Annotated in this window: 393 protein-coding genes, 10 tRNA genes, 3 rRNA genes and 9 pseudogenes (1 of these 415 running past the window's edge); 262 read left to right on the top strand and 153 right to left on the bottom strand. The window is 39.4% G+C overall.

The annotated features are described in order from the left end of the window. Nucleotides 1-122 precede the first annotated feature (122 nt). The 8 genes and pseudogenes from ruvC to CVT07_RS10010 all read left to right on the top strand — a co-directional run bounded on the left by ruvC (nucleotide 123) and on the right by CVT07_RS10010 (nucleotide 5,631). Nucleotides 123-602 (top strand): crossover junction endodeoxyribonuclease RuvC, encoded by a 480-nt coding sequence (gene ruvC / locus CVT07_RS10040; RefSeq protein ID WP_103567041.1) that lies wholly within the window; start codon nucleotides 123-125, stop codon nucleotides 600-602. Nucleotides 603-618: 16 nt separating this feature from the next. Continuing rightward, on the top strand, nucleotides 619-1,308 hold the full coding sequence (locus tag CVT07_RS10035) for an MOSC domain-containing protein (protein ID WP_107936071.1): 690 nt from the start codon (nucleotides 619-621) through the stop codon (nucleotides 1,306-1,308). A 105-nt stretch (nucleotides 1,309-1,413) separates the two neighbouring features. Then, a pseudogene (locus CVT07_RS10470) lies at nucleotides 1,414-2,145 on the top strand (cache domain-containing protein); the annotation flags it as partial. A 57-nt stretch (nucleotides 2,146-2,202) separates the two neighbouring features. Next, nucleotides 2,203-3,339, top strand: a complete 1,137-nt coding sequence (locus CVT07_RS10465; protein WP_430748120.1) for a methyl-accepting chemotaxis protein — start codon at nucleotides 2,203-2,205, stop codon at nucleotides 3,337-3,339. 98 nt (nucleotides 3,340-3,437) lie between these two features. Next, complete coding sequence (luxS, locus tag CVT07_RS10025; protein WP_012140684.1) at nucleotides 3,438-3,953, top strand: S-ribosylhomocysteine lyase; 516 nt, start codon at nucleotides 3,438-3,440, stop codon at nucleotides 3,951-3,953. A 1-nt stretch (nucleotide 3,954) separates the two neighbouring features. Further along, nucleotides 3,955-5,061, top strand: coding sequence for a DNA adenine methylase (locus tag CVT07_RS10020; protein ID WP_107936067.1), 1,107 nt, complete (start codon nucleotides 3,955-3,957; stop codon nucleotides 5,059-5,061). Between the two features lie 64 nt (nucleotides 5,062-5,125). Further along, nucleotides 5,126-5,356 carry a hypothetical protein gene (locus CVT07_RS10015; protein ID WP_021088739.1) on the top strand — a complete coding sequence of 77 codons (231 nt, stop codon included), beginning with the start codon at nucleotides 5,126-5,128 and terminating at the stop codon, nucleotides 5,354-5,356. Beyond that, entirely contained in the window at nucleotides 5,356-5,631 is a 276-nt protein-coding gene (locus CVT07_RS10010; protein WP_103567136.1) for a type II toxin-antitoxin system RelE/ParE family toxin, read from the top strand. The genes CVT07_RS10015 and CVT07_RS10010 overlap by 1 nt, the downstream gene beginning before the upstream one ends. Before the next feature lie 53 nt (nucleotides 5,632-5,684). Here the strand turns inward: CVT07_RS10010 and thyX are convergent, their stop codons facing one another. From thyX to CVT07_RS09985, 5 genes are all read right to left on the bottom strand, one after another. Next, nucleotides 5,685-6,311 carry an FAD-dependent thymidylate synthase gene (thyX, locus tag CVT07_RS10005; protein ID WP_035142355.1) on the bottom strand — a complete coding sequence of 209 codons (627 nt, stop codon included), beginning with the start codon at nucleotides 6,309-6,311 and terminating at the stop codon, nucleotides 5,685-5,687. A gap of 92 nt (nucleotides 6,312-6,403) precedes the next feature. Next, nucleotides 6,404-8,848, bottom strand: coding sequence for a flagellar hook protein FlgE (flgE, locus tag CVT07_RS10000; protein ID WP_021088768.1), 2,445 nt, complete (start codon nucleotides 8,846-8,848; stop codon nucleotides 6,404-6,406). An 85-nt stretch (nucleotides 8,849-8,933) separates the two neighbouring features. Further along, entirely contained in the window at nucleotides 8,934-9,230 is a 297-nt protein-coding gene (locus CVT07_RS09995; RefSeq protein ID WP_107936065.1) for a type II toxin-antitoxin system RelE/ParE family toxin, read from the bottom strand. Beyond that, nucleotides 9,227-9,484, bottom strand: coding sequence for a hypothetical protein (locus CVT07_RS09990; RefSeq protein ID WP_107936063.1), 258 nt, complete (start codon nucleotides 9,482-9,484; stop codon nucleotides 9,227-9,229). Before CVT07_RS09990 ends, CVT07_RS09995 begins: the two co-directional genes overlap by 4 nt. A 44-nt stretch (nucleotides 9,485-9,528) precedes the next feature. Beyond that, nucleotides 9,529-10,896, bottom strand: coding sequence for a Na+/H+ antiporter NhaC family protein (locus CVT07_RS09985; protein ID WP_107936061.1), 1,368 nt, complete (start codon nucleotides 10,894-10,896; stop codon nucleotides 9,529-9,531). A gap of 119 nt (nucleotides 10,897-11,015) precedes the next feature. On the opposite strand from CVT07_RS09985, the gene pyrE reads away from it, so the two are divergent. The 18 genes and pseudogenes from pyrE to CVT07_RS09900 all read left to right on the top strand — a co-directional run bounded on the left by pyrE (nucleotide 11,016) and on the right by CVT07_RS09900 (nucleotide 28,260). Beyond that, nucleotides 11,016-11,624: an orotate phosphoribosyltransferase gene (pyrE, locus tag CVT07_RS09980; protein ID WP_107936059.1), complete on the top strand. Its 609-nt coding sequence runs from the start codon at nucleotides 11,016-11,018 to the stop codon at nucleotides 11,622-11,624. A gap of 151 nt (nucleotides 11,625-11,775) precedes the next feature. Next, nucleotides 11,776-12,675: pseudogene (locus tag CVT07_RS10460) on the top strand (cache domain-containing protein); the annotation flags it as partial. A gap of 351 nt (nucleotides 12,676-13,026) precedes the next feature. Further along, nucleotides 13,027-13,216 (top strand): annotated as a pseudogene (locus CVT07_RS10455) (methyl-accepting chemotaxis protein); the annotation flags it as partial. Nucleotides 13,217-13,701: 485 nt separating this feature from the next. Further along, entirely contained in the window at nucleotides 13,702-14,391 is a 690-nt protein-coding gene (locus CVT07_RS09970) for a response regulator transcription factor (protein ID WP_107936055.1), read from the top strand. Further along, nucleotides 14,381-15,808, top strand: coding sequence for a c-type heme family protein (locus CVT07_RS09965; protein ID WP_107936054.1), 1,428 nt, complete (start codon nucleotides 14,381-14,383; stop codon nucleotides 15,806-15,808). The genes CVT07_RS09970 and CVT07_RS09965 overlap by 11 nt, the downstream gene beginning before the upstream one ends. 95 nt (nucleotides 15,809-15,903) lie before the next feature. Continuing rightward, nucleotides 15,904-17,970 carry a cytochrome C gene (locus CVT07_RS09960; RefSeq protein ID WP_107936052.1) on the top strand — a complete coding sequence of 689 codons (2,067 nt, stop codon included), beginning with the start codon at nucleotides 15,904-15,906 and terminating at the stop codon, nucleotides 17,968-17,970. Between the two features lie 44 nt (nucleotides 17,971-18,014). Next, a complete protein-coding gene (locus CVT07_RS09955; RefSeq protein ID WP_107936050.1) occupies nucleotides 18,015-18,773 on the top strand; it encodes an FKBP-type peptidyl-prolyl cis-trans isomerase in 759 nt (252 codons plus the stop codon). Nucleotides 18,774-18,792: 19 nt separating this feature from the next. After that, nucleotides 18,793-19,464, top strand: a complete 672-nt coding sequence (locus CVT07_RS09950; protein WP_196375733.1) for a 4Fe-4S dicluster domain-containing protein — start codon at nucleotides 18,793-18,795, stop codon at nucleotides 19,462-19,464. Nucleotide 19,465: 1 nt separating this feature from the next. Continuing rightward, entirely contained in the window at nucleotides 19,466-20,395 is a 930-nt protein-coding gene (nrfD, locus tag CVT07_RS09945) for an NrfD/PsrC family molybdoenzyme membrane anchor subunit (RefSeq protein ID WP_103570769.1), read from the top strand. 15 nt (nucleotides 20,396-20,410) lie between these two features. After that, nucleotides 20,411-23,029: a cytochrome c biogenesis protein gene (gene ccsA, locus CVT07_RS09940; protein WP_107936046.1), complete on the top strand. Its 2,619-nt coding sequence runs from the start codon at nucleotides 20,411-20,413 to the stop codon at nucleotides 23,027-23,029. Between the two features lie 8 nt (nucleotides 23,030-23,037). Next, entirely contained in the window at nucleotides 23,038-23,859 is an 822-nt protein-coding gene (locus tag CVT07_RS09935; protein ID WP_107936044.1) for a tetratricopeptide repeat protein, read from the top strand. Next, the gene (locus tag CVT07_RS09930) at nucleotides 23,859-24,398 is read left to right on the top strand and encodes a hypothetical protein (RefSeq protein ID WP_107936042.1); all 540 of its coding nucleotides are present in this window, start codon (nucleotides 23,859-23,861) and stop codon (nucleotides 24,396-24,398) included. The genes CVT07_RS09935 and CVT07_RS09930 overlap by 1 nt, the downstream gene beginning before the upstream one ends. Next, on the top strand, nucleotides 24,395-24,853 hold the full coding sequence (locus CVT07_RS09925; RefSeq protein ID WP_107936040.1) for a nitrous oxide reductase accessory protein NosL: 459 nt from the start codon (nucleotides 24,395-24,397) through the stop codon (nucleotides 24,851-24,853). The genes CVT07_RS09930 and CVT07_RS09925 overlap by 4 nt, the downstream gene beginning before the upstream one ends. 1 nt (nucleotide 24,854) lies before the next feature. Then, nucleotides 24,855-25,040, top strand: coding sequence for a hypothetical protein (locus CVT07_RS09920; protein ID WP_021084005.1), 186 nt, complete (start codon nucleotides 24,855-24,857; stop codon nucleotides 25,038-25,040). After that, nucleotides 25,030-26,139, top strand: coding sequence for an ABC transporter permease (locus tag CVT07_RS09915; protein ID WP_107936038.1), 1,110 nt, complete (start codon nucleotides 25,030-25,032; stop codon nucleotides 26,137-26,139). The genes CVT07_RS09920 and CVT07_RS09915 overlap by 11 nt, the downstream gene beginning before the upstream one ends. After that, entirely contained in the window at nucleotides 26,136-26,804 is a 669-nt protein-coding gene (locus CVT07_RS09910) for an ABC transporter ATP-binding protein (protein WP_107936036.1), read from the top strand. Before CVT07_RS09915 ends, CVT07_RS09910 begins: the two co-directional genes overlap by 4 nt. Then, nucleotides 26,801-27,754, top strand: coding sequence for a hypothetical protein (locus CVT07_RS09905; RefSeq protein WP_107936034.1), 954 nt, complete (start codon nucleotides 26,801-26,803; stop codon nucleotides 27,752-27,754). Before CVT07_RS09910 ends, CVT07_RS09905 begins: the two co-directional genes overlap by 4 nt. Beyond that, a complete protein-coding gene (locus tag CVT07_RS09900) occupies nucleotides 27,751-28,260 on the top strand; it encodes a hypothetical protein (RefSeq protein ID WP_107936032.1) in 510 nt (169 codons plus the stop codon). Before CVT07_RS09905 ends, CVT07_RS09900 begins: the two co-directional genes overlap by 4 nt. Nucleotides 28,261-28,309: 49 nt before the next feature. Here CVT07_RS09900 and CVT07_RS09895 read toward each other — a convergent pair whose 3' ends face one another. The 6 genes from CVT07_RS09895 to rsmA all read right to left on the bottom strand — a co-directional run bounded on the left by CVT07_RS09895 (nucleotide 28,310) and on the right by rsmA (nucleotide 34,920). Further along, nucleotides 28,310-29,212 (bottom strand): tetratricopeptide repeat protein, encoded by a 903-nt coding sequence (locus tag CVT07_RS09895; RefSeq protein WP_230855706.1) that lies wholly within the window; start codon nucleotides 29,210-29,212, stop codon nucleotides 28,310-28,312. Nucleotides 29,213-29,296: 84 nt separating this feature from the next. Further along, a complete protein-coding gene (locus CVT07_RS09890) occupies nucleotides 29,297-30,025 on the bottom strand; it encodes a tetratricopeptide repeat protein (RefSeq protein ID WP_107936030.1) in 729 nt (242 codons plus the stop codon). A 195-nt stretch (nucleotides 30,026-30,220) separates the two neighbouring features. Then, nucleotides 30,221-30,994 carry a pseudouridine synthase gene (locus CVT07_RS09885; RefSeq protein WP_107936023.1) on the bottom strand — a complete coding sequence of 258 codons (774 nt, stop codon included), beginning with the start codon at nucleotides 30,992-30,994 and terminating at the stop codon, nucleotides 30,221-30,223. Between the two features lies 1 nt (nucleotide 30,995). Beyond that, nucleotides 30,996-31,949 (bottom strand): KpsF/GutQ family sugar-phosphate isomerase, encoded by a 954-nt coding sequence (locus CVT07_RS09880; protein WP_103573389.1) that lies wholly within the window; start codon nucleotides 31,947-31,949, stop codon nucleotides 30,996-30,998. Between the two features lie 9 nt (nucleotides 31,950-31,958). Next, entirely contained in the window at nucleotides 31,959-34,112 is a 2,154-nt protein-coding gene (locus CVT07_RS09875; RefSeq protein ID WP_196375732.1) for a ribonuclease J, read from the bottom strand. Continuing rightward, nucleotides 34,078-34,920, bottom strand: a complete 843-nt coding sequence (rsmA, locus tag CVT07_RS09870) for a 16S rRNA (adenine(1518)-N(6)/adenine(1519)-N(6))-dimethyltransferase RsmA (RefSeq protein ID WP_103557874.1) — start codon at nucleotides 34,918-34,920, stop codon at nucleotides 34,078-34,080. The genes CVT07_RS09875 and rsmA overlap by 35 nt, the downstream gene beginning before the upstream one ends. Nucleotides 34,921-35,026: 106 nt before the next feature. On the opposite strand from rsmA, the gene CVT07_RS09865 reads away from it, so the two are divergent. Next, nucleotides 35,027-38,305 carry a DEAD/DEAH box helicase gene (locus CVT07_RS09865; RefSeq protein WP_107936021.1) on the top strand — a complete coding sequence of 1,093 codons (3,279 nt, stop codon included), beginning with the start codon at nucleotides 35,027-35,029 and terminating at the stop codon, nucleotides 38,303-38,305. A gap of 2 nt (nucleotides 38,306-38,307) precedes the next feature. Beyond that, nucleotides 38,308-39,063: an imidazole glycerol phosphate synthase subunit HisF gene (gene hisF, locus CVT07_RS09860; RefSeq protein WP_107936019.1), complete on the top strand. Its 756-nt coding sequence runs from the start codon at nucleotides 38,308-38,310 to the stop codon at nucleotides 39,061-39,063. Nucleotides 39,064-39,090: 27 nt separating this feature from the next. Here the strand turns inward: hisF and CVT07_RS09855 are convergent, their stop codons facing one another. Both CVT07_RS09855 and CVT07_RS09850 read right to left on the bottom strand, forming a co-directional pair. Next, nucleotides 39,091-39,711, bottom strand: a complete 621-nt coding sequence (locus CVT07_RS09855; RefSeq protein WP_103557815.1) for a tetratricopeptide repeat protein — start codon at nucleotides 39,709-39,711, stop codon at nucleotides 39,091-39,093. A gap of 9 nt (nucleotides 39,712-39,720) precedes the next feature. Next, nucleotides 39,721-39,927, bottom strand: a complete 207-nt coding sequence (locus tag CVT07_RS09850; protein WP_103557814.1) for a hypothetical protein — start codon at nucleotides 39,925-39,927, stop codon at nucleotides 39,721-39,723. Between the two features lie 230 nt (nucleotides 39,928-40,157). Between CVT07_RS09850 and CVT07_RS09845 the strand changes: the two genes are divergently transcribed. Continuing rightward, nucleotides 40,158-40,835 (top strand): purine-nucleoside phosphorylase, encoded by a 678-nt coding sequence (locus tag CVT07_RS09845; RefSeq protein ID WP_430748119.1) that lies wholly within the window; start codon nucleotides 40,158-40,160, stop codon nucleotides 40,833-40,835. Then, a complete protein-coding gene (gene rlmN / locus CVT07_RS09840) occupies nucleotides 40,832-41,977 on the top strand; it encodes a 23S rRNA (adenine(2503)-C(2))-methyltransferase RlmN (RefSeq protein ID WP_107936017.1) in 1,146 nt (381 codons plus the stop codon). Before CVT07_RS09845 ends, rlmN begins: the two co-directional genes overlap by 4 nt. A 294-nt stretch (nucleotides 41,978-42,271) precedes the next feature. Here rlmN and CVT07_RS09835 read toward each other — a convergent pair whose 3' ends face one another. Beyond that, a complete protein-coding gene (locus tag CVT07_RS09835) occupies nucleotides 42,272-43,195 on the bottom strand; it encodes a pseudouridine synthase family protein (protein ID WP_107936013.1) in 924 nt (307 codons plus the stop codon). Nucleotides 43,196-43,381: 186 nt separating this feature from the next. On the opposite strand from CVT07_RS09835, the gene purB reads away from it, so the two are divergent. Further along, entirely contained in the window at nucleotides 43,382-44,713 is a 1,332-nt protein-coding gene (gene purB, locus CVT07_RS09830; protein ID WP_107936011.1) for an adenylosuccinate lyase, read from the top strand. A gap of 361 nt (nucleotides 44,714-45,074) precedes the next feature. Further along, complete coding sequence (locus tag CVT07_RS09825; protein WP_107936009.1) at nucleotides 45,075-47,450, top strand: ribonucleoside-diphosphate reductase subunit alpha; 2,376 nt, start codon at nucleotides 45,075-45,077, stop codon at nucleotides 47,448-47,450. A 61-nt stretch (nucleotides 47,451-47,511) separates the two neighbouring features. Here CVT07_RS09825 and CVT07_RS09820 read toward each other — a convergent pair whose 3' ends face one another. Beyond that, nucleotides 47,512-47,955, bottom strand: a complete 444-nt coding sequence (locus CVT07_RS09820; protein WP_103609384.1) for a hypothetical protein — start codon at nucleotides 47,953-47,955, stop codon at nucleotides 47,512-47,514. Nucleotides 47,956-48,257: 302 nt separating this feature from the next. On the opposite strand from CVT07_RS09820, the gene CVT07_RS09815 reads away from it, so the two are divergent. From CVT07_RS09815 to CVT07_RS09760, 12 genes are all read left to right on the top strand, one after another. Further along, nucleotides 48,258-50,360 carry a ribonucleoside triphosphate reductase gene (locus CVT07_RS09815; RefSeq protein ID WP_107936007.1) on the top strand — a complete coding sequence of 701 codons (2,103 nt, stop codon included), beginning with the start codon at nucleotides 48,258-48,260 and terminating at the stop codon, nucleotides 50,358-50,360. Nucleotides 50,361-50,370: 10 nt separating this feature from the next. Continuing rightward, complete coding sequence (gene nrdD / locus CVT07_RS10275) at nucleotides 50,371-50,541, top strand: anaerobic ribonucleoside-triphosphate reductase (RefSeq protein WP_002940738.1); 171 nt, start codon at nucleotides 50,371-50,373, stop codon at nucleotides 50,539-50,541. A 97-nt stretch (nucleotides 50,542-50,638) separates the two neighbouring features. Beyond that, nucleotides 50,639-51,313: an anaerobic ribonucleoside-triphosphate reductase activating protein gene (locus CVT07_RS09805; protein WP_107936005.1), complete on the top strand. Its 675-nt coding sequence runs from the start codon at nucleotides 50,639-50,641 to the stop codon at nucleotides 51,311-51,313. Between the two features lie 118 nt (nucleotides 51,314-51,431). After that, entirely contained in the window at nucleotides 51,432-52,544 is a 1,113-nt protein-coding gene (locus CVT07_RS09800; RefSeq protein WP_230855758.1) for an iron-containing alcohol dehydrogenase, read from the top strand. A gap of 29 nt (nucleotides 52,545-52,573) precedes the next feature. Further along, a complete protein-coding gene (locus CVT07_RS09795; protein WP_107936003.1) occupies nucleotides 52,574-53,215 on the top strand; it encodes an NAD(P)H-binding protein in 642 nt (213 codons plus the stop codon). Next, on the top strand, nucleotides 53,212-53,982 hold the full coding sequence (locus CVT07_RS09790; protein ID WP_107936001.1) for an SDR family NAD(P)-dependent oxidoreductase: 771 nt from the start codon (nucleotides 53,212-53,214) through the stop codon (nucleotides 53,980-53,982). The genes CVT07_RS09795 and CVT07_RS09790 overlap by 4 nt, the downstream gene beginning before the upstream one ends. A gap of 70 nt (nucleotides 53,983-54,052) precedes the next feature. After that, nucleotides 54,053-55,489 carry a subtype B tannase gene (locus CVT07_RS09785; RefSeq protein ID WP_107935999.1) on the top strand — a complete coding sequence of 479 codons (1,437 nt, stop codon included), beginning with the start codon at nucleotides 54,053-54,055 and terminating at the stop codon, nucleotides 55,487-55,489. 16 nt (nucleotides 55,490-55,505) lie between these two features. Beyond that, nucleotides 55,506-55,997, top strand: a complete 492-nt coding sequence (locus tag CVT07_RS09780; protein WP_230855705.1) for a hypothetical protein — start codon at nucleotides 55,506-55,508, stop codon at nucleotides 55,995-55,997. Between the two features lie 12 nt (nucleotides 55,998-56,009). Beyond that, nucleotides 56,010-56,690 carry a putative quinol monooxygenase gene (locus CVT07_RS09775; protein ID WP_107935997.1) on the top strand — a complete coding sequence of 227 codons (681 nt, stop codon included), beginning with the start codon at nucleotides 56,010-56,012 and terminating at the stop codon, nucleotides 56,688-56,690. Nucleotides 56,691-56,810: 120 nt separating this feature from the next. Next, a complete protein-coding gene (locus CVT07_RS09770; protein ID WP_230855704.1) occupies nucleotides 56,811-58,259 on the top strand; it encodes a tannase/feruloyl esterase family alpha/beta hydrolase in 1,449 nt (482 codons plus the stop codon). Nucleotides 58,260-58,274: 15 nt separating this feature from the next. Beyond that, the gene (locus tag CVT07_RS09765; RefSeq protein ID WP_107935995.1) at nucleotides 58,275-58,835 is read left to right on the top strand and encodes an NAD(P)H-dependent oxidoreductase; all 561 of its coding nucleotides are present in this window, start codon (nucleotides 58,275-58,277) and stop codon (nucleotides 58,833-58,835) included. Continuing rightward, nucleotides 58,832-59,062: a DUF2798 domain-containing protein gene (locus tag CVT07_RS09760; RefSeq protein ID WP_107935993.1), complete on the top strand. Its 231-nt coding sequence runs from the start codon at nucleotides 58,832-58,834 to the stop codon at nucleotides 59,060-59,062. Before CVT07_RS09765 ends, CVT07_RS09760 begins: the two co-directional genes overlap by 4 nt. Nucleotides 59,063-59,100: 38 nt before the next feature. On the opposite strand, the gene CVT07_RS09755 is transcribed toward CVT07_RS09760, so the two are convergent. Then, nucleotides 59,101-59,391, bottom strand: coding sequence for a DUF5339 domain-containing protein (locus CVT07_RS09755; protein ID WP_103589199.1), 291 nt, complete (start codon nucleotides 59,389-59,391; stop codon nucleotides 59,101-59,103). A 111-nt stretch (nucleotides 59,392-59,502) separates the two neighbouring features. Beyond that, complete coding sequence (locus tag CVT07_RS09750) at nucleotides 59,503-60,147, bottom strand: ferritin family protein (RefSeq protein WP_107935991.1); 645 nt, start codon at nucleotides 60,145-60,147, stop codon at nucleotides 59,503-59,505. Between the two features lie 136 nt (nucleotides 60,148-60,283). Here CVT07_RS09750 and CVT07_RS09745 point away from each other — a divergent pair, with 136 nt between their 5' ends. From CVT07_RS09745 to CVT07_RS09695, 11 genes are all read left to right on the top strand, one after another. Continuing rightward, nucleotides 60,284-60,481 (top strand): hypothetical protein, encoded by a 198-nt coding sequence (locus tag CVT07_RS09745; protein ID WP_012140635.1) that lies wholly within the window; start codon nucleotides 60,284-60,286, stop codon nucleotides 60,479-60,481. Next, nucleotides 60,474-60,743, top strand: a complete 270-nt coding sequence (locus tag CVT07_RS09740) for a type II toxin-antitoxin system YafQ family toxin (protein ID WP_103617457.1) — start codon at nucleotides 60,474-60,476, stop codon at nucleotides 60,741-60,743. The genes CVT07_RS09745 and CVT07_RS09740 overlap by 8 nt, the downstream gene beginning before the upstream one ends. Before the next feature lie 134 nt (nucleotides 60,744-60,877). Beyond that, nucleotides 60,878-61,534 carry a thiol:disulfide interchange protein DsbA/DsbL gene (locus CVT07_RS09735; protein ID WP_107935989.1) on the top strand — a complete coding sequence of 219 codons (657 nt, stop codon included), beginning with the start codon at nucleotides 60,878-60,880 and terminating at the stop codon, nucleotides 61,532-61,534. An 8-nt stretch (nucleotides 61,535-61,542) separates the two neighbouring features. After that, nucleotides 61,543-62,163, top strand: coding sequence for a protein-disulfide oxidoreductase DsbI (gene dsbI / locus CVT07_RS09730; RefSeq protein WP_107935988.1), 621 nt, complete (start codon nucleotides 61,543-61,545; stop codon nucleotides 62,161-62,163). A gap of 47 nt (nucleotides 62,164-62,210) precedes the next feature. Further along, entirely contained in the window at nucleotides 62,211-63,860 is a 1,650-nt protein-coding gene (locus CVT07_RS09725; protein ID WP_107935986.1) for a sensor histidine kinase, read from the top strand. Between the two features lie 3 nt (nucleotides 63,861-63,863). Next, nucleotides 63,864-64,553: a response regulator transcription factor gene (locus CVT07_RS09720; RefSeq protein WP_107856982.1), complete on the top strand. Its 690-nt coding sequence runs from the start codon at nucleotides 63,864-63,866 to the stop codon at nucleotides 64,551-64,553. A 60-nt stretch (nucleotides 64,554-64,613) separates the two neighbouring features. Next, on the top strand, nucleotides 64,614-64,796 hold the full coding sequence (locus CVT07_RS09715; RefSeq protein ID WP_107935984.1) for a hypothetical protein: 183 nt from the start codon (nucleotides 64,614-64,616) through the stop codon (nucleotides 64,794-64,796). A 271-nt stretch (nucleotides 64,797-65,067) separates the two neighbouring features. Continuing rightward, nucleotides 65,068-67,944, top strand: coding sequence for a retention module-containing protein (locus CVT07_RS09710; RefSeq protein ID WP_159071296.1), 2,877 nt, complete (start codon nucleotides 65,068-65,070; stop codon nucleotides 67,942-67,944). A 130-nt stretch (nucleotides 67,945-68,074) separates the two neighbouring features. Beyond that, complete coding sequence (locus tag CVT07_RS09705) at nucleotides 68,075-72,217, top strand: Ig-like domain-containing protein (RefSeq protein WP_107935978.1); 4,143 nt, start codon at nucleotides 68,075-68,077, stop codon at nucleotides 72,215-72,217. Between the two features lie 148 nt (nucleotides 72,218-72,365). Beyond that, entirely contained in the window at nucleotides 72,366-72,902 is a 537-nt protein-coding gene (locus CVT07_RS09700) for a hypothetical protein (protein WP_107935976.1), read from the top strand. A gap of 87 nt (nucleotides 72,903-72,989) precedes the next feature. Next, the gene (locus tag CVT07_RS09695; protein WP_107935974.1) at nucleotides 72,990-73,724 is read left to right on the top strand and encodes a hydroxymethylpyrimidine/phosphomethylpyrimidine kinase; all 735 of its coding nucleotides are present in this window, start codon (nucleotides 72,990-72,992) and stop codon (nucleotides 73,722-73,724) included. 16 nt (nucleotides 73,725-73,740) lie between these two features. Here the strand turns inward: CVT07_RS09695 and CVT07_RS09690 are convergent, their stop codons facing one another. From CVT07_RS09690 to ilvD, 3 genes are all read right to left on the bottom strand, one after another. Continuing rightward, nucleotides 73,741-74,871, bottom strand: coding sequence for a restriction endonuclease PLD domain-containing protein (locus tag CVT07_RS09690; RefSeq protein WP_107935972.1), 1,131 nt, complete (start codon nucleotides 74,869-74,871; stop codon nucleotides 73,741-73,743). After that, nucleotides 74,864-75,772, bottom strand: a complete 909-nt coding sequence (gene dcm / locus CVT07_RS09685) for a DNA (cytosine-5-)-methyltransferase (RefSeq protein ID WP_230855703.1) — start codon at nucleotides 75,770-75,772, stop codon at nucleotides 74,864-74,866. The genes CVT07_RS09690 and dcm (CVT07_RS09685) overlap by 8 nt, the downstream gene beginning before the upstream one ends. Before the next feature lie 102 nt (nucleotides 75,773-75,874). Next, nucleotides 75,875-77,548, bottom strand: coding sequence for a dihydroxy-acid dehydratase (ilvD, locus tag CVT07_RS09680; protein ID WP_107935968.1), 1,674 nt, complete (start codon nucleotides 77,546-77,548; stop codon nucleotides 75,875-75,877). 324 nt (nucleotides 77,549-77,872) lie between these two features. Here ilvD and CVT07_RS10225 point away from each other — a divergent pair, with 324 nt between their 5' ends. The 5 genes from CVT07_RS10225 to CVT07_RS09655 all read left to right on the top strand — a co-directional run bounded on the left by CVT07_RS10225 (nucleotide 77,873) and on the right by CVT07_RS09655 (nucleotide 99,424). Next, the gene (locus tag CVT07_RS10225; protein WP_159071295.1) at nucleotides 77,873-81,073 is read left to right on the top strand and encodes a retention module-containing protein; all 3,201 of its coding nucleotides are present in this window, start codon (nucleotides 77,873-77,875) and stop codon (nucleotides 81,071-81,073) included. A 173-nt stretch (nucleotides 81,074-81,246) separates the two neighbouring features. Next, nucleotides 81,247-82,653: a hypothetical protein gene (locus tag CVT07_RS09670; RefSeq protein WP_107935966.1), complete on the top strand. Its 1,407-nt coding sequence runs from the start codon at nucleotides 81,247-81,249 to the stop codon at nucleotides 82,651-82,653. Nucleotides 82,654-82,812: 159 nt separating this feature from the next. Continuing rightward, the gene (locus CVT07_RS09665) at nucleotides 82,813-87,282 is read left to right on the top strand and encodes a hypothetical protein (RefSeq protein ID WP_196375731.1); all 4,470 of its coding nucleotides are present in this window, start codon (nucleotides 82,813-82,815) and stop codon (nucleotides 87,280-87,282) included. Nucleotides 87,283-87,594: 312 nt separating this feature from the next. Further along, a complete protein-coding gene (locus CVT07_RS09660) occupies nucleotides 87,595-99,006 on the top strand; it encodes a retention module-containing protein (RefSeq protein WP_196375730.1) in 11,412 nt (3,803 codons plus the stop codon). A gap of 67 nt (nucleotides 99,007-99,073) precedes the next feature. After that, nucleotides 99,074-99,424 (top strand): hypothetical protein, encoded by a 351-nt coding sequence (locus tag CVT07_RS09655; RefSeq protein WP_107937244.1) that lies wholly within the window; start codon nucleotides 99,074-99,076, stop codon nucleotides 99,422-99,424. A gap of 35 nt (nucleotides 99,425-99,459) precedes the next feature. On the opposite strand, the gene CVT07_RS09650 is transcribed toward CVT07_RS09655, so the two are convergent. From CVT07_RS09650 to CVT07_RS09635, 4 genes are all read right to left on the bottom strand, one after another. After that, entirely contained in the window at nucleotides 99,460-101,229 is a 1,770-nt protein-coding gene (locus CVT07_RS09650; protein WP_107937242.1) for an aryl-sulfate sulfotransferase, read from the bottom strand. 268 nt (nucleotides 101,230-101,497) lie between these two features. Next, a complete protein-coding gene (locus tag CVT07_RS09645) occupies nucleotides 101,498-102,625 on the bottom strand; it encodes a cytochrome d ubiquinol oxidase subunit II (protein ID WP_225724083.1) in 1,128 nt (375 codons plus the stop codon). Further along, entirely contained in the window at nucleotides 102,615-104,150 is a 1,536-nt protein-coding gene (locus CVT07_RS09640; RefSeq protein ID WP_107937238.1) for a cytochrome ubiquinol oxidase subunit I, read from the bottom strand. Before CVT07_RS09640 ends, CVT07_RS09645 begins: the two co-directional genes overlap by 11 nt. A gap of 1 nt (nucleotide 104,151) precedes the next feature. Continuing rightward, nucleotides 104,152-104,367 (bottom strand): DUF4492 domain-containing protein, encoded by a 216-nt coding sequence (locus tag CVT07_RS09635; RefSeq protein WP_009295224.1) that lies wholly within the window; start codon nucleotides 104,365-104,367, stop codon nucleotides 104,152-104,154. A gap of 125 nt (nucleotides 104,368-104,492) precedes the next feature. Here CVT07_RS09635 and CVT07_RS09630 point away from each other — a divergent pair, with 125 nt between their 5' ends. The 6 genes from CVT07_RS09630 to CVT07_RS09605 all read left to right on the top strand — a co-directional run bounded on the left by CVT07_RS09630 (nucleotide 104,493) and on the right by CVT07_RS09605 (nucleotide 110,650). Then, nucleotides 104,493-106,127, top strand: coding sequence for a CTP synthase (locus CVT07_RS09630; RefSeq protein WP_002940617.1), 1,635 nt, complete (start codon nucleotides 104,493-104,495; stop codon nucleotides 106,125-106,127). Between the two features lie 161 nt (nucleotides 106,128-106,288). Continuing rightward, complete coding sequence (locus CVT07_RS09625; protein WP_087583587.1) at nucleotides 106,289-106,891, top strand: outer membrane beta-barrel protein; 603 nt, start codon at nucleotides 106,289-106,291, stop codon at nucleotides 106,889-106,891. Between the two features lie 312 nt (nucleotides 106,892-107,203). Next, complete coding sequence (gene recJ / locus CVT07_RS09620) at nucleotides 107,204-108,778, top strand: single-stranded-DNA-specific exonuclease RecJ (protein WP_107937236.1); 1,575 nt, start codon at nucleotides 107,204-107,206, stop codon at nucleotides 108,776-108,778. A 51-nt stretch (nucleotides 108,779-108,829) separates the two neighbouring features. Further along, a complete protein-coding gene (locus CVT07_RS09615) occupies nucleotides 108,830-109,141 on the top strand; it encodes a hypothetical protein (protein ID WP_107937234.1) in 312 nt (103 codons plus the stop codon). A 435-nt stretch (nucleotides 109,142-109,576) separates the two neighbouring features. Continuing rightward, on the top strand, nucleotides 109,577-110,161 hold the full coding sequence (locus CVT07_RS09610; protein ID WP_230855702.1) for an outer membrane beta-barrel protein: 585 nt from the start codon (nucleotides 109,577-109,579) through the stop codon (nucleotides 110,159-110,161). Between the two features lie 105 nt (nucleotides 110,162-110,266). After that, complete coding sequence (locus tag CVT07_RS09605) at nucleotides 110,267-110,650, top strand: hypothetical protein (RefSeq protein ID WP_159071305.1); 384 nt, start codon at nucleotides 110,267-110,269, stop codon at nucleotides 110,648-110,650. Nucleotides 110,651-110,676: 26 nt separating this feature from the next. On the opposite strand, the gene CVT07_RS09600 is transcribed toward CVT07_RS09605, so the two are convergent. Next, nucleotides 110,677-110,895 carry a hypothetical protein gene (locus tag CVT07_RS09600; protein WP_012140605.1) on the bottom strand — a complete coding sequence of 73 codons (219 nt, stop codon included), beginning with the start codon at nucleotides 110,893-110,895 and terminating at the stop codon, nucleotides 110,677-110,679. Nucleotides 110,896-111,065: 170 nt separating this feature from the next. On the opposite strand from CVT07_RS09600, the gene CVT07_RS09595 reads away from it, so the two are divergent. Both CVT07_RS09595 and CVT07_RS09590 read left to right on the top strand, forming a co-directional pair. Further along, nucleotides 111,066-111,650, top strand: coding sequence for a hypothetical protein (locus CVT07_RS09595; RefSeq protein ID WP_012140604.1), 585 nt, complete (start codon nucleotides 111,066-111,068; stop codon nucleotides 111,648-111,650). A 129-nt stretch (nucleotides 111,651-111,779) separates the two neighbouring features. Next, the gene (locus tag CVT07_RS09590; protein ID WP_107937231.1) at nucleotides 111,780-112,262 is read left to right on the top strand and encodes a hypothetical protein; all 483 of its coding nucleotides are present in this window, start codon (nucleotides 111,780-111,782) and stop codon (nucleotides 112,260-112,262) included. An 18-nt stretch (nucleotides 112,263-112,280) separates the two neighbouring features. Here the strand turns inward: CVT07_RS09590 and CVT07_RS09585 are convergent, their stop codons facing one another. The 7 genes from CVT07_RS09585 to CVT07_RS09555 form a co-directional block, all read right to left on the bottom strand. Next, nucleotides 112,281-112,913 carry a protein-L-isoaspartate(D-aspartate) O-methyltransferase gene (locus CVT07_RS09585; RefSeq protein ID WP_103571494.1) on the bottom strand — a complete coding sequence of 211 codons (633 nt, stop codon included), beginning with the start codon at nucleotides 112,911-112,913 and terminating at the stop codon, nucleotides 112,281-112,283. A gap of 60 nt (nucleotides 112,914-112,973) precedes the next feature. Continuing rightward, entirely contained in the window at nucleotides 112,974-113,741 is a 768-nt protein-coding gene (locus CVT07_RS09580; protein ID WP_107937229.1) for a carbon-nitrogen hydrolase family protein, read from the bottom strand. After that, entirely contained in the window at nucleotides 113,742-114,233 is a 492-nt protein-coding gene (locus CVT07_RS09575) for a hypothetical protein (protein WP_107937227.1), read from the bottom strand. After that, nucleotides 114,223-115,245: a ribonucleotide-diphosphate reductase subunit beta gene (locus tag CVT07_RS09570; RefSeq protein WP_009494790.1), complete on the bottom strand. Its 1,023-nt coding sequence runs from the start codon at nucleotides 115,243-115,245 to the stop codon at nucleotides 114,223-114,225. Before CVT07_RS09570 ends, CVT07_RS09575 begins: the two co-directional genes overlap by 11 nt. A 71-nt stretch (nucleotides 115,246-115,316) precedes the next feature. Then, complete coding sequence (locus CVT07_RS09565; RefSeq protein WP_107937225.1) at nucleotides 115,317-116,441, bottom strand: PepSY-associated TM helix domain-containing protein; 1,125 nt, start codon at nucleotides 116,439-116,441, stop codon at nucleotides 115,317-115,319. Nucleotides 116,442-116,521: 80 nt separating this feature from the next. Further along, entirely contained in the window at nucleotides 116,522-117,262 is a 741-nt protein-coding gene (locus CVT07_RS09560) for a spore coat protein (RefSeq protein WP_107937224.1), read from the bottom strand. Between the two features lie 102 nt (nucleotides 117,263-117,364). Beyond that, a tRNA-Ala gene (locus CVT07_RS09555) sits at nucleotides 117,365-117,440 on the bottom strand. A 103-nt stretch (nucleotides 117,441-117,543) separates the two neighbouring features. On the opposite strand from CVT07_RS09555, the gene CVT07_RS09550 reads away from it, so the two are divergent. From CVT07_RS09550 to CVT07_RS09525, 6 genes are all read left to right on the top strand, one after another. After that, nucleotides 117,544-117,618 (top strand) — tRNA-Gly (locus tag CVT07_RS09550). Between the two features lie 9 nt (nucleotides 117,619-117,627). After that, nucleotides 117,628-117,714 (top strand) — tRNA-Leu (locus CVT07_RS09545). A 7-nt stretch (nucleotides 117,715-117,721) separates the two neighbouring features. After that, nucleotides 117,722-117,795 (top strand) — tRNA-Cys (locus tag CVT07_RS09540). 31 nt (nucleotides 117,796-117,826) lie between these two features. Then, nucleotides 117,827-117,982: a hypothetical protein gene (locus CVT07_RS09535; RefSeq protein ID WP_002942983.1), complete on the top strand. Its 156-nt coding sequence runs from the start codon at nucleotides 117,827-117,829 to the stop codon at nucleotides 117,980-117,982. A gap of 58 nt (nucleotides 117,983-118,040) precedes the next feature. Next, nucleotides 118,041-118,130 (top strand) — tRNA-Ser (locus tag CVT07_RS09530). 523 nt (nucleotides 118,131-118,653) lie between these two features. Continuing rightward, a complete protein-coding gene (locus CVT07_RS09525) occupies nucleotides 118,654-120,522 on the top strand; it encodes a nuclease-related domain-containing DEAD/DEAH box helicase (protein WP_107937222.1) in 1,869 nt (622 codons plus the stop codon). A 6-nt stretch (nucleotides 120,523-120,528) separates the two neighbouring features. Here CVT07_RS09525 and tpx read toward each other — a convergent pair whose 3' ends face one another. From tpx to CVT07_RS09510, 3 genes are all read right to left on the bottom strand, one after another. Then, complete coding sequence (gene tpx / locus CVT07_RS09520) at nucleotides 120,529-121,059, bottom strand: thiol peroxidase (RefSeq protein WP_107937220.1); 531 nt, start codon at nucleotides 121,057-121,059, stop codon at nucleotides 120,529-120,531. 9 nt (nucleotides 121,060-121,068) lie between these two features. Then, the gene (locus CVT07_RS09515) at nucleotides 121,069-122,211 is read right to left on the bottom strand and encodes a trans-sulfuration enzyme family protein (RefSeq protein WP_107937219.1); all 1,143 of its coding nucleotides are present in this window, start codon (nucleotides 122,209-122,211) and stop codon (nucleotides 121,069-121,071) included. A gap of 218 nt (nucleotides 122,212-122,429) precedes the next feature. Then, entirely contained in the window at nucleotides 122,430-122,885 is a 456-nt protein-coding gene (locus CVT07_RS09510) for a DIP1984 family protein (protein WP_107937217.1), read from the bottom strand. 88 nt (nucleotides 122,886-122,973) lie between these two features. Between CVT07_RS09510 and CVT07_RS09505 the strand changes: the two genes are divergently transcribed. Continuing rightward, nucleotides 122,974-124,140, top strand: coding sequence for a MalY/PatB family protein (locus CVT07_RS09505; RefSeq protein WP_107937215.1), 1,167 nt, complete (start codon nucleotides 122,974-122,976; stop codon nucleotides 124,138-124,140). Between the two features lie 589 nt (nucleotides 124,141-124,729). Here the strand turns inward: CVT07_RS09505 and sodB are convergent. Further along, on the bottom strand, nucleotides 124,730-125,347 hold the full coding sequence (gene sodB / locus CVT07_RS09500; RefSeq protein ID WP_107937213.1) for a superoxide dismutase [Fe]: 618 nt from the start codon (nucleotides 125,345-125,347) through the stop codon (nucleotides 124,730-124,732). A 469-nt stretch (nucleotides 125,348-125,816) separates the two neighbouring features. Between sodB and CVT07_RS09495 the strand changes: the two genes are divergently transcribed. From CVT07_RS09495 to CVT07_RS09485, 3 genes are read left to right on the top strand one after another with little or no spacing between them, the layout of a single operon-like run. Then, entirely contained in the window at nucleotides 125,817-126,809 is a 993-nt protein-coding gene (locus CVT07_RS09495) for a DctP family TRAP transporter solute-binding subunit (protein WP_002941552.1), read from the top strand. After that, nucleotides 126,809-127,354, top strand: coding sequence for a TRAP transporter small permease (locus CVT07_RS09490; RefSeq protein WP_009295243.1), 546 nt, complete (start codon nucleotides 126,809-126,811; stop codon nucleotides 127,352-127,354). Before CVT07_RS09495 ends, CVT07_RS09490 begins: the two co-directional genes overlap by 1 nt. Before the next feature lie 11 nt (nucleotides 127,355-127,365). Beyond that, the gene (locus tag CVT07_RS09485) at nucleotides 127,366-128,649 is read left to right on the top strand and encodes a TRAP transporter large permease (RefSeq protein WP_107856717.1); all 1,284 of its coding nucleotides are present in this window, start codon (nucleotides 127,366-127,368) and stop codon (nucleotides 128,647-128,649) included. 25 nt (nucleotides 128,650-128,674) lie between these two features. Here CVT07_RS09485 and CVT07_RS09480 read toward each other — a convergent pair whose 3' ends face one another. From CVT07_RS09480 to CVT07_RS09460, 5 genes are read right to left on the bottom strand one after another with little or no spacing between them, the layout of a single operon-like run. Further along, complete coding sequence (locus CVT07_RS09480) at nucleotides 128,675-129,724, bottom strand: GGDEF domain-containing protein (RefSeq protein WP_107937210.1); 1,050 nt, start codon at nucleotides 129,722-129,724, stop codon at nucleotides 128,675-128,677. Then, the gene (locus CVT07_RS09475; protein ID WP_107917204.1) at nucleotides 129,717-130,811 is read right to left on the bottom strand and encodes a GGDEF domain-containing protein; all 1,095 of its coding nucleotides are present in this window, start codon (nucleotides 130,809-130,811) and stop codon (nucleotides 129,717-129,719) included. The genes CVT07_RS09480 and CVT07_RS09475 overlap by 8 nt, the downstream gene beginning before the upstream one ends. A 46-nt stretch (nucleotides 130,812-130,857) precedes the next feature. Further along, a complete protein-coding gene (locus CVT07_RS09470) occupies nucleotides 130,858-131,016 on the bottom strand; it encodes a hypothetical protein (protein WP_002941615.1) in 159 nt (52 codons plus the stop codon). 10 nt (nucleotides 131,017-131,026) lie between these two features. Continuing rightward, nucleotides 131,027-132,871, bottom strand: coding sequence for a mechanosensitive ion channel family protein (locus tag CVT07_RS09465; protein WP_107937209.1), 1,845 nt, complete (start codon nucleotides 132,869-132,871; stop codon nucleotides 131,027-131,029). Continuing rightward, nucleotides 132,864-133,508: a carbonic anhydrase gene (locus CVT07_RS09460; RefSeq protein ID WP_107937207.1), complete on the bottom strand. Its 645-nt coding sequence runs from the start codon at nucleotides 133,506-133,508 to the stop codon at nucleotides 132,864-132,866. Before CVT07_RS09460 ends, CVT07_RS09465 begins: the two co-directional genes overlap by 8 nt. A 173-nt stretch (nucleotides 133,509-133,681) precedes the next feature. Between CVT07_RS09460 and CVT07_RS09455 the strand changes: the two genes are divergently transcribed. The 6 genes from CVT07_RS09455 to CVT07_RS09430 all read left to right on the top strand — a co-directional run bounded on the left by CVT07_RS09455 (nucleotide 133,682) and on the right by CVT07_RS09430 (nucleotide 138,327). Beyond that, nucleotides 133,682-134,380, top strand: coding sequence for a Bax inhibitor-1/YccA family protein (locus CVT07_RS09455; RefSeq protein WP_107937205.1), 699 nt, complete (start codon nucleotides 133,682-133,684; stop codon nucleotides 134,378-134,380). Continuing rightward, nucleotides 134,373-134,756 (top strand): thiamine-phosphate pyrophosphorylase, encoded by a 384-nt coding sequence (locus tag CVT07_RS09450; RefSeq protein WP_107929979.1) that lies wholly within the window; start codon nucleotides 134,373-134,375, stop codon nucleotides 134,754-134,756. Before CVT07_RS09455 ends, CVT07_RS09450 begins: the two co-directional genes overlap by 8 nt. A gap of 62 nt (nucleotides 134,757-134,818) precedes the next feature. Next, complete coding sequence (gene secG, locus CVT07_RS09445; protein ID WP_021089287.1) at nucleotides 134,819-135,148, top strand: preprotein translocase subunit SecG; 330 nt, start codon at nucleotides 134,819-134,821, stop codon at nucleotides 135,146-135,148. A 2-nt stretch (nucleotides 135,149-135,150) separates the two neighbouring features. After that, nucleotides 135,151-136,110, top strand: a complete 960-nt coding sequence (locus tag CVT07_RS09440) for a polysaccharide deacetylase family protein (protein ID WP_107937203.1) — start codon at nucleotides 135,151-135,153, stop codon at nucleotides 136,108-136,110. Then, complete coding sequence (frr, locus tag CVT07_RS09435; RefSeq protein ID WP_002941557.1) at nucleotides 136,100-136,657, top strand: ribosome recycling factor; 558 nt, start codon at nucleotides 136,100-136,102, stop codon at nucleotides 136,655-136,657. Before CVT07_RS09440 ends, frr begins: the two co-directional genes overlap by 11 nt. Before the next feature lie 92 nt (nucleotides 136,658-136,749). After that, nucleotides 136,750-138,327 carry a DUF4153 domain-containing protein gene (locus tag CVT07_RS09430; RefSeq protein WP_107937201.1) on the top strand — a complete coding sequence of 526 codons (1,578 nt, stop codon included), beginning with the start codon at nucleotides 136,750-136,752 and terminating at the stop codon, nucleotides 138,325-138,327. On the opposite strand, the gene CVT07_RS09425 is transcribed toward CVT07_RS09430, so the two are convergent. The 3 genes from CVT07_RS09425 to CVT07_RS09415 all read right to left on the bottom strand — a co-directional run bounded on the left by CVT07_RS09425 (nucleotide 138,319) and on the right by CVT07_RS09415 (nucleotide 140,901). Beyond that, the gene (locus CVT07_RS09425) at nucleotides 138,319-138,873 is read right to left on the bottom strand and encodes a ribonuclease HII (protein ID WP_107937199.1); all 555 of its coding nucleotides are present in this window, start codon (nucleotides 138,871-138,873) and stop codon (nucleotides 138,319-138,321) included. The genes CVT07_RS09430 and CVT07_RS09425 overlap by 9 nt on opposite strands. Further along, a complete protein-coding gene (locus CVT07_RS09420; protein WP_107937197.1) occupies nucleotides 138,873-139,727 on the bottom strand; it encodes an S-adenosylmethionine tRNA ribosyltransferase in 855 nt (284 codons plus the stop codon). Before CVT07_RS09420 ends, CVT07_RS09425 begins: the two co-directional genes overlap by 1 nt. Before the next feature lie 79 nt (nucleotides 139,728-139,806). Continuing rightward, entirely contained in the window at nucleotides 139,807-140,901 is a 1,095-nt protein-coding gene (locus tag CVT07_RS09415; RefSeq protein ID WP_107937195.1) for an ATP-binding protein, read from the bottom strand. Between the two features lie 150 nt (nucleotides 140,902-141,051). On the opposite strand from CVT07_RS09415, the gene CVT07_RS09410 reads away from it, so the two are divergent. The 45 genes from CVT07_RS09410 (at nucleotide 141,052) to CVT07_RS09190 (ending at nucleotide 169,499) form a co-directional block, all read left to right on the top strand. Further along, a complete protein-coding gene (locus tag CVT07_RS09410; protein ID WP_107937193.1) occupies nucleotides 141,052-141,723 on the top strand; it encodes a hypothetical protein in 672 nt (223 codons plus the stop codon). A 410-nt stretch (nucleotides 141,724-142,133) separates the two neighbouring features. Then, nucleotides 142,134-142,442 (top strand): 30S ribosomal protein S10, encoded by a 309-nt coding sequence (gene rpsJ / locus CVT07_RS09405; protein WP_009295257.1) that lies wholly within the window; start codon nucleotides 142,134-142,136, stop codon nucleotides 142,440-142,442. Nucleotides 142,443-142,462: 20 nt separating this feature from the next. After that, the gene (rplC, locus tag CVT07_RS09400; RefSeq protein WP_002941563.1) at nucleotides 142,463-143,041 is read left to right on the top strand and encodes a 50S ribosomal protein L3; all 579 of its coding nucleotides are present in this window, start codon (nucleotides 142,463-142,465) and stop codon (nucleotides 143,039-143,041) included. Next, a complete protein-coding gene (rplD, locus tag CVT07_RS09395) occupies nucleotides 143,038-143,652 on the top strand; it encodes a 50S ribosomal protein L4 (protein WP_012140561.1) in 615 nt (204 codons plus the stop codon). The genes rplC and rplD overlap by 4 nt, the downstream gene beginning before the upstream one ends. Nucleotide 143,653: 1 nt before the next feature. After that, on the top strand, nucleotides 143,654-143,935 hold the full coding sequence (locus tag CVT07_RS09390) for a 50S ribosomal protein L23 (protein WP_002941535.1): 282 nt from the start codon (nucleotides 143,654-143,656) through the stop codon (nucleotides 143,933-143,935). A 1-nt stretch (nucleotide 143,936) separates the two neighbouring features. After that, a complete protein-coding gene (rplB, locus tag CVT07_RS09385; RefSeq protein ID WP_002941522.1) occupies nucleotides 143,937-144,770 on the top strand; it encodes a 50S ribosomal protein L2 in 834 nt (277 codons plus the stop codon). 2 nt (nucleotides 144,771-144,772) lie between these two features. After that, a complete protein-coding gene (gene rpsS / locus CVT07_RS09380; protein ID WP_002941639.1) occupies nucleotides 144,773-145,054 on the top strand; it encodes a 30S ribosomal protein S19 in 282 nt (93 codons plus the stop codon). An 11-nt stretch (nucleotides 145,055-145,065) separates the two neighbouring features. Continuing rightward, nucleotides 145,066-145,398: a 50S ribosomal protein L22 gene (gene rplV, locus CVT07_RS09375; protein ID WP_009295259.1), complete on the top strand. Its 333-nt coding sequence runs from the start codon at nucleotides 145,066-145,068 to the stop codon at nucleotides 145,396-145,398. 1 nt (nucleotide 145,399) lies between these two features. Continuing rightward, a complete protein-coding gene (gene rpsC, locus CVT07_RS09370; protein ID WP_002941650.1) occupies nucleotides 145,400-146,098 on the top strand; it encodes a 30S ribosomal protein S3 in 699 nt (232 codons plus the stop codon). 2 nt (nucleotides 146,099-146,100) lie between these two features. Continuing rightward, on the top strand, nucleotides 146,101-146,526 hold the full coding sequence (gene rplP, locus CVT07_RS09365) for a 50S ribosomal protein L16 (RefSeq protein WP_002941572.1): 426 nt from the start codon (nucleotides 146,101-146,103) through the stop codon (nucleotides 146,524-146,526). Then, entirely contained in the window at nucleotides 146,513-146,707 is a 195-nt protein-coding gene (gene rpmC / locus CVT07_RS09360) for a 50S ribosomal protein L29 (protein WP_002941625.1), read from the top strand. The genes rplP and rpmC overlap by 14 nt, the downstream gene beginning before the upstream one ends. Before the next feature lies 1 nt (nucleotide 146,708). After that, complete coding sequence (rpsQ, locus tag CVT07_RS09355; RefSeq protein ID WP_002941511.1) at nucleotides 146,709-146,960, top strand: 30S ribosomal protein S17; 252 nt, start codon at nucleotides 146,709-146,711, stop codon at nucleotides 146,958-146,960. Continuing rightward, a complete protein-coding gene (gene rplN / locus CVT07_RS09350) occupies nucleotides 146,960-147,328 on the top strand; it encodes a 50S ribosomal protein L14 (protein ID WP_002941516.1) in 369 nt (122 codons plus the stop codon). Before rpsQ ends, rplN begins: the two co-directional genes overlap by 1 nt. Continuing rightward, the gene (gene rplX, locus CVT07_RS09345) at nucleotides 147,328-147,564 is read left to right on the top strand and encodes a 50S ribosomal protein L24 (RefSeq protein WP_009295260.1); all 237 of its coding nucleotides are present in this window, start codon (nucleotides 147,328-147,330) and stop codon (nucleotides 147,562-147,564) included. The genes rplN and rplX overlap by 1 nt, the downstream gene beginning before the upstream one ends. A gap of 5 nt (nucleotides 147,565-147,569) precedes the next feature. Beyond that, nucleotides 147,570-148,115, top strand: coding sequence for a 50S ribosomal protein L5 (gene rplE, locus CVT07_RS09340; RefSeq protein ID WP_002941643.1), 546 nt, complete (start codon nucleotides 147,570-147,572; stop codon nucleotides 148,113-148,115). A gap of 1 nt (nucleotide 148,116) precedes the next feature. Then, nucleotides 148,117-148,302 (top strand): type Z 30S ribosomal protein S14, encoded by a 186-nt coding sequence (locus tag CVT07_RS09335; protein ID WP_002941532.1) that lies wholly within the window; start codon nucleotides 148,117-148,119, stop codon nucleotides 148,300-148,302. Between the two features lie 9 nt (nucleotides 148,303-148,311). Then, nucleotides 148,312-148,707, top strand: coding sequence for a 30S ribosomal protein S8 (rpsH, locus tag CVT07_RS09330; RefSeq protein ID WP_103632175.1), 396 nt, complete (start codon nucleotides 148,312-148,314; stop codon nucleotides 148,705-148,707). A gap of 187 nt (nucleotides 148,708-148,894) precedes the next feature. Then, entirely contained in the window at nucleotides 148,895-149,431 is a 537-nt protein-coding gene (gene rplF / locus CVT07_RS09325) for a 50S ribosomal protein L6 (protein ID WP_002941606.1), read from the top strand. 10 nt (nucleotides 149,432-149,441) lie between these two features. Continuing rightward, nucleotides 149,442-149,798, top strand: a complete 357-nt coding sequence (rplR, locus tag CVT07_RS09320) for a 50S ribosomal protein L18 (RefSeq protein WP_107937191.1) — start codon at nucleotides 149,442-149,444, stop codon at nucleotides 149,796-149,798. Nucleotides 149,799-149,813: 15 nt separating this feature from the next. Continuing rightward, the gene (gene rpsE, locus CVT07_RS09315) at nucleotides 149,814-150,257 is read left to right on the top strand and encodes a 30S ribosomal protein S5 (RefSeq protein WP_002941646.1); all 444 of its coding nucleotides are present in this window, start codon (nucleotides 149,814-149,816) and stop codon (nucleotides 150,255-150,257) included. Between the two features lie 15 nt (nucleotides 150,258-150,272). Further along, the gene (gene rplO, locus CVT07_RS09310) at nucleotides 150,273-150,674 is read left to right on the top strand and encodes a 50S ribosomal protein L15 (protein ID WP_002941506.1); all 402 of its coding nucleotides are present in this window, start codon (nucleotides 150,273-150,275) and stop codon (nucleotides 150,672-150,674) included. Further along, on the top strand, nucleotides 150,674-151,936 hold the full coding sequence (gene secY / locus CVT07_RS09305) for a preprotein translocase subunit SecY (protein WP_009295263.1): 1,263 nt from the start codon (nucleotides 150,674-150,676) through the stop codon (nucleotides 151,934-151,936). The genes rplO and secY overlap by 1 nt, the downstream gene beginning before the upstream one ends. Nucleotide 151,937: 1 nt before the next feature. Further along, nucleotides 151,938-152,696 (top strand): type I methionyl aminopeptidase, encoded by a 759-nt coding sequence (map, locus tag CVT07_RS09300; RefSeq protein WP_103599320.1) that lies wholly within the window; start codon nucleotides 151,938-151,940, stop codon nucleotides 152,694-152,696. 32 nt (nucleotides 152,697-152,728) lie between these two features. After that, nucleotides 152,729-152,947 (top strand): translation initiation factor IF-1, encoded by a 219-nt coding sequence (gene infA, locus CVT07_RS09295; RefSeq protein ID WP_002848031.1) that lies wholly within the window; start codon nucleotides 152,729-152,731, stop codon nucleotides 152,945-152,947. Between the two features lie 189 nt (nucleotides 152,948-153,136). Continuing rightward, nucleotides 153,137-153,250 carry a 50S ribosomal protein L36 gene (gene rpmJ / locus CVT07_RS09290; protein WP_002941545.1) on the top strand — a complete coding sequence of 38 codons (114 nt, stop codon included), beginning with the start codon at nucleotides 153,137-153,139 and terminating at the stop codon, nucleotides 153,248-153,250. Nucleotides 153,251-153,253: 3 nt separating this feature from the next. Further along, nucleotides 153,254-153,622, top strand: a complete 369-nt coding sequence (gene rpsM / locus CVT07_RS09285; RefSeq protein ID WP_002941610.1) for a 30S ribosomal protein S13 — start codon at nucleotides 153,254-153,256, stop codon at nucleotides 153,620-153,622. Between the two features lie 22 nt (nucleotides 153,623-153,644). Continuing rightward, on the top strand, nucleotides 153,645-154,037 hold the full coding sequence (rpsK, locus tag CVT07_RS09280; protein WP_002941551.1) for a 30S ribosomal protein S11: 393 nt from the start codon (nucleotides 153,645-153,647) through the stop codon (nucleotides 154,035-154,037). Between the two features lie 25 nt (nucleotides 154,038-154,062). Continuing rightward, nucleotides 154,063-154,689 (top strand): 30S ribosomal protein S4, encoded by a 627-nt coding sequence (gene rpsD, locus CVT07_RS09275; RefSeq protein WP_021084023.1) that lies wholly within the window; start codon nucleotides 154,063-154,065, stop codon nucleotides 154,687-154,689. A gap of 14 nt (nucleotides 154,690-154,703) precedes the next feature. Continuing rightward, nucleotides 154,704-155,720 carry a DNA-directed RNA polymerase subunit alpha gene (locus CVT07_RS09270; protein WP_002941564.1) on the top strand — a complete coding sequence of 339 codons (1,017 nt, stop codon included), beginning with the start codon at nucleotides 154,704-154,706 and terminating at the stop codon, nucleotides 155,718-155,720. A gap of 11 nt (nucleotides 155,721-155,731) precedes the next feature. Next, nucleotides 155,732-156,088, top strand: a complete 357-nt coding sequence (rplQ, locus tag CVT07_RS09265) for a 50S ribosomal protein L17 (protein WP_002941584.1) — start codon at nucleotides 155,732-155,734, stop codon at nucleotides 156,086-156,088. 920 nt (nucleotides 156,089-157,008) lie between these two features. After that, nucleotides 157,009-157,995, top strand: a complete 987-nt coding sequence (locus CVT07_RS09260; RefSeq protein ID WP_107937189.1) for a hypothetical protein — start codon at nucleotides 157,009-157,011, stop codon at nucleotides 157,993-157,995. Nucleotides 157,996-158,098: 103 nt separating this feature from the next. After that, entirely contained in the window at nucleotides 158,099-158,710 is a 612-nt protein-coding gene (locus tag CVT07_RS09255; RefSeq protein WP_107937187.1) for a hypothetical protein, read from the top strand. Next, complete coding sequence (locus tag CVT07_RS09250) at nucleotides 158,707-159,456, top strand: ABC transporter permease (RefSeq protein WP_107937184.1); 750 nt, start codon at nucleotides 158,707-158,709, stop codon at nucleotides 159,454-159,456. Before CVT07_RS09255 ends, CVT07_RS09250 begins: the two co-directional genes overlap by 4 nt. Next, the gene (locus CVT07_RS09245) at nucleotides 159,453-160,145 is read left to right on the top strand and encodes an ABC transporter ATP-binding protein (protein WP_107937182.1); all 693 of its coding nucleotides are present in this window, start codon (nucleotides 159,453-159,455) and stop codon (nucleotides 160,143-160,145) included. Before CVT07_RS09250 ends, CVT07_RS09245 begins: the two co-directional genes overlap by 4 nt. Before the next feature lie 75 nt (nucleotides 160,146-160,220). Next, complete coding sequence (locus tag CVT07_RS09240) at nucleotides 160,221-161,141, top strand: ABC transporter substrate-binding protein (RefSeq protein WP_103645495.1); 921 nt, start codon at nucleotides 160,221-160,223, stop codon at nucleotides 161,139-161,141. A gap of 136 nt (nucleotides 161,142-161,277) precedes the next feature. Continuing rightward, nucleotides 161,278-161,553: a NifU family protein gene (locus CVT07_RS09235; protein ID WP_009295267.1), complete on the top strand. Its 276-nt coding sequence runs from the start codon at nucleotides 161,278-161,280 to the stop codon at nucleotides 161,551-161,553. Continuing rightward, nucleotides 161,540-162,094 carry a hypothetical protein gene (locus CVT07_RS09230; protein WP_035142362.1) on the top strand — a complete coding sequence of 185 codons (555 nt, stop codon included), beginning with the start codon at nucleotides 161,540-161,542 and terminating at the stop codon, nucleotides 162,092-162,094. The genes CVT07_RS09235 and CVT07_RS09230 overlap by 14 nt, the downstream gene beginning before the upstream one ends. After that, entirely contained in the window at nucleotides 162,072-163,355 is a 1,284-nt protein-coding gene (locus CVT07_RS09225) for a UDP-N-acetylmuramoyl-L-alanyl-D-glutamate--2,6-diaminopimelate ligase (RefSeq protein WP_107937180.1), read from the top strand. Before CVT07_RS09230 ends, CVT07_RS09225 begins: the two co-directional genes overlap by 23 nt. An 18-nt stretch (nucleotides 163,356-163,373) precedes the next feature. Next, on the top strand, nucleotides 163,374-163,943 hold the full coding sequence (locus CVT07_RS09220) for a hypothetical protein (protein WP_107937178.1): 570 nt from the start codon (nucleotides 163,374-163,376) through the stop codon (nucleotides 163,941-163,943). A gap of 17 nt (nucleotides 163,944-163,960) precedes the next feature. After that, nucleotides 163,961-164,308, top strand: a complete 348-nt coding sequence (gene panD / locus CVT07_RS09215) for an aspartate 1-decarboxylase (RefSeq protein WP_021089265.1) — start codon at nucleotides 163,961-163,963, stop codon at nucleotides 164,306-164,308. Between the two features lie 3 nt (nucleotides 164,309-164,311). After that, nucleotides 164,312-164,626 (top strand): YbaB/EbfC family nucleoid-associated protein, encoded by a 315-nt coding sequence (locus CVT07_RS09210; protein ID WP_002941513.1) that lies wholly within the window; start codon nucleotides 164,312-164,314, stop codon nucleotides 164,624-164,626. Beyond that, nucleotides 164,623-165,732 carry a DUF7488 domain-containing protein gene (locus tag CVT07_RS09205; protein ID WP_107937176.1) on the top strand — a complete coding sequence of 370 codons (1,110 nt, stop codon included), beginning with the start codon at nucleotides 164,623-164,625 and terminating at the stop codon, nucleotides 165,730-165,732. The genes CVT07_RS09210 and CVT07_RS09205 overlap by 4 nt, the downstream gene beginning before the upstream one ends. Then, nucleotides 165,729-166,628, top strand: a complete 900-nt coding sequence (locus tag CVT07_RS09200; RefSeq protein WP_107937174.1) for a polyprenyl synthetase family protein — start codon at nucleotides 165,729-165,731, stop codon at nucleotides 166,626-166,628. Before CVT07_RS09205 ends, CVT07_RS09200 begins: the two co-directional genes overlap by 4 nt. Before the next feature lie 108 nt (nucleotides 166,629-166,736). After that, nucleotides 166,737-168,647, top strand: coding sequence for a transketolase (tkt, locus tag CVT07_RS09195; RefSeq protein ID WP_107937172.1), 1,911 nt, complete (start codon nucleotides 166,737-166,739; stop codon nucleotides 168,645-168,647). A 57-nt stretch (nucleotides 168,648-168,704) separates the two neighbouring features. Next, nucleotides 168,705-169,499 (top strand): undecaprenyl-diphosphate phosphatase, encoded by a 795-nt coding sequence (locus tag CVT07_RS09190; protein WP_002941660.1) that lies wholly within the window; start codon nucleotides 168,705-168,707, stop codon nucleotides 169,497-169,499. Between the two features lie 68 nt (nucleotides 169,500-169,567). Here the strand turns inward: CVT07_RS09190 and CVT07_RS09185 are convergent, their stop codons facing one another. From CVT07_RS09185 to moaC, 3 genes are read right to left on the bottom strand one after another with little or no spacing between them, the layout of a single operon-like run. Then, the gene (locus tag CVT07_RS09185; protein ID WP_107937170.1) at nucleotides 169,568-170,806 is read right to left on the bottom strand and encodes a hypothetical protein; all 1,239 of its coding nucleotides are present in this window, start codon (nucleotides 170,804-170,806) and stop codon (nucleotides 169,568-169,570) included. A gap of 9 nt (nucleotides 170,807-170,815) precedes the next feature. Further along, entirely contained in the window at nucleotides 170,816-171,082 is a 267-nt protein-coding gene (locus CVT07_RS09180; protein ID WP_009295275.1) for an HP0495 family protein, read from the bottom strand. Beyond that, on the bottom strand, nucleotides 171,057-171,533 hold the full coding sequence (gene moaC / locus CVT07_RS09175) for a cyclic pyranopterin monophosphate synthase MoaC (RefSeq protein ID WP_180996194.1): 477 nt from the start codon (nucleotides 171,531-171,533) through the stop codon (nucleotides 171,057-171,059). Before moaC ends, CVT07_RS09180 begins: the two co-directional genes overlap by 26 nt. Nucleotides 171,534-171,951: 418 nt before the next feature. Here moaC and CVT07_RS09170 point away from each other — a divergent pair, with 418 nt between their 5' ends. The 14 genes and pseudogenes from CVT07_RS09170 (at nucleotide 171,952) to CVT07_RS09105 (ending at nucleotide 187,001) form a co-directional block, all read left to right on the top strand. Then, nucleotides 171,952-172,770: an ATP-dependent protease gene (locus CVT07_RS09170; RefSeq protein WP_107937168.1), complete on the top strand. Its 819-nt coding sequence runs from the start codon at nucleotides 171,952-171,954 to the stop codon at nucleotides 172,768-172,770. 15 nt (nucleotides 172,771-172,785) lie between these two features. Next, nucleotides 172,786-175,374, top strand: a complete 2,589-nt coding sequence (gene nosZ / locus CVT07_RS09165) for a Sec-dependent nitrous-oxide reductase (protein ID WP_107937166.1) — start codon at nucleotides 172,786-172,788, stop codon at nucleotides 175,372-175,374. Nucleotides 175,375-175,455: 81 nt separating this feature from the next. Further along, a complete protein-coding gene (locus CVT07_RS09160; RefSeq protein ID WP_021083959.1) occupies nucleotides 175,456-176,211 on the top strand; it encodes a hypothetical protein in 756 nt (251 codons plus the stop codon). Next, nucleotides 176,204-177,460: a nitrous oxide reductase family maturation protein NosD gene (locus CVT07_RS09155; protein ID WP_107937164.1), complete on the top strand. Its 1,257-nt coding sequence runs from the start codon at nucleotides 176,204-176,206 to the stop codon at nucleotides 177,458-177,460. Before CVT07_RS09160 ends, CVT07_RS09155 begins: the two co-directional genes overlap by 8 nt. Beyond that, a complete protein-coding gene (locus tag CVT07_RS09150) occupies nucleotides 177,453-178,130 on the top strand; it encodes a 4Fe-4S dicluster domain-containing protein (protein ID WP_107937162.1) in 678 nt (225 codons plus the stop codon). The genes CVT07_RS09155 and CVT07_RS09150 overlap by 8 nt, the downstream gene beginning before the upstream one ends. Then, entirely contained in the window at nucleotides 178,127-178,678 is a 552-nt protein-coding gene (locus CVT07_RS09145; protein ID WP_103568561.1) for a c-type cytochrome, read from the top strand. Before CVT07_RS09150 ends, CVT07_RS09145 begins: the two co-directional genes overlap by 4 nt. Continuing rightward, the gene (locus CVT07_RS09140; protein WP_107937160.1) at nucleotides 178,675-179,136 is read left to right on the top strand and encodes a c-type cytochrome; all 462 of its coding nucleotides are present in this window, start codon (nucleotides 178,675-178,677) and stop codon (nucleotides 179,134-179,136) included. Before CVT07_RS09145 ends, CVT07_RS09140 begins: the two co-directional genes overlap by 4 nt. A gap of 2 nt (nucleotides 179,137-179,138) precedes the next feature. Continuing rightward, entirely contained in the window at nucleotides 179,139-180,038 is a 900-nt protein-coding gene (locus CVT07_RS09135) for a NapH/MauN family ferredoxin-type protein (protein WP_002941641.1), read from the top strand. 9 nt (nucleotides 180,039-180,047) lie between these two features. Next, nucleotides 180,048-180,701: an ABC transporter ATP-binding protein gene (locus tag CVT07_RS09130; protein WP_002941553.1), complete on the top strand. Its 654-nt coding sequence runs from the start codon at nucleotides 180,048-180,050 to the stop codon at nucleotides 180,699-180,701. Continuing rightward, nucleotides 180,694-181,521 carry an ABC transporter permease gene (locus CVT07_RS09125; RefSeq protein WP_009295293.1) on the top strand — a complete coding sequence of 276 codons (828 nt, stop codon included), beginning with the start codon at nucleotides 180,694-180,696 and terminating at the stop codon, nucleotides 181,519-181,521. The genes CVT07_RS09130 and CVT07_RS09125 overlap by 8 nt, the downstream gene beginning before the upstream one ends. A 131-nt stretch (nucleotides 181,522-181,652) precedes the next feature. After that, nucleotides 181,653-182,060, top strand: a complete 408-nt coding sequence (locus CVT07_RS09120; protein WP_103579325.1) for a tetratricopeptide repeat protein — start codon at nucleotides 181,653-181,655, stop codon at nucleotides 182,058-182,060. 1,141 nt (nucleotides 182,061-183,201) lie between these two features. Next, nucleotides 183,202-184,299 (top strand): PepSY-associated TM helix domain-containing protein, encoded by a 1,098-nt coding sequence (locus tag CVT07_RS09115; RefSeq protein WP_107937158.1) that lies wholly within the window; start codon nucleotides 183,202-183,204, stop codon nucleotides 184,297-184,299. Then, a pseudogene (locus tag CVT07_RS09110) lies at nucleotides 184,280-186,393 on the top strand (TonB-dependent siderophore receptor). Before CVT07_RS09115 ends, CVT07_RS09110 begins: the two are co-directional and overlap by 20 nt. Before the next feature lie 95 nt (nucleotides 186,394-186,488). Next, nucleotides 186,489-187,001, top strand: a complete 513-nt coding sequence (locus CVT07_RS09105) for a chemotaxis protein (protein WP_107937156.1) — start codon at nucleotides 186,489-186,491, stop codon at nucleotides 186,999-187,001. Here CVT07_RS09105 and CVT07_RS09100 read toward each other — a convergent pair. From CVT07_RS09100 to CVT07_RS09070, 7 genes are all read right to left on the bottom strand, one after another. After that, nucleotides 186,998-188,572 carry a Na+/H+ antiporter gene (locus tag CVT07_RS09100; protein WP_107937154.1) on the bottom strand — a complete coding sequence of 525 codons (1,575 nt, stop codon included), beginning with the start codon at nucleotides 188,570-188,572 and terminating at the stop codon, nucleotides 186,998-187,000. The genes CVT07_RS09105 and CVT07_RS09100 overlap by 4 nt on opposite strands. Nucleotides 188,573-188,581: 9 nt before the next feature. Beyond that, on the bottom strand, nucleotides 188,582-189,175 hold the full coding sequence (locus CVT07_RS09095) for an NAD(P)H-binding protein (protein ID WP_107937152.1): 594 nt from the start codon (nucleotides 189,173-189,175) through the stop codon (nucleotides 188,582-188,584). A 46-nt stretch (nucleotides 189,176-189,221) separates the two neighbouring features. Continuing rightward, nucleotides 189,222-189,309, bottom strand: a tRNA-Ser gene (locus CVT07_RS09090). 43 nt (nucleotides 189,310-189,352) lie between these two features. Then, entirely contained in the window at nucleotides 189,353-189,835 is a 483-nt protein-coding gene (locus CVT07_RS09085; protein ID WP_107937150.1) for a GNAT family N-acetyltransferase, read from the bottom strand. A 2-nt stretch (nucleotides 189,836-189,837) separates the two neighbouring features. Next, a complete protein-coding gene (locus CVT07_RS09080; protein WP_087583657.1) occupies nucleotides 189,838-190,641 on the bottom strand; it encodes a M48 family metallopeptidase in 804 nt (267 codons plus the stop codon). A gap of 31 nt (nucleotides 190,642-190,672) precedes the next feature. Then, nucleotides 190,673-190,822 carry a hypothetical protein gene (locus tag CVT07_RS09075; protein ID WP_159071304.1) on the bottom strand — a complete coding sequence of 50 codons (150 nt, stop codon included), beginning with the start codon at nucleotides 190,820-190,822 and terminating at the stop codon, nucleotides 190,673-190,675. Between the two features lie 408 nt (nucleotides 190,823-191,230). Then, nucleotides 191,231-192,199 carry a putative transporter gene (locus CVT07_RS09070; RefSeq protein WP_087581135.1) on the bottom strand — a complete coding sequence of 323 codons (969 nt, stop codon included), beginning with the start codon at nucleotides 192,197-192,199 and terminating at the stop codon, nucleotides 191,231-191,233. 109 nt (nucleotides 192,200-192,308) lie between these two features. Here CVT07_RS09070 and CVT07_RS09065 point away from each other — a divergent pair, with 109 nt between their 5' ends. Next, nucleotides 192,309-192,755 (top strand): DUF411 domain-containing protein, encoded by a 447-nt coding sequence (locus CVT07_RS09065; protein WP_002942948.1) that lies wholly within the window; start codon nucleotides 192,309-192,311, stop codon nucleotides 192,753-192,755. Between the two features lie 39 nt (nucleotides 192,756-192,794). Here the strand turns inward: CVT07_RS09065 and CVT07_RS09060 are convergent, their stop codons facing one another. Further along, entirely contained in the window at nucleotides 192,795-194,108 is a 1,314-nt protein-coding gene (locus CVT07_RS09060) for a sodium-dependent transporter (RefSeq protein WP_107937148.1), read from the bottom strand. Between the two features lie 170 nt (nucleotides 194,109-194,278). Between CVT07_RS09060 and CVT07_RS09055 the strand changes: the two genes are divergently transcribed. After that, entirely contained in the window at nucleotides 194,279-195,619 is a 1,341-nt protein-coding gene (locus CVT07_RS09055; RefSeq protein ID WP_021086551.1) for a hemolysin family protein, read from the top strand. 467 nt (nucleotides 195,620-196,086) lie between these two features. Here the strand turns inward: CVT07_RS09055 and CVT07_RS09050 are convergent, their stop codons facing one another. Genes CVT07_RS09050 through CVT07_RS09040 form a run of 3 tightly spaced genes read right to left on the bottom strand, consistent with a single transcriptional unit; the run spans nucleotide 196,087 to nucleotide 198,211 of the window. Then, entirely contained in the window at nucleotides 196,087-196,734 is a 648-nt protein-coding gene (locus CVT07_RS09050) for a sugar transporter (protein ID WP_107937146.1), read from the bottom strand. Nucleotides 196,735-196,743: 9 nt separating this feature from the next. Beyond that, entirely contained in the window at nucleotides 196,744-197,637 is an 894-nt protein-coding gene (locus CVT07_RS09045; RefSeq protein ID WP_107937144.1) for a DUF3137 domain-containing protein, read from the bottom strand. Nucleotides 197,638-197,647: 10 nt separating this feature from the next. Beyond that, nucleotides 197,648-198,211: a LemA family protein gene (locus CVT07_RS09040; protein WP_107937142.1), complete on the bottom strand. Its 564-nt coding sequence runs from the start codon at nucleotides 198,209-198,211 to the stop codon at nucleotides 197,648-197,650. A 158-nt stretch (nucleotides 198,212-198,369) separates the two neighbouring features. Between CVT07_RS09040 and CVT07_RS09035 the strand changes: the two genes are divergently transcribed. Genes CVT07_RS09035 through CVT07_RS09025 form a run of 3 tightly spaced genes read left to right on the top strand, consistent with a single transcriptional unit; the run spans nucleotide 198,370 to nucleotide 200,367 of the window. Further along, a complete protein-coding gene (locus CVT07_RS09035; protein WP_107937140.1) occupies nucleotides 198,370-199,215 on the top strand; it encodes a fumarate hydratase in 846 nt (281 codons plus the stop codon). 9 nt (nucleotides 199,216-199,224) lie between these two features. Next, the gene (locus CVT07_RS09030) at nucleotides 199,225-199,785 is read left to right on the top strand and encodes a Fe-S-containing hydro-lyase (protein WP_002942950.1); all 561 of its coding nucleotides are present in this window, start codon (nucleotides 199,225-199,227) and stop codon (nucleotides 199,783-199,785) included. A 42-nt stretch (nucleotides 199,786-199,827) separates the two neighbouring features. After that, nucleotides 199,828-200,367, top strand: a complete 540-nt coding sequence (locus tag CVT07_RS09025; RefSeq protein WP_107937138.1) for an L-cystine-binding protein TcyA — start codon at nucleotides 199,828-199,830, stop codon at nucleotides 200,365-200,367. On the opposite strand, the gene CVT07_RS09020 is transcribed toward CVT07_RS09025, so the two are convergent. Continuing rightward, nucleotides 200,345-200,818, bottom strand: a complete 474-nt coding sequence (locus CVT07_RS09020; protein ID WP_021087269.1) for a hypothetical protein — start codon at nucleotides 200,816-200,818, stop codon at nucleotides 200,345-200,347. The two genes, CVT07_RS09025 and CVT07_RS09020, sit on opposite strands and share 23 nt — an antisense overlap. A 94-nt stretch (nucleotides 200,819-200,912) precedes the next feature. Between CVT07_RS09020 and CVT07_RS09015 the strand changes: the two genes are divergently transcribed. From CVT07_RS09015 to CVT07_RS08970, 10 genes are all read left to right on the top strand, one after another. Then, complete coding sequence (locus CVT07_RS09015; RefSeq protein ID WP_021090165.1) at nucleotides 200,913-201,287, top strand: RidA family protein; 375 nt, start codon at nucleotides 200,913-200,915, stop codon at nucleotides 201,285-201,287. 127 nt (nucleotides 201,288-201,414) lie between these two features. After that, nucleotides 201,415-201,600: a hypothetical protein gene (locus tag CVT07_RS09010; protein WP_021090166.1), complete on the top strand. Its 186-nt coding sequence runs from the start codon at nucleotides 201,415-201,417 to the stop codon at nucleotides 201,598-201,600. A 30-nt stretch (nucleotides 201,601-201,630) separates the two neighbouring features. Next, a complete protein-coding gene (locus CVT07_RS09005; RefSeq protein ID WP_159071303.1) occupies nucleotides 201,631-205,662 on the top strand; it encodes an Ig-like domain-containing protein in 4,032 nt (1,343 codons plus the stop codon). A gap of 388 nt (nucleotides 205,663-206,050) precedes the next feature. Then, nucleotides 206,051-207,561, top strand: a 16S ribosomal RNA gene (locus tag CVT07_RS09000). Between the two features lie 94 nt (nucleotides 207,562-207,655). Further along, a tRNA-Ile gene (locus CVT07_RS08995) sits at nucleotides 207,656-207,732 on the top strand. A 12-nt stretch (nucleotides 207,733-207,744) separates the two neighbouring features. Further along, a tRNA-Ala gene (locus CVT07_RS08990) sits at nucleotides 207,745-207,820 on the top strand. A 433-nt stretch (nucleotides 207,821-208,253) separates the two neighbouring features. After that, a 23S ribosomal RNA gene (locus CVT07_RS08985) occupies nucleotides 208,254-211,157 on the top strand. Nucleotides 211,158-211,290: 133 nt separating this feature from the next. Further along, nucleotides 211,291-211,409 (top strand): 5S ribosomal RNA (rrf, locus tag CVT07_RS08980). Together the 16S, 23S and 5S rRNA genes with 2 tRNA genes alongside form the textbook arrangement of a ribosomal RNA operon. Nucleotides 211,410-211,746: 337 nt before the next feature. Beyond that, the gene (locus CVT07_RS08975) at nucleotides 211,747-214,785 is read left to right on the top strand and encodes an LPD23 domain-containing protein (protein WP_159071298.1); all 3,039 of its coding nucleotides are present in this window, start codon (nucleotides 211,747-211,749) and stop codon (nucleotides 214,783-214,785) included. A 130-nt stretch (nucleotides 214,786-214,915) separates the two neighbouring features. After that, entirely contained in the window at nucleotides 214,916-215,725 is an 810-nt protein-coding gene (locus CVT07_RS08970) for an SU10 major capsid protein (protein WP_159071299.1), read from the top strand. Between the two features lie 71 nt (nucleotides 215,726-215,796). On the opposite strand, the gene CVT07_RS08965 is transcribed toward CVT07_RS08970, so the two are convergent. Both CVT07_RS08965 and CVT07_RS08960 read right to left on the bottom strand, forming a co-directional pair. Continuing rightward, a complete protein-coding gene (locus CVT07_RS08965; protein ID WP_196375728.1) occupies nucleotides 215,797-216,363 on the bottom strand; it encodes a YcxB family protein in 567 nt (188 codons plus the stop codon). 20 nt (nucleotides 216,364-216,383) lie between these two features. After that, the gene (locus CVT07_RS08960; RefSeq protein WP_107936431.1) at nucleotides 216,384-217,226 is read right to left on the bottom strand and encodes a DUF3737 family protein; all 843 of its coding nucleotides are present in this window, start codon (nucleotides 217,224-217,226) and stop codon (nucleotides 216,384-216,386) included. Between the two features lie 123 nt (nucleotides 217,227-217,349). On the opposite strand from CVT07_RS08960, the gene dcd reads away from it, so the two are divergent. From dcd to pseG, 6 genes are all read left to right on the top strand, one after another. Further along, a complete protein-coding gene (gene dcd / locus CVT07_RS08955; protein ID WP_002939953.1) occupies nucleotides 217,350-217,910 on the top strand; it encodes a dCTP deaminase in 561 nt (186 codons plus the stop codon). Between the two features lie 10 nt (nucleotides 217,911-217,920). Next, nucleotides 217,921-218,520 (top strand): formyltransferase family protein, encoded by a 600-nt coding sequence (locus CVT07_RS08950; protein WP_107936433.1) that lies wholly within the window; start codon nucleotides 217,921-217,923, stop codon nucleotides 218,518-218,520. Nucleotides 218,521-218,713: 193 nt separating this feature from the next. Then, on the top strand, nucleotides 218,714-219,709 hold the full coding sequence (pseB, locus tag CVT07_RS08945) for a UDP-N-acetylglucosamine 4,6-dehydratase (inverting) (protein ID WP_107936434.1): 996 nt from the start codon (nucleotides 218,714-218,716) through the stop codon (nucleotides 219,707-219,709). Beyond that, nucleotides 219,706-220,818: a UDP-4-amino-4,6-dideoxy-N-acetyl-beta-L-altrosamine transaminase gene (gene pseC / locus CVT07_RS08940; protein WP_107936436.1), complete on the top strand. Its 1,113-nt coding sequence runs from the start codon at nucleotides 219,706-219,708 to the stop codon at nucleotides 220,816-220,818. The genes pseB and pseC overlap by 4 nt, the downstream gene beginning before the upstream one ends. A 3-nt stretch (nucleotides 220,819-220,821) precedes the next feature. Beyond that, nucleotides 220,822-221,502 carry a pseudaminic acid cytidylyltransferase gene (pseF, locus tag CVT07_RS08935; RefSeq protein ID WP_107936438.1) on the top strand — a complete coding sequence of 227 codons (681 nt, stop codon included), beginning with the start codon at nucleotides 220,822-220,824 and terminating at the stop codon, nucleotides 221,500-221,502. After that, complete coding sequence (gene pseG, locus CVT07_RS08930) at nucleotides 221,503-222,375, top strand: UDP-2,4-diacetamido-2,4,6-trideoxy-beta-L-altropyranose hydrolase (RefSeq protein ID WP_107936440.1); 873 nt, start codon at nucleotides 221,503-221,505, stop codon at nucleotides 222,373-222,375. A 6-nt stretch (nucleotides 222,376-222,381) separates the two neighbouring features. Here the strand turns inward: pseG and CVT07_RS08925 are convergent, their stop codons facing one another. Together CVT07_RS08925 and CVT07_RS08920 are read right to left on the bottom strand one after the other, a co-directional pair. Then, nucleotides 222,382-223,068: a PIG-L deacetylase family protein gene (locus CVT07_RS08925; protein WP_107936442.1), complete on the bottom strand. Its 687-nt coding sequence runs from the start codon at nucleotides 223,066-223,068 to the stop codon at nucleotides 222,382-222,384. After that, complete coding sequence (locus tag CVT07_RS08920; protein ID WP_107936444.1) at nucleotides 223,058-223,750, bottom strand: methionyl-tRNA formyltransferase; 693 nt, start codon at nucleotides 223,748-223,750, stop codon at nucleotides 223,058-223,060. The genes CVT07_RS08925 and CVT07_RS08920 overlap by 11 nt, the downstream gene beginning before the upstream one ends. 95 nt (nucleotides 223,751-223,845) lie before the next feature. Here CVT07_RS08920 and pseI point away from each other — a divergent pair, with 95 nt between their 5' ends. Then, nucleotides 223,846-224,877 carry a pseudaminic acid synthase gene (gene pseI, locus CVT07_RS08915; protein WP_107936446.1) on the top strand — a complete coding sequence of 344 codons (1,032 nt, stop codon included), beginning with the start codon at nucleotides 223,846-223,848 and terminating at the stop codon, nucleotides 224,875-224,877. Next, nucleotides 224,874-226,871: a motility associated factor glycosyltransferase family protein gene (locus CVT07_RS08910; protein WP_107936448.1), complete on the top strand. Its 1,998-nt coding sequence runs from the start codon at nucleotides 224,874-224,876 to the stop codon at nucleotides 226,869-226,871. Before pseI ends, CVT07_RS08910 begins: the two co-directional genes overlap by 4 nt. 269 nt (nucleotides 226,872-227,140) lie before the next feature. Here the strand turns inward: CVT07_RS08910 and CVT07_RS08905 are convergent, their stop codons facing one another. Next, the gene (locus tag CVT07_RS08905) at nucleotides 227,141-228,634 is read right to left on the bottom strand and encodes a flagellin B (RefSeq protein ID WP_107936450.1); all 1,494 of its coding nucleotides are present in this window, start codon (nucleotides 228,632-228,634) and stop codon (nucleotides 227,141-227,143) included. Nucleotides 228,635-228,836: 202 nt separating this feature from the next. Between CVT07_RS08905 and topA the strand changes: the two genes are divergently transcribed. Genes topA through crcB form a run of 5 tightly spaced genes read left to right on the top strand, consistent with a single transcriptional unit; the run spans nucleotide 228,837 to nucleotide 235,360 of the window. Continuing rightward, nucleotides 228,837-230,963 (top strand): type I DNA topoisomerase, encoded by a 2,127-nt coding sequence (topA, locus tag CVT07_RS08900; protein WP_107936452.1) that lies wholly within the window; start codon nucleotides 228,837-228,839, stop codon nucleotides 230,961-230,963. Between the two features lie 3 nt (nucleotides 230,964-230,966). Beyond that, nucleotides 230,967-232,529, top strand: coding sequence for a DUF262 domain-containing protein (locus CVT07_RS08895; RefSeq protein WP_107936454.1), 1,563 nt, complete (start codon nucleotides 230,967-230,969; stop codon nucleotides 232,527-232,529). Further along, nucleotides 232,526-234,166 (top strand): ATP-binding protein, encoded by a 1,641-nt coding sequence (locus CVT07_RS08890; RefSeq protein WP_107936456.1) that lies wholly within the window; start codon nucleotides 232,526-232,528, stop codon nucleotides 234,164-234,166. The genes CVT07_RS08895 and CVT07_RS08890 overlap by 4 nt, the downstream gene beginning before the upstream one ends. Further along, a complete protein-coding gene (locus CVT07_RS08885; protein WP_107936458.1) occupies nucleotides 234,159-235,007 on the top strand; it encodes a biotin synthase in 849 nt (282 codons plus the stop codon). Before CVT07_RS08890 ends, CVT07_RS08885 begins: the two co-directional genes overlap by 8 nt. Continuing rightward, nucleotides 235,007-235,360, top strand: coding sequence for a fluoride efflux transporter CrcB (crcB, locus tag CVT07_RS08880; protein WP_107936460.1), 354 nt, complete (start codon nucleotides 235,007-235,009; stop codon nucleotides 235,358-235,360). The genes CVT07_RS08885 and crcB overlap by 1 nt, the downstream gene beginning before the upstream one ends. 623 nt (nucleotides 235,361-235,983) lie before the next feature. Here crcB and CVT07_RS08875 read toward each other — a convergent pair. Further along, nucleotides 235,984-236,466, bottom strand: coding sequence for a hypothetical protein (locus CVT07_RS08875; RefSeq protein ID WP_107936462.1), 483 nt, complete (start codon nucleotides 236,464-236,466; stop codon nucleotides 235,984-235,986). 116 nt (nucleotides 236,467-236,582) lie between these two features. Between CVT07_RS08875 and CVT07_RS08870 the strand changes: the two genes are divergently transcribed. Genes CVT07_RS08870 through CVT07_RS08860 form a run of 3 tightly spaced genes read left to right on the top strand, consistent with a single transcriptional unit; the run spans nucleotide 236,583 to nucleotide 239,826 of the window. Continuing rightward, nucleotides 236,583-237,746, top strand: a complete 1,164-nt coding sequence (locus CVT07_RS08870) for a cation:proton antiporter (RefSeq protein WP_107849815.1) — start codon at nucleotides 236,583-236,585, stop codon at nucleotides 237,744-237,746. Nucleotides 237,747-237,748: 2 nt separating this feature from the next. After that, a complete protein-coding gene (locus CVT07_RS08865) occupies nucleotides 237,749-239,026 on the top strand; it encodes a citrate synthase (RefSeq protein WP_021085366.1) in 1,278 nt (425 codons plus the stop codon). Further along, nucleotides 239,023-239,826 (top strand): 3'(2'),5'-bisphosphate nucleotidase CysQ family protein, encoded by an 804-nt coding sequence (locus CVT07_RS08860; protein ID WP_107936464.1) that lies wholly within the window; start codon nucleotides 239,023-239,025, stop codon nucleotides 239,824-239,826. The genes CVT07_RS08865 and CVT07_RS08860 overlap by 4 nt, the downstream gene beginning before the upstream one ends. Before the next feature lie 2 nt (nucleotides 239,827-239,828). Here the strand turns inward: CVT07_RS08860 and CVT07_RS08855 are convergent, their stop codons facing one another. Genes CVT07_RS08855 through CVT07_RS08820 form a run of 8 tightly spaced genes read right to left on the bottom strand, consistent with a single transcriptional unit; the run spans nucleotide 239,829 to nucleotide 245,866 of the window. Next, complete coding sequence (locus tag CVT07_RS08855; protein WP_107936466.1) at nucleotides 239,829-240,293, bottom strand: damage-inducible protein; 465 nt, start codon at nucleotides 240,291-240,293, stop codon at nucleotides 239,829-239,831. An 11-nt stretch (nucleotides 240,294-240,304) separates the two neighbouring features. Further along, a complete protein-coding gene (locus CVT07_RS08850) occupies nucleotides 240,305-241,864 on the bottom strand; it encodes a class I SAM-dependent methyltransferase (RefSeq protein WP_107936468.1) in 1,560 nt (519 codons plus the stop codon). Nucleotides 241,865-241,873: 9 nt separating this feature from the next. Next, nucleotides 241,874-242,371: a redoxin family protein gene (locus CVT07_RS08845; RefSeq protein WP_107936470.1), complete on the bottom strand. Its 498-nt coding sequence runs from the start codon at nucleotides 242,369-242,371 to the stop codon at nucleotides 241,874-241,876. 36 nt (nucleotides 242,372-242,407) lie between these two features. Further along, on the bottom strand, nucleotides 242,408-243,082 hold the full coding sequence (gene modB, locus CVT07_RS08840; protein ID WP_107936472.1) for a molybdate ABC transporter permease subunit: 675 nt from the start codon (nucleotides 243,080-243,082) through the stop codon (nucleotides 242,408-242,410). Next, nucleotides 243,082-243,939: a sulfate/molybdate ABC transporter ATP-binding protein gene (locus CVT07_RS08835; protein WP_107936474.1), complete on the bottom strand. Its 858-nt coding sequence runs from the start codon at nucleotides 243,937-243,939 to the stop codon at nucleotides 243,082-243,084. The genes modB and CVT07_RS08835 overlap by 1 nt, the downstream gene beginning before the upstream one ends. Before the next feature lie 2 nt (nucleotides 243,940-243,941). Then, nucleotides 243,942-244,331, bottom strand: a complete 390-nt coding sequence (locus CVT07_RS08830; RefSeq protein WP_107936476.1) for a TOBE domain-containing protein — start codon at nucleotides 244,329-244,331, stop codon at nucleotides 243,942-243,944. Continuing rightward, a complete protein-coding gene (modA, locus tag CVT07_RS08825) occupies nucleotides 244,328-245,083 on the bottom strand; it encodes a molybdate ABC transporter substrate-binding protein (protein WP_107936477.1) in 756 nt (251 codons plus the stop codon). Before modA (CVT07_RS08825) ends, CVT07_RS08830 begins: the two co-directional genes overlap by 4 nt. Beyond that, on the bottom strand, nucleotides 245,084-245,866 hold the full coding sequence (locus CVT07_RS08820; protein ID WP_103581455.1) for a TOBE domain-containing protein: 783 nt from the start codon (nucleotides 245,864-245,866) through the stop codon (nucleotides 245,084-245,086). A gap of 154 nt (nucleotides 245,867-246,020) precedes the next feature. On the opposite strand from CVT07_RS08820, the gene CVT07_RS08815 reads away from it, so the two are divergent. Genes CVT07_RS08815 through CVT07_RS08805 form a run of 3 tightly spaced genes read left to right on the top strand, consistent with a single transcriptional unit; the run spans nucleotide 246,021 to nucleotide 249,786 of the window. Beyond that, the gene (locus CVT07_RS08815) at nucleotides 246,021-246,731 is read left to right on the top strand and encodes an MlaA family lipoprotein (RefSeq protein ID WP_087581413.1); all 711 of its coding nucleotides are present in this window, start codon (nucleotides 246,021-246,023) and stop codon (nucleotides 246,729-246,731) included. A 2-nt stretch (nucleotides 246,732-246,733) separates the two neighbouring features. Beyond that, entirely contained in the window at nucleotides 246,734-247,336 is a 603-nt protein-coding gene (locus tag CVT07_RS08810; protein ID WP_107936479.1) for an ABC transporter substrate-binding protein, read from the top strand. Continuing rightward, nucleotides 247,336-249,786 (top strand): efflux RND transporter permease subunit, encoded by a 2,451-nt coding sequence (locus CVT07_RS08805; RefSeq protein ID WP_107936481.1) that lies wholly within the window; start codon nucleotides 247,336-247,338, stop codon nucleotides 249,784-249,786. The genes CVT07_RS08810 and CVT07_RS08805 overlap by 1 nt, the downstream gene beginning before the upstream one ends. A 2-nt stretch (nucleotides 249,787-249,788) precedes the next feature. Here the strand turns inward: CVT07_RS08805 and CVT07_RS08800 are convergent, their stop codons facing one another. Then, the gene (locus tag CVT07_RS08800; protein ID WP_103589888.1) at nucleotides 249,789-250,364 is read right to left on the bottom strand and encodes a BON domain-containing protein; all 576 of its coding nucleotides are present in this window, start codon (nucleotides 250,362-250,364) and stop codon (nucleotides 249,789-249,791) included. Nucleotides 250,365-250,439: 75 nt separating this feature from the next. Between CVT07_RS08800 and CVT07_RS08795 the strand changes: the two genes are divergently transcribed. Next, nucleotides 250,440-250,537 (top strand) — tRNA-Sec (locus CVT07_RS08795). Nucleotides 250,538-250,658: 121 nt separating this feature from the next. Here the strand turns inward: CVT07_RS08795 and CVT07_RS08790 are convergent. The 4 genes and pseudogenes from CVT07_RS08790 to CVT07_RS10445 form a co-directional block, all read right to left on the bottom strand. After that, nucleotides 250,659-251,000 (bottom strand): hypothetical protein, encoded by a 342-nt coding sequence (locus CVT07_RS08790; protein WP_107936483.1) that lies wholly within the window; start codon nucleotides 250,998-251,000, stop codon nucleotides 250,659-250,661. 2 nt (nucleotides 251,001-251,002) lie between these two features. After that, complete coding sequence (locus CVT07_RS08785; protein WP_107936485.1) at nucleotides 251,003-252,325, bottom strand: NFACT RNA binding domain-containing protein; 1,323 nt, start codon at nucleotides 252,323-252,325, stop codon at nucleotides 251,003-251,005. A 71-nt stretch (nucleotides 252,326-252,396) separates the two neighbouring features. Then, nucleotides 252,397-252,921 (bottom strand): methyl-accepting chemotaxis protein, encoded by a 525-nt coding sequence (locus tag CVT07_RS10450; RefSeq protein ID WP_103575376.1) that lies wholly within the window; start codon nucleotides 252,919-252,921, stop codon nucleotides 252,397-252,399. A 768-nt stretch (nucleotides 252,922-253,689) separates the two neighbouring features. Continuing rightward, nucleotides 253,690-254,211 (bottom strand): annotated as a pseudogene (locus tag CVT07_RS10445) (cache domain-containing protein); the annotation flags it as partial. Between the two features lie 555 nt (nucleotides 254,212-254,766). On the opposite strand from CVT07_RS10445, the gene leuC reads away from it, so the two are divergent. Further along, nucleotides 254,767-256,032, top strand: a complete 1,266-nt coding sequence (gene leuC, locus CVT07_RS08775; protein WP_012140464.1) for a 3-isopropylmalate dehydratase large subunit — start codon at nucleotides 254,767-254,769, stop codon at nucleotides 256,030-256,032. Nucleotides 256,033-256,344: 312 nt separating this feature from the next. Here the strand turns inward: leuC and CVT07_RS08770 are convergent, their stop codons facing one another. Next, on the bottom strand, nucleotides 256,345-256,602 hold the full coding sequence (locus tag CVT07_RS08770) for a SemiSWEET family transporter (protein WP_107936489.1): 258 nt from the start codon (nucleotides 256,600-256,602) through the stop codon (nucleotides 256,345-256,347). 226 nt (nucleotides 256,603-256,828) lie between these two features. Here CVT07_RS08770 and CVT07_RS08765 point away from each other — a divergent pair, with 226 nt between their 5' ends. The 6 genes from CVT07_RS08765 to CVT07_RS08740 all read left to right on the top strand — a co-directional run bounded on the left by CVT07_RS08765 (nucleotide 256,829) and on the right by CVT07_RS08740 (nucleotide 264,961). Beyond that, nucleotides 256,829-257,392: a molybdenum cofactor guanylyltransferase gene (locus tag CVT07_RS08765; protein WP_107936491.1), complete on the top strand. Its 564-nt coding sequence runs from the start codon at nucleotides 256,829-256,831 to the stop codon at nucleotides 257,390-257,392. Beyond that, a complete protein-coding gene (locus CVT07_RS08760; RefSeq protein WP_107936493.1) occupies nucleotides 257,385-258,347 on the top strand; it encodes a phospholipase A in 963 nt (320 codons plus the stop codon). The genes CVT07_RS08765 and CVT07_RS08760 overlap by 8 nt, the downstream gene beginning before the upstream one ends. A gap of 165 nt (nucleotides 258,348-258,512) precedes the next feature. Further along, nucleotides 258,513-259,907: a GntP family permease gene (locus CVT07_RS08755; protein ID WP_107936495.1), complete on the top strand. Its 1,395-nt coding sequence runs from the start codon at nucleotides 258,513-258,515 to the stop codon at nucleotides 259,905-259,907. Then, on the top strand, nucleotides 259,904-261,034 hold the full coding sequence (locus CVT07_RS08750; RefSeq protein ID WP_107936497.1) for a glycerate kinase family protein: 1,131 nt from the start codon (nucleotides 259,904-259,906) through the stop codon (nucleotides 261,032-261,034). Before CVT07_RS08755 ends, CVT07_RS08750 begins: the two co-directional genes overlap by 4 nt. Before the next feature lie 185 nt (nucleotides 261,035-261,219). Next, nucleotides 261,220-261,957 carry a 4Fe-4S dicluster domain-containing protein gene (locus CVT07_RS08745; protein WP_107936651.1) on the top strand — a complete coding sequence of 246 codons (738 nt, stop codon included), beginning with the start codon at nucleotides 261,220-261,222 and terminating at the stop codon, nucleotides 261,955-261,957. A gap of 13 nt (nucleotides 261,958-261,970) precedes the next feature. Then, a complete protein-coding gene (locus tag CVT07_RS08740; protein WP_107936499.1) occupies nucleotides 261,971-264,961 on the top strand; it encodes a molybdopterin dinucleotide binding domain-containing protein in 2,991 nt (996 codons plus the stop codon). A gap of 455 nt (nucleotides 264,962-265,416) precedes the next feature. Here the strand turns inward: CVT07_RS08740 and CVT07_RS08735 are convergent, their stop codons facing one another. The 10 genes from CVT07_RS08735 to CVT07_RS08690 form a co-directional block, all read right to left on the bottom strand. Continuing rightward, complete coding sequence (locus CVT07_RS08735) at nucleotides 265,417-266,277, bottom strand: AMIN domain-containing protein (RefSeq protein WP_107936501.1); 861 nt, start codon at nucleotides 266,275-266,277, stop codon at nucleotides 265,417-265,419. Nucleotides 266,278-266,282: 5 nt separating this feature from the next. Continuing rightward, on the bottom strand, nucleotides 266,283-266,465 hold the full coding sequence (locus CVT07_RS10305; protein WP_178140078.1) for a hypothetical protein: 183 nt from the start codon (nucleotides 266,463-266,465) through the stop codon (nucleotides 266,283-266,285). A gap of 104 nt (nucleotides 266,466-266,569) precedes the next feature. Continuing rightward, nucleotides 266,570-267,820, bottom strand: coding sequence for a phosphopyruvate hydratase (gene eno, locus CVT07_RS08725; protein ID WP_002940828.1), 1,251 nt, complete (start codon nucleotides 267,818-267,820; stop codon nucleotides 266,570-266,572). After that, nucleotides 267,820-268,917, bottom strand: a complete 1,098-nt coding sequence (gene recA, locus CVT07_RS08720; RefSeq protein WP_107936503.1) for a recombinase RecA — start codon at nucleotides 268,915-268,917, stop codon at nucleotides 267,820-267,822. The genes eno and recA overlap by 1 nt, the downstream gene beginning before the upstream one ends. A gap of 62 nt (nucleotides 268,918-268,979) precedes the next feature. Continuing rightward, a complete protein-coding gene (locus CVT07_RS08715; protein ID WP_107936505.1) occupies nucleotides 268,980-269,468 on the bottom strand; it encodes an addiction module antitoxin in 489 nt (162 codons plus the stop codon). 8 nt (nucleotides 269,469-269,476) lie between these two features. Then, nucleotides 269,477-270,274 (bottom strand): UDP-N-acetylmuramate dehydrogenase, encoded by a 798-nt coding sequence (locus CVT07_RS08710; RefSeq protein ID WP_107936507.1) that lies wholly within the window; start codon nucleotides 270,272-270,274, stop codon nucleotides 269,477-269,479. Then, nucleotides 270,271-270,540, bottom strand: coding sequence for a flagellar biosynthesis protein FliQ (gene fliQ / locus CVT07_RS08705; RefSeq protein WP_228027488.1), 270 nt, complete (start codon nucleotides 270,538-270,540; stop codon nucleotides 270,271-270,273). The genes CVT07_RS08710 and fliQ overlap by 4 nt, the downstream gene beginning before the upstream one ends. Then, nucleotides 270,537-271,409, bottom strand: coding sequence for a menaquinone biosynthesis family protein (locus tag CVT07_RS08700; RefSeq protein WP_107936509.1), 873 nt, complete (start codon nucleotides 271,407-271,409; stop codon nucleotides 270,537-270,539). Before CVT07_RS08700 ends, fliQ begins: the two co-directional genes overlap by 4 nt. 55 nt (nucleotides 271,410-271,464) lie before the next feature. Next, nucleotides 271,465-271,962 (bottom strand): chemotaxis protein, encoded by a 498-nt coding sequence (locus tag CVT07_RS08695; protein WP_107936511.1) that lies wholly within the window; start codon nucleotides 271,960-271,962, stop codon nucleotides 271,465-271,467. An 8-nt stretch (nucleotides 271,963-271,970) separates the two neighbouring features. Next, nucleotides 271,971-273,059 carry a nicotinate phosphoribosyltransferase gene (locus CVT07_RS08690; RefSeq protein WP_107936513.1) on the bottom strand — a complete coding sequence of 363 codons (1,089 nt, stop codon included), beginning with the start codon at nucleotides 273,057-273,059 and terminating at the stop codon, nucleotides 271,971-271,973. A gap of 127 nt (nucleotides 273,060-273,186) precedes the next feature. Between CVT07_RS08690 and modA (CVT07_RS08685) the strand changes: the two genes are divergently transcribed. The 4 genes from modA (CVT07_RS08685) to CVT07_RS08670 all read left to right on the top strand — a co-directional run bounded on the left by modA (CVT07_RS08685) (nucleotide 273,187) and on the right by CVT07_RS08670 (nucleotide 276,422). After that, the gene (modA, locus tag CVT07_RS08685; RefSeq protein WP_107936515.1) at nucleotides 273,187-273,885 is read left to right on the top strand and encodes a molybdate ABC transporter substrate-binding protein; all 699 of its coding nucleotides are present in this window, start codon (nucleotides 273,187-273,189) and stop codon (nucleotides 273,883-273,885) included. Between the two features lie 8 nt (nucleotides 273,886-273,893). Further along, nucleotides 273,894-274,553, top strand: a complete 660-nt coding sequence (locus CVT07_RS08680; RefSeq protein WP_107936517.1) for a molybdate ABC transporter permease subunit — start codon at nucleotides 273,894-273,896, stop codon at nucleotides 274,551-274,553. A gap of 85 nt (nucleotides 274,554-274,638) precedes the next feature. Then, the gene (gene accB, locus CVT07_RS08675) at nucleotides 274,639-275,091 is read left to right on the top strand and encodes an acetyl-CoA carboxylase biotin carboxyl carrier protein (RefSeq protein ID WP_002940019.1); all 453 of its coding nucleotides are present in this window, start codon (nucleotides 274,639-274,641) and stop codon (nucleotides 275,089-275,091) included. Next, entirely contained in the window at nucleotides 275,091-276,422 is a 1,332-nt protein-coding gene (locus CVT07_RS08670; RefSeq protein WP_004317853.1) for an acetyl-CoA carboxylase biotin carboxylase subunit, read from the top strand. Before accB ends, CVT07_RS08670 begins: the two co-directional genes overlap by 1 nt. A 160-nt stretch (nucleotides 276,423-276,582) precedes the next feature. Here CVT07_RS08670 and CVT07_RS08665 read toward each other — a convergent pair whose 3' ends face one another. The 8 genes from CVT07_RS08665 to CVT07_RS08630 form a co-directional block, all read right to left on the bottom strand. Further along, nucleotides 276,583-277,134, bottom strand: a complete 552-nt coding sequence (locus tag CVT07_RS08665; RefSeq protein ID WP_021088134.1) for a DUF2393 family protein — start codon at nucleotides 277,132-277,134, stop codon at nucleotides 276,583-276,585. After that, nucleotides 277,134-277,664 carry a DUF2393 family protein gene (locus tag CVT07_RS08660; protein ID WP_009295394.1) on the bottom strand — a complete coding sequence of 177 codons (531 nt, stop codon included), beginning with the start codon at nucleotides 277,662-277,664 and terminating at the stop codon, nucleotides 277,134-277,136. The genes CVT07_RS08665 and CVT07_RS08660 overlap by 1 nt, the downstream gene beginning before the upstream one ends. After that, complete coding sequence (gene hisIE, locus CVT07_RS08655; protein WP_087583526.1) at nucleotides 277,654-278,388, bottom strand: bifunctional phosphoribosyl-AMP cyclohydrolase/phosphoribosyl-ATP diphosphatase HisIE; 735 nt, start codon at nucleotides 278,386-278,388, stop codon at nucleotides 277,654-277,656. Before hisIE ends, CVT07_RS08660 begins: the two co-directional genes overlap by 11 nt. A gap of 2 nt (nucleotides 278,389-278,390) precedes the next feature. Then, on the bottom strand, nucleotides 278,391-279,503 hold the full coding sequence (locus CVT07_RS08650; RefSeq protein WP_107936519.1) for a prohibitin family protein: 1,113 nt from the start codon (nucleotides 279,501-279,503) through the stop codon (nucleotides 278,391-278,393). 16 nt (nucleotides 279,504-279,519) lie between these two features. Beyond that, nucleotides 279,520-280,434, bottom strand: a complete 915-nt coding sequence (locus CVT07_RS08645; RefSeq protein WP_002939975.1) for a branched-chain amino acid transaminase — start codon at nucleotides 280,432-280,434, stop codon at nucleotides 279,520-279,522. A 100-nt stretch (nucleotides 280,435-280,534) separates the two neighbouring features. Next, nucleotides 280,535-281,176 carry a thiol:disulfide interchange protein DsbA/DsbL gene (locus CVT07_RS08640; protein ID WP_103638089.1) on the bottom strand — a complete coding sequence of 214 codons (642 nt, stop codon included), beginning with the start codon at nucleotides 281,174-281,176 and terminating at the stop codon, nucleotides 280,535-280,537. A gap of 9 nt (nucleotides 281,177-281,185) precedes the next feature. Continuing rightward, complete coding sequence (gene bcp / locus CVT07_RS08635) at nucleotides 281,186-281,683, bottom strand: thioredoxin-dependent thiol peroxidase (RefSeq protein WP_103573691.1); 498 nt, start codon at nucleotides 281,681-281,683, stop codon at nucleotides 281,186-281,188. Beyond that, nucleotides 281,680-281,883, bottom strand: a complete 204-nt coding sequence (locus tag CVT07_RS08630) for a tautomerase family protein (RefSeq protein ID WP_002939973.1) — start codon at nucleotides 281,881-281,883, stop codon at nucleotides 281,680-281,682. The genes bcp and CVT07_RS08630 overlap by 4 nt, the downstream gene beginning before the upstream one ends. 114 nt (nucleotides 281,884-281,997) lie before the next feature. Between CVT07_RS08630 and CVT07_RS08625 the strand changes: the two genes are divergently transcribed. Next, complete coding sequence (locus CVT07_RS08625; protein WP_107936521.1) at nucleotides 281,998-282,402, top strand: hypothetical protein; 405 nt, start codon at nucleotides 281,998-282,000, stop codon at nucleotides 282,400-282,402. Here the strand turns inward: CVT07_RS08625 and CVT07_RS08620 are convergent. After that, nucleotides 282,399-285,719: a DUF748 domain-containing protein gene (locus CVT07_RS08620; protein ID WP_107936653.1), complete on the bottom strand. Its 3,321-nt coding sequence runs from the start codon at nucleotides 285,717-285,719 to the stop codon at nucleotides 282,399-282,401. The genes CVT07_RS08625 and CVT07_RS08620 overlap by 4 nt on opposite strands. A gap of 175 nt (nucleotides 285,720-285,894) precedes the next feature. Here CVT07_RS08620 and CVT07_RS08615 point away from each other — a divergent pair, with 175 nt between their 5' ends. The 12 genes from CVT07_RS08615 (at nucleotide 285,895) to carB (ending at nucleotide 299,337) form a co-directional block, all read left to right on the top strand. Beyond that, nucleotides 285,895-287,427 carry an ABC transporter substrate-binding protein gene (locus CVT07_RS08615; protein WP_107936523.1) on the top strand — a complete coding sequence of 511 codons (1,533 nt, stop codon included), beginning with the start codon at nucleotides 285,895-285,897 and terminating at the stop codon, nucleotides 287,425-287,427. Between the two features lie 12 nt (nucleotides 287,428-287,439). Continuing rightward, nucleotides 287,440-288,378: an ABC transporter permease gene (locus CVT07_RS08610; RefSeq protein WP_107936525.1), complete on the top strand. Its 939-nt coding sequence runs from the start codon at nucleotides 287,440-287,442 to the stop codon at nucleotides 288,376-288,378. Next, nucleotides 288,375-289,175, top strand: a complete 801-nt coding sequence (locus CVT07_RS08605) for an ABC transporter permease (RefSeq protein ID WP_107936527.1) — start codon at nucleotides 288,375-288,377, stop codon at nucleotides 289,173-289,175. The genes CVT07_RS08610 and CVT07_RS08605 overlap by 4 nt, the downstream gene beginning before the upstream one ends. Next, complete coding sequence (locus tag CVT07_RS08600) at nucleotides 289,172-289,852, top strand: ATP-binding cassette domain-containing protein (protein ID WP_107936529.1); 681 nt, start codon at nucleotides 289,172-289,174, stop codon at nucleotides 289,850-289,852. The genes CVT07_RS08605 and CVT07_RS08600 overlap by 4 nt, the downstream gene beginning before the upstream one ends. Continuing rightward, on the top strand, nucleotides 289,849-290,598 hold the full coding sequence (locus CVT07_RS08595) for an ATP-binding cassette domain-containing protein (RefSeq protein ID WP_107936531.1): 750 nt from the start codon (nucleotides 289,849-289,851) through the stop codon (nucleotides 290,596-290,598). The genes CVT07_RS08600 and CVT07_RS08595 overlap by 4 nt, the downstream gene beginning before the upstream one ends. Nucleotides 290,599-290,624: 26 nt before the next feature. Continuing rightward, nucleotides 290,625-291,701 carry an epoxyqueuosine reductase QueH gene (locus tag CVT07_RS08590; protein WP_107936533.1) on the top strand — a complete coding sequence of 359 codons (1,077 nt, stop codon included), beginning with the start codon at nucleotides 290,625-290,627 and terminating at the stop codon, nucleotides 291,699-291,701. An 89-nt stretch (nucleotides 291,702-291,790) separates the two neighbouring features. Beyond that, entirely contained in the window at nucleotides 291,791-292,237 is a 447-nt protein-coding gene (fabZ, locus tag CVT07_RS08585) for a 3-hydroxyacyl-ACP dehydratase FabZ (RefSeq protein ID WP_103573701.1), read from the top strand. A gap of 24 nt (nucleotides 292,238-292,261) precedes the next feature. Continuing rightward, nucleotides 292,262-293,050, top strand: a complete 789-nt coding sequence (gene lpxA, locus CVT07_RS08580; protein WP_107936534.1) for an acyl-ACP--UDP-N-acetylglucosamine O-acyltransferase — start codon at nucleotides 292,262-292,264, stop codon at nucleotides 293,048-293,050. Next, complete coding sequence (gene clpX, locus CVT07_RS08575; RefSeq protein WP_107936536.1) at nucleotides 293,050-294,282, top strand: ATP-dependent Clp protease ATP-binding subunit ClpX; 1,233 nt, start codon at nucleotides 293,050-293,052, stop codon at nucleotides 294,280-294,282. Before lpxA ends, clpX begins: the two co-directional genes overlap by 1 nt. Before the next feature lie 9 nt (nucleotides 294,283-294,291). Continuing rightward, nucleotides 294,292-295,329, top strand: a complete 1,038-nt coding sequence (locus tag CVT07_RS08570) for a rod shape-determining protein (RefSeq protein WP_107936538.1) — start codon at nucleotides 294,292-294,294, stop codon at nucleotides 295,327-295,329. Further along, nucleotides 295,319-296,074, top strand: coding sequence for a rod shape-determining protein MreC (mreC, locus tag CVT07_RS08565; protein ID WP_035142556.1), 756 nt, complete (start codon nucleotides 295,319-295,321; stop codon nucleotides 296,072-296,074). Before CVT07_RS08570 ends, mreC begins: the two co-directional genes overlap by 11 nt. Then, nucleotides 296,074-299,337: a carbamoyl-phosphate synthase large subunit gene (carB, locus tag CVT07_RS08560; RefSeq protein ID WP_107936540.1), complete on the top strand. Its 3,264-nt coding sequence runs from the start codon at nucleotides 296,074-296,076 to the stop codon at nucleotides 299,335-299,337. Before mreC ends, carB begins: the two co-directional genes overlap by 1 nt. Nucleotides 299,338-299,371: 34 nt before the next feature. On the opposite strand, the gene CVT07_RS08555 is transcribed toward carB, so the two are convergent. Then, complete coding sequence (locus CVT07_RS08555; RefSeq protein ID WP_107936542.1) at nucleotides 299,372-300,526, bottom strand: NAD(P)/FAD-dependent oxidoreductase; 1,155 nt, start codon at nucleotides 300,524-300,526, stop codon at nucleotides 299,372-299,374. Further along, a complete protein-coding gene (locus tag CVT07_RS08550; RefSeq protein ID WP_107936544.1) occupies nucleotides 300,523-301,824 on the bottom strand; it encodes an MFS transporter in 1,302 nt (433 codons plus the stop codon). Before CVT07_RS08550 ends, CVT07_RS08555 begins: the two co-directional genes overlap by 4 nt. Nucleotides 301,825-301,937: 113 nt before the next feature. Between CVT07_RS08550 and CVT07_RS08545 the strand changes: the two genes are divergently transcribed. Together CVT07_RS08545 and CVT07_RS08540 are read left to right on the top strand one after the other, a co-directional pair. Next, entirely contained in the window at nucleotides 301,938-302,579 is a 642-nt protein-coding gene (locus CVT07_RS08545) for a non-canonical purine NTP pyrophosphatase (protein WP_107936547.1), read from the top strand. A 9-nt stretch (nucleotides 302,580-302,588) separates the two neighbouring features. Beyond that, complete coding sequence (locus CVT07_RS08540; protein ID WP_107936549.1) at nucleotides 302,589-303,263, top strand: tetratricopeptide repeat protein; 675 nt, start codon at nucleotides 302,589-302,591, stop codon at nucleotides 303,261-303,263. Here CVT07_RS08540 and CVT07_RS08535 read toward each other — a convergent pair. Next, complete coding sequence (locus tag CVT07_RS08535) at nucleotides 303,260-303,982, bottom strand: tetratricopeptide repeat protein (RefSeq protein WP_107936551.1); 723 nt, start codon at nucleotides 303,980-303,982, stop codon at nucleotides 303,260-303,262. The genes CVT07_RS08540 and CVT07_RS08535 overlap by 4 nt on opposite strands. Nucleotides 303,983-304,075: 93 nt before the next feature. Here CVT07_RS08535 and CVT07_RS08530 point away from each other — a divergent pair, with 93 nt between their 5' ends. The 3 genes from CVT07_RS08530 to rmuC all read left to right on the top strand — a co-directional run bounded on the left by CVT07_RS08530 (nucleotide 304,076) and on the right by rmuC (nucleotide 308,628). Then, entirely contained in the window at nucleotides 304,076-305,287 is a 1,212-nt protein-coding gene (locus tag CVT07_RS08530) for a saccharopine dehydrogenase family protein (protein WP_103638165.1), read from the top strand. A 423-nt stretch (nucleotides 305,288-305,710) separates the two neighbouring features. Beyond that, nucleotides 305,711-307,015 carry a multidrug effflux MFS transporter gene (locus tag CVT07_RS08525; RefSeq protein WP_230855701.1) on the top strand — a complete coding sequence of 435 codons (1,305 nt, stop codon included), beginning with the start codon at nucleotides 305,711-305,713 and terminating at the stop codon, nucleotides 307,013-307,015. A gap of 80 nt (nucleotides 307,016-307,095) precedes the next feature. After that, nucleotides 307,096-308,628, top strand: coding sequence for a DNA recombination protein RmuC (rmuC, locus tag CVT07_RS08520; RefSeq protein ID WP_107936553.1), 1,533 nt, complete (start codon nucleotides 307,096-307,098; stop codon nucleotides 308,626-308,628). Nucleotides 308,629-308,681: 53 nt separating this feature from the next. On the opposite strand, the gene CVT07_RS08515 is transcribed toward rmuC, so the two are convergent. The 3 genes from CVT07_RS08515 to CVT07_RS08505 form a co-directional block, all read right to left on the bottom strand. Next, nucleotides 308,682-309,281 carry a DUF6803 family protein gene (locus CVT07_RS08515; RefSeq protein WP_107936555.1) on the bottom strand — a complete coding sequence of 200 codons (600 nt, stop codon included), beginning with the start codon at nucleotides 309,279-309,281 and terminating at the stop codon, nucleotides 308,682-308,684. A 131-nt stretch (nucleotides 309,282-309,412) separates the two neighbouring features. Beyond that, a complete protein-coding gene (locus tag CVT07_RS08510; RefSeq protein WP_107936557.1) occupies nucleotides 309,413-310,126 on the bottom strand; it encodes a TorD/DmsD family molecular chaperone in 714 nt (237 codons plus the stop codon). Next, complete coding sequence (locus CVT07_RS08505; RefSeq protein ID WP_103630798.1) at nucleotides 310,119-311,792, bottom strand: 4Fe-4S dicluster domain-containing protein; 1,674 nt, start codon at nucleotides 311,790-311,792, stop codon at nucleotides 310,119-310,121. Before CVT07_RS08505 ends, CVT07_RS08510 begins: the two co-directional genes overlap by 8 nt. Before the next feature lie 153 nt (nucleotides 311,793-311,945). On the opposite strand from CVT07_RS08505, the gene selA reads away from it, so the two are divergent. The 16 genes and pseudogenes from selA to CVT07_RS08425 all read left to right on the top strand — a co-directional run bounded on the left by selA (nucleotide 311,946) and on the right by CVT07_RS08425 (nucleotide 329,597). Beyond that, nucleotides 311,946-313,271 carry an L-seryl-tRNA(Sec) selenium transferase gene (gene selA / locus CVT07_RS08500; protein ID WP_107936559.1) on the top strand — a complete coding sequence of 442 codons (1,326 nt, stop codon included), beginning with the start codon at nucleotides 311,946-311,948 and terminating at the stop codon, nucleotides 313,269-313,271. Further along, the gene (gene selB / locus CVT07_RS08495) at nucleotides 313,268-315,088 is read left to right on the top strand and encodes a selenocysteine-specific translation elongation factor (protein WP_107936561.1); all 1,821 of its coding nucleotides are present in this window, start codon (nucleotides 313,268-313,270) and stop codon (nucleotides 315,086-315,088) included. Before selA ends, selB begins: the two co-directional genes overlap by 4 nt. A 53-nt stretch (nucleotides 315,089-315,141) precedes the next feature. After that, nucleotides 315,142-315,849 carry a thioredoxin domain-containing protein gene (locus CVT07_RS08490; protein ID WP_107936563.1) on the top strand — a complete coding sequence of 236 codons (708 nt, stop codon included), beginning with the start codon at nucleotides 315,142-315,144 and terminating at the stop codon, nucleotides 315,847-315,849. 280 nt (nucleotides 315,850-316,129) lie between these two features. After that, nucleotides 316,130-316,336 (top strand): twin-arginine translocation signal domain-containing protein, encoded by a 207-nt coding sequence (locus CVT07_RS08485; RefSeq protein WP_009294906.1) that lies wholly within the window; start codon nucleotides 316,130-316,132, stop codon nucleotides 316,334-316,336. Nucleotides 316,337-316,347: 11 nt separating this feature from the next. Next, nucleotides 316,348-316,608: pseudogene (locus tag CVT07_RS10215) on the top strand (hypothetical protein); the annotation flags it as partial. After that, nucleotides 316,591-319,323, top strand: coding sequence for a formate dehydrogenase subunit alpha (locus CVT07_RS08475; RefSeq protein WP_430748118.1), 2,733 nt, complete (start codon nucleotides 316,591-316,593; stop codon nucleotides 319,321-319,323). The pseudogene CVT07_RS10215 and the gene CVT07_RS08475, both read left to right, overlap by 18 nt. Before the next feature lie 10 nt (nucleotides 319,324-319,333). After that, on the top strand, nucleotides 319,334-319,894 hold the full coding sequence (gene fdh3B, locus CVT07_RS08470) for a formate dehydrogenase FDH3 subunit beta (protein ID WP_009294903.1): 561 nt from the start codon (nucleotides 319,334-319,336) through the stop codon (nucleotides 319,892-319,894). Between the two features lie 318 nt (nucleotides 319,895-320,212). After that, nucleotides 320,213-322,156, top strand: coding sequence for an FTR1 family protein (locus CVT07_RS08465; protein WP_107936567.1), 1,944 nt, complete (start codon nucleotides 320,213-320,215; stop codon nucleotides 322,154-322,156). A 20-nt stretch (nucleotides 322,157-322,176) separates the two neighbouring features. After that, nucleotides 322,177-322,698: an iron transporter gene (locus CVT07_RS08460; RefSeq protein ID WP_009294901.1), complete on the top strand. Its 522-nt coding sequence runs from the start codon at nucleotides 322,177-322,179 to the stop codon at nucleotides 322,696-322,698. 51 nt (nucleotides 322,699-322,749) lie between these two features. Beyond that, nucleotides 322,750-324,129 carry a Fe-S-containing protein gene (locus CVT07_RS08455; protein WP_103607794.1) on the top strand — a complete coding sequence of 460 codons (1,380 nt, stop codon included), beginning with the start codon at nucleotides 322,750-322,752 and terminating at the stop codon, nucleotides 324,127-324,129. After that, nucleotides 324,126-325,418, top strand: coding sequence for an ABC transporter permease (locus CVT07_RS08450; RefSeq protein WP_107936569.1), 1,293 nt, complete (start codon nucleotides 324,126-324,128; stop codon nucleotides 325,416-325,418). Before CVT07_RS08455 ends, CVT07_RS08450 begins: the two co-directional genes overlap by 4 nt. Next, a complete protein-coding gene (locus tag CVT07_RS08445; protein WP_103579060.1) occupies nucleotides 325,405-326,547 on the top strand; it encodes an ABC transporter permease in 1,143 nt (380 codons plus the stop codon). Before CVT07_RS08450 ends, CVT07_RS08445 begins: the two co-directional genes overlap by 14 nt. A gap of 1 nt (nucleotide 326,548) precedes the next feature. Then, nucleotides 326,549-327,238: an ABC transporter ATP-binding protein gene (locus CVT07_RS08440; protein ID WP_009294897.1), complete on the top strand. Its 690-nt coding sequence runs from the start codon at nucleotides 326,549-326,551 to the stop codon at nucleotides 327,236-327,238. Beyond that, nucleotides 327,228-327,722: a TlpA family protein disulfide reductase gene (locus tag CVT07_RS08435; protein WP_103598594.1), complete on the top strand. Its 495-nt coding sequence runs from the start codon at nucleotides 327,228-327,230 to the stop codon at nucleotides 327,720-327,722. Before CVT07_RS08440 ends, CVT07_RS08435 begins: the two co-directional genes overlap by 11 nt. 8 nt (nucleotides 327,723-327,730) lie before the next feature. After that, nucleotides 327,731-328,312 (top strand): hypothetical protein, encoded by a 582-nt coding sequence (locus CVT07_RS08430; RefSeq protein ID WP_021084571.1) that lies wholly within the window; start codon nucleotides 327,731-327,733, stop codon nucleotides 328,310-328,312. A 31-nt stretch (nucleotides 328,313-328,343) separates the two neighbouring features. Beyond that, nucleotides 328,344-329,597, top strand: coding sequence for a DUF2920 family protein (locus tag CVT07_RS08425; RefSeq protein WP_107936571.1), 1,254 nt, complete (start codon nucleotides 328,344-328,346; stop codon nucleotides 329,595-329,597). Between the two features lie 55 nt (nucleotides 329,598-329,652). On the opposite strand, the gene CVT07_RS08420 is transcribed toward CVT07_RS08425, so the two are convergent. The 6 genes from CVT07_RS08420 to der all read right to left on the bottom strand — a co-directional run bounded on the left by CVT07_RS08420 (nucleotide 329,653) and on the right by der (nucleotide 337,144). Continuing rightward, a complete protein-coding gene (locus CVT07_RS08420) occupies nucleotides 329,653-332,019 on the bottom strand; it encodes a tetratricopeptide repeat protein (protein WP_107936573.1) in 2,367 nt (788 codons plus the stop codon). Next, nucleotides 332,019-333,263 carry a serine--tRNA ligase gene (gene serS / locus CVT07_RS08415; protein ID WP_107936575.1) on the bottom strand — a complete coding sequence of 415 codons (1,245 nt, stop codon included), beginning with the start codon at nucleotides 333,261-333,263 and terminating at the stop codon, nucleotides 332,019-332,021. Before serS ends, CVT07_RS08420 begins: the two co-directional genes overlap by 1 nt. A gap of 21 nt (nucleotides 333,264-333,284) precedes the next feature. Beyond that, nucleotides 333,285-333,725, bottom strand: a complete 441-nt coding sequence (locus tag CVT07_RS08410) for a copper resistance protein CopD (RefSeq protein ID WP_107936577.1) — start codon at nucleotides 333,723-333,725, stop codon at nucleotides 333,285-333,287. An 8-nt stretch (nucleotides 333,726-333,733) separates the two neighbouring features. After that, nucleotides 333,734-334,699 (bottom strand): tryptophan--tRNA ligase, encoded by a 966-nt coding sequence (gene trpS, locus CVT07_RS08405; protein ID WP_107936579.1) that lies wholly within the window; start codon nucleotides 334,697-334,699, stop codon nucleotides 333,734-333,736. A 554-nt stretch (nucleotides 334,700-335,253) separates the two neighbouring features. Next, nucleotides 335,254-335,775, bottom strand: coding sequence for a shikimate kinase (locus tag CVT07_RS08400; RefSeq protein WP_107936582.1), 522 nt, complete (start codon nucleotides 335,773-335,775; stop codon nucleotides 335,254-335,256). After that, a complete protein-coding gene (gene der / locus CVT07_RS08395; protein WP_107936584.1) occupies nucleotides 335,756-337,144 on the bottom strand; it encodes a ribosome biogenesis GTPase Der in 1,389 nt (462 codons plus the stop codon). Before der ends, CVT07_RS08400 begins: the two co-directional genes overlap by 20 nt. Nucleotides 337,145-337,296: 152 nt before the next feature. On the opposite strand from der, the gene CVT07_RS08390 reads away from it, so the two are divergent. The 9 genes from CVT07_RS08390 (at nucleotide 337,297) to CVT07_RS08350 (ending at nucleotide 342,247) form a co-directional block, all read left to right on the top strand. Beyond that, on the top strand, nucleotides 337,297-338,187 hold the full coding sequence (locus CVT07_RS08390; protein ID WP_021084553.1) for a DMT family transporter: 891 nt from the start codon (nucleotides 337,297-337,299) through the stop codon (nucleotides 338,185-338,187). A gap of 10 nt (nucleotides 338,188-338,197) precedes the next feature. Further along, complete coding sequence (gene kdsA / locus CVT07_RS08385) at nucleotides 338,198-338,998, top strand: 3-deoxy-8-phosphooctulonate synthase (protein ID WP_107936587.1); 801 nt, start codon at nucleotides 338,198-338,200, stop codon at nucleotides 338,996-338,998. A 15-nt stretch (nucleotides 338,999-339,013) separates the two neighbouring features. Beyond that, nucleotides 339,014-339,532, top strand: coding sequence for a hypothetical protein (locus CVT07_RS08380; protein ID WP_107936589.1), 519 nt, complete (start codon nucleotides 339,014-339,016; stop codon nucleotides 339,530-339,532). A gap of 4 nt (nucleotides 339,533-339,536) precedes the next feature. Further along, complete coding sequence (locus CVT07_RS08375) at nucleotides 339,537-339,866, top strand: DMT family transporter (protein ID WP_107936591.1); 330 nt, start codon at nucleotides 339,537-339,539, stop codon at nucleotides 339,864-339,866. Continuing rightward, the gene (locus tag CVT07_RS08370; protein WP_107936593.1) at nucleotides 339,863-340,186 is read left to right on the top strand and encodes a DMT family transporter; all 324 of its coding nucleotides are present in this window, start codon (nucleotides 339,863-339,865) and stop codon (nucleotides 340,184-340,186) included. The genes CVT07_RS08375 and CVT07_RS08370 overlap by 4 nt, the downstream gene beginning before the upstream one ends. A 60-nt stretch (nucleotides 340,187-340,246) precedes the next feature. After that, nucleotides 340,247-340,717 carry a 6,7-dimethyl-8-ribityllumazine synthase gene (gene ribH, locus CVT07_RS08365; protein ID WP_103558932.1) on the top strand — a complete coding sequence of 157 codons (471 nt, stop codon included), beginning with the start codon at nucleotides 340,247-340,249 and terminating at the stop codon, nucleotides 340,715-340,717. Between the two features lies 1 nt (nucleotide 340,718). Then, complete coding sequence (gene nusB, locus CVT07_RS08360; protein ID WP_004317696.1) at nucleotides 340,719-341,114, top strand: transcription antitermination factor NusB; 396 nt, start codon at nucleotides 340,719-340,721, stop codon at nucleotides 341,112-341,114. After that, nucleotides 341,111-341,791 (top strand): orotidine-5'-phosphate decarboxylase, encoded by a 681-nt coding sequence (pyrF, locus tag CVT07_RS08355; RefSeq protein ID WP_107936596.1) that lies wholly within the window; start codon nucleotides 341,111-341,113, stop codon nucleotides 341,789-341,791. Before nusB ends, pyrF begins: the two co-directional genes overlap by 4 nt. Nucleotides 341,792-342,004: 213 nt before the next feature. Continuing rightward, nucleotides 342,005-342,247, top strand: a complete 243-nt coding sequence (locus CVT07_RS08350) for a helix-hairpin-helix domain-containing protein (protein ID WP_107936598.1) — start codon at nucleotides 342,005-342,007, stop codon at nucleotides 342,245-342,247. Between the two features lie 294 nt (nucleotides 342,248-342,541). On the opposite strand, the gene CVT07_RS08345 is transcribed toward CVT07_RS08350, so the two are convergent. From CVT07_RS08345 to CVT07_RS08330, 3 genes are all read right to left on the bottom strand, one after another. Then, nucleotides 342,542-342,931, bottom strand: a complete 390-nt coding sequence (locus CVT07_RS08345) for a DUF805 domain-containing protein (RefSeq protein ID WP_107936600.1) — start codon at nucleotides 342,929-342,931, stop codon at nucleotides 342,542-342,544. A 152-nt stretch (nucleotides 342,932-343,083) separates the two neighbouring features. Then, entirely contained in the window at nucleotides 343,084-345,327 is a 2,244-nt protein-coding gene (locus tag CVT07_RS10300) for a molybdopterin oxidoreductase family protein (RefSeq protein ID WP_234402906.1), read from the bottom strand. Between the two features lie 295 nt (nucleotides 345,328-345,622). Next, entirely contained in the window at nucleotides 345,623-346,477 is an 855-nt protein-coding gene (locus tag CVT07_RS08330; RefSeq protein ID WP_159071301.1) for a tetratricopeptide repeat protein, read from the bottom strand. Nucleotides 346,478-346,702: 225 nt separating this feature from the next. Between CVT07_RS08330 and CVT07_RS08325 the strand changes: the two genes are divergently transcribed. The 3 genes from CVT07_RS08325 (at nucleotide 346,703) to CVT07_RS08315 (ending at nucleotide 350,208) form a co-directional block, all read left to right on the top strand. Further along, nucleotides 346,703-347,992: a hypothetical protein gene (locus CVT07_RS08325; protein ID WP_107936604.1), complete on the top strand. Its 1,290-nt coding sequence runs from the start codon at nucleotides 346,703-346,705 to the stop codon at nucleotides 347,990-347,992. A 97-nt stretch (nucleotides 347,993-348,089) separates the two neighbouring features. Beyond that, nucleotides 348,090-348,647, top strand: coding sequence for a ClpP family protease (locus CVT07_RS08320; RefSeq protein ID WP_107936606.1), 558 nt, complete (start codon nucleotides 348,090-348,092; stop codon nucleotides 348,645-348,647). 1 nt (nucleotide 348,648) lies between these two features. Then, nucleotides 348,649-350,208: a hypothetical protein gene (locus CVT07_RS08315; protein WP_107936608.1), complete on the top strand. Its 1,560-nt coding sequence runs from the start codon at nucleotides 348,649-348,651 to the stop codon at nucleotides 350,206-350,208. Nucleotides 350,209-350,246: 38 nt separating this feature from the next. Here CVT07_RS08315 and CVT07_RS08310 read toward each other — a convergent pair whose 3' ends face one another. The 9 genes from CVT07_RS08310 to tupB form a co-directional block, all read right to left on the bottom strand. Then, nucleotides 350,247-350,450: a hypothetical protein gene (locus CVT07_RS08310; protein ID WP_107936610.1), complete on the bottom strand. Its 204-nt coding sequence runs from the start codon at nucleotides 350,448-350,450 to the stop codon at nucleotides 350,247-350,249. Between the two features lie 90 nt (nucleotides 350,451-350,540). Then, nucleotides 350,541-351,824: a tyrosine-type recombinase/integrase gene (locus CVT07_RS08305; protein WP_196375727.1), complete on the bottom strand. Its 1,284-nt coding sequence runs from the start codon at nucleotides 351,822-351,824 to the stop codon at nucleotides 350,541-350,543. A 144-nt stretch (nucleotides 351,825-351,968) separates the two neighbouring features. After that, a tRNA-Ser gene (locus CVT07_RS08300) sits at nucleotides 351,969-352,059 on the bottom strand. A gap of 115 nt (nucleotides 352,060-352,174) precedes the next feature. Then, entirely contained in the window at nucleotides 352,175-352,816 is a 642-nt protein-coding gene (fdh3B, locus tag CVT07_RS08295) for a formate dehydrogenase FDH3 subunit beta (protein ID WP_103594862.1), read from the bottom strand. A gap of 1 nt (nucleotide 352,817) precedes the next feature. Then, entirely contained in the window at nucleotides 352,818-355,643 is a 2,826-nt protein-coding gene (locus CVT07_RS08290) for a formate dehydrogenase subunit alpha (protein WP_107916374.1), read from the bottom strand. 30 nt (nucleotides 355,644-355,673) lie between these two features. Next, entirely contained in the window at nucleotides 355,674-355,847 is a 174-nt protein-coding gene (locus tag CVT07_RS08280; RefSeq protein WP_002941238.1) for a twin-arginine translocation signal domain-containing protein, read from the bottom strand. Beyond that, nucleotides 355,837-356,532: a TorD/DmsD family molecular chaperone gene (locus CVT07_RS08275; RefSeq protein WP_021085031.1), complete on the bottom strand. Its 696-nt coding sequence runs from the start codon at nucleotides 356,530-356,532 to the stop codon at nucleotides 355,837-355,839. Before CVT07_RS08275 ends, CVT07_RS08280 begins: the two co-directional genes overlap by 11 nt. A gap of 245 nt (nucleotides 356,533-356,777) precedes the next feature. Beyond that, on the bottom strand, nucleotides 356,778-357,731 hold the full coding sequence (gene tupC / locus CVT07_RS08270) for a tungstate ABC transporter ATP-binding protein TupC (RefSeq protein ID WP_107936612.1): 954 nt from the start codon (nucleotides 357,729-357,731) through the stop codon (nucleotides 356,778-356,780). Nucleotides 357,732-357,740: 9 nt separating this feature from the next. Continuing rightward, nucleotides 357,741-358,433, bottom strand: a complete 693-nt coding sequence (gene tupB, locus CVT07_RS08265) for a tungstate ABC transporter permease TupB (RefSeq protein ID WP_107936614.1) — start codon at nucleotides 358,431-358,433, stop codon at nucleotides 357,741-357,743. 75 nt (nucleotides 358,434-358,508) lie between these two features. Here tupB and tupA point away from each other — a divergent pair, with 75 nt between their 5' ends. Further along, the gene (gene tupA, locus CVT07_RS08260) at nucleotides 358,509-359,327 is read left to right on the top strand and encodes a tungstate ABC transporter substrate-binding protein TupA (protein WP_002941321.1); all 819 of its coding nucleotides are present in this window, start codon (nucleotides 358,509-358,511) and stop codon (nucleotides 359,325-359,327) included. On the opposite strand, the gene CVT07_RS08255 is transcribed toward tupA, so the two are convergent. Both CVT07_RS08255 and CVT07_RS08250 read right to left on the bottom strand, forming a co-directional pair. After that, nucleotides 359,324-359,659: a YolD-like family protein gene (locus tag CVT07_RS08255; protein ID WP_107936616.1), complete on the bottom strand. Its 336-nt coding sequence runs from the start codon at nucleotides 359,657-359,659 to the stop codon at nucleotides 359,324-359,326. The two genes, tupA and CVT07_RS08255, sit on opposite strands and share 4 nt — an antisense overlap. Beyond that, on the bottom strand, nucleotides 359,652-360,920 hold the full coding sequence (locus CVT07_RS08250; RefSeq protein ID WP_107936618.1) for a DNA repair protein: 1,269 nt from the start codon (nucleotides 360,918-360,920) through the stop codon (nucleotides 359,652-359,654). The genes CVT07_RS08255 and CVT07_RS08250 overlap by 8 nt, the downstream gene beginning before the upstream one ends. 121 nt (nucleotides 360,921-361,041) lie before the next feature. Here CVT07_RS08250 and CVT07_RS08245 point away from each other — a divergent pair. Further along, nucleotides 361,042-361,431 (top strand): annotated as a pseudogene (locus CVT07_RS08245) (molybdopterin dinucleotide binding domain-containing protein); the annotation flags it as partial. Between the two features lie 31 nt (nucleotides 361,432-361,462). Here CVT07_RS08245 and aroC read toward each other — a convergent pair. From aroC to CVT07_RS08225, 4 genes are read right to left on the bottom strand one after another with little or no spacing between them, the layout of a single operon-like run. Beyond that, complete coding sequence (gene aroC, locus CVT07_RS08240) at nucleotides 361,463-362,530, bottom strand: chorismate synthase (RefSeq protein WP_107936620.1); 1,068 nt, start codon at nucleotides 362,528-362,530, stop codon at nucleotides 361,463-361,465. Between the two features lie 8 nt (nucleotides 362,531-362,538). After that, nucleotides 362,539-363,210: a ribonuclease III gene (gene rnc / locus CVT07_RS08235; RefSeq protein WP_107936622.1), complete on the bottom strand. Its 672-nt coding sequence runs from the start codon at nucleotides 363,208-363,210 to the stop codon at nucleotides 362,539-362,541. Beyond that, on the bottom strand, nucleotides 363,207-363,641 hold the full coding sequence (gene rnhA / locus CVT07_RS08230; protein WP_087583474.1) for a ribonuclease HI: 435 nt from the start codon (nucleotides 363,639-363,641) through the stop codon (nucleotides 363,207-363,209). The genes rnc and rnhA overlap by 4 nt, the downstream gene beginning before the upstream one ends. After that, nucleotides 363,619-364,644, bottom strand: coding sequence for a tetratricopeptide repeat protein (locus tag CVT07_RS08225; protein ID WP_107936624.1), 1,026 nt, complete (start codon nucleotides 364,642-364,644; stop codon nucleotides 363,619-363,621). Before CVT07_RS08225 ends, rnhA begins: the two co-directional genes overlap by 23 nt. A gap of 61 nt (nucleotides 364,645-364,705) precedes the next feature. On the opposite strand from CVT07_RS08225, the gene dnaG reads away from it, so the two are divergent. The 16 genes and pseudogenes from dnaG to CVT07_RS10200 form a co-directional block, all read left to right on the top strand. Then, on the top strand, nucleotides 364,706-366,418 hold the full coding sequence (gene dnaG / locus CVT07_RS08220) for a DNA primase (RefSeq protein WP_196375726.1): 1,713 nt from the start codon (nucleotides 364,706-364,708) through the stop codon (nucleotides 366,416-366,418). Nucleotides 366,419-366,516: 98 nt separating this feature from the next. Next, the gene (locus CVT07_RS08215; protein WP_107936628.1) at nucleotides 366,517-367,755 is read left to right on the top strand and encodes a M20 family metallo-hydrolase; all 1,239 of its coding nucleotides are present in this window, start codon (nucleotides 366,517-366,519) and stop codon (nucleotides 367,753-367,755) included. Between the two features lie 2 nt (nucleotides 367,756-367,757). Beyond that, complete coding sequence (locus tag CVT07_RS08210; RefSeq protein ID WP_107936629.1) at nucleotides 367,758-369,077, top strand: amidohydrolase; 1,320 nt, start codon at nucleotides 367,758-367,760, stop codon at nucleotides 369,075-369,077. Next, nucleotides 369,074-369,772, top strand: a complete 699-nt coding sequence (gene pepE / locus CVT07_RS08205) for a dipeptidase PepE (protein WP_107936631.1) — start codon at nucleotides 369,074-369,076, stop codon at nucleotides 369,770-369,772. The genes CVT07_RS08210 and pepE overlap by 4 nt, the downstream gene beginning before the upstream one ends. 14 nt (nucleotides 369,773-369,786) lie before the next feature. After that, the gene (gene dcuC, locus CVT07_RS08200; protein WP_107936633.1) at nucleotides 369,787-371,097 is read left to right on the top strand and encodes a C4-dicarboxylate transporter DcuC; all 1,311 of its coding nucleotides are present in this window, start codon (nucleotides 369,787-369,789) and stop codon (nucleotides 371,095-371,097) included. A gap of 9 nt (nucleotides 371,098-371,106) precedes the next feature. Then, nucleotides 371,107-372,330, top strand: coding sequence for a peptidase T (gene pepT, locus CVT07_RS08195; RefSeq protein ID WP_107936635.1), 1,224 nt, complete (start codon nucleotides 371,107-371,109; stop codon nucleotides 372,328-372,330). A 59-nt stretch (nucleotides 372,331-372,389) separates the two neighbouring features. Further along, nucleotides 372,390-373,379 carry an argininosuccinate synthase domain-containing protein gene (locus tag CVT07_RS08190; protein ID WP_107936637.1) on the top strand — a complete coding sequence of 330 codons (990 nt, stop codon included), beginning with the start codon at nucleotides 372,390-372,392 and terminating at the stop codon, nucleotides 373,377-373,379. A 189-nt stretch (nucleotides 373,380-373,568) separates the two neighbouring features. Continuing rightward, nucleotides 373,569-375,143, top strand: a complete 1,575-nt coding sequence (locus CVT07_RS08185) for a retention module-containing protein (RefSeq protein WP_107936639.1) — start codon at nucleotides 373,569-373,571, stop codon at nucleotides 375,141-375,143. A 705-nt stretch (nucleotides 375,144-375,848) separates the two neighbouring features. Beyond that, nucleotides 375,849-376,613, top strand: coding sequence for a DUF996 domain-containing protein (locus CVT07_RS08180; RefSeq protein WP_107830821.1), 765 nt, complete (start codon nucleotides 375,849-375,851; stop codon nucleotides 376,611-376,613). A gap of 643 nt (nucleotides 376,614-377,256) precedes the next feature. Then, nucleotides 377,257-379,398 carry a tyrosine-type recombinase/integrase gene (locus CVT07_RS08170; RefSeq protein WP_107936643.1) on the top strand — a complete coding sequence of 714 codons (2,142 nt, stop codon included), beginning with the start codon at nucleotides 377,257-377,259 and terminating at the stop codon, nucleotides 379,396-379,398. A gap of 137 nt (nucleotides 379,399-379,535) precedes the next feature. Further along, entirely contained in the window at nucleotides 379,536-380,732 is a 1,197-nt protein-coding gene (locus CVT07_RS08165) for an ATP-binding protein (RefSeq protein WP_107936645.1), read from the top strand. A 9-nt stretch (nucleotides 380,733-380,741) separates the two neighbouring features. After that, nucleotides 380,742-380,969 (top strand): glutamate dehydrogenase, encoded by a 228-nt coding sequence (locus tag CVT07_RS08160; RefSeq protein ID WP_196375725.1) that lies wholly within the window; start codon nucleotides 380,742-380,744, stop codon nucleotides 380,967-380,969. 253 nt (nucleotides 380,970-381,222) lie between these two features. Further along, a complete protein-coding gene (locus CVT07_RS08155; RefSeq protein WP_196375724.1) occupies nucleotides 381,223-381,492 on the top strand; it encodes a PhoH family protein in 270 nt (89 codons plus the stop codon). Nucleotides 381,493-382,727: 1,235 nt separating this feature from the next. Further along, complete coding sequence (locus CVT07_RS08150) at nucleotides 382,728-382,949, top strand: hypothetical protein (RefSeq protein ID WP_196375723.1); 222 nt, start codon at nucleotides 382,728-382,730, stop codon at nucleotides 382,947-382,949. Nucleotides 382,950-383,349: 400 nt separating this feature from the next. Continuing rightward, nucleotides 383,350-383,493, top strand: a complete 144-nt coding sequence (locus CVT07_RS08145; RefSeq protein ID WP_196375722.1) for a hypothetical protein — start codon at nucleotides 383,350-383,352, stop codon at nucleotides 383,491-383,493. Nucleotides 383,494-384,705: 1,212 nt separating this feature from the next. Continuing rightward, nucleotides 384,706-384,872 (top strand): annotated as a pseudogene (locus tag CVT07_RS10200) (AAA family ATPase); the annotation flags it as partial. Nucleotides 384,873-385,080: 208 nt separating this feature from the next. Here CVT07_RS10200 and CVT07_RS08140 read toward each other — a convergent pair. The 5 genes from CVT07_RS08140 to CVT07_RS08120 all read right to left on the bottom strand — a co-directional run bounded on the left by CVT07_RS08140 (nucleotide 385,081) and on the right by CVT07_RS08120 (nucleotide 389,640). After that, nucleotides 385,081-387,531 (bottom strand): aminotransferase, encoded by a 2,451-nt coding sequence (locus tag CVT07_RS08140; protein WP_196375721.1) that lies wholly within the window; start codon nucleotides 387,529-387,531, stop codon nucleotides 385,081-385,083. Then, on the bottom strand, nucleotides 387,521-387,883 hold the full coding sequence (gene mobC, locus CVT07_RS08135) for a plasmid mobilization relaxosome protein MobC (protein WP_196375720.1): 363 nt from the start codon (nucleotides 387,881-387,883) through the stop codon (nucleotides 387,521-387,523). Before mobC ends, CVT07_RS08140 begins: the two co-directional genes overlap by 11 nt. Nucleotides 387,884-388,035: 152 nt before the next feature. After that, the gene (locus tag CVT07_RS08130) at nucleotides 388,036-388,581 is read right to left on the bottom strand and encodes a hypothetical protein (RefSeq protein WP_196375719.1); all 546 of its coding nucleotides are present in this window, start codon (nucleotides 388,579-388,581) and stop codon (nucleotides 388,036-388,038) included. Next, nucleotides 388,559-388,831, bottom strand: a complete 273-nt coding sequence (locus CVT07_RS08125; RefSeq protein WP_196375718.1) for a hypothetical protein — start codon at nucleotides 388,829-388,831, stop codon at nucleotides 388,559-388,561. The genes CVT07_RS08130 and CVT07_RS08125 overlap by 23 nt, the downstream gene beginning before the upstream one ends. A gap of 587 nt (nucleotides 388,832-389,418) precedes the next feature. After that, entirely contained in the window at nucleotides 389,419-389,640 is a 222-nt protein-coding gene (locus CVT07_RS08120) for a hypothetical protein (protein WP_107937746.1), read from the bottom strand. Nucleotides 389,641-390,234: 594 nt separating this feature from the next. On the opposite strand from CVT07_RS08120, the gene CVT07_RS08115 reads away from it, so the two are divergent. The 5 genes from CVT07_RS08115 to CVT07_RS08095 all read left to right on the top strand — a co-directional run bounded on the left by CVT07_RS08115 (nucleotide 390,235) and on the right by CVT07_RS08095 (nucleotide 394,963). After that, nucleotides 390,235-392,016: a site-specific integrase gene (locus CVT07_RS08115; RefSeq protein ID WP_107937748.1), complete on the top strand. Its 1,782-nt coding sequence runs from the start codon at nucleotides 390,235-390,237 to the stop codon at nucleotides 392,014-392,016. A gap of 82 nt (nucleotides 392,017-392,098) precedes the next feature. Then, nucleotides 392,099-392,350 carry a type II toxin-antitoxin system Phd/YefM family antitoxin gene (locus tag CVT07_RS08110; protein ID WP_107937751.1) on the top strand — a complete coding sequence of 84 codons (252 nt, stop codon included), beginning with the start codon at nucleotides 392,099-392,101 and terminating at the stop codon, nucleotides 392,348-392,350. Next, complete coding sequence (locus tag CVT07_RS08105) at nucleotides 392,340-392,627, top strand: type II toxin-antitoxin system RelE family toxin (protein WP_009295458.1); 288 nt, start codon at nucleotides 392,340-392,342, stop codon at nucleotides 392,625-392,627. Before CVT07_RS08110 ends, CVT07_RS08105 begins: the two co-directional genes overlap by 11 nt. Nucleotides 392,628-392,993: 366 nt before the next feature. Further along, nucleotides 392,994-393,335, top strand: coding sequence for a plasmid mobilization protein (locus CVT07_RS08100; protein WP_009295459.1), 342 nt, complete (start codon nucleotides 392,994-392,996; stop codon nucleotides 393,333-393,335). 35 nt (nucleotides 393,336-393,370) lie between these two features. Then, on the top strand, nucleotides 393,371-394,963 hold the full coding sequence (locus CVT07_RS08095) for a relaxase/mobilization nuclease domain-containing protein (RefSeq protein WP_107937753.1): 1,593 nt from the start codon (nucleotides 393,371-393,373) through the stop codon (nucleotides 394,961-394,963). Between the two features lie 667 nt (nucleotides 394,964-395,630). Here CVT07_RS08095 and CVT07_RS08090 read toward each other — a convergent pair. From CVT07_RS08090 to CVT07_RS08060, 9 genes and pseudogenes are all read right to left on the bottom strand, one after another. Then, entirely contained in the window at nucleotides 395,631-395,804 is a 174-nt protein-coding gene (locus tag CVT07_RS08090; protein WP_009295461.1) for a transposon-encoded TnpW family protein, read from the bottom strand. Between the two features lie 61 nt (nucleotides 395,805-395,865). Then, nucleotides 395,866-396,162 carry an ATP-binding protein gene (locus tag CVT07_RS10440; protein ID WP_107698022.1) on the bottom strand — a complete coding sequence of 99 codons (297 nt, stop codon included), beginning with the start codon at nucleotides 396,160-396,162 and terminating at the stop codon, nucleotides 395,866-395,868. Beyond that, complete coding sequence (locus CVT07_RS10435) at nucleotides 396,163-396,522, bottom strand: ATP-binding protein (RefSeq protein WP_009295463.1); 360 nt, start codon at nucleotides 396,520-396,522, stop codon at nucleotides 396,163-396,165. Further along, entirely contained in the window at nucleotides 396,476-396,700 is a 225-nt protein-coding gene (locus CVT07_RS10430; RefSeq protein WP_009295464.1) for a hypothetical protein, read from the bottom strand. Before CVT07_RS10430 ends, CVT07_RS10435 begins: the two co-directional genes overlap by 47 nt. Before the next feature lie 201 nt (nucleotides 396,701-396,901). Next, nucleotides 396,902-397,246: a hypothetical protein gene (locus CVT07_RS10180; RefSeq protein ID WP_009295465.1), complete on the bottom strand. Its 345-nt coding sequence runs from the start codon at nucleotides 397,244-397,246 to the stop codon at nucleotides 396,902-396,904. A gap of 757 nt (nucleotides 397,247-398,003) precedes the next feature. Beyond that, nucleotides 398,004-398,192: pseudogene (locus tag CVT07_RS10175) on the bottom strand (DUF3847 domain-containing protein); the annotation flags it as partial. Between the two features lie 178 nt (nucleotides 398,193-398,370). Further along, nucleotides 398,371-398,577, bottom strand: a complete 207-nt coding sequence (locus CVT07_RS08070) for a hypothetical protein (RefSeq protein WP_034901826.1) — start codon at nucleotides 398,575-398,577, stop codon at nucleotides 398,371-398,373. A 116-nt stretch (nucleotides 398,578-398,693) separates the two neighbouring features. Next, a complete protein-coding gene (locus CVT07_RS08065) occupies nucleotides 398,694-399,047 on the bottom strand; it encodes a cupin domain-containing protein (RefSeq protein WP_009295467.1) in 354 nt (117 codons plus the stop codon). 77 nt (nucleotides 399,048-399,124) lie between these two features. After that, on the bottom strand, nucleotides 399,125-400,042 hold the full coding sequence (locus tag CVT07_RS08060; RefSeq protein ID WP_009295468.1) for a type II restriction endonuclease: 918 nt from the start codon (nucleotides 400,040-400,042) through the stop codon (nucleotides 399,125-399,127). 128 nt (nucleotides 400,043-400,170) lie between these two features. On the opposite strand from CVT07_RS08060, the gene dcm (CVT07_RS08055) reads away from it, so the two are divergent. Further along, nucleotides 400,171-401,352: a DNA (cytosine-5-)-methyltransferase gene (gene dcm / locus CVT07_RS08055; protein ID WP_009295469.1), complete on the top strand. Its 1,182-nt coding sequence runs from the start codon at nucleotides 400,171-400,173 to the stop codon at nucleotides 401,350-401,352. Between the two features lie 2 nt (nucleotides 401,353-401,354). Here the strand turns inward: dcm (CVT07_RS08055) and CVT07_RS10425 are convergent, their stop codons facing one another. The 4 genes from CVT07_RS10425 to CVT07_RS10410 are packed head-to-tail and all read right to left on the bottom strand — an operon-like array spanning nucleotide 401,355 to nucleotide 403,198. Then, on the bottom strand, nucleotides 401,355-401,669 hold the full coding sequence (locus CVT07_RS10425) for a hypothetical protein (RefSeq protein WP_009295470.1): 315 nt from the start codon (nucleotides 401,667-401,669) through the stop codon (nucleotides 401,355-401,357). Beyond that, nucleotides 401,611-402,006: a DUF4368 domain-containing protein gene (locus CVT07_RS10420; protein ID WP_430748109.1), complete on the bottom strand. Its 396-nt coding sequence runs from the start codon at nucleotides 402,004-402,006 to the stop codon at nucleotides 401,611-401,613. Before CVT07_RS10420 ends, CVT07_RS10425 begins: the two co-directional genes overlap by 59 nt. A 6-nt stretch (nucleotides 402,007-402,012) precedes the next feature. Then, a complete protein-coding gene (locus tag CVT07_RS10415) occupies nucleotides 402,013-402,213 on the bottom strand; it encodes a recombinase zinc beta ribbon domain-containing protein (RefSeq protein ID WP_429807978.1) in 201 nt (66 codons plus the stop codon). Nucleotide 402,214: 1 nt separating this feature from the next. After that, nucleotides 402,215-403,198, bottom strand: a complete 984-nt coding sequence (locus CVT07_RS10410) for a recombinase family protein (RefSeq protein WP_021086466.1) — start codon at nucleotides 403,196-403,198, stop codon at nucleotides 402,215-402,217. A 74-nt stretch (nucleotides 403,199-403,272) separates the two neighbouring features. Between CVT07_RS10410 and CVT07_RS08035 the strand changes: the two genes are divergently transcribed. Then, a complete protein-coding gene (locus tag CVT07_RS08035) occupies nucleotides 403,273-404,268 on the top strand; it encodes a Cj0814 family flagellar-dependent secreted protein (RefSeq protein ID WP_430748108.1) in 996 nt (331 codons plus the stop codon). A gap of 166 nt (nucleotides 404,269-404,434) precedes the next feature. Beyond that, nucleotides 404,435-405,088 (top strand): hypothetical protein, encoded by a 654-nt coding sequence (locus tag CVT07_RS10165; RefSeq protein WP_223154918.1) that lies wholly within the window; start codon nucleotides 404,435-404,437, stop codon nucleotides 405,086-405,088. Nucleotides 405,089-405,151: 63 nt separating this feature from the next. Here CVT07_RS10165 and CVT07_RS08025 read toward each other — a convergent pair whose 3' ends face one another. From CVT07_RS08025 to CVT07_RS08010, 5 genes are all read right to left on the bottom strand, one after another. Further along, nucleotides 405,152-405,940 carry a cell surface protein gene (locus CVT07_RS08025; RefSeq protein ID WP_107937757.1) on the bottom strand — a complete coding sequence of 263 codons (789 nt, stop codon included), beginning with the start codon at nucleotides 405,938-405,940 and terminating at the stop codon, nucleotides 405,152-405,154. A 12-nt stretch (nucleotides 405,941-405,952) separates the two neighbouring features. After that, a complete protein-coding gene (locus CVT07_RS08020) occupies nucleotides 405,953-407,119 on the bottom strand; it encodes a Cj0814 family flagellar-dependent secreted protein (RefSeq protein WP_107937759.1) in 1,167 nt (388 codons plus the stop codon). Between the two features lie 91 nt (nucleotides 407,120-407,210). Then, nucleotides 407,211-408,485, bottom strand: coding sequence for a response regulator (locus CVT07_RS08015; RefSeq protein WP_230855699.1), 1,275 nt, complete (start codon nucleotides 408,483-408,485; stop codon nucleotides 407,211-407,213). A 93-nt stretch (nucleotides 408,486-408,578) separates the two neighbouring features. Beyond that, nucleotides 408,579-408,965 (bottom strand): hypothetical protein, encoded by a 387-nt coding sequence (locus tag CVT07_RS10160; protein WP_230855698.1) that lies wholly within the window; start codon nucleotides 408,963-408,965, stop codon nucleotides 408,579-408,581. 106 nt (nucleotides 408,966-409,071) lie between these two features. Then, on the bottom strand, nucleotides 409,072-410,223 hold the full coding sequence (locus CVT07_RS08010; RefSeq protein WP_196375717.1) for a Cj0814 family flagellar-dependent secreted protein: 1,152 nt from the start codon (nucleotides 410,221-410,223) through the stop codon (nucleotides 409,072-409,074). Between the two features lie 419 nt (nucleotides 410,224-410,642). On the opposite strand from CVT07_RS08010, the gene CVT07_RS08005 reads away from it, so the two are divergent. Then, nucleotides 410,643-412,577, top strand: a complete 1,935-nt coding sequence (locus tag CVT07_RS08005) for a site-specific integrase (protein ID WP_230855697.1) — start codon at nucleotides 410,643-410,645, stop codon at nucleotides 412,575-412,577. A gap of 77 nt (nucleotides 412,578-412,654) precedes the next feature. On the opposite strand, the gene CVT07_RS08000 is transcribed toward CVT07_RS08005, so the two are convergent. After that, nucleotides 412,655-414,025 (bottom strand): thioredoxin reductase, encoded by a 1,371-nt coding sequence (locus CVT07_RS08000; RefSeq protein WP_107937650.1) that lies wholly within the window; start codon nucleotides 414,023-414,025, stop codon nucleotides 412,655-412,657. A gap of 3 nt (nucleotides 414,026-414,028) precedes the next feature. Then, nucleotides 414,029-414,932, bottom strand: the 3' end of a protein-coding gene (locus tag CVT07_RS07995) for a hypothetical protein (protein ID WP_107937648.1). 2,915 nt of this gene lie beyond the right edge of the window; 904 of the gene's 3,819 nt are visible here — the last part of the coding sequence; its start codon lies beyond the right edge, outside the window; it ends in the stop codon at nucleotides 414,029-414,031.

The raw sequence follows: 414,932 nt of genomic DNA, 5'->3' as shown, positions 1-414,932 counted from the left end.
ATTTAAACCCTTTTGAAGTAATTAATTTTATTAGCGATTTTATCTTAAATTTAATAAAACCTTTGTTAAACTCCGACAAACTTTTTCACGGCGTGAAAAAGTCGTGAAAAAGTATTGAAAAGATTGTGATGAAAATTTTAGGAATCGATCCAGGCACGAAAAATTGCGGTTACGCGATACTTGAAAAGAGTAAATTTAAAACTACTCTTCTTGAAGCTGGGCTTATAAAGATAAAGCCAAACACGCTTCAATACCAAATAACAGAGCTTTGCGAGGGGCTTGATCTCATCTTTAAAAACCATAAATTTGACGAGGTCGCGATAGAGGACATATTCTTTGCTTATAACCCAAAAACGGTCTTAAAGCTCGCTCAGTTTCGCGGGGCACTTAGTCTTAAAATTTTGCAGCTTCATGGTGACTTTGCCGAATATACGCCGCTTCAGGTAAAAAAAACGGTCACTGGCAAGGCAAAGGCTGACAAAGAGCAGGTGGCATTTATGGTGAAAAAAATTTTAGGCATAAATAAAGAGATAAAACCGCTTGATATCACCGATGCTATCGCGATAGCGCTAACTCACGCGAATAATTTAAGAATAAACTAAATTTGATAGGAAAAATATGGCAACACTAAAAGCTTTACTAATAGGAGATGTGAAAAACTACGGCTCGCAAAATGCGACTGATAAGCTAAATTTACCTTGGAGCTCAGCTATTTTTAAAGTAGCTCAAAATGGCGAAATTTTCGCAAATGAGCTTGGCTTTGAGGGCGATAGCGTCGCTGATACGAAGCATCATGGCGGCCCTGAAAAGGCTATTTTTGCAAATTCGTTTGCAAACTACGCCGAGTGGGAGAAATTTTTAGGATTAAAAAATATGGCTTATGGTGCGATGGGGGAGAATTTATGCGTTGATGGGCTTGATGAGAGCTGCGTTTATGTGGGCGATATCCACAAGGTGGGCTCGCTTGTGCTTCAAGTCTCGCAGCCTAGAAAGCCATGCTTTAAGCTCTCAAAAAGATGGGGCAATGAAAATATGGCTACTCACATCTTTGAAACAGGCCTTACTGGCTGGTACTACCGCGTTCTTACGCCAGGATCGTGCAAAGCAGGCGACGCGATAGAGGTTATAGAAAGTGACCCAGTTCATATGAGCATTTTAGAGATAAACAGGCTCTTTTACGCGCCAAGTGAAAATTTAAATTTACTAGAGAAATTTAACGCCCTCACCACTCTTACAAATGGCTGGCATGATGATATGAAAAGACGCATCGATGGAATTTACAGCACTGAATTTATGAGAACACTATAAACATTTATACTTTTGCTCCGATTTTGTTTTACAAATGAATTTCAAACAAAATTTAAAGGAGCAGAGGTGTTTAGGTCTATCACAAATAAGATAGCACTCGCCTTGATGGTTTTACTCATCATCTCGTTTTGCGCTATCTCGGCGGTTAGTTATTTTACTTCAAAGGACAAGATCGTTGAGCTTGTCAGTGGCAAAGAGGATCAGGTCCTCAAAGATATAAAAAGTGTTGCAAACACTTTTTTTGATGAAAATTTAGAGTACGTCAAGAAAATTTCATCAGCAGTTGAAGGCGCTCAAAGTGGCGATGAGATAATGAACTTTGTCTTATTAGAAAAAAAGGTCGCAAACTCTGCGGTGAAATATGTCTATTACGGCGATGAGGATGGACACTTCTTCCAATCAGATGGTAAAAGAACAACCGTAGCTGACAACTACGACCCAAGAACTAGAGGCTGGTATAAGAGCACAAAAGAGAAAAATAAAGAAATTTATACCGAACCAAGGGTCACTTCTACAAATGATCTTGTTATGAGTTTCACCGCTCCAGTTACTAAAAATGGTAAATTTGTTGGCGTTGTTGGTATAGATATAGATGTAAAGAAAGTTAGTGACAAGATCATCGAGATAGGCAACACTGGCGATGGCGGATATGCTTATGTAATGAGAAAAGATGGCACTATGCTCTTTTCTGACGTAGCTTCAGAAGTTGGCACTATATTACCAGCTACAAAGGTCGTCTCAGAAAAATATGCCAATAAAGAATTTGATGAAAATGGTCTGATCTCATATAAAAACTCTAAAAACCAAGATGTAACGGCTAAAATTTTGCCTATCAACGATGATGGCTGGCTTGCAACCGTTGCCATAGGTGCGGATACCTTTTCAAACCACACTATGCCTATCTTAAAAGCTCAGCTAATGCTTGCAGTGCTCTTTATAGTCATACTCTCAGCCATTGTTTTCGTGCTACTAAAACGCTCGCTTAAACCTATCAGCGTTATCCAAGAGAAGCTTTCTGATACGTTTAAATTTATCACTTATGAGAGTAGCACTGCCCCAAGCAAGCTAAATATCCACACGACTGATGAATTTGGCGTGATGAGTGAAGAGATAAATAAAAATATCGATAAAGTCATAGCTGGCATCAAAAAAGATAACACCATGCTTGAAGAGCTAAACGTAGCTGCAAATAACATGATAAGAGGAAATTTAGGCGTCAAACTAAGTGAAAATCCAAACAACCCATCACTTATCAAGCTAAAAGATCTACTAAACACTTTCTTTAGCTCTATCAGTCAAAATTTAGGCAGCGTCATAAATATCCTAAAAGCATACTCAAATAACGACTACACCGCTAAGATCGAGCTAAGAGATGACATAGAGGCTGATCTAAAAGCCATGATAGTTGGCATAAATAGCGCAGGCGATGCTATAAGCGCTATGCTAAATAGCAACCTAAATCAAGCTCAAATTTTAGAAGAAAAAGCAACTATGCTTGCTGAATCTATGAGAAATTTAACTGAGGGTGCGAGCAAACAAGCTGACTCTATCCAAGAGAGCGCGGCTGCGGTTGAGCAGATGTCAAGCTCGATGAATGCTATCTCACAAAAGACAGGGGACGTCATAAGACAAAGTGAAGAGATCAAAAACATCATCGTCATCATCCGTGACATCGCTGATCAGACAAATTTACTAGCCCTTAATGCCGCCATAGAAGCTGCTCGCGCAGGTGAGCATGGACGTGGCTTTGCGGTTGTGGCTGATGAGGTTAGAAAGCTAGCTGAACGCACACAAAAATCTCTAGGCGAGATCGAGGCAAATACAAATGTCCTTGCTCAGTCAATTAACGAGATGAGCGAATCTATAAAAGAGCAGGCTGAGGGCATAAATATGATAAATAGAAGTGTCGCTCAAATAGATAACGTCACAAAAGAAAATAGAAGCGTCGTTAGTAACACAAATGAAGTAACTAGCGAGATAGACAGCATGGCAAAGGTCATACTAACAGACGTTAGAAAAAATAAATTTTAATACCCCAAAATACTACCAGGCTCATGTAAATTTACGTGGGCCTTTAAATTTTTAAATCTTTTTTACGCTAAAATTACCAAAAATTTAAAGGAGAATATATGCCACTACTTGATAGTTTTTGCGTAGATCATGTGAAGATGAAAGCCCCAGGAGTTAGACTAGCAAAGAGTATGAAGACCCCAAAGGGCGATGATATCAGCGTTTTTGACTTGAGATTTTGCAAGCCAAATGAAGAAATTTTGCCAGAAAAAGGCACTCACACTTTAGAGCACCTATTTGCTGGCTTTATGAGAAACCATCTAAATGGCAACGGCGTGGAGATCATAGACATCTCGCCGATGGGTTGCAGGACTGGCTTTTATATGAGCGTGATCGGCACACCTAGCGAAGAAGCTGTAAAAAAGGCATGGCTAGCCTCTATGAAAGATATATTAGAGGTCAAAGATCAAGATAAGATCCCAGAGCTAAATAAATTTCAATGTGGCACTTACAAGATGCACTCGCTTGATGAGGCGCATGCCATAGCAAGCAAAATTTTAGCACAAGGCCTAGTCATCATAAATAACGATGAGATCAAGCTTGACGTTGATGCTATGGGACTAAAAAAGCACTGATTTGAAACCAGTAAAACAAGAAAATCAAGCCTATCTAAAAGAGCAAATTTTAACCTATCTTGGTAACAAACGCTCTCTTTTAGGCTTTATCGAGCGAGGCGTAAAGTACGCAAAAGACGAGCTTAAAAAAGAGAAGCTTAGCTGCTGCGACCTCTTTAGCGGAAGCGGCGTGGTGGCTAGGTTTTTAAAGCAAAATAGCGAATTTCTAGTCGCAAACGACTTGGAGCTTTATAGCTTCATCACAAACTCATGCTATCTGCAAAACGCCACAAATGAGCTAAGAGATGAGATAAATTTCTGGCAAAAAAAGCTTGAAAAAGAGATAAAAGAAAACCTTTCTGAGGGCTTTATAACAAGGCTTTATGCCCCACAAGATGACGAAAATATCGCTTGGGGCGAGCGGGTCTTTTACACAAAGAAAAATGCCATATTCATCGACACTGCAAGAAGGCTCATAGATGAGATGTTGCCAGAGGAGATGAGAAAATTTTTCATAGCTCCACTACTTTATAATGCAAGCGTGCATGCAAATACGAGTGGAATTTTTAAAGGTTTTCATAAAAATAAAGAGGGCATCGGTCAGTTTGGCGGCAGGGGGCAAAATGCCATCTCAAGGATCACTTCTGATATAAATTTGACTAAGCCTATTTTTTCAAATTTCAGCGTGCCATTTGAGGTCTATCAAAAGGACGCAAATTTGCTCGCAAAAGAGCTTGATGGGCTTGATCTAGTTTATCTTGATCCGCCTTATAACCAGCATCCATACGGCTCAAACTACTTCATGCTAAATCTCATCGCAAGCTATGAAGAGCCAAGTAAAATTTCAAAAGTTTCAGGTATCGCAAAGGACTGGAACAGATCAGTCTTTAATAAAAAATCATCAGCAAGTGAGGCATTTTTCGAGCTCATAGCAAATTTAAAGGCGAAGTTTGTGCTTATCTCGTTTAACTCAGAGGGCTTTATCAACCAAGATGAATTTGATAAAAACCTAAATAAAATGGGCAAAGTTCATCTACTGCGCCAAAAGTATAACGCCTACCGTGGCAGCAGAAATTTAAAAGCTAGAAACATCCACGTAGACGAGCTTCTTTACGTTTTGAAAAAGTAAATTTAGACAAAAACACAATAAAACAAAAAATGATATAATCCCCAAAAAAACAAAAAGGCATACTATGCAAACAATAACAATAATAGGCGATAACATCAGTCAAAAAGCTATTGAGGCATTTAAAGCGATGGCACAAGCTATGGATCCAAAATATAAGATCAAGTATGTCAATAGTTCAAAAGAGCAAGAGATACCGACAGAGCAGACACTACTTGATCTAAAAAACGCAAAAAGTGTTGGATTTTACAAAAATCATGATGACTTGATCAATGAAATAAAACAAGAAAATCATTGATGAGAATTTTAGAAATTTTTAGCACTTATAAAAAGGATTTGAAGTTAGTTTTAAAGCAAGGATGGGATGAAAAAGCGATTTCAAAGGTGGTTTTTCAACTACAAAATGATGAAAAATTAGCTGATGATTTAAAAGATCATCAGCTTACTGGAAGCTTAAAAGATTTTAGAGAGTGCCACGTTTTTGGAGATTTGGTAATAATTTATCAAAGAGATGATGAAATTTTAAAGCTTTTTAAAATAGGCAGACACCAAGATATTTTTAAAAGATACTAGAACACTTTTTTACATATCTAAATTTATACTTTGGTGCTGTTTTACACTTAATTTTACCCCTCATCCTCCGGCAAGCACTTCTCAAAGATAAATTTATGCTCATTTGGCAAGGCGTCGTAGATAGCATTTGCTAAATTTCTTATCTCCCAAAGGGCTGACTTTGAGCTTCTTAAAGAGATGAAATTTTGCAAGCTTCTAGCGTTTATGCTCCATGTAAGCTCGGTTTTATAGCATTCTGGCAAGCAGTATTTAACTATATCAAGGCTTTTTGTGGTTGAGGCTAAAATTTCACGTAAATTTTCAAGCGCTTTTATGCTCGCGTTATCGACCATTTCGTCATTTGTTAGCACGATAAATTTAGCCGCACGCTCAAACTGCCCTACTTCAAATTTCTCCTCCTTTTTTAGCTCTTTTAGCGTGTAGCGGGTTGATTTGACGCTTAGGCTTGCTAATCGGTGGCGGGCTAGCTCTTGAAGTAGTGCGCGAGAGATGCCTTGGATGTAGAAGTTGTAGTAAAGATGCTCTAGTGTTGATGCGTGTTTAAATTTATTACCCACCCTATCTATCAGCTCGACATCTTTTTCGCCGCCATTGTCGCCTTTTTCAAAGCTTTGCCAGCATGTGCGGATCGCGTGAGAGCAGATATTTAGTGGGGTGTGATTTAGAAGTGTTACTTGCATATTTTCTCTTTTTGTGAAATTTTTTAGCATTTTACAAAAAGAAGGCTGATTTTATTTGTAAATTTAAAAGGGAGCGAGTGCTCCCTTTATGATTATTGTTTTAGTTGAAGAAGCGTGTTTAGCATCTCATCGCTTGTTGTGATCGTTTTTGAGTTTGCTTGAAAGCCTCTTTGGATGACGATAAGATCTGTTAGCGCACGGCTTAGATCGACGTTACTTGCTTCTAGTTTTGAAGCTGCGATCGTTCCTTTATCGCCTGTGCCTGCTGCGCCGATGACTGCTTCGCCTGAGTTTGCAGTTTGTGAAAAGACGTTTCCGCCCTCACTTTGAAGACCCTCGTTGTTTGTAAAGCTAGCAAGTGCCACTTGAGCTAGACCAAAGCTTTGGCCGTTTGTAAATGCACCGATGATAGTACCAGTTTCGTCAATCTTTAGGTCATTTAGTGTACCACCTGTGTAACCATCTTGTGAGATAGACTCAGTTGAAGAGTCTTTATCAAAGCTTGTTAGTCCGTTAAAGTCTGTTCCCAAACCAAAATTTAAACTAACATTTTGACCACTTTGTGAGCCGTTGTTAGCTGAAAATGTTATCGTAGCTGGGTGAAAACTAGCAAGTGAGCCGTTTGAGTTAAATCTCAATGAGCCAGTTACGACGTTATCTGGGCCTTCGCCTGTGTAGTTTATCTTAGCAGGCTCTGGTACTTGAATGATCATATTCCACTCAGTTCCGCCATCTGTTGTAGTGCCTGTCTTTGCCCATCTGATACTAACTGTGTGTTTTGAGCCAAGTGAGTCAAAAATTTCAGCCGTTGAGCCGTGGCTTGACATCATCATCTTACCGCTCGCTCTTAGTGCTTGACCTGGGCTTAGTGCGCCATCAAGTGCCTTCATGATATTTGTAAAGCGAACGTTTTCGTTTACCGCTGCGTTGTTTGTGCCTTGAGCTGGTTTTGTAAGACCAGTTGTAGTCATATAAAGGGCTTGATCAGCCATTTCGTTTGTAGGGTTTTCTAGTTGAAATTGACCTAGTTTATTTACAGTGATCTTTACGCCGTCGTTTGTATCATCTCCAGCTGCTGCTTGAAGTGCTGCGATACCTGCTGCGTGTTTTTGATCAGGTGTGCCTGCTGCTGCTGCGTAAGCGTTGTTATATGCTAGTGCATAAGCTGGATTTGTTATAGCTGCGCCACCAGTGCCTGGAGCTACCTTGTGAGCAGCAGTTGCAAGTTTTGCTGCATCAAGTGCGTCAGAGTTTGCTCTTATTTGACCATCGCCGTTATAATCAACGTGGTTTCTAGCATCCTCTTGCATAGCTGCACGAAGATCTTCTGTTGTTGTTATTTGTCTTGCGATTTTGTCGTTATTTGGATGAACAGCTGTTGTTTGTGAGCTTGTATAGACATATTGATAAGCTGTGATGATATCTTTACTAGCTAGACCGCCAACCGTGTTTCCAGCATTTACTGTTAGGTGGATGTTTTTTGTCTCTTCAGTTGTGCCTGAGTTGTTTCTGTTTATAAGCGTTAGTTTATTGCCTTCTGAAATTTCAGCTCTAACGCCAGTTTTGTTGTACTGAGCATTGATAGCAGCGGCAACGTCACTGATGCTTGTCATCGTGCCAGCTTGAGTTTTGATATTTTGTCCATTTAGTGTTATATCAAGTGTAGCTGGTGGGTTGATCTGACCGATATTTTGTGCTAGAGCGCTACCTACGCTAAATTTTTCAGTCTTAGCATTTGCGTAGCTTACCCAGATACCTTGTCCATCTCTTAGTGCAAGTCCGTTTCCAAGCTCGTCAAATGTAACACCAAGATCGACGCCACGCTCTGTTAAAATTTGCTCGTTTCTTGAGTTTGTATAAAATTCATCATTATTTGTATCGTTTTCGTTATGAACTTCGTTAGCATTTAAAATTCCATCGTTATTGTAGTCGCGTCCGCCTGCAACTGAGTCAAGAGCATATATAGGTGTGCTTCTTTGACCGATGCTGTTACCTGAGTCGAGGTTGCCTTTTATCTTAACTTCTGTTGTCGCTCTTGCTGGAGTTGTAAGACCTTCTTTGATGACGATGTTGCTTATAGGGCCAGTTGAGTCGATAGTGCCAGTCTCGTCATCTCTAGTCCAGCCTTGAACGATATAACCGCTGTTATTTACGAAGTTACCAGCCTTATCACGGACAAAATCGCCGTTTCTTGTATAGTATCTTGTCGTTCCGCCATCTGGAGAAACAACAAAGAAGCCATTTCCTTGAAGAGCAAGGTCGGTTTGCTTATCAGTGGCTGTTAGTGTGCCTTGTGAGAAAATTCTTGTAGTTGAGTTTATAGTCGTTCCTAGACCTATTTGCATAGCGTTTTGACCGCCTAGCTGACCTTGTGGAGCGGTAGCTACTCTTGGAGTTTGGCTTAGTATATCAGCAAAATTTGCGCGGTTGTATTTAAAACCATAAGTATTGACGTTTGCGATATTGTTGCCTTCTACGTCCATGGCTATCTGGTGGGCTTGTAGGCCTGAAACACCAGACCAAAGTGATCTCATCATGAGCTTATCCTTTTTCTCGTTTTAAATTTTTATAATCTTTCAAAGCAAAAGATGTTCCAAAATTTATATCGGCAAAAAATAATAGTTACTGAGGATATTTTAAATTTGGTAGATTGTGTTTATAGATTGATATGATAGTGATAGTCTGTTCGTCCTCATCTATGACAAATACAACAACATATCCCTTGAAGATCAAGTCTCTTACTTGAGTATCTTTCATAGTTAGATTTTCTCTGTAAGAGTATGGTCTTTCAGGGATTTTTATGATTTCATTTTTTAGACTATCGCGAAAGTTATATGCACGGTCCTTGCTATCTTGTTTTATGAATTTTAATATCTCTTTTAAATTCTCTTTAAAATCATCTGTAAAAAGAATTTTCATCTTAAATTTTTGCCTTCTATTACGGCGTCGGTCTCAGCGATAACATCATCAAGAGTGCAATATTTAAGCTCGCCACGTCTATGCTTTGCGATCAGCTCTTTTAAATTTTGTTCATTTTCTTTATTTATATAGTAGTCGTTATAATCTACAAATTCAACCCTTGCATGAGGGTTTATTCGTTTTATCTCTTGAACCGCTTTTTGTAAAATTTGAGTGATCTGTGGTGTCTCTTCGGCAACTAGCATACCTATCATTTTTACTCCTTACATAATTTTGGTTGTTTTTTATCTATCATAATTTATCCAAGTATCAACGCACCTACGATGCCACCGATGATAAGTGGGATGTTAAAAAATATAAATGTAGGCACGCAAGTATCATATATGTGGTTGTGCTCACCATCAGCGTTTAGACCGCTTGTCGGCCCAAGTGTGCTGTCGCTTGCCGGGCTTCCAGCGTCGCCTAGAGCTGCTGCTATACCAACTAGCAAGATGATAGCTGGCACGCCAAAGCCAAGGCTAAGGCAAAGTGGCACGTAGATAGAGGCTAAGATAGGGATAGTACCAAAGCTAGTGCCTATTCCCATCGTGACTAAAAGTCCGATAAGTAGCATCAAAAATGCTCCGCCTATCTTGCCGCCAGAGACCAAGCTAGCGTATTTTACAAGCTCGTCTATACCGCCACTCTCTCTTAAAATGGTGCCATATCCCGCAGCAACAAGCATGATAAATGCGATAAAGCCCATCATAGCAAGGCCATTATCCATGATCTTATCTACTTTTTTGTATTCGATACCGCCAAAAACAACCATTACCAAAAGTCCAAGTAACGCGCCAAGTGGCAAGAGCGAAGTGTAAATTTGCACGACAAAGGCGACAACCGCACCAGCTAAGACCGCCCACTCTTTTTTAGTCATCTCAAGGCTTTTTGCGCGCTCTATCTCATCAAGCTCGGCCTTTTCAAATTTAGAAGTTTTATAAATCCTTTTTTTACTATAAAAAAGTATGGCTAAAATGAGCCCAACAAACATCGAAGCCCCACCTATCCACATGACTGATGAGATGTCTGAGATGGTTGTATTTATGCCGTTGTTGGCTAGCTCTTTTTTAAGGATATTGTGAAAAAGCAGACCAAAGCCAACGCTAATGCTCACATAAGGCGCTTGCAGTCCAAATGTAAGAGCGCAAGCCACCGCACGTCTATCTATGCCCATTTTGTTCATAAGGGCAAGAAGTGGCGGGATCAAGATAGGTATGAAGGCTATGTGAACTGGGATCAAGTTTTGAGACAAACAAGCGATAAATGCGATAGTTAGTATGAAGATAAATTTATTTGAGCTAAGAAATTTACTCATTGCATTTATCAAAATGGCTGTTAAATTTGTATTTGCGATGGCAGCTGCAAGAGCACCTAGCAAGATGTAGCTAAGAGAGGTCTCAAGGTTGCCTTGCATACCGCTTATGAGGCTTTGCGTGGTCTCTTTTAGAGCCGTAAAAAAGCTCTCAAAACCGCTTGCCAAACCACTTTCAAATCCACTAAAACCATGCTTATACATAACCCCAGCAACAAGCGCAGAAACGAGGATAGAAAGCAGGATGTTAAAACGTAGCAAACATAGCACCGTCATCACCAAAATGCTAAAAACAACAGGGTTAAAGAGAAGCATGTGTGTCCTTTTTGTATGAGTGCAAGAATTATACAAGGGCGGGGCTTATTAAATTTTAAAAAGAGTGGCTTAAGTGGGTATGTGTTAAGATTTTTGGCAAATTTTAAAAGGAAAAAGCGATGGATTTAGAGAAAATTTATAAGGACGCTGGGGCGTATTTAGAGGGGCACTTTTTGCTAAGTAGTGGCAACCACTCGCAGTTTTATCTGCAAAGTGCAAAGGTGCTTGAAGACCCAGCACTTGCAGCAAAGCTAGCAGATGAGTTAGCGCGTGTGATAGAGAAATTTGGCATTAAATTTGATAGTGTTTGTTCTCCTGCACTTGGTGGAATTTTAGCTGGATATGAGCTAGCTCGCGCGGCGAAAAAGCGCTTTATATTTACAGAGCGTGTTGATAGGGTGATGAGCCTAAGGCGCGGCTTTGAAGTGAAAAAAGGCGAGAAATTTATAGTTTGTGAGGACATCATCACAACTGGTGGATCAGCACTTGAAGCAGCACGCGTGATAGAGAGCCTTGGTGGCGAGGTAGTTGGCTTTGCGGCACTTGCAAATCGCGGTTTTTGCAAGGTTGCAAATTTAGGCAATGAAGCTAAGGCAAATGCAAAACTGCCAAGTGATAAGCCATTTTTTGCTTTGGGAAATTTTGAATTTGAAATTTATGAGCCAGAGCACTGTCCGCTTTGTAAGAGTGGTAGCAAGGCGATTAAGCCTGGAAGCAGAGGCAACTAAAGGCTACTAAATTTTACGTATTTTTTACGCTCAAAGCTTAAGATAATAATATTTGTAACTTATTCGTTATTTTGGGCTTTGAGTAAATTCTCTCATCAAATTTATTCTTTTTTTCTTAAATTTCAAAAGTTAATTTATAATTAAGATTTGAATGTATAAAATGGCACAAATTTTTAGGAGATCCCAAAATGCAAGGATGTGTGCTATGAAAATATCTACAAAGATAATTCTCACTTTTGTTTTCTCAGTTTTGCTTGTCAGCTGTTTGCTCATCTTTTTAAATAGCAAATTTTCAAGCGATCTAACTCAGTTTTTCACCCATAAGTCCTACGACGAGCTGGTAAATGCCAGAAAAGAAAATTTAAAAGATGACGTCGAGACGATCAACCAAATGATGCGTGAAATTTACAACGGCGGCAAAGAAAAAGGGCTAAGCGACGATGAGATAAAAAAAGAAATTTTTAGAGTCGTCTCAAAGCTAAAATTCTTTAGCGACAAGACTGGCTATATATTCATCTATGACTACGACGGCGTTGTTTTGATGCACCCTGAAAAGCCATCGCTTGTGGGTAAAAATTTAATCGGCTTAAAAGATCCAAAAGGGCTATTTCTTATAAAAGAGCTCATTGAAAAAGCTAAACAAGGCGGCGGCTTTGTCACATTTGGCTGGGCGAAAAAAGAGGGCGAGGAGCCAGTGGAGAAGCTTGGCTATGCTGCAAATTTCGAGCCATATAAATGGATGCTAGGAAGTGGCGTATATGTCGATGACTTGGCTGATGAGATAGAAAAGACAAAGGTCGTACTAAACGAGCAAAATAGCCAAAATACAAAAACCTTTATCATCGCTTGTGCCCTGATCACGGTTGTTTTGATAGCTGTCGTGCTATTTATCTTAAGTAGGGCGATCATCAAACCTATAAAAAATATCGTTGCAAATTTAACCGAGATGTCAGATGAGATAAAAAGTGGCAGAGGCGATCTTACTAAAAAGCTTGAAGTTAGTGGCAAAGATGAAATTTCAAACATCAAAAGCTCTATAAACGACCTAACAAGCGAGCTAAGATCTGTGATAGAAAGTGTTAAAGGTCTAGCGCATGAGAACTCTTCTATCGCCGAGCAGCTCTCATCTACCTCAGCTCAAACTACAAATTTAACCAACAAATCTTCACTAATCGTCACAGATACGACAAATATGGCAAAAACCATGTCAGAAGAGATAAAAAGCTCATTTGAAGAGGCTAAGAAGAGCAAAGAAAATCTTGAAAGAACCTGTCTATATATAAATGAGGTCTCAAACGATGTTTTAGGACTTAGTAAAAATGTAGATGAGGCCGCAAATAGTGAAATTTCACTCGCTAGCTCGATGAAAAGCCTAGCTGATCAAGCTAAAAATGTAAAAGATGTCTTAAACATTATCGACGACATCGCTGATCAGACAAATTTACTTGCCCTTAATGCTGCCATAGAAGCAGCGCGCGCAGGTGAGCATGGACGTGGCTTTGCAGTCGTGGCTGATGAGGTTAGGCAGCTGGCTGAACGCACGCAAAATAGCCTAAGCGAGATAAATGCAACTATAAATTTAATCGTTGAAGCGATCTCAAACTCAAGCCAAACCATCGGCGATAATGCTAAAAAAGCTGGCGAGCTTTGCAAAAAATCAGCCCAGATAAATGAAAAAATAGAAAATATGAACCAGCTAATGAACGAGAGCGTTAGCTTAAATGAGACCTCTACGAAGGATTATTTAGAGACTGGAAATAAGGTCGAAGAGCTGATAAAAGGCATCGTAAATATCGATGAAATTTCAAAACAAAACTCAAAAAGTATGGATGAAATCTCACTTGCAGCCGCTCATCTTTCAAAGATGACTGATAACCTAAACACTAGCCTTTCAAAATTTAGAACCTGATAAATTTAGCCAAATCTTTGGCTAAATTTAACTTTCTTTTTTAAATTTATCACTTAAGTAGTGAGCCTATTTTTTACTTTAATCTTACGATCATGATGTAAATTTATGAAATAGTTTTTATTTTGTGTTATTTAAGTCGGCATTTTGGCTTAAGAGATGAGATGACGTATGCAAGAGTATGATATTTTAGATGTTTTATCAAACAAAAAGGTCCTTTGCTTAGAGGATGAAGAGGCGATTTTGCGAAATATCTGCGCCTCGCTGGAGCTCTTTTTCGCAGAGGTTAAAGGCGTTACAGACGGCTTTGATGCGCTTGAGCTTGCTATGAGCGGGGCGTATGACGTGCTAGTACTTGATATCAGCGTGCCAAATATCGATGGTCTTGAGATCGCTAAAAAAGTAAGAGCTATCAATCAAAAAATCCCTATCGTGATCCTTTCAAGCCACGTCGAGCAAGAGTATCTGTGGCGCGCAGTTGAGCTAAAGATCACAAGATATCTTGCAAAACCATACGATAAAAAATCTTTCATCAAAGCGCTTGAAGATGTGGCGTTTGAGCTAGTTGGACGCACACCAACTATCAGGTTAAATGACGAGCTTGAGTATGATTTTGGCAAAAAAGCGCTTTATGTAAATGGCGAAATTTCTCATCTAAGCAAGAGCGAGAGCAAGCTTTTGGAGTACTTTTTAAACAACAAAAACAAAACTATCACTTATGAGCAAATTTTTGACTACATCTGGGACTACGAGCAGCCCACAAAAGAGGCGATAAAAACGATCGTAAAAGAGCTTAGAAGAAAGCTTGGCAAAGACGTGATCAAAAATTTATACGGCGTGGGCTACCTTTGTGAGATATAAATTTCAGCTAATAGTCGGTGCTTTTATCTTTGTCTATCTGCTAGTTTCGGCACTTGTTTTAAATTTTTACAACGATCTTGCGATGAAAGACGCCAAAAAAGAGGCGTATTATGTTTTAGAGGGCATAAATTCTGTAAGAGAGTACATCGCTGGAGTTCAGCGCCCACTAATCGAGCAGTTAAAAGAGCAGGGCATCTTAAAAGAGGACTTTTTTGATGAGAGACTTCTGTCATCTTCATATATAAGCCGTGAAATTTACAACATCCAAAAGAAAAAATACAACCTTGAATTTGACTACAAGCTAGTTGCTATCGCTCCGCTAAACAAAGCCCATCAGCCAAATGAATTTGAAGCTGGCGTCTTGCACGGCTTTAAAGAGAATAAATTTAAAGAATTTGTAAAGATAATAAAAGATGAAAATGGCTCACAGCTCTTTGTGGGTCTGCCTATAAAAAACCAAAGCCCAAGCTGCCTAGCCTGTCATAGCAGCGCAAATGCCCCACAACAAATGCTAGAAAAATACGGCATGGAGGGCATAGAGATCCCAGACGTGAACGAAACGGTCGCGATGATCTCTTTTAAGATACCAATCCGCGCTATTTTTACCTACCACTTGCAAGAGGTCATCGTCATAATGAGCGCTATAACGCTTATCTTTGGGCTATTTTTGCTACTTGTTTATAAGATGCATAGGCGAGGCGAAGAGAGCAAAAGGCAGACTGAGCAGCTAATGATACATCAAAGCCGCCTAGCCTCTATGGGCGAGATGATAGGCAATATCTCGCATCAGTGGAAGCAGCCGCTAGCTCAGATAAGCTCATCTTTGATAAATTTAGAGCTTTATCAGGAGCGAAAAAAGCTTGATGAGGCGAAAATTTATGAATTTATAGAGGAAACGAGCAAGCAGATAAATTTCATGTCAGAAACCGTTGATGACTTTAAAAATTTCTTTAGTCCAAATACCTTGAGAAAAGAGTTTAAAGTGCTTGAAGTGATAAATCAAACGATAAAAATTTTAAACGCAACGCTTAAAAAGTATCAGATCGAAGTGCAGCTTGACGTGAGAGAAAATTTTGAGGTATTTGCAAATTTTAATGAGATAATCCAAATTTTAATAAACATCATAAACAACGCCAAAGACGCATTTAAGCAGAGCTACACAAAGCCAAGAGTGATAAAGATAAGCGCCTTTTTAAAAGATGGCAGAAAGAATTTATGCGTGCAAAATAACGCAGGAGCGATAAAAAATTCATTTTTAAAGGTCATCTTTGAGCCACACTTTAGCACAAAAGAGAGCGGTAGCGGGCTTGGGCTATATATGAGCCGTCTTATCGCTCGCAAAAACAACGCCCTAATCTTTGCTAAAAATGTGGATGAAAACCACGTTGCATTTACAATTAGTTTCGAAAATTTATAATTTGTTAATTTTCCCCCTTTTCTGCCCTTTTTTGGTGTTAAGATTATCAGTATGAAATCATTTTGATTTTAGGATAAAAATTCAAAGGAGGAGACGTGAGAAACTTACACAAAGCCTTAGCAGGCTTACTCATGGGTGTTAGTATCTTTGCTTCACAAGCCTGTTGCGAAGAGCATAATATGCAGATGTCCGATAAAGCACGTGATGTTATCGCAAATCCTAAAGGCACACTGCAAAGTAGAGGTGTTGTCTCCTTGCAAGACTACGTCGTAGAAGAGCAAGAGATGTATAACTGGCTATTTAAAAACCACCCTATTTTTACAAAGTATGGTGGCAAAACCGTCGGCAAAATGGTCGTTCATGACCGTGGCTTAGAGTGGCTTGCCGAGGGACATGGCTTTGATATGTCAAAGCTTAGTAAAAGAGATGGCGGTAAGGGCTATAGCTCTATGATGTATAGAATTCCAGCCACTTCATCGCTTCAATTTCCTAATAAATTTGTAGGTCCAGAAAAGTGCGGTGAGTGTCACCCAGCTCAGTATGAGGTTTGGAGCAGATCTCGCCACGCAACTACTATGCGTTTCCCTGGCGAGCACCCAGAGGTCAATAACAACCTAACTGAGCCAGTATTTGACAAAGATACCGCTTCTATCCTTCCAAAAGGTATCACTCCAGATGTCATCTACGCAACCGTTGGTCACTTAAGAACTAAGATGGGCTACGTCGATGCATGGCTACTTCGTGGTACTTACTACGTTGAGGGTGGTTTGCTAAGAGATGGCACAGGTCAGATCGTAGCTGGCGGTAACCAATGGCAAAGAACATGGGCGTTAAATTTAGACGACGCAACTGTTAAAAAGATAAAAGAGCTCGTCCCAGAATTTCCTGGCACGCTTGAAGAGTATGGCGATAATGGCGGATATGTCAGAGGTCTTGCCTCATACGCCGCAAAACATAAAAAATCGATGTTTTTCCAAGCAAACTCATCATATTGTGAGGTTTGTCACCCAGTTAAATTTGACTTTAAGTCAAAAGCAGAATTTTACGCAGCACTTGGTAATGCCAAAGAGCTCCAAAAACACACTATCTCAAAAGGCGTAAGCTGTGAGGAGTGCCACGGAGCTGGCGGTCACCTTGATGGAGCTACAAATTTTAGAACATCAAACTGCGAACGCTGTCACCAAAGATTTAACTTTAGCCCAGATCTAATGCGAGCTAATCCGCTCAATAACGGCAAGCTTGATCTCTCACTAAGCTCTAAATTTAAATCAATGGGACCAGGATGTGGTTCTGAGGGCTCACAATCATACTTTACCGCTCACTACGATAAAGGTATGAGATGCGTCACTTGCCACGATCCACACGATAACACAGGTAACGTCGTAGGCGATAAGAGCGTAACTGGCATGAACTACAACCCAGATCAAGGCTATCTAAGTGCGTTCTACACTAAACCAAAGATCAAAAAAGATTGTAAAGATTGTCACGAGACTCAAGCATATATCGCATCAAAAGCAGATACTCACAAAAACAACACTTGTGCGTCTTGCCACATGCCATTTATGATGAGCTGCGAGAATTTCTACGCTGTTCAGTTCCAAGACAACGCTGGCTTTGATACTCAAAGACGCTCTCACATCTGGAAGATCATGGTCGATCCAAAAGAGAAATCTCTTGTCCCAGGCGCTGCTTCTGAAAAACCAAGAGATGGAAAAGATTGGCACTTTGAGAGAGATAAAAATGGCCACAACTATGTTGATTTGATGTGGGCATGCGCTAGAACATCTTGGGCTGATAAAGATATGAAAGATAATAAAGGCTGCCATAGCCCAGTGCTATCTGAGCTAAAACCAACACTTCATTTCAAAAACCAAAAACAAGTTTATGATGAGGTTATGGGATGGCAAACTCCAGTTAAAAATGAATTCTCAGAGGTTAAAATAGGCATCGAGGGAATTTACTCACTACTAGAGACTAAAAAGCTAGATCCAAGTGATAAAGCAAGAGTTTATGAGCTTGTCCAAAACGCTCAAGAGATCATCGACATGGTCGAAAAAGATGGTTCGTGGGGTATGCACGGATTTAAATTTACTAAACAAAGACTAGATGCATCTAAAGAGTATATAAAAGAAGCTCAGAGAATTCTAAACAAAAATTTATAGCATTTAGGGGCTAGTTTTAGCCCCTTTAATCTTAAGGGTTTGAAATGAAAAATAGGTTTTTAAAATGTTCGCTACTTCTTAGTCTAAGCGTGGCTAGCCTCTTGGCAAATGTCGATACAAACGACTCTTATGCCATAGGCGCAACAAGTGGCGGATATGTTTTAAAAGGACTGCTAGATCAAAAACAACTAGGTGTTGGCTATGACGCTGATGCAGTGATAAAAGGCTTTAGCGATGCACTAAAGAGCGAGCTAAAACTAAGTGATGATGAGATAGCAAAGCTACTAAACAAAAGGGCTGAAAGCTTAGAGAAGATAGTAAAAGAAAAAGAGGCAGCCAAGCTAAAAGAGAATTTAGCCCAAGGCAAAGCCTATATGGAAAAAAATGCAAAAAACAAAAATGTAAAAACAACAAAATCAAATTTACAATATGAGATCATAAAGGGTGGCTCAAAAGGGGCTACACCAAAGCCTGAGAGCATCATCATAGTAAATTATAAAGCAAGCTTTGTCGATGGCAAGGTCTTTGACGAGACAAAAGAGGTTCCAGCTCATCTTTCGATGCTAAATTTGATCCCTGGACTTGAAGAGGGACTTATGCTTATGAAAGAGGGCGAGAAGTTTAAATTTGTCATCCCGCCTGAGCTTGCATACGGCGATAGCGGCATGGAGGGGATACCTGGAGGCGAGACTATCGTTTTTGAGATAGAGCTTATTAAGGTCTTAAAGCCTGGCGAACTAGCTGAGGCGGCAAGAAAAATTCATGAAAAAGAGCAAAATGAGGGCATTAAAAAGCCTCATTAAGGCATAAATGGAGTTAAAAATGCAAAATCAAAATAGCAGAAGAGCCTTTTTAAAACGCATGGCAGTTGTGGCTGCTGGTGCTAGCGTGGCAAGTAGTGGTTTTGCTTTTAAGAGTGAAGAGAGTGCGAAAAAACCACATTTTGGCATGATATTTGACCAAAACAAATGCGTCGGCTGCACGGACTGCGAAGTGGCATGTAGAAAGGTAAATTTAGTCCCAAGAGGACAGATGAGACTTTTTGTAGAGGATAAGACTGATCCAAAGAATTTGCTCGATAAAAGATATGTAAGAGTATCTTGTCAGCAGTGCGAGGATGCGCCTTGCGTGGCTGTTTGCCCAACAAAAGCCTGTCACAAGGACATAAAAACTGGCATCCAAACTACAAACATAGATGACTGCATCGCCTGTAAATACTGCATCGTAGCCTGTCCTTACGACGTGAGATATATCGATAAGTTTAGTCACTCAGCCCAAAGCTGTAACTTCTGCATAGATACAAATTTAAAGGATAAAAAAGATCCAGCCTGCGTTGAGGCGTGCAGATATGAGGCTTTGGTATTTGGCGATTTAAACGATGAGAGCTCGCACATTAGCAAGCTTTTAGCTGTCAAAGATAGCATAAGGCTAAGAGCAGAACTTGGCACAAAACCAAGCCTTAGATATATTCCTAAAGTAAAAGCGGGGGTGTAAGATGGATGGTGCATTAAATTTCACTGCGACATTTTCGCACGCAGTTGAGTGGGGCTGGCCGATCGCTGTTTATCTTTTGCTAGCTGGTATGAGTGGCGGAGCGCTAATAGCTGCCATAGTTCTAAAGCGCTACAAAAGGCAAGATGGCTTTAGCCCATTTTTCAAGGCTGCTTCGCTTTTGGCATTCGTTAGCATCATGCTTGGTATGGTTTGCTTGATAGCTGACCTTGAAAAGCCACTTTTGTTTTGGAAAATTTTGATTAACTACAACTTCACATCGGTTATGTCTATCGGTGTGGCCGCGCTTTGCGTGTTTATACCGCTTAGCTTTTTGATGTGTCTATACGCCTTTAATGCGGAGTTAAAGTCATTTTGTGGCTTTTTTGATGGCGTGATGAAAATTTTATCGCCACTTTATCCGCTCTTAAGCGCGCTTTGCCTGCTTTTTGCGGTTATCATTTGCGCATATACAGGTTTTTTGATCTCAGTGCTTATTAGATTTCCGCTTTTAAACACCGCTGTTTTACCAGCGCTTTTCATAGCTTCAGGGCTTAGTGCTGGCATAAGTGGTAGCAGCTTGATAGCGGCACTATTTTTCAAAGAAGATCCACACTCAAGCGACCTTGGCTCACTTCATGGCGTAGAGTTTTACGTATTATGCGCTGAAATTTTACTAATTTTAATGCTTTTTGTATCGCTTTTGCTTGGCTCAAGCTATCAGCAAGGCGCGGCAGTTGCATTTTATAGTGGCGTTTGGGCTAAATTCTTTTGGCTTGGGGTTGTTTTAGTTGGCTTTGTCTTGCCTCTTGTTTTAAATTTCGCACTTGGCAAGATGAAATTTAGCTTCTACCTTGGCTCATTTGCAGCAGTCGTTGGCGTTTTATTGCTTAGAGTTTTTATACTTTATGCAGGACAGACTTACGGTATATAAGGTCTAAAACAAGCGATGAAAATTTTAAACGTCTACCGCTTGTCTTTAGTATTATTATTTATCCTTGCTTTTGGTGCAGGAGTGGCGACCTTTTTGGAAAATTTTTATGACACACAGACGGCTAGAGTGCTTGTTTATGAGGCGCTCTGGTACGAGTGCGTCATGGCAGCTTGTGTTATTTGCCTAGCCATTAGCATCGTAAAAACCAAGATGTATAAGAAATTTGGCGCATTTTTGATACATCTTGCTTTTATTCTGATCTTCATCGGTGCTGCGCTTACAAGATACTGTGGCGAAGAGGGCGTTATGCATCTTAGAGTGGGCGAGAGTGGCAACTATATGCAAAGCACAAAGCCCTATTTAAGAGTGCAAATTTCAAATGAAAGCTTTGAATATCCACTAAAACTTAGCCTGCTTGGCAAAAACGATTTTCACTTTAAAAAAGATATAAACGGCAAAGAATTTAAGATAAATATAACTGGCTACAAAAAAGACGAGAAAAACGCTCCAGCCACGCTTAGCATAGAGGCTGGCTTTGCTGGGCAAAAGAGCAAAAGCGCCAAGCTAAAAGGTGGCGCTGGATATGATCTTGAGCCAAGCATTTTGAGCTTTGATGGGCAAGAGGCAAAATTTTACTTTAGCTCAAGGGCTATAAATTTACCATTTTCACTAAGGCTTGATAAATTTATCCTAGAGCGCTACGCAGGGCTAAATAGCCCATCATCTTACACGAGCAAAGTAAGCATCGCAGATGTCGAGCATGAAATTTCACTAAATCACCCACTAACGTTAGATGGCTATAAAATTTTTCAATCATCATACGACGTTGACGAGCTTGGAAGCGCCTTTGAGATCAGCTTTGATCCTGGTAAAGTGCCAACTTACATCGGATATTTTCTGATTTGCCTTGGCTTTGTGGGAAATTTATTTAGCAAAAAGAGCCGATTTTTTAGACTTTGTAACTTTATAAAAGGCACGCAGCTTGCATTTTTGGCTCTGCTTTTACTAAATGCCACGCCAAATTTCGCAAGCGATGAAGCTACAAATTTTAAAGCTCACGCAGATAAATTTGTCAAAATTTTAGTTCAAACTGATAGCAGGATCGCACCAGCTAGCTCTTACACAAGGGCAGTAATAAGCAAAATTTCAACCAAAACGACGCTCTTTGGGCTTAGTAGCGATGAGCTCATGCTCTCTTTTGCCATCTCGCCACAAGAGTGGATGGATAAAAGGATGGTAAAGATCACAAGTGAGCGTGTGGGCGAGCTTCTTGGAGTTAGTGAGAAATTTGCTAGTTTTAATGACGTTTTTAACGAAAATGGCGAGTATAAGCTAGCTAAATTTGTAGAAGCTGCCAATGAAAAATCCACCTCAAAAAGAGATAAATTTGATAGCGATGTCATTAAATTTGATGAGAGGCTAAATGTCTTATACCTTGCGCTAAAGGGCGAAATTTTAAAATTTATCCCTGCTAAAAATAATGATACTATCACGTGGCTAGGCGTAAATGAAGCCTTTAGCAAAGATGAAATTTCAAACGAGTTTAAAAGTGTTTTAGGCGCTTACATAGAAAATTTAAGCCTTTGCGTAAAAAGTGGCGAGTGTGCTGGGGCTGATAAGAGTTTGGAGCAAATTTCAAGCTATCAAAGAAGCGTTTTGGGTTCTCTTGCGCCAAGCGAGGTAAAGGCCAGCATTGAAGTGCTTTACAACCAAATGGAGATATTTAAATTTCTTATCTATTTTTACATGATCCTAGCTCTTGCTTCGCTCGCTCTTGGCTTTTATAGGCTATTTTTTGGGAGGAAATTTAGATTTGAAAGAGCGCTTAGCCTTGCGTTTTTTACTGCGTTTATAGTGCATGCTCTAAATTTAGCCCTACGCGCTTACATCTCAGGTCACGCACCTTGGAGCGATGCTTATGAGAGTTTGGTCTATATCTCGCTTATAAGCGTGCTAGCTGGAGTGCTATTTTTCAAGCATCAAAGCTTCGCACTAGGCGCTGCTTCGCTCTTTGCAAGTGTTAGCTTGCTGGTTGCTCATCTAAATTTTATAAACCCTCAGATAACAAATTTAGTCCCAGTTTTAAAGTCATTTTGGCTTAGCGTGCACGTAAGCGTTATCACAGCAAGCTACGGCTTTTTGGGCTTTGGCTTTGTGTTGGGGCTTGTGGGACTTATATTAATGGCACTAAAAAATGAGAAAAACGAGCAAAAACTTAGCGAACAGATAAGATACCTCGCCGCTACCGACGAGCTAAGCCTTATCATAGGACTTAGTCTGCTAACGATCGGAAATTTCCTTGGTGGCGTCTGGGCGAACGAGAGCTGGGGCAGATACTGGGGCTGGGACAGCAAAGAGAGCTGGTCATATATAACGATCATCGTCTATGCCATAGTGCTTCACTTAAGGTTTATACCAAAGCTTAGGGGCGTTTTTGCCTTTTTAACGGCTAGCGTGCTATCATTTGCTTCGGTGCTTTTTACATATTTTGGAGTAAATTTCTACCTTAGCGGGCTTCACTCATACGCAAATGGCGAAAGCTTTGGCGTTTCTGGGCTAATATATTTGATCTTGGCAGCTCTTGCCTTGCTAATCGCCCTAGCCTACCGCGGCAGAGATATAAAAGTAGTTTAGGAGATGTGATGAAGAGTTTGGTTTTATTGGCTGCTAGTTTGTGCGTTTTAAATGCTGGCTACATCAAAGAGGCTTTAAGCGCAAAAGACGATCATAACAAACTAGCGCAAATTTATGAAGATGCTTGCGACAAAGAGAAAAAGGCATCAGGCTGCTACAACCTAGCTGTGCTTTACAGCAGAGGGGACGGCAACGTCAAAAAGGACGAGGCAAAGGCGGCTATGCTTTATGAAAAGGCTTGCGATCAAAATTTCTCTATGGCTTGTAGCAACCTTGGCTACGTCTATGAAAATGGCAAAGGCGTAGAAAAAGACCTCGAAAAAGCAGTTAAATTTTACGAAAAAGCATGCAGTGACAACGAGGGCTGCACGGAGCTTGGCTTGCTCTATGCAAATGGCACTGGCGTGAGAAAAGATCTAAAAAAGGCAAAAGAGCTTTATGAAAAGGCTTGCAAAGCAGGGGACGGCATGGGATGTAGCAACCTTGGCTACTTATACGCTCAGGCCGAGGGCGCCGAGAAAGACTACGCAAAAGCCAAAACATACTACGAGATGGCCTGCGCAAACGAAGCTGGCATAGGGTGTGATAACCTAGGCTTTTTATATGTTTATGGGCAAGGGGTTGAACAAAATTTAACAAAAGCGACAAAACTTTACGAGCAAGCGTGCATATACGCCTATGAAAAGGGCTGCAACAACTACGCTATCATGCTAGCTGAGGGCAAAGGCGTAAAAGAGGACGTAGGAAAAGCACGTGAAATTTTCACTAAAAGCTGCAAAAATGGCTTAAAAGAGGCGTGCGAGAATTTAGAAATTTTAGGAAAGAATTGATGAGTTTTAAAAACTGGGGCAATAAAGAGGCAAGCCTAGAGGCACTTTATCTGCTAGATAGCGCCATGCTAGAACCAGATGAAGAGTATCTACGGCTCATTTCTAAAAAAGAGGATGAAAATAGCCTAAGATACGTGGTAGATAACGGGCAGGGCGATCTACTTGATGTGATATTTACGCGTGAGGCGGTGCTTGTTAGAGGGTTTGACCATGAAAATGAGCTAAATGCGCTAAGCATGGCAGATAAAAGCGTGGTAGAGCAAATTTATAGTGGCGAGGCTGCTAAATTTCGCTCTTATTTCTTGCCAGATGAGATAGAACAGACGACCTTTTTTATCTGGTATGACGGGGCGGAGCATCAAAATTTAGTCGGTGGTAATAACGGCGGACGCTGGCTGCTTGGGTATGCATTTGATGAGTTTGATAAATTTAGCGAGTTTGTAAAGGGCTACTACGAGATAGACTTTGATGATGAGATGTTAAAAAAGCTCTATGAAAAGGGCGAGTTAGAAAAAGAGAAACTAAAGGAGATAAGATGAAATTTATAGCTTTGTTGCTTAGTGCGGTTTTTGCCTTGTGGGCTGGAAATTTGACGAGTGAAGCAAATATAAACGCCTATAAAGGGGCAAAAGAGCGCATCGAGCTACCAAAGGATGCAAGATGTGCAGTGTGTGGCATGCCTATAAAAAACAAGCAGTGGGCAACACTTATAAAGGCTGGTGGCAAGGATTATTACTTTGATGGCGTAAAAGATATGGCGCACTTTTACTTTGCTGATGAGATGGCGAAAGAGGCTTATGTGAGTGATTATTACACGCTTGAAAAGCTTGATGCAAAAGATGCGTTTTACGTGCATGGCTCAAACGTTTTTGGACCGATGGGCGAGGAGTTTATCCCGTTTAAAGACGAAGCAAAGGCAAATAGCTTTATGAAAGATCACGCTGGCAAAGGTGTCATAAAATTTGACGAGATAAAGACATTTATCGGTAAATAAAGTGAAATTTCTAGCATTTTTGGCGTTATTTTTTGGGCTATCATATACGCTTTTAGCGGCGCACTACCTTAGCTTTGACCACAAAGCAAAGCAAGATGAGCTAAGAGAAATTTCAAAGATAACAAGGGCAAATTTAGCTTCTAGCTTTAGCCTAAAAGAGCAAAAGGGCTTTGTCTATGATAAGTAGAAATTTCATAAACTACGCCGTGATCTTGCTTTTTAAAGACAAAAAGGACCATCTCTTTAGCTTTTGTCTATTTGCGCTCATTATCTTTGTGCTAAGCTCGGTGCTTTTCATCTCTGGCTCGATCCAGCATGATCTTATAAGCTTAGTAAAAGATAGATCAAGCATCGTTGTTAGTGCCTTTCGTGCTGGTAAAAGAGATCTCATGCACCCTGGCTACATCTACGATATCTCAAAGATCGATGGCGTGGCCGATGTTAGAGGTGTGGCGGAGGGAGAGTACTACTTCGTGCAAAAGCGCGTCTGGTTTCATCTATATGAGGATGATAGTTTGAAAGAAGATGAGATGATCGTTGGCGAGGGCGTAAAAGCTGCTATGAACGAGCTTTACTACGATGAGAGCTTTAACTTCTTAACTGAAGAGCGCATGATACCAGTAAAGATATTAAAAACCATGCCAAAACAAAGCGCTCTTATCACAAATAACGCCATATTTTTGCATCCAAAAACGCTAAGAGCTATCTTAAATTTAAAAGATGAAGAATATACAAAGCTCTATGTCGATGTGCCAAATAGCGAAGAGATCAGTCAAGTGGCCTTAAAAATAGAAAATTTATATCCAAACTCATTTGCCATTAGTATAGAAGATGAGGTGGCAAACATTAGGCATCTTTACTACTATAAGGGCGGAATTTTTATGAGCATTTATGTTAGCGTTATGCTCATTTTTTTCGTGCTGCTTAAAAACCAAATTTCACTTGCTTACGGCAGTAAAAAGCGTGAGATAGCCATTTTGCGAAGCATCGGCTTTAGTATAAAAGAGATCATTTTTTTAAAATTTATACAAAATTTCATCGTTAGCGTTAGCGCTTTTTTGCTTGGAGTTATGTTAGCTTACCTCTTTGTGTTTGTTCTAAATGCTCCCTTTTTAAAGGGGATATTTTTAGGCGATGAGCTTTTAAATTTTACAAATTTCACGCCTATTTTGGAGTTTGATAAGCTCTTTTTGATCTTTGTCTTTGGCGTCATACCATTTTTGGCATTCGTGCTTATCCCGTCGTGGCGTGTGGCGTGTGGTGACATAAATGAGGGGCTAAAATGATAAATATAAGAGGCGTTAGCCTAGTCTATAACCAAGGCAAACAAAACGAGTTTTGCGCTCTAAAAGATATAAATTTAGACGTTAATAACGGCGAGTTAGTGATACTAAAAGGCGTTAGCGGAAGCGGTAAAAGCACCCTGCTCTCACTCATAGCCCTACTTCAAAAGCCAACTAGCGGAGAAATTTTGATAGACGGCACTAACATCGCAAAGCTGCCTGACGCATTTTGCTCTGAGTTTAGACACAAAAGGCTTGGGCTTGTCTTTCAAAATTTTAACCTCATCGAGGGCTTAAGCGTCTATGAAAATTTGTTAGCTCCGTTTGCTCTAACAAATTTCAAAGCAAACGTGCGTGACGAGATGATAAAAAAGGCTCTTGAGCTCGCAAATATCTCACACAAAAGAGATGAAAATGTATCAAATTTAAGCGGTGGTGAGCGTCAAAGATGTGCGGTGGCTAGGGCTTTATCAATGGACGCTGATATCATTTTGGCTGATGAGCCAACGGCAAATTTAGATAGGCAAAATGCGCGTGCATTTTTAGGATTGCTAGAGTCATTTAAAGCGCTTAAAAAAAGCGTCATAGTCGCCACTCACGATAGCATTTTTGACGAGCTGGGCGCTACAGATAGGGTTGTAAGTTTGCAAAACGGAGAGATAGTATGAGCGTATTTTTATCAAACGCCGTTATCGCCTTTTTGTTAGCGGAGTTTGTGCTGTTAGTTTTGATGAGTATTTCGCTATTTTATGTCGTTAGGATCGTGAAGTCGTGGGACTATAACGCGCTAACATCGCTTCAATACTCACTTGAAAAGCAAAACTACCTTGTAAATACGATCTTGCTCTTTAGTGTCTGCACAAAGATCGTTTTGTTTATATTTTTCGCACTTTGTCTAAACGAGCTCTCTGACATCGTGCCAGGGGCTATGTGCTCAGCTGGCGTGATCGGCTCAAATAAATTTGGTGGCATCTTGATGCTCACTAAAATTTTGCTGATATTTGGGCTTGGCATCTGGCTGGTTATAAACAAACTCGACTTGCAGGCTCTAAATTTCCCATATATAAAGAAAAAATATGCCATTTTCATCTGCCTTTTTGTGATGATATTAGTCGAGCTTGGCATAGAAATTTCGTTTTTTTATAACATCCCACTAAAAGTGCCAGTCTTTTGCTGCTCGGTCACTTTTCAAGCTCCAAAGCTGCCATTTGGCTATACAAATTTTGGCTTAGTGAGCGCCTTTTTCGTGCTATTTTTTGTCATTTTGGCGCTAAATTTCTTAAAGCAAAGCATGGCGAGCTTTGTGGCAAATTTGCTATTTTTGGTGCTTAGTTACTACGCTATCAACTACTTTTTTGGGCTTTATGTTTATGAGCAGCCAAATCACAAGTGCCCATACTGCATGCTAAGAAGCGACTATTTTTACGTTGGTTACCTTATCTGGGGCAGTTTGTTTTTGGGCGTTTTTTACGGCCTTATGCCATATCTTGTGGAGATCATCACAAAGACAAACTACTCGCACAAGCTTAAATTTTCATCGATCTGGCTAAGTGTTTGCGTGCTGATATGCTCGCTTTACGTGCTCAAATACTATTTGTTAAGAGGATTTTTATTTTGATAAAGCAAGTTTTTTCTCTTTGTTTGTTAGCTCTAGTCTTAGCCGTGCTCGCCTATAATGCCGACATAAGTGATGATAAAATTTTAGTTTCACATAGTGACAAATCAGAGCCGATCGAGGTGCTCACGCCCAATAAATATATATGTTATGAGAGCAGGACGCTCATCGCTGATAACAACGACACGGCTCAGGCCATCATGCCAAATGGCGACATCTACTTTTTTAATGACATCACAAATTCTTTCATTTGGTATATGGCGCAAAAGAGCAAAGATAAGATCAAGCTATTTGTCTACTCAAGAGATACAAACCGCTACATCCCAGCGCAAGATGCCTGGTACTCGAGGGTCGATATCACGCCGATGGGATACGGCATAGGGGCGTATGAGTTTCACACTTACGGCATAAACGACAACTACTTTAAAGAGGTCTTGCTCTACGCAGCACGCGGCGAAACGCTGCTAAATCCATACATAAATATCCTACTTTCAGAAAATAAGATATAAATTTATGAAGCTCTAAATTTGCTAGAACCCTGTTGGATTATTTTTAGTATTAAAGGCCTTTTTCGTTTAACTTTTTATAAACGTCACACCCTGGTTGAAGCCCTAATTCGCAAGCTTTATAAAAATATTCTTTTGCTATGTGGTAGTCTTGTTTTGCGCCTTTGCCTTTTAGATAAAAAGCTCCTAAATTAAAACAACCGCGATTGTATCCATTATTGCAAGCTTTTTCATATAATTCTAGGGATTTACTGTAGTCTTGCTCTACACCTTGACCGTTTTCATATAAAATTCCTAAATTAGAGCAACTATCATTAACTCCATCGTCACAAGCTTGTTTGTATAGATCGGCTGCTTTATAATAGTCTTGTTTTACACCTTGACCAATATTGTATAAAATCCCTAAATTGTAACAGCTAGTGCTATATTTGTCACTGCAAGCTTTTTGCCATAATTGAGCTGCCTTATAATAGTCTTGCTCTACACCCAGACCATTTACATATAAAACTCCCAAATTGTGGTAGGCTTGGGCGATATTGCCATCGCAAGCTTTTTCGTATAGTTTGATAGCTTTGGTATAGTCCTGCTCTACCCCTTGTCCTCTTTCATAAAAATTACCTAGATTATAGCAACCAATAGCATCTTTACTATCACAAGCGTGTTTATACAAGGCGGCTGCTTTATTATAGTCCTGCGCCACACCTTGACCGTTTTCATATAAAGTTCCTAAATTAGTGCAACTATCAATATTACCATCATTACAACCTCTTTGCCATTGTTTGGCAGCTTCATCAAACTCGCCTTTATTATAAGCCTCAAGCCCAAGCTCAAAAAGATCCTTAGAGAAGCTAGTAGTTAGCAAGATCATGGATAAAAGAATAATCTTTTTCATCTCTTCTTCATCTTTATAAATTTGGCTTGTCCCTTTGTTGCGGCGAAACACTGCTAAATCCATATATAAACATCCTACTTTCAGAAAATAAGATATAAATTTGCCTGAGCTCTAAATTTATAGAGCTTACTAGGTTGTTTTTGGGTATTAAAAGCCTTTTTCATTTAGTTTCTTGTAAAAATCACATCCTGGTTGAAGACCTAAATCACAAGCCTTCCCAAATAATTCTTTTGCTATATGGTAATCTCGCCCTACCCCTTGTCCTTTTTCATATAAAATACCAGCAAGAGTGCAGCTAATGGCATTTCCACCATCACAAGCCATTTCATATAGTTTAATTGCTTTATAATAGTCTTGTTTTAATCCTTTGCCATTTTTGTATAAATTTCCTAAATTAAGACAATTTGCATTGTTATACTCGCAAGCCTTTTTGTATATCTCTGCAGCTTTGCTATAGTCTTGTTTTACACCTTGTCCGTTCTCATAAAAAACTCCTAAATTATTACAACTGTCAGCATCTTTGTTATCACAACCTTTTCTGAATATCTCCTCTGCTTTGTGATAGTCTTGTCTTGTTCCTTTTCCCTCTGCTATTAAAATTCCTAAATTGGTACAACCACTAGCTTGTTCACCATAACAATCTTTTTCATACAATTTGATTGCTTTGTGATAGTCTTGTTTTACGCCTTGCCCATTCTCATATAACACTCCAGCGGCAGAGCATGCAATGGTATTTCCATTACTACATGCTTTCTCAAACAACTCAGCCGCTTTACCGTAATCACCTTTCTTGTAAGCTTCAAGTCCGGGTTCAAAAAGATCCTGTGAAAATCCAATAGTTAATAAAAACATAGATAAAAACACAATCTTTTTCATTTTTACTCCATTTTTTATAAATTTCTTAAAAGATATTTTGTCCTTTTAAACCTTAGATTATTGTTAATTATCCATTTATCTTTTAGTGGATACGCAAGGCAAATTTATACGTCATTTAATAAAATTTTGTGATTTTGGTGTGCATTTGCAGAAACATATCTGGCTTGCCTCTTTATTATAGAAACAAGCCTGATGTTAGTATCTAACGTTATTAACTTTCAAAAAGTCTCTTAGGTCTTCATATTCGCTATTTTCAAAGTAGCGCCATTTACCAGGCTTTAGCATATCAAGGCTAACGCGTCCAAAGCTAACACGTTTTAGATCCATCACTTCAAGGTCAAAGTAACCAAAAAATCGGCGTAGCTCCCTGTTTTGACCCTCGTTGATGATGACCTTTAGTTTTGTGTAACCACCGCTTGAGCCAAAGACTTTGTAGGCTAGAAATGGCTTAAATTCCATTGATTTTATAGTTGTTTTTGCGTGAGCGCCTTTGGTGGCATCCTTGGCGAAAAAGCCATTTGTCATCGCATCTATCACCTCTTTTGTCACCTCGCCTTTTACTTTTAGGTAGTATTCGCGCTCTAAGTCGCTATTCATGAGCGCTGTGGCGATCGCTGGGGCGTCAGTTAGTAAAAGTAGCCCCTCGCTTGCGTAGTCTAAGCGCCCTACGCTAACAAATTTGGCAAATTTCTTGTCTAATGTGTCATATATCGTCTTTCGTCCGCGGTCATCTTTCTTGCTAACTAGCTCACCCTTTTGTTTGTGATAAACGATAACGGTAAATTCCTTCTTTAGCTTTATCAAACGGCCATTTATGCGCACTTTGTCATCTTCATCCACGCTTGTAGCAAGGTCGCTAACCACACGTCCTGCTATGCTAACCTTGCCAGCTTTTATCAGCTCATCTGCCTCACGGCGTGAGTAGTTTGTGTTATGTGAGATAAATTTATTTAGTCTTGTTTTTTCCATTTTATAGTCCTAAATTTGCAAGGTCGTGGATGTGTAAAACGCCCACAGGCACGCCATTTTCTACGACAGCTAGAATCTGAATTTTATACTTTTCTATTAAAGCTAACGCATCTACGGCTAACATCTCTTTGTCATTTATCTCTTTTGGATGCAGTGTTGCAAATTTCATCGCTGGCTCTTCTAGGTCAAAGTCCTCTCTCATAAGCGCGCGCCTAAGATCGCCGTCACTTAAAAGAGCGTCTAGCACGCCATCTTTATCGACGATGAGAACAGTGCCAAGCTTGCCATGTGTCATAGTATCGATGGCGCTTTTTAGGCTTGCATTCCAGCGGACTATTGGTAAATTTTCGCTTCTCATCACATCTTTGACCTTCAAAAATAGCCTCTTGCCAAGGCTACCACCTGGATGAAAATTTGCAAAGTCCTCTTTTTTAAAGCCACGCTTTTGCATCAAGCAAACAGCTAACGCATCGCCAAGAGCTAACGTTAGTGTGGTTGATGCTGTTGGGGCGGCATTTAGTGGGCACGCCTCTTTCTCTACATTTATATCTATAAAAGCGTCGCTAAATTTACCAAGTGAGCTTGTCTTGCTTCTTGCCATGGCGACGATTTTTACGCCAAAGCGCTTTACATGAGGCAAAATTTTGATAAGCTCATCGCTCTCACCACTAAAACTAATGGCTAACAAGATGTCGTCTTTTTCTATCATACCAAGGTCGCCATGCATGGCCTCTGTCGGATGTAAGAAAAAGCTTGGCGTGCCAGTGCTTGCAAGCGTAGCAGCGATCTTTGCGCCCACGTGACCGCTCTTGCCCACACCTGTTACTATGACTTTGCCCTTTGCATTAAATATCAAATTTACAGCATCTTCTAACTCTACGCTTTTAGCGTGTCTTAAAAGCTCATTTGCTTCTATCTCTAGGACTTCAGCGGCGATTTGATTGGCTTTTTGCATAAATTTTCCTTACATTAGATAGATGATCGGCACGATAGTTGGGTACTTTTTGACCTTTCTAAATATGTGCTTTCTGATCACTTGGCGCACTTGTGACTCGAGTAGTCTGCTATCTTTCAAAAGCTCCTCTTTGACGTTGCTTAGATATTGCTCCAGCACGCCCTCCATCTCTTTTCTAAACTCAGCGTCTTGCTTGTCGCCCACAAGGCCGTAGCTGATAACGCGAGGTTTGTTGATGAGTTTTGCGCCGTGACGTGAAATTTGAGCGATTATCATGACGACGCCTGCTTCAGCTAGGTTTTGTCTGTCGATGACGACGTCGTCTGCGATTTGTTTATTTATTTGATTGTCTATGAAGACTTTGCCAGTTTTTACTGTTTTTACACGTTTTAGGTATTTTTGGCAAACCTCCATCTGATCGCCGTCGCTCATTAGATAGATATTTCTCTCATCCACACCACAGCTAATGGCCGTCTCTTTGTGCTTTGCGATGTGGTTGTACTCGCCATGCACTGGCAAGAAAAATTTTGGTTTTATGAGGCGAAGCATCAGCTTTTGCTCTTCTTGCGCTGCGTGACCGCTGACGTGGATCTCGCTAAAGTCTTGGTAAGCGACGCTCGCGCCTGATTTTAGTAAGAAATTTAGCACCGTTGAGACGCTGTTTTCGTTGCCTGGGATCGCTTTTGAGCTGATGATTATCTGATCGGTCGGCTTTATCTTTATATATTTGTGTTCATCTGTCGCCATGCGGTAAAGTGCGCTCATGGTCTCGCCCTGAGAGCCAGTAGTGACGATAAGCACTTCGTCATCTTTAAATTTACCAACCTCGTTTGCATCGATAAAAATTTTCTTATCAAGTTTGATGTAGCCAAGCTCCATAGCAGTGTATAAATTTCTCTCCATTGATCTGCCGATGACACAGACTTTGCGGTTGTATTTTAAACCCCACTCGATCGCTTGATAGACGCGGTGGATGTTTGAGCTAAATGTGCTCATTATGACGCGGCCTTTTGCCTTTGAAAATATCGCGTCAAAGGTCTTGCCAACGCTACTTTCGCTCTTCGTAAAGCCCTCTTTGTAGCTGTTTGTGCTATCGCTTAATAGACAAAGCACGCCACGCTCACCATAATACGCTAGTCTGCCAAGGTCTGTTGGGTAGCCATCTATCGGCGTATGATCTATCTTGAAGTCGCCTGTGTGGATGATCGTGCCAGCCTTTGTCGTGATCGCAAGTGCTGAGGCGTCGATGATAGAGTGGGTTATATGTATCCACTCGACCTCAAAGTCGCCTATGAGATATGGTTTTCTTTTTTCGACTGATCTAAAGAGTGAGCGCTCTTGCTTTAGTCCGTGCTCTTCAAATTTATTATTTATCATGCCAAGTGGAAGCGGTGTGGCGTAGATAGGAAATTTAAACTCTTTGTAAAAATAAGGCACCGCGCCGATGTGATCTTCATGCGCGTGAGTGATGATGACACCTTTTATCTTATCTTTTATCTTGCGAACGTAGTCGAAGTCTGGGATGAGGATATCCACGCCGTGCATGCTCTCGCTTGGAAAGCTCATGCCGATATCAACGATGATGGCGCTAGTTTCTGTTTCAAAGACCGTCATATTGCCGCCGATCTCACCAAGACCGCCAAGTGGAGTTATGCGAATTTTATGCTCGCTTGAATTTAGATATTTTAGTGGCTCAAGTCTTAGCTCGTGAGTGGCTTTGTTCGCCTCCATCGCGCTTGCGATGTCTTGCTGCCACTGCTCGTTGCCATTTAGCTTTGCAGGCAAATTTTTCTTTGGTTTTTTAGCCTTTTTGGGCTTCTCTTTTTGCTCTTTTGTCTCGTTTTTAGCTTCAGCTTTTGGCTCTTGTTTTGGTTTTTCTTTTTGCTGTTTTTGCTCTTTTGGCTTATTATTTTCGCCATTTTTGTTTTGATTTTTATTGTTTCTTTGCTTTTTTGGGCGAGGATTTTGACTCTTTGGCTCGGCATGCGCTTCATTTTCAGCTTGCTCTGCTGCAAAGAAGTTATCTATCACGCTTTTGCTTGCTAGTGAGGTTTGCTCGGTAGTTTCGCCCTCTTGTTTTGGCTTATTTTTTGGTCTAAATCTTCGTCTTTTGTTGTTTTTGCTTTGGTTAGTTACAACTTTCTCTTCGTTTTTGTCGTTCATTATCTTCCTTTAATCTTTCAAATACTTTTAGATAAGAATCGACATCTAGCTCGTGTGGACGTAAATTTTGAGCTAAGCCTAGGTCTTCAAAAATTTCTTCTAACGCCTTTTTGTCAAAATTTGTGGATAAATTTTTCAAAAGCGTCTTTCTTGGCGAAGCAAACGCAGCTCTTAAAAATGCTTTAAAAGCCTCGTATTGTTTTGCATCTTTGAATATCCCGTCTTTGCCAAAAATCTTTTTTGTTTTTTGTAGTTTGATGACTGAAGATGTGACCTTTGGAGGTGGATTAAAAAGTTTTGCATCCACGTCAAACAAAAGCTCACACCTGCCTTGCAGTGAAGCGAGGATCGATAAAGCGCTAAATTCTTTATCCCTGCTCTTTGCACTAAATTTAAGAGCAACCTCTTTTTGTATCATCACAATAAGCCCAAGGCATTTTTCGTCATCTATCGCATTTAGTATCATCTTCGTAGCAACGTAATAGGGCAAATTTGCGACCAAAAAGTAGTTCTCGCTACTTAGTCCGCCCTCTTCTTGCCACTGCTCTAAAGCATCTTTACAAAAAAGTTTTAATTGTCCATTTTGGATCTCATTTGCAAATTTGACCTTTAAAATTTGAAATAGCTCACAATCTATCTCAAAAGAGGTCGTCTTGTAAATTTGCAAAAGTCTAAATGTCAAATCACCTAAGCCAGGCCCAATCTCAACGACGTTTGCTACGTCCTTGGGTATCGCTTGGATGATCTTATCTAGTGTCGCTTTGTCTTGTAAAAAATTCTGTCCAAAGTGCTTTTTTGCCTTTATCATAGCCGCGATATTAGCCAAAAATTACTTATACAATGATTACAAGTTTAGTTTAATCATATATAAAATGGACTATAATCACTAAATAACAACAAAATAAGGCGCAAATTTGAGTAGGGCAAATACCTTAAAATACTTTTTATTATCACAATATTTAGAGCCAAAAACCTTAGACGAGCCAAAAAAGACAAATAGCAAATTTAAAAAATCAATGGACCTTGAGATCGCAAATTTCGATGAGAAATTTATGCAAATTTTAAGAGCGTTTGATAGGTCGCTTTTAAAAAATGGTGTAGAAATTTCGATTTATGGTGGCATTTTTGAGACTGACTTGCTCGCCCTTGCGATATCAAAGCTAGCAAAGGTGAAATTTGAAAAAGAGCAAATTTTAGAGGAACTGCGCTCTGAACAAATGAGCTTTGAAAAGGCATTTTGTTATAAGCTTAAGCTCTCTGGCGATCTAGTATTTTGCAAAAATGAGCAAAATTTTGCTTTAAAAGATGCAAATTTAGATGATGAGCTAAGCCCATTTTTCACGCCAAACTCAACAAATGAGCTCTTTATCCCAACGGCTCCTTGGGCTATGGTGCGCCTAAACCGCCTAAAAGAGATCAGCCAAAATGACTTTAACAAAGAGTGCGAGCACATCAAGGATAAAATTTCTATCCACAAAGAGAAAATGCGGCTTAGCGAGTATGTAAAAGCGGTGCATGAGGAGCTAAAAAGCTCGCTAAAGACGCCATTTTGTAAAGATGTGATCAGGCTTGAAGTAAGGATAGTTGATCCAAATTTTAAAGAGAACGACGCCCTTTTAAATAGCTTTTTTATAGATGATATAAATTTACTTATCAAATTTTACGAGTCAGGCAGGACGCACGAGCTAACGGATCAGTTTTTAGACGAGGGCAGTGAGAATAAATTTGAGCGGCTTGACGTTAGAGATGAGCTAAATCAAAGGGCGGTTAGGGACTTTTTTAAGGCTGAGCGCTACCCTAGATCGGCCTTTGCGAGTGATTTTGCCTTAAATTTCTCACAGCAAATGGCGCTAAACAACATCATAGAGAAATTTAAAGATGGAAATGGCGGGATTTATAGTGTAAATGGCGCTCCAGGCACTGGCAAAACGACGCTTTTAAAGGACGTGATGGCTGAAGTGGTGACGCTTAGGGCGATAAAGCTTGCGCAAATGAGCAGGCATGATATCTTCGAGCCAGTTTATGACAGCGATGAAAAGGCGCTTTATTTTAGGCTAAATGACGAGCTGCAAGGCTACGAGATGGTCGTTAGCTCTTGTAATAACGGCGCAGTTGAAATTTTGAGTAAGGAGCTAAGCCAGTTAAAGAGCATAGGGGATTATGCGGGCGAGATTGATTATTTTAAATTTATAGCCACAAGGCTGCTCTCTGCTGATGAAAAGAGTGAATTTGGCGAGAAGTCCTTTATCTCAAAGCCAGCATGGGGGCTATTTTGTGTGGCACTTGGTTCAAAGCAAAATAAGTCAAATTTTGTTTTTAATGCAATTAATGGCGTAAAGATCGAGCCAACTCACAGCCAGTTTGACAAGATCGCAAGCGAATACGGCGAGTTTTTGGAGCAAGATGGCTTTTTGATGGGGCTTGGCAAGTACCTTGTAGTAGGCGAGGGCGTAGATGACTTTGACGTGGCGAAGGAGAAATTTAATCTTGCACTTCACGAGGTAAATTTACTTTTTAGTGAGATCAGGATCAAAGAAGAGGAGCTAAAGAGCCTAAATAGCGAGCTGGCTGATGTAGATAGGAGGCTTGAGAGCTACTACTCGGCCAAGCAGATAGAGGAGCTTTTAGAGCCTTTAGAGAACGAGCATGATGAAATTTTGGCTAAGCTGGGGGACAAAAAGGCGGAGGCAGAGGAGCTAACAAGGCTTGTTAGTCAAAATGAGGCCTTGCAGGACTATCTAAATTTACCGCAAAAGCCAGCCTTTTTTGCCTTTCAGCAAATTTTTAAGACAGAGGCCTTTGAAAAGTATAATGACGAGGCGCTAAAGGTCGGCGAGATAAACCGCCAGATAGCCGAGCAAAATTTAAAAGCTAGCAAGCAAAATGGCGAGAGCAAAGAGAAAAACGAGGCAAGGCTAAATGAGCTAAAAAGCGAGATAGCAGGGCTTGAGAGCAGGGTAGCAGAGCTTGGTACTAAGATAAATCTTTACAAAAGGCTGCAAAGTGACTTTGCTAGACGCCAAAAGATACTTGGCAGGAGCGAGGAGCTAGATATCTTTCTAAACGGCAGCTTTAGCGAGAGTAATGACGAAATGCAAAAGAGTATGCCATTTATGATGGAATTTGGCATAGACCAGAAATTTCATAAGACAAAGCTTTTTAAGGCTAGGATAGAGCTTTTTAAAGAGGCGCTAAATTTGCACAAAGCTGCCATTTTTGCTTGTAAAGAGGCTGTCAGGACAAATTTACGTGCCCTTAGCGTTATTTTTAACGATGAAAAGATGGCTGAGAAAAACGGCTTAGAGGCAAAGCATAGACGTGAGATCATCAAGGGTCTCTTCTTGCTAACGCCAGTTGTTAGCTCGACTTTTGCCTCGTTTAATAACACCTTTAAAGACCTTTTAAATGGCGATATAGGCATGCTTTTGATAGACGAAGCAGGGCAGGCAAATTTAACTAACGCGTTAGGCGCCTTGCTTCGCTCAAAGATGGCTGTGGTGGTTGGCGACCCACTTCAACTTGAGCCTGTCGTAACGTTGCCAGTTAGTTTAAATAACGCGATACTTAGCTACTGTGAGGCAAAAGAGGAGTTTAACTTGCTTAGATCCTCTGTGCAACTAAGAGCCGACAAGGCGCAGAATATCGGCACATATATAAAAGGTAGCGGTGAGAGTATCTGGGTCGGCTCGCCACTGATCGTGCATAGAAGGTGCGCCAACCCTATGTTTGAGATATCAAACGAGACTACCTATGATGATATGATGATACTTGGTAGAAGCGCGGCTAGTAAATTTGCAAACACTAACGTGCAAACAAAGTGGATAGATGTTAGAAGCGAGGAGTGGATAGGAAACTACAACAAAGCCGAGGGTGAGGTGGTTAAAGAGCTCTTGGCAGGCGAGCTAGCTAATGAAAAAAATAACATCAGGATAATAACGCCATTTAAAGATGTTTGTAGAAATTTAAAAGGTGCTGGCACTATCCACACTATGCAGGGTAAAGAGGCTGATATTATCGTATTTGTGTTAGGCGGAGCTACAAAGGGCGCTAGAGCATGGGCTGCTAGCAAGCCAAATCTGCTAAACGTGGCGCTAACAAGAGCAAAAGAGGTTATTTATATAGTTGGAAACAGAGAAAATTGGGCTAGTTTGCCCTACTTTGAGGTGGCAGCTAGAAAGATAGACAAAGGATAAATTTGAATCATTTCGCAAAACGAATAATCCCATGCCTCGACGTAAAAGACGGCAGGGTCGTAAAAGGTGTAAATTTTGTTGGACTTGTCGATGCTGGAGACCCAGTCGAGATAGCTAAAAGATACAACGACGAGGGTGCTGACGAGCTGTGCTTTTTGGATATCACAGCCTCTCACCTTGGCCGTGATACGATAGTTGATGTGGTAAAAAAGGTCGCAAGTAAGCTTTTTATACCCCTAACCGTTGGCGGTGGCATACGCACGATCGATGATATCTCTCGCCTTTTGAATGCGGGCTGCGACAAGGTGAGCCTAAACTCATCGGCGATAAAAGATCCAAATTTGATCGACGAAGCGGCTAAGAAATTTGGCTCGCAATGTGTCGTTGTGGCGATCGACGCTAAAAAGATCGAAAATGGTTATAGCGTTTTTATAAATGGTGGCAGGATCGATACTAAAAAAGATGCCTTTTCTTGGGCAAAAGAGGTTGAGTTGCGCGGAGCAGGGGAGATATTACTAACATCTATGGATAACGACGGTGTCAAGCAGGGCTTTAGTCTGGAGCTAACAAAGATATTTAGCGCGCTTTCTATACCGACTATCGCAAGTGGTGGTGCTGGGAAGATGGAGCACTTTAAAGAGGCTTTTGAAGCTGGGGCTGATGCGTGTCTTGCTGCTTCGATATTTCACTTTGGCGAGATCGAGATTAGGGTGTTAAAGGCATATTTAAGAGGGCAAGGTGTTGAAGTAAGATTATAGTTTTTAGCCACAAAAGCGGCTAAAAGATTAATAATTGCAAGCTTTTCGCAACGCTTCTTTCCTTTCTGGAGTAATTTGTGCTGAAAGATCGTTTTTTCCTAAACTGCAAGCTTTTACAAAATACTCTTTTGCTTTGTAATGGTCGCCATTCTTTCCAGCAATTACGGCAAAATTATAACATCCAGACCAATTATTACCAGTATCGCAACTTTCTTTAAAATACATAGCCCCTTTTCCTATATCTTGTTTTACACCCTTTCCATCATAATATATATTTCCAAGATTATAGCATCCTAGTGCATAGTCACCATCGCAAGCTTTTTTGTATAACTCTCTTGCTTTCTTATAATCTTTTTTTATACCATCTTCTCCTTCGTATATCGTTCCGAGATTATTGCAAGCTTCATATTCATTGCAATCACAACTTTTTTGATATAATCTTATGGCTTTTATAATATCCTTTTCTTGCCCTAAACCATAATGATACATCGTACCATAGCCAGTTAAAAAAGTAGTATTGGCATTTTTGCAGCTTTTTCCCAATTCTCTTAGTTCTTCTTGACTAAAATTTAAGTTATTACTTGCAAAAGTAAGCGAACTGACTATCGTTAAACCAATGACAACTTTACTAAAATTTAAGATTTTCATCTTTTCTCCTTAAAAGCAATTTTTTATCACACAATTTATAGCTGGACCAGCAAGGAAACCAAAAGTTACCCTTATAATAATCCCCCAAGCAGAATATTTGTGGCTACCGTCAGGGTTTTCAGAGAGTTTATCTAGTCTATATAAAATAATCCCATAAAATGGTATTGATATAGCTGCTAAAATCCTTAGATGTATCAAAGCACCGCCATCAAACATAACGGCGCTTAAAAAAGCTATTAACGAGACTAAGGATTTTTGCAAACAACTCTCATATTTATCCATTTTTTACATCTTGTAAATTTTTACCCGTATTCTATCCCCCCCCATAAAAAATTGCTTAAAATTTATTGTAATTTTATTTTCGTACTAAATTTTTGAATTTAGTTTTAAATTTACTACTATTTTGATACCATTAAAGAAAATTTGAAAAGAGTTAAATGGAGAGTATAATAATAAGTGCGGGACGAAATGAAGTGTTTCCTTTTGCCTTGCCGATGGGTGTGGGGCTAGTCGATATGGCGATAAATTTGACAAAGTTTTTGCAAAAAAGATCATGCGTGGGAGCAGATGAAAAGAGTGTAAATTTAAAAAATATTGACCCTCACTACCTTGCAAAGATCGAGGCTAAATTTGCAAACTCATCAAACCCAGAGCTGCAAAATCTAAGCCAAAATTTGTCAAAAAATCCTGATCAAAATTTATACCAGATGCCAGAAAAGATAATTTTTGTTGGCTCGGCAGGTCTATATAAAGATGGTGAAATTTTGCAAATTTATGAAAGCTCGGTTGGGACAAATGTTGAAATTTCTAGCATAGAAAATAGATCTTATTCGCCTATCGAGTGTGAAATTTCTTCTATCGTTTCACGTGGAACTATCAAAACAAATTCATCAAATTTTATAACAACAGATAAAAATTTGGCTTATAAGATGTTTGAAAAGGGATATTTTTTAGAAAATATGGAGTTTTTTTCTGTTCTAAAAGTGGCTCAAATTTTTAAAATTCCAGCTTATGGAATTTTCGTAGCGACAAATTTTTGTGATGAAAATGCGCATGCTGATTTTATAAAAAATCACTCTGCGGCCAAAGAGCTACTAACAAAATATGTAAAGGAAAATATGTGAAAAATTTGCTTGACCTTAGCATCGAAGAGTTAAAAGAGCTGGTCTCTCCCTCTTTTAGAGCGACGCAAATTTATGAGTGGGTATATAAAAAAAATGCAACAGAATTTAGCCAAATGCTAAATTTGCCAAAAGATATGCGCCAGGATCTGGCTGAGAAATTTTATCTTGATCCTTTAAAATGTGTGAAATTTGAGCAAAGTAGTGATGGCTCGATCAAGTATCTTTTTGAGCTAAAAGATGGGCTGAAGATAGAGAGCGTTTTGTTACCGATGAAAGAGGAGGTTAGTGACGAAGATGGCAAGATCAGTCGCCATGCTCGTTACACTGTTTGTGTTAGTTCGCAGGTTGGCTGCAAAATGGGCTGTGCTTTTTGCCTAACAGCAAAGGGCGGGCTTGTTAGAAATTTGACCGCTGGCGAGATCGTAGGGCAAATTTTATGGATAAAAAGAGAAAATAACATACCATACGAGAGGCGCATAAATGTCGTTTATATGGGTATGGGTGAGCCACTTGATAACCTTGCTAACGTTAGTAAAGCGATCAAAATTTTAGCTCTAAATGAGGGTCTAGCCATATCGCCACGCCGCCAAACTGTTTCAACAAGTGGCCTTGGCAGTCAGATAAAAAAGCTTGGCGAGATGGACCTTGGTGTCTTGTTGGCCATATCGCTACATGCTGTTACTAACGAGCTTAGAAGCCGCCTGATGCCGATAAATAAGGCGTATAATATCGAGGCTGTTATGGACGCTGTTAGGGGATTTCCTATCGATATGCGAAAGCGTGTGATGTTTGAGTATCTTGTTATCAAAGACCTAAATGACAGCGTTAGTGACGCAAAAAAGCTGGTAAAACTGCTGCATGGTATCAAGGCAAAGGTAAATTTGATCTACTTTAACCCGCATGAAGGTAGTGAATTTGGACGGCCTGAGCTTGCTAGCATGCTAAAATTTCAAGAATATCTAAGGGATCATGGTGTTACTTGCACGATCAGACAGAGCAAAGGGCTTGATATAAGTGCGGCTTGCGGACAGCTAAAACAGCGAAATGAAAACTCAAAATTCAGAGCTAACGTTAGCGATAAGAGTGCAGCTACAGCAGAAGAAAAACCAACTAACGATAAAACTAACGTGAGTAAAAAATGACAGCTCTTGATATCGCCGAGATAATTTTTATAGTGCTGGTTGCTGGTGTTGGGCTTGGACTTATCATTAAAGTTTTAAAAGATGAAAATAAAACTTCAAAATAAATTCTAAAAATTTGGCATGAAATTTTGTGAGTGAAAAACAAAAACGCAAAGTCGATTGCCAAAATTTAATTCATAATGCGGCGACACTAAAAATCTAATTCTACTTTTCAATAAAAATTCTGTTTCAAATTTAAAAGCAAAATTATGAAAAATTTTATAGATTGTTTTTACTAGAAAGATTTTTTGAAATTTAAATAGTTTGATTATTTGCTTTTTTTGCAAATTTATAAAACTCACTTTCGGCGTCAAATTTGCTTTTTATGGTGTAAAAAATTTCATCAAATTTAAATGAAATTTCGTCCGAGTGAAGCAAGAGCCTCTTTGCTCCAGTTAAATTTATTCGTTCATACTCGCTCATCTCTTTATCTAAAATTTTCTCGATCTGCGGACGCGACAAACCATAAAGTGGTTCGCCAAGGATCTTGTGTTTCACATGAAACAAATGCAAGCGAATTTGATGCTGCCTACCAGTGAGTGGGATAGCCCGAACTAAAGTCGTATCGATATCGTCAAAATATCTGATCGGCAAAATTTTAGTCACCGCATTTTTTCCATTTTCACAAATTTGCATTCGCATTTTCACATCGTCGTAGTTGTTTGCCAGATCCATCTTAGCATCGATCGTAAATTCTCGCTCGATCTTGCCTTGCACCATCGCGACGTAGCTTTTAGAAACCTCTCTGTTTTCAAAGATTTTCTTTAGTTTTATCGTAGAATTTCTATCTTTGCCAACGACTATTACGCCGCTTGTTTCGCAGTCCAGCCTATGTGCTACGCTCGCATCTCGCCCAAAAAGTGTGTAAATTTCATCATTTAGCGAGTAGTCGCAGTGCCTGCCATTTGGGTGGCTGAGCACCCCACTTGGCTTGTCAAATACCGCAAAGCTCTCGCATTCAAAGATCGGCTTTAGTCCCTTTGGTTTGACCTCATAGTCGATCAAAAAAACATCACCGCACAAAACGGCATTTTTCTCACTCACGACACTGCCGCCACAGATCAGCCTGCCTTTGTCGATGAGACGCTGGGTTTGGCTCATGCTAAAGCCATTTTGCAGTAAAATTTCGTAAGCTTTTTGATGATCTGCAGTAATGATAAATTTATTTACGTAGGGCAAAAATGATCCTTTGAAAAATGAGCGAGCTATCTTAAGCCCAAATTTATAAGCGTATAACCGACATTTCAGCCCGGATTTTATATAATAAAAACTTAAATTTAGAGAAATTGCACGACGTGATTTCTGGCTCAAAAAGCCAAATTTATACTTTCAGGACAAAAGCAAACTAACACAAAAGGTTCAACAATGGTCGAAAGATACTCACGCAAAGAGATGGCTGAAAAGTGGAGCATACAAGCAAAATACGACGCTTGGCTCAAGGTAGAAAAAGCTGCCGTTAAAGCTTGGAATAAGCTTGGCTTCATAAGCGACAGCGACTGTGAGAAAATTTGCAAAAACGCTAAATTTGAAGTGGCTCGCATCGACGAGATAGAAAAGACGACAAAGCACGATGTCATCGCATTTTTAACAAGCGTCAGCGAGAGCCTTGGCGAGGAGAGTAGGTTCGTGCATTATGGCATGACCTCAAGCGACTGCATCGATACAGCCGTCGCACTTCAGATGAAAGAGAGCCTAGAGCTCATCATCAGCGACGTAGAGGAGTTTATGCAGGCGGTCAAAAACAGAGCAAACGAGCACAAGCATACGCTTATGGTCGGCAGAAGCCACGGCATCCACGGCGAGCCGATAACCTTTGGCCTTGTGCTTTCCATCTGGTACGACGAGATCGCAAGGGCGCTTAAGCTCATCAAAGACGCAAAAGAAACGATCAGCTACGGCAAACTCTCAGGCGCTATGGGAAATTTAGCCCACGCTCCGATGGAATTTGAAGAGCTAACGTGCGAGGAGCTAGGTCTTAAAGCTGCCCCAGCGTCAAATCAAGTGATCCAGCGCGACCGCTACGCCCATGTGGTGAGCGCTATCGCAGTTCTAGCCTCTACTTGCGAGAAGATCGCAGTTGCCATTAGACACTACCAAAGGACCGAGGTTTATGAGGCGGAGGAGTATTTTAGCCCAGGACAAAAGGGCTCAAGCGCGATGCCACACAAGCGCAACCCAGTCCTTAGCGAAAACATCACAGGCCTTTGCAGGGTACTACGCTCATACGTCACGCCTTCTCTTGAAAACGTAGCTCTTTGGCACGAGCGCGATATCAGCCACAGCTCGGTTGAGAGATTTATCCTGCCAGATATGTTTATCACGGCTGATTTTATGCTGGTTCGTATCAAAAATTTGATAGCAAATTTGGTTGTATATCCAGAAAATATGATGAAAAATTTAAATTTAACAGGCGGGCTAGTCTTTTCACAGCGCGTGCTTTTACAGCTGCCACAGCGTGGAATTTCTAGAGAGGATGCCTACAAGATCGTTCAGCGCAACGCCATGAAGGTCTGGGCGGACTTGCAAGAGGGCAAAAAAGCGATCGACGAGCAAGGCCACAGCCTATTTTTACAAAATTTACTAAACGACGAGGACCTAACTAAGAGCCTTAGCAAAGATGAGATCAAAGAGTGTTTTGACTACAACTACTACACCAAAAATGTAGATAAAATTTTCGCCAGAGTTTTTGGCAAGTAAATTTAAACGCAAGGGGTAAATTTAGCCCCTTGCAAATACCCTAACACAAAATCCACCTTAAATTTAGCTCGCCAAATTTATCAGCCAAGGGCGGCACTTTTCAAGTAGCTTTTACAAGTGTCAGCAAAATTTAGTGGCAATGTTGGCGCATTTAACTTTTGGTCGCCAAAGCTAACCCAAAAGCTCGTCACGTTTAACATTTTTATCGCCCTCGCGCTAGAAAAATAAGAGTTTTTGGCAAGCCTTTATCCTTCTCATTTTGGCTCTGAATTTTATATTTATTGAGTAGTTTTTGGCAAAGAGAGTTTTTATATCTTTTTGGATAAAATCTCAAATTAAAATTTAACACGGAGAGATATTTTTGAAAGTTATAAAACGCAATGGCAGAACAGAAGAGCTTGATATTAGCAAGATCAAAAAATACACAAACGAAGCCGTCCTAGGTCTTAGTAACGTAAGTCTTAGCGAGCTTGAGGTAGATGCGAAAATTCAGTTTAGAGATATGATAACGACTGAGGAAATTCAGCAAACTCTTATAAAAACAGCAGTTGATAAGATCGACATCGACCGCCCAAACTGGACATTTGTTGCAGCAAGGCTATTTTTATTCGACCTTTATCACAAAGTGACTGGCTTTAACGGCTACAACCACCTAAAAGACTACCTAGCAAAGGGCGAGAAAGTAGGCCGCATCATCCCTGGGCTAAAAGAGAAGTACGACTTAGAGGATCTAAACGCATACATCAAACCTGAGCGCGACCTCCAGTTTGCATACCTTGGTATCAAGACGCTTTATGATCGCTATCTTATCAAAGACAAGAGCGGTATGCCTATCGAGCTGCCACAGCACATGTTTATGGCGATAGCGATGTTTCTTGCGCAAAACGAGCTAGACAGTCAAGGTTGGGCAAAGAAATTTTACGACCTCATCTCTAAATTTGAAGTGATGCTAGCTACCCCAACGCTCTCAAACGCAAGGACTACACGCCACCAGCTAAGCAGCTGTTACGTAGGCAGTACGCCTGATAATATCGAGGGCATTTTTGATAGCTACAAAGAGATGGCGCTACTTTCAAAATTTGGCGGCGGTATCGGCTGGGACTGGAGCAAGGTGCGCGCGATGGGCGGCAGTATCGACGGACACAAAAACGCAGCTGGCGGTATCATACCATTTTTAAAAGTGACAAACGACATCGCAGTAGCGGTCGATCAGCTAGGCACTAGAAAGGGCGCGATCGCTGTTTATATCGAGCCTTGGCATATGGACGTGAGCGATTTTCTCGATCTTCGCAAAAACTCAGGCGAAGAGAGACGCCGCGCGCACGAGCTTTTCCCTGCACTTTGGATAAACGACCTATTTATGAAGCGTGTCAAAGAAAATGGCCGCTGGAGCCTCTTTGACCCAGCTCAAGTAAGCGACCTTTGCGACCTTTATGGCGAGGAGTTTGAGAAGAGATACTTAGAGTATGAAAACGATGAAAATATCCAGAAAAACACCATCCTTGCAAAAGAGCTTTGGAAGAAAATTTTAACTAGCTATTTTGAAACGGGCATGCCATTTTTATGCTTTAAAGATAATGCCAACAAAGCAAATCCAAATGACCACGAAGGCATCATCAGAAGCTCAAATTTATGCACTGAAATTTTCCAAAACACAGCGCCAAACTACTATAAGATCAAGATCACTTATGAAGACGGCGGCGAGGAGCTATTTGACGAAGAAGAAGACGTCACTGTTGATAGTGGCATAACTAAAAAAGCCAAAAAGCTTAGCGCGCTTGATAGCCTAAAAGGCAAGCAAATTTTCATCGTAGAAAAAGAGAGCATCGAGGGCAAAACCGCAGTTTGCAACCTTGCAAGTATAAATTTAAGCAAGATAAACAGCAAAGAGGACATCGAGCGTGTCGTGCCTATAGCTATCAGGATGCTTGATAATGTTATAGATCTAAATTTCTACCCACACAAAAAGGTAAAACACACAAACCTTGCCTCTCGCTCGATCGGCCTTGGCGTCATGGGCGAAGCGCAAATGCTAGCTGAGAAAAACGTAAAATGGGGCAGTTATGAGCATTTGGCGCTCATTGATAGCATAATGGAAAACATAAGCTACAACGCGATCTACGCTAGCTCAAATTTAGCCGTAGAAAAGGGCATCTATCCAAAATTTGAAGGCTCAAAATGGAGCAAAGGCATCATGCCGATAGACACTGCAAACGAGAACGCAAAAGCGCTTTTAAACGACAAAGGCGGGCTATTTGACGAAAATGTCTGCGACTGGGACAAGCTAAGAGAAAAAGTTAGGCGCGACGGCATGAGAAACGGCTACCTAATGGCGATCGCTCCAACTAGCTCGATCTCGATCCTTGTTGGCACTACTCAGACTATCGAGCCAGTCTATAAGCGCAAGTGGTTCGAACACAACCTAAGCGGCATGATCCCAAATGTCGTGCCAAATTTAAGCCCTGATACTTGGCAGTTTTACACGCCAGCTTACGAGCTTGATCAAAGAATTCTTATAAAAGCAGGCGCGATCCGCCAAAAATGGATCGATCAAGGTCAAAGCCTAAATATATTTATGAGCCTAGATAAGGCAAGTGGCGGATATCTAAGTGAAATTTACACGCTTGCATGGGAGCTTGGACTAAAATCAACCTACTATCTACGCTCTGAAAGTCCAGACAGCGAAAAGCTAAACGACGTGGCAGACCGTTCGATCGAGTGTGAGGGATGTCAGTAGGTAAATTTAAGAGAGAAATTTCTCTCTTAAATTTTTTAAATTGTCTATTAAATTTATAAATTTACGGAAGTGTCACAAAGCTTAATTTTATACCAAGCTCATCTGCTAGCTTGCTTAGCTTCTCGCTCTTTTCTATTCCTGCTGATATACAAAACTGCATACCATTTACGTTACGCTCTTTTAGTCTCGTAAAGACATTTGACATGAGTGACTCCGTTTTCATCCCACTTTCGCCGTAGATGACAAAGGCATCCACGCCCTCTTGTATTTTATCCGTTAGATTGTTGTAAAAACCTCCGTCGTTGTTTGAAACACTAGTTGTTGCGCTAGCTATTGCGTCAGCAAGAAAGCCACGACTTGGTACTAGCATAATGACTGTACTATCTGATTTTAGGGCGCATTTTGCAAAGCTTTTCATCATGCCATCTTCGGGTGATTTTACGCCGTTGGATGATGCACAGCCAGCCAAAAGTAGACCTAGGGCGAGCATTGTGATTTTTTTCATTGAAACTCCCTTTTTTGAAAATCGACTAATATTAACATAAATTAAATAAAGATCTATATGGAAGAAAAATTTAAATCTACTATTTTAAAAACTAAAATTAAAATAATTATTTAAGTAAAATAATCAAATTTTATTTTAAAATACCTAAAATACGTAAAAATATACTTAATAAAACTCTATAAAATTTTATATTTTTTGATAAATATTATTAAACAAAATAAAATAAGTTTTCTATATTTTAAGCTTTCTTGTCTTATACTTTTAAACTCCATATCAAAAAAACAATCAGAAAAGAGCAAGTGATGCGTGAAATTTTAAAACGAGATGGCACAAGGCAAGAATTTGTAGCATACAAGATAGTAGATGCTATAAAAAAGGCATTTGCCAGCGAAAATAAAGCTTATGACGAGCAAGTTTTTACAAATGTAGTCCAAGATATCTTTCAAAAATCAAGTGCGATAACAGTCGAAGACATCCAAGATGCGATAGAAAAAGAGCTATTTGACGGCGGACATTTTGAGGTTTTAAAGAGCTTCATGCTCTACCGCCACACCCACAAGCTCCAGCGCGAGCAAATTTTAGGGCTAAATGAAGATACGACCTATATAAACTCAACCCAAACGATAAATGAGTACATAAACGGCACAGACTGGAGAATTTCTGCAAATTCAAACACAAGTTACTCAAACGCAGGCCTTATCAACAACACCGCTGGCAAAGTGATAGCAAACTACTGGCTAGACGCTGTTTATAGCAAAGAAGAGGGTCTTGCTCACAGAAATGGCGACTACCATATCCACGACCTTGACTGCCTCACAGGGTATTGTGCTGGCTGGAGTTTGCGAGCTTTGCTAAATGAGGGCTTTAACGGCGTTCGTGGTAGGGTCGAGAGCAAAGCGCCAAAGCACTTTAGAGAGGCGCTTTATCAGATGGCAAATTTCTTAGGCATTTTGCAAAGCGAGTGGGCGGGCGCTCAGGCGTTTTCTAGCTTTGACACCTACCTTGCGCCTTATGTTTTCAAAGACGATCTAAGCGACGCCGAGATCAAAAAGGCGATCACTAGCTTTATTTTCAACCTAAACGTCCCTGCACGCTGGGGACAAAGTCCATTTACAAACGTAACCATAGATATCACCTGCCCAAGCGACCTAAGAGATCAGATCCCAACGAGCGATGACATACACCTCTTTGCAAACGTAAAAGATGAGAAAATTTTGAAAAAAGCAAACGAGCGTGGCAGGAAAAATTTGATCGATATGACCTACAAGGACTTCGAGCCTGAGATGGCACGCATAGACAAGGCATTTTACGAGGTCTTGACAGCTGGTGACAAGTGCTCGCAGCCTTTTACATTCCCTATACCAACGGTAAATATCACAGAGGATTTTAACTGGGATAGCGAAGTAGCTGACGTTCTCTTTGAAAATACCGCAAAAATGGGCTCAAGCTACTTTCAAAATTTCATCGGCTCGCAATACACTTACGACGAAAATGGTAACAAGATAGAAAACGAAAACGCCTACAAACCAGGCCACGTGCGCTCTATGTGCTGCCGCTTGCAGCTTGATCTAAGAGAGCTTTTAAAGCGTGGTGGTGGTCTTTTTGGAAGTGCTGAGATGACCGGCTCGATAGGCGTCGTCACTATAAATTTAGCCCGCCTAGGCTATAACTACAAAGGCGATAAAGTCGCACTTTATAATAGACTAAGCTACCTTTTAGACCTAGCTAAATCAACCCTAGAGAAAAAGCGTAAATTTATCCAAGAGATGTATGACAGAGGGCTTTATCCTTACACAGCTAGGTATCTAAAGCACTTTAACAACCACTTTAGCACGATCGGCATAAATGGCATGAATGAGCTACTTAGAAATTTCACTGGCGACAAAGAGAACATCTCAACTAAATTTGGACGAGAATTTGCCCTTGAGATGGTTGGCTTTTTACGTGATAAGATAAGGACGTTTCAAGAAGAGAGCGGAAATTTATATAACCTTGAGGCAACTCCAGCTGAGGGCACGACGTATCGCTTTGCTAAAGAGGATAAGAAGCGCTACCCAGACATCATCCAAGCAGGCGAGGGGGACAATATCTACTACACAAACTCAACCCAGCTACCTGCAAATTTCACAGACGACGCTTACGAAGCGCTTGATCTACAAGATGAGCTACAAAGCGCCTACACTGGTGGCACCGTCTTTCACCTATATATGAAAGAGCGCATAAGCTCGGCTAAAGCTTGCAAAGAGCTTGTAAAGAGTATAATCTCAAACTACAAACTCCCATACATCACGATAACGCCGGTATTTAGCGTCTGTTCAAAACACGGCTACATAGCTGGCGAGCATGAGTTTTGCCCACTTTGTGATGCAGAGCTTATAGAAAATGAAAAGAAAAAATCCAAATAAGGAGAGGGAAATGACAGAAAAAGAAATTTTAGAAAAAGTACAAGATAAACGCACAAGATGCGTGGTCTATACTCGTGTTATGGGCTATCACAGACCAGTTGAGAGCTTTAATCTCGGTAAAAAAGGCGAGCACAAAGAGCGTGTTAAATTTGACGAATACGCAAGTTGCTGCAAAAGATAAATTTTTTGCCTAAAAACAAGAATAAATTTAAAAAAATCAACTAAAATGCAAACCAAAGGCACGCTCCTGTGCCTTTTAGTTTAAAAAGGGTCAAAACTTGCAAAAAGTCTTTAGTATAACGCCATTTACGACGCTTGACTATCCAGACAAAGTGGCAGCTGTCATCTGGTTTGCAGGGTGTAATATGCGCTGTGGATACTGCTACAACATCGAGGTTGTAAAGTCAAATGGCACTATAAGTTTTAGCGAAGTTTGCGACTTTTTAGACCGCAGGGTCGGCAAGCTAAATGGCATCGTCTTTAGCGGCGGCGAATGCACAGCAAACCCTCTCTTTCTAAGGCTAGCACGCGAGGTCAAAGCGCGTGGCTTTAGCTTAAAAGTAGATACTAATGGCTCATATCGTGACGTCTTGAAAGAGGCGATAGATGAGGGGCTTATCGACTATATCGCACTTGATTTTAAAGCTCCAAAAGAGAAATTTATCGGCATAACTGGCTCAAATTTATATGAAAAATTTGCCGCCACGCTTAGATACTTGCTTGAGATAAATTTTAAATTTGAAGTTAGAACGACCGTGCATGCGGACTTGCTAAGCGAAAAGGATATCTCTGAGATGTCAGGGCTACTTTACGAGCTTGGATATAGAGGGGATTATTTCTTACAAAAATTCTTTAACACTGGCGAAAATTTTGGCAACATGGGCGAGCCAAAAAATAGCTTCGATCCAGACAAGATCACATCAAAACTACCTATCAGACTAAGAAATTTCTAAATTTAGCAAAGACTAAAAATAGCTAAAAATAAGAAAATTTAACTAAAATTTACCCCAAATCACAAAAGCAAACAAGGAGAAAACTATGTAAAATTTCAGCTTTTTAAACCCTACTAAAATAGAATTTGGCAAAGACAAAGAGCAAAACATCGGCAAATACATGAAAGAATTTGGCGCAAAAAAGACGCTCATCATCTATGGCAGCGACAGGATCATGCAAAACGGACTTTTTGACGTTGCCACAAAGAGCCTAAGCGCAAATGGCATCGAGTTTTGCAAGATAGGCGGCGTGAAGTCAAACCCAGTGCTAAGCAAGGTAAATGAGGCTATAAATTTAGCTAAAAAACAAGGCGTCGATAGCGTGCTAGCCATAGGCGGCGGCTCGGTGCTTGACACGGCCAAGGCAGTGGCTGCTGGAGTTAAATATAACGGCGACGTTTGGGACTTTTTTACTGGCAAGTGTCCAAAAGAGGCGCTTATGATCTTTGATATCATCACGCTTGCTGCAACTGGCTCAGAGATGAACGGCGGCGCAGTCGTCACAAATGAAGCCACAAAAGAGAAATTTGCCATGCACGGCGCTTGTCTTTACCCAAAAGTATCGGTGGTAAATCCGCTTCTTCAAGCAAGCGTTAGCAAAGAGTATTTGGTCTATTCAGCCTCTGACATCATCGCTCACAGCATCGAGGGCTACTTTACGGCGAGCGTTCAGCCTGAGATCATAAATTTATACATCGAAGCAAACATCAAAACCGTCATGAAAACGACTGAAATTTTACTAAAAGAGCCAGAAAACTATGACGCTAGAAGCGAGTTTGCTTGGGCTGCTACGATGGCGCTAAATGGCCTAACTTACGTTGGCACGGCTGGTTACTCATATCCAAACCACATGATCGAGCACGCCATAGGTGCGGTGGTTGATTGCGCACACGGGGCTGGGCTAAGTGTAGTGATGCCAGCTTGGATGAAGTGGTATAAGAGTAGAAATTTAAAGGCATTTAAACGCTTTGGCAAAGAAATTTTTGGCGTAGATGACGCAGACGAGGCTATTAAAAAGCTAAAAGAGTGGTTTAGCAAGATCGGCACGCCAACAAGCCTCATCGAAATCGGCGTTGATGAGTCAAATTTAGACGAGATCATGGCGCTAGTTTATGACTACGCCAAGGGCAGGGGCTTGGAGCAAATTTATACAAAAGAGGCCATAAGCGAAATTTTTGCCTTAGCGAGATAGAATTTATCCAAAATTTACAAAGGATAAACATGAAAAAAGTCGCCCTTATAGCAGGAGCCAGCGGCGCTGTGGGAAGTGAAATTTTAAAGGGTCTTTGCGAGAGTGAGCACTACAACAAGGTGGTCGCCCTTGTTAGGCATGAGCTAGAATTTACCCATGAAAAGCTTGAAGTAAAGATAGTAAATTTTGATGATTTTAAAGATGAGGTGCCATTTATCGCTGATGATGTTTTTTGCGCGCTTGGCACGACGATGAAAGCGGCAAAGCACAAAGAGCAGTTTTACAAAGTCGATGTGACCTATCCGATAAATTTCGCCAAATTTGGCTTGGAGTGTGGCGCAAAACGCTTTGTCTTGCTCTCAGCAGCAGGCGCAAACAGAAAGTCAGGCTCGTTCTACCTAAAGGCAAAAGGTCAAGCAGAAGCAAAGATAAAAGAGCTTGGATATAGCTCATTTCACATCGCCAGACTGCCACTTATCGAGGCTGAGAGAAAGGACTTTAGGCTTGGCGAGTATCTAGCGATAAAGGCGTTTAAATTTATCCCAAAAGGTTTTTTTGACGAGTATCGTCCGATGAGGGCGGCTGATATCGCTAAAGTGATCGTGCAAGTAGCACAAGATGACCACAGCGAAGGTGTAAAAATTTATAGTCCGGAGGAATTTACAAAATGAAAAAATATATAGTGATCACTGGGGCAAGCTCAGGCATAGGAGCGGCCGCGGCAAAGGCATTTGCAAGGCGTGGGGAGAATTTGATCCTTATCGCAAGACGTGGCGAGCTTTTAGAAGAGCTAAAAAGCGAGATAGCTAAATTTGCAAATGTCGATGTCGTGATAGAGCTTTGCGACCTCTCAAAGCAAGAAAATGCCCTTTCTCTTTGGCGTAATTTAGAAAAATTTGAGCTAAAAGCGCTTATAAACAACGCTGGCTTTGGCGACTATAACAAGGTCGGCGAGCAAAATTTAGACAAGATCACTCAGATGATAAATTTAAACATCATCGCTCTTGTGACGCTCTCAACGCTCTTTACTAAAAAGTATAAAGACAAAGATACGCAGCTTATAAACATCTCTTCAATAGGTGGCTATAAAATCGTGCCAAACGCCGTCACATACTGCGCTAGCAAATTTTTCGTAAGTGCCTTTAGCGAGGGACTTTACCACGAGCTAGCACAGGATAAACAGGCAAAGATGCAAGCAAAAGTGCTAGCCCCTGCTGCCACAAAGACAGAATTTGGCATGGTGGCAACTAGCAAAGAGAGCTACGACTACGACAAGGCGTTTAAAAAGTATCACACGAGCGAGCAGATGGCGGAGTTTTTGCTTCGCCTTTATGATAGCCATTACTGCGTTGGCGCGGTCGATAGAGATAGCTTTGAGTTTTCGCTGCACCAGCCTAAATTTGACTATGCGGTCAAGTATAAGCCAAAAGATAACTAGGCGCTAAAACCTTGGTAGCCTACGCCAAGGCTGGCGAAACAAAAAGTAGGACAAAATAAAAAGGCAGATCATGAAATGCGTTAGAGTTGCTATTTTAGGGGTTTGTTTGGTAGGCGCTTGCTTTGGCGGCGAGCTTAAATTTGATGAAAAGAAATTTGAGCTAAAAAGCGTGCAAGTTGGCGAGAGGACGCTTAAATTTAGAGCATATGAAGGCATAGTCTATGTGGCAAAGCCAGCTAGCGACTATGAGGTGCTAAATTTCTACGTGCCAGAGGGTAAATTTAGTGACCAAAAAGGGGCTATTTTTATGCCAAATGGCATAGGCGGCTACATGCCAGCCAAACCCCAAAAGCCAGAAATTAAAAACGAAAAGCCAAATGCCACCCTTGAAGCGCTTCTTAGAGGCTACGTCGTGGCAAGCGTTGGCGCTAGGGGCAGGACGCTAAAAGATGGCGAGAAATTTATCGGCAAAGCGCCAGCCATGATAGTCGATCTAAAAGCAGCCGTTAGATATCTTAAATTTAACGACAAATTTATGCCAGGCGACGCAAATAAGATCATCTCAAACGGTACGAGTGCAGGCGGCGCTATGTCGGCACTTCTTGGCACTAGCGCAGGGGCAAAAGAGTATGAGCCATATCTTAAAGAGCTAGGCGCTGCAAAGGCGGACGATCAAATTTATGCCGTCTCAGCCTACTGCCCTGTTACAAATTTAGAGCATGAGGACGAGGCGTATGAGTGGATGTTTGGGGATTTGGATAAATTTGAAAGGATTGATTTTGCAAGCTTTGATGCGAGCACTTTTAACGACAGAAGCAAAAAGCCAAAGATGATCACAGGCGAGCTAAATGCCATGCAAAAAGAGCTCTCACGCGAGCTAAAGAGTAAATTTCCAGCCTATCTAAACTCGCTAAATTTAAAAGACGCCAAAGGCCACGTGCTAAGCCTTGATGAAAATGGCGAGGGCAGCTTCAAAGAGTATATAAGCGCTCTTGTCTCAAAGGCATTTACCGCTACAAAAAGCAGCGACAAAAGCACGCTCACGCCTAAATTTATAACTCTTGACACGCAGGGCTGCTCGCTTGGATATACATTCAAATTTGAAGACTTCATCGCTTCGCTAAAACGCGCCAAAACGGTGGTTGCCTTTGACGGCCTTGGGCTAGAAAATACTGAAAACGACCTTTTTGGCGATAGCAAAACGCCTGCAAAGCACTTTACTAAATTTGCAAAAGAGCGAAGCGAGGGCGAGATGGCTAAGGCTAGCGTCATAAAGATGATGAATGCGATGAACTACACTAAAAACGAAGAGGCGGCGAAATTTTACCGCATAAGGCAGGGGACAAACGACACCGACCTAGCCCTTGCCGTGCCTGCAATGCTCGCACTTTCGCTTAAAAATGCTGGCAAGGAGGTTGATTTCGAAGCGGTATGGGGGCAAGGACACGGCGGCGATTACGACCTAGACGAGCTTTTTGCTTGGATGAAAAGAGTGGTTGAGAGATAAATTTAAAGGAGAAAGTATGAGAAATTTTAAAATTTTCAAGGAGAGTAAAATGAAATTTATAAATTTATTGGTAGTAGCGGCTCTGGGAGCTACATTTGGCTATGCAAAAGAAGAGGTTGATTGCAGTGATCCAAAAAATTTACCGCTTGATATAGGCGGCACACTAATTGGAGGAAAAAAAGAGTGTTTTGTTAATCGCGGAACCGCTGCTAGAGCTAAACGCGAACTAGATATGACTATCGGTAGAAACCCAGTCACTGGTAAGGTCACATCAAAGGCTGAGCTACTAGGCGGTGATAAAGCTACAAATAACCTTGAAAAAGCACAAATGAACTATGGTAAAAGGGAATTTGAACTTGAAGAGGCAGAAAAAGCCTATGCTGATAACCCAAGTGTCAAAAACTCTAACCGCTTAGAAAAAGCACGTAAAGCCTTTAAAAAAGCACAGCTTGACCTAAAAGGCGCAGAAGAGATAAAAGCTAAGGCTGATATGAAAAAGGCAAAATGATAAGGAAATTTGATGTTTAAAAAGCTATTTTTACTAGCGGTTTTGGCGGCTTTTGCCTTTGGGGCGGAGGCGAAAGTGAGCTTGCAGGAGCTGCTTGCGACGCCAAATAACAAGACTTTGTTAAAGCAGCTTGGCAGGGAAAATATACTAAGCTCAAAGAGCGAGCCAGACACGCAGGCGATCTTTTTTGCGAGTGCAAAGAGCAAGCCAGAGCTATTTTACGTGCTTGAGTTTTACAAGGACGAGGCGGCTTATAAAAAGCATCTAAGCTCGGCGCACTATAAGAAATTTGCAAGTGCGAGTGCTGAAATTTTGGCTAGCAAAAAGGCTTTAAGCTTGAAAAAACGGGCTACTTTTTCTAAAAATTTAACCCCAGAGCGCCTAAAAGATAGCTACTTTCACATCACAAATTTAAGCCTTTTGGCAAAGAGTGATGCGAAATTTGAAAAGCTAGTGAAAAAATATATGCAAAAAAGCGTAGATGAGGGAGCTTACGCGCAGTTTGCCTTTAGTCAAAAAGACGCGCCTAACAAGTGGGTGCTGGTTGAAATTTATAAAGACGAAGCTAGCTTTGAGAGCTACCGCCACAGCGAAAACTACAAGGCTTACGCTAAAGAGCGAGCTGGGCTGATAGATGAATTTGACGGCTTTGGTTTAAAAAATGAGACCTCATTTAGCAAGGTAAAATTTTAGGATAGCTATGAAAAAATTTCACTTTTTTGCCTTGGCACTTTTTGGCAGTGCGGTATTTGCCCTTGATAAGGCAGGGTGCGAGTTTAAAAGATGTGAAAATCTTACATAACGAGATGATAGATGCGGAGTGAGAGCGGCGAAATTTCAGCCGATAGGATGTCTGCGCTAACTGGTGGCAGTAAAAACACTATCAAAGCAAAGTCTCACTGCGTGGTGCATGGCAAACTATATAAGCGCACTGGAAGTGATGGCAAAGAGTATGCGATTGATTACGAGCTAAGGCTGCCAGAGCAGTGGAATGAGAAGTTTTTGTTTCAAGGCGGAGGCGGTATGGACGGCTTTGTAGCGCCTGCTCTTGGCGCAGTGCCGATACGCACAAGCACAGCCACGCCAGCATTTCTTAGAGGCTACGCGGTAGTTACTACAAACTCAGGACACCCAGAGCCAACGGCTGAGTTTGGGCTAGATCAACAAGCAAGGCTAGACTATGCCTATCAGGCGATCGGCAAGGTCACGGACGCAGCTAAGCAAATTTTAGCCGCCGCATACGCCAAAAAGCCAAAACATAGCTACTTTATGGGCTGTTCAAATGGCGGCAGGGCAGCACTAATCGCAGCCCAGCGCTATCCGCTAGAATTTGACGGCGTCATCGCTGCAAACCCTGGCTTTAGGCTATCTCGCGCGGCGATCGCTCAGCAGTGGGACAACCAAGCTCTTATGAAGATAGCTCCGAAAAATGAAAAAGGCGAGAAAATTTTTGCAAATGCCCTAACGCAGGACGACCTTGACAAGCTAAGCCACGCTGTACTAGAAAAATGTGACGCCTTAGACGGACTAAAAGATGGGATCATCAATGCGTGGGAAGCGTGCAAATTTGATCCAAAAAGTCTAAATTTAGATAAGCAAAAGATAGAGGCGATAGAGAAAATCTTTAACGGAGCCAAAAACAGCAAGGGCGAGCAAATTTATAGTGGCTGGTTTTATGACTCAGGAGTGAGCGCTGAGGGCTGGAGGCAGTGGAAGCTGGGCGACTCACAAAGTGCTAAGCCAAACGCTAGAAATATCACGCTTTCAAGCGGCTCGGTGAATTACTACTTTTTAACGCCAGCGCAGCCAAATTTTGACACGATAAATTTTGACTTTGACAAAGACACGCCAAAGACTTTCGAAACCGCAGCGATAAATGACGCTATCTCAACAAGCCTTAGCACATTTAGCGCAAATGGCGGTAAGCTCATCATAGTAACTGGCGTCTCAGACCCAGTTTTCTCGGCAAAAGATCAAAGGGATTGGTTTAAAAAGCTAGAGGCTGATAATGAAAATAGCCAAAATTTCGCGGCATTTTTTGCGCTACCTGGGATGAACCACTGCGGTGGCGGCAACGGCATAGATGACGTGGATCCTTTAGGCGCGCTTGAAGCGTGGCACGAAAAGGGCGAAGCGCCAAAGAGCATGCTAGCAAAAAGTAGGACCTACGCTGGCAAGGAATTTTTAGTGTGTGCGTATCCAAAGGTGGCTACTTACGTGGGTGGTGATACTAGCAAGGCAAGTAGCTTTGTTTGCAAGTAAATTTAAGGGGCAAAAATGAGTGAAATTTTAGTCGTATCAGGTCACACCGACCTTGAAAATTCATTTGCGAATAAGATCATCTTGGGCGAGCTAAAAAAGCACCTGCCAGAGGCTAAATTTGACATACTAAGTGAGCTTTATAAAAACTACGCTATCGATGTAAAAGCCGAGCAAGAAAAGCTAGTAAAAGCTGATGTGATCGTGCTTGTTTATCCATTTTTCTGGTACGGCGTGCCATCACTTTTACAAAAGTGGCTTGAAGATGTGCTAGTTCATGACTTCTCTCACGGCAGCAAGGGAGATAAGCTACATGGCAAAAAGCTAGTGCTTTCATTTACCTCTGGCGCGCCTGAGGAGCTTTATAAAAAAGAGGCACTTCAGCGCTATGAGATAGAGGAGTTTTTGCCTCCACTTAAGGCGTTAGCAAATATGTGTGGAATGGAGTTTGCAGGCTATGTTTATAGCGGAGGGCTATCATATCAGAGTAGGCACGATGAGGCAAAGCTTGCTTTGATGAGGCAAAAGGCGCTTGATCATGCAAAGAGGCTAGAGGAGCTGATAGGTAAAATTTTATGATACCAGCGAAATTTTATAGATATGTTTTTGCGTTTATAATGTCAGCATTTATGGCATTTTTTATGTCATTTGTGCTGACGTATCTAAACCTTGGCTTTGTTGATGGCTTTGTGAAAATTTGGCTAATCGCTTATGTAAAAGCCTTTGTAGTAGCGTATCCTGTGCTTTTGCTAGTTTCGCCGTCTGTTGCAAAGATCGCGCAAAATTTATGTAAAAAAGAGAGTTAAATTTGTAGAGTGGCTAGAGAGCCTAGCCACGTGAAGGTTTATTTTAAAAGACCTTGTTTTTTCATTTGATCCATTACTTGAGCAAACATCTCTTTAGCTTGTTTGCAAGTAGCGTCTTGTTGCTCTTTTGGTAAAGAAGCTAGTTGATCCATTGATTGTTTCTTTTGATCTTCATACATTTTTACTTGTTGCTCTTGACCAGCTTGTTTGTAAGCTTCGACCATTTTGTCGATGTCTGAGAAGTAAGACTTGCAAGTATCTGTAAGATCTGCAGCGTTTAGGCTTAGTGCAAAGCCAAGAGTAGTTAAAACTAAAAGTGATTTTTTCATCTCTTTCTCCTTGTGAAAATTTAAGGAGATTATATAACTTTTTTATTTTAAAGAGATTTAAATTTATTAAATTTAGCCAAGACAAGCGCCTTGGCTAAATTTTTTGGCTTTTTAGCCTAAGAATTCGCGTTTAAAATACTCTTTTGGAGCTTTGCAAAGTGGGCAAGCGCCTGGAGCTTTTTTACCTCTATGAACGTGTCCGCACACCTCGCAAACCCAGATATCCTCTTCATCGCTCTCAAAAAAGCCCTCTTCATCAAGCATCTTTTTAAGCTCTAAATACTCTCTTTCATGCTCAACTTCAACCTTGCCAATCGCGTTAAATAGCCTTTCAACATCTCTTAGCTCTTCTTCTTTTGCGATCTTTGCAAAGTCTGGATACATCGTCGTATGCTCGTAGTTTTCGCCAGCTGCAGCGTCAAGTAAATTTTTATCCATCTTATCGATCGGATCGTTCATCATCTCGTGATATTTCTTAAATTCAGCCATTGCGTGCCATTTCTCATTTTCAGCTGCCTCGTAAAAGTGTCTAGCTATCGCGTGATAGCCTGCTTCTTTAGCTAGGTCGCCGTAAAGCTCATACTTGTTTCTAGCTTGTGACTCGCCAGCAAATGCCTTCATCAAATTTACCGCTGTTAAATTTTCAGTGATGCATTTCATCTCTTCGCCACAACAGGTTAATGTGCCGCCGCCAACTTTTTGAACTTCGATCTCGTTGCCGCATTTCTCGCATTTGTATGTTTCGTACTGTCTCATTTTGACTCCTATTTTGATAAAATTTGAGCGGATTATAACCAAATAATTAAAATATGTAAATAATAATTTTTATTGATAACGTATATTATTTTTATAAATTTGAAGTTATAATAAGATGAAAATTTAAAGGCATAAGATGACTACAACGATTGATTTTAAAAATGCTGACTATGGATTTATCGAGCTTATAAAAGAGATGGCTAGGCAGGCAAATGTAGAATTTGAGCAAAGAGATAAGGTCTCAAGGCTTGACAAAGCTATCAAAGAGATCGAAAATGGCGAAGTAGAGAGATTTAAAACATTTGAAGAATTTGAAAAGAGCCTTGATGCTTGAGATAGAGTATTCAAAGAGTTTTAAGAAAGCTTTTAAAAAGCTAAATGAAAGCGAAAAAAAATTAACTAAAGATATCATCTGGCAGTTAGCAAATAACGAGGAATTAGCATCAAAGTATAAAGATCACGCTCTTATTGGAAGCTATAAAGGCTTTAGAGAGTGTCATGTTAAGCCAGACTTGCTCTTGATATATAAAAAACAAAACGAAATTTTACTTCTTACATGCGTTGAAGTAGGAAGCCACAGCGAGCTTTTTCAATAAATTTAACAAAAAACCAAATCCATCATCATAAATTTAAAATAGACAAATTTCAGCCAAAATTTATTCTAGCGTTAAAAGTGCGGTTGAGCTTGGTTGTAGAATAACTCAAAGTAAATCATCTAAAGGAGATCATCATGAGTTTTCTATCTAAATTTAGTAAGGCTATCTTTGCCGTTGCGGTAGCTGGAGCGATTAGTGCAAGTGCATTTATTGAGGGCGAGGACTACGTCAAGCTCGAAAAGCCGCTAAGCGCGGGACAAAATACGCTAGTTAAAATTTTTAGCTACGCTTGCCCATTTTGCTACAAATACGACAAGAGCGTCACTCCAAAGGTAGTTGAGAAAATCCCTGGACTAAAATACGAGCCATTTCACCTAAAGACAAAGGGCGATTACGGCGAGGTTGCGAGCAAGGTCTTTGCCGTGCTTATCACTATGGACGAGGCAAAGGGAGTGAGCTTGTTTGATGAAAATTCGCTATTTAAAAAGGCTAAATTTGCCTACTACAAAGCTTATCACGACAAAAAAGAGCGCTGGGGCGATGGCAAAGATGCTGAGGGCTTTTTAAAGACCGGACTTGATGCAGCTGGCGTTAGCAAAGCAGACTACGAAAAAGAGCTAGCTAATCCAAAAGTGACTGAGCTACTTAAAAAGTGGGATGAGAGCTATGACGTGGCTAAAATTCAAGGCGTGCCAGCATTTGTCGTAAATGGCAAATATCTCATCATGACAAAATCAATCAGCTCGCTTGACGGCATGGCAGCACTCATCGAAGAGCTTCTTAAAAAATAAGGCGCCACATGAGCTTTTTTAAAAAAATGGCTAAATTTCAAGACTCACGCATCTCTTGGGCGATCTTAGTCTTTGTAAGCGTTGCGCTTGTTGTCATTGCGCATTCGCTCTTTCAAAACTACGCCTATATGCCTCCTTGCGAGCAGTGCGTCTATATACGTTTTGCCTTTTTGTGTATGGCACTTGGCGGCGTGATCGCTATCATAAATCCTAAAAATTTACTCTTTGCCCTTGTTGGCTACGTCTTTGCCTTTTGGGGAGCGGTGCAGGGCATAATGTATAGCGTAAAGCTAGCCAAAATCCACGACGCGGTGCATGGCGATGATCCATTTGGCGTGCAGGGCTGCTCGACTGAGCCGCACTATCCATTTGGTTTGCCACTTGAGAAGTGGGCGCCAGACTGGTTTATGCCGACAGGCGACTGCGGCTATGACAGCCCTATGGTGCCTGATGGCGTGGTGCTAAGCGATCTGCAAAAGAGCATAGTAGATCTTTACGCAGATGGCTGGTATCTTGTGCCGTCTTCTAAATTTATGTCGATGGCGGATTGCACGCTGCTTGGCTTTGGCATTTGCTTTATCGTGCTTGCACTTATGCTTGTTTCAAAGCTCTTATCTTTTAAAAAATAAATTTTAGTTAGCCCTATTTTTGGGCTAACTTAGGATATACTGCGCGCATGGGTATTAATTTAAAATCACAAAATATTAAAATTTATGCGATCATCTTGCTAGCAAGCCTCTTTGTCGTGCTTCTTGGGCTAAATAGCTACAACAAAGCAAAAGAAAAGATCATCGAGCTATCTGATAAAAACAACATCGCAGTTAGCAAAAACATCGTTAGCAACTTTCAAATTTGGCTTGATGAGCGCTTAAACTCACTCATCCGTGCGTCAAAATTTATCCAAAACTCTGGCATCATAGATGACGATACTAGGGTGGCAAATTTCATAAAGCTCTTTAAAGAAAATGCGAAAGAATTTGATCTCATGCAGCTTTTAAGAGAGGATGGCGAGATCTTTGTAGATGGGCAAAAGATCTCAGAAGAGGTGATGTCAAAGCGCGAGCGAGCGGGGCTTATCTGGTATGTCGAGACAAAAAATACAAATGCCCCAAGCGTAAATTTCATGCAAAATCACAAAATTTTAAAGGACTCTACTTTAAATTTATGCGTGCCAGTTGAAAAGGATAATAAATTTGAGGCGGCACTTTGCGGCGTCGTGCGAATAGGCACTATCTTTGATAGTATCAAAAACTTTAGTCTTGCGCCAAATTCTTACTCATTTTTGGTAACTCACAGCGGCGAGATCCTCACATCGATGGCTGATGCGACGCTTAAAAGAGAGATCGAGGAGAAATTTAAGGAGCTATTTTTAAAAGATGAGGACATCACTAGCCTAAAGATAGGGCAAAATTTGATCCAAGTAGCCGAGATACCGACGATGAACTGGTTTATCGGAGCTGGCACAAACAACGAAGAAGAAATTTTAGCCATGACAAGAGAGGCGCTAAAAAACGCCCTAAATTTACTCTTTGCCTTCGTCGCACTTGCATTTTTGGCAAACAGCCTGCACAACTTCATGTATAACAAGATAAAAAAGGTGCAAGACGAGTACGAGACCTTGCTGGCGCACAGAGCCAAGATGAGCGAGGCTGGAGAGCTCATAAGTGGCATAAGTCATCAGTTTATCCAGCCAGTAAATTCGCTAAAACTGATGCTAAGCTCGGCGATAATGCTAAAAAAAGAGGGCAAGCTAAGCGATGAGGAGCTTGTAAATTTACTAGGAAAAGGGCAAAGCTCGATCGAACTACTTTCAAAAACAATCGAAATTTTTAGAAATTTTTACAAAAGCGCTGAAAATGTGAGCGAATTTGATATCCAAACAAGCGTTAGAAATTTAATAACACTTATGCACACAGAGCTTAGCCGTGCAAATGTAAGCGTGAAATTTAGCGGATTTGAAGAGATGAAGGTCTGTCAGATAGAAAACATCATCCAGCAAATTTTGCTAATCCTAATCCACAACGCAAAGGACTCACTAGTTGAGAGCTACAAAGATGAGCCGCTAAAACGCGTCATAGAGCTAAAATTTAGAAGCTTTGAAGATAAGTGCTACATCGGCGTTTATGATAGTGGCGGCGGCGTGAGCTACGAGATGAGTAAGAAAATTTTTACCTGGCTAAACACGACTAAAAAGCAAGGAAATGGCATAGGACTTTACTTTGCTAAAAAGCTAGCACGTGATAAGCTAAATGGCGACATCACGCTTGCGCACAACCTAAAGCCAACTATTTTTGAGCTAAGCTTTGATAAGAATTTAAAGGGTTAAAAGATGCAAGAGGCGTTAGAAATTTTAAAAAAAGTATCTATCTTAGTAGCTGAAGATGACGAGATGGCAAGAGAGCTCATCATCACTGGGCTTAAGCCATACTGTGGTCAAGTCGTAGGCGCAAAAGATGGGCAAGATGGGCTGGAGAAATTTAAAAAACAGGGCTTTGACATCGTGATGAGCGACATTCACATGCCAGTGTTAAATGGCTTTGAGATGATGAACGAGATAAAAAAGCTAAAACCTCATCAGAAATTTATCGTCTTTACCTCGTATGATAGCGATGAAAATTTGATCAAGAGCTATGAGCAGGGGGCGACCTTATTTTTGAAAAAGCCTATCGATATAAAGGATCTTAGATCGATGCTGATAAGCCTAAGCTTTGAGCGAGATGAGAAGCTAGTGCGCCTAAGTGATGAGGTAAGTATAAATTTAAAAAGAGAGAAAATTTATAAAAACGGTAGCGAGCTATACCTTAGCTTCTTGCAAAATAAGATATTTTGGCTATTTGCCTACAACCTAAACAAGCTTGTGACCTACGAGATGATAGAGGAATTTGTCTATGAGAGCACCGAGGTGAGTAAGGCCGCCATACAAAATGTCGTTTTGCGCCTAAAACGCGAGCTTGGCGTTAAATTTAAAAACATCAGCGAGAGTGGGTATATCTTAGTCGCCAAGAGCGAAAAAGCATAAATTCAAAATATCAAAATTAATATTTTTATCTAATAATATCTTAAAAGTAGTGATAAATTTATGTCACTACTAGCTAAAATTTATAGAAAAAGAGATGAAAATTTGCAAAATTTGATAGATAAACTTAAGAGAATTTATGTCACAAGTGGGTATAAATTTATGATAGTTATAAATAAAAAACATTTTGATATAAAAGAGCTAAATTTAGTGATAACAAGGCTAGATAAAGGCTTTTTTGATTAAGAATTTATGCGTTTAAAATGAAAAAAATTTTGTGACATTTTTGGGTTATTTTATCAACTACTATGCCATTTTGATGAACAAAAACTTAAAATTTTAAAATTTATAATAGATAAATGTAAAAATTTTCACACATTTATAAAAAATTTACACATTATTAACCCCTAAACTTAGGCTTTTCTTAAGGGTATTGTACCAAAGTACAATATAACTAAATTTTTTTCTTGGCTAAAATCTTGATATAGATCAATAAAATCCAAAGGGAGGCACTAAGATGCAAAAGTTAGGCGTTATCAAAAATATCCTAGGCGGTGAAATCGTAGCTGTTGATAAAAGTGGCAACGAAAGAGTCTTGAAGGTGGGCGATAGCATTTTTGAAGGCGAAACGATAAAGGCTAATGGCTCTGCAAAAGCAGTGATCGCAGCAAACGACGGCAAAGAGGTCAGCTTGCAAAACGGCGAAAGTCTAAGCCTAGATAAAGAGGCAAATGCACTTAGTGACAACCCAGAGATAGCCTCTATCCAAAAAGCCTTACTAAACGGCGCAAACATCACAGACCTTGAAGAGACTGCAGCTGGTGGCAACCCAGCAGGTGGCAATGCTACTGGAGATGGCGTGAGCTTGGGAGCTGCAAGCTTTGCTGAGGGTGGCCACTACTCAAATATCAATGAAAACTATAGAAATTTAACCGACGCAAATAGAGCTTTTCAAACTCCAGAAAACTCAATAGGCGGCTATAACGATGCAGGCACAGATGCGGATACGACAACTCCTATCTCACCAACTACGCCTGTCACGCCGAGTACCCCAGTAACGCCACCAACTCCAAGTACTCCAAGTACTCCTGGCGTCACCGTAACACCAGGCACTCCTTCACCTGCTAATCCTCCAGTCATCACGCCTCGTCCTGGTGCAGTAGAGATCACTACTAGCATCGATCCTGCTACTAGCGAGGTAAGAGAGAGCGGCGCAGGAGCAAACGGCGAGGGCGGACACTATCTTGTTTATAAACTAGGTCTATCAGGCACACCAGTAAGCCCAAGTGGTGAGACTACAGATCTAGGTTTAAATTTCCTCGGTGGCACTAGAGGAGAGGATTATTCAAACGTGGTTGAATACTCGACTGACAATGGTACGACATTTCATCCACTATCAGGCTACACGATAACTGGCGTAAATATAGAAGATATCTCAAAAGTGCAAGTAAGGATAAAGGTGCTTGACGACTATGGACAAGCAAATTTAGACCATCATAATCAAAATGAAGGCAGTAGAGCAGAAATTTATGGTGTAGATGATAACAATAGCCCAGTAAAAAACGGTCTCACTCAAGGTGTTGAGAATTTTGGCGTTTATAAAGAAGGTGTAAGTCTAAGCGTCACTCCAACTAGTAGCTACCTACTACCAACAACAGCCGCAAATAGAGCCGAAGGCTACATCATTGACAATGATGATAATCTAGAGATAACAAGCGATCTTAGTTATACAGATGGCAACAACTACCGTATAAAAACTCTAGATGGAGATGATACAGTAACTATAAAAGCAAACGTAAAAGGCACTCAAATCAACACCGATGATGGAGATGATATTGTAAATTTTGATAAGGCTGGCATTGCATTTGGCAGTGATAATATCGATGAGCATGCAAGTATCAATATGTATGAGGGTAATGACACTGTAAATATAAATGAGGCTATGAAATTAGGCAAAGCTCATATAAGTCTCGATTTTTATGAAAATAGCACAGGCAAAGATACTCTAAATATAAATGCAGATGTCACTGGTTTAGGTACTACAAATAATAGCTCTTTTTATCTTGGCGGTGGCGATGATGCGATAAATATCAAAAACGCAACCGTAAGTGGGGTAAATATAGATGCTAGCAAAGGCGCAGATACTATAAATATAGATAATGCCACTATAGAAAAGACAAACATTTTCTTGACGCATCGCGATAAGTTAAACGAAGCTGATAAGGTTGATATAAACGACGCTACCTTTATAGGCTCATCGATAGGCGTTTATAACTCTTCTTATAATGGCGAAATGGCTGATTTGAATAATGATCAAGTGATAAATGTGCATGGCAAGACAAGATTTATAAACACAGGCGCTAGTGATAGCGGTGGGCTTAGTGCAACTCATGTAAATATAAATGGCACTGATAGCGATAAGATACTTTTTACAGGTGCTTCAAGTATTCATGGCAAAGAGATCAATATAGATCATGCACTATTTAGTCATGGTGGCGAGATAGGAAATTACGTTGGCGATCAAGGTAGAAACTACTTTTCAGATGCTGCTGTAACACTTACAAATACCCAAACGGATGATAAAGTTGGTTTTAGATTTGATGCTGGAAATGACACTTTGACATTTAATGGCAACAACACTTTTGGCAATGGCACTGAAGGTTCAGGTGCTGGTATAGACATGGGCGGTGGCAACAACACTATAAATTTCGTGGGTAAAAACAGTGCTGCTAGTTTAAATTTAGAAACTGGGGACGGAGCTGATACTATAAATATAGGTGGAGAAACTAGCTTTGGAGGCACATTTACAGGCAGTACTGATGGCTATACCTTTAAACAAAGGGTTAGCATATCAACAGGCTCAGGTGATGATACTATAAATATCGACAAAGGCGCTGTTTTAAAAGCTGCGACAATAAATACTGGCGACGGCAATGATAATGTAAAGTTAAATGGAGAACTACAAGACACACCTGATTATTGGCATTCTACTAGTAGCATAGATCTAGGTAGTGGCGATGATACACTTCATATCGGAAAAGATGCAATAATGGGAAGTGGTACAACTATCAAGGGTGGAGCAGGCACTGATACGCTAGATATTGCTGGAAATATCGACTTTAGCAAGGTAGCTGGCTTTGAAAAACTTACTCTTGGTGGCAGTGAAAACAACGTAACACTAAATTTAACTATAAATGACGTGCTAAATATCACAAATGGCAACGGCACTAACCGCACTCTAAGGATAGATGGCGAGGCAGGCGATCAAGTAGATATGTCAGCCTTTAGCAAAGGTGGGGTAAATTCTGAAGGATATACAGAGTACTCAGCTACGCATAATAATGGTACGACATTTACCATCGAGATAAAAGACGAAATAGTCTTACACTCTTAAATTTCATGCCCTAGTCTAAAAAACTAGGGCAAATTCTTACAAAATTTCAAATTTTAGTACCATAGTACAATTTACAAAGCTCTTTTAAGATATTAAAATACGTTCAAAATTTTTTAGATAAGGAAGTAAAATGGCAACAAGGATAGGCGTTATAAAAAGTATCTCACAAGGAGCAAATGTAATCGCAACTGCAAAGGATGGCACACAAAGAGTGTTAAAAGTAGGCGATGAAATTTTTCTTGGTGAGACTATACAGACAACTGATTTTGACTCAAAAGTAGTCATAACTGCAAACGATGGCAAAGATATCGCGATCATCGGAAAAGATACCCTAAATTTAGACAAGAGCGTAGCTCACAATGAGAGCTTTGGTGACGATAGCGTAGCTGATGTAAGCGCTATACAAAAAGCACTTCTTGATGGTGCAAACATCACTGATCTTGAAGAGACTGCAGCTGGTGGTAACCAAGGTGGCAACGCTGGTGGAGACGGCGTAAGCTTAGGTGCTGCAAGCTTTGAAGAGGGTGGTCACTACTCAAACATTACTGATGATTATAGAAATTTACCTGACTCAAATAGAGCTTTTCAAACTCCAGAAAACTCAATCGGCGGCTACAATGACGGCAATGACGCAGGCAATGCAACTCCTGTTGCGCCAGTTATACCTCCAATCAGTGTTGATATCAAAACTTTAACTGATGATTTTGGAACTATAAAAGGCGATTACAGCCTAGACGCGCCAAGCGTACCTCGCACAAATGACGCTACTCCAACTATAAGTGGTACAGTTGAGCCTACTGCTGTAAGAGCTGTTGTTAGCGTGCTTGACAAGGACGGACACGAAGTCTTTACAAAAACTCTAAATCCAAGCGATTATGCTGATGGTAAATTTAAATTTACAACTGATCAGTTAAGCGTAAATGGTAGCCATGATGGCGACTATGAAGTAAAAGTAGTAGCAACTGGAAGAGACGGCAGTACTGCAACCGATACTGGTAATTTTGTGCTTGATACAGTTGCAAAGATCACTATAAACGTTGAAACCGAGATGAGCCTTGTTAAAGAGTCTGAGATGAGTAGCGGACTAAAAGGAAATTTCTGGTTTAACCACATCTATGAAGAAGGCGTAAGAGGTACTGAGCTAAGACCTTATGCCTTTAATAATACAACATACGCTCATAACGGCATGAAGCAAAATGATTTTGTCGAATACTATATGAACAACACTAAGCCTTGGGCAAGCTTTAAAGCAAAAGAGCTAAATTTCCAACAAGGTAAAGGCGGCGATAGAGATAATGTTGATAGCGATGCTGGAACAGTCTCAGGACTAGATGGCGCTCATAATAAGATAGGCACGGTCGATCTTGATGGTAATGTAGTAACTCCAAATAATGAGTGGGTAGCTCCAAATTTCAAAGCGCTTGAGTACTTTATCGACAACGCAAAAGGTAGCGATATTCATATCGTAAGAGATGCTCCTAATGGCAAAAACACAACAGCTGGTGCGATGGTAAATTTAAAAGGCACTATGTATCTTGAGCCAGGGGATTATAAATTTGACGCAAAAGGCACTGATGATAGCGTGAGATTTAAGGTTGATGGCGTTACTATGGTTGATTATGACACTATCCACTCGGGAAATAGAGCCACAGTTACAACTTTACACGTTGATAAAGCAGGTTACTATGACTTTGATATGAGCTATGCAAACTATATCTTTTGGGGTAAGCTAAAACTAACAGTTTCAAAAGATGGCGGACCTGAGAGCATACTTGGCTCGGAGGCAAGTGGCATAAAACTAAATTCAACCGACTTTGACAGCTATGTAGATACAGTAACAAGAAATGTCTATAAAGTAACTCAAAAGATCACAGGAACTGTGGATAATGTAGAAGACGGACAGATCGTAACTGTCACGTCAAGCACAGGTGAGAGCCATACAGCTAAAGTGGTAGATGGCAAATATGAAGTTGAGTTTAGAACAAGCGATCCAAAAGCTACATATACAGCAAAGGTTAGCGACCTTGTAGGTAACGAGGCGCAGGCATCATCAGCTAAGATAAATGTCGCCACAGACCTAATAGACGCTACCGATGATGACGCAAGCATTGTAAGTGCGAATACAAATACAGGTATAAATGACGCAACTAAATATTATAAATTTACAACTGACGACATCGCTCAAACTGATAAATTTTCAACCAACGCGCCATTACCAGTGCTAAGCGACAAAACTCCGACATTTACAGGTAGCATAGATAGTAGTGCAACTAAAGCGATCATCACTGTGCTTGATAAAAATGGACACGAAGTCTTTACAAAAGAGCTTAGCCAAAGTGAATTTGCAAATGGTAAATTTGAAGTCACATCTGATAGCTTAGAGGATGGCAACTACAAGATCAAAGCAACTGCTATCTTTGAAAATGGCGAGAACAAGACAAGTAGTACGGTAGTGAGTGATTTTGTGGTTGATAAGACACCAGTTACTATAGAAAACATCAAGATCATCGAAAATGACAATGAGGGGCTACACCATACGATCAATTTTAACCTCAAAAACTATGAGGATGGCGATAAGATCGAGAGTATAAAAATCGTAACAGCTGATGGAAATACTAACGTAATCTCTGTTGGCACAACTAAACCAACCAATGGTGTGCTAAGCTTTGAGTACGATCACAAGATAAAACTAGGCGATAAGATCGAAGTTGAGATGACTGATAAAGCTGGTACAAAATATACTCATGTAAATGAAATTTTAGTTCCAACTATGACGCAGTTTGAAAACGGCAATGACACAACTACAAATGCAAATAACCGCTCAGCTGAGAAGTTGTGGGGCACTATGGAGATGAGCGAGAGTGGCCTTAGAGCTGATGGCTCAAGGATCGTTTCAAACGACGCTATCCCATATCTAAGAGCTGTGATCCCAGAAGATGCAACAGCTGGCAATGCTAGCCAAAATCAAACTGTAAGTGAGTTTTTAAATAGCGGCAGAGGCATAACATGGGGCACTGGCGATGTTAGATTTGTAGCAACTAACGTTGATAAAGGTGTTTCAAAAGATCTATTATCTCAAGCGATAGAAAAACCGATAGGCAATGTAACGCCTGATCACTACAATAGACTTACAGGCTATAACAACAGACTTGATCCCGCTGGCAAAATGGCTGATGGCGTTTATAAAATTTCTATCGATGGTAAATATCAAGGTGGAGATGAGCTACTTTACAACTCTATTAAATTTACGATCGACGCAACAGCTGCAACGATAAAAGACTCAAATTTAAGCTACGATGCAGCTACAGATAAAACCACATGGAGTGGAAATTTAAGTGAAAATGGAGTTGGTGCAAGCTATACGCTAAAACAACACTTTGAAGAGGCGGTAAAAGGTATAGCTCTAAAAGATAGCATCACTTTAAGAGATGCAAATGGACACATCATAGCTGCAAATTCTGTAACGCTTGATGACAATGGAAATTTCGAAGCTGTATTTAACGGCGATGTAAAATCAAGCGATGTCTATCTACAAGTTTCTGATATCGCTAAAAATACAAGAGTAGTTGCAGATAATGACAACAATAACGTTATCACAACAAGTGAAGGTAACGACATCATCAACGTTGGAGATGGAAACAACGTGATCAATGCAGGACGTGGTGAAAATGAAATTCGCACAGGCAACGGCAACAATGTAATCATCACTGGTGACAACAACGACGTTATAACCACAGGAAGTGGTAATGACTACATAGACGCTGGCAGAAGTGGCTATACTGGCATGAACAAAGGCGATCTAGTAAATGCTGGCGCTGGCAATGATAAGGTTGTATTTACTTTTGATAATCCAAGAGCAGCTCTATCTCAAAGCCTTGATGGCGGCACTGGCACAGATACGCTTATCATGCGTCCAGTGGCAAAGGATGGCACTATCGACTTTGATAAGATAGACAACAAAGGCTTGAATAACGCGATCAAGAGTTTTGAAGAGATCCAACTTGGCATGGATGAGCATGGCAATGACAATCAAGCTGTTAAGCTACTAAATTTAAAAGCGGATAATGTATTTAGCATCACTGATGATGTAAATACTATCTTAAAAATAAGTGGCGACAACAAAGATAGCGTTTCATTAAAAGGATTTACTGAGGCTACAGATCAAACTGGTGTTCAAGCTGGATATACAAGATACGAGGGTCAAACAAGCTCAGCTACTCCGACAACTATCTACATAGATGTGGATAACGACATAAACAAACAACTTGTATAAAATTTGGGCTTTTTAGCCCAAATTCTTCTTTTTAATTTCTATTTTTACTCCCAAAAAACGCTCTTAAAACCATCTTTGTACCAAAGTACAATATACAAATTTAATAAAAAACACTAGAATAAATCAAAAATAAAAGTAAGGAATAAAGATGGCAGCTGTAGCCGGCAAGGTAAAAAGCGTCACATCTGATGTTATAGCGATAGATAAAAACGACCGTGTAAGAGTTCTAAACGTAGATGATGAGGTTTATATAGGTGAGAGCATAAAAGGCGAGAGTCAAAGTGCGAGCGTGACTATCACAGCAGTGGATGGTAGTGACATATCTCTAAATGGATATGACACAATATGGCTTGATAGTAGCGTGGTAAGTGCTGATACTAGCGCTGAAAATAGCATCGATACTGATGCACTTTTTAGAGCGCTTCTTGGAGAAAACTACGCTGAGATACTTGATCAGATGAATGAAAAAGTAGAAGATATGTTTGCAAAAACGCAGCCAAATGAGACTGAAAATAGCTCAAATAGCCTTGAGAGCAGTGAAAATTTAGCAGACAAACATAGTGCAAATGATGAGATTTTATCTGACTCAAACGAGCTAAAAGTAGATAACTCTTACGAGCATGCAAATTTTGACGCAACTACGATATATATCGAGATCGATAACGATCTAAATAAACTTTCATAAATTTGAGCCGCTTGGCTCAAATCATTTTAAAAACTCAAATTTAACTAACATCCCTTATAATAAGCCAAAATTTACAAAAGGAAAACGATGAAGAAAATTTTAATCATCGCAGGCTCTTGCAATAGCGGCACAGCAGGGCTTCAGGCTGATATAAAGACATGCGCTAGGTTAAGTTGTTACAGCGCAACGGCGGTCACTTCGCTTGTTGCTGAGACTACAGACGCGATAAAAAGCGTAGTTTGCTTAGAGCCTAGCTTTGTTAAAGATGAACTTTGCACGCTTGCGGAAGAATTTAGCTTTGATGCCATAAAGATCGGCATGCTCTTTAGCGAGGAGATAATGGACGTGGTGCATGAGTTTTTGCTCACTCAAAAGTGCAAGATCGTGCTTGATCCAGTCTGCGTCTCAAAGAGCGGCCACAAACTCATAAAAGATAGCGCAGTAGAGAAGCTAAAAGAGCTAATGAAGCTTGCCACCGTCGCCACGCCAAATTTAGACGAGGCAAATGTCCTTTTTGGAGGGAATTTTAAAAATCTGCCTTGCGATATCATCGTGAAAAAGCATGTAAGTGAGGATAGTAGCATAGATACGCTTTATAGAAAAGATGGTTCACTGCAAAATTTCAAAACTCCGCTTGCTAGTCCGCTTGTGATGAGTGGCACTGGTTGCACTTTCTCGACAGCGCTTGCTTGCTACCTTGCAAAGGGCAAGAGCTTAGAGGAGGCCATAGGGCTTTCAAAAGAGTATATTTGTGAGATTATAAAAGAGAGTATCGACACAAAACTAGGCAAAAACCGCCTACTTTGGCACGGAGCGAAGTAAATTTACCAGCTAGTTTCTAGCTGGTTTTATAAAATAAATTTATAAATTTCTCATATGAACCAAGTGGCATTATATCTATGCTATAAAGGTTATCATATTTATAAACAATAACACTATCAAATCCTAAAATTTCCAGTCTTTCATAGGTCGCTAATTCACCCTCATTAAGCTTTAAAACTTTTCTCAAAAGCCAGTCGCTGATAGCTTTATTTGGATTTGTCATTAAGGCTTTATTACTATCTTGACAAATTTTTGCACGTAAATTTTCTCCAGTAGGTGTTTGAAGTGTAAATTCTTTATCTCTTGGTGGAAAGAAGTTTTTATTTATTTCTCTTGCCTTGGCTGGATAATTTATATACATTTCATTGATATCTCTTGCTCTACCACCAGCATTCCATTGATTTAAGCCGCTTCTTTCAAAAATAATATTTCTATCATTTTTTACAGAATAAAGTGGCAATACAATGTAGTCAATCCCTGCTTTTTTAGGAGGTGTTAAACTTATCTGACCTAGCTTTGAGAGTAAAGAATAGACATCATCAATAATCTCTATATCTTTTTTGTATGCGTTATCTGGAATACTAAAATTTCTTAAAAGAGTGCTTTTTGATCTATTAAAGCTATATTTGTTTATACCATCACTAAATTTTATGCCATTTTTTGTTTTTTTGATGCCTTGTAAATTTGAAATATCTATCTCATCATAGTCGGTTTCAAAAAATACAAGCTTACCATTCGTTCTAGCTACGATATGATACAAGGCATCGTCTATTTCATATGTTCGTTTGGCTAAATTTATGCGGTCATTTCTAAAATTAGATAGTTTTAATGCTAACTCGTCAGGTTTTAGACCATCAAATTCTTTTGATAAAGCATTAAACTCTGCAACTTTTTCTAAAGAAGAATTAGAATTAAACGTAAAAGTTTTTAGTCCTATACCAAGAGTGTCTATTTTGGCATCAAATGCTGTATCGCTTCTACTTAAATTACGAGCATTAAAGCATTTGCAAAATACATTTTCAGCAAATCTATAATATATAAAAGGAGTTTTGCTTTCACTAAAAAGCCTAGATAATGAAGCCATAATGGATAACAAATTTAAATACTCTCCATTGTTTTTAATATCTTCGTCAGCAAAGTTAATCATCTAAGACCTTTATAATTTGTTCTGCTATTCTTTTTATAAGAGGGACTGTTACGCTATTTCCAGCTTGCATATAGAGTTTTGAGATAGCAATATCTGGCAAAATAATGTTTTCAAATCCTTGGAATTTAAAACACTCAATCGGAGTAAGTTTTCTTATGCCAAATTTATCTCTTAGTAAAGGGACGTTATGCCCCCCTGTTCCCATATTTGCGGTTAAAGTTGGACATAAATTTGACTTGTTTTCTCTAACATAGTGCCTACGCCATTGATACAATGTATCTTGATTTTTTATAGCGTCATTTAACTCAGCATAAAATTTGTTTTTCTCTGGCGTGTAGTAAAAATAATCATCTTGTTTTTCTTTTAAAATGACGTCTTTTATCTTTTTTGTTAGTTTTATGGGCTTTGGAAATGTAAATTTTTCATAGTTTTTAACTTTGTTTTTATTAAATGCAACTATAAAAATTCTCTCTCTATTTTGTGGGGTATTTGCGTGTGTGGCAGAATTTAAAACATCGCTATAAACATGATAACCTATGCTTTCAAGAGAATTTTTTATTACTTTAAAAGTGTTGCCGTTGTCGTGATTTTTTAGATTTTTGACATTTTCTAAAAATAAGACTTTGGGTTTATGCTCTTTTGCAATTGATAAAATTTCAAAAAATAGCGTTCCTCTAGCATCATCAAAACCTTTTTGATAACCAGCGATCGAAAAAGCTTGACAAGGGAAACCACCGCACAAAATATCAAAATTTTTTGGGATTTTATCTTTTGTCTCTTGTTTTGTTATATCACCAAATGGAGTGAGATTGTGATTTAGTGTATATGTGATGGATGCAAATTTGTCTATTTCGCTAGCATATAAACAGCTTGCTACCCCCCCCCATAGATTTAAGTGCAAAAGAGAAGCCTCCAACTCCTGCAAAAAGGTCTATATATGTAAATTTATGTTTCAAAAATATCCTTTAAATTTAAGACTAAAGAGCAAAAGCTCTTTAGTAACTTACGCCTCTAATATCGCGCCGTTGCTTGCGTTTGTGACTAGTTTTTGATACTGCCTTAGCCAGCGAGAGGTTAGCGCTTTATCGACTGGCTTAAATTCCGCTCTTCTCTTTGCGATCTCAACCTCGCTTAGGCGGACGTTTATCTCGTACTTATCAACGTCTATATCGATGATGTCGCCATCTTTTAGTAAGCCTATCATGCCGCCTTCAGCTGCTTCTGGGCTTACGTGACCGATACTTAAACCCCTTGTCGCCCCGCTAAAGCGACCATCTGTGATGAGCGCTACGTCTGCGCCAAGTCCTCGTCCCATGATGAGCGAAGTAGGGCTTAGCATCTCTTGCATGCCAGGGCCTCCGCGTGGGCCTTCGTAGCGGATGACGACGACGTCGCCTTTATCTACTTTGCCGCTTGAGATGCCAGCTATCGCTTCATCTTGTGAGTTAAAGCAGACCGCTTTGCCGCTAAATTTACGCTCGCCAACGATGCCAGCTGTCTTGATGACACAGCCTTGCTCGGCTAAATTTCCAAACAAAATGGCAAGTCCGCCAACTTGTGAATAGGCATTTTCTACCTTGTGGATGACGCTCTCATCTTTGATGTCGCTAGATTTTACGCGCTCACCCAAAGTCTCGCCGCTCACTGTTAGATTGTCTAAATTTAGCATGCCGTGGTCTCTGCGTGAAATTTCTTTTATCACTGCATTCATACCGCCAGCTCTGCCGACATCCTCCATATGCACGTTTGGCAAGCTTGGGCTGATCTTAGCGATGTGAGCGATGTTTTGGCTGATCTTATTTAGCTCTTTGATGTCTAAATTTACGCCAGCTTCTCTTGAGATGGCTAGCATGTGAAGGACGGTGTTGCTGCTGCCACCCATCGCCATATCAACGACAAGTGCGTTGCGGATCGCCTTTTCATTTAGTATGTTTCTTATCTTAAATTTCTCATCAAGGGCGATCTGGCAGATCCTGCGAGCAGCTTGCCTGATGAGCTCCTCACGCTCTGGAGTTAGCGCTAGGATGGTGCCGTTGCCAGGGAGTGCTATGCCCATCGCTTCGCAAAGTGTGTTCATAGAATTTGCCGTAAACATACCGCTACAGCTGCCGCCACTCGGACATGCATTGCACTCGATATCTCTTAGCTCGGCCTCGTCTATCTCTTTGGTCTCAAATTTACCAACCGCCTCAAACGCAGTCGCAAGATCGATCGGTCTGCCATCTTTTGTGTGGCCTTTTTTCATAGGACCGCCGCTTACGAAAATGGTCGGGACATTGACCCTTAAAGCGCCCATGACCATGCCAGGGACGATCTTGTCGCAGTTTGGCATACAAACAAGCGCGTCAAGTGCGTGCGCGTTCATCACGGTTTCGATAGAATTTGCGATGATCTCGCGGCTAGGCAAGCTATATAGCATGCCCTTATGCCCCATCGCGATGCCATCATCCACGCCTATGCAGTTAAATTCAAACGGCACACAGCCATTTTTGCGAATTTCGTCTTTTAAAATTTGAGCGTATTTGTTTAAGAAAAAGTGCCCAGGGATAATCTCTATAAAGCTGTTTGCAACGCCGATAAATGGCTTAGCAAAGTCCTCGTCTTTTAGCCCAGTCGCACGTAAAAGTGAGCGGTGTGGGGCTCTTGTATAGCCTTTTTTTATTATGTCGCTTCTCAAAATTTGATCCTTTTTTTAAAATTTGAGAGGATTTTATCACATCTAAAGTATCAAAAATTTTAAAAGTTTTTACAAAATTTAAAAGAAAATTTTTAATAAGTTTTATAACATAAATAACACGTTAAATTTAACTCTCGCTTAAAAGATAAGACGTATAAAATGAAATTTGCCTTATTTTGATCAAAATGATATATAAATTGATAACGTAAAATTGTCATACATGTGTCACAAATGCCGAATTTAAGGGCTTTATTGTACCTGGGTACAATATACATGAATTATAAAATTTATTAAAATGCGAGAAAAAATTTAACAAGGATGAAAATGGCAGCAAAACTAGGAAGTATAAAATCAATTTCAGGTCAAACTGAAGTGATCGCAGTCGATAAAAGTGGAAACGAAAGAATTTTAAAAGTTGGCGATAGCTTGTATGAGGGCGAGAGCATAAAGACAACTTCAGCTGATGCGAAGGTAGTCATCGCTGCAAATGACGGCAAGGAAGTCTCTATAGTAGGCGAAGATACTATCTCACTTGATCCAAAAGAGGCGGCAAACGCACAAAGTGCCAATCCAGAGGTTGCAGCGCTTCAAAACGCTCTTTTAAATGGCGCAAACATTACAGATCTTGAAGAGACAGCTGCTGGTGGTAATGCAGCAGCTGGCGGTGCTGGCGGAGATGGCGTAAGTCTAGGCGCAGCTAGCTTTGCTGAGGGTGGCCACTACGCAAATATCAATGAAAATTTTAGAAATTTAACTGATGCAAATAGAGCTTTTGACTCTTTTAATAGCCCAATCGGCGGCTATGCTGATAATGGCGACAATGGCGAGAACGATAATGTTGCACCGCAAAACCCAGCAAGCCCAACAAATCCTGTAACCCCTGTAATACCGGTTACTCCAGCTACTCCAGTCACTCCAGCAACCCCTGTGGCACTAAGCGTATCGCTTGAAGGTAGCGGCGAGGCAAGAGAGGCGACTCCCAACGAGTATCTAGTCTATAACCTAGGCCTATCAGCTGCTACAAGCTCAACTACACCTACTGATCTAACGCTAAATTTAAGCGGTGCAAGTGCAAGCAGAGACTACTCAAACGCTATGGAGTACTCACTTGATGGCGGACATAGTTGGACAGCGATACAAAATGGTGGCACGATAAGCGGCGTCGCGCCAAGCGATATCGCAAATGTAAAGGTTAGAGTGCAGGTTATCGACGACTACGGTCAAACAGCAGGTAATCAAAACGAGGGCACAAGCAGTGAGGATCTAGGCGCAAATATCGCTCCTGGCATAAAAGACTACGGCGTTTATAAAGAGGGTGTAACTCTTAGCGTGACTACAAACAACGCTGCTATCACATCTGGCACGGCTGAGGGCAAGATCATCGATAATGATGACAATATAAATATCACAGAAAATATAGATGCATCTACAGAGGGCTTAAACCCTGCTCTTGTAAATTCTGACCCAGACAATGGCAACACTATGAAAACTATCATTGACACAAAAGATGGTGATGATACGATAACTATAAAAGAGGAAGTCTATTTTTCAAGTGGGTTATATGATCTAAAAGAAAATGCCAATGATGTTATAAAAATGGGCGATGGCGACGATGTGTTTAATACTGGAAAAGATGCTGTTGTAGAAAACACTAGGATAGACCTTGGAAACGCTGGTGGAGAGAAAAATCAAGATACACTCAATATAAATGGAACTGTTATAACAGATACAAGATTTACAAGCCACGATGGCAATGATGTATTTACTATAAAAGATGATTCTGGTCCAAGCCTTAGTAGTACGATTTTGGACAATGTCTTGTTTAAAACAGGAAGTGGCAACGACACTGTAAATATCGAAAAAAGTGATAATCATCAGCTTATAAAAAATACAAAAATAGACACTGGTGCTGATAACGACACCGTAAATATTAAAAGCGATATGTATGCTTACGTTACTAATAACGGAACAACTGATGAGACTGAGTATGCAGGAAGCAGAACTGATAGCTTTATAAAAACAGGCGAGGGCGACGACACTATAAATGTAACTGACGCAAGTATCAGGAGAGTTGATATCGATACAGGCGACTCAGACACAGGCGATATGCTAAATTTCATCAGTGCAGGCATATATAACTCTGAAATAAAAAGTGGCAATGGTAATGATAAGATCGTACTTCAAGATACTAAAGCAGATGTCATGGATATCTACACAGGTGAGGGCAATGATAGTCTAACTATCAAAGGCAGCACTGAAATAAAAAATAATAGCGCCACACATAATGACCCTATAAGCTCACCAGCTCACGTGGCAAATCCAGTAGCTAATCAAGCTGGAATTTACTCAAACTACATAGAGATGGGCAAAGGTCGCGATACACTAACTATCGAAAGAGGCGCTGAAATTTCAAACACTAAGATAAACACTAGCTCAGCTGATGCTGGAGTAAGTGACGATAGAGACAGCGTAGATGTTACTGGCGCTAAATTTAACAACGCTGCCATTGAGACTGGATATGGTGATGATGAGATAAATTTAAAAGATGTCACCATGATCTCAAACGATGGATATAGCACATATATCGGTGCAGGCGGCGGAAATGACACTATTAACGTCTCTGGAAATAGCTCATTTGACAAGGCTATCATCTACACAAATGGCGGAGATGACCGTGTAAATGTCGATGGTGATGTTTCTATGGTGGATTCAAACATCATGCTTGAAAATGGCAACGTAACGCTAAATGTCGCAAGAGCTACTGGTCTAGTTGATACAAACATAGAGGGTGCAGGCGTTGGAAATGCTGGCGTAAAAACCGTGACTATCGATAACGCTGAGCTTAGAAGGGTTACTATAAATACCGCAGATGACGGCGATAGCGTGACTATCGGAGCTGGCACTCATGATAATACTGATGTTAAAATTTTCACTCAAGGCGGAGACGATACGATAAATATCAACGCTGATCTAACTGGCACATCAAGTGTAAATTTAAGTCCAGCTGCAGGCGAAGCTGCGCATGACTACGATGCATCAAACATCAACTCAGGCAAAGGCAACGACACTATCAATATAGCTGATAACGTGACACTAACCAACACCTACCTTTCAGGTGGCGACGGCAATGACTTAGTCGATCTTGGCAAGGACGTAAGCCTAAATGGCACTGCTATAAATGGAGGCGATGGCATAGATACGCTAAAAGTTCATGACGCATCATTTAATACGACAAATGCCGGCAAGATAAGTGGCTTTGAGGTGCTTGATATGTCAGACGCTAATGAGGACTTTACGTTCTTCCATGCGTCTGATATCGCAAATTTCATAAAAAATGTCGGTGGTGAAGGTGCAACATCGCTAATCGTAAAAGGCGTAAAAGGTGTTGGCACATTTACAGAGGGTTCATCTGAAGTAGCAGGTGCTTCTACTGAAATTAGCAACGGATATGTATATAACGTAAATGAAGGCGGTCAGACATTTACGCTTACTATACAAAATGTCAATGTAAACGAATTAATGTAAAATTTAGACCCACTTTTTGGGTCTAAACTCCCCTTGCTTCATTTAATAAAATTTTTTATACAAAAAGCCTAAATTTAGGCATTTCTTTTGATAATCAATATAATTTATATTTCAATGTGATTTAAAAACGCTTATTAAAATCCAAAAGTCAATTTTTTTAAGAAAGGATTAATATGAGCGTAGAAGTAGCCGACAAAGAGGGGTTAAATTTAAGCGGTGGCGTGAGCCAAAATGGCGGGCAAAACGACCCTCACGTGAGGATCATAGAGGAGATAAAGTCACTTGAGATACTTGAGCCTGAAAAATTTCTTGCTGAGCTATACGGACGAAGGGTGGCAGATGCAAGGCCAAAAGCGCAGGATCAAATTTTAAACATCGCAGACGCAACCACGAGTGCAAACGATGTGCGTTTTGACAATGGCAACGACATAGTCGATATGACAAGATCTATCATAAATGATGCCAAGATAGACGCAGGAGATGGCGACAACAAGCTAAGAATTCACGATAATATCGAGGTTAGAGGGCTTAGATTTGACGCTGGAGCCGGCAATGACGATATAGAGATAAGAAACAACGTCGGCATAAAAGATCATACGCTTTTATATACAAATGACGGCGATGATAGCGTGAAAATTTATGGTGCGACGATGGAAAATGCTGCCATTCATACAGGTCTAGATAACGACGTTATAGATATCCAAAGATGTGAAATCAAAAACGGTGCAGATATAAGGCTTGGCGGAGGAAATGACACTATAAACACCGACTGGGTGGGCTTTTTTGGTGATACGAAAATTTCTCTTTCAAGTTTTACAAATCCAAACGAAGTAGATACGCTAAATATGGACAACACTATCTTTAACGGACACACTACTATCGAAGCAAACGACGGCGAAAAGACCACTATGAATATAAAAGTATGCGGTGGAGACGGCGAGATAGATATAAAAGGCTCGCACGCAAATTTAGACCACACACCGCTTTTTGATATGAATTTTCTTGGGCCAAAATTTATGGGTGACGTTAAATTTGACGGCAGAAATAACAAAGTCAATATGCATATAGACGACTCAGAATTTCATGGTAAAAATAACGAATTTTACTTCTCAGATAATCAAAACGATACTTTAAATGTGACATCAGCTATCATAAAAAATTCTAAATTTTATCTAGGTGGTGGAGACGATACAGTTAGTTTAACTATGACAAGAACAGATATAGATAATAATACTCAAATATTTGGTGGCAAGGGCTATGATACTCTTGTGCTTGATAATAATATCGACTTCTCAAAAGTCTCTGGTTTTGAAGAATTAAAAGTAACGAGCGGTGCTTATGTGACATTAAATGGCAATGATGTGGCTCATTTGAGTGACATTTTAGACAATGGCTCTAATGTAGTTAAATTTAGTGAAGCCCATGGCACTGTAAAACTTAATGGTTTTAGCGAAACTAGCGGAGCAGAAAATGGCTACCACAGATATGAAAGTACCTATAATACGCACTTAGCAGACGGTAGCGAGCATCAAGGCACAGTCTATATAGATATAAAAGAGGACATTCACGTCGATCTTTAAAATTTAGATCCCTTTTGGGATCTTGCTTACATTTATCAAAACTTAATTTTTAAAACCCACTGCAACAGAGTAATCTTAAGAATTAACATCATATTTATATTACTTTATATTTAAAAGAAATATTTATAATGTGTCAAATTGATTTTAAAGGAGGCAGCGATGGCTGTTAAAGTAGGTGTTATTAAAAACATTCTTGGCTCCAAGGAAGTAGTAGTTATAGATAAAAATGGCAACGAAAGAGTTGTTGTCGCGGGAGATAGTTTATACGAGGGCGATGTTGTTAAAGCAAACGGCGCAAAGGTAACTATCGCATCAAACGACGGCAAGGAGTTTGAGCTAAAAGATGGCGAAACTCTAAATTTAAATAACGACCTTAGCTCAGACAAAGAGGTAGCAGCTATACAAAAAGCCCTTTTAAAAGGTGAAAATTTAGCAAATCTCGAAGAGAGTGCCGCTGGTGGCAATAGCGGTGGCAGAGGCGGTGACGGCGTGAGCCTTGGCGAGACAAGGTTTGAGCATGGCGGTCATGAAAGCTCTGATGTATCAGCTAGCTTTAGATCACTTTCAGATACTTTTGGCGCTGTAAAACTAACTAACCAAGAGGTAAAAGGTGGCGGTAGTGATGTTTTTGATGGTTCAGATAGTGATATAAATTCTGCCATTGCACCTGTAGCCCCAGTTGAGCCATCACAACCAGAAAATCCAGCTCCAACTCCGCAGCCTAAACCGGTTGAGCCAGTAGAACCAAAACCAGAACCAGAAAATCCAACCCCACAACCGGAGCCAAAACCTGAGCCAACTCCGGAGCCAAAACCAGAACCAAAACCTGAGCCAACTCCAGAACCACAACCAAAACCTGAGCCTAAACCAGAGCCGACCCCACAACCTGAGCCAAAACCTGACGAGAGCAAAGATATAGTTAAAAATATCTCGGTTGAAGATAAGTCAGAATTTGGCTACGAAAAGAGTTCAGACCCAAGAAGCTCAAACGACAAATCATACCTAGAGTACAACCTAAAAGGTGAAGTAGCGGAGGCTGATGCTGATAAAAAGGTAGATGTGACGCTTAAATTTGGCGGAGAGGCAACTGCTGGCAAAGACTATGAAAATGCAGAGTACTCGCTAGATGGTGGTAAAACTTGGCAAAAGCTAGATGATAGTGGCGTGATAAAAGATGTAAGAGCTGGCGATATAAATAAAGTAAGCGTGCGTGTTGAAGTGGCAAACGATCACGACCAAAATGAAGGCACACTTGACACATCAGAGAAAATTTTCACAGATGTAGATAAGGGCGTAGAAAACAATGGCTACTTTAAAGAGAGCGTTTCGCTAGAAGTTAGCATAGGTGGCTTAAAAGCATCAAATAGCGAAAAAATAGTAGATAATGATCATGATATCACTGTAAATAACCAGTTTAATAATGATAAATCTTTTGACGTTACATTTAAAGATAATGGCGACAATACACTAAATTTCAAAGATGCGACGATAAACCACAAAGCTGGTGACGTGGCTAGCACTATAGTCTTTGGCGATGGCAGCTATCTTAATGAAGGTAAAGATACCATCAATGCCGATAACTCAAATTTAAACTGGCTAAATATCAACACCCAAGGCGGAGATGACACCATAAATATAAATGGTGGAAGACACGAAAGACTTCACGTCGAAACTGGTGCAGACAACGACACTGTAAATTTAAACGGCGGAACTTACATAGGCACCGATCCTTATCAAAGTGGCTTCACGCTTGATAGCGGAAACGATGTATTAAATTTAAATGGCACAAAAGATGATCATGTGAAAATGACAGATATGTACCTAAGAACTGGCTCAGGCGAGAAAGATGAGATAAATATCAAATACGCTGATATCGACTCAACATATAAAAATTCAGCCAACCACATCGAGGCAGAGGCGAAAAACAACACCATAAATGTTGAAAACTCAAATTTAAAAGGTATCAACATAGGTACAGAGACAAACACAGGTACCGATGTAAATAGAAACCCACTAAATTTCGATCTAAATTTGAAATCATCTACCCTAGATGATGTAAATCTCAACACTATCTACAAAACTCACGTAGTAGTTGAAGATACAAAGATAAATGGCAACTACCCAGAAAATGCCACAAAGTGGAATTTTGCAGATACAGATGATACTTTAGAGCTAAGATCAGGCACATTAAACGATATGACGGTTAATCTTGGCAACGGCGAAGATAAAGTCATCGTCACAAAGGATATGAAGCTTAATGGCTACACTGCGATAAATGGTGGTACTGACTACAAAACCGATACGCTTGTGATAGATGGTAATGTTGATTTTAATAAATTTAAGAGCTTTGAAGAGCTACAAGTGACTGGCAAAGAGAAGGTCAGCCTAAAACTAGAAGATCTATATGATATGCTTGACATTAAAAATAATGATAGCAAACATATCTTGACAGTTACAGAGGCAGCTGGCGGAGTAGAGCTAGCAGGCTTTAAGCTTTCAGAGTATGGAAGAGGTTTAAAAGAAGGCTTTACAAGATATGAGGCCGACTTTGGTTTTCAAAATAACGGTAGATCTTATACGGAGAAAGGCTATATAGATGTAAAAGATGGTATCAATGTCGATCTTGGTGCTAAGCCAGAGCCTACTCCTATTGAGCCAGTCGAGCCTGTAAATCCAGCTCCACAACCTGAGCCTAAACCAGAGCCAAAACCAGAACCAGCTCCGCAACCAGAGCCAAAACCTGAACCACAGCCTACGCCTGATCCAGAGCCAGAATATATAAATGAATACGACTCAAAATATGTAAAAGACATAGGCATATATGGCAAACGAGGCTTTCAGATCGAAAACCATGAAAAATCGAATATGTGGGAACATAACAATTTAATATTTGAGCTAAGGGGTGAAGTGGCAGAGGCTGACGCGGATCAAAAAATCGATGTGAAGCTTAAATTTAGTGGAGAGGCGACTTACGGCAAAGACTACGATAAAATTCAGTACTCACTTGATAATGAAAACTGGATAGACCTAGATAGTAGTGGCGTCATAAAAGGTCTAAGAGCGGGCGATATCAACAAAGTAGTTGTTCGTGCAAATGTAATAGACGATAAAGAGCTAAATGAAGGCAAGCTTTTGTCTGAAAATAGTGAAAAATTTTATGAGAGCTGGGATAAAGAAAAGTTATTTAAAGATGCAGATAAGGGCGTTGAAAACAATCACTACTACAGCGAGAGTGTGATCTTAGAATTTAGTATAGATAACGCTAAATATACGTATGAGGGTGGCATCATAGATAATGACCATATAACAACTGTAAATAGCGAATTTCACAACGACAAACGCTTTGATGTAGAGTATCTTCAAAATGGAGATAATGTCTTAAATTTCAACAATGCAACCGTAAGTCATAAAGAAGGAGAAGAACCTAGTAAGATCCATTTTAGTGAAGTATATAGTAACTCTGGAGACACTGAGGTCAATATCAATAGTTCAAATTTAAATTGGCTTGATATTAGAACTAATACTGGAAAAGATAAGGTTGAAATCAATAACTCAAATTTAAATAATGTCACTATCGACACCCGTAACGAGAACGATACTATAAATATAAATGGCGGAACACACGAAAAAGTTGAGATCAATGCAGGCTTTGGCAATGACGTCATAAATATAAATGGTGGAGTTTTTAACAAAGAGACCATCTATCTTGGCATTAACAGCGATATCTTAAATATAACAGGTACAAAAGCTGATCATGTAAAAATGACAGATATTCACATAAGCACTAATGCTAATAAGTTTAATGGTGCCATACAATGGGTTAGTAATGAATTAATTAAAGGCGATGAAGACGTTATAAATATCAAATACACTGACATTAACTCAACAACATCAGCAGAAAAAAGTGCGATCTATGCAGGATCATCAAAAGGTACTATAAATATAGATAGCTCAAACCTTGATAATGTAGAACTAAATGGAGGCAGTAGAGTCCCTTCATTTGGAGAAACTTATCATACAGATATAAATTTAAAGTCATCTACCCTAAAAGATGTAGATATCATGGCTTATATAAATGAAATGCATGTGGTAGTTGAAGATACTCACGCATCAGCTAGTGGTTTGCCAGCTGAACACCATGCGAACTGGATTTTGAGTGGACATGAAAATGCAAAAGATTATTTGGAGCTAAGATCTGGAAGCTTAACTAATATTAAAATAGATCTATCGGATGGCAGTGATAGTGTCTTTATATCTAAAGATATGAAGCTTGAGGGTGGCACTAGCATTCTTGGTGGATACTCAGACAATAGAAGTCGCTATGATCACGATACGCTTTTGGTTGATGGTCAGATAGACTTTACAAAGGTTAAGAGCTTTGAAGAGTTAAAGGTTACTAGCAATGAAAAGGTCACTCTAAAAGCTCTTGATATAGCTGATATGCTTGATGTCGGACACGAACATAGTAATAATTTGCTTCAAATAACCGAGGCAAGTGGCGGAGTAAAACTTGAAGGCTTTAGTAAATCTGCTGCTAATGCAGTAGAGGGCTTTGAAAGATATGAAGCGAATTACGGCACAACTACAGCTTATATCGATGTGAAAGAAAACATCCACGTCGATCTTTAAAATTTAGACCCTTTTTGGGTCTAAATTTCTTCTATATAAATTTACAAATATTTTCTATAAATTCTATTATTCTTTTAAAATTTACTACGATCAAATAAAACATTTGTAACTTAAAATATCATTAATCAATTCTTACTAGAAAATTAAAATTTATATAAGCGTCATAGAAATATCATCTATTAATTATAAAAAATTTTCTAAATGTAACACATATTAAAATAATGTAACTATATTGTACCTAGGTACAATTTACAATTTCTCCTAATAGTTATAAAATAATGCCAAAATTAATTTAGCCCAAAAGGAATTAACATGGCAAAGAAACTAGGCACAATCAAGTCTATATCAGGTTCTGCTGAGGTTATCGCAGTAGATAAAAGTGGTAACCAAAGAGTACTAAAAGTTGGTGATAGCCTTTATGAAGGTGAGACGGTAAAAACAACTTCAGCTGATTCTAAGGTTGTGATAGCGACAAATAATGGAAAAGAGCTATCAATGATCGGTGAAGATACGCTAAGTCTCGATCCAAAGGCAACTGCTGCTGATTCACAAGTAGCAGCACTTCAAAAAGCATTGTTAAATGGTGCAAATTTAGAAGATCTAGAAGAGACAGCAGCTGGTGGCAATAGCGGCGGTCGTGGTGATGGCATGAGTCTTGGCGAGACAAGATTTGAGCATGGCGGACACTACTCAAACATAAGCGCTAGCACAAGTGCTATCAATCCTTTAGGTGCTGCATCTTTTGCAGGTCCAGTTGAGGGTAAAAGTGGCGGTTTAGATAGCGGTCGTGGTGGTAGTGATGACGATACAGCAGGCACTGGTACTACTATCGATCCAGAAACCACTAGAAAACCAAGCAACCCAGAAATTAAATTCCCAGAAGATACAAACAAAGATGGCAAAATTTCTGATGATGAAAACAAAGCTGGTGATAAAGATGCTGGTAAAACAACAGTAGAAGTTACTATACCAAAAGATGGTTCAGTAAAACCAGGTGATAAAGTAGTTGTTACTGATGACAATGGCAAAAAGACTGAAAAACCAATCAACCAAGATGATATCGATAAAGGTAAGATTGATATCCCAGTTGATCTAAACCCAGGCAAAGATAACAATGTAACAGCAGAGATCATCAATCCAAATAACCCTAACAACCCAGGCAAGGATAGCAAGGTGATAGGTGAAGATAGTGAGAATACTAAAGCTCCAGAAGCTCCAGTAATCAATGAGATAATAGACGATGTTAAGGGCTATGGAGAAGATACTAAAGTTGGTAACGTTCTTGATGTAAAAGGTCATTTAACAAATGATAAAACTCCAACTATCAAAGGCACTGCAAAAGCTGGCTCAAAAGTAGAAATTTATGATAATGGCGACAGAATAGGTGAGACAACAGCTAAAGCTAATGGTTCATGGGAATTTACACCAGAGCTTACTAAACAAGGCGAGCATAAATTTACAGCAACTGCTGAGAATAAATTTGGCAAGAGCACACCAAGCAATGAAGCTACAATCGATCTAGACTCAATCGCTCCAAAACTTGACAATGTTAAAATCACTCCAATTGATACTAATAGCAAAGCTGATGATACAGCAGAGCTAACTATGGGAACAGGTCATACAGATACTCCAAATGCTGAGATATTATTTAGAGATGAAAACAACAACATTATAGGAAAAGGTCACGCTAACAGTTCAGGCGACTTCTTAATTCAACTAGATAAAGCTGTTCAACCAGGTACTCCAGTAGTTGTTCAAGCAATAGACAAAGCTGGTAACGCAGGTACAGATATGGCTATAGCTGGCAATATAGAGCATCCAAATGATCATACAGCTCCAAAAGTAGATATCGATACTGTAACTCCAGTAGATGAGACTAATCCATCAGATGGTACTCCAGATAAAGGTATCGTAAAAGGTAAATCAGATGAGCCAAATGCTCCAGTTGTTGTTACTGATGAAAATGGTAAAACAATAGGTACTGGCACAACTGATGACAAAGGAAATTTCGAAATCACTACTACTCCAATCAAACCAGGTGATAAGGTAAAAGTAGAAGTAACTGATAAAGCTGGCAATAAAGGTAGTGATACAGAGACTGCAGGGGATACAGAGATTTCACATAAAGATCTTCCAGAAGCTCCAGTAATCAATGAGATAATAGACGATGTTAAGGGCTATGGAGAAGATACTAAAGTTGGTAACGTTCTTGATGTAAAAGGTCATTTAACAAATGATAAAACTCCAACTATCAAAGGCACTGCAAAAGCTGGCTCAAAAGTAGAAATTTATGATAATGGCGACAGAATAGGTGAGACAACAGCTAAAGCTAATGGTTCATGGGAATTTACACCAGAGCTTACTAAACAAGGCGAGCATAAATTTACAGCAACTGCTGAGAATAAATTTGGCAAGAGCACACCAAGCAATGAAGCTACAATCGATCTAGACTCAATCGCTCCAAAACTTGACAATGTTAAAATCACTCCAATTGATACTAATAGCAAAGCTGATGATACAGCAGAGCTAACTATGGGAACAGGTCATACAGATACTCCAAATGCTGAGATATTATTTAGAGATGAAAACAACAACATTATAGGAAAAGGTCACGCTAACAGTTCAGGCGACTTCTTAATTCAACTAGATAAAGCTGTTCAACCAGGTACTCCAGTAGTTGTTCAAGCAATAGACAAAGCTGGTAACGCAGGTACAGATATGGCTATAGCTGGCAATATAGAGCATCCAAATGATCATACAGCTCCAAAAGTAGATATCGATACTGTAACTCCAGTAGATGAGACTAATCCATCAGATGGTACTCCAGATAAAGGTATCGTAAAAGGTAAATCAGATGAGCCAAATGCTCCAGTTGTTGTTACTGATGAAAATGGTAAAACAATAGGTACTGGCACAACTGATGACAAAGGAAATTTCGAAATCACTACTACTCCAATCAAACCAGGTGATAAGGTAAAAGTAGAAGTAACTGATAAAGCTGGCAATAAAGGTAGTGATACAGAGACTGCAGGGGATACAGAATTTGTTGATAATACACCTCCAAGCGTAGAAGTTAAAGAGGTAACTCCAGTTGATACAAATAACCCAGCTGATGGCAACCCAGATAAAGGTATCGTAAAAGGTCATTCAGATGAGCCAAATGCTCCAGTAGTTGTTACAGACAAGGACGGTAAAACAATCGGCACTGGTACAACTGATGATAAGGGAGATTTTGAAATCACTACTGACCCAATCAAACCAGGTGATAAAGTAAATGTTGAAGTAACTGATAAAGCTGGCAACAAAGGTAACGGCGAAGGAACAGCTGGCAATACAGACTTTACTGATAAAACAGCTCCAGATGCTCCGATCATCACAGAAGTAATAGATGATGTTAAGGGCGGTAAATTTAACGAAGATGTTAAAGGTGGCACTACAAACGATAGCACGCCTACATTTAAAGGTACAGCTGAGGCTGGCTCAACTATCACTCTTAAAAATGGTAATGATATCATCGCTGAAAACATCCCTGTAAAAGCTGATGGATCATGGGAATTTACACCAAAGAGCCCACTTGTTGAAGGTGAATATAATATAACAGCAACTGCAACAGATAAAGCTGGTAATGTAAGCAATGCATCAAATGTAGCTACTGTAACAATAGATCTTCATACTTCTAAACCAGTAATTAATGAAATTATAGATAATGTTGAAGGGGATACAGGCAACGTGAAAAACGAAAGAATTGGCTGGACAAATGACAATACCCCAACACTAAAAGGTAGTGCTGAGGCTGGTGCAACCGTTGATGTCTATGTAGATGGTAGAAAAGCAGGTAGTGTAAAAGCTAACGAAAAAGGTGAGTGGGAGTATACAACCGACAAACTAAGCGACGGCAAACATTCATTCTATGCTATCGCAACAGATGAAGCTGGCAATGTAAGCGAGAACTCAGGAATTTCTTGGATAAAAGTAGATACTAATCCAGGCGAGGTAGTAATCACTAGAATAACAGATGACAACGGTGATGACGTTCTAAACGGTGCTTATGAAGGTGCTATGAAAGACAATACTCCAACTATTTGGGGTACAGGTGAGCAGTACGCAACTGTAACTGTTAGCGTAAAAGATAGTAGCGGTAAAGTAGTATGGAGCGATGAAGTATATATAGAAGATAGTCTTGGCGATTGGCATATTGATGTACCAGTAGCGTTAAAAGATGGCGACTATACAGTTGAAGCTAGTATGCAAGATTATGTCAAAAACCCAGTTCAAAACTCAAACGTTGTAAGCCTAACAATAGACAATGCAACTGATAAACCAGTCATTAAAGAGATCATTGATGATGTTGAAGGTGATACAGGTGATATAAGCTCTAAAAATAACTGGACAAATGACAATACTCCAACACTAAAAGGTAGCGCTGAAGCTGGTGCAGATATAAAAGTATTTGTTGATGGTAAGATAGCAGGTACTACAAAAGCTGGTCTTGATGGTAGCTGGGAATTTACACCAAGAACTAAACTTAGCGATGGCGATCATACATTCTATGTAGAGGCAACTGATAAGATAGGCAATAAAAATACTTCAGATATTGAAACTATAAAAGTAGATACTAATCCAGGTAAAGTAGTAATCACTAGTGTAACAGATGACAACGGTGATGACGCTCTAAATGGTGCTTATGAAGGTGCTACAAAAGATAATACTCCAACTATAAACGGTTTTGCAGAGCCTTATTCAACTGTAACTGTTAGCGTAAAAGATAGCAGTGGCAAGGTAGTATGGAGTGGTGAAGTTTATGTAGAAGATAGCCTTGGCGACTGGTCTATCACAGTAGATAAACCACTAAATGATGGCGACTATACTGTTGAAGCTAGTATGCAAGACTATGTCAAAAACCCAGTTCAAAATTCAAACGTTGTAAGCTTAACAGTTGATACTGCAACTAACATACCAGAGATCAAAGAGATCGTTGATAATGTAGCTGGTGGCGTAGAAAATGGCGATGTTAAAGGTAAAGTTACAAACGACAATACTCCAACACTAAAAGGTAGCGCTGAAGCTGGTGCAGATATAAAAGTATTTGTTGATGGTAAGATAGCAGGCACTACAAAAGCAGGCTTTGATGGCAGCTGGGAATTTACTCCTAGAACTAAACTTGGCGATGGCGAGCATAAATTTGTTGTAGAAGCGACTGATAAACTAGGACATAGCGCTAAATCTGTAGAAGCAAGCGTAGATGTTGATACAACAATAGGCAATCCAAAAGTTAGATTTGTAGAAGATACAAACAATGACGGTGTTTTAAGTGTAGCTGAAGTAGCTGCTATAAAAGATGGTAAAGCTCACTGGGTTATCGACATCCCAACAGATGGTAGCGTAAAAGCTGGCGACGTGATCCAGTCAATCGATGGCAAAGGTAATTGGGTTAAATTTGTTGAGATTACTGATGAGATGATCAAAGATGGTAGATTTGAAGCTACATTTAACGTAGGTATCAACAAATTAAAAGATGGAAAATATGAGACTCCAGAGTATAGATTTGCTGATGAAGCTGGCAATGTTAGTGACTCATCAAAAGCTAGCCTTTCACTTGACAGCGAATTTAGCAGAAAACCAAGCAACCCAGAAATTAAATTCCCAGAAGATACAAACAAAGATGGCAAAATTTCTGATGATGAAAACAAAGCTGGTGATAAAGATGCTGGTAAAACAACAGTAGAAGTTACTATACCAAAAGATGGTTCAGTAAAACCAGGTGATAAAGTAGTTGTTACTGATGACAATGGCAAAAAGACTGAAAAACCAATCAATCAAGATGATATCGATAAAGGTAAGATTGATATCCCAGTTGATCTAAACCCAGGCAAAGATAACAATGTAACAGCAGAGATCATCAATCCAAATAACCCTAACAACCCAGGCAAGGATAGCAAGGTGATAGGTGAGGCTTCAAGCACTGTTAAAGTAACAATTGATGAGATCATTGATGATGTTAAGGGCTATGGAGAAGATACTAAAGTTGGTAACGTTCTTGATGTAAAAGGTCATTTAACAAACGATAACCTACCAACATTCAAAGGTAGTGCAGCACCAGGCGCAACAGTAGAAATTTATGAGAGCTTCTACACAACCACAGAAAAAACTCTAGTTGGTAAAGTAACAGCTGACGCTAATGGCAAATGGAGCTTTACTCCAACTGAAGCTATGAGTGATGGAGAGCACTACTTTGAAGCAGTTGCTACAGATAAAGTAGGCAACAAATCAACATCTGATAGAGTTTCACTTGATGTTGATACATTTGCAGATGCTCCTGTAATAGACGCTGTAAATGACAATGTAGATAGCCAAACTGGCAACGTTTTAGACGCTAAAACAAAAGTTGCTCTAACAAATGACAGCACACCAACTCTTGAAGGATATGCTGAGCCTGATTCAGTTATCACTATATATGAGATTAGTGAGCTAAATGGCGAGAAAACAGCTATAGGAACAGTCACAGCTGATAATCATGGTGGTTGGAAATTTGAACTACCTGAACTAGGAGATGGTGAGTATAAATATACTACAAGAGCACAAGATAAAGCAGGAAATATCTCAGACTTCTCAGAGGTTGTAGTAGTTAATGCTGATCTAATAGCTCCATCAGAACCAACAATCACATTTGTTGAAGATGTAAATCCAAAAGATGGCAAGCTAAATAAAGCTGAAAATAGCAAAGATGGTGATAGCACTAGCACAAAAGCTCAAATTTCTGTCCCAGGTGATGCTGAAGAAAATGATGTGATCCACTACACTATAAATGGTGAGGAAAAAACACATACTATTACTTACAATGACAGAGTAACTGGATATGTAGAGATCAAAGTACCAGTTGTTGATGGCAAAGCTTCAAGCGTAACAGCTAAGATCGTTGATCAAGCAGGTAATGCTAGTAAAGAAGTATCTGGTAGCATAGACTCAGACTTTACAGCTCCAAATGTCAAGATCACAGGTATCATTGATAACGTAGAGGGTGGCGTTTATAAAGGCAATGTTGCAGGCACTAACACAAATGACAACAAGCCAACTATAAAGGGTACAGCTGATGCAAATCAAGAAGTAGTTCTTTATGATAATAATAAAGAGTTTGGTAGAGCCACAGCTGACAAAGATGGTAACTGGGAATTTAAACCAAGCGACTATAAAGAGCCACTAGCAGATCTTGTTGGCCGTGTTCACGTTATAAAAGCAGTAGTGACAGATGCAGCTGGCAACACTAGCGAAGCAACTTCAGCACTAGAAGTTGATACAACTATCGGCGCTCCAAAAGTATCTATAAAAGAAGATGCAGATAACAATGGAGTTCTAAGCGTAGATGAAGCTAAGAATTTAAAAGATAGTAAGATCCACTGGGAAGTAGAGATACCAAAAGATGGCACTGTAAGCGCAGGTGATGTTCTTCAAGTACTTGGAAAAGATGGTAGGTGGAAGACCGAAAAAGTCTTATCAAATGACGATCTAGGTAAAAGCTTTGAATACGAAGCAACTTTATCAGGAAAACACTTCGAAAGCCCAAGCTATAGAATAGTCGATCTAGTTGGTAACCAAAGCACAGCTATACATGCTAACGTACAACTTGACAGCGAATTTAGCAGAAAACCAAGCAACCCAGAAATTAAATTCCCAGAAGATACAAACAAAGATGGCAAAATTTCTGATGATGAAAACAAAGCTGGTGATAAAGATGCTGGTAAAACAACAGTAGAAGTTACTATACCAAAAGATGGTTCAGTAAAACCAGGTGATAAAGTAGTTGTTACTGATGACAATGGCAAAAAGACTGAAAAACCAATCAATCAAGATGATATCGATAAAGGTAAGATTGATATCCCAGTTGATCTAAACCCAGGCAAAGATAACAATGTAACAGCAGAGATCATCAATCCAAATAACCCTAACAACCCAGGCAAGGATAGCAAGGTGATAGGTGAAGATAGTGAGAATACTAAAGCTCCAGAAGCTCCAGTTATCACAGAAATAATTGATGATCAAAGGGGTGGTAAATTTAACGAAGACGTTAAAGGTGGCTTAACAAATGATAGCACGCCTACATTTAAAGGCACAGCAAAACCAGGCACAACTATCACTCTTAAAAATGGTAATGATGTTATCGCTGATGATATCCCTGTAAAAGCTAATGGATCATGGGAATTTACTCCAAAAACTCCACTTGCTCAGGGTGATTACAGCATAACAGCAACTGCAACAAATGCAGCTGGTAAAGTAAGCGCTCCTTCAGATGCTGCAACTATCAAGATCGATCTTCACTCTGATGAACCAGTCATCACTAAGATCATTGATAATGTAGCTGGTGGCGTAGAAAATGGTGATGTTAAGGGTGGCTTAACTAACGACAATACTCCAACTCTAAAAGGCACAGCTGAGCCATTTGCGACTGTTGAGATCAAGATCGATGGTAGAGGTAGTTATAGATTTGAGAATGGTGAAGTTATCAGCAACTGGACTGCAGTAGCTGATAAAGATGGCAACTGGGAATTTACAACACCTAAACTAAGCGATGGACACCACAACTTCGAAGCTCAAGCGACTGACGTAGCTGGTAACAATAGCCAACCATCTGCTCTAGTAAGCATAGACGTTGATACTCATATCGATGCTCCAGTTATCACTGCAGTAACAGATAACTGGTGGGGTGGTGTTGAAAATGGCGGAAATATACTTGGTGTAAATGACGGCTTTACAAATGACACTACACCGACATTTAAAGGTACAGCTGAGGCTGGTTCAACTATCGTTCTTAAAAATGGCAATGACATTATTAACAAAGACATCATTATAAAAGCTGATGCAAATGGTAACTGGGAATTTACTCCAAAATCTCCACTTGCTGAGGGCGAGTATAATGTAGTAGCTATCGCAACTGATAAAGCTGGTAATGTTAGCAATCCATCAAATGTTGCAACTGTAAATGTTGATATAAGCACTACACAGCCAGTTATAACTGAGATCATCGATGATGTTGCTGGTGGTGTTGTGGGTAATGTTAAAAATGCTCTTACAAATGACAACTTGCCAACTCTAAAAGGTACAGCTGAGGCATTCTCAACTGTTAAGATAATGGTAGATGATAAACTAGTATTTAAAGATGGCAAAGAAGTAACAGTTACAGCTGATAAAGACGGCAACTGGGAATATACATTTGAGGCAAACTTAAACTGGGGTGGCGAAGTGCATGCTGCACTAGAAGATGGAGTACATACTCTTAAAGTTCAAACAACCGATAGAGCAGGCAACAGAAGCGCTGTATCAGAGTGGTCAAGTGTAGATGTTGATACAACTATTGGCGCTCCAACAGTTAAGATAACAACTGATATAAATAGCGATAAGAAGATAGACATAGCTGATGCTTCAGCTCTAAAAGATGGCAAGCTTAAATGGGTTATCGACATCCCAGAAAATACTGTAAAAGCAGGCGATAGGGTTCAAATTCTTGGAAGCGACGCTAAAACTTGGACAGATATCTTTAAAGTAACTGCGCAAGATATAGCTAAAGGCTTTATAGAAAGAGATGAATTTAGCATCGATATGCCAAAATCAAGAGGCTTCCAAACTCCATCTTATAGACTAGTCGATGATGCAGGTAATGTAAGTGAAGGTTCTATGGATGCAGTAAAAATAGTAGGTTTTGCTCCAAAAGCTCCAACTATCATAGCAGTTCTAGATAATGAGTATGGCATAGATCCAAAGAACCCAACCGACATAAACGCTGGAGATACAACTGGTAATGTCTTAGAAGGAACTATAGCTATAACAAATGACAAAACCCCTACGTTGGTAGGTAAAGCTGAAGCTGGCACAACCATCACTCTTAAAAATGGCGATACAGTAATTGCTGATAATATCTCAGTGGATGTTAACGGTAATTGGCACTACGAACCAAAGGAGAATTCTCCATGGGCTGATGGCGACTATAAGATCACAGCAATTGCTAAAAATGTATTTGGCAAAGAGAGTGAGTCTTCAAGTCCAATCACTGTAACAGTTGATACTACAGCGCCTGAGGTAACTTTGACAAGTATCGAAGATAATGTAAAAACCAACGATGTAGTTGATTTTACAGGAAACGTCAAAGACAAATTTACTAATGACAATACTCCACTTCTAAAAGGCACAGCAGAGGCTGGATCTGTAATCATCATAAAATATGGTGAGCATCATGAGAATGAGGTTACCACTAAAGCTGATAAAAATGGTCATTGGGAATACAAGATCACTAATCCTCTTAGCGATGGTGAGCATATAATCTCATACCAAGCAGTAGATAAAGCTGGTAACACTAGCCTTGAATATGTAGCTAATGTAACAGTTGATACTAAGATAGTTGATTTAAGGATTGATTATCTTGGTGATAAAAACCATGATGGTAAATATAGCTGGAGCGATAATATATCTAACGAAAATAACGTTATATATTGCTGCGCTAGATTCTCAAAAGAGGCAGTTGATCAAGGCTTAATTAAAGTTGGCGATAAGCTATATTATGAAGTTCATTCAAATGTTGGAGCATGGAATAAAGGTGTTGTTAAAGAACCAATAACTATTACAGAACTTGATCTTAAGAGAGGATATGTGGATCTAACTTCTGTTGCAAACATTACCTATCCATCAAAAGAGTTAATACCTTTTGGTAAAACAGCTAATGGCTTTAACCTAAGCGCTAAAGCTTATTTAGTAGATGAAGCTGGAAATATGGGCAAACAAGCAAGTGAAGATCTAGTATTTGACTTTAGTGATAAGCCAGCTGATCCTGTTAAAAATACAAAGATCAATGCTGAAGCTATCTATGGAGATAATGATACAGGCTTATGGCTAGAAGGACACGGACCAGTACTAAAAGCTTCTACTGAGTTGCAACCACAACTAAATGGTAATGATAACTATGAGATAGATGTCAAAACTATAACTCATAAAGCAGAATTTACACTTGGCTCTGGTGATGATGTAGTAAATATCCATAAGAGCGGTAATGGCTGGGGTTGGATAAATATGGACTCTAAGATAGATCTAGGCGATGGTAATAATAGATTAATTGTGGCTGCAGATCTTGATCACTCTACTGTTATATCTGGTAAAGGCGATGACTATATAGAGATCAAAGACGATGTTGCTAATGGTGCTAAGATCATCACAGGTGCAGGTAATGACACTGTGATAGTAGGAGATACAGTAGCAAATACTATATTTACCAAAGTTGGAATTTCAACTGGCGATGGCAACGATAGCGTAACTATCAAAGGTGATGCTATAGATAAAGCTAAGATAGATCTAGGCAATGGCGATGATACTCTAACTATCAAAGCAGCACATGTAATTAGTGGCGTAGATGATAAAGGTGCCCTTGATGGTGGCAAAGGCTATGATAAGCTAATCATATCTAGTCCAGAAGATACTATAGATCTAAAACATGTTTCATATCATGCTAAGAATTTTGAAGAGCTTGATATATCTGGTGCTAAAAATACTACCCTAGAAGTTAGTATCAAAGATGTCCTAGATGTGACTGATGATAAACATACGCTAAAAATCACAGGCGATAAAGGTGATACAGTTGATCTAAAAGGCAATGGATGGCATCAAGGTGCTTCAGAAGATGGTTACACAACATATACAAACAACACCGTAACTATTCAAATCAAAGACGAGATCCACGTTATCTAGTCTAAAAATATAAGCAAGGCAGGGAGTCTGCCTTGCTTTGAATTTGTTTGCGGTGAAGGGAGTTTGTATGCAAAGCGAGAAGACAAAAAATTTACTCGATGAAGTAAATGAAACAATAGATTTTATATTTAGAACCTGTAACAGAAATGGCGGCACGAAGAAGGCTTTAGAAGATAAAAAGCTAAGTAGAGAAATTTTAAAAGATAAATTTAAATCGATCTTTTTAAAATTTGGCCAGATAGATGAGGCTAGTTTTAAGAGTGCGATCCTCGCAAATGAGGAAGCAAAAGAGCTAAACGAGATAGCGATAGCTCTTGAGATAGACAAAGATGTAAGCTTGCTAGAGCTAGAGCGAGCGATAAATTTTGACCTAACTAGCGTCAAAGAAGAAATTTATAAATTTCAAAATAATAACTAATACACTAGGTGTGAGAGGGGGTCTCACACCAAAATTTAATAACTAAACACTTCTGGATCGATAACCATCGCTCTATAAGCGACATCATCTCTTGATGCAGAATCCACATCCATCTCAAATTTTATATCATTTGTCTTTGGGTCGATCTCGACTAAGACCATTTTGATAGTCTTGTCAGGGCGAAGTAAATTTACATTTGAGCTTGAGATAAAGTAGGTGCTTTTATCCTTTTGCCACTCGACATTGCTAGTGACTGCGCTATAAAAGTCAAATCCACGCTCCTTGCCAAACTGCCAAGTCTGCTCAACCGTGCCCTTTTTCTCATCTATCTTGTATTCAACCGCACGGGAGTATTTGTCCTCTTTAAAGGCTGGCTGCTCCATGCCCCTGCCGTCGCCATTGTCAAAGACGCTTATATGTTTTATGTCGCCCTTGTTTTCGTATCTTGGCGTTAGCCATGCGGTGTGCTGTGTCCATGACCAGTCAAATTCGCCCTCGCATTTTGAGTTTTCACATTTTATCTTGTTGCCTTTACTATCTACTGGAGTTAGCACTTTTGCTTTAAAGTCCTCGCTCCAGCCCTCAGGCGAGGCTAATATCCATTTTACTTTTTTATCTCGTCCTATCTTTACGATGCCTTGGTGACGAAGCGAAAGGATGATGCTATCATCGCTCTCATCGTATGAGATAGAATTTACATGCGCCCAGTTTCTGCCTGTGCCAGTGGAGGTGACATCGCCAAATGGCTGATCGTCGCTTATCTTGATCTCTTTTGCGTCCATGTCGATATTTAGGCAAACAGCCCTAGCATCAAGTGCTTTTATGAGGTTGCTACGATAAACGTTGTTGCCAAAAATTTCATTTAGATCCCACTCTTCAACCACCTTGCCAGTGTTATCGACCTCGATGATGTGGTCTCTTATGGTATGAGAAATTTTGCCATTTTTGTGATGATAGTTGTATTTTGCTACTCTAAGAAGTGCGTGATCATCTTTTAGTGGCATCACCTCGTGGCTTAGGTCGATGTAGCCTCTAGGTAGTGGGCGGTTGTAAATTTCTTTTCCCATTAGATCATATCTAAGATATCTTTGAGCCATGCCAAAGCTGATATCGCCGTTTTTTAGCTGATGAAAGCCCATCATCATACCCCCATCCATCACTCTTCTCTCGCTACGGTCGTAAAATTTCTGATAGTCAAGGTACCATCTGACCTCACCTTTGGTATCTACGATGTAGTTTTCGGTAAAGTCGTTCCAGCTAGCAGCTCCACCATTTTTCCAATCAAGCGGTTTATAGATGCTTGTGATCGTGTTGTTTATGAGATAGAGCCTGTTTTTAAAGGCAGGATCGACCTTTTTGACGTGAGTTTTTTGCATGTGTGAGAATCTAAAATCACGGCTATATGTGACGATAGGTTGGGCGTAAATTTTATATGTCTCAACCTTTTTAGCTCCGTTAAATGTATAACTAAGCACGACCTCGTTTAGATAGTCGGGATAAAGTCCCCAAATAGGCACACCATCATGCGTGAGTAAGGCATGCTCTGAGACGTTGTAGTCGATATCTATGCCGCCATCTGGCTTGCCTTTTACTTTGACGTGGATATCTTTGATGTCTTTGCCGGCTCTATCGATGACAGCAGTTAGCGGAGATACGTCGTAAGGGTTTATAAAGACTGATCCAAGCTCGCCTTGAACCTTCACGTGATGAGCCAAGACACCAGCCTCCAGTGGCGTGACGCCTACACTAATACCACTAATCAAAACAGCCGCAAGGGCAACAGAACCTAAGAAATTCTTGCTCATTTTCGCTCCTTTTGTAGAAATTTAATGATATCTTACTCCACAAAACTAACGCAGAAATAACACTTAGGTAAAGTATGGCTTAAATGGTAAAAATAAATATAAAATTTTTGTTTAAAGTATATAGAGAGTAAATTTAGGAGCGAAACGCCCCTAAATTTTAGTTATTTGCGTCAAATTTCTTAAGAGAAAAGAGAACAAATTTGTAGCTAATAAATAGCGTTACTGGCCAAAGTATCAAAAAAATTCCTGCTTCTAACATCTTTTATCCTTAGTATGCGTGATGATCGTTTTTGATCTCATCTTGTGTGATCTTCTTGCTATCTATCGCTCTCCAAACTACGACGATATAAGCAAGCACGAAAGGCACTAGCAAGCTAACATAGGCCATGACGCCAAGTGTGTAGTGGCTTGAGCTTGCATTTTTGATAGTTAGCGAGCTAGAAAGATCGCTAAATGACGGATAAAATGCTGTGCCATTTAGTCCTGTTATCAAAAATAGTGCGGTCACAGCTAGCGTAACGCCAACGCCGTAAGCAAAAATTCCACGGATGCTTTTTGTAAATGCTCCTTGGAAAATTCCAACAAGCACCAAAAGCACGCCAACAAGTAGCAACACGCCAGCGATAGGCATCTCGATCAAATTTATAGCGTATTTGTAAGCAACAAGGCTAACTACGCCGTTTGCGTCGTATGCAAAGCCATCTTTTGTAAGTATCCACGCAAGAAATCCTAGGAAAAATGGCAAGAATAGCACGGTATTAACAAGTAGCTGTTTTCTAGCGTTTTGTATAAATTCGCCATCAGCGATGTTGTTCATAAGATATAAGCAGCCGCCTATGCGAGATAAGAAAAACATCGCTATGCCAAGCAAGTACAAGTAAGGATTTGATAAAGCTTCAAGACCACGAAATGGAGTTTTCCACTCGACAAAGTTGTGCTCATTTAGCACAAAGTCACTACCGCTAAAGAATGTACTAACCGCCATACCAATAAGGATAACACCAAGCGAGCCATTTATGAAAAGGAAAATTTCATAAGTCCTAGCGCCTAAGAAGTTATCAGGCTTTTTGCGGTACTCGTAGCTTACAGCTTGGATGATAAAGCAAAATAAAATAGCCAGCCAAACCCAGTAAGCGCCACCAAAACTAGTAGCGTAAAATAGCGGGAACGCCGCAAAGCACGCGCCACCAAACATAACAAGCGTCGTAAATGTAAGCTCCCATTTTCTACCGATAGAATTTATGAGCATATCTTTTTTAAGCTCGTCCTTGCCAAGGCTAAAGATGAGCGTTTGACCGCCTTGAACAAACATCATAAATACCAAAAGTCCGCCAAGAAGGCTAACTATAAACCACCAATAAATTTGTAAATTTTCTAAGCTTAAACTATGCATGATCGTTAAATCCTATCTTTATTTGCTTAAGCATGATCTTGATCTCGGCAATTAGCAAGACCGTAAATAAAACAGCAAATAATATAAATGAAATTTTGACATTTGAGTCAGATAAATTTGTAGCTCCGACGCCGACGGTCATGAGATCTTGTATTGCCCATGGCTGACGGCCGACCTCTGCTACTATCCAGCCAGCCTCAGCTGCGATGTAGCCAAGCGGTATGGTAAAGAGGCAGATCCACAAAAATGCTCTTATGTTTTCAAATTTATATTTTCTTGAGAGATTTAGATAAAGAGTGATAACAAAAAGAGCTATGAAGTAAGTGCCAAGTGCGACCATGATGTGGAAGCTATAAAATGTAAGTGCAACTGGCGGCACAGCATCTTTTGCGTCCTTAAGATAGCCATATCCTAAGAAATTTAGGTTGCTCTCTAAATTTGAAAGTGAGCTTTTCATCAAGCTCTCGTCATTTGCTTTTTTAGCCTCTTTGTAGTTTTTAAGAGCTTCGATAGCGACTTTGCCTTTTGCCATCTTCTCTTCAACGCTTATTAGATTGTGCTCGCTATTGCCATAAAGTAGGTCGTTTATGCCTGGTGTAAATGAGTCAAGCTCTCTGTTTGCCATGATGCCAAGTGCGTAAGGTACCTTTATCTCAAGTAAAAAGGCATCGCTCTCATCGCCAAGCTTTTTAGCTGGGTTTAAAATGCCAGCAGCAACTAGGCCAGCGTTTTTCTCGCCCTTGTAAAGTCCCTCCATGGCTGCAAGTTTCATAGGCTGCTTTTGAGCCGCAAGATATGCGCTCTCATCGCCACTAAGTAGCAAAAATGCCGAAGTGATAAGGCCAAATGCACTAGCAACGACGATGCTTTTTTTAGCAAGCAAGATGTGGCGTTTTTGGATCAAAAACCAAGCAGAAATTCCTATCACAAAAAGAGCCGAGATAGTGTAGCCGCTAGTTACTGTGTGTAAAAATTTAGTTATGCCAAGTGGATTTAGTGCGACTTCGAAGAAATTTTGCATCTCCATTCTAGCTGTATCTGGGTTAAATTTCATGCCTATTGGATACTGCATCCAGCCATTTGCGATCAAGATCCAAAGTGCACTTAAATTTGAACCGATCGCAACAAGCCAAGTTGAAAGCAGGTGAAATTTCTTACTGACTTTATCCCAGCCAAAAAACATAATGGCAAAAAATGTACTCTCCATGAAAAATGCTAGCAAGCCTTCTATCGCAAGCGGAGCGCCAAATATATCACCTACAAACCAGCTATAATTCGCCCAGTTTGTACCAAACTCAAACTCCATGATGATGCCAGTAGCAACGCCGATAGCGAAATTTATACCAAAGAGCTTTAGCCAAAATTTCGTTATCTCAAGCCAGGCCTTATCGCCAGTTTTGACATATATCGTCTCCATAATGGCGATGATAAAACTTAGCCCCAACGTAAGCGGGACAAACAAAAAGTGGTAAATGGCAGTCAGCGCAAACTGAGCCCTAGACCAATCAACAAAATCCATCTCAGACATTTTATTCCTTTATTAAATTACGAATTACAAATTCGCTTTTTTCTTCGTCGGTTTGAAATTTGGTATTAAGGGTCTCGTCAAAGATGAAGACCTTTAAAATTCCAAACATAATGATAAGCTTTATCGCTATGAGAAGCCATAGTTTCTTGCCTATTTTCATATTTTTAAAGCCGTCTATATATAAAGAGGCAATGTTTTTTAAGCAGTTTTTAATCATGATGCCGAAGTCTATAACAAAAAAACTTAAAGAATAATTTTTAAAAATTGCAAGATTAATGCCTTACTAAATATTTAAGGGGTATAATCGGCAGATTAAAAAATAACTAAAGTTAAGGAAATTTGATGGCAAAAGAGACGAAGTATATTTTTATCACAGGCGGCGTTTTAAGCTCACTTGGAAAAGGCATCGCAGCTGCGTCTATCGCGACATTACTTAAAAATTCTGGCTTAAAGGTGAGCGTCTTAAAAGCTGACCCATATATCAACGTAGATCCAGGCACGATGAGCCCACTAGAACACGGCGAAGTCTTTGTTACAGACGATGGCGCTGAAACAGACCTAGACCTTGGTCACTACGAGAGATTTTTAGATGAGAGCCTAAGTCAGGATAATAACTTCACAACGGGTAGAGTTTATAGCTCGGTTATCGAAAAAGAGCGCCGTGGCGATTACCTTGGAAAGACTATACAAGTGATCCCTCATATCGTTGGTGAGATCGTTGATCGTATCAAAAAAGCAGGCGAGGGCAAAGATGTACTCATCGTTGAGATCGGCGGAACCGTTGGCGACATCGAGGGACTCCCATTTTTAGAGGCGATAAGGGCGCTAAGAGTAGAAGTTGGCAAAAAAAGAGCGCTAAATATCCACCTAACGCTCGTGCCATTTATCAAAGTAGCTGGCGAGCTAAAAACAAAGCCAACCCAGCACAGCGTAGGCGAGCTAAGACGCATCGGCATAACCCCAGATATCATCATCTGCAGATCTGAAATGCCGCTAAACCGCGAGCTAAAAGATAAGATCGCAGCAAGCTGTGGTGTGGAGAAAAACTGCGTCATAGAAAGCTTAGACAGTGCAAGTATCTATCAAATTCCACTTTCATTTTTAAAGCAAGATATATTAACACCGATCGCTGAAAATTTAGGCTTTGGCGAGCTAAAACCAGACATGGCAAACTGGGATAGCCTAGTAAAAAGGATCATCGCTCCAACGAACGAAACTACAATCGCCTTTGTAGGCAAATATATCGATCTAAAAGAGAGCTACAAGAGTCTAACTGAGGGCATTATCCACGCTGGAGCAAATTTAGATGCTAGGGTAAATTTACGCTGGATAGATAGCGAAAAGATAGAAGAGAGCAATGTAAATGAGCTTTTAAAAGACGTGGATGGTATCTTAGTAGCTGGTGGCTTTGGCGAAAGAGGCGTTTTAGGCAAGATGCAGGCCATAAAATTTGCTCGTGAAAATAAGATCCCATATCTTGGAATTTGCCTTGGTATGCAGCTGGCACTAATCGAGTTTGCAAGGGATGTTTTGGGTTTAGAGGATGCAAATTCTATGGAATTTAACAAAGAGTGCAAAAATCCTATCATCTATCTAATAGATAGCTTCATCGATGCCCACGGCAAAAAGCAGATAAGAACGCACACAAGCCCACTTGGCGGCACTATGAGGCTAGGTGCTTACAACTGCGACATCAAGCCAAAGACGCTTTTGGCTGAAATTTACGGCAACGCAAAGAGCGTAAAAGAGCGACACCGCCACCGCTACGAGGCAAATCCAAAATACAAAGAGGTCTTTGAAAAGGCTGGTCTAATAGTAAGTGGCGAAAGCGACGGACTAGTAGAGGCGATCGAGCTAAAAGGCCATCCGTGGTTTGTAGGCGTGCAGTGTCACCCTGAATTTACTAGCCGCTTAACTAGACCAAACCCTGTGATACTAGGCTTTATAAAAGCAAGCTTGGCTAATCACGTAAAATGATAAATTTGGCAAGTTTTCTTGCCAAATTTTCTTTAAATTACTCTCAAAATTTATATTAAAAATAAAAGTAAACGTATTATTGATAAAATTTAAATCATTTAAGTATTTTTTAATCTTGCTAAACATACAATGCTTACGCAATCATTTATAAAGGAGAAAAAATGAAAAATTGCGTTTTAAAAAGTGTTTTGGCACTTTCACTTGCTGGCTCATTTGCTTTAGCACAAGGTGGATTTGTCGGAGTTGAGGGCGGCTATGATTTTAGCTCAAAGCTAACAGATGATACTGGTAGCGCAAAGGATAGCAGACCTAATATTGGTATCAAAGGCGGTTATGACTTTGGAGTAGCTAGAGTTTATGGTGGATACTTCTATCATACAGAGGGCAAGAAGAGCAATAAAGGTTCAGTTAATGGTGTTAGTGGCACAATAGATGCAAAATGGACTAATCATAAACTTGTAGTAGGTGGTGATTATACCCCAGCAATAACAGACAACTTTAAACTAATTGCTGGTCTTTATACAGGTATCTCAATTATTGACCTAAATTTAGAAGCTAGATCATCTACTGTAAGAGCTACTTATGACCTTACACAAGCTGGATGGTTATTTGGTGCAAGACTTGGTGCTGAGTATAGTTTTGATGAACACAATGCACTTGAGTTTGGTGTAAAAGCTGATAGATCTTGGTATGACACAGATGAAATTAAAAATCTTAAATCAACAGATATCGGCGCTTACCTAGGCTATACATATAAATTTTAATTTTTGGGGTCTTATGACCCCTTATTTTTACTTAAAATTTCCCTCATTTTTTACTTCAAATTTACAATGGCTAATTTATAAAGAGTATCAATTTAACAAAAGTTTTTTGCCCTAAAAATCTTACTTTCAATGAAAATTATAAGAAATTAAATTTCAAAAAGATATAATCAAAGCATTCAAAATAAAGACGAAAGATTACGATGAAAAAAAAGCATTTTTGTTGCCAAAATTTTGGCAGTTTGGGCGTAAATTTAAGTGAGCAAATAGCATTAGTCAAAGTTGGCAGGGCGTCAAAAAGTCCTTGCCAAAGCTATGTTAACTAAAGAGGATATTAGGAATTTACTAGCACGTAGATTTTGTAACGACATACACAAAAAACTTAGTGAAATTCCAACGCCAAGCGCCCTAAAAGATATCTACAAAGGCGCTAATCGCATCAAAGAGGCGATCGAGAGAAACGAGCATATCGCTATTGTTGGCGATTATGACGTTGATGGCGTGGTTTCAAGTGTGATTTTAGCCGAGTTTTTTGATGATCTTGGTGTAAAAAACTACCTAGTAAAGATCCCAAATCGCTTTAAGGACGGATATGGCTTAAACCCTGAGATCATCGACGAGCTTGCAAACGATGTGAGTCTAATAATCACCGTCGATAACGGCATATCAGCAAATGAAGCAGCTAGCATCTGCAAAGAAAAAGGCATAGATCTCATCATCACAGATCACCACATGCCACCAGCCATTTTACCAGAAGCCTACGCTATCATCAATCCAAAACAAGAGGACTGCAACTTCCCAAATATCGAAATTTGCGGTGCTGAAGTGGCTTGGTATTTGGTTGGAGCGCTAAAGGATGTTTGCAAGCTAAACTACGATATGAGCAAGTTTTTAGAGCTTTTAGCCATCGCGATAATAGCTGATATGATGGAGCTAAGAGATATGAACAGGATGCTTGTTCGCATGGGTATTTGCAAGTTAAATGCCTCGAAACGCTCGGCATTTTGCGTCATAAAAGAGTTTTACGGCAAGGATAAATTTGAGTGTGATGATATCAGCTTTCTTATAGCGCCTCTTATAAATTCAGCCGGACGCATGGACGATGCGATGAATTCATTTAACTTCTTGCGTGCAAAGAGCATCGAAGAGGCCTACGACTGCCTTGATACGATCATTGAATTTAACAACTCCAGAAAAGAGGAGGAGCGCCAACTCTTTGAGTGCTCACTAAAGGACGTAAAAGAGGACGATGAGGTTATCATTACCTGGGGCGAGCAGTGGCATGAGGGCGTGATAGGCATCGTGGCCAGCCGCCTGGCAAAGCACTTTGCAAAGCCAGCTATCGTCTTTAGCATCGATAAAGGCCGCGCAAAAGGCAGTGCTAGAAGCGTTGGCAAGCTTGATATCTTATCACTCATCGCAAGCCACGAAGATCTGCTAACAAGCTATGGCGGTCACAAAGGTGCAGCAGGACTAACTCTTGCGCCTGAAAATTTGGAAAAATTTAAAGAGGCGATAAATAAAAGCTGCTCGTGCCTAAATATGCAAGAGTGCAAAAGCTCAGATGAGCTACTTGGCGACATAATGCCAAGCGAGATCGACTTTGAGTTGCTTGAAATTTTGGAATTTTACGAGCCATACGGACAGAAAAATCCACGCCCAGTCTTTAAGATAGAAAATGCCGTCGTTAAAAACGAGAGGCTTATAGGCAGGGATCAAAACCACTTAAAACTTATCTTGCAAAAAGACAACAAAACGCTTGAGGCGCTATTTTTTAACTTCACAAGGCATGTTAGAGTGGGTGAGATGGTGGATATCATCTTTTGCGTGTCTAAAAATTCGTTCCGCGGGCTTGTTACGCCACAGCTTCTCATAAGAGAAATTTTGTAAATTTGAGATGAAAATGGCTTTAAATTTTTACTCTTTTATTAAAGTAAAAAGATGGACAAACTAAGAAGAAAAAGAACAAGTAAAGTTAAGAATAAAAAAGAGGCAGATCCTTCTAATGCCAATAATGCCAAACTAAGCACTACTCATAAATTTATAATATCGATTGCGCTTGGCATCTTCTTGGCTCTTTGTGAGATAGCTTATAAAGAGGCTAAAAAACATGAATGCGAGGATCGCTGGGATAGATCATTAGGACCAGAAGCGCTTGGCGGCGGCGGTATAGTGCGTGGCCTTTTAAAGGCTGGCTGTGGTGCTGAAAACAGCTACGAGCATCACTATATACATCATAGAAGAGGATGGTAAATTTAATACTTCGACTAGCTCTTTGTCCTCTTGCATTACACTTGCAAATGCTTCTTAGGATACCAAATTTTTAGATATTTTTTGAAAGTTATAAATTTTATCTATTAAATTTAATGGGTTATTTGATAAAAATACAGAAAAGCTAGAAATTTAAGCTTTTTTTAGAAATAGTTTATCTCTAAAAAAATCATTTAGCTGACCTCTTATATCGCAGCCTCTCGTGCGAGAAAATTTATAGCATTTTTTTGAAATTTAACGACTAGGTGTTACTTTTTAATAATTAAAAATTTTATAAATTTATCTTTATAAATCCCTAAAATACGAACTTTATAAACAAAGTAAATTTATCAATGCTTATTTAATATTATAAATTAATAATTTTTTAAATAAAAATCCGTAAAATTACATTTACATTATATTTTTAAAGGATTGAAAATGAAAAGTTCATTTTTGAAAGCTAGCATGATTGCATGTGCGGTTTGCTCATTTGCTATGGCAGAGGGAGCATTTATTGGTTACGAGGGCGGATACTCTTTTGCGTCAAATGTAAAGTTATCTGAGGCTAACGATGGAGCAAGACTTAGGAAAGGTCAATTTAACAGTGGCATAAAAGCTGGTTATGATTTTGACAACTTCAGAGCTTATGGTGCTTATTTTTATAATTTTCAGACTAAAAAAGAGTTAGAAGATGATGGTGAAAAATATACAATTAAGTGGAATAAACACAGCTTTCTAGCAGGTGCCGACTATACTCCAAGCATTACCAGCGATGTTAAGCTTGTAGCAGGTGCTTATACTGGCGTTTCAAGAATAAAATTTAAGGTAGATAATTCAGATAGTGCACAACACTCAACTGGTTTTGTTTTGGGCACAAAATTCGGTGCTGAGTACTTACTTGATCAAAACAATATTTTAGAGGCTGGCGTTAAGGCTGACTATACTTTTTATAGAAAAATTGAAGAAGTTAAAGTTAGAGAGAGCAACATCGGTCTTTACGTAGGCTACACTTATAAATTTTAATTTTAAACATTCCCTCCTTAAGAAATTTGCGTCCTAGTTTGGGCGCAAATTTATCTCTAGTATTTTTACCATTAAATTTAATATACTTTCCAAAAAGGACACAAAATGAAGAAAATAATATTGTCTCTATCTATGCTCTTGACCTCTACGTTTGCAGTTGATTGTGATAATGCATTTATTAAAGCTGTTGTAAGCATGATCGATGAGCCAGCTCCCACAAGAGTCGATGAAAATAGCGTAATAACGGGTGCTACATGCGAAAATGAGACCCTAAAAACCACGTTTGTTATAAATGATAGCGAGGATATTAAATTTAGTAAATTTACTAAAGAACAGATAGATGAGTTTAAAAAGTTGCAGACTGAAATGCTAAAAGAGGACTTTTGTAGCAGTAAAAACCCTCTTATCGATAAAGCCTCGTGGATATACAACTACGCAAATGGCAAAAATTTTACTGTGATAAATTTGACAAAAGAGGATTGCAAGTAGGATTTTCTGGGGTTGCCCCCAGAGATTTAAGCTTTTTTGTCTTCAAGCTCTTTTAGGTGTGCTTTTACAAACTCACCAAATTCGTCTTGAGTTAGCACTCTTTTAGCAAGTTTTTCCTTGCATTTTTTGCCAAGCTCGCCAAGTGTTGCTCTGTTTTTTTGGCTTTGTGATTTGCCAAATTTTGAAAGGATCGCATTTAGCTCATGCTCTTCACCGAAATTTACTAGCTCTTTATCTAGTGCCATTTTCTCTCCTTTGTTGAAAAATTTTGTGTAATTTTAAAATTTAATAGTAAATATAGATGAATTTAAATTTAAAAGCTCACAAACTATGAAAAATAGGGCTTTGTTAAATTTAAATTTCATATAGATTAAACGCGTAATAGTAAAATCACGAAAATTTTTAAAGGAGAAGTATGAAAAATTTACTTGTAAAATCAAGCTTGGTTTTAGCTTTAGTTAGTTCAGCTGCACTTGCGCAAGGTGCATTTGTCGGTGGCGAGGGTGATTATTCGTTCAATTCAAAGATCAAAACTAAAAATATCGCAAAAAGCGAAAAAAATAACTTCAACAAAGGTCACTACGGACTTGGCTTTTATGGCGGTTATGATTTTGACAGCTATAGAGCGTATGGTGGCTACTACTACGACTTTAAAGCTAGAAAAAATGCTGGTGAAGCAGACGCAAAATGGAGCAAACATAAGCTTATAGCAGGCGCTGACTACACACCAAACATCACTGAAAACTTTAAAGCCGTACTTGGCGGTTATGCTGGTCTTGGTTATCTAAGTGTTAGACAAAGCTTTGAAAACGAAACTAGTAAGAAAAATTTCAAAGGTTTGTTAGTTGGCGCAAAAGCTGGCGGTCAGTACTCATTTGACGCTCACAACGCGCTTGAGTTTGGTCTAAAAGCTGATAAGACATTTTATAAGAAAAATAGCGGCGCTCAGCTAAGAGATACAAGTGTGGGAATTTACACAGGCTACACTTATAAATTCTAAAAAATCTAAATTTATGGCAAGGCTTAGGCTTTGCCTCTCCTAAAAACTCAAATTTATTATTTAAATTTATAACTCAAGCAACTTTTAAGTGGCACAAGATAGAATGGCTCTTATTTAAAAAGGAGAAAAATGAAAACAAAATCGCTTCTTGTCATTGTACTCTGTGCCGTTTTTGGTAGCTTTGCCTTTTGCGATCCAAAAAGCGAGCCAATGCTAACAAAAAGTAGAAATTTAGTTGGTCAGACGGTGCCAGGCGCTATTTTGGGCGTTAAGGTGCCAAAGGAGTATCAAGCGAAATTTGATAGCGCAAAGCCTAGGATGCAGGAATTTTTAGCAAATATGGCATGCTATAAGGCTAATAAAAATGATAAATTTATGGAAGGTGGCACAAGGGCACCTGCGCTACGAAGAGATGATAGCTATTCAAAAAGGGCTAGTGGCACTTGTAGCGACAGCGTCGATATTTTGAGTATAGAAAATGTGAAATTTATCGCCAAAAACGCATTTAGCTTTAGCGTTACATTTATCACAGCAGATGGCGAAGAGACTACAAAATTTGATGATATTGTATTTACGCAGCACCCAAGCGGCGAGTGGCTAGTTAGGTGGTAGTTGTAGAGGTAAAAGCCTCTACTCTCTGCCCTCAAGAAGTGGCACAAAAAGGCACTCGTCTAAAAACTCTTTTTCTAAATTTCCACTCTCGTCTTTTCTAAATTTAGCGATAAACTGCTTGCCATCTTTTTTCATCGGAGCGACCAAGATGCCGCCATTTTTTAGTTGAGCGAATAAATTTGGCGAGATCTCATCAGCAGCAGCCGAGAGTAAAATCCTATCAAACGGCGCGTAGCTTCGCCAGCCGTTGTTGCCATCATCATATCTTACGTGTACGTTTTTGATCTTTAGCGTCTCGAAGCGTTTTTTTGCCTCCATGGCTAGCTTTTCTATGCGCTCAACGCTAAAAATTCTATGCGCGAGCTTGCTTAATATCGCTGCTTGATAGCCGCTGCCACAGCCTATTTCTAGGATATTATCCACATTTTCGCACTCTAGCGCCATCGTCATCTTTGCCACCGTTAGTGGCGAGCTGATCCACTGATTACCCAGTATCGGCTGCGCGTCAAGCTTGTAAGCATGTGCAGGGATAGGCACGAAAATTTCGCGCTCGGTTGTTGATATCGCGTCAAACAAAAGCGGACTTAGCGTGATCTCGTCGGCTATGTCGCTAGCTAAATTTTGGCATTTTATCGCTTCTAATTGGGTCAAAATTTCTATCCTAAACAAATTTTAAATCGCTATTATACGATTTAAAGCTTATCTTAAAATTTATAAAAGCCCTAAATTTTTCTTTATCTGCGCTATCAAATTTGCGTCAAAAACTGCGCTTGCTTCTAGCGTGCCATCTGGCAAAAAGACCCCAGCGACCTCAAGATCAAGCGAGCTTGATATCATGACGTAGCAGTTATTTGCGATCGCAAGCGCCTTGCAAAGGCTAAGGTAGGCGTCCTCTCTAGCCTTGCCCCACATGGCTGGCACCATAATGATGTCACACCCTTTTAGCTTTGCCCAAAGCCTGCTATCACGTAGCTCAAAGCATATCAGCACGCCAAGCCTTAGCCCCCTAAAATCAAAAGCATTTATATCGCTCACTTCGCCAGCAGCAAAGATCTCGTGCTCTAAATTTGGCCTAAAAAGCTCAGCCTTAAACTGCGAATGAAAGACGTTGTTTGAGTTAAGAAGTAAAAATTCGTTATAAATTTTTGGTTGGTGCGGATTTAGATTTGAAATTTGAGCGAGCCCTGCGCTTTTGTTTAGGCTGCTAAGGTGCGTAAAACCAAGAAATTTATCTGGGCTAAGCGCCTCTTGCAAGCGCTCAAGTAGCATCGCATCAAAGCTGCCTATCATGCCACCAAGCATCGCTTTATTTGCCCCAGCAAAAAAGCCGTCGAAATCATAGCCGCTTATGCAAAGCTCGCTTGCAAGTAGGAGTGAGTTTTCAGGTGCAGCCTCAACTAAATTTGCAAGCTCCTCTAGGCGATCTGTTGTATTTTTTGCCTTTAAAGTTAGGCTTATTAGGTTTAAATTTTCGCTCATTTATTTTCCAAATACAAATGTAGTTTGCTTTGGCGCATGACAATCCGCTGGTATCCTAAAATCCATATCTGTGCCGCCGATATCAGGCGTTGGCTTTAGTAAAACAGTTATGGCTGTGATCTTGTCATCGCGCTCTGAAAGCGGGTCGTTAAATACCCAAACTTCATAAGAAAACGAGGTTTTATCGTCAAAATATACCATCCTAGTCTCTTTTAGGTCGCTATATTTGAAGTTGCATGTTTTGTTTATCTCTTTAAAAACATCAACAACAAGCGCAGAGCCAATAGGCGCTAGACTTGGCCAAACATCGCCAGCTGGCATGCTTTGGTAGGTGACGGCATCTTTGGTTTCGTTAGTTTTTGCAAGTATGTAAGGGTTAAAACTATTTAATAAATCCTTATTTGCTATGCTAATGGCTCTTTCATTACTACTACTCGCACACCCCACAAAAAGCACGCAGACAAGGGCTAAGATGCCATTTTTAAAAGTCATCAAAGCTGATACTTCCCTTGCTATAGTTTGTCACCTTTGCTTCAAAGAAATTTGACTTTTGGTCGTTAAATTTAGCAAAGTCATCGACCCATTTGATCGGGTGAGCGACGTTGTATTTGCGTTTTAGGCCGATCGCAACTAGGCGCTGGTCGATGAGATAGTGGATGTACTGCTCGATGATATCGTCTGTAAAACCCATTATTTGGTTTTGGGTGATGTATTTGCCCCATTTGATCTCTAAATTTCCAGCTTTTTCAAACATATCATAAATTTTTGCCTCAGTCTCAGGCGTGAAAAGGTCAGGCCTCTCTTTGCGGACTGAATTTATCATGTTTTGAAACAAAAGCAGGTGTGTGATCTCGTCGCGTTGGATGAAGCGGATCATCTGTGCTGAGCCCAGCATCTTGCCAGCGCGAGCTAGAGCGTAGATCGCTGTAAAGCCGCTGTAAAAGTAGATGCCCTCTAAAATTTGGTTGGCAACCATCGCAAGAAGCAGCTTCTCATCAGTTACTTCGCCTGCAAGCTCTTCATAAACGCTTGAGATATAGTCGTTTTTCTCGCGCAAGACGTCGTCGTGCTTCTCCATCTCGTAGATGAGGTCGGTGTTGTCACAGATCGCCTCGACCATGACAGCGTAAGACTTGCTGTGGTTTGCCTCTTCGTAGGCTTGGCGGCTTAGCACGGCGTTGATCTCTGGGGCGGTGATGTAAGGGTTGATGTTGTCAGCTAGGTTGTTTGTCTGGAAGCTATCCATCGAGATGAGCTGGCTCCAGACAAGGTCGTACATGCGCTTTTCAGCCTCTGTGAGGTTGTAGGCGTAGTCGCGCACGTCGTCGGTGGTATCGACCTCTTTTGGAAACCATGTGTTTGCCTCCATGAGGTCCCAAAGCTTTAACGCCCACTCGTATTTTGCCTTGGTGAAATTTAAAATGCCGTGTGGGTTGCCGTTAAAGACTCTTCTGTCAGTCAAATTTTCATTTGAACTTGGGTTGTAGATGCGTTTTCTGTTCATAAATTTCTCTCTTGTTTGTGGTAAAAATTTCTTAAAATCTTACCCAAAGCAAGGTAAAAATTTACTTTTATTTATATGGCTTTGCTCCTTTTTATGGTCATCAAAAAGCCAGTTATTATTAGTAAAACCGCGATCACGCAAGAGATGGCAAAGACGATCTGACCGACCTCGCCAAACATCTCTCCAGTGTGCAGGCTAAGCACCTTGCGACCAGCCTTTTTTGCCTCTGGGATGCTATCACTCTTGCTAACAAGCTTGTTTTCTTTGATCTTGCCAGCGCTCGCGTCAAGCTTTAGTTTGCCCACTTGGCTCTCGCTAGTTTCGTAGTTTATGGTGTAGGTGCTTTGGTTGTTTTCAGGCACGTTTATCGTGAGTGATTTTAGCTCTAGTGTGACATTGTCTTTAAAAATTTGCTCCGCAGTCTCGATCTCTTTAAATTTCTCATCGCTTATTGGGATTAAATTTCTTTGAGGCATTGCCCTTTGCGCTTGGCTTGGTTTTAGCTCGAAAAATATGCTATTTACGCTGTTTCTGACCCAGCCATAAGACCAGTAAAGACCAGTTAGCGACATCACGACAAGCAGGATCGCCACGTAGGTGCCAAGGCTCGTGTGGAGGTTGTAAAAGCAGGCGTAGCCTTTTGCGTTTAGCTTTATTTTTAGCGAATTTAGTAAATTTCGCTTGATCGCTGGTGCGTAGAGGATGAGGCCGCTGATCGCAAGTAGAGCCATGATGATGGAGCTAATGGCGACTATTTGCTTGCCGATGTTGGCTGGGACTTTGCTATCAAGCAGGGCAAGGCCTAAATTTCTATGTAGGCTTAGTATTATCATGCGAGTTTTCTCGCCCCAGTCTTCGCTGATCACCTCGCCGCTACGTGGATCGATGAAGAAATTTAAGGGCTTTTTATCTTTAGTGACGCTGATGCTATAGGCTTTGTTTTCGCCGCCGATTTGCACGTTTTCAAGCGTATCAAATTTGATCTCGCTTTTTGCTTTGGCGAGGATTTCGCTTAAGCTTAAATTTGGCTTTTCGCTAGGCGTTAAATTTATATATTTTTCATTTATCGCAGACTTGATCTCCTCTCTATAAGAGGCAAATGGCGCTGCAAGTGTCATGATAAGTAGCGGTATAGTCGCGATCAGGCCGATTATTAGGTGGATGTTGAAAATAATTTTGTTGCGCTTTAAAAGCATATATCTCCTTTTAATTTTAATAACGAATATTAATTTATTTTTTGTTAAGTAGAGATAAAATTTAGAAGATTATTTTTTAGTTATCTAGATGTGATTTTGGATTTTGCGGCTGGTAAAAGTAGCTCAAATGTTGAAATAGCCGCATTTAGATCTTTTTTGTCTAAAAATTTAAACGGCCTTAGCAGGTAGTAAAGTGGTTTAAATTTCACTATTAAGCGCAAAGAGTGCTCGTAAATTTCGCTGCCATTAGCCTTAATGTACTCATCAATCGCCTCCTTTACAAGCTCGTTTGAAATTTTTTGTCGGTAGAGCTCGTGGATGAAAACTAGCAGATCACGACACTTTCTAAGCTCTAGATCATCGCTAAAAAATTTTGACTCAAAATCAAGAAATTTTATCTCGTCATTTTTTATGGCAATATCCCTAAGTGCTGGGCGTCCATGCGCGAAATTTAGTGCGTGAAGTCCAGCTAATGCACGGGCTACTTTTAGTAAAATTTTATGCTTAAATTTTTCATCGGTGCTATATTTAAATAGCCTAGCAACTGGCTCACCAACATCTTCTATAACGAAAAATTCATCACTTTTTAGCACGAGTTTTGGAGCAGGGGCATTTGCCTCGTTTAAAATTTCAAGCTTTTTTATCTCGGCAGCAAAAGATTTATAAGGGTTTGGTTTAAAAATTTTAGTTAAAAAGCTGCCTTCGATGCTCTTTTCAATGCGTTTTAACCAAAATTTTTGCCCATCAAATTCAAAGCTAAATACACGCTCATCGTGGTGATTTTTTAAAATTTCATTTACATATTGTTTTAAATTATACATTTTGTTAATGTAGCGAAAGAATTCTAAATTTTTACATATATTTGACGTAAAATTTCATGAAAAACGTGAAAATATTTGTTAGCAAAAAAAGAGAGTAAAACATGGTGGAGTTAAGCGGGATCGAACCGCCGACCTCTTGAATGCCATTCAAGCGCTCTCCCAGCTGAGCTATAACCCCAAAAGATTTGGTATTTTATCTTTTTATGGCTTACATTTTTTTGAAAGTCGTTTTTATAAAATAAATTTTTAAGCAACTTTTGGATAACATTGCAACCTTTAACGCGGGAATAGCTCAGGGGTAGAGCACAACCTTGCCAAGGTTGGGGTCGCGAGTTCGAATCTCGTTTCCCGCTCCATTAAATTTTGCCCGAGTGGCGGAATGGTAGACGCAAGGGACTTAAAATCCCTCGGTAGTTTTTACCGTACCGGTTCAAGTCCGGTCTCGGGCACCACCAAAACGGCGACATGGCCAAGTGGTAAGGCATGAGCCTGCAAAGCTTTGATCCCCGGTTCGAATCCGGGTGTCGCCTCCAACTTCAAAAATAACTACATAAAGGGATAACGATGAAAAAATTGCTTTTAATAGTATGTATGGCATTTTTTGCAGTAGGTTGTTCAAACACTTGGCACGGCGTAAAAGAAGATACTCATAATGCCAAAGAATGGACTAAAGAGAAGATCAATGACGGCGCTAGTTACGTTAAAGAAAAAACAGAATAATTCTTAGTGGTTATAGCAAATTTTAAGCAAAGTTGGCTATAATCACAAATCTTTAATTCGGGAGATGGCTGAGCGGTCGAAAGCGGCGGTCTTGAAAACCGTTGAGGTGTGAAAGCCTCCTGGGGTTCGAATCCCTATCTCCCGGCCACTTCAAATTTAAAATCACTTTTTAATTTTTCAGTCATTTTCTTATTTTTAAATTTTATATTTTGAGAATAAAAATTTAGACTTAATGCAAGTAAAAAATACAAAGGTAGTGAAATTAAAATAATACATTTCTTCTCTAAAATTTAAAGAAATTTTGTGGTATTTAAACTGGCATGAGAGCTTTAAAATAGCAGGATTTACTAAGTTTTTAGAAAAATAATCAATAAATAATTAAAAACTAAAATTTGTGTATCTTAAATAGTAAAAAAATTAGGCAAGATAAAAATACGAAGGCCACTTTTATGCTAAAAAGGCAAGAGAGGTGGCATAGTATGCAGTAAAGTCCTGATATTTGGTATGTTTAAAAGAAAAAAGAGCTTATATTTAAATGATTAAAACCACTCTGCTAGTTGGCTAGGACCCACATTGTCATAAAAAAGCTAGCTTGATAGCTCTACCGCTTCAAACTCTAAGATTAAAATTTATAAAATACCAAAGTTGTTAAAAATTTAAAGGAGTGGTTTATGAACATAAAAAGCATTTTTAGTAAGATCTTTAAAGGTGAGCAGGGTGAGGCCGATGTGCTCGAGGCTATCGGTAAAATTTTAAACCAAAAAGGCGATGAAAACTACTATCTCATCCCAAAGGCAAGCATCGACGATCCTGCTGGCTCATCTAGGGAGATCGACCTGCTTTTGCTTCATCCAGCGCTTGGAATTTATGTCATCGAGGTGAAAAACTGGAGCGACCTTGAGCAAATGGACGAAAATAACCCTTACGAGCAGGTAAAAATTTATCAAAGAATGCTTCTTGCAAAGATAGAGTCAGAGCTTAAAAAAGTGCCTATAAATGTCGAGTACAGGGTCATTTTCCCCTCTATCAGCAAGGCCGAGGCTAGTAAATTTTACGCGAAAAATCCAAGCTATCTAAATTTAAAAAATCACACCTTTTTCAAAGACGATCTAACAGACGAGGACATCTTTGCTAAATTTTTCAACTCCTCTATTAGCACGCTGCCAAACAAAAAAGAGTTTCTTAAAATTTCAGAAATGCTTGTCAATCAAAGCAGACTAAAACAAAAGATAATTCCGATAATCACAAAAGACGAAGTGATGTTTTTTGATCACAAGCAGCTTAGCATTATGAACGGCTACACTGGCGGCTTTCGCGTTATCAGGGGCGTTGCAGGCACTGGCAAGACGATGATACTTGCAAATTTTGTCGCAAACAGGCTTGAGCGTGACGAAAATGAGAAATTTCTCGTGCTTTGCTTTAATAAAAATTTGGCTCAAAATATCAAATCATGCTTTGGCGATAAGTTTATAAACAAAAACATCGCTGTCTATCCAATAATGTCGCTGCTAAAACGCATAGAATTTGATGAAACAAAGCTTGGTATGGATGAAAATACAAACATCAGCCAAAAGTATCAAATTTATGAAACCGACGAAGCGATTGCTGAGTTTAGAGCAAAATTTAAAGCCCACCTTGCAAAGCACCCGATCGACTACGTCCTTTGCGACGAGACCCAGGATATGCCAGCTGGCTTTATGCGCGTCATCTACGAGGAGATAAAGGATTGTATATTTTTCATCGACGAGGCGCAGAAATTTTACACATACACGATGAACAACATCGCCGACATCTTTCACCATCCAAAATTTGAGCGTATCGACATGAGAGGGCGCGTGAAAAACCTAAAAAACGTCTACCGAACGCCTTCGAACATCGCTAGGTGCGCATTTGAAATCTTGCAAAAGGACTCTGCGATAAACGACTACTACAAAAAGAGCTTTTATCTAAATCAAGACTTCATCTCAGACATCCAGTGTATCTTGCAAGATGGCAGTATAAAAGTAGCCGAGCTTGATGAATTTGCAGAGCTTAAAAAGTGCCTAAAAGCCTTACCAAATGGAGAAACAAGCGTCGTTTTAAGTAATAGCAAGGTCGCTGTAAATGCCATAAAAGAGAGCGTCTTGCCAGAGGGCAAAAATATAGAGGTTTTGACGATACAGTCCATTAAAGGCCTTGAGGCGCAAAATGTCATCATCCACAACTTTTTGCCGTTTTTGCAGACCATATATAAAAATGAAAGGGAGCTTTTTTATAGAAAAATTTACGTCTTACTAACTAGAAGCCGTGAAAATTTATATATCTCGCTGCCTAAAAATTTGGATGAAAATTTGCCAGATGAGATAAGACAGGTGATAGAGGTTATTAAAAAATACGCAAGCATCACGCAAGATCTGCCACCGAAAAATGAAGAAATAAAAGAAAAATCAAGCCTAAAACTAGCCTCTATAAGGCCAGTTTTAAGAGATGTAAAAGAGGTCGGTGAGCTAGTGGTGACGGGCAGTCAGCTCTTTGCCATCATAGCTGGGCTCTTTGCATAGTAAATTTTAATGGCAGCCACAACCACAACCACATCCGCCGCTTTGTTTTATCGCGTCAAAAACTGCGTCGTAGTTTGGCTCCTGGGTCACTTCAGGGACGATTTGTTTGTGAATTATTACGCCATCTTTGATGACAAAGACCGCTCTTGCAAGCAAGCCTTTTAGCGCCCCATCACTCATCAGCATGCCGTAGTTTTGGGCAAATTCACCGTATCTAAAGTCGCTACCAACACGCAGGTTTGCTATGCCCTCAGTCGTGCAAAATCTCCCCATCGCAAATGGCAAATCATTTGAGATGATGCTAAGCTTTACGCCGTGTTTTTCAGCTACTTTTTCGTTAAATTTACGAGCCTCAGCCGCGCAAACGCCAGTATCAAGTGATGGTAAGCAGACAAGCACCTCGATGCCGTTGTTTCCACCCACGCTAAATTCGCTAAGATCTTGCGCTACGACTCTTGCCTCAGGCGCATAAGAGCCGACAAATAGCTCATTTCCGCTTAAACTTACCTCACTACCTTTAAATTTTGTAGTTGCCATGATTTCTCCTTATCTTTTGGCTTTTTTAAATGCTTGATCAAGGTCGGCTATTAGATCATCGACGTTTTCGATGCCGATGGCTAGGCGAAGCAAATTTTGCTTTATGCCGATCTTATCTAGCAACTCTTTTGGATATGCTTCGTGCGTCATCGTAGCAGGCCTGCAGATAAGGCTCTCTACGCCACCAAGGCTCACTGCTAGATCAAAAATTTCTAGCGCTTTTACAAATTTATTTACATCATATTTTTCATCAAGCTCAAATGAGATAAGAGCGCCGATATCGCTCGCTTGAGCCGCTTGCATCTTTGCCTCTTGCTCGCTGTATGAGCCAGGGAAATGCACCACGCTAACTGCGTCATTATTCTCTAAAAATTTGATGATTTTGTGGGTATTTTGCGTTTGTCTGTCAAACCTAACGCTAAGCGTTTTAAGCCCACGTATTAGGTAGTATGCATCCATCGGGCTGATGATGCCACCAAGCGTATTTTTAGCAAATTTGATCTTTTCAGCCAAAGCATCGTCGTTTAGCGTGACGATACCAGCGATCACGTCAGCGTGTCCGCCGATATACTTTGTAGCGCTATATATCACGATGTCAGCTCCGTGCTCAAGCACTTTTTGATAATAAGGCGTCAAAAATGTGTTATCCACGATGACTAGAACGCCCTTTTTGTGAGCAATCTTTGAAATTCTAGCGATGTCTGTCACTCTTAAAAGAGGATTTGAGGGAGTTTCGATGAAGATAGCTGCCACGTCGTCGCTTATGTCATCTTCGCTTAAAAAATTTAGATCATCTATAAATTCGCTCTTTATGCCGTGACTTTCAAAAACAGTCGTGACATACCTATATGTGCCGCCATAGACGTTGCTATTTAGCAGGACTTTTTGCCCCGTTTTTATAAGGCTAAGTGCGGCTGCTGTTGCTGCCATGCCTGAACCAAAGCTAAATGCGTATTTGCTACCTTCGACTTTAGCGAAGATATCATCAAAGGCTTTTTTTGTAGGGTTGTTGCCACGTGAGTAGGCAAATTCTTGAAAATTTTCAAGGTCATCTTGCACGAAGGTGCTAGCTAAAAATACTGGCGGAACGACCGCTTTGTTTGGGTTGTTTTTAGCTTCGATGCCTTTTACGATGAGAGTGTCTAGTTTCATAAATTTCCTTTTTAAAAATTTACGAAATTTTACATGATAAAGATTAATTTTCCCCAAACCCACCCAAAATATAGCCAAACCAGTAAGTGGTAGTAAAAGTGCTTTTTAAATTTGCATTTGTAAGATTGCTAAGACTAAATTTAAGCTTTTGCCTGGTCTTCGCAAGCCGCCAATGTATGGTTTTTTACTCGCTTTTGGCTAAATTTTTACCATAAATTTTACTCTACTAGATCAACCGACCAGTTTGCCTCCTGAAGCTTCATCTCAAGCTCTCTGATCTCTTTTGAAAGCGCATCCACTTGCTTTTGAAGCGCGGCCACATCGACTGTGCTTAAAATTTTGATCTCGCTATTTGAGTAAAGATCGACCTTTTGGCTAGCACTTATTGCAAACTCCCTAAGCACATTTGCTTTTAGCGTTAAAGCGTCCTTTTTAGCGATCATCTCAGTGAGGCTCATGCCATCAAATTTAGCGCTTGAGTTTGTTAAATTTATAGAGCAAATGAGCCTAAAAAGCTCGCTTGTTAGCTTGTCAAGCTCTTTTAAAAGAAGCTTTGGATCCTCGCTTGGACTTTCATTCTCCTGCGTTTTTGCGTTGCTAAGTAGCCTAACTTTTAGCTGTTCGATGCGCTTTTGCGTGTCAGATCTTAGGATGAGAGCCTGAGCTAGTTTCATCATTTTTCCTTTTTTGGTATTAAATTTTTAAATCATCTTAGTATCTTTTGGGTTATAATTGATTTAAAATTTTATTTAAGGAAAAGCTATGAAGTACGATTTTGACACATTAGTAAGCAGAGAAGGCACCAACTCATCAAAATGGCGTATGAAGAGCGATGTTTTGCCGATGTGGGTTGCAGATATGGACTTTAAGGCCGCACCTGAGATCTTAAGCGTCTTGCAAAAGCGCCTTGATAACGGCGTCTTTGGCTACTCTTTCATCCCAAAAGAGTGGAACGAAGCGATAAAGAGCTGGTGGCAAAGACGTCACAACGTGAGCTTAGAGAACGAGTGGATGTGCTTTTGCACTGGCGTCATACCGGCCATCTCAACTGCCATTAGGAGATTTAGTAGCCCAGGAGATCAAATTTTAGTGCAAGTGCCTGTCTATCACGTCTTTTTTAACTGCATCAAAAACAACGGACGTGAAATTTTATCAAACGACCTCGTCTATAAAAATGGCTCTTATGAGATAGACTTTGAGGACCTTGAAGCAAAGCTAGCTCAGCCGCTAACTACCATGATGCTTCTTTGCAACCCTCACAATCCAATAGGCAAAATTTGGGACAAAGAGACGCTTAAAAAGATAGGCGAGCTTTGCTACAAGCACGATGTTTTGGTTATCAGCGACGAAATTCACTGCGATATAACTGATCCTGGGCTAAACTACGTGCCATTTATCAGTGTGAGCGAGGAGTGCAAAAACAACTCGATCACGTGCATCTCGCCTACAAAGGCCTTTAACATAGCTGGCCTTCAAAGCTCAGCCGTCGTCACGCCAAATGAAAAGATCAGATCAAGGCTAAATGCTGCCATCAACTACGATGAGGTCGGCGAGGCAAATGCCTTTGCGATCATCGCCGCAATTGCCGCGTTTAACGAGGGCGAGGCGTGGCTTAATGAGCTTAGAGAGTATCTTTTTGAAAACAAAAAGGTCGTCGCAAACTTCATAAAAGAGCAAGGCTTACCAGTGAAGCTCCTGCCATCAAGTGCGACCTATCTTTTGTGGCTTGACTGCAGTGGGTTTTGCAAGGATTCGAGCGAGTTTATGAATTTCTTGCGCGATAAAGCGGGACTTTGGCTAAATGACGGCAACGCTTACAGAGGAGATAGATTTTTCCTTCGTATGAATATCGCAACGCAACGCGAAAGGGTGCTTGAAGGGCTAAAACGCTTGCAAAATGGTATAAATTTATACACTTCAAAGAGATAAATTTTGGCTGGGTGGCTTTGGAATTTAAGCCGCCTTTGCTTGATACAGAATAGCTACTAGGGGCATTTTGAAGTAACAAATACTGCCCCCATTTCTTAAATGTCAAAGTAAGTTTTACTGATAAATTTAAAGGCGAGATAGTTGTTTTGGTTTCGTTTTATAGCGCTAAATTTAAAATGAAAGCCACCGCATCAAAATAGGGCGGTAGCTAAAACGAGTATTTTATGTCATTTCAAAGCTATAATCATTGCGCCTATTGCTTGCTAAATTTAGCAACTCAAATTTGAAAAAAGAAATTTGAAAATGAGATATCTCGCGCTAGTGTTAAATTTAAAAGAAGCCGCTTGCAAAACAGGAATTTGAGCCGTTTAAAATCGCATTATTTTTTAAAAGTGAGTTTGCTTAGAAATTTGATAATTTTAAAATTTAGAAAATAGAAATTTAAAGATGAGCTGACTCGTGCTGATTTTAAATTTATAAAAAGATCATTTGTCAAAACGAGTGATTGCGCTCTCTTTTAAAATGATAAATTTGATAGTTAAATTTAAATATAAGCAGAAATTTAAAGGCGGGGAGCTCCCGCCAGATATTATTTATGTAGTTCTTTTGTGTAAAACTCAACTGAGCCAAGGCCCTCTTTTAACGCCCACTCGTAAGCTTGGCTTACAAATTCCCAGTTTATGTTCTCGTAAAACGTCTCTAGGTATTTTGGGCGAGCGTTGAAGTTGTCGATGTAGTAAGCGTGCTCCCAAACGTCAACGACTAAAAGTGGCACTTTGCCATCGCTCACTGGAGTTTTTGCGTTGCTAGTTTGCACGATCTCTAGCTTTTTGCTGCTTGGATCAAATACAAGCCACGCCCAGCCTGAGCCAAAAAGCGTTGTAGCTGCCTTTAAAAACTCCTCTTTAAAATTTGCGAAATTTGCTTCAACCGCTGCTTTTAGCTCGCTTGACATCTCGCTTTTCTTAGCGATGCAGTCCCAGTAAAAGTCGTGGTTATAAACTTGAGCGACGTTGTTGTAAAGGCCGCCTTCGCTATTTCTTAGGATCTCGTAAAATGATGCATTAGCAAATTTTGTATCTTTTATGAGATTGTTTAGATTTGCAACATAGGTTGCGTGATGCTTGCCGTAGTGGTATTCACAGGTTTTAGCACTTACTACTGCATTGTGGTTTGCGTCAAACGGAAGTTTTCTTAGTTCAAACATAATAATTCCTTAATAATAAAATTTGTTATTTCGCATTATAGCCACAAAAGATTAACAAACAAAATCTTTCAAAATTTATCCTAAAAATAGGGCGTTTTTATAAAAGCTAATTTTTTCATTTATAAATGATAAGCGAATTTACTTGATAAATTTGTGGTTAAAAGAGTGAATTTTATATCCTAAAAGAACAAATTTGGCTCTCTAAAAGTGAGAAAAGTAAATTTAAATTTCTCTAAATGTAAAAAATAATATAAAAATATGTGTAGAAACGTAACAAAAATAGACTATAAAAATGATAAATAAATTTTTACGTTAAATTTACAAAGCAAAAACTATCTATTTTAGATCAAAAATGTTACAAAAATACACATATAAAAATAAAGATATGTGAATTTATGAAACAAAATTTCTAAATTTTTATTTTTGAAATTTATAATGCACCTATCAAAACTATTACAAAGGATGAAAGATGAAATTCTTACAAGCTTTACTTTTCACTTGTGCCATTAGTGGCTTAGCATTTGGTGCGGATAAGGTCTATACGATCAAATTCGCTCACGTTGTTGCAGCTTCTACGCCAAAGGGCAAGGCAGCTGACTTTTTTGCAAAGCGTGCTGAAGAGCTAAGTGGCGGCAAGATAAAAGTTCAAGTCTTCCCATCAGCTCAGCTACTTGATGATGACAGAGTTTTTGGCGCGTTAAAACTTGGTAACGTTCAAATGGCAGCTCCAAGTTTTTCTAAATTTACACCTATCGTGCCGCAGTTTCAGCTATTTGACCTACCTTTCATCTTTAAAGATGCAGACCACCTTCACAAGGTTCAAGATGGGGCAGTTGGCGAGGAGCTAAAAGGTCTTGTGACTAAGAAAGGCTTTGTGGCGCTTGATTACTGGGATGCTGGATTTAAGCACTTTAGCTCAAGCAAAAAACCGATCCTTGTGCCAGAAGATGCAAAAGGACAAAAATTTAGAATCCAAAGCTCAAAAGTGCTTGAAGAGCAGATCAAAGCGATCGGTGGCAACCCACAAGTTCTGCCATTTTCAGAGGTTTATTCTGCGCTTCAACAAGGCGTAGTTGATGCGACTGAAAACCCACTATCAAATTTCTATAACTCTAAATTTCACGAGGTTCAAAGCTCTCTTACACTTTCTCACCACGGATATCTAGGCTATCTAGTCGTTATGAGTGATAAATTTTGGAACAAACTACCAGATGATCTAAAAGCAAATGTAAAACAAGCTCTAAGCGAAGCTACAGCTTACGAGAGAGAAGAGACAGCTAAAGAGGACGCTCACGTCATAGCCGAGCTTGAAAAATATATAGCAGAGACTAAAAAGCTAGAAATTTTCAAGATAGACGACGCACAAAAAGCTGAGTGGGAGAAGACTATGCAGGCTATCTATCCTAAATTTTACGACGTCATCGGCAAAGAGCTTATAGAAAAAACAATCGAGACAAAATAATGAAGAAGAATTTCATTAACGCTCTTGATATATTGATAGTCTCGCTCAATAAGACTATCGCCGTTTTAGGGCTAGCTAGTGGAACACTACTAGCCTTTGCTAACGTCGTGGCCAGATACTTTTTTGACAAAAGCTGGTCATGGGCGAGCGAGCTATCAAACTACTTATTTATTTGGTCGGCATTTTTTGCCGCAGCGTATGGCTTTAACAAGGGCATCCACGTGAGCGTAACTATCTTGGTGGAGAAATTTCCACCAGCGCTCGCGAAGGCATGCCTGCTCTTTTCGCACATCTTAACGACTGTCTTTTTGATATTTATCGCGGTTTATTCGGTGGATTATCTTAAAATTTTGCACGAGATCGAGCAGATGATAATAGACCTTGGCATACCTCAATGGGTCCCTATGCTAGTGCTTCCAATAGCCTTTGTCACAGCTAGCTACCGCTCTGCTGAAAAAGCTATCAAAGTAGCTCTAACTCCTGCAGCAAAGGTCGTAAGCAACGAAGCGCACGAGCTAGCTCATGGTAGCGTAGTCAAAGACTAAGGAGAAAAAAGATGACAATAGCATTTTTATTTATCCTGCTTTTTGCACTGATGCTAATAGGCGTGCCAGTCGCGGTTTCGCTAGGCACAAGCACCGTTTTAACTATGATATTTTTTACAGATATCGACATCGCTACGATCCCGCAGCTAATTTTTGATGGTATCAATAAATTTTCGCTAATGGCGATACCGATGTTTATCTTGGCCGGAAATTTACTAAGTAAAGGCGGCTCAGCAAGGCGTATCATCGACTTTGCAAAGTCTATGGTCGGACATTTGCCAGGTGGCTTGCCTATGAGTGCGATATTTGCCTGCATCATCTTTGCGGCCGTCTCTGGAAGCTCGCCTGCGACGGTTGTGGCTATTGGCTCAATTATGTTTGCAGCGATAAAAGAGGCTGGCTATCCAAAAGAGTACGCAGTGGGCGGCATAACTACGGCTGGCTCGCTTGGAATTTTGATCCCGCCTTCAGTTGTTATGATAGTTTATGGCGTAACTGCTGAGGTTAGTATCGGCAAGCTCTTTATGGCTGGCGTCGTACCTGGTCTTATGCTTGGTGGCATGATGCTTGCGCAAACCTACGTTGGAGCAAAAAAGCTTGGATTTAAAGCGACTAAGGCTGAGCCATTTAAAGTAAGAGTGCAGAAATTTGCAAAAGCATTTTGGGCGCTACTTATCGTTGTTGTGGTCATTGGCGGAATTTATGGAGGCATATTCACTCCGACTGAAGCTGCTGCGGCAAGTGCTGTTTATGCGCTATTTATCTCACTTTTTATCTATAGAGATATAAAGATAAAAGATCTTTGGGACATCTGCCTAGACTCAGCCCTTACAACAGCTATGATATTTTTCATCATCGCAAATGCCGTTGTTTTTGCATATTTGCTAACTAGCGAGCAGATCCCGCAAGCGATCGCTTCGATGATACTTGACGCAAATATCGGCATGATAGGATTTTTGATATTTGTAAATATCTTGCTCTTTATCATGGGTCAGTTTATGGAGCCTTCAAGCGTTATCATGATCATGGTGCCGCTCTTACTTCCGATAGCTACGCAGCTTGGCGTTGATCCTATTCACTTTGGTATCATCTTGGTTGTAAATATGGAGATAGGTATGGTGACTCCGCCTGTTGGACTAAATTTATTTGTCGCAAGCGGTCTTACAAATATGAACTTAAAAGAGGTCATCATGGCGTGCTTGCCATGGACGCTGACCTTGTTCTTTGGCCTTATCTTGGTTACTTATATACCGCAAATTTCACTTTGGCTACCAAACATAATGTATGGACATTAAAATTTAGAGGCTTAGGCCTCTAAATTTATCCTTTTGGATCGTAATCCGCACTCATAACGATATTTTTACCATTTAGCTTACCGACATAAAGCAGCTCGTCAGCTTGCTTGATCATACGCTCGATATTTACCTCAGTGTTGCCGCTGTGAGCCACGACACCAAAGGTCATAGTAGCTATGATTCTATGGTTTTCAAATTCAACGACATTTTGATTAAGCGTCTCTCTGATACGCTCTAAGATGCTAACCGCTTTTGCCTTTTTAACGTCAAAGATAACAGCCAAAAACTCTTCGCCGCCAAATCTCGCAACCCTATCTTCATTTCTGAAAGCGTTTTTGAAAATTTTAGAAAGGCTCTTTAGCACTTCATCGCCTGCGCCGTGTCCGTAGGTGTCGTTTATCTTTTTAAAGTTATCGATGTCGCACATCACGATAGCAAAGTCATTGCCGTCAAATAAATTCTTTTGTCTAAAAATTTGTTGCATCGAAGCTCGGTTTAAAAGTCCAGTTAGTGGGTCGTGGTTAAAGACAGCTTTAGCGGACTCTTTCTCTTCTAAGATGCCTAAGAATATAAATAAATTTGAGCTCTCTAGCAAAAATGATGTTAAGACAGCAAACACACAAGATGCAGTTAGGTTAAATACAAAAAATATCTCTTTGTATAAAGGATCGTCCTTTGCTGGTAGATCTATCACTAGATAAAAAAATAAAAATGCCGCGATATCTAGTAAAGAGATAATTCTGCTTAACATTTTAAAGCTAACTGATAAGAAAAAGAGGCTAATAGTTGATGTTAAAAATAAAATTTCAAAGCCCCAGCCTAGACCAAGGATAAAGACGCAAAGTGAGGCGTGGAGTAAAATTTCTACTTGCAAGATGAGCATCACGATCTTGTTGTTCTCTTCGCTATCAAAGAGTATCTTTAGTGCAAAAAGATATATGCTAACAGAAAGGATGTTTGCCACAGCCAAAATTTCTTCGCCCATGAGGTAGAACATAACTAGGTAAAAAGTATGTACAGCTAGAAGCGAAAAGACGATGATCTTTTGTGAGATATAAAGTGAAATTTTAGGCATTGTCTTTGTCCTTATTTGCCTTCATGATCTCATACTCGATGCGGTCTTTGCCATTTTTCTTGCCCTCATATAGCTTTTTATCAGCTTTGTTTATGACTGTGTCGATATCAGTTATAACGCCATTTGCGCAAAGGACTAGACCAAAGGTCATGGTTACTGAGCTCTTATCAGGCAGTTTTACCTGCGCTATCCTTGTGCCAAGTCTGGTTTCTACCTTTTTTACGTCTTCGGTTTTAACTTCAGGCAAGATAACTAGAAATTCCTCTCCACCCCACCTACAAATGTGGTCATTTTCTCTAAAAGTATCTTGCAAGGCTCTTGCGATCTCTTTTAAGACCTTATCGCCCCAGTCGTGTCCGTAGGTGTCATTTATCTTTTTGAAGTTATCGATGTCTCCTAGCATAACGACTAAATTTGCGTCACTGCTTTTTTCTCTAAGCTCTTTTAGCTCATATCTAAGTGTTCTTTCAATAGAGCGTCTATTTAAAAGACCGGTTAAAAAGTCATACTTAGAAATTCTCTCTATCTCCTCTTTCTCTTCGCTGATCTGTTTGTAGCCACTAGATGTGATCGCATCAGAGAAAAACGAAAGTCTAAAGACCAAGTAAAAAGTAAAGAAAACGCTTATACAGGTTGAGCCTATTTGTACCATGGTGTCTATCTCAACTACTTTATCTTTATATGTAAGATATAGCCACAAAAGGACAAATAGCTCAAGAAGGCAGACAGAGTAGGTAAGAAGTCTTTGGTTAAAAGCCAAAAAGTAGTTTATAAAGATAACGCCAAGGAGTGTTATCCATATACTAGAGCTCCAGCCCATGCCAACAACGCCAGCGATAACTGCGGTGATGACATTTAGTTGAAAGATGGCCGAGATTAAAAATCTGTATTTGATATTAAATCTAATCCTTAAAGCAGTGCTAATAGAAAGAAATAAAAAACAGATAAAAATGATCGTTAAGTCAAAGTAAAAACTACACAGCACGATCAAGACAAAGGCGTTACTTACTATCGCTACGTTTAATATCGTTTTGTAAATGTCATCGATAGCCTTGTAGCTATCTTGCTCTATAAATTCCTGTACCAAGCATTCTCTCCGTTAATTTCATCCATTAAATTTAATTTAGATCATTTTAATACGAGTCGTAACTATCCTCATCCTCATCGCTATCTTCATAGTTGTAGTCATTTTCGTCGTAGTTATAGTCATAGCTATCGCTACTATCCTCGTCCTCGTCGTTAAATTCAGAGTAGTCTTCTTCTACCTCTTCGTAGTCAAAATCATCACTCATTTTTCTCTCCTTAAATTTTATCTTTGATATTTTCGATATACAAGCTTTGGCTTGGGAATGCAAAATTTAGACCATTTTGCTTTAAAATATCCATAATTTTTAGCATTACATCTTGTTTTACGTCTAAAAAATCGCCCCAAACGATAGTTTTTGCAAAGCAATAAACTAGGATATTTATCGAGCTATCAGCAAAGTCATCAACCACGACAAATAAATTTGACTTATATCCAGCGTAGTCATCAACTGAGACTATGTTTTGTCTATATTTTAGTCCTCTTTTATTAGCCGCGATATCTTCGCTTTTAGCGATATCTGGGTGATTTATCAGCATATTTTTGATGTCATTTACACATTTTTTGATCTCTTCTGTAGTTGGCCCATACTCGATGCCAATAACCATTCTTATGCGTCTGCCGACCTTTCTTCTGCTCCAGTTTCTAACAGGATCGCTTGCTAGCTTTGAGTTTGGCACGAAGATAAGGGCATTATCAAAGCTTCTAACAGTTGTTTTTCTAAATCCTATCTCAACGACCGTGCCCTCGATGTCTCCACAAACTATCCAGTCGCCTTGTGAAAATGAGTTGTCAAAGAGCATCATGACAGAGGCAAAGAAGTTTGCGATGATGTCTTTAGCAGCGAAGGCAACGGCAAGACCACCGATACCAAGTGAGGCGATGAGCGCTGAGATATCAAAGCCAAGCTTTTGAAGGATCAGTAAAAGTGTGATGATTAGCACGATCACGTAGATCACTTTTAGCGCTAGGTTTATCACCTCTTTACGCTTGCTTTTTTGCGCGATCTTGTCGATTATAGCGATGCCGTAGCCATTTAGTATGGTTAGGACAAGCCATGAAAATGCTACTATATATATGATAGAAAAGATATTTGCTACCGTTAGAGGCACTGGCACTGGGTAAAATCCAACGCCGATACAGATGTTTAGCGCGTAGATGATAAGAAGTGCTGAAATCGGCTTTTTCACGATATCAACGATCTGATTTTTAGCCTCTTTTACCCCTTCGCCTGAAGCGATGAGCGACATTAGCCAGTAGGTTAGTTTGGCTAGAATTCTAGTTAGTGAGACGAAAAATAAAAATATCGCAACGATAACAACGATCTTGCCGATGTTAAATTTACTTGAATTTATGTCAGTTGCTTTGTTTATGTATTCGACTGCATCGACTAAATTTAGCTCAGACAAGAGCATGCTTGAGCTTAGAAGATCGGCGTTATTTTTAAGATAGGTTAAAATTTCTTCTTCACTCTCTTTTTTTAGCTCAAGGTCAAAAAAGGCGTTGTCGTAAGAGCCTGAAGTGTCATTTAGTGAGTCTTTTAGATCTTTTATGCTTACATAAGAATTTGTCTGTAAATTTAAAAGTCCATTATCTATCACATCTCTTATAGAATTTGCCTTAGCGCCCTTTTTAAAGACCTCTTCTAGGCTAATAAGCGCTGAGTAGTAAGCGTAATCAACCTTCATCTTCTCAAGCTCGATGGCGCTTTGGATGTAGGCGTCTTTGTTTGACTGCTTCTCTAGTCTTGCGACCTTTTTTTCTAGCACCTCTTTTTGCAGATTAAATTTATTTATATCGCTTTGGGTTAATTCGATCTGCATGATATAGTTTGGTATCTTTTCTAAAAGATCGCTCTTTTTTTTGTGGAGGCTGGCTAAATTTGAGTTGTCAGCCTTTGAGTTATTTGTATCTTTTTGCTGCGCTTTTAAAATTTTTATCTGGCTGTTTATGGTTTGGATTTGATTTGTTATGCTTATTATGTCTTCTTCTTGAGTTTTGTTGCTCTCGGCCGCAAAAGCAAAGGTAAAGCAAAGCAGGATAATGGCTAGAAATTTACGCATTTTCGCCTCTTTTGTCAGCTAGAAGCTTAAACGTACCCTCTTTTAAATCGTAGCTAAAAATTTCGCCAGTTTCTATGATGTAGTGCCAGCCATAAATTTGAAGCTTGCCACTTTCATACTCCTCTTTTACATTTGGATAAGTCATTATGTTTTCGATCGAGTTTATCACGTTTAGCCTCTCGGTTAGCCACGCCATTTTGGCTGGATCGTCGCTTGTAAATTTAAGCACTTCTCGCTTGATCGGCTCTATTAGCCTGATCCAGTTTCTAACGTTTGGAGTATTTTTTAGCTTCTTTTCATCCGCATAAAGTGCCGCGCATCCACCACAGTCAGAGTGTCCGCAGATGATGATGTTTTTAATGTTTAAAACTTCAAGCGCATATTCGATCGCCGAAGTGGTCGCCAAAAACTCTTCGCTCACCCTATAAGGTGGCACGATGTTTGCGATATTTCGCACCATAAAAAGCTCACCTGGCAGGCAGTTTGTTATCAAATTTGGCACGACCCTTGAATCCACGCATGATATGAAAAGCGTGTGCGGATCTTGCTTGTGTTGCAGACTTTTAAAGAGCTCTTCATGCTCTAAAAAACCATCTTCCATAAATTTTACTGCACCTTCAAGTATTGAATCATCCATAAAATTTATCTCCATTTTTTATATTTTTATCGCGATTATAGCAACTTTTATTTAATCAAAAAAACGAAGCGAAAATAAAAAACCCTAAATTAATATTATTTATTAAACTACTTTTTATACATTGTTTAACAAAGTTTGGCTAAATTTAGCCCAAAAATTTTCAAGGAGAAAAAATGAGTTTATATGATAGAAACTACGCTAAGCAAAATCAAGAAGAGCTTGCGTATTCTCAAAGCTCACTAAGCACTTTTATAAAACAGACTTATCAACTTTTTGCAGCATCACTACTTTCAGCTACTGCTGGCGCTTATGTAGGCATTAGCATCGCTGGCGTTTTTGCGGCAAATAGATTTTTGTTTTGGGGACTTGTGATACTTGAGTTTGTTCTACTTTTTGGACTAATGGCGGCTAAACGCAAAGAGGGATTAAATTTAATACTTCTTTTTGCATTTACATTTGTAAGCGGTCTTACGCTAACTCCGCTACTTTCAGCGATCCTTGCTATGCCAAGTGGTGCTAGTATCGTGGCTCAAGCATTTGGCTTGACGACAGTTGCATTTGGTGCTTTAAGCGTCTTTGCGATGAATACAAAACGTGACTTTACAACGATGGGTAAGATGCTATTTATAACTTTGATAGTTATCATTGTAGCAGCGATCATCAACATTTTCGTTAAAAGCACGATGTTTCAACTAGTTATCTCAAGTATCACTTCGATTTTATTTAGTGCTTACATACTTTTTGATACACAAAATATCATCCGTGGCAACTATGAGACACCAGTTGAGGGTGCAGTTGCTTTGTATCTTGATTTTGTAAATTTATTTACATCATTACTACAAATTTTAGGCATTTTTAATAGAAATGACTAATGACGAGCGCATCTACCGAGTGATAGATGCGAATTTAAATAGGCTAAAAGAAGGGCTTCGCGTCGTTGAAGATATAAAAAGATATGTCTTTGATGACGCTAAGCTCGCCTATAAGATAAAGTCCCTCCGCCACAAGGCAAAGATCCCACAAAAAGAATTTTTAAAATTTAGAAATTCACAAAATGATGTCTTAAAAACCAGCACAAAAAGCGAGCAAGAAAGATCAAATTTAGACGAAATCATCACTGCAAATTTCAAGCGTGCCCAGGAGAGCGCTCGTGTGCTTGAAGAGTGCTTTAAGCTTATAAATTTAGATCAAGCCGAGCTTTTTAAAAGCATAAGATACGAGCTTTATGAGCTTGAAAAAGAACTTTAACTAAAAATTTAAATCTTTTCTTGTATAATCGCAAACTATTTAAAAAATTTAAAGGAAATTTCGTGAGTTTAATATTTTTAATCTTACAATTTGTTCTAGCTGTCGTTATCACGATCGCAGTTTTACTCCAAAAGAGCTCATCTATCGGTCTTGGAGCATACAGTGGAAGCAACGAGAGCCTTTTTGGAGCAAAAGGACCAGCTGGGTTTTTAGCTAAATTTACCTTTGTGGTAGGCGTTTTGTTTATCCTAAACACACTTGCACTCGGATATTTTTACAACAAAGATCTAAAACGCTCTATCGTTGATAGTGTCGATAGCAAATCTCTAGTCGTACCAAAATCAAACGACGTGCCAGCAGCTCCTAGCGCACCACAAAATCCAGTAAAATAACAATGATAAAAACGTTTTTAGCGTCACTTTTGACGCTAACGTTTGCTTTGGCAGACGCTCACATCCTAGTTTATCATCGCTTTGACGATCCAAGACACGTTAGCACAGATATTTCTATCCAAAATTTAAGAGAGCAGTTTGAATACTTTAAAAACAATGGCTTCGAAGTTGTCAAGCTATCAAGGCTTGTCGATGCGGTAAATGCTGGCGAACCGATCCCTGATAACTGGATCGTTATCACCGTTGATGATGGATACAAAAGCTTTTACAATAACGCTCTTGAGCTTTTTAAAGAGTATAACTACCCATTTGCTTTGATGGTCTATGTAGAGGCAAGCGCGAACAAATATGGTGATTATTTAGACTTTGATCAGATCAAAGAGCTAGAAGCTTACGGAGAGATCGGCTATCACTCATACGCTCATCCAAGGATGACTAAACTTAGCGATGAGGCCTTAAGAGAGGACTTTCAAAAGGGCGTTGAGACCTTTGAAAAGCATATGGGTTATAAGCCTAAATACTTCGCAGTCCCTTACGGGGAGATCGATAGTAGGGTCGTCTCTTTGGCAAAAGAATTTGGCTTTTTGGCACTTTTAAATCAAAACTCAGGCGCAGTTTCAGATAAAAGCGACGTTTATGATCTTTACAGAACGCCAGTGATGAACGGCACAAAGATAGCGCTAACTTTTAATAGCAAATTTTTAAATGCCGAGTGGATATTTCCAGAGGGCTATCCGCAAAACAATGCGATCGACAAGCTCATCATCAAGACCGACACTAACGCAAGTGAGGGCAGTTTTTTCATGACTGGCTTTGATGGCTTTAGAAAAGTACCTATGACAAATGGCGTTTTTGAGTGTAAATTTAACCCACCACTTGATAAACGCAAAGTGTTAATGTCGCTAAAAGTAGATCATCACCGAAGCACAAAACTTCTAATAAAGGACACCAATGCTAAATAAAATTTACGATACCCAAAAAGAGGGTTGCGAAAAGGCGATCGCTTCTTTAAAGCGCGATTTTACAACGCTAAGAACTGGCAAGGTAAATATCAACATCCTAGATAACGTTATGGTTGATTATTATGGCTCGCCAACTCCGCTTAATCAAGTAGCCACCGTGCTTACGAGTGACGCTTCGACTATCGCTATCACACCTTGGGAAAAGAGCATGATAAAAGCGATCTCATCAGCCATCCAAGCTGCAAATATCGGCGTCAATCCAAACAGCGACGGCGAGAGCGTTAAGCTATTTTTCCCACCGATGACCGTCGAGCAACGCCAAGAAAATGCAAAACACGCAAAAGCTATGGGCGAAAAGGCAAAAGTTAGTATAAGAAACGTGAGAAAAGACGCAAACGACGAGGTCAAAAAGCTTGAAAAAGACAAAGCTATAACTGAAGACGAGAGCAAAAAGGGTCAAGATGAGGTTCAAAAGATAACTGACACCTACACCGCAAAGATCGACACTCTCGTAAAAGAGAAAGAAGCTGAGCTTTTAAAAATTTAAATTTCATTTAGAATTTTACCCCTTTGCAAATTTCTAAATTCTCACTTTTTAGCCACGTAATGTGGCTAAATTTCATCCTTTAAAGGACGATCTTGCATATCATCACCGAGCTAAAAGCCGCATTTGCTGATAAAAAAATTTTGTTTCTTACCATTTTGGCTTTTTCTCTAGCTACCATTTTTCTTAGCCCCAGCCAGATAGTGGATGAGTATAGAGGTTTTTGGCTGCTTGAGCCACTACTTTTGGTCGCTATCTACCTAAATAAAAGGCAAATTTTACTACCTTTATATTTTTTGATATTTGGCGCAACACTTTATTTTTTTGGTCTTAAGTTAAGCGGTTATGCCAGCGATCTTGTCGCACTTTATCTCATGGCTTTTGTGCTTTTATTCTCTCTAAATTTCGCCAAAGATAATGAGAAATTTATAAGCCAGAGCCTAGCAAGACTATTAAATTTACTCATCTCATTTGCCCTTTTTCACCTATTTTTTCTTGGCATTGTGGCTGTTTTCGCAGGGCTTAACTACCTCTTTGACTGGGAGCTTTTAACCAGCCACAGGACGCAGCGGCTCTACTTGACACTGGCCTCTTTTGGTCTGCCATGTTTGTTTCTCTTTTTTGAGAGCAAATTTAGCGAGTACAGGCTCTTAAATTTCATCAAGATCGCCATAAATTTCATCCTAAATCCCCTGCTCATCATATATGTGGCGCTACTAAATTTATACTGCATTTATAGACTTGTTTTGCTTGAGCTGCCACGCGGTGGAGTGGCCTATATCGTGCTTGCCTGCTTGATCGCTGGCTTTGTTTTAAGAGGGCTAAATTTAATTATCAAAAGCCAAATTTATGATCAAATTTTTAAGCTCTTGCCACTTTTTGTCATCTTGCCTAGCATTTTGCTTTGGTGGGGCGTCATGCACAGAGTCGGTGAGTACGGCTTAAGCGAGCCTAGGATCTATCTCATAGCCTGCGTGATATTTGCAAATTTGAGCTATTTTGTGATGATATTTCTTAGGGATTTTCCTTATAAATTTCTAGCGTTTTTTATGGTATTTGGTATATTTTTTACACATTTTGTCCTTGATACGAAACTGCTTACCATAAATTCTCAAAAAGAGCTTTTGCTAAGAGAGCTAAAGGCGCTAAATTTGCTTGGTAGCGATGGCACGCTAAGTGGCGATGTGAGCAAGATAGGCGAAGAGAAGCTTTATTTTTTGCAAGATAAATTTGACTATCTCGTAGAAAACGGCGATAAATTCGCACTAGAAAATAAAAATTTTATAGCGGGTCTTGAGGTGGCTGAGCAGAAAAATTGGCAGATATTTAGCATAGACTTTAATGGCACCGCTATAAACGTGAAAGATGCGACCATCAAAATGCCTATCACAAGCAGCGTAAATGGCGATGAGCTCGTCATACAGCTAGATAATGAAAGCGTTAGCATAAATATGCAAAAGCACCTAGAAAAGGCGCTTGCGAGTTTAAATTTAAAGCCAGACGGCGACTTTGGCGCTGAGATATTTGAGCGGTTAAAAGAGCAGCTTTTGCTCTTTGAAGTTGGCAAGCGCGCCTTTGTTCTGCGCTCTATGGAAATCGTGCAAGAAAACGGAGTTTATAAATTTTACGATGCAAGCGTGCTTTTTTATATGGAGGATGCGCAGCTAAAATAGCGAGCCCTGCGTGAGTTTTGGCTTTATGACAAAGCTTTTTCTATGAAAGTCTGAGTAGCCAAATTTAGCTATGGCATCTAGGTGCGACTTCGTGCCATATCCTTTGTGCCCTGCAAAGCCGTATGCTGGGTAAAATTTATCCCAGCCGTTCATCAAGCGGTCACGGCTTACTTTTGCTAGGATGCTGGCTGCACTTACGCTAGCTACCTTTCCGTCGGCCTTTATCATCGTGGTTATACCCACGCCGTAGTCTAAATTCCCGTCATAAATGATCTCAAAGCCATCAAAATGTGCCTTGAAAAGTTTGAGCGCACGCCTTAGGCACTCACTTAGTCCAAGCTCGTCTATCTGGACGTTTGAAAAATAGACGATGAGAAAATTTGAGCTTTTTGTGATCTTGCAAAATAGCTCCTCGCGCTTTTTTTCGGTTAGTTTTTTGGAGTCGTTTAGTCCAGGAATTTCACTATTTAGCACGCAAGCAGCCACGCTTAGTGGTCCAGCTAACGCCCCACGTCCAGCCTCGTCGATACCGCAAATTTTAGCCATTACAGCCCGACTTCATCGCTAAAGTAAGGTCTTAGCTCCTCAAGTGGCACGCTGATTTGCTCCTCGTTTAAAAATGTAAGGCCAAGCGGCGAAAGCACGAAGTTGTCGCTCACGCCAGCATTTGCAAGGATCGCTTTTAGATGGCTGTCGTTTATATCTTTAAAAATTTGCTTTAGTTTTAGCTTTTTATTCGTCGCAAGCGAGAGCACCTCGCAGTTTGTCTTTTCGTTTTTATAGGTGCAAACGCTTTTAATCTTATCATTTATATAGTATATATTTTTTAGGCTCTCATACTGGCTGTTTGGCCATTTTTTGCGCTCACTTTTTAGGTCGTAAAACTCTGCAAGAAGCTTGTTTTTATACTTTTTGGCTGAGTCTTTAGCGAAGATGTCGTTAGTGATCGCCTCATATCTCGTGCCGTTTGACTCGGTCATTTGGATGCCGATATTTAGGATCTCATACTCTTTTTCTTCTTTTATGGTGGCGTTGTAGGCTTTGTTTTTGACGATTATCTTGCCTTTTAGCTCGCCATTTTCGTTTTTAACGTCTAAATTTATCTTGTCTGAGACTGCATTTAATGAAGAAATTTCACTGCCATTTTGCTCAAAAGAGCCCTTTTCATAGTCGTATTTTGCGCCGTCAAAAAAGATGTGGCCGCTTATCTTGGCTGGGACTTTAAAGCTCTTTGTTTGTTTGAAATTTTCAAATTCATCTTTAAAATAGTTTAGATAAACTTCAAATTTAACCCCGTTTGCGTTGCCTGTAAATTTGTAGAATTTAGCCCAGTTTTCGTGGTTTATCTCATAGCCAAAAAGGCTTGCTGCGATGAATAATATCCCAAAAAATGCTCTCATGCTCCGTCCTTCGTTTTTTTTGATTATAACTTTTTTATTTCTGTGCTTTTAAAACAATAACCAAACAAAGTGTGTAAATTTACAAACCAAGGCTCCACCTAGAAAATGGCAAAATCTCGCACTTTATCCCCTCGATGCTTTGCTCGGCTTGGTTTGCGACGCTGATGATTTGAAGCTTGCTAACGCCCAGCTCTTTTAGGCTCGCGTGGAGTTTTTTAAATTTCAAAAATACGATCTCAGGCGCAGAAAAAGGCACGCAAATGATCGCAAGCTTCCTTTTTGTAAGGAAAAAATCGATCTCTTTTGTGTAGTAAATTTCATCTTTAAATTTAAGCAGCTCACAAAAAACGACATTTGCAAAGACAGCCAAAAAGTCCTTTTTCAGACACAAAGCGTTGCGAAGTGCGAAATTTGTAAAGTAAATTTTCTTGCTCGTGCTACTCTCATCTAAATTTGGCACAAACTCCACGTATCCGCTCTCATTTAGCAAATTTATCGCGCTATAAACGCTATCTTTTGAAATTTTCATCTGCTCTTTTAGATTTTTATAAATCCCAAAGGCGCTTATGGTGTCGTGGCACTTTGTCGCGCACTCTTTTAAGATAGCGATGCCTTGCTCGTTTAAATTTCCTCTTAAGAGCTGCTGTAAGTGAGCTGTGACCTCGCTAGAGTCCAAAAAGGCGCTTGCTATCTCGTTTCCATGAGCCAAAAAGTAGCTAAAAAGCAGGTCTTGGTCTAAATTTTTCTTAAAAAATAGTATAAATTCCTCGTAGTCGAGGTAGTTTAAATTTATACGCGCAAAGCCCTCAAGTAAGAGTGAAAATTCCTTGCTTGTAAGGATGATATTTTCAAGTGCAGCGTCCTTTAAAAAGTCTAAATTTGCAAGATCAGCGGCTTGTAAATTTTCAACCGCGAGCACCTTTATCTGGGCATTTTTTTCTAAAAACTCTTTTAAATTTGCTAAAAGCAAGGCTCTATCTATCCTTATATCGTCTAAATTTATATAAAGCCTCTCCTCGCTCTTGTAATGGCTCAAAAACTCATAAACAAGGGCTGTTTTGCCACTTGAAATAGCGCCAATGATAAACGTCTTTGGCGAGATGATCTCATATTTTCTGGGGATAAATTTAGCATTTTTAATGGGTGCTTGATAAAGCGTTTCTAAACTTTTCAAATTTGACCTTTTTGCTTTTTGAAATTATAGCCACTTCCTTTTAAAAAGGAATAATATTTAAATCTATATTATATTTGTAATTAATTTATTCTTAAGGGGGGGGGCAGTAGAATGATTTACTTTTTGAATTCATAAAGGAGATCCATCAAGATGAAAAAGCAAATTTTAGCTTCAGTATTAGCCAGCGTGTTGGCCACAAGTAGCGTATATGCTTGGGGCTTTGGAGGAAGTAGTAAAGAAAAGCCAAATTATGATTATAGTGGAGAGAAAGAGCTAATGTCATTAAGTTCTTTTTCAGGAAATAATCTACGAATTGATGATGCAAAATATTGGTGTTTAGATCAAGGTAATGATCTAGGTTGTATTTGGCTAGATAAGCTAGAGGCCTTAGCTAGTAAAGACATTAAGAAAGTAGCAAATTTCTATGAAAAAACAGTGCCAGAATATTGTTATGATAAAAAATTCGCTCCAGCTTGCAGAATACCAGCATTTGATTTAATCAAAGATAAAATTATATATTTTGCTAAAAAAAATCAAAATACTAGCACTATAAACGCAGATTTTGCAAAAATGATTACTGCCAAATCAGGAGCAGAGCTTAAAATGCTTGAGTATGGTTGCAATGAGCTTAAAAGTGGATATATATGTAGGGATTTGCGCGAAATATATAAAAATCTCGATGATAGGGAAAAAATAAAAGAATATAACGATAAGATAAAAAATAGAGATAAAAAATGGGACTCTGTGTTATATGATAGTAATCACATGAGATATATATATAAAAATGCGTCAGGATGGAGGAATTTAGAGTTTCTTAAATAGCTTTTTTATTTTACTACAATGTTTTAGCCAACATTGTAGTAATCTACAACATACCAAACAAGTAATATAACTCCAATAGCAGCTAAAATCAATTCTCCAGTGGTGCATTTTTGAATAAAATCTTCAACTATCACACGAAAAGAAAATATTTTTTAATCGTCTTGTGAGTAAATATTGCTGAATGAAATAAAATTTAGAACTCTATATACTTTCCTTATCAAAAGGAAATAATTAATCAAAATTCAACAAAAAATAGCGTTTTTCTTGACAACTATAATAGCTTTTTTGTAAAATCGCAGTCTCTTTACGAAAGACCTATGTCTTGCTCGTACGATCGCTTGATCCTATGCGGGTTATTTTGATGTAAAGAGGTCGCGAGTTTGCGACAAGTTCTTTTTAAAGGAAAACACATGGAAAGAATCAGGTTAAAGCTAAAAGCTTACGACCATAGAGTTCTAGACCGCACTGTTGCAGCAATTGTAGAAGCTGTCAAACGAACAGGTGCCGACGTTCGTGGCCCGGTACCAATGCCTACAAAGATCAAACGCTATACAGTCTTAAAATCTCCACACATCAACAAAGACTCACGTGAGCAGTTTGAGATGAGAATACACGCTCGTATGCTTGACATCGTAGCTGCTACTCCAGAAACTGTAGATAGCCTAACAAAACTCGACCTAGCTCCAGAAGTTAATGTCGAAGTTCGTGCGATGAAATAAGCGGACAAAAGGATAAGAGTATGGAATATATTGTAGAAAAAATAGGCATGAGTAGAACGATTGCCACGAAGAGTACGCCAGTTACACTACTTAAGCTAGTTGAGGCTAAAGTATGTGAGATCGACGAAAACAAACGTGCTATCGTAGCGTATGCCCACACTAAAGCAAACAACAAAGCTATCGCTGGTCAGCAAAAGAAATACAATCTGACAGCAGAATTTAACAAATTTGCTACGCTTGAAGTAGCTAATAGCGAAGTTGGAAACCTAGACTTTACACCATTAAATGAGGCTAAAATTTTAAAAGTTAGCTTTAACTCAAAAGGTAGAGGCTACCAAGGTGTGGTAAAAAGACATGGTTTTGGCGGTGGTCCAAAAAGCCACGGCTCACGTTTCCACAGACGCCACGGATCAATTGGTAACTGCGAATGGCCAGGTCGTGTTCAACCAGGTATGAAAATGGCAGGACACATGGGCAATGAGAAAGTTACTGTTAAAAACGAGCTAATAAGCTTTGACGCTCAAAATGGCATCGTAGTTGTAAAAGGTTGCGTTCCTGGTCACAATGGTGCAATGGGTAAAATAAGGATTGTAAAATGAGTAAAATTCACGTATTAAACGATAAATTTGAAAATTCAGGCGAGTTAGAGCTTCCTGCAAGCTACGCTGAAGTAAATCCGCACAACCTATATCTTTATGTAAAATCTTACCTTGCTGGTATAAGAGCAAATTCGGCTCATACTAAAAGCCGTGCTTTTGTAAGCGGTGGTGGTAAAAAACCATGGAGACAAAAAGGACGTGGTGGTGCAAGAGCGGGTTCAACTAGAACTAACGTTTGGGTAGGCGGTGCAGTTGCATTTGGTCCAACAAACGAGAAAAACTATTTTCAAAAAGTCAATAAAAAACAAAAAAGACTAGCTCTTGAGTACGCTTTGGCAGTAAAAGCACAAGATGGTAAAATTTTCGCAGTAGATAGCATCTCAATCGAGTCTGGAAAGACAAAAGATGCAGCTAATATCATCAAAAATTTAAAAGTAAAAGACGCACTTATCGTTAAAGATTTACTAGACGATAAAACACTACTTGCTTTTAGAAATTTAGCAAACTGCTATGTAGTAGATGCAAATGAGGTAAATGCTTATCTTGTCTCTACATTTAGTTCGGTTATCATTGAAAAAGCTGCACTAAAAACTATAACAAAAGAGGGCTAAAATGGCGGATATAACTGATATCAAAACAATTATTTATACAGAAAAAACTCTAGGCCTTCAAGAACAAGGCGTTGTTGTTATCCAAACTTCACCAAGAGTTACAAAAAACAGCTTAAAAGCGGTTTTACAAGAGTATTTTGGAGTAACGCCTGTTCGCGTAAATTCACTTAGAATTAGCGGCAAGGTTAAGCGTTTTAGAGGAAGAGCAGGCCAACGTGACGAGATAAAGAAATTCTACGTTAAGTTACCTGAAGGCGTAAGCCTAGAAAATACGGAGGCGTAAGATGGCTATAAAATCATATAAACCATATACACCTAGTCGTAGATATATGACTGGACTAAGCTCTGAAGATATAACAGCTAAACCAAGCGTTAGAAGCTTGCTTGTTAAACTACCTGCAACTGGCGGTAGAAACAACAATGGTCGTATAACTTCGAGACATAAAGAAGCAGGTGCAAAAAAACTTTATCGTATCATCGACTTCAAACGTCGTAAATTTGGTATAGAAGGTAAAGTTGAAGCGATCGAGTACGATCCAAACAGAAACTGCCGTATCGCTCTTATAGCTTACAAAGATGGCGAAAAACGCTATATCATTAGACCAAATGGCCTAAATGTTGGCGATGTTATCGCATCTATCGATGAGGGCTCACTAGATATTAAACCAGGCAACGCTATGAAATTAAGATTTATCCCAGTTGGTACTATCGTTCATAACGTAGAGCTAAAACCTGGCAAAGGCGCTCAGATAGCTCGTTCAGCTGGTGGTTATGCTCAGCTAATGGGTAAAGAAGAGAAGTATGTTATCTTAAGAATGCCAAGTGGCGAGATGAGACAAGTACTAGCTGAGTGTATGGCAAGTATCGGTGTAGTTGGTAACGAAGACTGGGCTAACATCACTATAGGTAAAGCCGGACGTAATCGTTACCGCGGTATCCGCCCACAAACACGTGGTTCTGCTATGAACCCAGTTGATCACCCACACGGCGGTGGTGAAGGTAAGAAAAATTCAGGCCGTCACCCAGTTACTCCATGGGGTAAACCAACTAAAGGTGCTAAGACTCGCCGTAAAAAAGCTAGCGATAAGCTTATAATTTCAAGAAGGAAAGGAAAATAGAGATGGCAAGATCACTCAAAAAAGGTCCTTTCGTAGATGATCATGTAATGAAAAAAGTTATTGCCGCAAAAAATGCAAACGATAACAAACCAATCAAGACTTGGTCAAGACGTAGCACGATTGTACCTGAAATGATTGGACTAACATTTAACGTTCATAATGGCAAGAGCTTTATTCCTGTATATGTTACAGAAAATCATATAGGCTATAAACTTGGCGAATTTGCTCCAACACGCACATTTAAGGGTCACAAAGGCTCAGTGCAAAAGAAAATCGGCAAGTAAGGGGAGATAATATGAGTAAAGCAATTATAAAATTCGTAAGACTTTCTCCTACAAAAGCAAGACTTATAGCAAGAGAAGTTCAAGGTATGAATGCCGAGCTAGCACTTGCAAGCTTGCAATTTATGCCAAATCGTGGTGCTAAATTTATAGCAAACGCTATTAGCTCAGCAGTAGCAAATGGCGGATTTGAGCCAGAAGAAGTTGTAGTAACTAGTTGCCGCGTTGACGCTGGTCCTGTATTAAAGAGATTTAGACCAAGAGCAAGAGGAACAGCGAGCAAAATTCGCAAACCTACTTCTCATGTAATGGTAGAAGTATCTAAACCTGAAAAGAAGGAAGCATAATATGGGACAAAAAGTAAATCCAATAGGTCTTAGACTAGGAATTAACCGCAACTGGGAATCTAGATGGTTTCCAACCAAACAAAGTCTTCCTGAAAATATCGGTGAAGATTACAAAATTCGTGCATTTTTAAAGAAAAAACTTTACTATGCAGGAATTAGCCAAATTTTAATCGAAAGAACGGCTAAAAAACTTCGTGTAACCGTAGTTGCAGCTCGTCCTGGTATCATCATCGGCAAAAAAGGCCAAGATGTTGAAAACCTAAAGAACGAAGTTAGCAAACTTATCGGTAAAGAAGTAAATGTAAATATCAAAGAAGAAAGAAAAGCTCAAGCTTCAGCTCAACTTGCTGCTGAAAACGTAGCTATGCAACTTGAAAAGCGTGTCGCATTTAGACGTGCTATGAAAAAAGTTATCCAAGGTGCTCAAAAATCAGGCGCTAAAGGTATCAAAATTTCAGTTGCTGGTCGTTTAGGTGGCGCTGAGATGGCAAGAACCGAGTGGTATCTAGAAGGTCGTGTTCCGCTTCATACTCTTAGAGCAAAGATAGATTACGGTGTAGCTGAGGCTCATACAACTTATGGAAACATAGGTATTAAAGTATGGATTTTTAAAGGTGAGGTTCTTCAAAAAGGTGTTCAACCTGAGAAAACTGAAGAAGAGGCACCTAAGAAAACACGTAGAGCAAGAAGAGGTAAATAATTATGTTGATGCCTAAAAGAACGAAATTTCGTAAGCAAATGAAAGGTCGCAACCGTGGTTATGCGACTCGCGGAGCATCTTTAGCAACTGGCGAATTTGCGCTTAAAGCTGTTGAGGCTGGTAGAGTAAATTCACGCCAAATAGAAGCTGCTCGTCAAGCTCTAACTCGTCACGTAAAGAGACAGGCTAAAATTTGGATTAGGGTTTTCCCTGACAAGCCACTTACTAAAAAACCTCTACAAACTCGTATGGGTAAAGGTAAGGCTGGAGTTGAAGAGTGGGTTATGAACATTAAACCTGGTCGTATAATATTTGAAATGGCTGGTGTTGACGAAGAGTTGGCTCGTGAAGCTTTAACTTTGGCTCTACACAAACTTCCTTTCAAATCAAAATTTGTAACGCGAGAGAGTGAAAATGAAATATACTGAGTTAAAAGATAAGAGCGTTGCAGAATTAAACGCGTTGCTAAAAGAGAAAAAGGTGCTTTTATTTACATTGAGACAAAAGCTAAAAACTATGCAGTTAAGCAACCCTAATGAGATTAGTGCTGTTCGCAAAGAGATAGCTCAGATCAACACTGCAATTAGTGCAACAAGACAAGGGGCGTAAAATGGCATTAAAAAGAGAAATTCAAGGTGTTGTTTTACAAAAAGCTGGAGATAAAACAGCTACTATTTTGGTAGAAAGACGCGTTATGCACCCAAGATACCATAAATTTGTAAAACGCTTTAAAAAGTATTTAGTTCATGATGAGAAAAATGAGACAAGAGCAGGCGATACAGTTGTTGCAGTTGAGTGCAGACCACTTTCAGCTCGCAAGAATTTTCGCTTAAAAGCTGTATTGGCAAAGGGAGTTGAGTAATGATTCAAAGTTTTACAAGACTTGCAGTTGCTGATAACAGCGGCGCAAAAGAGTTAATGTGTATAAAAGTTCTTGGCGGCAGCAAAAGAAGATACGCTACACTTGGCGATATCATAGTTTGCTCTGTTAAAAAAGCTCTTCCAAATGGCAAGATCAAAAAAGGACAGGTTGTAAAAGCTGTTGTTGTAAGAACTAAAAGAGAGGTTCAAAGAGATAATGGTTCGTTAATCCGCTTTGATGAGAACGCAGCTGTTATACTTGATAGCAAAAAAGAGCCAGTCGGCACTCGTATTTTTGGACCAGTTGGACGTGAAGTTAGATATGCTAACTTTATGAAGATTGTTTCGCTAGCTCCGGAGGTTTTATAATGGCTAATGTAAAATTTAAAGTCAAAAAAGGCGATACTGTAAAGATTATCGCTGGTGACGATAAAGGCAAAACTGGTAAAATTTTAGCAGTTCTTGCAAAAAAAGGTCAGGTTATAGTTGAGGGATGCAAAGTAGCTAAAAAAGCTATCAAACCAAGCGAAAAAACTCCAAATGGTGGTCACGTAAATAAAGAGATGCCAATTGACATATCAAACGTCGCGAAAGTTGAAGGATAAGAGATATGAGTAGATTAAAAGATAAATTTAACGAAACTATCAAGCCAGCTCTCGTAAAAGAATTTGACATCAAAAATCCAATGCTTATCCCTGCGCTCGAGAAGATCGTGATCAGTGTAGGCGCTGGAGACTCTGCGAAAGATCAGAAAGTGCTTCAAAATATGGCTGATACCATTTCACTTATCGCTGGACAAAAAGCGGTTATCACTGATGCTAAAAAATCAGTTGCTGGCTTTAAAGTTCGCGAAGGTTTTCCTGTTGGTATCAAAGTAACTTTGAGAAAAGAGCAAATGTATGCTTTCTTAGATAAGCTAATTAGCGTTGCTCTTCCAAGAGTTAAAGACTTCCGTGGTCTTCCAAAAAATGGCTTTGATGGACGTGGAAACTATAACTTCGGTCTTAGTGAGCAGCTAATGTTTCCAGAGGTTGAGTATGATAAAATTTTACGAACTCATGGTATGAATATTACGATTGCTACTACGGCTAAAAATGATAAAGAGGCATTCAAATTGCTAGAGCTATTTGGTGTGCCGTTTGCAAAAGGAAAGTAAAATGGCAAAGAAATCAATGATAGCAAAAGCTGCACGCAAGCCAAAATTTGCGGTTCGCGGCTATACTAGATGCCAAATTTGCGGTCGTCCGCACTCTGTTTATAAAGATTTTGGAATTTGCCGTGTTTGCCTAAGAAAAATGGCTAACGAAGGCCTAATACCTGGTCTTAAAAAAGCAAGTTGGTAAGGAAGAGAAATGTTGAACGATTTAATATCAGATGGATTAACACGCATTAGAAATGCAAGTATGAGAAGACTTGAGACTGCGAAATTGCTTCATTCTAAGGTTGTTGAGGCTACTCTTTCTATCCTTGCAGCAAAAGGCTATGTAGAGAGCTACAACGTTATCGAAGAAGGTAGCAAGAAATTTATAAACGTAGTTTTAAAGTATGATGAGTACGGCAGAAGCGTTATAAACGAGCTTAAAAGGGTGTCAAAACCTGGTCGCCGCGTTTATCAAGGCAAAGACGACATTAAGCGTTTTAAAAATGGTTACGGAACAGTTATCGTTAGCACAAGCAAAGGCGTTATGAGCGGTATTGAGGCAAGTAAAGCTGGCGTTGGCGGCGAGGTTCTTTGCACCGTTTGGTAATAAACTGCGTTAAAAACGCTATTTTGACCTTATAGCTTAAGGTTAAAATTTCTTTTTAGCTAGGTGAAATTTTATATTTCGCCCAGGCTAAATTTAGTCAGGTTTCGTCAAATTTGACGATCAAATTTACGGCATTGTGGTGTTTATTCGTAAATGTAGGAACACCCTAGACAAGTAAAGGAAAAAAATGTCACGTATTGGAAAACAGCCTATCGCTATCCCAAGTGGTGTAGACGTTAGCGTTGAAAATAATGTCCTAAAATTTAAAAAGGGCAATCACTTAAAAGAGCTTGACACAAAAGGTCACGTTGATGTCAAGATAGAAAATGGTCATATAGTTTTTGCTCCAAAGGGCGAAGATCGCCAAAGCAGAGCTTACTGGGGAACATATAGAGCACTTGCTAACAACATCGTAACTGGTATCACTCATGGCTTTACTCGCCAGCTTGAGATCAACGGCGTTGGCTACAAAGCAGCTGCAAAAGGTAAAATTTTAGAGCTTTCTCTTGGTTTTTCACACCTTATCAACTATGAGCTACCAGCAGGCGTTGAAGCTAGCGTTGATAAAAACGTTATTACTATCAAAGGTGACGATAAACAAGTAGTAGGTCAAGTGGCTGCTCAAGTTAGAGGATTTAGACCACCTGAGCCATACAAAGGCAAAGGCGTTAAATATCTAGAAGAACGTATCATCCGCAAAGCGGGCAAGACATCTAAGAAGTAAGGGGCGGTAAATGACAGCAAAAGTACTAAAAAGAAAAATCGCTCTTAGAATTAAGAGAAAAAGAAGAATCAGAGGTAAAATTTCTGGTGTTGCAACTTGCCCAAGAGTTTCTATTTTCAAATCAAACAGGACTCTTTATGTTCAAGCGATTGACGACGTTACAGCTACTACCCTAGCTGCAGTTGATGGTAGAAAAATAGGCATAAAAGCAAATAAAGAAGGTGCGGTCACTTTAGCTAAAGAATTTGCTAAGGCTTTAAAAGCTAAGAAGATAGATGTTGTGATTTTTGATAGAAATGGTTATTTATACCATGGCGTTATCGCAGCATTTGCTGAAGCTTTAAGAGAAAATGGCATCAAGCTATAACCCAAAGGAAAATCGATGGAAAAATATAATAGAGAAGAATTTGAAGAAGTAATCGTCGATATCGGTCGGGTTACAAAGGTTGTTAAAGGTGGTCGTAGATTTAGATTTACAGCTTTAGTTGTTGTTGGTAATAGAAATGGCCTAGTTGGCTTTGGATATGGCAAAGCTAAAGAGGTGCCAGATGCGATGAGAAAAGCGATTGACGACGCATTTAAAAATATTATCCACGTTAAGATCAAGGGCACAACTATCCCTCACGATGTAGAGGTAAAATACAACGCAAGTAGAATGTTACTTCGCCCAGCTAGCGAGGGTACTGGTGTTATCGCTGGTGGTAGTGCACGTCCTATTATCGAGCTTGCAGGTATTAAGGATATCCTTACTAAATCACTTGGCTCAAACAACTCAGCAAACGTCGTTCGTGCTACTATAAAAGCACTTAGTTTGCTAAAAAGCTAAGAGAAAGGAGTTAAGATGGCATTAGAAAAATTAACACCTGCTGCAGGTTCAACTCATGCAACTAAAAGAATAGGTCGTGGTCAAGGCAGTGGCAATGGCAAAACTGCTGGCAAAGGTAACAAAGGTCAAAGAGCAAGAAAAGGCTACAATGAAAAAAGAGGCTTTGAGGGCGGACAACAACCACTTCAAAGACGTCTTCCAAAGGTAGGCTTTGCTTCTAAATTTGAAAAACCTTATGTTATCAATGTTGAAAAGATCGCAGCTATAAAAGAGCTTGCGGAAATTTCAATCGCAACAATAGCTAGCGTTCATAAAATTTCAAAGAGCGTTACTAAGATAAAACTAATCGGTGCAAGCGCAAAAGCTCTTGCTTCAAAGATCAAAGACGAGAACGTTAGCGTTAGCGGAACAAAATAATGGATAAAACACTGACCAACAAGATTTTGATCACGTTGGCATTTTTGTTCGCATACAGGATACTGGCTTATGTGCCAGTTCCTGGTGTTAATGTCGACGTAATTAAAGAATTTTTCAATTCAAACAATAGCAACGCCTTGGGTCTATTTAATATGTTTAGTGGTAAGGCCGCTGAGCGTTTAAGTATCATATCTCTAGGCATTATGCCTTACATCACAGCTTCGATCATCATGGAGCTTCTAGCAGCGACATTTCCAAAGTTAGGTCAGATGAAAAAAGAGCGCGACGGTATGCAAAAATATATGCAAATCATACGTTATGCGACTATCGTTATCACTCTTGTACAATCAATCGGCGTCTCTATCGGACTTCAAAGCTTAAGCGGTCGTGGTGGCGAGCAAGCTATCATGATAGATATGAATTTATTTATCGCGATCTCTGCTGTATCTATGCTAACTGGCACTATGCTACTTATGTGGATAGGTGAACAGATCACGCAGCGCGGTATAGGCAACGGTATAAGTCTTATCATCTTTGCGGGCATCGTCTCTGGCATACCTAGTGCGATCGGCGGAACTGTAAATTTGGTAAATACTTCTGAGATGAATTTTCTAACAGTCATCGCTATTTTGGTGATCATTTTAGCTACCATTGGAGCTATTATCTTCGTCGAGATGGGCGAAAGACGTATCCCTATTTCTTACTCAAGAAAAGTGATAATGGAAAATCAAAACAAACGTATAATGAACTATATACCGATCAAAGTAAATTTAAGTGGCGTTATTCCACCGATATTTGCTAGTGCGATTTTGATGTTTCCAAGTACTATTTTGCAGGCTAGCACAAATCCAGTAATCCAAGCTATCAACGACTTTTTAAGTCCAAATGGCTATATGTTTAATGTTTTGACATTTTTATTTATCATCTTCTTTGCGTTTTTCTATGCATCTATCGTGTTTAACACAAAAGATATAAGTGAAAATTTAAAGAAACAAGGCGGATTTATCCCAGGTGTTAGACCAGGCGAGAGTACAGCTAGCTATCTAAATGAAGTAGCTGGCAGGCTAACTTTAGGTGGAGCTTTGTACTTGGGTATCATTTCAACATTACCTTGGGTACTTGTAAAGACTATGGGCGTACCATTTTATTTTGGCGGTACATCAGTTCTTATCGTGGTTTCGGTAGCACTTGATACGATGAGACGTATAGAGGCTCAGTCTTATACAAACAAATACCAAACTCTAAGTGCAGTAGGTCTATAAAATGGCTATCACGCTAAAAAGACCAGCTGAGATAGAGAAAATGAGAGCGGCGAACAAGATCGTCGCTCGAACACTTGATCATGTTTCTACGATCATAAAACCTGGAATTTCACTTCTTGAGATAGATAAAATTTGCGAAGATATGATAAGAGCCGCTGGAGCAAAACCAGCCTTTAAAGGGCTTTATGGCTTTCCAAATGCAGCTTGCATAAGCGTCAATGAAGTGGTGATCCACGGAATTCCAAATGAGTACAAGCTAAAAGAGGGCGATATCGTTAGTGTAGATATTGGTTCAAATTTAGATGGTTATTTTGGTGATTCGGCTAGGACATTTGGAGTTGGTAAAATTTCAAAAGAAGACGAAGCTTTGATCGCTTGCTCAAAAGATGCGCTATATTTTGCGATTGATTTTATAAGAGCTGGTATGCACTTTAAAGAGATTAGCTATGAGCTTGAGAAATTTATTCTTGGTAGAGGATATGTACCTTTGCGCGGATATTGCGGTCATGGCATAGGCAAAAGGCCACACGAAGAGCCAGAAATTCCAAACTATATCGAAGGAAACAATCCAAAAGCTGGACCAAAAATAAAAGAGGGAATGGTTTTTTGTATAGAGCCGATGATCTGCCAAAAAGATGGCACGCCAGTTTTAGGAAGCGATAACTGGAAAGTAACCTCAAAAGATGGTTTGAGAACTAGTCATTATGAGCATTGCATGGCGATAGTTAATGGCAAAGCCGAAATTTTAAGCCAAGCATAAAATTTATAGCAAATTTAGAGAAAGGAGAGTTTGTGGCAAAAGACGATGTCATTGAGATTGATGGAAATGTTGTTGAAGCACTGCCAAATGCAACTTTTAAAGTTGAGCTTGACAACAAACATATAATTTTATGTCATATCGCCGGAAAGATGAGAATGCATTATATAAAGATAATGCCTGGCGACCGCGTAAAAGTAGAACTTACGCCATATAGCCTAGACAAGGGCAGGATCACTTATAGATATAAGTAAATTTGATTTTGTGGCAAATATGCTAAGTAAATTTAAAGCTGGTTTTGGGTAAAATCCAAGCTTTGCGAAAAGCTGTATGAAGAATTATTTTCAAAGTTCCCCACTTATTTTGAAAATAGTTGGTTTAAATTATTTCTTTAGACCTGATGCAGCCCCTAAAAAAGTGGAATAAATTTTTAGGAGACTAAAATGAAAGTTCGTCCTTCTGTAAAGAAGATGTGTGACAAATGTAAAATTGTCAAACGTAGTGGCATAATTCGTGTTATCTGCGAAAATCCAAAACATAAACAAAGACAAGGATAAGGCATGGCACGTATTGCAGGTGTAGATTTACCAAACAAAAAGAGAATAGAGTATGGTTTGACTTATATCTATGGTATAGGTCTTTACAAATCTCGTCAAATCCTTGACGCAGCTGGAATTTCTTATGATAAGAGAGTTTACGAGCTTAGCGAAGACGAAGCAGCAGCTATCCGTAAAGAAATTCAAGAGCACCATATCGTTGAGGGTGATTTGAGAAAACAAGTTGCTATGGATATCAAAGCTCTTATGGATCTTGGAAGTTATAGAGGTCTTCGCCACAGAAAGGGTCTTCCTGTTCGTGGTCAAAAGACTAAAACTAATGCTAGAACCAGAAAAGGCAGACGTAAAACTGTCGGTGCAGCTACTAAGTAAGGCAAGGGTTAAAGGATAATAAATGGCGAAAAGAAAAATTGTTAAGAAAAAAGTAGTTAGAAAAAGCATAGCCAAAGGTATCGTTTATATCAGTGCAACATTTAACAACACTATGGTAACTGTAACTGATGAAATGGGAAATGCTATTGCATGGAGTAGTGCAGGTGGCTTAGGCTTTAAAGGTAGTAAAAAATCAACTCCTTATGCAGCTCAACAAGCTGTAGAAGATGCTTTAAATAAAGCAAAAGAACACGGCATAAAAGAAGTTGGCATCAAGGTTCAAGGTCCAGGTAGCGGACGTGAAACGGCTGTGAAGAGTGTAGGTGGTGTTGAAGGTATAAAAGTAACTTTCTTCAAAGATATCACACCTTTACCACACAATGGTTGCAGACCGCCAAAACGCCGCCGCGTATAATTAGAGAAAATTAGGAGAAATTATTATGGCTAGATATACAGGACCTGTTGAAAAATTAGAAAGACGTCTTGGTGTGTCTCTTGCGTTAAAAGGCGAAAGAAGACTTGCTGGTAAAAGCGCTTTAGAAAAAAGACCTTATGCACCAGGACAACATGGACAAAGAAGAGCAAAAATAAGCGAATATGGCTTACAACTTCGTGAGAAGCAAAAAGCTAAATTTATGTATGGCGTTTCAGAGAAACAATTTAGAAGATTGTTTCAAGAAGCAGCACGCCGCGAGGGCAACACTGGTGCTCTTTTGGTTCAACTATTAGAACAAAGATTAGACAATGTTGTTTACAGAATGGGCTTTGCAACGACTCGTCGTTTTGCTCGCCAGCTAGTAACTCACGGACATATTTTAGTAAATGGCAAGAGAGTGGATATCCCATCTTACAGAGTGGAGCCAGGCTCTAAAGTAGAAGTTGCTGAGAAATCTAAAAACAATCCACAAATCATTCGCGCGATCGACCTTACAGCTCAAACTGGCATCGTTGCTTGGGTAGATGTGGAAAAAGAGAAAAAATTTGGAATTTTCACTAGAAATCCAGAAAGAGAAGAGGTTATCATTCCTGTTGAGGAAAGATTTATAGTAGAGCTTTACTCAAAATAATAGAGGGTATAAAGATGAGAAAGATTACTACATCAGCTTATATGCCAACTGAAATAGAAGTTAAAAGTGTTAGCGAAAATGTAGCTAACATTACAGCATATCCTTTTGAAGCAGGTTATGCTGTTACTTTGGCTCACCCACTACGCCGTCTTCTTTACACAAGTACGGTAGGCTTTGCTCCTATCGGTGTAAAGATAAAAGGCGTTAGTCACGAATTTGATAGTATGCGCGGCATGCTTGAAGACGTGGCATTTTTTATTATAAATTTGAAGAAGATCAGATTTAAATTAAAAAGCGGCAGCGAGCGTGAAGTTATAGAGTATAGCTTTAAAGGACCAAAAGAGATAACTGGAGCTGACCTAAATAACGACCTAGTTGAGATCGTTAATCCAGACGCATATCTTGCAACCATCAACGAAGATGCTGAGTTAAATTTCTCAGTTATCATCCAAAAAGGTATCGGATATGTTCCTAGTGAAGAGATCAGAGAAGAGATCGAAGACGAGTACATCGCACTGGACGCTTTCTTTACACCTGTTAAAAAAGCAGTTTATGAGATACAAAACGTCTTGGTTGAAGATGACCCAGACTACGAGAAGATCGTATTTACGATAACAACAGATGGTCAAGTTGGTCCAGTAGAAGCTTTTAAAAATTGTTTAGAAGCTATGTATCAACAAATGTCAGTATTTAAAGGAATTTTAGATATTGACGTTAGTGCCCCAGTTGCTAGTTCAAGTGCAAGCGGCGAGTTCTCAAAGCTACTTTCTAGTGTAGAAGATCTAAATTTAAGCGCTAGAAGTTTTAACTGCCTTGACAAAGCCGATATTAGATTTATCGGTGAGCTTGCGTTGATGGACGAAAATGAGCTTAAAGAGCTTAAAAATTTAGGTAAAAAATCTCTTGAAGAGATAAAAGCGGTTATGGAAGAGATAGGCTATCCAGTTGGTGTCGATGTGTTAAAAGATAGCAAAGAGCAACTCAGAAAGAAAATAACCGAGCTAAAATCACAAATGAGTGCAAAAGAATAAAAGGACAATAGATGAGACATAAACACGGATATCGCAAACTTGGTAGAACGTCATCTCATAGATCTGCATTGCTTAAGAATTTAGCGATAGCTATCATCAAAAGCGAAAAGATAGAGACAACTTTACCAAAAGCAAAAGAGCTTAGAAGCTATGTTGAAAAGCTTATCACAAGAGCTAGAAAGGGCGACTCTAACGCTCACAGAGCAGTATTTGCTTCATTGCAAGACAAAGAGACTACAAATAAGCTAGTTACTGAAGTAGCTCCAAAATTTAAAGAGCGCAACGGTGGCTATACAAGAATCATCAAAACTCGCGTTCGCAGAGGCGATGCAGCTGAGATGGCTTATATAGAGCTAGTAGCTGAATAATCCCCAGAGAGCCTATCTGGCTCTCTTTTCTTTCTAAATTTATCTTTCTACGTTTATTTTTTAAAAATTTTGTTTAAATTTATCCATTTTAGTCTGTGGCAAATTTACAAGTCGGAGCATTATAAATTTTATTTCGTGGCTTTTAGATGAGCTGATGCGATAGGTTAAAATAGTTGGTATAAGTAAATTTATAGCGGTTTTAAAGCATAAAAACGCAAGCAGACGCTTTTTGATTTATGTCAAAAACCTCCAAAATTAGGTTTTAAAGTTCTAGCTCAACTTATCTATTAAATTTCAAAGCTAACACCATAAATTTCTAAATTTAGATCTAGTAGTTTTTAAATTTTACTTCGTTGATTTTTTGTGATATTTGCTTTAGGCGGGTTATTTCTATTTTGAGTGTTTCTGGGTCAAATTTATAAGCTATTTTGCGAAATTTTAGGATTAAGGCTATATATTTAAAATGCAAAACAAAAAGCAGGGTAAATTATCTATACGAACTTTCTCAAATTTAAATTATTTAAAAAACAAATTTAAAATTTATAATCCAAAAAGTTGCAAAATTCTAAATTTTGATAGACTACAAAAATGGCTTGGCTAATGTAGTTGTGGTGGCGGATAAGATGACATAAATTTGATCTGAAATAGCCTATGATATGATAAAAGAGTTGTATATGATAAATTCAAAACCAAATATATAGACTAGATATGATAAAACTAAACCAAAATATATGAACCAGATACAATAAAAGCCGATACATGCGAATTCTACAAAGTAAATTCTAAATTCCAGCCTTCTCAAATGTCTAAATTTATCCAGTTCCAAGCCAGCCTAAATTTACAAGTCAAACTCTACAAATTTCTAAATTTTACTCTAAAAGAGACGATATTTGTTTTAACTATCTTACAAAGGATTTGAGATGATAGGTGGCATAAATGGAGCTAATGTAAATTTATATAGTGGCTTTCAAAATATTAGGGAGCAAAGCGCTAGCCATATTAAACCAACTTCAGACGAAAATTCCTTAAATTTCTCATCTCAGAATTTACCCAAAAAGACCAACCAAAGCAGCGAGCAGATAAATTTAAGTCGCACAAACGAGAGCAAATTTAGCAAAGATGAAGAGCCACTAAAATTTGCTAAAGACTACTCGCTCACAGGCATGGCCGCTAATGGCAAGATAAGCATCTGGGGCAAACTCATGGGATATGACAAGCAAATGAACCAAGATGAGATAAATGAGCTTAAAAGCTTTGTTAGTCAGACCGAGGCGCTTGGTTTTGGAAGACTTTACGAATCGATCATCGGATACTATCCAACAAACGTTGATCTCTTCGCAAAAGAGTACACGTCAAAAGATGATAGCGGCACCTTACTCGGACTTAGACACAAGAGCCACGTGGAGGGCTTTGAGATACTTGATAAGGACATGAGCGTAGAAGAATTTAAAGATAGGTGGCTGGACTATGCGCTGAGGCAATATCTTGGCGAGAGGGTCGGCGTGGAGAGCATAACGGTAGGCAAAAAGGGCATTTCCATGCTAACTAGCACGAACAAGCCGCCGATCGAGTACCAGACGCTGCAAAGCATAAATTTCACTGACGATGAGAGCAGGCAGAGATTTTTCACGCTCGTGAGGGCTGGCATGAAAAGCGGGGCAAAATTTAAAGAGGTGATAGAGGGCGTGCTGTCGCTTTACAATGTACAAAACACCGACAAACTTGACGGCAACAAGGTCTATGCCTCAGTGATCGGCCGAAGCGAGAAACTAGCGACCTACGATATCAATAAAGATGAGAAATTTGCCTATCTTAAGGAGCTAATGCGCCTTGAAAAAAGCGGCATAGACATACTAAAGCTAATGGAGAAAAGCCAGAAAAAGCGAAATTTAGACGTAAAAGTCTAGCTGTTTTTATAAATTTAACCTCCAAAGCCATCTTTTTACTTTCAAGTGATACAATTTTGATTTTGATTATTACATTTTGTCTTTAAATTTGACGGGAGCTCTTATGAAAAAAGTGGTTTGGTTAAATCCTGTTGTAAAAAATATCTACGACTTTGCCGCACTTAAAGAAATTTTGCAAGACAAAGGCTTTAGCGTAGTAGAGTGCGAAAAAGACCACGTTAAAAGCGTAAAAAACGCATACAAAAACGCTCTTGCGCAAAGTGAGCTTATTTACGATAGCCGCTGTCCGAGGGCTGTAAATTTCATCAGGGCAAATTTCAAAGAGCAGGCCGCATTCATCTCAAATTTAAACCCCATTTTAATAGAAAGCGCGCTTGAGCTAAGCGCAAAGCTAAAAGAGGACGAGTGGCTTTACGTGACGACGCCTTGCGAGGAGTTAGCCCAGCTTGGCAGAGGGCTAAATTTAGCGCGAACTACATTTTTGACATGGAGAAGCTTTAGGGAGCAAAACGCTATAAATTTAAAGATGTGCAACATCGAGCAAAGTCCGATACCGCCAGGCTTTTTTACAAATTTGGGCGTAAAAACACTAAGTCTTAGCAGTAAAGAGAAGATAGAAAACGCCCTTTCATATAAATTTAGCGAGCTTAAAAACTACCAGATCATCGAGTTTTTATACTGCGAAAACGGCTGTCACAACGGAGATGGGCTGTGAGGGAAATTTTTAAAAAGAGCATTTTGATCCTAGTGATCTTTGCGATCTGGCAGGTCGTTTGCGAGCTAGAAATTTTTACGCCATATATCTTGCCAAGTCCAGCGACGACATTTAAGACGATGCATAGCATGAGCCTAAGCGGCGAGCTTGCTACGCATACTATCATCAGCTTCAAGCGTATATTTGCAGGCTACGCGCTCTCGTTTGCTCTAGCGCTCGTGCTTGGCGGTATAGCGGCACTTTTGCCAAAGATCAGCGTTTATTACGAGTGGATACTGGAGTTTTTTAGAAATATACCGCCGCTTAGTTTGATCGCCATTTTGGTGCTTTGGTTTGGCATAAACGAGACGCCAAAGATCATCATTATCATCCTAGCCTCGTTTTTTCCGATGTTTCTTAGCATCCAAAAGGGGCTAACGAGCTGTGATATAAAGCTCATCGAGGTTGGTAAAATTTTTGGCTTTAGTAAATTTGAAATTTTTTACAAGATCATCATAAAAAGCGCGCTAAAAGATATCTTTGTCGGCATGCGAATAGGCTTTGGCTACGCTATGCGCGCGATCATAGGAGCTGAGATGATAGCGGCTTCAAGCGGGCTGGGATATCTCATACTTGACGCAGAGGAGCTTTCGCGTGCAGATAGGATATTTGTCGGCATTTTTACGATCGGCATTTGCGGCGTGCTCATAGATAGGATATTTTTACTTTTGATAGCGAAATTTAGCCTTTTGCGAGGTGGAAAATGATAGAAATTTCAAATTTATCTAAGCATTTTTTTATAGGCCAAAAGCGTATCGACGTTTTGAGAGAGCTAAATTTAAGCATAAAAAAAGATAAGATCACCGTCATACTAGGTAGAAGCGGATGCGGCAAAACTACGCTTTTAAGGCTTATTGCAGGCCTTGAGAGCATTAGTCAGGGCGAGATAAAATTTAAAGAGCAAGCAAAGATCGGCTTTGTCTTTCAAGAGCCCCGTCTCATGCCGTTTCTAAACGTCTATGAAAACATCGTTTTCCCACTTAAAAAGCAGGAGATTGAGGCTGAAAAGATAGGTAGTTTGATATCTATGATAGGGCTTAGCGACTTTAAACTTGCCAGCGTTTCGCAGCTCTCTGGTGGTATGAGCTCGCGCGTTTCGCTTGCTAGAGTCCTTGCGTACGAGGCAAATTTGATCCTAATGGATGAGCCATTTGCCGCACTTGATGCGTTTACTAGAGCTAGCATGCAAGCTGAAATTTTAAAAATACAAGCTGGCAAAACCATCCTTTTTGTCACTCATAACATCGACGAGGCGCTATTTTTAGCTGATGAGATCATCTTGCTTGAAAAGGGCGGGATAAAGTCAAACTACGAGCTATCAAATTTAGCAAGGCCAAGAGATCTGCTAAGCGATGAGTTAATAGCGATAAAACGCAAAATTTTGAGTGAAATTTAGGCAAATAAAATGATAATTAAAACCAAAATGAAGCAAAAGATTATATAATCTTGCAAATTTTTAAAAGGAGCAAGTATGAGAAAGTTTTTTAAGGTTTTGTGTGCGGCCTCTTTGCTTTGTCTAGTCGCAAACGCAAGCGAGGGCTTAGATAAGATCGGCATGACCTACGTCAAATCGCCGCTAAACGTCCCATCGATCGTCGATAAATTTAAAGGCTTTTATGCGAAGTCTTTTGGCGTGCCAGTCGAGTACTCTGAGATCACCTCGGGTGCTAAACAAACGCAAGCGCTCGCTTCAAATTCGCTCCAGTTTCTAAACTGCGTGGGCGGCACTTCAGTCATACTTGCGGCTGCAAATAAGGCTGATATAAAGATCATAAGTGCCTATTCAAGGGCGCCAGAGGCCTTTGTTATATTTTCTAAAGATAAAAACATCAAGTCGCCAAAAGATCTAAAAGGCAAAAAAGTAGCAGGCCCAAAAGGCACTATCTTAAACGAGCTTTTGGTGAGATACCTAGCTCTTGGCGGACTTAGCATAAACGACGTAGAGTTCATCTCTATGGGCATCCCAGCTGCGCAAGCTGCACTTGAAAACGGCAGCGTTGATGCAGCGCTTCTTGCAGGACCAGCGGCCTACAACGCTCAAAAATCAGGCCTAAATGTAGTGACAACTGGCAAAGGTGTCATCACTCCAGTCATCGTCACGGCAACAAGCGGAGAGTTTTATAAAAAGCACAAAGATGTAGTTGAGAAATTTAAAAAGGCTCAGGATGAAATTTTGGCCTACATCAAAGCAAATGAGGATGAGGCGCTTAAATTTACGGCTGAAGAGACTGGGCTTAGCATAGATGCGGTAAAGAGCATGTATCCTCAGTATGACTTTAGCTCAAAGATCACGGCTGATGATATAAAAGCGCTTGAGGCTACGCAAGAATTTATGCTTGAAAGCAAGATGATAGAGCATAAAATCGATATAAAATCACTTCTACTAAACTAAACTTAAAGGGCAAATTTGCCCTTTTTCTCCACAAAAAACCACCAAAATTTAAAGTCAAAACGCCCCCAGCAAAAGCCTGGAAAACGTTTGTTTGCACTTTATCTGCTATAATAGCTAAAAAATTTAAGGAAAAAATATGATCCCATTTAGTGATGAAGAGCTTTTAAAACCAGTGACTGCGAGTTTGCAAAAGGTGCTACCGATGCTTGAAAATGACGGCGGCGGCATGGAGCTACTTGGCATAAAAAACGGCAAAATTTACGTAAGACTCACAGGACATTGTCACGGATGCGCAGCTAGCACAACCACGCTAAAATACGGCATCGAAAGGCAGCTTCGCATAGACATTCATCCAGAGCTTGAGGTCATAAATGTCCCAATAGGCGAGGAATTTGACATTGATAGATTATAAAAAAATAGGCATAAAATATTTCAAACGCTCTAAATTTAAAGACGCGATCTTTTACTTTTCACTAGCCTACGAAAAGACGCAAGAGAGAAATTTACTATTTTTGATACAAATTTGCTCTCTTGGCGAGGAAAATGCCGAAGAGGCAAAGCTTTTGTTTGACTACTATATGGCTAAGGTAAGAGCCGGCGAAGACGACGAGGGCGTGGAGGAAATTTTAAAAATTTTAGAGTCCAGAGACGAGGAGAGCGAGTACTTTGAAGAGCAAGACGCGATCAGCTACGAGGACTTTAAAAGGGCTGTTTATAAGGATGGCAGCTTTAAAAAGGTCTTTGAAAACATCATGTTTTCAACCAAGGTCATGATCTCAAACAAAGACGATTTTTTGGAATTTTTAGGAAATTTGATAAAAAATGACTTCATCGATATGAGCATGAACTACCTTGAGAGTGCGGCGGTGATGTTTGGCGGCGACGAGCGTATAGATCAGCTTTTTAAAGAGATACAAAAAAGACAAAACGATGAAAATATCAGTAGAAAATAGCTTCATAACAGATGACTCAAACGAGTGCGAGCAGGGTGTATACTTTGTGCAAACTACTGCAAATGCGAAATTTGCAGAGGACGCGGTAAAAAAGGGCGCTAAGATAATCACCCTTGAAGAGTGCAAAAAACTTTTAAAGATCGATGAAAATCTAAAGATAGTTGGCATCACAGGCACCAATGGCAAGACCACAACGGCTGCGGCTATCTACGAGACTTTGCGAAATTTAGGCAAAAAATGCGGACTAAGTGGCACCAGAGGGGCATTTATAGAGGGTGAGCAGATAGATGACAAGGCGCTTACGACAAGTGCCATTTTAAAGACGCTCTCATACCTAAAAGCAGCCAGCGAGCAGGGCTGTGAGTACTTCGTGATGGAGGTTAGCTCGCACGCGATCGCTCAAAAGCGCATAGAGAGCTTGAAATTTGCCCTTAAAATTTTTACAAATTTAACTCAAGACCATCTCGACTACCACAAGAGCATGGAGGAGTATGCCAGGGTAAAATCAAGCTTTTTTGACGATGAGAGCGTAAAGCTCATAAACATTGACGATGGCGGAGTTAAATTTAACCCAAAAAATGCCTATACATACGCGATCAAAAAGCCAGCTAGCTTTGCGCCGATAGTTTATGGGCTAAAGGACGGCATAGACGCAGTTATCAAGACGCCAAATGGCGATGTGGAGATAGACTCAAGCCTTCAAGGCGAGTTTAATCTTTACAATCTAATCGCAGCTCTTGGCGCCGTTTGCCTGCTAGAGCGCCCAGACGCAGCCGCACTTTCAAAGGCGATAAGTAAATTTAAAGGCGTGAGCGGCAGGATGGAGGTCGTTAGCACCGATCCGCTAGTCATCGTGGATTTTGCCCATACGCCAGATGGCATCGAAAAGGTACTAAACTCGCTTAGACATCTAAATTTGATCGCAGTCTTTGGCGCAGGCGGCGACAGAGATAGGACAAAGCGCCCTAAAATGGGAGCAATAGCCCAAAAATACGCAAGAATTTGCATAGTCACTAGTGACAATCCAAGAAGCGAAGAACCAGAGAGCATAATCGATGAAATTTGCGCTGGCATGAGCCAAAATGAAAATTTGATACGAAACGCCAACCGCAAAGAGGCGATCGCTCTAGCCATTAGCAAGCTTGAGCCTGGCTGGGCGCTTGTCATACTTGGCAAAGGCGACGAGCCATATCAGGAGATAAAGGGCGTCAAGCACCCATTTAGCGACAAAGAAGTAGTGCTTGAAATTTTATCTAACTAGCTTACGAAAGGAAAAACGATGAAGATTTTAAATTTAGCCCTTGTGTCTGCTTGTAGTGCGCTGCTACTAGGATGTGCCACCGCTCAAAAAGAGCCGCAAAAGCTACAATCTAGCGCAAACCAAAAGAGCTATCTGGTGAGCAACCTACCTCAAAATATAGAGTATGACGGCCAAATTTATCACCAAAAATACCAAAATGAATTTACGGTGGAGTATTATTTGGAAGATGAGGGCGGCTATGGATGGAGTAAGCTAATCAGCGTTACCTATGCGCCAAGCATCAAAAACATAGATGATTTTATAACAGCGATAAAAAAAACCACAGATCCAAAAAAGGGCAAATTTAAGATAGAAAAGATAGGTAACGACAGCTCTTACCGTGAGGAAATTTACTATCCAGAGCCAAATAATCCAAAATTTAACAGCTACGAGATAACTCTAGACGTTGCCAAAATGAGCGAGTGTGGACTAGTTGGCGTATCTTTTGCTAGAAATTTCAAAACCCTTGACGAGCTAGAAAAGACGCTAAAGGCAGAGAAATTTAACGAGAAATTTTTAGCAAACAGACCAGTGATAGAGTGCAAATAAACTAAACAAGGCAGAAAATGAATATAGAAATTTTAGCTAGCAAGATCCACAGAGCTGTCGTAACAGACGCAAATTTAAACTATGTTGGCTCGATCAGCATCGGCGAGGAGCTAATGAAAGCTGCAAATTTGATAGAAAATCAAAAGGTTGAAATTTTAGACGTAAATAACGGCGAGAGATTTGCCACATACGTGATCAAGGGCAAAAAAGGCGAAATTTGCCTAAACGGCGCGGCTGCTAGAAAGGTCTGTGTTGGCGACGTGGTCATCATCGTGGCTTATGCTAGTATGAAATTTAAAAAGGCTAAGAAATTTAAGCCAACCATCGTGCATGTAAATAACAAAAACGAGATCATAAAGGAGTAGGCGATGTTTGAGGGATTTGACTTTTCAAAGATGGGGCAGATGCTTGAGGATGTGCAAAAGCAGGCCAAGCAGATGGAAGAAGAGAGCAAAAATAAAGAATTTGGCGCAAAAAGCGGTGGCGGACTAGTGAGCGTGAGAGCAAACGGTAGCGGCGAGATACTTGATATCAGCATAGATGATAGCTTGCTTGAAGATAAAGAGAGCATGCAAATTTTGCTAATAAGCGCCGTAAATGACGTGCTAAAATCAGTTGAGGCCGATAAGAAAAACACCGCTTCAAGGATGCTTGGCGGCCTTGCTTCGATGGGGATAAAATGAGACTAAATTATAAATTTGCCCTTGCATTTTTGCTATCAGCGCTTTGCCTAAACGCTGATCCTAGACCTACGCAAGAGGACTTTAACGCCTGCTTTGAAAAGAATAAAAACTCAATCGTCTCGGTAAATAAACACTTTGGCGTGGCTATCACTAAAAATTTGATCGCAGTGCCAAAAAGCGAAGGAGCTCCACTTGGCGAATATGTCAAATTTGACCCATATTTGCAGCTTTTTTTAGTGCGCTCTAGCAAGGAGCTAAGCCCTGTTGTGATGGCTGATGAGACCAATGAGGAGCGCATAAAAAAGAGCACTTGGGTTGGCATTTTAAACGACGCAAATAACACCGTCATGGGTCACATCAAGTCTTTAGGGCAAAATTTAGGCGACTTTGACACATTAAGCTTCGAGTATAACGCGACTGGCGAGATAAACACACCTTGTTGCAAGATGATAGGCATAGCTGTTGGAGCTGATAAATTTATACCAAATCGCTATTTAAAGCACTTTGTATCTTACGATGACGTATATTACGGCGATATCGGCGTGAAATTCTTGCAAAAAGAGGATAAATTTTTTGTGGGTCTTGTTGATCCACTAGGCCGCGGCAAGATGATGATGGTAGATGATGAGCTTGTTAGTATAAATGGCATAAAACCAAAGAGTCTAAGAGAGCTAAATGAGATGGTGCTTTTTGCTCCAAAGGGCGCAAAACTAGATATCATCGTAAAGCGTGATAGAGAGCAGCTGCTTTTTCAGGTGCCAGTAAGCGGAGATGTGAAATTTAATCAAAGCTTAGAAGTGAATGCACCATCAAGTCTTGATATGCCTAACTTTAACATCATGCCAAAAGAAGCGCAAACGATGTTTGACGATAAGGTTTTGGTTGATTATGGCATTACGGTTGATAAAAATTTGATAGTTACAAAGGTCGAGCCAAAGTCAAATGCTGAGATTTTTGGTATCAAGATCGGCGATAAAATTTTAGGCTACAACAAAGAGAGCGTGAGCAACCGCGAGGAGCTTTTAGAAAAGATCGGCGACCTGCAAAATTTCGTGCTTTTATTTACTAGAAACGACTTTCAGTTTTTTGCAAGAGTGCCAAAATGAGCCTACTTGAGGACTTTGTAAAATTTTTAAACGAAAATTTACCAAAGGTGCCTAGCTTTCATCCTTGCTACGAGGAGGCGCTTGGCGTTATGCTAAAGGCTGGAGGCAAGCACTTTAGGGCACTATTGCTTCTTGGTGTGGTGGAAAGTGTGGATAAAAGCCTCACGCAAAAGGCCATGAGAGTGGCTTTAGGGCTTGAAATGATGCATACATACTCGCTTATCCATGATGACTTGCCATCAATGGATAACGCAAGCCTTAGGCGCGGCACACCAACGCTTCATGTGACATACGACGAAACGACTGCGATACTTGCAGGAGATGCGCTAAATACGCATGCTTTTTATGAAATTTCACGCGCTGAGTTGCCAGCTGACACTCGTATAAAGTGCGTGGAAATTTTAAGCGAGAATGCTGGCGTTAGCGGCATGGTGCTAGGTCAGGCGCTGGATTGTTTTTTTGAAAATACAAACAAAGAGGACATCAAAAGAGCAAAGGCTAAATTTGGTCTCTCTGGCAAGATGCTAAGCCTTGATGAGCTAGTCTTTTTGCACATCCACAAAACCGCAAAGCTCATCGCTGCAAGCCTAAAAATGGGCGCTGTGATAGTAAATTTAGACGAAAAAGAGTGCGAGAAAATTTATGATATCGGCCTAAAGCTTGGGCTTGCTTTTCAGATACAAGATGATATCATCGATCTTACAAGCGACGAAGTGGCCGCTGGAAAGCCCGTGCATAACGACTTAGCTAAAAACTCATTTACAAATTTACTTGGTCTATCTGGCGCAAAAAAGAAAAAAGATGAGCTTATTTGCGAGATAGAAGAGGCGCTAAAACAGGTAGATGCAAATATCGCAAAAATGATCTTAGAGCTTACAGACAAGCATCTAAGATAGTGCGTAAATTTCGTAAATTTATATCACTTTTTAGACATTTTGGGCAAAAACGCAAGGCAAGTTTTAATCACTTTTTTGTATAATCTGACGCAATAAAAAGGAGATCATATGCTAAAAAAACAAGCCGATACTATAAGATTTTTGTGCGCTGATATGGTGCAAAACGCTAACAGCGGACACCCAGGTGCTCCTATGGGCCTAGCCGATATCATGGTGGTTTTAAGCAACTTTTTAAAACACAACCCTAAAAATCCAAAATGGCTAAACAGAGATAGGCTCGTTTTTAGCGGTGGTCACGCGTCAAGCTTGGTTTATAGCTTTTTGCACCTAAGTGGCTACGATCTAAGCCTAGATGAGCTTAAGAAATTTCGCCAACTTGGCTCAAACACCCCAGGACACCCAGAAATTCACACTCCAGGCGTTGAGATGGCTACTGGACCACTTGGTCAAGGCGTAGCAAATGCAGTTGGTCTAGCCATGGCAGAAAAATACGCTGCAAACGTGCTAAATGAACCAGATAATAAAATAATCGATCACAAAATTTACTGCCTTTGTGGCGATGGCGACTTAGAAGAGGGCATAAGCTACGAGGCATGTTCAATCGCAGGAAATTTAAGACTAGACAACCTTGTGCTCATTTATGATTCAAACAACATCACGATCGAGGGCGACACAGCGATCGCATTTAGCGAGGACGTCAAGGCGAGGTTTGAGGCGCAGGGCTGGGAGGTCGCACGCATCGACGGACATGACTACAACCAGATCGAATTTGCACTTGAACAAGCAAGCGAGAAAGAGTCACCATATCTCATCATCGCAAACACGCACATAGCACGCGGCGCAATGGAGCTTGAAGGCAGCCACCACAGCCACGGCGCACCGCTTGGCGAAGAGATCATTAAAAAGGCAAAGGCCGCAGCTGGCTTTGACCCTGAGAAGAAATTTGCTATCGACGAGGACGTGCTTTTAAGATTTAGAGGTGCAGTTGAAAAGGGCGATCTTGAAGAGGCGATGTGGAACAAAAAGGTTGAGGCGTTAAGCATTGAAGGCAAAAATTTATTAAACTCACTTCTTAATCCAGACTTTAGCAAGATCGAATTTCCAGACTTTAGCGACAAAAAACTAGCCACAAGAGATACAAACCACGTCATTTTAAATGAGATAGCTAAAAAACTCCCTGGCTTTATCGGCGGTAGCGCAGATCTTGCTCCTTCAAACAAGACTGAGCTAAAGGGCATGGGTGACTTCCCAAATGGCAAAAATATCCACTACGGTATCAGAGAGCACGCCATGGCAGCGATCAACAATGGCATCGCCAGATACGGCCTTTTCTTGCCATTTTCAGCGACATTTTTCATCTTTAGCGACTATTTAAAGCCAAGTGCAAGGATAGCAGCGCTAATGGGCATCAAGCACTTTTTTGTCTTTACGCACGATAGTATCGGCGTTGGCGAAGATGGTCCAACGCATCAGCCTATCGAGCAGCTTAGCACATTTAGAGCGATGCCAAATTTCTACACTTTCCGCCCAGCTGACGGCAACGAAAACGCAGCTAGCTGGCAAGCGGCTCTAAATTTAAACGCTCCAAGTGCATTTGTGCTTAGTCGCCAAGGGCTTGATCCACTTGCAAAAGGCGAATTTGGCGAGGTTGGCAACGGCGCATATCTTTTAAGCTCGGCAAAAGATGCGAAGATCACATTTATAGCAAGCGGCAGCGAGGTCTCACTCTGTGTAAAAGCAGCTGCACTTCTAGCTGAGCAAGGTGTGGGTGCAAATATCGTATCAGCGCCTTGTTTTGACCTACTTTGCGAGCAACCAGCTGAGTATGTGGCTAGAATTTTAGATAAAAATACAACGATCATCGCAGTTGAGGCCGCAACTGGCTATGAGTGGTATAAATTTGCTGACGCGGTTTATGGCATGAACAGCTTTGGCGCCAGTGGCAAGGCGAACGAGCTATTTGACCACTTCGGATTTACTCCGCAAAAGCTTGCAAATTTTGCTAGCGAACTTATATAAAATTTAACTTTGGGGAGTAAAATCCCCAGCTGCAATCTAAAATCAAAAAGGCATTTTATGGAAATTTCTCATGTTATCGTTTTGGCCTTGGTGCAAGGCATAAGCGAGTTTTTGCCGATATCCAGCTCGGCTCATCTCATCTTGGTGCCAAAGCTACTTGGCTGGCCAGATCAAGGGCTTGCTTTTGACGTGGCAGTGCATGTTGGTACGCTAAGCGCGATACTTTTTTATTTTAAAGATACGATTTTTAAGCTACTTCGCGACTTTTTTGCCTCGATAGCACAAAGAAAGATGGTGGGCGATAGCTTGCTTGTCTGGTGCGTGGGATTTGCCACTATCCCAGTTGGCATCTTTGGACTTTTGTTTAACAACGTGATCGAAGAGTACGCAAGAAGTGGCGTTGTGATCGCAGTTACAACGATCATCTTTGGTATCGCACTTTACTTTGCTGATCTTCGCTCAACAAACAAAAGCGAATACGAAATGACCATAAAATTTGCTCTCATCATAGGCTTAGCGCAGGCTGTGGCGCTCATCCCTGGCGTCTCAAGATCAGGCATAACGATGACAGCGGCACTTTTTTTAGGATTTAGCCACAAAGGCAGTGCAAATTTCTCATTTTTACTTTCGATACCTGTCATCATCCTAGCTGGCGGACTTGAGAGTATCAAGCTTATAAAAGATCCAAACGCGCTTCCTTGGAGCGACATCGCCCTTGGCGTCATCATAAGTGCAGTTAGTGCTTATATCTGCGTGAAGCTATTTATGGGGATCATCTCAAGGATCAGGATGCTTCCTTTTGTCATCTACCGCTTGATCTTGGGTGCGTTTTTGCTCTATCTGTTTTTATAAATTTAAGTTGTAAAAGGCTAGGCTAAGACCTAGCCAAAATGATAAATTTGCCAAAAAGCTTGGCAAATTTACTCCTCTTTTTTATCTTTTTTTATGACGTTTATGAAGTCTTTTGCGGCTTGATATGCTCTGTCACCAAATTTCTTAGCTTCTGATTTTATATCCATTTGTTTGATGTCTTCAAGCTTATCATTTGCCTTTTTCTCAAACTCTGCGATATCTTGTTTGAGGCCTTCAAGCTTATCGTTTGCGTCAAAATTTAGCTTTAGCTTTTTGCTCTTGTCGTTTAGCTCTTGTTTTAGAGCTTCAAATTTATTGTTTGCCTCACTCATAAGCTTTGCAACGCCGTTTGACTTTAGCTCTTCAAGCCTTGAGCTGATCTGCTCCATCGCTTGATCGCTTATGCGTTTAAATTTTGCTAGATTTGTGTCAAGTTCGCTATTTATCACGCTTTCGATCTCGCTTTTAGCCACGCCGTCAAATTCATTTTCAAGCTCTTTAAGAAGCGCTATAAACTCTTCATCCACGTTTTTTAAATTTAAAAGCTGTGAGTTTAGCCTTAGCTCATCTGGAGCAAATTTCGCCTCATCTTTTAGCTTCTCAATAGCTCTTAAGATGCCATCTCTTGTGCCATTTATCGCACCTTTTATGAGCTCTTTTGCAAATATATGCCCCTCATTTGCTAAATTTCCAGCTGCACTGATGATATTTTTTGAAATTTCAAACATTCGCTCTTTGCTAAACTCTCCGCCTCTTATCGCAGCGTAGGTCATATTTTTAGCTATCGCACCAGCGGTCTCTTCGACATCCTTTGCGCCCTCAAGTGTTGTTAAAAAGGCGATTTGAGCGCTCTCTTTTAAGATGCCAAGCATCCTTGTTTCTCTAATAATCGCGTTATTTAAAAGCTCTAAAATTTCCTCTTTTTCGCCAAAATCTCTATCTTTTACGACCTCTTCAGCCGCTTCAAATGAAATTTTTAGCCTATTTTTTATCTCTTCACGCTTTGCCTCGATGGCTCTGTTTATCTCATCTCTTTTATCAAATAGCTCATAAAGCCCCTTCTCTTCGCCGCTAACTAGGGCCTGATTTATCCCCTCCATAGCGCTTTTTAAGTTTTTAGCATTTATGAGGCTCTCTTTATCCATCTTGTCGTAAAGCTCGTTCATCTTTTGTTTCAAAAGATCAGGCAGTGCGCTTTCGTCTTTGTCTGAGACGTCCCTAAAAAAGTCGTTGCAAAGAGCCTTTATGCTAGTTAGTAGCCCCTCGCTATCTTTATAATCACGTAATTTTTGCTCAAGTTTATCCATATTTTTGCCTTATAAAACGTATTTTGCTTCGTGTTTTAACGCTGAAAATATCTCCAGCCTCTCTTCTTCGCTCAAAACTAGCACGGCTAGATCGTAGCTAGCGTATTTTTTATCTTTGCTAAATTTTGAAAAAACTAGCTTAAATTCTCTATCTTTTACTATCTCTTTTACCTTCTCTTCGGCATTTACGCCAGCGTCAAATATCACTTTATACTCCCAGTGTGTTGGGTAGTCGATTTTTGCCTTTTTATTATTTAGATCGCATATATTCGCCACTTTTGCCTCCTGTTTTGCTCTCTAGCACGATGTTATCTATCTGCATGCCCTTATCTATGGCTTTTACCATATCATAAATAGTTAAAAGTCCCACGCTCACGCCTGTTAGAGCCTCCATCTCAACGCCTGTTTTGCCCTCTATCTTGACACTCACGTAAAGCTTAAAAGCGCAAATTTCAGGCAGCTCCTCGATGTCACAATCCACACCCAAAATGGCTAGTGGATGGCACATAGGTATTAGCTCACTTGTCTTTTTAGCGCCCATTATCGCGGCGACAACGGCTGTTTGGATGACTGGGCCTTTTTTGCCGGTATTTTCTTTGATCGCCTTAAAAGCATCTTTGCTCATTTTGATGATCCCGCTAGCAGTTGCTACTCTTTTAGTTGGATCTTTTGGGCTTACATCGACCATCTTTGGACGATCTTTTTCATCTAAATGCGTTAGCATTATCTCTCCTTTTTTTGGCAGATTATAGCCTATTTAAGCAAATTTAAGTTATCAGTAAATTTAAGCAAAAAAATATCAAAAATCTAAAAATTAAGCTTTGCTCAAAACGCAAGAGCGATTTTTCATTTCTTAATATAATTATCTAATTTAAATAATTTTTTTAAAAAAATATTTATAATTTAAATTTTAATCCATAAGATGCCTAAAATACGAACTTTTATAGATAATAAATTTTATCAAAAGTATATTTCTATCCATTAAATTCCAAAGTCTATTTATTGTAAATGGCAAAATTTAAAAAAAATTATTGATATTTTTCTTTAAATGCTTAAAAAAGTAAATTAATCGCTAATTTGCTTTTAAGAGTTATGCTTGTATAGTTTTTACAAATTTTAAATTTACGATGAAAGCAACCTAGATAATGAAATTTCTGCTATGTCTTAGCTTATCTTTGATAGTGCTTTTTGCCGAAGAAAGAGGTTGTTTTGTCGATGAAAATAGTCAAAACATCATCTTTGTAAAAGATGGCGAGACAAAAAGCCTAGGCTTAAAGGAGAAAATTTACAAAGATCAAAGATGCGCTTTTGATGAGAGCTCTTTTTACGTTGCAAATTTAAACAACCAGATCGTAAAGGTAGCTAGCCAGAAGGAATTTTTCTTTGCTCTGCCAAATGTTGGCTGTAAGGTTTCAAATATCTTGCTAGAAAAAGAGAAAATTTACGTCGCTTGCGATATGGCAAATGTTGTAACGATCGCTATTTTTGACAAGAGTTCTAAAAAATTTATATCAAAAAATTTTAACAATGTTTATAAAATTTCTAGCTTTTTGCCGCTTGGTGAGGGAGTGTTTTTTACAAGCTTTAATGGCAAGGCGTTTTTGCTAGATAGCAAGCTTAACGCAAAAGAGCAAAAAAGCGTTGGCTTTGCACCCATTAGTGCCTGTAAATTTAGCGATGATGAAATTTTTATAGGCTTTAGAAACGGAGAAATTTTAGATCTTAAAAGTGGAGCTAAAAAGCAAATTTTAAGATCTAAAATTTCAGCTCTTGCTTGCGCGGGAGATGAGGTTTTGGTAGCTGGCGAGGACGGAGTGATCTATAAATTTGACAAAAGCTTTAAGCTAAAGGGCAAAAAAGAGCTTTTTAGTGGCGAGATAAAAGAAATTTTTATAGATAAAAACGTGCTTGTTGGCGTGGATCTAGGTAATAAGACAAAGAGTTTAGAGATAAATTCATTTTAAAAAGGAGAGTAGTAAATGCAAAAGTTATTTTGTGTCGCAAGTGCTGCACTGCTTGGGCTATCTTTAACTGCTGCTTGTGCTGCTAGTAGTGACCTTGAAAAAGTCATGAAAGAGCGCGGGCTAAGCGAAAAAGATGTCCTTGCAGCTGCTAAGACTTACCAGCCAAGCGGTAAAAAAGATGATTTCATCGTCTTTTCATCTGGCGGGCAGAGTGGTCAAGTGCTAGTTTATGGCGTTCCGTCGATGAGAATTTACAAATACATCGGCGTTTTCACCCCAGAGCCTTGGCAAGGATATGGCTATGACGATGAGTCAAAAGCCGTTTTAAAACAAGGCAACATCAGGGGCAAAGAGATAACTTGGGGCGATACACACCACCCAAATTTCACTGAGAAAAATGGTGAGTATGTTGGTGATTATCTATTTATCAACGACAAGGCAAACCCAAGGATCGCTGTTATAAATTTAAAAGACTTTGAGACAACTCAAATGGTCGTAAACCCTATCATGAAAAGTGAGCATGGCGGTAGCTTCATCACTCCAAACAGCGAGTATGTCATCGAAGCTAGCCAGTACGCAGCTCCACTTGATGATAACTATCACTCAATGGACGACTACGAAGCCGTTTATAGAGGCGCTGTGACATTTTGGAAATTTGACTATCCAAAAGGCAAGATCGACGAGAAAGCATCTTTCTCTCTTGAGCTTCCTCCATACTGGCAAGACCTAAGCGACGCTGGTAAGGGTGAGAGCTACGGCTGGGGCTTTACAAACTCGATAAACACTGAGATGTATACAGGTGGTATCGAAAAAGGTCTTCCTCCATTTGAGGCAGGTGCTAGTAGAAATGACACCGACTTCTTGCATGTTTATAACTGGCAAATTTTAGAAAAACTTGCACAAGACAAGAAAAACTACAAAGTTATAAATGGCCACAAGGTAGTTACGATAGAGGCTGCTGTAAAAGCTGGGGCACTATTTTTAATACCAGAGTCAAAGAGCCCACATGGTTGTGATGTAACACCAGATGGTAGATACATTATCGTTGGTGGTAAGCTTGATACTCACGCATCAGTTTATGACTTTAAAAAGATCAAAGAGCTAATCGATAAAAAAGAGTACGCTGGCACTGACCCATACGGCATACCTATCTTAGATAGAGAAAAGACAATGCACGGACAAGTAGAACTTGGCCTTGGACCACTGCATACATCATTTGACTCACAAGATGGCATACTCTATACTTCACTTTACGTTGATAGTCAAATCGTAAAATGGGACTACAAAAATTTAAAAGTACTTGATAAAATAAATGTTCACTACAACATCGGTCACCTTGACACAATGGAAGGCAAATCAGCAAAACCAGTTGGAAAATATGCAATCGCACTTGATAAACTTTCAATCGATCGCTTCAGCCCAGTTGGTCCTTTGCACCCACAAAACCACCAGCTAATAGACATCAATGGTCCAAAAATGGAGCTAATCTATGATATGCCGATCCCACTTGGTGAGCCACACGACGTTGTTTCAATAGCTGCTAGCAAGCTAACTCCAGCGCTTACTTACAACATGGGTACAAACTCAAGAACAGGCGAGGCTAGCCCATATGTAACTCTAGCTGGTCAAGAAAGAGTTGAAAGAAACGGCAAAAACGTAACTGTCTATGCAACAATGATCAGAAGCCACATCAACCCAGAGCACATCGAGGTAAATAAAGGTGATAACGTAACTATCCACCTAACAAACCTAGAGCGCGCTCAAGATGAGACTCACGGCTTTGGCATCGACCTTTACAACATCCACGCTTCACTTGAGCCTGGCAAAACTGCTTCAGTAAATTTCGTAGCTGATATGGAAGGCGTCTTCCCATACTACTGCACCGAGTTTTGTTCAGCACTTCACCTAGAGATGATGGGTTACTTGCTTGTTAAAGATCCAAATAAAAAATATGAATCTGCAAAAAATAGCAAGCTAAAAACTCTAAGTCCAGAGGCTCTAAAAGCTGAGTATGACAAAGTAATCGCAACTAACAAAGCAACTGATGATGTTATCCAAGAGGTTGTTAAATACCTAAAAGAGAAACATTATGAGAAATATCCAAAAGTAAAAGCTTTGGTTGATGACGCACTTGATCAATACGGCCACATCAAAGAGGTAAAAGCTAAAGCTGACGAAGCTTACAAAAAAGGCGACGTAAATGGCGCTATCCTTTGGGAGTACCAAGTATGGCAATACATGGTTAAAACCGCTGACGTTGGTCTAAGAGCTAAAAACAACCTAGCTAAAGAGATCGCAACTCCGATGAGCCCAGCTGCTGCAAAAGGCGAAGAAGCTTATCTAAAAGGCGGATGTAATGGCTGCCACGTCATCGGTCAAGTAAGCTCAGGTCCAGACTTAACTGGCGTCTTGCTAAGACATGAAAATGGCGAAAAATGGGTAGCAGACTTTATAAAAGACCCTGCTAAATTCTATAACGACGACTACGTTAAAGCGATGATTGATTTCTTTAAACTTAGAATGCCAAATCAGCACATGAGTGACGAAGAGATCAAAAATATCATCGAGTATCTAAAATGGATAGACGAAAACGCAGGCATGTAGTTTTAAGGGGCATTTTTGCCCCTTTTAAATTTTAAAATTTAACTTTTGCTAGGCTAAATTTTAAAATTTAAAGGAGAGATTATGAGTAAATATAAAATTTATACCATTGTTGCACTTATCATCATGAGCGTTTGTTTTACTCTGCCAGTTCTTGGCTGGCACGGAGCAAAAGAGCGTATAGCTAATGGCGACGAGCTACCATCTTATGCTTACACTATCTACGATCTTTATAGCTCATTTCAGTATAAAAACCACCTTTTGCCAAAAGAGGTGGCAAGTGATCTTCATAAGATGATCGAGCAAAAAGCAGAGATCGGCACGCCATCTCTTCCTATCTGGTACGTATCTCTTGAAGCGCCAAACTATCCAAAGGCAGCCTTTCCAGATGGCATACCAGTATATTTTCACGTAGATGGATATAGTGGCGACGTGCACGAGATGAATACGATAAATCACTACATTGGCATGTATCCTATGGAGCATGGCGGAAATTTAGAGCGAGCGATCGCGCCTTATTATCTACTTATCGCCACACTTTGCATGCTTGCGTTTTTATACTATGACGGTAAATTTAACTCACTTCTCATGGTGCCAACCATCATTGCACCGGTGCTATTTATGAGCGCATTTGTGGGCTGGCTATACTGGTATGGACACAATATGCAAGAGTGGGGCGCCTTTAAAATCAAGCCATTTATGCCAACCGTTTTAGGCGATGGTAGCGTGGCGCACTTTACTACGCACTCATACCCAACTATCGGCTTTTGGGTGATGATGGTGATGAGCGTGCTTTGCATACTTGCGGTATTTTCAAAGAAAAAAGAGCTAAATGCGTAAATTCTCTAAATTTGTCCTTGTTTTTTTGCCACTTTTTGGCTTTGCAAACGTCCTTCAAGATGCGATAAATAACGCTAGTCCTGGCGATGTGATAAAGCTGGGGGATGCCGTTTATGAAGGGGACATAACGATAAATAAGCCTCTTACGATTATCGGCGAGGGCAAAAATGCCCACATAAAAGGTGACGGCAAGGGCAGCGTTATAAAGATCATCGCTTCAAACGTGACACTTAAAAATTTAAAGATAAGTGGCAGTGGCAACGACCTTGGCGAGCTTGACGCTGGTATAGGCTGTGACAAGGCAAATAACGTTGAAATTTCTAAAAACGACATAAGCGACGTGCTTTTTGGGATTGATTTTAAAGAGTGCAGTAGCTCAAAGATCACTGAAAACAACATCACCTCAAAAAAGGGCGCTAGTCTTGGCTTTAGAGGCGATGCGGTGAGACTTTGGTATAGCCATGAAAATTTGATCGAGCACAACAACATCCGTGACAGCCGTGACATGGTCGCATGGTACGCAAGCCACAATAAATTTCTAAGCAACAAAGCAGTTGGCAGCAGATACTCGCTTCACTTCATGTATGCGAATCAAAATTTAGTTGAAAATAACGAATTTATCGGCAACGCTGTTGGTATGTTTTTTATGTATTCAGCTAGTTCAAATATAAAAAATAACCTAGTTATGGATAGTGACGGCGCCTTTGGCATCGGCATCGGACTAAAGGACGTGTCTGATTTCACGATAGAAAACAACACCCTTGTCTATAACGCGCGTGGCATCTTGCTTGATAACTCGCCGTTTCAGCCGGGATCAACTATAAATTTTATAGGCAATAAAATTTTACACAACGTAGTTGGCGTCTATTTTCACGCTACGCAAGGCACAAGTATCTTTGAAAACAACGACTTTATCGGCAACATGGACATCGTCGTAAACGACACTCCAGGCGAAAAGATGTTACTAAATAGGTGGAGCAAGAACTACTATGATGAGTATGAGAGCTTTGATAGAGATAAAGATGGCTACGGTGACACGCCATTTTTGCACCTTTCATACATCGATCAGCTCTGGCAGTACTATCCAAATTTGCAGTTTTTCTATGGCTCAAGCGTCTTTAGCGTCTTAAATTTCTTAGCTAAACTCGCTCCATTTTCTGAGCCGATAAAGCTACTTGAAGATAGTTCGCCTAGGATAAAACCGCTTGATGTTTCAAATTTCAACGCTTTAAAGGCGAAACGTGGATAGAAGAAATTTTATGATAATAGGCTCAGCTGCAGCGGTGGCTGGATACGCCATAGGCAAGTTTTTGCCAAAAAGTAGTGGCGACAAACTCTATCTTAGACCGCCAGGTGCTGTTGATGACTTTGATGATCTTTGCGTAAAATGCGGTCAGTGCGTGCAAGTCTGCCCCTATCACAGTATAAGCTTGCTTGACATAGAAGATGGCTACTCAAATGGCTCAGCTCACATCGACGCCAAAGAGCGAGGCTGCTACTTGTGCGACCTTTTCCCATGCGTGCTAGCCTGTCCTAGCGGTGCGCTCGATCACGCCACAAAGGTCGTGGGCGATGTCAAAATGGGCGTTGCAGTTTTAAGTGACACGGCAGCCTGTTTGAGCGTAAAAAGAGAAAATTTAAGCGAAGCTGGCGTTAAAGATCTGCTTGATCGCAAAGCCTATAATGACAGAGAAGAGGCGCTAAAAGATAAGATAAAAGGCAAGATCGGTCAAATTTGCGATCTTTGCGTCACGCTTTGTCCAGTTGGCGATAGCGCGATAGCAATGAGCGAGGCAAATTTACCACTTATAAAAAATGGCTGCGTGGGATGTGGCGTTTGCGCTGAGGTCTGCCCAGCAAAGATCATAAATATTGCCCCAAAGATGAGCTATGATGAAATTTACAAGGAGAAAAAATGAGAGCAATAATACCTTTAGTAGCTGCTGCGTTGCTATTTGTCGGCTGTGAAAAGAGTGAGGACAAAGCGCAAGAGGCTGCTAGCGAGCAAGGTGCAAAAGTAGCGACAAGTGCTAGCATAAAGGTCGAAAAAAATGAAAACAACGAGAGTGCAAATAAGCAAAATGAATTTATAAAATACGACATGCACGGCGAAAAAAGCGTTAAATTTGGACTTGAAGATAACAACGTAAGCCGCCAGATCGGAGCGCTTGCCATGGTAAAAAGCCCGCTTCAAAGTATAAATTTAAGGCTCATAAAGGGCAGACTTAGCAAGGACTTCATCACAAAGTGCTCAGCCTGCCACGACGACTATGCAAATGGCATCATCGGACCATCTCTTCTAACAAAGAGCGAGGATGAAATTTATAAGATGATAAACGCTTATAAAAATAAAGAGAAGGTAAATGTGCTGATGCGTGATCTTGTTAAAAAGATGGATGAGAGTGAGATTAGAAATTTAGCCAAAGAGATAAGCGATTTTAATGCGCAGTTTAGGAGCAAACAATGAAAATCGGAAAAATCATAACGATCATTTTAGCGGTGCTGATATGTGGCATCATGGTGTTTATGCTAAGCCAAACTCCGCCTAAAAAGGAGAAAGCAGAAGCTAGCGTTCAGCCAAAAGTGGAGCAAAATGTTTCAAAAGAGCAGTCAAAGTCTAGCGAAGAATTTGCCAGCGAAGATGAGCTAAAAAAGGTAAAAGAGCTAAGCCTAAGCGTGGCTAAGACGCAAAATGAGGGCGTTAGCAAGCAATACCTAACCTCTTGCGCACCATGTCACGGCGCAAATGGCAAGGGTGTCGTAGCGCCTGATATCACTCATCTAAGCAAAGAGGATCTGCTTAAAAAACTAGCTGATTATAAGGCTGGCAAGGTGCAAAACACGCTTATGAAGGGCTTGCTTACAAACGTTAGTGACAGCGATCTAAACAGCCTTGCTGATGAAATTTCTAAATTTAAAAAGTAAAAATGGATAAATATAACGTTCGAGCGACGGTTAGAAACGTAAGCTTTCTAAGCACGCTAATAACGACTACAAAAGATGGCAAAAAGCGCCCAAGCATACGTTTTTGGCGTATTTTTACTATCGTGCTGGTTCATCTTTTATTTGTGCTCTCTTACAGGGTAGATGTGCAAATTTTAGAGGGCGACATCAGCGCCTCAAGGATACTTGGCTTTCACCTAGCAGACGCATTTATGAGCTTGCAAGTCTTTTTGGCAACGCATGAAATTCATGTAAATTTACTAATCGGCTCGCTTAGTATCCTAGCCTTTTACATCATTTTTGGTGGCAGGGGCTTTTGCTCGTGGGTTTGCCCGTATTCACTCATAAGCGAGATAGCCGAGAAAATTCATGAAAATTTACGCGCCAAAAAGATAGTAAAACCGCGAGTTTTTGACACAAAGTGGCGATACGCTTTTACCATTTTGTTTTTGGCTCTTAGCTTTGCTAGCTCAAGCCTAGTCTTTGAAATTTTTAACGTCGTTGGGATATTTTCAAGATTTATCATCTATGGCTACTTTCACGCTATCTGGCTAGTTGTGGCTATGCTTGTGGTTGAGATTTTCTTCTCACGTAGGGCATGGTGTAGGTATGTCTGCCCTGTTGGAGCGACCTACTCGCTACTAGCAAAGCCAAATGCGATAAAGGTCAGCTGGGATAAAGAAAAGTGCGATCACTGCTTGGTTTGCACCGATGTTTGCCTAGTGCCACACGTGCTTTTTATGACAAAAAAGGGCGCAAAAACTGATGATAGTAAAAAGCTCTTTAGGATAGCTGGGGCTGACTGCACGCTTTGTGGCAGGTGTATCGACGTTTGCCACCAAGATGCGCTTAAATTTGACAACGGCTTTAAGAAACTCATATAAGGAAATTTTTTGATAGATATAAAAGAAGTAACGAAAATTTTTGGCTCGCAAAAGATACTTGATAGCGTCAGTCTAAATGTAAAAGCTGGCGAAAAGATAGCGATACTTGGGCAAAATGGAGCTGGCAAAAGCTCGCTTATGCGTATCATCTTGGGCGAGTTTGTGCCAAATAGCGGAAGTGTCGCGATAAATGGCGTAAATACCCTAAAAGATAGAAAAGAGGCGCTAAAGTTTATCTCGTTTGTGCCGCAAACCCCGCCACCACTTAAATTTAGCCTGCGTGAGCTTTGCGAGTTTGTCTGCAAAAGCTCAAATGTCAAATTTGAAGATATTGAGAAATTTAGCAAGCTTTTAGAGCTTGACCTGCATGCAAATTTAAACAAGTCCTTTTACAAACTATCAGGCGGCATGAAGCAAAAGATGTTAATAGCCATCGCATTTGCCAAAGATAGCGAAATCTTGATGTTTGACGAACCAACGGCAAATTTAGATGTAAAAGCAAGGGAGTCTTTTAAAAATTTGCTTGATAACTTCACGCAAAAAAAGACGCTAGTTTTCATCTCGCACCGCATAGATGAGATCGCTCATTTGCTTGATAGATGCGTCTATATGGACCTTGGCAAGATCATCAAAGAAGAAAATTTAAGGAGCAAGAGTGAATAACCTTTTTTTAATAGCAAAACTAGACGTCAAAGAGTCGTTTCGCTCGAGGTGGTTTGCGATCTATGCGCTTCTTTTTTCTGCTTTGATGATAGGATTTTTATTTAGCGGAGTGACTGACTCGCGCGTGCTTGGCTTTTCTGGACTAACAAGGGCGCTACTTTTGTTTATACAAATTTGCGTCATCATCGTGCCGATATTTATCCTCATCTCAACCGTTAGAAGCATAAATCAAGACAGGGACACAAACCTGCTTGAATACGTGCTAAGCTTCCCGCTAAGCCTTAAAGAGTACTACTTTGGCAAGGCGCTTGGGCGGACTTTTGTCGTTTTTGTGCCGCTTTTGTTCTCGCTTTTGCTTTGCGTGGTGGTTGGCTTTATAAAGGGCGTGTCGATACCTTGGGGCGTGCTGGTGCTTTACTTTGGCCTACTTTTTAGCCTAAGTATCGTCTTTTTGTCGCTTGGTTTTTTCATATCAAGCCTTATCAAAAACCAAGAAACAGGCCAAGGCGTGGCGTTTTTGCTCTGGCTTATCATGCTAGCTTTTATCGACCTAGCGCTCATTGGTCTGCTTATGCGAAGCTCTGTCGATGAGTACGTCATCTACTCTATCGCGATGTTAAATCCGATCGAGCTTTTTAGGATAGCAGCGCTTAGCCTTTTTGATCCAAATTTAGCAGTCATCGGCACTGCGTCTTACTTTATCTTAGGCACATTTTCAAAAGCGACCTTCGTAGCTTATGCGATCATCTACCCTTTAGTGCTTGGCGCGATCTTGCTAGTTTGCGGCTATTTGGGCTTTAGCAAGAGAGATCTTGTTTGATTGTTTTTTGTTAAATAAGAGTTGGCTTTAAATTTAGACGAGGCTTGTATTATTCCACTTGTCCAACAAGAAACCTCCTTTTTGTAATGACCCCCTTTCCCCCAAGGGGGTTTTCTCTCTCAAGGAAATTTATGAAAAAATCCATTTTATTTTTAGCCTTTGCCGTTTTATCTCTAAGTGCAAACTGGGATGAAAATATGCAAAACTGCATCAACAAAAGTGACGCAAAAGCTTGCGAGAGCTTTACTAAAAAGCTTTCAAGCGAGTGTGAGAACAAAGACAAAACCTCTTGCTTTTTATATGCTGACATGCTAGGCCGAGGCCTTGGCGTTGAAAAAGATCTGGTTAGATCTTATGAGATATTTAAGTCGCTTTGTGAAAATGGCAGCAGCGAAGCTTGCTATGAGCTAGCTACAAAATATCTGCAAGGAAACGGTGTAGAGCAGAGCTTTGATCTATCTGCAAATGCCCTTGATAAAGCTTGCAAGATGGGCAGCAAGCGAGCCTGCAACGTCTTAGAACTCGTGCCTAAGAATTAAAATTTATAAATTTATAAAGATTTTTTGCAAATTTTAAAATTTGTCTCGCGCTTATCTGACTTGACAAAGCTATTTTGCAAATTTTAAACTTTCATTCACTCGCAAGAATTGACTACTAAAATTTGGCTTCGCCTACAGCTTAGCTCAAATTTTAGAGCCGAAATTGCTCGTTCATGAAATTTTAAAATTTACTTGACACCTATCTAATTCAACAAAGTAATTCTTCAAATTTTAAAACTTTACTCACTCGCCTTAGCAACTTACCAAATTCAGGTCTCGTTACCACTTGCCACTGAATTTGGAAGCGTGATATGCTCGCTCATAAATTTTAAAATTTGTCAAACACTTGCTCTATAATAAAACGCATGCAGTGCAAAGCACCGTTGCATGCACCTCTAACGTGCGAGGGGTTTAGAGGATTTAAAAAGGGGGATAAGGGGACGGCTTCGTAATTCAAGTCCCCTTGTCTCCCTTTTGAAAAAAACAAAACTTTAAATTTTAAAAAACTTTAATTTACAAATTTTAAACTTTCACTCACTCGCAAGAATTGACTACTAAAATTTGGCTTCGCTTACCGCTTAGCTCAAATTTTAGAGCCGAAATTACTCGTTCATGAAATTTTAAAATTTGTCCGAGTTTTTAAGCGCATTTAGCGAGATACCTTTTTACGTCGCTAAATTAAACATTACAAACCACGTTTAGTAGTAATAAAAATGAAATTTCAAATGTGATTTTTGCTTTCATGCAAAAGCATATATTTTACCTTCTTAAAAGATAAATTTCTTTAGAAAATGCCTAAATGTCGCGATTTACTTTAGTATTACGCAGAATTTCTTTTTTATTAACTAAAAATTTCATTAAAATTTATATTTAAATAATAACATTTCATCGTCCTAAACGGGCCCTCCTTTTTGTAGCGGTTAAGACTTTGCTTCCCCCTTTTCTGGCTTTTCCGCTTACACAAAGAGGAGTTGTCTCTCTTTTTTAAATCAAATTTTTACCTTTCTGAACTCAAATTTCACAAACGTCACTTTCTTTTTAAAATTATATTTTGATAATGGTTTTAAAAATTATAAAAGCAAAAATCTTATAAAATTGCGAGCTGTTATCAAGACTAACTTTTATAAAGGTGGCAAAAGGGGTGAAATTTTTAAATTTAAAGCTTTTTTACAAGGTGCATGCATATTTGTCGCTTCTCTTTTTTATCCCGCTTGTTGTAGTTTGCTTTAGCGGTGCGATCCTGGTTTATAAAGACGAGCTAAACAGCCTTTTTCACCCAAATATCGTAAATGTAAATTTAAACAAAGAAAATTCGAGCAAAAGGATCAGCTTTGATGAGCTAAGAAATATCGTCACAAGCGAGCTTAGCGGCTACGAGATGGTTGGCATAAACATAGATGCAAACCCTAAAAAATGCGACAAGATTTGGCTAATCGAGCATAACGATAGCAAAAAAGAGTGGAAATTTATCTATTTTGACGCTTTTAGTGGCAAGATAAAGAGCGAGCCACTTGCGCACGATGAGGGATTTTTCGGAGTTTTGGCGCATATCCACGAGGAGCTGCTTCTTGAAAAAAGTGGCAACATTATCCTTTTTCTAACAGCTATTTTTACATTTTTTATCTGCATTAGCGGCTTTGTGATCTACCGCAAATTTTGGCTAACTCTGCTTAGACTGCGTGTAAATGGACTAAATGTTTTCATGAATGACATCCACAAGATAATAGGCATTTTTTGCACGCCAGTTTTGCTTCTCATTTGCATAAGCGGCGCTTGGTGGGAATTTCAGATGGCACGCGCGCCAGAGTTTAAAGATGACTTTGTGATAGACGCAAAAATTTACAATAAAAGTTTATCCCTTGATGAGCTGGTCGCTAGATCGAGAAAGGACATAAAAGGCTTTGAGCCACACTTCATCTCGCTGCCTTTCATGCAAGGGGCAAACATCCGCATCTTTGGCTACGTGATGTGGCAAAGCTTTTTGCATAACGAATACTCAAGCGTGATCACTTATGACAAAGATAGTGGCAAACTAGTTAGCGTCCTAGACATAAAAAATGCAAATTTAAGCGAGAAAATCCTCTCGGCCTTTAGGAGATCGCACTTTGGAAACTACAATCAAACTACAAAATTTATCTGGTTTATAGTGGGCATCTCGCCGCTAGTTTTGAGCATCTCAGGGCTTTATCTGTGGTTTAGAAAATTTAAAAGGAGAAAAAATGAAAAGAATTTTACTTAGCTTAGTTGCTTTAAATTTGGCATTGCCTCAAATTTATGCTAGTGAAAATGACAAGGTTTTAGAAGCTGTCGATGTCGTGGAAAGTGAGCGAAGAGACGATGCAAACTACTTTGCAAAAGAGCTTGTAAAGAGCACAACAAGGCTAAATTTAACCTCTCGTCAAACTCCCCAGTCGCTAACTGTGCTAACAGAAGCAAGGCTAAAAGATCAAGGCATCAAGGACTATCAGGTGCTTCTTAGAAATATCCCAGGCGTCACGCTAAACAAATGGGACGAGCGCGTATATCCGACAGCTCGTGGCTTTAAGATAGATTATTACTTGCTTGATTCGATGCCTAGCTTTGGCGGTTTTAGCCTTGGCGCAAATGATATGAGCTTGCTGCCTTATGAGAGAGTCGAGGTGGTAAAAGGGGCAAATGGCCTACTTGCAGGCGCTGGCAACCCAGCTGCAAGCTTAAATTTCATAAGAAAAAGAGCAGACTCAAAGGAGCTAAAAGGAAATTTTGGCATAAGCGCTGGCTCATACGATAGATACGGCGTAAATGGCGATGTACAAACGCCAGTAAATGAGAGCGGAAGCGTTAGAGCAAGGCTTTCTTTTATGCATGAGAAGTCGCACTCTTATATGGATTATTACAACCGCAAAAATAGCGCGATTTATGGCGTAGTCGATAGCGACATAGGCGATAACTCATGGCTTAGCCTTGGTGCGTTTTATCAAGAGCTAAGACGACGTGGCGTTAGATGGGGCGGCATGCCAGCATTTTACACAGATGGCTCTAGGACAAATTTTAGTAAAAATGAAATTTTCTCTCAGCCTTGGACTAGGTGGGATATAAAGACGCTTGATTTCTACGCTGATTTTAAGCACTACTTTGAAAATGAAGCGAGCTTAAATTTAAGCTACTCATTTAGACGAGCAAACACTGACTCAAATCTACTCTACTATGGCGGAGCGGTAAATTTAGACGGTACTGGCAATATAAACGGTCTTTACACCTACGCAAACAAAAGAGAGGAGAACATCCATAACGTCGATGCATACGCAAATATCCCTTACGAGATAGCAAATTTATCTCATGAGTTTGTATTTGGCGCGATGTATAACAACTATAAAAAAGTAGCGATAAGGTAAGTAGCTACTTGTTACAAAAGACCAAGCCAGCTGGGCTTGCTTATACAGCTAGAAGCAGGATTGATTTTAAAAACCTGCACCTTGATGATCCAAAATTTCCTTATGAAGATCAAAACAACAAAGACAAAACGATACAAAAGGCATTTTACGCGGCAAATAAACTATCAATCACCGATGAGCTTAAATTTTTGCTAGGTGCTAGGGTGAGCTACTACAAATACGAGATCGAGGGCGGCAAAGACAATAGAAATTTCACAAATGAGATCACGCCATATCTTGGCATCACCTACGACATTGGAGCAAACCACACTCTATATGCTAGCTACACGAGTATATTTAAACCTCAAAACGTAAAAGATGCAAACGACAAATATCTTGATCCGATCCAAGGCAAGGACTATGAGGTGGGCATCAAAGGCGAGTATCTTGACGGGGCGCTTCAAGCAAGTCTTGGTGTCTTTAAGATCGTGCAAGACAAGCTTGGCATAAAGACTGGCAAGATAAATCCAGCAACAAATGCCAAAATATATGAATCTGGCAAAGGTGTGACAAGCAGGGGTGTCGAGCTAGATCTAAACGGCGAGATCACTAAAAATTTAAGCCTAAGCTTTGGTGCAACGCACTTTAACGCAAAAGATGCTAATGGTGAGAAATACGCCACCGATTCATCAAGAAGCACGGCAAATTTATTTGCAAAGTATGAATTTAGGGACTTTAGAGTAGGGGCTGGAGCTATGTATAAGAGCAAAATTTACACTGGCAAGGGCGCAGGTGAGATCACACAAAAGGGCTACACTTTGGCAAATTTGATGTTTGGATATAAATTTGCTAAAAACTTTGACGTGCAGCTAAATATCGACAATCTCTTTAATAAAAAATACTACGAGGGCATCGGCAAAAACATGATGGTTTATGGCGATCCACGCACATTTAATCTCAGCTTTAACTACAAGTTTTAGCTAAATTTACTCTAACGCGCCAGCTAAATTTCTAGTTGGCGCCCTTCATTTTTTGCTCAGGGGTGTATAATTTCAAGAAAACTAAGGAATTTACATTGCTTAAAGTAGAAGTGATATATAAATTTTGTATCGTCTGTGCTCTTGCTTGTGGGATCTTCCTGCTTGCATTTACTGGGCTAAATTTCGCCATGGGTGATTATAGTGAGTGGATGATGAGCGCGCACAAATTTGCGGGAGCTTTGATCGTTTGTGCTGTGATCTTGCACCTTTTTAACCGCAGAAAAAAGCTGGTAAAGCTCGTAAATGAGATAATCGACGTCACCACACACCGCAAAAATCCAACTATATGCAACATGGACCGCATCATCGCTTCGCTTGAGCCTTACACTATCAGTGAAATTTCACGCATGCTTGGCTTTGATGAGGCCCAGTTTTGCAAGAGCTTGCGCGAAAATGATGTTAAATTTAATAACGCCAGCCAGACTTTGCGCCAGATCGCACGGCTAAATGATGAAAAGATATTTTTTGTGCTTGTGCTCATCGTCGAGGCTAAATTTGGCAAGAGATTTTGCGGCGCGGTAAGCTGCAATGTTGGGAGAAAATTTTAGTGCTCGTTATGCGCACGCCACCTCTGCTCCTCAAGGTCGATGTGGTATAAAAACGTCCTAATGACCTCTTCGTCGATCTTTGGGTCTTTGTTTAGCTCACAAAGTGCCTTTCTTTGCTCCTCTAAAATTTCAAAATATCTCTGTCTGCTCTCGTCACTGATCTCAAAATTTTCGCTCTCAAGCTCGAAATTCCAAACCTCTTCAAGCTTTTGAAATAAGAAATGCTCCTCGCCCGTAAATTTCTCTTTTTTAAATTTAAGCGAAGCCTGCGCAAGTGCTTTTCTGATCTTGATCCTTGCAAGCTCATTTGGCATGTGGTCGTTAAAGTCTGGAAATTTCGCGCCTTTAATGAGCAGTGGCAAGCTTAGCCCCTGAACTACGAGCGTTAGCAAGATCACGACAAATGTTATAAACAAGATGAGGTCTCTGTGCGGAAATGGCTCGCCCCCAGCCATGGCAGGGATAGAAAGTGCCGCAGCCAGCGAAACTACGCCCCTCATGCCAGCCCAGCCGACGATAAATGGCGTCGCTTTGCCTGGGTTGCGCTCGTCCGCCACGCTGATAAAACGCTTCATAAACATCGTGATATAAACAGCGCCATAAGATGCCATGAGGCGGATAACGATGAGCACGGCAGTGACCAAAACGCCGTAAGAGACCGCCTCAAAGAGCGAGACGCCACTACGCTTTAGCCCTGCTAAGATTTCAGGCAGATCAAGACCGATCATGGTAAAGGCAAGGCCGTTTAGCAAAAAGATAAAGTTGTTCCAAACGGGCACTGCGTGGATCCTTGTTGAAGCGGTGAAAATTTCATTTTTCTTAGTCGAGAGATAAAGTCCGCCACAAACCACTGCCAAAACGCCACTAGCACCAAGCTCCTCAGCCAAGATATACATGATATAAGGCGTCGTGATAGTCATTATCGTGTCGCTGTTTTCATCAGTTGGCAAAATTTTATGTAAAAAATAAGCCGCAAGTGCCACTACAAGACCCGCCAAAACGCCGCCAACCACCATCCAAACAAAGCTAGCAGCCGCCTCATACCAGATAAACTGCCCAGTTGTCACTGCAACTGCGGCAAAGCGAAAGATGATGAGCGAGGAGGCATCATTTAAAAGGCTCTCGCCCTCCAAAATAGCGCTAATCCTGCGTGGGGCTTTGACAAATTTAAGGATAGCTGCCGTGCTCACCGCATCTGGTGGCGAGACGATGGCTCCTAGCATGAAGCCAAGGGCGAGCGAGAAGCCAGGGATCACTAAATTTGCTATCACTGCAACCGCTGCTGCGCTTATAAAAACCACGATAAAGGCGAAACTGCCGATCATGCGGCGCCATTTAAAGAGCTCTTTTAGCGAGTTTGCCCACGCGGCCTCGTAAAGAAGTGGCGGTAAAAATATGATGAAAATAAGCTCAGGATCGATCTTTATACTTGGTAAATTTGGCACAAAGCTAATGGCAAGCCCGCCAAGGACTAATAGCACAGGATAGGCGACCTTTAGGCGGTTTGAGATCATCACCAAAGCGATGATGATAGCTAGTAGTGCAAAAAACAGCAGTAAGTATTCGATCATTTTGATCCTTTAAATTTCTTTTTTATTGATGCCAAGACTATCTTTTATGCCAAAGCCATCTAGCAGGCATCTTTTAACTAAATTTGCGATAGATCTTCTTGAAATTTGAGCATTTTCATTTTTAAATTTCTCGCCTTTGCTCCAGCTCGTGACCTCATAGTCTATCTCGTTAGCGCCACTAAACCACTGCGGACGTATCAGCGTGTAGTCAAGGTCAGAGTTTTCTATGATCTTGGCTGAGTTTATGTAAGAGCTTGGGGCACGCCTGCCACTAGGCACTTCGCCCTCATAAATGCCATAAGATGTTATCCAAACTAGCCTCTTTACATCAGCCTTTTTCATGGCGCCAACTAGTGAGCTAGCCATAGCTTCAAGCGAGCCAGCAAGCCCAGCATAGACGCTATCTACGCCGTTTAAAGCTTCTTTTAGTCTAGCTTTATCTAGGACATCGCCTTGCATTAGCGTGGTTTTGTCGCTTCTAAAATTTTCTAGTTTTTTAATATCTCTAGCATAAAGGCGTAAAATTACACCCTCAACACTTAAAAGCTCGTCTATAACGTAGCTACCAAGGCTCCCACTGGCGCCTAAAAGTAAAATTTTCATATATATCCTTGATGTTGCTAGGTAAATTTAGCAGATAAGCTTAAAATGGCGGGCAGAGAGAGATTTGAACTCTCGGTGAGTTGCCCCACACACGCGTTCCAGGCGTGCTCCTTAAACCGCTCGGACATCTACCCAAGAAGAAGGTGATTATATCTTCATTTGCTTAATGCTTGGCTTTTAGAGCTTTAGCCCCAAGATAACGACATCTTTATACTCGCCATCCATCAGGCAAACGCCAGGCAGTTCGCCCCATTTTTCAAAGCCAAATTTCAAAAATAGCCCAAGGCTTGCTTTGTTTTTGCTAAAGATTAGTGCGATGACGTTTTTTAAATTTAGCCCTCTAGCTTCATTTAGGCTGTGGGCTAAAAGCTGCTTGCCGATACCCTTTTTAAGGGCTTTTTTAGCGACATAGATGCTTATCTCTACGCTTATATCGTAAGCGATCTTGGGGTTAAAGTCACTTAGCGAGCAGTAGCCTAAAATTTCATCATTTTCTTTGTAGATAAAGATAGGGCGCGAGCCGCCGTGGGCGTTAAACCAAGGCTCTAGCTCCTTTGTACTAACTGGCTGCATATCAGCAGTCGCACTTCTTTCTAAGATGTAGTCATTATAAATTTTCGTGATCGCTTCAAGGTCGCTTAAATTTGCTCGCTCGATCAAACCTAACCTTTTTTGGCTGCTTGATAGATCGGCTCAAGCTTTGCTGCGATCTCTTTTAGATCCTTGATCCTGCTCTCGTTTGATGGGTGAGTGCTTAAAATTTCAGGCACTTTGCCACCACTCATCTTGCTCATCTTAACCCAAACTTCGACCGCCTCTTTTGGATCGTACCCAGCTCTTGCCATTAGCTCAGTGCCGATGTGATCAGCCTCGGTCTCGTGTGAGCGAGAAAATGGCAATGAGATGGTGTATTGGCTGGCTAAATTTAGAGCGCTTGCGCCAAGGTCGCCAAGTCCTGTGGCTGTTGCGACTGCAAAGATGCCGATGTTTTTGAGCTGGTCGGTGCTCGCTTGCTCCCTACTGTGCTCTCTAAGCGCATGAGCGATCTCGTGACCCATGACCGCTGCTAGCTGTGCATCTGTTAAATTTAGCTTTTTAATAATACCGCTATAAACGACGATCCTGCCACCTGGCATGCACCAAGCATTTAGCGTATCTTCGTTTATGACATTTACTTGCCACTTCCATTTTAGTGCGTCCTCTCTGAAAACGCCAGTTTGCGCGATCAGCCTTTTTGCGATATCTTGAACCCTTTTTGTGAGGATCGGATCGACGTTTAGCTCGCCCTTGCTTCTAGCAGCTGTGAGCGTCTTGACGTAAGCTTGAGCTGAACTTTGTTCCATCGCTTCAGAGGATACTAGCATGAACTGCTTGCGATCTGCACCCACGACGCCTGACTTTGTGACGCTCGTGCAGCCTGTGATAAGCATGCTAGCTGTTAATAACGTAAGTAAAATTTTTTTCATTTTTATCCTTTTTGGATTAAAATTTGGCGTATTATAGCTTGTGTTGGATATGCATTGTTAAACGAGGGATGAAATTTAAATTTAGGGCTGGTTTTGGTTTTTTACAAATTTTAAATTCCATTTGCTTGCCTTGATATACGTGCTCGTAAATTTTAAAATTTACCAGAATTTTAGACCGCATGCAGTGCGCTATCACATTTGCATGCCCTTTGAACGTGCGAGGGGGTTTTTACTTCGACTTCGTCTCGTAACTGCAAGCATACGGGGGATTTAAAAAGGGGGATAAGGGGACGGACTTCGTGTCTGCCCTGCAGTTGCGAGCCTGCGAAGCAAAGCCTGAGTCCCCTTGTCTCCCTTTTTGGTAAATTTATATCACAAAGCAAATTTTAAAATCTTACTCACTCGCCTTAGCAGACTACTAAATTTAGGTCTAGTAGCCACTCGCCACTAAATTTAGAGCCGTGATATGCTCGCTTGTAAATTTTAAAATTTGCCTGACACTTGCCTGACGATAAAGCGCATGTTGTGTGCTGCTTGATTTATGTCCGCATAAATTCAAAAATTAGACGCTATATCCTAAATTTAACCCCTACGCTTTATAGTCTATATTTCTCTCAAATTCTCTCAAACGCTTATTGACCGATCGTAACTCCGTTATCGTAGTCCAGTTATCGATAAAGACGCTAAAGCTCTCTCTGACCTGCGAGAAAGCATTGCTAGCTTGCACGAGGACGCCAAGCGTGATGACGCCGCTAAATAGGCCATTGCCCATGATGATGTAAGGCACGATGACAAGAATTTGCGAAAACGAGACGAGCCAGAGATTAAAGTAGCCGTAGTGCAAAAAGAGCTTGTAGTAGTTTAGCTTCACCCCTGTAAAAAGCTCTAGCATAACGTTTGGCTGGCAAAATTTGAGCTTATCATCCTCGCCATAAACTAGCTCTTTCCTAAAGGCTGCCTCCGCTTTTTGGTTGTTATACTCAAGATGTGGTAGCTTTATGCCCACAAACCACGATACGATGAGGCCTCCGACGCTAATTAGTAGTGCGATATAAACTAGCGAGCCCTCGATGTCCTTGATGAAAGGTAGGCTCACGCTTTTGCTTAGCTCCCAAAGCACTGGTATAAAGGCAATCAGCGTCATAAATGCCTTTAAAACCTGCACGCCAAGGCTCTCCATGATCTTAGCAAAGCGATAAACGTCCTCTTGGATACGCTGCGAGCTGCCCTCGATGTCGTTTTGGCAGTTTCGCCAAAATTTGAGGTATTTAAAGGTCATCGCCTCCCTCCAGCGAAAGACCCAGTGGCTCGCAAAGAACGATATCACCGTATAGGTCACGACATAAGGCATGGCGATCTTTAAGAAATTTAATATCCCTTGCCAAAACTCATCTACATTGTGATCTTTTGAGTTTTGCATGATGTCGTAGAAATTTTTATACCACTCGTTAATGCGGACGTTTAGGTGCGTTTGATAGACAAGCAGCAAGATGATAAATATCGCTCCGCCGTAAGCCCAAAGCGCCCATTTTTTGTCTTTGAAAAATGATGAAAACATAAAATGCCTTTTGTAAATTTTGGCAATTATAGCAGGCAAGCTTTAAGCATTTATATAAAATTTAAACCCAAGCTATATCATTTTGCAAATTTTAACGTAAAGGAAAATGATGAAGAAATTTGCATTTTTAGCTCTTAGCCTTTGTGCGACCTTAGCACTTGCGGCCGATATGAAGGTCTATAAAAGCCCAACTTGCGGTTGTTGTGGCAACTGGGCGAGTGCTATGCAAAAGGCTGGCTTTAGCGAAGAGACCATAAAAGTAGATGACTTGGTCAAGGTCAAAAAAGAATTTCACGTGCCACTAGAGCTTTCAAGCTGCCACACAGCTATCGTTGATGGCTACGTCATCGAGGGTCACGTGCCAGCTGATGAGGTCAAGCGCCTGCTGGAGCTTAAACCAAAAGATGCCGTTGGTATCGCAGTGCCTGGCATGCCGATGGAGAGTCAGGGTATGGAGCAAGGCGGCAAAGCCGAGCAATACGACGTCATACTCTTTAAAAAAGATGGCTCACAAGAGGTCTTTGCTACTTACATCGGCTCTAAAAAGCTAAAATAACTTCAAATTTAGACTTAGCTCGTCTTTTGATGGGCTAAGTTAAAAAGAAATTCCCTTGCTAATGGCGATGATGCAGAGTAAAAAGGCTATTGGTACATAGATAAATTTACCCACAAAGTACCAAAATGAGCCGTAAGTTTTATTTGCTCCTGAATTTACCTCGTCTAAAATTTCATCTTTTTTGATGATCCAAAACCAAGATATTGCGCCTATGACTGCGCCGATCGGGATGATGTAGATAGAGACAAAATCCATCCAAGGTCCCCAACTGCTAATAGGCTCCATAAACGCTCCAAAGCCAAAGCAAACCACGCAAAGTAGCACAAGCACCCAAAATCTACTAAGGCGTGGGAATTTATGCATGAGTGACTCAGCGACCACCTCAAACATATTTTGAAGCGAAGTGATACCGCCAAAGATGACTGCGGTAAATAGTATGATCGCAAAAATTTGACCGCCGATCATATTTTGCAAAATTTTAGGAAGCGTTACGAAAAGTAGCTTTGGCCCCTCAGCTGGATCCATAGCGTAGGCAAAGACCGCTGGGATCATGACAAGCGCTGCCACAAGGGCTGCAAGCGTGTCAAAAAATGCCGTAGTTTTTGCACTTGCAACGACGTCTTCGTTCTTTGAAAGATATGCTCCATAAACTATCATGCCTGATCCCGTGATAGAGAGCGAGAAAAAGGCTTGACCCATCGCTGTGACCCACACCATCGGATCTTCAAGCTTGCTAAAATCAGGGATAAATAGAAATTTATACCCCTCAAATGCGTTTGGAAGCATCGCGACATTTATAGCCAAAATGGCAAATAACACGAAAAATAGTGGCATCATGATTTTATTAGTCTTTTCGATGCTTTTTGCTCCAAAAAATAGCGTAAGAAGCGTGCCAACGATGACTATAAAGTGATATGGCAGGACCGAGTACTCATGAAGTGCAAATGAGTTAAACCAAACATTTGTATCAACGCTCATAAATGAGCCAGTAAGTGCCTGTGTAAGGGCTTTTAGCACGTAAGCGATGATGACAGCGTAGCCGATGGCTATGCAAAGCGAGCCAGCAAGTGGGAGCCAGCCGACGATACTGCCGATGACGCCTAAATTTCTACTCTGCCAAGCAAATTTATATGATCCTAGTGTGCCAGTCTTTGCGCGTCTGCCGATCGCATACTCAGCGCTTAAACCAACGTAAGAAAAAAGCGCTACGAAAAAGATGTAGATGAGTAAAAACGCTCCACCACCATTTGTACCAAGCTTGTAAGGAAAGCCCCAAACATTTGCCATACCAACGGCTGAACCAACTGAGGCTAGTATAAAAGCCCAGCGTGATGAAAAATTCTTTTTGCTCATTGTAAAATCCATAAATTTAGTGATGAAAATAATGTTACCAAAATATGATTTAAGAACTTTTTATAAAACTTAAATTTAAGAAATGTTGTTACTTTTGGGCGCGACTAATTTGACCGCTAAATATAAATTCGCTATAATCAGCCAAAATTTTTAACTCTTAAGGATCATAATTGTACCCCAGTAGCGATAACTCGCTTTTAATGGTAATACTTGCCATTATATTCATTTTACTAAACGCATTTTTTGTTTTGTCGGAATTTTCCCTTGTCAAGGTTCGCAAGTCTAGACTTGAAGAGCTTATCAAAGAGAAAAAGCCAAACGCCCAGCTTGCCTTTGAGATGTCAAACAAGCTTGATACCTATCTTAGCGCCACTCAGCTTGGCATCACGCTAAGCTCACTTGCCCTTGGTTGGATCGGTGAGCCAGCAGTCGCAAGGCTCATAGAGGCCCCACTTAAAAATGTTTTTAATCTTAGCGATATCTTAGTTCATACAGTCGGCTTTGCGATCGCATTTACGCTTATCACACTACTTCACGTCGTTATGGGCGAGCTTGTGCCAAAGTCAGTCGCCATAGCCAAATCAGAATCAGCAGTGCTTAAAATCGCTCGTCCGCTTCACTTTTTCTGGATACTGTTTTCGCCTATCATAAAGCTTTTTGACATCCTAGCTACATCTGGACTTAAAATTTTAGGCATCCAGCCAGCAAAAGAGAATGAGCTAGCGCACTCTGAAGAGGAGATCAAGATCATCGTTGGCGAGAGCTTAAAGGGCGGTGTGCTTGATAGTTTTGAGACTGAGCTTATCAAAAACGCAGTTGATTTTAGTGATACGGTCGCAAAAGAGGTTATGACGCCAAGACGCGACATGATTTGTATAAATAAGCAAAAGAGCTTTGAAGAGAATTTACAAGTCGTTTTTGAGTCAAAATATACTCGCTATCCTTATATAGATGGCTCAAAAGATATCATTTTGGGCATGATACACATTAGAGATATCTTGCAGCTACACTTTAGCGAGGATAAAGAGAAGAGCTTTGATGCGATCGTGCGTAAATTTGTCATCGTGCCTGAGAGCCTTTCTATATCAAAGGTGCTTGTGATGATGAATAAAGAGCAAATTTCAGCAGCACTTGTCGTTGATGAGTACGGCGGCACAGCTGGACTTCTTACGATGGAGGATATCATGGAGGAGGTGCTTGGCGACTTTAACGACGAGCACGACGAGGTCGATCAACACTACAAAAAGATAAATGAGAACATCTATGAATTCCAAGGCAGATACGATCTAGAGAGCGTTGAGGAGCTTCTTGGCATAAGCTTTGATGAAGAGACCGATCAAGTCACGATCGGCGGATATGTCTTTAACCTTATCGGTCGTTTGCCAGTAGTTGGGGATAAGATCGAGGATGAAAACTGCTACTACGAGGTGAGAAAGATGGATGGAGCTAGTATCTCGCGCGTAAAAGTTAGAAAAAAGATAAAAGAAGAAGAGGAGCCTGCTCAGGCTTAGTTTATAAATTTAATGGCTTTTGGCCATTAAATTTAACCTCGCAAAATCATAAAACAAAAGGGCAAATTTAAGTGAGATTGCGCTTTTTTAAGGCTCTAAGCCACTGAATTTAACCTCACAAAACCACAAATTTTAAAGCTACACCACCTTTTTAAATAGCTCTCTAAAACGTAACCACCGCTTTTTTCGTAAATTTGGTTATAAATTTTTAAAAATGGCTTGCTAGTTTTAAATTTATTATCTGCTTGCAAAAGTAGCCGAGTAATCTTGTTTGTGATATTTAAATTTACTAAAGTTAATTAGCCTTGACTGGGAGATGCGATGTCACGAAATTTCATCATAAATTTCTCTATCGCGCTCATCTAGGCTGCAACAAGAGAGCCAAATTTCTTTTGTTAAATTTTAAAACGCCTCTTAATAGCTCTTTTATAGCCAAATTTGCTTATCTATTTTTATGTGTAAATTTATCATTTATAAAAGCGTGCTAGATCTTTGCCGTGCTTTAATGCTAGCTCATAGTAGGGCATGTCTGGATCCTCTCCTATCATCTCATAGAGCTTTTTACGAAGCTCTGGTAAAAGGCGAAGATCGCTATAGTCTATCCTCTCTTTATACGCTGGCAAACCTTGTAAAAGCAGGGCATTTGAGTAGTTTATGCCACCAGTTTTGCTGCCAGTAATGTTAAATTCATTCTCATATTGCGTGCGAGTTAAGCCAGTTGGTATGCTAAGCTCTCCTCTTTCTAGGCAAATTTTATCATTGCTACTGATGAGATACTCTGGAAATTCTAGCTCTTTGTAGTTGATATCTTCGTGATCATAATAGACCCACTTTATGTCGTCTTCATTTTTGCGGTTGAAACTGCTTTTGTAGATGAAGCTACCCGGGATTATAAATTCACGGCTTTTTAGCACCGGCGTATCTGCTATATCTTTATAAACAGCAACCAAGTAGCAGTCACTAAAAAAATCAAGCGGCCAAAGAAGACCCTCATTCGCTCGCTTTACAAGGCGGTTTTTAATATCAACTAAGATTTTGCCAAAGAAATATCTCTTGTAGTAGTCATTATAGACGTAAAATATGTCGCCTTCTTTGAGCTTTGTCTTATCTGGCATTTTATAAATTTAGCTCTTCCAGATGTTTTTATTTAGCTCCAGATCGCGCATGATCTGCAAAAAGTCGCTGATACTTGAGATGTAGTTTTGCACACTCTCATTGCTATTTAGTGGCATTTGAAGATCAGGCTCAAAGCTATCCTTTCTAAGATCGATCGCGATGAAAATTTCATTTTTTAAAAACGCTGCCGAGAGTGGGGCATTAAATTTAGTTCTTAGAGTGGTTAAATTTTCCATCAGCTTTGGCGTCAGAGCATATCTTGCAGCGATCTGATCAGTCGTGTAGGTCTTAAAAAGCTCATTAAATTTAGGGTTATCCATCGTCGCTTGTTCGCCCTCGCTTCTTAGATCAGATGTTCGCTTTTTATCGCAGACGTAGATCGTGGCGTTTAACTCTTTTTTAAACTCAGCCTTTAGCAAAATACCTTGAAATTTTACCGTCGTATAGGTGCCTCCTTTGCTGGATCTTGTCTCCTCTGCTGCATAAAAATCGCAAAGCTTAAACTGTGTGTTATCGATCTGTCCGTAGATCATATCTTCTGCATTGTGTCTATTTACATAAACGTCATAAATTTTAAAAAAATCATCCAATTTTAACCCACTATAGGCATTGAAATTTAGACCATAGCTTTTTACGATTACGCCAACTACTTTTTCTTTAAAATTTAATGTAAGCTCTTTTTTTAACTCACTTATTGTCTTGCCAAGATAAAAAACTCCTCCTATTAGCAAAAAGAAAAATAAATTTCCAAGGTGCAATGAGGCTAAAATGCCACCTGTAACTATGGCGCCAAGGAAGCCATAAACGATCATTTTAAAGGCTTTTTTCCCCATGGCAAGGCGCTCTTTTTCAAGCTCGTCAAGGTCGCTTAGATCGATGCCCTTTAGTTCGTCTGCTTGCATTTTTTATGCCTTATTTTTTAAAAAGATCACCGACGTTTGGAGCAACTGCTTCATTTTCAGGGATATCAAAAAATACATCTTTGTGAAAGCCAAACATTGAAGCTACGATGTTTGAGGGAAACATCTGTATGGCGTTGTTGTAAATTTCAATGGCTGAGTTGTAAGCACGTCTGGCAGCTGAAATTTGCTCTTCAATCTCATTTAGTGTGCTTTGGATGTGAAGTAAATTTTGATTTGCTTTTAGGTCTGGGTAGTTTTCTACGCTCACTCTAAGGCCATTTAGCAAGCCTGAAATTTTGTTATTTAGCTCAAATTTCTCCTCATTTGTAGAGGCGCTTCTAGCACTCTCTCTAAGGGCAGTGATGTTTTCTAGTAGACCTTTTTCATGCACCATGTACTCTTTTGCAGTAGCTACTAAATTTGGTATGAGGTCATATCTTCTTTTTAGCTGTGCATCGATGCCAGCCTCCACGCTTTTTACCTGGTTTTGCTTTGCAACAAGCGAGTTGTAAAGGCTGATGAAAAAGACAAAAATGACTGCAACAACAAGTATCACGATGACTAACGAATTCATAACTTTTCCTTTGAAATTTAAGTTTGTTGTAGTTTATCCAAAGTTGCTTAAGAGTATTTAAACACCGAGGTTTGGTGATTAAATTTAATATTATAATTTAATCTTAAATTTTACATATAATTTATATAATTAAAAATTGTTTTTTACGAGGAGGATAAATGAGAACGGTAAACGTAAAAGATATAAAAGAGACTGTTGCAAAGCTTTGCAAACAAGCCTGTTACGTCGTTACGCCAGATCTAAAGGCTGCTTTTACAAAAGCAAAAACCACTGAGAGCTCATCTCTAGGTAAAGATATCTTGGGCAAAATTTTGCAAAATGCCAAGCTAGCAGAAGAGGGCGTTGCGCCTATTTGCCAAGATACAGGCATGACGGTTGTCTTTGTCGAGATCGGTCAGGACGTGCATATAGAGGGTGGATATATCGAAGATGCGATCAATGAAGGCGTTGCAAAAGGCTACACTGAGGGCTATCTTAGAAAATCAGTCGTTGCTGAGCCACTTTTTGAGAGAAAAAACACTACAAATAACACTCCAGCAGTCATCCACACTAGGATCGTCCCAGGCGATAAACTAAAGATAAAAGTCGCTCCAAAGGGCTTTGGCAGTGAGAACAAATCAATACTAAAAATGCTTGTGCCAGCTGATGGCATAGAGGGCGTTAAAAAGGTATTTTTAGAGGCTGTAAAATACGCTGGACCAAACGCTTGCCCTCCAATGACAATAGGCGTTGGCATAGGCGGCACTATGGATAAAGCAGCGCTTCTAGCCAAGCAAGCCGCAGTTCGTCCAGTAGATAGCAAAAATGCCGATGCAAGATATGCAAAACTTGAAGATGAGCTTCTTGAGCTTGCTAGCAAAACAGGCGTCGGACCTCAAGGGCTTGGTGGCGATACAACTGCCATAAAAGTAAATGTCGAGTGGTATCCAACTCACATCGCAGGCCTACCAGTAGCCATAAATATCAACTGCCACGCTGCACGCCACGCAGACGCCGAGCTTTAAGGAGATAACATGTCAGAAGTAAAAAGAATAACAGCACCATTTGATAAAGAGGTGGTAAAAAGCCTAAAAGCAGGCGACAATGTCCTAATCTCAGGCACTATCATCGCTGCTCGTGACGCCGCTCACAAGGCACTAACAGAGGCTCTAGCGCGTGGCGAGAAGCTACCAGTTGAGCTAAAAGGCGAGACTATCTACTACGTCGGACCAACACCAGCTAAACCAAACCAAGCTATCGGTGCAGCAGGCCCAACAACAAGCGGCAGAATGGACAAATACACACCAACTATGATAAACGAAGTTGGCATAAATGGCATGATCGGCAAGGGATATCGCAATGATGCAGTAGTCGATGCGATGAAAAAATCATGCTGTGTTTATATGGTCGCTATCGGCGGTATCGGAGCGGTCATTAGCCAAAGTATCAAAAAATATGAAGTGCTAGCTTACCCAGAGCTAGGACCAGAGGCAGTTGCAAGGCTCACAGTAGAGGACTTCCCAGCGATAGTCGCTATCGACTGCGAGGGCAATAACTTCTACGAAGTCGGCCAAGCACCTTACAAAAAAATCTAAATTTGATCCGCTAGCTTTGGGGCTAGCGGAATTTCTTCTAAAATGAAAACCTTTTACAATGATCAAGCAAAGCCACTACTTAAATTTTTTACCAAAACCAAAAGCGAGCTAGTAAATTTAAAGCTAAAGCAAATTTTAAATGAGGGCTTTATCTCAAAACCACAAGGGATATTTTTAAAAGCTGCCATAAGAAAAAGGCAGAAATTTGAGCAAAACAAGACGCAAAATGAGTGGTCGATAAATGAGATAGTAGTTTTTGAAAGCGAGTATGAGAGCTGCGAGGAGTATTTTAGCGATGTGGGGTTTTTTGTAGTGAAGCTGGCTGATAAATTTAGAACAAGTGGCATTAGCGAGGAGATAGTGCTTGCTGTTTCATTTCAGGCACTGCAGTTTATCACGCCAGGTAGTGAGGAGTTTAAATTTATATACGAGGACTACGACGAGAGCACAAACTCCGCTCACATTAAAATTTACGCCAAAAGAGAAAACGACGAAATTTTGCTATATAAAGATAGGATAGGGGGCTACAAAACTGAGGCGCTAATCGTTTACGAGGTGGCTAGTAGTAGCCAAGACACATAGTCTCAGTCAGTTTTATGCGCTTTTCAAAGGGCGCTGGCGAGAAAAATTTGCACTTTTCTATATAAATTCTATACGAGTAGCTAAGCTTAAAATCATCATAAAATTTCTTTAAATTTAAAAATTTGATACCGCAAATTTCATGAAATTCAAAAAGCTCATAAATTTTCGAGCCATTTTTCGCCACGAGGTGGGATGGGGCGAGTGAGGTAAATGAGCAAAAAACGCCAGTTGGCACAAGACCATTTAAGGGCGTGCAAGCTTGCAAAGCGCTTGCAAATTTCTCTGGGACGCTCTTTTTTCTAATAAAAACGATGCGCGAGTTTTCAAATTTAGCGCTGATCGCATTTTTCCAAAAGAGGTAGGCGTTTGATGAGATGCCAGCGTTTTTGGCAAGCTGAGCGCCAAGTACGTAGTCATCTAAAAATTCGTTTGGTGCAAGGGTTATTTGCATCTTTGTCCTTTTGAAATTTTGCTCATTATAGCCTTTGGTGCCTAAAAATTTAGAAATTTATAGTAGGATTTTGCCAAATTTCAAAGGAGAAGATATGAAAAAACAAATTTCAACAAAAAACGCTCCACAAGCGATTGGACCATATTCTCAGGCGATTAGCGCGAATGGATTTTTATTTATCTCGGGCCAGCTTGGCGTCACACCAGCAGGCGAGTTTGCAGGTAGTAGCGTAGAGGCTCAGGCCGAGCAGTCACTTACAAATTTACAAAACATTTTGGCTGAGGCTGGACTTAGTTTTGATAATGTCGTAAAGACTACGATCTTTTTAGCAGATATGGCAGATTTTGCTAAAGTAAATGTCACATACGCTAAATTTTTCAAAGAGCCATATCCAGCCAGAAGCACGGTGGCTGTGAAGACTTTACCAAAAGATGCACTTGTAGAAATTGAGGTTATCGCAGCACAATAATGTCACAACTGTACCAAGTACAATATACAAAGAAGATTAAAATGTCTTAAAATTACGTAAAATTTATTTTACGATAAGGATAGACATACAAACTCAAGTAGGAGTAATCAAACAAATCTCAGGCTTAGTGGTAGCTGTAGATCAAAATGGCGTTAGCCGCGTTTTAAAAGTTGGCGACGCTTTATATCTTGGGGAGGTTGTAAAGACCTCTTCAGCTTCTTCTAAAGCCGTAGTTTCAATGGATAATGGCAAAGATGTCACCATCTTGGGTGATGAGTCGTTAAAGCTTGACGAAAATGTAGCCGCAGGATAAAAACCAAATACTGTAGCAGATGTTAGTGACTTGCAAAAAGCGTTGTTAAACGGCGAAGATCTAACAAAAATAGAGGAGACTGCCGCTGGTGGTAACGCAGCCGCAGCTGGTGGCGGAGATGGCGTTAGCCTTGGTGCGGCGTCGTTTGATGAGGGTGGTCACTACTCAAATATCAATGAAAATTTCCGCTCTATAGGTGATCTAAACAGCGCAAGAGGTGCTGAGAGGATAGGCGGCGTAAGCGGCGCAGCCGATAATGCTGGTGGTGACGCTGGTTTTGTAGATACTACTATCCCAACAGTAACTCTAGATCCAATTAACAACACTTCAACAGTAGTAACTGGTAAGGTTCCAAACCCAGATCCAAATACCACTGTAATTGTTGAAATTCCTGGTCATACCCCAGTTACAGTTCCAGTAAATTCTGATGGTACATTTAGTGTTCCTACACCAAATAATGAACCACTAAAACCAGGTACTGAGGTAAAAGTTACTCCAAAAGATGATGCAGGCAATGGTACACCAGTTACTACTCCAGTATCAGACATTGTGCCGCCGCAAGTAGATCTCACTCCAAAGGCTGACGGTACAGTTGATGTAGTGCCTCACGACAATGACGCAACTAAGGTTGAAATTTCATACACAGATAATGGCGGCAACACGCAAACAATCACCGTGGTCAAAAACCCAAGCGCTGGCTGGGTTGTAGATAGCACTCCTGGCAAGACGACAGCTCCAACAGGTGCTTTCAAGCTTGATCCACATAGTGGCAAGGTCACTATCAGCGACAATGCGACAAAAGACAACACTCCAGTGGTCGCAAAGGCTACTGATGGCGCTGGCAACACAGCCACAGGCGAGACTACTGCTCCAGATAAATTTACTATCAAATTTAATGATGATGCAGATGGCAACGGCACTATCACAAGAGGCGAGAACTATGCTGAGGATGGCGCAAAAGCTACTGCAACTATCAGCATACCAAACCTTGCAAAGGATGGCAGCAAGATCCATGTCGTAGGCACTGGCATAAATGACTACTACACAGTTCATAAAGATGCTAGTGGCAATGTTACAAGCGTTATAGATACAAAAGGAAACAATGTATTTGACGGCGATAATGGCATAAAGGTTAGCTATGACTATAACCACTATCAAACAGTTCGTGGAAATGCAGCTAGTATCACAGCTGAGCTAGAAGGCACAACCCTTAAAGCTACTTCAAGTGTTAAATTTGAAAATGTCAAAATGGCTGACGTTGAATTTGTAGAGCTTGATAAGAATGGTAATGTTTTAAGCGATATGAAAACTGGCAACATAGATACTACTAGGAGGTATAATAGAGCCACGGCTGCACTTGATGGTGACATAAACCACACTACAGCTCGTATATCACTACCTGACAATATCCAAGATGGTGATGTTATAACCGTAAAATATGGTTTTGGACCTAGTGCTGCATCTTTAGCTGCAACAGGTGGCACAGATACGACTGCTTATAAATATTTCTTAGTTCATAAAGCAGCTGATGGCTCTATGACGGTTGATCAGATCACTTCTGCTGATGATAAGACACCTATAAAAGCTGGTCTTACATCTACAAATGGCGCTGGCGAGAAATTTGGTATAGATATCCACGATATGCCAACAGCCAACTATGATCACACGCATTCACGTGGCATAGAAGTAAAAATAACAGGCAAAGATGATTCGAGTGTGGGTATGAATTCTAGGTATATAAGTAGAGAAAGCATGCAAGCCCCAACTGTTATGTTTGTAGAAGGCAACAAAGAATTTGATCCAGCCGTAGTAGGCAATGGAGGACCTGGATCTATTGGTATGAAAATGGAGTATGCTGGACTAGATGGTGATATACACCACACAACAGCACGTATCAAGCTACCAAGTATCTTCTCAGATGGCGATAAACTAACAGTTGTTATAACTGACTATAACAAAATTTATGCAGATACTGGCGTAGTAAAATATCCAGATGATAATCCAGCTCCAACAGCTGTGAAGACATTTGTTATCCACAAAGCGGCTGATGGTACTGTGACATTTGACGAGGTTGATGCAAGTGGCAATGTCATACGTGCAGGTATCCCATCAGTAAATAATAGTGCTCTAGATGTATCTGAAATAACTCTATATAGTAGAGATGAAGCCGGTTTTGTTCATGCAACTCGTGTTGATGCGACCATCACAGATCATCTTAATCTAAATGGTAACGATAGCGCAAGCGACATTGCAAATTATGTCTTCCGTGAGACCGTAAATGTTAAAGATGTTGCTATCACAACCGTACATGATGATTTTGGTAGCATGACAGGAGATGTATCAAAAGGTGGTAAGACTGACGATAAAACTCCAAAGTTAATAGGCAAAGCAGATAAATTTGCTACAGTCGAAATTTATGATGGCACACACTACCTAGGTAAAACTACAGCTGACAAAGAAGGTAACTGGAATTTCACTCCTGAAACTCCACTAAATGACGGCGAGCATAAATTTACAGCTAAGGCAACTATTGGTGGCTCTAGCAAGACAAGTGGTGAGTATGCGATAGATATAGATACTCATGTAAGTATCAAGTTAGAAAGTGTTGATCTTGTTGCAGATAGTAGTAGCTTGCCAGGTGCAGGAACTATGCCATTGCCAGTAAGAAATTTAACAGGTGGGAAAATGCCTCTTAGTGACCACAATGATATTCTTAATGTTAGTGGTAATGTTACAGGTGGCGCTGAAGTACTAGCTGGTAAAGGAAATGATAAGATAAGTATAGGAGGATACTTAGGAGGTATTCTGGGCAATAAAGGTACCATTAATCTAGGTGAAGGTGATGCCAAACTAACTAAAACCGTTCGTATCTCAGTTAGCTCAGACGAACACAATAGAGAATTTATCATCAAAGATGCAAATGACCATGAGATAGGTAGAGCCGCCACTGATGCTAATGGAAAATTTGATGGGAAGGTAAATTTAACAAGAACTATTAGCCCTAATGAAAAAATAAGTGTCGAGATAAGCGATACTGTTGGCAACACAGCTTCAGATAGTAAAGTAGCTAGCCATGTAGTTAATAGCAATGGAGCTCGCTATTATAACAATGAACTAGGAATAGGCACGGATGTTGATACTGGAACCATTATAGGTGGTAGCGGCAATGACAAGGTAGTAGTCGGAACCGCAAACCACGGTAGTCGTTATGTCACTGATGGATCTGAGATTAACCTAGGTGATGGGGACAATTATTTAAGTGTTTATTCAAATATATCTGGCTCTAAAGTTCAAATGGGTAGTGGTGATGATATAGTTAAAACCGGCTTTGACGAGGCGAATAATAAATTTACCAATGGAGATGGTTATATAACTGGTAAGTCAATAGTAGATCTAGGTGATGGTAATAATAAGCTTGATGTTGGAACTAATATCGATAACTCTAAAGTCACAACTGGAAGTGGCGATGACAATGTAGAAGTAAGAGGTTATATATGGAATGCTAGCGGTAAGATCGCAGGAACAAATGAAGAATATGGTGTATATCTAGGTGACGGAAATAATAAACTAAAAGTTGGCACAAACATAGATAACTCGAAAGTCACAACTGGAAGTGGCGATGATGTTATAGAAGCTGGAGGCTATGTCATAAATTCTAAGATAAATTTAGGTGATGGTAATGATACTATAACAGTTGGCTGGATCAAAGGTAATAACAATGACATCAACGGGGGTGCTGGCTATGACAAACTAGCTATCACTAATCCAGGAACATCTATAAATTTAGATAGTATTGCAAACCAAGCACACAACTTTGAAGAGCTTAATATCTCTAATAAGAGCCAAAATACTACTTTAAGTGTAAAACTAAGTGATGTCATAAGCTTAACAGATGGTGATAATACGCTAAAAATAACAGCTGATACTGGAGACAAGGTAGAATTTAAAGATACTGGCTGGCAAAAGGGTGCATCAACTGACGGCTATACCGCATATACAAATGGTACTAGCGGAACAACTGTTGCTGTGGAGATCAAGGACGAAGTAACACAACCTATGTAATCATAGATGTAAATTTGCTATCAAAGTGGTGGCGTTAAATCAAACGGAGAGCAAGGAAGCTCTCCAAATTTATGTATCAGAAATAAAATTTAAATTTGTAAAATATTTTGCAATTATTTCAACTATCTTTAAGCATCCCTCATATATAATTCCAGCTCACGAAACGAGAAACCACCTTTAACTTCAACGTTAATAAAGCCTTTTTCTTATCGTTGTTCTTTTAACTTACAATTGTTAAACTATTAGTCAATCTTTGAAATCTAAACAAGTGATCGATTGAGCCAGTCTATTATGATTAAATAATAGATTAGACAAACTAATATAAAAACTAAAAGTTTTTTTGATTAAAAACTTCATAATAAAAATCCTATCTATTAGATAGGTAATTAATATGGAGAGTTTGATCCTGGCTCAGAGTGAACGCTGGCGGCGTGCCTAATACATGCAAGTCGAACGGACAAGTAAGAGCTTGCTCTTATGAGTTAGTGGCGCACGGGTGAGTAATGTATAGCTAATCTGCCCTACACTAGAGGACAACAGTTGGAAACGACTGCTAATACTCTATACTCCTCTCTAGCATAAGTTAGATAGGGAAAGTTTTTCGGTGTAGGATGAGGCTATATTGTATCAGCTAGTTGGTGAGGTAATGGCTCACCAAGGCTATGACGCATAACTGGTCTGAGAGGATGATCAGTCACACTGGAACTGAGACACGGTCCAGACTCCTACGGGAGGCAGCAGTAGGGAATATTGCTCAATGGGGGAAACCCTGAAGCAGCAACGCCGCGTGGAGGATGACACTTTTCGGAGCGTAAACTCCTTTTGTTAGGGAAGAACAATGACGGTACCTAACGAATAAGCACCGGCTAACTCCGTGCCAGCAGCCGCGGTAATACGGAGGGTGCAAGCGTTACTCGGAATCACTGGGCGTAAAGGACGCGTAGGCGGATTATCAAGTCTCTTGTGAAATCCTATGGCTTAACCATAGAACTGCTTGGGAAACTGATAATCTAGAGTGAGGGAGAGGCAGATGGAATTGGTGGTGTAGGGGTAAAATCCGTAGAGATCACCAGGAATACCCATTGCGAAGGCGATCTGCTGGAACTCAACTGACGCTAATGCGTGAAAGCGTGGGGAGCAAACAGGATTAGATACCCTGGTAGTCCACGCCCTAAACGATGTATACTAGTTGTTGCTAAGCTAGTCTTGGCAGTAATGCACCTAACGGATTAAGTATACCGCCTGGGGAGTACGGTCGCAAGATTAAAACTCAAAGGAATAGACGGGGACCCGCACAAGCGGTGGAGCATGTGGTTTAATTCGAAGATACGCGAAGAACCTTACCCGGACTTGATATCTAACAAATCATCTAGAGATAGAAGAGTGTCTGCTTGCAGAAATGTTAAGACAGGTGCTGCACGGCTGTCGTCAGCTCGTGTCGTGAGATGTTGGGTTAAGTCCCGCAACGAGCGCAACCCACGTCATTAGTTGCTAACAGTTCGGCTGAGCACTCTAATGAGACTGCCTTCGTAAGGAGGAGGAAGGTGTGGACGACGTCAAGTCATCATGGCCCTTATGTCCGGGGCGACACACGTGCTACAATGGCATATACAATGAGAAGCAATATCGCGAGATGGAGCAAATCTATAAAATATGTCCCAGTTCGGATTGGAGTCTGCAACTCGACTCCATGAAGCCGGAATCGCTAGTAATCGTAGATCAGCCATGCTACGGTGAATACGTTCCCGGGTCTTGTACTCACCGCCCGTCACACCATGGGAGTTGATTTCACTCGAAGCCGGAATACTAAATTAGTTACCGTCCACAGTGGAATCAGCGACTGGGGTGAAGTCGTAACAAGGTAACCGTAGGAGAACCTGCGGTTGGATCACCTCCTTTCTAGAGTACATATAGATATTCTCTCACAAGATATCTATAAGAAAGATATTCTCAATCATCCTTGTTTAGTTTTGAAAGATTGATAGACCTATAGGGGCCTATAGCTCAGCTGGTTAGAGTGCACCCCTGATAAGGGTGAGGTCACAAGTTCAAGTCTTGTTAGGCCCACCAGAGAATTTAATTGGGGAATTAGCTCAGCTGGGAGAGCGCCTGCTTTGCACGCAGGAGGTCAGCGGTTCGATCCCGCTATTCTCCACCATAAAATAGTTTAACACTAAAAGTCTATATTAAGTGTTTTTAAAAACATTTACTTTAGACTTTTAAACGTCTTAATCTTTATTGATTACGAAGTTGCCGAAAGCAACTTTGTGCTTTAGGGGTTTCCAAAGGGTGTAACTCTTTGGTCGTAAAGACTAGCTTGCTAGTCTGCGAAGTCTAAATGTTCTTTTAATTAATATTGTTAATAGTCACAAGCAAGTTTTAAAAACAATTTTACAGGACTTGTTAAAGATTTAAATTTCTATTCTCTTTGCATTTAATGCAAAAGTTTGACATCACAATCTATTTAGGATTTAAAACTTATCTAAATAGTAGTCAATGCTTTCCGTCTTGAGAGTTAGAATTTAAATGTAGTAACATAAAGTTATCTTTAACAAGGAAGTGATGCGAATTAGAATAATCTAATATAGAAAAGGTAAGCTACAAAGAGCAAGTGGTGGATGCCTTGGCTAGTAGAGGCGATGAAAGACGTGCCAGGCTGCGATAAGTCTCGGGGAGCCGTCAAGGGGCTTTGATCCGGGAATTTCTGAATGGGGCAACCCAACTAATAGAGATATTAGTTACCGTATAACGGAGCGAACGAGGGGAATTGAAACATCTTAGTACCCTCAGGAAAAGAAATCAAAAGAGATTACGCTAGTAGCGGCGAGCGAACGCGTAAGAGGGCAAACCACTAGTTTACTAGTGGGGTTGTAGGACTGCATTATAGACTAAACTTAGCTAATAGAACAACCTGGAAAGGTTAGGCACAGAGGGTGATACCCCCGTATATGAAAGCTTTGTTTTACTTAGCAGTATCCTGAGTAGGGCGGAACACGTGATATTCTGTCTGAAGCTGGGTAGACCACTATCCAACCCTAAATACTACTACTAGACCGATAGTGCACAAGTACCGTGAGGGAAAGGTGAAAAGAACTGAGGTGATCAGAGTGAAATAGAACCTGAAACCATTTGCTTACAATCATTCAGAGCCCTATGATTTATCAGGGTGATGGACTGCCTTTTGCATAATGAGCCTGCGAGTTGTGATGTCTGGCGAGGTTAAGGAAACCCGGAGCCGTAGCGAAAGCGAGTCTTAATAGGGCGTTTAGTCAGACGTTGCAGACCCGAAACGATGTGATCTATCCATGAGCAGGTTGAAACCGGTGTAAGAGCCGGTGGAGGACCGAACCCGCTAGCGTTGAAAAGCTATGGGATGACTTGTGGATAGGGGTGAAAGGCCAATCAAACATCGTGATAGCTGGTTCTCTCCGAAATATATTTAGGTATAGCGTCATGTAGTAATACTAGGGGGTAGAGCACTGAATGGGCTAGGGCATACACCAATGTACCAAACCCTATCAAACTCCGAATACCTAGTGTATAATCATGGCAGTCAGGCGGCGAGTGATAAAATCCGTCGTCGAGAGGGGAACAACCCAGACTAACAGCTAAGGTCCCTAAATCTCATTTAAGTGGAAAACGATGTGGAGTTACTTAAACAACCAGGAGGTTGGCTTAGAAGCAGCCATCCTTTAAAGAAAGCGTAATAGCTCACTGGTCTAGTGATTCTGCGCGGAAAATATAACGGGGCTAAAATGAGTACCGAAGCTTTAGACTTAGTTTTACTAAGTGGTAGGAGAGCGTTGTATTTGCGTTGAAGGTATACCGGTAAGGAGTGCTGGAGCGAATACAAGTGAGCATGCAGGCATGAGTAGCGATAATTGGGGTGAGAATCCCCAACGCCGTAAACCCAAGGTTTCCTACGCGATGCTCGTCATCGTAGGGTTAGCCGGGTCCTAAGCAAAGTCCGAAAGGGGTATGCGATGGAAAATTGGTTAATATTCCAATGCCAACTATAATGTGCGATGGAAGGACGCTTAGAGTTAGAGGAGCCAGCGGATGGAATAGCTGGTCCATGTGTGTAGGTTGGAATTCAGGCAAATCCGAATTCCTTTAAGCTGAGGCAAGTGGGTGCGTGAAATTCTTCGGAATAGATCGTATATTCTTGATACTGTCGAGCCAAGAAAAGTTTCTAAGTTTAGTTATAGTTGCCCGTACCGTAAACCGACACAGGTGGGTGGGATGAGTATTCTAAGGCGCGTGGAAGAACTCTCTTCAAGGAACTCTGCAAAATAGCACCGTATCTTCGGTATAAGGTGTGCCTAACTTTGTGAAGGATTTACTCCGTAAGCATTGAAGGTTACAACAAAGAGTCCCTCCCGACTGTTTACCAAAAACACAGCACTCTGCTAACTCGTAAGAGGATGTATAGGGTGTGACGCCTGCCCGGTGCTCGAAGGTTAATTGATGACGTTAGCTCTGCGAAGCGTTTGATCGAAGCCCGAGTAAACGGCGGCCGTAACTATAACGGTCCTAAGGTAGCGAAATTCCTTGTCGATTAAATATCGACCTGCATGAATGGCGTAACGAGATGGGAGCTGTCTCGAAGAGGGATCCAGTGAAATTGTAGTGGAGGTGAAAATTCCTCCTACCCGCGGCAAGACGGAAAGACCCCGTGGACCTTTACTACAGCTTGACACTGCTATTGGGATAAAAATGTGCAGGATAGGCGGGAGGCTTTGATCCATAGACGCCAGTTTATGGTGAGCCATTGTTGAGATACCGCTCTTTTTTATTCTGATAGCTAACTAGCTTGAGTTATCCTCAAGTAGGACAATGTCTGGTGGGTAGTTTGACTGGGGCGGTCGCCTCCCAAAATGTAACGGAGGCTTACAAAGGTTGGCTCAGAACGGTTGGAAATCGTTCGTAGAGTATAAAGGCATAAGCCAGCTTAACTGCGAGACATACACGTCAAGCAGAGACGAAAGTCGGTCTTAGTGATCCGGTGGTTCTGTGTGGAAGGGCCATCGCTCAAAGGATAAAAGGTACCCCGGGGATAACAGGCTGATCTCCCCCAAGAGCTCACATCGACGGGGAGGTTTGGCACCTCGATGTCGGCTCATCGCATCCTGGGGCTGGAGCAGGTCCCAAGGGTATGGCTGTTCGCCATTTAAAGCGGTACGCGAGCTGGGTTCAGAACGTCGTGAGACAGTTCGGTCCCTATCTGCCGTGGGCGTAAGAAGATTGAGGAGAGTTGACCCTAGTACGAGAGGACCGGGTCGAACCAACCACTGGTGTACGAGTTGTCCTGCCAAGGGCACCGCTCGGTAGCTATGTTGGGATGTGATAACTGCTGAAAGCATCTAAGCAGGAAGCCAACTCCAAGATGAATCTTCTTTTAAGAGCTCATATAGACTATGTGTTTGATAGGCTGGGTGTGTAATGGATGAAAGTCCTTTAGCTGACCAGTACTAATAGCTCGTCTGCTTATCTTTTAATAAGCATCACTTCCTTGTTAAGGATAAAAACTTAATAAGATATGTTTTTACAAAACTTTGTTTATGACTTTTAACTTTATCTTGTAGTGTTAAATAAGAGATTTATCTAGTATATCTTTTATTTAACACTGCCCGTGACTATACAGACGAGGAAACGCCTTGCTCCATCTCGAACCAAGAAGCTAAGCTCGTCCTGGCTGATGATACTCTCCCTTACTGGGATGTTGGAAAAGTAGGTCGTTGCGGGCTTTGTTTTATCTGCTTTAATTTCATATTATTAATCCTGGTTTTTATTAGTGTTATTTATATATGGTAAGTTTCTTTTATATTTCTTTTTAGATTATTGGCTTGATTATGTTTTAAATTTGTTTTTATGCCAGTTTTTAAAATCTTTAGACTTAATTTTGCTTAATGATAATATGATCCTTTACTTGAAAAGTAAAGACAGAGCTCAATAAATAATGTCGCCGAGCAAGCCTTTAATAACCCAGCTTTTAGTCAAAAAGCAAAAGATGTTTTAAAACAAGCAAGGAGCGAATATGCTCTTTTTAAAGAACTTCAAAACTCTAAAATTTACCATGATGTAATGGGCGAGCTAAAGAGTAGTGGCGATATAACAAATTCACTTTTAAAAGCTCTTAACGCAGAAAATGGCTTAGATTTAAAAGCTCTTACAGCTAGATTAAGCAGTAGCGAACAAGAAGCATTAGAAACTAACTTAATCCGTGGCGTAATAGAAAAATTTACTAAAGATGGAATAACTGACTTTTCTAAAGTAAGCAATACTTTAAAAGATGCTCCGTTTGAGAGTAAAAGAGTGGTAGAGATAATGGGGGAGCTAAACAAAAAAGCTCCTATATTAAATAACACGTCATCGCTGCTTGAAAAATTAACAGCTATCAACCCAAAAGCTAAAGAGCTACAACAAGGCATAGGGCATTCAGTAACTGGAGCACTTATGACAATGAAGAGAAATTTAGCCATTGAAAGGTTAAAATCACTACTCCCAGTATTAGGCAATGATGCATCTTTAAAAAATCATATAAGAAGTGCAATTAATAATGCAGGTGATCTAAAAAGTGTTATTAATAATCTTGAAAAGATAGAGGTAAAAGATGCACCAGAGAACTCAACTAAACTACTAGAAGCTTTTAAAAACGAGGTAAAGGCGTTAAGAGAGGAGGCTCAAACTGGAGAGACAAAAGGGGATAATTTTATCACAAAAGAAAGCCCAGCGCCAAAAAGTGATTTAAATGTAAAAATTAGCGTGGATGACTGGGTGAGAGAGCTTGGAGGAATAAATGCAAATAAACAAATTAAGGCTGATTTAACCAAGCTTTATGAAAAGCACAAGGAACTTTTTGCTAAGCCAAGTGATGTTTTTAGACTAATAAAAGCAGTCAAAGAAAATCCGACGTTTTTTTATAACAATAATGAGCCAAATACGGCTTTGATAGGCAAAATTTTAGATAATGGCAAGCTTGGCAAAATAGGCATACAAAAAGACTATGATAGTGAGTATTTAAAGCTAAACCATGCGACTTATTCAAGTAAAGCAGACAAGGAAAACAAGAGACTTTTAAGAAGAAATGAAAAATCTCATCTAGTGGGGTCGCCTACTCCCACACAGCTCACTCTTGGCAAAGCCACAGAGCCAACGGCGGATGGTGCAAAAGCACTTTTAGATGAGAAAGGGCGAGCTAGTGAGAACGCCCTACACTCACACACTAAGCCAGCCGGGGCGTTAAAGTTGGAGCAAGATGCTCGTTTAGCTCGCGATAGTGGAATTATACCACAAAAAGACAAAAACACTAAAACAATAAACGCAAGCCCACACATAGCAAGTGGCTTACTTGGTGGCACAGCAAATGGTGCCGATGAAAATGGCAATGTTAGCCCTGAAGAGTTTGCAAAAGGTTTTATATATGCATTGTTTGGGTCAAAATTTAGTGCTTCAGCGGTTAAACGCATAAGCCCAGAGCTTTACAATTCTATTCTTGGACTTGGTAAAAAGATGCCGCAAATGGCAAAAGATAATCCAAAATTATTAACTAAAATTTATGGATCAGCAAAGAGCAATAGTATAAATTCTTTTGCAGGAGAAAAGGCACTTAATGCTAGTGCCAATAAACTCTCAAAAGCTAAAGCGATGCTAGAAAAAGGCGAAGATGAAGTTAAGATTTGGCAAAGCACTGGTTGGTACAAAGACAAAGATGGCGCTTGGAAGTTTGAGATAGATGATAGCCCAGCTAAAATCAAAAATCAAAACGCAGATAAATTAGGCGACTTACTAGAGCATAAAGAGCTATTTAAAGCATATCCTGAGTTAAAGGATATAAAAATTAAAAAGATAATCGACGAAAAAGGAGAAAACCTAGGATATTATGACCCTAATAAAAAAGAGATAGCCATAAACAACATAGGCGATAAATCTACGCTTATGCACGAGGTGCAACACGCCATACAAAACATCGAAGGCTTTGCAAGGGGTGGAGAATATGACATAGTATGGAATGCCGCTGTAAGAACAATCGAGAAAAAATATGAGAATGAGCTAGCTAAACTTGAAAAAATAGCAAACGAGGCTTGGAAGAAAGAAGAGCCGCTACAAAAAGCATATATAGAGCTTTTTGACAAAGGGCTAAAGGATAGTCCAGAAGCACAAAGATTATTAAAAGAAAGAGAGCCTTATTCTAAGAAGGGGTGGGAAGCAAACAACAAGATAAGAAATAAAAAATGGGCTATAGAAGATGAGAAAAATGCGATCACTGATAAAGATATGTATGAAGCGTATCAAAAGATACATGGCGAGGTAGAAGCAAGGAACGTACAAAATAGGCTCAACCTAAATAAAAAAGATAGAGTTTATCCGCATGAGACTTTTGATGTAAATCCAAATGATACATTTGTAAGTAGAGAAGACGGAGTAAATTTCAGTAAAAAACTACCCGAGCTAAAAGAAAAAAGAGGCATTTATAATGTCACATATAACGGTAAATTCTCAACGCCAGTTTATAAGGATTTAACCACAATAGATGATGCTATTAAATATGCAAAAGGCGACAAAAGCAAGGGGGCTAAACATATAAGCATAAGGCATCTAAATGATGAAAATAAAGAGGGGTATGTAACTAGACAAGAACTTTTAAGTTTGGGTGAAAATATAAGGGCTTATTTAAAAGAGAATAAAGAGCCTTTTATTGATAAAAGGGGCGGACATATTTATGAGTGGGAAGATAAAGACGGAGTAAGATTTAGAGCCGTCATCGGTCAGGCTAAAAGGGAGAGCGACGACCGCTCAATTACTTCAACCTTAAAGCCTACCGATGAAGCCACCAAAAGTGGGATAATCCCAAATAGCAGCCTTTACAGCTCTAACGACATTATAACCTTTTATTCTGATAGAAACTTAAAAGAGCCTATGAAGTTTGAAAACCCAAAGCTTAAACTACTTGATGCGATAGACGCAAGTAGCGACAAAGCAGGCTTAGTTAAGAAAGTGCTACTAAATAAAGACATAAGCGACGGAGTAAAAGCTAAAGCAGTTAATAGGCTAACTAAAAATAAAATTAGTCAAGGTGCAAAAACTAGCTATATATCTACTAAAAACTCCAAAAATAATTAAAAGCCCTATCTTTAGGGCTTGCTCTTTTTTTCAAATCAAGTAAAAAATTTTTTATTTTCTCAAAATTGGGTAGATTTGACACAGCGACAAATGATAAATTGCCATTAAATTGCATAAAAGGAGCAAAGAAATGGCAATAACTACAACTGGGTTTCAAGCCTCAGCTACAAAAAGAGAAGGCTTAAAGCCCTCAGTCTACGAAAACATAATTTTAATAGGTGCTGATGAGACGCCTATACTTAAACTTATTGGCACTTCAAGTGTTAAAGGTATAGAGCACTCCTCTCTAACTGACAGCTTAGCTGCCCCAAAGAAAAACGCACAGCTAGAAATTTCTGACTTTGACGATCAGATCAAATCAAGCGTGCAAAAGACTTCAAACGCAGTGCAAATTTTCACTTCAAACGTTAGTGTTTCAAGAAGTATGCAAGCAGTGGCTACGTATGGCGGTAAAGAGCTAGAGCGTGAGACTGCTAAAAGAGCAAAAGAGCATAAGCTAGATATGGAGTATGCTATCTTTGGTCTTGGTCGTGACGCTGACGTTAAAAAGAGTGTGTTTAAAGCACCGAGCGTTAGAACTGACGCAACAGCTGGCGAAATGGCAGGCTTATTTTACTTCTTGGCTAAAGGTGCGGCTGCGTTTGCAAGCGGTAAGCGTGGAAACGTCATAGCATTTGATAGCTCAGGCGATTGGAAAGGTACTCCAGCAGCACTAACTGAAACCGTGCTATCACAACTACTTCAAAATATTTGGGATGCAGGCACAACTCCAAAAGATGTGTTTATTGGTGCTGAGCTAAAGCCAGCTATTAGTAAAATAGTGTTTAGATATCATTCTAGACGTCAAATAATTATTTTAATATTAAAATTTATCGCTAAAAGATTGATATTTGGCATCATTAAAGCAATAATATCTATATTTTTAGAGAATTTGGTTTGAATTCAGCCAACAAATTTGCTGGCATGGCAAATTTGTATGGTTTTTAATTCAAAATATCCAAAAGTATTTCACTAATTTTGATCTATCTTTTCTTTTAGAAATTCCAAAATTTCTTGCGCTTTTTCATTTAGCGACTCTTTTGGGATCTGCAAGAAGCTGCCTTCTTTTAAGATCAAAGCTACAAAATCATCAGTTTCGCAAGTACCAAGAAACGCACTAAACGAAAAATGAACCGTGCTTGTCGCTGTGACAAACAAGACCTCATCATCATATATAACGATCTCTTGTTCGCGCTCAACATCGATTTTAGAGTAAATGGCTCTAGTAAATAAAACTGGTTTAATTATAGTCGCATAAATATAGAGCAAGACTATGCCGACACAAAGAACAATGGCTAAATTTTTTGCCAAAAAAGAGACGTCGGTTATATCCAAAAAAACTGTTAAGTTGTTCTCAAAAATGTCAAAAAGCACAACCAAAGCTACTGTGCATAGCGCAGCAAATGGCAGCTCGATCGCTCTCATCAAAAATACAAATTTATTCTTTTTATAGACGGTGCTTGAGACCTTGCGCAGTAGCTTTTTAAATTTAGCATCGTTTTTTATACTAAATTTCGCTCTAAATTTTTCATTTTGCATGTTACTTCTTTAAATTTTGTCTAAATTTCATCCGTGATGATCTCTATCTTGCTTACATCAACCAAGCTGCCGTCTATGATGATCTCCTCTATCTTGCCAGCTCTTATGACGCCGCTTTTTGGATTTTTCACACTTTTTATGCTGCTTTTTGTGCTCACATCGACGCTTGAATACTCAAAAGCAAGGCTTGTATCCATAAAAATGCAATCTTTCACGACCAAATTTTCCACATAGCAAAGCGCTTGCAAGCTCTTTATCGTGCAGTCTATGAGCGTCACATTTTTAGCGTTCCAGGCTAGGTATTCGCCTGAGATGAGGCAGTTTTGCGCGACCACGTTTTCGCAGTTCCAAAAGGCGTCTTTTGAGATGAGCTTTGAGTTTGTGATGCGAAGGTTTTTGCAGCCATCAAAGCAGTAGTTGCCGTCTAAGCTTAGCCCATCAACCTCCAAATTTTCGCTATTTGTCCCAAAGTAATCCCCTTTTGCAAAGACGTTTTTTATCTTCACGTCCTCGCACCCCCAAAGTGTCTCGGCAGCGTCTGAGAAATTTACATTTTCAAGTGAAATTTGCGAGCTTTTTCTAAAGCTTTTTGGCGCATTTATGACCACGTCTTTGAAGCTTAAATTTGTGCTGTACCACATACCAGCCCTTGCTAGAGGCTCCAAGTATCCGCCATTTAGCGTGATGTCGCTTGCGTACCAAAGTGGATATTTGTAGGCAAAAACGCACTCATTTAGCTTTAAATTTGAGCTGTGTTTTAGCGGCGACTCGCCATCTTCAAAGATGCAGTTAATAAAATTTATCCCCTTTGCCCCAAACATCGCGCGTTCTCCAGTGAAAATTTCAGCGTTTCTCTCTTGCATTTTTGTCCTTTATTAAATTTTTCTTTCAAAATTATACTGATTTTCTCAAAATTTATTGCAAAATGCCATTAAATTTACTTTAAAGACGCAAAGCGTTATAATCGCCCCAAAAAAGGAGCAAAAATGGGTTTAAAATCAGACTCTTGGATAAGGAAAATGTCGGTTGAAAAGAAGATGATCGTGCCATTTGCCGAGGAGCAAGTGGGTCGCGGCGTCGTTAGCTACGGCGTTTCTAGCTATGGCTACGATATCCGCGTGGGCGATGAGTTTAAAATTTTCACAAACATCGGCGGAACCGTCGTTGATCCAAAGAATTTTGATGAGAAAAATGTGGTTGATTTTAAGGGCGACGTCTGTATAGTGCCGCCAAATTCTTTTGCTTTAGCGCGCACGATCGAGTACTTTAACATGCCTGATAACGTGCTAGCGATCTGTCTTGGCAAGAGCACATACGCAAGGTGCGGCATCATCGTAAATGTGACGCCTTTTGAGCCGGGATTTAAGGGGCATATCACGATAGAGATCTCAAACACGACGCCACTTCCTGCGAAAATTTATGCAAACGAGGGCATCGCGCAGGTGCTATTTATCGAGGGTGATGAGCCTTGCGAGGTGACTTATGCTGATAAAAACGGCAAATACCAAGCCCAAGAAGGCATCACGCTGCCTAGAATTTTGAAATAAAGAGATAAAAATGGCAAAAATTTTATATTTAGGTGTAGAGTCCGAACTGATCCAATTTTTAGAAAGCGATGGCAATAGCGTATTTTGCACAGCTAATCCAATAGATGAAGATATGGTTATAAATAATAAATTTGATTTCATAGTCAGCTATAGATATAAATTTATATTGCCAGAGCAAATACTAAGGCATTTTGAAGACGCTGCTGTAAATTTACATACATCACTTTTGCCATTTAATAGAGGATATGACCCAAATTTTTGGTCTTTTGTTGATGGAACGCCAAATGGAGTAAGCATTCATTATATGACCGCAAAATTAGATAAAGGCAATATTATTGTGCAAAAAAAGATTGTTTTTGATGCAAAGCTTCATACTTTTGAAAGTAGCTATGAGGTCCTTCAAGAAAACATCAAACAACTATTCAAAGAAAATTGGGACAGCATAAAAAACAAAACTTGCCCTAAGATACCGCAAGAGAGTCTATGGGATGGAAAAGGTACATATCATAGAAGTACTGATAAAAATGAACTATTGCCATTTTTAAAAAATGGTTGGGCGACAAATGTAGCAGAATTTTTAGAAATTTTAAAAGAAAATAAAGCCATATAGAGTTTTTGAAATTTATAATTTTTGTACGTATTCTCTAAACATTAACGGAATTTTGACGAAATAGAAGCTAGAAAGAGCGAAGCTTTGATAAACAAAGTTTAAATTTGGCACGGCTTTTGCTTGAATTTTTATAGAGAATATTTTAAAATAATATAATTAGAAATCAAAAACTGCTGTCAAAAAAGGTACTGGAATGTTTAACAACAAATCGATATTGATCACCGGCGGAACAGGAAGTTTTGGTAAAAAGTACACCGAAATTTTGTTAAAAAAATACAAGCCAAAAAGGCTAGTTATCTACTCACGCGACGAGCTAAAGCAATACGAAATGGCGCAAGTCTTTAAAGACAAGGCCATGCGCTTTTTCATCGGCGATGTGAGGGACTATAAGCGCTTGAGAACTGCGATGAACGGCATAGACTATGTCATCCACGCAGCTGCGATGAAACACGTACCAATCGCAGAATACAACCCAATGGAGTGCATCAAAACAAACATAGATGGCGCTCAAAACGTCATCGACGCCTCTTTGGAGTGTGGCGTTATCAAAGTGATCGCACTCTCAACTGATAAGGCGTGCAACCCTGTAAATTTATATGGAGCTACAAAGCTAGCCAGCGACAAGCTCTTTGTCGCTGCAAATAACATTGTTGGAGACAAAAAAACAAGATTTAGCGTCGTAAGATATGGAAATGTCGTTGGTTCACGTGGCTCAGTAGTGCCACTTTTCAAAAAGCTGATCGCACAAGGAGAAAAAGAGCTTCCTATCACGCATGAGAAGATGACTAGGTTTTGGATCACGCTTGAACAAGGTGTAAATTTCGTCCTTAAAAACTTTGAGAGGATGAAAGGCGGCGAAATTTTCATACCAAAGATCCCGTCAATGACGATGGTCGATCTTGCAAAAGCCCTTGCACCAGACCTTGGCGTCAAGATCATAGGTATTCGTCCAGGCGAAAAGATGCATGAGATGATGATCTCAAGAGATGACGCGCATCTTACATACGAATTTGATGATTACTACGTTATTAGTCCGTCTATCCAGTTTTTAACAGCGCAAGACTTCTCGACAAATGCTCTTCATCAAAAGGGCAAACCAGTTAGCGAGGACTTTGAATATAGCTCAAATACAAATAAAATTTGGCTCGATAGAGCAGGCCTTCTTGAGATGATAGGAGATGCTAAATGATCCCCTACAGCCGTCAGCAGATCACAGAAGAAGATATTAAGGTAGTAGCAGATGCGCTAAGAGACGACATCTTAACAGGTGGTCAAAAGGTCAGTAAATTTGAAGAGGAGTTGGCAAAGTATGTTGGCGTAAAGCACGTGATCGCTATGAACTCAGCCACTTCGGCCCTTCATGTAGCCTATCTTAGCCTTGGCGTAAAGGCTGGCGATGAAGTGATCACGACACCTATCACCTTTGCAGCCACTGCAAATGCAGCTTTGATGGCAGGAGCGCAGGTCAAATTTTGCGACGTAAAAGCAAATGGCAACATCGATGAAGAAAAAATTCCAGCTCTAATCACGCCAAAAACAAATGTGATAACAGCGGTTGATTACGGCGGTAACCCAGTGGAGCTAGATAAGATCATAAATTTAGCCAAAAAGCACGGCATAAAAGTGATAGACGACGCCTCTCATGCCCTTGGTAGCGTGCAAAACGGCGTAAAAGTGGGCGTTAAGGCTGATATTAGCATATTTAGCTTTCACCCGGTAAAGCCTATCACCACGCTTGAGGGCGGCGCGCTTGCTACAAACGACGATGAGCTAGCAAGACTAGCAAGGCTATATAGAAGCCACGGCATCACCAAAACAAAGCTTTGGGATAGCGACATGAGCCTACTTGGATACAACTACAGGATCACAGACGTAACCTGCGCTTTGGGGCTTAGCCAGCTAAAAAGGCTGGATGGCTTTATCGCTAAAAGAAATGAGATAGCTAAATTTTATGATGAGAAATTTAGCGGGTGTGAGTACTTTAAAACTATAAATATCCCAGCAAATACAACTAGCTCAAGGCACCTATATCCAGTGCTTTTGGATGAGAAATTTTGGGATAAAAAAGAGCAAATTTTTGAAGCACTTTTGCAAAAAGGCGTTGGTGTGCAGGTGCATTACAAGCCAACATATAAATTTAGCTTTTATAAAGCGCTACTTGGCGAAATTTCGCTGCCAAATGCGGAGAAATTTTATAGCGCCGAGCTTAGTATCCCATGCCACCATGGTATGAGCGTGGATGATGCTAAATTTGTTGCAAGCACGCTTTTTGATGTGCTAAAAAGCTTTAGCGAGTAAAAAATGATCTGCATCATACCAGCAAGAGGCGGCAGCAAGAGAATACCTGGCAAAAACATCAAAGACTTTTTAGGCAAGCCTTTAATCGCATATAGCATCGAGGCTGCGCTAAATTCTAAAGTTTTTAACGAAGTGATCGTAAGCACCGATGATGAAATGATCGCAAATGTGGCTAGAGAATTTGGAGCTAGTGTGCCATTTTTTAGAGATACAAACCTAAGCGATGACTACGCGACAAGTACTGACGTGATAAAAGACGCGATAGGGCGCGTAAATTCTAGCTTTAGTGATGTCTGCTGCCTTTATGCTACAGCACCACTCATAACGGCTGAAATTTTAAAAGAGGCCGCAGAGGAGTTTAAAAAGCAGGAGTGTAAATTTTTATTTTCAGCGACTGCGTTTGATTTTCCTATACAAAGGGCGATAAAACTTGATGAAAATGCTAGAGTTAGTATGTTTTATCCGCAGTTTGAAAAGACACGCTCGCAAGACCTTGAGCCTGCATTTCATGACGCTGGGGCATTTTATTTTGGCAAAAAAGAGGCTTGGCTGGAGTGCAGTGCTTTGTTTGCGCCACACTCAAAGGCGTATTTATTGCCAAGAAATTTAGTTTGCGACATCGACACGCTAGAGGATTTTGAGTTTGCTAAGAAGCTTTATTTGATAAATAATGGAAAGATTTGATTGAAAGAATTTAAAGGACTCCCCCTGCTAAAAACGCTCGTGCGCGCCGATAGTAGCAGTAAGATAGGGCATGGGCACATCAGGAGAGACCTTTTGCTTGCTAAAAAATTTAATAACATCTCATTTGCATCTTTAAGGCTAGATGGTGACATTTTTGATGAGATAAACTACCCTAAATTTAGCTTAACAAGTGGCGAGATAGATGAGCTTTGCGAACTTATAAAAGATAATAAATTTGAGCTTCTCATTATCGATCACTACGGCTTTAGCTTTGAAGATGAAAGAGCTATAAAAGAAAAAACCGGCGTTAAAATTTTATCATTTGACGACACTTACGAAAAACATTTTGCAGACTACATTTTAAATGTAAATTTATATGCGAAAAAGGCAAGATATGAGGGGCTGGTAGAAAAAGGCTGTGAGGTATTTTGCGGGAGTGAGTTTTTGCTAGTTAGAGATGAGTTTTATGAAGAAGCGCAGGTAAAAAGGGAGAAAATTTACGACTACGCTATCATTCTTGGAGGCACTGATATCTCAGGGCTAAGCGCTAAAATTTCAGAAAAACTGCTTCTTAAAAACCAAAAAACAGCCATCATCACAACTAGCGGAAATAAAAACTTAAGCGCACTAAAAGAGTTATCAAGTAAAAACGAAAATTTTAGCCTTTTTGTAGATAGTAAAAACGTAGCAAGGCTAATGAATGAGGCCAAAATGCTCATCATAACAGCAAGCTCGCTTGTAAATGAAGCTTACGTTTTGGGAGCTAAATTTAAAGCCATTTGCGTAGCGGATAATCAAAAGGAGATCTTTGCTTGGCTAAAAGAAAATGGATATGAAGCTTATTTTGGAGATGAGATTTTTCTAAGCTTATAAAGCCTTTTATCTTATAATCCTCACACTTTTAAATGCCTCAACGTACTTTTTGCCAACTCTCATACCATGATATTTGGCGTTTAGTTCTATGCCTTCAATGCTTCTTGGATGTGGAAATTTACAAAGTTCTGAGTTGTACTCTTGCATAGCTTTTTGTTTTAACTCAAGCGTCTGCGATATATCAAAAAATACATCAGGGGAGAAGCTTAAAGGATAGTTCCACTCGGTAGAGGATAATATTTCAAAGCTATAAATTTCTGATACAGTTTCGTTTTGCATCGGTCTTGTAGCTGTTATCGTGGCTTCATATGTGATTTTATGGTCTATATTTAAGTCATTTTTATAATGAGTAAAAATTATATCTGGGCGAATATTCTTTTTTACCTGCTCAATACTTTTTACAATATCTAGTAGATCAACGCTATCAAAGCGGTTGTCTGCAAAATTTTCAATAAATACATCTTTTATACCTATTATCTTGTTAGCTTTTAGTATCTCTTGTCTAAGTGTACTTATCTCATCTTTCTTATCCAGTACATCTCTTTGATCACTACGACTTGTCTTGCCTTCGCCAAGTATAAGAGTGTACGCTTCGTACTCTCCGCTTTTGATAAGTTTTGCCACAGTACCAAAACAGCCCAAGACCTCATCGTCAGGATGCGCTGCTACTATCAATATACGCTTATTTTTCATAAATTTCAAACCTTCCTATTATTTTTTTATTCTTGTTTTTTACTGAGCTAAATTCTATTTTATACTTTTTAAATTCCAAAAATGCCTTTGGGTAACCATCTGCGTCTAGCATTCTGATAAAATCATAAATTTTTATTAGGTCTGGATGTTTGAGTGTTTTTAGATCGCTCTGCTCAGGCCTTCTGCGTTCAAAATTTACGACTTCACCGACTTGATCAACGGGTGTGATATCTTCTAGTAAAATTCTAGGTATCATTTTAAAAAAAATAATATTTGAAATATTGATAAAAATTTCCTTTGCGCTGCCGGCACTTATATCTATATCCTCTTTTAGATAAATTTTGCCAGCGTCATACTCTTTGATAGCTTCTAAGGCTGAAATTTTTGTCTTGTAAATTTGGCGGATGATTAGATTTTGTAAAGGCGATCCACCTCTACCAAAAGGTAGATCACTAGTGTGAAAAACTATACATTTAAAATTTAGATATATGCTCTCTGGGATAAACCAAGACCAGTGTGGAAAAAATATAAATTTTGGATTTATTTTTAATACAGTGTCGATATTTAGATCTTTTTTATCTGTTATGAGGTAAAAATCAAAATCTTCATATTTTTGTTTTAAAAGATTAAAATTTTTTATATTCCAGTTTTTTATAGTTGCAATTAAAATTTTTTGCTTCATTATTTCGCTTCTTTTAATTATGATTTTTTGATTATACCAGGCAATGATATATTTTATGATAAAATCCGGTTTAATATATTTTGCAAGGAGTACGCATGAAAATAGCAGATTTTGATACGGACAAGAAAGTCTTTATAATAGCCGAACTCTCGGCCAATCACAGCGGCAGCCTAAAAACAGCCATAGAGACCATAAAAGCAGCAAAACGTGCTGGGGCTGATGCAATAAAGCTTCAAACCTATACTCCAGACGGCATGACACTAAATTCGCAGCTAGACGACTTTGTCATAAAAGGTGGGCTTTGGGACAAGAGAAACTTGTACGATCTATATAGCGAGGCCTCAACTCCAAAAGAGTGGCATGCGGAGCTTTTTAGAGTAGCCAAAGAAGAAGGCCTCATCTGCTTTTCAACTCCTTTTTGCAGAGATGACGCTGATTTTTTAGAGCAATATAATCCACCAGCCTATAAGATCGCAAGCTTTGAAGTGACGGACTATGATTTTGTAGAGTTTGTAGCCAAAAAGGGCAGACCTACTATTATCTCAACAGGTATTGCATATGAAGAAGAGATCAACGATGTGGTTCAAATTTGCAAAAACGCTGGTAATAGCGATATCGCACTTCTAAAATGCACATCAAGTTATCCAGCGCCATTAAATGGCATGAATTTACGAACTATTAAGGATATGAAAGAGAGATTTGGTGTTGAAGTCGGTTTTTCAGACCATACTTTAGGTGTGACAGCCCCAGTTGTGGCAGTTAGCCTTGGCGCTAGAATGATTGAAAAGCACTTTATACTTGATAAGAGCGTAAAAAGTGTCGATAGTGCTTTTAGCCTTGATGAGAGCGAATTTGCTCTTATGACAAAGTGTGTTAGAGAGGCCGAGGAGCTTATAGGAGAAATTTCATATGAAGTCGGTGAAAAAGCACTAGCTAATCGCTTTTTCTCACGCTCGCTTTATGCAAGTGCAGATATTAAAAAAGGTGAAATTTTTAGTGATCAAAATATAAGAAGTGTACGTCCAGGGCACGGTCTTCACCCTAAATTTTTAAAAGAGCTGATCGGAAAACCATCAAAAAGAGATATCAAATTTAGTGAGAGAATAACAAAGGAGGATTTGATATGAGTGATAAAAAAAGCAAAGTGAATAGCCAAAAACCAATGCCACTAGAAGAAAATCAGGTAATTATTCAAAACCCAATCTTTAAAAAAAACCTTCAAGCCCTCTTTCAACAAGATGAAATTCTAGCAGCTAGGCTTTGGTCTATGGAAGCAAATAAAGATTATGAAATTTTTATAGGGAAAGACCCTATTGATGTAAATTTAATAAACAAACACACTTTTAGATATGTATATGATAATCCAGTTACAGATACTTTAAAGCTACTTGAAGATATTGAAAAGGACTACAAGCGTTATCCGATATTATTTTTTTATGGGTTAGGCAATGGAGTACTTTATAAGGCATTGGCAAAAAATGAAACTCACCAAAAAATAGTAGTGATTGAGCCAGAGATCGAGATAATATATCTTGTATTAAATGTTATTGACCTATCAAGCGAGCTATCAAGCGGACAAATAGTACTTTTTTATTCTGATTTTGCAACCTATACACATTTTTATTATTTAATAACAGAAGCCAAGCTAAATTCATATGCTAAAACTTATGACCTTATGGTTCATGCCCCTTTTTATGATCAGTTTGAAGAAGACTATGTAAGGATAAATAAAGAGATCGCAAGAGCACTTTCTCAGATAGTGGTTGCTCACGGCAATAGTATAGATGATCTTTTAATAGGAACAAGGCAAAACTGTGAAAATTTAACATCTATGATTAAAAATTATAGCTACAAGAGTCTTATAAAAAAAAGACATGGTCTTATGGATACAGCCGTCATTGTCTCAACTGGTCCTAGCTTGGACAAACAGCTTAAAACGCTTAAAGAGTTTGCCCCGTACGCTACTATCATAAGCGTTGATGCTTCTTATCCGATACTTGCAAAGCATGATATTAAGCCAGACTACGTAGTATCTATCGAGAGAATGATACCAACATCAACTTTTTTTGAGAAAAAATATCCAAAGATCGATGATAATATTTATTTTATAGTTGCCTCTGTTACGCATAAGCAAACCATCAAAAACATCTTACCAAGAAAATTAGTACTAACTATGAGACCTCAACAAGAGGAGTTTATGTACGGACTAAAAAGATATGGCTATCTAGGTGTTGGGCATAGTTGTGCAAATATGGCTTATCAGTTGGCTTATGTATTAGGCCATAAAAACATCGTTTTTATAGGACAAGACCTAGCCTTTGGCAAAGATGGATCAAGTCATGCAAAGGGTCATGCTTTTGCACAAGCAGATGAAAATTTATATGTTAAAGCTTACGGAGGGGAAGGAGAGGTTAGGACAACATATGTTTGGACCTTGTTCAAAAACCAGTTTGAAAACGATATTGCCCAATCGAGCTTAGTGAACGTAGTATCATATAACTGTACCGAAGGAGGTGCTAGGATAGAGGGAACAATAGAAAAGCCATTTTTGGATACTATGAGTGAGCTTTGTAAAGACAAAAAAGTAAAAAAACTTCCTAATATCAAAAAAGAGAGCGAAGCAACTATAAATAAAAATTTACTAAAAGCCTATGAAGTAATACGAGCAAAAACAAAAGTTCAGGGCGAAGTAAAACATCAGATAGAAAAAGTATTTTTGGAACTAGTACCTATTATAGATAAGCTACTAGAGCTTAATAGAGAACGCAAAATCACAAGCAAGCATTATGACGAACTTCTTAAAATAACAAAAAAGATAGACAAGTTAAAAGATGTGATTTCAAAAAAAAGCTATCAAAAGTATATAGAAAATATTTTACAAATTTCAGTCTATCATCAAGAGCTTGAACTTGCTAAAATCTCCGTAGCGCCAAGCGACACAACTATACAAAAAATAAATAAGCTACTTGAGTGGGTAGATATGCATAAGTACTGGATGTTTTCTGCAGCCGGGGGTCTAAATGCTGATATTGAGGTTACTAAAAAGGCATCAAAAGCACTTATTGCAGAGCTTAAAAAAAGAAAGCTAATAATTAAAAATGAGATAGGAAATATAAAATAGAATTTTGTCTATGTGAGTAAAATAAAGCTTTTACTCACAATATTATACCCTTCAACACACAAACCAATTAAATCATCTAAGTTCAATTAACATAACTATACTCTAGCAAATTTATATTTTTGAATTAAATATATTTTATTTTATAAGATTTAAAACCCCAAAGACTAGCTTTGGGGCTGGGGGTTTGCGTATTGTAAAAGCATTAACACATATTAAGGCTTTTGCTACTGCAACAAAGCCTTATTTAAAACTTAATTTAACTAGCTACGTTATTGTAGTAGCTTCATTACGTTTTGTTGAACGCTGTTTGCTTGACTCATAGCATAAGCACCTGATTGAGCTAGGATGTTATGTTTTGAGAAGTTAGCAGACTCGCTAGCAAAATCTACGTCCCTGATTTGTGATTCTGCTGATTTTACGTTAACTTGAGTTACAGTTATGTTGTTAACTGTAGCTTGAAGTTGGTTTTGAACTGAACCAAGGTCTGAACGAACTTGATCAAGTGTTTTTTGAGCTGACTCAGCGATACTCATAACAGCCATCGCACCGCGAAGTGTCATAACACCTGCAGATTGATTTTTGTCTAGGCCTTTACTCATTCTTTGGAAGCCCATAGCATCTGCTAATTTTTTATCTATTTGACCTCTTACATCTCTAAGAGAAACAGATTGTTGAGCACCACCGTCAACAGAGAATGCTTGTGATAGGTTAAGTGCGCCACCAGCGTCTAGTTTGATATCCCTACCATCAAGACGAACTAGGTTTAGTCTGCCCACAAATCCATTTGTTATATTGTTTTCTTTGCTACCAAGACCTTTAGAGATGTCGTCACCTTCTATCTTAATAGCACGACCATCACGGCTTGTTAGTACCATTTCGCCTGTTTCAGCATCAACAGAAGCTTCAACACCAGTTTGGTCTTTTACAGAGTTGATAGCATTTACTAGTGCGCCATTTGAGTCATTTTTCTTAACCTCTAAGTCGCCTATTTTAACACCATTGATTATTAAAGATTTGATTTCGCCACCTTGAATAGCTTTTCCAGCTTTCCAGGTAACGTCAGCTGTAGCTCTAACGCCAGTTTTATCAGCAACTTTGTTGATATTTTCAGCTAGAGCACCAAGACCTTTACCGATACCAGTTGAGATAACAGCAGATGTAACTTTAACATCGTTTACGCCATCAACGTTTAAGAATTTAAGATTTACTTCACCCATAGCTGTAAGTAACTTTGAACTCTCAAAACGTGTAAGACCGATCTTGTCAGATGTAGTCGCACCAATACTTGCTTTAACAGTTTGGTTTGAATAAGCACCTATTTGGAACTCTTTATTAGAGAATGTTCCGTTTAGTAGTTGCTGACCGTTAAATGAAGTAGTGTTACCGATATTGTCAAGCTCCTCCATTAGACGAACGACATCGGCTTGCAATGCTTGGCGTGATTGAGTTGTTTGGCCGTCTTGAGCTGATTGAGTAGCTTTAGTCTTGATAGTATCAAGAATTTTTAGCTGCTCGTCCATAGCTTTGTCGGCAACTTGAATGATACCAATAGCATCATTACCATTTGCAATAGCTTGACCTAGAGCTGAAGCTTGACTTCTTAAGCTATCTGCGATAGATAGACCTGAAGCGTCATCTGCAGCTGTTTGAATTCTAAGACCAGAACTAAGTTTGTTAAGTGACTTAGATAGGTCAACGTTGTTGCTAACTGCGTTAGCGTGTGTGTTAAGTGCGTTTACGTTTGTGTTAATACGAAAACTCATTGTAAATCCTTTTATGTTTTAAGTTACGACTTCATGTCGCACGAAAACTATATCGATCGGTTTTTAAAAAAGTTTAGAGTTATGCATAAAAATTTTTTATAAAAAACAAAAATTGCGCTCCATCTAAAAATTTTTCGCACCATGCACTCTAAAAAATTATTTCTGCTACAATTACGCCAAAAAATTCAAAGGCTATATATAAATGAAAAGCTTAATCATCGTGGAATCTCCCGCAAAAGCAAAGACTATCAAAAATTTCTTAGACAAAAGCTATAACGTCATCGCCTCAAAAGGCCACATCAGAGACCTGCCAAAAACGAGCTTTGGCATCAAGATAGAGGATGATAAATTTACCCCGGAGTATCGCATCAGCAGCGATCACTCCGCCATCGTAAAAGAGATAAAAGAGCTAGCTAAGGGTGCAGATGAAATTTACCTCGCGACCGATGAGGATAGGGAGGGTGAGGCGATCGCATTTCACATCGCAAATGCCATCGGCAAAGAACCAACCAGCCTGCCTCGCATCGTCTTTCACGAGATCACAAAAAGCGCCATACAAAACGCTCTAAAAAGCCCAAGGCACGTCGATATGAATAGCGTCAATGCCCAGCAAACAAGGCGCTTACTTGACCGCATCGTTGGCTACAAGCTAAGCCCGCTTTTAAATTTAAAGATACAAAAAGGCTTAAGCGCTGGCAGGGTGCAAAGTGCGGCACTAAAGATAATAGTCGATCGCGAGCGTGAAATCCAGGCGTTTAAACCGGTTGAATACTACACCATTGACACCGTTTTTAAAAAAGACCTAGACGCTGAGCTAGTAAAATTTGAAAACCAAAAGATCGAAAAGCTCACTATCCAAAATCCAGACCGCGCAAAATATATCATTGAAAATTTACAAAATGAGAAATTTAGCGTCCGTGAGATCGAGAGCAAGGATAGAAAGATCCAGCCAAGTCCGCCATTTATGACTTCAACCCTTCAACAAAGTGCGAGTAACCGCCTTGGCTTTAGTCCTAAAAAGACGATGATGATCGCGCAAAGCCTCTATGAGGGCGTGCAAACAAACGAGGGCTTCATGGGTGCGATCACATATATGAGAACGGACAGCTTAAATTTAGCCAAAGAGGCCGTCGCAGCCGCTAGAGATCACATCCTTCAAAACTACGGCAAAGAGTATCTGCCAGCCAAAGCGATAAGCTACACGACAAGCTCAAAAGGCGCGCAAGAAGCCCACGAAGCGATCCGCCCTACAAATTTAAACTTCACACCGCAAATCGCGGCTAAATTTTTAGAAAAAGATGCGCTCAAACTCTACACGCTCATCTACAATAGATTTTTAGCCTGCCAAATGAGCGCATGTGTGAGCCAAACGCAAAACGTCTATGTCGCAAGCGAAAAAGGCGAGTTTAAGATAAGTGGTAGAAAGGTGCTATTTGACGGCTTTTACAAGGTTTATGGCGAGCTTGATAAGGATAAAATTTTGCCAAATTTAAAAAAGGGCGACGAGATGAGTTTGCAAAGCATAAAAAGCACGCAAAACTTCACCGAGCCACCAGCCAGGTACTCTGAAGCTGGCCTTGTTAAAAAGCTAGAGAGCCTAGGCATCGGCCGCCCAAGCACCTACGCACCGACCATCTCGCTGCTAACATCAAGAGACTACGTTAGGATCGAGAAAAAGCAGCTCATACCAAACGAGATCGCATTTAGCATGATAGGCGTTTTGGAGGAGCACTTTAGCAACATCGTCGATAGCGAATTTACCTCACATCTTGAAGAAAAGCTCGATGAGATCGCGCTTGACAAGGCTGACTGGCAAAAGGTGCTAAGCGACTTTTACTATCCATTTATGGAAAAAATAAGCGCTGGCAAAACTGGCATAAAAAGCCTAAAAACAGCCACTCCGATCGGAGAAAAATGCCCAGAGTGCGGAAGCGAGCTAGTACTTAGAAAGGGCAGATATGGCGAGTTTATCGCTTGTTCAAATTTCCCAAAATGCAAATATTCAAGAAACGTCGCAAAAGATAATGAAAAGAGTGCAGAAACTGGCTCTGCAACGGCTGCTAAGCCAAAACGTGAGCTTAAAAAGCTTGACGTGCCATGTCCAAAGTGTGGCGGCGAGATCGTAGAGAGATTTAGCAGGCGCGGTAAATTTTATGGATGTGCCAACTATCCAAAATGCGACTTCATCTCAAACTACGAGCCAGTCGCGCAAAAATGCGACGAGTGCGGCGGCGATATGATCAAAAAAGAGCTAAAAAAAGGCACATTTATAGAGTGCACAAAGTGCAAGAAAAAGACACTAGTAGATAATCAAAATAATGAAGGATGAATCATGGCCATTCAATTAAATGCTGAACAAAAATACATATCTAAAATTTTTGGTGATAAGACAATATATAAAATACCACCATATCAAAGAGCTTATTCTTGGAGGAAGGATGAATGTGAAGAATTATTTGATGACCTAGCAAATGCATTTTTGAACAATACCGAGGAGGGGTATTTTTTAGGAAACATAATTTTAAGCACATCTGTTAAAGATGAATTTGAAGTTATTGATGGGCAACAGCGTTTAACAACTGTATCAATGCTATTAAAAGTATTATATGGATTTGACAAAAGCAACGAAACGCTTAAAAGTACTATTTGGGTACTAGACGACCGAAGTAGAGAGAAACAAAAGCAAAGAGTGGAAACAAATATATTTATTGAGGATGACCATAATTCATTTAGGAATGTTCTATCTGATGATTATGAATATAAAAAACCAGATAATTTACAAAATAATTTTTATAATAATATATTTTATATATATGAAAAAGTATACGAATTTAGCAAAAAGCATGACATTTGCAAGTTTGTAGATTTTATACTATACAAAGTATCTATGCTTCCTATCTATACAGAAGGAAACGACACATCGGCAACTAGGGAAAAGGCACTTAAAATTTTTGAAACTACAAATAATAGAGGTATGGCACTTGATGATAGTGATATATTTAAATCAATGCTTTACTATATGGCAAATAGAAAAGAAGAAGGAAATAACTTTATAGACCTTTGGAAATCTTTTGATGAGCAGTGTAATATTTTAGACGATTCAAAAGATAATAAAATCAAACTTAGAATTTTTAGGATATACTCTTATATTATTCGCGGACAGGAAGGTATAAAGAGTGTTGAAATCGGACTCAGAGAGTTTTTCAATAAAATGGAATACTCGCCATTTAAAAAGAAGACATACAAGGAAATTTTTAACGATTTAAACAACATTTTATCTGCAATAAAACTATTTGAAAATATTAAAAAATCAAATAAAGAAATTTCAAAATGGTTTCAGCTTTTAGATCTTTATAGCAATATGTATCCAAAAGATACAATGATAGTTTATTTAACCAAAAATAATCTTGACATAGGAGGCAAGGCCGAACTGTTTGCAAAAAATTTAGTTAGAGATTGCTACGCCAAAGGAGCAACATCAACTATTAAATTTGATATGTATGGTTTAATAGTAAAAATAATGTATGATGAAAATATAGAATCAAAAAAATATGATGATTTAAATTTTGAATATTTTGGAATGTTATATAAAGGCTTTGGCTTACTTGGAGCATACCTAAATAAAGATCAAAAGGCTATATATCCATATGAAATGATAAGAATAAGAGATGTGGTAAAAAATTTTAAAACATCTGACTATTCGTCTTTTGATTATATAGGAAATATTATACCATCAAATATTACAACCAAATACATAAATGATGCAAGCGACATAAAAGTATTAGATTTGGTCGATATAGTAGAAAAAAGAGAGCTATGGGGTGAAATCGAGCATCAAAATCGAGTAGATATGTTGCGAGATAGATATGAACTTTTCTTTAAAGGCCAAATATGAAAATTCAAAAAATCCATATTAAATATTTTAAGGCATATGAAGATTTTAGTATAGATTTTAATAAGAATAACTGCTTAATATACGGTGAAAATGGAACAGGTAAAAGTTCGCTCTATGAGGCATTGCATTCGATATTCTACTACGACAATGTAAGAAATATATCAAAAATAAAAATTGAAGAAGACTATAAGAATAGAAGTTTCAAGAATAAAGACATAGAAATATGTTTAAATTTAGACGACGGCAAAACAATTAGTATAGAATCTGATGAAATAAACAATAATGATTTTGTTTATTTTAACAATAGTGGAAAAAAAATAGGAGACAAAGTTATTTTTCCAAATTTTTACTTTGCCAATGAAAAAATATTAAATAGATTAGTTAAAGAAAATTTTTATATAGCCATCAAAGATACGCTATCTTTTTATTTCAAACAATTTTGTTCAATAGCAGATGCAAATGAAGATTCTAACTATAAACCATATCACACCGAAAGCGTATTCCATGAGTTTAAAGATATCGAAGCACTAAAAAGAAAAATCCTTAACGAGAATATTAAGCCGGAAAACGAAACAGAAGATTTATATATAAGAAGGATTATTGAAAGTAAAATAAAACAGCAAAATCAATACTTAAAGATCATACTCAATAAAATACCACGAGATAAGATAAATAGTATACTCAAAGATAACTTTAAAGAAAATATTTCCATATCATTTGATTTTGAAGGGGCAAGACTTGACGATAGTGATATTTTAAAATTTATTGAGCCTAACATTAAGATTAAAATAAACGATGAAGACTATAAAGGAAAACTATATCACCATTTCAATGAGGCAAAATTAAAATTAATAAGCGTTGCCATATATTTTGCTATTGCAAAACAGTATGAAAACTCAAAGCCGGGCGGTTTAAAATCGTTGGTCTTAGATGATTTCTTGAGTTCGCTAGATATGGCAAATAGAAAATACATAATGCAGTATATTTTAGACGAATTTAAGGACTATCAAAAAATTATCCTAACGCATAATTTGCATTTCTTTAACGTTATCATCAAATTATTAAAGTTAAATAATGTGGAAAGTGATTGGGAATGTAAAAAACTTTTTATTTTTGACGATAAACCAGAAATTTACGATCATCATACTAGCTATATTTCTAGGGCAGAAGAAGAACTTAAGAAAGCAAACCTAGACACTGCCGCAAATCTCCTAAGAAAGGAATTTGAAAGGATATGTAGCGAATTTGAAGAAGCTCTGCAAATCGGCAAAAAAGAAGAAATGAAAATAATAATTGAAAACTTAAAAAATACTAGTAAAATACCCTTTTATAATGCTTATAAAAATTTAATTAAAATTTTAGAAAATTTTGAAGATATTATTGGCAAAAAATGCAATAGCTTAGCTACGTTACAAGACTATATTAAAAAGCAAAAAGATAGCATTTTAAAATTTGATAAGTGCAAAATAAAAGAAATAAAAATAAATGACTTTATAAAAAATATACTTTTAAATCCAATGTCACATTATGATATAGAAAACGAATGCTACGAGAAAGAATTCAAAGATGCCATTGAACAACTAAAAAAGTTAGATGAAAAACTTAAAATTGTACAAGGTGTAGCAAAAAATGATTAATGTAAAAACAATTATGCTTTGTGCGATATGCTCCGTCACGCAGGGAAACTGCGCTGAGGACTGCGCTTATTGCACGCAAAGTGCCAAAGCTGGCGCTGATATCACGAAATTTAAAGAAAAAAGCGTGCAGCAGGTGGTGGATGAGGCTAAAATGGCTTATAAAAACCACGCTCTTGGCTTTTGTTTAGTCACAAGTGGCGCCAGGCTAAATGACAAAAAGACCGACTACATCGCCTCTTTAGCAAGAGCTGTGCATAAAGAAGTGCCAAATTTGATGCTCATCGCATGTAACGGCATGGCGACTTACGAGCAGCTTTGTGAGCTCAAAAATGCTGGCGTTTTTAGCTATAACCACAACCTAGAAACAAGCCGCAAATATTTCTCAAAAATCTGCACAACGCACTCTTGGGACGAGAGATATCAGACAAATTTAGACGCAAAAAGGGCTGGGCTCATGCTTTGCACTGGCGGCATTTACGGCGTTGGCGAGAGCGAGACTGACAGGGTGAGCTTTAGAGCTAGCCTAAAAGAGCTTGAGCCATTTTCGTCGCCTATAAATTTTTTCATAAAAAGCGACGCACTAAGGCTTGAAGAGCCACCTCTTAGCGCGGATGAAGCCCTAAAAATCGTGCGTGAGACCAAAAGCGCGCTGCCAGAAACTAGGGTCATGATAGCTGGCGGCAGGGAGAAGATATTAGGCGAGAGGCAGTACGAGATCTTTGAAAATGGCGCCGATGCGATCGTGATAGGCGACTACCTCACCGCAAAGGGCGAGAAGGCAAGCAAGGACATCGAGGAGCTTACAAAGCGCGGATTTAGCTTTGCAAGCATCTGCCACTAATGCTTGTAAATTTACTTTTTGCGGGGCTTGGAGGCTTTATAGGGGCTGGGTGCAGGTTTTTAGCTGGCGAGCTACTAAAATTTAGCCACTTCCCGCTAACCACGCTTGGCGTAAATGTGCTTGGTAGTTTCATTATAGGCGTTTTATTTTGCTTAAATTTAAGCCAAAGTTTGAGAGTGTTCTTGGTCGTTGGCATACTTGGCGGCTTTACCACGTTTTCAAGCTTTAGCCTTGATAGCGTGAAATTTTTACTAGAAGGCGAACTCATAAAAGGCTTTTTAAATATATTTTTAAACCTTAGCCTTTGCCTACTTGCAAGCTATCTTGGCATTTTACTTGGTAAAAATTTGTGAGAGCTTGCAAATTTAACAGAGCTTAAATTTTGCTAGATTTTCTTAACCGCATGCAGTGCGAAGCACTGAAGCATGCACCTCTAACGTTGTCGGAGTTAGGGGATTGTTAAGGGGAAAGGGAGCGACTTCGTAAGTCAAGCCTCTTCCACCTTAACAAAGAAGAAAAAACTTTAAATTTCTAAAAAACTATTTTGCAAATTTTAAAATCTTACTCACTCGCCTTAGCAGACTACTAAATTTAGGCTACACTTCGTTTAGCACTAAATTTAGAGCCGTGATATGCTCTTAAAATTTACTTGAGTTTCTTTGTCATAAAACGCATGCAGTGCGAAGCACTGAAGCATGCCATCTCTAACGTGCGAGGGGTTTGGGGGATTTAAAAAGGGGGATAAGGGGACGGCTTCGTAATTTAAGTCCCCTTGTCTCCCTTTTGATAAATTTACATCTCAAAGCAAATTTTAAACTTTCATTCACTCGCAAGAATTGGCTACTAAAATTTGGCTTCGCTTACAGCTTAACTCAAATTTTAGAGCCGAAATTACTCGCTCATGAAATTTTAAAATTTACTGAGGCTTACCGATATACAATCGCATGCAGTGCGTAGTGCCGTCACATGTGCCTCTCTACCTAGCTTCTATCTTTGGCATCTGTAGCATAAAATTTCTAGCTTCTCTTAAAAGCACTGGTTTAAGGGCATCTGCTGATGTTTGTGGATCATAAATTCTCTCATACGAAAGCATCAAAACTCCATCTTTTTTAAGCAAAAAGTGGATTATTTCTATATTTTTGCTCTTAGTTTCATTTTTTATAAGAGCTAAAATTTGATCATTTTCTTCGCTAAAAAGCACGTTTTTATCTTGCTTAAGAGCCATTTTTAGCTTTTCTAGCTCGCTTTTTGTCTTGACATCTTTGTCAAACTTTACCTTAAAAGCAGCAAAGTGCTCGTCCATGTTTTCATTTTTTAAAAAGTAAAAACTCTCATTTTTAACCACTTGTTTTTTATAAAATGTGCTGCCATCAAATCTAAAACTCTCAACTAAATTTAGCTCGCCTGCCAAAGAAAAGACGCCAAAAAATATCAAAATAAAAAGGCTAAATTTACGCATAAAATTTCACTCCAAATTTCTAAAAATAGCCGCCATTTTGCCCAAATTTTGCTTAGCTTAATCAAAAAATAACAAAGCTTTTTATACAATCAGGCATTTTTATTTTAAGGATCTTTTTGCAGTTACACCAAGCAAGCGAGCTTAGCATCCTTGTCGTTTTGGCATTTATCGTCTTTGCTTCGCCTTATATTTCTAAAATTTTACGCATCCCAGTTGCGCCTGCTGAGATACTACTTGGAGCGGTTGCTGGCTACATCGGAGTTGTCGGCGAAAACGAGATGTTTAAGCTCATCAGCGAAGTTGGCTTTTTCTTTTTGATGTTTCTAGCTGGCATGGAGATCGATCTTAGGATGCTAATAAACATCGACCGTAAAATTTTGCGCCTTGGGCTCATCTATCTAGCGCTCATCTATGCTCTAGCCACGGCTTTGACGCTAGGACTTGAGCTTAGCCTGCTTTACATTATCATCATCCCGATAATGGCCGTTGGTATGGTATTTACGCTATTTAAGGAGTATGGCAAGCAGCAAGAGTGGCTAAATTTAAGCATGCTAATAGCAACTATCGGCGAGCTTTTAAGCATCACGCTTCTAACCTTTACCGCTGCTTACTTGCAGTTTGGAGCGAGCATAAATTTATGGCTAACGATTGGCTATTTGATCCTATTTTTGGCTATCAGCGTGCTTAGCTTTAAAATTTTGGACGTGCTTTTTTGGTGGTATCCAGGGCTTAAAGTGGTGCTCATGCCGCACTACGACAAGGACGAGAAGGACATCAGGCTTTGCATTGCGGTATTTTTCACGATGATAGCTTTGATGCTCTATCTAAATTTAGAGGTTGCCTTTGGTGCGTTTATCGCAGGTATGTTTATCACGACATTTTTCGATCACAAAAAGGACTTGCCGCACAAGCTTTCAAGCTTTGGATTTGGCTTTTTGGTGCCGATATTTTTCATCCACATAGGCTCAACCTTTAAGCTTTCAAGCCTAGGATCTAGCGAAGTGATAAAGGATGCTATTTTTATATTTTTAGCGATGCTTGGCACGAGAGTTGTATCTAGTTTGCTCTTTTTGGGCAAGCTTGGCTTTAGAGGGATATTTTTATTTTCAGTTTCGCAGTCTATGCCGCTCACTCTTTTGATCGCAGTTGCTACTATCGCACACAAATCAGGCGAGATAAGTGACTATTCTTACTCATCTTTCATCCTAGCAAGCCTCGCACAAGCTATAATAGGAGCTATAATCATCAAAATTTTAATGCAATCAAAAAGCAAGGAGTAAAAATGTCATCAAATACAGCCACACTAATCGACAACCGAACTGGCAAAAGCTATGAATTTCCTATCCTAAAAGGCACGATGGGGCCAGACGTCATCGACATATCGACCTTCTTTAGCGACACTGGGATGTTTACCTTTGACAGAGGCTACACTTCAACTGCGATGTGCCGCTCAGCCATAACCTACATAGACGGCCTAAAGGGCGAGCTCATGTATAGGGGCTACGACATCGCCTATTTGGCTGAAAATAAGACATTTTTGGACGTTGCCTACCTGCTTTTAAACAAAGAGCTGCCAACGAACGAGCAATACAGGGGCTTTAAAGATGAGCTCAAAAAAAGGAGCTTCATACACGAGGGCATGATGAAGCTATTTGATGCATTTCCAGACAAAGCGCACCCTATGGCGATCTTGCAGGCAGCAGTCTCAGCGCTAAGTGCCTTTTACTCAGATCACCTAAATATGGACAAGCCTGAAGAGTATCACGAGATGGCTATGCGTATAATCGCCAAGATCCCAACGATCGCAGCCTTTAGCTACCGCTACTCACGCGGACTTCCTATTATATATCCAAATTTAGATCGTGGCTTTACTGAAAATTTCCTCTACATGATGAGGGGCTATCCATACGAGCACGTCGATCTTAAGCCTATCGAGATAAAGGCGCTTGACACGGTCTTTATGCTCCACGCTGACCACGAGCAAAACGCCTCGACGACTACCGTTAGGACTGTTGGCTCTACGCACGCGCACCCATACGCATGTATAAGCGCTGGTATCGGCGCTCTTTGGGGCTGGGCTCACGGTGGGGCAAACGAGGGCGTCATCCGCCAGCTTGAAGAGATCGGCTCGGTCGCAAACGTCGATAAATACATCGCTAGAGCAAAGGATAAGAACGATCCATTTAGGCTAATGGGCTTTGGTCACAGGGTCTATAAAAACTTCGACCCTCGCGCAAAGGTGCTTAAAAAGATGAGAGATCAGCTGATGGATGAGATCGGCATTAGCTCAGAGCTTATCAAGATCGCCAACCGCATCGAAGAGATCGCGCTAAATGACGACTACTTTGTAAGTAGAAATTTATATCCAAATGTTGATTTTCACTCAGGGCTCATCCTAAAAGCGCTTGGCATACCAAATAATATGTTTGCCGTCATTTTCGTGATCGGCAGGACGCCAGGCTGGATCAGCCAGTGGATCGAGCTAAAAGAGCAAGACACTATAAAGATCGTCCGTCCAAGACAGCTCTACGTCGGAGAGACAAACAGAACACCAAAATGAGCGAGCTTTTAAATTTAGCCATCAAGGCAGCCATCAGCGCTGGGGGTGAGATAATGAAATTTTACTCATCTAATGGCCAGGCGCTTAAAGTCTGCCTAAAAGATGACAGCTCGCCGCTAACTAGCGCTGACCTAGCGGCAAATGAGGTGATACTAAAAGAGCTAAGCAAAAGTGGGATAAAAATTTGCTCTGAAGAGAGCATCTTGCAAGAGAGTGACAAAGATGAGTTTTGGCTAGTTGATCCCCTTGATGGCACGAAAGAATTTTTAGCTAGAAATGGCGAATTTTGTGTTTGTATAGCGCTTATAAAAGAGGCTAGACCGGTGCTTGGCGTCATTTTTATCCCAGTTAGTAAAGAGCTTTTTTACGCTGATGAAAACGGCGCTTTTAAAGAAATTTTAGGCACAAATGATGAGGTCGTAGAAAAACAAGATCTAAATGAAAAAGCTAAAAGCTTAAATAGCTTCATCTTTTCAAGCAGAAGAGGCGAGACGAAGAAGGTTGAACTTGTAAGAGATAGTTTAAATTTAGAGCAAAAATGCATCGGATCTGCCATTAAATTTTGCCGTTTAGCCGAGCTTGGCGGGATATATGTGAGATTTAGCCCAAGCTATCTTTGGGACAATGCTGCAGGCGAGGCGGTAGTGAAATTTAGCGGTGGCAAGGTCTTAAACGCTAGCGACAGATGCGAGCCAAGCTACAAGCTAGCGGATCTAAAAAGCCCATTTTACGTAGCTTTTGGCAAAAATGCTTTGAGTTTAGAGGATGAAGTTTTTAGGATTATAGAGCAGGGAAGATAAGGCTACTTGCAGCTTATCTCACCACTCATCTTTAAAAATGCGCTCTCGTTTTGCTCTAAAAATTTATTTGCCGCTTCTAAATCTTGAAATTTATCTTTTAGCCTGATCACTAAAGTGCCGCATTTTAGCTCTCTAGCTCGCTCCAAACTAGCATCAAAACTTTGCGCGAGATCATTTACGCTTTTTATCAAAAGATCGTTTTTACCTAGCTCTTTTACGCTAAATTTAGCGTGTCTCTCAGCTCTTACTACGCCAAGATAGTTTGCGACTTTGGCGTTACTTATGTAGATGAAAACTCCCTCACGCAAGTTGCTGCTAAATGCTACTGCATCATCTTGCTCAAGTATCTTTGCAAGCTCTTCGCCGCCGTAGTTTAGGCTGCTTTTAAGATTTAGATTTTTCACGCTTGGCTTGCTAGCACAACCTGTTAGAAATATACAAAATATAAGAGCAAAAAACTTTCTCATCGCTTAAATCTTTATTCTATCTCTTCAAATGCAAAACCAATGCTTAGAATTATGGATAGTCTTTTTACATACTCTTTTGCATGTACTGCAAGATGTTTTTGGTCTTTTTCATTTACAAGATTTAACTTGCCAGCTTTTATATTTTTTATCACCTTATTGACTATATCAGCTTCTGTATTTTTACCATTAAACTCAAGAATGATGTCAAAGTCTTCTTGCAAGAAGTTTGATTCACTAAAATTTAACTCATTAGCAAAAACAATATCTTTTTCGACCCCATTTTTAGAAAAATACCTCATGTAAGGTACAAGAGCTTCTTTTAATCTAGTCTTTCCGGGTTCATATTTGATATCTAAAAATTCTTTAGTTCCAACTATTGCCTCATCAAAAACACTTGAAAGCACTCTTATAAAAGCAGTATAGACATTGAGCTTATCTTCTGGTAAAACTTCTAAAATCTGAGAAAGGTTTATACTTGCTGGGTATATCTTATGAAATATTTCACAAAGCCATGATATATCATGTGGCATAGCCTTATCCTGGTTTGCACTAACCCACATATCACCGACTTTTTTAAAGTTTACAGCAACATTTATCTTTGCTATGTCGCTTGGCCCTATGTGTTTTTCTTTAACAAGCTCATAAGCTTCCTTATGCACTATTAGGCTCTGTCTAAAAGGCCTCATGTTTAATGTATCAAAAAATTGCTCACTTTGTATACGATCACCAAAATGCTTCTTCTTAAAATCATCAACAAGATTATTTCCAAAATCTGGCGCAAAAATATCATTAAGATCACTTTCGCAAAGATAAGCCAAATCAAATTTATCTATTTTGTTACAAAAATCTTTAAAATAAAATGGATCATTTATAACTTCTAAAAATTCATGAGCTATATAATTATCACTATTTTCAAGGATATTATCTATTTTAGATATAAGCGATTTTGCAGGTATAGCTTTTTCAAATGCCTCACTATCTCTATTTAATAGCACCTTCTTAAAGACCAAAAGTGCTTCTTTTGCTGATTGTAATTTATCTCTTATTCCTTCTTTTTTTTCTGCAGCAAGCAACATAAGATCACGTAATATATCCTTTACCTTCCAGCCTGGATAAGTGTTGTAAGATATAAATGCTACGCCGTTTTGGCTTAAATTTTCTCTTACGACCCTTAAAATAGCATCTTTTACAAAGTCAGGCACCCAGCTAAAGACGCCGTGAGCGATGATGTAGTCAAATTTCTCATCACTTTTAAACTCGCAGATGTCGCCGTGAATTAGCTCTAAATTTTGCAGTCCTATCTCTTTTACGATCTCTTTTCCGCGCCTTATTTGCTCGCCGCTAAGATCGATGCCAACTACTCTTGCGTTCTCGTTATTTACCGCAAATGGGATCAAATTTCCACCAAAACTGCAACCTATCTCCAAAACTTTTGCGTTTTTGCAAGGCGGTGGATTGATGCCAAGAAGTGTGGCGCAAGCCTCTAGTTTATAGGGCGATGACTGCGCAAATGCTGCTGATTTATATGTTAGCTCATCATAAGACTTTTCGATCTTGCTATTTTTGTCCATTTTCTATCCTTAGTAGTCTTCGTTTTTTATCTTCTCCAGCATATTTTTAGCGTCGTTTTCAGGTTCATCAACGATATATGCGCGCCTTATATTGCCACCTTTTATGATAAGTGTTTGACGAAAGTAAAATTTATGCCCATTTGAAGCTGCAAATACCGGTAGTTCAAGTGCGCGCTCTAGCATAAACTCGCTATCGTTTAAAAACATCACGCCAGTTGCGGTCTCTTCTTCAAATTTCTTCTGAGCTGCGATATCTTGGGAGCCAATAGCTACTACCATAAAGCCAAGATCGTTAAATTCTTTAAGAAGTTTTTTGTAGTTTATCGCTTGCTTCGTGCAGCCCTTCATGCCAGCAGTCATTTGCAGCTGCTCGCTTAAAAGCTCAAAGTCCTCACCTATCTTTGGATAGATAAAAACTACACAGTCGTGGGTCCTTGCAAAGGCTGAAAAGTCAAATTCTTTACCGTCTAAAGTCCTTAAATAGATGCTTGTAGGCACTTTTATCATGTTTTGTCCTTTAAAAATTTTATCTATTATATATCTTTAAGCTTTTTTAGAATTTAAAAAATAGACGATAAAAAGGACGAAAAAGCTGATTATTAGCATCAAAAGAGCGTAGATGTGAGCTTTGGTATAGTCAAGCATCTCAACCGCCTCAAATATCGCGATACTAGCGACCTTGCTCTCGCCAGCCACGCTGCCACCTATCATCAAAACCACGCCAAACTCGCCCATCGTATGAGCAAAACTAACAACGATCGCGGTTAGTAAGTTTGATCTGATACTTGGCAAGATCACTCTAAAAATGGTCGTGAGCTTGCTTTTTCCAAGGCTGTAGCTCGCCTCAAAAAGGCTCTTTTTTAGGCTATTTAGCCCAGCATAAATAGGCCCAAACATAAATGGCAGCGAGTAGATGCAGCTTGCTACAACAAGGCCCGTGAAGTTAAAAACTAGCCTCACGCCAAAGAGCTCTTCGATAAATTTGCCAAAAAATGAGTAAGGCGAGAGAAAAATGAGCAGATAAAAGCCAAGAACGCTTGGTGGCAGCACCAAAGGCAGCGAGATGATGGACTCTAAAAATGCCTTACCAAAGAATTTCTTTTGCGACATAAAGTAAGCAAGCCCTACGCAGAAGAAAAATAGGATAAAGGTCGTGATAAAAGAGAGTTTTAGCGAGAGCCAAAACGGCTCGAAATCAATATTTGCTAGCTCGTTCATCATGCTTTTACCAAATTTACGCCAAAGGCTTTTGTACTAACCACCACCGTGTCACCAGCTCTTAGCCCACTAGCTTCTGCGCTACTTAGCACGACCTCGCAAATTTGGCGGTTTATTAGCACATTTGCTACAAAAATAGCGTCACGTTTTTTGATCTCTAAGACCTTAGCGTTAAATGCAAATTTCTGCGATCCAGCACTTTTTAAAAATATCTCGCTCGCACTGCCAGACCTTGAAATTTTGCCATTTTCAAGGACAAAAACCTTGCTGCAAAGCTTGTAAATTTCAGCTATGTCGTGACTTACTAATATAACACTCATCTTAAACTCATCGTGAAGTGCTAGCAAATAGTCTTGCAGCTTCTCGCGCATGGCGTTATCTAGGGCGCTTAGTGGCTCATCTAGCAGTAAAATTTCTGGCTTTCTCATCACCGCACGAGCGAGTGCCACGCGCTGCTTTTGACCACCTGAGAGGGTGCTAATTTTCGCGTTTTTTAGGCTCTTTAGCTCGCAAATTTCAAGTAGTTTGTTTGCTAAATTTTTATCATTATTTGCAAAAAGCAAATTTTTAAAGACGTTCATATTTTCAAAAAGGGCGTAGTCTTGAAACAAAAAGCCGATATTTCGCTTTTGCGGGGCTAAATTTGTCTTTTCGTCAAAAAATATCTTATCTCCAACCTTTATGACGCCACATTGCGGGACTTCAAAGCCAGCGATAAGCCTTAAAATCGTTGTTTTACCTCCGCCACTTGCTCCATAAAGTGCGACAAACTCGCCACTTTCAAAGGCAAGCTCGGCCTCAAGTATAAATTTACCGCCCCCGCCATTTAGCTCTTTTTTGCATGAAATTTCTATCATTTTTAAGCGCTTACGTGGATACTTGTTGATTTAACGTAGGCAAAAACCTGCTCGCCTACCGCTAAATTTAGCCCTTTTAGAGCGTGATCTGAGATGATCGCTTCAAAGAAAAACTGCTCACACTTTAGGCTAACGATGCTTAAAATTTCGCCGTGATTTATGCTAGCAACCTCGCATTTTAGCTCATTTTCAAGCGAACTAGCCTCAAGTCTAAGCCTTGATAAGATGATATCTGAACTTTTGAAATTTAAGCTCACCTCATCATTTAGAGCAAATTTGCTAGCCTCATTTAAGGCTAGCATATATAAATTTGTCCCTAAATTTAGGCACTCAAGCTCAAAAAAACTGACGCCATCTTTAGAAGAAATTTGAACGATCTTTGCTCTTATCATTTAGCTGGGACGTTATAACCAAATTTCTTGAAAATTTCTCTTGCCTTTTCGCCCAAGATAAACTCATAAAATGCCTTCGCATCAGCGTTGCCATCAGCATGTTTTAAGAGCACTATGCCTTGATCGATCGGAGTGTAGAGCTCTTGAGGCACGAAGATGTAGTTAGTGCCCTCTTTGTATTTTTCCATTTTTTTGTCAAATAATGCACTAGCAGCGATAAATCCAACATCTGAAGCGCTCAATGCTTGAGAAAGTGTCTCAGAAATTTTTTGAGCATAGACGATGTTTTTCTCTACTTCGTCATAAAGTTTTGCATTTTTAAGAGCCTCGATACTAGCCTTGCCGTAAGGTGCGGTCTCTGGGTTTGCTACCGAGATCGCTTTTAAGCCACGAACCACTTCGATGCCCTTTTTAAAGTCCACGTCTCTTATAGAAAAGATCGCCAAAGCGCCTTGTGCATAAACTTTTGGCGCAGCCACTGCAAAGCCTGTGTCGTATGCCTTTTGCGCAAAGCCCATATCGGCAGCCATGAAGATATCAGCTGGAGCTGAGTTTTGTATCTGCGTGACAAGGCCACCGCTTGCGCCAAGAGTTAGGTTGATCTTGGCGTCTGGATGAAGCTTATTAAACTCTTTTATAAGCTCAGGAAACGCATAAGTCGTGTTTGCTGCGGCATAGACATTTACCTCTGCGCCAAGTGCGTTTATGGCAAGCAGAGCTGCCACACATAGAAATTTAAAAACCTTTTTCATTTATACTCCTATAATGATTTGAGATGATTTAACTATGGCTAAAAGCGTGTCACCAACGCCTATTTGCATATCCATCGCGCTATCTTTTGTGATGATGGCAGTTAAAGTTTGCTCGTCGCTTAGTTTTAGCGTGACCTCGGCATTTACAGCGCCTATCTTTGCCTCGATGACCTCGCCTTTTAGCTGATTTTTAGTGCTTATTTTTATATCAAGATCTTTTGCAAGGATGACAGAGGGCGCTTTAAAGATGAAAACTACCTTTTGACCCACTTTTAGGCCTAAATTTTTCTCGCTCTCAACTGTTATAGTCGCTTCAAGCGTGTTTCCATTGCTTAGCTTTGCGGTGATCTCAGAATTTACAGCACCTCTGTTTATGCTGACGATCTCGCATGAGAGCTGGTTTCTCGCACTTAAATTCATACTCATTCTTTGTAAATTTATGATATCAACATCTTCAAAATCAACCTTTTGGCAAATTTTTTGTAAAAAGTCCTTTTGCGTCTCAAGGATGGCGTCGTAAATTTTTATCAGTTTTTTGGCGTATGGGCTAAGCTCTGAACCGCTATTTTTCTTGTTGCCATCAGCTCTTATGATGAGAGGCTTGCTGCTTTTGTTATTTATCGTATCTAAGCAGTCCCAAGCGTTTTTATATGATATGCCGACAACCTCAGCCGCTTTTGTGATACTTTTTGTCTCTTTTATCGCCTTAAGTAGCGCTATATGCTTTGCCAAAACCTGCGTATCTTCGCCTAGAAATAGCTCTAAATTTATATCTGCTTTCAAGATTTTAACCTCTAAATATATAATAATAATTTGCAAAGTATATCTAATTATATTAATTCACAAGCTTAAAATTACAAATTTTCTTTAATTTCTTGTAAAGTTTCAAGAGGATAAAATCAAGCTGTGTTTTATAAATAAATTTTAAGGTTTTATGATGAAATTTTTGCTCGCTATCTTTTGTAGCCTGCTTTTAGCCTGTGCAAGTGCTGACCTGAACGCAAACAGTGAAAAAGATGATTTTGACGTTGAATTTGAAGCAAAAAAAGATGTTTTTGACCCGCTTAGTGGCTATAACAGAGTGATGACAAATGTAAATGACTTTATCTACATAAACATGCTAACTCCAGTGGCAAAAGGCTACGCTTATGTCGTGCCAGCTACGGCTAGGACGATGGTTGCAAATTTCTTTGACAACCTCCTTTTCCCAGTGCGTTTTGTAAATAACTTGCTTCAGTTTAAATTTCAAAACGCCGGCGAGGAGACTTTGCGCTTTTTGGCAAATACAATAATTGGCTTTGGAGGGCTAACGGACGGGGCAAAATACTATGATCTAAAGGCTCACAACGAGGACTTTGGACAAACCCTTGGCTACTGGGGGCTAGGAAGCGGCTTTCACATCGTTTGGCCTTTGCTTGGACCATCAAATTTAAGAGATACTGGAGGCCTAGTTGGAGACTATTTTGCTGATCCTATCAGCTACGTTGATCCTATGCTTTTATCGGCTGGCATCAAGTCATATAGGGCGTTTAACAGCTTTTCACAAGACCCAACTGCTTATGAAAAACTACGCAAAGACGCGATCGATCTATATCCATTTTTACGCGATGCTTACGAGCAAAGACGCGACAAACTTATCAAGGAGTAAGTATGAAAATTTTAAAAGCTCTTGCAGCGATTTTACTTTTAGCGACTAGCCTTTTTGCCCTCTCAAAAGAGCAGATAAAGCCTGAGATAGAGGCAAAAACAACAAAGGTGATTGAAATTTTAAAAAATACAAATTTAGATAACAATGCAAAGACAAAAGAGATTTTTGCTCTGCTTGATCCACTATTTGACTACAAACAAATGGCAAAGATCAGCCTTGGCAAACGCTACAACAGCCTAAGTGCTGACGAGCAAGCTAAATTTGACGCAGCATTTGAGCAAAAGCTAAAAAGCTCATACATAAATAAACTCTTAGGCTACAAAGACCAACAGATCCACATCACTGGAGAGAGTGAGCCTCAAAAAAATAGATACTGGCTCACATCAGAGCTTCTAAATGACGGCAAAAACTATGAATTTGTCTATAAATTTTACGATGCAAAAGAGCGTGGCTGGCTCATTTACGACCTTGATATCGTTGGTGTGAGCATCATTCAAACTTATAGAAGTCAGTTTGGCGACGTGCTAAACAATGGCGATTTTAATACGCTTTTACAAAAACTAAACGAAGCGGTTTTGCCTGATCAAAACAAAACTAATCCTTAATGCGACAAATTTTTAAATTTATCATTGCCAAAAATAAGCTTGTTATCGCGCTTGTCCTGCTTTTAAGTGTTGTTTTTGGCTGCCTTAGCACAAAGCTTAGCATCGATGCTTCGGCTGAGACCTTGCTGCTTGAGCATGATCCAGATCTAAAAGCCTATAGGCAGATCGCAAAGCGCTACGACTCGCCAGGGCTTTTGGTGGTTGCTTTCACCCCAAAAGATGATCTTTTTTTACCTAAAAATTTAGAGCTTATTAAAAATTTGAGTGGCGAGCTAGCCAAAAACGATATGGTTAGCAGCGTCATCTCTATCTTAAATGTGCCACTTCTAAATAGCGTAAAAGGTGGCGTTACAGGCATCTTAGATCACACTCCAACACTAAGTGATAAAGATATAAATATCTCAAAAGCAAAGCTTGAGTTTGCAAAAAGTCCCATTTATAGCGGAAATTTGATAAGCAAAGATCTAAAAACCACAGCTATCGCACTAAATTTAAAGCAAGATGATAAATTTAACGAGCTTTTAAATGAGCGAAATTTACTTAGCCAAAAAGAGTCAAACGGCACTATCACGCAGGCTGAAAAAGAGAAATTTAAAGCGCTTTTAGCGGAGTTTAAAGCTTACCGAGATGAGCTTAGAAAGAGCGATCACAAAAACCTTGAAGCCATAAAGGCAGCCATCGCTAAATTTAACGCAAACGATGAGCTCTTTTTAGGCGGCGCAAACATGATCGCTGATGATATGATAGGCTTTATAAAGAGCGATCTTTTGGTTTATGGGCTAAGCGTTTTAGCGCTTCTTAGCTTTAGTTTGTGGCTATTTTTCAGGCAGATTAGATGGATCGTCTTGCCGATGTTTATCTGCGCGGTAAGTGCCATTTTTACGACTGGGATTTTTGGTATGTTTGGCTGGGAAGTGACGGTCATTAGCTCAAACTACATCGCACTTCAGCTAATTATCACCATTTCAACAGTCATTCACCTAGTCGTTAGCTACAGAGAATTTTACGCAAGGCACCCAAAATACAGCCAAAATCAGCTCATCTATCTGACACTTCGTGACAAATTTTCTCCATCTTTTTGGGCGATATTTACAACAGTCATTGGCTTTAGCTCACTAATGAGTGCCGATATAAAGCCAGTTATCATGCTTGGCATTATGATGAGTGCTGGCATTAGCGTTTCACTTGTGCTTGCGTTTTTGCTATTTGGCGCGATAAATGTAAATTTAAAGAAGCTTGCTCCTGTTAGGACATTTGAAAATAGCTTTAAATTTACAAAATACTGCGCAAATTTAGCCCTAAACTCAAGAAAGATCATCTACGCAGTTTGCGTGCTTGTTGTCTGCTTTGGCGTTTATGGCATCAGTAAGATAAAGGTCGAAAACAGCTTCATTGGCTACTTTAAAGAGAGCACGCAGATCCGCCAAGGCATGCAGGTCATCGACACAAAGCTTGGCGGCACGATCCCAGTTGATGTGATAGTGAAATTTAAAGAGAGCGAGCCAAAACAAGAAAAAACTGATGAAAAAGATGACTTTGAGAGTGAATTTGAAAACGACGCAAAGAGTGCGAAATACTGGTTTAACAGCTACCACACAAGAGTTGCAGAGAAAATTCACGACCATTTGATGCAGCAAAAATTTGTAGGCAACGTAAGCTCGCTTGCAACGCTTATAAAGGCGATAAAAGAGCTAAATAACGGCGTTAGTGATGATTTTTTGCTAGCTGCGATGTATGAGAAGCTACCACTTGAGTATAAAAATATCTTGTTAAATCCTTATGTAAGCGTCGAAAACGACGAGCTTAGATTTAGCCTAAGGATCGTTGATAGCGATCCAAAGCTTAGACGAAATTTATTTCTAAAAGAGCTTAGAGAAGGGCTTGCAGAGCTAACCAAAAACGATAACGTAAGCATCGAAGTTGTCGGCATGATGGTGCTTTATAATAACATGCTTCAAAATTTACTTAGCTCGCAGGTTGATACATTTGGACTAACGGTTGCGATACTTTTTGTCATATTTTGCTTTGTTTTTAGAAGTATCAAGCTAGCAACCATCGCCATTGTTTCAAATTTGATCCCGCTTTGCACGCTCTTTGGCGTGATGGGATTTTTTGGCATACCGCTTGATGTGATGAGCATTACGATAGCGGCCATTAGTATAGGTATCGGCGTTGATGATATCATCCACTACATCCACCGCTTCAAAGAGGAGCTGCTTACAAAGGACGTTTTTGAGAGCATCAAGGCTGCACACGCTAGCATCGGATACGCGATGTATTACACCTCATTTACCATTTTCCTTGGCTTTAGCGTGATGATAACTAGCAACTTTATACCGACAATTTATTTTGGCTTGCTAACTGATCTTGTTATGGTATTTATGCTGCTTGGTGCGCTCATCATCTTGCCAAGTCTGATAGCAAGCTTTGTGAAAAAGCGCGAGGTATAAATTTATTTGATAACTTTGATAAACGAATAGACATCAGCCACGCCATCAATGTGCTTAGCGTACCAAATGGCGTGCTTTTCTTGCTCGATGCTATCTACCACACCGCTAAAAACAACGTCACAGCCAACGATGCTAACACGCACATTTGTGCCCTCAACGACGCTATCTTTGAATAGATTTTGCTTTAAATTTGCAAGAATGCTTAGGCTATCGCACGGATACTCGCTCTTTTTTACCCTAAGATAGGTGTAAATTTTTCGCACTCCGTCCGTGCTTTTGGCAAGCTCAACTAGCTTATCTCCTAGCTCTTTGCTATCAACAAGCCCTATGAGATAGGCATCGCCGTAAAAGACCTCTATCTCGATGTCGATGTTGCTGAGCCCTTTTGAAAACAAAATTTTGCTTTGTAGCTTGCTTTGGATAAATTTATCACGAGAGATCGAGTAGATGCCGCGTTTATCGCGAGAAATGGAGTATGCGTCATATACATTTAGCGGCGCTGTTGCTGGGGTGAGGACTGAGGAGCAAGAGCTAAAAAATAAGACCAAAAATGCAAAAACGCTAAATTTAGAAATCATAAATCCTTTTGTAATTTTAAAAAGTTTATAGAAAATGGGCTAAAATTTATCTAAATCTGCTAAAATAACACGCACGGAGGATAAAGTAATCTGGTGATGCTCATGGGCTTCAAACCCGATGACTGGGCGGTTGACCGTCTGGTGGGGAGTTCGATTCTCTCATCCTCTCGCCACTTTTACTTCTTTTAATTTCTACTTTTTAATTATCTGTTTTTATGATTTTAGGCGCAGTTAGCTAGTAAATTTTAAAAATAATGGTTGCAAATTTAAACCATTGTCTTTAAATTTAAAAGTTTAAATTTTTATATCCAAAACGTGCGGTTCTTCGCTCTCTTCTTCGATATCAAGCTCGTCTTTTAAATTCTCTTCGTCTTTGGCTTTTGCATTTTGCTCTTCGTTCTCAAACTCGCTCGCCTCTTCTTCGCTTTTTTGACGCTCGTGCTCTTTTTCAGGGTCTATTTTATATGACTCCTCCATCGGACGCACCTCTTTGATCTCCTCATTTTGCTGGGTAGCTAGCTCAGATGCCATCAGCGCTTGCATGTCAAAGCGTGCTTGCTGGTTTGCATGCACCTGCGAGACGACTGGGGCGTTTTGGTTGATGAAGTTGCTGTTTCCTAAAGGTGTTACCGCCATTTTTAGCCTTTATTTATGATGATCGTTTTGTAGTTTGTGTAAGTGACATTTGCGCCATTTTCGCGCCTTAAATTTTCACGTTTAGTGTAATCCACCTCGTATCTGCCAGCCCCTTTTACGCTAAATTCCACGCAAAATTTAGCAGCCATCTCTAGCACGTCTTCTGGCACTTTGCTCTTGTTTGTTTTTATGATGACGTGAGCGCTTGGGGCGTCTTTTAGATGAAGCCAGATGTCATCTTTTTTGGCAAGATCAAGTAAATTTATATTGCCTTTTTCATTTCTGCCAACTAAAATTTTAAACTCTCTAATATAGAAAATTTCAGCATTTTCGCTCACATCTTTTATCTGTCTCTCTCTTTGTTTTGCCTTGTTTTTTGGGCTTAAAATTTCAAGCTCGTAAGCACTTTTAGCCTCTTTTAAAAGCGACTTTAGCCCTTCTAAAAACTCGATCTTTTCACTTAAATTTCTCTTTTCTATCTCCACTCCAAGGGCTTTTGCACGAAGTTTTTTTGATCTTGAGTAAAATTCATTTGCGCTATTTTTTGGCGTGTCGTTAAGAGTTAGTTTTATCTCATTGCCGTCAAAATCTTTCAGGCAAATTTCTCTCTCATAGCCCTTAAAATTTGCCAAATTTGCAAGCAAGAGCGTGCCGTAGTTTGCAAACTCCTCGCTCTTTTTCATAAGCTCATCTTTATCTTCAAGCGAGTTTAAAATTTCACTCATGTTATCTATCTTTTTTTGCACGCTAGCAAGCTTTGCCTCTTTTAAGCTAGCTATCCTAGCCTCATTTATCCTAGTGGCTTCACTTCTAAAAAATGCCTCAAAGTCAGTTATCGGCTCGCACGGCTTTTCTTTTATAGCGATGGCTGGCAGCTCTTTTAAAACCTCGCCAGTTTCTATCTTGCGGTAGCTATTATCGATGTGTCTTAGCGCCTCGATGATCACGTTATTTTCATCAGTTATCACAGCATTTGTAAAGCGGCCTGTAAATTCAAGATAGAGGATGAAATTTTCGCTTTTATATGAGCCACTTTGCGTGCAGGTAAATTTTAAAATTCTATTGTCTTTTAGGCACTCGACGCTTTTTATATGTGAGGCGTTAAAGCGCTTTTTTAGGACATTATCAAAGGGTGCTTGATAAATTTTCGCCTCTTTTAGCTCATCATCTTTGTAGATCGCTGAGTTTGACTTATTTAGATCAAAAATGATCTTTTCGCCGCTAAATTCGATAAGTATAGCCATGTCGCTTACGCGCTTTGCTTGGCTTATCTTTTTAAATTTCGATAGATAATCTGCTATTTGAACTAAATGTGCGTACTTCATGCGGGGATTATATCAGAAATGTTGCAAAAATGTTTTAATGAAATGTCCTAGCTGGCTTGCTAGGACAAAAGTTAAAATTTGTTTTTAGCGACCTCTTTAACGATCTGATCAGCGATCTCATCGACTTCGTTTGTGGCCTTGTTTGTTTGATTTGCCACTTCAAGATTTTCTTTTGTTAGGTTGTCGATGTCAGCAACTAGAGTGTTTATCTGAGCGATCGCTATGGTTTGCTCGTTTATGGCTGCACTCATATCATCGATGTTTTGCGTTAGGATATTTGCATTTGCCTCGATCTCACCAAGGCTTTTTTGAGTGCGCTCGGCTAAATTTCTAACCTCATCAGCCACAACCGCAAAGCCTCTGCCATGCTCTCCCGCACGTGCTGCTTCAATGGCAGCGTTAAGGGCTAGTAAATTTGTCTGATCGGCGATGTCGTGGATGATGGTGATGATATTTTTTATCTCCTCAGACTGCCTTTTGACATCGTCTGATCTTGCATTTACCTGCCTCATAGACGCACTCATCTGCTCAACCGCAGCTGCACCCTCAGAGAGCGAAGTCGCACTCTTGTTTGCCTTAGTCGTTAGCTCTTGCATGTAGCCTTTTAGCGCTTTAGCGCGGTCTTCTAGCAGTTTTGCGACATCTTCATTATTTTTTAGCATCTGCGCGATCTTATCGCCAAGTGCGTCGATGCCTTTTGCGATGACGCCCTCGTCGTTTATCCTAGCGGTAAAGTCATTTTTAAAGTAAATTTCTAGCGCTTTCAAGATATCGTGCTCATTTGAAGCGATATTTGTCTTTAGTGAGTCACGTAGATCGCCAAATGCCTCTTTTAGCTTTAGCAGAGCTTGGCTATTTGTCGTCGCTTCTAGCGTTGCTCTAAAGTCGCCACCTTTTATCTTGCTTACAAATTCTTGCGTTTTGGCTAAAAACTCGCGCTCGCTATTTAAATTCTCTTTTGTGCTCTCTATGTTTTCGTTGATGATGCTAGCCATAACGCCTAGCTCGTCGCTGCTTTTTAGCTTGATAGGCTCGACATTTGAAGTTTTGTTGTTTATAAATTTAAAGACCTCGATTAGCCCATTTTGTATCGTTAAAACCGGTCTTAAGAAGTATCTAACGACCACCATAATAGCGATGATGACCGAGATCAAAAATAGGCTAAACATCAAAATTTGCTTGTTTGAAGCGCTTTTTATCTCAGCTACAAACTCATCAGCATCAGCCACTATACAGACGTTCCAGCCTGTTAGCTTTTGGTTTTGGCAGTAGATGACGTTTCTCATACCGTTATGGAAAAATAGCGAAACCTTGTCGCCATCTATGCTGTTTTTCATATTTTCTTTGATGAGGTTTTTATAGGTTTCATCTTCTTTTGAGACTAAATTTATATCAGGATGAACTATCACTTTGCCAGTATCATCGGCGATCATGATATTTGAAGTTTTGGTTGTTTTTATCTCTAAAAGCTCCTGACTAAAGCTGTTTAAGAAGATATTTGCGCCAATTACCGCTACTAGCTGGTGTTTGTCATTAAAAATAGGAGCGTAGGCTGTGGTGGTTAAATTCTTTGTCGTGACATCTATGTATGGCTCTGAAAATCCAGGCTTGCCGCTGCTGCTAGCACCTTTAAACCAAGCCCTTGTGCGACCATCAAAATTTGGTATCAAAAATGGCTGGTTGTTTTTCAAAAGATCGGTTTTTATAACGTTGCCGTTATCTGCATAGCCCACAAATAGCGCGTCAAATGGTGAAATGATAAAAGCACCTTTTAGCGCCTCAGCTATGTCGTCCCTGCTGGTATAGAGCTTTTTATCCTCAAGCTCTTTTGCAAAGTTTTGCACCATGTGAAGTCTTGATTTTAAAAACTCATCGACAAAATACATCGTCGATTTTAGCCCAGTTTTGCGGACATTGTTGTAGGACTGAATTTTTTCCGATTTGGAATTTGAGTAGTTTATGCTAAAAAATATGCCTATGCCTATTAGCATCCAAGCTGTCAGCAAAAAGGCTATCTTGTTAGACAAGCTAGAAAAGAGTTTTTTCATCTTAAATCCTTTTAAAATTTTCGGCGTATTTTATAATAAAAGTTAAACAATATCTCTTAATTTTTATTTTTAAGAAAAAATGGCAAAAAGTAGCTAAATAACGCTTGTTATGATAAATTTTACTAAATTTTATTAATTTATTTATCGAAAGTAATAAATAGAGTATTTTAGGGCTTTAGCATAAAATTTAAAGCTAAATTTTACATTGAATTTATTTTAGTTGCTTAAATTATAATTTTAAAATATATAAAAAAGAAAATGCTATCTTGTAAATCTTATCTGTCCAAATTTTTAGCATAAATTTTTTGTCAAATTTATAGTGATTTAAAGCACTAGCTAAATATCTTTTTATACAAATTTCGTTAAAATCGCCCCAAAATTTAAAGGAAATTTATGAAACAAACCATCACCGAGAAAATATTTTCAGATCACGTTGGCAAAGAGGTAAGCGCAGGAGAGATCATCGAGAGTAAGATCGATATGATCATAGGCAACGACATCACGACGCCTATCTCGATCAAGCAGTTTGAGCGAAGTGGCGCTAAAAAGCTAGCTAACCCAGACGGCTTTGCTATCGTGATGGACCACTACATCCCGACAAAGGACATCTTAAGCGCAAATCAAGCCAAAATTTCACGTGAATTTGCCTACAAACACGACCTTAAAAACTATTTTGACGAAAAAGATATGGGTATCGAGCACGCGATTTTGCCTGAAAAAGGCCTAGTCATCCCAGGCGACGTCATCATCGGTGCAGACAGCCACACCTGTACACACGGCGCTCTTGGGGCATTTAGCACCGGCATGGGTAGCACCGACCTAGCTTACGCGATGATCACTGGCAAAAACTGGTTTAAAGTGCCTGAGAGTATCAAAGTCGTCTTTAAAGGCAAGCTTGATAAGCACGTTTATGGCAAGGACCTCATCCTTGAGATCATCCGCCAAATAGGCGTTGATGGCGCACTTTACAAGGCGCTTGAGTTTAGCGGCGAGGTGATAGATGGCCTTAGCATGGATGATAGGTTTTCAATGTGTAACATGGCGATCGAAGCTGGCGCAAAGAGCGGTATCATCGCGGTTGATGAGATCACAAAAGAGTTTTTAAAAGATAAAAATTTACGCGATAAACCAAAATTTTTCTACTCAGACGAGGGCGCAAAATACGACAAAATTTTAGAGATCGATGTCACAAACCTTGATCCAGTCATCGCATATCCATTTTTGCCAAGCAACGGCAAGAGCGTAAGACAGGCTGTTCGCGACGATCTAGCTATCGATCAAGCATTTATCGGCTCATGCACAAATGGCCGTCTAAGCGACCTTCGCATAGCAGCGCAAATCCTAAAAGGTAAAAAAGTAGCTCGCAAAACAAGGCTCATCATCACTCCAGCGACGCAAAAGATCGCAAGAGCTGCTGAAAAAGAGGGGCTAATCGACATTTTCATAGAAGCTGGCGCAGTTGTGAGCAACCCAACATGTGGTGCTTGTCTTGGCGGATATATGGGAATTTTGGGTGCAAATGAACGCTGTATCTCAACGACAAATAGAAATTTCGTCGGCCGTATGGGCGATAGAACGAGTGAAATTTATCTAGCTAACTCGGCGGTTGTGGCGGCGAGCGCGATAGCTGGTAAAATCGCTGATCCAAGAGACTTATAGGCGTTAGCTTTTAAGTATCTTTGAATGAGTTAGAAATTTTCACACTTCGATAAACTATGTGTTTTATCTTGTGTGAAAATTTTGTCACAACATCCAAATCTATCTTAAAATCTTGCTGCTAAATTTTAAAGCCCGCTTCGCGATACTTTGCCTTACATTTTTGACAAAATTTGATGAAATTTCTTGTGAAATTTACTTTTAGACCTGTCTTAAATTTGATATTTTAGTTTATTTGTAAAATTTAGATTTGTTAGCCGATAAATTTGCAAATTTACCGGCTATTTTTAGTATAAAAAGCTTGAAGCTAGCGCATTAAAACGCTGTTATAGTTGCCAAAAGTCCAAAGATTATGCCTAGTAAGTTTGCAGCTGCTAGCGGATAGTCTCTTTTGGCTTTTAGTAAGCCATAGCTAGTCCATATCGTGCAGTTTAGCGCAGCAGCTAGTGGCTGTATATAAGGCGTTTTGTTGCCATCAAGGTTGCCCATTATTTGTGGGATGTATGAAAAATACATAACAACCGATAAGCACGTGCCTATCCAACCTAAAATTTGTAAATTTCTTTCACTCATGTGATCTCCTTTAAAAGTAAGCCATTATATTATTCTTAGCTTTATGATTAGCGTGGTAAAAAAATTAATTTTATCTGCTAAAAAGTAGCCCATTGTTTTGGCAAAAGCGCCCATTTTTGCAAATTTAAGGGCAAAGCTTTTATCAAGTGATAATAAATTTAAAACAAGATGAGTTAGAAAATTTGGTTATACTTTTGTAATTTTTTGAAATTTAAAAGGATAAAAGATGCAAACTTGCGTCATTTTAGCAGGTGGCAAGAGCTCGCGCATGGGTCAGGACAAGACCTTGCTGCCATTTGGGGGATTTGAAACACTCACGCACTATCAGGTCGCTAAATTTAGCAAAGTTTTTGATGAGGTTTTTGTAAGCTCTAAATTTGAGAAATTTAACCCGCCTCTAAAGCTCATAAAAGATGAGAGCAGTGAGGATTATTCGCCGATGTTAGCGCTCTACTGCGTGCTAAAAAGCTTTGATCATAGCGTCTTTATCATCCCAGCTGATATGCCATTTTTTGATCTTGTAAGCCTTGGCGAGCTGACTAAATTTAAAGATGAATTTGACATGGTTGTGGCTGGTGATGATGAGCATATCCACTCGCTTTGTGGTTTTTTTAGTCCAAACTTAGCCCCATTAGCCAAAGAACTTTATCTAAAAAATGAGCACAAAATCGGACTTTTACGAAAAAACTGCAAGTGCAAGATAGTAAATTTTGATGACAAAGAGCAGTTTTTTAACGTAAATTTCCCAGAAGAGTACAAAATAGCAAATGAAAAGATGAAAAATGAGTAAATTTACATTGCTTTTAAGCCTTAGCCTTACATTTTTGGTGGCAAACAGGACGGATGACTTTAAAAGGGCGCAAGAGCTTGAGCAAAGTGGCGATATAAAGGGTGCGATGCAAATTTATAAAGAGCTAGCCAAAAGCTCTTTAAGCGAGCAAGAAGCGGTGCAAAATGTGCAAGCAAGTGAGCCAACACCAAATGATGCGAAGCTAAAGCAGGCTGATCTTTTAAGAGATAAAAGCGATAAAAATTTACAAAATGCACTTGGCATCGAGCTTTATAAATTTAACTATCTTTTGCCAGTAACTTACGCTAAAACTGTCCCAGATGACGGACGAAAGAGCGTTGAGACGAAGTTTCAAATAAGCCTTGCAAAGCCGCTATTTTACGACGTTTTTGGTCTTAGAGAGAGCCTTGTGGCAGCATATACGCAAACTTCTTGGTGGCAGATAACAAAAACTTCAGCTCCTTTTCGTGAGACAAACTATCAGCCTGAAATTTTCTTAAATTTCGCCTCTCCAAAATACCTAGAGCAAATAGGCGTGAAAAACCTAAAATTTGGACTTTTGCATGAGTCAAACGGACGAGATGGCACCAACTCGAGGAGCTGGAACAGAGCCTACGTGCAAGGCGATCTTGTCTATGGAGATTTAACCATTTCACCAAGAGTTTGGAGTGTGATCGGCGAAAAGAACGACAATAAAGAAATTTTAAACTACATCGGACACGGAGACCTAAGGCTTAGTTACAAGCTAAATGATCAAATTTTTAGCCTAATGCTAAGAAATAACTTACATTTTGATAAAACAAATAAAGGTGCGGCCGAGCTTTCATATATGTTTCCGATATTTTCAAGTGGCGTTTATGGCTATTTGCAGTATTTTACAGGATACGGCGAGAGTTTGATTGATTATGATAGGCACACCGACAAGGTTGGTCTTGGCTTTGTTATTTTAAAATAGCCTTAAAAATTTAATCTTATAAAGTGGCTAAATTTGGGCAGATTAAGTAAATTTTAGATAAATAACGAAAAAAATTTAACTAATAGAAAAACTTAAAAATATTAGAAAAAATATAAGCAAATTTTGCTAAAATCACTGGCAAAATCTCACAATAAAGGAGTTTTCATGAGCGGTATAGCTTTGATTGTCTGTTTTGTTATAGCAATCATCCTTATGATCGTTATGATCTCAAAGTTCAAGGTGCATCCATTTTTGGCACTTATGAGTATATCTTTGGTGCTCGCGATCGTCGCAGGTATCGATCTATCCAAGATCCCAGCGATGATAGGCGTTGGTTTTAGTGGCACATTTAAGAGCATCGGCATCGTCATCATCTTTGGAACGATCATCGGTACAGTGCTTGAAAAAACTGGAGCTGCGCTAAAGCTAGCTGACATGGTCGTAAAGCTAGTCGGACAAAGACGCCCTGAGCTTGCCATGCTTATAATGGGCTGGGTTGTAGGCATACCAGTATTTTGCGATAGCGGTTTTGTCGTCTTAAACTCTATCCGCGAGGCACTTTATAAGAAAATTTCAGCAAGCCCAGTTGCTATGTCAGTAGCACTTAGTGGCGGCCTATACGCTTCTCACGTCTTCATCCCACCAACTCCTGGCCCGATAGCCGCTGCTGGCACACTTGGCCTTGGAGGGAATTTACTTCTTGTTATCATCATGGGTACAGTAGTTTCGGTGCCTGTTTTGGTAGCTGTTTATTTCTTTTCAAAAAGCATCGCTAAAAGCGTAACTATCAGCGATAAAGAGGCTGACGCTACGATAACGGCTAGCTACGAGGAACTTTTAAATAAATTTGGCAAATTACCTAGCGGATTTTTAAGCCTTGCTCCTATCATCATGCCTATCATTTTCATGGCGGTTGGCTCTGTGGTTGATGTTTTGGCAAAACAAGGCATGCTTGATAAAGCTGCGCTCTTGCCAAAGATATTTTTATTTTTAGGTAACCCTATCATCGCTCTAGCTATCGGCGTGATCTTTTGCGTATTTTTACTAGCTGAAACTAAAAAGATGAGAGAATTTGACCATATAACAAACGAATCATTAAAGATCGCTGGTCCTATACTCTTTATCACCGCAGCTGGCGGCGTTTTGGGCAACGTCATCACTGAGGCTGGCTTTGTAAATTTCATAAAAGAAAATGCCTCAACTATAAAAGCGATAGGAATTTTCTTCCCATTCATCATCTCAGCCGTGCTAAAAACAGCTCAAGGAAGCTCAACCGTGGCTATCATCACGACAGCCTCTATCATGGGTGCATTTAGCGCCGATAACTCGCTCATGCACACACTTGGCTTTACGAGTGAAATTTCAGCCGCTCTTTGTGTCATGGCGATAGCATCAGGTGCGATGTGCGTATCTCACGCAAACGACAGCTACTTCTGGGTAGTGACAAACTTTAGTAAGATGACCGCAGATCAAGGATATCGCACACAAACAGCGATGACATTTATCATGGGCGTTGTTGGTATGATCAGCGTTTATATACTATCTTTGGTGCTTTTATGAGAATTTTGGTTGCGATTGATTCATTAAAAGGCTCGCTAAGCTCACTTGAGGCGGGCCTTGCTATAAAAGAGGCGCTTGAAGACTTTTGTGACGTCGTCGTAAAGCCAGTCGCTGACGGCGGCGAGGGCAGTGTGGAGGCTATGGCTGACGCGCTTGATGCGAAATTTATAGATACCATTGTAAAAAACCCGCTTGGCACTAAAATTTTAGCTAGATATGCCCTAAAAGACGACCTCGCCATACTTGAGATGTCAAGCGCTTCAGGACTTACTCTTATAAATCCTGATGAGAGAAATCCTATGAAAACTAGCACATTTGGTTTTGGTCAGATGATAAAAGATGCCATTAGTAAGGGTGCTAGAAAATTTATCATAGGCATCGGCGGAAGTGCGACAAATGACGCTGGCACAGGCATGCTAAGCGCTCTTGGCTTTAAATTTTATGACAAAAACGGCGCTTTGCTTGAGGGCAAAGGCGAGGATTTGGCTCAAATTTGCGAGTTTTCAGACGATGAGGCGCTAAAAGAGCTAAAAGAGTGCGAATTTTTAATCGCCTGTGACGTGGATAACCCACTTTACGGACAAAAGGGCGCTGCATATGTCTATGCCCCACAAAAGGGCGCAAATGGCCGCATGGTAAAGCAGCTTGATGACGGCTTAAAGCACTTTGCAAGCCTTGTAAAAGAGAAAAATGGCACTAAATTTCACACGCAAAAGGGCGCTGGTGCAGCTGGCGGACTTGGCTTTGCTTTTGTGGCATTTTTGGGCGCGAAGCTCAAGCCTGGCATCGAGATCATCACGCAGACAATAGCACTTGAAGATGAGATCAAAAAGGCTGATCTTGTCATCACTGGCGAGGGCCGCATGGACTTTCAAAGCACCATGGGCAAGACCCCAACAGGCGTGGCAAAGCTAGCTAAGAGACATCATAAGCCAGTCATCGCGCTTGCTGGAAGCGTGCAAAGGTGCGCCAAAGACTGCCACAAACACGGCATAGATGCCTATTTTTGCATACTAAATGAGCCAATGAGTCTTGAAGAAGCCATGCGAAAAGATAATGCCCTTAGAAATTTAAAGATGACCGCCGAGCAAGTCATCCGCCTTTATATGCTAAACCACAAAGCATAAATTTAAAAAGATAGAAGCTAAATTTCTATCTTTTTCTCTTTAAATTTAACTTCAAATTTTACCTACAAAGTGCTACAAAAATTCTCAAAATTTAATACATTTTGCAAAAAGATAAAATAAACTTTAGAAAAAAAATTTACTATGTTAAAATAAGAAAAACTTCTAAAAAGAAAGGAGAATTTCTTATGCAACAGACCCTAAACTCTCGTCGCAGTTTTATCGCAGCTGCAGGACTATTTTTTGCTACGACTGCACTAAAGGCGGCACCAAAGGACTTTAGTGGTAGTGGTGTTCGCTACGGCATGGCGATAGATCTAACAAGATGTGTTGGCTGTCAGTCATGTACTATGAGCTGTATGTTGGAAAACGACGTTCAGCCAGGTGCTTTTAGGACCATCGTCTCTGAGTACGAGGCAAAGGATAAAAGCGGTAAAATGGCGGTCATTGCGTCACTTCCAAGACTTTGCAATCACTGCAACAAACCAGCCTGTATCGACGTTTGTCCAACAGGAGCAAGCCATCAAAGAAGCAACGGCATCGTAAAGATCGACACAAAAGAGTGCATAGGCTGTGCACTTTGTGTGGAGGCCTGTCCATATCATGCAAGATATCTTAGCTTGCATACCTATAAGGCCGATAAATGCACCTTTTGCGACCACAGACTAAGAGCGGGACTTCAGCCAGCATGCGTAGAGAGCTGTGTGGGCGGTAGCCGTATAATAGGCGATCTTAACGATCCTAACTCAAATATCAGAAAATTTCTAGCCACACACGAGACTATGGTCATAGATAGCCCTAAAAATACAAATCCACAGGTGTTCTACCATGGCGTTAGCGAAATTTTGGCTAAAAACGATAAGAAACTCGAGCTTGATAATGGATATAAAAAGGTTATCAGCTGGAGCGAAGAGATAGCACAGTAAAAGGAGACAAGCAATGCAAAGAAGAGAATTTTTAAAAAGATCAGCCGTACTCTCAACACTAACCGCGAGCGCTGTGCTAGCAGATGGCGAAAAAGACGACTACAAACCGCAGTCAAACTCACTAGAGCCTGAATTTAGCGTAAAAGATGGCAAAATTTCACTTAACGACGGACATAGCGTTGTCTTTTCTATGTGCCACGGCTGTACAACGAAGTGTGGCATAAGACTTCACGTAGATGATAAAAACGATCGCGTTTTAAGATGTAGCGGCAACCCATACCACCCACTCTCAAACGTACACTGGGCAAATTTTGACACATCGATAAACGACGCTTTGCTTGCCACGACACTAAGCGGCGAAGATGAAAAGCGAGCCACGGTTTGCGCTAGAGGAGTGATATTACCTGAGATGATAGACTCGCCTGCAAGGATACTAACTCCGCTAAAAAGAGTTGGCAAAAGAGGCGAGGGCAAGTGGAAGAGCATAAGCTTTGAGCAGCTAGTAGAAGAGGTCGTAGAGGGCGGAGATCTCTTTGGTGAGGGGCACGTGGACGGGCTAAGAGCGATATATAGCGACGAGCTAATCGACAGCGAAAATCCAGAGTATGGCACTAAGCGCAACCAATTTTTAAGCTTTTACCTATATGACGGACGCTCAGACATCGTTGATCGCTTTGTCAAAAAGTCATTTGGCACTATCAATCACTACTCACACGGCGGAATTTGCGGTGGTGGCTTTAGGGTTGGCGGCAAGATCGCACACAACGCAAAGGGCTTTGCACACACAAAACCAGACTATGAAAACTCTAAATTTGTTATCTACTGGGGCACTTCGCCGTCAAATGGTGGCAACCCTTTCCAAAAACAGGCAAAAATGCTCTCTTACGCAAGAGGCACTAGAGATGACTTTAGCTACGCAGTGGTCGACCCAAGCGTTACAAACGCTGTAAAATACGCCTCTTCAGACAAAGGCCGCTGGATAGCGATAAAGCCAGGCACCGACTCAGCTCTAGCCATGGCTATGATACGCTGGATCATAGAAAATGAAAAATACGCTACAAACTACCTTATCCAGCCAAATTTAGACCAAGCAAAGCTAGCAGGTGAGATACACTGGTGCAACGCCACGCATCTAGTCATCACCGAAAAAGGTCACAAAGACTACGGCAAATTTGCACTTATCAATAACGAGTGGCAGGTCTGCTCGCAAGATGGCAAGATACAAAGCTACAAGGTAAATGAACCAGCCAAGCTCTACTACAAAGGTAAAATTTTAATAGACGGCAAAAAAGTCGAGGTAAAAAGCTCAATGCAGCTTTTAAAAGAGTCAGCCTATAAGCATAGCTTAGAGGAGTACTCAAAAATTTGTGGTGTGAGCGTTGAAGATATCATCTGGCTTTGCGAAAATTTCACCAAAAACGGCAGACAGGTGAGCACAAATGTGCATGGCGGTATGATGCATACGCAAGCTGGCATGACTACTTTTGCGATACTTTGTCTAAACACGCTAATGGGCACTTACGGCTATAAAGGCGGCAACGTCAATGCAAGTGCCGGCACACACGAGTTTTTAAAGGGCAGATATGATCTTGAGAACTTTGAAGGCGCTTATAAGCCAAATGGTCTAAATTTATCAAGATCAGGCAAATACTACGAAACAAGCTCTGAGTATAAGCGCAAAGTGGCAGCTGGAGGCAGCGGCTATCCATCAACTCAGCCATGGTATCCTATCTCTATGCCACTTGTAAACGAAACGCTTACAAGCCACAAGGCTGGCTATCCATACAAAGTAAAAGTTTTCATAAACTATATGACAAACGTACTTTACGGCCAGGCAGGACTTGAAAGAGCGGTTTTAGACGCGCTAAAAGATAGTAAAAATTTACCACTTTTTGTGGGTATCGACGCCTTTATGAACGAGACAAACGCCTATGCTGACTACATTGTGCCAGATGGGGTAAATTTAGAAAACTGGGCTCTTCCAAACTCTCTTTGGGGAACGATCGCTAAAACTTCAGTCGTGCGCTATCCAGCTGTTAGCTCAAAGCAAGCAAAGGATAAAAATGGCGGCGTGATCGACGTTGAGGCGTTTTATATAGCCGTAGCAAAGAGACTTGGACTAAAAGGCTTTGGCAAAAATGCCTTCAAAGATAAAGACGGAAATTTCATGGACCTTGACGTAAAAGAGCAGTACTACGCGGCTGCACTAGCAAATTTAGCCTTTGACGGCGAGGGCGTGAAAGATATAAGCGACGAGGACAAAAAGCTTAGTAAGATATCAAGAGTGATGACAAAGTTTGATCCTTATCTAAAAGACGAAGAGAAGCCAAAAGTAGCGCACGTGCTAGCAAAAGGCGGCAGATATGATAGCTACGAGAGCGCGTACAAGGGCGATAAAGCAACCGTAAAAGTGCCAGCGCCTACGCCAGCTTCGATCTACTATGAGCCACTTGGCGGACACAGACACTCAATAACAGGCGAATATATGCCAGGAGTGCCAAGTCTGATGCTACCAGTCGCGAGTGACGGCACGCCGCTTGAGAAATTTTTCCCACGCTCTGAGTGGAAATACACAGTTAGCTCAAGAAAGTCAAATATCCAGCACTTCTACACCTTTGTTAGCCCAAGGCTAAGAGCTGTGCATCCTAGCAACTTCATAAGGATGGCGCCAGATGTGGCGAGCGAGCAGGGCATTCGCTCAGGCGATAAGGTCAAAGTGACTACGCCTTATGGCGCGCAAGTTGGCGAGGCGTTTGTAACGGACGGCGTTGCTAGCGGGGTTATCAGCATAGAGCATGGATTTGGCCATGATGAGTTTGGTATAAGAACGCACATCGTCGATGGAAAGCCAGCTTTTGGGATAGCAAATTTAGAAAAAGGGGTCAATCACAACAAGCTCGGACTTCTTGATCCAAAAAGAAATGGCGAATTTAGCCTAAATGACTGGCTGGTTGGTACTTGCGCTAGACAAGCACTTCCTGCAAAGATAAGAAAGATAGGCTAGTTTGATAAATTTGGCGAGCAGAGTAAAATTTGCTTGCCAAATTTCATTTTCGTGAGAGCTTTTGTATTGTGGCGTAAATTTATATGCATAGCAAGCTTTTAGGCTGCTTACAAGCTAAAAATTCTCACATATTTATAGGGCTTCATAGTTAAATTTAATGTTTTAAATTTTGCATTGGTTAAATTTAATATCATCTGAAGCGTGCCAGCTGCTCCTTCAAGCAGCGTTTTAAATTTGCATGGGTTAAATTTACTATTGATAGTTTGCTTTTAGTGCCCTAGTTTGCCAGATCCTCAGCCACTTTGGCAGCGAGTTTTAGCTTGTCACTATCAAAGTGCGTGTAAATCGCTAGGTATTTAGGCTAGCATTCCTAAAAGATTTTTACACTAGTTTAAGCCTTTTTGGTTACGACAAAGAGAAATTAAAAACAGCAGGCTTAAATTTAAATATAAAAACTATAAAAGCTTAAGCACATATCCATTTTCAGCGGTTTCAAGCTTATATTTATGCATCTTATCAAGCTCTAAAACTACTCTGAAATACTTATCATGCCAGCCGATTATGACGTTTTTAAATGTCTCGTTTTCAAGCTTTAAATTTCTAGTTTTAAAGCTTCTTGGAGGTTTTGCAAAGTCAAGTACGATCTTGTTTTTCTCGTAAGCAAAGTGCTTTAAATTTTTAGCTTTTGTGATGATATTTAGCTCTTTTTCATGCGCTAAAAAGCTCACAAATCCTAAGAATTTAACCTCTTTTTCGCTGCTTTTTATCTCTTGAACAGGTTTTGAGGCGGGTTCTATCTTAACTTCTACTACCTTTTGCTCAGGCTTAGCTGGCTCTTTTGCTTTTTTTGTGCCAAGGTCGATCACCACGACATTTGGAGTTGGCACATCTGAAGTTTTGTTTCTATCTTTGTTTGAAATTTTAGTCTCATTTTTTTCTATTATAACCGGCGTGCTTACCTTTTGAGCTGGCACCTCTGCCATCGTGACAGAAACGTCTAGTTTTTTAGCTGCGACTGGTTCTGGATTTTTCATCTTGCTTAGGGCAAATTCATCGTTCCAGTCGATAGTTTTGTTTATATCAGTTAGTCTTTTTTCTTTTATGCTGCCGTCATTTGCTCTATATCTTATGGTGACATCAAGTAGTAGCATCGCATCGCTTGGAAATTTAAATGAGAGCGAGTTGAAGCTGTCATATTTTTCTACGACGTTTGTCGTCATAACGCTTGTGTTTAGCTCGCTAATAGGCATAAATGGGTTTTCTCTGGCGCATAAGCTCGCTACTAATAAAGGTAAAACTAACCAAATTTTCTTCATCGTTCCTACTTTTTGTTGGAGTCTGGCTCAAGGCCTTGCAATTCAAAATAATCTTTTTGCAGACGTGCATTCATTTTTTTCAAAATTTCCACGTCTTCGCTAAGCCTCTCTTTTTTGCTCTGAAGGCTTAGCATCACATCAAGTGAGCGTTTGCCAAACATCATGTTGCCCACGTAAAAGGCAAACATAGCCACGCAAATGGTGGCTATGACGTAGCGCAGTGTCGGCCGAACAAATTTTACGATTTTATGAAATATGCCATCTTCTTTGCCATATTCATCTAAAATTTCGCTCAAATATTATCCCCTAAAAACTCACCCGCCTCAAGCTCGATCTCAAGCAAGCGGTTGTATTTCGCGTTGCGCTCGCTTCTTGAAGTGGCACCTGTCTTTATCTCGCCAGTATTTAGAGCGACTGCAAAGTCAGCGATAAACGCATCTTCGCTCTCGCCGCTTCTGTGGCTCATGATGCAGCGGTAGCCGTTTCTTTGAGCAAGGCGGACAGTTTGCATAGTTTGCGTGACTGAGCCTATTTGATTTGGCTTGATTAAGATAGCGTTTGCGATGTTTTTCTCAATGCCTTCGCGTAAAATTTTCTCATTTGTAACGAAAAGATCGTCGCCAACTAGCTGCACCTTGCTGCCAAGCCTTTTTGTAAGCTCAGCCCAGCCGCTCCAGTCATCCTCACTAAGGCCATCTTCGATAGAGAATATCGGATATTTTTCGCAAAGTTTTTCGTAGTAGCTAATAAGTTCGTCGCTGCTAAATTTTTTGCCCTCGAGCTCGTATTTGCCGTCTTTGTAAAGCTCGCTTGAAGCGACGTCAAGCGCTAGTTTTATCTGGCTGCCTAGCTCATATCCAGCCTCTTTTACAGCCTGAGAGATAAGCTTTAGCGGCTCTTCGTTGTCTTTTAAATTTGGAGCAAAGCCACCCTCGTCACCGACAGCTGTGCTGTGGCCAGCTGCGTTTAGGATAGATTTTAGCTTATGATAAATTTCAGTTGCAGCTCTTAGCGCCTCGCTAAATGTGCTAAAGCCAAATGGCATGATCATAAATTCTTGAAAATCAACGCTATTATTTGCGTGCGCGCCGCCATTTATGATGTTAAACATCGGCACTGGCAAGATGCTAGCGTTTGCACCGCCAAGGTAGCGATAAAGCGGGATATTTAGGCTCTTTGCAGCTGCGCGAGCTACCGCCATAGATACGCCAAGGACTGCGTTTGCGCCTAAATTTGAGTAGTTGTGCGTGCCATCAAGCTCAAGCATCTCCGCATCGACTGCCTTTTGATTGTAAGCATCAAGTCCTATCACTGCTTCTGCGATCTTTTCGTTTACATTTGAAACAGCCTTTAAAACGCCTTTGCCAGCGTATCTCTCGTCTTTATCACGAAGCTCTAGCGCCTCACGCTTGCCAGTGCTTGCGCCGCTTGGTACGATCGCGCTTGCCTCGGTGCCGTCGCTTAGTCTAACTGTCGCACGAACTGTTGGGTTGCCTCTGCTGTCTAAAACCTCGTGAGCTTCTACATCTTCAATAAATACCATTATTCATCTCCTGCTTCGTTTGTGTCGTCGTCTTCGTCTTTTGCGCCGCTGCTTATTAGGTGGTCTATCCCCATTGAGCCTTTTATCGCCGCTACTATCTCGTCAGAAATTTCTGGGTGCTCTTTTAGGTAGGCTTTGGCGTTTTCTCTGCCTTGACCTAGTTTTTCGGCCTTGTAGCTAAACCACGCGCCTGATTTGTCGATGATGTCGAGCTTTACGCCATAGTCGATGATCTCGCCCTCTTTGCTCACACCCTCGCCAAACATGATGTCAAATTCAGCCACTTTAAATGGAGGCGCGACCTTGTTTTTTACGACTTTTGCCTTTGTGCGGTTGCCGATAGGCTCGTCATTTTGTTTAAGTGTGGCTATCTTTCTAACGTCTATTCTTACAGATGAGTAAAATTTAAGTGCATTACCGCCAGTTGTGGTCTCTGGCGTGCCATATCCCATCATGCCGATCTTCATACGAATTTGGTTGATGAAGATAACAGTCGTCTTCATCTTGCTTAAAATTCCAGTTAGCTTTCTAAGCGCCTGGCTCATTAGTCTTGCTTGCAGACCAACGTGTTGATCGCCCATATCGCCGTCTATCTCGCTCTTTGGAGTAAGAGCTGCGACGCTATCAACTACGATAAGATCGATCGCACCGCTTCTTGCAAGTGTCTCAACGATCTCAAGTGCCTGCTCGCCAAAGTCTGGCTGAGAGACGTAAAGATTGTCGGTATTTACACCTAAATTTGAGGCGTATTTTACGTCTAGCGCGTGCTCTGCATCGACAAATGCACAAATTCCGCCAGCTTTTTGCGCTTCAGCGATGATGTGAAGTGTGAGCGTGGTCTTACCAGAGCTCTCTGGTCCGTATATCTCGATGATCCTGCCTTTTGGGATGCCGCCTATGCCAAGAGCCAGATCAAGCCCTAGCGAGCCAGTCGGTATCGACTCGATAGCCTCAACCTCTTTGTCGCCAAGTCTTAAAAGCGTGCCTTTGCCAAAAGCTTTATCGATCTGCTTTAGCGCAAGCTCGAGCGCCTTTTTCTTGTCCGCTTCGCTCTCTGGGATAGCTATCTTTTTGTCACTATCTTTTTCTTTTGCCATTTTTTACCTTATAGTTGAAATTTGGCTTGATTTTATCTAAAAAGAGATGAATTTTACTTGATTTACTCGCAAATTATAATATTTTCGCCAAGCAGCGCAGCGCTATCAATAAGAGCAAAAAGCTGCTCTTTTTCAAACAAAAATCCATAAATTTGATCTTCGTTTTTTAGTATCGCTAGCTTAAATGGCTCTACAAGCGAGCTGGCGCAAAGGTTTAAAAAAGCTTCATCGATACTATTTTGCGAAATTTGGGGTTTGGTTTTGAAATTTTCTTCTTTTATAAAAGAGATAAATTTCTCTTGCGAGGTAGATTTATTAAATTTAAAAATTAGTTTTTCTTTTAAGGCCTGGGCTAAAATTTCATCAAATTTAACTAGGTCGATGTGATCTTTTACGCCTAAAATTTTGGCAAAATTTAGCAGATTTTTATCATAACTAGCCACATTTTTCTCATGCTCGCTTTGTGCCTTTTTAGCCCTATAAATGGCGTAAAACCCGATAGCTATAAACAAAAGTGAAAGGGTAAAAACTTCGCTCAAAAACTCACTCATCATCATCCTTATAAAATGCAAACTTCAGTCTTAAGCTCTACGCCAAATTTCTCTAAAACTCTAGCTCTAGCCAAATTTATAAGGCTAGTGGCGTCCTCAAAGCTTGCGTGGTTAAAATTTATCAAAAAATTTGCGTGCTCTTCGCTAAATTTCGCTCCGCCGATAGCGTATCCCTTTAGTCCAACCGCCTCAAGCAATGCCCCTGCAAAGTGCCCTTCAGGATTTACAAAGCAGCTGCCAAAGCTAGCGCCTTTTGGTTGATTTGCCCTTTTTGCACTTATAGCTTCAGATATGCTTGCATCAAAGCCGCTAGAAAGCTCAAATTTAGCCCCCAAAATGGCCTCATCTATGCCGCTGTGGCGGTAGCTAAAGCTTATCTCTTCTTTTCTCACCCAGCCACGAGCCAGACGCACATGCGTGAGGTTGTCACTTATGCTAAATTTAAGCAGTCCAGCGTTCATTTTGATAAGTCCGCCAAGTGTGCCTGGGATATTTTTTAAAAACTCTAGGTGAGCGATGTTGTTTTGTTTGCAGAAGTTATAAATTTTAGCGGATTTTGTCGCAGCACCTATCTCAAGACAAATTTTCTCATCACAAATTTCTAAATTTATATAGTCAAAGCTCTTGCCAAGCATCGCCATTTTTGGGGGATTTGGCGAGATAAGAAGGTTGTTGCCCCCGCCTATCATCACAGCGCCTAAAAAGTGAGGCGAGCTTAGATCTTCAAGGCTATCAACCTCGAAAATTTCATACACGCCGCCTATCCTAACTGAGGTAAATTTAGAAAAATCAACAAGCCTCGTCACTGGATAAATTCCGGTATAAACTCAAGCATGCGAGTGGTAAATTCAACCATCATCGAGATCATCCAAGGCATCAAAAATATGATGACAACGACGACTAGCAAAATTTTTGGTACGAAGCTTAGCGTAGTTTCGTTTATCTGCGTGGTCGCTTGAAAAATGGAGATGATAAGACCTGCTATTAGTCCGCTTAGTAGCATCGGAAGGCTGATATAAAGGGCGATCTTAAAGGTTTCAACTCCAAGTGAGACAAGCGTACTTTGCATCAGCTAAACCTTACTTCGTTGTATTCAGTTGGGATTAGGTAGTCGTTTACGTCGATAGCTTTTTCAAAAAAGCCTTTGTCATAGCCTATTTGATATAGCTTATTTAGCGCTTTTAGCTGCGTTTCGTTCATGCTTATTGACTCGTCATTTGCGTATAAATTTAGATACGTTTTTAGCTCATCTTTGCCAACTCTGATGAGGTTTCGCTCCATTAGCATGTGAGATAAAAATGGCTTGTGCGAAGTGGCGATCCTAACCGCCTCGCTAAGCACTCTCTCGCACTCGATCGCGTCGGTTATGGGTAGGCTTCGTCTAAGCGCCATGCCACCAAGTGGAAGCGGTAAATTTTCGCCGTTTAGCTCGCTCCAGATGTCCCAAATTTCGCGCTCTACGCGGAGCTGGTCTGAGAAATTTAAGATACTTTCATGTATAAGCACGCCAGCATCTACCTCGCCGCTAATCACGGCATTTTCGATCTCAAGAAAATTTTTATAAACGATCCTTGCCTCTGGGTAGGCTATGCGAAAGAGTAGGGCGTTTGTCGTGTTTTTACCAGATAGCGCGACCTTGAAATTTCGCTTTAGCTGCTTATCTTTTAGCTTGATAAGCTTTGGACCATATCCATTGCCAAAGCTCACCGCACAGCGCAAAAGCGCAAATTCATCGCAAATTTTTGGATAGAGTGCAAAGCTGATCGCCGTTGCCTCGTAAGTGCCTTTTAGCGCCTCATCATTTAGCGTTTCTATATCAAGCGCCTTTGATGTAAAGGCTAAATTTTTACTGCTAACCCAGCCAAATTTGACCGCGGCATACATGAAAATATCGTCAGCGTCCGGCGAGTGAGCGACGTTTATAGTTTTTAGATTGTGCAAAGATGATCCTTTTTTTGATTACGCCATTTTAATGAAATTTATTTAAAATAAAGTTTTAAGGGCGGTTTTGAAACGATTTTACCAGCTTTGCCTCTTTGAAATTTAGCACGTATTTCACGTCTATGGCGTCTTTAGCCCCTTTTCTTCGAGCTTGGAGCGTTGAGTAAAACGGATGCTTAAGTTCTAGCATCTTAAGCAGTTTTTGATCGCTATCTTCTTTTTTTATATTTTCAACGATTATTGTCGTTATAAATTTGCCCTCAAACTCGTAAAATGGCCAGACTATCACGCCTGCGTCGCTTGATTTAAAGTCCGTAATTTTAGACTTTTTAGGGATATTTAGCATGGAGATGATCTTTTTGCGCGAGTTGTCCGCATTTTGCACGGAGATCACCTTTACAAGCAGGTCTTTTTTGACTCCGATGCCATTTTGACTAAAGCGATAAACTCCGTCCTCAACTATGCCAACCTTTTCAAAGGCGTTAGCATAGTTTGCGGCGGTGCAAGCGGTCAGTAAAAGCGCTAGAATCGTTAAAATTTTTATAAATTTCATCTTCTCTCCTAAAATTTAACTCTCTTTAGCCTATCTGAAGCGAAATTTTTTCTGCCAAATTTAGCCTCACTTTTACCGTTTAGCTCGACTAGATCGCCCGTAAAGCCACAAATGTCATTTTTAACAAGATAGCTTCCCACGCCGTAAATATCAACTGGGGTGTTAAATTTCTCAAATTCACTCATTTTTTGTGGGTTAAAGCCTGAGCTAACGACGATTTTGACGTGCTTAAAGCCAGCTTTATCAAGTGCCTCTCTTAGGGCAAATATAAGCTCCTTACAAACGCCGTGTGGGTCAAATTTGCTCGTATCTTTGCCTTCAAAATACCTATCTATCAAATTTTTACTAGTATCAACTCTAACTGCGCCAAGCCTCTCTTTTAGGGCATTTGCAGCCTTTAAAGCATCTGTTATCACGTCGTTGTTGTAATCAACCAAGGCCGTGATCTGCTCGTTTTGAAAGGTTTTAGCGTAAATTTGGCAAGCCTTCACCACGTCTCCGCCACACATTTGAATGAGCGCGTGAGGCATGGTGCCACCACCTTTTAACCCTGTAAGCTCGCCCTGAGCGTCTGTGGCGACCTTTTTTATACCGCCGATAAATGAAGCATATCCGTCGCCTGGCTGCGTGCAGATGTCGTCTTGTCTATCAGCCATGCTAAAGACGTCCTTGCCATTTGCCGCTTTTATCACATCTCTGGAGTTTGTCGCCACGCAGCTTCTTCTAGTGAGCGTTGCGTCGATGACGTTTTCTAAAAAACCAAAATTCTCATACTTGCCACTTATCTTTAAAACTGGCTCGTTTGCATTTATGATATCACCATCATCAAGCGCGTAAATTTCAAGCTCGCTTTGGTTTTTGGCAAATTTATTGATGATAGCTAAAACCTCATCGATGCCACAAAGCACGATATCATCACGCCTTTGAAAAAACTGCATAGTCACGTGCTGATCAGGCAGGTTTTGCTTAATAATCTCATTTACTTTTAGAAAATATTTCGCCGTAAAGTAGCCCTCGCCGATCCTTTGATCTAGCTTAAAAGTCTTATCTGTTAGCCTATCTATCTTGCCTTGCATCTTTAGCTCAAGTTCGTTCATGTCTGTCCTTTTGTTTTTGCGAGATTATACCATTTTAGAAAAAGAGTAAAATTGTAAAAATATATTTTAAGAATATATAAGAGTATATTTTATAAAATCGTGAAATTTTATTTTTAAAGGAAAAAATATGAAAAAATTTTTGCTTTTAATGGCAGCAGTCTTTGCATTTGGCAATGAAAATTTGCTAGTTAGCGCGGGCGGTGGATATAAAAAGATAGTCGAAGCAGTCGCGCATAATCTCAAAAAAGATGGCGTAAATATCGACACCTCTTTTGCAAACATCACAGCGATCATAGCGCAGGCAAAAGAGGGCAAAACTGACGTGATCGTGGGCGATGAGGACTTTTTGAAAAAGTCTGATCTAAAGATTGCTGAATATGTAAATTTAGGATCTGGCGCCTTGGTGCTAGCTACTAAAAAGGGCGTGAAAATAGAAAAAATTGACGAGCTAAAAACGCTTACAAAAATCGCTATGCCAGACGCGGCAAAGACTGTTTATGGCAAGAGAGCAAATGAGTTTATGCAAAAAGCAAACTTAGAGGGCGAGCTAAAGGATAAAATTTTAGCAGTTGCAGGCGTGCCACAGGTCGTTACCTATATATTAAACGGCGAGGTTGATGCTGGCTTTATCAACCAAACTGAACTAAACGCACACAAGGACGAATTTGGTAGTTTTATCTTGATAGATAAAGCTCTTTACGCTCCAGCAAACATCGTAGCTGCAAAGCTTGAAGGATGCGAGAAAAAGGCTGATTGTGTTAAATTTATAGACGAGTTAAAAAGCGAGAGATCAAAAGAAATTTACGCTAAATTTGGCATAAGATAAGGTTAAATTTGCAAGAGCTCTCTTGGCTATTTGATCCACTATTTTTAAGTGTAAAGGTCGTTTTGTGTCAGGGGCTTTTGCTCATTATTTTTGGGTTGGCTCTAGCTTATTTTTTAGCTTTTAACAGGTCTAAATTTAAAGCATTTGCGGAGATGATAGTCACCTTTCCTCTCATATTTCCGCCCATTGCGACGGGATTTTTACTGCTTTATCTGCTTGGCAAAAATGGCATCATCGGCAAGGCTTTAAATTTAGAGATCGTCTTTAGCTTTAAAGCACTTGTGATAGCAGCTTTCATAGCCTCGCTGCCACTTTTTGTAAAGCCAGTAGCTTCAGCGCTTAGCTCACTTTCAAAAAGCCTAAGTGAAGCAGCATACAGCCTTGGTAAAAATAAATTTCAAACAGCCATTTTGGTGCTTTTCCCAAGCATCGCAAAAAGCGTGACAGCAGCCTTTATCCTAGCGCTCTCGCGAGGGCTTGGCGAGGTTGGCATAACGCTCATTTTAGGTGGCAATATCATAGGCAAAACAGACACCATCTCACTTGCCATCTACAACGCAGTCTATGACGGCAGAAGCGATCAGGCACTCGCTTTAAGCCTTGTTTTAGTTGTGCTTAGTTTTATCTTATTTTTTATTATAAATTTGCTAGAAAAAAGTAGGATTTAACACAAATTTTATGCCAGCTAAAAATTAAATTTATTTAAATTTCGCTACAATTAGGGGCTTATATAAAAATTTAGGAGAATTTTCTATGAAAAAAGAAGATATAAAAGAGCTTATCGAATTTTTTAATGGTATGGAGATGAATCATATCAAGATAAAAAGTGGTGATTTTGAGGTCGAGGTAGAGAAATTTGCTGATTATTGCGCGCCTGCAAAGCCAGCGGCACAAGCAGCAGCTCCAGCGCCAACACCTGTAAATGTTGTCGTTAGCTCAGAGGTAAAACCAGCTGCAAATTCGCCAAAAGATAGCATAAAATCTCCTATGGTAGGTACTTTCTACGCTGCTCCAAGCCCAGGCGCTGCACCATTTGTAAAAGTAGGTCAAAGAGTGAGAAAAGGCGATGTAGTGGGCATCATCGAAGCTATGAAGATCATGAACGAGATCGAGGCTGAGTTTGACTGCCAGATCACTGAGATGCTAGTCTCTGACGGACAGCCAGTTGAGTTTGGATTGCCGTTATTTGGCGTGGAGAAAAATTAATGGAATTAAAAAGAATTTTAATCGCAAACCGCGGCGAGATCGCTCTTCGTGCTTTGCGAACGATAAAGGAGATGGGTAAAGAAGCCGTTGTAGTTTATTCAACCGCTGACAAAGACGCGCTTTACGTAAAATACGCCGACGTAGCCATCTGCATCGGCAAAGAGCGCTCAAGCGACAGCTACCTAAATATCCCAGCTATCATAAGCGCAGCTGAGATCAGCGAAGCAGACGCTATCTTCCCAGGTTATGGCTTTTTAAGTGAAAATCAAAATTTTGTTGAAATTTGCTCACACCACAAGATCAAATTCATTGGACCAAGCGTTGCTGCGATGGCTTTGATGAGTGACAAGAGTAAGGCAAAACAGGTCATGCAAAGAGCTGGCGTGCCAGTCATCCCTGGCTCAGACGGCGCTGTGGCTGATACAAAAGCTGCAAAAGAGCTAGCCAAAAAGATCGGCTATCCTGTCATCTTAAAAGCTGCGGCAGGCGGCGGCGGACGCGGTATGCGCGTGGTTGAAAAAGAGGCTGATTTAGAAAAAGCGTTTTGGTCTGCTGAGAGCGAAGCGATGAGTGCATTTGGCGATGGCACGATGTATATGGAAAAATATATCCTAAATCCACGCCACATCGAGGTTCAAATCATCGGCGATAGCCACGGCAACGTGCTTCACATAGGCGAACGCGACTGTTCTATGCAACGCCGTCACCAAAAACTGATCGAAGAGAGCCCAGCCATCTTACTTGATGAAAAAACAAGAGAGAGGCTACATGAAACTGCCATAAAAGCGGCAAAAGCGATCGGCTACGAGGGAGCAGGTACGTTTGAGTTTTTGGTTGATAAAAATTTAGACTTTTACTTCATTGAGATGAACACGAGACTTCAAGTCGAGCACACAGTAAGCGAAATGGTAAGTGGGCTTGATATCATCGAGCTTATGATAAAAGTGGCTGAGGGCGAAAAGCTACCGTCACAAAAGAGCATAGAGCTAAAAGGCCATGCGATCGAGTGCAGGATCACAGCTGAGGATCCAAACACCTTCACTCCGTGCCCTGGCAAGATCACAAAATATGTCTGCCCAGGTGGCCGCAACGTGAGAATGGACAGCCACATCTATCAAGACTACTCTATACCGCCGTATTATGACAGTATGATCGGCAAGCTCGTAGTTTGGGACACTGATAGAAATAGAGCCATCCACAAGATGAAAGTAGCTCTTGATCAGCTCATAATAAGCGGCATCAAAACAACAAAAGACTTTCACATCGCCATGATGGAAAACAAAGACTTTTTAAGTAACAACTACGATACAAACTATCTTTCAAGACATTAAAAATAAATTTTAAACCATTGTCTTTTTGGCTTTGGTTTAAAATTTCATATTTAAATTTTATTTTATATAAGCCAAATTTTTAGATTGAGCTATTTTAAGAGAAATTTAGCCAGATTGTAACTACAAAATGCAATAAATACTAAAAATTTATCTAAATTTATTAGTAACAACTAAGTTTTGTGATATTCATGCCATTTTTAAAATATGGCGGATAGGGCATAGTCACTGTAAATGGAACTGCTTTTTGCTTTGGCAAATTTTGAGCTACGTCAAATTTATATGCCACAGTGTTTGGCCTCTCGTCCTCATCGCCTCCAAAAACCCATGAGAAAAATGAGATCCCGCTTGGTTTAAATAGCGCCTCACCGCCAAGATCGTTTTTGTTTAGCGGTTGATTTATGAGCTTAATTGTAAGGGTGCATTTGCTAATGGTAAATTTGCCGACATTTCTTACTTGACCCCGAAATACAATGCTTTCATTTCTTAACACTCGCTCGCTTTTTACGCCCTCGACTATGCCTTTTTTGGTGTATTTATCAAGAACTAGCATCAAAAAAATGGCAAGCGTGGTTGAGACCAAAATATTTGTAAAAAGTAGCGATAAAAATAGCTTTCGCTCGGCTCTAAGCGAGAGCACAAGAAATAAAATAGAAAGTAGTGCGATCGCAAAAAGCACGATGATATGAACGATGGTAAAGTAGTTTGAACTCATCAAAAACACTCCGCTTTTTTGGTGATATTGTAGTCAATGAAGGCAAAGTCATTGACAAATTCTCTTATCTGCTTGCTCTGCTTTGGCAAAAGCGCTTCATTTAAAATGATCCTTTTTTTAGCAAAAGGGTTTAGCGAATTTAGAAAATTTCTCGTGCTTTGCTTTGAACCAAGGTAGAAGCCAAGCTCGATTTTGCAAACGTTTAATGTGTAGTTTGAATTATTTGTGATGTTAAAATCAACCATCAACGCATCTACATATTGAAGCTGTTTTGTATTTATTTTGCTTATGCTAACTGGTCTTAGATTTTCATTTATATATTTGTTTGCGTAGTAGTTGCCTGCAAAAAGTCCCAAAAAACCAGCTAGGATAAACAAAAATCCTATCTGCCACCATGATTTTATCGCGACGAAAATTCCTAAAAGCACGATAAAAATAAAGGCTAAAAAGACCCAACCATAGGCTAGAAAGTCGATAAGTTTGGCGTTTTGAAGTATGAAAAGTATGTTATGCTTGATGCTATTTAACATCTCGCGATCTTTTTTCTTCGATGCCACTCATGCCAAAACGCCTTGCAAGCTCGTTTTTGACGGCATCTGGATGTATGTTGTGGGCTGAAAGTGCCACAAGTGCGTGAAAGCAAAGATCAGCTGCTTCATAGATGAGGTCATTTTTTGCTTTTTGCTCATCTTGTTTTATCTGCTTGGCAAAACTAAGCTCTTTTGCCGCCATGACAAGCTCCGTAGCCTCTTCGCCAACTTTTTTTAGAATTTGATTTTCACCCTTTTTAAAAAGGCTTGCCACGTATGAAGTTTGCGGGTCAGCATTTAGCTTTCTATCTTCTATAACGTGATAAAGCTCGTCAATGACGCCGTAACTTGGCTTTTTAACCTCGCATTTTTGATCAGAAATTTCTAAATTTTCTAAATTTATCTCGTTAAAAAAGCAAGACCTTGCCCCAGTGTGACAAGCAGCGCCTCCATTTTGAATGACTTTTAAAAGCAAAGTGTCGTTGTCGCAGTCTAAAAACGCAGCCTTGATCTCTTGTGTGTTGCCACTCTCTTCGCCTTTTTTCCAAATTCTATTTTTAGTGCGTGAAAAGTAGTGAGCGTAGCGGCTAGATAGACTTAAATTTAGTGCTTCTTCGTTCATAAAAGCAAGCATCAAAACCTCGTTTGTAGCATGATCGCAAACCACCACCGGGAGCAATCCACTAACCTTTTGCCAGTCTATACTTTTTGCTACGCTATTCATTTTTACCTTTCGCTAACCGAGCTAGCTTTTGCCCTATCTTTTGCATCTAGCCAGATATTTGGCACAGCTCCGCCAGGTGTTAAGAAAATTTTGGCATCTTTGTTCTCTTTAAGAGCGTCGTTAAACCTATTTTGCGTCTCGATCTGTTTTAAATTTAATAAATTTTGATCTACACTTTTTGCGATCTCTTTGTTTGCATACGCAGTCGCATCAGCCTCGATCTTGATAGCATCGGCCTTACCCTTTGCCTCGATGATCGCAGCTTTTGCGCTACCCTCGGCAAGTGCGGCTTGTTTTAGGGCCTCTTGATTTGCACGCTCGACCTCGTATTTTGTCCTCTCGGCCTCTTGTTTAGCGATCTGAACGCGCTCGATCTGCTCTTTTACCTTTGAAGGCAAGATGATCTCACGAAGCTGCACTGTTAGAAGCTCGACTGGCTTGTTTGGCTGAGAGTCGATGTCTTTTCTTATGCCATCATCGATCTGTCTAGCTAGGTCGTTTCTCTTTGTCGGTAGCTCTTCGGCTGTGTATTTACCAGCGATACTGCGAACCACGTCACGAACGACAGGATCAACGATCTTGCTCTCCCAGCTAAGACCCCAAGAGGCGATAGTTTGCGGTGCATTTTCTGGATTTAGGCGGTACTGCACGGTTATATCGATGCTAACTGGCAAGTTTCTAGCGTCCAAAACTGAGATAGAGTTTTTGCGTAAAATTCCAGCTCCCTGATAAGACTTTTGCAAACTCTCGCCCATATCTTCGCCTGAAGTGTAGTTGATGATCCTAACTCTAGTATCAACTACGATGATATCTTGGATAAATGGTAAAAAAAAGTGAAATCCTGGTTGCAAAGGATTTGGCTCATATTTACCCGCTGTGGCTTTGATACCGACCTCGCCTGAGTGTATCACTTTAAATGGCTGAGTGATAGCAAGGATCGCGATAATGGCGATTATGATGTAGGCTAGCGCACCAAATTTGCCAAAGCCGCTTGGTATATTTGGCATTTTAAAATCCTTTTTAAAAGGTGGCTCTTTGTCGTTATTTTGACCTGAGCCCCTGTTGTCATTACCTGGCTTTTTTTTGTTGAAATAATCATTTAAATCAGCGGGCATTTCGTTCCTTTAAATCTTAAATATATGTTAAAAATGATTCGTATTTTTTGTTTAGACCATAAACTACGTCAAAGTAAGCTTTTTGTAGTCTCTTTGTCACTTCGCCTCTAGCACCGTTGCCGATGATGCGGTTATCTATGCTATTTATCGGCGTTACTTCAGCTGCAGTGCCTGTGAAAAATGCCTCGTCAGCTGTGTATGCTTGATCTCTTGTGATGCGCTCTCTTCTTACTTCGATGTCAAGATCGTGAGCTAGTCTTATGACTGTATCTTGAGTGATGCTAAGTAGGCTGTTGTCGTTTGGTGGAGTGATCAATGCGCCATTTTCAACGATAAAAAAGCACTCGCCTGGACCCTCAGCTACAAAGCCCTCGCTATCAAGAAGTAGCGCCTCGTCGTATCCAGCCTCTTTTGCTTCGTAGTTTGCCATTTGTGAGCTTAGGTAGTTTGAGCTAGCCTTTGCTCTGTTCATTTGAGCAGCAGGAGCTAGTTTGGCAAAGCTTGAAATTTTAACTCTGATGCCTTTTTCTAAGCCTTCATCGCCAAGATATGCGCCCCACTCCCATGAAGCGATAGCAGTTTGCACTGGTGCTTTTGTGTGCGCTACGCCCATTACGCCGTATCCTAAAAAGATAAGTGGGCGGATATATACGTTGCTGTTATATTTATTTGCGCGAAGTAGCTCGATCTGTGCTTTTTCAAGCTCTTCTTCAGTGTAAGGCACGTTTAAAACGGTCATTTTTGCTGATCTTAAAAGTCTTTTTGTGTGGTCTTTGAGTCTAAAAATAGCTAGACCTTTTTTTGTTTTATAAGCTCTTGTGCCCTCAAATACGGCGTTAGCGTAGTGCAAAGAGTGAGTTAGAACGTGTACTTTCGCATCGTCCCATTTTACTAGTTTTCCATCCATCCAGATGAATTCTGAAGCGTTCATAATTAAACCTTTCTTTTTTAGAAATTTGATCCGAGTTTATCTAAAATTGCTTTAAATTTACATTTCTAAGCCCAAAATGTCCGTAAATTTTAGGCTAAAGTTACTTATCTAAAAGCTCTTTTATCGTCTTTGCCATCTCATCGATCGATGATGCTGCGTTTAAATTTATTAGATATTTGCCGCTTACTACAAAGGCTGGCACACCGCTAATGCTAGCTACGTCATAAGAGGCAAACCACGCGTCTAAAAGCTCTTTTGCACGATCTGAGCTTAGCGCTTTTTCGTATTCGTCTTTGCTCACATGAGCCGCATTTAGTGCTAGATCTATAAATCTTTGCTTATCTTTGCCATCATTAAAGTCATCTTTTTCATCGTGTCTTGCTTTATATATCGCAAATTTAGCTTGCTTAAATTTAGACTCATCGCTTAACAAATCAGTCCCATTTGCCTCATCTATTGATATAAGAGCGGCGAAAATTTTACTTGTTGTCTCGCCAAGCTTGCCTTTGGTGCTTAGGTGATATGGGATAAATTTGACCCCGTCAAGCTTTGACATCAGCTTTCTTGTGATCGTTCGGTCAAATTTATAGCAGTGAGGGCAGTCGTAGCTAAAGACCTTGACGACTGAGTTTTTAGGCACGTTGAGCGGTTTTGCTAGAGTTTGATACTCCACGCCTTCAGTCAGTGCTGATAAATTTAGCGCAAAAAACGCACTTAAAATTAGCATTTTTATAAGCTTCATCTTTGCTCCTTATTTTGCTAGATCAGCTAGCACTTTTGCGGCGTGGTCTTTGGCTTTTACGCTTTTGTAAATTTTAACTATCTTGCCGTCTTTGCCGATCACAAAGGTGCTTCTGGCGATACCAAGATACTCTTTGCCGTAGTTTTTCTTGACCTGCCAAACGCCATAAAGCTTTGAAATTTCTTTATCCTCATCGCTTAAGAGGATGTGCTTTAAATTTTGCTTTGCGATAAAGCCCACATGCGACTTCACGCTATCTGGACTAACGCCGATGATGACGGTATCATTTTTGATAAACTGATCGTAGTTTGCGCTAAATTCGCAAGCCTCAGTCGTGCAGCCTGGAGTGTTGTCTTTTGGGTAGAAGTAAAGCACCACGTTTTTGCCTATAAAGTCCTTTAATGCGACCTTTACGCCATCTTGATTTAGCGCTTCAAACTCTGGCGCCTTGTCGCCAACTTCAAGCGTTATCTTTCTCTCAATGTCTGCTTTGCTAAATTCGCTCATTTTATCCCCTTTCTTTTGTCCTCTACGCTCTCGCCGCCTACGCCGATATTGCCAGCATCGTGAGTTTCGATAAAGATCATAACCGCCTCTTTTTTCTTGCCAAGCACTCTTACAAGCGTCTCGGTTACCTCTTTAAAAACTTGATCTTTTTGCTCTTTTGTAGGCTCTGGGCCTGCTATTTTGATATTAACATAAGGCATTTTTGCTCCTTTTTTAAGATGCAAAATATTAGCCAAAATGAGTGAAATTTCAGATTAAAGCCGTTATTTAAGAATTTGGCATTAAAATAAGCAAACTTCCAAAAGGAGCGAAAAATGGATTATAACAGGCAAAATAAGGGCTTTGTTTGCTTTATGTATGGCTTTGGACGAAGCAGAGCGGTTTATGCAGTTTTGATGATACTAATGGCGCTTTTAGCTGGTTTTTTAACACTTAGCTCAAACGCTCAAGCTGACGTTTCAAATTTACAAATAGCCCTTGGCATCATACTTTGTGGCCTTTTGCTGATCTTTGTAAATCCTAAAATTTTCATCATCAAGCTAATTGGCTACTTAATCGCTTTAGCTGGCGTTATGATCGCCCTTCACAACGCAAATTTGCTAGGAGCTGATTTTAATTTATATTTTTACGCAAGCCTTATTTTTGGGGCATTTATGATGCTTATGCTTCTTAGCTGGTTTGTCTATAATGCAAGAAGCAGCGAAATAAATGAAATTTAGTTCGCCACTCCCATTAGCACGCTTGTGTAGGTGTTTTGCTTAGGCTCTGAGCTCGTTGCATCGTTTATATTTATGCGGCCAGCCTCAAGCCCAGCTTTTATAAGCGCCTCTTTTACCGCATTTGCACGCTCATTTGCAAGCTCTATTAGCTTTGCTTTATCTACCTCGATGCCCTTTAGCGCCTCTTCTCTTAAGGCTTTCTCGCTTCTATCTTTTAAATTTGGCACAAGCTCATTTAAAACTGCGATGTAGTCTTTGCTGCTTGAAGCGATGATTTGATTGATCTTTTGATCTAGTTTTTTGTTTTTATAAAAGCTCTCATCGAGTTTTGAGTATGTTGGCGTTATGCTAAGCTTCATCTTAGGTTTTGAGCCAGTTAGCTTTATAAAATCAGCTATCTTAGGCGCTTCTGAGCTTATAAGCTCGCTACTTCCAGCAAGAAAATCAATAGAGCTAAGATCTTTGCTGCCAAGTCCTAAAGCGTTGCCTAAAAATCTAAATGGAGCTAGCGTGATGTCAGCAAAGAGTTTTTTTACTGCAGCCCAGATGACGCCGCCATATTTAAAGTCAGGATCGTCTAAATTTCCCTCAACTGGCAGGTCGATGTTTATTTGATTATTTTGATCGCTAAGTATCGAGATAGCAAGCGAAAGTGGTAAATTTACAGCGTCTTTTGACTCAACCTTTTCTCCAAGTGTAAGTGAGTCAAAATTTATGAAATTTGAGCCATTTAGTTTTGAGTCGACGACGCTATAGTTTAGGTTTAAATTTAGCTTGCCTTTTTTGATCTTATAGCCCACAAACTGCCCACTATATGGCGTTATATCGGTTAGATCGATATCTTTAAAGTCAAGCTTTATGTCGGTATTTTGCTTTAGCTCAAATGGAAAGAGTTTTGCAGTGATCTGCGCAAAGCCATTTTTGCCAACCACACCTTGAAACTCACCTGAGCTTGGGCGCTTTTTATCGATGTCTGTTAGCTTGCCATTTAGCTTTGAGATCGTTGTGGCAAATGGCATAAATAGCGATGCGTCCGAGAAATCAACCTCGCCATTTTTTAAAGAGAAGTTTTTAACGCTAAATTTTAGCTCGTCATCTTTCTTGCTAACTGCCTTTTTGCTCTCAGGTTTTGCCTCGGTTTTAGCCTTATTTTTATCCTCTTTTACGATCTGAGATAGGTTAAATTTACGCTCTTTGCTTAGATGAGCCTTGATAAATGGCGAATTTAAGCTCACTCCGCTTATGGCAAGGTCATTTTTGGCAAATGAAATTTTTTCAAGATCAAGGCTTTTAAAGGCGATTAGTTTTTCAGCTTTTTTGCCATTTAGCCTTATATCTTTGATGCTAACTTTTGCGTCTGCTTTGATATCTTTTGCGTAGTGAAGCTGGGCATCTGCGCTCATCTGACCGCTAGCTAGATCGGCCTCTAAAAAGGGCTTTGCGTAGGCAAAATACTTTGGTAAATTTGTATCATTTAGCTTGATTTTTGCACTTACATCAAGTGGCTCGATCTTTATCTTCGAATCAACATCCAAATTTAGCTTTTGTGAGCTTTTCATCGCCACTTTTGCGTCAAATGGCTTGCTAAAATCGCTACTTAAATTTGCTACTTTTACAAAAAGATTATCAAATTTATGAGTGATCTTTTCGCCCTCAAAAAGGTGCGTCAAAGCGATATCTGCGTTATTTACACTTATAATTTTTACATCAAATTTAAACTCATTTTCTTTGCTTTTTGAAGCGCTTTTATTTTCAGCTTTTTTCTCTGCTTTTTTAGTGTGTTTTGCCGCTTTTGTAGCTTTTGTGCTCTGCTCGCCAAATCCTAGCTCATTTACAGCGCTTAGCCCATTATCGCTTAGCTCTGAGCTAAATTTCGCTCTATCTATGCTTACATTTTCAACCCCAAGAGCCATTTTTAAAAGATCAAAACTTATGCTCTTTACCCCCACATCAGCGACGCTTACTATATCTTTATTTTTTGCTTTAAGCCCTATGTTTTTTACATTTAGCTCATCAAGGCTCGCAAGGCTTTTGTTGCCATCCATTGTAAAATTTGTATTTGTCACGCCAGCACTTGCTACATTTGCACTTGCGCTTTTGCTAAGTGGCGCGTTGATGCCATTAAGTGCTATTTTTTCTAGCGTTAGAGCGGTTTTGTTGTTTGCTAAATTTATATTTAAATTTGAAGCATTTATATCTTTTAAATTTGCTAAATTTCTATCCGCTTCATCTATTTTAAGAGTGTTTGCGCCTACGTTTTTTAGCTTGGCTGTGGCATTTAGCTCGCTTTTTTCATTTAAATTTGCAAGAAGCGAGATATCACTTAAATTTAGTGATTTTACGCTCGCGGCGATGGCATTTTTAAAAGAGATATCATTTAAATTTATGGCACTTAAATTTAGCGCAGCCTCTGTTTTATCCGCTATCTTACTATCAAGATCAAATTTTGGAAGCTCTAGCTCGCCAAGGCTAAGCTCATTTGCGCCTTCATCAAGGCTTAGTCCTTTTACATTTAAAAAGCCATCTTTTAAATTTATCCTAGTTGCGTTCTCATCGGCTTTTAAAGTGTAGTTTATCTTTAAGTTTATGATGGCATTTTTGAGATTTAACGTGTCATTGTCGATGAAGCTTATCGCAACTGGCTTTATGCTAAAGTCCTTTATGCTGACGTTACCCTCTATTTTTAGTGGATTTAGCTTGATATCGCCATTTAGATCGATCTTATGTGCGAGGCTTGAGTTTGAGTCAAATGTGTGACTACCTGCGCTATTTTTCTTCGTATTTAGCGAGCTTAGCTCGTAGTTTATATCATCAAAGCTTACGTTAAATGGCTTTGTTAAATTTTGATCGATATATGAAAATGAGCCTTTGATGATTTTTGCGTTATTTAGCGCGAAATTTATCGAGCTAGTGCTGTTATCTTCGCTAGTTGCGTTATCATCGCTTATAAAATTGCTAAAGTTAAAATTTGCCTTTTTATCTCTTGCGATCTTTACTTTTGGCTCATCTAGCCTAAAAATGTCTATCTCAACTAGCTTTTTAAAGATAGAAAATGGTTTTAGCTTAAGGTCGATCTGCTTCGTGCTAAAAAGCGGAGAAGTGGTGTTTAGCTCGGCATTTGTAGCGTTTAGCTCGAAGGTAAAGGGATTAAATTTAGCATCACTTACAAAAAGCGTTGCGTTGTAGTCTTTTAGGTATTTTGGCGCGATATTTTTGATAGCATAAGGCAGTCCAAAAAAGCCAAGAAGCGTGTAGATAAGCAAAAGTGAAACTACGCAGATGCCAGTGATCAGGGCTATTTTTTTCTTTTTATCCATTGTGAAATTTACCTTTTTGTCAGCTAAAATGAGCCTTGATTTTACTTTAAAAAAGGTTAAAAGATAGTTAGAAATTTCAAATTTTCTATACATTGAATTTACATTTATCTTAATAATACTTTTATGCATTTCGTATTACCATTCGTCAAATATTTTTTAAACAAAGGAGCGAGTGATGAAGAGGTTTTTGGTTTTATTGTTTTTGTTATTTTCTACCTTTGCTTATGCAAATGAAAATGCCGTTGTAGTCGCTATCGAGGAGCAAACACCTCGTATAAATCCACTCTACGACGAGGATCACGATCCTACGCTTTCGCTGGTTTTTTCTGGCCTTACTAGCCATGATGAAAATAGCCATGTAGTGCCAGAGCTTGCGAAGTCTTGGCAGGTGAGTGATGACGGGTTGGAGTATATTTTTGAGCTAAGAGATGATGCTTTTTGGCATGACGGGGTGAAATTTAGCGCAAAGGACGTTAAATTTACCATCGAAGCGGCTCAAGATAAGAAGCTAAACGCGCCTGCTATCTCAAACTACGAGGTGGTAAAAAGCGTTGAAATTTTGGGCGATTATAAAGTTAAGATCACGCTTAGTGAGCCTTTTCCGCCATTTCTTGACGCACTTAGCTTTGGCGTTTTGCCTGAGCACATTTTAAAGGGCAAAGATATCGCAACTGATAAATTTAATGACGCCCCTATCGGCACTGGCGCATACAAGCTTGTAAAATGGAAAAAAGATGAGAGTTTGGAATTTGCGGCAAATGATAAATTTTACAAAGGTGAGCCAAAGATAAAAAGGCTATTTTTAAAGATAGTTGGTGATGAAAATTTAAGACTTGTTGGGCTAAAAAGCGGTGAGATCGACGTTGCGCTCATCTCTCCAACTGGTGTAAATTTCATAAAAGATGATAAGAAGTTAAGCCTACTTAAATTTAAAAGCGCAGATTACAGAGCTTTGATGTTTAACCTTGAAGATCCTATCTTTCAAGATAAAAATGTAAGAATAGCCCTAAACTACGCCGTAAATAAAGATGAGATCGTTAAAAGCTTATTTCACGGATATGCAAGCGTAGCGAACAACCCGATAGAAAAAAGCTTTGCAAACGACAGCGAGTTTAAATTTAGCTACGATCCGCAAAAGGCTAGGGAGCTACTTGAAAAAAGCGGCTTTAAGAAAAACAAGGCTGGCTTTTTCGAGAAGGACGGCAAGGAGCTTGGCTTTGATATCTACGCTTTTAATAACGACATTTTAAGGGTCAATCTAGCCAAAATTTTAAGCAGCGAGTTTGAGAAATTTGGCGTGAGAGCCAAAGCCTATGCAAAGCCAAAAACAGCCTTTAGCATAAGCAAGGTCGATAGCTTTGTGATCGGCTGGGGAAGCCCATTTGATCCAGACTTTCACACATATAGAATTTTTGGCGGATTTGCCGACATCGATGTCAATGAAAATGGCTGGAATTTTAGCCACTACAAGGACGCAAACGTCGATCTTGCCCTAAAAAACGCAAGATACACAAAGGACGTGGAGCTTAGAAAAAAATACTACAAAGAATTTCTAAAAGCGCTTTTTGAAAATCCACCTTACATTTTTATAGCCTATCTTGACTATCCGCTCGTTTTTAACAACAAAATTTCAGGCATAAAGACGCAAATTTTAGGCCACCATGGGGCTGGATTTTTATGGAACATAAGAGAGTGGCAAGTAAAATAGTGGATAAAAACTTTGTTTAGAGCCATTTTAAAAACAGCGATCTCAAGCCTTGGGTTGCTGTTTTTCATCTCATTTTTTCTATTTTTGCTCATATATTTTTTGCCAGGAAACGTCACTGATGCGATGTTTTTGCGAAGTGAGGCGGTGAGCGTGGCTATAAAGGAGCAAATTTTAGAAAATTTGGGGCTAAAAGATGGCTTTTTTGTGCAGTATTTTAGATGGCTGGCTCACTTTGTCACGGGGGACTTTGGCACTAGTTTTGTAAGCGGGGCAAGCGTGTCGCTACTCATTAAAGAGAGGCTCTTAAACTCGCTCATTTTATTTTTTACTTCGTTTTTTCTAATAACTCTTTTATCCTTCTTTTTGGGGTTTTTAAGCGCCATTTATAAGAATAAATTTGCCGATATCTTTATAAATTTTAGCTCCTTTTTGTTAGCTTCATTGCCGCATTTTTACATCGCTCTTGTGCTAATAGCGATCTTTAGCGTCTATCTAAACGTGCTGCCAAGCTCTGGGGCAAACGAGCTAGGATCTAGCGGTGTTGGGGTGAAATTTATCATCTTGCCAACGCTTGCCATCATCTTGCCACACCTTGGCGCAAACGTGAAATTTGTGCGCGACACGCTAAATCAAAGCCTAAACGCCGACTTTATCCAGACGGCTCACGCTAGAGGTTTGGGACGCGGCAAAATTTATCTCTTTGCTATAAAGCACGCAAGCACCGATATAGTCTATTATTTTGCAACGCTTGTGGCTGGCGTTTTTGCTGGCTCGTACGTCATTGAGAGCATTTTTTCATTTCCAGGCATAGGCAAGCTTAGCCTTGATGCGGTCATCGCCAAAGACTATCCAGTCGCACTTGCGACCATTTTGCTAACGGCTGTTTTTGTCGTTTTGGCAAATTTGCTAGCTAAAATTTTTGCCATCTTGGCAGATAAGAGAAATTTATGAGAAAAGTCATATTTTTCATAGCCTGTTTTGTCTTTTTAGCGCTCGTCACATTTGCCTTTGTGACGCCGTTTTTTTCTAAATTTGAGCCAAATTTCACTGACTTTATGGCGGTAAATTTAGCCCCAAGTAGCGAGCATATCTTTGGCACTGACATCCTGGGCAGGGACAATCTCATAAGAGTTGCCTGCGCGCTTAAAAACTCGCTTCTTGTCTTGCTGCTAGCTGGCTTTTTAACGACGCTTTTCTCGCTCATCTACGCATATTTTGGCACGAGCAATAGCAGAGTTTGTGAGAGCCTTTTTGATAAGGGGCTTGATGCCTTTTTAAGCATACCAAACATCGTTTTTATCATGCTTTTTAGCTCATTTAGTAGCGGAGATCTGCTTATAACCTCTTTTATCATTGCCGTTTGCTCCTTTATGCAGGGTGCAAAAGTTTTTATGCAAAATTTAAGGCTTAATAGAAAGTGCGACTACGCCGAGCAAGCCGTGATAAATGGGGCTGGTAAATTTAGCCTTATATGCTTTGAAATTTTGCCAAATTTAAAGCATCTAATAGTTAGTATCTTTGGCATAAACGCGATAAACGCGGTCGTCATGGAGGCAACGCTTGGTTTTTTTGGCGTGGGTAGCGACGCAAACAAGATAAGCCTTGGCATCATGCTAAATGAGAGCAAAGAAGCACTTTTCCTTGGCTCTTGGTGGATGGTGCTTTTCCCTGGTGTGACGCTCTTTTTGCTCATCCTTGCAACCTCGATCATCACGTCAAATTCAAAAAATGGCAATATAAAAATATGATAGAGATTAGAAATTTAAACGTTTTTTATAAGGATAAGAAGCTTTTGAGCGAGCTTGATTTTGACATGAGCGAGGGTAAATTTATAGGTATCACGGGTGCAAGTGGCAGTGGCAAATCGCTCTTTGCAAAGAGCCTAATAAGGCTTTTTGATGATCATTTTAGAGTGAGGGCAGATAAATTTAGCATTTACAAAAAAGATATCTTAAAACTTAGTCAAAATGAGCTAAAAGAGCACCGAAGAAAGGTTGCCGCGCTTGTTTTTCAAAACTCTATTGCTAGCCTTCATCCGCTTTTAAACGTGGGTGATCATTTTAACGCCTATCTTGACGGCGACAAAAGGGCGAATAAAGAGCTTGCGTTTGCTTATTTTAGGGAGTTTGGGCTAGATAATGCAAATCTCATCTGGCACAAATACTCATACGAGCTAAGTGGTGGCGAGGCAAGCCGCGTGCAGATCGCTCTTGCGCTTTGCCTGAAGCCAAAAATTTTGATCTGCGACGAGATAACAAGCGGGCTTGATAGCATTAGCGGTAGCCACGTAGCTGGCATCTTAGAGAGCTTAAAGGGCAAGATGAGCGTCATCTTTATCTCGCACGATGAGGCGCTAACGAACTATCTTAGCGATGAGATTTGGCAGATGAGAGATGGGCGGCTAAATTTAAAGGAAAATGCGTGAAAATAAGGCTCAAAAACGTCTCAAAAAGTTTAAATTTTAAGGAGCATTTTAACGCTAGAGCTGAAGTTTTGCACCTTTTAGAGGGGATAAATTTCGAGCTTGGTGATGGCGAAAATTTAGCCATTTTGGGTCAAAGTGGCAGTGGCAAAAGCACGCTTGCAAAGCTCATATCATTTAGCGAGCCAAAAAGCGGGGGCAAAATTTATATAAACGATAAGGAGATCACGGACAAAAATGAGCTAAAAAAAGATATCAGATATATCTTGCAAAATCAAAAACAAGCCCTAAATCCAGCGCTAAAAGTAAAAACTGCCATCGCTCATGTGAGGTCATATCTTAAGCTTAGCTTTAGCGAAAATGAGCTCAAAGAGCTTCTAGCAAATCTAAATTTAAAAGATGAAATTTTAGAAAAATATCCATCTCAGCTAAGTGGCGGCGAGGCGACAAGGGTTGGGATACTACTAGCGCTTCTTTCAAAGCCAAAAATCTTAATCTGCGACGAGATAACAAGCGGACTTGATAATGAGACGAAGCAAAAGATCATAAATTTGCTTTTAAGCTTAGATGAAAAGATCAGCATTATTTTCATAACGCACGATATTTTAAGCGCGATGAAGATAGCGCAAAAGGTGCTAATCATCGAATCTGGTAAGCAAGTGGCGTGGGGTAAATTTGAGGATCTTGCAAGCCAAAATGTCCTTAAAAAATACCTCGATGCAGCTAAATTTTATGACGCCAAACTTTGATATAATGCAAGTAAAAAAGGTCAAATTTGCTAGTTCATATCTGCTGCTCGGTCGATAACCACTACTTTTTACAGCGCCTACGAAAAGATTACCCAAATGAGCGAATAGTAGGCTATTTTTACGATCCAAACATACATCCGTATAGCGAATTTTTACTGCGTTTTGAGGACGTGAAGCGAAGCTGCGAGAAGCTAGGCATCAAGCTAATATGCGGCGAATACGACTACGAAGCGTGGCTTGGTGGCACAAAGGGGCTTGAAGATGAGCCAGAAAAGGGCAAAAGGTGCGAATACTGCTTTGACTTTCGTATGAAAGACTCAGCTAAAAAGGCGTTAGAACTTGGTCTAAATAAGATCACGACGACACTTTTGATGAGCCCAAAAAAGGACTTTTCTCAGCTTAAAAAGGCGCTTGATGAGGCGGTGGCTGGCTCAAATTTAGAGGCGGTTGCGGTTGATTATAGAAAAAATGGCGGCACAAGCGAGCAGTTTATCCTCGCTAAAAAGGACAAACTCTATCACCAAAACTACTGCGGCTGCGTCTTTGCGCTAAAAAAGCAGCGCGACTCGCAAAATTTACCACAAAGTGAGCTTATGAGCGAGCTAAACGCAAGGGCACTTTATGGAAGCATTGAGGCTAGACTTGAGCTTTACAAAAAGGTGCGCCTTTGCGAGGCGAGAGGGGAGAAATTTCACCTTTTTAGAAGGCGATTTTTAAACTACAGACTTTTGCGTGCCAGTGTTAAATTTGATGGAGTTGTGGTGCCAAGCTACTTTGTGCTCTACTCTGGCTTTAAAAGAGAGAGCTTAAAGCTTAACGTGGAGCGCGACTGCGAGATCGATGATGAGCTAAAAGAGGGTGCGATATTTATGAGCATAGAGCGCTTTAATAAATTTACAAATAGCAAATTTAAAAGCGTTGATGAGCTTTGTAAAAGGTCGCTTGAGCTTGACGCTGAGATGAAATTTCGTAGGCAGATATGCGGGGAGTTTTCGCAAAATCCTATCATCATCTTAGACGAAGTCAAAAAGGGCAGCTACGAAATTTACGCAAAGGCTGTTTTTTACAACGACAGTGAAGAAATTTTGGTTTTAGAGAGCTAAATTTCAGAGATTTTAAAAGAGACTAATAATTTTTTTCTTAGTATAAATTTGTTACAATCTGCCAAAATTTACATTACTAAGGCTAAAACGTGATAGACGTCGTAGAAATTCAAAAAATTCTCCCACATAGATTTCCATTTTTGCTTATCGATAGAGTTGTCGAGCTAGAGCCTGCAAAAAGCATAGTCGCTTATAAAAATGTAACCATTGGCGAGCCGATATTTCAGGGGCACTTCCCAGGTCACCCGATCTATCCTGGCGTGATGATCATTGAAGGTATGGCGCAAGCTGGCGGCGTGCTAGCGTTTAAGAGTATGAGCGACGAGCATCAAGCTGGTATCGAGAACAAAGTGGTCTATTTTATGAGCATTGACGGAGCGAAATTTCGCCATCCAGTCCGCCCTGGAGATAGGCTAGAGTATAGATTAAATGTATTAAAACATAAAGGCAATATCTGGGTGCTTGAGGGTAAGGCATACGTCGATGATGTGCTATGCGCTGAGGCTGAACTAAAAGCGATGATAGTCGATAAATAGGCTTTTACTTAAAAAAGAGAGACAATGAAAAATATCCACCAAACAGCAGTTATAGAAGATGGAGCGATCATTGGAGATGACGCAAATATCGAGGCTTACGCATTTGTAAGTAAAGATGCGGTCCTTGGCAACAACGTCACGATAAAACAAGGCGCAAGGGTGCTTGGCAAGACGAGGATCGGCAATAACTCTCGTGTATTTAGCTACGCGATCGTTGGCGACATCCCACAAGATATCAGTTATAAAGACGAGGTCGATACTGGCGTCATCATCGGCGAGCACGCAACTATACGTGAGTTTTGCACGATAAACTCAGGCACGCACAAGGGCGATGGTATAACAAGGATCGGCGATAACGCCTTTATCATGGCATATTCTCACATCGCACACGACTGCATAATAGGCAGCAACGTCATTTTAGCAAATAATGCAACTCTAGCAGGCCACGTCGAGCTTGGCGACTACGCTGTTGTGGGCGGTCTTACGCCTATTCACCAGTTTGTTAGAGTGGGTGAGAGCTGCATGGTCGCAGGAGCAAGTGCGCTCAGTCAAGATGTAGTGCCATTTTGCCTAGCTGAGGGCAACAGAGCCTATATAAGAAGCTTAAATTTAGTTGGCATTAGGCGTAGATTTGACAAAGAGCAGGTTGAAGAGCTTGTTCGCGCTTATAAATTTTTGTTTAATCAAGGCATCAGCCTAAAAGATCAAGCAAACGAGCTGATCGCGAAAACTAGCGACGAAAATGTTAAAAAAATGTGTAAATTTATATTAGAAACGACAAGAGGAATTCCACTTGCAAAAGGAAGAGATTAATGGCTAGAAAGTGTAATTTTTGTGGCGAGGCTGAGTCTGCTGAGAGAAGGTTATTAGCAGATATCGAAGGGAACGCCTATATATGCGAGTACTGCATCAGTGCCGCATACGATATGATACATGGTGATACGAGTGTAGAAGAGAGCAAAAACGAAGAGGCGATAGAGTACCAAAAGCTCACACCAAAGGAGCTAAAAGCAGTACTTGATAACTACGTGATCGGTCAAGATAGGGCTAAAAAGGTCTTTAGCGTCGGCGTATATAACCACTATAAGAGAATTTTTAAACAAAGCGACATCAAAGACGACACTGAAATTTCAAAGTCAAACATCTTGCTTGTTGGTCCAACTGGAAGCGGCAAGACCTTGATGGCTCAGACTTTGGCGAGATTTCTTGATGTGCCTATCGCGATTTGCGATGCGACAAGCCTAACTGAGGCTGGATATGTCGGCGAGGACGTTGAAAACATCTTAACAAGGCTCTTGCAAGCTGCAAATGGCGACGTGAAAAAGGCGGAGCAAGGCATTGTATTTGTCGATGAGATCGATAAGATCGCTAGAATGAGCGAAAACAGAAGCATCACAAGAGATGTCTCAGGCGAGGGCGTGCAGCAAGCACTTTTAAAAATCATCGAAGGCAGCGTCGTAAATATCCCACCAAAAGGCGGCAGAAAGCATCCAAACCAAGACTTCATCCAGATAGATACGACAAATATCTTATTTGTTTGCGGTGGTGCATTTGACGGACTTCTTGATATCATCGAGCGCAGAGTTGGTAAAAATGTACTTGGATTTAATCAAGAAAAACGTGGCAAAAATGAAAAAGAGAATTTACTAAGCCTGCTTGAGCCAGACGATCTTGTAAAATATGGCCTCATCCCAGAGTTAATTGGCAGACTTCACGTGGTGGCTACATTAAATGAGATAACAAAAGAGGATATGGTTAAAATTTTGACCGAGCCAAAAAATGCGATATTAAAACAATATCAAAAGCTCTGTGCGATTGACGGTGCTACGCTTAAATTTGATGATGAAGCGCTTGAAGAGATAGCGAGCCTTGCGATTGAGCGAAAGACTGGAGCAAGAGGGCTTAGAAGCATAATGGAAGAGCTCATGACAGATATAATGTATGATCTGCCAGAGCTAAAAGACTACGATATCGTGATCTCAAAAGAGACGGTAAAAGATAAGGCAAAGCCGATTTTGGTAAAGCACAATAAATTAACAGCGTAAAGGAAATAGATGTTTTTAGATCAGGTTATAGGTTTTTTCTCAAGTGATATGGGTATAGATTTAGGTACGGCAAATACTTTGGTTTTGGTAAAAGATAAGGGAATAATCATAAATGAACCATCAGTTGTTGCAGTAAGACGTGAAAAATATGGAAAACAAAAAATTCTAGCAGTCGGTCACGCTGCAAAAGAGATGGTGGGAAAAACTCCTGGCGACATCGAGGCGATAAGACCGATGAGAGATGGCGTTATCGCGGACTTTGACATGACAGAGAGGATGATACGCTACTTTATAGAAAAGACCCACAGAAGGAAAAATTTCTTACGCCCAAGGATCATCATCTCAGTTCCTTACGGACTTACTCAGGTTGAGAGAAAGGCTGTTAGAGAGAGCGCACTAAGTGCTGGTGCAAGAGAGGTATTTTTGATAGAAGAGCCTATGGCAGCAGCTATCGGAGCAAATTTACCAGTTCGTGAGCCACAAGGCAACCTTGTAGTTGATATCGGCGGCGGTACGACTGAGATCGGTGTCGTCTCACTTGGCGGTCTGGTAATATCAAAATCTATCCGCACAGCTGGTGATAAGATAGATACTAGCATCGTTAACTACATAAAAGAAAAATACAACTTACTAATAGGCGAGAGAACAGGCGAGGAGATAAAGATCGCTGTGGGCTCTGCTGTGCAGCTTGAAAAAGAGCTAAGCGTAGTGGTAAAAGGACGCGACCAAGTGAGCGGTCTTTTAAGCAGGGTTGAGCTAACAAGTGAAGACGTGAGAGAGGCGATGAGAGAGCCGCTAAAAGAGATCGCAGATGCGCTTAAAACCGTGCTTGAGATGATGCCGCCTGATCTTGCTGGCGATATCGTCGAGACTGGTATCGTGCTAACTGGCGGTGGGGCGCTTATTAGAGGGCTTGACAAGTTCTTGTCTGATATCGTTAAGCTTCCAGTATTTGTAGCTGATGAGCCGCTTCTTGCTGTTGCTAGAGGCACAGGCAAGGCACTTCAAGAGATCGGACTTTTACAACAGCTAACAAATGAAGAGTAAGATTGTTCTTTTTGTTTTTATAGCGTTGCTTGCTGGCGCCTCGATGTTTAAGGGCGAAATTTTAAGCAACATCTCTATCAAATTTAGCAACTACGCTATAAATTCATACGACAATTTTGCTAAAAGCGTGAAAGATTATATAAATGAATATTTTAGGCAGGCTAGCGAGATAGAAAAACTAAGAGCGCAAAACAAAGAGCTAGAGCGCTCAGCTACGCTTCTATCTACTTTTGCAAACGAGCTAAATCAAATTTTAAAAGATAAAAACTCAACTGCCTACGCCCCAGCTGTAAAGCTAGTAAAAGGGCTTAGCTATGTGCATATCGGGGATTATAATAAAATTTGGATAAGCGAGTTTGAAGGATACGACCCAAATAAAATTTACGGACTCATCTATCAAGGAAGCAGCGCTGGCATCGTCATCGCAAAAGATGGCAAGCCGCTAGCATACTTGCAAAATGACCCAAAAAGTATATTTGCAGTCTATATAGGAAATGAGAAAATTCCAGGCGTCGCGCATGGAAATCAAGGCCAAATAATGGTGAAATTTATCCCACAATGGCTCAGCCCAAAAGAGGGCGACGAGGTCTTTACGAGCGGGCTTGACGGGATATTTTTTAGTGGAGTGCCAGTAGGGCGCGTGAGTAAAATTTTAAAAGAGAGCTCCTATCAAAGCGTGATAGTTGAGCCCTATGCAAAGCTAAACATACCAAACTACCTATACGTTGTAACAAAGGAAAAATGATGCCAAAAAGAACAGATATAAATACCATTTTACTAATCGGCTCAGGCCCTATCGTCATCGGTCAAGCCTGCGAATTTGACTACTCAGGCACGCAAGCAGCCAAGACACTAAAAGAGCTTGGATACCGCGTAGTGCTCATCAACTCAAACCCAGCCACCATCATGACTGACCCAAATTTCGCCGACGCAACGTATATAGAGCCGATCACAAAAGATAGCATTTTAAGGATCATTGAAAAAGAAAATATTGACGCCATCTTGCCAACGATGGGCGGTCAAGTGGCGCTAAATGCCGCTATGGAGGTCTTTGAGAGCGGCCTTTTAAAGGATGTTAAATTTCTTGGTGCAAATCCAGAAGCGATAAAAAAGGGCGAAGATAGACAAATTTTTAAAGCGACCATGCAAAAGATCGGCATGGACCTGCCTGAGAGCAGATATGCCTATAACATGGACGACGCGCTAAATGCGGCAAATGAGATAGGCTTTCCACTCATCATAAGAGCTAGCTATACGCTTGGCGGCGCAGGAAGCGGAGTGGCTTATAATATGGATGAGTTTAAAGAGCTAGCCAACACCGGCCTTGACGCAAGTCCGATACATGAAATTTTGATAGAAGAGAGCTTGCTTGGCTGGAAAGAGTACGAGATGGAGGTTATCCGTGACCGCAACGATAACTGCATCATCGTCTGCTCGATCGAAAATTTTGACCCAATGGGCGTTCATACAGGCGATAGCATCACGGTCGCACCTGCTCTCACACTAACAGATAAAGAGTATCAGGCTATGCGTGACGCTAGCTTTGCCATACTTCGCGAAATAGGCGTTGATACGGGCGGCAGCAACGTGCAGTTTGCCATAGACCCAAAAACGGGCCGTATGATCGTTATCGAGATGAACCCACGCGTTAGCCGAAGCTCAGCCCTTGCTAGTAAAGCTACTGGCTATCCGATCGCAAAGGTCGCGACACTGCTTGCAGTTGGTTTTAGCCTAGATGAGATCAAAAATGATATCACAGGCACGCCTGCTAGCTTTGAGCCGGTGATCGACTACATCGTGACAAAGATCCCACGCTTTACATTTGAGAAATTCCCAGGATCAAACCCATATCTAGGCACTGCGATGAAGTCAGTTGGCGAGGTGATGGCGATAGGTAGGACATTTAAAGAGAGTATCCAAAAGGCGCTTTGCAGCCTAGAGCGTGATCTTTGCGGATTTAACAGCCTTAGCCTAGAGAAAAACTCTTTGATTTACGGCATCAGAAATGCAAATGAGAGAAGAATTTTATATCTAGCACAAGCCTTTAGAGATGGCTTTAGTGTGGCTGAGGTGCATGAGTTTAGCAAGATCGATCCTTGGTTTTTAGAGCAAATTTATGAGATAGTTAAATTTGAAGATAAGATCGACATGGATATCTTAAACAACGAAGTGCTGCTGCGAGAGGCCAAAAGCATGGGCTTTTCAGACAAGATGATAGCTGTGCTTATAAATGAAAAAGACGATCTTGAGCTTAGCCAAAATGATATCTACTTTGCTAGGCAAAAGCTTGGCATTGAGCTTGAATACAACGAGGTCGATACTTGTGCGGGTGAGTTTAAGGCACTAACGCCGTATCTCTACTCATCTACAAATATCACTAAATTTCCTAAAAAAGAGCTAGCAAAAGATGCTAAAAAGGTGATGATAATAGGCGGCGGTCCAAATAGGATCGGCCAGGGCATAGAGTTTGACTACTGCTGCGTTCATGCAAGCTACGCCCTAAGAGACCTTGGCGTAAAAACGATAATGTACAACTGCAACCCAGAAACCGTCTCAACCGACTACGACACGAGTGATATTTTGTACTTTGAACCGATCGATTTTGAGCACGTTAGATCGGTCATCGAGCGCGAAAAGCCAGATGGTGTGATCGTGCATTTTGGCGGTCAAACTCCGCTTAAATTTGCAAAACGTCTAAGCGTGATCGGCGCTAAGATCATCGGCACAACTGCAAGAGTGATCGACGTGGCCGAGGATAGAAAGAAATTTAGTGAATTTATAAATAAAATAGGCGTCCTTCAGCCTAAAAACGACACCGCCACTAGCCTAGAAGAAGCCTTGCAAAAGGCCGCTACTATCGGCTACCCAGTGCTTGTTCGCCCAAGCTACGTTCTAGGTGGCAGGGCGATGAGAAGGGTGCATAACGAGAGCGAGCTAAAAGAGTATATGAGTGAAGCGGTCAAAGTTAGCAACCACTCGCCAGTGCTACTTGATAAATTTTTACAAGACGCAAAAGAGCTCGACGTAGATGCGATATGTGACGGCAAAGAGGTCTATATAGGTGCGATAATGGAGCATATCGAGGAGGCTGGAATTCACTCTGGTGACTCAGCTTGCATATTGCCACCGATGAGTTTAAGCGATGAGATGATAAAAAAAGTGGAGAAGCAAACCAGAGATATCGCGCTAAATTTAGGCGTTGTAGGCCTTATGAATATCCAGTTTGCTATCTATGAAAATGAGCTTTATATGATCGAGGTAAATCCTCGCGCAAGCAGGACCGTGCCGTTTGTGAGCAAGGCTACTGGCGTGCCTATGGCAAAGGTGGCTACAAGAGTTATGTGGCAGGGAAATTTACGTGAGGCGCTTAAATTTTATGATGATTACAAGGTCGTTTATGAGGACGGCGACATCCTAAAACCTCGCGTAAGTTCGCATGTTTGCGTAAAAGAGTGCGTGCTGCCATTTAACAAGCTAAGTGGCGCTGATCTCATCCTTGGTCCTGAGATGAAGAGCACGGGCGAGGTCATGGGCATAAGCCACGACTTTGCAAGCTCGTTTGCAAAGAGCCAGATCGCTGCTAGCAACACTTTGCCAAGCAAGGGCAGGGTATTTTTAACGCTAGCTGACGCTGATAAATCTTACGCGCCTGATCTTGCAAAAGAGCTAATAGCACTTGGTTTTAGCATCGTCGCAACTGGCGGTACGCATAAAATTTTAATCGAAGCTGGCGTGGAGGCTGAGTTTGTATATAAGATAAGCGAGGGCAGACCAAACGTCGAAGATAGACTAAAAAATGGCGACATAGCACTTGTTATAAATACAAGCGATACAAAATCAAGCGTAGATGATGGCAAAAAGATCCGCCAAAATGTACTTAGATTTAAAATTCCATATTTTACAACGATCCGTGCAGCACTTGCAGCTGCCAAGTCGCTAAGCACAGTTCAAACTGGCAAAGCACTTGAAGTAAAAAGCTTACAAGAGTATCTAAGCGAAAAACAATAATTTTAGTGGCAGTTTATCTGCCACTAGCTAAATTTCACTTTTCTATTTGATTAGCTTTTTTTAAAGCGCTAGTCACCTTTAAAGCGCTTGTAAATGCAAAATGCATGTTATATCCTCCAAGCATACCGGTGATATCTAAAACTTCTCCTATAAAGTAAAGTCCTTTTACGCTTTTACACTCTAAATTTTCATCTAAAAAATTAGTCTTTACACCACCTTTTGTAACTTCAGCCCTTTCAAAGCCAAATGTCCCAGCTGGGGCAAATTCGTAAGCAAAAAGCCTTTTTATGATGCTCTTTTCATCATCGCTAAATTCATAATAAGCTCTATCTTTTAAACCAAAATTTCTTAAAAACTCCAGTACAAATCTCTTTGGCAAAGGCAAAACTGAGCTAAGCTGTTTTTTACCATTTACTAAATTTTTCTCACTAAATTTAGGCAAAAAATTTATGCAAATTCGACCTTTTTGCCAAAAGAGTGAGGCGTTTAGTATAGCTGGACCACTTATGCCTCTATGCGTAAAAAGCAGATCACCACTAAATTTATAGCTCTCGTTTTTGGTATTTATCACTACATCTGCGCTTAGGCTAACACCGCTAAGCTCTTTAAACCAAAACTCATCTTTTTGCACGCTAAAGCCAACAAGAGCAGGGGCAGGCATTGAGAGCTCAAGGCCAAATTCGCTAGCTATTTTATAGCCAATATCGTTTGCACCAAGGGCTTTGTAGCTCAGTCCGCCACTTGCGATGACTAAATTTCTAGCTCTAAATTTCTCATCTTTTGTCAAAATTTCAAAACTTTCATCTACTTTTTTAGCGCCGACAACCTCTTTGTTATAAAAAATCTCTGCATTTTGCCTTTTTAAAAGCAGGCTCAAAACGCTCTTTGCACCGCTATCACAGAAAAATTGATTTTGCTTTTGCTCACTAAATTTAAGCTCACTAAAAAATTTCAAAACCTGATCAGGGCTTAGCACTTTTAAAATTTGCTCTATAAATTTCTGCTCGCCAAGGTAGTTTTTAGCGCTTACAAAGCGGTTTGTGATGTTGCATCTGCCGCCACCACTTGCTAAGATCTTTTTGCCAGCGCTGCTGTTTTTCTCTAAAATGGCAACCTTTTTGCCCTTTAAATTTGCCCCTAAAAAGAGCCCGCTAGCGCCAGCACCAACGATGATGACGTCGTAGATCAAAACTTCAAGCTCTCTTTTAAGGCCGCCTCGCTTGTTAGGCGAGAGTCAAATTTGATCACTTGATTTTTCTCATTTTTGTAATAATCCACCACGCCTTTTTGGCTGTTTAGAAGCTCTAAATTTAAGCTTATTTCTGGGCTTAGGTAGATATTTTTAAAGATTCTAGGATCACTCAGGCTAAAGAGCAAAACAAGCCAGATCACGCAAAGCACCACGCAGACGATGGCAAGCACTTTAAAGTTAAAGGTGTGCATGATGTATCCGCCAAACGCGCCTCCAACGAAGCTGCCAAAGTAGCCAAATGAGTTAAAGATGCCAAGAGCGGTGCCTTTTTGTGAGGATTTTACAAATTTGGTCGCGGTTGATTGCATGATGGGCTCGTGAAGGTTAAAACCTATAAAAAATATCGCGATGCCAAGTACAAAGAGAAATTTCGTAAAGCTCAAGGCAAAAATGGCGTAGGTTAGGGCAAAAAGCAGCGTGCCGGCTATCAAGATGACCTTGCTAAGCCCCTTGCCATCGCCCAGTGCGCCAGCTAGCCCCATAGCTAAAAAGCCAAGCACAGCGCCAAGCGTATAGACCTTGTAAAGCTCGCTGCTCTCATAGCCATACTCTTTTACTAAAACGATAGGGATCACCAAAAATGCGATACTTGTGAGCATCTTTTGCATGAAAGAGGTGAAATTTATGATCATGTAGTCTTTTTGCAAAAAGAGCTTGCCAAATGGCACCTTTTCGGCCTTTGCGCTCACTTTTATCTCTTTTGGCACGACGGTGTAGAGTAGCACGACGCAAAGCAAGCTAAGAGCAGCGCTTAGATAAAATAGGCTTGAAAGCCCGTAGTCCTTGGCAAGAAGCGGACCAAGCACCATCGAAAGCGTGAAGCTAAGCCCTATAAAAGCGCCCATGATCGCCATAGCTTTTGAGCGGTTTTCCTCAGCTACAAAGTCGCTTATCATCGCTGTTGCCACCGCTCCCACAGCTCCCACACCTTGTAAAAATCTACCAAAAAGCATCGTGTAAATTTCACTTGCCAGCGCGCAGACGATAGAGCCAGCCACAAAGATCAAAAGGCCGATGGTTAGGGCTTTTTTGCGGCCGATCTTATCTGAGAGAGCGCCAAAAGGCACTTGAAATATCATCTGTGAGATCGCATAAACACCTACTATTAGCCCCACTAAAAACTCATTTGCGCCGCTTAAATTTAGCGCATAGAGGCTAAGAACTGGTAGGACTATGAAAAGTCCAAAAAATCTGCTAGCTACGATAAAAGATAGTGGCAAAACGCTTTTTAACATAAATTTTCCCTTGTTTTTAAAAGGACTAAGTTTATCATTTTAACACTAATTTAAATTTAAAAATTTTAATCTACTTTTTTGTAAAATACGCCCAAAAATCAAGGAGTTTTGCTATGAAAATCGTGCTTGCGACATCAAATTTAGACAAAGTAAAAGAGATAAAAGAGTTTTTAAAAGGCTATGAAATTTACGCACTAAGTGAGGTTGTAAAGCCGTTTGAGATTATTGAAGATGGTAGCAGCTTTCAAGCAAATGCACTCATAAAGTCAAGAGCCGTTTTTGCAAAGCTTAAAGAGCAAGGGCTTGATAGTGAGTTTATCTCGCTTAGCGATGATAGTGGCATTAGCGTGGACGCGCTTGGTGGCGAGCCAGGGATCTACTCAGCTCGCTATTTTGACCTTGATGAAAATGGCAAAGTGTGCGGCAAAAACGCAAATGACGCAAACAATAGAGCAAAGCTAATTAGCAAGCTAAAGGCGTTAAATTTACAAAGCTCACCAGCTCACTACACCGCCTGTATCGCTGTTAGCTCAAAATTTGGCGACTACACGGCCCATGGCTTTATGTATGGTGAGGCGATAGATGAGGAGCGCGGCACAAACGGCTTTGGCTACGACGCACTCTTTATCCCAGATGGCTTTACAAAGACGCTTGGCGAGCTAGATAACGAGACAAAGCTCAAAATTTCTCACCGCTCAAAGGGGCTTGAACTTGCAAATTTTGTATTAAAGAGTCTAAAGAAAAACTACAAATAAGAGCAGTTTATGAAGAAAATTTTACTTTTTATATTTCTTGCTTTTGGCATTTTGGCGGCGAGTGAGTATAGGGCGCTTGAAGATAAAAGCATAGTTTATAAAGACGAAAACGGCAATGGAAAGATCGACTACATAGCACTTTTTAAGGCAACGGACGAGCTATTTATCTATGCAAGGGCATATCCTTTGAATTTTAAAGATGAAGATCAAAAGAAGGCGACGTTTAGCGACCTTTTGAAGGTAGAAAAAATTTTTGACTTTATGGAGGAAGAAGGCTTTGCTAAGAGCTTAGGCGGGCAAGAAGGTGGGTATTTTAAAATTTGCCAAGCTAGGATCCACGTGATGAAGCATAACTTTGACGTGCATGGCGAGGCTGTAAAGGCGGATAAAATTTATGGTGAGCTTATAAATTTAACGCCAGATAATGGGGAAATTTATGCTGAATTTGCTGATTTTTTAGCAAATTCTAACCGGTTAGAGCTTGCAGAGCAAAACTACGATAAAGCTCTAAATTTAGGCGTAAAGAGGGCAAATTTAGGCCTTGCGCTAGTAAAGCTTGCTAAGATGGATCAAAAAGGCGCGCTGCCATACTTAGAAGAGTATCTAAAAAGCTACGCAGACGATGAGTTTGCCAAGATGCTAGCAAGCTCTTTAAAAGAGGGCACGCTAAAGATAGAGCCCTAGTTAAGCTCCTTTAGCCCCTTGCTGGCTCGCTCCAAAAGACCCAGCGCGCGAGGGTTTTGCTCTTTACCTTTTAAAATTTCAAGCACTTCTTTGTAGTTTTTGGCGGCTTGATCTTTTCCATCAAGCTTTGCTAGGTCGTTAGCGACCTCTATTAAAAGCTCTGATCGCACAAGCTCGTTGTTGCTTAGATCTGGCGTGATATCAAGTAAATTTAACGCTAAAATGTGGTTTTCGTAGGCTTTTGCAAAGTCATTTTTCATGTAGTAGGTGCTGCCGATGGACTTTATGCAAAGCAGCTCGTCGCGCATTGGGGCATTTGGCGTGACGTCATAAATTTTTTGAGCTTCATAAAAGCTAGCAAGCGCCTCGTCGTATTTGCCTAGCGCCTTTTTTGCTGCGCCTATGTTTTGATAAGAGCGAGCTAGTAGCAGTTTGTCACTAACGTTTGCCGCGAGCTCTAGGGCTTTTTGCGAGAGCTCTAGTGCCTTTTGAGGCTCTTTATTTACCATACAAATGCTGGCGCCATTTATGAGCGAAGTGATCGCCTGCTCGGTGTTGCCCTCTTTTAAGCAGACATCAGTCGCTTGCTCGGCTAAATTTATGGCTCTCTCCAAATTTCTATCACTTTTATAAAACTCTCTTACGCTATCTTGCACCAGCTCGTCGCAGCTACTTGCAAAGAGGCAAATAGGCGCTAAAAATGGCAAAATTTTCTTCATCTTTTTACCTTTAAAATTTGGCTAATTTTACCTTTTGAAGCTAGAAATTTATATTAACTTTGCTAAAATCACTAAAATTTTAAGGAGCCAAAAATGTCAAATATCTTAATCATCGGTGCAGGCGGCGTTAGCCAAGTCGCAACCGTAAAATGTGCGATGAACTCGGACGTTTTTACAAATATTACCCTTGCAAGCCGCACAAAAAGCAAGTGCGACGCGATCGCTAAATTTATAAAAGATCGCCTTGGAGTGCAGATAAACACCGCGCAAATCGACGCTGACGACACAGCAGCCGTGGTGGAGCTCATCAAACAAACAAAGGCTGATCTGCTACTAAACGTCGCGCTACCCTATCAAGACCTAACCCTTATGGACGCTTGCGTAAAGGCTGGCATACCTTACATCGACACCGCAAACTACGAGCACCCAGACACCGCAAAATTTGAGTATAAGCTTCAGTGGGCGAAGGATGGTGACTTCAAAAACGCTGGCACCATGGCGCTTCTTGGCTCTGGCTTTGACCCAGGCGTGACAAATGTATTTTGCGCCTATGCACAGCAAAATTTATTTGACGAGATCCACGAGATCGACATCCTAGACTGCAACGCTGGCGATCACGGATATCCATTTGCGACAAATTTCAACCCAGAGATAAATTTACGCGAAGTTAGCGCAAATGGCCGCTACTGGGAGGCTGGCAAGTGGATCGAGACAAAGCCTATGGAGATCATGTTTAAGTGGGACTACCCAAAAGTTGGCGTCAAAGACAGCTATCTACTCTATCACGAGGAGCTAGAAAGCTTAGTAAAAAACATCAAAGGACTAAAGAGAATTCGCTTTTTTATGACCTTTGGACAAAGCTACCTAACTCACATGAAGTGCCTAGAAAACGTCGGCATGCTACGCATCGACGAGGTCGAGCATAACGGTATGAAAATCGTGCCGATCCAGTTTTTAAAGACGCTTCTACCTGACCCTGCAAGCCTTGGCCCTCGCACAAAAGGCAAAACAAACATCGGTTGCGTGATACGTGGGCTCAAAGATGGCAAAGAGCGCCAAGTCTATATCTACAACGTCTGCGATCACGAGGCTTGCTACGCCGAGACAGGCGCGCAGGCTGTTAGCTACACCACAGGCGTGCCAGCGATGATAGGCTCACTAATGGTTGCAAAAGGCATCTGGAGCGGCAAAGGCGTCTTTAACATGGAAAATTTCGACGCAAAGCCTTTCATGGACGAGCTAAATAAGCAGGGGTTGCCGTGGGAGATAATCGAAATGAAACCAGGAGAGAGATACGAAGTTTAGATTTCTGGACTTGTTAGGCTTGTCTTTTTCTACTTATACTTCGTTGGTTTTAAATTTTGCTCGGTCATTACCCACTCGGTAACTCCCATCACAAAATTTAAAACCGCCTCGTCTAAGCGAAAAATCCTGCACCTGAATTTATTAAATTTAACCATTATGTAGATCGTCTTTGCTTCACAATAGCGTGTAGAAGTCTAGCCTTGAAGCGAAATTTACTTCTTTTGTTTAGTTACAAGTGAAGCGAAGTAGAAAACATTTAAATCCATCTCACGATACTTCGCCTGAGTTCTATTAAATTTTATTTTGTTTGGTTATTACCAGATTGGCAGCTCTTGCCTCAAAATTTAAAACCATCTCGTCTAGATAAAAGTCACTTTGCCTAATTTTTGCCTTTAAATTTAAACCTCTTCACCAAACAAAACCTTGATAAATTTACCTCACGCCACCAAAGCAAATTTTCTAAATTTACGCCCAAAGCTAGTTTTAGGCGCTTGTTGCTGTAAATTTATAAATTTATGCTATATCTACGAAATCTTAGTCGCAGCTAAAAAAGGGGAAATCTTGCAATCAACAAAAACATCTATCTGGTTTTTAGTCATCCTAAGTGGTCTAATGGCCTGCACCTCGCTATCAACGGATGTCTATCTGCCTGCCATGCCTACTATGGAGCGACAGCTTCATGGCGATGCGGAGCTAACGATCACTGGCTTTTTGATCGGTTTTGCTATCGCACAGCTCGTTTGGGGGCCTATTAGCGACAGGATAGGGCGAAAACTCCCGCTATTTATCGGTATGGCGCTCTTTGTCGTTGGCTCCATCGGATGTGCCATGTCACAAAGCATGAGCGAAGTGATAATCTGGCGTATCTTTCAAGCCACAGGCGCGTGCATGGGACCTATGCTTAGCCGTGCGATGATCAGCGATGTTTTTGAAAACAGCGAAGCTGCAAAGATGCTTTCAAACTTAGTCATCATCATGGCTGCAGCTCCTATCATAGGACCGCTGCTTGGTGGCGCATTACTAGAGATTGGTTCATGGCACTGGATATTTTGGCTAATGGCAGCTGCAAGTGCTTTTTTGTTTATCCTTATCTTCTTCTTGCCAGAGACGTTGCCACAGCAGAAGCGCTCAAAAGAGCCGATGATAAACTCGTTTAAGAGCTATTTTGTGCTTATAAAAGATGCTAAATTTATGAAATACACTCTAAGCGTGACCTTCTTTTATATTGCAGCATACGCCTTTATCACGGGATCGTCATTTGTTTATATAGATTATTTTGGCATACCGAGCAAGTACTATGGATTTTTGTTTGGCGTAAATATACTTGGTGTGGCGGCGCTTAGTTTTTTAAACAAGAGCTTGGTAAATAAATTTAGTCTAAATTCACTTCTTATCACCTCAAGCACAGTCGCTTTTGTCGCTGCGGCTTTGCTTTTAGCGCTTACATTTTTTGGTATCGCTGGAGTTTGGGGCGTTATCATACCTATGTTTTTCGTCTTTAGTATGAACGGTATCATCGCCTCTTGCTCAAACGCAGCCGCACTTAATCAAGTACCTCAAGAGATGAAAGGCAGAGCAAATGCTCTCATTGGCTCACTGCAATATGGAAGCGGTATCGTCTCATCAGCCATGCTAGCACTCTTTACGACCACGACGCCACTTATCATGTCAGCCATCATCTTTGTCTTTATATTTTTGTGTTGGCTAGCTGCCTATCTAAACAAATAAACTCTCAAAAGGGCTTAAATGCCCTTTAAATTTAAAGCTATTTCACCTATAATAAAGCCAAAATTTAAAAGGAAATTTTAGTGCTAACGATAGAAAATTTATATATTTTGGTGGCAGCTCTTGCACTTGTTTGCGTGGTGTTGGCAGCTTTTTTGATAAATGCAAATTTGAAAAATGCAAAACAAAGAGAAGCTTTAGAAAATTTACAAGATGAGCTAAAAGATAGCGAGCGGCTAAATATCGAGCAAAGAGCAAAGCTTGAGGCAAATAATGACAAGATAAACGAGCTAGCTAAAAATTTAGATGAGTATAAAATTTCACTCAAGCAAAAAGATGAAAAAGAGGACGAGCTAGAGCACGAACTAAGGCGCCTAAACGAGGAGCTTGGCAGCCAGACAAAGATGGCTGAGATGGCAAGGTCGCTATCTTTAAATTTACAAAACGAACTTGGCGCAAAAGAGGATGAGCTAAAAAGATCAAACGAGAGTGAAAACGAGCTAAAACGCGCTATCGTCGCTCTAAAAAGCGAGATCGAGGCCAAAGAAAACATCCTAAGGTCGCAAGAAGAGAATTTAAAAAAGGTGAAAAACGAGCTAAATTTAGAGTTTGCAAACCTTGCAAATAAGATATTTGAAGAAAAAAGTGCAAATTTCTCAAAAAACAGCAAAGAGTCGCTTGAGCTCTTGCTAACGCCACTTGGAGAGAAGATAACAAGCTTTGAAAAGAGGGTAAATGACGCCCACAGCGATTCGCAAAAGAGCGCAGGCGAGCTTAGTGCGCAGCTAAAAGAGGTGGTCGAGCTTGGCAAAAATATGTCAAAAGAGGCAAACTCGCTAAGCACGGCGCTAAAAGGCAGCAACAAAGTCCTTGGCAACTGGGGCGAGATGCAGCTTGAGCGCACACTGGAGGCTGCTGGGCTAGAAAAGGGCACGCACTACGTGACGCAAGAGAGTTTTGACGTGAGTGGCAAGAAGCTCATACCTGACTTTGTCATAAATTTCCCAGATGACAAGCAGATGATAATAGACAGTAAAGTCTCACTCCATGCCTACGAAAAGGCAGTCGCGGCGGCTGACCCTGCACAGAGCAAGCTAGCTCTTGGTGAGCATATCGCCTCAATAAAAAAGCACATCGACGAGCTAGCTAAAAAAGACTACTCATCACTTGTGAAAAGCCCTGATTTTGTGCTGATGTTTGTGCCAGTTGAGCCGGCATTTTTGGAAGCATTGAAATTTGATCCAAATTTATTTAACTACGGCTACGAGAAAAAAGTGGTGCTAGTCTCGCACACGACGCTCATGCCGCTACTTCGTGTGGTGGCAAATTTATGGCGCATGGAAAATGGCAACAAAGAGGCAAAAGAGATATTAAAGAGTGCAAATGAAATTTATGAGAAATTTTGCACCGTCGCCGAGAAGCTAAATAGGCTTGGAAACTCAGTAAGATCGGTAAATGATAACTTTAATGAGGTCGTTAAAAGCGTGAGCGGTCAAGGTGGGCTTGATAGCAGGCTGGAGAAATTTAAAAAGATCGCTATAAATCCCAAAGATACGCAGGTAAAAGAGCTTGAAGCAAGACCTAGAGAGATCTTGCTAGCTAGCTCTAAAGAGTAAATTTAGAAATTTAGAGCAAAGGTTTTTTAGCAGGCGCTAAAAAGCCTTTAAATTTAGTGATGCATGTGCATATTAGTTGAGTTATCATCACTCATATTTTGCATCATCATATTGTGGTGATCATGCATTGGCATACCTTCTGGCATGTTCATTGGCATTTTCATCTGCATATCCATCGCACCGTTTTCAGCCTTATAGCCTGTTATGGTAGGATCAACCATACCAAATATCATAGCGACGTGTCCGACGATCAAGAAAAATATGAGCAGGCAAAAATGAAGCTTTAGCTTTGCCTTTTGGCTTGCATTTTTATAGATCAAATTTAGCTCTAAAAGCGCGATGCCAAGAAGTGGGATGACGCCTATGAGATATGAGTAGATAGCGATGACATCGGCATATCCACGCCATTTTATGGTTGGATAAATTTTTGCTAAAAAGTAGATCACAAGAGCTGTAAAATAGACCCCAAGCACTATGCCAACAAATTTGCTAACGGCCTTAAAGACAGCATTTTTGCCGCTATCCATGTGATACATCGTAAAAAACTCCATCGCCACTAAAAGCTCCGCAAGCCCCATAGGTATCACCATGTAGAGGATTAGATTGTAAGGTTGATCGAGCGATAAAAGCTCCATGTAGTGTGTCATTACCATTGTAAATCCTTTGTAAAAATTTAAAGAAATTTACTACCAAAGGGCTAAGATAGTTAAAAAATATCAAGAATAGTTGTGAGATCTAAGCGGATGTTAAATTTACTCCTAGCTAGGCTAAGAGTAAATTTAAGCTAGTCTTTAAACTCGTGTGAGATGACTGGAGAAAATTCCTCCCAGTGAAGCTTGGTTTTAATAGTTGGCATCTTGCTTTGAAATGGCTCTTTTTTAAGCGCTGCCATAGCGACGCTATCGCCTTGTGGCTTAGCTGGTGCCTCTACGCTTAAAACGGCTCTTTCAAGCTCGATGAAGTCTTTTAAGATGATCGCGTAAGAGCGAAAGAAATTTGCATTTTTATGAGCTAAAAGTAGCGAGCCAAACTCATCTACAAATAAATTTAAAGTCTCGCTAAAGAGCTTGTCGCTGATATTTTTTGCATCGTTAAATTCGTCATTTAAAAACGTAGCCATCGCTAAAAATATAAAGCCAACGTAGTCCTCGCTGTCTTTGCAAAGCTCCTTATCACGCCTATATGGGCTAAGGTTTAGGCAGTGTATCACCCTAAGTCTAGCCGCGCCGTTGTCTCTGCCCTCTTCATAAAAAGAGGCGCTTAAAGGGATATTTGTAAAGCCAAAAAGAACCTCATTTTGCTCATTTACAAGCTCTTTAAAGCTAAATTCTTCTAAATTTGCAAATGCCTCTGCGCTCTGCTCGCTCAAAGGATTTTGTGCTAGGTAGCTTAGCTGCTCTCTCCACCTTGCAAATTTCTCATCGCTCGTGTGAAAAAATAGCGGATAAGCTAAAAATTCGTAAAAATATGCCCTTGCTTTTGTGATGTTCTTATCCATTTAATAAATCCTCTCTCATCGCGTTTAGTTGGGCTTGCACCATGATCTTTGCCTTGCAGTCAGCACAGCAGTAAAGTGACTTGATCTTGGCTCTGTCGTTACCAAATCTTGGCTGCATGATCGCTGCGATCTTCTCGACCGCCTTTTTAGTCGCAAACTCTTTTCCGCACTCCACGCAAGCAAAAAGCTCATCATGTGCAAGCTCGCTATAAACGAAGCTCTCAGGCTTAAGTGCTAGCTTGCCAACCTCAAGTGAGATAGTGTTTTTCTCAGCGCAGCTTAGCTCGCAGTAGCCACAGGCGGTACAGACGCTTGGGTTAAATAAAATCGAATTTGTCTTCTTATCAGCCACCAAGGCGCTTACGTTACAAGCGCCAACACAGCTAAGGCAGAGCGTGCAAGTTTCAGCGTTTATCGCAACCTCGCCATATCTTATCATCTCGCCACTTTTTACCACGCCAAGATCATCACCACCCACGATAAACTCAAGCCTTTTGGCAAAAATTTCTCTCTTTGGTAGCGCATATTCGTTAATTGAGTGCTGAGAGCCAGCTATTAGTTTAGCTTTTTTAAGTGCGATTTCAAGCTCAGCCTTGTCTTTTGCGTGGTGTATCGCTTGCTCTTTAAATTTAAGCTCATAAATTTGATTTAAGATGCTAATGGCGTCCTTTTCGCCCTTGCCAAGGCTCTTGCTATATAAAATCACACTCGCGCCACTTTCTTGAAGAAGCGTCAAAAAGTGCGTTTGGCTTAGCAGATGTGGGGCTAGGATGACAAAAGGTAGGACATTTTGCGGTAGACTCACGTTAAGCTCTTCTAAATTTATCTCTTCAGATACGATGAGAGCGATCTTATCTTTGTAAAGCTTAGCGATAGTGGCAAACGAGCTTTGTGGCATGAGCGTTGAGTCTAGTGAGCCGCTAGGGCAGACGCTGATGCAGTTTCCGCAGTTTGTGCAATCTATCGCTGAAAAGACAAGGTGCTTTGTCTCGTCCTCTTTTAAGATAGCAACCGTTGGGCAAACCTCGGCGCAACGACCGCAAATTTCAGTCCTGCGCTCGTGATACTGGCAGATTGATGAGTCGTATTGAGTAAAGCTTTTGTATCTAAATTTTGGGCTTTTTGCGTTTAAAATTTCAAGCACTTTTTCATCTTTTAGCCCTGAAATTTCATAGCAGCCGCTTTGCTTTAGCATATAATCCCTTGCGTTTTCAACTAAGAAAAAGTCGCAATCAACCTCAAACTCATCATCAGCTCTAAGCACCAAAACGCTTAGCTCACCAGCTGCGCCATATATAAATTTAACCTCAAAGTGCGTGAGCTCGATCACTTTGTAGCTATTTTCTTTTAGTAAATTTGCTAGCTCCTCGCGGCCTGAGTTGCTTACTATGACAACATTTTTGCCGACCTCTTTTTCGTAATCCACATCCTTTGCCATGTCAAAGGCGCTCGCTCTTGCCTCGTATAGCAAAAGTGTGTTTTTGGCTTTTTCTAAGACGCTTGCGGTGGTATTTTTAAGGTAGAAATTTATCTCAGGTGCGATGATGTTTGCTTTTAGCTTTGGAGAGTTTGAGACTAGATAGTCGCCATTTTCGTTGTTGATCTCTATCTGCTCATTTAGCATCAAAGCATCGTCAAAATCGTTATAAAAGCCAAATTCTTTCATTGTTTCTCCTATTATCAAAAACGGGCTTATTCTAATATTAATGGGATTAATAGACTCTGAAATTTATATCCTCCTTTTTGCTCTAAGTTTTAATTTATAATATTTTTATGTTAAAATCACGCCTTGGTAAAACTAACTTACTAGGAGCGCAAATTGAACGATTTAAGAAATATCCCACAAGTTGATAAGATCATAAAAAACGAAGCATTTTTGGGGTTTGATACGAGTTTAGTCACTATGCTTGCAAGGCAAATTTTAGATGAAGTTAGAGCTAAAATTTTAAATGAAAATGCAAGCTTTGAGAGCGAAGAGATAATAAATTTGATCCTAGATGAGTACTATAAATTTAATGAAGCTAGCCTTCAAAGAGTGCTAAATTTAACCGGTGTCACCATACATACAAACCTCGCTAGAAGCGTTATCGATAAAGAAATTTTAAAGCGGGCGACGCCTGTTATCACAGGGTACTCAAACTTAGAGTACAACCTAAAAACAGGCAGCCGTGGCAACAGATATGACTACGTTGGCTCGCTAATAGCAAGGGCCTTTGGCTTTGAAGACGCCATCGTTGTAAATAACAACGCAAGCGCTGTATTTTTAGTGCTAAATACCTTTGCAAAGGGCAGAGAAGTGGTCGTTAGTAGAGGCGAGCTAGTCGAGATCGGCGGCAGTTTTAGAGTGCCTGAGGTGATGGCAAATGCAGGTTGTGTCTTAAAAGAGGTCGGCACTACGAACAAAACTAGGCTAAGAGACTACGAAGAGGCGATCAGCGATGAGACAGCGATGCTTGTAAAGGTTCATAGATCAAATTTTGACATCGTTGGCTTTAGCGAAGAGACTACGGCAAATGAGCTAAGCGAGCTAGCAAGCAGGCAAAATTTGATAGATTATTTTGATCTTGGCAGTGGATTTTACGGAAATTTACCATTTAATCTTGACAAAAACGAGCCAGATCTAAAAAATTTAAAAGATGTTTCGCTAGTTAGCTTTAGCGGTGATAAGCTGCTTGGCGCGGTGCAGTGTGGCATCATAGTCGGCAAAAAAGAGCTCATCGCAAAGCTTAGAAAAAACCAGCTTTTAAGGATGCTTCGCGTAGATAAAGTGATCATCTCGCTTTTAGCTGAGAGCATGAAAGCCTATCTAAACAAAGAATTTGAGCTAATAACAACGCAAAAACTGCTTCACAAAAGCGTAAAAGAGCTTGAAGGCTTAGCAAATTTTATAAATAAAAGCCTAAAAACTCCGCTTGAAATAGTGCACACACAAACCTTTGTAGGAGGTGGGGCGATGCCAAATAAAAAGATCCCAAGTGTGGCTTTGGCATTTGGTGGCGACGCAAATTTAAACGAGCTAAAATTTAGGCAAAAAAAGGTGATCGGACGCATAGAAAACGATAAATTTATGCTAGATCTTAGATCGCTTCTTGATGATGACGCAGAGACGCTAATAAAAATCATAAATGAAACGGAAGAAAAATGAGTTTAATAATAGGAACAGCAGGGCATATCGACCACGGAAAAACCGCGCTTATAAAGGAGCTAAACGGCTTTGAGGGGGACAATCTTGAAGAGGAGAAAAAGCGTGGCATAACGATCGATCTAAGCTTTTCAAATTTAAGTAAAAATGATGAGAATATCGCATTTATCGATGTGCCAGGGCATGAAAATCTCATAAAAACGATGATAAGTGGCGCGTATGGCTTTGACGCGTGCTTGTTTGTGGTGGCGGCAAATGACGGGCTTATGCCTCAAAGCTTGGAGCACCTTGAAATTTTAAATCTTCTTGGCGTGAAATCTATAATCGTAGCGCTTACAAAGTGCGATCTCGTGGATGAGGCCACCATAAATTTAAGAAAAAAAGAGATAAGAGATGAAATTTCTAAATTTAAAAACCTGCAAATTTTAGAAATTTTCGCCGTTAGCATAAAGGATAAGGCGAGCATCGATGAGCTTAGAAACTACCTCTTTACGCTAAGAGCCAAAAAGCGCGATGAGGAGGGCGTTTTTAGATACTACATCGATAGGGTGTTTAGCCTAAAAGGTATCGGAAATGTCGTAACTGGCACCGTTATAGAGGGAAGCGTTAGTAAAAACGAGAAGCTTTTTAACTACGACGCTGGCAAAGAGGTGCTAGTAAGAAGCGTGCAAAGCCACGATAAATTCGTTGATAGCGCCGGAGTTAGCAGCCGCGTGGCGCTTAATCTAACTGGCATAGAGCTTAGCGAGCTAAAAAAGGGTCAGCTACTTAGCAAAAAGGGCTTTTTTAGGGGATTTAGAGAGGTTGATGCGGTCGTAACTGCTAAAAATCTCATCCACTCTCAAAGCGTGACATTTTGCGTGGGCGCTAAAAACGTGCCTGCAAAGGTGCTAATACTAAGCCAAAAAGATGATAGCTACTTTGTGAGCTTTAAATTTCAAAGCGATATGTTTTTGAAATTTGACGAGGCCTTTGTTCTCATCTCAGATGCGCGCGTGATAGGCGGTGGTAGAGTGCTAAACCCTGTGCTTGAGCCACTAAAAAAGGCTGGTAAAATTCTCTTTTTAGCCTCGCTTTTAAAGCATGATTTTGTTGAAGCTTTTTCTATCTTAAAAGAAGCTCACAAAAATGGCTTTGGCATCATCTCTTCTTACCAAAGATTTGGTCTAAATCACGAAGAAGCTGTAGCCGTGGCCAAAAAAGTCTCAAACGTCTTTGTCGATGAAAAGGCTTTAAATATCTACGATCTAAGCGCGGTTGAGCGGATAAAATCAGCCATTAAATTTATGATAGAAAAGAATGAATTCGCTGTCTTTTCAGCTCAAAGTATCAGCCTAAAACTTGCTTGGGCTAGCCAAAATTTAGCCCAAAAAGCGCTTGATGAACTTGAAAGTGCAAATTTGATCGCCAAAGATAGCGGTGTCTATACCAAAAAAGGCGTTGATCTTAGCAAACTAAAAGTTAGGCTTGAAGAGAAAATTTATGAAATTTTAGAAAGTGGCAAGCTAGCCCCAACGGCGCCATATAATATATATGATGATTTAGAGATCGATAGAGTTAGTGGCGACAATGCCCTTAAAAAACTTACTGCAATGGGCAGGGTCATAAGGCTGGAGCATAACCTTTTCATCACTAGAAATTCACTAAAAATGGCACTTGATAAACTAAGAGAGATCATAAAAAATCAAGGCTTTGTAAATGTCACAAACGCGAAGGATGCGCTAAATTTAAGTAGAAAATATGTAATCGCCTACCTCGAGCAGCTCGATCTTGAGAGTGACATAATGAAGCAAGGAAATGATAGAGTTTTTCGCAGTTAGTATTCATTTACAAAAAGCAAATATAATCCGCCAAATTTTTAAAAAGGATAAAAATGAAAAAAGTGATCTTAGCCTCAGTCATCGCGGCAACTAGCCTAATGGCAGCAAGCGATAAGCAAATAGAGGACTTCTACTCTCAAATGGTTGATAGCAGCGTAAAAGTAAAGGTAGCCGATCGTCACAAAGTGGCAGGCGATATCGAAGCTGTCGTGGTAAAACTAAGCAAAGATGGCAACTCACAAGATGAGATTGTTTTTACAAAAGGTGACTTCATCTTCCCAGACGTGATCGATCTAAAAGAGCAAAAATCATACCTAGCTGAAGTGAAAAAAGAGGTCATCGCAAAGGGAATTTCTAAAATTTATAAAGATGAAGACAAGGCAAACATCATCGTTCTTGGTAGCGACCCTAAAAAGCCAACTATCATAATGTTTTCAGACCCAGAGTGCCCATACTGCAGAGCTGAGCTAGCAAAGATCGAGACAACACTAAAAGATAGCAACGTTGAGATCGTCCTAACTCCAGTGCATGACATCTCATCACTTCAAAAAAGCTCACTAATCTACAAAGATGCAAAATCTGCTAAGAGTGACAGTGATAAGGTTAAAATTTTAAGAAAATACTACGCTGAAGACTACAATGTAGATGATAAGAGCGTTAGCAAAGATGATGTCGCAAAGATCGACAATCTGCGCAAAAAATACTTTGCAGCTGGCGTTAGATCAGTGCCATTTATCGTAAATAAAAGCGATCTAAAATAACATTTTCTAGGGAGCTCTCCCTAGAATTTCTACTACAAATAAATTTTATAAATTTAAAGTATATTTAACTATATTTTTAATAAATACTTAACATTCTTAATTAAACTTTTATATTTACTTTGCTTAACTTAGAAATATGCTAAATTTACATAGTTTAACTTTAGGGCGCTAAAATGCCCTTAAATAGGCTATTTGCGATATTTTAGAAATTCTAAATATGCAAATTTTACATATTATTGAACCAAATTTCTCAAAAATTTTTGAGGCATAAGGAGAAAAAATGCAAGGATCAAGAAGAGATTTTCTCAAAAAATCTCTAAAAGTCGGTGCTGCCGGCGGAGTACTCGCAGTCTCAGCCGTAGCGAAAGTGACTAGTGATGACTTGGCTCCTGATGACAATGGCGTTGTCGTAGGCAAGTCAAACAAAAAAGAGGTGCTTTATAAAAAAAGCAAAAACTGGGAAACCTACTATAAAATCGCATACTAAGGGAGAAAACCATGAGTGATGCACGTATAGGAAGACGTTCATTTTTAAAGCTAGCCGCACTAGGTGCTGGCACCACAATGGCTTTTGGACAAAATGATACGATAAGACACGCTAGCGCAGAGGAGATAAAAGATCCTTTCCCTGGCTCAAAAAAGGTTAGAACTATTTGTTCTATATGCTCAGCAGGCTGTGGTATCGAGGCTGAGGTACAAGATGGTGTTTGGGTTCGTCAAGATATGGCGATGTTTCACCCGATATCTCAAGGCTCACACTGCTCAAAAGGTATCGATCAGATCGACCTTACACACAGCAAACAACGCATCAAATATCCTATGAAAAAGGTTGATGGCAAATGGCAGAGAATTTCATGGGATCAAGCTGTAAATGAGATCGGCGATAAGATGCTTCAGATCCGCAAAGAAGATGGTCCTGATAGCGTTATATTCTTAGGATCTGCGAAATTTAACAACGAGCAAGCATATTACTTTAGAAAATTTGCTGCGTTTTGGGGCACAAACAGCAACGACCACGTAGCAAGAATTTGACATAGCGCAACAGTCGCCGGTGTGGCGAATACTTGGGGTTATGGCGCGATGACAAACCACTTTGGAGATATGGCTGCAAATTCAAAATGTATATTTATAATAGGTGCAAATCCAGCTGTGGCAAACCCAGTTGGCGGCATGAAGCACACTTTGCAAGCAAAAGATAGAAACAACGCAAAAGTGATCGTAGCTGATCCAAATTTTACAAAATCAGCCGCACACGCTGACCTTTATCTAAGACAAAGATCAGGCACTGATATAGCACTTGTTTATGGCCTTATCCACATCATCTTAAAAAATGGCTGGGAAGATAAAGAATTTATAAAAAATAGAACTTATGGTATCGACGAGATAGCAAAAGAGGCTGAGCACTGGACACCAGAGGTCACATCTGACGTTACAGGCGTGCCAGTTGATAAGCTGATAGAGGCTGCAAATATCCTAGCTCATACAAAGCCAGGCACGGTGATCTGGGCGCTTGGTATCACTCAGCACTCAGTTGGTAGCTCAAATACGAGAATTTTACCTATCCTTCAACTAATCCTAGGCAACATGGGCAAACCAGGTGGCGGCTGTAACATCATCCGTGGTCACGACAACGTTCAAGGTTCAACCGATATGTGTAACCTCTCAGATAGCTTGCCGATGTATTACGGACTAACTGACGCAGCTTGGAAGTACTACTGCCAAGGCTGGGGCGTTGATTATGATGAGTTTATCAAACGCTTTGCAGTCTCAACTAAAGAGCCAAAACAAGGCGGCACACCAGTTAAAAACACTGTTTTTGAAGAGTATTACTACCACGATCCTAAAAATCCAGAGGATAGAAACTGGAGAAATGAAAAAGGCTGGTCACTTTCAAAATGGTGGCAAGGCGTCTTAAAAGAGGAAAATACATTTAGCAGTGGAGCATTAAGAGTTCTTTGGGTTCAAGGAACTGGTCTAACATCTATGGCGCACCTAGCTAAAATTCAAGAAGCAGCTTCAAAACTAGATATGATCGTAGTTGCTGAGCCATTTGTAAATGAAATTTCTATCCTTTCAGATAGAAAAGATGGCGTTTATATCTTGCCAGTGGCAACTGCCTTTGAAAACGAAGGTCACCTAAACGCTACAAACCGCTCAGGTCAGTGGAGAACAAAAGTCGTTGATCCACTTTATGAGAGCAAGGGCGATCACGAAGTTATGTTTGCATTTGCTAAGAAATTTGGCTTTTATGATGAGTACGTAAAAGGCATGAAGATGGCTGTCGTAGATAGAGAGCTAAAACAAGTAAAAGATGACTTTGTATGGCCAGATGATGCGACAAATGAGATAGCAAGGGTTGGAAATTCTATCGGTTATGGCGGCAGAACTGCTGAGATGTTTAGACGTCACCAAGCAAACTGGGATAAATTTGACCCAGATACGCTAATAGGTCTTGGCGGCGAGGTAAAAGGCGAGTATTACGGCAAGCCATGGCCAGCATGGGATGAAAAACACCCTGGCACGCCGATACTTTATGATATGAGTAAGCCTTATGCAGAGGGTGGCTCTGGCTTTAGAAACCGCTTTGGTCTAGAGCATAACGGTGTTAGTCAGCTAGCTAGCGAAGAGAGCACGCTTGTTGGCTCAGCTATAAAAGGTGGCTACCCACAAATCACAAAAGATAATATAGAAAAAGTCCTAGGCATCACTCTAACAGAAGAAGAGAAAGCTAAGATCGGACCAAGCTGGAGCATGGATTACAGCGGTATCATCTTAGAAAAATGCCGTGAAAAAGGGGTCGTGCCGTATGGTAACGCAAGGGCTAGAGCTATCGTTTGGGAATTTCTTGATCCTATCCCAAAACATAGAGAGCCTATCCACTCACCACGCTGGGATCTTGTCCAAAAGTATCCGACATTTGATGATCAAGCTAGAAATTTCCGTGTTTCTACTAAATTTAAGTCAGAGCAACAAGCAAAAGACTGGTCAAAAGAGTTTCCTATCGTATTTAGCACGCAACGCGTCGTAAATTTAAGTGGTGCGGGAATGATAGAAAGAACAAGTAAATACCTCTCAGCTATCACACCTGAGATGTTTGCTAACGTTCACCCTGAGCTTGCTTTAAAATACGGCATAAAAGATCGAGATATGATGTGGATCCACAGCCCGCAAGGCACGAAGATCAAAGTAAGATGCTACCACAGCTATATGGTCACTCCAGATAGAATTTGTATGCCTTACAACTTCGCTGGTGTTATGCAAGGTGTCGATCTCTCAGCTCGCTACCCAGAGGGCACTAAGCCTTATGTTATCGGCGAGAGCTTTAACACAGTTACTAACTACGGATTTGACCCTGTTACTCAAATTTCAGAATTTAACGCAGGTCTTTGCCGCATAGAAAAAGCTGAGGAGAATGCCTTTAAAACATCGTTTTATCACGAGTATGGCGAAAGAGACGCCTTAGGTAAAGAGTAAGGAGAGAAAAATGGCAAGAATGAAATTTTTTGTAGATACTAATAGATGTATCAGCTGCTATGGATGTCAAGTCGCTTGCTCTTCTGCTCACGAGCTTCCAGTAGGAATTTATAGAAGAAAAGTTATCACGCTTCACGATGGTATCGAGGGCAAAGAGGTCTCAACTACTATCGCATGCCAGCACTGCACTGACGCACCTTGCGAGCAAGTTTGTCCAGTTGATTGCTTCTACATTAGAGCTGATGGCATCGTGCTTCATGATAAACACAAGTGCATAGGCTGTGGATACTGCTTATATGCTTGTCCATTTGGTGCGCCGCAGTTCCCTAAAGACGGGGCATTTGGCGTAAAAGGCGTAATGGATAAATGCACTATGTGCGCAGGCGGTCCAGAGCCAACTAACTCACACGAGGAGAGAGAGCTTTACGGTCAAAACAGAATGGCTGAGGGCAAAGTGCCTATGTGTGCGGCTATCTGTTCTACAAACGCGCTTTTAGTTGGCGATGCTGCTGAGGTTTCAAATGTATATCGCAAACGCGTTATGCTAAGAAATACAGGACTAAACGTATAATAACACTAAGGAGGGCGCTTGCTCTCCTTTTAAATTTATAAAATTTAAATTATTTTTATGATTTTTATAATCTAAAATTTCATCAATAATTTTTCTTATCTATTGAAATTATCAAAAATATATAACTTTTTTATCTCGATATGAAATTTTGATATAATCTTCTAAAGCCCTAAATTTACGTAAATTTAATTATTTATTTGTAAAAAATATTATTTATACTTTCAATTTACATTCTTTTATGATAATCGTTTTTATTTTAATCAAAGTAAAGCATTGGTAATATTTCACTTTAAAATAATCTCACAGGTGGTTTAATTAATGAATAAATTTTTTAAATTTATGCTTATCATGCTACTGCCTATCTGGCTTGTAGCAAAAAATGACGACTACACACAAGTCGCAGCTCAGATAAAAGAGTCATTACAAAAAGTAATAACAGAGTATAGAGCTGGCAACGTCGAGCAAGCAGTTAGCGATACTCAAAATGCTTATTTTGGTCTGTTTGAAGATGTCGAAGCTGGCATCAGAATAAATTTAGGTCAGAAAAAAGCTTACTCTATGGAGAAGCAGTTTGGCGAGATCAGAAAGGCGATAAAAGCTGGCGAAGCACCAGATGATGTGCAAAAAAGAATAGATCAGATAAATAGCGAAATCGCTGAAGTTTTGCCAGTTATTTTAAATGGACATAAGCTTGTTGGTGAGTACTCAGATAGCCCAGTACAAGCTGCTGCAAGTGGCTATGACACTTCTAAATTTATCCCTGAGTGGAAGGTAGCATTTGAAAATTTATCAGCAACTCTTGATAAAGCTATAGCAAGCTACGAGGGCGATAAACAAGATGATGCTAAAAATTCTATCCAAGATGCTAAATTTAATGATTATAGAAATACTCAACTTGAAATCGCTGTTCGTCAATATATAGAAAATGGCAAAAGCATAGATGCTGACATCCAAAGAAAGATGGGTGAAGCGATCAGTGGCATCACAAATGGCATAAGCAAAGATGACTTTAAAGTAAAGCTAGAAGAGATCAAAAAGTTAGCTTATGATGCCGTTGCAAAACTTCCAGCTGAAACAGTAAAACTAGCAAAAGTTGATATGAGTAGTGCAGCATCTAGCGATAGCAGCGAAGATAGTGGCACAGACTACACTCAAACTGTTAAAAACATAAATGACAAAATTCAAGCAGCCATCGCGCTTTACAAAGGTGGCAATAGCGCTAAAGCTATGGGCGATATCCAAGACATCTACTTTGATGAGTTTGAAGGTAGCGGTATGGAGAACAAAGTAGGTGCGATAGATGTAAATTTAAAAACAGCTATCGAAGCTACATTTGGTAACCTTGTAGCCCTTATGAAATCAGGTGCAGACGAAAAAACACTTGAAGAGAGTGCAAGCAAGATGTCATCTCAGCTAGCAGCTGCACTTGAGAAAACTAGCGGTTCAAGCTCACCTTGGACGCTATTTATCTGGGCGCTAACTATCATCTTAAGAGAGGGTTTTGAAGCTCTTATTATCGTTGCAGCCGTCGTTGCATATCTTGTAAAAACTGGCAATGCAAAAGCTATGGGCAAGGTTGTATATAGCTCAGTTGGCGTAGCTGTCATCTTAAGCTTTGTCATGGCTTGGATAATGAACGTCATCTTTGGCGAGGCAGCAGGTCAAAAAAGAGAGCTTATGGAAGGCATCACGATGCTTGTTGCTGTGGGACTTCTATTTTATGTTGGCTTCTGGCTTCTTTCAAATGCTGGCGCTAAAAAATGGAACGACTATATCAAATCTCACGTATCTGAGTCTATCTCAAGTGGCTCAAGCACAGCGCTTTGGTGGACTGTATTTTTAGCGGTATTTAGAGAGGGCGCTGAGACAGTGCTATTTTATCAAGCGCTTATCTTTGATGCAAAAGACTCAGCTGGCTACTTAATGATCGCAGCTGGCTTTGTTGTAGGTCTTATCGTTCTTTTGATAGTCTATTTCTTATTTAAAATTTTCGCTATTAAAATTCCTATTAAGCCATTTTTTATATTTACATCAGCTATCATCTTTTACATGTCGATCGTCTTTGTTGGCAAGGGCGTTGGCGAGCTAGTTGAGGGCAAAATTTTCATCCCAACTATCATAAAAGGACTAAATTTTCCTGACTGGATGAGAGACTGGCTAGGACTTATGCCATATTACGAGAGTTTAATACCTCAAATCATTATGGTGCTTGCCCTAATTATAGGTATCGTTATCATGAAATCAAAACAAAATAAAAACTAATCTTATTAAAAGGAGAGGAAATGAATAAAATTCTTAGTTCAGCTCTAGCACTTAGTCTAGCAGCTGGTTTTGCACTTGCTGGAGAGCACCCAATCGGCGAGCCTGTAGAGGCTAATGGTATGGAGATAGCTGCTGTTTATCTTGAGCCAATCGACATGGAGCCAAAAGGCGTTGATCTAGCTCCAAGCTTGGCTGATCTTCACTTAGAAGCTGACATCCACGCTGTAAAAGGCAACAAAAACGGCTTTGGCGAAGGCGAGTGGATCCCATACCTAAAGATCAACTATGAGCTAAAAAACCTTGATAATGGTAAAACTAAAAAAGGTACATTTATGCCAATGGTTGCAAGCGATGGCCCACACTACGGTGCTAACGTAAAAATGGATACAGGCGTTGGTAACTATGAGCTTAAATTCCACATCGACAATCCAGAAAAACAAGGCTTTGGTCGCCACGCTGACAAAGAGACTGGTGTTGGTAAATGGTTTGAGCCTTTCACAACAACTTATAAATTTCAATGGACAGGTGGTCCTGTTAAATAATCACTTTGGGGCGTTCTCGCCCCTTTTTAAAAATTCTCATAGGGTTTAGTTATGTCAATTTACTTCTATCAGGTCTTTTTAGCCCTCCTTGGATTTACGCTTTTTGCTGCCTTAAATAACAATGGCAAAAGTTTAAAAACGATCTTTTTACCGTCATTTCTTGGCGTTGTTGCTGGTGTGCTTATCTTTAAAGCTGCTCGTCATGCGCTTGTTGATGATCAGTTTAAAATTTTCATAGATTCTGTGACACTAGTTTTTTTACTAATTAGCATTTTATGGATATTTTTCGAGCTTAAGATAGCAAAAATCGTAACGTTTTCTATTTTAGGCATCGGCTTTGGCTTTGGCTATAGCTCAAGTAGCGCTTTGTTCCCGTTATTTGGTGGCGAACTGCTTGACACGCTTTCAGTCATAAGCTTCTTTTTGATGATCTTTGCGATGATCTTGATACTATTTTTATTTTTCTTCATTTCAAATTTAAAAGCAAGCATACCATCATCAATAGCTAAAATTTTAGCTCTTATCACATTAGTATTTTTACTAGTTGATAGAAGCTCACAAACTGCACTTGAGCTTTTGCGTGCAGGCGCTTTAAAGATAAGTAGCGAGCTAAATTCTCAAATTTTATCTATCAGCGCAAAAGGCATCTACGTCACAGAATTTAGTGCCTATTTTTACATAGTAGTGATCCTACTTTTATGTATCATCGCGCTTTGCTTTATGCCAAAAAGTATCGATAAGAGCACGTTTGGCTCTATCAAATACCGCTTTACAAAAGCTATTAGGGAAAATGTCTTTGACAATGCAAAATTTGCATTTTGTAGCGTTTTAATAGCGCTTGGATTTTCACTTTATTTTGATCTTTACGCATCTCGCCCACCTCAAATTTCAGAGCCGATCTTGGTTGAGCCAGTGGGAGATAAATTTATATTTGATGTTGATATGTTAAAAGATAATGAACTTCACAGATTTGCCTACATCACAGATGAGGGCAAACAGATAAGATTTTTCTTGCTAAACCGTTTTAGTGACCGCCCATCTCCAGTCATCGTCTTTGACTCGTGCATGATCTGCGGCGACATGGGCTATATCAAGAAAGGAAACGACCTTATCTGCATCTCTTGTAATGTCAGAATTTTCTTGCCGTCAGTTGGTAAAGAGGGCGGTTGTAACCCGATCCCTATGGCATTTACCTTTGATGGTAAAAATATCATAGTTGATTATAAAACGATCGTCGCAGGGGCAAACTACTTTAGCAAGGTCGTCGAAAAGATGGTGCTTGACCCAGTTAGTCGCAAAAAGGTGAGCAATCTTGATTCAAGATCATATTTATACTACGGACGCACATACTTCTTTGAGAGCAACGAAACTCAGGCGAAATTTGAAGCAAATCCAGAAAAATATGTAGAAACAAATGGAACGTTAAAATGAAAAATATGCAACTAAGAATGATAAAAAGCTCGATCACTGGCTCAAAGGTGCAAAAGACGATGGCGTTTATCACCATCTTACTAGCTGCTCTTTTGATAGCTTGCATGCTAAATATCACGCTAAAAATCGGCGATCAAGTGGCAAGCGAGCTTAGAGGATATGGCTCAAATATCGTCGTTTTGCCACGCGGTGAGAGCCTGAGCATCGAGATCGAGGGTAAAAATTTCACCCCACTAAAATCACAAAATTTACTCCCAGAGGCTGATATCTACAAGATAAAAGAGATCTTTTGGCGAAATAACATCGTCGCTTTTGCTCCATTTTTAGAGGCAAAGGTAAAAGACGCTAAGGGCGATGAGTTTAGCTTTGAGGGGACATATTTTGATAAAAATATCGGACTAAAAGACGAGCCAGAATTTAGCACAGGCGTTAAGAGCTTGTATGGATTTTGGGGTGTTGAGGGCGCTTGGCCAAAAGATGAAAGCATGGATGAAATTTTAGTAGGAGATGAGCTTGCAAAGGCTAAAAATTTAAAAGTCGGCGACAAGCTTAGCCTTGTGGGCAAAAACGGCACAAAAGAGGTTAGCGTGGTTGGCATCTTAAAAGGGGCAAGCGACGAGACACATAAGCTAATAGGCTCGCTCAAACTTGCTGGTGATCTCTCAGGTCACGCTGGCTCATACACAAAGGCTGAAGTCTCAGCTATGACGATCCCAGAAAATGACCTATCGCTAAAGGCAAGAAGAAATTTAGACAACCTTGATAGCGCAGAGTACGATAAATGGTACTGCTCGGCCTATGCAGGATCTATCGCATTTCAGATAGAAGAAAATTTACCAAACGTTAGCGCAAAAGCAAGCCTTCAAGTAAGCGACGCTGAGAGTAATATCGTAAAGAAAATTCAAAGCCTAATGGGTATCGTTAGTATCATCGCCCTTGTGGTCTCAGCTATTGGCATAACGTCGCTAATGACAAGTGAAATTTACCGCCGCAAAAAGGAGATCGGCCTTTTAAAAGCCATAGGCGCAAGTAACTTTGAAATTTACGCCCTTTTTGCTAGCGAGAGCCTTGTGGTTGCCTTTTTTGCAGGCATCACGGGAGCATTTTTAGGATACGCGCTAAGCTACGTGATGTCTTACATCATCTTCTCTCACGGCATAGGCATAGCATGGATCGTGCTGCCAATTAGCGTGGCATTTGCCTTGCTCATCTCAGTCGTTGGCTCGCTAATGCCAATGAGAAACGTCATAAATTTACTACCTGCGGAGGTGCTATATGACCGCAAATAGCAAATTCTTTTACAACCTGATCTACAAAAGCCTAAAAAATGGCTCATCAAGGGTTATGGTCATCGTCATCTCGATCTTACTTGGAGCGTGCGTGTGCGCGGCATTTGTCAATGTCTATTTGGACATCGACTCAAAGGTCTCACGCGAGCTAAAAACTTATGGTGCAAATATGATCTTTGCTCCAAAAGATATGGCGACAAGTGATGATATGAGTGAAAAAACTTATAATGAAATGATCGCTAAAGTGCCAAAAGATAAGCTTTTAGGCGAGAGCGGTTATCTCTTTGCTCAGGCAAATATCGGCCCAACAAACGCCATCGTCATGGGGACAAAATTTAGCAATCTAAAAAAGGTTAAGCCGTTTTTGGATGTTAGAGATGGAACTATGATAAATGTCGATTTTGACGATAAAAACGTTCTAATAGGCGTCGATCTTGCTCGTCAAGCTGGCTTTAAAGCAGGCGATGATATAGAAATTCGTGCCATTGGCTCAAACGAGAGCATAAATGTAAAGATAAAAGGTGTAGTGGCAAGTGGCGATAAAGAGGACGCTCTTTTGATCACGTCGCTATCTTTGGCTCAAAAAATTTCAAACAAAGTTGGCAAGATAAACTATGCAGAAGCTGTTGTGCTTGGAAATTTTGACGAGATAACATCGCTTGCAAAAACTATAAGCAACGATGAAATAGTCGCAAAACCAGTGGCAAAGGTCTCAAAGTCTGAGGGCTACATCTTAGAAAAGATCAAACTTCTAATGGCGCTTGTCAGCCTTGTCATCTTACTCATTACTTCAATGTGCGTAAATACAACACTTAGTGCTATCTTGCTTTCTCGCTCAAAGGAGATCGCACTTCTTAGAGCCATAGGCGCGAGCAAAAAAGACGTGCTAAGACTATTTGGCTTTGAAACATTTGTGACAGCGCTCATTTCAGCGTTAGTTGGAGCGTTTTTAGGTTATCTACTAGCTCAAATTTTAGGTTATGCGATATTTGATTCTAGTATTGATTTTAGAATTCTAAGCATCCCAGTAGCTGTGGTCATATCACTTCTTTTTGCAGCGATCGCAGCGTTTTACCCGATTAAGCGGGCACTTAATAACAAAATGGCAGATACACTAAGAGGAGAATGATATGCAAAATGCACTAGAACTTAAAAATATTTGTAAAATTTTTGGCGATGTAAAAGCACTTGATGATATAAGTTTTGAGGTTAAAAAGGGCGAGTGGGTCAGCGTCATGGGACCAAGCGGTAGTGGTAAGAGTACGCTTGTAAATATCCTTTCTCTAATGGATACTCCAAGTAGCGGCGTATATATGCTTGGCGGCGATGATGCGAGCAACCTAAATGCCGATGATACGCTTAAATTTAGACGTGAAAAGATCGGGCTTGTCTTTCAGCAGTTTCACCTAGTGCCATATCTTAGCGCGCTTGAAAACGTGATGATAGCGCAGTATTATCATAGCTCAGTTGATGAAGAGGATGCTAAAAAGGCGCTTGAGGCAGTTGGTCTCTCTCACAGGCTAACGCACAGACCAAGTCAGCTAAGTGGTGGCGAGCAACAACGCCTTTGTATCGCGCGCTCGCTCATAAACGACCCTGAAATTTTAATAGCAGACGAGCCAACTGGTAACCTTGACGAGGCAAATGAGAGGATCATACTTGATCTATTTTGTAAGCTAAGAAAAGAGGGCAAGACGATACTTCTAGTCACTCACAACCCAGATCTAGGCGAGTATGGCGATAAGATCGTCTATCTAAGACACGGCAAACTAGAGAATATCCGCACTATCGAAAATCCAAAGGTGCCAAATGCGATATAAATTTTTACTTTTATGTCTAGTCTCAGCCCTAGTTTTGGGCTGCGTCAAGCAGTATGAGAAGCACCACATCACGCTAAATGACTCAAGTGGCATCGATACGCAGTTTTTTCCAACCGAAAAGCGCCTAAAGATTGGCGATAAGCCATATATGCTATTTTTCTTTGGCACGGACTGCGGAGTTTGCAAGGCTGCGATCCCTGATCTAAACGCACTTGAAAAAGAGTATGGCAAAGAGGTTCAGTTCATTGGCATTTTAGGACCTAGCAAGGGCTTTGATAAGGATATCGAAATCTTAAAAGAGCACAACATCACCTTTAAAACCACAAGCGACAAGGTCTCAGTGGATTATTTCAGCAAGGCAGTTGGTGGCGTTATGGGCGTGCCAGTTATCTATTTTTTTGATAAAGATGGTAAGATGCGATCAAAATTTATCGGTCTTACACCAAAAAGTGTGCTTGAAGGTGCTATAAGATCGCTCTTATAGGAGTGAAGATGAGAAATTTCTTTTTATTTGTCTTGGCGGTGTTTTTTGTCGGATGTGCTAGCAGCACGCCAAATATCTCAGTAAAAACGAGTGATCCGATCTTTTTTACGCTTGGAGAAGCAAACAAAAGCGTATATGTAAATTTTAAAAATAGCGCGACTGGACAAGATGTAAATGCTGAAATTTTAAGCGAATTTGCAAAGGCTGGCTTTAGAAATGAGCCAAATATCAAAAATGCCGACTTCATCATCCTTGGCGACGTGCAAAGCTTTTCTAGGACAACCAAAAGAGATCCTAGATTTTCAATGGGCATGGGATATGGCTTTGGCAGACCAAGTTTTGGCTTTGGCTACTCGATGTTTTTCCCGTTTGGTTATGATGATTATGATGACGACTTTAGCACAAACAGCTATGCTTACTACATGCAAGTAAGCGTGCTAGTGCGCCCAAAAGATGGCGGTGAGAAAGCGACAAATATCTCGCTCATGCAAGCGGGCAATGTCTATTCGCCAAGCTACATCTGGCCATTTTTCAAAGAGCGCCTAGCAAAACAGATCGTTAGCTTTTTTTATAACGTCTCACAAAGGTAGAGAAATTTAGCGAAATTTAAAAGGAGTTAAGGTGCTAGTTGATGGAAGCTACGAAATTTTATCTTGTGATGATGTGGAGCTTGGCATAAAAAGAAGCTCTGCTTTATCTTTTTATGCCTGTTATGACGATGTCAAGGAAGCAAAAGCTCTTTTAGTCATCATCCCTGGTCTTGGAGCAGACTCTGACTCTGGATATAGAACCCATCTCATGCAAACCATGGCAGAGAACTATGATGTGGCGTGTATCAGTGTGGATTATCACTGTATAGGCAACCGCCCACAGCTTGGGGCGAAATTTGGACTTGATGATATAGATCGTGAAATCTTAAGAAGAGAGCTGTCAAGCATAGGTATAAATTTACCAATCGATCTAAAAAGTATCGACTGCCACGAGAAGGTTGATTTGCTACTTAAATTTCTTAGTAAAGAGATAACTATTCGAAAAGAGAGCGGTCTTTTGCCGGCTGATTTTAGACTAAATGCTAGCATTACGATGGTTCCAACAAAAAATGAATACCAAAATTTTGGCGTTATGCAAGCAATGGACGTGCTAAATGCTGTGCTTTATACAAAAAAATATATAAATAGTGCCAAATTTGAGCATCTGCCAGTGATAATGGTAGGCAGCTCACATGGTGGATACTTGGCACATATGTGCGCTAAGATCGCTCCATGGCTAGTTGATGCGGTGATAGATAATAGCTCTTACGCTATATTTTTATGGCGTCTTATTGGCTTTGGTAAAGAGATTGATTTTACTAACTATTTTTGTTTTGGCACTGACACTTTGTATCAAAATTTATATCTTTATTTTTTTGATAAGACCCACTGGACACTTAATGAAAAATCACCATATTATTTTATTGACGCAAGAGAAGAGATAAGAAATATCCTAAATTTAGATCATTTAAATGTTCAAAGTAGCTACAAAAAGCCAATTTACGTGAGCTATCACTGTACTTACGATAATGAGACTGCCCCCGCAAAGGATAAAACCGAGCTTTATGAGGCTCTTAAGAAGCTAAATTTTGACGCGACGCTTCATATGGTAAAGGATGAGAGCGAGGTTGATGGTAAATTTATAAAGTCTCTAACTCACGGCATGGGGATGTCTTATAAACTGCTTTTGCAAAGAGAGCTTCCTGGCGTTATGAAGAAAATTTTGTCTAAAAAAGATAAAAAAGATGAGATAAATGAAAGATGCATAGAGTATAAGTGCGGTGATTTGCTTTATAAATTTAGTGAAGTATCAGATCAGATAAGGCTTGAAGTTACCAATATTTAAATTTTAGAGCCATTTTATCTAAAGCTAGGCTTTTAAAAACCTAGCTTTAAATTTTCTAATTATCTATCATAAAATCATAAAATTCGTTGTTATATCCGACGTTTCCAACTTTGCTGTATTGTATAAGAGCTGCTTTTATGTTATCGATTTGCTGATACATAAAGCCAAGGGCGGCTCTGTTTTCAACAGCACTTGGATCATTTAGCTTTGTAAGCTCTAAAAGTGCGATAGCATTTGTTATTTTATTCGCTCCAGTGGCCGCCACAGAGGCTAAAAAGAGCGTGCCAGCGTCATTTATCTTAAACTCGTCTATGACCTCATTATAAAGCTTATAGCTCTCATCAAAGTCATTTGTAAAGATATCCACGTAGGCTAGAGTTTGGATCAAATTTATATTTTTTGGCGCGCTCTTTAGCTCGGCTCTTAGCTTATCGCGCTCCCTTGTTAGCAGGCCTGAGATCTGAAGTAGCTTGATGTATTGCTTTTTAATGATATCAGCGCCGTGGTAGAAGGCATTTGAGTCGAGATTTTTATCGATGAAGTAAATTTGTATCGCTTTTGCATACTCTTTGACGTTTTGATCTTTGTTCTTAGAGATGAAATTTAAGATATTTGCGATGATATCATTTGGCAAAATTTTCATGAGCTCATCAGCTTTTTTTGACATTAGCTCGTCGTTGTTTGAGATTTTAGCGATGATGATATCAAAGGCTAAATTTAATGTTGTAGGCTCTTTTGGCTCTTCAAGCCACCTTATCATCGCGCTTTGGTTGCCACTTATCAGGCTTAAAAGTGAGGCGTATAAATTTACAGGTTTTAGGCTCTTGTCGTTTTCTAAATTTTCTCCGATCTCTTCAACTAGCTTTGGATTTAAATTTCTATTTATATCCATGCAGATAGCCCCAAAGATACCAGAGAGGTGGTTATTTACATCCTGATGGTAGCTTGCTATAAAGTGCTTTGCAGCAAGGCTAAAATTCCCAAGCTGAGCGTAGCTAAGAGCTAGGTTGTACTGCAGTATAGAGTGGTTTGGATAGGCTTTGGCAAGCTCTTCAAAGTCCTTGTTTGCCTCTTTTAAGCGGTAGTTAAGTGCCTTTGCGATGGCTTCGCTAAGTTTGGCATTGACCTTTGAGGCGGCGGCACTTTGGCTAAGGTAGTCATTTGCCGCTGAGGTATCGTCTAAAAAGACGCTAACACCGCCTTTTCTTATCTGCTCGATGCTCTGTTTTGCGTCAAAGACCTTATACGGCGCAAAATAAAATAGCGTCTCATAGCGTCTTGTCCTATCGAAAAACATATCGTCGCTAAAGTGCGCCTGAGCTAAGCTGACGTCAAAAAGATCTGGCTTTAGTATGGTTTTTATCTTGTAAATTTTACTTGGCATCGAGGCGTTGTAGTCATAAACATCTTTGATAAATGCCGCCGCATCGCCATAATCAGCCGTTTTTAGATCGATTAACGCCTCAGTCATCTTGATAAGATCGATATTTGGCGTGTTTTTAGAAGCCTTTGTTAGATAGTCCCTTGCCTTGTCGTATTTGCCAAGTCTTGCGTATAGCTGCGCTAGCGTAAAGTCAGCCTTAAACGCCTTTTGCCCCTCAAGTTTAGCTATGGCTCTCTCATCATCGCCAAGAAGCGATAAAATTTTAGCGCTCAAGTAGGCATACTCGCTCTTATAGTCCTCTGTGCTAGGGTGCGAGAGTGCTTGCAGTGCCTCATAGTAATTACCCTTGTAATAATTAACCAGCGCATAGTAGTAGCTGTAAAGTGGCGAGCTGTTTTCATACTGCAAAAAGGAGTCCGCAAGCCCTATGTAGTAGTTGAAATTTTTGGTGTTATTTAGCTCAAGCGAGCAAACAGCGGCGTTTATGGCGCTCACTGCGGTGTTTTCGCGGTCGGTTATCGCTTTGTTAAACGAGATGATCGCTTCGTCGCATTTTTCTTGTTTCATCTGCGAAACGCCGAGGTTGTAGTTTGAGAGAGACTGGTTATAAACAGCTATGTTTTCATAAATTTTTAACGCTTCAAATTTATTGCCACGCTCATAGAGCTGGTTAGCCTTGTTTATCATCTCATCGATCTTTGAAGCGCCAAAATTTTGCGTTTGGTAGTTGTTTTCTATATTTTTTACGATAGCTGTAGTATCTATCTCCTCTTTTTTATCTTTTTTTAATAAGACAATTAGCAAAACAGCGATCAAAATGACAAGCACCAAAGCAGCCGCGCCGATGATGATAAAGAGCTTTTTCTTGCTCTTTTTTACAGGTATTGGCTCTGGGATGCTCTCATCTTGAAGCACGCCATCATTTGCGATGCTCTCAAGCGAGACGATCTCTTCAGGTGCCTCTGCTTTTGCCTCTTCAGGCGCTTGCTCTGCTTGCTCGCCAGGTGGTTTTAGAACTACAACCTCTTCATCAGCCACTACATATACCTTTTAAGAACTTCTGGAATTTCGATAGTGCCATCAGCTTTTTGGTAGTTCTCCATTATCGCTATTAGCGTCCTGCCAACTGCCAGACTTGAGCCATTTAGGGTATTTACAAGCATATTTTTCTTGCCATCTTTAAAGCGAATTTTGGCTCTTCTTGCTTGAAAATCACGAGTATTAGAGATAGAGCTTATCTCGCGGTATTTGCCTTGACCTGGTAGCCAAACCTCAAGATCCACTGTCTTTGCCGCGCTAAAGCCTAGATCGCCGCTACAAAGAAGCATGTGGCGGTGAGGCAAACCAAGGCTAGTTAGCAAGTCGCTAGCACAAGATATCATCTCAGCAAGCACGCCCTCGCTTTGATCAGGTTTTGTGATGCTTACAAGCTCTACTTTTTCAAACTGGTGCTGGCGGATCATGCCCCTTGTGTCGCGCCCTGCCGAGCCTGCCTCTTGGCGGAAGCATGCTGAGTAGCAAGTCATCTTTATAGGTAGCTGCTCGGCTTCAATGATGGTGTCATTGTATAAATTTGTCACAGGCACTTCGCTAGTTGGTATGAGGTAGAGATCCTCGTCACGCACCTTGTAAAGATCCTCTTCAAATTTAGGTAGCTGACCGGTGCCAAAAAGTGTGTTTGAGCTTACTAGATAAGGGACATTTACAAGCTCAAAGCCACGCGAGCTGTTAAAGTCGATCATGTAATTAACAAGCGCTCTACTAAGCCTTGCTCCCATGCCGCGAAGCACGGTAAAGCGAGATCCTGAGAGCTTTGCGCCTCTTTCAAAGTCAAGCCAGCCAAGGCTCTCGCCTAGCTCCCAGTGCTCCTTTGGCTTAAAGTCAAATTTAGTTGGCTCAAGCACCGTTTTTATGCAGACGTTATCGTCCTCATCCTTGCCAAATGGCACGTCATCGTCGGTGATATTTGGCACGCTAAATGAAATTTGCTCAAGCTTTTCTTCGTATTGTTTAACGATCTCATCAGCGTCAGCAAGGGCAGCTTTGTTTAAATTTAGCTCACTCTTAAGCTCACTTACGTCCTCACCAGCTCTTGCTTTTACGCCAAGCTCTTTGCTCTTTGCGTTTTGGATCGCTTGGAAATTTTCAAGTGCTTTGCGCTTTTGCTTTAGCTCGTTAAAAGTGTGCAAAAGTTCGTCTAATAGGCTAGCTTTAACGTTTTTGCCCTCTAGTTTTTTTACGAATTCATCGTAGTTTGTCTCAAGTAGTTTTAAATTTATCATTATCCTCTCCTTATTCTATCCTTAAACCATAAACATAACTTTTGCAAGCAAGACGATCGCCACCGCAAGCGTAAGCGCGATAGGGTGGATGTTGCCAAGTGGGCTAGGGCGCTTAAATATAAATTTGCAGCTTAAATTTACTATCACCGCAGCCACGATCACCATCGCTAAGCAAAATTTGATCATAAAAACGATCTGTAAATTTGTCTCAAAGTAGCCTCCAGCCTTGCTGCCTACCCAGTTACTCATCATCATTCCACCAGTTAAAACTAAAAGTAGCACGCAAATAGGCATGATCCTAACAGCTACCGAGCCGATGGCTTGCTTTGCTTTTTGTGCAAGCTCTGGTGGCAGCTTTTTGCTCGCCGCTCTTAAGATGACCACATCAAAAAATAGATAACCAACAAAGATAATCGCGCAAAAAAGGTGAATTATCTGCGCGTAGGGATATAAATTTTGCATATTTTTCCTTATCTGTAAATTCCAACCGCTTCACGAACTTTTTTTATCGTTGTTTGAGCAACATTACTTGCCTTTTTGGCTCCTATTTCTAAAATTCCAGACACTTCGTCAGGGTTATTTTGATAATGCTCAAATTTCTCTCTCGCATCTTTAAAATAGTCCCAAATAAGCTCATTTAGATAAGCTTTAAAGTGCCCATGACCTTCGCCACCACGCTCATATCTAGCTTGAAGCTCTTTTTGCCCACTCTCGTCTAAGAAAAGTTTGGCGATATTATAGACGTTGCAGTTTTGCCACTGTTTTGGCTCTTCAAGCGGTGTGCCGTCTGTCACGATGCTAGAAATTTGCTTTTTAAGCGTTTTAGCATCGGCAAAGATGTCGATTGTATTGCCGTAGCTTTTACTCATCTTTTCGCCATTTGTGCCAGGCACGGTGGCGACATTTTCATCGATCTTTGCCTCAGGCAATGTAAAAATTTCTCCATGCTCGTTGTTAAATTTAATAGCGATATCACGAGCGATTTCTACATGCTGGATCTGGTCTTTGCCCACGGGTACGATCTGCGCATTATAAAGCAAGATATCAGCTGCCATCAAAACTGGATAGCTAAAGAGTCCGTGGTGCGAGCTAAGACCTTTTGCGACTTTATCTTTGTAACTATGCGCGCGCTCAAGTAGGCCCATAGGCGTGTGCTGACTTAGCACCCAGTAAAGCTCAAGCACGTCTTTAACGTCACTTTGCACCCAAAACGTGCTTTTGTTTGGGTCGATCCCAAGCGCCAAAAAGGCACATGCAGCGTCAAAGGTGTTTTGCTTTAGCGCCTTGCCGTCGCTAAGGCTGGTCATCGCATGGTAGTTTGCTATAAACATAAACATCTCGTTTTTTTCTTGCATATCAACCATCTGCTTTATCGAGGCAAAATAGTTGCCAAGGTGTAGTTTGCCGGAGGGTTGGAGGCCGGTTAGTACTCTCATCTTATCCTTTCGTTTTTGGCTTTTTCTCGCGAGCGCTTTTGATAGAGATTTGAAATTTTAAGCTTTTGGCAGACTATGTGTCTAGCCTCGGCTTAAAATTTCTACACAACTATCAAAATCATCTCACGATACTTCGCCAAAATGCTTTGTTAAATTTCAACATCAGGGTAGATATTTTTATCTAGCCTAATCTTAAAATTTAGTTTGCTAGCTCTAGCTCTCACTTAAAAACAAAATTTCGCCTCGCCTAAACAAAAAACTCTTCGCCAAAACGTTTAAATTTTAACATCACGTTAGACTTTATGTGTCTAGCTTGATCTTAAAATTTATCTCGTAGGCTAAATGCCTAGTCTTGATTAAAATTTGACTGCACAACATTTGCTGCTTTAACGCTCTATCAAAGTGAAGCAAAAATTCATCTCAAAATTTCGCCAAAATTTCTCACTACAAAACGTTAAATTTGGCCCAACATCACAAATTCCAACACCACGCCAGACAGCCATCTAGCCTGATCTTGAAATTTATCGTTGCAAGTAGCCCTCGCCACTTTGCAACTAAACTTTTAAAAGTATCCTTATCTCTTTTACGATCTGTTTTGGAGTTTTGCCCTCGACTTCAACGATATAATCAGCCTTTTTCTCGTAGAGCTTTTCTCGCTCCAGATGAAGTGCCTCAGCCTTTTTTAGGTCGCTTAAAAGTGGGCGTTTGGCGAGTTTTTTCTCGCTATTTTTGCTATTTTTTAGCCTCTGCATGATCGCACCAAAGCTTGCTTTTAGATAGATTATAGTGCCAATTTTCTTTAAATTTTTAACCTTCGCAAAGCCGCCACCTGTCGAGATGATCGCATTTTTGACATTTGTCGCTAGAAATTTAGCAAGGTCTTTCTCAAGCTGCCTAAAATGCTCCTCTCCGTACTCTTCAAATATGGTTTTTATCTTCATATTTTGCGAGCTTTCAAGAAGATCATCGCAGTCAAGGTTCATCGTCTTTAGCGCCTTACTTAGTGCCCTTGCGGTTGTGCCCTTGCCAACACCCATAAACCCTATCAAAACGATATTATTGTTCTTTGTCTTCATTACTCTCTCCACGTTTTTTAGGGATTAGCACGATAGGCACGCCAGCTAAGCTAAAGCTCTCTCTAAGCTTGTTTGTTAGGTAGCGTTTGTAGCTAAAGTGCAGGCATTTTGGGCGGTTCATGATGAGTGCTATCATGATAGGCGCTGTTTTAAACTGCACTGCGTAGTAGATTTTCACGACCCTGCCTTTATCTCGTGGCAGTGGATGCGCTTTGGTCGCTTCGCCGATCACTTCATTTAGCTTTGAAGTTTGGATTTTTTGGGTGTAGTTTTTATAAATTTCAACTATGAGCGGGTAAATTTTATGCACTCTTTTGCCGCCAAGTGCCGAAACGCTGATGATCGGTGCGTATGCGAGAAATTTAAACCTATCTTTTATCTCCTTGCAAAGCTCGTCAAATTCTTCACTGCTTTTGTCCCATTTGTTTAGCACGATGATGACGCCAAGCTCAAATTTCGAGGCGATGCCAGCGATGCGCTCATCAAGCTCAGTTAGTGGCTCAGAGCTATCAAGTACTAGTAGCGCCACGTCCGTCTCTTCTAAAATTTTCTCAGTTCTATTTAGCGCGTATCTCTCGATACCCTCGATCTTGCCGCGCTTTCTGATACCAGCGGTATCGACAAACTCAAAAACTCTGCCATCATGCTCGTAAATTTCATTGACCGGGTCGATCGTAGTGCCTGCCACGTCGCTAACAACGGCGCGGCTCTCTTTTACAAGGGCATTTAGAAGTGAGCTTTTGCCGACATTTACGCGACCTATGATGCCAACTCTGATGTTTTTGCTCTCATAGTCTATCTCGTCGCTTAGCTCGCCCTCGTCGTTATAGTTTTCTAAAAAATCATCAAAATCATCGCTCGTATCGGCCTTTATCTGCACTTTCGCTTCTAAGTGTTTTGCTAGCCAGATGCTAAGCTCATCGACGCCAGTGTTGTGGCTTACTGAAATGCCAAATGAGTTTTTTGCGCCAAAACTTACAAATTCCCACTCTCTTTGCTCGTCTTTTTTGCTGTCGATTTTATTTATGACTAGAGCGATTGGTAAATTTAGCTTGCTAAGCTCGTAAAAAATGGCTCTATCCTCGTCATCTGGCATCATTTTGCCATCGACCATATAGAGGATGACGTCTGAATTTCTAGCCTCTGCCAAGGTCTTTGCTTTTACGTTTTTAAAAAGCTCGCTGCTATCATCAAGCCCGCCGCTGTCGATTAATATACACTCTTTGCCCTCAACTTCGATCTTAGCTTTATTTGTATCTCTTGTAGTGCCGCTAACGTCGCTTGTTATGGCGATGCGTCTTCTTGCTAAGCGGTTAAAAAGTGAGCTTTTGCCGACATTTGGCTTGCCTACTAATATTACTTTTTGCAAATTTTGTCCTTTTTATGATGGCTGATTATACAAATTTTTCTCTTATATAAAGTATAAAATTACGCTTAAAAGCGCCGAAATAAAAGAAAAAATCAACCAAAATTTAAGCCATTTTTTATTAAAATGAGTGCTTTAAATTTAGAGGTTTTGCGATGTTAAAAAGATTTTATATTTCACATCTTGGCATTTTTTATATGCTCTTTGCTTGCTTTATGTTTGCCGTGACTGGCGCATTTGCAAAGTATCTGAGCAAAGATATGCCTTCTATCGAAGTTGTTTTTTTTAGAAATTTGATCGGACTTTTCATCGTCATCTACGCCATATATAAATTTCCATTTAAACAAACTGGCGGGCACTTTTTCTTGCTAATGTTTCGCGGTTTTGTGGGCACGGTGGCGCTTTTTGCCTTTTTTTATAACGTAGCACATGTAAATTTAGCCACAGCCTTTACATTTCAAAAGACAAATCCAATCTTCACAGCCATTCTCGCAGCTATTGTTTTTAAGGAGCGTCTAAGCTCGCTTGGCTGGTTTGCTGTCTTTTTAGGATTTGGTGGAATTTTGCTTGTTATCCAGCCAAATTTAGGTATCAATAAAACCGATATCATCGGCATTTGGAGTGGTCTTGGAGCGGCTATTGCCTACACGAGTGTCAAGGAGCTAAACAAGAGCTACGGCACAAACGTGATCGTGCTAAGCTTCATGCTTTGGGGCTCGTTTTTGCCGCTTATTTGCATGGGGATGGCTGAGTTTTTTACATACGAGCCTTTGGATTTTTTATTTTCTAAATTTGCTATGCCAAGCTGGCACAATGTCGTTTTTATCTTGCTAATGGGGCTTAGTGGCTACTATTTTCAGGCGTTTATGACAAAGGCATTTGCGGTTGGCAAAAAAGCTGGCGTGATCGCTGCGGTTAGCTACGCAGACGTCATTTTTACGCTTATAATTGGCTATTTTATGGGCGATGCGTTGCCAAATCACCTAGCGCTCGCAGGTATCGTGCTTGTCGTGGTGAGTGGAATTTTAGTTGTTAAAGAAAAATAAAGGAGAAAAAATGATCTTAATCGCTGGACCTTGCGTGATAGAGAGCAAGGAGCTTGTTTTTGAAGTGGCAAAAAGGTTAGTTAAATTTAACGAAAATCCAAAGCTTGATTTTTACTTTAAGTCTAGCTTTGACAAGGCAAATCGCACGAGTATTAGCTCATTTCGTGGCCCTGGGCTAGAAAAAGGTTGTGAAATTTTAGCTGAGGTGAAAAAAGAATTTGGCTTTAAAATTTTAACCGACATCCACGAGAGCTATCAAGCTCAACCAGTTGGCGAAGTGGCTGATGTGCTGCAGATCCCTGCGTTTTTGTGCCGTCAGACTGATTTGCTCGTGGCAGCTGCAAAGACAAAAGCGGTCGTAAATATCAAAAAAGGGCAGTTTTTAGCGGCATCTGCTATGAAGCACTCTGTTAAAAAGGTGCTAGAAACGCGCGGCGTAAATGGCGATGGATACGAGGTCGCAAAGGCAAATGGCGTCTGGCTAACGGAGAGAGGTAGCACCTTTGGATATGGAAATTTAGTCGTTGATATGAGAAATTTGGTGATGATGAGAGAATTTGCGCCGGTCATTTTTGACGCGACCCACAGCGTGCAGATGCCAAGCGCACTTGGCGAAAAAAGTGGCGGAGATGCTAGGTTTGTGCCGTATCTTGCTAGAGCAGCAGCTAGCGTTGGGGTGGATGGATTTTTCTATGAGACGCACATAAACCCTTGCGAGGCGCTTTGCGACGGACCAAATATGCTAAATTTAGACGAGCTTGAAAAGGTCGTAAATGACACGCTAAAGATAGAGGAAATTTTAAATTTTTAAACTAAGGAGAGAGGGATGAAAAGGATTTTAGCGCTACTTTTAGGAGTGTTATTTTTAGTAGGTTGTGGCTCATCTCAGCCAAAGGTGCCACTTGCTGGCAAGTATAAATTTGAGGGCATTAGCTACACTCATGTGCAGCGCCACGAACCGACAAAATTTTTCTATCAAAGCCCAAAGATGATCGAGAAAAAGTATAACAAGCAAATTTTAGAGGCGCTTACAAAAGAAAATTTGCTCGATCCAAATTCTAGCGACGAGCTAAAGATAAAGATAGCTCACCGCAGGGAATTTATGGGCGAGGCGACCTTTGCTAAAAGCGATAGGATGGGCAATATCTACCTTACTTATGAGGTAGAAGTTGTTAGAAATGGCGAAGTTTTGAGGCATTATAGCTCTAGTGAGCTAAGGTTTAACCCTGGAGTCTTTGGAAATTTAAAGGGGCTAGTTGGACAAAATAACGATGATAGCTTTGAAAATAAGGCGATTAGCGCAAATGTAAAAGAGATCGTTGATACCATAAAAGGCATGAAGTAAATTTATGTCAAATAAAGGCTTTTTATGGATATTTCTAGGTGCGGTGGCTGAGTGTGGCTGGGCGTATGGGCTAAAGCACGCGTCAAATTTAAGTGAATTTTTGCTTACGACGCTGCTTGTTAGCATAAGTTTTGTCTCGTTTATGAAGGCTTTAAAGTATCTGCCCGTAAGCATCTCTTATGCTGTATTTGTAGGCTTTGGAACGGCTTTTATCGTCATAGCTGAGATCGTTAGTGACTACGTAGCAAGCGGGATCATGCCAAATTTCATTAGGCTGTTTTTCATAGCGACGCTAATTTTAGGCGTGCTTGGGCTAAAAGGCATAAAAGAATGATCCACTTTTTAGCGCTTTTACTAGCTGGATGTTGCGAGGTCTCTGGCGTCTTTTTTATCACGAAATTTTCAAAAAGCACAGGCGTAAAAAAGTGGGCAAATTTCATCCTTTTGCTTGGAAATTTCGCCCTTTCTCTAACGCTACTTAGCTATGCGATGCAAACTATCGCTATGTCGGTGGCGTATGCGATCTGGACAGGCATCGGAGCGATCGGAGCAGCCGTGGTGGGCGTAGTTTTTGAAGGTGAGAAGATAAATTTTAAAAAAGCCTTGTTTTTAGCGCTCATCATCTTTAGCGTCATCATGCTAAAGATAGTTTGACGAAGGGTCTATTTTTAAACAAGCTTTTGCTAAACTTGCATAAAAAATAAAGGAGCAAATATGAAAATAATCGAAGGAAATTTAGCTTTAAAAGGCGATGAGAAGATAGCGATCATAAACGCAAGGTTTAACCACATCATCACAGACCGCTTGGTAGAGGGCGCAAAAGATGCATTTTTACGCCACGGCGGCGATGAGAAAAATTTAACTTTAGTGCTAGTCCCTGGCGCATTTGAGATACCTATGGCGCTTGAAAAGGTGCTTGCAAGCGGTAAATTTGACGCGGTTTGCTGCGTGGGAGCGGTGATAAGAGGCGCAACGCCACACTTTGACTACGTAAGCGCAGAAACTACCAAAGGCATCGCAAACGTGACGCTAAAATACGCAAAACCAGTCACATTTGGCGTGCTAACAGTAGATAACATCGAGCAAGCGATCGAGCGAGCTGGCAGCAAAGCTGGAAACAAGGGCTTTGAAGCGATGACAGGCGTTATAGAGATGCTAAATTTATACAAAAAGCTAGGAGAGTAAAATGGCAACGCGTCATCAGGTCAGACAAGCCATAGTTTCGCTACTTTACTCAAACGAGATAAACCCTGTAACTGCGGAGTTTGAAGAGGAATTTTTAGAAGAGAAAAAGATAAGAAATGAGCGCAAAAATGAGGCGCAGCAGACCTTTAAAGAGGTGCTGGCAAATAAAGAAAAACTAGATGAAATTTTAAAACCGCACCTAAAAGATGGCGACTTTAGCAAGGTTGGTGCAACAGAGCTTGCTATCCTTAGACTTGGGCTTTATGAGATGAAATTTAGTCAGACAGATAAAGCTGTCATCATAAATGAGGCGATCGAGCTTGCAAAAGAGCTTGGAAGCGATCAGGCGCCAAAATTTATAAACGGCGTGCTAGATAAGATAAAGGGCGATCTATGAGGCTCTGTGTCGCTCTTGACATGGCGAGCAAGGATGAAAATTTAGCCCTCGTGCGCGAGCTAAAAGGGCTTGATCTTTGGCTAAAAGTGGGGCTTAGAAGCTATCTTAGAGACGGAGCTAAATTTATAGAGGAGCTAAAAGGGGCAGGGGAGTTTAAAATCTTCCTTGATCTAAAGCTCTATGACATCCCAAACACGATGGCAGACGCTGCTGAGGTCGTCTCAAAGATAGGCGTGGATATGATAAATTTGCATGCAAGCGCTGGCGAGAGAGCGATGAAAACCGTTATGGAGCGTCTTAATGCGCTACAAAATCGCCCTTTGGTGCTTGCTGTATCAGCACTTACTAGCTTTAACGAAAGCGAATTTGAAGCGGTTTATAACGATACGTTATCTCGCTCGGTTAGGAAATTTAGCCAGATGAGCTTTGAAGCGGGGCTTGACGGCATGGTCTGCTCGGTCTTTGAAAGCAAGCTCATAAAAGAGGTGACAGATCAAAATTTCATCACGCTTTGCCCTGGAGTTAGGCCTTTTGGCGAGAGTGCTGGCGATCAAAAGAGGGTTGCAAATTTAGTTAGCGCAAAGCAAGAGGACAGCGACTTTATTGTAGTTGGCAGGCCGATTTATGAAAACGCAAACCCAAGAGAAATTTGCGAGAGAATTTTGGAGCAAATTTAGCGCCCTAGCTTGCATAAAATTTGATCTAAAGTCATTTTAAGCATGACTTTTCGCGTAATAAATTTTAATTAAACCACCTCGCCAGAAGCTTGGATAGCGACTTAGCGTAGTAGCAAGATGAAATTTAGCAAGCTTTGTAGCGCACGAATAAAATTTAAAATTTTATTAAAAGCAGTGAGCTTGGTGGAATTTAAAAGAAATTTGAGGTAAATTTTGAGCGATTTTAAGAAAATCCCATATGTTGGCGAGGCGACGCAGGCGGATCTGCTGGCACTTGGCTACGAGGATATCGCTTCGCTAAAGGGCGCGGATATTGAAGAGATGTTTGAGCGCACAAAGGTGCTTGGACGTGGCAGTGATAGGTGTATCCTCTATGTTTACCGCACGGTTTGCTACTATGCAAATACGCCCAGTCACGACAAAGCCAAGTTAAAATGGTGGCTTTGGAAGGATTAAATTTATAAAATCGACAGCCCGTTTTAGCTTTAAATTTAAAAGGCTGCCAAGCTAAATTTATTTTTTATGAAGTAGCCAAATTTTAAATTTAAATAATAATCTTTGTAAGCCATAAGCAGACTAAGCAAACCAAAAGGCGCTCAAAAGAGTTTAAATTCCTCATGCTCTAAATTTAAAAGACAGAACTGACTATGTTTTTATTTCTTAAAATTTTTCTAGTTGTTTTTGTTTTCTAGTTCTTAGAAGTTGATTTGTTTATGAAATGCCTTGATCTCATAAACAAAATTTGCAATTTTAGTTATTTTCTATTTTTATACCGCTGTCTTCTGGTTGTAAAAGAGGATCCTCCCCAAAACTATTTGCGCCTTGAGAGCCAGGAAATATACACATTATAAGTATAATTATTTGACCAAGAACGATAATGTTTAATAGAAGCCACCAAGCACTTTTGTCTATATCGTGCAGTCTTCTTGCCTGTGCAGAAAACCATGGCAAAATCAATATCAAACCTATAATAGTTGATATTGTTAAGGTATCTTCTCCTTTAGCCTTATCAAGAAAAAAAGTACAAATTTCTACTAAGGCATTGAAAAGGGCAAACCACCAAAACTCAGATCTACTTGCCCTTCCTTGAAAATTTACATACTTACTAAAGCAAGTTACTACAGATGTTCCAAATGTCATTATTTATCCTTTATTAAAAAAATATTTGTATTTTATAATATTTTCTTAATATAAATATTAAAAATAATTTTTATATCAAATTTTTTAATGTAGGCTCTATGAGAAAATATTTTTGGTAAATTGTATGATCCAAGGGCATTGCGCCCTTGAAATTATGATCTAACAGGTGAAAGATAAGGTTTTTCAGAGTGCATAGACATCTCGTTTTGTTGTCTAAATGCTATATACTCCTCTTCGCTTAACCTTTTTATGTTAGCTATAGTGATCTTAAGAGGTGTGATACCTGAGAGTGGGTCGTGATCTTGTGCGTTTGCAAGCTCGTTACCGTCAGCCTCACTATAGTGGAAAGTCGTAAATATCGTGCTTTCTCTAAGGTCAGGATTTACGCGAAGTTTAGCTGCGATCCTACCACGTTTATTCTCTACCATTGCGTAGCAGCCATCTTCTAGCTCTCTTTCTCTTGCGATATCAGGGCTTACTTCGATTAGCGGACCTTCGATGCCAGCGCCATACTCTAACGGTGGGCACTCTCTTGTCATCGTTCCTGTGTGGTAGTGATAAACTTTTCTGCCCGTCGTAAATAAGCAAGGATAGACCTCATCAGGTACTTCACTCATTGCACCTGAGCCTACTGGATAGCCATCAGGTATATGCATTTTGGCTTTAAATTCAGCCTCCATGCTCGCACGCTTATCTTTATCGTCAGCGTAAAGTACTGGAGCTAGGCGGAATTTACCATCAGGTAGCATTGATTTATGATCAGTATAAAGATCAGGTGTACCTGGGTGATCTTCATCAGGGCATGGCCAGCTGATGCCACCTAGTTTTTCAAGTCTATAGTAGCTGATACCACCAAAGAATTTAGGCATTAGTTTTCTAAGCTCGTCCCAAACCTCTTCTGCACTTAAGAAGTCAAATCCCTCAAGTCCCATAGCTTTTGCGATGTTGCAAACTACTTTCCAGTCAGGCTCTACGCCACCTACTGGTTCGCTTGCTTTTCTAGTTCTTTGAACGCGGCGAGATGTGTTGATAAATGTTCCATCTTTCTCACCCCAACCAGCTGCAGGTAGGACAACGTCAGCCTTTTGAGCACTTTCAGTAAAGAATAGATCTTGCACGATAAAGCAGTCTAGGTGGTGCGTAGCATGCACAAAGTGCTCTGTCCAAGGGTCACTCATAACAGGGTTTTCGCCGTAAACGTAAAGCACTTTTAGCTCGCCGCTATCCATCTTATCAGGTGCGTATGTTAGTTTAAAGCCAGGCACTGGATTAAGCTCGAAGTGCCAAACTTTGCGAGCTTGCTCTTGCGCGTAAGCGCTATTTACTGCACCTGCTGGGATGACGTTAGGTAGTGCGCCCATATCGCATGAGCCTTGAACGTTGTTTTGTCCACGAAGCGGATTTACTCCAGCGCCTTTTTTACCTAAATTTCCTGTTAGGATCGCTAAATTTGAAAGCGAGAATACATTTGATGTACCGTCGCTAAACTGAGTGATACCCATAGTGTAGCAAATAGCAGCACTGCCAGCTTTTGCATACATCCTAGCAGCCTCAGTGATAAGCTCTTTTTTGACGCCAGTCTCACGCTCAAATCTCTCAGGAGTGAAGTCTTTTACGGCTTCTTTTAGATACTCAAAACCCTCTGCATATTTTTCGATAAATTCACTATCTTGTAAATTTTCAGAGATGATGACGTTCATCATTGTGTTTAGTGTTTTGATGTTTGAGCCAACTGGAATTTGCAAGAATATATCGGCTTTTTTAGCCATATCGGTGCGTTTTGGATCCACAACGATCATTTTTGCACCACGCTCTAAACCTCTTTGCATCTGCATAGCAATGATCGGGTGGCACTCGCTTGTGTTTGTGCCTATTAGTAAAAATACATCTGTATCAGTCGCAAACTCAACAAGATCGTTTGTCATTGTTCCGTTTCCAAGGGTGCTGGCAAGACCTGCCACTGTTGGAGCGTGTCAAAGACGAGCGCAGTGATCTACGTTGTTACTTCCTAAAGCACGAAAGAATTTTTGAAATACATAGTTATCTTCGTTGTTTGAACGAGCTGAACTAAAGCCCATGATAGAGCTTGGACCATATTTTTCTACGCTATTTTTAAAAGTCTTTCCTAAAAATTCATAAACCTCTTCAAAGCTAACCTCTTCAAGTTTGCCCTCTTTGTTAAACTCTCCGTTTAGTTTTCTCATCATTGGTTTAGTTAAACGTTTTGGAGAATTTACAAATTCCCAACCAAACATACCTTTTAAGCACAACTCGCCATCATTTACATGGTGGTTCTCAGTCGGCTTTGCATCGACTATCCTACCGTTTTCTACGATAAGGTCTATGCCGCAACCAGTTCCGCAATACGGACAGGTTGTTTGAACAATCTTTTGCATAGATTTCCTTTCAAGTAATATTTCTAATAACTCGGTTATTATATACCTTAGAATATAAAATTATTTTTAAAACTAATATTTTTTTTTAATTTTCTTTTAAGTAAATATGCAAAATTTGCATATTTCTTTGACGCTGAATTTACGGAGCCTTTTGCCGTTTTTGTCTTATTTTAAATTTGTTTTTTTGCCTTAAGTGATTAAAAACAAATTTAAAAAATATGAAAATTTATAAAAAGATGGGCGATTGCTCGCCCTTTTAGTTAGTTTTACGTTATCTAAAGCCTTTTATATGGCTCTAGTAATATCTTTGAGATTTTAACTGATTTAAATAGTAGCATCCCCATTCATACCCACTATCGCAAACTTTTTCAAACAGTTTTGTTGCTTCTGAAACGCTTTTTATACCACATGTTCCATGTTTATATGCGATCCCTAATTTAACGCAACCTGCCATATTGCCTCCATTACAAGCATTTTCATATAGGCGCATAGCCTCTACAGGATCTTTTTTTACCCATTTGCCATGTTCAAATGCATCTGCTAAAACGACGCAGCCACTCATTTCACCTTTTTCACAAGCTTTCTTAAAAAGATCTATCGCTTTTTTGGTGTCTTTTTCTACACCTTTGCCATACATATAAGCAAAACCAACATCAACACAACCGCTCATATTTCCGCCATCACAAGCTTTTTGGTATAGCTCATCTGCTTTTTTATAGTCTTGTGTATTTTTATCACTATAATAGTTCATCCCCAAAACAATACAACCCCCTAAGTCCCCATATTGACATTTTGCTTCATTTTTTTCTAGCGGCGACATCTCGGTATGTTTGTCTGCTTTTATTTTTATATTGATTTGTTCATTGTCCGATAGGGTGACATTTTGCTCTCCGCATATTTTATGTGTTGTGCTTTTCCCATCTGGAAAGCATACTTTTATCTCATGCTTACCATTTTCAGCTAAAATGGACGTTGGCTCTTTTAAAGATGTCACTCCTCTTTTTTCGTTATCTACATAGATAGTGCCACCATCTTTTAAGTTCATAAAAAGCAATTTTTTTGTGTAGCCATCTACTAGTATCGTAGCTTTTGCATATAAGAAATTTAAAGAAAAAGCGACAAAAACTACTATTTTAAAAAGATCTTTCATAACTAGTTCCATGTTTGAAATTTATTTACTAAGCGAAAAATAATATAAGAATTATTCTTACTGAATACTTAAATTGTATAAATATATGTTTTATTTTCAGCTCTCTTTATAGATTAATTGATAAGACAAATTTAAATTTAGTAGCTCATCAGTTTTATTCAGATTTTTATATTAAAACAATGAAATATTGATAGAATTTGCTTATTTTATTTACAAGGATAAAATATGTCATTCAAGGTTGAATATGATCTTTTTAATGATGGAAGTAAAAGGCAACCAGATAAAAACCTTAAAATAGATCAAACACCTATTTTAAACTCTCTTGTAAATACATATGCACTCTCTCTTTTTGTTAGTAAATTTTATGATTTTAGTAAAGAAAATGATCTATCTATACTTAAAAAGATGGTTGACAAAAAAAGAGATAGACAGACTAAAAAATTTATGGATGAAGTTTGCAAAGTTTGTGGTAAAGACGAAGATCTAATAGTAAATGTGCCAAGACTTCGTGGCTACATCAAAAATTTTGATGAAAAAATAGACAGCAAAAGAAAGCAGATAAATAAAAAGCTAAAAGAAGTATGTGAAGAGTTTTTTGCGATTATAAAGCTAGATCAAAATTTAGTACCGAGCCAAAAACAGCATATAAATGATAAAAATAGTTACATCCTAGCTCCAAATGAATACCTAGAAAAGCATGTAAAATCTCTAAAAAGTAGGTCAATAGTTGATGATAAAAAATTTGCATATATGCAAGATGCTGCTTTTATAATGATGTGTTTAAGCCCAGGTTGCTACCTTTGGGATTGCGAATACAAAGGCTTTTCAAGTAGCCAGCCAGATGATATGACGCTTTATCTTTTAAGCTATGTTTATGACGAGGCAAAAGTTCAGAGATTTTTAAAATCCATGAATGTTTTGATCATAAAAAGAGGCTTTGTGATGGGGATAGATAGGGACAATCAAACGCTAGTTTTTAGCAATATGGGATCAGAAATTTTTGAACTTGAAATTTTTAAAGATAGATATATAAGCTTTAGAGAAGATGATGCTTTGGTTATATTTTCACCCGCATTTTTTGGAAATTTTGATCAAATTTATGATGAAATTTGGAAGATAAAGCAAAATGTTATAAAAATAAAAACCACCCCTACTAAAAAGCGCTTAAGATCTTTAGATGATAGCTTGCTTTTAGATCCTGAGCTTATATATAAATCCCTTAAAGATGAAAATATCTTTGTATTAAGCAAATTTAAAAAGGAGCTAGATAATCTAAAAAATGACCTTTCTTACAAAAATTTTGAAATAAACAAAGATAGATACGCAAGGCAGTGGCTTATAGATGATATCTACGGACTATATCTTGCCGTGCATACTCCGTTTAAATATAAAAACTCTAAAGAGCTAGCTAAAATTTACTTCGAGGATATTCTTGGAAAAAGCTTAAATTTATTCATCGATGAAAAAAGATCCCCTGCTTTAGGACATCACATAGACGATCTAGAGCTTTTATAAACGACCAAGCCACCGGTTCTAGAAGCAATAGGTGGAATTTAAAGACTCATCTACTATCTTAAACTTCTCTCACAAAAACCAAAAATAAGGAGAGAAGATGGCAGAGTTTGACAAGCTAAATTTCAACGACATTCACATGAGCTTACTAGCTAATAGAAATATCTTTTTATATGGGCAGATCGATCAAGAAATTTGCCTAACTACACAAAAGACACTTTTGTATCTTGACAGCGTAGATCAAAGCGATATAAACATATATATAAGTGGCCCTGGAGGCTCGATATATGATGGCTTTGGACTAATCGACTTTATGAAGACCATAAAATCACCAATCAATACATTTTGCGTGGGGTTAGCTGCCTCTATGTCTGCACTCATATTTTTAAACGGAGATAAGCGCTATATGTTGCCAAACTCAAGCCTCATGCTTCATCAGCCTCTTGGTGGCGCATCAGGTCAGGCAAGCGACATCGAACTAATCGCAAATCAAATTTTAAAAATCAAATCAAAAGTCAATGAGATGATAAGGGCTAACAGCAACCTAGAGATATCAAAGATAGAGCAGATCACAGATAGAGACTGCTATATAGACGCATCATCAGCCATTGCTTATGGCCTAGCCAATGAAATAATACCAACTAATAAAGGAGAATAATATGTCAGTTTTTTCACTAATTAATAATACAAAAGGTGCAGCCCTCCCTGCTGCTTCAAACGCTCTTAGCATACCTATAAGCTTTACGCATGCGATGATAACAGGGCAAACAGGTTGCGGTAAGACCACTTCAGCGATCCTGCCAGCGATGGATGAGCGTATAAAAGTAGGGCATGGGATGCTTGTCTTTGACTACAAAGGAGTTGAGCATAAAAAGGTTAAATTTCTAGCCAAGAAGCATGGCAGGCTAAAAGATGTAGTAATGATAAACGTGCCATGGGGGAACAAAATAAACATAATGGATGATGCAAGTGAGAGTTTATTGATGAATTTCTTTCAAAAGACATTTGGCACAAAGCGTGATCCTTTTTGGGGAAATTTAGCGGCAAATATCGCTACAAAGTCTCTTTCAACGATGAAGGCGATATGTGACCTTACAGAGCAAGGTTTTTGCAACCCATATATAGAAAATAGAGCAAAAGATATAAAGCCAAGCTTTGCAAATTTATGCAAATCAACCCAGCAGCTAGATGACTTTAAAAAATTTTATGCCTTAGTTAAGCTGGTAGATGATCATGTAAAAAGCGACACAGCATTTGCAAAAGGTATAAGCAAAAGAAGACATTTGGTTAGCTCTTTAAATGAGAAAATTTGGGCATTAGGCGAGTTTAATGACAAATCTGAAAATTTCATACAAGCTTTTAAGGAGTATGAAGGTGTAAGAAATGATGAAGAGTCACAAAAAGCAAGGCTTTTTTCAAACTACACATTTATGCTTTTTGCCTTGCAAAGCATAGCCGATGATGAGATGCTAAACTATCATGGCAACAGCATAAGCAAGCTACTAAATGAAGGAAAGATAGTCGTTGTAAATTCTCAAGGGCTAAAGGATAGTGCGGTAGAGCTTATGCTAAATTCCACCCTTTCAAATATGGCGCAACGCATAGCAAACGAAGAGAAGGTGCCAGTTAGTATCTTTATAGATGAAGCGCAGCGTGTGCTAAATCCATTAACGGACCTACACGCTGACGTGCTAAGAGAGGCTAGAGTCGAGCTCATACTTGCCTTTCAAAATGAAGATGTGCTAAAAAGTAGCCTTGGTGGCGACTCAAGATATAAAGAGCTGGTGGGAAATTTAACCAATCAATACTTCTTTAAAAACTCGGTCAGACAATATGCCAGCGGAGAGGATAAAGACTTTAGCAAGTTAAAAAAATTTGAGTATTACCACGATGGTAAAATTTATAAAGCCTCGCCTATATTTATAGATGAAAATGACCTTTTAAAGGCTGAGCTAAGCTATCAAAAAGAGATTGGCATCGGTAGTAGTTTTACTAATGTAGATCTTGGAGATAATGAAATTTTGGTATATAACGAGCAGCTATTTAAAAGGCGCTCTTTACTCATAAAGCAAGACATAGTGACAAAAAAGAAGTCTGAAGTGCCAGTGCTAAATCAAAAACTTGATGCGCTGCTTAAAAGACTAAATGCTTTAGTTCAAAAAGCAAACGAAGCAAACGAGGCAAGTGACGAAGATAAAGAGCTCTGGCAGATTTTATAAGATGTAAATTTACTCATGGGAGAGCTTCCCATGAGTGTTTAGTTGCTAAAATATTGATTAAGTATATCTAGTGCTTTCTTGTCGCCAAGTTCATAGTATGCTTTATTTAGCGCGTCTTGTGCCTCTTGTTTTGCATTGGTATAATTGCCATATTTGCATAATATTTCGCCTAAATTTGTGCATCCCCTAGCATAGTTGTAGTCATAACAAGATTTTTTGAAGTAAGAGTATGCTTTTTGCATATTTTTGTCAAAGCCAGCGCCATCTCTATAATTTACACCAAGGTAGTTACAACCTTTACCACCTAATCATACTTTTCAAAATAGGTATTTTTAAATAATTAGTAAATAAAAAATATCAAGTCCCTTTAATGCCTCTTTTTTGGCCTTCAAGGACACTCCTTTTGCATATGTATCAGTTGCTAGGTCTGTGCTATGACCCAAAAGAACGGAAGTAAGATCTGCTAGAGAATTTTCCAAACAATAGTCTTTAATGGCTTTTGTAAAATTGCCACGTAGTCTGTGAAAACTAACATTTGCACTTGGGATAGATTTATGGATATGCCTATTTAGACGCTTCCCAAAATAATCACTACTCTCTTTTCCTTTCTTGATTTGCTCTAGCCACTTTAAATCAGCCAAATGCTCAATATTCTTATGTAGTGGAATTTGCCTATATTTGCTAACGCCTCCTTTTTGCTTGGCAGTCTTAACATTTATAAATTTTATGCCATCTTCTTCGCCTACACTTTTGCTATCAAGTTGCCAAATTTCATTAAACCTTAGCCCAGTATGAAGAGCAAACATCATATAGTTTCGTAGATCAAGCCTTTTTGTATCAAAAACTATTTTTAATTCATCTAGGCTAAAATTATCTTTTGGCGACTTCTCATCAGATGTAATTTTAAAAGATGTAAGCATTTTAAAAGGATTGGTCGTGAGCTTGCCCATCTTTATGGCATAGTCAAAGAGCCTTTTTGAGTAAGATGTGTAGTTGTTGATGGTCTTTTTATTGAGCTTTTTGCTTGCTAGAGTTGTTTGAAAGTTTTCAGCATCGCCGTAGCTAAAATCTTTACCTTGATGATCTTTAAAAAACTCATCCAGGAGCTTGCCAGTTTTAACATAATAGCCCTTGGTTTTATCGCTAGATTTTAGCTTTAAACACTCGGTTTGCACATATCTTTTAGCTACTGCTTCAAAAGATATCGGAGTGGCTTCTTTTGGGCTTAAAGGTGCGTCCAGTGATGTTATGAACTCTTTTTCAAGCTTTTCTTCTGGAACTACTATATTATAAAATTTAGCTATCACCTCTTGTGAGAGCTCTTTATATTCGCTAACATCTAAAAATATGCCATTTTGTTTAATGCACCGCTCATTTTGTCTTTTAATGTTTATCAAGGCTCTTAGATTTTTAGAGTTTGTATGTGCTGTGGTTATCTTTTTAGCAAGAGCTTTGTTGGCTGCGACTTTTATAGAATTTGCCAGTCTTACCGCCTCATCTAGATTTTTTGTGAAAAGGCAAAATTTAATAGTTAGCTTTTTGCCATCTTTAAGAGCAGTATCAAAAAAGTAGAAATTTGGTCTATTAGGAACCCTTGTGATCAATCTAGAGCTCATAGAATGATCCTAGTTTCTGTAACAAAAGTGCAAATTTTCTGTAACAAAGCTGATTTGTCTGAAATTTAAGACAAAAATATCTGCTAATAAATACAGTTAAAACACCGAAATTTAGGGAAGTTGGAAAGAAAAATATTGTATTGGTGGCGGACAGAGAGGGATTTGAACCCTCGAGCCCCGATTAAGAGCTGCACCCTTAGCAGGGGTGTGGTTTCAGCCGCTCACCCATCTGTCCAAGTATTAGAAAAGTGGATTATATTTAAACACTCCTGATAGAGTGCTTAAAGTTCAGTAAAAATACACTTTTGCTAAATTTTAATGATTTATAGGTGCAAAAAACACCTATAAATTTACGCTTTTAGTTTTAGTCTGTCGCCAGCGTAGTAAGCGATCTTCCAAACAGTAGTTTGTTTTAGGTCTTTTTCGCCATAACCTCTTGCAGCAACTCTGTCATTGTAGATTTTTTCGATGACATCTGACTCGCCAACTAGTAGAGCTTTTGTAGAGCACATCGCAGCACAAACTGGCACCTTGCCCTCAGAAATTCTATCTTGTCCATATACTTCGCGCTCTTCTTCGCTATTGGTTGGTAGCGGGCCGCCTGCACACATGGTGCATTTATCCATTACGCCTCTTGCACCAAAGGCACCATCTTTAGGGAATTGTGGCGCACCAAATGGGCAAGCATATAAGCAGTATCCACAACCTATGCAGATATCTTTATCGTGAAGTACGATGCCATCAGCTCTGATGTAGAAACAATCAACCGGACAAACAAGCGAACAAGGCGCGTCTTCGCAGTGCATACATGCGATTGACGTTGAAATTTCTTTACCTGGCACACCTTCATTTAGCGTTATAACGCGGCGTCTTCTTACCCCGATAGGCAACTCATGAGCTTCATCACATGCTACTGCGCAGCCGTTGCAATCAATGCATCTATCTGTGTCGCAGTAAAATTTAAGTCTATTGTTATCGTTAAATGCGCTCATATTATGCCCTTTCTATGCGGCAAAGACCGCCTTTTGTTTCTGGAATTTGAGTGACTATGTCATATCCGTAGTTTGTTACGGTATTTGCGCTCTCACCAACTGCAAAAGGTCTTGTTCCTTCAGGGAAATTTCCAGTCATATCAACACCTTGCATATATCCAGCCCAGTGGAATGGCAAGAAGATCATATTAGGCTTAACCGATGGCACTATCCTTGCGCGAACCTTGATCTTAGTGCCCTCAGGTGAATGAACCCAAACAAAATCCCAATTTTTAATGCCATGTTTAGCCGCTAGCTCTGGGTGGATGTCGGCAAACATCTCAGGCGTAATGCGTGATAGATACTTACTAGCACGCGTCTCCATACCAGCACCACTGAAATTTACGAGACGAGCTGTGATGAGGTTGATAGGGAATTCTTTTGAGAAGTCCTTACTTTGTTGCAAGCTCTTATACTTCGTATAGACGCGGTAGTGATTTGGTTTATCCTCAAAGCTTGGATATTTTTGCGCAAGATCTTGACGCTGTGAGTGGATCGGCTCTCTATGCTGAGGGATCTGATCAACAAATGTCCAAACTATCGCTCTAGCACGTGCATTGCCGTATGGAGCTATGCCCTTTTGCATACATTTTTCAGCGATTATGCCACTGCCATCAGTCGCCCATGTAGCGCCCATTTTTTCGCGCTCTTCGTCTGTAAGTTTTATACCAAGAACCTCTTCGATATTTTTCTTTGTTATCTCAGGATATCCGCCATTTATCGCGCCTTGTTCTGGAGCAGAGCCCATTGCGGCAAGCTGATTAACGCCGTTGTGCTCTAAACCAAAGCGGTTTCTAAATCCCATACCACCTTGCATTACTGGTTTGCTTATATCATATAAATTTGGACTACCAGGGTGCTTTTCCGTCCAGCAAGGCCATGGCAAGCCGTAATACTCGCCAGCTACGTCAGTGCCCTCTTTGCCCATAAGTGTTTTTTCATCAAATTTATCCCAGTTCTCTTGGTGGCGTTTTAGGCGCTCAGGTGTCCAGCCTGTAAGTCCGATACTTTTTACGATATTTGCTATCTCGCGGGTAGCAGCTTCTGGCCACTCTATCTTACCATCAGCGTCCCTTATGGTGCGAGTTAGCTCATCATAGAAACCTATGCGTTTAGCTAGTTCAAATAGAACTTCATGATCTGGCATGCTCTCATAAAGTGGCTTACATACTTGGCTTCTCCATTGACCACTTCTGTTTGTAGCTACGACTGTACCGCTAGTTTCGTATTGAGTTGCTGCAGGGAGAAGATAAACGCCATCTTTTTTATTAGTGATAACGCCAGCATCATTTACAAATGGATCCATAAGTACTAAAAGCTCAAGTCCGTCAAGACCCTCTTGAACCTTTGCTTGTTGTGCAGTAGATGTTATGCCGTTGCCTATAACTACAAGAGCTTTTAGGCTATCGCCTGCGTTTTCAATAGCGTCGTTGCCATCTTTGCCATCAAGCACGCCAGCCCACCAGCGAGCTAGGGTAAATCCAGGCTTCATCATCCACTCTGGTTTTACGAAATTTCCTTGCAACCACTCGTAATCCACTTTCCACATTTTGGCAAAATATTTCCATGTAGCTTCGTTTTTAGCGTAGTATCCAGGCAAGCTATCAGGCGCGTTTGCCATGTCGCTAGCACCTTGAACGTTGTCGTGGCCTCTTAGGATGTTACATCCTCCGCCACTTACGCCCATGTTGCCAAGAACTAGTTGCAAGATCGGAGCTATACGAGTGTTTGAGCTGCCTATTGTGTGCTGAGTTAGACCCATCGCCCAAACGACTGAGCCAGGGCGATTTTTAGCATAAATTTCTGTGATCTCTTTTAGCGTTGCAGCGCTCACTCCAGTCACATCTTCAACGACTTCTGGTGTCCATTTTGCAGCCTCTTTACGGATCTCATCGATGCCGTATGTGCGCTCATCTATAAATTTCTTATCTTCCCAGCCATTTTCAAAGATGAGATTCATCATGCCATACATAAATGGTATGTCTGTGCCTGGGCGAATTTGTGCGAAATAATCAGCCTTTGCTGCAGTTCTTGTGTATCTTGGATCGACAACGATTAGTTTTGCGCCATTATTCTCTTTTGCTTTTAAAAAGTGTCTAAAGCCAACTGGGTGATTTACCGCTGGATTTGCGCCGATTATAAAGATAGATTTCGCGTTTTGGATATCTCCAAGGTGATTTGTCATAGCTCCATAACCCCACGTATTCGCCACACCGGCGACTGTTGCGCTATGTCAAATTCTTGCTTGGTGATCTAGGTTGTTTGTCCCAAACATCGCAGAGAATTTACTGATGTAGTAGCTCTGCTCATTGCTATCTTTTGCTGATCCTAGAAACATAACTTGCTCTGGATTTTTCTCGCGGTAAGCTTTTAGCTTTGCGCCGATCTCGTCAAGTGCTTGCGTCATAGAGATGCGTTGCCACTTGCCGCCAACTTTTTTCATCGGATATTTTACACGGCAGTGTGAGCGCACCATATCGATAACGTCTGCACCTTTACAGCAGTGACCACCAGCACTTACTGGGTGATCTTGTGCTACTTCTTGACGTACCCATGCACCATTTTCTACCTCTGCTAGCACTCCGCATCCTACAGAGCAAACTGTGCAGACAGTTTTTACTATTTTTGAGTCTGGAAATGGGTTTGCCATCTCTTGAGCTGTTGCTTCTCTTGTGACATTGCTTGCTGCAAAGCCGGCCGCTCCACAAGTACTTGCTAATGCAGCCATTTTTAAAAACGATCTACGGCCGATGTTGTTTGGCGTAGCGTTTAATCTAGCTTCAGACATTTTCATCCTTTCTTAAATTTCTATCAAATTTTATTTTGCTTGTTTGTAGTAAAGTTCCCAGTTTTTGCTTCTTTTGTAAAGCACTTCGGTCTTTTTACTCTTTCCTGATTTTAAATTTTCATTAGCATTTGCTGCTACCGCGCCACTTGCTGCCACAGCGCCAACTAGACCGACTTTTTTTAGAAATTCGCGTCTATTTTGCATATGTACCCTCCGTTCTTAGTTTTCTTATCCTATTTTTTTCTCTTCTTATACTTTCAGATCTTGAAAGACCATCGCTCTTTTTGTGGTCTATCTTGACTGGTTTTGGTGAGTTTAGTGCCACGCGCTCAAACGCGATAAATTCGTTTAGCAAAACGGCCACATCCTTGTAAATTTCACTATTTTTATGCTCATATAAATTCTCTATAAACTCATCAATGTTTGGATTTATAATATTTTTAAAAAGCTCCTCTTCGCACTCGTCAAATTTACCGATAAACTCGTTCATAAGCGTAAAGACAAAGCCCACATTATCTTCATTCTCTTTAAATTTACTCTCATCTCTTCTGATGTTTGTCTTAGCCAAAATTTTACGCACATCAGCACAAGCATGACCCACTTCATAACCCTCATCGTAAAAAGAGAGCGAGTTTCGAAGCGGACTTGGCGGAGTGTGAAAAATGTCATCAAATTCGGTGATCAAATTCTCTGGATTTTTTTCATTAAATTTACTTTTTATATTAGTAGCAGCTCGCGATACTTCATCATTGAGGCTGTATTCTTCTATGAGATCAAGCATTTTACTAAGGCCATCAAATCTCTTTTCATCTTCACTAAATACGAAGAATTTAGAGAAAGTAGCGTAGTAAAGTTTTCTGCCAGCTGCAAATTCCTCTTTTGTGCTCACCTTTTTCCTTAAATAGTTTTTTAACGACACCGAAACTATACAATTAATTGCCTTATTAATGTGCCTTAAAATAAAATAAATTAGAAAAGTTAAAAAAAGCTTAAATATGCCTTAATTGCATATTTAAAAACGCTATTTTTAGGGAGTTATGTAAGATATGATTTTTTAGCAGGATTATTAAAATTTAGCTCTTTTTTGATATCCATTTTTATTTTGGGACTAAATTTAAAGGGTGGGAGTAAATTTTACTCTAAAGCGAGCATCGAGCCATCTTCAAATTCTAAAAATACCCTCTCGCCGATCTTTGTAATTTCATCATCGTGGCTAAAAATTTTGATCAAAAAGTCGCCAACTTTGACCTTCAAAAGCTTTTCATTGCCCATGTAAAGCGAGGCTGAGTGCAAAATCCCTGAAATTTGACCCTCACCGCCTGTTTTAGAAATTTTTATCTTGCTTGGGTTGATCGTGATCTTGCTTTTGCCTTTAAAATTTAAAGGCAAATTTAGCCGTGCTTCGTCACCAAAGCTTAGCACACCACCTTCTATCTCGAAGATATTTTTGTATTCAAACTCACAGACTCTGCCTTTGTGTAAAAACACGCACTCGTTTGCTAGCATACTAAGCCACTTCTCGTCGTGACTTGCGATGACAAAGCCGCAGCCATATCTCTCGTGCATCAAATTTATAGCCTTGCTAAAGAGCTTTGAAGTGGCGATATCAACGCTATTTGTCGGCTCATCAAGCAGGTAAAATGGCACCCTTAAAGAAAGTGCAAGTGCAAATGCGATGCGCTGCGTTTGCCCCGAGCTTAGCTCAAAGTGGCGCTTGTCTAAAAACTTCTCATCAAGTCCCACGAGAGCTAGTGCTTCGCTGGTTCGCTCCTCAAATTCGCTTAGTAAATTTCTACTTTTTAAAATGGCTTTGAAATTTTCTCTAACGCTTCTTTTTAAAAGGGCAGGCTCAGGCAGCAAAACGCAAATTTTACGCAGCATTTCAAGGCTTGGTCTATTTTCACCCCAAAGTGAAATTTCGCCGCTATCTGGGCCTTGCAGGCGTGAGAGCATTCTTATTAGCGTGCTTTTGCCACTGCCATTACTGCCCATTAGAGCGGTTATCTTTTTAGTATTTATATCAAGACTTGGGATATTTAGGATCTCGCTTTTGCCGTAGCTTAGGTGTAAATTTCTTATCTTTATCAAAATTTGCTCCTATTTGTCTAGTTTTTTGAGCGCAAAGATCGCTAAATTTACTAAAAATGCGATGAATATCAAAACCATGGCAAGCGCAATACCCATGGCAAATTCGCCCTTGTTCGTCTCAAGCGAAACGGCTGTGGTGATCGTTCTAGTAAAGTACTTGATGTTGCCACCTATCATCATCGCAACGCCCACTTCAGCCACGATCCTGCCGTATGCGGTGGCGATAACTACCATGAGTGCGTAGCGCAGCTCGTAAAGCACACAAAAAACTAGCTTTGCTGGCGCAAGGCGTAAATTTAGGATAGTTAGATAGTGTTTTCTATCCATATTTTCAACCACGCTTGCAGTAAGCGAGATAATGATAGGAAGGGCGAGCACAAACTGGCCTAGCATGACCGCTTTTAGTGTAAATAGTAAATTTAGGCTGCCAAGCGGGCCATTTCTAGTGATAAATGCGTACAAGATAAGACCTATCGCAACTGTTGGCATGGCAAGAGCTGTGTCACTTAGAAGACGTAAAATTTTGCGGCCTTTAAAGTCGTAAAAACCAAGTATAAAACCGAGCGGGAAGCCAACGAGAACAGCAAAAAGTATCGACACGCTTGATGTGTAAAGTGTAGCTTTGATGGCTGAATATGTTTCAAGGTTGCCGTTTAAAAGTAGATTAAAGGCTTCTGTAAAGCCATTAAGTAAAAAATCCAATTATTCTTTCCTAGCATATTTCTTAAGATTATTTTAAATGTGCTATAATATCACAATTTTTTTTAAAGGAGAAAAATGAAAAAGATTATTTTAGGCTCACTAGCAGCTGCAGTTTTGGCGTTTGGCGCTGACAATGAACTAATCATGGCGACTACAACAAGTACAGATAACACTGGCTTGCTTGATGCGATCTATCCAGCTTATAAAGCAAAAACAGGTGTTGATATAAAATGGACAGCTGTTGGTACAGGTGCAGCTCTAAAGCTTGGCGAAGACTGCAACGCTGACATACTTTTTGTTCACTCACCAAAAGTTGAGAAAGAATTTGTAGAAAAAGGCTTTGGCTTAAAAAGAAATGCCGTAATGTACAATGACTTCGTCGTTATCGCTGATAAATCAATCGCTGATAAATTTAAAGGTAAAGATATAAAACAAAGCTTTGAGCTTATCAAAAAAGATGGTATCAAATTCTTCTCACGTGGCGATAAATCAGGCACAGATAATAAAGAAAAAGGCATCTGGAAAAAGATCGCTGGCGAAGTCCCTGAAAAAGATAGCTGGTATATGCAAACAGGTCAAGGCATGCTAGCTACGATAAATGCTGCTGCTGAGCAAAAAGGCGTTACATTTACTGACCGCGGTACTTACATTAAATATGAAGCAAACCAAAAAGGTCATCCTGAGATGGTCATCATCAACGAGGGCGACAACGACCTTAAAAACTTCTACTCTCTAATCGCAGTAAATCCAAAACACTGCCCTAAAACTGACATCGAAAATGCAGAGAAATTTATAAAATGGGCAACAAGCGAAGAGGGTCAGAAATTTATAGGTGACTTCAAACTTCTTGATAAGCCACTTTTCACTCCAGACGCAAACACACGCAAAAACTAATTCAAAGGGCGAGCAATCGCCCGTTTTCTAACTATCTCCACCTCATTTATATCCTCAAATTTGATCTTAGTTTTTACGATCATGAGGGTTTTGTCTTTGAAATTTACATCCGAAACTAGTCCGCTAGTTTTTACGTAAGTAAAGCCGTTGTGGTAGCTCACACGCACCTCATCAGCTATCTTTATCTCGCTTATCTTTTTTAAAATTTCATCGACCTTGCTCTCATCAAGCTCTAGTTTTTCGCATTTTTCTCGCTCTTTTTGACGCAAGGCTCGCTCTAAGGTAGAAAGAGGATTAAACGAGCTAAAAATTTTTGCCCTATCTTTACTCACCGCTCTTGTGCCCTCCTATTTTTTTGTTTCTATCTTGCCCAGTCGCTTCTGGCAGCAGGTCGATCGCGCGCAGGATCGAGTTTTTACCAAATTTCTCTTTTATCAAATTTAGTGACTTTAGCACCGCTTTTTCTTTGGCGTCATCTTCAAATAGGCTAAACTCAACCAAATTTTCTTTCACCACATCGTTTGCTGATATGCCTATTTGCCTGATTAGCCCGACATTTTTTATCTTGTTTAAAAGTAGCTCCTCAGCCGCACTCATCAGCACGCTTGAGATGTTTGTTGGCGTTTTAAACCTCACGCTTGCACGTTGCTGAGGCTCAAGCTTATCGGCAAATCTCACATTTATCGTTAGCCCACTCGCCCTTACATCTTTGTTTATCATCCTAAGTGCGAGCCTGTCAGCCATCTCTTTTAGCACGATCACCGCCTCGCAGCGCTCATAATCTCTTGGCAAAATTTCCGAGCTAAAGTAGGACTTCATGCTTGGTTTATAGGCCTTTATCTCAGCTATCGTCGTTGGCTCTATGCCGTTTGCGTGATCGATCGTGATGTAGGCATCGACGCCAAAAATTTTTTCAAGCAGGCTTTTTGGTGCATTTGCGATATCTTTCATGCAAAAGATGCCGCATTTTTCGAGCTTTAGCCTAGTTTGCTTACCGATACGCCAAAAGTCGCTTAGTGGCTGATGCGTCCAGAGCTGCTTTTTGTAAAGCTCTTCGTCAAGATAGGCGATGCCGTCATCTTGGTGCTTTGCTAATATATCAAGCGCGATCTTTGCGAGGTATAAATTTGTCCCCATGCCGCAAGTCGCCGTCACGCCAGTCGTTTTTAAGATCTCATCCATCATCATCTTTGCCATCTCTTTTGCGCCAAGAGCGTAAAATTTCAAGTAAGAAGTGAGGTCGATAAAACACTCATCGATCGAATAGACGTAGATATCCTCTTTGGAGACATATTTTAGATAAATTTCATAGATCCTTGCGGCGTAGTCGATGTAAAACTGCATCCTAGGTGGCGCGATGATAAATTTGATATCCATTGGTATCTCAAAGAGCCTGCAGCGGTTTTTCACCCCTTTTGCACGAAGCGCAGGGCTAACAGCTAAGCAGATGCCGCCACTGCCACGACTAGCATCAGCCACGACTAGATCAGCCTTAAATGGATCAAGCCCGCGCTCTACGCACTCAACCGAGGCGTAAAAGGACTTTAGGTCGATAACGGCGTAAATTTTGCTCTTTGGATTTTCATTTTTCATGAGAGGATTATAGATGAAATTTGGTAAAAGTTAGTTTGCAAATTTTGTTTGAAATGGCTTAAAAATTTAATAAAAATCTTTTAGAAAAAGGCTAAATTTGAGTGCAAAAACCACACACTAAAGATACCGCCTCCACTCACAGCTAAATAACTCAATAATCAGAAACTACGCTGAGGTGGGCGCTAGAGAGCCGATGCTCATAAACGTAAATGACGCCAAAGCAAAAGGCATCGCAACTGGCGACGTGGTGAGAGTATTTAACGAGATAGGGTGAAATTTAGTTGGCGCGCTTGTCACTCATCATCCCAGAGCACGTCATCGCCATCTGCGAGGGCGCATGATATGATCCTGAAGCGCTAAGCAAAAGAGCCTTTGCAAGCATGGCTGCGTCAATGTCCTAACTCACGACAAAGACATATCTGGCACCACTCAAAGCAACTGCGGACACGGGGTCTTAGCAAATTTAGAAATATATAAAGGCGAGATCAAGTTTGTCGCTGTAAATTTATAAATTTGGCCCTAGTTTGGTGGCAAAGTCAAATTTAGCCGTAAATTTTCTTTAAATTTTCAAGCTTTGTGCTTGCATTTAGTAAGAGCATATCAGCAAGAACTAGCCTTATCATCGCGGTTGCTACGACGCTGCCACGTATGCCTATGCAAGGATCATGCCTACCTCTTAGCTCAAAATCCACCGCCTCGCCAGCTAAATTTAGCGTCTTTTGCTCTTTAAATATCGAAGGCGTTGGCTTAAAATGGCTCTTTAGCACGATTTCAGCGCCACTGCTTATGCCTCCAAGTATGCCACCAGCGTTGTTGCTCAAAAAGCCAAGCTCGTCCATTTCGTCGTTGTTTGCTGAGCCAAGCATAGAGCTTACATTTACGCCAGCGCCGATCTCTACGGCTTTTACTCCGTTTATGCCCATTAAAGCAGCTGCCAAAGCGCTATCCAGCCTATCATAAAGTGGCTCTCCAAGACCAGCTGGCACGCCTCTAGCCACGCTTAAAACCACAGCTCCGACGCTATCGTGCTCACTTCTAGCTTTATTTACCGCCTCTTTCATCGCCTCTTCGTTGCCAAGGGCGTAAATTTGCGAATTTTTGGCAAAAGCAAAATCAACCTTGTCGCTAACAACCTTGCCAATGCCAAGCACACCGCTTAAAACTTCTATCTTAAATTCATTTAAAAGTAGCTGTGCAAATGCCCCACCAGCAACCCTTACTGCAGTCTCTCTAGCACTCGCACGCCCACCGCCTCTGTGATCTCTGATGCCATATTTTTTAAAATATGTTAGATCAGCATGCCCAGGGCGGAAAATCTCACGTAAATTTTCATAGTCATTTGACTTTTGGTTGTTGTTAAAAATGGCAAAACCTATCGGCGCCCCAGTACTCATGCCATCAAAGACGCCGCTAAAAATTTCTATCTTATCAGCCTCATCTCTTGCCGTTGTGAAGCTACTTTGTCCAGGACGACGTTTGTCAAGCTCGCTTTGGATAAAATCCACATCGATCTTTAACCCAGCAGGTATGCCGTCTATCACGCCACCAATCGCCACCCCATGGCTCTCGCCAAAGCTAGTTAAGGTTAGTTTTTTGCCAAATGTGTTCAAAATTTATCCTATTTTTTGATTTTTTCTAGCGCTATCTTTGCTGCGAGCTGTTGGGCTTGCTTTTTGGAGTTGCCAACGGCACGTGAAATTTCCTTGCCATTTAGCAGTAGAGCTATCTCAAATTCTTTCTTGTGATCAGGGCCAAAAGAGCTTATAAGCTCGTACGTTGGTATAACGCCAAGGTTTGCTTGAGTGACCTCTTGAAGGGCGGTTTTGTAGTCTTTTTCAAGGTGCGCAAAGTCGATCTTTGGGTAGCAAAGCTCAAGCAGTGTGATAGAAATTTCTCTAACTTTATCAAGTCCAGCCTCAAGGTATATTGCACCCATCACCGCCTCAAATGCGTCGCTTAAAATGCTATCTTTCTCTCTACCGCCGTTATTTTCTTCAGCTTGGCTAAGCCTTAAAAACTCGCCCATTTTTAGCCGCCTAGACATATTTGCAAAGCTTTTTTCATTTACAAGTGCGGCACGAAGTTTGCTCATGTCGCCCTCTGCGATCTTGCTAAATTTCTTAAAAAGATACTCAGCCACGAGCAGATCCATCACCGCATCGCCCAAAAACTCAAGCCTCTCGTTATTTAACGCCTGCTTGGTGCTCTTATGCGTTAGCGCCTCTTCTAAAAGCTCAGATTTTTTAAATTTATAGCCAAGATTACGTTCAAATTCTTCTAAATTTTTCATATCTTATTCTCATCTTTTATTTTTAATGCCTCGTCTCTTGCCATCTGGTCACACTCCTCGTTTTCAGGATGTCCAGCGTGCCCTTTAACCCAGCTAGCCACGACTTTATGTGGCTTTGAAATTTCTAAATACTCCTGCCAAAGCTCGACATTTTTTACATTTTTAAAATTTCTCTTTTGCCAGTTTGCAAGCCACTCATTTATGCTATTTACCACGTATGAGCTATCGGTTATTAGCCTAACTTCACATGGCTCTTTTAGTGCTTTTAGCCCCATTATCGCAGCTTTTAGCTCCATTTGGTTGTTTGTCGTATATGCCTCGCCGCCACTTGCTTTTTTCTGCGCTTCGTTAAATCTCAATATATAAGCCCAGCCGCCAGCTCCAGGGTTTCCAAGGCATGAGCCGTCACTAAAAAGTGTTACTATCTTCACTTGCTTTTTCTGTGATGTGGGATAAAATTTTGACACTTCCTAGCTCGTGACAGACTGGACAGCGGTAAAAGTGCATAGGAAATGAGTTTTTGCAGTTTTTGCAAACGTAGTTAAAGCTTAGCCCTGCCGCGTCAAATTTAGCGTCCTTTAGCCTTTTTATGACATTTAGCTCAAAGCCGTAAATTTCGCATGGACCTTCTATATCGCCCTTTGCATAAAAGAGGGATTTATATTTTGGATCGCTTAAATTTATAGGTGTTTTTAGGTTGTAAAGTAGATCAAGCACATCTTCAAATTTGGCAAAATCTTTTAAATTTTCTAAATTTTCATTGTGTCTTATGAAAAGGGCTAAGATCATGCGCTTTAAAAGCTCAAAATTTTGGCTAAGGTGTGAGAGAATTTCCACCTTTTCACTAAAGCTTAAATTTCTATCATCAAGCGTGCTGATCGCCTTTATATAGGCCTTTTGATCTTTTACATTTGTCCCTAGCTCTTCAAGCGAATTTAGCGCATAAAGGGCTTCTTTATAGTTTTTAAGCTTCTCATCTATCATCGTTAAAAAGCGCAGTGCGAGGACGTTTCTAGGGCTTAGCTCAAGCGCTTTTTCAAAGACTTCGCTAGCTTTTTTTAAAAATCCAGCCTTGAAATAGACCTCTCCAAGCTCGTTTAGGATAAATTCCTTCTCGTTTTTATCTTTTACCTTTTCAAGTGCGATTAGATAGACGCCGATTGATTTTTCAAAGTCGCCATTTTTGGCAAATGTTTGACCTAGCATGCTAAGGCTTGGTATATCTACTTCTGGACTTTTTAGCATCTGCTTGTGCTCGTCGCTTATGCCATCTTTGCTGTCAAATTTCTTGATAAATTTCTCGATGCGTTTTTTCTCATCTTTACTTGAAAATATGCCCCAAGCGTAGCTTAAAGCAGCGATCATCAAGATGATACTAAATAGAATAATAAGGCTAAATATCGGATCTCTGTGCCCAATGAAAAAAATATCCACGCTAACACTTTGTAATAAAATTTTACTTTAATTATAACAAAGCAGTTGTATAATTTTGCTTATGATAGATCCAAAATCCATTGAAAAATTAAAAAACCAAATAGACATTGTTAATATCATTGAGCAGTATATCCCTGTTAAAAAGATGGGCTCAAGCTACAAGTGTGTCTGTCCGTTTCATGACGACAAAAACCCAAGCATGAGCATAAATCAAAACAAGCAGATGTATCACTGCTTTGCCTGCAAGGCTGGCGGAGATGCGGTTAAATTTGTGATGGATTATGAAAAGCTAACCTACCCAGAGGCGATAGAAAAGATCGCTCAAATTTCAAATTTCAGCCTTGAATACACAAATGACAAGGTGCCAACGCAAAAAGAAAATAAGCACATTTTAGAAAAGGTAAATGCCTTTTATAGAAGTGAGTTTTACAAAAACGAAGCTGCCGTTAGATATATAAAGTCGCGTGGCATAAATGATGCGATGATAGAGAAATTTGAGCTTGGCTGGGCTGGAGATAGTAAAAGCACTATTAGGCTTTTGCAAAATGAAAATATCGAGCCTAAAGAGGCGCTTGAAGTTGGCATCGTAAAGCAAAATGAAAAGGGAATTTACGCTAGTTTCATCGAGCGCATAACATTTCCTATCTACTCGCACACGACAAGGCTAGTTGGCTTTGGCGGTAGAACGATCTCAGATCACCCTGCAAAATATGTAAATTCGCCCCAAAGCTCGGTATTTGACAAGTCAAAGCTGCTCTATGGCTACCACCTTGCTAGACAAAGCATATTTGAGAAAAAGCAGATCATCATAACAGAGGGCTATTTAGACGTCATCATGCTTCACTACGCTGGCTTTACAAACGCTGTTGCCGTGCTTGGCACCGCACTTACTACAAGTCACTTGCCGCTTTTAAAAAGGGGCGAGATAAGCGTGGTGCTTTGCTTTGACGGAGATGGCGCTGGCATAAATGCGGCCATAAAGTCGGCTCATCTACTAAGTATAAATAAGATAGATACCAAAGTAGTCATCATAAGTAACGGCGCGGATCCTGCTGATATGGTCTTTGCAGGCAAGATAAAGGAGCTTAATGAGCTCTTTGGCTCAGGCGAGGACGCGGTGAAATTTTATATAGAAAAGATCATGCAAAAGTATGACATCACGCGTTCAATGCAAAGAGATAACTGCCTAAGCGAGATAAAAGCCTATATGGACGAGCTTGGAGATGAGATAGCAAGCTCGTATGTGGCTGAGGTAGCGGCAAGATTTAACCTCACTCCACAAAGCGTAGCAGATAGGTTTGGGCTAAAGCAGAAGCCAAAAAATGAAAATAAATTTAAAAGAGAATTTAGAAAAAAAGGCAAAGATGAATTTAGCAACTCTGTCATGGTAGATGAGGTGCCAGCTGTGATGAATAAAGACCCGCTTGAGTTTGCACTTTTTAAAACCATGCTAAATAACCCAAACTACAGAGATGAGATACTCTCAAAGCTTGGGGCTAGATACTTTATAAAGCATCCTGAGTATCTAAACGCCATCCTTTATAGATACGACGTGAGCGATGAGCAGATGGTTAGAGAAATTTTAATGGACGAAAATATCCATGAGATCACCGATGCAACCACTTTGCAAAAGGCTATTTTAAATATGCAAATCGCCTTTTACGAGAACGAACAGCAAATTTTAAAAGGCTCTGACAACCCAAATAAGATAGAAATTTTAGAAAAACTTCTATTTATCATTAAAGATCTCAAGACTCAGCTTTATAAAATTTAAAAACTCACACTTTTTCAGCTTCAAATCATAAAACAAAATGTAAAATGCTTAAAGTAATAAATCTTTTTAAGATTGGCTTTATATTTTAAGGATTTATGATGATAGACGCTAAAAGATTTGAGAGAAATTTTAACGCTATAAGCGAGTTTGGAGCGCTAAAAGGTGGAGGGCTGACAAGACTAGCCTTTAGCAAAGAGGACCTTGAGGCAAGAAAATTTCTTATAAATTTGATAGAAAAAAATGGCTTTAAACTTAAAATTGACAATGTCGGCAACATCTACGCCATCTATGATGATGGCTGCGAGGTGGGAGCAAAGCCAGTTTGCGTGGGCTCTCACATAGATAGCGTGCCAAATGGTGGCTTTTATGACGGCACACTTGGCGTCATGGCTGGTCTTGAGGCGCTAAGCTCTATAAAAGAGGCTGGCATCAAGCTAAAGCGCCCACTTTGGCTCATAAATTTCTGCTGTGAGGAGTCAAGCCGCTTTAAGACAGCCACTATCGGTAGCAAGATAATAAGCGGCAAACTAAGCCAGCAAAGGCTTCATGAGCTAAAAGATGAAGATGGTATCTCGCTTTTTGAGGCGATGAGCGCGGTTGGGTTTAAACCACAAAATTTAGATGAAGCCATCCTAAAAGAAAACTCCCTACACGCCTATCTTGAGCTTCACATCGAGCAAGGCCCAGTGCTTGAGCGAAGCGGCATAAGCGTTGGTGTGGTAAGCGGGATCGCAGCTCCTATTAGATTTGAGATCACAATACAGGGCAAGGCCGATCACAGCGGCGCAACGCCGATGAATATGCGTAGTGACGCCCTGCTTGCCGCCTCACACATCATAATCGCTGCAAATAAATTTGCTAAAAACAAAAAAACAGCCGTCGCAACCGTTGGCTACGTGCATGCAAAACCAGGCGTTTTAAACGTCGTGCCAGGCGAGGCAAGGCTTGGCGTTGATCTAAGAGATATCAACAAGGCTAGCTTAGATGAGCTAAATTTAGAGCTTAGAAATTTTGTGGCTGAGCTAAGCCGTGAGCTTAAATTTAGCTACGAGATAAGAGAGCTAAGCAGCGACGAGCCAGTAAAACTAAGCGAACACGCCATAAATTTACTTGAAGATGAAGCCAAAAAGCTTGGCATAAAAAGCCTCACGTTGCCAAGTGGTGCTGGGCATGATGCGATGAATTTAACAAAGCTTGCAAGCAGCGTTGGCATGCTCTTTATCCCTTGCGTGGATGGTATAAGCCACAACACCAAAGAGGCGATAAATTTTGATGACGCCGTTATGGCAACTAAAATTTTAACAAACGCACTAATAAGACTTTCAAACGAGGAGTAGTCATGGACAAAATAGCAAATTTAGCACTATCTTTAAAAGAGGACATGATCAAAGATCGCAGATACTTTCACTCGCACCCAGAAACTGGCTGGTTTACCTTTTTTACGACTGCGGTTTTAGCAAAAAGGCTTAGCGAGCTAGGATATGAAGTGAAGCTTGGCGAAGAGGTCGTAAAGAGCGATGCAAGGCTTGGAGTTGGCAGCAAAGAGCAGTGCCAAAAGGCGATCGAACGAGCAAAAAGCCTTTTAAATCCTGACGAAGCAAAATATCTTGAATGCATGAAAGATGGCCTAACTGGGCTGACAGCCTTCATCGACACAAAAAGACCTGGTAAATTTAGCGCCTTTAGATTTGACATCGATAGCGTTGATGTGACAGAGAGCGCGGAGGCTGCTCATAGACCTTGCAAAGAGGGCTTTGGCTCAGATATCGCTGGCATCACGCACGCTTGTGGGCACGATGGACACATGGCGATGGGTCTAGCGCTTGCAAAGCTGATCGCTAAAAATTTAGACGATTTTAACGGCAAATTTAAATTTATATTTCAAACAGCAGAAGAGGGCACAAGAGGCGCTGTGGCTATGGAGGCTGCTGGCGTGCTCGAGGGGGTTGAGTACCTACTTGGCGGACACATCGGCTTTCAAGCAGAAACCAACGGCGGCATAGTTTGCGGCACAAACAAACTGCTTGCAACTTCTAAATTTGACGTGCATATCACAGGTCGCTCAGCTCACGCAGCAGGAGCACCAGAAGAGGGAGCAAATGCCCTTTTAGCCGCATCTCAAATGGCTCTAAATATGCATGGTATCACAAGGCACGCAAAGGGCGTGACTAGGATAAATGTGGGCGTTTTAAGAGCTGGCGAGGGCAGAAACGTCATAGCACCAAACGGCTATCTGGCCTGCGAAACAAGGGGCGAAGATACAAATTTAAATGAGTTTATGTATAAAAAATGCATGGATATCGTAAAAGGTGTGAGTGAAATTTATGACGTTGAGAGTAAGGTCGTGATGACTGGTGGCACAAGCGGGGCAAATAGCGACAAAGAGGTGACTGAAATTTTCTATGAAGCAGCAAAGCAAAGTCCATTTATAGATGATGATAAGATCGTTAAAGAGCTTGATTTTGGCGCTTGCGAGGACTTCGCTCACTTTATGAGAGCTTTGCAAGATAGGGGCGCAAAGAGCGGATATATGATGATCGGTACAAATTTAAAAGCAGGCCATCACAACAGCAAATTTGACTTTGACGAGGAGTGCTTGGTCGCTGGGGTTGATATCTATCTAAGGGCTGCTTACAAACTAAACGGAGCTAAAAAATGAAAAATGCTTTATTAATCAGCGCTTCAAGCTACCAAGATACTGGCTACTTGAGACACTGCAAAAACTGGGTTAAGGACTTCTTGGGTGAGAGCGGTAAGGAGGAGATTTTATTTATCCCTTACGCTGGAGTTAGACGAACAAATGACGAATACGAGCAAAAGGTGATCGACCGCCTAAAAAATAAAAATATAAAGTCGATCCACCACTACGAGGATAAAATTTCAGCTATAAAAAATGCCAGCAGCATCGCAGTTGGCGGCGGAAATACTTTTATGCTTCTTTATACGCTTTATAAGTTAAATTTAGTTGAACCTATAAAAGAAGCAGTGGCAAAGGGCACAAAATACTTTGGCTGGTCAGCTGGCGCAAACATCGCTGGTAAGACGATGATGACGACAAATGATATGCCTATCATCATGCCAAAGTCCTTTGATAGCCTAAATATCTTCCCTTATCAGATCAATCCGCACTTTATAAGTGGCAAACTAGCAGGTCACAACGGCGAGAGCAGGGAGGAGAGGCTAGAAGAGTTTTTAATAGCAAATCCAAAAGAGACTATCTACGCACTGCCTGAGGGCACGGCTTTGCTCATAGAGGGTAGCGAAGCTGAGGTTATAGGACATAGCGAAATTTTAAAATTTGAGTATCAAAAAGAGATAGAAAAAATAGAAGTTGGAACTAAATTTAAAATCTAAACAAGGAGAGAGGTATGGATTCATTCAAACTCATTGCTGCCATTCTTGGCATCGTTGCAGTCGTCGCACTTCTAGTCTTAAAAAAAGAGACAAGAACGGTGCTAATAGGTGTTGGTTTGGTGCTTTGTATAATCGCACTAAAACCAATGGGCGCACTAAATGCTTTTACTGACTATATGACAAAAGCTGGTCTTATAAAGGCTATTTGTGCGAGTATGGGTTTTGCTTTCGTTATGAAGTACACAATGTGCGATAAACACCTTGTTGCGCTTCTTACAAAGCCACTTAAAAACGTGGGATTTATCTTGATCCCTGTAACAACCGTGCTAACTTACTTTATAAATATCGCCATCCCTTCAGCTGCTGGCTGCTCGGCTGCTGTTGGTGCGACGCTTATACCACTTCTAATGGCATCAGGTGTTCGCCCTGCGATGGCTGGTGCGGCTGTTTTTGCTGGTACATTTGGCTCAGTCTTAAGCCCAGGCTCTGCGCACAACATATATGTGGCTGATCTTGTTAAAAAGACAGTTGCAAACTACACAGTTCAAGACATTATAAAAGTGCAAATTCCTAGCGCATTTACAGCTCTTGTTATCGTAGTTATCATGCTAACTATCGTTGCTTTGCTCTTTAAAGACTATCAAAAAGGTACAAATTTCACTATCGAAAGCGGTGCTACAAGCGAAGAGAAGCCGCTATTTAAAGTAAATTTAATCTACGCACTTATGCCACTTGTCCCACTTGTGATCTTAGTTATCGGCGGAACTAGCCTTGCAAAAGACTATAGCTTTTTGGCATGGACAAAGATGGGCGTTGCTGAGGCGATGATACTAGGTGCGATCATAGCTATCTTTGCTACCCTTACAAACCCACAAAAGATCACAAAAGAGTTCTTTAACGGCATGGGTCACGCTTACGCTGATGTTATCGGTATCATCATCGCAGCTGGCGTCTTTGTCGCAGGTCTAAAGGCGTGCGGAGCTGTTGATGTGGTCATCGCGTGGTTAAAAACAGATCAAAGCTATGTTAAATTTGGCGGAACATTTGTGCCATTTATCATGGGTATAGTCACAGGCTCAGGCGACGCTGCTACATTTGCGTTTAACGAAGCTGTCACAACAAACGCCGCCGCTCTTGGCTTTGAGCAAGATAAGCTTGGTATGGCTGCAGCCATCGCTGGCTCACTTGGACGTTCAGCTTCTCCAATAGCAGGTGCAGCTATCGTTTGTGCTGGCATTGCTATGGTTAGCCCAGTCGAGCTCGCAAAAAGGACATTTTTGGGTATGTTTCTCTCTGTTGTGGCGATCGCATTTTTCGTCATCTAAGGATGAAAGATGGATATCGTAGAGAGATTTATAAACTATACGAAATTTAACACCACGACAAATAAAGAGAATGGATTAAAAGGCATTATGCCTTCTAATCCAACCGAGTACGAGCTAGCTCTTTTTATAAAAGATGAGCTTAGCTCGCTTGGCATCAAAGATATCATCTTGCAAGATAGTGCTATCTTGATAGCAAAGATCCCCGCAAACTGCGAAAACGCCCCAAGTATCGCCTTTTTTGCACACTTAGATACAAGTAGCGAGCAAAAAAACGACACAAAAGCGAAGATGGTAAAATATACAGGCGGCGACATCTGCCTAAACGAAGAGCAGGGCATTTACCTTAAATTTAGCGACAACCCAGAGCTTAAAAAATACGTTGGTGACGACATAGTCGTGACTGACGGCACTAGCTTGCTTGGGGCTGATGATAAGGCTGCGATCGCTAGCATTGTAAATATGGCTAGCTTTTTCATGCAAAATCCTGATGTAAAGCACGGCAAGATCGTGATCTGCTTCGTGCCAGATGAGGAGCAGGGCTTACTTGGGGCAAAAGCGCTTGATGTAAATTTGCTTGGAGCTGATTTTGGTTACTGCTTAGACTGCTGCGAGATAGGCGAGCTAATATATGAAAACTGGAACGCGGCTGACTGCACGATAGTCTTTAAAGGCGTTTCGGCCCATCCGATGAATGCAAAGGGCAAGCTTGTAAATTCGCTACTTCTTGCGCATAAATTTATCTCGCTTTTGCCAGGCGGCGAAGTGCCAGAGTGCACCGAGGGCAAAGAGGGCTATTTCTGGGTAAAAGAGCTTAGCGGAAACAGCGCAAAAACGACGCTCAAGATCGACATAAGAGAATTTGACGAGGTGAAATTTCAAAAAAGGCTTGAGTTTTTAAGTGAGATGGCAAATTCTTTTAATAAAATTTATGGGGATCGTTGCGAGATCACGCTAAAAACACGATATGAAAATGTCTTTAAGTTCTTAAAAGATGAAAACTCACTGCCTATAAAACTGGCAAAAGATGCCTTTAGCGAGCTAAATATCACGCCAAACATAAAGCCGATGCGAGGCGGATACGACGGTGCTGCGATCTCTGCAAAGGGCGTACCAACGCTAAATTTATTCACAGGCGGAAACAACTTTCACTCTATCTTCGAGTATTTGCCAGTTAGCAGCCTAAAAGCCTCAAGCGAAGTGATTAAAAAAATCGTAATTAACGCTGCTAAATAAACTTCATAAAAGCCTAGATTTAGTAAATTTAGGCTTTAAATTTTACTTTCAGGACAAAAATGAAGGCTTTAGCTTTGTTTAGCGGAGGGCTTGATAGCATGCTCTCTATGAAAATAATAAGCGATCAAAACATCGAAGTGGTCGCACTTTATATGGATACTGGATTTGGCGTGGATGAGGAGAAGCACGAAGTTTTAAGGCGCCGTGCAGCCTTGGCTGGAGCTAGCCTAAAGGTGGTTGATATGAGAAATGAGTATCTTCGTGATGTGCTTTTTAACCCAAAATACGGCTACGGCAAGCAGTTTAACCCTTGCATCGACTGCCACGGATATATGTTTAAAACCGCTCTTAATATGCTAAAAAGCGAAAATGCAAATTTCATAATCACTGGCGAAGTCGTGGGTCAAAGACCGATGAGCCAGCGCAGAGATGCGCTCTTTCAGGTTAAACGCCTAGCTGATGACGAGGATGATCTAGTGCTTCGTCCGATGTGTGCTAAACTCTTGCCGCCAACTAAGCCAGAGCGCGAGGGCTGGGTCGATAGAGAGAAGCTACTTGACATAAGCGGGCGCGATAGAAAGCCGCAGCTTGCTTTGGCAAAGGAATTTGGCTTTGAGGACTTTGCAACGCCCGGAGGTGGGTGTTTGCTAACGATCGAGAGCTTTGCTGTAAAGATAAAAGACTACTTGAAATTTGATAAAGAGATGCGAGATATCGACGTTACGTGGCTAAAACTTGGTAGGCATTTGCGCTTACTTGAAGGCGCTAAAATGATAATAGGGCGTGATGAGAGCGATAATAACGCACTTTTGGCTCATCCAAATGATAAATTTGAGCAGGTGAAATTTAAAGAGAGCGATGACATCGTGGGAGCTGTTAGCTTCATAAGTAAAAACGCAAGCATTGCCGACAAAGAGCTTGCTGCAAGGCTCGCACTTGCTTATACAAAAGCTAGCCAAGATGTTGAATTTGAAGTTAGCATCTCTAATGAGAAATTTATCATCAAACCTGAAGATAAAAAGCTAGCACAAGAGTTTTTTGTGAAGTAAATTTAAATTTGCAAAGGAATTTGCTCTAAATTTCTTTGCAATATCTAAAATTTCTAACTATTTCAAACCCCCATAAAATCTAAATTTACAAAATTTCCAGTCATAAATATGTCACAACTGTACCAAAGTACAATGGTTTGATTTTAATAAAACCGTTAAATTTAGGAAAAAATTTAAAAAGGGAGATGCATGTCAAAGGAAATAGGCGTAGTAAAAAATGTAACGCAAGGAAGCGTAAAAGCTGTAAGTCTAACAGGCGAAAGCAGAGAATTAAAAGTAGGTGACATAGTATATCAAGGAGAAAAGATAGTCACTGAATCAACTGACGCAAAAGTAGTAATAGCAAAAGCAGACGGAAAAGAGATAAGCTTAATAGGCAAAGACTCAATAAATTTAGACCAAAGTGTTGGTGAAAATTCTCAAACAACAGCAGACATAACTTCACTTCAAAAAGCGATCTTAAGCGGTGAAGGTCTAACTGGCTTAGAAGAGACTGCAGCTGGTGGAAACCAAGCAGGAGGAAACGCTGGAGGTGACGGAGTAAGTCTTGGTGCTGCTAGCTTTGCACAAGGTGGTCACTACTCAAATATAAATGCAAATTTTAATAACCTCTCATCTCAAGCAAGCGCAAATGCCCCAGTTCAAACAGGTGTAGGTGGTGCAGTTACACTTGACAACCTTGCAGCTGCTATTGATGCGATATATCCAACTAGCAATGTTCCAACTCCAACAATCACAACAATAATAGATGGTAGGTATGGTGGCAAATGGAATGCTGATGTAATAGGTGATCTATCAAATGACAATAGACCATTTATCAAAGGAACAGCAGAAGCTGGAGCTATAGTTGAAATCTATGACAATGGCAATAAGATAGATGAAACAAGAGCCTATGATGATGGCACTTGGGAGTATGTGGTGCAAAATGACTTTCCTGATGGAAAGCATACTATCACAACTGTGGCTGTTGTAGATGGCGAAAGAAGCCTTAGCAGCAAAGGAGCTGAGGTTACTATTGATGCAACTAAGCCAACAATAGAGTGGACAGATTTGCCACATAACATTATAAGAAAAAATGTAATTTCTATGAGCGATAGTGATCCTGAACCATCAATGACTGGAAAGACTGAGCCAAATTCTGAAATAAATGTAAGAATAGGCAAAATAGAAGATAGTGGAACTCATACAGTTTTTGAAGGTAAGGTAACAGCCGATGCTAATGGCAACTTCACAGTAGATAAATCTACAATGGGTGATGGTTTCCCAGAGCACTTTACGCCTGGCGAATACTCTTTCACAACACAGGTATTTGATCCTGCTGGTAATTCAAATTTTACAAAATTACCTAAAAACTATACGCCAAAAAATGGTGCATTCTCAATAGAGCGCATATATGATGATGAATTTAGTGATCTAACAGAAGTGCAAGGCGATTATAGTCCTGTTTATAGACCTGTTGATGGGGATAGAAAGCCAACATTTGAGGGCACAGCAGAAGCAAATGCTGAGATAACATTAGTTGTTAAGCATCATGGTTATGATTTTAATACAGAAACGAGAACTCCAGTTGAGATACAAGATATTTTAACAACAAGAGCTGATGAGAATGGCAAATGGAGCGTAGAGGCAAAAGTTGATTATAAAGATTCTATGCTTGACTACCACACAGTTGAGGCAAAAGCTACTAATCCATCAGGTGAGACACTTGATCTTACCCCAACTACATTCTTTATGCCAACAACTGCACCCGAAGATCACCTATAATCAATTATGCGAAGAGTTTTTCTCTTCGCTATTTCTTATTATTTAAAAAATTATTATTTGACACAAATTTAGATTTATACAAATGGCGAAAAACCAGTAAAAGTAAGTCTAGATGAGCTATGAGTTAGAGTTCTTGCCAAGTGCTTTAAAAGAGTGGCAAAAGCTTGACAAAAATTTAAAATATTTACTATCCAAATTCACAACTATGTTGCAAATCCAAAAAATTTAAAAACTATTTCCTATTAAATTTTTTATCATAAATCACATGATCGCTTTCTTTGCCTATTCAAGATACTTTATAACCACTTTATCACAATTGCGATCAGTTGGCTCTAGTAGTTCTATATTGCTGTTTTATTTAGATCTATGATGATAGTGTTATAGAGATGGTTGGGGGAGAGGAAAGAATGAGAAAGAGTCAGTGCCTAAAAACATAATCCATTTTTTAGCCTGAGATTCTCGCAATTAAATTAATTGCTTTTCAAAAATTTAATTAGAGATTGACCTATTATATAAGTTCTTTTGTCGCCAGTTATACTAAAAGGAGAAGCTAATGCTACAAAGTAGTCACTGCTTAAATATACATAATCCCTCTACACTATTTAGTTTCTATAAAATTATCTTTTATGCCTTATAAACTTAAGCCAACACTTTGTTTAACAAATTTATAATAAGTGTTTTTATCTTAATCTTAAAGGAACAAACATGAAAGGAACTGTATTAGCTCCTGGCATAATATTAAATGCTGATGATCAGCGTTTTACTTATCTACAAGAAGACGTAGCGTCTGTGGCAAAAGATGGAGCTGCCATAGTTTTAAAACAAGGCGATGAGGTTGATTTTATCGCGGATGGACAAACTGCAAAACAAATTTATCTCACAAAAGCAAAATCCATGAATCTAAATTTAGATAACATAAATTTTGATATTAAAAGCAATGATTTATCTACTATTAGAACGCTGGGATTAGCAGGTTCTGCATTGCCTATTTTGGGCATTATCCCATTCATCGGGTTTATCTTTTTTATCGCTGGATTTTTATGTATGTTGTTTGCTATATTTAAGCTATCAGATAAAGTCGGTAGTCCTACACTAAAGAAAAACTATATCTTATATCTAGTTGTCGCAGTAGCATCGACTATCCTGATCTCAATCGGCGCGATAACTGGAGCATTAGGCTTTGCTGGTATGGGCTCTGGCTATGCAAATGCTGGTGGGACAGGTGCTATTTTTGGCGTCATTTTAGGCTTAGCGGGCGTTGTAGGTATGATTTATGCATTTTTCAAAGAATTTCAAGTCTATAACGAGCTTTCAAACATATCTGGCGATAAATTTTTCCTCTACTATTTTATAGGTTCGGTTGTTGGAACTATTACTTTATTTATAATCATTGGTTACATCTTGTTGATTGTAGCATTTGTTTTACAAATCATAGCATGGTATAGACTACAAGAGATCAAAACAGCTTAAATTTTAATCATAAATCGGAGAGGAATTTTCTGCTCCGATTTTCTTTATTTATATAACACAAAACTTGTATTTAATTGCATTATGTATAGTAAGTTTGCAGTATAAAATTTTGCTAAATACTTATGCTAAGCCTATTAATGCAAACCATACAAGTAAATTTTTCAGCTATTAAAAATGGCAGAGATAATAGAAGAGTATCATCTAAGTAAAGCGGTAGATACTGCCCTAGCAAGAGGTGAAAAACCAGTAAAAGTAAGTCTAGATGAGATATGAGTTAGAATTTTGCTAAGCGTAAAAAAGAGGACTTTATAAAAAATTTAAAATATTTGCTATCTAATCTTTTAATAATAGAAAATTTAACAATAAGAAAAAGAGTAAATTTACTGAAATCATTTTGCAAAAATTTAAAAAACTGTACCATACTTTTAGGAAATTTTAAAGAAAGGGAAAGAGCAAAAGCATCACTACTAGTGCCTAGAATAGGATGTTTTGGTGTCAAAGGGGAGACTTGAACTCCCGACTTCCGGCTTATGAGGGTTTAAAAATAAACCTTGTGTAAGCACCAAAAAGACGGCACATAGCTAGTTTCACACTAGGTATCTGCTACATTTTGCTACAAAGTTATATTGTATAGGTAACAAAGATGCAATATCTAGTCAAACGAAATGGTATATACTACTTTAGAGTAGCCATTCCACCATATTTGAGACCTTATTTTGGTAATAAAACCGAATACATAACCTCCTTCCTCACAAAACGCTTTGATACAGCAAAAAATCGTGCTAAGATCTACTCTATAATTTTTAACGCGATCAAAAAGGCATGGAAGATGAATTTGAGCAGCGAACTTATAGAGCACTTGGTACTTATGCTTTTAAAAGCCAAGGAGGCCAAAAGTATCAAAGAGCATGATATGCTTGGCAGATATATAAATTTAGATGGACTACTATCACTAAATTTGTTTTTAAAACAGAGTTTAAAAGAAGATAGCTTGCCCAGTGTGATATCAAAAGAGGTTGATGATATCTGCAAAAAGCTATCTTGCGCCGATCCTCAGACCAAAAAGTTTCTTGGTAAAAGAGTGCTTGAGGCAACGATAGATAACATAAATCACATATCATATAAGATGTGCAAAAATCAAAAGCTACTAAATGATAAGCAACAGACATTTGTACCACTTGGTAAAAAGCATAAGAGTGCAAATTTAGATGATGGCACCAAAGACGAGATAGCAAAATGCGTTAAAGATAGTAACTTGCATAGCTATCAAGACGACATAGAGACTTTAAAAAGGCATAATTTGGTGCTGCCTTTCACTAAAAAGTCCTTAAAACACTCTGTTTGTGAGCTAAGAGATGCTATAAATGAGCTAGCTAAACAAAAGGGTGCACTCACACAAAACGATATCTTAAGAATATTTGGTTGTGAGTTATCGCCAGATGGAGATAATGAGCTAAGTGATGATCTAAAATTTGGATATGGAAATTTAAATGATCCTACCTTTGGTGGTCAGGTAAAGCTATATAATGCAGATGAATATGAAGATAAAGGCATAGTTTTAAGTGACATTGAGACTAAAGATCTTGCTTTGAATGATAGAAGTGATGCTGGTAACATGACTTTTAATGAAGCTATAAATTTCTTTCAAAAGCTCTTTTCAAACAGAGCTAAAAGCTTTATATCACAGCTAGACTCTTCTACTAAAAGCGAGAATAAGGCTGGTATGGTCACGCTAAAGAGTGCATTTGAAAACTATGTATCAAACACAAGCATTTCAAACAACTGGAGTGATAGCACATTAGGCCTTGTTAGACATGTAGGACGGCTAATGTCTATGAAATTTGGCGAAGAGCTAGATATTAAAAAGATAAAAAGAGATGAGTTGCTAAATTTTAGAAATATCTTACTGCAACTACCAACCAAACTCTCTCAAAATAGTCTCTATAAAGATAAGAGCCTAGATGAGATCATAGCTTTGGCAAAGGATAGACCAAAAATTTCTAAATCAACCATCAAGAAGTATATTGTTAGAGTTAGTGAGTTTTTTAAATACTGCTACGATAGCGACTATATAGATAAGAATCCAGCTATAGATCTACAAATAAATTTAAACCAAGATGATGTTACAAATAAAAACCCTTATGAAGATAGTGACGTAAACGCACTTTTGGATATTGTGAGTAAGATAAGATCAAATGGTGATACCAAAAGTCAAAGAATTAACAAAGATGAGCTATTTTTCGTTACTCATATAGCAGCCTACTCTGGCATGAGAATAAATGAGATAATACAGTTAAACACAGATGACATAGTCGAAAAATATAACATAGTATGCTTTAGTTTAAATACAAAAATAGATGTAAAAACTGGTAAGAGTAAGACTTTAAAGACCAGAAACTCTGCAAGGATTGTTCCTATACACTCTAAGTTAGGTAGTATTGGGCTGTTTGAATTTATAGAGAGTAAAAAGAAGCTAGCTAAGCAATGCGGCAAAGCAGTTAGGCTATTTAATTGCGACAATAAAGACTTCTCTGAGTATTTTAGAAAAAAGATTAATACTCAAGTTATAAAAGATAGTGATAAGACAAGGACATTTCACTCATTTAGGCACACTTTCATAAACAAGCTCATCCAAAGTGGCCAAAGGGTTGAACATATAGCTGCTCTTGTAGGGCATGAACAACAATACAAGATCACTATGAATACTTATGGCGAGCCAGTAACTCCAAAAATTCTAAAGGATCTAGTTGAAGAGGTAAAATTTGATCAAGGAGGGGAAGGGTGAGTGCTTCTTGATTGTAAATGTATATAGTCATTTACAATCAAGAAGAGTTTGGGCCTTTAAGATCAACCATATTTGTATCCTATCCCATATCTTTTTATGATATAATTGTATTACATTACATAATTCAGGGATAAACTATGTTAGATCAACTTTTTTTAAAAAGCAATGACCTTATAAGGTTAAACAATCATAAATTTAAAAGATATTTTATAGACTCCAAGGACTTATCTCATAGACTTATTGTTATCCTTGGGCAAAGAGGGATAGGCAAAACAACTACATTGGCTCAGCTAGCTAGTAAAAACAAAAATAGTCTTTACCTAAGCCTAGATGATATAGAGATATCAAATGATATAACCTCGATCATAAGAGAGTTTGTATTAAATGGCGGAAAACATCTATATCTGGATGAAATTCATAAAAGCAAAGATATATCGGCCGTATTAAAATTTGCCTATGATAACTTTAAAGAGTTAAACATAGTAGCTACTGGCTCATCTGCTCTTGAAGTGCTAAGAAGCTCTCATGATCTAAGCAGAAGAGCTATCGTATATAAGATGAGTGGAATGAGTTTTAGGGAGTATCTAGGGCTAAGATACGACATAAATTTAGAAGTTATTGAGCTTGAAAATTTACTTGAAAGTCATCAGGAGATGGCTGTTGATATAATTAATGCGTTGAAGCAAAAAGATCTAGCAGTTATTAAACTTTGTAGAGAGTATCTAAAGGCGGGTTACTACCCATACTATAATGATATGCCAAATGATACTGCCTTTTATCAGACCCTAAGGCAAAGCATAGAAGCTACGATAGATAGCGATCTTTTAAGTATATATCCAAATTTAAACGGCAACACAGCAAGAAAGCTAAAGATCTTAACTCATGCTATAAGCACAAACGTCCCATATCAGCCAAACTACTCAAGCCTAAAATCGCTTGTTGATATAAAGGATGATAGGACACTAAAAGAGTATCTTGCTATGCTTGATAGTGCCGGGCTTATAAGGCTTTTAATGAAAAACGAGCTTGCTATAAAAAATATGGATAAGGCAGACAAAATTTACCTTGAAAATACAAATTTAATGTATATAAACAGCCCTGATATAGGAAATGTGAGAGAGACGTTTTTTGCCAATCAGCTTGGAAATATCACTGAAATTTACTCGGGCAAAGCCGGAGATTTTATAGTAGGCGAATTTGTCTTTGAAATAGGCGGAGCAAAAAAGAGCTTTGAGCAGATTAAGGATATGCCAAATTCATTTATAGCAGCAGATGATATTGAAGTAGGAGTTGGAAATAAAATTCCACTTTGGCTGTTTGGGTTTTTGTATTAGGATTTATATATGAGTAAAATAAACCAAATAGAACAAGAGTTATCTCAGATAGATGCTTCAAAATTTCACAAATTGATAAACACATATTTATCCAAAAAGTTTTCTTTTATGGTTCATTCAAACGGTACAAAAATAGGCGAAGATAAACCTATTTCAGGGACCCCAGATAGTTTTGTAGCTCTAGAAGATGGGAATTATGTCTTTGTAGAATGTACAACGCAAAAAAATCAGATATAGTGTCTAAATTTTTAAAAGATTTGGAAAAAAATGTTTTTGATGAAGCAAAAAAACTGGTATTGGTATCTCTAAAATAAAGAAAATTATTCTAGCGTGTAATTGCGATATTAAGCCTAGTGAGTTAGAAATTTTACAAAAAAATATTGTAATTCAAAAGATAAATTATTTTTATAGAATTTCAAGTCTAGCAAGTGACTTGTATGTAAACTATTCTAAAATAGCATATGACTTTCTTAGTGTAAGTATAGATACTATGCAAATATTAGACGAGAGTGAATTTATTACGGAGTATGAAAGCGGTGGCTATGCTACGCCACTAAATACGGTACTTTGTTGTAGAGATAAAGAGGTGGTTGATATAGAACTTGCTTTAAAGAATAGTCAAATAACATTTATAACAGGAAAAGCTGGAGTTGGAAAAACAAGATTAGCAATAGAGGTTGCACCTAAATTTGCCAAGGAAAATGGGTATAAATTTAAGGCCATTTTTTTAGTAGAGGTGTCAATATTTACGATGATTTGATCACGTATTTTTAAAGTTGAAGATAAGAAATTTCTTAATATTTATCGATGATGTCAATAGAATTCATCAAGCACTTGGATATTTGCTTAACTCTTTTAACAAAAATTACAAATCTCAAATTAAAATAGTTGCTACAGTTAGAGACTATGCTAAAGATATTATAGAAAAGTTCCAAGCAACATTAGTTGCTCAGCTATTGAAATACAATCTATGGACAATATCTCAGTAAGTGAAATCATTTCTAAAAATTTTAAAAATATAGATTCTGCATATAAGGAAAAAATTTCTAAATATTTCACAAAAATAATCCTAGAATGGCTTTTTATGGCTTTGTAAGATAGCCCAAAATGGATCTTTTGATGCTGTAAATAATACGTATGATTTATACAAAGAGTATTTTAAAAAGTGCCGACAATGATATAAATATTTTTTTGGTGATATTGACATTGGAAAAAAATAGTTGCGATAGCGGCATTTTTAGAGTGATTGATAGGCAAAAACGATAAACAAGTAGAAATTATAAAACAAGCCTTTTGAGGTTGATGTTGTTGCTATTTGGGATAAAATAGAAAAAGCTTCATATATATGAGATATTTGATATGTATGAAAAAATAGTGTCGTTAAAGTATCAGATCAAATACTAGCATCCTATCTTTTTTTATAAGACTGTATTTGTGGATAAAAAGCCTAAAAAAATAAGTAGTTTTATAGTAAATTTTTCCAAAACCATTCAGGCAAAATAAGAGATGTTTTAAATCAAATAGTGCCGGTTTTTTTGATATCAATTTAATCTTAAAAAGAGCTAAAAGATCCCGTAGATAGGTTGTGGATAAAATACTCAGATAAATCGTTGTTGTCGGGGCATGATAATAATCCAATAATAGAGTTTGTAGAAATTTCTTTGGTATCTAAAAGAATCAGAAATACTAGAAAAAGCTACATGAAGAGATACAAGACTTAGAACAAGAGCATATAGATGTAAATAGTATTGATATTTTTTTAAAAAAATGGCGATAACAAATCAAATTTAGTGCTAAAAAAATACTCTCTTTACTATCCAGAAGTAATGATGAAAGCAACCTAAAAGATCACAATAGAATTAATAGTGATGTATCTAAATAAAAAAAGCCAAATAAAACATATGAAGTTATTTATACTTTGGTAAAAGATTTTGGATATGAGCTTAATAGCTATGGATATGGATACAAAAAGAAAAATATAGTTATGGATAGGCTTTGGGAACTATCAAAAATAGCGATACTTTACTCTTAAAAAGACTATTTATTAGGATTGCCAGTGAGATGTTAGGCACTGACTTTCAAGATGCTAGATATTATGGTGGAACATTCAATTTATACAACTATACTCTTGTTCCAACACAAGCTTTGAATGATTTTAGGAAAACTATATTTGAAAGGCTTGATGAGATTTTTAAAAAAATAATTGTTTTTGGCTGACTTGGAAAAATTTATAAATACATACTATCGAAAACCTAATATTTCAAACAGCATAGAAATAATAGAGCAAGATAAAAATATATAGTAGATTTAGTTGTAAAAATACTTTAACCCAAAGAAAATTTATAAACATTGTATAATAGTAAGAAAGAAAATTTTTATCTTTTTTTGGATAAAAAAATAACATTACATATGATAAAAAGTATACAAACTCTATTTAAGCATAGTTGTTTTGATACAGATGATTTGTTGTGCGCAAGTCCTTATAAAAAAATTTTAAAGGCAACAATGTTGAACAAAAACAAGGCATATATAAAAATGAACTAGAAAAATTTCGAATAATAATAAAACAAAAGACAGGTGGCTAAAGCTACTTAATATATGTGTAGAAATTTATAATGTGATTGATGATAGTGATACATATAGTTTTAAAAACAACTTTAGTATGTTGCTTGAAATTTTATCAAGTGATGACTCAGGGCTATTTATAGAGGTTTTAGGCGAGTATTTTAAGCTAGGCGATCCATTTTTTTATTATATTTAGATCGTCGTGTTCTTATAAAGATTTTGGGCAAAAATGGTGCTTTTGAGTTTATAGAAAAACAGAATTTTAAAGCAAAAGACTTTTGGAGATTTGGGATATTTGCAGCCATAGACGAAAAACGATATCACTCAAACAGATGCCAAGAATTTGCTTGATTTGTATAAAAAGTGCCGATATTACAAATATTCCACGATATTTTGACCATTTACAAAAGTATGAAAATATCAAAAAAGACATTACGCTAAAAATATTAAAAGTACTTTGCAATAGGGCTATCAGCAATAACAAATTTTAATAACTATTGAGATGTTTTTCTACCAGTCTACCAGCATGTTAGATAAATATATCAAAAACAGATAAAAACTGATAGAAACAGCATATTTTATGAGACTAAAAAGATAATATAAATTTTTGATCATGAAGCCAACATCTTAAATAAATTTCTAAACTATGATTCTGATTTCATACACAGATATATAATTAATATATTAAACGCTCTTGGCAATGGTGTTTCTAGCGCTGATATGCATACAGATTTTTTTCCATCCTATTTAATAGAAAAAGACCATGAAGAAATATTTTTTTAAAAAAATTATAGAAACTATACATAAAAATCCCTGATAAGAAATTCGTTTTTGGAAAAGGGGATTTCTGAAATCATTTTTATGGGATTTCATTCGCCATTATTAGATGCGCAAAAAAACAATAAATATTATAGAACAATTTATAGATAAATATTTTACTGATAAAGAAAGGATGGTGTTTATATCTAGACTTATCTGCGAGTTTAATAGCGATGAATCTGAAAATGCCGAGATTGATACCAGAGCACATCTATACGCCTATATGGTTTCAAAAAATAGTGATTACGAGTTATTTAAAAGCCTAAAATTTGAGAAAAATTTAAGAACATCCCATGGAAGCTGGGTGCCCGTAATACAAAGAGATATTGATTTTTTTATGAAAAACTAATGTCTGTGATGAATACGGCAAACTTATTAAAAACACAGGACTTTTTATTAATGAGATGATTGATGATTTAAAAACGTCGTATTGATAGAGAAAAAGAAATCCGATTTTATGGAAGATGAGCGATTTGATAGATATTAAATGTTAGTTTAATAATACATAATTATAAAATAAATTGATATAAATCTTTACAAATAAAGCTTCAAATCATGCCGTGCACTTACTAATTTAAATAGTAAGCATAAACAAGGCGACTTTATTGTGGATGATAAATTTACTTTTGAAATAGGCGGATCTAAAAAGAGATTCGAACAGAAAAAGATATGCCAAATTCCTATATGACTGCCGATGATATAGAAGTCGGAGTTGGAAATAAAACCCAACTATGGTTGTTTGGGCTTTTATATTAATACATACCTGATCAGATTAATTTTATTTATTTGTGCATATTAGTATTATGTTCCTAAATATTTAAGGATTAGAGACTAAAGACTAGTATGATTGACAAGAAAAGAAGAAATATATTGCCGCAAGGCTAGCAATCAAAAAGATATAGACTTTTAGCTGATACGTTTAGTTTTATAAGAGACTTTCATACCTCGCTGATATTTGTTTTGCCTACCTCCTCAAACTATCATGCCCTGACTTCACATTCCATTCTTTGGTTTCTATCATACTTGATGGTTGTTTTGTTTGCTCTATTCCAAAGTTACTATCAAGTCCCTGATCATATAGCTCTTGCTTTGTTATTTTTAGTGAGCCAAATGATATATGATCATTTGCTAGAGAGATCTTATCTGTTTTATAACATTCTTTTAGCTTATTAAAGCCTTGCATATCTTGCCAATCTTTCATATAGGTTTTTATATTATAAATTAAGCATTTATAGTTAATTCTAACTATGTCTGGCAGGTATTTTTTAAAGCTTTCAGTTCTATTTATAAAAGCTAAGTAGTATCTATTTATATCTAAATGGCCATCGATAGCTTTTACGAAGACTTCATATTCATTTTGTGTAATACCTAACTTTTTAATGACGCCATCATTTAAAAACCCAGTTTTTATCTTTCTAGCTGCTTCATAAAATTTATCTCTAATGTAGATATATGGAGTATAGTGTCTATTTTGACTAAAAGAATAGGCTGTATTTTCTTCTGGCAAGTATAGGTATCTGCCGCTATTGCCAGAAAGTATTTGATGATTTTTATATTTTTTAACCATACTACTCTCGTCAAAGTATTCTATTAGCTCTTTTATAGAAATCTTTGATGATATAGCCTGATAGCTTGCTCTTTTAATATGTAAGTTGCTATCTTTTGGTTCATGGCTAAGCTCATATTTTCTTAGATTTTGTAAATTTTTCTCTATGACTTTAATATCCATATTATTAATATCTGTTTTTAAGCTGGCATCTTCAATGGCTCTTGTATTATCAAAAGTTTTTCCACTAATGCTTATAACTTCAGATCCTGGCACCGGAGTGTAGTGAAATTTACTAGGATATAGGCTCTGGTTATTTACTATGTTATATAACCCAAGCTCTCTTGTTATCTCTTTTATGTATTCATCATATTCATTTAAGCTTGGAGCCCTTGTTGTGGGTATGATGAGTTTAAATTTCTCTACTTTTGTGTCTGGCGCTTGATAAGCGGTTGGGTATATGAAGCCTTTTATTCCTTTACTTTGTAGTAAATTTTGAGCATCATTTGCAGTAAATTTAGAGCTATCTATATCATATATAAGCGTAGGAGTTATGCTGTCAATACTGCTAGCTTTTTCATTTTTATCTTTGAAACTTGCCACTGATATAGCTGAATAGTTTTTAAGTACCGATTTTAGGTTATATGGCTCTATTTGTATCGTTTTCCAGCTATTTAGCACTTGAGTTTTCGGGTCCTTATTTGGCGTGTTAAAGTCACTACTTACACTTAATGTTATCTTTGGCTCATTTTTATTAGCTTGAAGCTCTATAAGCATTTGCTCTAGTTCATTAACTACGTGAAATAATGCTCCTTTTCTGCCATTATAGACTATCTTGCACATTAGATCAGTTAGATTATAAGTTCCCTTAAACCCATCTACACTTACTTTATATTTGTCATTTACCACTTCAGGTTTTGCGGTGATGTTAAATTTTGCATTGATCATAGGTAAAAATTCTCTTATATCTATCGCATTAAGCCTCTTTGCTCTATCATAATAGTCTTTTTTGAAACTCTCATCTTCTTCTATCATTCTTAATAGATAATCAGCTGTAGAATTTCTAGCGTCAGCTAGTAGCTCTTCAACACTTATGTTTTGCTCTTTTGTGCTGTCTTTTGGCTCGATCACTACATTTGTTTCTATCTTCATCTGTGCATCTTTTTCTTTGCCTTTCCTAACCTTTTGTGCTGCACTTTTAAAGCTTTCATATTGTTTATTTAGTTGGTCTTCATCCATACCTAAAGGCTCTATATTATTTAGACCATACTTGTTAGATAAGATGTCATTAACCACTCTTTTAAATTTTTCTGCTGATTTAGCCATGATGGCTTTTGCTTGTTGCTTGGATGCACCTTTTGTATATATAGCTCCACCAGTTTTTACACTATGGGTAAATTTCATATTTTCAAAAGAGACTATTATATGGATGTGAGGTTCTCTTTTTAGTGGTTCACCATTTTTATGTTTCTTGTTTAATACTTTATTTTCTAGTGTCCCTTCTGGGCGAGGAATGTATGGCTCTTCTTTGATTATAGGCAGATGAGCTTCAGCATAAAAAAGTAACTCCTCTATGTCGTGATTTGGGAAAGTGAGCTTCAAAAAATCCATTATAAGATCATCTATATTGCCACTTTCATATAGCTTGTTCCACTCCTCTGAAGTAAATGACAAGGATATATGATAGTAGTTATGTTTCTTATTCTTTTTCTTGCTCTGGTGCCTTTCAGACATCTCGATAAGATCTAAATTTCCAGCCAGTGGCAATCTATCATCTTTTTCATCTCTAGTTAGCTTTGAATCTCTTTTCTTACCAGTTTTTAAATAATCAGCTACGCCTTTTTCTCCCTTTGAGATCTTAACTATCATAGTTACTCCTTATTATGCTTAAAATTTCAGTTAGGACTGATTGAACTTTGTACAACTCTTCTTGTGTTCGCAGTATCACTTCTAAAGCTATATTACCACTAGTCTTATAAGCTATATTTAGTCTCTTTGCTATTTGATTAATGTTATTAAAAGGTCTAGCAAAATTTACAATGATTGCTGAATCTAGCTCTTTCTTTTTTATAGATTCAGAATTTACAGTGCCATTATCTATAAGATAGGAAATGATTTCTGATCTTGACATATCTAACTCTAGAGCTATTTTAGATAGCTTATCGTATTGTTGATAAGTGATCCTTGCGGAGAGCACCTTATCCTTGACATTTTTTGACATATGATATCCTTTCATAAAATGTGATAGCGAGATGAAGTGTTTTAACGCTTCTTATATCTCGCATTGTGGCCCTCGGCAGAGCAAGATTATACAAGGTATGAAAACGAAGTGTCATACATTGTATGTGTCTTGCTATTAGAAAAATTTGCTTACTACTGAACATTGCCGTAACCATTTTTGTTTAGCCATTTAGTAAAATCCTCTCTAGCTTTTTGACTATCTTGGTTGTAGATATGAACGATAAAGCCTTTAAGGTTAGACACGTTATAAAGTGCTTTATCTAGCTCGCTTTGTAGTGCAGATTTGGTTTCATTTGTCTTATGGCTATCATAAAACAAATAGCCAAAAAATAAGATCACTTCTATAAATACAAAGGCAATTAATGCAGATGTTATATTCTTCATCAAGGAGCTAAAAGATGAGTTGATCTTCGATATAGTTTTGTCTGCACCTTTTAGAGTATTTTTAAAGTTGTTTTGAATCTCTTTTGTTACATTTATGAGTTCAATGCTTCCTTGCTCTATAAGCTCTATTTTTTCTTTAAAACTTTTATCAAAGCTATCTGTGGCTTGATTAAAAAGTTCAATATTATTTCTAATATTTTCACTAGCCTTATTGCCCATTTCAATATGTTCTTGTAGAGCAATTACGGCGTTTGCCGTAATTGCTGTATCGCTACTCTTGATTGTTAGTGCCATTGCTTAGCTCCTCATCTTCTTTTTTGTTTTCGTTGGGTACGAGAATATGATATGCATCAGAGGATTGATTGGCATTTGTTGCCTCATACTCTTTCCTCCATTTGGAAAACTCCTTATTTGATAGCTTTACGCTAAAACTTTTTTCGATTAGTAACTTGCACTCTTTGAGTGTTGCTTGTTGTGGAAACAAGACTTCAATACATACTTGTTTAATCTCTTGTTTTGTTTTATTTTTTCTAATGATTTTCAAATCATTTAAAATTGTTTTTTACTTGGCATTTTTTCTCCTTTTGCCATTTAAAAAATCAAGAGACAGCAATAGCCATCTCACCAAATGGGCATACCTATAGTGTGCTCATTGCTTTAATATAGTAGTTGTTGATAAGGTTTTTATTTAAGTAGTTTAAAAAGTAGAGAACGATTACAATAAGAGCGTCACCAACTTAATGTAGAGGTTCTCTTTTAAAAAAACTTAAATAGAGCCCCTACTTTTAACTAATTTTGATCATCTTAACCTCCTTGAGTAAAATATTTTTTTAAATTTACGTGTATTATAGGATATTTTGGTGGCTAGATTGCTTAAAGTGGTAAATAATTTTTGACTTTTATCTCAGAAGCACGATGTATCAAGGGGTTTTGCTTATGATTTATTACATATCATAAAAAAATACTTATAAATTACTTAATGATAGTATATATATTAGGAATCGAAATAAATATCTTAAAAATTATAGACCATGAATGACCTTATTTTTTTAAGCGGAAAGATAAAAAAATATTTTTATTAATAACATGTATTTCTTTAAAAAGATAAACGAAAAAAATATTACATAATTATCAACTGCATTCTAGATACTCTTCAAGCAATTTCTCAAATTTCACCCTTAGATACTCAGGCTCTTTTATCTTGATAAATGGCAGCCAGTATTTGACCAAGCGTAGGATCTCGTAATGCTTATGTAGTCTATCTCTATTTTGTGCTTTATTGCTAGGAGATATGAATGAATCATAATCATCAAAAATATTTTTTAGCCTATATTCAATAGCTACAAGCGCCATTTCTACTATGCATCAATACTCATTTTATTTAAGTCATGATAAAAATTTAACCCAGTAGAGTGAAAGATTATATTATAGTAGATTATTCGTTAAAAAATTTTACTTGTTTTTTAAAATTTTACAAAAAACGTGTTAAAATTATCTCAAGCTTAAAAATTTGCTACATAAATTTTTATTTTGCTACAAACATTAAGCTATATTTAATGAAAGGTGACTGCAATATAAAATTGTAGAAACATCGTAGTTTAGGTATTTATGGTGTCAAGGGGGAGAATTGAACTCCCGACCTCCGGCTTATGAGGATTTTTTATATGAGCTCACAAAAGCCTGAAATACGCACTTTAGACGATTTTTACTTAGTCGTTACATAAAACTGTTCCATTTTTGACCGGTTGACTATTAAATATGGGACAACACTTAAGGGAGCGAAACGGTATATATTACTACCGAGCCACACTTGCTCCAAGCATTAGAAAATTTTTTAACGAAAAGCGAGAAATTTGCTTCTCCACATCCACTAATCTCTTGGAAAAAGCCAGAAAAAGGGCTAAAATTCTAGATAATAATCTTTACTTAATAAAAAGGGCGGTTCACATGAATCTTAGTGATAACATAATCCAATCTTTCGTAAATTCGTTTATGAAAGTAAAGCTTAGTAAGAGCATCAAAGAGCACTCTCTTCTTAATAAGAAGATGGATGTAGAATTTCTAAATGCGCTCAATGACTACTTTAAACAAAGTTTGATAGATGGCGGTCTGCCTCAAATTTTAATTAAGGATATAAGTAATATCACTAACACTGCTGGCGCCATTGGTAGCAAGGATAAAGAGAACATAGGGCAAACCCTTTTAGAGAAGAATATACTAACACTTAACTATCTTGTATCAAAGCTTGAGAAGAGCAGTGTGCTCTTTGATGACAAGCGTGAGCACTGTTTCCTTGAAGATGATTCTAGTGATAACTTAGCCAAACATGCCAAACCTAGTTCGTTTGATGCTAAGGATATAGATTCTTTTCAAGAAAATATAAAAGAGCTTGAAGATAGTGGTTGTTTGCCCATTACTGATGGGCAGCTTAAGGCTATGGCTCAGAGGATTAGCGAGACGGTTTATGCCATACTAGATCAAAAGTATGGCTCAACTTCAAATTTAAAGCTAGTAAGAACAAAGAATGACCATAGAAGCATGGAAGATATTATATTGGATCCAAATCCACCAAAAAATATCAAGATAAAATTAGATGACGATAGTAGCTTTAGTATTTTTAATCCTAGCGCCAAAATAACCAAAGAGTATGAGATCAGGCAAGTACTGCAAGCGACATCTGGCTCTAGCAATCAATTCTCAGCTTTAAATTTAGAAGATCAAAAGAGCTTAAAGGATGCATTCGAGATATTTGAGACAAACACTAAAAGAGCTGACAAGTGGTCGCCAGATACGCAAAGATTAGTTACTGGCGTAAAAAAGCTCTTATTTTTATACTTTAAAGAAGATACGCCAGTTTATAGGATCACAAGAGATAATTTGCTTGAATTTAGAGATCTTCTTTATAAAATTCCAACCAAGCTAGCTCAAAAGAGTAGGTATAAAGATAAAAGTTTATCTCAGATACTTAAGCTAGGTGAAAAGGACGACAAACTCTCTGAGCCTACTATCCAAAAATATATGATAAGGGTTATTCAGTTTTTTAACTACTGCTTTGATAGTGGCTATATAAGTAAAAGCATAACTGCTAAAATGAATGTCAAGATAGACATAGACCCTAGCGAAAGGGCGGTGCTTCCATACGATGCATTAGAAGCTAGAAAGATCTTTGAGATAGTAACTAGTATCAAACAAAGTGGCAAATCACCAAGCTCAAGGATAGAGGCTAATGAGCTCTACTATGTCACAATGATAGCTGCTTATAGTGGCATGAGGATAAAAGAGATCACACAGCTTCATAAGGAAGATATAGCCTTAAAAGATGGAATTTACTGCTTTAACATAAATACAAATGATGGTAAAACCACCAAGACCAAAAACAGCATTAGGTTTGTGCCTATCCATAGTAAGCTCATAGATCTAGGTCTGCTAGAATATGTTAATAGTAAGAAGAACGGAAATATATTTAAGGTAAGCAATAAGGACTTCTCTGAAATTTTTAGAAGCCAGATCCAAAGAAAGTTTATAGACAAAGACTCTAAAAAGACCTTCTACTCTTTTAGACACTACTTTATAGACTATCTAGTGCAGCGCGAGGTAGAAGCTAACCTTATAGCTCAGATAGTAGGACATGAAAAGCAGTATAAAATTTTGCTAAACACTTATGCCAAGCCTATTAATGCAAACACACTAAAGGCTAAAGTAGAGATGGTATCGTATGATAATGAGTAGGGATAAATTTCAAAGCATAAACTTTTAAGACTATCTTTATATCTTATTTAGTATTATTTTAGGTATTAAATAAAGGATAAAAATGCAAACTATACAAGCAAATTTCACAGCTAGCATAAGCGAGCTCAAAAAGTCTCCAGCTCAAATTTTAAAACAAGCTGGAGATAATGTTGTAGCTATACTAAACCACAATGTCCCTAGCGCCTATCTAGTACCTAGCGCTGTCTATGAAAAAATGGCAGAGATAATAGAAGAGTATCATCTAAGTAAAGCAGTAGATGTTGCTTTAGCAAGTGGTGAAAAATCAGTAAAAGTAAGCCTAGATGAGCTATGAGTTAGAGTTCTTACCAGGCGCTTTAAAAGAGTGGCAAAAGCTAGACAATAGCATAAAAGTGCAGTTTAAAAAGAAGCTAAGTGAGCGTCTAGAAAACCCAAAGGTTGCCAAGGACAAGCTACGAGGCTACGAAGATGTCTATAAGATCAAGTTAAGAGATGTCGGCTACCGCTTGGCATATCAGGTAAAAGATAGTGAGATAGTAGTGTTAGTGCTAGTTGTCGGCAAAAGAGAGAACAACGAAGTATACGAGATGCTAAAGGATAAATTTAACTAAGCATAAAGCTAGACTTTAGTTATCTGTGATTTGCTAGTAACTAATTTTATGTTATTAGCTTGTCCTATCTAAAGTGCTCTTTTATGATGAGCATAACCCCTATATTTTTATTATTTTATTTTCTTAATTTCATACTAGACTAAATTTTTAAGAGAAAATCCAGAAGCTACAAAAATTATATTATATATTTCATAGTATTTTTAAAAAACACGCATTTTAGCGGCCTGAAGCCTACCGAATTCCTTGTTTTAGGCTGTGAAATTTTATAAAATAACCTTAAAAGATATTTAAAGAGCAAGTCTGACAAAAATTTTTATGGCATAGGATTTTTTGAGTGGCTTCTTCTTAGATTGGGAGTAAATTTACGTGAGTTCTGAAAAGATAAAAAAACGCAAGGTAACCAAAGTCATAACTAAAAGACTTAGGCTAAGTAATGCAGAATGGTTGGTGATTAATAATAAATTACAAGAAAGTGGCCTAACTTTCTCAAAATTTGCCCTAAGAGCTATGTTGTCTAAGCAGATTTATGCACCAATTATAAGGGAACTTCTAATTGAGCTATCTAGACAAGGACAAAACATAAACCAAATAGCCACCAAATTAAATAGTGGGCAAAGCCTAGATAGAGTTGGTATTGAGATCATAGCCGACGATAATAAGATCTTACATAAAATTTATGAAATATTGGGTAAAAAATATGTTTCTTGATTCGCCTTGTATCAATACAAATAAAGGCACTAGTGATGCTAGTTAAATTTCTTCGTACTTATACTGGTGGTGGCCTTGGGAGCATAAATTATCTTTTAAATGAGAGAAAAGCTGCTGGAACAGCAAGAGTTATAAAAGGTGATGAAAATTTAACTAGAGCTATTATAAAAGGCATCACCTATAAACAAAAGACCTGTTTTGGTGTTTTATCATTTGAAGAGAGGCATGACTTTTTAACTGAAGAGCAAAAACTAAAAATTATTAAGGATTTTGAATATGCTCTTTTGGGTGAATATATGCTTGAACGTACAAATGTATTATGGGTAGAACACTCAGACAAGGATGGACGGCTTGAGTTAAATTTCCTTATCCCTAAGATAGATCTTGAAACAGACAGGTCATTTAATCCTTATTTTGCCAAATATGATCAAACGAGAATAGATCTAATCAAAAAGATCATTAACGATGAGTATGGACTATCAAGTCCAGATGATCCAGCAAAAGAGCAAACTATATTGTCTAGCAAGAAAAACATCAATCATTATAAAAATTTAGAAGAGCTAGACCAAAAGTTGCACGATCTGGTTAAGCAAGGCTATATTAAAAATAGAGACCACATGATTGAACTTCTTAAACAAAATGGTATCGAAATAACCAGGATCAACAAAAAAGGCATAACGATCATACTGCCTACTAAAAAAACAAAAAATCGTCTAAAAGGAGGAATATACGATGTAGACTTCACCAGTGCTCAAAGACTTGGAGAACTCAGCCAAAGCTCAAGCAGAAGAATTAGAGAATTCCATGATAGAAATACACAAGCAGAGTGCAGAGAAAATAGGCGAAAACTTGAGGAGCTTATTGCTAAAAGAGATAGATTTAATCAAGAAAGATATGTCGAAAGAACTTCAAAAAACAATATCCTTGCATCACAAGGACAGATCGGTGATAATCTCGCTATCAGCGGCTACCGCACTAATTTTGGGAATAGCAATTGGCTGGGTAGTGCACGCAATGATATTAAAGGAAGAAGTAGCTTGGACGATACCAAAACAATGGAGATACAGCCAACCTACTGCGGACAAGACCCAGAGGGAGTATTACATATCGATTCCAAAAGACAAAGAGATAATAGAGAACGAGAGCAGGAAATTTATATTAATGAAAATGGAGTAGAGGATGACAGCATTAGAGAAAGCATTGCTAGAAGAGAACGAGCGCTTGACGAAGACGATCGAAGACGAAAGGAGCAAGCACGAATTAGAAACAATGAATTTGCAACAAGACTGCGAGAAGAAGCTCGCGATATTACAGACAAATGTGACAGAGCTAACAAAGAAAGTCAAGAGCTTGAACAAAGATTGCAACGACGCCTTAACGGAATCTTTGCAGCAACAAAGAGATATGTACGAGAGTTCAATATCTTGCTTGGAAGAAAAATTAGAAAATTTAGAAGAAAAATTCCAAAATTTGAGAGAAGAATACGAGAGCTTACAGATAGAGCACAAGATGCTACAAGAATATGTAGAGAATTTATAGAGGAGCGTGAATACTCCCAAAAAGCCAGCATATATCACCATGTGGGTGATGTATGCAAGGAAAAAACTCAAAGTCTAGATATGTTTTAAACGTAGAGACTCTACTAAGTTTATTACATAATCATCTCATTTATTACTTCCAAACATTATTTGTTACGTTGCCATTTTAAAAATATACTAAAATATATTTTGTAGATCATAAAAAATAATTTAGTCTAATTATTTTTGTTCTTATGGCTGCCTTTAATCAACTTAAGCTTTTATTAAAAAAAGCCTATCTTGCATGGCCACTTTAATAAAGAAAATATTTTTTAAGCGTGGGTCAAGGGAGCGGCAAGCTATCCTTGCGAGCCTCTATGGAGATGCAAATGGTAACATTTTGTAGCTACATAGAGTATGCTCGCCCTAATATCTGAATTGAATTTTGGCGCATACTGGAATTAAATCAGTCCCACCAAAGAATGACTTAGTAAAAGTAAATTTTTGTAATTTTTGTGATTGGCATATTTGTCACTTGTTTATTTTGACTGATAAATTTGGATAGTCAATTATTTTATGGTTACTTTAATTAAAACTTAAAAAGCAAGAAGCTAGGAGGCAAACCACGAATGATATTAGCATCTTAAGCACCAATATAAATTCATACACTAAGCAACAGCACAAACAAGGCAGGTCTGCAAATTTTAGTGATATTTTTAACCAAAAGACCAAAGAAAAGATTAGCGAGCCAAACCTGTAACAACTTGTCAAGGACTTTCTAATCATTTTTATCATTTTTTTGATGTTTTTCACTCTCAATTTCTCTAAGCATTATGCGTTTCAATTTGTCTTGCATTGTTTCAGTAGTATTTTTATTAAAATGTACAACAACTTCATAGGTAGTTTTTCCAATCTTCTTTATTGTTTTTGTTTCTGTATTATTTTTTTGCATATCATCATTCCTTTTCTTGCAATTAAAAAGCGATTAGAATTTTTTACTTTTCCAATCGCTCTCATTCATCTATTAAGTTTTGTGCTTTCTTCAGCTTTTCTTTGCTCTGTATTTTTCTTCTATCAAGTCCCGTTATCCTAAGAGGTAAACACATCTCGATTATCCTTGAATAAATCCTGCCAAGCATTATATCTTCCTGTTCTTTTTCTATATCTTTGAAATTAAGGTTAGTAGTTATAATGGTTGGTCTTGCCTTTAGGTATCTTGCATTGATTACATTGTAAATTTGCTCTAAGGCATATTCTGTATTTCTCTCTATTCCAAAATCATCAAGAATTAGTAGGGTAGGGCTTGTTATCTATTCGATATATTCGTTTCTATCAAGATTAAAGCCGCCTTTTTGTAAGTCGTTTAATATCTGTGCAAAGTTCCTCATTTTTACTGTATGGCTATATTCTGTAATTATAGCGTTGGCAATAGCACAAGCTACATAGGTCTTGCCACTTCCTACATTTCCGTAAAGTAACAGTCCAACATTATCTTTTCTCATTTCTTCAAAATGTTTTACATAGTTCTTTGCTTTTTTGATGATTTCCTTATCTGTATCTTCATCGGCATTTTTAAAGGTGTAGGCTATTTGATTTTTGGATATAAAGCAGCTTTGTCTCAACCTATCTTGTTTTAACAGTTTTTTCTTGTTCAGCTCTATCTCTATCACATTTACAAGCCGTTCTGATAATCATAGGCTTATCCAACATCGGAATTACCTTACCGTCTATTCTTTCATTACAAATCTTGCAATAGATATGTCCGTCTTCTTCATAGTGAGTATCTTTGTTGTAGATAAAATCTGTCCCTTGAATTTTTGTAGTAATCATATTTTCTTTATCATTCATAATTTTAGTCTCCTTTTCTACATCAGGCTCTATAATGCGTTTTTAAGGCTTATTTTTATCTTAACCATAGTCTGACACCTCTTTTATGATTAAACCCTTAAAAACACCTTTTATAGGCTGTCGCTGTCTTCATAGTTGGTTGAATAGGTTCTATGGCTTTTATTTTGATTATTTTTCTGTGATAGCTTTTCTTTATCCTGTTCATACCAATTCATACCAATTAAGGATTGTTACATAGTGGTCTTTGTAGTCTGTGCCTTTACTTTTGATATATCTTAATAGCTTTTCAGTCATTGTATCTGTATGACCTTTCAGCCTATCTTTTAGATTTTGGTATTTTTCATCGGTTAAATGAATATTTTGATACTCTCCATAAAGGGACACTGGGGCAACCTGTTCTATTCTCCTCTTATCTAATCTACCCTTAACTATACTATGCGGACAAACGGTTGACACTTGGTTGTCATTTGGTATACCAAGATTTTCAACCTTGATATATGCTCCATTTTCCGTTTGCGTTATACTTTGCTTTTCTTCAAGATACATCGTTTCTTTTCGTCTGTCATTTCTGATGTAGTTATTTATCTTCCAATAGGTAATGACTATAACCCCTCTTTAAAAGACAATTACAAAACCTTTTGTAATTAGAATTTTTAAGTCATCATCATCTGCCCTCATAGATAGATGAAAATACAGGCATTGGCTACTTAATGGCATATCCAAAAATAAGTCGCTATCCACTATCTTTATTGAAAACATCCTTTTATCTGCCATTTTTCTCTCCTATCTTTTGTTATGAAAATGTAGCAACAAATCGTTACTCCTTTTATCTTTTAAGGAAGTCGTGTTTCACTACCCCCTTTGATTAGTACTGTCTTTGATTTAGGTACACTCCCATTTTGGGAATGTGGCATTTGTCATCTTCTTATTTTTCTTTTGTTGTTTTAGATGTCGGTCTTAAAAATACTTTTGCTTTTCTATAAACTGAATGAGCGTTTTGAAACGGTACAATAGAAAAAGCCGACTTTTGTTGTTTCAGTATGTCGGCTTAATGTAAGCTATCTGTTTCAAATTTTTATTGTCAAGGGTGAGCGATAGTGAATGTGCTTTACCCTTGATGATAAAAAAGCGAATGAATTATATTCAGTTGTCTTTTGCCTTTAATACGGAAAAATGCTTCGGCTTTTTTCTTTGCTCCCCGCAAGGGTAAAAGCACCGCAGGTCGCAAGGACACCTAAAGGGTGTATAATTGCGCCCTTAGAAAATCTAAGGGAATTACAATTATACTATGTCCTTGCGTTTCTTAGTCTTTTTGAAATGCTCTTTGCAAAATAGCCTTTATTTCTTCATTACTTTTCTCGCTTGCTCCCTCAATTAAACTTTCTAAGATTGCTCCTCGCTCTATCAATCTATGGTTTCGCTTTTTTCTTTCTTCAAGGCTCGTTTGCTTTCTGATTTTCTTTTCCTGATTTTTAAGCTGAGATAGTTTCTTTTCATATTTTTTTTCTTCTTACTTGCTTTCAATCTTTTCTTTTACTTTTTCTAATTCTGTTTTTATTGTCCATAAATTTCATCTCCTTTCAAGTTTTTTTCATAAGAAAAGACGATAGATGTTTTACTTTCTATCGTCTTGAATCTGTATTATTCAGCTCGACAAACTGAAATTTGACTTACTTCTTGTATTTCTCAACGATTATGCCTGCTACAATACCTACAATAAATCCCGCCGTAGTAACAGCCGAAAACTTAAACTTACCCCAAAGAGAAGGAAGCGCAGAAATCGCAAGTGCATACCAAAACAGATTACTACTGAGCAACCAACCATATAAATAACTATGCTCACCAGTTGAAATATTAGTAAATAGCCAACCAATCAAGTTGCTCTCACCAATATATCACCAGATATACAGCTATGTATCCCAATGTTATATAAACATTTTTCTTTCTCAAGTATAATCACAATCCTTTGTCAAACGGGAATTTTATTTTCCTGTCACTCGTTTATAGGATCATAGTCGGAAGGGACAGGTGCTACTATACTTACAAAGATGATATCCTCATCTCCAGTATTTTTTGCTCCGTGGCAGGAGTCTTTCTTCGATACTATGACATGGCCTTTCTTGAATGGAACCTCTTCATTAGGCTGGGGGTAGAATATTCCCTCTCCCTGAAGGACGATCCATATATCGTCGGAATTGTGGTGATAGTGCTTTTGCAATGTCTGACCGGGTTTGATAACCCAGACCGATCCACCTGTAGATTCTGTCTGATAAAACGGTGTTCTGACAGCCTTTTCCGGATCCTCTTTTTTTACAAGGTCCATGCAATAGATTCTCTGTTCGCTCATGATTATTTGCTCCTTTGTATTCCATAGTTTAATCGAAAAAATGCGATTTAATGATATACCGACAAATTCTAATTTGTCTACTTCTTTATGTTTTTTAATCTCTCATCATAATATTCTTCTACAAATTTATGATTTTGGTGTTTTTCAATTTGCTTAGTGATAAGCTCTATCATTTGCTCATTTTGTTCTACTGTGTAGTTGAAATTTTTCCAATGAGAAACATTGTCTAAACATATTTCAACCAACTTTTCAAAGGTTAATACCCTTTCATTATCGGAATAATATGTTTCTTTTATATTTTTTGTTGTTGTAACTTGTATATTAGCCTCATATAGAGTGTTCAATACATCAGAGCTAATAGAAGTATCAAGAGTTGCTAAAAACATTTCTCTTGCACCTGTTCTTCCCATTTCTTCAGGTACTTCTTGCCATCTTTCTCTTAATGTGGTTTTTGCACTAATTAAGACAGTATTTCTCTTATTTACAATGTATTCTAAAACACCCGGAGAAACTAAATCTACCAATTTACCAAGACCTTTATTGACAAACTCTTGTTTACCTATATTACCTTGACTGTCAAGTGGAATCCCTGCACCAATCAAAATGAGTTCTATAATACTTTCAAATTCTTTACCTGCTCTACTCCTCCTACTTTGAGTATTTGACAAAGTCAAAGCATATATATGTTCCGGAAATTCTTCCACAAACCAAGTAATTGCCTCTATTGGTGTAAGAGTTTTGATATACTCATCATCAACTAACTCTTTTAGCATTTTTGAAGTAAAGTCTTTTTCTAATGGCTGAAATTCACTCCAACAGCTATTTCTAAGTTTTTCAACAACTTCACTTGCATTACTTAAAAAGAATTCTTTAGGGGCTTTGTCGTATCCTAATGTAATAAAATTATCATAAACTAAGTCATAAGGCTGTTTAAAGCCTTCTTTCCTTTTTTCTTTAACTAAGTTTTTATATTCATCAAGAGAAATATTTGCCATAACTCTTTTCCTTTCTTGAAAAATTTTCTTCTATATGGTACAATAGTGTCAAATAGAGGACAGTTAGTCCTTGAAATAACATATATAAATATAAACTTGAAATAACATATATAAAAAGGAGAATATATATGAATATTATACCACAAGTCATAGATAATTCCCCTGCTATTTTAATAAAAAATAAGCGTATCAGATTACAAATGACTCAAAAAGAATTAGCTGATGCTGTTGGTATGTCCAAATTCGGAGATAGGACAATTCGCAGATGGGAAAATGGAGAAAGTCAGCCATCGTCCATTGAGCTGAAACATATTTTATCATTTCCTGAAAAAGTACCTTTCCCCAATAATGAAAATGCCCCCTATAAAATCATTGATTTATTTGCCGGAATTGGTGGTACAAGGCTTGGATTTTACCAAACAGGTAAAACAAATGTCGTATTCAGTAGTGAAATTGATAAATTTGCAGTAAAAACATATAAGGCAAATTTTGGTGAAACTCCTTTTGGAGATATTACAAAAATATCTGAAAAAGATATTCCTAATCATGATATTATTGTCGGTGGTTTTCCTTGTCAAGCATTTAGTCAAGCCGGTAAAAAGCTTGGTTTTGAAGATACTCGTGGAACATTATTTTTTGAAATTGCAAGAATTATTAAAGAGAAACGACCTAAGGCATTTCTTCTTGAAAATGTCAAAAACCTAAAATCTCACGATAAAGGTCGTACCTATAAAACAATAGAAAAAACATTAAAGGATTTAAACTACGATGTTCATTCTATTATACTTAAAGCAAAAGACTTCGGTGTTCCACAAAATAGAGAGCGTATTTACATTGTTGGATTTGATAAGGATAAAATAGATAACTATAAAGATTTTTCTTTTCCAATTCCTCCCTGCCCAGATGTTTCTGTGGGAAATATTTTAGAGCAAAATGTTGATACTAAATACACCATTTCAAATGCACTTTGGCAAGGTCATCAACGACGAAAGAAAGAACATAAAATAAAGGGAAATGGATTTGGTTACACATTGTTCAATGAAAACAGTCCTTATACAAATACATTATCTGCAAGATATTATAAAGACGGGAGTGAAATACTTATTGAGCAAAAAGGAAAAAATCCACGAAAACTAACACCTCGTGAAGCTGCAAGACTTCAAGGCTTCCCCGAAAACTATATCATTCCTGTAAGTGATACTCAAAGTTACAAACAGTTTGGTAATTCTGTTGCCGTTACTGTTATCCATGCAATTGCAAATAACATAATTGATATACTTGATACCTGTACTAAAAAAGAGATTAACTAACTTCAATCTCTTTTTTCTAACTTATTAACTTGTATACCTGCCCTTTTCAGAACCTTTAATTTTTCTTGTTTTCTCTGTTCTCTCCTTGCCTTATACCTTTCCTCATATTCCTGTTGTTTTCCATTTACTTTACGCTTTAAGTAGTTTTGATGAAGTCTATCTTTTCTTTCCTTGATTTTTCTCTCTTCTTCCTCAATTTTTAATCTTTCTTCTTCTTCAGTCAATTCTTCTTTTGGTGGCTCATAGTTACCGATAAAATTAAAATATATCTCTATTTTTTTGCTTTGATGTTTGACTACTTTTTCTATTCCTTTCATGAACAATAATCTTTTCTACAAACTCATTTATCATTGTAGTTGTAAGTTCATCAAAATTTTCATATCGGCTTATTAGAGATATAAACTTTTTCGCCTTATCTGTTTCTTTTTCATATCTTAATATTGCAAACTCTAAGTCTTTAATTTCTTTGCTTAAAGCTATTTGCTCTGTTTCATATTGACTGTTAAGTATCTCATATCTATTACTTGGTATTTTTTCAAGTATCATATCTTCGTAAATATGGCACATCAATCGTTCAAGTTCCTGAAGCCTGTTTTTACTTTCCATTAATCTTATTTTTGTCTTTTCTATCTCTACTTTTTCCTTTTCTTCCATTTCATTTTAAATGGAACGGATAAAGGCTTCGTGATCTTCATCAAGATATTTTTTAATGTCTTTTAAGGTTTCCTGTATAAGGTTTAAGACTGCTTCCGCTTTTATCCTGTGAGTAGATGGACAAAGCGTTCCACAGGGTACTTTCGTGTAAGCACTGCAAGTGTAGTAGGGAATATTTTTGTAATTACTTGTTCTATGAACATACATTTTACTGCCACAATCTGCATAATACATAAGGCCCAGTTAAAGGGTGATATTCTCCCCAACCATCGGGATACCTTTTTACATTTCCTCTTATCCTTTGCACATTATCAAAGGTTTCTTGGTCTATAATTGCCTCGTGGGTATTTTCAAATATCAGCCAGTTTTCTTCAGATACATATTTGCTTTTCTTATCCTTGAAATGCTTTCTTGTTTTGAAGTTTACAGTATGACCTAAATATTCCTGTTTCTTTAAGATACTTACAATTGTAGAACTGCACCAACGATAAGGATGTTCAAACACTTTGCTTTGATGTAGTCCATATCCTAATTTTTGCTGATGGTAAGCAGGTATATCTACTTTTTCACTTTCCAATATCTTTGCTATTCGATACGGACCATTGCCTTGCATGGTCAGATTGAATATTCTCCTTACTATCTCCGCTGCTTTTTCATCTACAATCCACTTATCTTTGTCTTTTTCATCTTTGATATATCCATAAGGTGGAGAGCTTGCCGTATGCTTTCCGCTTTCCCCCTTTGACCTGAATGTAGATTGTATTTTTCTTGAAGTATCTCTTGTATACCATTCATTCATAATATTTCTAAAAGGGGTAAAATCATCTTCTCTATAAAAGCTATCTACATTATCATTGATAGCAATGAGCCTAACTCCCTTTTGTCTTAAGATTTCCATACATTGACCGACTTTAAGATAGTCTCTGCCAAGTCTACTCATATCTTTTACGATTATACAACCTATTATATTACCTTGATTAACTCCGTTCATCATTGCCATAAAGCCCGGTCTATCAAACTGTGTTCCGCTTATTCCATCATTTGTAAAATGTATGATGTTGCTTAAATTATTTTTACCTGCATATTCTTCAAGGATTTTCTTTTGATTTACAATAGAATTGCTTTCTCCTTGAAGTTCATCATCACGACTTAATCTCTCATAGAGTGCTGTTATCTTTTCATAATTCCTCATTTTTACCCCCTTTCTCTTAGTTTCTTAAATAAAAAAGAATTAAGAAGTACATATTTCACTAATATAGTGATTAAGTGTTCTCCTTAATTCTATTACTCCAAGAGCCAGCTAAATTTACTTATACTATTCCCTCTCAAAACAGTCTCGTCTCTTTAAATTTTAATGACCTTCAAGCTTATGGCTACACAGTGGATAAAGCAGGTTTTATGGGAGCTGATTTTAACAAAGCCGCAGGCTTGCCAAAGGACTTTAAAATCCATAAAAGCACACTTGATGAGCTTAGTAGATTTGCCGAGCGCAACCATGTGCTAAACCGCATCAAGAGCAAGGACGAACAGATAAAGATCTTTGATAACATTGATATGGCTGACACCATAAAGCACTACTACAGACTATTTGATCAAATGACCTCTGCTTTAGGCGATGATAAAAAGAGCTACACCCTTGCAGATATAGACAAACTACCAAAAGGCTACAGCACAAAAGGCACTCGCTATGATGCCAAAGGACACCTACTAAAAGATCTATCAAACTCTACTATCTCAAACATCTACTCTAGCACCGATGAGCTAAATAGCACTAAATCTCTTAGCAAAGAACTTTCAAGTGCAGGCGTTAGGCTCATAGTAAAAGAGGTTGATTTTACGATGAGCGAAGCAGGCGATGAGTTTAGCTTCAACCCTGATATGTCGGTATATCAAGCAGATGAAGGTTACAGCAAAGAGGCTCTTTTTATGGGATTTTTGCGCAGCTCTAGACCGCTACCAAGTGATAGTGCAAAGACTAAGCTTAGCAGTGCTGCCTTAAATGATATCTCAAGCACTGGAGAGCATAAAGAGTATTTTGTGGATTTTGAAAAAGTGGGTAAGGATAGTGAGAGCATAAAAGCGCTCATAAAAGAAAGACTTAAAGAGCTAACACTTTTAATGTATGCAAGATCAAAGAACATTAACGCAGAAAGTGTCACCTCAAACGAATATGAGAAATTTAAGCCAGCTGGCGAGGATATAAATTCTCTAGCAAATTCTTGGAGTGAGAGGATAAGCTCTATCAGTAAGACTTTTGTGTAGAGATAAGTTATATATAAACTAAATCGCTAAAAGGTCGATTTAGTTATTGATTATACTCTAGCCCATAAAAGCATTAAACCTAAGTAGGTTGAATTTATATTCTTTAGCTGAATGTGTGTTAGTGTATAAAACAGCATTGCTGGATAGGTGGTAGCAAGATGCTCTAATGCAAATTAATACCATAAAAAGAATTAAAACCTATGAAAGAGATGCTGGAATACCTAAACAAAGTGAGACCTTAGCAATGCTTAATAATATAACCTATTCGCCAAATCTAAATAACAACTCACTATTTGAAGGAAAAGAATTCGCAAGTAGAGTTAATTATAAGAAAGTGATGGGCAATAGCACAAACTTTACTGGAGCTTTTAAATCCTACAATGATGATAAACAAACCATTTGGGGCAAAAAATCAGATAATGATCTAGAAGGACAAAAGATACGTCAAACTTTAGAAAGATTTGGTGTGTCTTTTAGTAATGAGGGTCGCGAGCTCCTTGAATCGTCTAATATAAGTGTGGATGAATTTATTGAGAGATATTCTAAGGTTATAAATAGGGGTATGCCGCAAGAGGTTGGTGACTATGGGCTAATGGATCAAAAAAGCGATCATGAAGAACAAGACAATCAAACTGACACGCAAAAACAAGAAGCCTTTAAACCTATGCAAGTAACTAAAAAATTTAAAACTTATGATATGCAAGCCGATGAAAAATTTAAAGAATTTTACAAATTTATAAAAACTGAATTTGATAATGGCGAAAGTATATTCGAAATTTTAGAAAAAGTCGCAAATAAAAAAGTGGATAAAACCGTATAAAAGGACTAAATTTAGAGCAATCATTGCTTTCTACAATAAAACAAAGTAGCTATTTTTTATTCATCAAGCCATCTTATTTAAAATTTGCTTCTTGTCTATCTTTTGCATAAGCTCTAAGACGTCTATGCCTCTTTTTTCTTTGAAATTTAAAAGCTCTCTTGCATAGAGAAATTTTTGATCCTTATTTATATCATATGTCTCATACTTCTTCTTAACCTGCATAGGTTTAAATTTCTTCTCACTTTGCTCTTTAGCAAAATTTGCATTGTATTCTTGCTCTTCTTTGTGTAGTTTAGCCAGAAATTCTTTATGCTCTTTTGTGGTTTTTTCTACGTCTTCTCTATAAAGCTTCTTAAACTCTTCTATGCTTAGATCTGCTCTAGCAAACAATCTAGCACCATCATTACTCATCATTGTATCTTCAGAAAATGATTTCATAAAATCTTCTAGCTCAGCCTCTTGTTCTGCTGTGCCGATACCAACCATCAGTCCAGAAATTGTTGGTTTGCCATCAACAGAGTTGGTAAGCAACCAGTCCATGTGAGATTGTAATACATTGATCTCAAATTCTTCTAAGGTCTCTGGATATTTTGATAATAAAGCTCGCCTTTCATCAATGGTATAGCTATACTTTTCGGAGAGCATACTGTCTATCTTTTCTATGGTTTCTGTTATCCAATTTTTACTACTTCTGTCTTCCTTGATGTATTTTTCAACATTATCAATTATTAAATTTTGCATATATGAATCAATTAGAGCCTTTTCTTGCTCCTTTGACATTTTTGCATTTTCTTTTTGGATAGTGTTATCTTGTATCGATGTGTTGCTAAGTCCGTTTATGCTAGTTATCATTTCAGCCCCCCCTTACGCCTTTATATCAACATCTCTTTTTATACCAAGCATATCTACTAGATGTTTTCCAGCTGGGTTTTCATTTAGCTCTTTTACTAAATTTAAAGGCGGCATGCTAAATTTCAAAAAGCTATCCATAAAGTCCTTGCTCTTTTTGCCGTCTTTGTCTATCTCACCAAAGAGTAGCTTTAACATTTTTAGATTATGCTCCATCATCTTTTTAAATGAGAGTTCGTCTTCTTCATCTGAATACTTACCGACAAACCCAGTCGTTAGATCTACATAGACAAGGTCTCTTTTATACTTAACATACTCTTGCATATATTCAGGCATGCCAGCTAGATCAGAGTCGCTTGCCTTGTTGAAATTTGCTCCAAATTTCATCTCACCCATAAGCTCAAATAGCTCAAATGCCCTACTAAATTCTTTACTATCTACGCTCTTATCAAAGCCTTGCTTCTTTCCAAAAACGGTAGTTTCACCTTCTTTAATATCAAGGTTGCTATTTATGACGGCTGCTAAAAGTCCGCCTTTGGTTATAGAGCCATCTTTATTAGTGTATCTTTCGCCGTGTGGATCGATAAAAACACCACTTCCCACGCTCTCCTTGCCGCCATTGTTGTTGTTAAAGATATCTGTTGTTGGCTTTAGTGGTTGCCTGCCATCTCCGCCATTAAAGCTTGGGTTGAAAAAGAGCGTGCTTATCATCTGCTTGTTTGACTCTTTGTAGTTAAAGCTAGAAGCAGCTGCATCAAAGTCATGAATGGAGTTATGTATCTTGGTTACTTGCATACTTTGGCGATTATACTCAAAGCCTTGAGGGAAATTTCTTATCTCATCTAAGCTAAAGCTATCTTTTGAATTTAGCGTGTCTTCGCCAACTACTTGTGAGAGTATTTTATAAGCATTGCCAGCAGTCTTTGCTATATCTATGCTTTTAAAGGTGCGACTAAAAAATGAAGTTCCCTCTGCAACATTGACTAACGACTCCAGCGTGCTTGAGTGAATTTTATAGTCACTTGGGATGCCAGCTTGCTTATTAAACTCATCTGTAAAGTAGCCATCCTTATCTACCTTGTAGCCTAAAACCTCAGAGCTCGTTTGTTTAGTGGCAACTTTGGTTGATACCTTTATGTTCTGCTCTAAATTTAAGGGGTAGCTACCAAGTGCGTTTATCATCTAATATCCTTTTAGCTTCATGCTAAAGATATCGTCTTTTTTGTGAAAAGATTTATTTTGCAAAGGCTTTTTAGTCTGCATAAATTTACTCCTAAACTCTCGTATCTACCTTTTTATAAAGCCTATCTTTGCTAGATAGCTCTTTAAATTTCAAGTCGTTTTCAAGGTAGGTGATGTTGTAAATTTCTTTGGTGGTGATGCTTTTGCCGTTTTCAAGTCCGATCAGGAATTTACTCGTAAATTTATCAGAGAGGTTTTTAACTAGCTTTGCTCCAAGATCTTTTAGGCTAGATATCTTCTCATCTTGCTTTATGCCTATATCTTTAAAGTCAAGTCTATTTAGCTCTACATCATTCATGCTCTTAGCATCTAAATTTATACTTGCTCTTTTGCTGTCTTTGTCATCTTTGCTGATTAGCTTGCCAGTGTCACTATAAATTTCTTTTACCTCTAGCTCTCTTCCACTATCAAATTTAAGCGTGATAGTGCCATTTTTGTTTAGCTTCATAGCTATTACGCTGTCTGTGTCCTTTAGAGCAGCTGCAGCCTTGCTCGTATCACTCTCAAAAGCATGCTTTACTCTTTCTAAATTTTCTAGGCTAAAATCAAGCCCAGTTGCTTTTTCAAATTCACTCTGCATAGCGATCATATAAGATGACTTTGTGGCTTTTAGCTTTGAGATGAGATCATCTGCGTCTTCTACATCATTTTCTTTTAAATTTTTGCTTATCCACTCTACATCTTTGCTGTGAGCGCTAGACTCTTTTTGGTAGTCGTTATAAAATTTCATAAAGCTATCTTTTTGATAGCCTGCGTATGAAAAGCTCTCATCTTGTTTAGACCCAGTAGGTTTTATGATAGGGTTAAACTCGCTAAGCCTTTTCTTGCCGTCAAAGCCAACTTTCTCATAGGCAAAGTTGTTTAAGCCACTCTCTTCGTTAAATATCTTATTATCCCTAAGATCTACCCAGCCGTCTTGGTCTGCATGCTCTTTGAAAAATTTATTAGTCTCTTCTTTGCCTATCTTTTGGTAGCGATACTCGGCTGAAAATAGAGTATAAGGGTTTGAGTTGTTTAAACTAACTCTGTAATCAACCGTGTTTTTGCTAGCAAAGTCCATAGCCTCATGGCTTAAATTTCTAATATCCTTTTTAATAAAGTCGTTAAGGTTTATCTCGCTTACAACTTCGCTTAGTTTAAAAATTTTCTCGTTTCCGTCTTTATCGTAGCCTCTAACCTTTAGCTTATCAAAGTATTTATCACCAGAATTTATCACTCCGTCCTTGTTGCTATCAAAGTTAAATAAAAATCCATTTGCATCTAGCTTGCCTATGCCTAGTTTGTCATTATCGTCATAAAGATCCAAAAAGATCTCTACATCACCCAGTGAGGTTTTTATCGTTTTTTCATAGGCATAGTCATTTAAATTTGTAAATTTAGTATCTGCTGCTGCAATGGGCTAAATGGGAGTTTTTGAATTTATAGATGAGAAATAGGTGCTAGTTTGATCCACTTTCCTTAGTGCTGAGGCATCTTCACCAAAGAGATATTTGTTTTCAAAGTCTTTTTTGTCCCAGTTTCTCCTCTCGATGTCTCTATAAGAAAAAGCATCGTTTACCCCACTATCTGTTTTAGAATGCTCCGACTTCACGCCACTGGTGCTGGCACTTTGGATGATAGAGTAAGTGCTATTTGAGATAAGCTTAGTAGCGATGTCTTTAAGCTCAGACTTTAAATTTGTGTTGTCTAAAGCTTGCACTCTATCTACGCCAAGAAGGACCCTTGAATAGATCATATCTTTGGGTAAATTTATATTTATGGGCTCTAAATTTGGTGATATATTCATTTTAAATCCTTTTAAAATATATATGTTATATCGGCAAATATAAAAAATGTTTAGTAGTATGGGAGCTAAAAAGGCTTAGAGCGAATGCTTACTATGTTATATATTTTTATAGCTCTCTTACCTTCGTCCTCTCATCAAATTCTTTTAAAACGTCCATTATTTTATTTGCTAGCCCCTCAAGCGTTTGATCTTTTTTAAGCTCTAAATTTCTAAGCTTTAAAATCCTAGCTAGTATATCTTTTAGATCTTTCTTGCCAGATAGTATCTCATCATAATAAGCCTTTGGTATGCCTATCTCGCTTCTATCTTGCTTTGTAAGTATTAATGAACTTTTATACACACTAAGAGCCTCGTCAGTTATCCTTGTTGTGCCACCTTGTAGCACAAGACCTTGCTCATTTTTCAAGAATGCGACAAAGATTTGCTCCTTTGTATAGCCTTGTTCATTATCATATACAGACATATCAGGCTTGAAGTCATATCCAGCACTACTAACCCACATATAAGGGATAGTATGCTCAGTTGTCATCACTTCTGGAGAAAAGTCAAGGAAATTTCCATTGACTTCTACATTTATATCGCTTAGATCATCCCATAACCTATGTGCATCTTCTGCGTCTTGGGCTGTCCTAAAGATATGAGTTACCTTCTCATTACTCCTATCAGTTAGCCCATCTAGCTCATCGCTAGTCATCCTACCCATTAGGTATTCAACATGCTCTATTTTTTTATCTTTTGAAAAGTAGCCCTTTGGCATCTTTGCTAGATCTTCATTTGAATAAAATTCTTTACCCTTGCTAATAACTCCAGCCGAAATTTGATCAAAAATTTTATAGTATTGCTTTATGGTATTTGCTAGATCGATATTTGCAAAGCTATCCTCTCCAAAGAGCTGGTTATCTTTTTTTGTTTCCATTATAGAATTTGTATAGTTTGGATGTTTTTGATTGTGTAGCACTATCGCATCAAGTGTGCTTTTGTGAATTTTAAAGTCCTGTGACAAGCCTGCAGCCTTGTTAAAATCAGCTCCCATAAATCCTTTAGCATCTACACTATATCCATAGCCCTCTTGTGAAGAAAATTTGGCCTGATAAAGAGAGTCGATAGCGCTAGATGAAACAAAGTCATTTTTAGGAATAGTGACTTGGCTGATCGAATTTATATTTGGAGTGTTAGGCAAGAAATTTGCAAAGCCTTCGTTTTTTGTCTGTTTTTGGTAGTGCTGTTTTGTTAAGATGGAGCTCCCTGAGACTTTCATAGCTTACCCCTTGAAATTTAGCTTCAAAGAGTAAGCAAAAGTTGTGCCGAAAAATTTAAGAGCGAGATAAATTTAAGTTTGTTCACTTTGAGATAAAAATTTTATCTATCAGTAAAAATAAAAGCAAATTTATAGAAAGCATCTTGTAAAATAAACCTATCCTGAAAAACTGTACCGCTTTTTATAAAAACTGTACCATACTTTTAGGAAATTTTAAAGAAAGGGAAACTGCAAAAAGGGCAGTTAAAGTATCGATAAGTAGGTCATCTATGGTGTCACGGGGGAGACTTGAACTCCCGACCTCCGGCTTATGAGATAAATTTTTAAATATCGCTTAAAGCCCTGCTATATCGCCATTACAAACCATTTTTTGTCATAAGCATTAGCCAAGTGTCCCACTTTTGTTCCACTGCAAATCCATGGTACACCTAAAAAACCGCAATGGAATTTATTACTACCGAAGCGTCATCGCACCAAACGCAAGAAAAGTTTTAAAATGCTCAAGAGAGCTATCTTTCTCCTTGGGGACTTATTCCTTATTAAAAGCCAGAAAATCTGCTAGAATTTATGATAGATATATCTATCTCATAACAAAGGCAGTTGATATGAAGCTAAATCAAGGAATTATAGATTCATTAGTTGATAGTTTTATGCAGGCAAAGGTGGATAAGAGCATAAAAGAGCATTCGCTTTATGATAAAAAGATAGATATTGAATTTGCAGATGCGCTAAATAGGCATTTTAAAGAGGCTTTAAAAGATCATACCTTTTCTGATTTGCTTAATAAAAGTAATGAGACTTTAAATGGCATGGCTAAAATTTTATCTAATAGTCCAGATGAAGCCATAGACCAAGATGATAAAGCCAGCATAGCTCAAACCCTGCTTGAAAAACACATATTATCCCTAAACTACCTAATATCAAAGCTCGATAAGAGCGCAAACCTTGTGTCTAAAAGACTTAAATTCTTAAGCAAACAAGATGAAAGTTATAAATTTGAGCCAACTGGTATAGATAGCTTTCAAGATAATATCAACGCTCTAGATGAAGCAAATGGGCTACCTCTTAAAAAAGAAGATATCAAAAGCCTAGCTAAAAATTTCTCACATGCCATAATGGCAACTGCTGAGCAACAATACGGACTTAACAATCCTTTTAAGCTAGTAAAAACAAAAGGTGATGAGAGGAGTGCAGAGCAGATACTATCTGCTAATAGTCATCTAATAGGCAAACGCATAAAAGTAGGAGATAGTAGCTTTGGCATGGGTAGTTTAAACGATGAAGCAGTCCAAGAATACGAGATAGTTCCATGTTCTACTAGTCAAAGAAAGATAGAGAGCAGGGAGATCATCACACTAAAAACAGCATTTGAAAATTTTATAGCTAACACTAGCGTTAGCCAAAAGTGGTCAAGTAGCACTATGGATCTGGTAAATATTGTAGGCAATATATTGTTTAAATTCTTTCATCCAAGCAAGGATATCACAACCATATCACGAGATGATCTACTTAAATTTAGAAATACTTTAGCCCTCATACCAACTAAACTAAACCAAAAAGCCAAATATAAAGACAAAAGCCTAGAGCAAATCATACACATAGGCAAAAACGATGCCAAGCTATCACAAGTAACCATACAAAAATATATGATAAGAGTAGTGCAGTTCTTTAAGTATTGCTATAACAGCGACTACATAAGTAAGAGCATCGTAAATGACCTAAGCGTAAAAGTAGAGATAAATCCAATGGAGCGTAAGGTGCTACCTTATAGTAAAGAAGAGGCTAATGCTATCTTTAAAATAGTCCAAAATTTTAAAGAGACCAACAAGTCACCAAGCAAACGCATAAGTGCAAATGATCTATACTATATAACCATGATAGCAGCATATAGTGGCATGAGAATAAACGAGATAGTTCAGCTAAGAGCACGTGATATCGTGCAACAAAATAATGTGCTTTGCTTTAGTATAAATAGAGATGATGGTAAGAGCACCAAAAATATAAACTCCATAAGGCTTGTGCCAGTTCATAGCAAGCTAATAGAGCTTGGACTAATGGAGTTTGTAAAACAAAGAGCTAGTGCAAATAAAAGCATCTTCAAAGTAAGTAACAAAGACTTTTCAGAAATTTTTAGATCACAAATACAACGAAAGCTAATAAGCAGCGACAAGCAAAAGACTTTTTACTCGTTTAGGCACTATTTTATAGATACGCTTGTCCAACAAGAAGTAGAGCCAAATATCATAGCTCAAATAGTAGGACATGAGAAGCAGTATAAAATTTTACTTGGAACATATGCTACAAATATAAATGCTAGTGTATTAAAGGCAAAAGTTGAAATGGTGTGCTATTAGATATTAGACGTATGGTTTATATAGTGGATACATACTTCCTTTTATAAACCATAATCTACTTGCTTGATGTTAAATCTCTAATCCTTTATCTTATGCTCTTTAGCATAAGATAATATCTTTTGCCTAAGATCTTCTGGGAAGCTATCTCTATACATTACTGGTGTTAGAGGGTTTAGCTTTTTATCTAATTTACCAGCCTCATATAGTCTTGTTAGCTCTTCTGGTGTATTGTAGTATGGTGCATTAGGATATCCCTCTGGTGGGGTTAGGGACATTATTTTTGCTTCTAAAATATTAATATCTCTGTTTAAAATCACTTGCCTATATTCTTGATCATCTGGTTCAGCTACGTCAAAAGGAAGCATTTCATCTTTTAGGACGTCTTTCATTTTTGTCATAAATTCTTCCCTTGTAGTCTCGTTTGCATCTATATCTCTAGGGTCTAGCAATTTGCCTTCGTCTTCAACGAGTTTTCTAAAATACCGCATAACCCTACCATCAGTATCAAGTGCAAGTCCTCTATTAAAATCCATCACGAAGTAGCTTCCTACTATCTCATCAAGATAAGGCATCATTCCATATTCATCTAGTGGGGGATTTTTAGCTAGTTTTCTAAACTCTTCAGCCATTTGTAAATTTTTATTTAGGCCTACTAAATAGGTAGAGTATTCAAATAAATCAGCTAATGCCTCTAGGGCTCCGTCTTGACCAAGTTGGGCTGATAGAAACATTGATTGATATGCTCTTGCTTTAAATCCTGCATAACCTAATCCAACACCTCCTACAAATCCTCCCATATCTCCTAATACTCCTGCACATATATTCCACTCTGCTGCAAATAGTTCTGATTTTAATGTACCTTTGTGAGCATTTACTTCATCATAAATTTCAGCATACTCTGGCTTTGTTAGTTTGCCATTGCTATCTACTCTACCTATGGCATCATCTGGTATATCTATCATAGTGCATTTTAGATTGCTTCTTTTTACTAGATAGATATATCTATCTCTCTTATCTTTTAAACTTTCATAGTATGCTTTTTCTGTCTTAGTCCAAGGTGATAGTTTATTTGAGCTTGGTTTATAGCTAATATCTAGCCATGGTTTAAATGCTAAATAGTCTGTTTGACCTAGAGAATTTGGTTTAGGGTTATAGTATAGTGGTTTATAGTTTTTATATAAAGATGAGTCTAGGATGGAGCGGGCTTCAAGTAAATATTTAGACTGAATTTCTAAGTATTCCTTATTTGTCCTAGGTTTTTTATAATTGTCATTGTTTGGTATCATTAAATTTGTCTTTTTATCAAATGGTATTTCCATGCCATTTGGAGCTATAACTGTATATGTATTATCCATTAAATTTTCTTTACTCATTAAATTTCCTTTATTTATTATTAATAGTGATCCTGCTACTAAAAGAGCTATGATGATAAATATGATCTTCTTCATATCTTATCCTATATATAGACCATCTTCCATTACTATGGTGGTGGCTAAACGACCTACTAGGCGAGGAGGGATAGAGGATGTGGTTTGAGTACTCTTGCCTTTTCTATCTGACGATCCGAATTCCTTACACCCCACATATATACCCTTTATGTTATTGTTACCAATAATATCAAGAGCTTCTACTAGTTCTCTTGATAGGTTGCGGTGAGTATTGTCATAGTTGGTGTTAAAAATTCCTAGTCTAAGCTTATATATAATACTTGCAGCCTCTTGATAGGCATCTATCGGATATTTTGGTTTGCCTGCTGCTTTATTTGGCAATGCGCCATCCTTGTAATTATTATATATCTCTTTCTCCTCTTTAACATCCAAATTTAACTCCCTTATCTCCACATCAGATTCAGTGTATCTACTCCTAGCATATTTAAAGTAGTTTGCATCTATCTCATTGCCAGCTCCTCTTAGCTCATCTAAGCATAGATAAGCACTAAGGTTATTTAGTGCTAGTTTAGAAGCTAGGTTAAAAGATAGTTTGTTTTTCTTATGGTCTATGTCATAGTATATAAATGAGTTATAGTCTAGTCCTCCACTACTTATATTAGCTCCTAGAAATAGTCTATTTAAATTTAGGCTTATATAGTTTTGATAGATCATTACTGGATAGTAGCAATATGTATTTGTACTATTTTTATCATAAGCTTCTTTTATAGACATAGGTTTATATGAGATATTATTTAGTGCATATGCTTCATTAAATTTATATGTGTATCTTGTATGCATTATCTCGTTATAGTTCTCTTCTAGCTTTTCGTATGAGGTTTTCCAGAGTTCTAATGCACCACTAACCATAGAAGCACCTATACTCTTACCTAAAGATCCTGCATAATCTTTTATTAGCCTCTTTATC

The organism is Campylobacter concisus, assembly GCF_003048875.2.
In the GTDB taxonomy this organism is placed as follows: Bacteria; Campylobacterota; Campylobacteria; order Campylobacterales; family Campylobacteraceae; genus Campylobacter_A; species Campylobacter_A concisus_AU.
Note: the sequence above shows the minus strand (reverse complement) of the source record. Positions and strands in the feature narration are given on the sequence as shown.

Coding starts and splice junctions, on each gene's coding strand:
- dcd (WP_002939953.1), top strand. CDS start 217,350: ATGGGTTTAAAATCAGACTCTTGGATAAGGAAAATGTCGGTTGAAAAG.
- CVT07_RS08305 (WP_196375727.1), bottom strand. CDS start 351,824: ATGAGCTCTAGATTGATCACAAGGGTTCCTAATAGACCAAATTTCTAC.
- CVT07_RS09630 (WP_002940617.1), top strand. CDS start 104,493: ATGGCAAAAGAGACGAAGTATATTTTTATCACAGGCGGCGTTTTAAGC.
- CVT07_RS08115 (WP_107937748.1), top strand. CDS start 390,235: ATGAATCTTAGTGATAACATAATCCAATCTTTCGTAAATTCGTTTATG.
- dnaG (WP_196375726.1), top strand. CDS start 364,706: ATGATAGATCCAAAATCCATTGAAAAATTAAAAAACCAAATAGACATT.
- mobC (WP_196375720.1), bottom strand. CDS start 387,883: ATGTCAAAAAATGTCAAGGATAAGGTGCTCTCCGCAAGGATCACTTAT.
- CVT07_RS09720 (WP_107856982.1), top strand. CDS start 63,864: ATGCAAGAGGCGTTAGAAATTTTAAAAAAAGTATCTATCTTAGTAGCT.
- ccsA (WP_107936046.1), top strand. CDS start 20,411: ATGAAAATTTTAAACGTCTACCGCTTGTCTTTAGTATTATTATTTATC.
- fdh3B (WP_009294903.1), top strand. CDS start 319,334: ATGGCAAGAATGAAATTTTTTGTAGATACTAATAGATGTATCAGCTGC.
- CVT07_RS08790 (WP_107936483.1), bottom strand. CDS start 251,000: ATGGCGGTAACACCTTTAGGAAACAGCAACTTCATCAACCAAAACGCC.
- rplB (WP_002941522.1), top strand. CDS start 143,937: ATGGCTATAAAATCATATAAACCATATACACCTAGTCGTAGATATATG.
- CVT07_RS09850 (WP_103557814.1), bottom strand. CDS start 39,927: ATGTTTGATGGCGGTGCTTTGATACATCTAAGGATTTTAGCAGCTATA.
- CVT07_RS08005 (WP_230855697.1), top strand. CDS start 410,643: ATGGTACACCTAAAAAACCGCAATGGAATTTATTACTACCGAAGCGTC.
- CVT07_RS08445 (WP_103579060.1), top strand. CDS start 325,405: ATGACCGCAAATAGCAAATTCTTTTACAACCTGATCTACAAAAGCCTA.
- CVT07_RS09030 (WP_002942950.1), top strand. CDS start 199,225: ATGTCAGAAGTAAAAAGAATAACAGCACCATTTGATAAAGAGGTGGTA.
- CVT07_RS08615 (WP_107936523.1), top strand. CDS start 285,895: ATGAAGAGGTTTTTGGTTTTATTGTTTTTGTTATTTTCTACCTTTGCT.
- CVT07_RS09200 (WP_107937174.1), top strand. CDS start 165,729: ATGAGCCTACTTGAGGACTTTGTAAAATTTTTAAACGAAAATTTACCA.
- CVT07_RS08505 (WP_103630798.1), bottom strand. CDS start 311,792: ATGAAAGAATTTGGCTTTTATAACGATTTTGACGATGCTTTGATGCTA.
- CVT07_RS08810 (WP_107936479.1), top strand. CDS start 246,734: ATGAAAATTTTAAAAGCTCTTGCAGCGATTTTACTTTTAGCGACTAGC.
- CVT07_RS09745 (WP_012140635.1), top strand. CDS start 60,284: ATGACTACAACGATTGATTTTAAAAATGCTGACTATGGATTTATCGAG.
- CVT07_RS08540 (WP_107936549.1), top strand. CDS start 302,589: ATGAAGAAAATTTTACTTTTTATATTTCTTGCTTTTGGCATTTTGGCG.
- rplQ (WP_002941584.1), top strand. CDS start 155,732: ATGAGACATAAACACGGATATCGCAAACTTGGTAGAACGTCATCTCAT.
- CVT07_RS08435 (WP_103598594.1), top strand. CDS start 327,228: ATGCGATATAAATTTTTACTTTTATGTCTAGTCTCAGCCCTAGTTTTG.
- CVT07_RS10410 (WP_021086466.1), bottom strand. CDS start 403,198: ATGAGGAATTATGAAAAGATAACAGCACTCTATGAGAGATTAAGTCGT.
- CVT07_RS09045 (WP_107937144.1), bottom strand. CDS start 197,637: ATGCAAGCAGACGAACTAAAGGGCATCGATCTAAGCGACCTTGACGAG.
- CVT07_RS08065 (WP_009295467.1), bottom strand. CDS start 399,047: ATGAGCGAACAGAGAATCTATTGCATGGACCTTGTAAAAAAAGAGGAT.
- CVT07_RS08545 (WP_107936547.1), top strand. CDS start 301,938: ATGAAAATCGTGCTTGCGACATCAAATTTAGACAAAGTAAAAGAGATA.
- eno (WP_002940828.1), bottom strand. CDS start 267,820: ATGGTATTTATTGAAGATGTAGAAGCTCACGAGGTTTTAGACAGCAGA.
- CVT07_RS08510 (WP_107936557.1), bottom strand. CDS start 310,126: ATGGATAAGAACATCACAAAAGCAAGGGCATATTTTTACGAATTTTTA.
- CVT07_RS08485 (WP_009294906.1), top strand. CDS start 316,130: ATGCAAGGATCAAGAAGAGATTTTCTCAAAAAATCTCTAAAAGTCGGT.
- pseI (WP_107936446.1), top strand. CDS start 223,846: ATGAAAATAGCAGATTTTGATACGGACAAGAAAGTCTTTATAATAGCC.
- CVT07_RS08250 (WP_107936618.1), bottom strand. CDS start 360,920: ATGAAAAATGAAAATCCAAAGAGCAAAATTTACGCCGTTATCGACCTA.
- CVT07_RS08155 (WP_196375724.1), top strand. CDS start 381,223: ATGCAAATATTAGACGAGAGTGAATTTATTACGGAGTATGAAAGCGGT.
- CVT07_RS09390 (WP_002941535.1), top strand. CDS start 143,654: ATGGCGGATATAACTGATATCAAAACAATTATTTATACAGAAAAAACT.
- CVT07_RS09815 (WP_107936007.1), top strand. CDS start 48,258: ATGCGTGAAATTTTAAAACGAGATGGCACAAGGCAAGAATTTGTAGCA.
- CVT07_RS09735 (WP_107935989.1), top strand. CDS start 60,878: ATGAGTTTTCTATCTAAATTTAGTAAGGCTATCTTTGCCGTTGCGGTA.
- CVT07_RS09795 (WP_107936003.1), top strand. CDS start 52,574: ATGAAAAAAGTCGCCCTTATAGCAGGAGCCAGCGGCGCTGTGGGAAGT.
- CVT07_RS09885 (WP_107936023.1), bottom strand. CDS start 30,994: ATGGAAAAAACAAGACTAAATAAATTTATCTCACATAACACAAACTAC.
- CVT07_RS09020 (WP_021087269.1), bottom strand. CDS start 200,818: ATGCAAATAACCCTTGCACCAAACGAATTTTTAGATGACTACGTACTT.
- CVT07_RS08860 (WP_107936464.1), top strand. CDS start 239,023: ATGAGCGAGCTTTTAAATTTAGCCATCAAGGCAGCCATCAGCGCTGGG.
- CVT07_RS08690 (WP_107936513.1), bottom strand. CDS start 273,059: ATGAACGAACTTGAGCTAAAGATGCAAGGCAAGATAGATAGGCTAACA.
- CVT07_RS08430 (WP_021084571.1), top strand. CDS start 327,731: ATGAGAAATTTCTTTTTATTTGTCTTGGCGGTGTTTTTTGTCGGATGT.
- rpsE (WP_002941646.1), top strand. CDS start 149,814: ATGGAAAAATATAATAGAGAAGAATTTGAAGAAGTAATCGTCGATATC.
- CVT07_RS09410 (WP_107937193.1), top strand. CDS start 141,052: ATGAAAAAGCAAATTTTAGCTTCAGTATTAGCCAGCGTGTTGGCCACA.
- rpsM (WP_002941610.1), top strand. CDS start 153,254: ATGGCACGTATTGCAGGTGTAGATTTACCAAACAAAAAGAGAATAGAG.
- CVT07_RS08490 (WP_107936563.1), top strand. CDS start 315,142: ATGAAAAAAGTGATCTTAGCCTCAGTCATCGCGGCAACTAGCCTAATG.
- pyrE (WP_107936059.1), top strand. CDS start 11,016: ATGGATTTAGAGAAAATTTATAAGGACGCTGGGGCGTATTTAGAGGGG.
- CVT07_RS08020 (WP_107937759.1), bottom strand. CDS start 407,119: ATGATAAACGCACTTGGTAGCTACCCCTTAAATTTAGAGCAGAACATA.
- dcuC (WP_107936633.1), top strand. CDS start 369,787: ATGGATTCATTCAAACTCATTGCTGCCATTCTTGGCATCGTTGCAGTC.
- CVT07_RS08600 (WP_107936529.1), top strand. CDS start 289,172: ATGATAGAGATTAGAAATTTAAACGTTTTTTATAAGGATAAGAAGCTT.
- CVT07_RS09025 (WP_107937138.1), top strand. CDS start 199,828: ATGAAAACCTTTTACAATGATCAAGCAAAGCCACTACTTAAATTTTTT.
- CVT07_RS09560 (WP_107937224.1), bottom strand. CDS start 117,262: ATGTATAATTTAAAACAATATGTAAATGAAATTTTAAAAAATCACCAC.
- CVT07_RS08130 (WP_196375719.1), bottom strand. CDS start 388,581: ATGGCACTAACAATCAAGAGTAGCGATACAGCAATTACGGCAAACGCC.
- CVT07_RS09665 (WP_196375731.1), top strand. CDS start 82,813: ATGGCTGTTAAAGTAGGTGTTATTAAAAACATTCTTGGCTCCAAGGAA.
- CVT07_RS08170 (WP_107936643.1), top strand. CDS start 377,257: ATGCAATATCTAGTCAAACGAAATGGTATATACTACTTTAGAGTAGCC.
- CVT07_RS09955 (WP_107936050.1), top strand. CDS start 18,015: ATGAAAAATAGGTTTTTAAAATGTTCGCTACTTCTTAGTCTAAGCGTG.
- hisIE (WP_087583526.1), bottom strand. CDS start 278,388: ATGAATAGCGTAGCAAAAAGTATAGACTGGCAAAAGGTTAGTGGATTG.
- CVT07_RS09060 (WP_107937148.1), bottom strand. CDS start 194,108: ATGAGCAAAAAGAATTTTTCATCACGCTGGGCTTTTATACTAGCCTCA.
- CVT07_RS09035 (WP_107937140.1), top strand. CDS start 198,370: ATGAGAACGGTAAACGTAAAAGATATAAAAGAGACTGTTGCAAAGCTT.
- CVT07_RS09075 (WP_159071304.1), bottom strand. CDS start 190,822: ATGCGGTCTAAAATTCTGGTAAATTTTAAAATTTACGAGCACGTATAT.
- CVT07_RS08755 (WP_107936495.1), top strand. CDS start 258,513: ATGAGCGGTATAGCTTTGATTGTCTGTTTTGTTATAGCAATCATCCTT.
- CVT07_RS09775 (WP_107935997.1), top strand. CDS start 56,010: ATGTTTAAAAAGCTATTTTTACTAGCGGTTTTGGCGGCTTTTGCCTTT.
- rplV (WP_009295259.1), top strand. CDS start 145,066: ATGAGTAAAGCAATTATAAAATTCGTAAGACTTTCTCCTACAAAAGCA.
- CVT07_RS08410 (WP_107936577.1), bottom strand. CDS start 333,725: ATGCAAAATTTATATCCCTACGCGCAGATAATTCACCTTTTTTGCGCG.
- CVT07_RS09210 (WP_002941513.1), top strand. CDS start 164,312: ATGTTTGAGGGATTTGACTTTTCAAAGATGGGGCAGATGCTTGAGGAT.
- CVT07_RS08735 (WP_107936501.1), bottom strand. CDS start 266,277: ATGAAGAAAATTTGGTTAGTTTTACCTTTATTAGTAGCGAGCTTATGC.
- carB (WP_107936540.1), top strand. CDS start 296,074: ATGCCAAAAAGAACAGATATAAATACCATTTTACTAATCGGCTCAGGC.
- tkt (WP_107937172.1), top strand. CDS start 166,737: ATGCTAAAAAAACAAGCCGATACTATAAGATTTTTGTGCGCTGATATG.
- CVT07_RS09145 (WP_103568561.1), top strand. CDS start 178,127: ATGAGAGCAATAATACCTTTAGTAGCTGCTGCGTTGCTATTTGTCGGC.
- CVT07_RS08895 (WP_107936454.1), top strand. CDS start 230,967: ATGGCCATTCAATTAAATGCTGAACAAAAATACATATCTAAAATTTTT.
- CVT07_RS09670 (WP_107935966.1), top strand. CDS start 81,247: ATGAGCGTAGAAGTAGCCGACAAAGAGGGGTTAAATTTAAGCGGTGGC.
- CVT07_RS09890 (WP_107936030.1), bottom strand. CDS start 30,025: ATGAAAAAGATTGTGTTTTTATCTATGTTTTTATTAACTATTGGATTT.
- rplP (WP_002941572.1), top strand. CDS start 146,101: ATGTTGATGCCTAAAAGAACGAAATTTCGTAAGCAAATGAAAGGTCGC.
- CVT07_RS09820 (WP_103609384.1), bottom strand. CDS start 47,955: ATGAAAAAAATCACAATGCTCGCCCTAGGTCTACTTTTGGCTGGCTGT.
- CVT07_RS09455 (WP_107937205.1), top strand. CDS start 133,682: ATGAGTTTATATGATAGAAACTACGCTAAGCAAAATCAAGAAGAGCTT.
- modB (WP_107936472.1), bottom strand. CDS start 243,082: ATGAACGAGCTAGCAAATATTGATTTCGAGCCGTTTTGGCTCTCGCTA.
- pepE (WP_107936631.1), top strand. CDS start 369,074: ATGAAAAATGCTTTATTAATCAGCGCTTCAAGCTACCAAGATACTGGC.
- CVT07_RS09600 (WP_012140605.1), bottom strand. CDS start 110,895: ATGGCACTAGATAAAGAGCTAGTAAATTTCGGTGAAGAGCATGAGCTA.
- topA (WP_107936452.1), top strand. CDS start 228,837: ATGAAAAGCTTAATCATCGTGGAATCTCCCGCAAAAGCAAAGACTATC.
- rplE (WP_002941643.1), top strand. CDS start 147,570: ATGAGTAGATTAAAAGATAAATTTAACGAAACTATCAAGCCAGCTCTC.
- CVT07_RS09120 (WP_103579325.1), top strand. CDS start 181,653: ATGAAAAAATCCATTTTATTTTTAGCCTTTGCCGTTTTATCTCTAAGT.
- CVT07_RS08370 (WP_107936593.1), top strand. CDS start 339,863: ATGATCCACTTTTTAGCGCTTTTACTAGCTGGATGTTGCGAGGTCTCT.
- CVT07_RS09260 (WP_107937189.1), top strand. CDS start 157,009: ATGATAGGTGGCATAAATGGAGCTAATGTAAATTTATATAGTGGCTTT.
- CVT07_RS08835 (WP_107936474.1), bottom strand. CDS start 243,939: ATGATAGAAATTTCATGCAAAAAAGAGCTAAATGGCGGGGGCGGTAAA.
- rpsH (WP_103632175.1), top strand. CDS start 148,312: ATGTTGAACGATTTAATATCAGATGGATTAACACGCATTAGAAATGCA.
- CVT07_RS08325 (WP_107936604.1), top strand. CDS start 346,703: ATGTCATTCAAGGTTGAATATGATCTTTTTAATGATGGAAGTAAAAGG.
- pseB (WP_107936434.1), top strand. CDS start 218,714: ATGTTTAACAACAAATCGATATTGATCACCGGCGGAACAGGAAGTTTT.
- CVT07_RS08025 (WP_107937757.1), bottom strand. CDS start 405,940: ATGATAACTAGCATAAACGGACTTAGCAACACATCGATACAAGATAAC.
- CVT07_RS08660 (WP_009295394.1), bottom strand. CDS start 277,664: ATGTTAAATAGCATCAAGCATAACATACTTTTCATACTTCAAAACGCC.
- CVT07_RS08465 (WP_107936567.1), top strand. CDS start 320,213: ATGAATAAATTTTTTAAATTTATGCTTATCATGCTACTGCCTATCTGG.
- CVT07_RS09255 (WP_107937187.1), top strand. CDS start 158,099: ATGAAAAAAGTGGTTTGGTTAAATCCTGTTGTAAAAAATATCTACGAC.
- CVT07_RS09140 (WP_107937160.1), top strand. CDS start 178,675: ATGAAAATCGGAAAAATCATAACGATCATTTTAGCGGTGCTGATATGT.
- CVT07_RS09690 (WP_107935972.1), bottom strand. CDS start 74,871: ATGATTAACTTTGCTGACGAAGATATTAAAAACAATGGAGAGTATTTA.
- CVT07_RS09570 (WP_009494790.1), bottom strand. CDS start 115,245: ATGAACAGAAAACGCATCTACAACCCAAGTTCAAATGAAAATTTGACT.
- clpX (WP_107936536.1), top strand. CDS start 293,050: ATGGCTAGAAAGTGTAATTTTTGTGGCGAGGCTGAGTCTGCTGAGAGA.
- CVT07_RS09135 (WP_002941641.1), top strand. CDS start 179,139: ATGGATAAATATAACGTTCGAGCGACGGTTAGAAACGTAAGCTTTCTA.
- CVT07_RS10035 (WP_107936071.1), top strand. CDS start 619: ATGGCAACACTAAAAGCTTTACTAATAGGAGATGTGAAAAACTACGGC.
- CVT07_RS09650 (WP_107937242.1), bottom strand. CDS start 101,229: ATGAGCAAGAATTTCTTAGGTTCTGTTGCCCTTGCGGCTGTTTTGATT.
- CVT07_RS10180 (WP_009295465.1), bottom strand. CDS start 397,246: ATGTATCTTGAAGAAAAGCAAAGTATAACGCAAACGGAAAATGGAGCA.
- CVT07_RS09535 (WP_002942983.1), top strand. CDS start 117,827: ATGAAAAAATTGCTTTTAATAGTATGTATGGCATTTTTTGCAGTAGGT.
- modA (WP_107936477.1), bottom strand. CDS start 245,083: ATGAAAAAGGTTTTTAAATTTCTATGTGTGGCAGCTCTGCTTGCCATA.
- CVT07_RS08630 (WP_002939973.1), bottom strand. CDS start 281,883: ATGCCTTATGTTAATATCAAAATAGCAGGCCCAGAGCCTACAAAAGAG.
- CVT07_RS09610 (WP_230855702.1), top strand. CDS start 109,577: ATGAAAAGTTCATTTTTGAAAGCTAGCATGATTGCATGTGCGGTTTGC.
- CVT07_RS09785 (WP_107935999.1), top strand. CDS start 54,053: ATGAAATGCGTTAGAGTTGCTATTTTAGGGGTTTGTTTGGTAGGCGCT.
- CVT07_RS10420 (WP_430748109.1), bottom strand. CDS start 402,006: ATGGAAGAAAAGGAAAAAGTAGAGATAGAAAAGACAAAAATAAGATTA.
- fdh3B (WP_103594862.1), bottom strand. CDS start 352,816: ATGAGCGCATTTAACGATAACAATAGACTTAAATTTTACTGCGACACA.
- CVT07_RS09880 (WP_103573389.1), bottom strand. CDS start 31,949: ATGCAAAAAGCCAATCAAATCGCCGCTGAAGTCCTAGAGATAGAAGCA.
- CVT07_RS09495 (WP_002941552.1), top strand. CDS start 125,817: ATGAAATTCTTACAAGCTTTACTTTTCACTTGTGCCATTAGTGGCTTA.
- CVT07_RS08140 (WP_196375721.1), bottom strand. CDS start 387,531: ATGATAGTTAAGATCTCAAAGGGAGAAAAAGGCGTAGCTGATTATTTA.
- tupA (WP_002941321.1), top strand. CDS start 358,509: ATGAAAAAGATTATTTTAGGCTCACTAGCAGCTGCAGTTTTGGCGTTT.
- CVT07_RS08090 (WP_009295461.1), bottom strand. CDS start 395,804: ATGCAAAAAAATAATACAGAAACAAAAACAATAAAGAAGATTGGAAAA.
- accB (WP_002940019.1), top strand. CDS start 274,639: ATGAAAAAAGAAGATATAAAAGAGCTTATCGAATTTTTTAATGGTATG.
- CVT07_RS09910 (WP_107936036.1), top strand. CDS start 26,136: ATGATAAATATAAGAGGCGTTAGCCTAGTCTATAACCAAGGCAAACAA.
- CVT07_RS09220 (WP_107937178.1), top strand. CDS start 163,374: ATGAAGATTTTAAATTTAGCCCTTGTGTCTGCTTGTAGTGCGCTGCTA.
- CVT07_RS09660 (WP_196375730.1), top strand. CDS start 87,595: ATGGCAAAGAAACTAGGCACAATCAAGTCTATATCAGGTTCTGCTGAG.
- CVT07_RS08120 (WP_107937746.1), bottom strand. CDS start 389,640: ATGGCGCTTGTAGCTATTGAATATAGGCTAAAAAATATTTTTGATGAT.
- CVT07_RS08400 (WP_107936582.1), bottom strand. CDS start 335,775: ATGAAGACAAAGAACAATAATATCGTTTTGATAGGGTTTATGGGTGTT.
- CVT07_RS09950 (WP_196375733.1), top strand. CDS start 18,793: ATGCAAAATCAAAATAGCAGAAGAGCCTTTTTAAAACGCATGGCAGTT.
- CVT07_RS09465 (WP_107937209.1), bottom strand. CDS start 132,871: ATGCGTAAATTTCTAGCCATTATCCTGCTTTGCTTTACCTTTGCTTTT.
- CVT07_RS09050 (WP_107937146.1), bottom strand. CDS start 196,734: ATGCCAGATAAGACAAAGCTCAAAGAAGGCGACATATTTTACGTCTAT.
- CVT07_RS08515 (WP_107936555.1), bottom strand. CDS start 309,281: ATGGTAATGACACACTACATGGAGCTTTTATCGCTCGATCAACCTTAC.
- CVT07_RS08210 (WP_107936629.1), top strand. CDS start 367,758: ATGGACAAAATAGCAAATTTAGCACTATCTTTAAAAGAGGACATGATC.
- CVT07_RS08920 (WP_107936444.1), bottom strand. CDS start 223,750: ATGAAGCAAAAAATTTTAATTGCAACTATAAAAAACTGGAATATAAAA.
- crcB (WP_107936460.1), top strand. CDS start 235,007: ATGCTTGTAAATTTACTTTTTGCGGGGCTTGGAGGCTTTATAGGGGCT.
- CVT07_RS09740 (WP_103617457.1), top strand. CDS start 60,474: ATGCTTGAGATAGAGTATTCAAAGAGTTTTAAGAAAGCTTTTAAAAAG.
- panD (WP_021089265.1), top strand. CDS start 163,961: ATGAATATAGAAATTTTAGCTAGCAAGATCCACAGAGCTGTCGTAACA.
- CVT07_RS08315 (WP_107936608.1), top strand. CDS start 348,649: ATGTCAGTTTTTTCACTAATTAATAATACAAAAGGTGCAGCCCTCCCT.
- CVT07_RS09515 (WP_107937219.1), bottom strand. CDS start 122,211: ATGAAACTAGACACTCTCATCGTAAAAGGCATCGAAGCTAAAAACAAC.
- CVT07_RS08875 (WP_107936462.1), bottom strand. CDS start 236,466: ATGCGTAAATTTAGCCTTTTTATTTTGATATTTTTTGGCGTCTTTTCT.
- CVT07_RS09440 (WP_107937203.1), top strand. CDS start 135,151: ATGATAAAAACGTTTTTAGCGTCACTTTTGACGCTAACGTTTGCTTTG.
- CVT07_RS09450 (WP_107929979.1), top strand. CDS start 134,373: ATGACTAATGACGAGCGCATCTACCGAGTGATAGATGCGAATTTAAAT.
- CVT07_RS09635 (WP_009295224.1), bottom strand. CDS start 104,367: ATGATTAAAAACTGCTTAAAAAACATTGCCTCTTTATATATAGACGGC.
- rplF (WP_002941606.1), top strand. CDS start 148,895: ATGTCACGTATTGGAAAACAGCCTATCGCTATCCCAAGTGGTGTAGAC.
- CVT07_RS08885 (WP_107936458.1), top strand. CDS start 234,159: ATGATTAATGTAAAAACAATTATGCTTTGTGCGATATGCTCCGTCACG.
- flgE (WP_021088768.1), bottom strand. CDS start 8,848: ATGATGAGATCACTTTGGTCTGGTGTTTCAGGCCTACAAGCCCACCAG.
- CVT07_RS10015 (WP_021088739.1), top strand. CDS start 5,126: ATGCAAACAATAACAATAATAGGCGATAACATCAGTCAAAAAGCTATT.
- CVT07_RS08570 (WP_107936538.1), top strand. CDS start 294,292: ATGTTTTTAGATCAGGTTATAGGTTTTTTCTCAAGTGATATGGGTATA.
- CVT07_RS09575 (WP_107937227.1), bottom strand. CDS start 114,233: ATGACTTTTAAAAATGGCATCTTAGCCCTTGTCTGCGTGCTTTTTGTG.
- bcp (WP_103573691.1), bottom strand. CDS start 281,683: ATGAGCGAATTTAGCAAAGCAGACATTGAGAGAAAGATAACGCTTGAA.
- CVT07_RS09235 (WP_009295267.1), top strand. CDS start 161,278: ATGATCCCATTTAGTGATGAAGAGCTTTTAAAACCAGTGACTGCGAGT.
- thyX (WP_035142355.1), bottom strand. CDS start 6,311: ATGCAAGTAACACTTCTAAATCACACCCCACTAAATATCTGCTCTCAC.
- CVT07_RS09595 (WP_012140604.1), top strand. CDS start 111,066: ATGAAAAATTTACTTGTAAAATCAAGCTTGGTTTTAGCTTTAGTTAGT.
- CVT07_RS09905 (WP_107936034.1), top strand. CDS start 26,801: ATGAGCGTATTTTTATCAAACGCCGTTATCGCCTTTTTGTTAGCGGAG.
- luxS (WP_012140684.1), top strand. CDS start 3,438: ATGCCACTACTTGATAGTTTTTGCGTAGATCATGTGAAGATGAAAGCC.
- CVT07_RS10010 (WP_103567136.1), top strand. CDS start 5,356: ATGAGAATTTTAGAAATTTTTAGCACTTATAAAAAGGATTTGAAGTTA.
- CVT07_RS09605 (WP_159071305.1), top strand. CDS start 110,267: ATGAAGAAAATAATATTGTCTCTATCTATGCTCTTGACCTCTACGTTT.
- CVT07_RS09480 (WP_107937210.1), bottom strand. CDS start 129,724: ATGCCTAAAATTTCACTTTATATCTCACAAAAGATCATCGTCTTTTCG.
- CVT07_RS08665 (WP_021088134.1), bottom strand. CDS start 277,134: ATGAGTTCAAACTACTTTACCATCGTTCATATCATCGTGCTTTTTGCG.
- CVT07_RS09425 (WP_107937199.1), bottom strand. CDS start 138,873: ATGGCTAAAATTTGCGGTATCGACGAGGCTGGACGTGGGGCGTTAGCT.
- CVT07_RS09895 (WP_230855706.1), bottom strand. CDS start 29,212: ATGGATTTAGCAGTGTTTCGCCGCAACAAAGGGACAAGCCAAATTTAT.
- CVT07_RS08440 (WP_009294897.1), top strand. CDS start 326,549: ATGCAAAATGCACTAGAACTTAAAAATATTTGTAAAATTTTTGGCGAT.
- CVT07_RS08745 (WP_107936651.1), top strand. CDS start 261,220: ATGCAACAGACCCTAAACTCTCGTCGCAGTTTTATCGCAGCTGCAGGA.
- CVT07_RS08190 (WP_107936637.1), top strand. CDS start 372,390: ATGAAGGCTTTAGCTTTGTTTAGCGGAGGGCTTGATAGCATGCTCTCT.
- CVT07_RS09070 (WP_087581135.1), bottom strand. CDS start 192,199: ATGTTTTCATCATTTTTCAAAGACAAAAAATGGGCGCTTTGGGCTTAC.
- CVT07_RS09760 (WP_107935993.1), top strand. CDS start 58,832: ATGATACCAGCGAAATTTTATAGATATGTTTTTGCGTTTATAATGTCA.
- CVT07_RS09240 (WP_103645495.1), top strand. CDS start 160,221: ATGAGAAAGTTTTTTAAGGTTTTGTGTGCGGCCTCTTTGCTTTGTCTA.
- rpsD (WP_021084023.1), top strand. CDS start 154,063: ATGGCTAGATATACAGGACCTGTTGAAAAATTAGAAAGACGTCTTGGT.
- CVT07_RS10305 (WP_178140078.1), bottom strand. CDS start 266,465: ATGTTTGCCTTTTACGTGGGCAACATGATGTTTGGCAAACGCTCACTT.
- rplN (WP_002941516.1), top strand. CDS start 146,960: ATGATTCAAAGTTTTACAAGACTTGCAGTTGCTGATAACAGCGGCGCA.
- CVT07_RS08185 (WP_107936639.1), top strand. CDS start 373,569: ATGTCAAAGGAAATAGGCGTAGTAAAAAATGTAACGCAAGGAAGCGTA.
- CVT07_RS09935 (WP_107936044.1), top strand. CDS start 23,038: ATGAAGAGTTTGGTTTTATTGGCTGCTAGTTTGTGCGTTTTAAATGCT.
- CVT07_RS08095 (WP_107937753.1), top strand. CDS start 393,371: ATGCTAGTTAAATTTCTTCGTACTTATACTGGTGGTGGCCTTGGGAGC.
- purB (WP_107936011.1), top strand. CDS start 43,382: ATGGTCGAAAGATACTCACGCAAAGAGATGGCTGAAAAGTGGAGCATA.
- CVT07_RS09525 (WP_107937222.1), top strand. CDS start 118,654: ATGAACATAAAAAGCATTTTTAGTAAGATCTTTAAAGGTGAGCAGGGT.
- kdsA (WP_107936587.1), top strand. CDS start 338,198: ATGATCTTAATCGCTGGACCTTGCGTGATAGAGAGCAAGGAGCTTGTT.
- CVT07_RS09995 (WP_107936065.1), bottom strand. CDS start 9,230: ATGAAAATTCTTTTTACAGATGATTTTAAAGAGAATTTAAAAGAGATA.
- CVT07_RS09490 (WP_009295243.1), top strand. CDS start 126,809: ATGAAGAAGAATTTCATTAACGCTCTTGATATATTGATAGTCTCGCTC.
- CVT07_RS08910 (WP_107936448.1), top strand. CDS start 224,874: ATGAGTGATAAAAAAAGCAAAGTGAATAGCCAAAAACCAATGCCACTA.
- rpsQ (WP_002941511.1), top strand. CDS start 146,709: ATGGCATTAAAAAGAGAAATTCAAGGTGTTGTTTTACAAAAAGCTGGA.
- CVT07_RS10430 (WP_009295464.1), bottom strand. CDS start 396,700: ATGAATGATAAAGAAAATATGATTACTACAAAAATTCAAGGGACAGAT.
- map (WP_103599320.1), top strand. CDS start 151,938: ATGGCTATCACGCTAAAAAGACCAGCTGAGATAGAGAAAATGAGAGCG.
- serS (WP_107936575.1), bottom strand. CDS start 333,263: ATGATAAATTTAAAACTACTTGAGACAAACTACGATGAATTCGTAAAA.
- CVT07_RS08830 (WP_107936476.1), bottom strand. CDS start 244,331: ATGATAAGAGCAAAGATCGTTCAAATTTCTTCTAAAGATGGCGTCAGT.
- CVT07_RS09155 (WP_107937164.1), top strand. CDS start 176,204: ATGCGTAAATTCTCTAAATTTGTCCTTGTTTTTTTGCCACTTTTTGGC.
- pseC (WP_107936436.1), top strand. CDS start 219,706: ATGATCCCCTACAGCCGTCAGCAGATCACAGAAGAAGATATTAAGGTA.
- dcm (WP_009295469.1), top strand. CDS start 400,171: ATGAATATTATACCACAAGTCATAGATAATTCCCCTGCTATTTTAATA.
- CVT07_RS08890 (WP_107936456.1), top strand. CDS start 232,526: ATGAAAATTCAAAAAATCCATATTAAATATTTTAAGGCATATGAAGAT.
- CVT07_RS08060 (WP_009295468.1), bottom strand. CDS start 400,042: ATGGCAAATATTTCTCTTGATGAATATAAAAACTTAGTTAAAGAAAAA.
- CVT07_RS08770 (WP_107936489.1), bottom strand. CDS start 256,602: ATGAGTGAAAGAAATTTACAAATTTTAGGTTGGATAGGCACGTGCTTA.
- rpmC (WP_002941625.1), top strand. CDS start 146,513: ATGAAATATACTGAGTTAAAAGATAAGAGCGTTGCAGAATTAAACGCG.
- CVT07_RS09470 (WP_002941615.1), bottom strand. CDS start 131,016: ATGAGTGATGATTTTGACTACGAAGAGGTAGAAGAAGACTACTCTGAA.
- CVT07_RS09485 (WP_107856717.1), top strand. CDS start 127,366: ATGACAATAGCATTTTTATTTATCCTGCTTTTTGCACTGATGCTAATA.
- tpx (WP_107937220.1), bottom strand. CDS start 121,059: ATGGCAACTACAAAATTTAAAGGTAGTGAGGTAAGTTTAAGCGGAAAT.
- pepT (WP_107936635.1), top strand. CDS start 371,107: ATGGATATCGTAGAGAGATTTATAAACTATACGAAATTTAACACCACG.
- CVT07_RS08785 (WP_107936485.1), bottom strand. CDS start 252,325: ATGAAGTACGCACATTTAGTTCAAATAGCAGATTATCTATCGAAATTT.
- CVT07_RS08535 (WP_107936551.1), bottom strand. CDS start 303,982: ATGAAGAAAATTTTGCCATTTTTAGCGCCTATTTGCCTCTTTGCAAGT.
- CVT07_RS09930 (WP_107936042.1), top strand. CDS start 23,859: ATGAGTTTTAAAAACTGGGGCAATAAAGAGGCAAGCCTAGAGGCACTT.
- CVT07_RS08455 (WP_103607794.1), top strand. CDS start 322,750: ATGTCAATTTACTTCTATCAGGTCTTTTTAGCCCTCCTTGGATTTACG.
- leuC (WP_012140464.1), top strand. CDS start 254,767: ATGAAACAAACCATCACCGAGAAAATATTTTCAGATCACGTTGGCAAA.
- CVT07_RS08460 (WP_009294901.1), top strand. CDS start 322,177: ATGAATAAAATTCTTAGTTCAGCTCTAGCACTTAGTCTAGCAGCTGGT.
- CVT07_RS10415 (WP_429807978.1), bottom strand. CDS start 402,213: ATGTATGTTCATAGAACAAGTAATTACAAAAATATTCCCTACTACACT.
- CVT07_RS08740 (WP_107936499.1), top strand. CDS start 261,971: ATGCAAAGAAGAGAATTTTTAAAAAGATCAGCCGTACTCTCAACACTA.
- CVT07_RS09590 (WP_107937231.1), top strand. CDS start 111,780: ATGAAAACAAAATCGCTTCTTGTCATTGTACTCTGTGCCGTTTTTGGT.
- modA (WP_107936515.1), top strand. CDS start 273,187: ATGAAAAAATTTTTGCTTTTAATGGCAGCAGTCTTTGCATTTGGCAAT.
- CVT07_RS10450 (WP_103575376.1), bottom strand. CDS start 252,921: ATGCAAGAGCTAACGACTAAGGCAAACAAGAGTGCGACTTCGCTCTCT.
- lpxA (WP_107936534.1), top strand. CDS start 292,262: ATGAAAAATATCCACCAAACAGCAGTTATAGAAGATGGAGCGATCATT.
- CVT07_RS09750 (WP_107935991.1), bottom strand. CDS start 60,147: ATGAGACAGTACGAAACATACAAATGCGAGAAATGCGGCAACGAGATC.
- CVT07_RS09565 (WP_107937225.1), bottom strand. CDS start 116,441: ATGCTTTTAAAGCGCAACAAAATTATTTTCAACATCCACCTAATAATC.
- CVT07_RS08670 (WP_004317853.1), top strand. CDS start 275,091: ATGGAATTAAAAAGAATTTTAATCGCAAACCGCGGCGAGATCGCTCTT.
- CVT07_RS10165 (WP_223154918.1), top strand. CDS start 404,435: ATGCAAATTAATACCATAAAAAGAATTAAAACCTATGAAAGAGATGCT.
- CVT07_RS08960 (WP_107936431.1), bottom strand. CDS start 217,226: ATGCAAGAGAGAAACGCTGAAATTTTCACTGGAGAACGCGCGATGTTT.
- nrdD (WP_002940738.1), top strand. CDS start 50,371: ATGACAGAAAAAGAAATTTTAGAAAAAGTACAAGATAAACGCACAAGA.
- rnc (WP_107936622.1), bottom strand. CDS start 363,210: ATGAAAAATTTAGAAGAATTTGAACGTAATCTTGGCTATAAATTTAAA.
- CVT07_RS08530 (WP_103638165.1), top strand. CDS start 304,076: ATGTCAAATATCTTAATCATCGGTGCAGGCGGCGTTAGCCAAGTCGCA.
- CVT07_RS09715 (WP_107935984.1), top strand. CDS start 64,614: ATGTCACTACTAGCTAAAATTTATAGAAAAAGAGATGAAAATTTGCAA.
- frr (WP_002941557.1), top strand. CDS start 136,100: ATGCTAAATAAAATTTACGATACCCAAAAAGAGGGTTGCGAAAAGGCG.
- CVT07_RS09915 (WP_107936038.1), top strand. CDS start 25,030: ATGATAAGTAGAAATTTCATAAACTACGCCGTGATCTTGCTTTTTAAA.
- CVT07_RS09710 (WP_159071296.1), top strand. CDS start 65,068: ATGCAAAAGTTAGGCGTTATCAAAAATATCCTAGGCGGTGAAATCGTA.
- CVT07_RS09015 (WP_021090165.1), top strand. CDS start 200,913: ATGAAAAAACAAATTTCAACAAAAAACGCTCCACAAGCGATTGGACCA.
- CVT07_RS09695 (WP_107935974.1), top strand. CDS start 72,990: ATGAAGAAAATTTTAATCATCGCAGGCTCTTGCAATAGCGGCACAGCA.
- CVT07_RS09245 (WP_107937182.1), top strand. CDS start 159,453: ATGATAGAAATTTCAAATTTATCTAAGCATTTTTTTATAGGCCAAAAG.
- rpsJ (WP_009295257.1), top strand. CDS start 142,134: ATGGAAAGAATCAGGTTAAAGCTAAAAGCTTACGACCATAGAGTTCTA.
- CVT07_RS09705 (WP_107935978.1), top strand. CDS start 68,075: ATGGCAACAAGGATAGGCGTTATAAAAAGTATCTCACAAGGAGCAAAT.
- CVT07_RS09755 (WP_103589199.1), bottom strand. CDS start 59,391: ATGAAAAAATCACTTTTAGTTTTAACTACTCTTGGCTTTGCACTAAGC.
- CVT07_RS09625 (WP_087583587.1), top strand. CDS start 106,289: ATGAAAAATTGCGTTTTAAAAAGTGTTTTGGCACTTTCACTTGCTGGC.
- CVT07_RS09040 (WP_107937142.1), bottom strand. CDS start 198,211: ATGAATTCGTTAGTCATCGTGATACTTGTTGTTGCAGTCATTTTTGTC.
- CVT07_RS09780 (WP_230855705.1), top strand. CDS start 55,506: ATGAGAAATTTTAAAATTTTCAAGGAGAGTAAAATGAAATTTATAAAT.
- CVT07_RS08950 (WP_107936433.1), top strand. CDS start 217,921: ATGGCAAAAATTTTATATTTAGGTGTAGAGTCCGAACTGATCCAATTT.
- rplO (WP_002941506.1), top strand. CDS start 150,273: ATGGCATTAGAAAAATTAACACCTGCTGCAGGTTCAACTCATGCAACT.
- nusB (WP_004317696.1), top strand. CDS start 340,719: ATGGCAACGCGTCATCAGGTCAGACAAGCCATAGTTTCGCTACTTTAC.
- CVT07_RS08805 (WP_107936481.1), top strand. CDS start 247,336: ATGCGACAAATTTTTAAATTTATCATTGCCAAAAATAAGCTTGTTATC.
- CVT07_RS08000 (WP_107937650.1), bottom strand. CDS start 414,025: ATGAAGAAGATCATATTTATCATCATAGCTCTTTTAGTAGCAGGATCA.
- CVT07_RS09640 (WP_107937238.1), bottom strand. CDS start 104,150: ATGTCTGAGATGGATTTTGTTGATTGGTCTAGGGCTCAGTTTGCGCTG.
- nrfD (WP_103570769.1), top strand. CDS start 19,466: ATGGATGGTGCATTAAATTTCACTGCGACATTTTCGCACGCAGTTGAG.
- CVT07_RS09790 (WP_107936001.1), top strand. CDS start 53,212: ATGAAAAAATATATAGTGATCACTGGGGCAAGCTCAGGCATAGGAGCG.
- CVT07_RS09875 (WP_196375732.1), bottom strand. CDS start 34,112: ATGAACGACAAAAACGAAGAGAAAGTTGTAACTAACCAAAGCAAAAAC.
- CVT07_RS09100 (WP_107937154.1), bottom strand. CDS start 188,572: ATGATCGAATACTTACTGCTGTTTTTTGCACTACTAGCTATCATCATC.
- CVT07_RS09095 (WP_107937152.1), bottom strand. CDS start 189,175: ATGAAAATTTTACTTTTAGGCGCCAGTGGGAGCCTTGGTAGCTACGTT.
- CVT07_RS08650 (WP_107936519.1), bottom strand. CDS start 279,503: ATGCCCGCTGATTTAAATGATTATTTCAACAAAAAAAAGCCAGGTAAT.
- secY (WP_009295263.1), top strand. CDS start 150,674: ATGGATAAAACACTGACCAACAAGATTTTGATCACGTTGGCATTTTTG.
- pseF (WP_107936438.1), top strand. CDS start 220,822: ATGATCTGCATCATACCAGCAAGAGGCGGCAGCAAGAGAATACCTGGC.
- CVT07_RS09700 (WP_107935976.1), top strand. CDS start 72,366: ATGGCAGCTGTAGCCGGCAAGGTAAAAAGCGTCACATCTGATGTTATA.
- CVT07_RS08380 (WP_107936589.1), top strand. CDS start 339,014: ATGAAAAGGATTTTAGCGCTACTTTTAGGAGTGTTATTTTTAGTAGGT.
- pyrF (WP_107936596.1), top strand. CDS start 341,111: ATGAGGCTCTGTGTCGCTCTTGACATGGCGAGCAAGGATGAAAATTTA.
- CVT07_RS08845 (WP_107936470.1), bottom strand. CDS start 242,371: ATGATAAAAGTGCCTACAAGCATCTATTTAAGGACTTTAGACGGTAAA.
- ribH (WP_103558932.1), top strand. CDS start 340,247: ATGAAAATAATCGAAGGAAATTTAGCTTTAAAAGGCGATGAGAAGATA.
- CVT07_RS08905 (WP_107936450.1), bottom strand. CDS start 228,634: ATGAGTTTTCGTATTAACACAAACGTAAACGCACTTAACACACACGCT.
- CVT07_RS09080 (WP_087583657.1), bottom strand. CDS start 190,641: ATGAAAAAAATTTTACTTACGTTATTAACAGCTAGCATGCTTATCACA.
- rpsC (WP_002941650.1), top strand. CDS start 145,400: ATGGGACAAAAAGTAAATCCAATAGGTCTTAGACTAGGAATTAACCGC.
- CVT07_RS09510 (WP_107937217.1), bottom strand. CDS start 122,885: ATGAAACTAGCTCAGGCTCTCATCCTAAGATCTGACACGCAAAAGCGC.
- CVT07_RS08330 (WP_159071301.1), bottom strand. CDS start 346,477: ATGAAAGATCTTTTTAAAATAGTAGTTTTTGTCGCTTTTTCTTTAAAT.
- CVT07_RS08715 (WP_107936505.1), bottom strand. CDS start 269,468: ATGAGTGAGTTTTTGAGCGAAGTTTTTACCCTTTCACTTTTGTTTATA.
- CVT07_RS08800 (WP_103589888.1), bottom strand. CDS start 250,364: ATGATTTCTAAATTTAGCGTTTTTGCATTTTTGGTCTTATTTTTTAGC.
- CVT07_RS09270 (WP_002941564.1), top strand. CDS start 154,704: ATGAGAAAGATTACTACATCAGCTTATATGCCAACTGAAATAGAAGTT.
- CVT07_RS09505 (WP_107937215.1), top strand. CDS start 122,974: ATGAAGTACGATTTTGACACATTAGTAAGCAGAGAAGGCACCAACTCA.
- CVT07_RS08640 (WP_103638089.1), bottom strand. CDS start 281,176: ATGAAGCTTATAAAAATGCTAATTTTAAGTGCGTTTTTTGCGCTAAAT.
- CVT07_RS08760 (WP_107936493.1), top strand. CDS start 257,385: ATGAGTAAATTTACATTGCTTTTAAGCCTTAGCCTTACATTTTTGGTG.
- rplC (WP_002941563.1), top strand. CDS start 142,463: ATGGAATATATTGTAGAAAAAATAGGCATGAGTAGAACGATTGCCACG.
- rplR (WP_107937191.1), top strand. CDS start 149,442: ATGACAGCAAAAGTACTAAAAAGAAAAATCGCTCTTAGAATTAAGAGA.
- CVT07_RS09765 (WP_107935995.1), top strand. CDS start 58,275: ATGAGTGAAATTTTAGTCGTATCAGGTCACACCGACCTTGAAAATTCA.
- CVT07_RS08345 (WP_107936600.1), bottom strand. CDS start 342,931: ATGACATTTGGAACATCTGTAGTAACTTGCTTTAGTAAGTATGTAAAT.
- CVT07_RS08645 (WP_002939975.1), bottom strand. CDS start 280,434: ATGAACGCTTCAGAATTCATCTGGATGGATGGAAAACTAGTAAAATGG.
- CVT07_RS10225 (WP_159071295.1), top strand. CDS start 77,873: ATGGCAGCAAAACTAGGAAGTATAAAATCAATTTCAGGTCAAACTGAA.
- CVT07_RS08450 (WP_107936569.1), top strand. CDS start 324,126: ATGAAAAATATGCAACTAAGAATGATAAAAAGCTCGATCACTGGCTCA.
- CVT07_RS08625 (WP_107936521.1), top strand. CDS start 281,998: ATGGATTATAACAGGCAAAATAAGGGCTTTGTTTGCTTTATGTATGGC.
- CVT07_RS08965 (WP_196375728.1), bottom strand. CDS start 216,363: ATGCAAAATGAAAAATTTAGAGCGAAATTTAGTATAAAAAACGATGCT.
- CVT07_RS08815 (WP_087581413.1), top strand. CDS start 246,021: ATGAAATTTTTGCTCGCTATCTTTTGTAGCCTGCTTTTAGCCTGTGCA.
- CVT07_RS08620 (WP_107936653.1), bottom strand. CDS start 285,719: ATGGATAAAAAGAAAAAAATAGCCCTGATCACTGGCATCTGCGTAGTT.
- CVT07_RS08550 (WP_107936544.1), bottom strand. CDS start 301,824: ATGTTAAAAAGCGTTTTGCCACTATCTTTTATCGTAGCTAGCAGATTT.
- sodB (WP_107937213.1), bottom strand. CDS start 125,347: ATGTTTGAACTAAGAAAACTTCCGTTTGACGCAAACCACAATGCAGTA.
- CVT07_RS09970 (WP_107936055.1), top strand. CDS start 13,702: ATGCAAGAGTATGATATTTTAGATGTTTTATCAAACAAAAAGGTCCTT.
- CVT07_RS09225 (WP_107937180.1), top strand. CDS start 162,072: ATGAAAATATCAGTAGAAAATAGCTTCATAACAGATGACTCAAACGAG.
- CVT07_RS08975 (WP_159071298.1), top strand. CDS start 211,747: ATGGGCGAGCTAAAGAGTAGTGGCGATATAACAAATTCACTTTTAAAA.
- CVT07_RS09615 (WP_107937234.1), top strand. CDS start 108,830: ATGGACAAACTAAGAAGAAAAAGAACAAGTAAAGTTAAGAATAAAAAA.
- CVT07_RS08765 (WP_107936491.1), top strand. CDS start 256,829: ATGCAAACTTGCGTCATTTTAGCAGGTGGCAAGAGCTCGCGCATGGGT.
- CVT07_RS09065 (WP_002942948.1), top strand. CDS start 192,309: ATGAAGAAATTTGCATTTTTAGCTCTTAGCCTTTGTGCGACCTTAGCA.
- CVT07_RS10425 (WP_009295470.1), bottom strand. CDS start 401,669: ATGAAAGGAATAGAAAAAGTAGTCAAACATCAAAGCAAAAAAATAGAG.
- CVT07_RS08320 (WP_107936606.1), top strand. CDS start 348,090: ATGGCAGAGTTTGACAAGCTAAATTTCAACGACATTCACATGAGCTTA.
- rpsK (WP_002941551.1), top strand. CDS start 153,645: ATGGCGAAAAGAAAAATTGTTAAGAAAAAAGTAGTTAGAAAAAGCATA.
- CVT07_RS09990 (WP_107936063.1), bottom strand. CDS start 9,484: ATGATAGGTATGCTAGTTGCCGAAGAGACACCACAGATCACTCAAATT.
- CVT07_RS08850 (WP_107936468.1), bottom strand. CDS start 241,864: ATGGACAAAAATAGCAAGATCGAAAAGTCTTATGATGAGCTAACATAT.
- CVT07_RS08390 (WP_021084553.1), top strand. CDS start 337,297: ATGTTAAAAAGATTTTATATTTCACATCTTGGCATTTTTTATATGCTC.
- CVT07_RS09185 (WP_107937170.1), bottom strand. CDS start 170,806: ATGGATAAACTTGAGCAAAAATTACGTGATTATAAAGATAGCGAGGGG.
- CVT07_RS08215 (WP_107936628.1), top strand. CDS start 366,517: ATGATAGACGCTAAAAGATTTGAGAGAAATTTTAACGCTATAAGCGAG.
- selB (WP_107936561.1), top strand. CDS start 313,268: ATGAGTTTAATAATAGGAACAGCAGGGCATATCGACCACGGAAAAACC.
- CVT07_RS08165 (WP_107936645.1), top strand. CDS start 379,536: ATGTTAGATCAACTTTTTTTAAAAAGCAATGACCTTATAAGGTTAAAC.
- CVT07_RS09725 (WP_107935986.1), top strand. CDS start 62,211: ATGGGTATTAATTTAAAATCACAAAATATTAAAATTTATGCGATCATC.
- dsbI (WP_107935988.1), top strand. CDS start 61,543: ATGAGCTTTTTTAAAAAAATGGCTAAATTTCAAGACTCACGCATCTCT.
- CVT07_RS08105 (WP_009295458.1), top strand. CDS start 392,340: ATGAGCTATGAGTTAGAGTTCTTACCAGGCGCTTTAAAAGAGTGGCAA.
- CVT07_RS10465 (WP_430748120.1), top strand. CDS start 2,203: ATGCCTATCTTAAAAGCTCAGCTAATGCTTGCAGTGCTCTTTATAGTC.
- CVT07_RS08925 (WP_107936442.1), bottom strand. CDS start 223,068: ATGAAAAATAAGCGTATATTGATAGTAGCAGCGCATCCTGACGATGAG.
- CVT07_RS09460 (WP_107937207.1), bottom strand. CDS start 133,508: ATGGATGATTCAATACTTGAAGGTGCAGTAAAATTTATGGAAGATGGT.
- rsmA (WP_103557874.1), bottom strand. CDS start 34,920: ATGATAAAGGCAAAAAAGCACTTTGGACAGAATTTTTTACAAGACAAA.
- CVT07_RS08280 (WP_002941238.1), bottom strand. CDS start 355,847: ATGCAAAATAGACGCGAATTTCTAAAAAAAGTCGGTCTAGTTGGCGCT.
- mreC (WP_035142556.1), top strand. CDS start 295,319: ATGAAGAGTAAGATTGTTCTTTTTGTTTTTATAGCGTTGCTTGCTGGC.
- CVT07_RS08855 (WP_107936466.1), bottom strand. CDS start 240,293: ATGAGAAAGTTTTTTGCTCTTATATTTTGTATATTTCTAACAGGTTGT.
- CVT07_RS09335 (WP_002941532.1), top strand. CDS start 148,117: ATGGCAAAGAAATCAATGATAGCAAAAGCTGCACGCAAGCCAAAATTT.
- CVT07_RS08310 (WP_107936610.1), bottom strand. CDS start 350,450: ATGCAAAAAGCATACTCTTACTTCAAAAAATCTTGTTATGACTACAAC.
- CVT07_RS08970 (WP_159071299.1), top strand. CDS start 214,916: ATGGCAATAACTACAACTGGGTTTCAAGCCTCAGCTACAAAAAGAGAA.
- CVT07_RS09205 (WP_107937176.1), top strand. CDS start 164,623: ATGAGACTAAATTATAAATTTGCCCTTGCATTTTTGCTATCAGCGCTT.
- CVT07_RS08110 (WP_107937751.1), top strand. CDS start 392,099: ATGCAAACTATACAAGCAAATTTCACAGCTAGCATAAGCGAGCTCAAA.
- CVT07_RS08010 (WP_196375717.1), bottom strand. CDS start 410,223: ATGAAAGTCTCAGGGAGCTCCATCTTAACAAAACAGCACTACCAAAAA.
- CVT07_RS09855 (WP_103557815.1), bottom strand. CDS start 39,711: ATGAAAATCTTAAATTTTAGTAAAGTTGTCATTGGTTTAACGATAGTC.
- CVT07_RS09770 (WP_230855704.1), top strand. CDS start 56,811: ATGCGGAGTGAGAGCGGCGAAATTTCAGCCGATAGGATGTCTGCGCTA.
- CVT07_RS08605 (WP_107936527.1), top strand. CDS start 288,375: ATGAGAAAAGTCATATTTTTCATAGCCTGTTTTGTCTTTTTAGCGCTC.
- CVT07_RS09655 (WP_107937244.1), top strand. CDS start 99,074: ATGCAAAGCGAGAAGACAAAAAATTTACTCGATGAAGTAAATGAAACA.
- CVT07_RS09420 (WP_107937197.1), bottom strand. CDS start 139,727: ATGAGAGCATTTTTTGGGATATTATTCATCGCAGCAAGCCTTTTTGGC.
- CVT07_RS08865 (WP_021085366.1), top strand. CDS start 237,749: ATGTCATCAAATACAGCCACACTAATCGACAACCGAACTGGCAAAAGC.
- CVT07_RS09925 (WP_107936040.1), top strand. CDS start 24,395: ATGAAATTTATAGCTTTGTTGCTTAGTGCGGTTTTTGCCTTGTGGGCT.
- rpsS (WP_002941639.1), top strand. CDS start 144,773: ATGGCAAGATCACTCAAAAAAGGTCCTTTCGTAGATGATCATGTAATG.
- CVT07_RS09190 (WP_002941660.1), top strand. CDS start 168,705: ATGGAAATTTCTCATGTTATCGTTTTGGCCTTGGTGCAAGGCATAAGC.
- CVT07_RS08375 (WP_107936591.1), top strand. CDS start 339,537: ATGTCAAATAAAGGCTTTTTATGGATATTTCTAGGTGCGGTGGCTGAG.
- recA (WP_107936503.1), bottom strand. CDS start 268,917: ATGGCAAAAGAAAAAGATAGTGACAAAAAGATAGCTATCCCAGAGAGC.
- CVT07_RS09985 (WP_107936061.1), bottom strand. CDS start 10,896: ATGCTTCTCTTTAACCCTGTTGTTTTTAGCATTTTGGTGATGACGGTG.
- CVT07_RS08695 (WP_107936511.1), bottom strand. CDS start 271,962: ATGAAATTTATAAAAATTTTAACGATTCTAGCGCTTTTACTGACCGCT.
- CVT07_RS08180 (WP_107830821.1), top strand. CDS start 375,849: ATGAAAGGAACTGTATTAGCTCCTGGCATAATATTAAATGCTGATGAT.
- rpmJ (WP_002941545.1), top strand. CDS start 153,137: ATGAAAGTTCGTCCTTCTGTAAAGAAGATGTGTGACAAATGTAAAATT.
- rplX (WP_009295260.1), top strand. CDS start 147,328: ATGGCTAATGTAAAATTTAAAGTCAAAAAAGGCGATACTGTAAAGATT.
- CVT07_RS09580 (WP_107937229.1), bottom strand. CDS start 113,741: ATGAGCGAAAATTTAAACCTAATAAGCCTAACTTTAAAGGCAAAAAAT.
- CVT07_RS08750 (WP_107936497.1), top strand. CDS start 259,904: ATGAGAATTTTGGTTGCGATTGATTCATTAAAAGGCTCGCTAAGCTCA.
- rplD (WP_012140561.1), top strand. CDS start 143,038: ATGAGTAAAATTCACGTATTAAACGATAAATTTGAAAATTCAGGCGAG.
- CVT07_RS10160 (WP_230855698.1), bottom strand. CDS start 408,965: ATGAATATATCACCAAATTTAGAGCCCATAAATATAAATTTACCCAAA.
- CVT07_RS09160 (WP_021083959.1), top strand. CDS start 175,456: ATGAGTAAATATAAAATTTATACCATTGTTGCACTTATCATCATGAGC.
- recJ (WP_107937236.1), top strand. CDS start 107,204: ATGTTAACTAAAGAGGATATTAGGAATTTACTAGCACGTAGATTTTGT.
- CVT07_RS08160 (WP_196375725.1), top strand. CDS start 380,742: ATGAGTAAAATAAACCAAATAGAACAAGAGTTATCTCAGATAGATGCT.
- nosZ (WP_107937166.1), top strand. CDS start 172,786: ATGCAAAAGTTATTTTGTGTCGCAAGTGCTGCACTGCTTGGGCTATCT.
- CVT07_RS09170 (WP_107937168.1), top strand. CDS start 171,952: ATGAAATTTCTGCTATGTCTTAGCTTATCTTTGATAGTGCTTTTTGCC.
- trpS (WP_107936579.1), bottom strand. CDS start 334,699: ATGAGAGTACTAACCGGCCTCCAACCCTCCGGCAAACTACACCTTGGC.